Genomic DNA, 461,373 nt, shown 5'->3' on the forward strand with positions numbered 1-461,373 from the left:
ATGAAGGCGATGAAACTCCTCAGGAAGAAGAAAAGCGAACAGGTTGCTCAGGATGGGCGTATCCAGGGCATCGCGAAAGTAGACCGCCGCACAAAGGATCTCACGAAGCGTCTTGATCCAGGTGACGTTGCTGTCATCAACCACACTGATATTGACCGTGTGGCTGCGGACTCACTGGTTGCTGCACGGCCGCGCGCTGTGCTCAATGCGGCGAAGTCGATTTCAGGGCGGTACCCGAACCTTGGGCCTGGGATTCTTGTGGACGCTGGAATCACACTCATTGATGACCTTGGACCTGACGTGATGACGATCAAGGAGGGGCGCACAGTCACCATTGATGGTGCGAGCGTGTACGTGGGCGACACGCTTATTGCTGAGGGGGAAGAGCAGTCGCACTCGTCGATCACCATGGCGTTAGAAGAGGCCCGTGAAGGTCTGTCTGTGCAGATGGAGTCGTTTGCGGCTAACACGATGGACTACTTGCGCAAGGAACGTGAGTTGTTGCTGGACGGGGTGGGCGTCCCGGATATTTCGACCTCCATTGAAGGTCGTCAGGTACTTATTGTGGTGAGGGGCTATCACTATAAAGAGGACCTGCACATGTTGCGCCCCTATATTAAAGAGTATCGTCCCGTCCTCATCGGGGTTGATGGAGGTGCGGACGCGATCCTTGAAGGTGGTTGGCAACCAGATCTCATTGTCGGTGACATGGATTCGGTATCGGACAAGGCGTTACGGTGCGGTGCTGAGATTGTGGTCCATGCATATCGCGATGGGCGTGCTCCTGGGACCGAACGCTTGAAAGATCTTGGTGTGGAGCATGTTGTGTTTCCGGCAACCGGTACCTCAGAGGACATTGCAATGCTCCTTGCAGACGATCTCGGGGCGGAACTTATTGTTGCGGTAGGTACACATGCAACGCTGGTGGAGTTCCTAGACAAGGGGCGTGCTGGTATGGCGTCAACTTTCCTCACCCGGTTGCGGGTGGGAGGAAAACTTGTGGATGCGAAAGGCGTGTCACGGTTGTACCGTCAACGGATCTCCAATTCGCAACTGGTGTTACTGGCAGTAGCAGGGTTGATCGCTGTCGCGGCTGCGCTTGCGTCAACTAATGTGGGTCAGGCGCTTTTTGGTTTGACCGGTGCACGGTTCGATGACTTTTTGTCGTGGTTCCAGTCGTTCCCGTTGTGGAGTTCTCCGCCATCCTAGCGTGGTGAGAGTTGTTGTCGGTGCCGTTTCGTCTTCGTTAGAAAGTGCTGTGTCGTGATTGACTTTAGATACCACCTCGTCTCGCTGATATCTGTATTCCTCGCTTTAGCGGTGGGCATTATTTTGGGTGCTGGTCCGTTGAAGGAGTCGATTTCTAATCAGCTCACTGGACAGGTGGAGCAACTGCGCCAGGAGAAGGATGACCTTCGGAGTGAAGCTGATGCGCTGGCACTACGTAATGACCGACTGAATGAGTACATTGACGCGGTGTCGCGGCGTACCGTCCACGATGTTCTCAGTGAACGTCGTGTCGCGATTATTCAGGTCTCTGACGTCTCTGACGCGTTGTATGAGGGGGTCGTGGAGCAGGTCGAGAGTTCTGGTGCGCAAGTAACATCGCGTGTTCGTGTGACAGATGCTTGGACGGCGGGCGATCAAGCAGATGCACGCCAATCGTATGCTTCGTCCCTCGTTGATTTCTTGCCTGAGGACCGGCGTGATGTGGCGTCAGATAAAGCTTTGGCGTCTGCGTTGGTGGTGGCTTTGACACAGGCGAACCCGGCAGACCCACAAGCAGTATCAGACGACGCGGCTCTTGCACTGGAAGTTCTTGAGGGTGCGGACTTAGTGGAGTTGGTGTCCTACACGTCGGTTCCAGCCGATGCAGTGATCATCCTCGACGCACGCTCTTATGACGGTGAGGTGCCAGACAACACCGAACAGTCGTTGTTGTATGCCAATATCGCTGAGGCTGCTGCTCACTTGTCGGAGGGTGTTGTTGTTGCAGCGTCGAATGTTGTTGACGGCGATGTGGTGTCGGTGATTCGCGAGGACTCGTCGTTGGTCAAGTTGGTGTCGACTGTGTCGGATACTGATTTGTCGTTTGGCCGGTTGAACACGCCATTGGCGCTTGCTGCTGCAATTGGCAATAAGGTGGGTCATTTTGGTTTTGAGTCGAGTGCTAATGCGTTAGTGCCCGCGGCGGTGACTCTTGATGCTCCTGTCCGAAGCGTAGCGAATGCTGAGGAAGACGCGCAGAACGCTGATGGTGATGAGGGGGAATCCTAATGGGGGTGGGACGGTTTTTTGCCGCTGGTGTTGTTGCCGGTGCTGTGACGGTAGCTTCCCGCGCCGCGTTTGGGTTGCTTCCCCAAGACCAAGGTCAGCGCTGGATTCGGACGAATCATCGTGGTGAACCGATTTCTTTGTACGAAGGTCCAGCTGTTGCTGCGGGTGTGGTAGCGGGCACTCTCGCCGCAGGTGCATTAGCTCAAGACCGCGCTATTAGTCGTGGAAGTGTTGCCACCGCAGTTGCCGTGACGTCAGCGGCGACGTTCGGACTCATTGATGATCTCTGTGAAGATACGTCACAACGCTCAAAAGGGCTGCGGGGGCATCTAGGTGCGCTCAGTCGAGGGCACCTCACCACTGGTGGTCTTAAAGTGCTGGGTATTGGGGCTGGCGCGGCGGGTGCTGCTGCGATAATCGGGGCTGGTCAGCGTCCAGTGGGCGATTGGGTGATTGACACGGCCTTAATCGCTGGTAGCGCTAATCTTGTGAATTTGTTGGATTTGCGTCCGGGGCGGGCGCTGAAGACATCGAGCGGTGGGGCGCTCATCGGATTGTTGACTCACCAGGATCCGAGTCTGGGCGCTGTTGCTGGGGCTGCCGGGGCCGCGTGGCCAGGTGACCTTGATGAACGTGACATGCTTGGCGATTGTGGTGCCAATGCGTTGGGGGCAGCGTTGGGCGCATCGCTTGCTGCTCATGGTTCACGTGGGGCGCGCGTGGTTGCCACCGCAGTGATCATTGGTTTGACTGTGGCAAGTGAACGTGTGAGTTTTTCTCGCGTGATTGAGAGCACTCCGTGGCTTCAGCGCGTTGACCTGTGGGGGCGACGCGCAGCAAGTAGTGCGTCGTCGAGTGAGTGTGCGCCTGGTGATGGCGTCCCCGCTGCCCGTGAAGGGTGATTTCCGCTCCCGCCTGAGTACCCTTGCGGGGGCTGCTGTTCTGATTTCTGCCGTGACGTTAGCGTCGCGCGTCTTGGGGTTTGGCCGGTGGATTGCTCAAGCGTCCTGGGTGGGGACGGGGGGAGTGGCCGAAGCCTATGCTGCAGCCAACCTCCTTCCTAATGTGCTTTTCGAAGTTGTTGCGGGGGGCGCGTTAGCAAGTGCTGTGATTCCGCTGTTAACAGGCGCAGTTTCTCAGGATCGTCAAGACAAGGTTCGTGACTCTGCGTCGGCGTTGATGACGTGGACCTTGATTGTGTTAGTTCCACTGGCACTTGTTGTTGTTGTGGGGGCGCGTCCGATCCTGTCGGTGGCCTCTGGGCTCGTGGGCACGGAGTGGGAAGACACGGCAGTCTTTTTTCTTCGTGCTTTCGCGGCGCAAATTCCGTTGTATGGGGTAGGGATTGTTGCGGGAGGTGTGCTTCAGGCACATCGCCGGTTTTTTTGGCCAGCATTTGCTCCGCTGGTGTCGTCCCTGGTTGTCATGGTTGTGTACTTTGCGTTTGATCGGCTAGCGCAGGGCAGTCACACAGATCCGCTTGCGTTGTCGACGTTGTCGCTGGGGGTGCTGGCGTGGGGGACAACTGCTGGGGTGGCTGCGATGGCACTGACAATGGTGGCCCCCATGTTGGCGTTGGGTATCTGGCCTCGGTTGCGGGTGTCGTTTCCTGATGGTCAGGCGGCGCGGGCGCGTTCTCTTGCGGGCGCCGGGTTGGGCGCTCTTGTTGCCCAGCAAGTAACCACCGTGGTGGTGATGAGGCTTGCGACCACTGTGGGTGACCCGACGTCACTGAACGTATTTCAGTATGGTCAGGCCGTGTATTTTTTGCCGTATGCGGTTCTCGTCGTGCCGCTGGCAACTAGTGCGTTCCCGCGATTGTCTGCGCTTGCCCAGAGTGGTGATGATGTGGGATTGGGGTTACTCGTCTCGTCAACATCGCGTCTTGTTGTGGTGATTTGTGGGGTAGGGGCAGCGGTGTTAGTGGCGGCGAGTTGGGCGGTCGAGGTGTTCTTCGAATCGTTTACTCGTGGTGGTGTTCCTGGAATGGGAGCCTTGTTACTCAGTCTTGCACCGAGCGTGCTTGGTCTTGCCGCTATTTATCATCTGTCTCGTGTGTTGTATGCCCGTGATAACGGGCGTGCTGCGGTGATCGCGACTGCGTCTGGGTGGGCATTGGTGTCGTTGTGCATGATCGCGGGGGTGATGCTGCTTCCCGAGGCCCGCACAGCAGCACAGTTTCTCGTGATTGTGGGCCTGTCACACACTCTTGGTTTGACTATCGCCGCTGTGCTTCTTGTTGTTGCTGTGATCCGTGATTGTGGGCGCCGCGCACTCAGTGGTGTTGGGCGTTCTGTAGCGGCTTCTGGGGTGGGGGCAGTGGTCGGTGGGATAGCTGGGCGGTCTTTGAGCAGCGTGTTGTTGGAGCCTGGTGCATCAACGTGGATGGCGGTGGGTGTCGGGGCGCTTGGTGCTTCGGTGGCGTTGGTGTGTGTCCTTGTGAGTGTGGCTGTCATTGATCGTGGTGATGTGCGTCGGTTGATTCGAGGGCGGGGGAGGGTGTTGTGAGAGTTGTTCAGGTGTTTGGTTCCAGTGCGGGTGGAGTTGCCCGTCACGTTTTTCAGGCGGCTCAAGAACTAGCGTCTCGTGGTCACGATGTGGTGATTGCTGGCGGTTCTGCGCACACGATCCCTACGGGTGTGCGGCATGTTGATGTCGTGATAGCTGACCGGCCAAGGCCAGCTGATGTGGGGGCGATTCGTGCCCTGCGCGCGGTGGGACGTGGCGCTGATGTGGTGCATGCGCATGGGTTGCGTGCGGGCGCGTTGGCAGGGCTGGCTTTAGTGGGGGTGAACACCCCATTGGTGGTGACGTTGCACAATAAACCTGTGGGGTCGTGGCGTGTGCGGTGGGTGTCTCGAGTCCTTGAGTGGGTGGTTGCCCGCTCTGCACGTGCCGTCCTTGGTGTGTCAGGTGATCTGGTTGATCGGATGCGTGAGCGTGGGGCTCGTCAGGTGGAGCGTGCATTGGTGCCTGCGCCTGCGATGGTGGTGACAGTGCCTGATGGTGCGCGTGATCGGGTGCGCGCTCAGATAAGAGCTCAGTGGCAGGTGGGCCCTGAGGAGGCATTGTTGGTGACGGTGGCGCGGTTGGCTCCGCAAAAGGGTTTGGACACGCTTGTTGATGTGGCTGGCGCGCTGGTTCAGGCGGGCGTGCGTTTTCGGTGGGTTGTTGTGGGTGATGGCCCGTTACGTGATCGGGTAAGTGAGCGGGTGCTGGAGTTGGGTGTGCCGGTTGTGTTGGCGGGGCGGCGGGATAATGTCGCGGAGTTTCTCGTTTCTGCGGATGTTGTGGTGCAAACCCCGGTGTGGGAGGGGCAACCAATCGCTGTGCAAGAGGCGCTCAGTGTGGGAGTTGCTTTGGTGTCTACAGATGCGGGTGGAACACGTGAGGTCACGGGAGATGCTGCAGTGCTCGTTCCTGTGGGGGATGTGACTGCTCTTGCCCGTGAAGTGGCGGGGTTGGTGGCTTCTCCGGCGCGGGTCGCTGAACTTGTTGAGGCGTCCACGATGCAGTATGCGACGTTGCCGACAGTTGAGATGGTGGGCGATCAGTTGGAACGCACGTATTGCGCTTGACGTCTGCTGTGATGGAGGTTGATTGGTGCGGCGCGCGGCGAGGTCGTGAACATCACCTCGTGTGCCCATGGGGTGAACGTACGGTCGCTGATAGAGTTGAATTCCGTGGTGAATGACGCAAACTCAGCCCTGGCCCCTACTTCTTCGACGCCGGCGCACGTAACCCGGCATATTTTTGTGACCGGAGGTGTGGCGTCTTCTCTTGGTAAGGGATTGACTGCTTCAAGCCTTGGTCGTGTGTTGCGGTCGCGCGGTGTGCGCGTGACAATGCAGAAATTGGACCCGTATCTCAACGTGGATCCTGGCACGATGAATCCGTTCCAACACGGTGAAGTGTTTGTCACCGAGGATGGTGCAGAAACTGACCTGGACATTGGTCACTATGAACGCTTCTTGGATGTCAACCTTGATGCTGTCGCGAACGTGACGACGGGGCAGATTTATTCGTCGGTGATTGCTAAGGAACGGCGCGGCGAGTACTTGGGTGACACCGTCCAGGTGATCCCGCACATCACCAATGCTATTAAAGAGCGGATGAGAGCTCAGGCCAGTGACGATGTTGATGTCATCATCACAGAGATCGGCGGCACTGTGGGGGACATCGAGTCGCAACCATTTTTGGAATCCGCGCGTCAGGTCCGCCACGAATTAGGGCGGGACAACTGTTTCTTCGTTCACGTCTCCTTGGTGCCTTACATTGGCCCCTCAGGTGAACTGAAAACTAAACCTACACAGCATTCCGTTGCTGCGTTGCGGTCGATTGGTATCCAACCAGACGCGATCGTGTTGCGTACTGACCGCGACATCCCCACGTCTGTGAAAGACAAGATCGCGTTGATGTGCGACGTGGACAACGAAGCAGTTGTGACGTGCCAAGATGCCCCTTCCATTTATGACATCCCACGGGTGATCCACGCCGAAGGGCTCGACTCCTATGTGGTCCGCAGGCTTGGATTGGACGCTGGAGAGGTGGACTGGGAGCAGTGGGACGGGTTGCTGCGTCGGGTTCACCATCCTGTGCACCAGGTCGAGGTCGCTCTCGTGGGTAAGTACATTGATTTACCTGACGCCTATTTGTCTGTGACGGAAGCCTTGCGCGCTGGCGGATTCGCTCATGATGCGAAAGTCGCTATCCGTTGGGTTGCGTCAGACATGTGCGACACCCCGGAGGGGGCTAAGGACGCGCTCGCAGGCGTTGATGCGGTGCTTGTTCCTGGTGGGTTTGGTGTGCGCGGCATTGAGGGCAAGATTGGTGCGTTGCAGTGGGCGCGTGAAAACGCAATCCCCACACTGGGTATTTGCTTAGGTATGCAGTCCATGGTGATGGAGTATGCGCGTCACGTTCTTGGCCTTGAGGGTGCCTCGTCATCGGAGTTTGATCCGCAGACACCCCACCCCGTGATCGCCACGATCAAAGAGCAAGAAGAGTTTGTTGATGGGGCTGGGGACCTTGGTGGCACAATGCGGTTAGGTGCATATCCGGCTGTGCTCCGTGAAGGATCTGTCCTTGCTCAGACATACGGGGCAACGGAGGTGTCTGAACGTCACCGTCACCGGTATGAGGTCAATAATGCGTACCGGGAACAGTTGGAAGCTGCAGGGCTACACATGTCAGGGACGTCCCCTGACGGACAACTTGTTGAGTTTGTTGAGTTGCCACGCGATGTGCACCCCTACTATGTGTCAACGCAGGCACACCCGGAGTTTAAGTCGCGCCCAACCAACGCTCACCCGTTGTTTTCCGGGCTGATTGCAGCAGCGTTGGAGCAACAACATGCCTGACACCTATGTGCCGATGACGCCCGTGGCTGACGTTCAGGAGGCTCGCCCGGTCACGCAGCGAGAGGTCCTTGTTGAAGGCCGAGTGTTCGATCTCGTGCGAGACATAGTGGATCTAGGCTCAGCTGGTGTGGTGACCCGCGATTATGTGGATCACCCTGGGGCAGTGGCGATCATCGCGCTCAATGACCGTGATGAGGTGTTGTTGTTGCGCCAGTATCGGCACCCAGTGCGTTCATTTTTGTGGGAACCACCAGCTGGTTTGCTTGATGTGGCAGGTGAAGACGCGGCGCAGGCAGCTGCCCGAGAACTGTATGAGGAAGCTGATCTACGAGCGACCTCGTGGGCTGTACTCGCAGACTACTTCACAACCCCTGGGGGAAATAATGAAGCGCTCCGTGTGTTTCTTGCCCGCAACCTCACCGAGGTTCCCCATGCAGAACAGCATGAACGCGTTGATGAAGAGGTAGGGATGGAACGCGCCTGGGTTCCACTAGATGAGGCTGTGTCTCTTGTCTTAGCGGGCGACCTGCACAACCCTTCAGCTGTGGTGGGGATCCTTGCAGCACAAGCAGCACGGGCAACCGGGTGGGCATCCCTGCGGCCCGTTGACACTCCCTGGCCACAAAGGCGGAGCAGGCCAGCGTCCCTGGAGCCTTTGGCGCATCAGTAAGCGCACCAACCTTGGGGTGGGGAAGTGCCAGAATGACACCCCACCTCCCTCGAGCCGTAAACCGGAATAACACTCACCAAAAGTGGGGGTAGACCAGCAGGTCTACCCCCACTTTGCTGTGCCCCACGAGAGCGCGACCACAGGAAGGACAACCACCTGGTACCAGCACACGCTGGGAGAACGCTGGTGAAACTTCGAGGAAAAACTTGTCCTAAACGGTTAAGCCGTCGAAGCGCATCAATAAACGCTGGCAAGGTGGCGTCACCGCAACGGTGCGGTACTCCAACAGGAAGGTACTCTGATGGCTAGAACGACACAGCGCAGAACACCGTGGGCGTGGCTCGCGGCTATCGGCGCATCGTCGCTTCTCGCAGGGTTCGCCATACAACCTGCGACCGCGACGACAACCACACCACCCGTGCGCGACACCGTGGTGACACAAGACGCGCTCACTGAGTATGACCAGCGATTCCTCGAACTGTATGAGGACATTCACAACCCCGACAACGGCTACTTCAGCCCCCAAGGGATCCCCTACCACGCTGTGGAAACGCTCATGGTCGAGGCACCCGACTATGGGCACGAAACAACCTCAGAAGCATACAGCTTCTGGATCTGGCTTGAAGCAGTCTACGGGCGTGTCACAGGGGACTGGGAACCCCTCAACCACGCGTGGGAAACCATGGAAACCTACATGATCCCACAATCCGAAGATCAACCCACCAACTCCTTCTACAACCCCAACTCACCGGCTACCTACGCCGCCGAGTACAACCACCCATCCCAATACCCCAGCGAACTCAACTCTGGGGTGTCCTCAGGCCGTGACCCAATTGGCGCCGAACTCCGCCAAACCTACGGAACCTCAGACATCTACGGGATGCACTGGCTCGCTGATGTCGACAACATCTACGGATACGGGGCAGCCCCAGGACCAGGCTGCACACTTGGGCCAGACTACGAAGGTGTCTCCTACATCAACACCTTCCAACGTGGACCTCAAGAATCCGTGTGGGAAACCATTCCACAACCCAGCTGTGAAGAATTCGAGTTCGGTGGACCAAACGGGTACCTAGACCTGTTCACCAAAGACTCCAACTACGCCAAACAGTGGAAGTACACCAACGCGCCAGACGCAGATGCCCGCGCCATCGACGGAATCTACTGGGCCAAAAAGTGGGCCGAAGAACAAGGCAAAGGCAACGAGATTGCTGCCACCGTTGACAAAGCGTCCAAAATGGGTGACTACCTGCGCTACGCCATGTTTGATAAGTACTTCAAAGAAGTAGGGTGTAACTCCCCATCATGTACCGCAGCCCAAAACCGCGAATCCGCGCACTACCTGCTCTCCTGGTATTACGCCTGGGGCGGTGCAACCGACTCCAACGCCGGATGGGCATGGCGCATTGGCTCCTCCCACGCACACTTTGGCTACCAAAACCCAATGGCCGCATGGGTTCTGTCCACAGACGCCGACCTCATCCCACAATCACCCACTGCGCAAGACGACTGGGCGAAATCCATGGACCGCCAACTCGAATTTTACCAATGGCTCCAATCAGCCGACGGTGGAATCGCTGGTGGGGCAACAAACTCATGGGATGGCGCCTACGCAGCCAAACCAGCAGGCACCCCAACCTTCTACGGAATGGGATACACCGAAGCACCCGTTTACCACGACCCACCCTCAAACGAGTGGTTCGGCATGCAAGTATGGTCACTCGAACGAGTCGCCCAACTCCTGCACGAAACAGACGACCCACGAGCCAAAAAAATCCTCGACAAGTGGGTTCCTTGGGCACTAGAAAACACCAACTTCACCGATGACGAGAACTGGTCCATTCCATCCAACCTCGCATGGTCCGGGAAACCAGACACCTGGAATCCCAGTAACCCGGGAAATAACGCTGGCCTCACCGTCACCGTCTCCGGCCACGGCCAAGACGTCGGAGTCGCAGCAGCCTACGCACGCACCCTCATGTACTACGCCGCAGCCACCGGAGACGACGCAGCACAAGAAGGCGCACGCAAACTCCTTGACTACATGTGGGAATACCACCGAGACGACATCGGTGTCTCAACCACCGAAAAACGAGGCGATTACAAACGCTTTGACGACGTCTACACCGCAGGCGGTGACGGAACCTACGTGCCACCAGGGTGGAGCGGCACCATGCCCAACGGTGACGTCATCGAACCAGGAGTATCATTCCTCGACATCCGTTCGTTCTACCTCGACGACCCAGACTGGCCCAAAGTCCAGGCCTACCTTGACGGTGGAGAAGAACCAGAATTTAACTACCACCGATTCTGGGCACAAACCGCGATCGCTACAGCGCTCGCAGACTACGAGCACTTGTTCAATGACGCAGATCCTGATCCTGAGCCAACGGACCCGGACCCAGAGCCCACTGATCCTACTGATCCGGACCCTGACCCAACCGACCCGGACCCAGAACCCACCGATCCTACCGATCCGGACCCAGAACCCACTGACCCAACCGACCCAGGTGAAGGTGGCACATGCGATGTCACTTACACCACCAACGACTGGAACAGTGGTTTCACCGCAACAGTGAAGATCACGAACACCTCCACCCAACCCATTAACGGCTGGAGCCTGGCGTTCACCTTCCCTGCCGGTCAACAGATCACCAACCTGTGGTCCGCAACCAACACATCAACAGGTTCCACAGCAACCATCACCAACGCTGCCTGGAACCCCACCATTAACGCAGGACAAACCGTGGAGTTCGGCTTCAACGGAACCCACAACGGGAACAACCCCGCACCCACCAGCTTCACACTGAACGGCGCAACCTGTTCCTAACCGCATGACCAACACTCGTGGCGGGGTCAGGAGCGCATGTGCTCCTGACCCCGCCACGAGTACGTCGGCGTCACGACTGTAGGTGAGCGCCTACCCGAGTGGCGCGAAGTGTCGTGAAGAGCAGCCCCCAGCGAACCGTCACAACGGTTAGGATCCCCGCCAGGAGCATGTGCGTCGCAACCGCGGCAATGGGCAAACCGTTAAAGGTTTGAAAGTAACCGACTAGCCCTTGAAGTGCAGTGACAACAACAACCCACAGCCATGCGCGCCGTTGAGTTGGCGTGACCACTGCCCGGTATCGAGAGACTCCGTATCCAGTCACTGCTAACACCGCGACGAAGACCCAGACACTCATGGCATGGATACGTGCCATCGTCATCGGATCAACTGCGAAGCGATACCCGATCTCGGCGTCACCTGAGTGGGGGCCAGCCCCTGTAGTAATGACACCAAGAACAACGACCGGGATCAACGCGACAAGTGCGCAACGTACCGCAATAATGAGCCAGCGGGGCACCCCAGCAATCCCCGGCCGTGGTGTGTCACTGACATAGAACTGGACGAGTGCGCTCAACCCAATAATGATGACGGACACAATAAAATGAGACCCAACAATCGCCGGGTGAAGGTCTACAAGAACAGTGATGCCGCCAAGGACCGCTTGAAGAGCAGTCCCAATGAGTGGTGCCCAAGCAAGTGTGCGCACAAAACGAGTGCGGGTGGGATCAAAAGCCACCGAAAGGACCAGGAGGATAGCGACAACCGCAAGAACACCGGTGAGAGTCCGGTTCCCAAACTCGATAAACGGGTGAAAACTGGTCGCTTCATGGAACTGCGGGGTGAACTGGCCGGGTTCACACATCGGCCAGGTCGAACAGCCCAATCCAGACCCAGTGAGCCGAACCAGCCCACCAGTGAGAACAATGCCGACCTGAACAACGATGTTTGCAATCGCAATAGGGTGAGCCCACCGGTGTAACCGCCAGGTGCGGGGACGCACAGTGGTGTCGTTGGGAGACGAAGACATGCTGGTCACTCCTTGACAGAGATTGGGCGAGGTGAAGCAGCGGGCATGGGTGGAACATCCCTGTGTAACCAGGGCATGGCGACACGGTCAATGAAGAACTGAACTAAAGGCCCTGTGCCGAGCGCCATGATGAGCGTTCCTGCCCCAACAATTGCAGGTACGTGCCCACCGGAAAGGTAGAACGTAGTTCCTCCGATGAGGACCGCGAGAGTGTCAGTCATGATCCGGCAGGTACGAAAAGACAGTCGGCCTCCGGTGGCATCAGAGATGATGCGGGCAAGCGCATCGTAGGGGCCTACACCGAGTTGGGCGGTCATATACAGCGCTACACCAAGGCAGGCAAGGAGTACGGCAATACCGAGCGTGACAACACGTACCCACATTAGGGTGTAGTCCGGCATGATCGGCACATCGCTGAGAATGTAGAGCACAATGAGTACAGCGGTGGAGATGTATCCGACAAGCACCATGTTGAACAGCGACCCCAGACCGATGTGCCGACGGTCAGTGATCAGGACAACGCCGAGTAGCCCAATGTTGAAGACAACTTGATAGAAAGCAAACTCCCAGCCGATCAGCGATGACACCCCAACATTCATCGTGGTGAACGGATCGGTGCCAAGGGCTGCCTGCCGGAATAGCCCGACTGCCACACCAATGAGGAAAACCCCGAGGAGCATAGCGCCAATCCGACGTCGACTAAATGGGTATCGACGCGTTGCGGTCGGCGGTGGCACAGAATCCGGGACAGCGGTCACATCAACTCCATTGGAAAAGTCGGCGGGCGCCCCAACCCAGAGCTGCGCTCCAGGCAAGTAACACCACAAGAGAAAGCGGAGGAATCGCCCCGTCATTGAACGCCCCGCGAAGGGCTTCACCCAAAGCCCCGGAGGGCAACAGCAACGCAATAGGCTGGAGCACCCCGGGAAGTTGGGAAGCCGGTGCAAGGACAGCACCACCAATGAGGAGAACGACTAGAAGGATGTTGGCCAAAGCAATGACTGCCTCAGCGCGGACGGTCCCCGCCAGTAGTTGGGCCAAAGCAGTGAACGCTGCGACACCAAGTATGGCGACCGGGAGAGCAAGAAGTATCCCGGTCAGAGACGGACGCCAACCAAGGAAGTAGGCCACAACTGTAATGAGTATCAGTTGGACAGCCGCAATGAGGAGTACGCCAAGGATTTTCCCCATGAGAAGCCCTGATTGGCCCAGGGGAGTGGTGGCAAGGAACCGCAGCACACCGTTACGGCGGTCGAATGCTGTGGCGATGGCTTGAGAGGTGAGTGCCGAACTCATGATAGCCAAGGTCATCACGCCAGGGGTTGCGAACTCAATGGCGTGAAGCCCCTGGGTGTTGAGGTCAATGACCTGGGTCGTGGCGAGCAAGATGAGCAGGCCCAAAGGCAGCAGGATCGTCACCATGAGTTGTTCACCGTTGCGCACAATTGCGCCGAGTTCAAATCGGGCTTGAGCCCATACGCGTGCTGGTGCTGGAGCAGCGTGGGTGGTGCCGGTGGGAAGTGGTGTGGTCATCTGAGGTGACGTCCTGTGATGTCGAGGAACACATCTTCAAGTGTTCGTTTGCCCAGCGTGGTTGAGGTGAGGGTGACACCGCGGTCAGCACACCATTGCGCGAGTGCGGCAAGTGTCTGTGCTGATGCACCCTGAGAAATAGTCCATGTTGCGGGGAGCGTGGGGTGCGGGCGAGCTGTGATCTGCGTATCCGCGTGGAGCACGGTGGTGTCGAGCGGGGTTGCTGTGGTGAACGTGATTGTTGATGCGTCGTGGGCGGTGAGTTGGGTGGGGCTGCCCTGGGCGATCACTGTTCCATGATCCATAATGACTACGTGGTCAGAGAGTGCTTCTGCTTCATCCATGAGGTGTGTGGTCAGGAGTACGGAGGTGCCTTGTTCGCGTAGGGCGCGGATCAAGTCCCACACCGCATGCCGAGATTGCGGGTCAAGCCCGGCGCTTGGTTCGTCGAGGAAGACAAGCTGTGGGCGACCAAGGAGCGCGGCAGCTAATGCGATGCGTTGACGCTGCCCACCAGAGAGGCGCCGCACAGATGTGGTGAAGAACGAGGCAAGGCCAAGGCGTTCGACGAGGTCGTGAACCGGCCAAGGGTCCGCGTAAAAACGAGAAACATGGGTGAGGAGAGTGTGCCCGTTTACCGAGGTAGGTAAACCTCCATCTTGAAGCATCACACCGACTTGTTCGCGCAGGACGCTGCGATCCTCACGCGGGCGCAGGCCAAGGACTCGAATATCACCGTGGTCAGGTGTTCGTAGTCCTTCGCACATTTCAATCGTTGTTGTTTTACCGGCACCGTTTGGGCCCAGAACTGCAGTGACGTGCCCACGTTGAGCCATCAGTGTCAGGTCATTGACAACGGGGGAGCCGTTGTACCTTTTTGTCACCCGGTGGAGTTCGAGCGCTGGGGCGGAGTCGTCGTGGTGTCGGGGCACGCCCTTGAGTCTAGGGTGGTTTCCTGAAGATGTCTGGTCTCTGACCCAAGCGATGGGGCCGAAGGTGTCGGATATCACCGTGTGAGGAGGGGGTAGGTGAGGTATGCCTTCCTTGTCAAACCTCAATTAGGGAACAAAGATGTTGCTTAATGTTGTTGTAGTCGGAGACACGGAAGAGGTGACAAACGCATGACGGACCAATCCCCACGCGGTGACACGCCTGGACCTTCGCGCTCCAGCATCAACAATCACGGGACGCCACCTATGGCAGTGGCCGGTGACGAAGAAACCACCAGAGAACGAGTTCTTCAACTCATCGTGTCCGATGGGCCTATCAACGCTGCCACCCTTTCCCGCATGTTAGGACTGACCGCAGCCGGGATCCGCCGACACCTTGCGCACCTAGAAGATGACGGCATGATCGCCGTCCACACTGACGCCCCCACACAACGCACCCGTGGACGCCCCTCACGCCGGTACGTGGCAACAGACAAAGCCCACGTCCAACTCAAAGGTGGCTACCAAGGGATCGCCAACGACGCCCTGAAATTTCTTGAACACATCGCAGGGGAGGAAGCAGTCGAACAATTTGCTGCTAGTCGCCTTGCACACTATGAAGAACGGTACGCCGAAGTTCTCACCGCAACCGACCCACGGGAACGGGTAGAACAACTCGCGCAAGCCCTCACCAACGACGGATTCGCTGCCAGTGTGCGACCCGTCAACGGTGTCCCTATGCTGCAACTGTGTCAGGGTCACTGCCCTGTCCAGCACGTCGCAGAACAATTCCCGCAACTGTGTGAAGCAGAATCCCGAGCGTTCTCGCGGCTCTTGGGAGTTCACACACAGCGGCTCGTGACCCTTGCCGGGGGCGGTCACGTGTGCACCACCAACATCCCGGTCATCATCCCGCGAGACACTGACCGCCCGCAGGCAACCCGTCAGTGACTCACCAGGCGAGAACCGAACCGTCCGTGCAACGGAACGTGGAAGGAAACTAATGAGCGCCCCCACGCAGGAACCGAATGCTACCGCGCCCATGAGCGACGACGACATCATCGCGTCGATCGGCTCATACGAATACGGCTGGCACGACGCAGACCTCGCCGGGCAAAACGCCCAGCGTGGCCTCAGTGAAGACGTCGTGCGCCGCATCTCCGGTATGAAAAATGAACCCGAATGGATGCTGAAGCAGCGGTTGAAGGCGCTGCGACTCTTTGACAAGAAACCGATGCCGAACTGGGGTTCAGATCTCTCCGGGATCGACTTTGACAACATCAAGTACTTTGTCCGTTCCACCGAAAAACAAGCAACAACGTGGGACGAACTTCCCGAAGAAATCAAAAACACCTATGACCGTCTCGGAATCCCCGAAGCGGAAAAGCAACGCCTCGTTGCCGGTGTAGCAGCGCAGTACGAATCAGAGGTCGTCTACCACCAAATCCGTGAAGACCTTGAAGAACAAGGTGTCATCTTTGTTGACACCGACACGGGGTTGCGTGAGTACCCAGAAGTCTTTGAACAGTACTTCGGATCAGTGATCCCCGCCGGGGACAACAAATTCGCTGCATTGAACACCGCAGTATGGTCCGGTGGATCCTTTGTGTACGTACCTCCAGGAGTGCACGTAGAAATCCCACTTCAGGCCTACTTCCGTATCAACACCGAGAACATGGGCCAGTTCGAACGCACCCTCATCATTGCGGACGAGGGCTCCTATGTGCACTACGTTGAGGGCTGCACCGCGCCTATTTATAAGACTGATTCCCTGCACTCAGCGGTCGTGGAAATCATTGTCAAAAAGAACGCACGTGTGCGGTACACAACCATCCAAAACTGGTCGAACAACGTGTACAACCTTGTCACCAAGCGGGCAACAGCTGCTGAAGGTGCCACCATGGAATGGGTCGACGGAAACATCGGGTCTAAAGTGACCATGAAATACCCGGCAATCTATCTCATGGGTGAGCATGCACGAGGTGAAACTCTCTCCATTGCGTTCGCTGGTGAAGGCCAACACCAAGACGCCGGCGCAAAAATGGTGCACGCAGCCCCACGCACCTCATCATCCATTGTGTCCAAATCAGTAGCCCGTGGGGGTGGACGAACCTCCTACCGAGGGCTAGTCCAAGTGCTCGAAGGTGCAGAACACTCGGCCTCAAACGTACTGTGTGACGCACTGCTTGTTGACCAAATTTCCCGGTCCGACACATACCCCTACGTGGACGTGCGTGAAGACGACGTCACTATGGGACACGAAGCGACCGTGTCACGCGTCAGCGAAGACCAACTGTTCTACCTCATGTCTCGCGGCATGGAAGAAACCGAGGCAATGGCCATGATCGTACGAGGGTTCGTGGAACCTATCGCACGTGAACTGCCCATGGAGTACGCGCTTGAACTGAACCGCCTCATTGAACTTCAAATGGAAGGATCTGTTGGCTGATGACCAGCACAGTTGACAACACCGAAGGTCTGACAACGGACCATTCCCAAGCCACAGCTGACGGGGCACACAGCCACGGCTTAGCAGGCGGTGTCCAAGGATCACGAGCTGACCGGCTTACCTCATTCTCCCTCACCGACATCCCTGTTCCCCTGGGACGTGAAGAAGAGTGGCGGTTCTCCCCGGTCGCTCGCCTGCAACCACTGTTCAGTGACACCCTCGGCAACGGGGTCACCGTCACCGTCGATGCAGCCCCACACGTGACCGTTGAAACCGTCGGGCGTGACGATGCGCGTCTCGGCAAAGCTGGAACCCCCGGTGACCGGACCGCTGTGACGGCATGGAACGCATGGACTAACGCAACTGTTGTCACCATCCCACGTGAGGTAGTCGCCGAAGCAGCGACGCACATCGCTGTGAGCGGGAAAGCAGACGAAACAGGTGCAGCCCACGTACTCATCCACGCGTTGCCACTGTCAGAATCTGTCGTTGTCCTAGACCACACAGGCGATGCGCTCCTGACCGAAACAGTAGAGATCGTGGCTGAAGACGACTCCCAGGTCACTGTTGTGTCCGTCCAAGACTGGAACGAAGGAGCCGTCCACGCGTCAGCGCAACGCATCACCCTGGGACGGAACGCCCGAGTGAAACACGTCGTTGTCACCTTTGGTGGCGACGTGGTCAGAGTGACACCTGACGCAGTGTTCACCGCAGAAGGCGGTGAAGTGGACATGGTTGGTCTGTACTTCGCAGATGCAGAGCAACACCAAGAACACCGCCTCTTCGTGGACCACGCAGTGCCACGCTGCAAGTCTCGAGTCACCTACAAGGGGGCTTTACAAGGTGACGGGGCACACGCAGTGTGGGTGGGTGACGTCCTCATCCGTGCCAATGCGGAAGGCACTGACACCTACGAACTCAACCGGAACCTGGTTCTTACTGATGGGGCGCGCGCCGACTCAGTGCCGAACCTTGAGATTGAGACAGGGGAGATCGAAGGGGCGGGACACGCTAGTGCCACCGGACGCTTTGACGATGAACAGTTGTTCTACCTCCAAGCACGTGGCATCCCAGAAGCGGATGCTCGCCGCCTTGTTGTGCGTGGGTTCTTCGCAGAGCTCATCCAAGACATTGGGGTCGCAGACGTTGAAGAACGACTGATCGCCAAAATCGACGAAGAACTCGACAAATCAATGAGCGTGATCACCGGAGCCTCAGCATGAGTGCACAAGTGGCGTGCAAAGTATCAGACGTGCCTCCCGGCACAGCGCTACGCGTCGAACTTGATACAGCCTCCGGGCAAGAAGTTGCTGTCGCTGTCGTGTGCGACGACGACGGCACACTGCACGCCATTTTTGACGAGTGCTCCCACGGTGCCGTCCCACTATCGGATGGTGAAGTTGAAGGGTGCCTCATTGAATGCTGGCTCCACGGGTCGCAGTTTGACCTGCGAACCGGGATGCCCTGCCAATTGCCCGCATCACGCCCAGTCCCTGTCTACCCCGTGAGCGTTACCGGCGACGACGTCCTTGTGGACGTGGACGCCCCCAAGCCTGTGAACTAGGAGAACCAGTCATGTCAACGTTGGAAATCAAAGACCTGCACGTCAGCGTCGAAACAAAAGAAGGACCAAAGCCCATTCTTCGTGGGGTTGACCTCACCATTAACTCTGGTGAAACCCACGCCATCATGGGCCCCAACGGGTCAGGGAAATCCACCCTTGCCTACTCTATTGCCGGGCACCCGAAGTACGACATCACCAGTGGTGAGGTTTACCTTGACGGTGAAAACGTCCTGGAAATGTCCGTTGATGAGCGTGCCCGTGCGGGCCTGTTCCTCGCCATGCAGTACCCCGTTGAGGTTCCCGGTGTTTCCGTGGCGAACTTCCTCCGCACCGCAAAAACAGCGATCGACGGACAAGCACCAGCACTGCGTCACTGGGTCAAAGAAGTCAACGGTGCCATGGACAACCTCCGCATGGACAAATCGTTCGCGGAACGCTCAGTGAACGAAGGGTTCTCCGGTGGTGAAAAGAAACGTCACGAGATCCTCCAACTTGAGCTCCTCAAACCAAAAATCGCGATTCTTGACGAGACAGACTCTGGTTTGGACGTCGACGCGTTACGTGTGGTCTCTGAAGGCGTGAACCGGGCAAAAGAAACAACCGGCGCCGGGTTCCTGCTCATCACGCACTACACCCGCATCTTGCGTTACATCAAACCTGATTTTGTGCACGTGTTCGTCAACGGACGTGTCGCAGAAGAAGGTGGCCCAGAGCTCGCCGAACGCCTCGAAGCAGAAGGTTACGACCGCTTCCTCAGCGCAGCAACCGCGTAAGTTCTACACAACCGGTGCCGATGCCCACCGCAGCCGCAACAACTGTGGGGTGGGCATCGGCAATCAGGTGCCGCGGCATGCGCCGCGCACAACGAAGGAGGCCCCGTGGACACCACAACACCACGTTCGTTCACGCCAGCAGAACTCAGTGCGATTCGCGCAGATTTCCCGCTACTCACCCGCACTGTGCGCGATGGGAAACCGCTGGTGTACTTGGACTCTGCGGCGACCTCACAAAAACCTGACCCAGTGCTTGACACCGAACAAGACTTCTATCTGCACCGTAACGCTGCTGTGCACCGCGGCGCACACCATGTTGCGGAAGAAGCAACGGACGCGTTTGAAGGCGCCCGTGCCCACATTGCACAGTTCGTGGGCGCAGACACTGACGAACTGATCTGGACCTCCGGTGCCACCACGGCGATCAACATTGTTGCGTACGGAATCCAGAACGCAACCCTAGGACGCGGGGGAGCGGCAGCCCAACGGTTCGCAATCCAGCCCGGGGACACCATTGTGGTCACCGAAACCGAACATCACGCGAACCTCATCCCATGGCAAGAACTTGCCCACCGGACCGGAGCAACCCTCCACTGGATTTCCGTGGACGACAACGGCCGGCTGCGCACCGAAGAACTAGCGACTGTCGTCACTGAACGCACAAAAATCCTTGCGTTCACTCACGCATCAAACGTCACCGGTGCCATCACTGACGTTGCCGCGTTCGTTGCACGAGCCCGCGAAGTGGGGGCGTTAACTGTTCTTGACGCATGCCAGTCGGTGCCACACCTGCCCGTGAACTTCCATGAACTTGGTGTGGACTTCGCAGCATTCTCAGGACACAAAATGCTAGGCCCAACCGGGGTTGGCATGCTGTACGGGCGTCGAGAGCTTCTCGAAGCGCTCCCACCTGTTCTTTTTGGTGGATCCATGGTGGAAGTCGTTACCATGACTGACACCACTTTCATGCCGCCACCACAACGTTTCGAAGCTGGTACTCAACCCGTTGCGCAGGCTGTTGCACTGGGGGCTGCCGCACAATACCTCCATGAAATTGGGATGGACCGGGTATACGCCCACGAACAAGAACTTGCTCGCCAACTGCTGACGGTATCTGAGGTCCCTGGGGTGACCGTAATCGGCCCCACCGACACACACAACCGCCTCGCAGTGGTGTCATTCACCGTCGACGGTGTCCATGCCCACGATGTCGGACAAATCCTTGACGATGCGGGAATCGCCGTGCGGGTCGGTCACCACTGTGCGCAACCACTACACCGACGGTTTGGTATCGCATCAACATCGCGCGCATCGGCTTCCATTTACACGACAACCGATGAGATCACCACATTCGTGGAATCATTGGCAACCGTTCAAGCGTTCTTCGGAGTATCAACGCACTGACACCGCACGCACTTTGGGCACACCACTGTCGCACACACGGAAGGTTCAACCATTGAGTAACTCGATGGAACAGCTCTACCAGCAGGTCATCCTTGACCATTACAAAAACCCGCACGGTAAAGGTCTCGCTGATGCCGACCCAACCGCGCTCAGCGGGTTGTCCCACCAAGTGAACCCTACCTGTGGTGATGAAGTCACGATGCGTGTCCACTTCAGTGGCGACGGGGGTGAACGAACCGTCCAGTCTGTGACCTGGGACGGGCAAGGGTGCTCTATCTCTCAAGCGTCGATCTCTGTCCTTGTGCAACTTGTCCAGGGGCAGCGGGTCGCCGACGTCGAACATGTTGCTGAGGTGTTTCGTGAACTCATGGACACGCGAGGTAAGGGGTTCCCGGTGGACGACGCCTCAGCTGAAGACAAAGAAGACCTCCTCGGTGACGCTAATGCGTTCACCGGGGTATCCAAATTCCCTGCTCGTATTAAGTGTGCGTTGTTGGGGTGGTCGGCACTCAAAGACACCCTCGCATCGACCGGAGCGAGCGCAGAAGCACACGAACAGGGCATCAACCACTGTTCACAACCATCCAAGGAGACGCCATGACCAGTGACACAAGTGCACCAGTCAGTGTGGCAGACATCGAAGAAGCCCTTCGCGATGTGATTGACCCCGAGTTGGGCATCAACATTGTTGACCTTGGGCTTATTTACGGTGTGGTCATTGAACCCGACGGAACAGTGGTCATTGACATGACGCTGACGTCTGCTGCCTGCCCATTGACCGATGTCATCGAAGACCAGTCCGCTCAAGCGCTTGAAGGGCTCGCTGAGGCCTTCCGCATCAACTGGGTATGGATGCCACCATGGGGCCCAGAGTGCATCACCCCAGATGGGCGTGAACAACTGCGTGCTCTTGGTTTCAACGTGTAACGAGACACAGACGAACAAAAAGCCTCAGGGATGTAGCCACACGGCTACATCCCTGAGGCTTTTGTGGGATCGTAGCCTTGCTGCATGCGGGGTCATAAAACGTCAGTAAAAACCTGTAGATAGTAGAGTGGCAGTCAAGAATGTTGACAGTGAGACAAGTTTTACATCGATCAAAAAGCTAATTTTGAAAAAATAGTCTCTCAAATTTCCACCCTCCATTTTTGTAATAAACGTAGATTTGCACGTCTGCGGTCTCGGTTTCGCCAATAATTTTTTTCCCGTGTTGTTCGTGTGAGCCTTTAAGGGTGATTGTTCCTTCAATGACCCATATCCCATGCTTATGTTCAATGCTTGGTTGTTCATTGAAAGTAAATGACATAGTTAGGCGCTTCACCTGCGTTTTTCTGTCATTCTTTATTGACTCGACGACGTTCGAGCAGAAAATGCAAGTATCTGTCGAAAAATCTTCCATCAAGATTTCGTCTCCCATGAGCACCGCGTAGGCGCTTGCATCAAGGAAGTATTCGGCAGCGGCGAGGGCTCCTTCTTCGTTGTTGTTCGCCATGGCGGCTGGTTTTTCTGGTGGGCCGCTTGGCACTGTGGGGTCTGAGGTTGGTGTTTCTGTGGGATTTAGGGAAGAATCTGCGGGTGTTTCCGTTGCGATGGAAGGTGTGCTAGATGCGGGGGTGGCTGGGGTTTCTGAAGAACAGGAAAGCAACGAAAACACTGCCAGAACAGTGATCGCTGCAACCATGGTGCGATTATTTCGGTGACTCATCATGCCCTTTAAATCGGCGTGTTTTGGGGTAATAGTGTTGCTATTAGCTGCGAACGGTGCGTGTTATGGTGGAATGGCTATTGTTCATTAGAGAGTGTTAGATTGTCGAAGCTCCAATTTCCGTTTTTGTTGAAGAGGAAAAGTGTTCCATCCCAAGTTTGGGGTTTTCCACTGATGTTTTTTCCATCGCTCTCTTGATGGGCTCCTTGGAATGTTACAGGTGCTTCTATAATCCAGGCATTATCTCTGTCTGTCACTTTTGTTTCTCCAGTAATTGAGAAGTTCACCAATGTTCTTGTTCGACCATTTTGTTTGTCAACCTCTATTTCGTTGAGAAGTGTATCGCAAAAGGTGCAGTGTGCTGCCGCAAATTCTTTCATCAGGCGTTCGTCTCCCATGAGTAATGCGTAGGCGCTTGCATCAAGGAAGTATTCGGCAGCGGCGAGGGCTCCTTCTTCGTCGTTGTTCGCCATGGCGGCTGGTTTTTCTGGTGGGCCGCTTGGCGCTGTGGGGTCAGAGGTTGGTGTTTCTGTGGGTTCGGGTTGGGGTTCTGGTGTTGTGTCAGGTGTCGTTGTGGTTGAGGGGGGTGGGGGTGTGGGGTCAGTGTTTGTTGTGCAGGCAGTTAGTCCGAGGGTGGCAAAGAGAGCGATGCTGGTGAGGGTGGCGGGGATTCTTTTTTGGCGCATGGGTTCCATGAGAACTCACAGTCACGATCAGCGGTGATGGGGAATCCTCTCCTGTGGACGCGCATGATGTTGGCGGTGAAGGAGCTACACGTTTCCCGTGTGGCACACGGCACACGGCGCCACGTAAGTTTGCATGCAAATAGTTTGTATGCCAATCTATTGACATGGTTGAACGCTCGACACCGCCAAACCCGGACCCTCGCATCGGGAAACGGCCACCGTTGGACTCAGCGGTATGTTTCTCCTTGTATTCGTCGCTCCAGGCGACGTTGCAGTTGTACCGGGACCTTCTTGCACCCTGGGGTCTGACCTATCAGCAACTGTTAGTGCTGGTCGTTCTGTGGGAACAGGGGAGTGTCACCCCGAGTGAACTTGCCCAGGCGCTGCACCTGGATCGCAGTACAGTCTCCGGTTTGTTAAAGCGTATGGAACGTGACGGACTGCTTGTTCGCGAACGTCACGCAGACAATCAGCGGTCCGTTCATGTTGCGTTGACTGAGTATGCCAGTGGCTTACGCAACGAATTGGCTGACATCTTCACCTGTGTTGCTGAGGCCATGAAACTCTCAGAACACGATGCGCACGACCTTGTCACTGCATTACACGCTCTGCGGTCAGCGGTGCGAGCGCAGCCAACCACAACCGATGTTCCATCAACTGAAGGATGACCACGATGAATGTTCTCTACACAACAGAAGCGCTCGCCACGGGCGGCGGCCGTGATGGACACGTTGCTGTTGCAGGCACAGATCTCGCGTTTGACTTGGCGGTGCCCACATCAATGGGTGGGTCAGGTAACGGGGCTAACCCAGAACAACTCTTCGCGGCAGGGTTCGCGGCGTGCTTTCATTCGGCTCTGCAACTCGTTGCGCGCCAGCGCAAGGTGTCAGTTGATGGGTCCTCAGTTGCTGGTCGGGTGTCCATTGGGGCAACTGACGGTGGAGGGTTTGGGCTCGCTGTAGAACTCGAGGTGTCATTGCCTGGTGTGGACAAAGAGGTGGCGCAAGAAATAGCTGAGGAAGCTCACCAGGTGTGCCCCTACTCCAACGCTACACGCGGCAACATTGACGTCACTGTGACGGTCGGCAACAACTGACGGTGTGCTGCTGAACACAGTTCAGCGACTTTCGTGCGGGTGGGCTCCACAGCATCAAGGTGTTGTGGGGCCCACCGGTGTGAAGAAGGGGTCAGTGAATGCGGTCGATTTCGTCCCAGAAAGACCCACGCAAGGTGCGACGCACAGATTGGAGGTTGGTGTCCTCCACCCCAATGGCCGCGGCACAGTCCTTGAGAAGAACGGCGTCAATAAAGGCTGGTAGCTGCGGGCGGTCACCAAACACTTCAGCAAGCTCGCCTTGTGTGGTGTTTGCGTACCAGTTGCGGGCCACTTTCGCGCCCACTTCCTCTGCGGTGATCAGCAGTGAATGGTGGTGAGCGTTGTCTCCATCTCCTTCACCGGTTGTGGATGAGGAATACACGATTGTTGCAGGGGAATGAGTCGTCACGACATCAGGTGTTGCCCCTCCTGCTGGCTGTGGACGTTTATGCGCGGGAACAGGGGCAGCCAAACGCGCGGCCAACAGTGCAGGTGAAGGTGGGCCACCTGACGGTTTGACTGCCGTGTGTTCTTCTTCGTGCCCGACGGCGCGAACCCCGGCCCGCGCAGTGTCGTGCTCCGCATTCAGCAACGCGGTATGAGTCGTTCCGCCAGCTTCCCCCGTGCTGTTCTCTACCTGGGCGTGGTCTTTTCCTCGTGACATGACGCCAGGTTCCCCGGCTTCAGCAGCGCTCGAAGTCACCCCCACAGTTTTCGTAAAGGCAGTAGCAAGCAGATCATCAGAGAGCCGCTCAATCGCATCAACTGCAAACGCCAAGTTATCAGCCACAGAAGCCAAACCGATTCGAGAGGATTTATCATCTATTCCTAAAAGAACAACCCGCATTCCCAAACTTTGTGCTTCCTCAACTGCTTCAGTGAGGTCGTCATCCCCAGAAATCAAATAGGCGACAGAAGCCGCACCAGTTCGAGCTAAACCCACTAAGTCTAAGGCGAGCCGTAAATCAACGCCTTTTTGCTCCCCGTAGTAATTGACTCGCCCAAGACGAACTTTCACGCCAGGGATCATAGCGATGCGTTTGTGCTCGTCAGTGAGTAGGCCGTCTCTGGAGGCGTCATACCAGTAGGTACGAAGATTCTCCACACCACTATGCGCACGGGTAGTATGCGTAATCCCGCGAATCAGGGTGGAATACTGTAGTTTCACAGCATGACGGTAACTCGTTGCCGCTGTTCGTTGAGCACCCACTGAGTGTAAGAATCCGGCATCAACAAATATTGCGCTTTGTTTATTCATAGTGTGATCCTATGCCTGCGGTACAACGCCACCAAACGGTAGCGTGAAGAAAGTGTGGATGAACTGAACGGTTCTTTCCCACCTACCACCAAGCACAACTGGACGATGCCACGTACCCTAGTGTCCAGGCGCCCAACCGCGCTGACCAGGAACGCCACCTACAAGGAGACGCCATGACTGCGACGCGCATCGAGAAGGATCTCATCGGAACTGAACACATCCCCAGCGATGTGTATTGGGGGATCCAAACGCTGCGTGCCGTGACGAACTTCCCGATCACCGGGATCCCGATTTCCAGCCACCCCAACCTTATTCGTGCGCTCGCTGCCGTGAAGATGGCGTGTGCTCACACGAATGCTCACTTAGGCATCTTGCCTAACGAGGTGGCTCAAGCCATCACTGAGGCATGTGAGACAGTGATGGCGGGTCACCACCACGACCAGTTTGTTGTTGATGTCATTCAAGGTGGGGCAGGGACATCAACCAATATGAACGCCAACGAAGTCATCGCGAATATTGCGTTGGAACGGTTGGGGGAACCACGTGGAACCTATGGTCGCGTGCACCCCAACGACCACGTAAACCTGTCACAGTCAACAAACGACGCATACCCCACATCCTTGAAAGTGGCGTTGCTGTATTCGTTACGAGAACTGCAAGAATCGATGCACCACTTGGAAGAGTCGTTTCGCTCCAAGGCAGATGAGTTTCACGACGTGCTCAAAATGGGGCGCACTCAACTTCAAGACGCGGTCCCCATGACGCTCGGGCAAGAATTTGGCGCCTTTGCCATCATGCTTGGCGAAGACCGGGCGCGACTTGGTGAGGCAGCAGAACTTCTCACAGAAATTAACCTCGGCGCCACAGCCATTGGAACAGGGATCAATGCGCCAGAAGGCTACGCAGAACTTGTAGCACGACACCTCAGCGACATCACAGGGTTTCCCACCACCACAGCCGAAGACCTCGTGGAAGCAACACAAGACGTTGGGTCCTTTGTGCAGGTATCAGGAACCTTGAAGAGGGTTGCGGTGAAACTCTCCAAGATCTGCAACGATCTGAGGTTACTGTCATCAGGGCCCCGGGCAGGACTGGGGGAAATCCACCTGCCACCTGTTCAAGCAGGTTCGTCAATCATGCCCGGCAAAGTGAATCCGGTGATCCCCGAAGTGGTCAACCAAGTTGCCTATGAAGTTGTCGGAAATGACGTCGCCATATCGATCGCTGCAGAAGCAGGACAGTTGCAACTCAACGCGTTTGAACCGTTGATCTTCCACAAACTGGACTCTGGGGTGCGGCATTTGTCCCAAGCATGTCGAACCCTCGCAGACCGGTGCGTTTCCGGGATCACCACTGACCGCGACGCCCTGCAACGCACTGTCGAGCACTCTATTGGCCTGGCCACTGCCCTTAACCCCCATCTTGGTTACGCCACAGCAACCTCAGTTGCAGCCGAAGCACTCGCTAGCGGACGCGGTGTCGCTGACATTGTCGTGGAGCGCCAACTCATGACACCAGAGGAGCTTGCCCTGGTTCTGAGCCCAGAACGACTAGCGAACCTCCGGCCCAAGATGGTTATTCCTGCGCAAGAGTCGCCGGAAACCCACCTGTCGCGATAGGCCCCCACGACTCGATCTCCACGACGATCACTGACTTCCCCTGGGTGACCATCGCCTCACGGTATTCCTGCCAGTTCGGGTGCTCGCCGCCAACCGCCCGGAAGTACTCCACCAGCACCTCAACCGAGTCAGGAAGATCGATGACGGTAGCGAGTCCATTGATTTGCACCCACGCATCATCAAAATCAGCGCCCAAAATACACAAGGACACCTGCGGGCGGCGGCGAATATTTGCCGCCTTTGCGCGGCTCGGGTACGTGGACACAAGAACCCGCCCACGGTCATCAACCCCATACACGACTGGGGACATCTGTAACCCGCCATCTTTGCGGTAGGTCGTGAGCACTGCACGTTTCTCACTGCGAAGAAACTCCAACAACCCTTCACGGTCAACCGCTGTATTTGTTGCAATCCGCCGCGCCATGGTGACTCCCGCTCTTTATGATCTGCGATGCTCTGGTTGCCTGCGCTGGCACCCCACCTGAGATACTAACGATGTGACTCAACCTCCCCAGCCTAACCCCGTCCACCCGCTGTCTCACCAAGCCCATGAACCCTTGGTCGCTCTCGTGCGCTCCGGTCTAGTGGAAAGTGTTCACTATGGTTCTTGGATCGCACTCGACTCCACGGGAGAAACGATCACCAGCGCTGGAGACCCTGACGCGCTCATCTACCCGCGTTCTGCGCTTAAACCCCTCCAAGCGTTCGCCCTCCTGACTGCCGGCTGGGACGGGACCCTCGAACAGGTCGCCTTAGCGTGTGCCAGCCATTCGGGAACAAGCCGCCACTGTGACGTGGTCACCTCAACTTTGCGCGACGCCCACCTCACAATTGATGCGCTTCGTAACACCCCAGACCTACCGCTTGGGCAGAACGAACGCACCGAGGCAATACGTGCCAGCGCCACCCCCACCTCTCTGGCCCAAAATTGCTCCGGCAAGCACGCAGCCATGCTTGCCACATGCGTTCACAACAGGTGGGACCTCGACAGCTACCTTGACCCCACACATCCTCTCCAACAGCACATCCGCACCACAATCGAATCATTCACAGGTGAACCGATCACCATCACATCGGTCGACGGATGCGGGGCCCCGCTGTTCGCTATGACCCTGCGCGCACTCGCACACGCCTTCACAACTCTGGCGACCAAAGCACACACAGACTCACGGTCACCAGCTGCGAACATCATTACGGCCATGACCACTCACCCCACCCTTGTGGCAGGTCCAGGACGCGACGTCACAGACATGATGGTCGCCTTCCCAGGGCTTGTTACAAAAGACGGTGCAGAAGGAATTCACATTGCGGTTTTCCCAGACTCACGTGTTGCCGCACTCAAAATCGCAGACGGCACGAACAGAGGGCGCGTCACAGCTGCCCTCCACCTCCTTGGTGAACTGGGTGCACACGACCCGCAGCTGACCCTCGCCCACACCCCTGCCGTCCTCGGTGGGGGACAACCTGTTGGGCACACCTACATCATCCCAGCACGTGACACCACCACCACACGTCAGTAGGCTGCCACCATGAGACTACTCGCACGCGTCATCACCACAACCACACTCACAGGAATCGCAGCACTGCATGCCGCCTGGGCAACAGGCTCCGCATTTCCCTTTGCCACCCGCGAAGAACTCGCAGACACCGTAGTCGGGTCACCCGAATTCCCTGGTGCCAACGCATGCTGGACTGTGACAGCGCTCGCAGGAACAGGTGCGCTTCTTGTGGCAGTGCAACCACGAACCACGCTTGTGCGCCTTGCCCACCGTGGAGTGGCTGCCACCCTCCTTGCCCGCGCAATCATTGGCGGGCGAACCTCCACGCAACTCCTTGGCCTCCCAGAACCCAGCCGCGCGTTCCTTGACGCTGACAAGAAAATTTACCGGCCGCTGTGCCTCACACTGGGGGTTGGTGCGTGGGTGAGCGCTTCACCGGCCCGTCAGTGAGGGCACATCACCCGTCAGCACCGAGGTCGAGATCAGCGACCTCAAACGTATTACAGGCGTCAAAGGACCCGCGTTCGTAGCCGCGGGTAAACCACCTTTGGCGTTGGGTCGCACTGCCATGCGTGAACTGGTGGGGGTCCACTGAACTACCTGACGCTTCTTGAATGCGGTCATCACCAACAGCGGCGGCAGCATCAAGAGCGTCACGTAGTTGCGCATCGGTGATCGGTTCGAGAAAAGGGCGACCAGTATCTGGGTCCGGAGTCGTTGCAGCGGCACCCGCCCACATGCCTGCAAGGCAGTCCGCCATCAGTTCGACCCGCACAGAGTCCGAATCCGCACCAGAACCACCACGATCTGCGTCCCCCAACACCCCGGTGATGTGCTCAATATGGTGTCCCACCTCATGAGCGGTGATGTACATCTGCGCTAAAGGGCCGCCTGTCGTACCAAAATCAGTGCGCAACACCTCGTAAAAGGACACATCTATGTAGACAGTTTCGTCAGCAGGACAGTAAAAAGGACCGACCGCAGAGGTCGCAGATCCACAACCGGTGGACACAGAACCAGAAAAACTGACCGCCCTAGGCATGGTGTAGGCCACCCCTGTTTGGGTGTCTAGCGTGTCAGCCCAATATGCATCCAACGACTCCATGGTCCACCCGTAACGGCATTCATCATCCGCGTTGGCTCGATCCGCCGTGTCACACCCTGTGAGGTCACTGGATTGCGACTGAGTGCCTGTGCTTGTGGTGTCGAGCAACGACGCGAACTGAGTGAGGTCAACTCCAAACAACTGCGACAGCAACACCAGCGCGATGACGCCGACACCGCCACCGATCGCAGCTTTTCCACCTGAACGCCGCTGCACACGAGAGGAGTCGAAGTTCCCGCCTTCTTGGAATGTCATGCCGACAGAATACCGTCACCGGCACATCGGTGATGGGTCGTCCTCATCTAGTGCACCACGAGCATCAAGTGCGTCTGCAGTGTCGAGCGCGAACTTTGTTGCCCGCAACACGACAGGGAGGAATACCCGAGAAGGTGTTGGGGTAGCGCCGCGTGCTGTCACTGCACTGCGGGTTTGTGCAATGAGCTCCAACAGCACAGGGATCATCCGAAGTGTCAATGAGATGGTCAGTGCGACGATTGTGGCGGCGCGAACTCCAATGACGCGTGCCGATGCGCGGGTCACCAGGTCAGTGATGTCGGTTGTGCTGGTGGTGCGTGACACGACAGTTGCCACCATGACAACACCGATCAAACCAGCAGGCATCATGAACGCCAACATTGGGTTGCCTCGCCACACGTGATACCCGGCCATGGGACCAACAACGAACACAAGTGGCCATAAACCCATGAGCGTCCGCCAGGACAGTGCGGCACTGGCCCACAAGATGATGGCCACAACCAGCGCGCCGATGGCAATGGGAACCGTACGTACACAACCCACGACCAGACTGAACCCAATCACCACGAAGATTTTGGCTCCTGCGGGGAGACGATGAATGACACTGGTTCCGGGGCTGTAGGTGCCCACAAGTACAGGCGCAGCATCAAGTCGTTGATGGCGGGGAACTCGGCGTGGTGTGGTCATTGATCAGGCCATGGTTGCGAGAGCACCAGGTCATATGCGGCCAGTGCTTCATCGGGTGAGCCGTCTGCAATGACATGACCATGATCGATCACGATGACACGATCAGTGCTCCGTGCATGGTCAAGGTCATGGGTTGCGAAGATCACCTGTTGATCCACCGTGGCGAGAAGGTCGATGACGCGTCGACGCCACCGGGCATCCAGTCGGGTGGTTGGCTCATCACACACCACCACTCGCGGACCAGTAGCGAGCACTGACATGAGAGCGACAAGTTGTGCTTGCCCACTAGACAATGACGCAACAGCTTGATGCGGACTCAATCCAAGACCCCACTGGTCAAGAAGTGTCTGTGCGTGGGCTGGAACCTGCGATGACACATCATCGTGCCGCTTGCGGCGGCGCGCGATCCGCAATGACAACTCAAGGTCTTCGCCCACAGTGGGTGCAAGAATTTGTGTGTGCGGGTCAGGGAACGTGAACGCCACCTGTGCCCGCACCTTGCTGGCGTGATCGATGGTGTCATCACCATCAACTGTGACCGCGCCATAAGTGGGTCCAACGAGCCCGTTGACAAGCCGCAAGAACGTTGACTTTCCGCTCCCATTAGCTCCAACAACGGCCACACGTTGTTCTGTGATACTCAGCGTGGTGGGCGCAAGAAGTGTCCGTCCTTGCGCCTCCACACTGACATCAGTGAAAGAAATGGTCGCCATGGGGTGACGTTAGCGTAAGTCCCGTAACACGGGGAATGCGCGCAACACAGCTAAGGAGACAAGGACTGCAGCTGTGGTTTTGATGATGTCGCCAGGAATGAAAATGAGGTCAGCAGTTAAGGCGTCGAGGAAAGGCATTGGTACGCGCAGGTGCATCCCCACAATTCCGAGCGTGTGAATCGTGAGTAAAGAGATGAGTAAGCACACGGCAATAGTGGTTGCCGTGTGGAACACACGAAGACGGCGGGCGGTGTCAGGGGCAGCACGTTCAACGATTGCCCGGGTTGCTAGGAGTCGCCGGGTAGCCCACCCGATAGCGAACGCTGCGAGGGGGAAGGCAAGAAGGTAGCCCGCAGTGGGTCCCACAAATGGGGCAAGCCCCGAGTTCCCACCGGAGAAGACCGGTAATCCGGCGGCACCTAAGGCGAGGTACACCACTACAGCAGCGCTACCGCGGCGGGCGCCTAAGACAAGACCTGAGAGCATAACTCCAAAGGTTTGCAGTGTGATGGGGGCAGGGACACCTGCGATAGCGATTGCTGGTGCTAAAGCACAACCGACGATGATGGCTGCGAACGTTGCGACTAACGCAACGTCACGTGAGATGCGGGCACGTGGTGAACGGCGGGTACGCGGCGATGCAGGAGCCGCTACTGATTGTGTGGACAAGTTTTCCCCCTCAACGATGTGACGCAACACCACCATGGTGATGGTGTGACGTGAAGAAATACAACAGCCCTGACAGTAGTGGACCGGTAGAATCAAACACGTTTGTGTCTGGCATGAGGTTGCAGGGCACTGTTTGGAGAAAACCAACAAAGGACTGTGCGTGATTACTGCCACTGGTGTGGAGCTTCGGATCGGGGCACGAACCCTGTTACAACCCACAAGTTTTCGGGTCGGCCCCGGCGACAGAATCGGGTTAGTGGGGCGTAACGGCGCGGGCAAAACAACCCTCACCCGGGTGCTTGCCGGGGAAGGACAAGCCACAGATGGGTCAGTGTCCCGCAGTGGGGTGATTGGATACCTTCCACAAGACCCGCGTCCGTCTGACCCCACAACAAGCGCGAAAGACCACATTCTTTCCATCCGTGACTTGCATAATCTTGCTGCGTTGATGGCGAAAATAGAAGAGCAAATGGCGTCATCTGATCCGAAGGTGATGGCTAAAGCACTGGATCGCTATCCGAAAGTGGAAGCACGCTTTCTTGCGGCGGGTGGTTATGCCGCGCAGAGCGAAGCACTACGCATTGCGGCGAACTTGGGGTTGGACAACACGCTCTTGAACCATGGGCTGGGGGAGTTGTCCGGTGGTCAACGCAGACGGGTGGAACTTGCCCGCATTTTGTTCTCTGGTGGTGAAACGCTGTTGCTTGATGAGCCCACCAACCACCTTGACGCTGACTCGATTATCTGGCTGCGCGACTATTTGCGCACCTACGAGGGCGGTCTCATCGTGATCTCCCACGACAACGAATTCATGCGCGCCATTGTGAACAAGGTTTATCACCTTGACGCCAACCGTGGCGTTCTTGATCAGTACAACATGGGGTGGGACGCCTACCTGCAACAACGGCAAGATGATGAACGCCGCCGCCGCCGGGAGCGTGCAAACGCAGAAAAGAAAGCGTCAGCACTCGTTGCACAGGCAGAGAAGATGCGCGCGAAAGCCACAAAGGCGGTTGCTGCGCAGAACATGTTGAAACGTGCTGAGCGGATGATGGAAGGACTTGATGAACAGCGGGCAGCGGACAAGGTCGCGAAATTGCGGTTTCCAACCCCCGCGCCCTGCGGGCGAGTACCGCTCACCGGTTCTGCGCTGTCAAAAAGCTATGGGTCGTTAGAAGTTTTTACCGGTGTTGACCTCGCAATCGACAGGGGATCCCGAGTGGTGATTCTTGGGTTCAACGGTGCGGGAAAAACAACACTGCTCCGAGTGCTCGCGGGGGTTGAAGAACCCACATCAGGCACTGTTGAAGCAGGCCATGGTCTCAAATTGGGTTACTACGCCCAAGAACATGACACTCTTGATCTTGATCTGACAGTTGTTGAGAATCTGCGCCACGCCGCTCCTGACCTCACCGATACACAAGTACGGTCAGTACTTGGATCATTCCTGTTCTCCGGTGACGACGCAGATAAACCCACCCGCGTGCTTTCTGGTGGTGAAAAGACACGGCTTGCTCTGGCGACCCTCGTGGTGTCCTCAGCAAATGTGCTACTCCTTGACGAACCCACAAACAACCTTGATCCGGCGTCTCGGGCAGAGATCCTGGGGGCGCTTGCTACCTATGAGGGGGCAGTCATTATGGTGACTCACGATGAAGGGGCCGTCGATGCGCTGTCGCCAGACCGAGTATTACTCCTACCCGACGGTGACGAAGACTTGTGGAACGACTCCTACCGCGACCTCGTCGCTCTTGCGTGACGCGACAAGCCCGTCGACCTCAATCAACAAACAAAGAATCCTCGTAGTCCGCATCGACGTCCTTTATGTGTCGCGTCTTTCGTTGCCCCGCACCGTGTTGCTTGCCAGTCCTGGAGGTCCCCTCTTGGGCGTTCAATGCGGCAAAAGGGTTATATTCTGACGATACTGGTGCACGGCGTGAACGGTGTTCCCGCACGACGAGCACAAAGAAACCAGCGCCGGCACCAATAGCAAAGACCCACCACTGCAGTGCGTAGGACAAATGTGACCCGGGGTCCGTGTCAGGTTCGGGCAATGCCCGCATTGCGGTGGTTGGGGCAGGGTCTTCTTCGATCAGTGATCCATAGACATGTTCGTACACCGGCATCGTGGGCCACTGCTCCAACCCGCCATACGTGGCCCCCGCAACCAGCGCATCGGTCACCGTAATGGACTGCACTTGGCCATCAGGTGCGTCACGCCCCACGCGTGCCTCACTGTGGCGAAGATGCACGGTCACTGTCACAAGACCTGTGGGAGGAGCTGGGATCGTCGATGGGCGGGTGACGTCAACGTCATAGGGAACCCAACCACGGTTGACAAGAAGGACAGCACCGTCTTCCGTTTCCAACGGAACTAACACGTGCACGGAAGGTGTTGAAGCGATAGGGCGGTTTCGCAATAACGCTGTTGCCTGTGGTACGTAGGTACCACGCACAGATACTGGTGTCCACACCTGGGAGTCGGAGATCGCGTCGCTAGGGGAGGGAACCACTTCACTCAAAGCAACCGGATCAGCTGAGTAGTTCACCGCAATTGTGTCAATGCGTGCGTCCTTATTGACATGACGACTCCACTGCCAGCGTCCCAACGAAAGACACAAAATCACCACGACAGCGACAGCCAAAGCAATCCCCAACCACTGGAGAAAAGAACGCGGTTGGGACCTCACGCAGGATCCCCTGGGATCACACGGTCAAGCTCAGAAACCGGAACTGTGTCACGCAAGAAATTGCGGGCCCCCAAAAAGCGCTCCAAATGGTCGCGGTGGTCTTGGCACGACAACCACACCTTGCGGCGTTCGGGGGTGTGAATTTTGGGGTTATTCCACAACAGTCCCCACACGGCAACTGCCCGACACCCTTTCCCAGAGCAGATCAACTCGTCGACAGGATCTGCGATTCCTAGCACGTCAGTCATGACTCTCCTTGGAAGGTGGAGTGTTCTCGTCCTCATCACCTGACTGGACAACAGGCGCATCAAGCTGGTGCCACTGCATCGGATTGTCCATAGTATGAGTTGTCAAACGCCCCATGTTTGATCCCACCACGGCGATATATGGAAGGAAAATTGCCGCACCAATAAGTACCCACTGAAGTGCACCCGAGGCAAAATACGCGCCGATGAAACAGGCAAACCGAATGCCCATCTGAATGGAGTACACACGAATGCGACGCCCCTGGTCCTGGGCAAGGGACGTGGGGGCGCTGGTAATCGAGGGAGCAGCAGAACGCCTGTGCACCCACACTATTCTACGCTCCCTGACAATTTTGTAGGATCCCTACGAACTTCACCAGGACATGGCGGGCGTTTCGTTGGCACTGCGGGCAGGCCCTCTTCTATAGATTACCTACAGACCACAGCAACGACGAAGGAGCGCACGTGAGCGAGACCACCACACGAGTTGTCCTAGTGACTGGGGCGAACCGCGGAATCGGGCGAGCCATCGCCGAAGCATTTGTGGCCCAAGGAGACACCGTGGCCACAATCTACCGCAGCGGAGACCTGCCACATGGAGTCCACGGATATGTGGGAGACGTCACCTCCACTACCGACATTGACGCCGCGTTTACCCGCATCGAAGCAGACTTAGGGCCAGTCACAGTTTTGGTCGCCAACGCGGGGATCACCCGTGACCAGCTACTCATGCGCATGAGTGATGAAGAGTTCGACCAGGTTGTGGACGTCAACCTCACTGGTGCGTTCCGGTGTGCACGTCGCGCATCAAAAGGCATGATCAAAGCGCGCAATGGCCGCATCATCTTCATCTCATCCGTCGTTGGCCTATACGGCGGACCTGGCCAAGTAAACTATTCGGCGTCCAAAGCAGGGCTGGTGGGTATGGCACGGTCCATTACCCGCGAACTAGGCTCACGCTCAATCACTGCCAACGTTGTCGCACCAGGGTTCATTAACACGGACATGACCCAAGCTCTGCCTGAAGCAACTCAAAAGACCTACAAGTCCTCCATTCCTGCCGGTCGGTTCGCAGAGCCCCATGAGGTTGCAGCTGCCGTCCAATTCCTCGCTTCCGAGCAGGCCGGATACATTTCTGGTGCCGTCATCCCCGTGGATGGCGGACTGGGAATGGGTCACTAAAAACCTGACGTTCCTGCAGCGTACCCCACCCACTGAAAGGCTCACTATGTCACTTCTGGCCGGTAAAAAAATCCTCATCACCGGGGTGTTAACACAGCACTCGATCGCGTTTCACGTTGCCCGTCTTGCGCAAGAGCAAGGCGCAACCGTCATCCTCACGTCCTTTGGACGACAGATGAAGCTCACGCAAGCTATCGCGAAGCGTCTGCCTGAACCTGCCCCAGTCCTCACCCTGGATGTGACGAATCGCGAGGACCTCGACACGCTGAAAGACCGTGTTCTTGAACACGTTGATGGGCTTGATGGTGTTGTCCATTCCATTGGGTTTGCCCCCCAGTCCGTCATGGGTGGCAACTTCCTCTCGGGGGAATGGGCAGACGTTGCGACGGCTCTGGAAATCTCAGCTTTTTCGTTGAAATCCCTGGCCGTTGCCACTCAACCCCTCATGTCCACTGGTGGTTCTGTGGTGGGATTGACGTTCGACGCGAAGTTCGCGTGGCCGGTGTATGACTGGATGGGGGTGGCGAAAGCAGCCTTCGAATCGACCGCTCGGTATCTTGCGCGTGACCTTGGTCCGCAGGGGATTCGGGTTAACCTCGTATCAGCAGGACCGATCCGCACCACTGCTGCAAAGTCCATTCCGGGCTTTGAACAGATGGAAGGGAACTGGCCCAACCGAGCGCCGCTTGGGTGGGACCAGTCGAACCCGGAACCAACCGCACGCGCGGTGGCAGCATTGCTGTCAGACTGGTTCCCGGCAACAACTGGCGAGATCGTTCATGTAGACGGTGGAGTCCACGCGATGGGACAGTAGGTTGACTTTGACGCACAGCACTCAGCGACTTCTTTTGCTGCGGCACGCGAAAGCAGAACCAGCAGGTGCAGTAACAGACCACATGCGCCCGCTGGCGCTTCGTGGACGCAAACAGGCGCGAGCGGTCGCTGAGGTGCTGGTCACCCACAACCTCATCCCTGATGCAGTGTTGGTGTCCTCAGCTGTGCGCACGAAACAAACGTGGGAGATTCTTGCCGGTGGGTTCGACCATGCACCCGCGAAGGTGAGCTTCCACGATGACCTGTATGTTGCTGGGGTGGACGATGTTCTCAAGCTTGTCGCCACAACCCACGGCAGCACGGTGCTGGTTGTGGGTCATGAGCCGACGATGTCTGCGGTTGCTGAACAACTTGCTGGTGACGGATCGAGCCAGGATGCCTATGCCCAGGTTCGTTTGGGTATCCCGACCGCAACGTTATGTGTCTTGGAATCAGACCAGCCTTTTGGTCAGTGGGAAGCACGTGGAGTGACCCTTACCCAGGTGATCCGGCCCGAGCACTAAGATCATGCGTATCAACCCGTTTCTTGTTCTTGCAGTGGGCATTGCGATGACTGCGTGGGTCGCCGGAGCTCGGGCTTTGTGGGGGCTTCCTGGAAGTCACGCTGTCACCTATCTGGGCGCGGTTGGCCTCCCCATCCTTGTAGGGCATCTCCTGCTCGCCCGTGCGCAAGCACGTGCAAGACGACAGCACACACCTCTTCGTTCTGGTGTGTGGGGTACGCTCGTCGGATCGTGGGTGTGCCTGTTCTTACTTGGTTTGTTCCTGCCTGAACGCGTAGATGGTCACCTCACCCACATCATCGTTGGCACACAAGAACCAGCACGTGGACTGCTCATCGGGTTCGCTAATCCGCTCGGTATTATCGGTGTCGCCTTGCTTATCGCGGCTGTCATCATGGCGAGCCTTGACGCCCGACCACCCCGCCCAAGCGAGGACGACTTACTCGACGCTGCATTCGGAGAATGACATGACCACCACCCGCCTTGTCGTCATGGATGTCGACTCCACACTCATTGAACAAGAAGTCATCGAGCTGATCGCTCAGCACGCAGGGACCTATGAGCTGGTAGCCAACATCACAGAACGCGCGATGCGCGGCGAACTGGATTTTGCGGCATCACTGGCTGCACGGGTAGACACGCTTGCTGGGGTGCACGTGGACGATCTTGCCAAGGTGCGTGATGCGGTCACGTTTAGTCCAGGTGCCCGCGAGTTCATCGCTGAATGCCAGCGCCGTGGGTGGGAAGTCGCACTTGTGTCAGGAGGGTTCACGGAAATCGTGCGCCACCTTGCCCACGAGGTAGGCATTACCAGGTTCCGGGCTAACCATCTGGACGTGGTGGCAAATCGGTTGACGGGACGCACCACTGGCACCATTGTGGACCGCGCCTACAAAGAAACATCTCTGCGCGAGTTTGCGGCCGAGCTGGGTATCCCCATGGATGACACGGTAGCTATTGGTGATGGGGCCAACGACCTTGACATGATCCATGCCGCTGGAATTGGCATCGCCTACAACGCGAAACCTATTGTTGTTGAACAAGCGCCCTACGCGATCTCGGGTTCCCTGATCTCGGCACTTGATGTGATCGACAACCACCCCAAGTAGGTCGAAAGACCCAAGTAATCGTGCCATGATGGTGCCGTGACCACCCATCAGAGCAACGCCAATGGCACGCTACGCATCGGCGTGACAAGTGCTTTGCTTGTGGCGTTGGCTGCAGGGGCGCACGTCTTGGGTGGGGGAGCACTCCATGTGAGTGCCGCCGTGATCGTCGCAGTCATCGTTGCTTTTCTCATCACCATCGTGACACGGGTGTCACCGTTTGTTTCCACTGCCTGGGTGGCACAGTGCGTCACCGCGCTCGCGGCAGTGATGACCCAGTGGGCAGCCCACGCAGTGTTCTCCCTGATGCCACCTGCACCGGTTCACACCAGTGAACTGGGCGGACACCTCGGCCAGGTGGTTCCTGTGGGAATGAGTTATGGCCATCATGCCCATGATGGGGCCATCACCGTGCCGCTTCCACCCCTGCAGGACATCCACAGTGGTGACCATAGTTCCCCATTCATGGTCGTGACACACAGCGCGGCAGCAATGATCACGGTATGGGTCCTGGCTGACATTAATCGGGCGCTGACCCCATTGGGCGCGCTCCTCGCATCCCTATTGACTGCGCTCGTGTGGATCATACGGTTAGCGCCATTGCCGCACGCTGCCACCGTGAAAATCACGACAAGCGCTCACACAGGAAACGCTGGTAGGCGTCACTCGCGCCACCATCACCGACGCGGTCCACCACAACTGACACACCTGGTCATTGCCATCGCACGCACCTAACGCGGTGATGGTGTCAATCTCCCAGTTGTCAAGGAAGTGTCATGCCGTTTCCCCTCTTTTCCCATGCCCACACACCAGTTCGCCCCACACTCACCATCGCTGCCCTTGGTGCAGCCCTGCTTTTGGGTGGGTGTACCGCATCAGAAACCGCGCCACCCACAACCTCACTCACACAGGAAACAAGCACTCACAGTGCATCAGATCTCCTCACCATTGAGTCCGCCTGGGTGAAAGCCGGAACCCAAGGAACAATGACCGGTCTGTTTTTGTCCCTCACCAATACCGGCGACACCGCGTTGACCCTGACCAGTGCACACAGCGACAGTGCCACCATGATGGAGTTACACGACACCGTCGCGGCAGACGACGGATCAACCACCATGGTCGAAGTAGATGGTGGGTTCACCATCGCACCAGGTGACACGATGATCCTTGAACCAGGTGGGCGCCACCTCATGCTCATGGGGCTAACCAACGACCTCATCGCTGGAGACACCCTTGATGTCACCCTCACGTTCAACGACGGTTCCTCCACCACCATCAACGCCCCGATCCGCGAGGTTGATGGCGCCCAAGAAACGTACGAACACCAAGAAACCGACATGAGTGGCCATGACAAGTGACCGCGAACCACACCTGACTCGCAGACAATGGCTCACTTCAGCCGCGGTCATTGGTGGAACAGCGGTCGCTGGTGGCTCCCTGGGCGGAATTCTTCACCATTCCCAGGGGGCCACCACCGCCAGCTCTACCTCCGATGAACCCACCGATGATGTGTTTTTTGGTCACGTAAGAGAACCCTTTTACGGACCACACCAAGCTGGGATCACCAGCGCAATCCAGGCGCATGCCAGCTATCTTGGGTTCACGTTCCACCCACATGCCACCGCAACTGATGTGGTGCGCACGCTACGGATCCTCACCCACGATGCAGCACTTCTCACCCAAGGGAAGGGGGCACTTGCTGACACAGAACCTGAACTCGCACACACCCCCGCCCGCCTCACCGTCACTGTGGGGTTCGGTCCAGAATTCTTCGACAGAGCCGGTATCCCGCATCTGCGTCCACCCCACCTGGCGCAGTTGCCGTCGTATCGCATCGACAGGCTCGATCCCGCATACGGACAAACTGACTTGCTTCTGCTTATCCAAGGTGATGACCCCACCAGCGTCGCCCACGCAGCCAGGGTGCACACCCGGCAAATCCGGTCTTTTGCCCAGCGAGCCTGGACACAACATGGGTTCAGCTATGCACGGGGAACCCATCCGCAGGGAACCACGATGCGTAACCTCATGGGACAGGTCGATGGCACACACACCGCACACACCCAAGCAAGCGACGAACACGTGTGGCTCCGCGATAGTGATGGGGACCGTCATGTCGGGGCAACCACCTTCGTGCTACGCCGAATCGCGATGACACTGGACACCTGGGATGAAGTGGACCGACCTGGCCGAGAAGACGCGTTAGGGCGCCGAATGAGTGATGGCGCCCCACTCACCGGAACCGCCGAACACGACCCCCCGGATTTTGAGGCGCGAAATGACCTCGGCTTTCCGGTGATCGCCCCCTACGCGCACATCCGCAGAGCCCATCATCCTGATCCCACAGTGCGCATCTACCGGCGTGCCTACAACTTCAATGATCCACCCACCCCAGACAACCCCCACACGACAGGGTTACTTTTTGGATCCTTTCAACGCTCCATCCCCAACCAATACCTTCCCATCCAAAACCGGCTCGCAGAACTCGATGCCCTCAACGAATGGACCATACCGGTGGGTTCAGCCGTGTACTACATCCCCCCAGGAGTCCGTGAAGGACAATTCCTGGGCGAACAACTGTTGACATAAAAAAGTGTGCCCACGCGACGGCGATGTCACGTGGGCACACAACGCACAGAGAGCCAGGATCACTATCTAGTCCACGGTAGTTCCTTTGGGAACAACAGTGATACCCGACTCGGTCACAGTAAACCCACGGCGGCGGTCCTCCTCGGCATCAAGACCAATACGAGCCCGTTCGTTCACCGTCACGTTCTTATCCAAAATTGCTCGATGAACCTGAGCATGCCGGTGCACAATGACGTCGTCCATGAGCACCGAATCCGACACCGACGACCACGAGTGCAAGCGCACACCAGGTGAGAGCACAGAACCCACCACCGTGGCCCCAGAAATAACAACACCCGGGGACACAATCGAATCAGCGGCGTGCCCCAAACGGCCAGGGCCCGCATGGACAAACTTTGCCGGGGGAAGCCCGGTGTACCCGGTAAACAGCGGCCACTCAGAGTTATACAAGTTGAACACCGGGTTCACCGAAATGAGGTCCATGTTCGCATCAAAAAACGAATCAATCGTCCCCACATCCCGCCAATAATCGCGGTCACGGTCCGTGGAACCTGGAACATCGTTGTGGATGAAATCGTAAAACCCGGCCGTACCACGCTTCACAAAATACGGCACAATGTCCCCACCCATGTCATGTTTGGAGTCCTCGTTGTCCGCATCGAACGCCACAGCATCAGCAAGAGCGTCAGCGTTAATGACGTAGTTGCCCATGGATGCAAGAATCTCACCCGGAGAGTCAGGCAACCCCACCGGGTCGGACGGTTTCTCCAAGAAATCCCGGATCCGGTCAGGGTGCTCAGGGTCAATGTCAATCACCCCAAACTCTGATGCCATCGCAATAGGCTGCCGGATACCCGCCACAGTCATCTCAGCTCCGGACGCAACATGCGCGTCAACCATCTGAGAAAAATCCATGCGGTACACGTGGTCAGCACCAACCACCACAACAATGTCAGGGCGTTCATCTTCAATGATGTTCAAACACTGGTAGATCGCGTCTGCAGACCCCAAATACCAGCGTTTACCCACCCGCTGCTGGGCTGGAACAGGGGCAACAAAGTTCCCCAGCAAAGGAGACATGCGCCATGTCTTAGAAATATGACGGTCAAGTGAATGGGACTTGTACTGAGTGAGCACAACGATGTGCAAATAGTGAGAGTTCGCGAGGTTCGATAACGCGAAGTCAACGAGGCGGTAAATGCCACCAAACGGCACGGCCGGCTTTGCCCGGTGCTTGGTCAGTGGCATGAGTCGTTTCCCCTCGCCACCGGCAAGGACGATCGCAAGAACTTTGGGAGATGCCATACTCGAACCTTATGTTGTTGTGACCAATTCTGCAGGAAAAGCGGTAGCGTGTTGGTGTGCGAATCGACTTGTTGACCAGAGAATTTCCGCCCCACATCTACGGAGGGGCTGGTGTCCACGTTGCGGAACTGTCCCGCGTCCTGAGACAACACGCTGATGTGCGTGTTCACTGCTTTGATGGCCCCAGAACAGGAGACGAGTTCGACGGTGTCACCGGCTATCACACCCCCGAACACCTGCGAGCAGCCAACCCGGCCCTAGCCACCATGGGGGTGGATCTTGCCATCGCCGCAGGGACAGCTGGCGCCGACCTCGTCCACTCCCACACCTGGTACACCAATTTTGCCGGGCACATCGCGTCCCTACTCCACGGGATCCCACATATTGTTTCCGCCCACTCCCTCGAACCGCTGCGCCCCTGGAAAGCAGAACAACTCGGTGGAGGGTACGCCCTGTCAAGCTGGATTGAAAAAACCGCTTACGAAGCAGCAGACGCCATCATCGCGGTGTCAGCAGGGATGCGCAACGACATCCTGCGTTCTTACCCTGACGTGGACCCTGACAAAGTCCATGTCATCCACAACGGCATTGACGTGAACTCCTGGGCCCCACCCACCCCAGAACAACAATCAGAAACCGATGTTCTCGAACGGTACAAGATCAACCCCACACAACCTGGTGTCGTTTTTGTGGGACGCATCACCCGCCAAAAAGGTCTGCCCTACCTCCTCCAAGCAGTCAGACACCTGCCAGACGACGTGCAAATCATCCTCTGCGCAGGGGCACCCGATACCCCGGACATTGCAGCTGAGGTCTCCAGCGCAGTCGCCGAACTCTCCCGCACGAGAAACGGTGTCATCTGGATCGAAGACATGCTGCCCCGCCACGAACTCATCACCGTCCTCAACGCCGCCAGCGTCTTTGTGTGCCCCAGCATTTACGAACCTTTAGGCATCGTTAACCTCGAAGCCATGGCTGTTGGACTACCCGTTGTGGGGTCCGCAACCGGTGGAATCCCCGAGGTGATCGTCGATGGAGAAACCGGATACCTCGTTCCCCTCGAACAACTCCATGACGGCACTGGGACCCCCTTGGACCCCGAGACCTTTGTTCGCGACTTGGCCCAGGCCCTAACCACAGTGCTTGACGACCCAGCCGCAGCAACACGTATGGGAAGCGCCGCGCGCACCCGAGTTGAGCAACACTTCTCCTGGGAAGCGATCGCCGAACGCACCATGGACCTGTACACACAGGTCATCGGTGCACACTAGGCACACCCGCCCAACCATGTTCCGCCCCACCGTGACACCACGGTGGGGCGGTGAACAACCTCACCACCCCACGACCGGTGAGATTTGCTAACCTCAACCCCAGGAACACACCACGTTCCCCGGACGAGGGGAGCCAGTACCCGGCGACGCGCAAAGACTGGCTCACAGGACACCACCATGCACTGGATCATTCTTGTCATCTCCGGGACACTCGAAGCGCTCTGGGCGACAGCGCTCGCAGATAGCGACGGTCTACGCCACCGCCGCGCCACGCTCGTCTTCATTGTCTCTGTCCTTGCCTCCACCGCAGGACTTGCCTACGCCATGACTGCCATCCCCACCGGAACCGCCTACGCGATCTGGGTGGGTATTGGTACAGTCCTCACGGTTGTTGTCGCCGTGATACGACGCAGCGAAACCCTGACCTGGGTCAGAGCCCTACTCCTCCTGGGAATCGTCGCCGGTGTGGTGGGGTTAAAGGTGGCCTCATCATGACCACTACCCCTACCCCACGCCGTGTCATCACCCACGTTCGTGAACACCTCACCGACAACGCAGCCTGGGCGGTTCTCCTGCTTTCTGCAGCCCTCGAAGCGACCTGGGCTACTGCACTGGGCGCATCACAAGGATTCACCCACCTGGGACCAACCCTTCTCTTTGCCCTGACTGCACCTGCGTCAATGATCGGTCTGTCATTGGGTATGCTGCGCATCCCTGTGGGAACTGCCTACGCCGTGTGGACAGGACTTGGCGCAGTCCTCACCGTCGGTTACGCCGTAACAACCGGCACCGAACTACTGACCACGGCAAAAATCCTCGCGCTAGCCCTCATTGTGGGGTGCACCATCGGACTAAAAGCCACCCACCCACACCCACCAGAACCACAACTCACAAGCACACCACCTACCCCATAGCAAGCGGCGATAACAACGTCGCCGCTTCCATTGCCCTTCGAGCCCGCTCATCCAACGTCCGTAACACCGCTCGCCGAGACGCCGCCGCAGACGCAGACACCGCGCCCCCCTCATCGCGCGTGGCCACATCGACCACTGTCCGCAACCGGGCGGCACGCTCCAACACGCTGACCACCCTGGCAGATATATCCGGCGGCACCACCAATGACAGGTCAACTGGGTCACGCAACGTGTCCACCACATCGGCAAACCACGGGGCACTGCGCGCCACATCAAGAGTCAGCAACGCCTCAGTCACCTCGTGCATCCCCGCCCGCAACTGACGGTCCGCATCAGCAATAGACCCGCACGCACCCATCACCTGCAGTTCCCACCCCTCCGGCACGTCAACCGCATCCCACACCACCGACCACCCTGGTTCAATAGCCGAGCCAAACTGTTCCACCTGCGGAATCAAGGCAACGTTGGCAGGGGAGGGGCCAGCAAGCCGAACCAGCACAGCCTCCCCAGCCTCCGTGGCATGAGGAGCAATCGACGCCGGCACGCTCGATACATCCCCCGGAACCGGGCACACCGCCACACATGCAGCAACCCGATGCGCCCACCCTGTCAGAACCTGCGCTAACGACCCTGAAACCAACCCACGTACTTGATGCGGCTCATCGTCACCCACCACACCGCGCAACGCATCACCCATCCGTGCGGGGGCCGCACACACCCGCGGCAACCATAAAGCCAACGACACCGACCGGGGAACTACCACTGCACCCTCAGAACCAAAGATCACATCACACACCGTAACCGCCGCTCACAATCACACCAAAACACCACGTCGGCCGATAGAGTGAGAACCATGACCACGGTTCTTGAACTGCACAACGTCACTGTCCGCCGCGCAGAGAAAAACATCATTGACGATGTCACCTGGCAGGTCAAAGACAACGAACGCTGGATTGTCCTTGGCCACAACGGGGCAGGGAAAACAACACTCATCCAACTCGCATCCGCCCGCATGCATCCCACCCAAGGAACAACCACCATCCTTGGCGAACAACTCGGGTCAGTGGATGTGTTCGAACTGCGCCCCCGCATTGGCCTGGCCACCGCAGCACTTGCTGAACACATTCCTACCGAGGAAACAGTCATCGATGCGGTCCTCACCGCAGCCTACGGAGTCACCGGACGTTGGCGTGAAGAATACGATGACCTAGACACCGAACGTGCACATGACCTCATGGCAGCGTTCCACGTTGACCACCTGGCGCAACGCACCTTTGGGACATTGTCAGAAGGTGAACGTAAACGTACGTTGATTGCCCGTTCCCTCATGGCGGACCCCGAACTCCTCCTCCTTGACGAACCTGCCGCAGGACTCGACGTTGCAGGACGTGAAGAACTCATTGCCGCGCTCAGCGAGCTTGCCGCCCACGAACTCTCACCAGTGCTGATCCTGGTCACTCACCACGTTGAAGAAATCCCTCCTGGGTTCACCCATTTGCTGCTGCTCAAAGACGGACACATTCACGCAGCAGGCCCCCTGGAAGACACCTTGACCAGCGAGAACCTCACACAGGCTTTCGGTACTCCGCTCACCGTCACCAGGACCGGTAACCGGTACACCGCCGTGGCGACACCTGGACAACGCAAGAACGGTCACCACGCCTGATCAACACAGTGGGAGCAGTCCCCACCTCCATGCCTGTGGATAACCAAAAAGATGATGTACCCCCTGGGTAAAGTGACGTAGATTAGTCACTCAAGAAACATTCAAAAACGCAGGGAACACAACGGTTGTGACCTCACGCCACAGCTGGCGGCCCACAACCACCACATCCTGCACAGACATATGGAGGCGAACATGGACTGGTGGATTTGGCTCATTGTGGCCATCGTGCTCGTCGTTGTCGAAATGCTCACCCTCGACCTGGTGTTGCTCATGATCGCAGGCGGTGCATTGGCTGCCGCCCTCGCCTCTGGGTTAGGTGTGGACAACCTCCTTGTTCAAGGGCTCATATGGGCAGTTGTGTCACTACTGCTCTTAGGAACAGCGCGCAGATGGATGCTCGAACGGTTCCGGGGGCGCGACACACTCAGCGAAACAAACGTGCACTCCTACGTGGGGAAGGCAGCACAAACCCTCACCGACGTCACTATGACCAGCGGACGCGTCAAGTTCCACGGCGAGGTCTGGAGCGCACGCACCGCAACTGGGCAAGTACCCCCACACACCACAGTCACGGTTGTTGCCATTGATGGGGCAACAGCGATCGTTGAGCCACTGGCTTAACCCCTTCTTTCCCCACCCCCACCACGATAGAAAGCAGAGCACATGGAACTGGCAATTATTGGTCTCATCGCGCTCGCGATCCTCGTTATCACGGTGCTGTTCAAGGCCGTGCGGATCGTCCCTCAAACCGTTGCACTCATTGTGGAACGCCTGGGACGCTACCACCGGACGATGGACGCGGGTCTTCACTTCTTGGTCCCCTTTGTGGACCGTGTCCGCGCTGGCGTGGACTTGCGTGAACAGGTTGTGTCCTTTCCGCCACAGCCGGTTATTACCTCTGACAACCTTGTTGTCTCCATCGACTCGGTGATCTACTTCCAGGTCACTGACCCCAAGTCCGCCGTCTACGAGATCGCGAACTACATCACTGCGATTGAACAGCTCACGGTGACCACCCTTCGTAACGTCATTGGTTCCATGGACCTGGAACAAACTCTGACTTCCCGTGACCAGATCAACGGACAACTTCGTGGCGTCCTTGACGAGGCAACCGGACGCTGGGGTATTCGCGTGAACCGCGTGGAACTCAAAGCAATTGACCCACCGGCATCTGTTCAAGGTTCCATGGAACAACAGATGCGCGCTGAGCGTGACCGCCGCGCGGCGATCCTCACCGCTGAAGGTGTGAAACAGTCACAAATCCTCACCGCTGAAGGTGAAAAACAGGCTGCGATTTTGCGTGCTGAAGGTGAAGCACAGTCCGCGATTTTGCGTGCTGAAGGTGAAGCACGTGCCATCCTTCAGGTGTTTGACGCGATCCACGAAGGTGACGCTGACCCCAAGCTTCTGGCCTACCAATACCTGCAGAAACTGCCAGAAATCGCCAACGGTTCCTCGTCGAAGATGTGGATTGTGCCAGCCGAGTTCACCACAGCTCTCAACGGGATCGCCTCCGGGTTTGGTGGAACCGCCCCAGAACCGGTGGACCCGCAAGCATTTGCCGGCACGAAAGATGCTGAAGGGCGCCGAGCACGCCGCGAACGCCTCGAAAAGGGGTTCGGGCTTACCGACCCAACTGAAGCGTTGGAAGAAGCTCGCCGTCAAGCAGAAGCTGCCCGCGCAGATGCCACCACGGCAGGCACCCGCTCTGGGCGTCCCGCTAACCCGCGCAGCACGGTGGGGCAAAACCCTGACGAGGCACCGAACAATGGCACCGGTCAAAACTTTGCGCCACCAGCACCACGGCCAGTCACACCCCCGCAAAGTCCAGATCAAGGCCAGCAACCACCGGCGCCTCCCGCACCTCAGCAGTAATACACTGTCGAGCACGCATCGAGGCTGACAGGTCAGCACACCACGAACGGGTGACCAGCATTGGTCACCCGTTCGCTTGTTCTCCCGTCAATAAGGAACAATAGGCTGCGTGCTTGAACCCATCACGTCCACCACTGACCCCCGCCTCGAGGAATACACCAACCTCACTGACATGAGGTTACGATCCCGCTTTGAACCAGAACGAGGTGTGTATATCGCAGAATCAGCGACTGTGATCTCTCGGGCTATCACAGCTGGGCACGCTCCTCGGTCCTTCCTCATGTCACCCAAGTGGGTGGAGCAGATGACACCACTGATGGATCAGTTCCCGAACATTCCCGCCTATGTGGGAGCCCCCGGGTTGTTAGAAGAACTCACTGGTTTCAATGTTCACCGTGGCGCGCTGGCTTCCATGCACCGCCCGGCTCTTCCTTCACTTGACGACTTCATGACAAGGATTACGAGGACCCACCAACCCAATGCGTTGGGAATCGACGGTCAATCAGCACGTTCTCGTATTGCTGTGCTGGATGGCATCATTGACCACACAAACCTTGGGGCAATCATCCGGTCCTGTGCGGCGCTTGGCGTGGACGGGATAATCGTCAACCACACCAGCGCTGACCCGCTGTACCGGCGTGCGATTCGAGTGTCCATGGGCACTGTATTCCAAGTGCCCTGGACCAGGGCGAACAACCTTATCGAGGTACTTGATCTGCTCCATGAAGCGCACTACACCACCGCTGCACTCGCTTTGAGCGACAATGCGATCACGTTGGACCAATTCAACGCAGAAAACCACGACAAGGTTGCGTTCTTATTTGGAAATGAAGGACACGGCCTGAGCGACCGCACGCTCGCGACCGTGTCCCGGGTTGTCACTATTCCGATGGCGGGCGACGTGGATTCCCTCAACGTTGCCGCAACAAGCGCTCTGGTCTTTTACGCAACCCGGTAACGCTCCAGCTTCCATCCCAAGAAGTGAACGTGCAGTTCACCAGGGGTGAGAAAAGGGAGTACAGTAAACAGCACGGACACGGGGTGCCCCCATTGGGGCTGAGATCACACCCGTTGAACCTGATCTAGTTCGTACTAGCGAAGGGAATGTCGCGGATGTTTGACGCGCTTTCACACACTCTTTATCATCCCTCAACAATCGCGCACACAGCGGTGGAGCTCCTGGATAGGGTGCGAGCCACCACGCCACTTGTGCACTGTCTGACCAACTCGGTCGTCACTGGATTTACTGCCAACGCTCTGCTGGCGGTGGGAGCAACACCTGCCATGGTGGATTTACCCGGTGAAGCAGGCCCGTTTGCTTCGGTGGCCGATGCGATCCTCATCAACCTGGGTACCCCGCACGCCGCACACCGTGACGCGATGCTCGAGGCCGTCCAGGTGGCCCGCACTCACGGTACGCCGTGGGTTCTTGACCCGGTGGCAGTGGGCATACTTCCGATCCGCACGGCCCTTGCCGACCAACTACGAGGCGAACATCCCACAGCGATCCGGGGGAACGCATCGGAAATTATGGCGCTAGCGGGCGCGGGAAGCGGGGGGCGAGGCACCGACGCCACGCATAGTGTGGCGGACGCACAACACGCGGCCCGCACTCTTGCCCACAGTACTGGTGGTGTTGTCGCCGTGTCTGGTCCCACTGATTTCATTACAGACGGTGACCGCGATATTTATTTAGGTAATGGTCACCGGTTTTTGACTACCATCACCGGGGGTGGGTGTGCTTTAGGTGCAGTGACTGCCGCGTTCTTGGCTGTGCACGACACCCCGCTTCTTGCGGTCACCGGGGCGCACATGGTGTACACGATTGCCGCACAACGAGCTGCCGACAAAGCACACGGACCAGGGTCCTTTCAGGTGGCGTTCCTTGATGAGCTTGCCACCGTGACGGGGGATGCCATTGTGGCGGAGGCGATCATCTCATGACGACCCAACCACGAACAGTACCCCCGACAACCTGGGCCTTGAATGAGGTATTACGGGTGTGTGTGGTGCTGGATGAGAGTCATTGCGCAGCTGCGGGTAGGAGCGTGACCCAGACGGTTGCGGACGCGGTTGCGGGTGGCGCCACCATGATTCAAGTGCGGGCCAAAAACGCTGATGACCGAGAGTTTTACTCACTGATTGCGCACGTGTGCGCAGTTGTCGATGGGCAAGTCCCCGTCCTGGTCAACGACCGGGTGGATCTGTTCCTTGCGGCACGGATGGACACGATGGCGGTTGCTGGGGTTCATGTGGGCCAGCGTGACCTGCCGGTGAGCGTGGTGCGCCGGTTGGTGGGGCAGCACGCACTGATTGGAGTGAGCGCATCACGGAAAGAGGAAATCAGGAGCGCTAGCCACGATTGGGCAGCAGTGTCTTACATCGGGTTGGGTGCGTTGCATGCAACCGGAACAAAAGCTGATGCTCCTGCCCCGTTAGGGCTTGAAGCGGTGGCCCAGCGCATTGAATTAGCGACCGTCCCGACTGTGGTGATCGGTGGGATTACGGTGGCTGATGTGCCAGCTGTTCGGGCGGTAGGTGCTGCAGGTGTGGCGGTGTCGTCTGCGGTGTGTGGTGCCCGTGACGCGGTCGCAGCTGCGGCACAGTTTCGGAGCGCCTGGGATGGGACGCCCGTCGGGGTTGGCAAACAAGAAGGACACACAACAACAGCAGGGGGCTCACAATGACAGCATCATGGTCACCTATTCGGGTACTGACTATTGCAGGGACTGACCCAACAGGTGGGGCAGGGGTACAAGCAGACATCAAAACGATCACAGCGTGTGGGGGGTATGCCCTGAGTGTTGTCACCGCGGTGGTTGCCCAAAACACAGTGGGTGTTCGTTGCTTTGAGTCGGTGTCTTCCTCTCTGGTTGCCGACCAGTTGGCGGCAGTGGCCAGTGACACGGCACCGGCTGCGGTGAAAGTGGGGATGTTGGGGGACCCTGCTGTGAGCCGGGAAGTGTGCGAGTTCGCGCGGCACCTCACCGTTCCTTTGGTGGTGGATCCTGTCATGGTGGCCACCTCAGGGGATGAGCTTGTGACTGGGGTAGCACGCGAAGCGCTATGGGAGCTGTTGCCGTTAGCGACACTGATCACCCCGAACATTCCTGAGTTAGCGGTGTTGTCAGGGATGGCGCATGCGGTTAGTGATGAGGAGTTAGAACATCAGGCGCGGCTGGTGGCGCACAAGTTCGGGGTCGCTGTGCTTGCGAAAGGGGGGCATCGTGTGGGTGACACCGCCAGTGATGTGTTGATCGGTGCCCCAGGCCCTGGTGGGCAGTGTGAGGCAGTGTGGGTGCATGCGCAACGGGTGAACACGACGTCCACGCATGGCACAGGGTGTTCGTTGTCGTCGGCGATTGCCACATTGTTAGGGCGTGGATATGACCTGCCGGAGGCGGTGCGCCGGGCGAAGGTGTGGCTTACCCAGGCGATTCGGGCGGGGGATCGGATGGCAGTGGGGACCGGTCATGGTCCTCTTGATCACATGTGGGCTGCCCATGATGTGTTTGCTCGGGCGGGGGATCACGGTGATGCCCAGGATGTGGCTTCCCAGTGGTGGGCAGACATCATGGGGATTCGTCATGCCATTGATGAACTGGAATTTGTTCAGCGCCTAGGAAATGGAACACTGCCGCCTGAGGTTTTTGGGTGGTATGTGCACCAAGATTCCGCGTATTTGCGGGAGTATTCGCGGGCGCTTGCGATGGCGTCGACTCTTGCTCCCACCCGTGAGGAGCAGGAGTTGTGGGCGCGCGGGGCGCATAGCGCCATTCATGTGGAAGCGGGAATGCATCACACGTGGCTTGCGCATGCGCAGATGGAGCAACCAGTCGTCACCTCGCAGGTGACGCATGGATATGTGAACCATTTTCTGTCGTATGCGGCACGCGGCGACTATGAAGGGCTTATTGCTGCGTTACTGCCGTGCTATTGGCTGTACCAGGACATTGGTATGCGTTTATATCAGCGGTATTGGACGAGCGAGCACCCGTACGCGACCTGGCTGGCCACCTACCATGATGAGGACTTTGCGGCTGCCACGGCCGCTGTGATCGATGTGGTGACGACGGCCGCTGCGCGCGCTGATGCGGGCACCACCCAGCGGATGCGTGATGCGTTTATTGCTTCTGCGTGGTGGGAGCATGACTTTTTTGCGGCCCCGTATCGGCGTGCAGTCCCACGCGGTGACGATGATGAGGGCACAGGGGCGCTGTCCTCGGTGGTGTCTTTTTAGAGACCGGGTTCGGTGGTGGGGTGGTATTGCATCACGTGGTCGCAGTGAAGTCCGTGCCCGACCTGCATTGTTTTGGTGCCTACCGGTGTGAAGCCGCACCGCAGATAAAACTGATGTGCCCGCACGTTGTGTTGATTGACCGCGAGCCACAGACTGTCAGCGCCGTGACCGCGTGCATTGCTCACGGTAGCGGCCATAAGGCGCTTCGCAGTTCCGGTCCCATGCAGTGATGGTGAAAGGTAGAACTTACTCACATACCCTGTTTGGTGCCCTTGAACCCCAAAACTGGGGTCAGGGGCACCGGCGTGTTTCGTCAGGACAAGGGAGTACCCGACAACGCGAATGCCGGCAGCGCACACCACAATGTGGGCGTCGTCCCTGGTCAGATAGTCAGTGAAAGAGGGAGTCCCTAATTGGTCAGCAATGAACGCGTCAATATCTGCCCGTGGGGTTCCTGGTGGACACGCTAACGGGAACGTGGCGGCAGCAACCTCGACAAGACGTGCGCAGTCGCTGAGGTGGGCACGACGAATGATCACGACCACACCCTACACCCCGATACTTGTGCGTCACGGACAGTCCGCTGCACATCAGGCCTGTGAACAGCATGTGTGCATTGCTGGTCTGACGGCGGTATCCTCAAACCATATTCGAACACACGTTCGAATATGGTGGTAGGTTCTTAACCCTCACCACCCCCACAGCGACACCGGTGAGGAGGACCCCATGAGCGCGACAGCCCGGCTTGCCCTTGCCCGCACGATCTTACGCACCGCCGAAACCCGCCATGGGATCACCACACACACCCCCCAACCTCTTGCCCCCGACCCGCACTACGCCCTCATCGATGCCTTCCACCCGCTCGTGGGCACCCACCTTCACCCAGGCGCAATCCACCGCGTCACAGGAGCCGCGAGCATCACCCTGGCGCTCCTGATTGCGGCGAGCCACAACAACGCGCGCATCGCCATCATTGGAGCCTCCCACCTCAGCATGGTGGCCGCCCACGACCTGGGGGTTGCCACCCACAATCTCATCATTGTGACTCAACCAGCCCGGCACACTCCCACCATTGCAGCAGCCTGCATTGACAGTGCCCACATCACAATCCTTGGCCCTCAGGCGGTTCTTTCCCCATCAGAGCACCGCGCACTCACCGCCCGACTACGCGAACGCGGTCATGTCCTTGTGACCACCAACCCCCACGCTCACGCCCCCATCATCATGAAGGCGCGCGCACCCACATGGCGCGGCCCAGAACAAGGGCGCTACCACCTCACCGACGCGAGCTGGTACGTCCATGCCGCCACCAGAACAACAGAACACACAGCCGTCCTTCACCTCGCTCACGGACGCTTCACCACCACCCCCACCCCAGCTGCACGAAACACCCCACCCCATGTCATCAACCACCCCCACCTCACCCTCGCGCACTCTGGCACTATGGGTGCCTGACTGGCCTGTCATCGTTGCGCTCGCCCTTGCCCACCTGCCACCCCACACACCAGCGATCACCGTGTCCGGCACTCGTATCACTGCCGCCTCTGCCTTCGCCCGCGCAGCGGGTGTGCGCACCACCATGGCTCTGCGTCACGCCCAAGAAACTCTGCCCACCCTCACCTGCCTCCCCACACCACCCACCGACATCCTTGCCCGCGAACACGAACGCATCGCCCAGGTCCTTGACTCTTTCCTTGCCCACCTGACCGTGCTGCGCCCCGGCCTCACTCTTGCCCCCATTGACGGTGCGCTACGCCACTACCCTGACCCGCCAACCTTCCTCGCTGCCGTCACTGATGCGATCACTGACACCACCGGGATAGACCCCTGGGCGGGCATCGCTAACGGCACCCTGCCCGCTATCCTCGCCGCTCGGCGCGGGCGCATCCTCACCCCCGATGAATCTTTGCCCTTTATCCAGACCCACCCCTTACACACCCTGCGTTACACCACCACTGCCCCCACCCCCGACCCTGAACTCACTGACCTGCTCGCGTTGTGGGCAAAACTTGGTCTGCACACCTACGCAGACCTCGCCTCGTTGCCACCCACCGATATAGCCACCCGATTTGGTGCACGCGGCATGTGGGCATACCACATCGCCATCGGACGGGAAGAACCACTGGTCAGCCAGGACCGTAACGAACCAGATATCACGGTCTCCTCCACATTTGACGAACCCCTCCACCGGGCAGATACCGCCGCGTTCTACGCCAAACAGTTGGCCAGCCAGTTACGGGAACAACTCGTGAAACAAGGATTGAGCGCCTACGAACTCCGGGTATCTGCCCGCACAAATGAACGGATACTGACCCGCACCTGGCGTGCAGACCCCACCATGGTGGGAGCACTGAGCGAACACGCCATCACACAACGGGTGCGCTGGCAGTGCGATGGGTGGCTCAGCGCATCGGCGATCTGCCCGCATACCCCAAAGGTGGGACCGCTTGACATGGTGGAACTCACCGCAGTTCGAGTGATCCCCGCCGGACACCACCACCCCACACTCTGGGGGGCAGACAACACAGACAACGACCACACCCGGCGCCTCGTGGAACGCCTCAGTTCCCTGGTTGGACCTGATGGTGTTGTTGTCCCTCGCATCACAGGAGGACGAACCCCCGCCGACCGAGTGACCTACGTTCCCTGGGATCAGGAGGTCACAACAACCCATGGCGGTGCGCCACACACCCACGTGAGCGCGCTCGCAGGTGTTGAGGAGTTGCCGTGGCCAGGGCGTCTTCCTGCTCCTGCCCCGTCAGTGACGGGGGAGCCGGTGAAGGTGTGGGTGCGTGACCCGGCAGGACGTGAGGTGAGAGTAGATGATCTCGGGGCATTGGTGTCTCCGCCCTACCGGTGGTGCACTGCAGGTGTTCCTCTTCCAGGCACTGAACACGTCAGTGGGGGAGTGGGGGATCATACGGTCACTCAGTGGTCAGGTCCATGGGTGCTTTCTCCTGCCTGGTGGGCCATGTCATCGTCCTTTGATTCGCCAGGGGAGTCGCAGGCTTACCTGCAGTTAATGAGTGATTCTCATCCGCCCATTATGGTGGTTCTCCGCGGGCGCACCTGGTGGTGGGAGGGGACTTATGAGTAGTCCTCGGTACGCGGAGTTACATGCTCATTCCACCTACAGTTTCCTTGATGGGGCCTCAAGCCCGGCCGAGTTTGTTGCTGAAGCTGAACGGTTAGGGTTATCGGCGTTGGCGTTGACGGAACACAACGGGTTGTACAGTGCGGTGCAGGTAGCAACTGCAGCGAAAGACACGGGTGTGCGCACTGTTTTTGGCGCGGAGGTGAGTGTCACGCCAGCTGATGCGCCTGAACCCGTTGCTGGGCATCGTGACCCGCAAGCGGACCATCTGGTGGTGTTGGCTCGCGACCCGCGCGGGTATCGGGCGTTATCGCATGCATTGTCTTTGGCGCACTTGGCAGGTGGCGCCAAAGGGCGCACCCACCACACATACACGTCATTGGCTGATCAGGGTGATGACCAGTGGGTGATTCTCGCAGGGTGTCGAAAGAGCCCGATTCTTCGCGCGCTACAGCGTCAGGGACATGACGCAGCGTTAGAGGTGGCCCATGACCTCGCGCAGAGGTTTGGGCGACAAAACCTGGTCATTGATTGGGTGCGGCGGGGGACCGCCTACGACGATGCGTTAGGCGATGCGGTAGAGCGTGTAGCCCAAGAGGCGAAGATCGCGCTGATTGCCTCCACCAACGCCCACTATGCGCACCCTCGTGACCACCGGCGTGCTGAGGTGCTGTCAGCATTGGGTGCAGGAAGAACCCTGGCAGACAACGACCCATGGCGGTTAGCTTCACCCACCGCACACCTACGGTCAGCACGTGACATGGTGCGCCTGCACGCTAGGCGCCCCCACAGTGTTGATGCCGCTGCCCGTCTTGCTGATGAGCTCGCGTTTGACTTCGATGTGGTTGCCCCACGGTTACCGCCCTACCCGGTTCCCGCCGGACACGACGAATCCACGTGGTTGCGTCACCTGACTGATAACAAAGCCCGCCGTGTGTATGGCACCAGGGACACCAACCATGCTGCGTGGCAGCACATTGACCATGAACTTTCCATCATCACGAGTTTAGGATTCGCCGGGTACTTCCTCATCGTTCACGACATCATGGAGTTTTGTTCCACCCACAACATTCTTGCCCAAGGGCGAGGATCAGCGGCGAACTCCGCTGTCTGCTACGCACTGGGCATCACCGCTGTGGACGCTGTCCGCCACGGGTTACTGTTTGAACGGTTCCTTGCCCCAGAACGTGATGGACCACCAGACATCGACATTGACATCGAATCGGGTCGCCGCGAAGAAGTCATCCAACACGTGTACACCCGGTACGGTCGCCATCATGCGGCCCAGGTCGCCACAGTCATCACCTACCGTCCCCGTCTCGCTGTGCGTGACGCAGCCCGAGTGTTGGGGTACCCCATCGGGCAAGTCAACGCATGGAGCAAAACCATTGATCGTTCCTTTCGCCCCGACACACCCCCAGGAACCCCAACCACACCAGATCACACCTCAGACCTGCCCGCCCCCACCACACAGCCACCCACCCCTCATGATGGACGCGCCGACCTCCCACCTGCCGTGCGTGACACCGCATCGCTTCTTCACAACCTTCCCAGACATTTAGGTATCCATTCCGGAGGAATGGTCCTGTGTGATCGCCCCGTCACCCACGTGTGTCCCGTGGAATGGGGGACAACCCCCGGTCGAACCGTCCTGCAATGGGACAAAGAAGACTGCGCGGATGCAGGACTCGTCAAATTCGACCTCCTCGGCTTGGGGATGCTCACCGCACTGCGCATCGCTTTTGACCATGTTGCAGCCACCACCAACACCGCACTGGGCCTATACACCCTGCCCCCAGAAGATCCCGGCGTATACGAACTCCTCCAAGCAGCCGACACTGTCGGTGTATTCCAAGTCGAATCCCGCGCCCAAATCTCCACCCTGCCCCGACTCAAACCCACCTGCTTCTACGACATCGTCATTGAAGTCGCCCTCATCCGCCCCGGCCCCATCCAAGGCGGCTCCGTCCACCCCTACCTCCGTCGCCGCCAAGGACGCGAACCAGTGACCTACCCCCACCCCCTGCTCAAACCCGCCCTGGAAAAAACCCTCGGCATCCCCTTATTCCAAGAACAACTCATGCAGATCGCCATTGACGCCGCCGGGTTCACCCCCGCAGAATCTGACCAACTACGACGCGCCATGGGATCCAAACGCTCCACCGCCCGCATGGAAGCGCTGCGTACCCGCCTCCTTGACGGCATGGCCCAACGCGGGATCCCCCCACACGCCAGCACAGAAATCTACGAACGCCTCAAAGCCTTCGCCGACTTCGGATTCCCCGAATCCCACGCCTTCTCCTTCGCACACATCGTCTACGCCAGCGCTTACCTCAAACGCCACCACCCCGCAGCCTTCTACAGTGCACTCCTTGCCGCACAACCCATGGGTTTCTACAGCCCACAATCCCTCATGAACGACGCCCGGCGCCACGGCCTGACCATCCACCGCCCCTGCATCGCCACATCCACCATCACCGCCCATCCCACCCCCAACACCCCCCAACCACACCCACCACAACACAACCCCCACACATTCCACACACCCGCCTCAGCACGCTACGTGCCCCTGCCCACCACCCACGCCATCCAACTCGGACTGACCGACATCCACACCATCACACCCACCATCGCACAACGCATCATCACCGCCCGCACCACCACCGCTTTCACCGACATCAACGACCTTGCCTACCGTGCCGAACTCACCACCACTCAACTCGAAGCCCTCGCCGCCGCGGGAGCCCTACGCACCCTGGGAATCACACCCAGACAAGGCATCTGGGCTGCCGCAACTGCCAGCAAAAATACCCCCCACACCCTGCCCGGCCTCACCCCCCACCACATACCAGCCCTGCCCCCCATGACCGCCCACGACACCGCCCACGCCGACTACTGGTCCACCCGCATCACCCCCAACACCTACCCCACCCAACTCATCCGCCCCCACCTCACCGCACAAGGCATCCTCACCGCCCATCAAGTCAACACCCACGAACCCAACAGACGCGTCACCACCGCTGGCATCGTCACTCACCGCCAACGCCCCCCAACAGCCCACGGCATCACCTTCCTCTCCCTTGAAGACGAAACCGGCATCATCAACGTCATCTGCCCCATCACCATCTGGAACAGACACCGCACCACCGTACGCACTGCCCAAGCCCTCATTGTTCGCGGTAGAGTAGAGCACGCAGATGGGGCAACCAATCTCCTCGCAGAACACATCTCACCCCTCAACCTAGGAGTGGCCAGCACCTCACGAGACTTCCGCTGACCCCCACCCGCCCACCAACAGTCTGGACAGATGCCCGTGCTCGGACCCGTAGCGGCCTACCTGCCCACGCCGCGCAACCCCCAAGGACGACTCAACGTTGACGTCCTCCAACGCCTCACCACCCGCGCCACCCGCCACGGCGCCCACTCCATCGCGGTCCTCGGCTCCGTGGGAGGCGCCCCCTACATGCCCCGAGCCATGCGCAAAAAAACCATCCAAGCCGCAGCTGAGGTCACCACAGACACCAACACCCCACTCATCGCAGGCATCGGCGCACTGAACACCGCCGAAGTCCTCGCCAACCTCGAAGACGCCTACCACGCAGGAGCCACCGCAGCCCTCCTGCAACCCATGGCCTACCACCCACTCCTCGACACCGAAATCCACACCCTGTACGCCACCATCACCGACATCACCCCCATCCCCATCTGGATTTACAACAACCCACGCACCACCCAACACCACTTCAGCGCCCTGCAACTGGCCGACCTCGCTCACCTTCCCAACATCGGCGGATTCAAAGACCGCGCAGCCAACCCCAGCGACATCACCCACCGCATCAACCTCATCACCCGCCACACCACCCACACCACCCTCGACTTTGGTTTCTCCGGTGAAGACAAAGGCGCCGACATCCTCCTCAACAACGCCCACACCTGGCATTCCGCGCTCGCGGGGATCATGCCTGAGCTCACTCATGAGATTGCGGGCGCAGCGATGGCAGGCCGGGACGATGAGAGCGCTGCAGAGTATGCCCGGTCGTTGCAGAAGGCGTTAACCCCACTGACCGTCATTTTTGGTCAGTATGGTGGGATCCGTACTGTGCATGCGATCGCGGAACACCGGGGCATGGATTTGGGGGAGTTACCCTCACCGCTTGGGCCCATGCCAAGTGCAGCCCAAGGGCTGTTGTCGGTGGCGCTGCGGTCCTTAGAAAGAGCCCACGAGTCGTTGACGTTACGCGCGCAAACAGCAGAGACCAACGCTGTTCCGCGTGAAGGGGGACGACGCGCGGGACGAAACGTGAACACGGCCAAGGAGCCTACGCGCGCTTCGACAAGCGAATATGTTCCGCGCCGGGCCCGGTAACTCCACCACGAAGACGTGCTTGCCCTGGTGGTAGATGTGTCAATAGACGAGGGAAGGACAGTGTCGTGTCAGCTGTGCAACAGATAACAGGGTGGCCGGTGCCACATGCAGCGGCAGCTGTGATCACTCCTGATGGCGTGGTGGACACCTGGGGGCCGCAAGAGATGGTCTTTGAGTTGGCGTCGGTCACTAAGCTGTTGACGAGTGTGGCAGTGCTTGTGGCGTTGCAAGACGGTGCGCTCACTTTAACGACTGTGGCAGGCCCCCCAGGAAGTACAGTGCGGCATGTGCTTGCGCACACCGCTGGGTATGAGTTTGATACTGATGCCACCCGTGGGGCGCCGGGGGAGCGGCGCATGTATTCCAATACGGGTTTTGAGGTGCTTGCTGATGTGGTGGCTCAGCATGTGGGCCAAGATTTTCCCAGCTATGTGCGCGATGTTGTGCTCCAGCCATTGGGAATGACCCACACCGATGTGAGTGGGTCGCCGGCGGCAGGTGCACAGTCCACGGTCGCGGATTTAGCCCGGTTTGCTCACGAACTTCTTGTGCCCACGGTGTTACGGCCCGCTACTCTTGCTGCAGCCCGTACCACTCAGTTCCCTGATGTCGCTGGCCTTCTGCCTGGTTTTGGGCGGCAAACCCCCAACCCTTGGGGCTTGGGGTTTGAGGTCAAGGGGTCGAAGTCCCCGCATTGGACTGGTTCGTTGAACTCCGCACGAACGTTTGGTCATTTTGGGCAGTCAGGAACCTTCTTGTGGGTGGACCCGGACCGCCAATTGGCGTGTGTGGCGTTGACTGACCGCGCCTTTGGGCAGTGGGCGATCCACGAGTGGCCGCCGTTTTCTGATGCGGTGGTGACTGAGTTTAGTGGTGGGAACGAGCATCAAGATACGCGGGTGTAATCACGGTGTCCAACGCGAGAATAGCCCCACCTCGAAGGTAACCTTCTGAACCAAACACAGCGGAAGCGATCGCTGGGGCTCTCGTGCGGCGGACATCCATCAGCGCGTTGTCGAACGCCTGAGTAAATGCGCGTGACGCGAGCCGGCGCACGGTCAGTGCATGTCCGCTCATCACAATGACGTCTGGTGCCAGTGCGTTGGTCAGTCCTGCAAGGCCTCGTCCAAGCCCTTGGGCGATCGTGGCGAGTCCTTGACCGAGGTTGGTGCGCGCTGAGGTGAGGGTGCGGGTTTGCAAGGGACCGTGTGCGGTGATGTCCCTGACTGTTGCGTACACCCCTTCGGGATCAAGTAAACATTCATCAGAGATGGTGTGCACGTATTCTTCTGGGTCCACCGGTGGCGGGTCGCCCAGAGAGCGAGCAAGAGCGTACCCGTCGGTGACAGTTGACCAGCACCCGTAGGCGCCGCAACGACATTGGATGGTGGGGTCTCCCATGGGCAGGTGACCGTATTCGCCACCTGACCCGGTGGCCCCAGACACGACTGAACCGTGAGAGATGAAAGCGCCACCGATGGACGAGGTGATGTCGATGAGAAGGACCCCGCGATATCCGTGTGCGGCTCCTCGCCGGTGGTGGTATTCGGCCAGTGCGGACAAGGTGGCGTTATTTTCGATCATCACTGGCAGGGGAGCGAGCTGGGTGACAAGGTCAGTGAAGTCGAGGTGATCCCAGCCCAGGAATACTGGTTGTGTGTGTGTGTTTTCGGTGATTGTAGAACGCATGGAGACAACAACACACACGAGCCGGGAGCCCAGTTCATTGTGTGCGTTAGTGAGCACGTCGGTCAGTGAACGAAGGAAAATCGTGCGTGACGGGGGGATCGATTCGACCCGGTGAATGTGAGGGATCCCGTCAATGTGGGCGAACGCGAGCCGCCAATGGGTGTGGCTGACATCAATGAGTGCTACAACTGGCCCCCTGGGGTGGGGGCGCACCATCAACGAGGGGCGTCCGCGTCGTTGCGAGTGAACGGACTGCTCAAAAATCAGATTGAGGTCACGGAGTTTCGCGCACGTGTCTGTCATGGTGGACGATGACAAGGCCAGGTGATTCATGATGTCACTTCGTGTTCCCCCTGTGTCATGCGTGCGCAGGTAGCGAAGGACGCTTGTTGCGGTATCCCAACGGGTGTGCCTGGTGAAACCAGTGTCGTTCATCAGCGGCGGACCATTCCTTTGTCGGACACATGTGTGCGCTGTGAACAGCCTAAGTCACGAACACGCCATTGTGTTGTGTCAGTCACATGTTGAGGTGAAAACGTGACCAACGTTGAGGGTGAACAGCATAAAGGCCGGTTCACTGAGAACCGGCCTGAACAATATGGTGTCCGGAGGGGGACTTGAACCCCCACGCCCTAATACGGGCACTAGCACCTCAAGCTAGCGCGTCTGCCATTCCGCCACCCGGACAGGTGACTTACACTTCACAAGGATTAACGATGCTTGTGACCATCGTGGTGTCCGGAGGGGGACTTGAACCCCCACGCCCTAATACGGGCACTAGCACCTCAAGCTAGCGCGTCTGCCATTCCGCCACCCGGACAGGTGACCTGCGATCATTGGGATCGCGGCGCGGTTAACAATCTAGCACGACCAGTAGGGTTCCTGTCGAATCTGAACAGTGTGCTGTAGGTTACGTCCAGGTGTGGGTAACAATGGGGGACATGAGCGCACACATCAACGACCTTGATTCGCCATTCGCCACCGATTCCTCCCTCCCTTTTGCGTTACCCAACTTCGCTGCGTTGACCACCGCTGACTACGAACCAGCGATCAGAGCGGGCATCGCTGCAGAACTCGCAGAAATTGACGCCATCGTTGCGCAGAATGACCCACCAACCGTGTCCAATACCCTCGACGCGTTTGAAACCAGCGGGCAACTCCTTTCCCGTGTGATGAGCGTGTTCGACAACGAACTGTCATCCAACACCAACGAAGAACTCGATGACCTCGACGAACGCCTCGCCCCAGTGCTGTCAGCACACCACGACGACATCTACCTCAATGACGCTCTGTACTCCCGGTTACGGTCATTGGAAGAAATTTTGCGTCACAACGATGCTACGCACGGAACTGAACACCACACCAGCGCCGATACCGAAGCACGCTACCTGCTGTCCACAACCCTCAGAGACTTTGTGCGAGCCGGCGTGGAACTCAGTGACGACAAGAAACAACAACTGCGCACCCTCAACGAGCAAGCAAGCACCCTAGAATCAGCTTTTGGGCGCACACTGCTCGCAGGAACCAACGCCGCAGCGATCCTGGTGACCAACGAAACAGAACTTCAAGGAGTGCCCGACGACGTGCGTGCAAGTGCGGCCGCTGCTGCACGCGAACGTGGACACGACCAAGGGTGGCTCCTGGAACTACAACTACCAACCGTGCAGCCCATCCTCGCCCACGTGGCCTCCCGCACGTTACGGGAAAAAATCCACCGCGCATCGGTCAACAGGGGACTAGGCGGGGAACACGACACCCGCCAGATCTTGCTTGACCTGGTGCGAGTACGCGCCGAGATCGCCCAACTCTTAGGCTACGAGCACTGGGCAGCGTACGTGGCAGAAGACTCAACTGCCGGCACAACACCAGCGATCAACGACATGCTGACAAGTCTCGTTGCCCCCGCTGTGCGCAACGCCCGCCGCGAAGCTGAGGTGCTCACGCAGGCGTTACGCGACGAACTCCACGACGACACCGCACACCTCCAACCCTGGGACTGGACCTACCTCAGCGAAAAAGTCAGAGCACGCGACTACCAACTTGACGACGCAGCACTACGCCCCTACCTCGAACTTCACCGGGTGGTCCACCACGGTGTATTCGCTGCTGCCACACGGCTTTACGGCATCACCTTCCACCAACGCGACGACCTTAAGGGCTACCACAACGATGTCGTGGTCTACGAAGTACACAACGCCGATGGGTCACCCCTAGGACTGTTCCTCGCCGACTGGTACACCCGCGACACCAAACGCGGCGGGGCCTGGATGAACAACCTTGTTGAACAATCCTTCCTCCTGAACCACCACCCCGTTGTCGTCAACAACCTCAACATCACACCGCCACCGGCCGGGCAACCCACCTTGCTCACCTGGGATGAAGTCATCACCCTCTTCCACGAATTTGGGCACGCACTGCACGGCCTATTCGCCCAATCACACTACCCCTCCCACTCAGGTACCCAAGTGCCCCGCGACTTCGTCGAATTCCCCTCACAAGTCAACGAAATGTGGGCCTGGGACCCCGAACTCCTCCACAACTACGCCGTGCACTACCACACCGGCGAACCACTACCCCAACAATGGATCGACACCCTCATCGCCACCCGACAATTCAACGAAGGATTCGCCACCACCGAATACCTCGCCGCCGCCATCCTTGACCAAGCCTGGCACCAACGACAACCCCACGAACTGCCCACCAACCCAGCCGACGTTGAAGCATTTGAACACGCGGCCCTCACCGCCGCTGGAATACAACTAGACCTGGTGCCACCACGCTACCGTTCCACATACTTCAACCACATTTTCGCCGGCGGATACTCCGCCGGATACTACTCCTACATTTGGTCAGAAGTCCTCGACGCTGACACCGTCCAATGGTTCCACGACAACGGTGGAGCAACACGCGCCAATGGCGACCACTTCCGCACCACACTGCTCGCACCAGGCGGAAGCGCCAACTGCCTGAGCACATACCGCACCTTCCGCGGGCGTGACGCACACCGCGAACCCCTCCTGACCAGACGCGGACTACTCGACAACAACTAACCCCCAACCACCAACCCCGCGCAGGGCACCACAACACGGTGCCCTGCGCTTCGCCGTCACAACAACCACCCATCATGAGACAATGACCCACATGATGGAAGCCAGCCCCCAAGCCCTCACCGAAGTCGTCACAATCTGCCAAAACCTCCTGCGCATCGACACCTCAAACTTCGGTCACAACCAAGCACGGGGCGAACGACAAGCCGGCGAATACGTCATGGAACTCCTCACAGAAGTCGGACTCGACGCCGAACTCTACGAATCGTCACCAGGACGCACCAACGTCGTCACACGCATCCCAGGAGCCGACCCCACCCGCCCAGCTCTCGTCGTCCACGGACACCTTGACGTCGTCCCCGCCCAAGCAGACGAATGGACCGTCCCCCCATTCGCCGGAGAAATCATCGACGACATGCTCTGGGGACGCGGCGCAGTAGACATGAAAGACATGGTCGCCATGATCCTCGCCGTCACCCGCGACCTCACCCGCCACAACATCACACCACCACGCGACCTCATCATCGCAATGTTTGCCGACGAAGAAGCAGGCGGAGAATACGGAGCCCACTGGTCCGTCACCCACCGCCCCGACCTCTTCGAAGGCGCCACCGAAGCACTATCAGAAGTCGGCGGCTACTCCACCACAATCAACGGACACCGCGCCTACCTCCTCCAAACGGCAGAAAAATCCCTCGGCTGGCTCCAACTCATCGCCCACGGAACAGCCGGCCACGGATCCCAAACCATCACCGACAACGCCGTCACCCACCTCGCCAACGCCCTCACGCGCATCGCCAATCACAACTGGCAGTACCACATCACCCCCACCCTCAACGCCCTCCTCGCCGGAGTCGCCGACCTCACCGGACTGCCTTACGACCCCAACGACCCCCACACCATCGACACCCTGATCACCGCACTAGGCCCCACCGCCAAATTCGTGGCCCCCACCATCCGCAACACCGCCAACCCCACCCAACTCACCGCCGGATACAAAGCCAACGTCATCCCACGAACCGCCACCGCCGTCATCGACGCCCGATTCCTCCCCGGCCACGAAAAAGCCGGACTCGACACCCTCAAAGAACTCGCCGGACCCCACATCACCATCGACCCCATACTCATTGCCCGAGCCGTCGAATCACCCCACAACTCCAGCCTCGTTGACCACATGTCCAACGCCCTCACCCACTACGACCCCAACGCCACCGTCCTGCCCTACATGCTCTCCGGCGGAACCGACAATAAATCCCTGGCCGAACTCGGAATCACCGGCTACGGATTCGCCCCCCTCCAACTCCCCGACACCCTCGACTTTCCCGCCATGTTCCACGGAGTCGACGAACGCGTCCCCATCTCCGCCCTCCACTTCGGAGTCAACGTCCTCACCCGCCTCCTCCAACAGTGCTAACACCAACCGACAACCTCACAACCCAAAACTTCCAAACCTCGTGCAATTCCACGCCAACGGCGATAACGTTAGGTCATGACCGTTCATCCGCGTGCCGCCCTCGACCGCTTCATCGCTGCACTCGAAGCACACTATGACGCCGTCTCCCAACGGCGCGGACCCAACGACCAACTCGTCGACGACGCCTACGACGTCCTCGAAGACGCCTTCGACATCTACGACGAGTCCCTCGCCATCACATACGGTGAACTCCTTCCCTTCTCCACCATCGACGAAGACGACGACCTCGACGACGACGACGATGAGGATGACGACGACCTCGACGACGACGATGAGGATGACGACGACCTCGACGACGAGAACGACGACTAACACCACCCCCACACACAGTCCTCACCCCACCACGGCGAGGGCTTTTTCCATGCCCCAACACTTCGAGGTAATGTAACGAGCGTGAATTTCTTCGAAGCAGTCGTGATGGGCCTGATCCAAGCCCTCACAGAATTCCTCCCCGTCTCCTCATCAGCACACCTGAGAATCTTCGGAGAACTCATCGGCTCCAACGACCCAGGAGCCGCCTTCACCGCCATCACCCAAATCGGAACCGAAGCAGCAGTCCTGCTCTACTTCCGCCGCGACATCAAACGCATCTGCATCCAATGGTGGCTCTCCATACGAGGAGACCACGGAACAGACTGGCGCTCGCGGATGGGCGCTCACGATCATGATGCGGCAATGGGGTGGTACATCGGGTTGGGGTCTATCCCCATTGTGGTGTTGGGGTTGCTACTTGAAGACTGGATTGATACCTCATTTCGCAACCTGTACATCACCGCACTCATGCTCGCTGTCTTCGGTATTTTTCTGGGTCTCGCCGACAAGTACGGTCAGCATGAGCGCACCCTGAACGAACTCACTCCCAAGCATGCAGTGTTGTTTGGTTTTGCGCAGGCCATGGCCCTCATCCCTGGTGTATCACGGTCGGGGGGCACAATCACAGCTGGGCTGCTGATGGGGTACACGCGTGAGGCCGCGGCCCGCTACTCTTTTCTTCTCGCTATTCCCGCTGTCCTGGGGTCAGGTTTTTACAAACTGGCCAAAGCAGCGGCAGCTGATCCTGTCCCAGGAGCGCCTGGGGCGTTTGCCACACTTGTTGCAACCCTTGTGTCGTTCTTCGTGGGATACCTTGTCATCATTGCGTTCTTGAGGATCGTGTCCACGTTCTCCTATAAACCATTTGTTCTTTACCGTCTCGTCCTTGCCGCCGCCGTTGTGGTGTTCTTGTTGGCGGGAATTCTTCAGCCGATGGGAGTCGTCGCGTGATCACTTGGCCAGCCCCTCAAGTCCCCTCCATCCCTGGTGCACTGACTTCAGTGCGTGTGATGGATACCAGCAGTGGGCAGTTGGTTGAGACAGTTCGCCCCGGGGTGGGGGAGAGTTCCATGTATGTGTGTGGAATTACGCCCTACGACGCCACACACATCGGACACGCTGCCACTTACATCGCGTTTGACCTGTTGTATCGCGCCTGGCTCGACGCTGGTCAACGTGTGGTGTATACCTCCAACGTGACGGATGTTGATGACCCGCTACTTGAGCGGGCCACCGCCACGGGTGTGGACTGGACAGAATTAGCAACCTCTCAAATCACCTTGTTCTTTGATGACATGAGCGCTCTGGGTGTCCTGCCACCTCACACCTACCTCAGTGCGGTGGAATCCGTGCCCATGGTGATCTCCGCAACCCGCCACCTGCTCGAATCTGGGCGCGCTTATCGAGTACCCGTTCCCGCTCAGGAGCGCCCCGTCCACTCACCCGCGTACGACATTTATGCCGATGTGACCAGCGACCCTGATTTTGGCAGCATCAGTGGCTACACCTCTGAGGAACGTGTGCGTCTCTTCACTGACCGTGGTGGCGACCCCGCCACACCAGGGAAGAAAAATCCGATTGACCCCATCATGTGGAAAGCGCAACGTGAGGGGGAACCTGGGTGGGACGGCGATGATCTTGGGTGGGGCAGGCCCGGCTGGCACATTGAATGTACGACCATCGCTCACTGTGGCATTGGACGATCATGCACTGTCCAAGGTGGCGGGTCCGACCTCATCTTCCCCCACCATGAAATGTCCTCCGCGCACGCTCGAGCGCTTTTTGGGCAAGATGCGGGAGCCAGCGTCCACGCACACGCCGGGCTGATCGCCTATCAGGGTGAAAAGATGAGCAAATCCAAAGGGAATCTTGTGTTTGTGTCCCGCCTTCGCCAGGAAGGAGTCGACCCCATGGCTATCCGCCTTGCGATCCTGGCAAACCACTACCGCGACGAGTGGGAATGGACCTCCGATGTGCTCGACGCAGGGATCAAACGGCACCAGTTGTGGCTCCAGGCTATGTCCACCAACGGCGGGCCTCACCCTGGCGCGACGCTAGCAGCGATGCGTGAAGCGCTCAGTAACGACCTCGACGCGCCGCGCGCACTGGACGCCGTTGACGCTTGGGCGTACGCCACCCTTGCCGGGAACGACGAAGACCCAGGCGCCCCTGGCGTCGTGTCACGCGCTGTCAACGCGTTGCTTGGGATTCGTCTATAGCAGGCAACGCATGGCGTGAACACCCACGAGTTTAATCTGCGGGGGACTGCCCTCGCCGCCGCAAATACTGCTCAAATTCTCGTGCGATTGCCTCCCCAGAGGCGTTGGGTAATTGCGTAGCATCTCGCACTTCTTCCAACTCACGCACATACTGAGCGATCTGTGGGTCAGATTCAGCAAGCTCACTAACGCCGTCTTCCCACGCTTTGGCCTCATCATCGAGGTCGTAGCGGGTGATGGGTTCACCAAGGAGTTCTTCAATCTTTGACACCAACGCAGCCGTTGCTTTGGGTGAGGGAGAGGACGGCACATAGTGTGGGACCGCCCCCCACACACTGAGCACGGTAAACCCCGCATCGGGAGCGATCTGCGAGATGACTCCCACAATCCCCGTTGGCCCTTCATACTCTGAATCCCCGGTTCCCAAAAATTCTTGCACCCCAGCATCACTAGTACTGACCTGCACCGGAATCGGACGGGAATGAGGCGTGTCCCCCAACAGTGCACCGACCACAATAATGGTTTTAACACCGAAAGATTCTGCCACCGTCAACAACTCTGCGGTAAACGAACGCCACCGAAATGACGGCTCGACACCGTGAGCGACAACAATACGCCGCTGACTATTCCACGAATAAGCCATGGAAATTTGGGTCCCAGGCCACACCAGCCGCCGGTCGACACCAACACCATCTACCACCGGCCGGTTGACTTGAAAATCGACAAACTCATCAGGGTCAATGTCAGCAACAACATCACACCCAAACACCTCGGCAATGTGTTCAGTGGCACCGGTTGCAGCGCCTCCGGCATCATTCCACCCAGAAAACGCGGCAATGAGCACCGTGTCATGGCTCAGCGCCCACACTGCGTCCTCCTCGTCACCACGTGACGCATCCAGGTGACCTTCATCGCGTTCCATGTCTCTACCCTAGTGCGCGATAATCTGGGTTGGCATCCGCGACAACTAAGGAGAGCTCACGTGCGCACACCTCAAGCTATTTTGTGGGACATGGACGGTACCCTCATCGACTCTGAACCCTACTGGCAACAAGCAGAGTTCGACCTCGTTGCACAACACGGGGGAGTGTGGACGATGGATGACGCCCTCAACCTCGTGGGCTACGACCTCCACGACGCGGCGAAAGTCCTTCAGCATCATGGGGTGGACCTTGAGGTCGACAAGATCGTCAACTTCCTCATCACCACCGTGTCCACTCGCATCTCCCGGCATGTCCCCTGGCGCGACCACGCGGCCGAGACTCTCGCCTGGGTTCGTCACCAGCGCATCCCGTGCGCACTGGTCACCATGTCCCACACACCAATTGCCCAAACCTTTGTTGACTCCGCGCCACACGGAACATTTGACGCCGTGATCACGGGGGACATGGTTCCTCAAGGCAAACCGCACCCAGACCCCTACGTCATGGCAGCTCGCACCCTGGGAGTCGACGTCACTGAGTGCATCGCGATTGAAGATTCCCCGACGGGAATCACCTCAGCAATGGCCGCTGGAGCACGCACCATCGCCATTCAAGCGATCATCCCCGTCCAACCGCGCCCCCACCTGTCGCGCATCCAAGAACTTGACCAACTCACACCATCAGTTCTCGACGTTGTCATGCACGGCGCAACCATCGACTTCTTCACTCCTGGATAATTCACCAGGCACCCCCAACCACACCTGGCTGGCGCGCTCGCGATCCACGGGGCCGACCGAGCCGCCAAATGCTGGACACACCTGCTGAAATGAACACCACCCGCACAATTTTGAGCGGCGGGGGACAAACCCATCTGTGTCAATTGCGCGTTCAATACCATCCCATACCCGCGCGATGGAGGCCTCGACCCATGACACATCACCATTGGTTGGCGCCGACTCCATGATTTTGCCGTCCCCGAGATACACCAACCGCAACATCGCCGGTAGGCGCCCTTTCACGCGCGCCACCAACAACGCATAAAACCGCATCTGAAATGCGGCGTTTCCACTGTACTGCGGTGCTGGGGCTCGACCAGATTTATAGTCAACCAACCGGATCGCCCCATCAGGGGCCACATCGACACGGTCCACGACGCCAGTGACTGAACGCCTACCCACGTACGATGACAACGTCACCTCTCGGGCAGCAGGATGGAGCATTTGAGGGTTTTCTAACTCGAAATACCGGGCGACCAATGCTCGCGCATCTGTCACAACCCCTTCTATGGTGGCTACATCGAACTCTGCTTTCACCGCTGGACGTGACTCCACTAACTCCTGGACAACCCCATCAACAAGTGACGTGGCAAACCCCACGTCCCGTTCGTCCGGGGCCACATCAAACAACCGTTCCAACACCGAGTGCACCACCGTGCCCCGCACCGCAGCAACACTCTCGCGTTCCGGCAACCGATCAATTGTGCGCAACCGAAACAACAATGGACACTGCCGAAAATCCAACGCACGGGACGGTGACAACGCCCGCCCACCACTCAACACGCCACTGACATCTAACATGCCCCCAGCCTAACGGCCTACCCTAAACACTGTGAGCACACCCCGCACCTACCGTATGGCTACTTTTGGTCACACTGACCTCATCATCCACCCCAATGCGGCGATCACCATCACAATCATCGCCGCCATGTACTACCCCTTCTTCGCCACCAGAACCCCCACTGCTGCAGCGCTTGTGCTCAGCGCTGCCCTCGCTCTCGCGCTGGCTGGGTCCGTTCTTGCGCACGAAGTCGCCCATGTCGTGACCGCGCGTCTTTTCGGGATCACCACTTCCCGCATCGAACTGACTATTCTTGGCGGGCACGCCCACTTCACCACCCCATTTGTGCGCCCTGGACCACATATCCTCACCTCACTTGCTGGCCCTGCCATGAATCTTTTGCTTGCTGCGCTAGTGACTGCTTTGACCTGGAGTACCAACCCTGCAACACCTCTGTATGCGCTTGGTGACACGGTGGCTTACCTCAACGTGCTTCTCGGGTTGTTCAACATGCTTCCCGCCTATCCACTTGATGGCGGTCATACACTGACTGGTCTGGTGTGGGCGGTGACGAAGACTCGTTCTACTGCTACCCGCTTGACGGCCTACACGACAACTGTGCTTGCTGTGATTGTGTTCCTCATCATGGTGGGGATGGTTGTTATTTTCCCGTCAGCTGGAACAGTCATCCTTGTTGTGTGGGCCGCAGTTGTCGCACCGTTGTTGCTGGTTGGTGCCCGTAATGGGATGCGTAATGCGCGTCGTCTTGAGGCTTTGGAGCGTCTCTCACTTCAGCAGGTCGCCCGCCCCGTGGTTGTGTTACCCAGGCAAGCGACGACTAGCGATGCGGTGGCTGCGTCCCACCAACACCCCACCGCCATACTTGTTCACGACGGTGAGCCGGTGACGTGGACAGATCGGGCCACGCTTCTGCGTGTCCCTGGTGAGGTAGTGTCCTCAACACCACTGTCCATGGTGATGGTTCCGCTGACGCCAGGTTCGGTGATCGCTGGTACCGCTGACATGGTGGTGGTCGCGTCGTTGTTGTGGGGCGGTGATCAGCAGCGGCCTGTTCTTATGATGCGCACTGATGGTGTGTTGGTGTCCGCGGTCTTGGGAGCCGACCTCCTCGCCGCTGTGAGCACCGGACCACGTAGACTGTCCACTGACATTGATGAGGGCTAAGGCAAGGACAACACGGACACTTTATGACTCACCCTACGGGCGCTGACCGGCGCAGAGGACCATTTCGCCCCGGAGATCGTGTGCAACTCACCGACTATAAAGGGCGGCTTCACACCATCACGTTGACTCCTGGCTCCCAGTTTCACACGCATCGGGGATACTTCAACCACAATGACATTATTGGTTTGCCTGACGGTAGTGTCTTTGAAACGACCTCTGGGGTTCAATACCAACTGATGCGGCCGTTGTTGTCTGACCATGTGTTGTCGATGCCTCGCGGTGCCGCAGTGGTTTACCCGAAAGACGCTGCCCAGATCGTTGGTATGGCCGATATTTTCCCCGGAGCCCGCGTTGTTGAGGCCGGTGTGGGTTCTGGTGCGTTGACAATGTCGCTCCTGCGCGCGGTCGGTGATGGTGGACAGGTGCATTCGATTGAGCGCCGTGACGATTTCGCAGCGATCGCCCGCGACAATGTGGAGGTTTTTTTCGGAGGACCACACCCTGCGTGGACGCTGTCCGTTGGGGATCTTGCCGATGTGCTTCCTCAGTACTGGGAGCCAGGTTCTGTTGACCGGGTAGTCCTTGACATGTTGGCACCGTGGGAAAACATTGACGCTGTGGCTACCGCACTGGTGCCAGGTGGTGTACTGATTTGCTATGTGGCGACGGTGACTCAGCTGTCGCGTGTCGCTGAGGACTTGCGCGATGATGGCCGCTTTACTGAACCCGAGGCGTGGGAGTCGATGGTGCGCCAGTGGCATCTTGAAGGCTTAGCCGTACGCCCGCAACACCGCATGGTGGGACACACCGGTTTCCTCATCACCGCCCGGCGGTTGGCGCAGGGAACTACGCCACTACTGCGTAAGCGTCGGCCGGCGAAAGGTGCCTACGACGGCACTGAGAACTGGGACGCTGCCGAACTCGACGAGCGTGAACCGTCTGCCAAGAAACTCCGACGAGTGCAACGCGACCTGCACGAGAACAAAAACCTCCTTGCGTCATCGAAGGAATCGCAGACACCTCCAGCACCACCGGCCCAGAACAGCTAGGTTAGAAGACACAATGTTCCTCCAGGTGAGGTGAGTGGCAACCAACAGGGGAGTGAGAGAACCATGACCGAAACCCACAATGACCCTGAAGAACTCGCGCGGCGAGTCGCCTCGTTGTCAGCGCAAAATGAGCGACTCGCGCAAATCCTTGTCGAAGCGCGCAGTAAAATCGTGGGGCTCCAGCAACAAATCGATGATCTCGCTCAACCCCCCAGCACCTACGCCACGTTTATTCGCTCATACTCCGACGGCACCGCTGACGTGATGGTGCAAGGACGGAAAATGCGGCTCACCTCACTGCCCGCCGCCATGGTGTCCACAGCCCGCCCAGGGCAACAAGTACGCCTCAACGAAGCAATGGCAATCGTTGAAACAATGACCTATGACCACACAGGGGAGTTAGTCACCGTCAAAGAACTGATCGGAACACACCGCGCCATGGTTGTCGGACGCGGTGACGATGAACGTGTCGTCAACTTGGCGGGGTCTCTGATCGGACGTGACGGTCCCACGATCCGAACCGGAGATAGCGTCCTGGTCGACCTGAAGGCCGGTTACGCTCTCGAAAAGATCGACAAGTCCGAAGTGGAAGAACTCGTCCTTGAAGAAGTCCCACGTGTGGCCTACGAAGATATCGGAGGTCTTTCCCGGCAAATCGACACGATTAAAGACGCCGTTGAACTTCCCTTCCTCCACCCAGACCTTTACCGTGAACACGGCCTGAAAGCCCCCAAAGGAATCCTCCTCTACGGGCCACCAGGATGCGGAAAAACACTCATCGCCAAAGCCGTCGCCCACTCACTAGCCCAAACAGTTGGACAAGGAAACAACACCCCTACTGACGACACACGCGGCTACTTCCTCAACATCAAAGGTCCAGAACTCCTCAACAAATACGTCGGAGAAACCGAACGCCAAATCCGGCTGATCTTCACCCGCGCCCGCGACAAAGCAGCCCAAGGACACCCCGTTGTTGTGTTCTTCGACGAAATGGAATCACTGTTCCGCACGCGCGGAACCGGCCTATCCTCTGACGTAGAAACAACGATCGTCCCTCAACTCTTGGCAGAAATCGATGGTGTCGAACGACTCGACAACGTCATCGTCATCGGTGCATCAAACCGTGAAGACATGATTGACCCCGCGATCCTGCGCCCTGGCCGACTCGACGTAAAAATAAAAATTGAAAGACCAGACGCGGAAGCTGCTCTCGACATCTTCTCCAAATACCTCACCCCCGACCTCCCCATCCACCCCGTGGATCTGGCAGAACACGGTGGGAACGCACAAGACGCTGTCACCGCCATGGGGCAACGCGTCGTCGAACACATGTACGCGACCACACCGGACAACCAATTTCTCGAAGTCACCTACGCATCAGGCGACAAAGAAACCCTGTACTTCAAAGACTTCAGCTCCGGTGCAATGATCCAAAACATCGTTGACCGCGCCAAAAAAGCCGCAATCAAAGGGTACCTGTCACACGGAACACGAGGACTACAGGTCGAACACCTCCTCGCCGCCTGCGACGACGAATTCCAAGAAAACGAAGACCTCCCCAACACCACCAACCCAGACGACTGGGCGCGGATCTCCGGGAAAAAAGGAGAACGCATCGTCTTTATCCGCACCATTGTGCAACGCAAAGGCGAAGGGAAAAACCCCACCCCAGCAAAAGCAATCGAGACCCCACACAACACAGGCCCCTACTTGTAAACACCAACGACCCACCCACACCACAACGAGGCGACACACGTGACAGTACGCAGAATCATGGGCATCGAAACCGAATACGGAATCACCCAACAAGGCAACCCGCGAGCCAACCCCATGCTCATGTCCTCACAAATCGTCACAGCCTACCGCGCCGTATCAACCCAAGCACGCCAGCACGCCCGCTGGGACTACATCGATGAAGACCCCCTCGCCGACGCACGCGGATTCCGCCTCCAACGCGCCTCAGCACACCCCTCACTCCTCACCGACGACCCCACAACCCCCGCCCCCTCCGGCGACGACCACGGGGTCCACGCCCAACCCTTAGCCCGCCCCACCACCGAAACCTACGACGACCCCTCCGCCGCAAACGCCATCCTCACCAACGGGGCACGACTCTACGTCGACCACGCACACCCCGAATACTCCTCACCAGAAGTCAGCAACCCACGCGACGCTGTTATCTGGGACGCCGCCGGAGAACACATCATGAGGTCCGCCGCACACCACCTCCACCAATCCATGGGAATCGACCTCCAACTGTACAAAAACAACACAGACGGCAAAGGCGCAAGCTACGGCACCCACGAAAACTACCTCGTCAAACGAGAAGTACCATTTACCGACCTCGCAACCTTCCTCACCTCACACTTCGTCACCCGACAGATCTACACCGGCCAAGGACGAGTCGGACTGGGAACCACAGGACAACAACCAGGATTCCAAATCTCCCAACGAGCCGACTTCATAGAAGCAGAAATCGGCCTGGAAACAACACTGCGCCGCCCCATCATCAACACCCGAGACGAACCACACGCAGACCGCTCACGGTGGCGCCGCCTCCACGTCATCATCGGAGACGCCAACGTCATGCACCACCCCACCTGGCTCAAACTCGGAACAACATCACTCATCCTGTGGGTCCTCGAACACCTCGACAACCACCAAGACCTCCACAACGAACTCGCAGCCCTCACCCTGGCCAACCCCGTCGACACCGTCCACCAAGTATCACGAGACCTCACCTGCACAACCCCACTCACCCTCACCAACGGCAACCAACTCACCGCAATCGAGATACAACGCCGCTACCTCAACATCGTCACCACTGCCCTCACCCGCCACACCAATGACATCGACACCGACACAGCAGAAATCCTCACCGCCTGGGACCACACACTCACCCAACTAACACACGACCCACTCACCTGCCAACGAACCATCGAATGGGTCGCCAAATACCGCCTCCTCAACGCCATGCGCGAACGACACAACCTCACCTGGGACCACCCCAAACTCGCCATGATGGACATCCAATGGTCAGACGTCCGACCCGAACGCGGACTGTGCCGAACCCTCCAACGCAAAGGACACATCGACACACTCGTCACCGACGACGACATCACCCACGCAATCGGACACCCACCCACCGACACCAGAGCCTACTTCCGCGGCGAAGTCATGGACCGCTACCCCCACGTCGTTACCGGAGCAAGCTGGGACTCAGTCATCTTCGACCTCCCCTCCTCACCCACCCTGCACCGCATCCCCATGACCGACCCATGGCGCGGAACACAAACACACGTCGGAACACTATTCACCCAACACCCCGACCCCACAGAATTCGTCCACGCACTCATGGGAACACCACCCCCCAACACAACCGGGTGAAACACCAAGAACCACCCCACGCGACCAGACGAAACACCCCAACATACGATTAGATTGACTGCACGAACCACTCGCCCAAGGAGGCATCATGGCCGCTCGTGAATACCACCACTCCCACCACAACACCCCCGACGACGACGCGTCCGACACCCCCACACCCCCAACAACCAACACCACAGCACCATCCACCCAAGACGTCGACGACCTCCTCGACGACATCGACGACGTCCTCGAAATCAACGCAGAATCCTTCGTCCGCGGATTCGTGCAAAAGGGCGGACAATGACGATCACAGGAAGCCGAGGATTCCCCGACGGATACCTCGCACCAGGATCATCCTTCCTCGACTTCGCCGCACAACACGCACCAACAATCATGCCCGGCACACAACCGACCTTCGACACCATCCCACAAGACATCGCACCCCACGGAACAACAATCGTCGCCCTCGAATACCACAACGGAATCATCATCGCCGGCGACCGACGCGCCACCATGGGAACAACAATCGCCCACCGCGAAATCGAAAAAGTCTTCGCCGCCGACGAACACTCCGCAATCGCCATAGCAGGAACAGCCGGACTCGCCATCGAACTCGTCCGCCTCTTCCAACTAGAACTCGAACACTACGAAAAAATCGAAGGCACCCCACTCTCACTCGACGGCAAAGCCAACCGCCTCTCCACCATGCTCAGATCCCACCTCCACCTCGCCCTACAAGGGCTACCCATCGTCCCCATCTTCGCCGGATGGGACAGCACACGCCACCAAGGCAGACTCTTCGCCTACGACGTCACCGGCGGACGCTACGAAGAACCAAACTTCACCTGCGCAGGATCAGGCTCCGTCTTCGCACGCAGCGCACTGAAAAAACTCTGGAAACCACAACTCGACGCAACACGCGCCATCACCATCGCACTCGAAGCGCTCTGGGACGCAGCCGACGACGACACCGCCACCGCAGGCCCCGACATCATCAGACGCATCTGGCCAATCATCGCAGTCATCGACCACAAAGGATTCCGATACGTCTCCGAAGCAGACCTCGCCCACGCAAACGACACCATCGCACACCAGCGCTCGCAGGATCACCAACATGTGCGGGTCCTTGAACCTGGTCGTGATGGGCCAGGAAACCGCCTTCCTTCGCAAGGTTCCGCGACTATCATCCCTGAGAGTGACCAGTCATGAGCATGCCGTTTTATATTTCGCCTGAACAATTGATGGCTGATCGTGCCGACTATGCACGTAAAGGTATTGCCCGGGGTCGTGCTGTTATCGTGGCTACGTGCACTGAGGGAATCGTTTTTGCCACCGAAAATCACTCGCAGGCGTTGCACAAGATCTCAGAGATCTATGACCGCATCGGTTTTGCAGCGGTGGGGAAATACAACGAGTTCGAGGCGTTGCGTGTCGCGGGGATCAGGTACGCCGACTTGCGTGGTTATTCTTATGACCGCAGTGATGTCACAGCGCGTGCACTCGCCCACGCTTACGCGCAAACGTTAGGGACCGCGTTTACGACCGAATCAAAACCTATGGAGGTTGAGGTTGTGGTTGCTGAACTGGGGCATGACGCTTCGAGGGACGAGATTTACCATCTCAGCTATGACGGGTCGGTGGCGCAAGAGCATGGTTGCGTGGTCATTGGTGGAGATCAAGACACCATTGATGCTGTTTTTCGCTCCTCTTGGGAACCGACGATGTCGCTTGCTGACACACTGACAGCGATCACTCAAGCGCTGAGTCAGCCGCCCCAAAAAGACGCAGAACACACAATGGTGACACCGGCCCCCACGTATGAGGCTGCTCTGCTGGACCGTTCCCGCCCCCGGCGAACGTTTCGCCGGTTGACTGTCACCGATTTCGTCCCATCAACTCAAGGAACGCGCTCGTGACCCGCCGCATTTTTGGACTCGAAACTGAGTACGGTATCACTTACGCGCACCCGACAGACGATGTGACATTGTCTGCTGACGAGGTGGCCCGTCAACTCTTTAAAAAGGTTGTGGCGTGGGGACGGTCCTCGAATGTTTTTCTTCGTAATGGTTCTCGACTTTACTTGGATGTTGGTTCACATCCCGAGTACGCAACTGCTGAATGTGACTCAGTTGAGCAACTGATTGCCCATGATCGCGGCGGAGAACTGATTCTGGTTGATCTTATTGACGATGCGCAACGCCGCCTGGCTCAAGAGGGGTACACCGGGACTATTCACCTGCTGAAAAATAATACTGATTCTGCCGGGAATTCCTATGGGTGCCACGAGAACTATTTGGTGCGTAGGCAGGGTGACTTTACCCGGCTCGCTGATATTCTCATTCCATTTCTGATCACCCGGCAGGTTGTTGTGGGCGCTGGCAAAATCATGTCCACCCCCCAAGGCCCTCGGTACTGTTTTTCCCAGCGTGCGGACCATATGTGGGAAGCGGTGTCCAGCGCAACAACACGCTCACGCCCCATCATTAATACCCGTGATGAACCCCATGCGGATGCCGAGTTTTACCGGCGGCTCCACGTCATTGTGGGAGACTCCAATATTGCGGAGCCCACAACCTTCCTGAAGGTGGGTGCAACGGACATGGTGTTGCGACTCATTGAGGCCGGCGTTCCGATGCGGGATCTTGCGTTGGATAACGCTATGCGTGCGATCCGTGAAATCTCCCACGACATCACGGGGCGTGCCACGGTGACGCTGAGCTCAGGAAAGACTGTGACGGCATGGCAACTTCAAGAAATGTATGTGGAGAAAGTCCGCACCTATGTGGAATCGCTGGGGCCGTTGAGCCCCACTGACGAAGCGGTGTTTGAGTTGTGGGAACGAGCGTTACGTGCGGTAGAGACGCAGGACCACAGTTTGATCGACCGAGATATTGATTGGGCGATCAAGAAACGGCTCCTTGACCGGACGCAGGACCGACTGGGCTGTGCTCTTGATGACCCGAGGCTGGCGCGCCTTGATCTTGCTTACCACGATATTTCTCCAGCTACTGGTCTTGGACATCGTCTGGTGTCGCGTTCCATGATGAATCGGGTGGTGAGTGATGCGGAGGTGGAGCGCGCATCACAGGTTGCTCCGGAGACGACTCGAGCGCACTTGCGTGGGCGGTTTGTCACGGCAGCCCAGGAACAGAAGAAGGACTACACGGTGGATTGGGTCCACTTAAAGCTCAATGATCAGGCGCAGCGCACGGTGTTGTGTAAGGACCCGTTTGCCCACGTGGATGACCGTGTTGATCAACTCATTGATTCCATGAGGACACAAGCGACGTGACAACGGTGACACACTCACCTTCCCACCAGGGTTGATGGTTACGATAGTGAGTCATGCGCGAGAATCAATGGGCCACTGGTGTGTTGGCGATGGTGGTGGCGGGAGTCGTTCTGCTTGTGGGCACTGGGTGCGGCGCTGACACAGAGGCAGAACCCACGGAAACTGTGACTGTTGACGACACCATAACGGTGAGTGGGACAGCGGATGAGACTCCGTCGTTGACGTACGAAAAACCCTATCCGTACAGTGAGCCGACCACCACTGTGGTGTGGGAAGGCGAAGGTGAACCGGTCGACGCGGGTGAACCCATTTTGTTGCGGATGTATGCGGAGGATGCCAGTAATGGTGAGGTTGTGCGTGACGACCATGTCTCAGTTCCAGCCGCCTATCTTGTCACGGAGGAGGCTATTGGTGGGCAACTTGTGGAAGCTATTGTGGGCAAACCGACCGGATCCCGTGTGCAACTTGTTTCTCAGTCTCAGGATCGCACGTTGATCACTGTGGTGGATATTGTCTCGGCGACAGCTACAGGGGAACAACGGGAGCCTGAAGATGGTTTACCTCATGTCACTTATGCCGACAATGGTGCTCCACAAGTGGAGATCCCGAAGAAGGTGAAAGCACCGCAGGAATTGAATGTGCAGCAACTACGCACTGGACGCCGCAAGCAGGTTCAGGCGAATGCGCAGGTAGTTCTCCAAGTGCATGGTGTTGCGTGGTCTACCGGTGATGTGTTTGATTCGACGTGGGGAGATGGGAAGACTCCTGTCACCGTGACTGTGGGTGCAGATGAAGTCATTGAAGGGCTCGATGACACACTCGTGGGTGTGCCGGTGGGGTCACAGTTGTTGGTTGTTGTGCCGCCGACGTTAGGTTTTGGTGCGGTGGAGGGCCACGCGTTGGCTAAGGAAACGCTCGTGTACGTCATTGATGTGCTCGCAGCATCAGATATTCGTGAATAACCAAGGAGCAGCATGTCTCTGGCTGTGCGTGTCATTCCCTGCCTTGACGTTGATGCAGGTCGCGTCGTTAAAGGGGTCAATTTTGAGAATCTTCGTGATGCGGGGGATCCGGTAGAGCTGGCTTGTCGATATGGCCAGCAGGGCGCCGACGAGTTGACGTTCCTTGATGTCACCGCGTCCTCAGGGAACCGGGAAACCACGTACGATGTGGTCCGCCGAACAGCGGAGGAGGTGTTTATTCCGCTGACGGTTGGTGGGGGAGTGCGCACTCCTGATGATGTCGATAAGTTGTTGCGTGCTGGAGCGGACAAGGTTGCTGTCAATACTGCGGCGATTGCTGATCCAACGTTGATCACGGCTATTGCTGATCGTTTTGGTAGTCAGGTGCTCGTGCTGTCAGTTGATGCGCGCAGAGTTCAGGGGGATACACGAACTGAATCAGGGTATGAGGTGACGACCCATGGCGGGCGTCGGGGGACGGGGATTGATGCTGTTCAGTGGGCCATTGAGGGTGCGGAGCGTGGCGCTGGTGAGATTTTGTTGAATTCGATGGATGCTGATGGCACGTACCAGGGCTTTGACGTAGAGATGTTCACCGCGGTGCGTCGTGAGGTGGGGATCCCGTTGATTGCGTCGGGCGGTGCTCACGAGCCGGGTGATTTCACTGAGATCGCGCAGCATGGTGCGGATGCTGTTCTGGCCGCGAGTGTGTTTCACTTTGGCAAGCTCACTGTCAACGATGTGAAGGATCACATGGCAGACCATGGAATTGAGGTGCGGCGCTGAAGCGCTGGTCAATGATGACGTCAACACGATATTCTTTGCCGCAGCGGCCAGGTAGGACAGGCCTTGCCCTCATGGTTCGCGGAATTAGCGCAGAACCGCGCATTTATGCTCGTGCGATTACTGCGTCAGCGCTGTTCGGCTTACTTACTGTGGCAATTTCCCGGGTCATCGGGTGGATCACCAACACCTATGTCATGCCGATCATTGAGTCAGACACCCCGGTCGTCCAGGTGTGGCAAGGAGCCGCGGTTCTCACCGTAGTCATTGTTGCCTTAACCTTGTCCATTGCCGCGCGACGTATATTTGCGGCTCAGGGAACCTACGCCCTCCAGGCGCGTCACCGTGTTCACCTTGCTGATCGTCTTGTTGATCTTCCTCCGGCGTGGCACCGCGCGACGTCACCGGGGAAGATCTTGTCTCATGCGTCCTCTGACGCTGAGGCGGCAACAAGCGTGTTCAACCCATTACCGTTCGCCTTAGGTGTTGTGGTCATGTTGCTGACCTCCACGGTCATGCTGGTGCTCATTGACCCCGCTATAGCCTTGGCTGCGTTGGCGATCATCCCGGTCATGATGATTGCGAACATCCTGTTTCAACGCAAAATGTCACCGGCCGTCACCACCGCGCAACAATTGCGCGCTGATGTGTCAGAAACGGCGCACGAGAGTTTTGAGGCAGCAACACTGGTCAAGGCGATGGGGACTGCTCAGGTTGAGTCGGCGCGTTTCCGTGAAGACACAACGCGACTGTTGACGGCGAACACCCGGGTCGGGGCGTTGCGTGCAGTATTTGATCCGATTATCGATGCGCTGCCACATCTTGGTTCATTGCTCGTGCTTCTTGTTGGTGTCCAGCGTCTTGCCACTCAGGACATCACGGCAGGTGATGTGGTCACCGCGACGTATCTCATGTCGTTGCTGTCGGTACCTGTGCGATCGTTTGGCTGGGTGCTCGCGGAGTTACCCCGCTCGGTAGTGGGATATCAGCGTGTAGCTGAGGTAGTTGACACTCCCAATCCCATGCCCCCAGGTCACGTTAGCCCTGACTGGGATGCGCACGAGCCACTGGAGGTATCGGTTCGTGACGTGTCTGTTGTATACCGGGAGGAACAAGGCGAGCAGAGGGTGTTGGATGAGGTGAGTCTGACGATTCCAGCCGGCTCGCTGACAGTTCTTATGGGGCGCACCGGAGCTGGCAAGACCACACTGGTGTCACTGTGCGCGCGGCTTGCAGACCCCAGTGAGGGTGAGGTCCGGTTGGGGGGCTTTCCGGTGGCAGAACTAACCCATGATGCCATCACGCGACATGTCGCGTTCGTCTCTCAATCACCGTTTATTTTTGATGACACAGTCCGTCACAACGTGACGTTGAATAACGAGATGTACTCCGATGATCAGGTGTGGCAGGCGCTCGAAGATGCGCACATTGCAGATCATGTTCGGTCAATGCCTCGACAGTTGGACACTCATCTTGGTGAACGCGGTTCATCTCTATCTGGCGGGCAGCGCCAACGGATCGCGCTTGCCCGAGCCCTGATTACTCAGCCCAGCGTGCTCATTCTTGATGACGCGACCTCTGCGCTTGACCCCCAGGTTGAGCAGGCAATCCTCCGCACAGTCAAAGCGAAATCCCGCGCAACTGTGGTGATGGTGGCCTACCGGTCTGCGTCTGCTCAACTTGCCGACCATCTCGCGGTCTTGTCCCAGGGGCGGATAGTGGCTCAAGGGGACCACAAGCACCTGATGGAATCCTCCGAGGACTACCGGGATCTTGTCATGGCGTATGACAATGACGCAGAGCGCAGACAACAGGAGGGGACAGAATGAAGACGACCTCCAGTAATATCGCACAAACATCCCAATTAGGGGTGTGGGCGACTGTACGACGGGGCGTGGCAACAACCCCGGAACTCGTTGATGGATTATGGTGGACCCTCCTGCTCGCTCTTGCGGCAGCCGGTGGGAAAGTTGCGGTACCGATCGCGATTCAGCAAGCAGTCGACGCAACAACTGAATCAACTGCGGTGGTGTCGCAGCTCACCGGTATCCTCACGATCGCGGTGATCGCCATCATTGTGGCTGCTGGTGCCACCATGATCGTGAACATGAAACTCGTGTCGAACGCTGAACGAGCGCTGGCCCGCCTGAGGCGTGAAGCTTTTGATCACATCCACCAACTGTCCATCCTCACCCAAAACACCGAGCGCCGCGGCGCACTGGTGTCTCGGGTGACCTCAGACGTTGATACGATCTCGATGTTTGTGCAGTGGGGTGGGCTTATGCTCTTGACCTCGTTGTTGCAAATCGCTGCCGCCACGACCGTGATGCTTGTCTACTCCTGGCAGCTCACCCTGCTGGTGTGGATCACCTTCATTCCGTTCATGCTCATCCTGCGACCAGCGCAACAACGAGTGAACAGGAGTTTTACCGCGGTACGGCAGCGCATGGGAGAACTTCTCGGGACTGTGTCTGAAACCGTTGTCGGGTCAGCAACTATCTATTCCAACGGGGTAGGGGCAACGTTCCGTGACCGTCTCATGGACCGTATTGAAGCGCATCGACAATCAGGTGTGCAAGCCATGACACGTGTGGCACTAGCCTTCTCCGCTGGAGTGTTTGCGGCGAACATCGTCCTTGTTGTTGTGATCGTTGCCGGCGCCTATCTGGGTGTGGCGGGGAACATCAGCTCCGGCCAATTGGTGGCTTTCTTGTTCCTCACGCAATTGTTCACTGGACCCGTTCAACTAGCCACCGAAGTTCTCAATGAATTACAAAACGCTGTGGCAGGATGGCGCCGTGTCCTGGCAGTTCTCGATACAGACGCCGACGTGACGAGCCCAGTGAGTACACGAGGTCAACGCTCCTACCAAGGAGGAGCAACACTCGCACTTCATGCAGTGGGATACCACTATCCTGGCGGCCCTCAAGTCCTCCATGATGTGTCACTGACCATCCCAGCGGGGACACGCTACGCCATCGTGGGGGAAACTGGGTCAGGAAAGACGACCCTAGCTAAACTCATCACACGATTTTCTGACCCCACTCATGGGCACATCACCTTCGATGGTATCGACTTACGCGACTACTCAAATGAGGACTTGCGTGCTGCGATTTTGCTGATTCCCCAAGAAGGTTTCCTCTTTCACGCAACACTCGCACAGAACATTGGGTATGGATTAACTGTGCGCTACCCGACGATCACCCCAGCAGAGCAAGAAGCGCACATTGCTCGCGCCGTGAGCGAGTTAGGACTACAGACCTGGGTTGACACGCTACCGCAGGGCCTGAATACGTCCGTTGGGCAACGCGGGGAACGCCTGTCAGCGGGGGAGCGGCAACTCGTTGCACTCGCTCGTGCTTACTTGTCTCGAGCAGAGCTAATTGTCATGGATGAAGTGACCTCGGCCGTTGATCCAGCCACGGAGGTCATGATTGCGCGCGCTCTGGAAAAACTCATGCAAGAGAAAACAACCATCACCATTGCACACCGTCTCTCCACTGCAGCAGTCAGTGACGCCATCATCGTGATGGACCATGGAAAAGTGGTTGAGCAAGGAACACACACAGAGCTTTTCCAGGCCGGAGGCCGGTACACAGACATGTACAACGCCTGGATCAGCCAAACTACAACTGCAACCGCACGACCAACGTCACCAAGGACATCATCATGACTTCTCCACCAACCACACTTGACCCCACCATTGCTGCACGACTGAAACGTGATTCCGCTGGGCTTGTCGCAGCGATCATCCAACAAGTCGACACCCGCGAGGTCCTCATGCTGGGGTGGATGGATGACGAAGCTTTGCGGCGCACCCTCACTGAGGGGAGGGTGACGTTCTTTTCACGCTCTCGGCAGGAGTACTGGCGTAAGGGGGATACTTCGGGTCATATCCAGGTGGTCAAGTCAGTGGCGATTGACTGTGATGGTGATGCCCTCCTTGTCGAAGTTGATCAGGTGGGAAGTGCCTGCCACACCGGGGAAAGGACCTGTTTCCTCACAGGAGGAGACTTGGGTGCTGTGGTGGGGGAGAACCAGGTATCTTGAGCATTGACATCAACCGCCAAGCATGAGGACTAACTGATGCCGTCAACGACCGAGACTGAATCCTTGGACAAACTGACATGGGGAACAACGTGGCCGTCCGCGGAGACGTTCGAGGACCTTGCTCTTGACCGGCGCGTCATCCCTGTTGTGCGTCGCGTGCTGGCGGATGATCTGACGCCGGTTGCGTTGTACCGCGTTCTTGCGCAGGGTCGGCGCGGAACGTTTCTCATGGAGTCAGCTGAGATTGATGGGACATGGTCTCGGTACTCGTTTGTGGGCGTGCGTTCGCGGGCCACATTGACGATGCGCGACGATGAGACCCATTGGGTGGGTGACGTTCCCGCAGGTGTGCCGACGTCGGGCCGGCCACTTGACACGTTGCGCACTGCGTTAGCAGAACTGCACAGTCCACACATCGCTGGATTGCCCCCGTTTACTGGGGGTTTTGTGGGGGCAATGGGCTGGGACATTATCCGCCAATGGGAACCAACCATTGAACGGGCGCAGGTCAGGGAACTGCACGTGCCTGACATGACTCTTCTCCTCACGTCAGATTTGGCGGCGATTGATCACACTGACGGGTCGTTGTGGTTGATCGCGAATGCGATTAATTACAACAACACTCCTGATCGCGTCCAGGATGCCTACCGTGATGCGGTGTCTCGTCTTAATGCGATGGAGCGGGATCTTGTTGCGGGCCTCAGCGCCGGGGCGCAGGATGTTCCGCGTGTGCATGACGGGTCGTTGGATGTCCCGGACATTAACTTCCGGACGAGTCGGTCGGACTATTCCACGATGATCGCTCGTGGTAAAGAAGCGATCCGAGACGGTGACGTGTTCCAGATTGTGTTGTCGCAGCGTTTTGACCTCGAGTGCACGGCGAGTCCGTTGGATGTGTATCGGGTGTTACGAACGGTGAATCCGAGCCCGTACATGTATGTGTTTGAACTGGAAGACGATCATGGGCAGCCGTTCGCGATTGTTGGGTCTAGCCCGGAAACTCTGGTGCGTCTCCACGATGGTTCCGTGACGACGTACCCTATTGCTGGGTCCCGTCCTCGAGGGGCGACGCGCGAAGAGGATCAGCTTAACGCTAAGAACGTGCAGGAAGACCCCAAAGAAGTCGCCGAACACATCATGTTGGTTGATTTGTCACGCAATGATTTAGTGAAGGTGTGCGAACCGGGAACCATCGAGGTTGCAGAGTTCATGCATATCAAACGGTTCAGTCACATTATGCATATGTGTTCCACTGTTGTCGGCAAGCTCAAAGAGGGGAGGGGGGCGTTAGATGTGTTCACCGCGACCTTCCCAGCGGGAACTTTGTCGGGTGCCCCAAAAAACCGAGCGATTGAGTTGATCCATGAGTTCGAAGCTGTTTCTCGAGGGATTTACGGGGGAACAGTGGGGTATTTTTCGTTCGATGGAAACATGGATATGGCGATTGCTATTCGCACTGCGTACTTAGCGCAAAACCGCGCATATGTGCAGGCGGGCGGCGGGATTGTTGCAGACTCCGAAGAGGAGTTGGAATTTTGGGAAACGCGAAACAAAGCTCAAGCAGTGATCACAGCCATTCAACGTGCCTCACAACTCGTCCCATTAAGCTCATGAGTAGGAACAAGAAACCGGCCAAGACGCGCATACGTCGCGGTGTCGCCGTGGCTCTCACGGCACTGACTGCATCAACACTTCTTATCGTGTCGAACCTGGAGTGGTATGCAACTCCGATACGGACGTCGCTCGGCAGCAATATGACCATCTCTGTCACCGGACAGGACATCTACCCATGGCTCTCAGCAGTGGCGCTTGCTTCCATTGCCGCGGGTTTGTATCTCAGTGTGGCAACGGTTCTCACGGCCCGCATGGTAGCGAGTGTCCTTGGGGTAGCTGCGACAGTAACAGCAACAGCACTACTCATGACGCCTCAGGCCCTCGGTGAAGCAATGACTCGAGCTTATTCAGCGACATCCGGAGTTCACAACGCCGTTGAAGCGCCACACAGTACAGCCTTCCACATCGTGAGTGTTGGGCTGCTCTTTGTTCTGGCTGCCACAGCAGTCACCGTGTGTGCGTCGGCATCACAGTGGGGGAGCGGGGGGAAGCGATATGTTACCCCGAAGGCAACACCAGAACGTGAATCGTCAGAACAATACGACCACACGGATGCCTGGGATGAACAAACGCGTCACAATTCACCGCGTAAGGAAACATAAACTAGCGTGACCACGGCCCTAAGTCCTACAGTTAAGCGAGACCTCCCCACTTTCACGGATCGAAAGGCCCGCTATGGCTGTTAAAGACATCGAATACACCAGTTCCATCCTTCACCCAGACGGAATGGAATTGCCCAGCAACACTCCCCCCAAGAACCACGGACACACACCCGCCGCATGGTTCCTCACCATCCTCGGAATCCTCGGGGCGTTGATCTCTGGTGTTTCTCTGACGATGAACTCCATGGTTGGAATCGTGATCGGAGTCATCGTGATGGTAGTAGGTGTGGTCGGTGGCGTAGTGCTTGCTCTGTCGGGCAAAGGTCAGCCACACTCAGCTCGTCGTCAGCAGTAGCTGACCGACGATCACACAAGACGCCGCTTTCCCCGAGGAAGGCGGCGTCTCACGTTCAGGCCGTGGTCAAAACCACAGGAGGTTTATGCCTACCATGGACCATACAAGCCACGAACACACCAACTTCATGACACGTGTGTTCACGAAAGGCGCGTTCGCGGAAGGAAAGTGCACATGACCGTACTTGACGACATCATCGCCGGGGTGCGTGAGGACCTCGCAGTGCGCCAAGCACGCACGTCACTGGACGACCTCAAAGACAAGGCCTTGCGCCAGCCCTCCGCGCGCGAGTGTCTTGGCAGGCTCAGCAACCCTGAAGCAGTTGCTGTCATAGCTGAGGTGAAAAGGTCAAGTCCTTCTAAGGGTGCCCTCGCCCCCATCACCGATCCAGCGGCGTTAGCAGTTGAGTATGAGCGAGGGGGCGCATCGGTGATCTCGGTCCTGACCGAAGAGCGCCGATTCCACGGAAGTCTCGAGGACCTCAAGGCGGTCCGGGCAGCTGTTGATGTCCCAGTGCTCCGAAAGGACTTTATTGTTACTCCCTACCAGGTGTGGGAAGCACGGGCCTGGGGTGCTGACCTTGTCCTGTTGATCGTGGCCGCTCTGGAACAAACGGTTCTTGAGTCGCTCATCGAACGTGTTCATTCTTTGGGGATGACCGCGCTTGTAGAGGTGCACACCATTGAAGAAGTGCGCCGCGCCGCCGACGCTGGTGCGCAACTGATTGGTGTTAATTCGCGTGATCTGAAAACACTTGAGGTGGACCGCGGTACTTTTGCCGCTGTCGCGCCATCGATCCCTTCGTCGATTGTGACTGTTGCAGAGTCTGGAGTGCGCGGACCACACGATGTGGTCGAATACGTAAGATCAGGCGCGGATGCAGTGCTCGTCGGTGAAGCACTGGTCACTGGTGGCGACCCAAAAACCTCTGTCGCTGACCTTGTCGCTGCTGGTTCCCACCCCTCGCTAAGGGCATTACGTCACCCTTAGCCTATGTTTTTCCCGTCCTTCCTTGGTGAGATAGGAGAGTCAGTGGCCACGTCACTGCAAAATATGCCCGGCCCGTTCTTCGGGGAGTTTGGTGGGCGATTTATGCCTGAAGCTCTCATCGCAGCTCTCGATGAGCTCGACGAGGTGTACAGCAAGGCGAAGCGTGACCCAGAGTTTGAGCGGGAACTCAGCTCTCTTCACCGAACATACTCAGGCCGCCCGTCGATTATCACTGAGGTTCCCCGGTTCGCGCAGCACGCTGGGGGTGTGCGGGTGTTCCTCAAACGTGAGGATCTCAACCACACTGGCTCCCACAAAATCAACAATGTGCTCGGTCAAGCTCTTCTCACCAAGCGGGTGGGTAAGAAACGAGTCATTGCTGAAACTGGTGCTGGGCAACACGGCGTGGCAACCGCTACCGCGGCGGCACTGTTCGATTTGGACTGTGTCATCTACATGGGTGAAGAAGACACCCAGCGTCAAGCTCTGAACGTCGCTCGGATGAGACTGCTCGGTGCGGAAGTGATCCCCGTAACCACGGGGTCGCGCACCCTGAAGGATGCGATTAACGAAGCTCTGCGTGACTGGGTGACCAACGTGGACACCACCAACTATGTCTTTGGAACTGCAGCAGGGCCACATCCCTTCCCCGCAATGGTGCGTGACTTCCAACGGATCATCGGTGTCGAAGCGCGCGCGCAAATGCTGGAAGAGACTGGGCGGCTCCCTGACGTCGTTGCTGCATGCGTGGGCGGTGGGTCCAACGCTATCGGAATATTCGATGCATTTGTGGACGACGAATCCGTTCGTCTTGTTGGCCTTGAAGCAGGCGGGGAAGGGATAGATACTGGACGGCACGCCTCGACGATCTCGGGAGGTGCACCCGGAGTGCTTCATGGGGCGAAATCTTATCTTCTTCAAGACGACGATGGGCAGACTCAAGAGTCACACTCAATTTCTGCAGGTCTCGACTACCCGGGTGTGGGACCACAGCACGCCTACCTTCACTCCATCGGGCGAGCCGAGTACCGGTCAATCACTGACGCTCAAGCGATGGACGCACTTCGGCTGTTGTCAAGAACTGAGGGGATCATCCCTGCAATTGAGTCAGCGCATGCTCTAGCTGGAGCTCTTGAGCTTGGACAACAGGCGGCCCGTGACGGGCGCAACGACGAGGTCATCTTGGTGAATCTGTCAGGCCGTGGGGACAAAGACGTGGCAACAGCAGCCCGGTGGTTTCAACTCGTTGATGACAACGCTGACCTCACTGAAGGAGGCGCACAGTGAACAGCATTGTGGAGCAAAGGCTGCAACAGTGCCGTAGTGAGGGACGTGCTGCGCTCATTGGTTACTTCCCCGTAGGGTATCCCTCTGTTGAGGAAAGCATCCAAGCTGTCACGACCCTCATTGACAACGGATGCGACATTATCGAGTTAGGTGTCCCTTACTCAGATCCGGTCATGGATGGTCCAGTCATCGCTGCGGCCGTTCAGCATGCGCTTGACAATGGTGCGCGGTTATCTCATGTGTTTGATGTTGTGCGGGCTGTCTCGGGACGCGGTGTACCCATCGTTGTAATGACATATTTCAACCCGATTTTCCATTACGGTGTCGAACGTTTTGCTCAAGATCTTGCGGCAGCAGGTGGGGCAGGAGTGGTGACCCCAGATCTCACTCCGGACTATGCGCATGACTGGATCGCTGCAGCAGACGCGCACCATCTCGACAAGATTTTCCTTGTTGCACCTAGTTCCACTGATGAACGTCTTCACCTCACCGCACAAGCGTCACGTGGTTTTGTGTATGCGGCCTCGACCATGGGGGTCACAGGGGAGCGCACCACTATCAGTGACGCAGCTGAGGAACTGGTTCACCGCACCCAGCAGCAGGGCGCATCGTACGTGTGTGTTGGCCTAGGCGTCTCGACCCCTGAGCAAGCAGCACGAGTAGGTGCTTACGCTGACGGGGTCATCGTCGGGTCAGCATTCGTGAAAGCGTTAACAGGCGAGAGCGGTCAATCACTGGAAGAACGACGCGAAACCATGGGGCGTATCGCTTCTGCGATGGCCACAGCGATTGCTGGCGTACGGGCGCAGGAGACATCATGACCGGACTTGTTGCCTCAATTCCTAGCCCGCCGCAAGCTGTCTGGCACCTCGGTCCGTTACCGCTTCGCGCCTACGCGCTAGCTATTCTGCTGGGAATCGTGGTAGCTGTGTGGTTGACAGTCCGACGGATTGTCCCCCGTGGTGGAAACGCTGATCAAGTGTATGACGTTGCGATGTGGGCCGTTCCGTTTGGGATCGTGGGAGGGCGCATCTATCATGTTATTTCCACACCACGGCCCTATTTTGGTGAAAACGGTAATCCCATCAAAGCCCTCTACATTTGGGAGGGCGGTCTGGGAATCTGGGGAGCCGTCGCGCTTGGTGCAGTAGGAGCATGGATTGGATGCCGACGCACCGGACTTTCCTTCGCCTCATTCGCTGACGCTCTTGCACCAGGGCTTTTGCTGGCACAGGCAATTGGTCGGTTGGGTAACTGGTTTAATCAGGAACTCTTTGGTGCACCCACAACAATGCCGTGGGGTCTTGAAATCGATGCGGCCCACATTCCTGCAGGATATGATCCTGGCACATTGTTCCACCCCACGTTCTTGTATGAGCTGTTGTGGTGCACTCTCGGGGCGATCATTATCCTTCTGCTCGACCGACGTGTGAGATTTGCGCCGTTCCAAGTCTTCTGGCTTTATGTCGTGTGGTACACCGCAGGTCGCCTGTGGATCGAGCTCCTTCGGATTGACACCGCCGAGATCATATTTGGAATGCGTGTGAACGTCTGGGTGTCCATCCTTGTCATGGTGGGCGGAACCATTGGATTCTTCCTTGCTGGCCGAGGTAACAAGTACGTTAACGATTCGATGGGAAACCAACCTCAGGTCGACGCAGAGATAACAGAATAAAAAGTGCCGCGATGGCGCCGGGAACCCGCAGCAATGCAGAGGTTCCCGGCGCTTTTTTGGTGCAACAGAAGCTATGACGTAACACGTTTGACACACGGAGAAAACACCTGGAAACACGCCGACAACACGGAAGAAACGATGCCTCGACAGGTGTAACACAAGTGAAACTCCACCTCAGTAAGGTCAACGCAAATGACTAAATGAGGCACTCACACTGCCTCAACCACGGCCCCTGAGGACACCACCATGATGAGGAACGAGCACCAGGTACGCAGTGACGCCACGACGCTGTGGGGCACACGAACTCAACCTATTGGTTTGTACAACCCTGAAGACGAGCATGACGCATGTGGTGTTGCTTTTGTTGCTTCTCTTACAGGTGGGCCGAGCCACGACATTGTCGAACAAGGTCTTACTGCACTCATCAATCTAGACCATCGAGGTGCAGTGGGCGCTGAAGTGAATACTGGCGATGGCGCCGGGATCCTCACACAGATCCCGCATCAGTTCTACCAGAGTGTCATCAACGACCTTCCCCAACCAGGTGCTTACGCAACTGGGCTTGGTTTCTTTGCCACCGACGACGTTCTGCGGTCACAGGAACAAGACACGGTGGCACGCATCGCCACTGAAGAGGGCCTTTGTGTCCACTCGTGGCGTGATGTTCCCACTGATGCTTCCTCAGTGGGATCGATGGCGCTATCCACGATGCCTCACTTCGCCCAGGTGGTCGTGACAGCACTGGATTCCACTGTCACGGGGGCTGCACTGGAACGCCTGGCTTACCGCCTGCGGAAGCGGACAGAACATGAAGCAGGAGTGTTTTTTGCTTCGTTGTCGTCGCGCACTGTCACCTACAAAGGAATGCTCACTGTTGAACAGTTGCGCCCATTCTTTCCTGACCTTCATTCTCCGCTCTACACTTCGCAGCTCGCCCTCGTTCATTCCCGTTTCTCTACCAACACATTCCCTTCCTGGCCATTGGCCCAGCCTATGCGCATGATCGCGCACAACGGTGAAATCAACACTGTCCGAGGGAACAGAAACTGGATGGCCGCGCGTCAAGGGACCCTCGCGTCCCCCGTTCTTGGCGATGTGGCCCCATTGCTGCCGATCTGCACGCCAGGGGCATCAGATTCGGCGTCCTTTGATGAAGTCCTGGAACTGCTTCACCTGGGCGGGCGGCCGTTGCCGCATGCGGTGATGATGATGATTCCCGAGCCCTGGGAAAACCACCAACACATGAGTGCGGAACGCCGGGCGTTCTACGAATATCATTCACATCTTATTGAGCCGTGGGATGGGCCAGCATGTTTAACTTTCACTGACGGCACACTTATTGGCGCTGTGCTCGACCGCAACGGTCTACGCCCGGGTCGATTCTGGGTCACCCACGACGGGCTGGTTGTCCTTGCTTCGGAGGCTGGTGTCCTCGACATTGCACCAGAGCGCATTGCGCAACGTGGACGCCTCGAACCAGGAAAAATGTTCCTCGTGGACACCGCTGCAGGTCGCATCATTCCTGACGAAGAGATCAAAACTGAAGTTGCTTCAGAAAACCCTTATGCGCAGTGGGTCAAGGATCACGCGATTCGACTCGATGAATTGCCTGACCGTGAACATGTCACCCATTCCTCTGCGTCGGTGGAACGCCGGCAACGCGCATTTGGGTACACCCATGAAGAGCTCAAAATCCTGTTGACTCCTATGGCAGAAACAGGCGCTGAACCGCTGGGGGCGATGGGCTCTGATACCCCCATCGCGGTGCTGTCAACTCGCCCGCGTTTGCTTTTCGATTACTTCACTCAAATGTTTGCACAAGTCACCAACCCGCCACTGGACTCCATCCGCGAACAACTAGTGACGTCAATTGGTGGGGCAATCGGGCCCGAGCCGAACCTGTTGGAGTCCACCCCCCTTCACGCGCGCAAGCTCATTTTGTCATTTCCCGTGATCTCCAACGATGACTTGGCGAAAATCATCCACATCAATCGCGCGTCACACCCAGGTGCTCAGTTCACCTCAATGACTGTACGGGGTCTATACCGCGTCCATGATGGTGCTCAAGGGCTTGAGTCTCGACTGGCAGAGATCTTCCGTGAGGTTGATGAAGCTGTTGCAGGCGGAGTCAGTTTCATCGTGTTGTCAGACCGTAACAGTTACTCTGAGTACGCACCTATCCCGTCACTTTTGTTGCTGTCTGCTGTGCATCACCATCTTGTCCGACGGCAAACGCGCACTCAAGTGTCGTTGATCGTTGAGGCGGGGGACGTTCGTGAGGTGCATCATGTTGCGTTGCTCATTGGCTATGGGGCAGCTGCAGTTAACCCTTATCTTGCTATGGAGAGTGTCGAAGAACTAGCACGGACCAACCAGCTCTCTGTCGCCCCAGACGTTGCCGTAGCGAACCTCATTACGGCACTGGGCAAAGGGGTTCTCAAAGTGATGTCTAAGATGGGAATCTCGACAATTTCGTCCTACCGTGGTGCACAAGTATTTGAAGCAGTGGGATTGTCCCAACAGCTCATTGACGATTACTTCACGGGAACCACCTCGCGTCTGGGCGGAATCTCACTTGCCGATGTTGCCCGCGAATCCGAAGCACGCCACCGCGATGCATACCCACTGTCGGGAAGCCCACAACCACATCGCACCTTGCGTGTCGGCGGTGAATACCAGTGGCGGCGCGAAGGTGAAGAGCACCTCTTTGATCCAGAGACCGTGTTTGCGTTGCAGCACGCGACTCGAACAAAACGTTTCGACATCTTTCGCAAGTACACAGGGCGCGTCAATGAGCAAACCCAGCGTCTGATGACAATTCGTGGACTGCTTGAGTTTGCTCCCACACGGCCAGCCGTTCCTCTCGACGAGGTGGAGCCGATCAGCTCTATTGTCACCCGCTTCAATACCGGTGCGATGTCCTACGGATCTATCTCTCAAGAAACCCACGAAACGCTTGCTATCGCGATGAACCAACTGGGAGGACGTTCCAATACGGGCGAGGGCGGCGAGCATCCTGAACGCCTTTATGACCCTCAACGCCGTTCACGAGTCAAGCAGATTGCTTCAGGACGCTTTGGTGTGACCTCTGAGTACTTGGTGAACGCGGATGATATCCAAATCAAGCTGGCACAAGGTGCGAAGCCAGGAGAAGGAGGACAACTCCCAGGGAATAAGGTGTACCCCTGGGTTGCTGAAACCCGTCACTCAACCCCCGGGGTGGGGCTCATTTCACCGCCACCCCACCACGATATCTACTCCATTGAAGATCTTGCTCAACTTATTCATGACGCGAAGAGCGCTAACCCGCGAGCGCGTATTCATGTGAAGTTGGTGTCGGAGCATGGGGTGGGCACTGTTGCTGCTGGTGTGTCGAAGGCACATGCGGATGTGGTGTTGATTTCTGGTCATGATGGGGGGACTGGTGCGAGTCCGTTGACGTCGTTGAAGCATGCGGGTACTCCGTGGGAGTTGGGGCTTGCGGAGACGCATCAGACTCTTGTGCTCAATGATTTGCGTGATCGGATTACGGTGCAGGTTGATGGTCAGTTGAAGACTGGTCGTGATGTGGTGATTGCTGCGCTTCTTGGTGCGGAGGAGTTTGGTTTTGCGACGGCTCCGATGGTGGTGTCTGGGTGCATCATGATGCGGGTGTGTCATTTGGATACGTGTCCTGTTGGGGTGGCGACGCAGAATCCGGAGTTGCGTGAGCGGTTTACTGGCAAGCCTGAGTTTGTGGTGAATTTTTTTGAGTTCATTGCGCAGGAGGTTCGTGAGCTGTTGGCGGAGTTGGGGTTCCGGAGTATTGATGAGGCTATTGGTCATGTTGAGGCGTTGCGGGTGAATGGTGAGGCTGGGCATGTGAAGACGTTGGGGCTTGATTTTTCTCCGATTCTTGCTCCTTCTGTGCCGCTTCCTGGTAGTGATGTGAAGAAGCGTGTTGAGCAGGATCATGGTCTTGCTGATGCGTTGGATGTGGAGTTGATTGCGGGGGCGGAGCCTGCTCTTGAGCGTGGTGAGCCGGTTGTGTTGTCTGCTCGGGTGCGTAATGTGCATCGGACTGTGGGGACGATTCTGGGTTATGAGGTGACGCGTCGGTATCGGGGTGAGGGTTTGCCTGAGGGGACGATTGTGGTGAATCTTGTGGGTACTGCGGGGCAGTCGTTGGGTGCTTTTTTGCCGCGTGGTGTGGATCTTCGTGTGGTGGGGGAGGCCAATGATTATGTGGCGAAGGGGTTGTCTGGTGGGACTGTTGTCGTGAGTTGTCCTGCTGATGCTGGTCATGGGGCTGAGGGCAATGTGATTGCGGGGAACGTGGTTGGGTATGGTGCGACGTCGGGGAAGGTGTTTATTAACGGGCGTAGTGGTGAGCGGTTTGCGGTGCGTAATTCGGGTGCGTCTCTTGTTGTGGAGGGTATTGGGGACCACGGGTTGGAGTACATGACTGGTGGTGAGGTGTTGATTGTGGGGCCGACTGGGCGCAATTTGGGTGCAGGGATGTCGGGTGGTGTGGCGTGGGTGTTGGATCTTGATTCGTCGTGTGTGAATCCTGCTGCGGTGGACAGTGGTGAGTTGTTGTTGGAGGGGCTTGATGAGGGGGATGCTGCTCGGGTGGTTGCTTTGCTTGAGGAGCATGTTCGGTTGACGGGTTCTGTGATGGCGTCAACTTTGCTTGCGGATGTGCCTGCGTCGTTGGGTCGGTTCACGAAGGTTGTTCCGCGGGACTTTGTTCGGATGCGGGCGGCGTTGGATCAGGCTCGTGTTGCTGGTCTTGATTTTTCTGCTCCTGGTGTGTGGGACGAATTGTTGGAGGTGGCTCGTGGCTGATCCACGTGGGTTTTTGAAGGTTCGTGAGCGGGAGCTTCCTGGATATCGTCCGGTGAGTGTGCGGTTGATGGATTATGCGGATGTGATGGTGAAGCGTGATCCGACGTCGCCTTATTTGGCGCGGCAGGCGTCTCGTTGTATGGATTGTGGGATCCCGTTTTGTCATCAGGGGTGTCCGTTGGGAAATCTCATTCCTGATTGGAATGATTTGGTGCGGCGTGGCTTGTGGCGTGAGGCGAGTGATCGGTTGCATGCGACGAATAATTTCCCGGAGTTTACTGGGCGTGTGTGTCCTGCTCCGTGTGAGGACAGTTGTGTGTTGGGGATTAGTCAGCCTGCGGTGACGATCAAGAATATTGAAGTGTCGATTGTTGATGAGGCTTTTCGGCAGGGTTTTTTGCCTCCTGTTGTTCCTGAGCGGTTGTCGGGGAAGACGGTGGCTGTTATTGGGTCTGGGCCGGCTGGGTTGGCTGCGGCGCAGCAGTTGACTCGTTCTGGTCATACGGTGGTGGTGTTTGAGCGGGATGAGGCTGTGGGTGGGCTTCTTCGGTTTGGGATTCCTGATTTCAAGTTGGAAAAGCACCATATTGATCGCCGTATTGAGCAGATGGTTGCTGAGGGGACACGTTTTCGGGTGTCGACCCAGGTGGGTGTGGATGTGTCGTGGGCTGAGGTCTATGAGACGTTTGATGCGGTGGTGGTGGCGACGGGGGCTCCGGTTCCTCGTGATTTGCCGTTGCCGGGTCGTGATTTGGGTGGGATTCATTTCGCGATGGATTATCTTGTGCGTTCGAATAGGCAGTGTCGTGGCTCTGAGGTGAGTGACCCTATTGATGCGCGTGGTAAGCATGTCATTGTTATTGGGGGTGGGGACACGGGGTCTGACTGTATTGGGACGGCGTTACGTCAGGGTGCTGCGAGTGTGACGAACCTGGCAATTGGTGTGGAGCCTCCCAAGGTGCGTCCGGAGAGTGAACCGTGGCCGGTGACGCCACGCCTGTTTGAGGTCTCGAGTTCTCATGAAGAGGGTGGGTCTCGGGAGTTTTTGGCGTCGACTGTGGAGTTTGTGGGTTCACATGGGCAGGTTGAAGCGTTGCGGGTTGCGACGACTGAGTATTTGTCTGATGGTCGACGTGTGCCCACCGCTGGGACGGAACGGGATCTTCCTGCCGATCTTGTGTTGATTGCGTTGGGGTTCACGGGCGCTGAGACAGACACGTTCGTGGACAGTGCTGCGCTTTCTTGTGATAAGCGGGGTAGAATCGCACGGACGGACGAATATGAGTCCTCAATGCCGGGTGTCTTTGTCGCTGGCGACGCAGGTCGCGGACAATCTCTCATCGTGTGGGCGATTGCAGAGGGACGGGCGGCGGCAGCGAGTGTCGATGAATATCTGCAGGGAGGAACTGAGCTTCCTCGACCAGTGAAAGCATCGACCATGGCGTTGCGTCCCTGAGGTCCCATACGAGCCATGTCTGCCATGGCTAGAATGTGTGAGACAAGGGAAGCACAACGTCCCCACAGCTGAGATTTTCCAACACATAGGCTGGAGCTATGCGCAAAGCAAAGATCGTTTGCACCATCGGACCCGCAACTTCTTCCCCGGAAAACATGCTTCGGCTTGTGAACGCCGGCATGGATGTGGCACGTATTAACCGTAGCCACGGTGGGTACGAAGAACACGAGGCTGTTTACCGGAACATCCGGGCAGCAGCTGAAGAGGCCGGGCGTAACGTCGCGGTTCTCGTTGACCTGCAAGGACCAAAGATTCGTCTGGGCAAGTTCGAGGAAGACCGCAAGTACTTCCTTGAGGTGGGCGACATTTTCACGATCACCACTGACGACATCCTTGGCAACCAGGAGATCTGCTCCACCACCCACAAGGGTCTTCCTCAGGATGCACGTGTTGGTGACCCTATCCTCATCGATGACGGTAAAGTCACCGTCCGGGTCATTGAGGTTGAGGGCAACAAAGTTGTCACCAAGTGTGAAGTTCCTGGCCCGCTGTCCAACAACAAGGGTTTGAACCTTCCTGGTGTGGCTGTTTCTGTACCAGCCATGTCAGACAAGGACGAAGATGACCTTCGTTGGGCGATCCGCTTGGGTGCTGACATCATCGCTTTGTCATTTGTGCGCAGTGCACGTGACTACGATGACGTGCGCAAGGTCATGGAAGAAGAAGGACGTATCCTTCCTGTTGTGGCGAAGGTTGAAAAGCCACAGGCCGTTGACAACCTCGCTGAGATTGTTGATGCGTTTGACGCCATCATGGTTGCCCGCGGTGACCTTGGTGTGGAACTTCCTTTGGAACAGGTTCCACTCGTCCAAAAGCGTGCTGTTGAGCTTGCCCGCCGGGCAGCAAAGCCTGTCATTGTGGCCACCCAGGTCCTTGAGTCAATGATTAGCTCACCTCGCCCCACCCGTGCAGAAGCCTCTGACTGTGCAAACGCCATCCTTGATGGTGCTGACGCTGTGATGCTCTCGGGCGAAACATCAGTGGGTGACTTCCCCATTGAGGCCGTTGAGACCATGGCGAAGATCGTGGAGGCCACCGAAGAACTTGGCCGTGAACGAATCGCGCCCTTGGGGTCAACCCCACACACCCGTGGTGGAGCTATCACTCGGGCGGCCGCTGAAATCGGCGAAACCCTTGGTGTGAAGTACATTGTGACCTTTACTCAGTCAGGTGACTCCGCACGTCGTTTCGCACGACTGCGCTCACCATTGCAGCACCTTGCATTCACCCCACGTTCTGACGTGCGTTCCGTTCTTGCCCTGTCATGGGGGGTCACCTCGCGCCAGGTTGACCAGGTGGAATCAACTGATGCGATGGTTCGTCAAGTAGACGCGAAACTCCAAGAAGACGGTCTCGCTGAATCAGGCGATCTCGTCGTTGTTGTCTCCGGTGCCCCTGTTGGGGTCTCTGGGACCACGAACTCGATTCTCGTGCACCGCATCGGTGACGACATCTAGTTCACAGCACCACGCGTCATCCTGTGGCCGGCCCCCGCTAAGGGGACCGGCCACAGTGCGTTGTGGCCGCCAATGTGCGTACCATCCACCACACACGTTGACACTAGGCGACCGGGAAATAGAACGCTTGGCGCAACGCACACCGCACGCATCAATCGTCATTATTGTTCCAGGTGATCAAGAACAAGCCCGCGACGTCGAACACCGACACCCACAGCTCACGGGGCGCATCATGGCATCAACCAGCGCCCACCAGGAAGTGGGCCTCGTCGTCCGCGCTGGATTGCAACAATCAGGAACATTTGTCGTCCAGCAATCAACGGTGAACTACGTGCGCGCAGCACACATTCCCTTAGGAAGCTTTGACGCCAAAGAAACAGCCACAGCCATTGACGGCCACTAACGCAACACCTACACATCGAGCGTCGACAATTCTCACGAAAACACAAAAATCCCTCAGCACGATGAACCGCAGTGCTGAGGGATTACTGTGCCCCGGGTGGGATTCGAACCCACACTGGATCGGGTTTGAGCCGAACGCCTCTGCCGGTTGGGCTACCGGGGCACTAAGGAAACAACCCGTCATATCTCCTGACGAACCGTGTTCCTTCAGGTGACAACTTTACATGGCGAACCAGCAGTTGCGAAATCCACGGACATGTTCACTGCGTGACGTTCATTTCATTCTGCGACGAACATGGCACGAAACTCCCACGAGCGCGAGTTCGCGGACTAGAATAGATACGTGACCAAAAGCAACGACGAACTCAGCGCAGAAGCTGCCGAACGCGCAGACTCCATCATCAACTTCGACGACGTCACGACGACGGTCGACAACGCCGCGCAGGAGAGCCCACGTGGCCCCAAACGCCGGGCAGTTGTCGCTGAAGACGAAGCGCTCATCCGGATGGATGTTGTGGAGACCCTCACCGAGGCAGGTTACGAGGTCGTTGGAGAGGCAGGCGACGGAGAAACCGCCGTGCGACTAGCCACGGAACTAACCCCTGACGTCGTTGTCATGGACGTGAAAATGCCCGAACTCGACGGCATCTCAGCTGCTGAACGCATTGCGAAAGCCCACGTTGCACCAGTCGTCCTCCTCACCGCGTTTTCCCAAACAGAACTCGTTGAAAGGGCTCGCGACGCAGGAGCTATGGCCTACGTCGTTAAACCATTTAGCCCTGCGGACCTTCTGCCCGCCGTCGAAATTGCCATCTCACGCTACAAAGAAATGGCTGCACTGGAATCAGAGATCGCCGACCTCTCAGAGCGCTTTGAAACCCGTAAACGCGTTGATCGGGCCAAAGGACTCTTGATGTCAAAAATGGGATTGAGTGAGCCAGATTCATTCCGATGGATCCAAAAGACCTCGATGGACCGTCGCCTGACAATGCGAGAAGTCGCAGACGCAGTAATCGACCAGGTGGGCGAGTAGTAGCACCAAAAGCCCCATGGACCCACAACCCGTGGGGCTTTTGTCTGTCCTGGCAATCTGGGATCAACTGACTATTGCGCCTGGGTGAAGTTCGTTGTTTGATGATCGTCTGAGGGTGCATCACCGCCGATATACCCTTCACGGCGACACAACACTGTGGTTCCGCCACCGTGACCGCTTCAGGGAAAAGGAGGAAGACGTGAAACTCGGTATCAGCGTCACCGACCTCGACCCCGAGCACCTGGACGAGCTTGCCGCCCTATGTCTCACCGCACGAGATGAAGCTGCTCTCGGAGCTCACATCTGTGTTGCAGACCAGGCAGGGTTACGACAACAACTGTGCACGTACGCAGAACTTCCCGGAACACGCATCTTCGTTGCTTACCTTGATGGTTCCATCGTGGGATTCTCCCTCACCCGCGACATCATGCCAGGCCAGTTCCTCACAAACTCCATGCTCTATGTAGAACTCATCTACGTGGACGAGGGCGCGCGGCGCCGCGGAGTGGGCCACCAACTCATGTCAAAGATTGCACAAACAGCACACGACAACGGCGCACACGACATCTACGCACTGCCACTGCCAGGATCACGGGGGATGCAACGCTTCTACGCTCGACTCGGATTCGCACCAGCTGCCGCACACCGTGTAGTCACCACTCAAGCGCTACTTCGTCATCTCGCGACCGAAACCAAACGCCCGCGCCGGGGGGTTACCCCCATTGAAGACATCATTGCGCGGCGCCGTCGAGCCCGAAGCGAAACCCACTCAGGTCCACTGGACCTACGTGCATTCCAGGCCACCTACACATCATCACAACCTATCGCTGTGGTACCTCCTCAACGACACCCCCGCAACATCGACTAACCTCCTCACGATTCATTGCCGCGAACCTGTGGCTGGTCAATAATCATGCATGTTAACCGAGCAGAGGCAACAAGGTGGCCTGACTGACTAATCGCCACCGAATACGTCGCAGTTGAACGGCCACGGTGAAGAGCCCGCGCCTCACCAGTGACACAACCTGACGTCACCGAACGATGATGCGTGATATTCAGATCAACCCCCACCGCGACTTTTCCCGCTCCAGCATGAACACCAGCAGCAAAAGACCCCAAAGTTTCCGCCAACACGGCACTCGCGCCACCGTGAAGCAAACCGTAAGGCTGGGTGTTACCAGCAACGGGCATCGTGCCTTGTGCACTGATCGCATCAACGTGAGTCAACACAATCCCCATACGCCCAAGGAGGGACTGAGCGAGCTGTTCGTCGGTCAAAGTCAGTGTGTACTTGTCATCCATACCGTATACATTGGCAGGTGTGAATGACATTGTGCGACCCAGACTGCTCATCATCGACGGACACTCCATGGCTTTTCGCGCGTTTTTCGCGCTCCCGGCCGATAAATTTATGACGTCGGGAGGTGCCTACACCAACGCCGTCCACGGGTTTATTTCCATGTTGGCCACACTCATCAAAAATGAACAGCCCACCCACGTTGGTGTCGCCTTCGATGCGGGAGCTCACACATTCCGCACTGAGGTGTTCCCACAGTACAAAGGAACCAGAGACGCAACTCCCGAGCCGTTCAAAGGTCAGGTCGCACTGATCAAAGAAGTTCTTGACGCGATGAACATTCGCTACCTGGAAAAAGACCGATTCGAAGCTGACGATATTCTTGCTACTTGGTCCACCTGCGCGGCAGAAGCCGGTATGGAGGTCCTGCTGTGTTCAGGTGACCGTGACACCCTCCAACTCGTTAACGATCATGTCACTGTGTTATACCCCGTCAAAGGCGTGTCAGAACTCAAGCGCTACACACCAGAGGCGGTCGAAGAAAAATATGGTGTTCGCCCCGAACAATACCCAGACCTTGCAGCCCTCGTTGGTGAAACCTCAGACAACATTCCTGGGGTCCCAGGAGTAGGTCCCAAGACCGCCGCGAAGTGGGTCAACCAGTTTGGCAGCCTGACCGAAGTGCTGAACTCAGCCGAGACCATTAAGGGAAAAGTGGGGGAAAAGCTTCGCGACCACCTCGACCAAGTGCGCCAAAACCGTGAAATCAACCGTCTCCTGACAGACGTTGACCTCGACGTCATGCCCAATGATCTCACCGTCCAACAATGGGACCGGAATAAGCTTCACGAAATCTTTGACATGCTGGAGTTCCGCACCTTACGCGAACGCCTGCTTGCCATGATGGGGGCAGTCGACCAGGGAACGCACGATGAAGGCGGTGCAGCGCAGGGCGCTTCGACGCAGATCATGGAGGTGGCCGCGGGGGAGTTGGCACAATGGCTGAGCTCAACACGACAACCGATGGGTCTGGCTGTCGCAGGAAAAGGCGTTCCATCACGCGGGACCGCATGGCAGATCGCGCTCAGCGCGACACCAGAGTCCGCCGTCGTTGTTACCCTCGATGAGTTAAGTGACGCTGATAGCGTCGCCCTACGCCAGTGGCTCATGGACCCTCACTACCCCAAGATCGTCCACAGCGCGAAAGAGGCATGGCACGCGCTCCACAGCTTCAGCGGCGGTGTTAAAGGTGTGATCGCAGACACTGAACTTGCCGCCTACCTGGCGTTTCCTGACCAACGTTCCTACGGGCTCGAAGACCTCTCCATCCGCTACGTGTCACGTGACATCACCCCTGTGGCACACCAAGCACAAGGATCACTGGACCTTGGTTTGGATGACACAGACGATGCGCTGCGAGCGCTGGCTAACCGTGCGGCGGTATTGCCTCAGCTAGCTCAGGCGTTGGATGCTGAATTGTCGGATCGTTCGTTGACTGCGTTGTACCAAGAGATGGAATTGCCTCTTACTGTGGTTCTTGCTCAGATGGAACACGTGGGTGTGGCTGTTGACCTGGAGCAGCTTCGCTCTTTGGATGCTTTCTTTGCTCACCAAGGAAGCGAGGCTCAAAAAGCGGCGTTTGAGGCGATTGGTCGACAGGTGAATCTTGGGTCGCCTAAGCAACTGCAGGAGGTGTTGTTTGACCAGCTTGACATGCCGAAGACGAAGAAGATTAAAACTGGTTACACCACTGATGCGGCATCACTTGCTGACTTGTTCGTGAAAACTGGGCACCCGTTTTTGCAGCATCTGCTGGAGTATCGTGACTCGACGAAGTTGCGGCAAACAGTTGAGGGGTTGTTGAAGTCCGTTGCAGATGATGGTCGTGTGCACACCACCTTTCAGCAAACGGTGGCTGCCACTGGTCGGCTGTCGTCCACAGACCCTAATTTGCAAAACATCCCGATCCGTACTGAAACAGGTCGGCGTATCCGGCAAGGTTTTGTTGTCGGTGAGGGGTTGGACACTCTTTTAACTGCGGACTATTCGCAAATTGAGATGCGGATCATGGCTCACCTCTCTCAAGATGACGGGCTGATTAGTGCTTTCCAAGCAGGTGAGGACCTCCACAATTTTGTGGGTGCCCGGGTTTTTGGTGTGTCGATCGATGAGGTGACCCCTCAGATGCGTTCCAAGGTAAAAGCCATGAGTTATGGGCTCGCCTATGGGTTGTCTGCCTTTGGTTTGTCGAAACAGCTCAACATCAGTGTGGGGGAGGCCTCCACACTGATGGATGACTACTTCACCCGGTTTGGTGGGGTGCGTGATTACCTCACCTCAGTTGTTGCCCGTGCACGAACAACGGGATACACCGAGACGATCATGGGCAGGCGCCGTTATCTGCCAGATCTCACCAGTGATAACCGGCAGCGCCGAGAAAACGCGGAGCGTGTTGCGTTGAATGCTCCTATTCAAGGCAGTGCTGCAGATGTGATTAAGCAAGCAATGTTGGGGGTAGATGCTGCTTTCAGGAGTGAAGGGCTTTCCTCACGTCTTCTGCTTCAGATACACGACGAACTGATTGTGGAAGTGGCTCCCGGAGAGCAAGAAATCGCTGAGCGCATTGTCCGGGAAGAGATGGCTGGAGCGATGCAGTTGTCCGTCCCGTTGGCGGTGTCTGTTGGCACTGGGCAAAACTGGCATGACGCGGGGCACTAGCTGCGCGCATCGGTTGTTGATGCGTCCGGGGGGCTTGCTGGGCGCCCCGGACGCTTTGCGCGGATGATGAGGGTGCCTGGTAGTAGGGCACCACGCACTGGTCCCCAGCCACCCCACACCTGATTGTTGTGTGCTTGCCACTGTGGTTCCACCACCGTGTCGAGATGGAAACCAGCTGCGATGACATCATTGATGTGGTCAGCGAGCGTGCGATGAAATTCTACGTAGGCGACCTGACCTTGGGCGTCACGTTCCACGTACGGTTCGCGAGCAAAGTAGGAGCGGGTGATCGTCATACCATGTTCGGTTGGGTCGTCGGGAAACATCCACCGTGCTGGATGTGTGACCGAGAAAGTCCAGTGGCCACCTGGGCGGAGCACTCGGTGCACCTCGCGGTGCACGCCACGCGCATCAAAAACAAAGGGAAGAGCTCCAAAGCTTGTGAACACCTGGTCAAAACTTTCATCGTGGAAAGGTAACGCTAGCGCATCGGCGCACACACGGGAGGGGACTGGTTGTCCGCTAGCCAACATGTGCACGGCAACATCAGTCGCGCATACTTGTGCCCCCTGAGCAACGAGCCAAGCGCTGCATTGTGCTCCGCCGGCACCAATTTCAAGGATGCGCTGTCCCGCTAGTGATTGAGGGGGCCCGAGCAGTTGCGCCTGGGATTCTGTGAGACCTTCGGGTCCCCACACAAATCCGTGATCGGTGAGGAAATCACCGTGTTCGTGAAGGTACTCATCAGCGTGTGTGTCCCACCAGGTGCGTGCCGCACGCGACGCATCTCGATCGGAGACGAAAAAGTATCCCACTTCGCTTGGAGAATCAGTGCCAGTCATGCCACCATCGTAAAACCCGTGCTGCTGTTCACTGTCAGGGGACCAAAGATTCACCACCGATGCGCGACATGCAGGTAAGGTTGTGACCAGCCAGGAGGCGCTTGGTCCGGCCCGCGAACCGGGATCAGTTGTCTCATCTGTTCACCCACTGTGCAATGACAGGGAGAATTCATGCGTATCGGTCTGCTCACCGGTGGTGGTGACTGCCCCGGTTTGAACGCCGCGATCCGTGCAGTTGTTAAACAAGCCCTTGGAGAATATGGGCACCAAGTCATTGGTTTTCGAAACGGGTGGAAAGGCGTCGTTGATGGCGATGTCATCCAACTCGACCGATCCAATATCCGTAATATCCTTCCGCAAGGTGGAACAATGCTGGGAACAGCCCGGTTCCACCCGCATTCGGCAGGTGCCATGGACCAGGTGATGGCGACGTTTGAGGCCGAACGTATAGACGCTGTCATCTGCATCGGTGGTGACGGAACACTGAACGCCGCCTCGAAAGTTGCGGAACAGGGCATTAATGTCATTGCGATCCCCAAGACGATCGACAACGACGTGTGGGGAACGGACCTGTCAATTGGTTACCACACGGCAGTGAACATAGCGACAGAAGCGATCGACCGTATCCACACCACAGCAGAATCACATAACCGTGTCATGGTCGTTGAGGTAATGGGACGTCATGCCGGGTGGATTGCTGTTGCCTCAGGTATTGCTGGTGGAGCGGAAATTGTGCTTGCTCCCGAAGAACCTTTTGACATCGAACGGATCGTCAAGTTCTTGCGCCACCGTCACCGTGCGCACGCGAACTTCTCGATCGTTGTGGTCGCGGAAGGCGCCGAGCCAGCGAAGGGCTCAGCTATGGACTACGAAGTTCAACTCGGCCAGTTCGGGGAGATCATCGCCGGAGCAGTGGGGGAGCGAGTCGCCCACGAAATCCAAGAACGTACCGGGTTCGATACCCGCCTGACCGTTCTTGGACACGTGCAACGCGGTGGGACACCCACACCAACAGACCGCATCCTTGGGTCACGTTTTGGTGTTGCAGCTGTTGATGCCGTCACAGCAGGAAAAACCAACGTCATGACCGCCTTGCACAACGAAGAGGTCGTGCTTGTCCCGCTGGAAGACATTGCAGGAAAGGTGAAACCTGTTCCTGAAGATCTGTTGAGGGTCGCTCGCGTCCTTGCGTAATCCTGGTTGGTCAACGTGGGCAGGGGAGGGTCTTCATGTGAGGGCCTACCCTGCCCACGTGAGCATGGTGGTGAGGTTCACAAGTCGCGAAGGGGCTTTCTCCCTGCGGACGTTTGACCGCTTTGCTCCACGCGGGTAGGCTGAGACGCGGTGTTCTCGATAGTTATGCCATTTTTCACCAGTGATACGGCCAGATTTGGCCTCATGCACACGTGCACAGGCACGGTGTATGACATCCAGGGGAAGTGCGTCATCGAAGGCACTAGTCCATATTCACACTACATCCTGTCCGCATCGGAGCTTCGAACTCAATGACCATCTCTACCCCACAGGTTGCCGTCAACGACATCGGCACTGAGGAAGACTTCCTCGCAGCGATTGACGCCACCATCAAGTACTTCAACGACGGCGACATTGTTGAAGGCACGATCGTCAAAGTAGACCGCGACGAGGTTCTCCTCGACATCGGCTACAAAACCGAAGGTGTCATCCCTTCGCGCGAACTGTCCATCAAGCACGATGTCGACCCGGGTGAGGTTGTCAACGTCGGCGACTCGGTCGAGGCTCTTGTTCTCCAGAAGGAAGACAAAGAAGGACGCCTGATCCTGTCGAAGAAGCGCGCACAGTACGAACGTGCGTGGGGCACCATCGAAAAGATCAAGGAAGAAGACGGAGTCGTTACCGGTACCGTCATCGAGGTTGTCAAGGGTGGACTGATCCTCGACATCGGCCTGCGCGGCTTCCTTCCTGCATCACTCGTTGAAATGCGTCGCGTCCGCGACCTTCAACCATACGTTGGCAAAGAAATCGAAGCGAAGATCATCGAGCTCGACAAAAACCGCAACAACGTTGTGCTTTCACGTCGTGCATGGCTCGAGCAGACTCAGTCTGAAGTTCGCTCCACCTTCCTGCAGACCCTCCAAAAGGGCCAAGTTCGCCCCGGTGTTGTCTCCTCGATCGTCAACTTCGGTGCGTTCGTTGACCTCGGTGGTGTTGACGGTCTCGTCCACGTGTCTGAGTTGTCGTGGAAGCACATCGACCACCCCAGCGAAGTTGTTGAGGTCGGTCAAGAGGTCACCGTTGAGGTACTCGACGTCGACTTCGACCGTGAGCGTGTGTCCCTGTCGCTGAAGGCAACCCAGGAAGACCCATGGCAGACCTTCGCCCGCACCCACGCGATCGGGCAAGTTGTTCCAGGTAAAGTCACCAAGCTCGTTCCATTCGGTGCGTTTGTGCGTGTCGAAGACGGCATTGAAGGCCTCGTGCACATCTCTGAGCTTGCAGTACGCCACGTTGATCTGCCCGAACAGGTCGTCAACGTCGGTGATGACGCATTCGTCAAGGTCATCGACATTGACCTTGAGCGTCGTCGGATTTCGCTCTCCCTTAAGCAAGCAAACGAGGGTGTGGACCCAGAGTCCGAAGAGTTCGACCCAGCACTGTACGGAATGGCTGCTGAGTACGACGAGCAGGGTAACTACAAATACCCAGAAGGCTTCGACCCTGAGACCGAAGAATGGCTCGAGGGCTACGAAACTCAACGTGAAGCTTGGGAAGCAGAATATGCTGCAGCTCACTCACGCTGGGAAGCTCACCGCAAGCAGGTTGCCGCTGCACAGAAGGCTGACGCCGAGGCAGCAGCAACAGCCGGCGAAGCAGCCGCAGAAGATGCACCCGCATCCTACTCGTCCAACGCTCAAGCTGAGGTCGCTGCAGAAGGAACCCTGGCTTCGGATGAAGCTCTTGCCGCTCTGCGCGAAAAGCTCACCGGTAACTGAGTAACCCTTCACACCGCTCAGGTGTGACAAGACTGTGGCCCCACTGGATATCCAGTGGGGCCACACTTGTATCACACCAGGTGTGGATAATACCGCATGACGCACACACTAGTAGGAAGAGACAACACCGACCATGATCCTGATGACATCCTTCGAACCGTTTGACGGGGACACCTATAACCCGTCAATGGACGTGGTCGCCTTCGCTGAACAAGAACTCATCACGCGCGGACATCACGTCGTATCCACTGTCCTGCCATGCGCGTTTGACCCGGCACAACACCGTGTGTGGGAACTCATGGAACGATGGAAACCCGCACTCACCGTCAATGTGGGGGTCGCAGCAGGACGCCCCAACCTCACTATTGAACGTGTCGCGATCAACCTCATTGACGCCCGTATCCCTGACAATCACGGGAACCAACCCGTCGATAAACCTGTGGTTGTGGACGGCCCTGCCGCCTACTTCACCCGGTTCCCAATCAAACGTGCTATCAGTGCATTACAGGCTCAAGGCCACACCGCAGAAGTGTCATACAGTGCAGGCACCTACGTGTGTAACCACGTCATGTACTCCGCTGCGCATGCTCTCACTCGTGTCAACACCAACGCGCGCAGCGTGTTCGTTCACGTCCCCATGCCAGACGCTGATTCCCGCGGTGAACGATGCGCACGTGATGGCTCAGCTCTTGTCACACTGGCGGAAACAGGTCTCACACACACCACCGACATTCCACACTCGGCAGGAACACTCTGGTAATCAACACTGTGGACACCACGACGCGTCCTCACACAGTGCAACCGTCCACGGAAGACTCACTTCACGCACTACCGGGCTTGATCAGCAAATTGTGTGTGGTACAACTCAGCGTAAAGCCCTTCTCGGGTAAGGAGCTCTTGGTGCGTCCCTTGTTCCACGATGCGTCCTTGATCAAGGACAAGGATTGCATCAGCGTCACGCACTGTGGACAACCTGTGTGCAATGACCAGCGCTGTTCGCCCTGCGAGGGCCTCACGGAGGGCGGCCGACACTGCTGCTTCTGATTCGGAGTCGAGATGAGCTGTGGCTTCATCCAACACCACAATGTCTGGCTCTTTGAGCAGGAGTCTGGCGATCGCCAGACGCTGGCGTTCCCCTCCTGACATACGATAACCACGGTCCCCAATGACAGTGTTGATGCCTTGGGGCAGGGTGTTCACGAGAGGAAGGATGTGGGCACGGGCCAGTGCTTGGGTGAGTTGTTCGTCGGTTGCTTGTGGGTTAGCGTAGCGGAGATTATCGGCAATGGACTGGTGAAACATGTGGGCGTCTTGCATGACGACCCCCACTGAGGCTCGGATGCTATCCAGCGACGCGTCAGTGAGCTGAGTCCCAGCGATGCGGATAGCGCCATCAGTAGGGTCATAGATGCGTGCGATGAGGTGAGATAACGTCGTCTTCCCCGCACCGGAGGGCCCGACAAGGGCCACTGTAGTCCCAGGTTCCACGGTGAAACTCAAGGAGCGCAATGTGGGACCCGTGGGGTCGTTGGTGAGGTGGGTGACACTTTCTAAAGAAGCGATGGAAACGTCAGTGGCTCGCGGGTAAGTGAAGCTGACGTTATCGAATTCGATGCGGGCGCCATGGTGAGCGATCGCCTGGGTGAGGTTGATGGGATGGTCGATTTCTTTGATCATCGGTTGTAGGTCAAGGACCTCAAGGACCCGTTCAAAGGAGACGAGCGCCGTCATCACAGTGACGTGGACATTTGAGAGTGCTGTCAGGGGAGCGTAAAGCTGCCCCAGGTAGGCAGCCAACGCTACGACGACACCAACACTGAGCTCACCATTAATGGCTGAAAGCCCGCCCAACCCATACACTGCCGCGATTGCGAGCGCAGACACTGTGGTCAGTGTGACACGGAAGACAACTTGATAAAGAGCTGTTGTGACACCGATGTCCCGGACTTGGCTGGCTTGGTTGGAGAATGTCGTGAGGTCGTTCTCGGGGCGACCGTAGGTGTGGGCAAGGTAGGCACCGGCGACGTTGAAGCGTTCGTTCATGGTGTGAGCCGCATCGGCGTTGAGGTCGTAGCTTTTCCTTGTGATGGCGGCAAGGCGTGGACCGATCCACCGGGCAGGGAAGATGAAGGCAGGGAGCAAAATGAGGGCCAGCAGTGTGAGTTTCCACGACAGTGTCATCATGGCGGCCAGGACGAAGATGACGGTCAGCGTGTTGGAGACAACTTGGGACAACGTTGAGGTGAAGGCTTGTTGTGCCCCAAGGACGTCTGAGTTGAGTCGCTGGACCAGCGCGCCTGTTTTTGTGCGGGCGAAGAACGCGATGGGCATACGTTGAACGTGGGCGAAGATGGCGGTGCGTAGGTCGTAGATGATTCCTTCGCCGATTTTTGCTGAGGTGATGCGTTCTGCGATGGTCAGGCCCGCAGAGGCGAGCGCGAGTCCAGCGATGAGGAGGGCATAGGTGATGACGGTGTGACGGTCGTTTTGGGTGATTCCTTGGTCGATAATGCGTTGGAAGAGGAGGGGTTGGAGTGCTGTGGTTGCGGCGGCGGCTGCAATGAGGGTGAGGAAAATGGTGAGTTGGCGCGTGTAGGGGCGCCCAAAGCTGATTACCCTGCGCAGGGTGTCTGCACGCAGTTCGTGGTTGGTGACGGAGGAGTCTTGCTGGAAGCTTCGAAATGGGCTTCCGGGGCCGCCGCCTCCGGGGCGATGCATTGTCACGTTGGTGTCCTTCGGTGTGTGGCGCTGCGTAATGGTTGTGCAGGCCTGCAAGTATTGAGTCTATGAGAAGAGTGGGACTCACTGGTGGGATTGCGTCAGGTAAGTCGACTGTGGCTGAGTGTTTGCGGGATTTGGGGGCGGTTGTTGTTGATCATGATGGCTTGGCGCGCCAGGTGGTGGAGCCTGGGTCCTCTGGGTTAGCGGAGATTGTGGCGCGCTTTGGTGCTGGTGTGTTGCAGCCTGATGGTTCGTTGGACCGGGGGGCGTTGGGGGCGGTAGTTTTTGGTGATCCCAAGGCGCGCGGTTTACTGAATTCGATCGTGCATCCACGGGTGGTTGATGCGGCGCGGGTGGCCCAGTTGGCGGCGCAGGAGGCTGGAGCTCTCGTCGTTGTCCACGATATTCCGTTGTTGGTTGAGACGGGGCAGGCGGGGGATTTTGATGTGGTGCTTGTCGTGGAGGCACCTGAGGATGTGAGGGTGGAGCGGATGGTGCGGGATCGGGGGATGCGCAGTGACGATGCGCGTGCCCGGATTCGTGCGCAGGCTTCTGATGATGAGCGGCGTGCAGTGGCGGATGTGGTGTTTCGTAATGATGGGTCGCGGAAAGACTTGTGTGATCAGGTCGTGCGGTGGTGGGATCGGTGGTCTGATCGGTGAGAGTCGCCGGTACTTCACCCACTAATTGTGGCGAGTGTCACAGTGGTTCGGTAGATTACTTGTGTGACCTGTGAAAACTATCAGCAGCCTTCACTGTTGAGGTGTTTGTTGCAAAACTATCGCACCTCTGGCCGAGCTGCGTCGACGACTCGACGGCCTGGTCAGGGGTGTGCGTCGTGGCGACCGGTAGATTCTGACAATTTTCTAGAACAAAACTGGTTCCCGCGAGAGAATAAAAACGAACACGATTTGGGTTCATCATGCCTCTCACCTGCGCACGGGACCAAGGGCCCCGCAGTTTTCACAAGTTCGTTTCTATCGTAGTTTGTGACAATGCTGGTCCACCAACAACCGGAGTTCTCATGACCCCGACTTCCTCATCCACGCCACAACCGGTCACAGTGAGCAACGACGCTCGCCGCGACTTGGTTGGCTGGGATCCCAATAACGACAGAATCTGGGATTCACGCATTGCTTGGTCCACTTTGTGGGTGACCACTTTCAACCTGGTTCTTGCTTTTGTCATCTGGTACCTCCCTGGCGCACTGGTCCCTACCCTTGGAACGCTGACCGGCTGGAACCTCACCGAGAGCCAGTCCTACTGGCTTCTGGCCATGCCTGGACTCACTGGTGGTGCTTTGCGGTTGGTGTGGATGACACTCCCTCCCATGATTGGGACCCGCAAGATGCTCACGCTGTCCACATTACTCATGCTCATCCCCTTTGTGGGGTGGACCTGGGTTGTGACGCTCCCTGAGCAACCCGCCTACGGACTCCTTGTGGCGCTAGCTTTGGCTGCCGGTATTGGCGGTGGGGTCTTTTCTGGGTACATGCCGTCAACATCGTACTTTTTCCCCAAGGCCAAGCAGGGGACAGCGCTCGGTTTGCAGGCGGGGATTGGAAACTTTGGTGTTTCCATCGTTCAGTTTGTTGTCCCCTGGGCAATTGGATTTTCGCTCTTTGGTGTTGCCGGCCAAGTGGCTCAGACTGACAGCGGTGAGCGCACCGTGTGGTTGCAAAACCCAGGGCTGATTTTCATTCCCTTCGCAGTAGTGGGCGTCATCCTTGCGTGGACGATGCTCAGGTCAGTTCCCATGAAGGTTAACCTGCGCCAACAGTTCGACATTTTCAGCAACAAGCACACATGGCTGATGACCATGCAATATGTGCTCACCTTTGGGATCTTTTCAGGACTGGCAGGCACATTTGGCATGTTGTTGAACGTCCAGTTCGGGGCGCAGTATCTCACCTGGGTGTTTCTTGGCGCATTTGTTGGGTCACTGGTGCGGATGTGCTGGGGGCCGTTGTGTGACCGTTTTGGCGGTGGAATTTGGACCTTTGTTTCTGGCGTGGGCATGGCTGTGTCTGCTGGTGTGGTTCTCTTTGGTCAAATCACTGCCGGAGATGAAGGCCCGTCACTGGGTATTTTCATGACCGGGATGCTCATGATTTTCTTCTTCGCCGGGGTGGGCAATGCGTCAACATTTAAACAGATGCCCATGATCTTCCCCGCTCGCCAAGCTGGCGGTGTCATTGGATGGACTGCGGCGATCGCAGCGTTTGGGCCATTCATATTCTCGATGGCCTTCAACTTCTTCTCCCGTGAAGCAGTGTTCACCTTCATCATTGTGTACGCGCTGGCTTGCGCTGCAGTGTCGTGGTTCTACTACGCACGACCAGGGGCGGAGGCAAAGAGCTGATTGCGACCGTGGCGTCGGAGTTACCGACGCCACGGTTCAGTTGGTTATTGAGGCGCTGGAGAGGAAGGGATCGAAGCGTGGTGAGAGACAAAACGAGTATCAACGATGACACCCTCACTGTCCTCAAACCCTCGCGCAACAGTTGTCAACGGGGCAGCACAGTGGTGTTGACCAAGCAACGGAACAATACGCGTGGTTCGTTGCGTGGAGTTCAACTCTTCCAAAGACCCGTTGAGCAAACCCGCATGCAACGCACACACAGCCTCCGGGGCGCTACGGGCCGCGTCAGCGAACGGGCAGTTGTGAAACAGCAACCCACGCTCATCAAAACGGTGTTCTTCGTCGGGGGCGATATTGGTTTTTCCCGTGACTTGGTCGGCGTCACGAGTGGATTGCCCCAAGTCGTCGGTCAACTCCGGAGCGAACCACAACGCGTCAAGTTTTGTCAGCACTCGGGTCAGCAGATCGTCTTCACTAGGGTGCTCAGCCTCACTGGGAGCTTCGGTGACAAACTGTCCCCATCGTTTCCCCACGGAGTACATGATGGCCGATGCGTCAGGCACGTTATCAGCAACCGCGATCGTCAATGCCTCAGCAAGGACCCGGTAGGCCTGAGCACGTTCGTGAGTCTGGTTGGGCAGTGTACCCAGATACAAGATCTTTGGGCGCCCTGGTGTGGAACGAGGTTGCTGCGTGCGCTGTGCAAGGCCCGAATCGACAAGGGACTCCAAGTGAAAGCGGGCGGTGTTGAGATGGATGCCCACTCGGTCGGCCACTTCAGACACCGACAACGGGTCTTTGGAGTCGCGGAGCAATTGAATGATGTGCGTACGGCGGCCTCCGTAGTCGGAACGCCCAGTTGTTCCGTCAAACCCGAAGTGGCCAATGGATTTTGGCATGGCGTGTGTCCCTTACTGGTCTTCCGTGATCGGTTGTATGCTTCACGGATTACTGAATATTCCCAAAGATTTTCGTTTCAATCGACAAAATACCTGATATGTACCTCACAGTGCGGGCCCAAAGGCCCACATAGAGGAGAAAAACTGAGCTGGATCGTGATCTCGCATCAATCGAAGGAGTGCACCCCATGACCGCACCAACCAACGAGTCGATGTCGCCACTTGTGAAGAAACTCCTCGCCTCCCGCGGGTTGCTCCCTCACACCGAAGTGTTCGACAACTCCCACGCCTACGTGGAAACAAACCCATCGGAGTGGGATGAGTTCTACCGTAACCGATGGTCGCACGACAAGATCGTCCGATCGACACACGGGGTCAACTGCACAGGGTCGTGCGCGTGGGATGTTTACGTCAAGGACGGACTGATCACCTGGGAGCACCAGGGAACGAACTACCCAACAACAGGTCCAGACAGCCCTGAGTACGAACCTCGTGGTTGCCCGCGTGGTGCGTCATTTTCGTGGTACACCTACTCACCGGGGCGCGTGAAATACCCATATATCCGCGGCGTCCTGCTTGAGCTGTATCTCAAAGCAAAAAAGGAACACCCAGACCCGGTGGATGCATGGGAATCAATCGTCACCTCCCCTTTGAAATCCGCGATGTACAAAACAGCTCGCGGAAAAGGAGGGCTTGTTCGCGCAAACTGGGAGTTGGCGACCGAAATCATGGCCGCCGCCCATGTGTACACCATCAAGAACTTTGGACCGGATCGGTGCGTAGGGTTCACCCCAATCCCCGCAATGTCCATGGCCTCATTTGGGGTAGGAACCCGATTCCTATCCATGATTGGCGGGACCCTACTCAGCTTTTACGACTGGTACGCCGACCTGCCACCAGCATCCCCACAAATCTGGGGCGACCAAACAGATGTCCCAGAGTCGGGGGACTGGTGGAACGCCGGATACATCATGATGTGGGGATCAAACATTCCCGTCACAAGAACACCCGACGCCCACTTCCTCGCCGAAGTACGGTACAAAGGAACCAAAGTCGTTGCGGTATCCCCTGACTATGCTGAAAACGTCAAATTCGCTGACGACTGGCTTGCTCCCGCTCCAGGAACAGATGGGGCCCTCGCCCTAGCAATGGGTCATGTCATCCTCACCGAGTTCTACCGGGACCGCACCGTTGAATACTTCACCCGCTATGCCAAGAAGTTCACCGATTCCCCGTTCCTAGTGTCCCTCGACAAAGGGGACAATGACGGAACCTACCGGGTTGGCAAGTTCTTGACCGCCGCAGACCTCAACCCCACCTCAGTGCACGGAGCTACCGGCGACCGTGCCGAGTTCCGCCCCGTTTTCCTCGACTCAGTCACCAACAGCGTGACTGTTCCCAACGGAACCCTGGCCGACCGGTGGACTGACGAAGGCAAAGGGCGATGGAACCTCGACCTTGACGGTCAAGACCCACACCTGACGCTGCTTGACACGACCTACCAAGGCCAAACCGCATCGTCAGCCACTGTGCTCATGCCACGTTTTGACGAAGGAGCGACCGAAGGTGGCAGCACCATTACCCGTGGTGTGCCCACCCTCACCATTGACGGACACGTGGTGACCACCGTTTTTGATCTGCTCCTGGCCAACTACGGTGTTGGACGTGATGGGCTGCCCGGCCAATGGCCAACCGGCTATGACGATGCCTCGGTTCTTGGCACACCCGCGTGGCAAGAAAACCTATCCGGAGTCACTGGTGAACAATGTGCACGCATCGCACGGGAATTTGCCCGTAACGCGGAGATGACACAAGGGCGATCCATGATCGTCATGGGCGCGGGCACCAACCACTGGTACCACTCGGACACGATCTACCGCACCTTCATCTCCCTGCTCACCATGACCGGTTGCCAAGGTGTGAACGGTGGGGGATGGGCGCACTACGTTGGACAAGAAAAAGCTCGACCTGTGACTGGACAACAGCACATGTCCTTTGCTCTTGATTGGCAGCGCCCAACCCGCCACATGGCAGGCACCGCGTTTTGGTACACAGCAACTGACCAGTGGCGGTACGAAGGATTCGACGCTGATGAGTTCACCTCACCAGCTGCAGCCAAAGGGTTCACCCGCTCCGCTATTGCAGACTGTCTTGCTCAAGCTCAACGCCTCGGCTGGACACCAGCGCACCCCGGGTTTGACCGCAACCCTCTTGACATTTGCGATCAAGCCCAAGAAGCGGGGAAAACCGTCCCCACATACGTTGTTGATGAACTCAAAGGTGGCCGCCTCAAGTTCGCCATGGAAGACCCCGACAACCCCGTCAACTTCCCACGGGTTCTCACCTTGTGGAGATCGAACCTCATTGGTAACTCCGCCAAAGGCAACGAGTACTTCCTCAAGCACCTGCTGGGCACAACCGACGCGATCCGGGGGAAGGAAACACCCCCAGAAAACCGTCCCAAAGATATTGTGTGGCGGGAAAAGGCCGCGGAGGGCAAGCTTGACCTGCTGACCAACATTGACTTCCGTATGACGGGAACGTCATTGTTCTCTGACATCGTGCTTCCAGCTGCCACATGGTACGAAAAACAAGACCTGTCCACCACGGACATGCACCCGTTTGTTCACGCCCTCAACGCAGCGATCACACCAGCATGGGAGTCACGTACCGACTACGATGCTTTCCTTGGACTGGCAGACAAAGTCTCTGAGTTGGCGCACACCCACCTGGGAACTCGCACCGATGTCATCGCGGCTCCGCTGACCCACGACACCCCCGACGAAATGGCGCAACCACACGGCATTGTCCGTGACTGGAAAGACGGAGAATGTGACCCTATTCCCGGTGTCACCATGCCTCGGCTTGTCACCATTGAGCGTGACTACACAAAAATCGGTGAGAAGATGCGCGCCGTAGGGCCACTGATCTCCAGCGCAGGGACCACCATTAAGGGGGTAACGATCGTTCCTGACAGCGCCATCAGCCACCTTGAAAAGGCGAACGGTGTGCAACGGTCAGGAATCGGTCAAGGACGCCCACGCCTGGACACCGCAGCTCATTTCTGTGAAGCGATTCTTGCGCTGTCTGGAACCACAAATGGTGCAGTGTCTGTGGCCGGGTTTAAAGCACTCGAGCAACGCACCGGCGTCACGATGCACGACCTTGCTGAAGAAAACGAGGAACGGATCATCACCTTCCCTCAAGCACTATCAGGACCACAACCAGTGTTTACTTCGTATGAATGGTCTGGGTCGGAAAAGGGAGGTCGTCGCTACTCTCCGTTCACAATCAACGTGGAACGCGATAAACCATGGCACACCATCACCGGGCGGCAACACTTCTTTGTTGACCACGACTGGATGCAAGCACTGGGAGAACAATTCCCGGTGTACCGGCCCCCATTGGACATGGCCCGCCACTTTGGGGACCAAGGGTTCACCGACGACGGCGATGCCGGAGTCACCGTACGGTACTTGACTCCGCACTCCAAGTGGTCGATCCACTCCCAGTATCAAGACAACCCCTACATGCTGGGTCTTTCCCGTGGCGGTCCCGTCATATGGCTCTCCGTCGAGGACGCTAATAAAGCGGGCATTGCTGACAATGACTGGATCGAAGCAGTCAACCGAAACGGGGTGGTGGCGTGCCGTGCTGTGGTGTCCCACCGTATGCCACAAGGCACTGCGTACATGTACCACTCAAAAGACCGCAACATTGACGTCCCCAAAACAGAGACGTCCGGCAAACGTGGTGGTATCCACAACTCACTGACCATGATCATGATGAAGCCCTCGCACTTCCTTGGTGGTTATGGCCAGTTCACCTATGCGTTCAACTATTACGGCCCCACCGGAAATCAGCGTGATGAGTTCACGGTGATCCGCCGCCGCACCCAGGAGGTTCAGTACTGATGCGTGTTATGTCTCAAGTCGCGATGGTCATGAACCTCGATAAGTGCATTGGATGTCACACCTGTTCAGTCACGTGCAAACAAACCTGGACAAACCGTGACGGGGTTGAGTACGTGTGGTTCAACAACGTGGAAACCAAACCCGGTTTGGGTTACCCACGCGGATACGAAGACCAAGAACGGTGGAATGGCGGGTGGACCCTAGACCGCAAGGGACGGTTACAACTGAAATCAGGGGGACGGTTGAAACGATTGGCATCAATTTTTGCCAACCCGAACCTTCCCACCCTGGATGACTACTATGAACCTGCCACCTACGATTTTGATCAACTCGTCAATGCGCCTGCCCAAGACGATGTACCTACAGCACGCCCAAAGTCGGTGATCACTGGGAAAGACATGAAAATCGAATGGGGAGCTAACTGGGATGACGACCTTGCCGGGTCCCCAGAGATCGCCCATCTCGACCCGAACCTGAAAAACATGTCCGAACAAGTGAAGATGTCTTTTGAGCAGACCTTCATGTTCCACCTGCCACGGATTTGTGAACACTGCCTCAACCCTGCGTGCGTGTCGGCATGCCCGTCATCCGCGATGTACAAACGCGTTGAAGACGGCATCGTCCTGGTGGACCAAGACGCATGCCGTGGCTGGCGCATGTGTGTGTCCGCCTGCCCGTACAAGAAGGTGTACATCAACCACCAAACAGGTAAAGCAGAAAAATGTACGTTTTGCTTCCCCAGGATCGAAGAAGGGCTTCCCACGGTCTGCGCTGAAACGTGTGTGGGCCGACTTCGGTACATCGGCATCGTGTTCTACGACGCAGACAAAGTCTCAGAAGCCGCATCTGTCACCGACGAAAAAGACCTCCTCGACTCGCAACGCGACATCATCTTGAACCCGTTCGATCCTGAGGTACTGGCAGCAGCACGAGCGGAGGGCATCCCTGAGGACTGGATCAAGGCAGCTCAAGACTCGCCCATCTACAAACTCATCCACACCTACAAAATCGCGTTGCCGCTGCACCCGGAATACCGCACCCTCCCGATGGTGTGGTACGTCCCGCCGCTGTCACCAGTCCTTGACGTCACGACAGAACTGGGACGAGACAACACCGACGCAGATGACGTGTTCCACACCATCTCCTCACTGCGCATCCCCATGGAATACCTTGCCTCGATCTTCACTGCAGGCGACGTTGACACAATCGCTGGTGTGTTGATGAAACTCGCGGGAATGCGCACCTTCATGAGGAACCGCACCATCAACGGTGACGTGTCCAACGAAGTTCTCGAACGAATCGGTATGTCCGCCCAGGACGTCGAAGACATGTACCGCCTCCTGGCGATCGCCAAAATGTCCGATCGGTACGTGATCCCGAAAGCCCACACAGAGCGGGCAGCAGAACTTGCTTCCTGGCAGTCCGGGTGCTCGCTTGATGGCCCCGGTGGGCCAGGGATGAGCAACGTATCAACCCGCGGTGGCAAGGTACCACTGACCCTGGCACGCAGGAGGCCACGATGAGTCCCACAACAACACGTAAAGCTGTGACCATCCCCCTGTTTCGCCGCTCCAAGCGGCGTGACCTCACTGACATTCCCGGCCGGTCAGAAGTGCTGGGACTGTGCGCAGTGCTGTTGGGCTACCCTGACGATGCGTTTATTGCGTTACGCAACGACCTTGCGCAGGCAGTCACGGAACTACCCAACTCACCAGCCGCATCGAAAATCAGGGAATTTTGGTCGCTTTTTACCGACTTCACCGCCATCGAGGCACAACGACACTACGTGGAAACCTTTGACATGAGGCGCAACTCGTCGTTGTTCCTCACCTACTACCTCCACGGGGACACACGCCAACGGGGGATGTCGCTGCTGATGTTCAAACAGCGCTACCGAGCCTATGGGTTTGCACCACCCGAAAACGAGCTACCCGACTACCTGCCCATGGTCTTGGAGTTCGCGGCGATTACCGGACCTGGGGTCGGCGAAGGACTCCTGCGCCTACACCGGAGCGGTTTTGAAGTGATCCGCACCGCACTGAACGATCGCGGCTCACTGTATGCCCTGCTGCTGGACGCTGTAGCAGACGTTCTTGGCCCAGTCACCGCACGCCAACAAGAAGAAGTTTCCCAACTTGTTGCAGCGGGCCCACCTGCCGAAACCATCGGGTTGGAGTCACCTCTTGCCCCCTATTCCACCCTTGCCGGGGGAGCCGACGAACCATTCGGACCACCGGAATTCACCTGCTCTCCGAAAGGATCATGACCCATGTGGGCGAACTTCTGGTTTGTGATTTTCCCCTATATTTGTGTGGCGATCTTCGTGGTCGGTCACATCTGGCGGTACCGGCACGACCAATTCGGGTGGACAACCCGCACGAGCCAAGTCTTAGAAAGCCGATGGCTCAGTTGGGGCTCCCCACTTTTCCACTTCGGGGCACTCTTTGTCATTGCCGGACATGTTGGTGGGCTACTCATCCCACAAGAATGGACCCGCGCACTTGGGGTCAACGACCACATGTACCACAACCTGTCCATGTACATCGGGACAGCGGCAGGCGTAGCGCTCGTCGCCGGCACGATCATCCTCATCATCCGCCGGTTTGTCACCTCACAACGCATCCGCGTTGTCACCACTGCCTGGGACTACGCTCTCTACGCCTTGCTCGTCATCGAAATCTTCGTCGGCATGTGGCAAAAGATTTCCACCAACATTGTGGGTGAAGGCTACGACTACCGCGGAACAGTGTCTGTGTGGTTCCGACAACTCTTTATTTTGCAACCAGATGCAGCACTCATCATGGACGCCCCCACAATTTATGCGATCCACGCGATCCTTGGCTGCCTGCTCATTGCAATCTGGCCATTCACTCGGCTTGTCCACGTGTGGTCAATCCCCGTGGCCTATCTGGCTCGCCCCTACGTGGTCTACCGCAGAAAACACACACCAGATGTGTCTCCCTTAACCAAAAGCATGCGCAAATAACCACACCGTGCGGCGGATTCAAGGTGAATCCGCCGCACACCTACCTCATGAACTCACACCACTGCCCCACGGCAGTGCAAGACTCGGCACAACACAACCAGCCCCCACCCCACCAGGTGGGATCACCATGACCCCATCAGCACACGCAAAACCGCGTAACATCCCCGAACCAAGCCACCCCGTTTCCTGAGCAACCACACGACCGGCCACCCACGAAACCGAAAACGGAACCAACCGAGAATCACGGGCAGGCGCAACCACCGCATCGGCTGTCACAACCTGGCCTAACACCGGGGCAGGGCGACCCAGCAAGCCATACACAAGAGGCCGAACAAGCGTCAACATCCCACCCAAGGTGGCTGACAAGGGATTGCCCGGCAACCCGACAATGTACTGACCATCACGACGAGCAAGGAGGTTTGGATGCCCAGGGCGCATCGCAATCGAGTCAATGACCAACTCAGCACCAACAGCCTCCAACCCGCGATGAAGGTGGTCGCGCGGGCCAGCGGCCGTTCCACCCGTGGTGATGATGACGTCAGCGTCACTGTCACGCAAGGCACGCACGGTAGCGTCAAGGGTATCGGGAACAAACATCACCTGCGTCACGTCCACCCCCAACAACTGCAAATAGGCGGGGAACTGTGGAGCAAACGCATCCCGAACTTGGCCTGCACCCGGTACTCCACGGTGTGTCACCTCATCACCCAACACAATGAGATCAACGGTCACCGAACGACGAACACGAACCGTGTCCACACCCGCCATCGCAGCCAACCCCACACGTGGGGGAGTCAACACCTGACCTGCGTGAACAATGACCTCATCCAGGCTTGCCTCAGCCCCAGCAGGCCGGACATGCGACCCATCCCACGGTTCATTGTCCGAGACCGAAGAAATAAACTCACCACCATCAACCGACGTGACCTGCGCGTACTCACGCCGCACAACCCCGAACGTGCCGTGCGGCACAACACCACCAGTAGCAATAACCACAGCCTCACCAGGCTCCAACTCGCGCGCCCCCACATGACCTGCGAGAGCCGGCGCATCAACGAGCCGCCAGGGCCCAGACGAGTCGCCTACCGCGTACCCATCCATAGCGGACGTCGTATCGCGCGGAAGAGCAGTCGCGCTCCTCAGGTCGTGGGCAAGGACACGTCCGGTAGCCTGATGAAGTGGCAGGGTCACCACACCAACCAGGTGAGGGGTCATATGTGCAGTGCCGTGGGCAACGTCCCAGGCGGGTTCAGTCAACGTCTCATGGTGGGTCACATGTCCCATCTTGCCAAGGGTCAAGGAGATTCGTGAAGTGGTAGCTTCTCGTGGGTTAACACACGTCAATGAGCAGGGCGCTGTGCGTATGGTGAGTGTGGGCGATAAGCCCGTCACTGACCGTGGGGCGGTGGCCCGCGCCCGGGTGGTCGTTACTGCTGACGTGATTGATGTGTTGCGCCGTGGCGAACTGCGCAAGGGCGACGCGTTAGCGGTCGCCCGGATCGCTGCGATTAGCGCGGTGAAGAAAACCCCGGACCTCATCCCGTTGTGCCACCCTCTTGCCATCACCGGAGTTGATGTCACAGTGAGCCTGGGAGATGGGTGCGTGGAGCTTGAAGCCAGTGTGCGGACGGCTGACCGCACAGGTATCGAAATGGAGGCGCTGACCGCGGTGACAGTGGGGGCGCTCAACATCATTGACATGGTGAAGGCACTTGATCGGGGGGCCTTCCTTGAGTGGGCACGTATTGAACGCAAGGAAGGTGGCGCCTCAGGGCAATGGGTGCGTGACGCACACGGGCAAATGTTGCGCGAAGAACCGGGTGAGTCCACGACCAGTGAAGCGAGGGATGCTTGTGTGACTCCGGATGAACCGTTTGGTTACGTGTTGACGGTGTCAGATCGTGCAGCGGCAGGTGCGCGAGTTGATGAAACAGGACCCATGATTGTTGAGGCTGCGTCCCAATGGGGATCGCAGTGTATGCACGAGGTTGTCCCTGATGACGCTGTGATGATCCGTGATCGGGTGCGGGCTGCGGTCCGTCAGGGGGCATGGTTTGTTGTGACCACCGGGGGGACAGGGATTACGTCACGCGATGTGACTCCCGATGCGGTGGCACCGTTGCTTGACAAGCCGCTCCCGGCTTTAGCGCATCAGTTACAGGTCAGCGGGGTGGGGCGTGCTCCTGGTGCGTTGCTGTCGCGGTCTGTTGCGGGGATTTCGGAAGGGGCGTTGGTGGTGACTTTGCCTGGTTCGGTGGGTGCGGTGCGTGACGGGTTGGAAGTGTTAGGTCCGATGATGGGACATGTACGTGAGCAACTTGCTGACGGGGATCATGAGCGAGGGGAGGCGCATGATGATGGGTGAGGTGACATGGACTGCTGTGACAGTCGATCCGTTGGTTGTTGCGTGGCATGAGGACAAGGTTGCGCACGCTCACATGGGTGCTGTCGTGACGTTTTGTGGTGTCGTGCGTGATCATGATGGTGGTCTTGGTGTGCGTGCTTTGCATTATGAGGGGCACCCACACGCTGCGGACATGCTTGCTCAGATCGCTGACGATGTCGCGCGGCGTTATGGGGGTGTGCGTCTTGCGGTGAGCCACCGGGTTGGGGATCTGGTGGTCGGAGATGTGGCATTGGTGGCAAGCGTGTCGTCAGCGCACAGGAAGTTGGCGTTTGAGGTATGTGACGTGCTGGTAGATGAGGTGAAGAAGCGCCTTCCCGTGTGGAAGGAACAATTTTTTGTTGATGGGTCTAGCCAGTGGGTGGGAGCGCTATGACGGTGTCGTTAGGGCTTCCCCGTGTTCTGTCTCCGATGGTGGTGGGGCAGGGTGCCAACACCAAGTTAGGGCCGGAGTTGCTCACTGACCGGTTTGGCCGTGTGCACCGTGACCTGCGGATTTCGTTAACTGATAAATGTAATTTGCGGTGCACATATTGCATGCCAGAAGAAGGCATGGAGTGGATCGCGAAGAGCCAGCAGTTGAGCGTGGATGAAATGGTGAGGATCGCTGCGGTGGCGGTTGGGCATGGCATCACGGAGATTCGGTTGACCGGCGGTGAGCCGTTGTTGTACCCGCAAGTTGTGGAAATCACCCAACGGCTTGCCGCGCTTGATGGTGCTCCTGAAGTGTCCATGACGACTAATGGGTTACGTCTCGCCTCGCTTGCTGGTCCTTTACGTGACGCGGGGTTGACTCGGCTCAATATTTCTCTCGATACCGTTCGTGCAGACCGTTATTTCGCATTGACTCGCCGTCGCCGTTTTGCTGATGTCATGGCGGGATGTGATGCGGCAGATGCTGCGGGGTTCACGGGAACGAAGCTGAACTCAGTTCTCATGCGTGGCGTCAACGATGATGAAGCGGTGGATCTAGTTGAGTTCGCGGTGGCCCGCGGATATGAGCCGCGATTCATTGAACAGATGCCGCTTGATGCTGGGCACACGTGGTCGCGTGAAGCGATGGTCCCAGCGGACGAAATTTTTGATGCGCTTGCTCGCGTGTATGAGTTGACACCTGTTCCACATCGAGGGGCAGCGCCTGCACAGCGGTGGTATCTGAACGGTTCACATGCCACCGTGGGAATCATTGCTTCAGTGACTCGGCCCTTTTGTGGGGCATGTGATCGGTTGCGGTTGACCTCAGATGGCCAATTGCGTAACTGTCTGTTTCAACGTGGTGAGTCTGATCTGCGTACCCTGGTACGTCAGGGGGGCACCGATGATGATATCGCCTACGCGTTGGGGGCATCGGTTGCCCAGAAATTGCCTGGCCACGGCATCAACGATCCAGGGTTCATTCAACCTGACCGGGGAATGTCAGCTATTGGTGGGTAGGGTGGTCACCCGCCAGCGAAGGGTGGAAGGACGTCAAGGGCGACGTCGCCGGTGAGGGTGGAATCGAACGTGTCTTTGTCCACGTAGGTTCCTTCGCGTAACAGCGAACTGATGTTGAGGACTTTGTCCATGTCAGCCCCATGCTGGTTGGCTGCTTGTGCAAGAGCATCGCTCAGTGTCGATGCGTGAAATGATTCTTGTGTGATGCCGCCAGCTGCTGCACGGGCAGCAGCATAGTAGGTCAAGGTCACAACAGACACTGTTAATCGTTGCCTTCCTGTGTAGGGATGAGGTCTCGTAGTTCGGTGATGATCTCGCGGGCTTTGTCGACGTCGCCTCCGGCGAGACCGACGGCAAGCCCTACGTAGTATGTGGTGACGGGCCCAGCTGGACGGGCAACATTGTGTGCAACCTCCCGGGTGAGGTCAAGCAACTCTGCAAGAGGCGCATTGTGTGCCGCTGGGGTATTCAAGTGCAGAGTGTGGGTGAGGGTGTGCGCCCACTGGTTCATGGCATCATATGGCGTCGTCATCGGGGTCTTCTCCTGTGGTGTGTGCACGTTCTGAGGTGGTCAAGGACCTCATCTGAGAGTAGTCCTGTGGAGTGTCAACGTCGAATGTCCACAGCTGTGGCAGTGGCACTGTAGTGATATTCAATGCCGCGATGAGGTGTTTTACTGGCCGGTGGGCGAGCCCACCCGAGTCCCGCAGTGCGTCCAGTGCTGTTGCTAATGCTGCAACGTCGTAGACGGCGACAAGTGGTTGCCACCGTCCCTCCTTATCAACTGCGAGCGCCGCGTCCTGGTGTGTTGTGGTGAGTGCGTGTGTGAGGGGGGTGATGGCGTGGGCTGCATGGGGGGTGTCGCAGGCGAGGATTGTGGTGTAGGTGGTCTGGGGTGGGAGGTGGGTGGTGGCGTGAGCGATGGCGGCGAGTGGACCGGTGTGTGGGGGGTGTTCTTGGGTGGTGATGACGGGTATGTGGGTGGGTGTGTGGGGTGGTGGGCCAACGAGGATGGTGGGGTGGTGGAAGGAGGGGAGGGTGGTGAGGATGTGGTTAAGGAAGGTGGTGGTGCCAAGGGGGAGTTCTGCTTTGTTGGTGGTGCCGAGGCGGGAGCCGTGGCCGCCGGTGAGGATGATGGTGGCGTGTGTTGTTGTGGTCATTGTGGTGGACCTGGGTGGGCGGAGACGTCGGTGAGGCCTGCGTCGGTGAGGGTGAGGGCTGCAAGCTGGGCGGTTGTTCCTGATTCGCAGTAGATGATGCGAGGTGCGGGGTGTGTGGCGAGGCGGGTGGCGGTGGCGTGTGGGTTAGCGAGGATGTCAGGTAGGGGGATGGTGAGGGTGGTTGGCCACGGGTTTGTGTGGGTGGTGTGGGGTGGGCGAATGTCGATGGTGGTGGCGGTGGTGAGTGCTGATGGGTGGTTGGTGAGTGCTGATGGGTGGTTGGTGAGTGCTGATGGGTGGTTGGTGGGTCTGGTTGGTGGTGGTGGGTCTGGTTGGTGGTGTGGGGTGGTGGTGGGTTTGGTTGAGCAGGTGGGGCAGGTGGGTGATGGGTTGAGGGGGAGGTAGTTCCAAGTGTTCGTGTGCCCGGAGTAGGTGGCGAGCGTTCCAGTGAGTGGTGTGCCGATTCCGGTAATGAGGGTGATTGCTTCGTGTGCTTGGGTTGTTCCGATGAGTCCGGGAAGGGTGGGGAGGACTCCGGTTTGTGCGCAGGTGGGTACGGTGTTGGGTGGTGGCGGTGTGGGGTGTAGGCATCGGTAGCACGGTGTGTGGGGGAGCGCGAAGACGCTGATGTGGGCGTCCCAGGCGGAGATTGCTGCCCAAATGTAGGGGGTTGCTGTGGTGACGCAGATGTCGTTGATGAGGTAGCGGGTAGCAAAGTTGTCGGTGCCGTCGATGACGAGGTCTGCTCGGTTGATGGCGTCGTAGGCGTTGTTGTGGGTGAGTCGGGTGGGGTGGGTGATGATGGTGATGTGGGGGTTGAGTTGCGTGAGGGTTGTGGCTGCTGAGTCGGTTTTGCGTTGTCCGATGCGGGGGTAGGAGTGGATGAGTTGGCGGTGGAGGTTGGAGGGGTCGACTGTGTCGTCGTCGTATATTTCGAGGGTGCCTACTCCGGCGGCGGCGAGGTGCATGAGGGCGGGGGAGCCGAGGCCACCGGCTCCGATGACGAGGACGTGGGCGTCGCGGAGGGCTTGTTGCGCAGTGTGTCCAAAACCAGGTAGCGCCATTTGGCGTGCGTAGTGGATGGTTTCAGCGGTGGTGAAGTCCGGTGTCACTGCGGCCTCCTGTGCAGGTGGGTGCTGTGTGTGTCCTTAGTATGACAGGTAGAAACGAACTTTTTTGTGGATAAGGTCCTGGTGCGTGGTGCGTGGTGTCAGGGGCGGGCACTATGTTGGGTGTATGAGTTCTCACCGTGAATTAACCCGTGTTGATTTCCAGTTTGATGTTGTGTCGGAGTTCTCACCGTCGGGGGATCAGCCCAGTGCGATTGCTGAGTTGACGCGGCGTATTCAGGGTGGGGAAAAGGACGTTGTGCTCCTGGGGGCGACGGGGACGGGGAAGTCGGCAACCAGTGCGTGGCTCATTGAGCAGTTGCAACGTCCCACGTTGATTATGGCGCCGAATAAAACGTTGGCTGCGCAGTTAGCGACGGAGTTTCGAGAGTTGCTTCCCAACAACGCTGTTGAGTATTTTGTCTCATATTACGACTATTACCAGCCTGAGGCGTATATTGCCCAAACTGACACCTACATTGAGAAGGACTCCTCAATTAACGAGGAAGTGGAGCGTCTTCGTCACTCGGCGACCAACTCTTTGCTGACCCGCCGTGACGTGGTTGTTGTCGCGTCTGTGTCCTGCATTTACGGGTTGGGTACCCCGCAAGAATATGTCGATCGGATGGTTCAGATCGATGTTGGTGATGAAATTGACCGTGATGGTCTGCTGCGCCACTTCGTGTCGATGCAGTACACGCGCAACGATGTGGCATTTACGCGGGGCACGTTCCGGGTCCGAGGTGACACCGTGGAAATTATCCCTGTCTATGAGGAACTAGCGATTCGGCTTGAGTTCTTTGGGGACGACATCGAAGCGATCTACACACTGCACCCGCTCACCGGTGAAGTTGTGTCCCAAGTGCAACGGATCCACATTTTTCCTGCGTCACACTACGTGGCTGGTCCCGAACGGATGGAACGAGCCATCGCATCGATTGAAGCGGAACTAGAAGAACGGCTTGCTGAGCTCAACCGGGACAACAAGTTACTTGAAGCGCAGCGCTTATCGATGCGCACCACCTATGACATCGAAATGATGCGTCAGGTGGGGTCGTGTTCTGGGATTGAAAACTACTCACGGCACATTGATGGTCGTGCTCCCGGTAGCGCACCACATACGCTGTTGGATTACTTCCCCGATGACTTTTTGCTGATCATTGATGAATCGCACGTCACTGTGCCACAAATCGGGGCGATGTATGAGGGGGACGCTTCGCGAAAACGTTCTCTCGTGGAGCATGGGTTCCGTCTCCCCTCAGCAATGGATAACCGGCCATTGACATGGGAAGAGTTCACCGAACGTATTGGACAAACAGTCTACCTATCCGCCACACCAGGCGATTATGAACTGGCACTGTCCAACGGCACAGTTGAACAGATCATTCGTCCAACCGGCTTGGTCGACCCGAAGATCACGGTGAAACCCACCAAAGGCCAAATCGATGACCTTCTTGACGAGATCAACGAACGGACCGCCAAGAACGAACGCATACTTGTCACTACCCTCACGAAGAAAATGTCTGAAGACCTGACCGACTATCTCCTCGACAAAGGTGTAGCCGTTCGCTATCTTCACTCAGACATTGACACTCTCAAACGAGTGGAGCTCCTTCGAGGGCTGCGACTTGGTGAGTTTGATGTTCTTGTGGGGATCAACCTCCTGCGTGAGGGACTTGACCTCCCCGAGGTGTCCCTGGTCGCGATCCTCGACGCCGACAAACAAGGGTTCCTACGTTCCCCTCGTTCGCTTATCCAAACCATTGGACGTGCCGCACGTAACGTGTCCGGTGAAGTGCATATGTATGCCGACAGCATCACCCCGGCCATGGCACAAGCCATCGAAGAAACTGAGCGACGCAGAGAAAAACAGATCGCATACAACACTGAACATGGTGTTGACCCACAACCGCTGCGAAAAAAGATCGCCGACGTCACCGACATGCTCGCTCGAGAAGACATCGATACACAAGAACTCCTTGCCGGTGGGTACCGTCAAACAACTACACCCACACCAGCGCACACACCATCAGGTGTGCCCAGCGCAACAGGTGACCTCAGCGCCCTCATTACCCAACTCACCGAACAAATGCACCAAGCAGCAGCAGAGCTTCAATTTGAACTCGCAGCGCGCCTACGCGACGAACTCTCCGACCTCAAACGAGAACTCCGCCAGATGAAAGACGCCACCTCGTGACCCAACCAATCAGCCTCTTTGTTGGGCTCACCACGCTCGATATTGCAACACGCATCACCACGTTTCCCACACCCAACGAAAAACTCACGGCCCACCATCAAGATATTGCAGCAGGAGGCCCAGCAGCCAACGCAGCTGTCACCTGCGCTGCACTTGGTGGTCACGCTATTCTCCTGACCGTGATCGGGACGAGTCCTCAAGCACGCATCGCAGCGGCCGACCTTGCCGCCCACAACGTCACCGTCATCGACCTTGCCGGACCTGACCACGGTCTGTCTGTATCCAGCATCCTCATCACCGAACACACCGGGGAACGAGCCGTTATTTCTACCGATGCTCAACCCCACACGCTGACACCTCAGATGACCAGCCGCCTCACCACGCAGCTAAGCACACTACTGCCACGTGTCCATGCGATCCTCATCGACGGACACCACCCCCATCTTGCGCGCCACATCCTCGCCCAACGGCCCACCAATGCTGCCCCCATCATCGTTGATGCCGGACGGTGGAAACCTGCGTTTGACGATCTCATCCCGCACGCCCAACACATTATTGCTTCAGCAGATTTCCACGACCCACACGGCTGGGTGCCACTCACCCCCGAGAACCGCACCACACTCACTACCGCACCAACAATCGTGCGTACACACGGTGAACACCCCATCACCGTGTGGCATCCCACCACCACAACCACGATCAGCCCACCAGGCGTTGTCACCCGTGACACCCTCGGTGCCGGAGATGTTTTCCACGGGGCATATACCCACTTCGTTGCCACCCACCACCACACCCACAACCACCCGCCCACCGACCTAGCCGACATCACAGCCGTCACAACCAACGCATCGGTCATTGCGGCACATCGGGTCGCCACAGTTGGCCTGCGAAGTTGGATCACACAACTCGCCGACCCCACTCAACTGTGACGAACAACGCGCCACCGAACGGTGAATCACGATCACACCTGAGCCCACGGTGGCCCATAATAAACAAGAATTGAAGGGGAGTATCCCACGAACACTGGTTTCGTCACCACGGCCATCCCGATGATGCGCCCGGAACCAGTTGCCAGGTTCACGCCGCGCGGGAGAGACCTTCGGTACCAACCACCCGTACCGGAGGTACACCTATGGATGTCCACGCCTCACTGTGGATCATCACCGTCGGCATCATCTTGACAATGCTCACCGTTGATTTCGTCGGACACGTCCGCACCCCGCACGCACCGACACTCAAAGAGGCCGGAATCTGGTCAGCGATTTACATCGCGATCGCACTGATATTCGGTGTTGTCATCTGGCAAATATACGGATCCACGTACGGGACCGAATACTTCGCCGGATACCTCACCGAGAAGTCACTGTCACTCGACAACCTTTTCGTGTTCATCCTCATCATCGCCGCATTTAAAGTGCCCCGCGAAGACCAACAAAAAGTACTCCTCTTTGGCATTGTTGTTGCGCTGATTTTCCGGACCGTGTTCATCTTCCTCGGCGCAGCACTGATCGAAAACTTCTCCTGGGTGTTCTACATTTTTGGGGCATTCCTTATCTGGACCGCCATCCACCAAGCAATCCCCGCGAAAGAAGAAGAGGAATACCACGAAAACTTCCTCATCCGGAAACTGCGCGGGATCCTGCCTATCACGGACTCCTACGTCGGTGACCGCGTGTTTGTCCGCATCGATGGACGCACCATGGTCACCCCCATGCTTATCGTCATGGTGGCAATCGGGTCAGCGGACTTACTCTTCGCCGTCGACTCCATTCCAGCGATTTTTGGTCTCACCCAAGAACCGTTCCTCGTCTTCGCCGCCAACGCATTCTCTCTCCTTGGTCTGCGGCAGCTGTTCTTCCTCGTCGATGGCCTCTTGGAAAAGCTGGTCTACCTCAACTACGGGCTCGCTGTCATCCTGGGATTCATTGGGGTGAAACTCGTTCTTCACGCTCTACACGTCAATGAACTTCCCTTCATTAACAACGGCCAACCCGTCCTCGCGGCCCCTGAAGTAACCATCGCACAATCCATGACCGTGATCGTTGGGACAGTGATCATCACGACGATCGCGTCGGTGTGGAAAACCAACCGAGACCTCAAACGCGGAATCACACCACCTGCATAGCCACCGTCTACCTGCATAAGCATGCTCAACACACAGCAGGGCGGCCCCATATTGGGACCGCCCTGCTGTTCTGCACGGATCAATGCGTGATCAAGAACAAGACTTACTCGGTCTCTGCCCACGCACCAATGACAATGTTCCACTCCACAACAGCACGATCTAACACCAACCCCTGCTGCCAAAACGGATCGCCTTCTAACAAAGCGATCGCTGCACCGGCATGCGGGGCCTGAACAATAATGAGTGCCCCAGTCATGTCTTCCTGACGCACGGGACCAGAGGCAAGAAGCGAACCAGACGCCGCCAACGCACTCAAATACGCACGATGCGCAGGCCGATGCTCATCCAACGCCGCCGTGTCCTCGGAATACACATAGGTGATCGCAAAAGTCTGCATGCCCACATTCAACCACGGAGCCCTCACCAAACCACGCGCCGAAACGTTACGATCCGGTATACCCACGGTGCGAACTTCACCCCGTGACATCTCCAACGTTCGAACATCTGTGCGATATCGGCGCCTGCGGCATAAGATAAGGGAGTGACTGATCGACTCATCGTCCAAGGTGCCCGCGAACACAACCTCCGATCCGTAGATATTTCGCTGCCGCGTGACCAACTCATCGTCTTTACCGGCCTGTCGGGCTCCGGAAAGTCGTCTTTGGCATTTGACACCATCTTCGCAGAAGGTCAACGGCGATACGTCGAATCCTTGTCTGCTTATGCCCGGCAGTTCCTTGGTCAAATGGACAAACCTGACGTCGACTTCATCGAAGGGTTATCCCCAGCGGTCTCTATCGACCAAAAATCCACAAATAGGAATCCGCGGTCAACAGTCGGAACGATCACAGAGATCTATGACTACTTACGTCTGCTGTTTTCACGAGCTGGAACGCAGCATTGCCCGGTGTGCGGGGAACGCATCACAGCCCAAACCCCGCAACAAATCGTCGACAAGCTTCTTGAACTTCCTGAAAAAACCCGCTTTCAGGTGCTCGCACCTGTCGTGCGTGGGAGGAAAGGGGAGTACCACGAACTCCTCGCCGATCTGCAAGCCAAAGGGTTCTCCCGGGTCCGCATCGACGGGGAACTACACCAACTCGCAAGCCCGCCCACGCTCGAAAAGAACATCAAACACAGTATTGATGTTGTGGTTGACCGATTAGCACTGCGGGACGGAATCCGGCAACGGCTCACTGACTCCATCGAAACCGCACTCAACACAGCAGATGGACGTGTCATCATCGACATGGTCGATCTTGCGGAGAACGACCCACACCGTGAACGGCGGTTCTCCGAGAAACGGGCCTGCCCCAACGATCACCAACTGACGCTTGATGAAATCGAACCCCGGACTTTCTCATTTAACGCGCCCTATGGTGCCTGCCCCGAATGCACCGGGATCGGGATGCGACTTGAAGTTGACCCTGAACTCATCATCCCCGATGATGACAAATCCATCGCCGACGGCGCCATCGCGCCCTGGTCTGCGACGTCCTCGGAATACTACGACCGTATCCTGACCGGGCTGTCCGACGAACTCGGGTTTTCTCTGGACACACCGTGGAAGAAGCTCCCCGGCTCCATCCAAGACGCCATCTTGTACGGCAAGGACTACCAAGTCCACGTGAAATACCGTAACCGATGGGGTAGAGAACGTGCATACACCACCGGCTTTGAAGGGGTCATCGCGTCGATTGAACGACGACACTCCGAAACCGAATCCGAGTGGTCCAAAGAAAAATACGAAGCGTACATGCGTGAAATCGCATGCCCCACGTGTCGCGGTGCGCGCCTCAAACCCGAAGTGCTTGCCGTAAAAGTCGGTGGAAAATCTATTGCAGAGGTCTGTGAACTGTCCATGCGGGACTGTCAACAGTTCCTGAACACAATCGAACTCGGCACCAGAGAAAAACAGATCGCAGCCGCTGTATTAAAAGAAATCCTTGACAGATTAGGTTTTCTCCTTGATGTGGGTCTTGATTACCTCACCCTCGCGCGCGCTGCAGGAACCCTCTCTGGTGGAGAAGCACAACGCATCCGGTTAGCCACACAAATTGGGGCAGGACTTGTGGGTGTGCTCTACGTCCTTGATGAACCCAGTATTGGCCTGCACCAACGCGACAACCGCCGTCTCATTGACACCCTCACTCGGCTTCGTGACCTTGGAAACACACTCATCGTCGTCGAACATGACGAAGACACGATCCGCGCCTCTGACTGGGTCGTCGACATCGGCCCAGGCGCCGGGGAACACGGGGGAGAGGTCGTCCACTCGGGCACCTACCACGACCTCCTCACCAATGACCGCTCCATCACCGGCGCATACCTGTCAGGCCGCCGCGCCATTGCATTACCCTCAGCCCGCCGCGCCATCAACCCCTCACGCTCATTAACTGTTATCGGGGCGAAGGAAAACAATCTCCGCGGCGACAACGTCACCTTCCCGCTGGGTGTTCTCACGGCAGTCACAGGTGTGTCTGGGTCCGGAAAATCGACCCTCGTGAACTCCATCCTGTACACAGTGCTCGCCAACAAACTGAACGGCGCGCGACTCGTCGCAGGACGCCACCGGCGCATCGACGGACTAGAGAACCTCGACAAAGTTGTTCACGTTGACCAAGGCCCCATCGGACGCACCCCACGTTCCAACCCAGCTACCTACACCGGGGTGTGGGACCACGTGCGCAAACTCTTTGCCGGCACCACCGAAGCGAAAGTCCGCGGGTATGGTCCAGGTCGTTTCTCGTTCAACGTCAAAGGTGGTCGCTGTGAGGCATGCTCAGGGGACGGAACAATCAAAATTGAGATGAATTTCCTCCCCGACGTGTACGTACCCTGCGAGGTGTGCCACGGCGCCCGATACAACCGGGAAACCCTCGAAGTCACCTTCAAAGGCAAGACCGTTCAAGACGTACTTGACATGCCCATTGAGGAAGCCTCGAACTTCTTCTCAGCTGTCCCCGCGATCGCCCGGCACCTCAACACACTCGTCGATGTTGGATTGGGGTATGTCCGACTTGGACAACCTGCCCCCACCTTGTCCGGGGGAGAAGCCCAGCGTGTGAAGCTCGCAGCCGAATTGCAAAAACGGTCGACCGGCCGCACCATCTACGTGCTGGACGAGCCCACAACCGGACTACATTTCGAAGACATTCGTAAACTGTTGTCCGTCCTGCAAGGTTTGGTGGACAAAGGAAACTCAGTCATCGTGATCGAGCACAACCTCGATGTCATCAAGAACGCGGACTGGATCATTGACATGGGCCCAGAAGGTGGATCAGGAGGCGGACTAGTCGTTGCGGAAGGAACACCTGAACAAGTTGCGCAGGTTTCAGAATCCCACACCGGATACTTCCTCAAGGAAATTCTTAATGCACACCCCGCAGTGCCCCTAGGAGATCAAGTACCCGACATTGCTCCACCCACACCACGGGCAACCAAAAAGAAACGCTAACCCCTGACCCACACGGGAGTGTCAACACCACGATGGCTGACCCAACCACCTATCGCCCTGCACCTGGTGATATCCCCACCGCCCCAGGTGTCTACCGATTTCGCGATGATCAGGGCCGCGTCATCTATGTAGGTAAAGCAAAGAACCTGCGCGCCCGCCTATCGAACTACTTCCAATCACTCAGTGCCCTGCACCCGCGAACTCAAGCGATGGTCACCTCAGCTGCCGGAGTTGAGTGGACTATCGTGTCAACCGAAGTCGAAGCACTCGCACTGGAATACACCTGGATCAAAGAGTACGACCCACGATTCAACGTAAAATATCGTGACGACAAGTCATACCCCTACCTGGCAGTGAGCATGTCACAGCAAGTTCCGCGTGCGTTTGTGACACGCTCGGCGAAGAAACCCGGTGACCGATACTTTGGTCCTTTTGGCCACGCATGGGCCATCAGAGATACCCTTGACCAGCTATTGCGGGTATTCCCGGTGCGTACTTGTACACAAGGTGTCTACAACCGTGCGCAACGATCCGGGCGTCCTTGTCTGTTGGGGTACATCGACAAATGCTCCGCACCGTGCACAGGCAACATATCTCAGGACGATCACCGGCAACTCGCAGAAGATCTGTGCGACTTTATGGCCGGACACACTGGTCGTTTCATCTCTGATGTCAAACAGCGCATGATGGACGCCTCTCAAGCGCTCGACTTTGAAACTGCTGCCCGGTTACGTGACGATCTGCGTGCCTTGGAAAGGGCATTGGAAAAGAACGCGGTGGTGTTATCTGATGCAACTGACGCTGATGTCTTTGCGGTCGCATCAGATGAACTGGAAGCAGCAGTGCAAGTGTTCCATGTCAGGGGCGGCCGTATCAGAGGGCAACGCGGGTGGATCGCGGAAAAAGTGGAAGCGCTTCGCGACGACGAGTTTATTGAGCATCTCCTTCAACAGGTGTACGGCGTCCACGATGACTCTGTAACTCCAGGTCATGCCGCCCAAGCGATCCCACGCCAAGTTCTAGTTCCCGTCCTCCCTGCGGATTCAGAGACGATGACAGCCTGGCTCAGCACACTGCGTGGGAGCAAAGTCGCTGTGCGGATACCGCAGCGCGGCGAAAAAGCGCAGCTGGCTGCAACAGTTCACGCGAACGCAGAGCAAGCGTTACGCCTCCACAAATCCCGGCGTGCTGGGGATCTCACCACCCGCTCTCAAGCGTTACGCGAACTCCATGACGCTCTGGAACTCAGTGAAGCCCCGCTACGCATTGAATGTTACGACGTCTCCCACAACCAAGGCACGTTCCAAACAGCATCCATGGTCGTCTTCGAGGACGGCCTCCCCAAGAAAAGCGCTTACCGACTTTTCCATATCAAAGGAAACGAAGGAGACGGGGCGCGGGATGACACTGAAGCAATGTATGAAGTGATCTCCCGGAGATTCAAACGCCACCTCATACACAAAGAAACCCGGCAGACAGTCACCACTGGTGAAGTCGACGCACACGACAACTCCAGTGAAAGCCCAGTGTTCGCTTACGAACCGTCACTCGTTGTCGTTGATGGTGGCGCACCGCAGGTTGCAGCGGCTGTCCGGGCGCTGACCGACCTGGGAATCACCGACGTCGCGGTGTGCGGGCTCGCGAAACGGCTGGAAGAAATTTGGATACCACATGACGAGTTCCCTGTCATTCTTGAACGTCAATCCGCAGGACTGTATTTGCTCCAACACCTGCGCGACGAAGCGCATCGCTTTGCAATTAAGGCACATCGAAAGCGCCGTTCCCAGGGAATGACAGTTTCCCAGCTTGACGGCATACCTGGTCTTGGGCCAACCCGTGTGAAGGCCTTGCTCAACCACTTTGGTTCAGTGAAAAAAATCAAAGAAGCGTCAGTGGACGACATCGCAGCAGTGAAAGGGATCGGACGAACGACGGCGACACAAGTTGTTGAGTTCCTTCATCCACGCGCAGAGTAACAGTGTTGATGACCAGGTAAGGGCGTTCTTGCTCGGTGTGGCATCTACCCGAACACCCCCATTGTTTGGCATGCTGAAGACATGACCCGCGAACCTGACCCTCTCACCGTCCCTCAAGGTATTCCTCTGGTAGAAGCCGCTGCGCACAATCCCGACGGCAACGTCTCCGAAGTACTGATCGTCACCGGGATGTCAGGCGCGGGGCGGTCAAAGGCTGCTGAAGTATTGGAGGATCTTGACTGGTACGTCATCGATAACCTCCCTCCTAAAATGCTTCTACCGCTGGTTGACATGATGACGCATGCCAACTCTACGATCAACCGGTTGGCTGCTGTGGTCGATGTGCGAGGCCGCGAGTTCTTCAACGACCTTTACGATGTGTTGCAGCGGTTTAAGAGCTACAACTTGGCGTTTCGTATCATGTTTCTCGATGCGAGCGATGAGGCGCTCGTGCGACGATTTGAACAGGTACGCCGACCACACCCGCTTCAAGGCGATGGTCGGATCCTCGATGGAATCACCATTGAGCGTTCCTTGTTAGCGGGCATGAAAAATCGTGCTGACTACATCATTGATACCTCTGACCTCAACGTGCACGACCTTGCCCGCCAAGTGCGTTCGTGCGTTGCAGAGGACACGCATGATCAGTTACGTATCAACGTCGTGTCATTCGGGTTTAAGTACGGTATTCCTTTGGATGCTGACCACGTTGTGGATATGCGGTTCCTCAAAAATCCGTACTGGATTGATGAGCTTCGACACCTCACCGGTCGTGATGAGGCTGTGTCAGATTATGTTCTAGGGCTTGATGGTGCCAGAACGTTCATTGAGCGTTACGTGTCGGCGCTGGAACCGGTCCTCGCCGGCTACACGAAGGAAGAAAAACGGTACGTCACGATCGCCGTGGGGTGCACTGGTGGCAAACACCGTTCTGTGGCGGTCAGTGAAGAGCTGGGGGCTCAGTTGCGGCACGCCGGGCACCGTGTTGTCGTGACTGCTCGAGACCTCGGCAAGGAGTAGGAGGTGGGGACCGCTGTCGTTGCTTTGGGGGGCGGGCATGGACTGTCAGCGAGTTTGTCTGCTCTTCGGTTGATGACCCACCAGATCACGGCGATTGTCACGGTGGCTGATGACGGTGGATCCTCTGGTCGTTTGCGTGATGAACTCGATGTTCTGCCACCCGGTGACCTGCGTATGGCCTTATCAGCTCTGTGTGATGATTCAGAGTGGGGGCGGTTGTGGCGTGATTTGTTGCAGCACCGCTTCACCTCTGAAGGAGACCTCGACCGGCATGCTGTAGGTAACCTCCTCATTGTTGCGCTGTGGGAGCTTCTTGATGACACGGTGGCTGGACTTGATTGGGTCGGAAAGCTCTTGGGAGCCCGCGGTCGCGTCCTGCCGATGGCTTCAGTTCCGTTGTCCATCGAAGCTGACATGGTGGTTGGGCAGGACCAGTTCACGGTTCGTGGCCAATCATTGGTTGCCTCCACGCCTGGTCATGTCGAGTCGCTACGTCTCATTCCGAGCGATCCGCCTGCCTGTGCGGAAGCAGTTGACGCGGTCATAAACGCGGATTGGGTCATTCTTGGACCTGGTTCATGGTTTTCTTCTGTGATGCCGCACCTTCTTGTGCCCCAGTTACGTGAGGCGCTGTTGACCACCACCGCCAAACGGTGCCTGACACTAAATCTCAGTATGCACGGCACGGAAACCTTTGGTATGTCAGCGGCCGATCATCTTCGGGCGCTTGCTAAACACGCACCGACTTTGCGCATCGATGCGATTCTTGCTGATCCTTCTGCGATTGATGATGCCGATGATCTGATTGCTGCTAGTGGGCTGCTTGGGGCGCAGGTATTGTTTCGACAAGTGCGTCGCGGGGATGGTAGTGCACGTCACGATCCGCTTCGTCTCGCCGCCGCATACCAGGATGTTTTCGACCGTTTCCTCGGTGATGTGGGCACTGTCTCGCCGTAGGGCACACCATGACGCGCCCGAAAGTGGCACTATTGCTTCATGGCTTTGACTGCTCAGGTGAAAGATGAACTTGCTCGTGTAAAGGTGGACCGTACCTCCTGCCGCAAGGCAGAGGTGTCTGCAACGCTGAGGTTTGCAGGTGGTCTGCATATCATTTCTGGGCGCATCGTCATTGAGGCGGAACTTGACACAGCGGTCGCTGCGGATCGTCTTCGCACCGCGATTTCCGATGTGTATGGGCATACCAGTGAACTGATCACTGTGTCTGGAGGTGGGATCCGCAGGGGGGCACGATATGTGGTGCGTGTTGTGCGTGAAGGGGAGTCGCTTGCGCGGCAAACGGGTCTTTTGGACAGCCGGGGTCGCCCCGTGCGTGGGCTGCCACCGCATATTATTTCTGCAGGTGTCGCGGAAGCGGAGGCCGCGTGGCGTGGGGCATTTCTTGCGCATGGTTCACTCACTGAGCCAGGACGCTCATCGGCGCTTGAAGTGACGTGTCCTGGGCCGGAGGCGGCTCTTGCGCTTGTGGGGGCGGCCCGTCGTCTTGGGATTACTGCCAAGGCACGGGAGGTTCGCGGGGTCGATCGCGTGGTCATCCGCGATGGTGAAGCGATCGGTGACCTTCTCGTTCGGTTAGGTGCAACAGATACTGTCCATGTGTGGGAGGAACGGCGTAAGCGTCGTGAGGTTCGCGGAAACGCCAACCGGCTTGCAAATTTTGATGACGCGAACCTGCGTCGTTCTGCACGCGCGGCAGTCGCTGCGGGTGCCCGGGTTGAGCGTGCGTTTGACATTCTGGGTGACGACCTTCCGGAACATTTGCGTGAAGCGGGTCGGTTGCGTCTGGAACATAAACAGGCGTCGTTGGAAGAACTAGGGCAGCTCGCGGACCCTCCGCTGACAAAAGATGCGGTTGCTGGGCGTATTCGCCGTCTATTGGCAACAGCGGATAAACGAGCTCGCGAGTTGGGGATCCCGGACACTGAGTCGGGTTTGTCTCAGGATTTACTCGACCTGTGACGTTGTCTGCTCAGAGCATAATCGTGATGACGGCGGGGATCAGAGCCTCCCTTATCTGACAAACGGCAGGAAAAAGTGTCCAGCAGGGACCATTGTCCTCACGAAATATGCAGAAACGTTATAGAGTTTTACCTGTCAGGTTGGCCGACGCCACGAATGATTCGTGGCGGTGATTGAGAAGGTCCTAGGACACTTCCTTCTGAGCCGCTTGGCAAGTTGCAACGTACGCCGTACGTCATCTGTTCGTAAACACAACCATGTGCGTCGGAGAACCCGGCGCGCTCAGAGGAGGGCATTGTGACCATCCGCGTCGGAATCAACGGCTTCGGCCGCATCGGCCGTAACTTCTTCCGCGCAATCCTTGCGTCGGGTGCTGACATCGAAATCGTCGGTGTGAATGACCTCACCGACAACAAGACTCTTGCGCACCTGCTCAAGTACGACTCTGTTCTGGGCCGCCTGACTCAGGAAGTTTCCTTCGACGACGAGTCCATCACCGTTGACGGCAAGAAGATCCGCGCACTTGCCGAGCGTGAACCAGCCAACCTCCCATGGGGTGAGCTTGGTGCTGACATCGTCATCGAGTCCACTGGTTTCTTCACTGACGCTGAGAAGGCAAAGGCTCACATCGACGCTGGTGCTAAGAAGGTCATCATCTCCGCACCTGCGAAGAACGAAGACGCTACCTTTGTCGTTGGCGTGAACGCTGACCAGTACGACACCGAGAAGCACAACATCATCTCGAACGCTTCGTGCACCACGAACTGCCTTGCACCACTTGCAAAGGTTCTTGACGAGGCATTTGGTATCGAGCGTGGCCTCATGACCACTGTGCACGCCTACACCGGTGACCAGAACCTCCAGGACGGTCCACACCGCGACCTGCGCCGTGCGCGCGCTGCCGCGATCAACATCGTTCCTACCTCGACTGGTGCCGCAAAGGCTGTTGCGCTCGTTCTGCCACAGCTCAAGGGCAAGCTCGATGGTTACGCACTCCGCGTGCCCACACCAACGGGTTCAGCAACCGACCTCACCTTCACTGCAGGCCGTGACCTGACAGTTGACGAGGTCAACGCAGCCGTGAAGGCAGCAGCTGAGGGTCCACTCAAGGGAATCCTCACCTACACCGAAGACCCCATCGTGTCCTCGGACATCGTGACCGACCCTGCATCCTCGATCTTTGACGCTGGCCTCACCAAGGTCATCGGCAACCAGGTCAAGGTTGTGTCGTGGTACGACAACGAGTGGGGTTACTCGAACCGTCTGGTCGACCTCACCGTTCTCGTTGGTGAGAAGCTCTGATCTTTCGATCGGTCAGAAACACCCGCTGGGATAACAGATCCTGTTGACGAGGCGCCCGCGTGAGTGACAAGCCGAAAGGCACCGGTCACCACGCGGGCGTTTCTCGTTTCACAACACTTTGGGAGAACTCATGAAAACAATCGCAGACCTCGGCGATCTGCGCGGCAAGCGCGTCCTCGTCCGTTCCGACTTCAATGTTCCACTCGACGGCTCCACCATCACCGATGACGGTCGTATTCGAGCTGCACTACCAACTTTGAAAAAGCTTGTTGATGCTGGTGCTCGAGTCATCATCACTGCGCACTTGGGGCGTCCTAAGGGGGAACCGGACCCTAAGTACACTTTGGCGCCGGTAGCGACTCGCCTCGAGGAGCTCCTGGGGGCGTCAGTAACACTGGCAGGCGATGTTGTCGGTGACTCGGCAAAAGACGCTGTCGCCCAGTTGACCGACGGCAACGTCGTCTTACTGGAGAACATCCGGTTTGATGCCCGTGAGACGTCAAAAGTTGACTCGGAGCGTGAAGAGCTCGCCCGCGAACTCGGTGCTTTTGCGGACTTCTTCGTCTCTGACGGATTTGGTGTTGTGCACCGCAAGCAAGCATCAGTGTATGACGTAGCACGTGTCGTTCCTGCTGCTGTGGGTGACCTCGTTCAAAAAGAAGTGGAATCACTGAGCAAGGCAACAACAAACCCTGAACGCCCCTATGCTGTGGTTCTCGGTGGCTCGAAGGTATCAGACAAACTCGGAGTCATTGGTAACCTTCTGAACAAAGCTGACCGTCTCTTGATCGGTGGCGGTATGCTCTTCACTTTCCTCGCCGCAAAGGGTTACTCAGTGGGTAACTCACTGCTTGAAGAGGACCAAATCGAGACCGTGAAGGGATACCTCGACACTGCTGAAAAGAACGGCGTCGAGATTGTCCTTCCCGTGGACATTATTGTTGCGCCGGAGTTCAAAGCCGATGCTCCCGCAACCGTTGTTGCAGCCGACGCCATCCCTGACGGTCAGATGGGTCTTGACATCGGCCCCGAGTCGCAAAAGCTCTTTGCCGCTAAACTGAGTGACGCAAAGACCATCGTGTGGAATGGCCCTGCTGGTGTCTTTGAATTTGATGCTTTTGCAGGAGGTACCCGTGCTGTCGCCCAAGGAATCATTGACGCGACTGCCGCAGGTGCTTTCTCCGTTGTTGGTGGTGGAGACTCAGCGGCAGCAGTGCGCATCCTCGGTTTTGACGAAGCAGGGTTCAGCCACATCTCTACCGGTGGTGGCGCCAGCCTTGAGTTCCTTGAAGGAAAAGAACTGCCCGGCATCGCTGTCCTCGACGCGTAAGACTTCATCAGAAAGGTGTCATTCGTGACCAACGCACGTACCCCGCTCATTGCTGGTAACTGGAAAATGAACCTCGACCACAACGAGGCGATTCACACAGTCCAAAAGCTCGCATGGGCGTTGAAAGATGCACAACACGACTACAACGCTGTTGAGGCGACAGTTTTGGTGCCCTTCACCGACATTCGTTCCGTCCAGACACTTGTTGACTCCGACAAACTGGGCATCACCTACGGTGCGCAGGACCTCTCCGCACAGGTTTCTGGTGCGTATACCGGTGAAATTTCACCAGTGTTCCTCTCACGTCTTGGCGTGAAGTATGTGGCTGTGGGGCACTCTGAGCGCCGCCAGTACCACGGTGAAGACGACGCCCTTGTGAACGCAAAGACCAAAAACGCACTTGCGCACGACATTGCACCAATCGTGTGTGTGGGGGAGCCTCTTGAGGTTCGCAAAGCCGGTGACCAAGTGCCGTTCACACTTGCACAGGTCGATGGTGCATTTGCTGACATCTCAGCTGAGGACGCCGTCAAGGTTGTTGTTGCCTACGAACCTGTGTGGGCAATCGGAACTGGCGAGGTTGCAACACCAGCAGATGCACAAGAAGTCGCCCAGGCTATTCGTGCTCGGCTGGCGGAACTGTACTCACAAGACGTCGCTGACGCTGTCCGCGTCCTGTACGGCGGTTCTGTGAAGTCATCGTCAATCAAGGAACTCATGAACGAAGCTGACGTCGATGGGGCCCTTGTTGGTGGCGCTTCGCTTGACCCAGAAGAGTTCGCCAAGATTGTCCACTACCAGGACTGATCTCATCCCTGGATGGCTCACCTGCTCCCAGTAGGTGAGCCATCTGGCTTTTGTAGCCCAAAGTGGACTAGTCTAGTCAGCGGTGCCGCATGGCATGAACACCTGTCTAGCGGCACGCTAGACCACACAACGAAGGACAACCACCCGTGGATATTCTGCGCATCTCACTTGAAGTGCTCCTTGTCGTGACTTCGATCCTCCTGATCCTTTTAGTTCTTACTCACAAAGGCAAGGGCGGTGGCATGTCTGACATGTTCGGTGGTGGTGTCTCCACATCCATCGGAAACGCAGGCAACGCCCAAACAAACCTCAACCGTATTACTATCGCCTTCGCGATCGTTTGGTTCGCGGCTATCGTCTTGTTGGGGCTCTTCCCAAAGGTCACCGGCTAACCACACCACATGAGAAGAAGAGGCTCACCACAGTGACGTGGTGAGCCTCTTCTTCGTCGACAACATCACAGCGCGTGAGCTGATAGTTGCGTGCCTGCCTGTGCGCCTGTTTGCCGCCACGCCATGAGGATTAAGGGACTTCTGCGACCTCTATAGCTGATGCAGCAGAAGCATCGATGAGCCACAGAGTTTCTACGACACCGCACACAGCTGAGGCTGGCAGCGATACTGGATCAACACTCACAAGTGCCTGAGCGACAGCTTGCGCCTTCTCTTCTCCCGCAGCAATCACCCACACTCGGCGTGCGGCATTGATCGCGTCATACGTTAACGACACCCGTGACGGCGGGGGCTTCGGGGAATCATGGACTCCCACTGCGACCCCTGACGTCATGGCGTCAGGGTGACCCGGGAATAATGACGCCACATGCCCATCTGGTCCCATACCAAGAAGGAGCACATCAAAGTTCAGGCCAGATTTGTCACTGTGCGCCAGCTGCAGATCACGGGCATACCGTTGTGCTGCCTCGTCCACATCAATGCCGTCATCAGTTGAGGACACCTCGTGGATGTTACCTGCCGGCAAAGGAAGATCAGCAAGCAACGCCTCGTAGGCTTGGCGAGCATTACGCTCTGGCGAATCCTTGGCGACGAAACGCTCGTCTCCCCACCACACGTGAACGATCGACCAATCAACATCTCGGACAATGGGGTTTTGCGCAGCCATCGCGAGGGTGCGGATACCCACCGTGCCACCGGTGAGCACCACATCAACACGATCCTGGACCGCACACAAATCAATGAGGGTGACCAGGAGCCGCGCGGCTGTAGTGCGTGCTAACGCGTCACTGTCGCTATGGATAACAACCCGCTTTGTCATGGCGAAACCTCCTCGTGGCGTCGAATCAACGGTAACCCGTGCAGGAGAACATCTGTGTAGATCTCGTCCGGGTGCAGACGACGAAGTTCTTCTGCAATGCAGTCTTCCAAGGAACGAATGGGCAAATTGATACTTTGCTCTGGCATACCTGGTTGGCGCAGCGTGGCACGCCGACCATCTTGGCGCGTGAACTCAATGTCCGATCCATCGGCACGGATGAGCGCAACCCGAGTAAGCCCCAACGCTCCAGGAACAAACTTAGTGGACACCTGATCGGTGAGGTGCAGCCCTAACCACCCTGCCAACAAATTGACGGAAGGGTGTTCGCTTTGCCCTTCAATCTCAACTCGTTCTACCGGAACAAAAGGAGGCTGATCCAGTACGGACGCAATTAGGCTGCGCCAAATTGTTGCCCGCGTCCAGGCCAAGTCCACATCTCCGGGCTCGTGATGGCATCGTAACGCATCAAGGTCAGCACACGGCTGCGATGATTGGAGCGTGTCAGTGAGCCGTGTTTGAGCCATCGCTCCCAGCGGTTCCCGCGAGGGGGCAGCAGGTGCTTGACCAGGCCACCACGCCACGATCGGAGCATCAGGAAGTAGGAGCGGCATAATCAGGGTGTCTGTGTGCGCCACCTGGTCGGCTGTCCCTTGCAAGACGATCACCTCGGAAGCTCCAGCATCGCCACCAACTCGAATTTGAGCATCGAGCTGCTGTGAGCCTTCTGCACCGGCAGCAACGGCAATAATTCGACACGGGTGTTCGTTGGAGGCGATATTTGCGGCGGTAATCGCGGCGTCTAACTCGTCGCGGTCTCCAAGAATGACGAGGTTTAGCACTCGCCCAAGAGCGATTTGCCCGCCCTCTTCACGAATTTTCACAAGCTTTTTTGCTACTTGTGAGGTGGTGGTACCTGGCAGATCAACAATCATGTCTTTTCACTTCCCTGTCATTACGGGCGGCGCCAGGCGCGGCCATCGCGCTTGAGCATCTCATCGGCAGTGTCAGGTCCCCACGTTCCTGCACGGTAAGGTGCGGGGGAACCGTGCTGAGCCCAGTGTGCCGTGATGGGGTCAAGGATCCGCCACGACAACTCCACTTCCTCGTGCCGAGGGAAGAGCGGAGGCTCACCGAGGAGGACATCAAGGATGAGGCGTTCGTACGCTTCAGGGGAGGACTGGGTGAACGCGTGTCCATAACCGAAGTCCATGGTCACATCGCGAATTTCCATTTGCGTTCCGGGGACCTTCGCCCCGATCCGCATGGTGACTCCCTCATCTGGTTGGACACGAATCACCAGGGCATTCTCACCGAGTTTGGTTGTTGCGGTGGACTCAAAAGGCAGATGCGGCGCCTTCTTGAACACAATCGCAATCTCTGTCACACGCCGGCCAAGGCGTTTCCCGGCACGTAAGTAGAAGGGCACACCAGCCCAGCGACGGTTGTCGATGTCAACGCGGATAGCGGCGAAAGTTTCCGTGACCGAGTCGGCGGGGATGCCGTCTTCTTCGAAGAACCCATTGACCTTTTCGCCGCCCTGCCAGCCTGCAGTGTATTGTCCTCGTGCTGTGTGCGCATCGATGTCGTCAGGGACCCGGGTTGCGGCAAGGACCTTGATTTTTTCGGCGATGAGATCGCGGGCGGAGAAGGAAGCAGGTTCTTCCATTGCGGTGAGTGCGAGCAGTTGCAACAGGTGGTTTTGAATGACGTCTCGGGCAGCTCCGATGCCGTCGTAGTACCCAGCGCGCGACCCGATTCCGATGTCTTCAGCCATCGTGATTTGCACGTGGTCGACGTAGTGGGAATTCCAGATTGGTTCATACATTTGGTTTGCGAACCGCAAGGCAAGAATGTTCTGGACTGTTTCTTTACCGAGATAGTGGTCAATACGAAAGACGTCTTCGGCGGGGAACACTTCTGAGACAACGTTGTTGAGTTCCTGTGCTGACTCAAGGTCGTGTCCAAATGGTTTTTCGATCACGACTCGACGCCAGGCATCTTCTTCAGATTGGGAGAGACCGCATTCTGCTAGCTGTCGGCACACCAAGGGGAATGCTGATGGCGGAACAGACAGGTAGAAAGCGTGGTTACCCCCAGTGCCGCGCTGTTCGTCGAGTTCTTTGACGGTGTCATTGAGTCTCATGAACGCGTCTGTGTCGTTGAAAGTCCCTTGAACAAAGCGAATGCCGTCAACCAGCTCATCCCAGACAGCTTGTTTGAAAGGAGTCCGTGCGAACTGTTTGACTGCCTCACGCGCATAGTGGGCGAAGTCTTGATGGGACCAGTCACGTCGGCCAAAGCCGGTGAGCGCAAATCCGGGGGGCAGTAACCCTCGGTTGGCAAGGTCGTAGATCGCGGGGATGAGCTTTTTGCGTGCGAGATCACCGGTGACCCCGAAGATGACGATGCCACACGGGCCTGCGATGCGCAGGAGTCGTTGATCGCGTGGATCGCGGAGCGGGTTTTGCCGGGTCGTTGAGGCAACTGGCTGCACGTTGGTGTCACCGTTCTGTCGCTGTGGCCATGTGTTTGCGGGCTGGCCAAGGTTGGTTGTGGAGAGCAGTTGAAGTTACGTCGATCTTATCGGGCATGCCGCATCTTGAGCATGGCGATGCCACAATGCGGTTGGTTTCTTTACGTGGCGTTGCACACCCCGCAGTGGTTGGTGGGGGTGGTGAGGTGATGATAGATGCGCAAAAGGCTGGTCAGTGTCATATGACACTGACCAGCCTTCATGCTGCACTATTTGCTGGGTTTAGCCACGCACTGCTGCGAGTGAATCGCGTGCTGCTTGTGCCACAGCTTCGGGCGTGAACCCAAACTCGCGGAAGAGGGTTTTAGCGTCAGCGGATGCACCGTAGTGCTCGAGGGATACAATACGGCCAGCGTCACCAACCAGTTCACGCCACCCCAGTCCCAATCCAGCTTCGACTGAGACACGTGCCTTCACAGTCGAGGGGAGGACTGACTCACGGTAAGACTCATCTTGTTCCGCAAACCATTCAAGGCAGGGGATCGATACCACACGGGCACCGATTCCTTCGGCCTGGAGTGCTTCACGCGCGGCAACTGCCAGCTGAACTTCGGATCCTGTTGCTAGCAGAAGAACATCCACATCGCCGTTGGCGTCAATGAGGGTGTATGCACCCTTCTCAACCATTGATGCAGCCGCGAAGGTCTGTCCAGTTGCTTCACCTTCGCCACGCTCATAGGTTGGGATGTTCTGGCGTGTCAGGATGATGCCAGCGGGACGGTCGGTTTTCTCGATGATTGTCTTCCAAGCCCATGCGACTTCGTTCGCGTCACCTGGGCGAACAACGTCGAGCCCTGGAATTGCGCGCAGAGCGGCGAGGTGCTCGATGGGCTGGTGCGTTGGGCCATCTTCTCCGACTCCAATGGAATCGTGTGTCCACACGAAGATCGTGGGGATTTCCATGAGCGCAGCGAGACGAACGGCTGGGCGCATGTAGTCGGAGAAGACAAGGAAGGTTCCACCGTAGGCGCGCGTCGCTCCGTGGAGCACGATCCCATTGAGGATTGCCCCCATTCCGTGCTCGCGGATCCCAAAGTGCAAGGTCCGTCCGTATGGATTCCCGGAGAACGAACGAGTTGACCGGTGTTCGGGGAGGAAGGAGGGCTCTCCTGCCATTGTCGTGTTGTTCGAACCGGCAAGATCTGCTGAGCCGCCCCACAGTTCTGGTAGCACGGGAGCAAGGGCAGACAGGACCTTCCCAGAAGCCGCACGAGTTGCCAGGTCAGTTCCAGCATCGAACACTGGAAGCGCATCGTGCCAGTTCGCTGGTAGTTCACGAGCCTGGAGCCGGTCGAATAGTGTGACACCTTCGTGGCCCGAGTCGCGCCATGCGTTGTAGGCTGAAGCCCACGCATCATGGAGATCACTTTGACGTGACGCAACGGACCGCGTGTAGGCCAGAACGTCATCATCAATGTGGAATGTGACCTCTGGGTCAAGACCGAGAGCTTCCTTTAAGCCAGCGACCTCACTGCCGCCTAGTGCAGACCCGTGAATCCCACCGGTGTTCTGTTTGGTAGGGGAGGGCCAACCAATGATGGTGCGAAGAGCGATGATCGATGGCTTGTTGGTGACCTTGTTCGCTTCTTGAATTGCTGAGTACAACGCGTCGACGTCTTCGCTGTATTCGGTTCCACCGTGAGTCCAGTCAACACGTTGGACGTGCCAGCCGTAGGATTCGTAGCGAGCGAGGACGTCTTCTGAGAAGGAAACGTCGGTGTCGTCCTCAATGGAGATGTGGTTCTGGTCGTAGATCACGACAAGGTTGCCGAGTTCTTGGTGCCCAGCCAGCGAGGACGCTTCAGAGGTGACTCCTTCTTGGAGGTCCCCGTCACCAGCGATGACATAAACGTTGTGGTCAAATGCTGACTCACCGTCGGCAGTTTCGGGGTCAAAAAGACCGCGTTCACGGCGCGCTGCGAATGCCATACCTACTGCGGAGGCAAGACCCTGCCCAAGTGGACCAGTAGTGATTTCAACGCCCTCTGTGTGTCCGTACTCGGGGTGCCCTGGTGTCTTGGAACCCCAGGTACGAAGTGAGGCGATGTCGTCCATTTCGAGACCGTAACCGGCTAAGAACAACTGCAAGTAGATTGTCAGTGAGGAGTGACCTGCTGACAAGACGAACCGGTCGCGGCCCACCCATTGGGGGTCCGCTGGGTTGTGACGCATAACCTTCTGGAAGAGCAGGTAGGCGGCGGGGGCCAAGGAAATTGCTGTTCCTGGGTGTCCGTTGCCGACTTTCTCAACTGCGTCTGCTGCGAGAGCTTTGATTGAAGTTACTGCGCGGTCATCGAGTTCTGACCACTCAAGCTTATTAGCTGTCGGGGTGAAAGCGTTCACCGATCCTCTTTTCTTCCGGCAGGCGGAGCCGGAATCTGGGTGTCGAAACTGTCACAGGTATAGTGCCGAAGCAGTCTCTGTCTCGTTCAGAATAACAAATCTGATGTTTTGCACGGTGGTTGTCTGCTCTGGATCACGACTCTGTGGAGCTTTGGGTTGTCCTTTGTAGTCTACAGCCCTTAACCACCGAATGTGAGCGTTAACATTGCAGTTTTTCGGCGCATTCTGTCAGCAAGTCCCTGAGGTCTAGGACTTTCGACCAACGTCACACAGCCTGTCGTTCGCTATATGTGCCGCTCCCACTACTATGGAATGAGCGCCCAAGCACCAGCATGAGACCAGAACGGAACGTCGAGACGCGTGCACAACACTGATCACGGGAAGATCCACGCCACTACTGTCCCCGAGGACACTAGTTCATCGGACGCTCCTGGCCGCTCTCACAGCGCACACTCGATGTCCCGCCGTCAGTTCCTTGCCATGAAGGCTGGGGCGTATCTCGCGTTGACAAAACCCCGGGTCATCGAGCTTCTTCTGGTCACGACATTTCCTTCCATGATCCTTGCGCAAGGCGGGTTACCCAACCTCGTCCTGGTACTCCACACACTCATTGGCGGCGCCCTTGCTGCTGGGGCTGCAGGTGTGCTCAATTGCTACATTGACCGCGACATTGACGAAGTCATGAACCGCACAAAGCGCCGACCGCTCGTGACAGGGGAAGTGTCTCCGCGAGAGGCTCTGGTGTTTGGATGGGTGCTCACAGCAATTTCCTTGGCATGGTTTGCAGTGTTCGTCCACATCCAAGCTGCTCTGCTGACCGCGGGCGCAATCGCTATTTATGTCGTGGGGTACACGATCATTTTGAAACGGCGAACAGCGCAAAACATCGTCTGGGGCGGTTTAGCTGGATGCATGCCGGTCTTCATTGGCTGGTCTGCGGTCACAGAGACACTGTCGTGGGGAGCAGTCATGCTCTTCCTCGTGATTTTCTTTTGGACTCCGCCGCATTATTGGCCCCTGTCCATGAAGTTCAAACGTGATTACGCCAATGCGGGTGTTCCCATGCTTCCTGTGGTCGCTGGTACACGGCGTGTCGCATTCGAGATGATTGCCTACACGATCGCGATGATCATCGCGTCTTTGGGGGTGTGGTTCTTCGAGCGCGACAAGATGACTTGGGTCTACCCGGTTGTCGCTCTTGCCTTGGGTGTGTGGTTCTTATGGATGTGCATCGACATGTACCGAAAAGCCCGCTCAGGTGCCCGGAAAGTTGGTGAGATGAAGGTCTTCCATGGGTCTATCACGTACCTCACTCTCCTGTTTGTCGCGGTCGCTGTTGACGTGTTCCTCCCGTTGTAATGGCGTCTCCTAGGCAATGACACACGATGAGTGACACCTCTGATAGGGATATCGTTCAAGGCTATCTGCAACATCTTCTTGTAGAGCGCGGCGTATCGCCGAATACGCTCGCTGCGTACCGTAGGGATCTTGCCCGTTACCTTGACTATCTTTCTCACAGAGAGCTCTCGCTTCACAGCGTTACGCAGAGCACCATTGATGATTTCCTGGTGGCGTTACGTGAGGGGAGCCTCGGCCAGTCTTTGAGTCAAAGCTCTGTCTCCCGTCATCTTGCTTCATTGCGCGGTCTGCATCGATATGCGGAGGCAGAGGGTGTCGTGGCGGGAGACCCAGCCGTGTCTGTACGTCCGCCAAAGCTCCCGCAACGCCTTCCTGATGTGCTCTCAACGCATGACGTCGAACGCTTGCTCACTACCCCTCCTCTCGACAGTGCGGTGGGGCTTCGTGACCGGGCATTGCTGGAGTTTCTTTACGCAACCGGTGCGCGGATCTCTGAGGTGGTTGGTCTCGATCGTGATGATGTGATCGCAGATGATGGTTTTGTTGTTGCGCGTGTGCTTGGGAAAGGTCACAAAGAACGACTTGTGCCCGTGGGGTCTTGCGCTTATGACGCATTGAATGCCTACTTGGTGCGTGCTCGCCCCGAGCTTGCAGGAGCGGGGGTCGGAACTCCAGCGTTGTTTCTTAACACCCGTGGACGCAGATTATCGCGTCAAAGCGCTTTCGGTGTCGTTCGGTCTGCTGCTCGTCTCGCTGCGATTCCTGGCGCGGAATCAGTCTCTCCCCACACACTTCGACATTGTTTTGCAACGCACATGCTCAGTGGCGGCGCTGATATTCGAGTTGTCCAGGAACTTCTAGGGCATGCTTCTGTGACCACTACACAGATTTATACCCATGTTTCTGCCGATGCGCTGCGTGAGGTGTATGCCAGTAGTCACCCGCGCGCATTGAGCTAGGTGCAGAGGTCTTCACTTGCAGCTCATGTCCTAGCAACAGGGCGGCGGAGTCGCGGGAACTTCACCCTCTGTGGTCCAGATGACCCTCGACACCACGGTGTGCTTACCTCACGGCCGTGGAACAGTGTTGTAACGTGAACGTGTGACAAGTGAGCCACTGTTCGCAACAAGCCAAGATACCCCTGACCTCGACCCTGTTGGTCGAGTGATCCCTAATTTCCCAGCACCGTCACGCCTGTCATCGCATGGTCCCGCTCGGATTATTGCGATGTGCAACCAAAAGGGTGGTGTGGGCAAAACAACGACAACGATCAATCTTGCAGCAGGTCTCGCAGAGTTAGGTCGTCGTGTACTCATTGTAGATTTTGATCCTCAAGGGGCCGCATCAGTTGGGTTGGGGGTAGCAACACATGAGCTGGATGCTACGGTCTACAACTTGCTCGTTGACCGGTCGTGGCCCGTGGAGGAAGTCATCGTCCCCACTGAGGTTCCTGGTCTCGATATTTTGCCTGCCAACATTGACCTGTCGGCGGCGGAAGTTCAGCTGGTTGGTGAGGTTGCGCGTGAGTCAGTGTTGACTCGTGTTCTGCGCCCAGTGATGGACATTTATGATGTCATCTTGATTGATTGCCAGCCTTCTCTTGGTTTGCTCACTGTGAATGCGTTGACGGCAGCTGACGGCGTCTTAATTCCTCTTGAGTGCGAGTTCTTTGCCTTGCGTGGGGTTGCTCTTCTTGTGGAAACTATTGAGAAAGTACGCGACCGGCTCAATCCTCGACTTGAAGTTGATGGCATTATTGCCACCATGTTTGATGCTCGTACTTTGCATGCGCGTGAAGTGATTGCACGTGTGTATGAAGCTTTCGGGGATACTCTCATGCACACAGTCATTGGTCGAACAGTGAAGTTTCCCGATGCGTCAGTGGCAGCCGAACCCATTACGACCTACGCGCCTGGACACTCAGGCGCTCAGGCGTATCGGCAGCTTGCGCGGGAACTGATTGCACGTGGTGATGCAGCCTAATTCAGCCCCACACAACGTCTCAGCGGTGGGGGACTTCCACCTGGATCTTGACAACTTTTCTGGGCCGTTTGATTTGCTGTTATCACTTATTGCGAAGCACAAACTTGATGTCACTGAGGTTGCCCTTGCTCATGTGACAGACGAGTTTATTGCGTATTTACGGCATGCACGGGAATCAGCAACCGGTGACGAGTTAGTTGCTCACAGCCCTCAAAAGAACCTTGGGTTGGCCAGTGAATTTCTTGTTGTCGCTGCGACGCTCCTTGATCTCAAGGCGGCCCGGTTGTTACCTGCGCACGAACAAGACGACGAGGAAGCGATCGCTCTTCTCGAAGCTCGGGACGTTCTTTTTGCCAAACTGTTGCAATATCGCGCCTACCGGCAACTTGCACAGGTGTTTGATGAGCGGCTTCATGCCCAGCAACAGTTCGTGCCTCGATCTGTGGCCTTGGAACCACAATTTGCTAGCGCACTGCCCGCGTTAGTGTGGACGCTCAGCCCTCAGCGGCTTCATCAACTCGCGGAACGTGCTTTGACAGAACAAGCGTCCGAACCTCCAACACCTGCTGTTCGAGTGGATCATCTTCATGGATCCGCGGTGACACTCGACACGGAAACCCCTCAAATACTTCGTGTTTTGAACACCAGCGAGCAGGGGAGTGCAACCTTCCATGAACTCATTGGCGATGTCACCGACCGGCTAGTCATCGTCGTTCGGTTCCTCGTACTTCTGGAACTTTTCCGCACAGGAATTATTACTCTGTCCCAGGATTCGCGTGATTCTCATCTCGTTGTTTCACTTCTCGATAAGCAAGTACCCCCGCATGACCAACAGCCCTTAAAAGCATCGCTGGGAGCACCTAATGGCTGACAAACTCACAGTTGATCCACACATACTCGGGGGATGCGAAGCAGTCCTCATGGTCGCTGATTCACCTGTGACCACCCACGACTTCGCTGAAGCGCTTGGTGTGAGTGTGGAACACGTCAAGGACGCGCTGACCTACCTTCGTGATGAGTATGACGGACTCCATGACGGACGAACACGTGGTTATCAGTTGCGGACCACTGGTGCGGGGTGGCGCATCTACTCTTCCGCGCACTACCACGACATTGTCACTCATTTTGTCACCGCAGGTAAGACCGCTAGACTCTCTGGGGCTGCACTAGAAACTTTGGCGGTCATCGCGTATCGCCAGCCAGTCACACGAGCAGCCATCCAAACTATTAGAGGTGTCAGCGTTGATGGAGTAGTCCGCACACTACTGAGTCGTGAACTCATTGAGGAAGTGGGCTCCGAACCAGGAACCGGGGCATCCTTGTATGGGACCACCGCCACATTCCTCGAACGCATGGGGTTAGCTTCCCTCGAGGAACTACCACACCTTGCCCCAGCGCTGCCGGATCGCCAGGAAATGGCTGAGCTCGCACGCACCGTTGAAGACTATGACCACAGCGACCCAGGTCGCTCACCACTTGCAGGACGCTGAAGGAGATCGCACACATGGGACACACCCGAGGTGGGCGTCGACGCCCCCAGCAACAACAGCCAGCACCCACGCACGACGTCCACGTCGCTGATGGTATCCGACTCCAAAAAGTCATGGCAGACGCTGGGGTTGGATCCCGTCGTGAATGCGAGAACCTTATTCGACAAGGACGTGTTGAGGTCGATGGTCAGATCGTCATGGAACTTGGTGTGCGGGTGGACCCGACTGCACACGTTGTCACTGTTGACGGTTTACGGATCATGGCAGACGCATCGAAAATCACGATTGCGGTGAACAAACCACAAAAAATGGTCGCAACCATGCACGACCCAGAGGGTCGAGCCACTGTCGCAGATTTGGTCTCTAAGCGTACCGAACGTCTCTTCCACGTCGGGCGACTCGACTATGAATCTGAAGGACTTCTCCTCCTCACAAACGACGGAGAGCTTGCTAATCGTTTGTCCCACCCCCGCTACAACGTGCGAAAAACCTACGTGGTTACGGTGAAGGGGCGCGTTGCCAACGGAGTCGGATCCCAACTTCTGCGAGGCATCACCTTAGAAGATGGCGAGGTCGCACTCGACTCATACCGTGTGATCGACCAAACAGACACCGAGACCATGATCGAAGTGCAACTACACTCAGGCCGCAACCGAATTGTCCGCAGGATTTTTGACTCCCTTGGTCACCCTGTCACGCGTCTCGTGCGGACCTCAATCGGCCCCATCAAACTTGGAGATCTCAAGCAAGGACGAACCCGTGTACTCAACCGCACCGAGGTCGCTACTCTCATGACCCTGGTCGGCTTGTAACGGTTCCACACCGACACCCTAAGGAAAACCATGACCACGCCCTCACCATTGACCGTTGCCATTGACGGTCCCTCAGGCTCCGGCAAATCAAGCGTGTCCCGTGCTGTCGCGCAACGCCTGGGGCTGGCCTACCTCGACACGGGGGCAATGTACCGTGCGGCAACGTGGTGGTGCCTGCGTGAAGGAGTCAACCTCGCTGACCAGGAAGCCGTGGCAGCAGTTGTCGACACAATGCCCTTGACAATGGCACTCGATCCTCAATCGCAGGTGATCCGTGTTGATGACATTGTCATCACTGAGGCAATTCGTGAATCTGGGATCTCCCTCAAAGTCTCACAAGTGGCAACAAACCTCGAGGTTCGAGCCATCATGAAACGCGAACAACAATCGATCATTCGTGCTGAGCGTGCCGGTGGTTTCTCCCAAGGCCGAGGGATCGTCGCTGAAGGACGTGACATCACCACAGTGATCGCCCCTGATGCTAACGCCCGCATCCTTCTCACCGCATCTGAAGAAGCGCGCCTTGCACGGCGCGCAACCGATGTTCACGGAACAGCAGATGATGCAAGTGTTGCGGCGACACGAGAAGAGGTGGTCGCCCGCGACGCTCGCGACTCCACGGTGTCGCAGTTTATGCAAGCCTCCGATGGTGTGGTCACAATCGATTCCTCAGAACTCACCTTTAACCAAACCGTTGACGCAGTCTTGGCCGCAATCCAACACACCAGCTCTGACAAGTAACACATCACCACATCACACTTCTCGCATCCTGCCATCCGCACTGTGCGGATGGCAGGATGCAACTTTCCTGAAAGAATGGCTGCTATGAGCACACCCGATCACCACCTCGACGATGACGCACAACGGGAACAAGCCCTCCTCGCAGGTCTTGAAGAGTATGAACTCGGCGAGGAGGATCGCGCGCTCCTCGCTGGAGACCACGACGATGACCACGACGCTCCAGTGCCCGCTCCACTACCAGTCCTTGCCATTGTGGGACGCCCTAACGTGGGCAAATCGACACTCGTGAACCGGATCCTGGGACGCCGTGAAGCAGTTGTTGAGGACACACCAGGGGTGACCCGTGACCGGGTGTCCTACCCAGCAGAATGGGCGGGACGGGATTTTATGCTTGTCGACACTGGCGGTTGGGAAGCCGACGTGCTCGGCATCGATGCCAGCGTAGCCCAGCAAGCAGAGGTCGCTATTAATCTTGCTGACGCAGTGATCTTTGTCGTGGACTCGACCGTTGGGGCAACAGCAACTGACGAGCGGGTTGTTCGTCTGCTGCGCCAATCGGGGAAACCTGTTGTTTTGTGTGCCAACAAAGTTGACTCCTTTAAGGCAGAAGCGGATGCCACGGCACTGTGGTCACTCGGGTTGGGGGAGCCCTACCCGGTTTCTGCCCTCCACGGCCGCGGCACAGGTGATCTCCTTGATGCTGCGATGAAGGCCTTGCCACGAATCTCCGAGCATGGCACTGTTCGTCCAGATGGGCCTCGCAGAGTAGCGTTAGTTGGCCGCCCCAACGTAGGTAAGTCCTCGCTTCTGAACAAGGTTGCCCACGAGAACCGTGTCGTCGTAGACGACACGGCAGGTACCACGCGTGACCCAGTTGACGAACTCATTGAGCTCAAAGGCCGCCCGTGGATCTTCGTGGACACCGCAGGTATTCGCCGACGCGTCCACATGATGAAGGGAGCGGACTACTACGCATCACTGCGGACAGTCGCTGCAATTGAGAAAGCTGAAGTCGCTGTCATTTTGCTCGACGCGTCAACGACCGTCAGTGAGCAAGATCAACGCATCATCTCCTCCGTCGTCGACTCCGGCCGCGCGGTCGTCGTCGCGTTCAATAAGTGGGATCTCGTCGATGAAGATCGTCGGCGATTCCTCGATCGAGAAATCGAACGAGACCTCGGTCAAATCCAATGGGCACCTCGTGTCAATGTGTCCGCAAGAACTGGGTGGCACCTCGACAAGCTTGTTCCTGCCCTAGACCGCGCACTGACTTCGTGGGACACACGCATTCCTACTGGTCGGCTGAACTCATTCCTCGGAGAACTTGTCTCAGGAAATCCCCACCCTGTCCGGGGAGGAAAGCAACCACGCATCCTCTTCGCCACCCAGGCCTCAACCCGCCCACCGCGGTTCGTCCTGTTTGCCACGGGATTTATTGAGCCGGGATACCGGCGTTTCATTGAACGCCGACTGCGCGAAGAGTTCGGGTTTGAGGGTACGCCCATAGAGATATCGGTCCGCGTGCGCGAGAAGCGTAAGCGCTCGTAGCGTTAGGCTGTGACCATGTCACATGGTCTTGAACAGTCAGTGAGTAAAATGCGAGAGGCTGGCGTCAGCGAGCCGGCGATTCGTTCCTTTAGCCGCCTTTACGAACGTCTCCTTGCACACGATGATGGAATCATCCACGAACGGGATATCACTCCGCTCGTGGATGTTCCGCATATGCACGATCTCCCAGGTGCGTCTACAGCACAGGCATTAGCGAAAACAGCCTTCATTCGCCTCAACGGTGGGCTGGGCACCTCCATGGGAATGGACAAAGCAAAGTCACTGCTGCCGGTGCGAGATGACCTGTCCTTCCTTGATGTCATTGTCAATCAAGTAAGAAAAGCCAGGGCAGAACACAATATTTCGTTGCCACTTGTGTTCATGAACAGTTTCCGCACCGAAGAGGACACACTTGGTGCACTCGCCCCCTACAGTGACTTACCAATTCCTGGTTTGCCACTGTCGATGCTCCAAAACCAAGAGCCAAAACTTCAGGCGAAGACTCTGACCCCAGTGACATGGCCTCAGGACCCCACTCTTGAATGGTGCCCACCTGGGCACGGGGATGTTTACACAGTGCTGTACACATCTGGGGTCCTTGACGCCCTTGCTGATATGGGATTTGAGTACCTGAACATTGCCAACGCGGACAATCTTGGAGCCTACCCAAGCCCAGAAATTGCGCAGTGGTTCGCTGACAGCGGGGCTCCGTTCGCTGCGGAGGTGGCGGAACGGACACCAGCCGACCGTAAAGGTGGGCACCTTGTTGTGCGCGACGGGCGCATCGTTTTGCGGGAAACTGCCCAGACAGCTGCGGACGACGTCGAGGCAGCTGCCGATATTTCACGTCACCAGTATTTCAACACGAACACCCTGTGGATGAGGGTCGCGGCGCTCCGTGAGCTGTTGGCGCACCATGACGGTGTGATGCCCCTGCCACTCATCAAAAACGAGAAAACGGTGGACCCTACCCGTCCCGACTCTCCCGCAGTCATCCAGATCGAGGTGGCGATGGGTGCTGCGATCGAGCTCTTCGAGGGGGCACAGACTCTTTGCGTTGACCGCAGACGTTTCCTTCCCGTGAAAACGACCAATGACCTGCTGTTAGTGCGTTCAGATGTGTATGACCTCACTGAGGAGTACCGCCTTCAAGCAACCGGTCAGGAACCGTTGATTACGCTCGATCCTGGTTCATACAAGTTGATTTCGGACTTTGAGAACCGTTTCTCGCGTGGCATTCCGTCGCTCAAGGGTGCGTCATCCTTCACCGTAGAAGGACCCTACAGATTTGGCGTGGGGCAAAGAGTTGAAGGTGAGGCGTTTCTAGGACCAGCCGACAATGAGATCACCATCCCTGACCACGCAATCATCAACAGTGACGGGTACCACACTGTGTGACCTGCTTGAAAACGTCTCCCGTTTTTTCTTTCTCCACGTTCGTAGGGTAAGATTCTAGAGTTGCTTCAGGCAGTGAACCGGTCAGAAGTGTCTCTGACCAGTGACACAAAGCACGAAGCATCGGGCTATGGCGCAGCTTGGTAGCGCGTCCGTCTGGGGGGCGGAAGGTCGTGGGTTCAAATCCCGCTAGCCCGACAGGAAAGTCCACCTACGGGTGGACTTTTTTGTTGCCTCGGCGCGCCCAACGGCCCCCATGGAACAGCGCCATTACACTCAGTGTCGTAGAGACGACGACGAAGGGGGCATCATGCGTGTGCGCGATGCACAAGAGCTGGGGCGTCTTGTTCGAGCCCGCCGCATGGAACTTGGGCTGAGCCAATCAGAACTTGCCGCTCGCGTCGGCTCAACCCGACAGTGGCTTTCCCGGTTCGAACAGGCCACAAACGACGTGTCACTCACGCACGCACTTGCTGTCCTACACGCACTCGACCTCAGCATTGAGGTTCCTTCCCCCCGCGCTTCCACTGAGGCTGACGCCACACAACGCACGGCAGCCCCCGCACCCGCTACTGGCGCTCACGCGGTTGCATCTCAACCAGAGACACGCTCCCACCGGTTCGCTCGACTCCGTGAACGTGACGATCTTGCGTCAGTGCAAGGATCATCCGTGCTCACCTCTCAAATCCCGCTCGTCCCTCCAAGCGAGGTTGCTGCGGACACGGCAACTCTTCGGTCTGTACGAAAACCTGGCTCAGGAGAATCACACTCAGAATCAGGCGACCGAGCTCGCGATCGTGGGCAGGCGCATGACTTATGGGCGTCAACATCGTTACCGCGCCGAGTCAGCACGAAACCCGGCCTCCGCTCACAGTGGAAACCGGGTTTCTCAGTTGATCAAGAAATTGAACGAATCCGTCGTTCGGGGCTGTTTCGCTCTGACAACTAACGGATGATGTACGGTTGGCGGAGTTCGTAGCGGAAGGACTCACGTCTGCGGGCTCGTTCAGCCCACCATGATCGAATAGAGTCGTCGCGCTTCACCCATCTGGCCATGTGCGTCACCTTTCTGTTGTCATGAGCGATTGTGTCGCTCACCCGTGTCAGGCGTTCGCCTTGAACACCTTTGTTCACGGCCGGTATCCGTCCCGTGATGTGGGACTGATACCTTTAGTGTCGTCCTGACCAGCGAATAGTTGCTAGGCATAAGGTCCCTCACACGGTGTTTTCACCCACCGTGATTACCCGCACCTGGGTCAATACCCTGTGCGCGAAGCAGATCAGAAAAATCAGGGGAACTCAACGAGTCTGCTTCTTGTCGGCCCACCGATGCGGGGGGCGTGTCAGCAGGTGGGGGAGTAGCCGCAACGGGCGCGACCCCTGCAAGGTTGAGAAGTTCTCCCACACTGTCCCGTGTGCGTTGACCCAGGGAGCGAACAGCTTGCGGATTGCCCCAGTCATTGGAGGCCGCGAAAACTGACGTGACTGTTCTCCGTGCTTTCATGTAGGCCAAGATTGGCGCAAAAGAGTAGTCAATTGCTAACTGGTGGCGTTCGGTGCCACCTGTTGCTGCAAGGAGCACGGGTTTATTGCGCAACCACTGCGGATCAAGCGTGTCAAGGAACGTTTTCATCAAGCCGGCGATAGCCTGCGAGTAGATCGGGGTGACCAGAACAATCGCATCAGCGGTTCGCACACGAGCATGAAGTTCTTCCAGCGCACCGTGTGCAAAGCCCGTGAGCACAAAGTCCACCGCCTGATGGGCGCTATCGCGCAACTCGTGCACCTCAATGACATGGTCTGCACCGGCGACTTCCCTCAGCGCATCACTAAGTCGGTCAGCTAATAGACGGGTACTCGATGGAACTGACAGCCCTCCGGAGACGACAAGAAACTCGGCCATGTTTACACCTGTCCTGTCACTGAGTCTGCGCCTGCGTACACGGTAGAGTCGTGTGCTCCACCAGCGGCAGCTACGCGTGATGCGTGTGTTGGCGCGTCCGGTACATCAGCGGGCCTTCCTTGGCTGAGTTCCTGACGAAGGACGGGGATGACCTCCGAACCGAGCATGTCAATTTGGTCAAGAACTGTCGCGAGTGGGAGGCCGGCGTGGTCGATGAGGAAGAGTTGCCGCTGGTAGTCACCCATGTGGTCACGCATAGTTGCATAGCGATCAATGACCTGTTGGGGGCTCCCCACCGTCAGTGGTGTTTGCTCGGTGAAGTCTTCCAGAGATGGCCCGTGTCCGTACACCGGTGCGTTATCAAAATAGGGGCGGAATTGTCGAACTGCCTCTTGCGAGTTTTTGTGCATGAAGACTTGCCCACCAAGACCAACAATCGCCCGATGTGCTGGCCCGTGACCATGGTGTTCGAATCGTTGCCGGTAAAACTCAACCATGGACTTGGTGTGGGAAATTGGCCAGAAGATGTTGTTGTGGAAGAAGCCGTCGCCGTAAAAGGCGGCTTGTTCTGCAATTTCTGGGGTCCGAATGGATCCGTGCCAGACAAAGGGGGCGACCCCATCCAGTGGGCGAGGGGTTGAGGTAAACCCATGCAGTGGTGTGCGGAAGTTTCCCTGCCAGTCAACAACATCTTGATCCCACAGTTGACGGAGCAGCGCGTAGTTTTCAATAGCAAGTTCCAGTCCCTTGCGGATATCTTGCCCAAACCAGGGGTAGACAGGTCCTGTATTTCCGCGTCCCATCATGAGGTCGATGCGCCCTTCTGCAAGGTGTTGCAGGTAGGCGTAGTCCTCAGCCAATCGCACTGGATCGTTGGTGGTGATGAGGGTTGTTGAGGTGGACAAGATGATGCGTTGTGTCACTGCAGCAAGGTGTGCAAGCAGGACCGGAGGGTTTGCGGGCGCTGCGAAGGGAGGGTTGTGGTGTTCACCTGTGGCAAACACGTCGAGACCTACTTCTTCTGCTTTCTTGGCGATCTCGATTGTCGCTGTGATGCGCTCGTGTTCTGTGGGTGTACGCCCAGTCGTGGGGTCCATTGTGACGTCGCCGACGGTAAAGATTCCGAATTGCATGATGCCTCCTATATCAATGTACCCACCATAACAGTTGAACGTTCAACTATATTCCTGTGAGTCGCACACAACACTCTGCCGTCGGGTAGAGTGCCGATATGCCGTCATACCGTCTTGTTTTGACCGTCGGAGAAGTTCGCCTTCCGCTTCCATTTGACGATGTGCTCCCCACTGTCGCAAATATCGTTGCCACCTATGCCACGGTGGAGCACCGGGACTTAGCGATCCGCCAAGGCCAACCCCATATCGTCATCCGGTTCACCGGCACCAGTGATGCCCATGCCCGCAGTGTCTGCGACTCTGCCAGCCTCGACATCGATACGCTCATTGAAGTGCGTGAATACCACACAGAAGTCCTCCACCGGGGGAGAGGGCGGATCATCGGTCACGGGCAAGTTCAGCGCCATGACTCCTTCGATGATGTCAGTCGTTCATGACACCATAAAGGTATGGATTCCGTCCTCCATAACTCATCACCGCATCCACTAACTGCGCAACAGCACGCAGATGTGCACAGGCTCATTGAGCACTCCCGTGCGTCGCATACAAAGAAAACTTACGAAGTTGGGGTGCGTTCCTGGCAAAGATATGCAACCACGTACCGGTACACACTTTTCCCAGCAACACCTAGCGAAGTGGCACTGTGGCTCAGTGACCTGTTTGATCAAGGAAAATCAACAGCAACTGTCCGGACCTACCTCCAGTCACTGCGCGACTATCACCGGGAACGTGGATCACAAGCACTTGACGACGTGGAAGGCATTCGTCGTGTCATTGCCGGGATTTCACGGCTCAACAGGGAAAAAGATGTTCGAAAAGCTCGCGCTTTGTCGCCCACTGAAGTTGTCATGCTTGTCTCCTATGCGCGGATGCTCCAGTCGCCTCGCGGCACACGAGACGCCGCGTGGTGGCTTCTCGCAACATCACTTGGTCTACGCTACTCAGACAGCGTTGTCCTCCAGCGCCGTGATGTACGTCTGGTACCAGACAAGGGAGCGGTTATTACGGTGCGATACTCGAAAACAGACCAGTATGCGACAGGAGCCCAGTTAGCACTCTCGCAGTCATCAATGGCCCATATCGATCCTGTCCGTGCTATCCAGGATCTCTTGCGCATACTCCCTGAGGAGCCGACAACCCCACTTTTTCAGGGGCTTCGAAAGAATGGTCGGTGGACCGGACAATCATTATCCAATGTCGGCCTGAACAAGGCAATCGCCAGACTTGCTGATGAATCAGGCATTAACACTGAACAGGTAACAACACACAGTGCACGCGCTACCTTCGCAACCAATGCATACATTGCTGGTATCGACGAATCGGCTATAGCTATGACAGGTCGTTGGAAATCACTAAGTATTCAGCGTTCCTACCGAAGAGTCGATGATGACTCAATGTTTGATAAACGCGCTTCCGCCTCGCACTGGTTAGAAGAGTCTTTACGGTCGAGACACTGATCTATCAGTAACTGTTCATAGAGTTCGTTAACCTCTATCTCCCCTTTTTGACCAGCACATGACGTGCGAATCGTTGGTTACGATAAACGAACATTATTCAAACCAATAAATAGTCTTGTATGTCTGTTCTAGGTTTTAGGCCGTGATGTAGTCTATCTAAGCTGTATGCGATGAGTCTGCTAATCAAGCTAACTATCTGGTCAGGACGATACATTCAGTGTGACTGATAGTTACGAGATCAATCAGTGCATACTGTTACATAAGAATGCTTCGGTGATGCGGATCAGCGGATTACACGGTCAACATGGATTGCGCGAAGTTTCCCCGAGAACTCTGATGCAAGTATTTTATTGAGATCATCTGTATGGGATGACTCAATCGTGAAGTTCACGTTTGAGTGATATCGAACGTCAACAAGTGTGCCGTGGTTCTGTGAGAGCCATTCTCTGAGAAAGTTCTCGACACGTCCTGCCAACGCGTGGTCGCACTCGAGTTCTGAGACGTCCACCCAACGGTGCTCAACCACCTGCATCTGGTCAAGAACCTCAGATGTTGCTGACGAATAAGCGCGGACAAGACCTGACGCCCCAAGCAATACCCCGCCGAAGTACCGCGAAACCACGACAACCACATTGCTCAACGACCGTGCACGCAAAACCTCAAGCATCGGGATTCCCGCAGTACCAGATGGTTCACCGTCATCAGACGATCGTTGTTCCGGAATATCCATCCCCACACTCAGCGCCACACAGTGGTGACGGGCGTCGTAGAATTCGTGGCGAACCTCGTGGATGACCTTGTCTGCGTCATCTTTGCTGGTCACATGAGCAGCGGTGGCAATGAAACGAGACTTTTTGATCACTATCTCGTGCCGGTGCCACCCTGCAACCGTTGACAACAAAGGACGGTCCTTGTGCACATCAGTCATGAGAACCATCCTCTGGTTGGGCAGCTGACATCGTGGACCTCACGGACATACGCACCCACACGGCGCCTCCCACTGCGAGCGCACCAAGAAAGAGGACAGCCCCAAGCAATGGTGCACGGTGACTCATGCTGGGGGCAGCCACCATGATGATGCCCACGGCGATGGTGATACTTGTGGTCGCAAGGAGAACGGGGGTCCACATCGTCAGGATGGAGCGAGTGTCCCAGTGTTGCTGAGGGTGCGGTGTTGCCCACTGTTGGGTTGCAACGGTTGATCCGATGATGAGGATTGTGTTCACTGCTGCGAGAACTGTGGGGTGTTGGGGGTCTGTTTGGGTGAGGTGAATGATTGTCAGTGCCCACGCAGTGATGAGTGCAGGTAGGGCCCCGCGTGTCAAGCCGATGATGGCCAGCGTTGCGGCCACGATGATGCTGGTGATCTGGGCTAGTGCGGGCATCCATGTTGTGGCGGACACGGTGGTGGTTGTGAGGAGGAGGACCAGGGGGAGGTAGGCCAGCCAGGCTGGGTGTGTTGTTCGGTTGACGATGCGTGGTGTGGGGGTGGTTGTGCGGTGGTGGCGTTGGGTTTTCCGGGTCATCGTTGGGTCCGTTTGGTCCGTTGGGTGTGGCGGTCGAGGTGGGTGAAGGCCTGGTGGGGGTTGGCGTTGTCCCATTGGATCACGGGGCAGTGGAGGTCGGTGAGCCCGGCGATGCGTTGGGATCGTTCGTGGGAGATGATGCGCCAGGCTTGTTGTGCGCGGGGGGTCAGGCCCCAGGTGTTTGTGGTGGGGAGGGTGTCGATGATGATGAGGGAGTGTCCGTGGCGGGTGATGGAGAGTGCGGCGTCGTAGGCGGCGTTGTCGAGGAGTGTAGATAGAAGGTAGACCTGTGCGCCGGCGGGGATGGCGGGTGCTCTGGTTCTTTCTGGTGGGGCGCCGTGGGGTGTGGCGAGAGCGAGGGCGTGTTGCAGGCGGGCGAGGTGGCGTGCACCGGTTGCTGGTGATAGTGGTGGGCGGGGGTGGCCGAGGTCTTCGAGTCCGACGCGGTCGCCTCGGGTGATGTGGGTGTGTGCAAGGGAGAGACCGGCGATTCGGGCGATGTCGAGTGAGGTGCGTTGGTCGGGGCGAGGTTGTGATCCTGACCCCCAGAGGGCGATTTCGCGTCCGACGTCATCGCGTGAGTCGATCATGATGACGATGGTTGCTTCGGCTTGTGCGTAGGTTCGGCGTACGTAGAGGTTGGTGAGGTCGGGGGATTTGCGGGCGGTTGCGTACCAGTTGATGGTGGAGCGCCGGTCGTGGGGTTGCATGGGGGCGAGGTCGAGGAATTCGGTTCCTGCTCCTCGGGCTCGTGAGGTGTGGGGGCCGGTGAGTCCGGTGATTCGGGCGACAAGCGGGACGGTGGGCAGTGGTGTGGCTGCGGGCAGAACAGTGACGTGGCCCAGGTTTGTGGTGATGGTGTCGCTGATGAGGCCGTAGTGGGGTGCGGTGAGCGTGGTGGTTGCTGTTCCCAGGTGTCGTTGGCCTGTTCGGGCAAGGGGGATGGTGATGTCAATGTGTTCGGTGGTCGCGACCCGTAGCGAGTAGGTGATAGGAGGGGCACCTGGGGTCTCGATGCGGATGTGCGCATCGGCGCTGATTGGTGTGGTGATGGTCGCGGTGGCGGTGATGTGCTGGGAGTTGGGATGCGCATCGGTTGTCACTGTGGTGGTGACGGTGGGGGCTGTGGTGGGGCGGGGGTGGCGCATGAGGAGCGCGATGAGGATGAGACTGCAGGCGATGAGCGCGATAAGTGGGTGTGCAAAGATCAGTGCGATGGCCAGAGTGAGTACGCCCAGGATCGCGAAATCTCGTGGTGTGTTGGTTTGGTACCACGCTGCGTTCGTCATGGTGTGGGTGTGGTGATCGCTGGGGTTGGGACGGAGGTGAGGATGGAGTGCACGATGTTCGCTGGGTCGACGTTGGTTGCCCAGGCGGTTGCGGTGAGGGTGAGCCGGTGGGCCAGGACTGCGGGGGCGATTGTTTTGACGTCTTCGGGGATGACGTAGTCGCGTCCTTGGACGACGGCGTAGGCGCGGGCGAGTAGTGCGAGCGCTTGGGAGGCGCGTGGGGAGGCGCCGACTTCTGTGGCGGCGTGGGTGCGGGTGGCGTGGACGAGGTTGACGCAGTAGTCAACGATGTCGGGGTTGATGAGGACAGTTTCGATGGTTTCTTGCATGGTGTGGAAGTCGTTGCTGCTGACGATGCGCTGCACAGTTGGTGTGTCGGTGTGGCGGTTGAGTCGGCGGGTGACCATGTGTGCTTCGTCTTCGGCGCTGAGGTATCCCACGGATAGTCGGACCATGAAGCGGTCCAGTTGTGCTTCGGGTAGTGGGTAGGTTCCATCGAATTCGACCGGGTTTGACGTGGCGATGACGTGGAAGGGTTGGGGTAGTGGGTAGGTGATGCCGTCGATGGTGACTTGGCGTTCAGCCATGGCTTCGAGGAGGGCGGATTGTGTCTTGGGGGCTGTGCGGTTGATTTCGTCGGCGAGGAACAGGCCGGTGAACAGGGGGCCTTGACGGACATCAAATTCGCGGGTTGCGGGGTTGAAGATGACTCCACCGGTGATGTCTGAGGGGAGAAGGTCGGGTGTGCATTGGACTCGGGAGAACTCGAGTCCGAGGGTGTGGGCAAGGGTGCGTGCGGCGAGGGTTTTGCCTAGTCCTGGGACGTCTTCGAACAGGACGTGTCCTTTGGCGAGGAGAGCTGCAACGGCGATGGCGAGGGTGTCTTCCATCCCGACGATGACGGTTGCTGCTTCGTCGAGGATGGCTTGGGCGTGGTGGGACACGTCCGCGGGTGTCATTGTCGCAGTCATGAGTGGTCCTTGGTGTGGTTGGCGGTTGTCGTGATGTCGTCGAGCCGGGACAAGAGTGTGATCACGGCTTTGTTGTTCATGCCTGACGTCCGTGTCATGAGTTGTTGGTAGAGCGGTGGGCCAAGGAGTTCTTGGGCGCGCTGTTGTCCGCTTGCGGTGGTGAGGTCGCATCCTGCCCGGGTCAGGGCTGAGGTAGTGAGTGCGCGTAGTCGTGTGTGGCCTGAATAAGAAGTTGTTCCGTCGCGGGAGAAGAGCGTCCAGGAGAGGTGAGATACGTCGTCTCGGGCTCCTGGCCTGTTGTGGGTGCGGCGAGGAGTCGTGGGGATGGGGTCTGCTGTGGGGATGATGGTGAGCACCCAGGTGATGAGTGCGGTTGTGCCGGTGATGGTCAAGGCGTGGGGCCAGGTGAGCATCGTGTTCGCTGCGAGTGTTGTGGTGATCACCGCACTGGCAATGGTGAGGGCTGTGGCAAGTCGTTGTGTCATGAGGCGGTGGTGTGACGCAGGTGATCGGCGATGGTGTCAAGTGCGGCGAGGGCGTTACTTGAGTCGTTGTCAGTAAGGTCGCGGTGCCCGAAGCGTGCTCGGTGGAAGGCGTCATGCAAGATTGTGACCGCTGCTGGTGGAGCTGGGGTGAGGCGGAGCATGTCGGTGGTGAATTCGCTGGTTGTTTGCCAGTCGGGTCGTTCTATACCGCTGCGTGCGGCTGCGTGTTCGAGCGCTTCCCAGGCGGCGATGATTGCGTCGTTGGGGTCTGCTGTTGTTCTGGCGATGCGTTGGGATTCGGTGACTGCGTTCACTAGGTGATCAGTCAATGTTGCTAATGCGAGGGTCGCGTCGTTGGGGTCGGAGTTGGTGTCACGCAGGGGTTCGGTTCGCCATTGTTGCCGTTGAGCCCAGGTGTGGAGAACGTAACGGAGGATGCGCGCAATCAAGAGCGCGATCAATGTGGTGCCAAGGACAAGGAGAATGGTCCGGGTGATCCAGTTCGCTGGCTGTGGTTCTTCGTCCTCAACGGGGGTGATCTCTGGGGGGGTGGTATCCGTGAGTTCTACGAGTGGGGGGCCTTCGAACACGGCAGGAGGAAGGGTGAGTGACAGCGGTGTCATCAGCATCATTGCGAGTGTGATGACTCCTGCACACACGGTGAGGAGTGCGCGTTCGTTCCGTGTCATTGTGGCACCTTTTCGCCCCGTGACGGGTGTTAGTTTATGTGGGTGGCAGCCCACAGGCCTGCAGCTGCGACAGCAAGGAATGCTAACGGGTCACTAGTGTAGCCCCGTCCCATGGTGGACAGGGTGACCGGGGAGTGATGAAGTGCCGTGTGCAGTGCGGGCGTGAGGTCTTGGTCAATGTAGGTGTGGTGTGGGGCTTGATCGCGAAGGTCAGCTATTTGTCGGGTGATGAGTGTGGATAGTGCATCAGCAGCTAAGGTGTCGTTGGCTGTGAAGAGGTCGGTGAACCACGTGTCTGCTGGTAACTGTGGGCAGATGACGGTCGCGGGGGCGAGGGCAACTTTGCCGATGGCGGTCAGTGAATGGTGGGAGATGCCTTGGTGGCGAGGGCGAGCATCTGCACCTGAGAGCCGTAACGCGGCAATGGGGTGGCCGCCCAGGATGTGGGTGGCGTTGATGACCTCACCAACGTGGATACCTGAAAACCCCCATGGGGTTCCCGTTCCGAGGTTGCCAGGACCTTGAATGACGATTGCAATGTCGGCTCGGACAACGTGGCGTGCAGCGAGCAACCCGGTGTGGAGGGTGGCAGCCTCAAAGTCGCCGCCAAATGCTTGTCCGGTGGTGATGACACTGGTGATGCGTTGAGTGCTGCGCAGGGTGTCGACGGTGCGGGAAAACCAGGCTGGTAACGCTCCGCCGTCTGTCATGACGTAGGCGATCGTGGGTGGTGTGGTCTTGGTCCACCCTTGTTCGATGCCTGTGACGATCGCGGGAAGAGCTGAATGGAGGTCGGTGGTGATCACTGGCATCCCGTCGAGGCTGGTGGCTTCTCGCATAGTGTCGTGGTGCTCGGATTCTTGTTCGTCGACTCCAAGAACCATCGCTTGAGTGGGGGTGTAGCGTGCTTTGACGAGGTGACCGTGGGAGTCGGGGCGTCGCCCTTGGTGGGGTTGGGCGGTGTGGGTGGCGACAATCATCGCGTACCCGCCAGTTCCCAGTCCGCGGTCGAGCGCGGTGCTGTTGAGGTGGACGTCCATCCCGGTGGTCAGTGTCCCAACGAGTTGGGTGTAGGCCAGTGCCCGGATGGTGTGTCCGTGGGAGTCCACAACCTGGGCTTCTTGGCATCCGTTCCATTGTCGGCCGAGCGACACGATTTTTCCTTCACGCCATGTGATCACAGATCTAACCGTACTGGACTAGCGTGGGTGATGATGAATAGTTCTGTGAGTCCTTCGGAGAGACTTCTCAATTTGGTGATTGCATTACGCAACACCACGGGGAGAATGACGCGCCGCGATATTGCGAATAAGGTCGCGGGCTACTCGCCGCACGCTTCCCCTGCGGCTTTTGAGCGCATGTTTGAGCGTGATAAGGAGTTGCTGCGCGATTTGGGGATTCCCTTGGTGACTGATGATGCGTTACACCCTGAGGATGTGGGGTATCGCATCGATCACGACCAGTATGCGCTTGGGGATGTGCAACTGTCTGCGCAGGAGTTCGCTGTCCTTGGTGTGGCCGCTGGTTTGTGGCGGCATAGCGGTGTGGAGCAGTTGTCCTCGAGGGCGTTAACGAAGTTGCGCGCTGGGTATGACGGCCCGCAGGAGGTGGAGTTTCTGACGGGTGTGTATTTGTCGTTGCGTGATGTCACCGATGCGTTTGAGCCAGTGATTGTTGCGTTGTCCAGGCGGTGTGCTGTGCGGTGTGATTATCGTTCCGCGCATTCTGGGGTGACGCGCAGGCGCGTCATTGAGCCGTGGCGTCTGGTGTTGCGGGAGAGTCATTGGTATGTGATTGGCCGTGATCAGGACGCTGGTGAGCCTCGTGTGTTTAAGTTGGCTCGGATGGTGGGGAAAGTAGTTCCGGTGGGCGGGCAGGGGTCGGTGACTATTCCTGAGAACGTGGACACTGATGCGTTGATGGGGCAGAGCGAGTCACAGGTCAATGACCGGCTAGTTCTTGCGGTTCTTCCTGGTAAGGCGTTGCGGTTGACTGCTTCTATGAGGAAAGACGGTCAGTTGCGGTCCGATGGTCGTATCGTGTGGGTTGGTACGTGGGACGGGCGTGAGTCGGTGAGTGAAGAGATCGCAGCGTTGGGTCCTGATGTGCTGGTTCTCGAGCCTGCTCAGTTGCGTGACCATGTGGTTTCGAGACTTCAGGCTGCAACTGTGTTGGCTGGGGAGACGGACAACTCAAAGGAGCGCCACGATGGCTGAACGGACTCCGGATCGGTTGACGCGCTTGTTGGCGTTGGTGGCACATTTGTCTCAGGCTGGCCCCACACCGCTCGTGGATCTTGCTCGCTTTTTTGGAGTATCGCCGCAGCAGATCCGTAAAGACATTGATGTCTTGTGGTTGACCGGGACCCCCGGGTATTTGCCGCAGGATCTCATTGATTTTGATGCCGATGCGCTGGATCGTGGCGTGGTGGCATTAACTGCTGATCGTGGGTTGAGTGAACCCTTGCGGCTTGGGCCGCAAGAAGGGTTGACGGTATTGGCTGCGTTGGCTGCGTTGCGGGGCATGGTGGAAGCCAGTGATATGAACCCTGACACTCTCGATGCGCTGGATAGGCTGGTGCGAAAGGTGGCGTTCCCCTTGGGTGAGCTAGCCCAAGCAATTGATGTCCGGTTTCAACCAACAGTATCCGCGCAGGTGCTGAGCGAGGTGCAACGAGCTATTACTCGCGGGGTTTGTGTTGATATCGAGTATCTTGATTTCTCTGAACGCCGCTCGGTGAGGCGAGTGGAACCGTGGGCATTGTTCAATGATGGTGATGCGTTTTATCTCAGTGGGTGGTGTGTCACCTCAGATGGTGAGCGGGTGTTTCGGGTCGACCGGATGACTCGCGTTGTGCACAGTGAGGTGCCTGTGACACATCCTGTTGGTGATCGTCCCGACTCTGCTGCCCCCCAGGGTGACGGGTTCCAGGTGCGGATGTGGGTTGATGTGCATGCGGCGTGGTTGGTGGAGAACATACCCGCAGATCAGGTTGCTGTCACAGATGATGCACTTGTTGTGGATGTCACTGTGGTCAATGACGAGTGGTTCACTCAGTTTTTGTTGGCTCATGGATCAGTGATTCACCGCGTGGAACCTGAGCACGTGGCGCAGGGCGCAAGGGAGCGTGCTCTGCGCGCGCTCAGGGCATACGATGAAGACAATCACGACGTCTTTGTCAGGGGTGAATAAAGAGGGGTACTACTTGTGAATTGGTTGTTGTTGTGGTCGGTTCTCGTTGTCAGCGCGCTGAGCTTGCTGGCCGTTCTTGCCTTGCTGTTATTGCGGGCTGGGAAACACGCAGTCGATCGGGTGGCAGTAGTGGGGGACCGGATGAGGGCCGCGCAGGAACAAGCCCTTCCTCCGCATTTGAATGAGGTGCGACCTGTGGATGTCGACGGGGGTGCCGCAGTGAAAGCGCAGTTGCGTGAGGTACGCCGAGTCAATGCAGTCCGGCGTGTTGAACGCCGCCAACTGCGACGACAGGCGGCTTGGGACCGCTGGTTGTCAGGTCAATTGCGTTCGGTGTCAGCTTCTGGCTCTCGGCATACTAGTGGGAAAAATCCTGTGCGCGAGGTAAGGTGAACACCAGAATCCTCGAAGCGCTTCGATGACGATGTGTGTTCACCTCCCGGCAACGTCGCTGGGTTAACCTCCGAGGAGTCTAAGATAGTTGCACGCCCCACCACCCTAGGAGAACGCGATGCCAGGTCTTACCAAGCCGTCTCACTGGCTTATTCTCATCCTTGTTTTGTTGCTGCTGTTCGGTGCAAAGAAGCTCCCTGATCTTGCGCGCAGCATTGGGCAGTCCATGAAGATCTTCAAAAAAGAGATCAAGGACCTCAGCGACGACGACACACCGGCTCAGACATACAGCCAGCCCAACGAGCCCACACACCCAGGGCCTGCTGCCACCCACAGCGCCCCTAGTGATCCGTCTCCCACATCGCCTGGTGATCAATCGCACCGCGGTGGAGGCGCAGCCTAACCGTGTCTACACCCGCAGGAACTAGCCCGTCACCCAAGGACGTCCGACGGGCAAAACGAGCACAACGCAAAGCTGAACGACGTCAAGCACGCTCGGATATGGCCCTCATGGACCATTTCCGCGAGCTCAAGGGGCGACTCTTTAAAGCCGCACTCGGCATTGTTCTCGCAGCGGTGGCGGGCTGGTTTCTGTTCACCCCCGTATTTCAGGCGCTTCAACAACCGGTGATCACCGCGGCGCAGGAGGCCGATCAACTTTTCTCCATTAACTTCACCGGTGTGGCCAGCGCTTTGGACATGCGCATAAAAATGGCGCTCTTTGTTGGGTTAATCATCTCCAGCCCTTGGTGGCTCTACCAACTTTGGGCCTTCATCACCCCCGGGCTCTCACGCAAAGAAAAGCTCTACGCCTACGGTTTCGTTTCCGCCACAGTTCCCTTGTTCCTCAGTGGTGCGGCTCTTGCCTGGCTTGTCCTACCACACGCCATCGGCATCCTCACCGACTTCGTCCCTGACCAAGCCGCTAACCTTCTTGATGCACAAACCTACCTGAGCTTTGTGATGCGCCTGCTAATCGCCTTTGGTCTCGCCTTCGCCATGCCCGTACTTCTGGTGGGACTCAACTTCATGGGCTTGCTGTCAGCAGCAACGATGCTCAAAGGATGGCGGTGGGCCATCGTTGTGGCGTTCACCTTCTCCGCAATGATGACTCCAACACCTGATGCCCTCACCATGATCCTGGTAGCGCTACCCATTTGTGTCCTGTTCTTTGCCGCTGTTGGTGTTGCATGGCTCCATGATCGACGCGTTGCACGGGCATTGGACGCACTAGACGCGGAACTTGCAGACGTCGACTAACCGCGTGTGATCTGACATCCACGAGCCACACCGATACGCTAAACCTATGTCGCCGAAACGCTCACGGGTCCGTGAACAGCGAAAAAAAGAAGCCCAAGCTGTCGAGCAACCACACCCTGAACAGGAATTGAGCCCTGCGCAACGGTACGCTCACCACCAACGCACTCGTGCATACCCCCACCTGTCACACTTCGCCACAACACTGGACTTCCCTTTGGATGAATTCCAGCATCAGGCATGTGAACACCTCGAAAAAGGGGACGGTGTTTTGGTTGCAGCTCCCACAGGAGCGGGGAAAACCATCGTGGGGGAGTTCGCGGTTCACCTCGCCCTTCAACAACACCGCAAAGCGTTTTACACCACCCCCATCAAAGCGCTCTCGAACCAGAAATTTCACGACCTTCAACGTGTCCACGGTCCGCACAACGTTGGATTGCTCACTGGTGATGCGACAATCAACGGCGAAGCACCCATTGTTGTGATGACCACAGAGGTGCTGCGCAACATGATTTACGCGCAGTCCACCACGCTCGATAATGTTGGCTACGTCATCATGGATGAAGTCCACTACCTTGCTGACAGGTTTCGCGGCGCAGTGTGGGAAGAAGTCATCATCCACCTCGACCGGTCGGTGCAACTCGTCTCGCTGTCTGCCACGGTATCCAACGCGGAGGAGTTCGGGGACTGGCTCGCCGCAGTACGCGGTTCAACCGCTGTCATCGTTTCTGAGCGACGTCCCGTTCCACTATGGCAACACGTAATCACCCAAGGGCGGTCAGACAGCCCCGGTGGCCTCATTGATTTGTACGCTCACACCGTCGACCCCACTGATCCTGGTCCCACGCCGCCCATCAACCCTGACCTTCTCAACACCATGCGACGAGGCCGAGACTCAGGACCCCGCCAGCCACGACGAGGGCGCCCTCAGCATTCAGGTCGTCGAGGACCACCACGTTTCGCAGTCATCAATGAGCTTGCTGAAGCAGACCTCCTTCCCGCGATTTATTTCATTTTCTCTCGTGCGGGGTGTAACGCAGCAGTGGAACAATGCCTTGCCACAGGCATTACGCTGACCACAGAAACCCAAGCACGCCAGATTCGCATCATTGTTGAATCACGTGTCGCCTCCGTTCCACCAGAAGACCTGTCAGTCCTTGGGTTTCACGGGTGGCTTGATGGTCTGACCCGTGGAATCGCTGCCCACCACGCTGGCATGCTTCCCTTGTTTAAAGAAGTGGTCGAAGAACTCTTCTCGCGTGGTCTGATCAAAGTTGTGTTTGCCACTGAAACACTTGCTTTAGGCATCAATATGCCTGCCCGCACCGTTGTTCTTGAAAAACTTGTGAAATGGAATGGCACCGCCCACGTCGACATGACGCCAGGGGAGTACACCCAACTCACCGGGCGAGCTGGACGTCGTGGAATTGATGTGGAGGGGCACGCGGTTGTTGTTGACCACGTGGGGCTTGACCCGATGGCGCTTGTCCGCTTGGCATCACGGCGCACCTACCCGCTCCGATCAAGTTTTTCACCGACCTACAACATGGCGGTCAACCTTGTTGACCGGTTTGGTTTCGCACAAGCTCGAGAAATCCTCGAAACGTCCTTTGCACAGTTCCAAGCCGACCGCGGTGTTGTGGATTTGGCTCGTCAAGCCCAAGGGAACTCGGAAGCCCTCACTGGCTACGAGCAGGCAATGCACTGTGATCGTGGTGATTTTCACGAGTACATGCTCCTTCGCGAACGGCTGACTCAACGCGAGCGTCAAGTATCGCAACAAGCATCAACTGCAGCACGGAACGATGCGATTCGCGCACTGTCCGCCTTGCGGGTAGGAGACATTGCAGAAATTCCTTCAGGGCGATCGACCGGCTATGTTCTGGTATTGGATCGTGGGAAAGACACAGGATTTGAAGGACGGCGCCCATTCGTGTTGACCGAAGGCGGCAAAACCCGGGTCCTCACCGCCGCCGATGTTCCCCATGGCCTGACCCATGTCGGTTCGATGCGGCTCGATCCCCGACTCAATACCCGGCGGCCTTCCGATCGCAGAGCTGCCACTCAACAGTTCCGTGATGTCCTTCGCCACGGTGACATGACACCGGCACCCACACGTGAATATGGGGGCAGAAAGCGCAGGTCTGACGCCGGTGGTGACCGTCTTATCGCGTCCCTACGTCAGGAACTGCGGGACCACCCCTGCCATGCTTGTCCAGACCGTGATGACCACGCACGATGGGGGGAGCGCTGGTTGACGCTCCGTCGGGAGCACGAAGGATTGCTGGCACGCATTGACCGAAAAACTGGGTCCATCGCCAAAGTCTTTGACAAAATCTGCCGCGTACTTGATCAGTATGGGTATGTTGAACGCAACGGTGACCACTATGTGGTTACTGAGCAAGGGCGAACACTTCAACGAATTTACGCCGAAAATGATCTCCTCATTGCCGAGTGCCTCACCCATGGGGTGTGGAAAGGACTTGACGCCGCACAGCTTGCTGGCGCAGTGTCCGCGGCCGTGTATCAAGCGCGAGGCGAGGAACATGCTGAACCCTCGATCCCCGGTGGGCCGACAGGAAAACTGGGGGGCAGCATCGAAAAAATGGCCGCCATGTGGGGAACACTGACCGAACTTGAGGACTCACTCGGATTGGAAGAAACTGGGGACCTCGACGCAGGACTCGTGTGGGCCATTCACGCGTGGACAAGAGGGCGGTCACTTGACGCAGTCCTTGATCAATCAGAACTCACTGCTGGGGATTTTGTGCGCTGGGCAAAACAGATCCTTGACGCACTTGACCACATCGCTCATGTTGCGCCGGATGAGGCTGTGGCTCAGACCGCCCGTCAAGCTATTGACTCTATTCGACGCGGCGTCGTTGACTATTCCAGCGTGTAGGAGATCATGACTATGCCACAACTGTTAATAACAAACGCCACCATTCATTCTTCTCGTCATCCTTTTGCAACCGCGCTGCTCGTGGACAACGGTGTTGTCGCGTGGGTGGGGGACACCGAGGTTGCACGGTCAATTGCCCCTAACGCCACCGTGCGCGACGCTGAAGGAGCTCTTGTCACGCCAGCGTTTGTGGACGCTCACGTGCATGTGTTGGAAACAGCAATCACGATGCGGTCACCGCAACTATCCCCCCGGGCTGGGGTAACAACGCGGGAACAGGTGAAGAACCGTATTGCTGAGGCGGCGGCTGGATGGAAGCCAGGGGAGCACCCCATCACGTTCCTGGGATACGACGATTCCGGGTGGCCAGAACAGGATCGGTTGTCATGGCAGGACATTGATCAGGTGGCTGGTACGGTCCCCGTCTATGTGCCACGAGCTGATCTCCACTCGGCCTTAGGGTCTACTGCGTTGCTGCGGTGGGCGGAACTCAACGATGTCAACACTCCACGAACTACGCCGCTTCGTGACGATGACCATGTGCATGTACGTCAGGCACTGCAGGTGTTGGACCCGTTCTTCCGCGACGAACTGTACCGGTCAGTGTTGGCGCGCTGCGCATCGTTAGGTGTTGTGGAGGTTCACGAAAACTCGGCGCCTGGGATTGACACCCGCGCTGGGTTGGCGCGGCTTATTGAGATGACACGTGAGCCGGAATCTGGTCTTCCGCTTGTTGTGGGGTATCGTGGCGAGGCTGTGAGTTCAGTTGACCAGGTAGAGGCGCTGGCAACTGAAATCCCTGGCCTGCAAGGTCTTGCTGGGGATTTATCGGTCGATGGTTCGTTCGGGTCACGTTCTGCACTGCTCCGGCAGGATTACAGTGACGATGCGGGCAATCGCGGGACACAGCATCTGTCCGTGACAACTGTGGCTGACCACATTCGTGCGACCTCCCTTGCCGGAGTTCAAGGTGGGTTTCATGTGATCGGTGACGGCGCACTCGATGTGGTAGTTCAGGCTCTTCAGCAGGTTGCTGGTGAGTCCCCCCAGATGCGTCAAGCAATCCGGCGGGCGGGGCACCGACTTGAACACGTTGAACTCCTTGATGACAACGCTCTTGCAACGTGTGTGGACCTCAGCGTGATGATCAGCGCCCAGCCAGCGTTCGACGCATGGTGGGGTGGGCCATCAGGAATGTACGCCCAGCGACTAGGCCAGCAGCGGGCGCTGGCAACGACGCCGATCCGGTCAATGATGGCCTCTGGTGTCACGGTTGGGTTCGGGTCTGATTCGCCGGTGACGCCAATAAACCCATGGGATGGTGTGCGTGCTGCGGTGTGGCACACCAACAGTGATCAGCGTATTTCTGCACGGGCTGCGTTTCGCGCACACACACGCGCCGGGCATCGGTTACGTGGAGAAGTCACAGCTGGGGAGATCACTGTGGGGGCTCCTGCTCATCTTGCGTTGTGGGATGCGCCGGAGTTAGGTGTCCAGGCTGAAAATGATGGGCGTTCGTCGTGGTCAACTGATGCGCGCAGTGGTACACCGTTGCTTCCTTACCTTGCTCAAGAGGGTCTTGTTCCCACCTGTTTAGCTACCTGGCGCAGTGGAGAGTTGATCTACGAAGCACCGTAAGGGTTCAACGGCCGGATTAATGGGTCAGCGCCTGTTTTCACCCGTTGCGGTTGTGGGCGCGATCACGCCGATTTCATGAACACAAGCCCCCCAGGACGTGACCAGAAGTTGACATGCGGCTAGCAACGCGGGAAGGTGGACAGTGCCCACGCTCGAAGCGTTCTGCTGTGCGTGTGGTGGCCGACGCGAAAGCGCACATGTGGCCCCCGAGTTCAGTAGAAAACGTGAATGATCACGGTACGAAGGACTCGGGGGCCATCATGATGTTGACCGCTAGTCAACGTTGAGTTGTGGGGCGTGTGCGCAGGGAAAATTCAGTCTCCTCACGTAGTGTGACTGCGTGAACGTGCATCAAGTACCCGTGCCTTTCGTGCTGATGATCGCTGCTGTGAGCGGTTTCTTCACAGATTGGGCTTTTCCTGACCGTAACCTGTGGGGTCTTGCCTTTGTCGGTATAGCAGGGTTGTGGCTTGCCACCTGGAAACGCCACTCTGGCGTCAGTTTTGTTGCTGGTTGGGTGTGGGGCCTTGCGTTCTTCTTGCCACACATTCGTTGGGCTGAGTACGCCGTGGGCGGCGCGTTGCCGTGGGTTGCGCTGAGCGTAGTACAGGGTTTGTACATTGGTGTTTTCGCGTGGGCGTGGTCGTTTGCTGCACGAAGCCGATTCCTCCGTGGCTCCTTTGCACGACAGTCGTTTGCGTTCGCCACGTTATGGGTCGCGGTTGAATACCTTCGCATGACCACCCCCTTTGGAGGATTTCCCTGGGGGAGGCTTGGATTTTCGCAATCTGAGTCGCCTATTGCGCGGCTCGCATGGCTAGGCGGTATTCCACTCACATCCTTCGCGGTAGCTCTGATCGGCGCCCTTCTCGGTGTGCTCGTCCTTGGTCTCATTCGACTTAATCTTGTGTCGATTGGATCCGCTGGCCTTGGCGCCGTCATCATGCTTGCGAGCGGTTTCCTTATTCCACTAGACACTCAGGCTCAGCAGGGAATGCTCACGGTGGGAGGTGTTCAAGGCAACGTGGAGAATCCCGGTCTTGGCGCTTTTGCAAACCGCCAAGAGGTCCTCAATAACCACGTCGCTGGAACTCATCAGCTGGCGGGACAGCCGGGTTTGGACCTTGTTGTGTGGCCTGAAAATGGGACGGATATTGACCCACAAGCTGACGCAGGAGCTGCCGCCCTGATCGATGCGGCAGCTCGCGACGTCGGTGTACCAGTACTCCTTGGAGCGCAGGAATACCCTGACAGCGGTGGGCGGTACAACGTGTCGCTTCTGTGGCAGGAAGGGCAGGGGGTGACGGGACGCTACGTGAAACAGCATCCCGTCCCGTTTGGCGAATACATTCCCTTTCGTGATTTCTTCCGTCGACTGTCGCCAGCTGTAGACCTCATTTCCACGGATATGTTGCCAGGAGAGCAGCCATCAATACTTGACGTTCCGATTGATTCGCTTGATCGCGATGTGCGGGTCTCACCCATCATCTGCTTTGAAGTTGGGTATGACAACATCATTTATGATGCGGTGAAACGTGGGGGAGAGGTCCTTATTGTCCAAACGAATAACGCCTCGTTTGGCCACACAAATGAGTCCACCCAACAACTTGCGATGTCTCGGTTGCGTGCCATTGAAACTGGGCGCGCTGTGATCCACGTGTCCACGGTGGGGGTTTCTGCTGTCTACACCCCCCATGGTGTCGAGAAGGTGCGGACAGGGCATTTCACCGCAGAGCAGTTTGTCCAGCGGGTTGCTTTGCGTACGTCACTGACTCCGGCAGTCAGGCTCGGGATCGCTCCCACAGTAGTTGCTGGAGGTGCTAGTGTGTTGCTCGTGGTAACGGGCATCATTGATGCTCGCCACCGGTCGCGTACGCGGGGGGCTGCTCGACCGCGACCATCCCGCAAAGAAGCGGCCGTGAGGAAGGGCTGAAGTGGCTCAGTCACCAGCACAACAGGTACTCGTCATCATTCCCACCTACAATGAGAAGGATAATCTTCCCGTTGTTGTCCCTGCACTACTCTCATCCCTCAACTGTCATGTGCTCGTTGTTGATGACAACAGTCCCGACGGTACCGGCAAAGTTGCCGACAGTTTGGCACGCCATGACGATCGTGTTCACGTGCTGCACCGAACAGCGAAAGAAGGGCTTGGGGCTGCCTACCTTGCCGGCTTTGCTTGGGGATTGGCCCGGTCGTACTCAATTCTGTGTGAGATGGACGCCGATGGTTCTCATCGACCGCAAGACGCACCGTTGTTAATTGAAGCAGTGCAGGCGTCACGCACCACTGTCATGGCCGTAGGGTCTCGATGGGTTCCTGGCGGAAAGGTTGAGAATTGGCCTTGGTATCGTCATGTCTTATCCCGTGCGGGAAACATGTACGTCAAACTGATGCTTCGTCTACCCATTCGTGATGCCACGGCTGGTTTCAGAGCTTACCGGTCGTCTGCGCTGTCGCAGATCGATTTTTCGACCATTCATTCCCACGGATACTGCTTTCAAGTGGACATGACTCGGCATATTGACGCGCTCGAGGGCACGGTTGCAGAGGTTCCGATCACGTTCGTTGAACGGACAATGGGGGAGTCTAAGATGAACGGGCGCATTGTGCGTGAGGCACTGTGGCGAGTCACGCTGTGGGGTTTCGCTCGTGTCCTCCCGGGAAAGAAGAAACCCCTCATAACAACGGGGGATATGTCATGTCCACGCCAGGTGGACGATGACATTGCCACATCATTATGAGGGGAAAGCGCTCTTCACCTGCACAGAGACACGAGTTAAGACCGAGCGAAGCCAGATCCGCGTCGTAGTTTCCCTGCACGGAGAAGCTCCAAGCGCTCAGTGAGTAGTTCGTCAAGTTCTTTTTCGGTGCGGCGTTCTAGGAGCATGTCCCAGTGCGTGCGGACCGCTTTAGCCGGAGCTTCTTCTGGACGCTCGGCATCGTTGAGAAGGGCTTGTTCGCCACACCTACATTCCCACACAACTGGAACTTCAGCTTCAGTGGAAAACGGCAGGATGATCACGTGTCCGTTGGGGCACTCGTAGCGTGCTTCTTGCCGCGGAGCGAACTCGACGTTCTCATCGGTTTCCATACTTTTCGAACCGATGGACATGCCGCGCAATGAACGATCTGCCATGTGTGGCTGCTACCTTCCTGTAGTGGAGTTGAGGCACCGTTGCCCAGGAATGATCCCGAACGTCAACACGCCGCCAGCAAACCCGTCGTGGCCGACTTTCCATTGTACATAACGCTCCGGGCATCGTCGTTGTTCCGCGGGCATGTCACAGTTTCCCATAAACCATCATCATGGATGTCGTATCCAGCAATGAGCACCAACCTACCCAGCAGAAACTCCGATAATGTACGTTATGACATTTTACAGTGATGGATCATCCACGAGTTTGTCCCATTAGCACCCCACCGACCCCTCTTCATCTGGCAGTTCCGACCTCTGAAAAGCCATGAGCTCTCTGTCAGCTCAATCCCGTTCCAGGCGTCGTTCGCGATTGCGGAAACACACTGCGCCAACGTCTTACCGTATGGCCACCGTATATCTATGCATGACATGTGGCCGGAGGAGGACTGCGTCAGATCACAGCGCGATGATGACCTCACACGCGAAATCAACAGGCTAACTCCCCCGTCGCACACTACTGTTAGTCACGTGGCCACACCGTTTGAACAACTAACTTCATTTGCACGACAAACAGCAGTGCGCATGGCGCTTCTTGGTGCCGCAACAACTTTTGGAACGGCAATTGGCATCACAGCGCTGGACCATTTTCACAAACGAAAAGAACAACGCCAGGCACAATTCCCCCATCAACGGCCTGTGACTGTCGATATTCACGGCACAGAGGCGACCGTCTACACCTACGGCGCCGACGTGTATGCAGATATGCTTGCGGCGATCCGTTCAGCTGAAGTGTCAATCTATCTCGAAAGCTACATTTGGAAAAATGATGAGGTTGGCCTCGAATTCAAAGACGCAGTGATCGATGCGGCTCAGCGTGGAGTTGAGGTGTACCTTATTTATGACACCTTCGCCAACCTCGTTGTCCCCCGAGAGTTCTTCCGCTTCCCGAGTAATGTACACGTGCTTGCGTACCCACTTTTTCGACCACAGATCCTTTTGCTCAATTTAAAGTACACCGGGCGAGATCACAGAAAAATTCTTGTTGTTGATGAAGCAGTAGGGTTTGTCGGTGGGTTCAACATCGGGTCGGTCTACGCTACCCAATGGCGAGACACTCACCTCAAACTGACAGGGCCGGGCGTATGGGAACTCACCAACGCTTTCGTGAGCTTCTGGAACCATAATCGGACCGAAGCTCTCCCCCTGATCGAACCATCAGCAACACCTGACTGGCTCCCCCGAATCCAAACAGCTGAAAATGCACCAATTCGACAGGTGTATCCGGTTCGGAATATCTACTTATCTGCGATTCGTCGTGCAACACATCATATTTATCTCACCCAGGCATACTTCATTCCTGATGATGTGTTCCTGCAGGACCTTCTCGATGCGGCCGCACGGGGTGTTGATGTACGAGTTATCGTCCCAGAGGCGTCCAACCACGTGATCACTGATTGGCTTTCTCGAGGTCTTTATTCCAAACTCTTGCGCGGTGGAGTGACTATTTGGCTCTACCAAAATGCAATGGTGCATGCAAAGACGTGCACAGTTGATGGCGAATGGACAACAATCGGTACTGCAAACATTGACCGGCTCAGCTTGCAAGGTAACTACGAAATTAACATGTCCATTTACAGCGTGGAACTCGCTCAAGAAATGGAAAAGGTCTTCGCTTTAGACTTATCGAACTGCAGGCGGCTTGATCTTGACGAGTGGGAGAACCGGCCTGTGATGAATCGGATCGGTGAACGTGTGCTCACCCCGCTCACTCCCCTGTTGTAACCACACGTGTCGCAAAACGCCGGGTAGCTTCCATCTCCTCGAAGCTACCCGGCGTTTTCTCGCGGTCAGACGTGGTTAACCGATCACCAGGATGAGGTCTCCGCCCTCAAGTTGCTGTACCTGCCCGATGGCAAGACGGCGCACAGTCCCAGCAATAGGCGTCGTAATGGACGCTTCCATCTTCATCGCCTCAATAGTTGCCACTGTTTGCCCAGGCTCGACCTTCTGGCCCTCTTGCACAGCTAACGTCACCGATCCAGCATACGGAGCACCGATTTGACCGGGAACATGCGGCTCAGCCTTCTCCACAGAAGCAGAAACAACCTCTACTGACTCATCACGAATCTGAATTGGCCGCAACTGACCATTGAGCGTGAACATGACCGTGCGCAACCCTTGAGGGTCCGGTTCACCCACCGCTTCTAGGCCAACCAGCAGTCGAACACCCTTCTCCAACGGGATGTCCACCTCTTGGTCAGTGACCAAACCATACAGGTACTCGCTCGTAGCAAGAACTGATACATCCCCGTACTTGTCCTGTACCTGTTCGTACTCCTTGGTGGGCGCGGGGAAGAGCAAGTGGTTCAATCGGTTCCGACGTTCCTGTGAGCTACCTGCAAGCTCTCGGCGATCATCTTCTGTCAGTGGAGTCACCCCACGGCGTGCTGAACGCCCGGCAAGCGCCTTTGACCGGAACGGTTCCGGCCACCCCCCTGGCGGGTCACCCAACTCGCCACCAAGGAATCCGATGACAGAGTCAGGAATGTCGAACTTCTGCGGGTTCTCCGCAAATTCTGCAGGATCAACACCTTGCGCAACCAGTTGCAATGCCAGGTCACCAACCACCTTGGACGATGGGGTGACCTTCACCAAGCGACCAAGCATCCGGTCCGCTGCGGCGTACATTGCCTCAATTTCTTCAAAGTGCCCCGACAACCCCAGCGCCACTGCTTGCTGACGAAGGTTTGATAGTTGACCACCGGGGATTTCGTGGGTGTAGACACGCCCAGTTGGCCCAGTCAACCCGGATTCAAACGGGCGGTAAAGGACACGCACCGCTTCCCAGTACGGCTCCAAGTCGCACACTGCCCGAAGTGACAATCCCGTGTCACGATCAGTGTGCTCAAAAGCTGCTACCAAAGCAGACAAAGGCGGTTGCGAGGTGGTACCTGCCATCGCAGCGTTAGCCACGTCAACAGCATCGACCCCAGCGCGGGCAGCCGCAAGAAGAGTCGCCATCTGACCGCCGGTGGTGTCATGTGTGTGCAGATGAACCGGCACGTCAAAACGCTCGCGGAGTGCAGTCACCAGCCGCTCAGCAGCCGCCGGACGCAAGAGCCCAGCCATGTCCTTAATGCCAATGATGTGCGCACCAGCATCAACGATCCGCTGCGCCAAGTCCAGGTAGTAATCCAGCGTGTAGAGAGTTTCCCGAGGATCCAACAAATCACCGGTGTAGCACAATGCCACTTCGGCAACAGCAGTACCCGTGCGTCGAACTGCCTCAATAGCAGGCAGCATCTGCTCAACGTCATTGAGCGCATCAAAAATGCGGAAGATATCCACACCAGTAGCAGCAGCCTCCGCCACGAAAGCGTCTGTCACTTCCGCCGGATACGGGGTATAGCCCACCGTATTCCGCCCGCGCAACAACATCTGAATCGGAACGTTCGGCATTGCCTCACGCAACTGCTCCAAACGTTTCCACGGATCCTCACCAAGGAACCGCAAAGCAACGTCATATGTTGCCCCACCCCACGCTTCCACTGACAGCAACTGCGGAGTTAAACGGGAAACATGCGGAGCCACATTGAGAAGATCACGTGTCCGCACACGAGTAGCCAACAACGACTGATGTGCATCACGGAACGTCGTATCTGTCACTGCGAGAGCCTGCTGCTCACGAAGCGCACGGGCAAAACCCTCAGGGCCAAGTTCCAACAACTTATCGCGCATACCCGCTGGAACTGGGTGCGACAGATCAAGCTCAGGCAGCTTGACCTGCGGGTCAACAGCACCAAATGGTTCCCCATGCGGGCGGTTCACAGTAACATCACCCAAGAACTGCAACAGTTTCGTGCCCCGGTCAGCAGAAGCACGAGCAGACAACAACTCAGGACGCTCATCAATGAATGATGTTGCCAACTGTCCAGCAGCAAACTCATCGTCCGCAAGAACAGCCTGCAAGAACGGAATATTTGTCCGAATGCCACGAATACGGAACTCTGCTAACGCTCGGCGAGCACGCCGAACAGCGGTGTCGAAGTCACGCCCACGACACGTCAACTTCACCAGCATTGAGTCAAAGTGCCCGGTAATCTGCGAACCGGCGGTCGCCGTCGCTCCATCGAGACGCACACCAGCTCCACCCGGTGAACGATACGCAACGATGCGCCCCGTGTCCGGTCGGAAACCATTGGCAGGATCCTCGGTCGTAATCCGCGACTGCAACGCAAAACCGTTGACTTGCACAGTCTCCTGAGAGATTCCCAGGTCGGCAAGCGACTCACCTGCCGCAATACGCATCTGAGAGGACACCAGGTCGATGTCCGTGACCTCTTCAGTGACCGTGTGCTCTACCTGGATACGCGGGTTCATCTCGATGAACACATGCTGACCAGCACGCTCCCCCGCCGTATCGACAAGGAACTCCACCGTTCCAGCGTTTTGGTAACCAATTGATTTCGCAAACTTCACCGCGTCACGGCACAGCGCATCACGAATATCAGGGTCAAGGTTGGGAGCAGGCGCAATCTCAATAACCTTCTGATGACGACGCTGCACCGAACAATCACGCTCAAAAAGATGAACCACATTTCCCTGCCCATCAGCAAGGATTTGCACCTCGATGTGTCGAGGGCGCAACACAGCCTGCTCAACAAACATCGTGGGGTCACCAAAAGCCCCCTCCGCCTCACGCATCGCCGATTCAAGAGACTGTTGAAGATCCTCTGGTCGATCCACACGACGCATTCCACGCCCACCGCCACCAGCAACCGCCTTGCAGAAGACGGGGAAACCGATCTCGTGCGCTGCGGACATCAAATACTCAATGTCTGACGACGGTTCACTTGACGCCAACACGGGAATACCTGCTTCGCGGGCTGCCTTCAATGCGGCTACCTTGTTGCCAGCAAGTTCAAGAACTTCCGCAGGCGGACCAACGAAGGTCAACCCTTTGTCGCGGCACGCGCGCGCAAACTGAGGATTCTCTGACAAGAACCCATACCCCGGGTACACAGCATCAGCGCCAGCGAGCTCGGCGACCCGGATGATCTCTTCAATATTGAGGTAAGCACGAACAGGTTGACCAGGGTCACCAATGAGGTAGGCCTCATCCGCTTTTAAACGGTGCTCAGAATTTCGATCTTCTTGAGGGAAAACCGCAACAGTGCGCGATCCCATCTCAAACGCTGCACGAAAAGCACGAACAGCAATCTCAGCACGGTTCGCGACGAGTACTTTCTCGAACACTCAACACCTCATCATTCGTCGAGACCAGTCAGGCACACAGAACTCTCTGCACACTCTGCACCAGTTCGAACTAACATTCGGGCACAGGGAGACATAGGGCAACTCCCCGTCATTATCTTCCCACGGCCACCACCTCTTGTAAGCCAGTATCCGCCAGTCGGTACAACGAAACAGTCATCGACGTGCATAGATTTGTTCAAATGCATCATGTCAACCCCCTTTCTTGCCGATAGGTCAAGCGGAAAACTAAGCAAACACGTTAAGGTTGGCTTGTGGCAATTCTCGGAGTATGCAGCCTCAAAGGCGGAGTCGGAAAGACATCCGTCACCCTTGGCATTGCCTCGGCAGCCTTGTACGCCCGCCTCAAAGTCCTTGTGGTTGACCTCGACCCACAAGGCGACACAACGCTTTCCCTTGGCGTTGCCGACTCCACAACCAATTGCGTTGCGGAAGTGCTCGACAACCCCTCACTGTTTGTGTTGCGATCAGCGATCGCCCCCTCACCGTGGAATCCCGAACAACTCCATGTATTGTGCGGATCGCAAGAATCTGCCCGCCATGATGGCCCCACCTATGCGCATCGACTTAACCGACTGACAACCGCATTGGCGCATGTCCACGATGACTACGATCTCATTCTCATTGACTGTCCCCCATCCCTTGGCGGGCTCACCCGCCAAGGCCTCACAGCCAGCCACCGTGCTCTCATTGTCACCGAGCTCGGGCTGTTCTCCGTCTCCGCAGCAGTGCGTGCTTTTCACGCCATTGAGGACATTCGAACAACCAGCGCACCGGACCTCGCACCGCTGGGTGTTCTTGTGAACCGTGTTCGCCCTCAATCCTCAGAGCAGGCATACCGATACGAAGAACTGACTGACATGTTTGGGCCACTGATTATGCCCACGTACATTCCTGAGCGCGCCGCTCTCCAACAAGCGCAAGGCGCCGGAAGCCCTATTCATGCTTGGCCATCGAGAGCAGCACGTGATCTTGCTCAGCGCTTCGATCATGTGCTCGCCCGCGCGCTCCAGGCTCTCCACTCCCCTGTGCCAGAGCACCTCACGCACCACCTGTCGCAGACAAACGACGACGTCACTGAGTCGTTAACAGAAGCATTCGCAGCAGCGCTCACGGTCAGTACGGAACCCGCTCACACCGACACCTCAGTGGGGAGCACAAACTAGCAGTACGTGCTCGTGTTACATTCCCCATCATGGGCGGTGCATCACTGTGACGAACGGTTACCCAGCGGTCCTTCGTTGCGCACGGCGCGCAGCGAGTTCATCTGGCATGGATGCGTCGACTTCGTCATCAAGCCGTTCGGCAGGCAGCATCGACAGCGAACCTTCAACTTCCCGCCATACCCGTCCCACTGCAATACCAAAGACACCTTGACCACCCTGGACGAGATCAATCACCTCGTCAGACGATGTGCATTCGTACACCGACGCCCCGTCACTCATTAAGGTGATTTGGGCAAGATCCCCGATTCCACGTTCGCGTAATTGTTCCACTGCGATACGGATTTGTTGCAGGGAAACCCCCGTGTCAAGGAGTCGTTTGACGACCTTCAACACAAGAATGTCTCGGAAAGAGTACAGCCGGTGGGTCCCTGAGCCCGTTGCTGGGCGCACAGTTGGCGCAACGAGTCCAGTACGCGCCCAGTAGTCGAGTTGCCGGTAAGTGATTCCGGCGACACGGCAAGCTGTGGGGCCGCGATAACCTGATTGAGGATCAAGATCCTCACAGGAATCACCGAAAAGGGTCCCCTGGGATCGCACAAGTGCTGCCTGGGTAATATTGCCCTTCGGCTCGACGCGATCGTTCACATTGACCTCCACAAGGAGAGCGTCGAGGCGGTCACCCGGTCGACGCGTGGAATGAGGGGTGGGTTCTTCTCCAACGCTAGAGTCGCAGACCCACCTGGTCAACGACATCAGCATTTGCCGCAATGAGCGTGTCGCTCCATGTGTGCCAATAGACCCTATTTAGGGTTCTGATTTGTCGCAGAGATTTCCGCACCAATCCAGGCCGAATGGAGTTGAGCGAGCAAATGACCCACCTGATTGGCCTGGTCCTTGAGAGTTTGTGACCCATCCGATCCACGGCGATATGCGCGCCGTGACGCAGCCACCTGCTGCGCTAACGCAGCCTGACGTTGAGCCGCGTGCCGCATGGGGCGTAGGTGACGTCCCTCGATCCCGTAGTCAGACAGTTCCGACGCCACATGGGCAATAACTCGATTATGATCATGGGTTTTAGGGCTGCCATCTGCATTAATGTCAAGCAGTTGGGCCTCCACAAGGTCATCAATCACGCTCTGAGACACCCCTGCAATCCTGGCCAAAGAGCCCAGGTGGGTCACCGACGCATGCGCTTCGTGTCCGTCACGGTCTGCGCAGGGATGAGAAGGAGAATGGGCTGCAAGGCCCAACGTATCAAGCTCGTTTAATTGGTCCTTGATGACCTTGAGGGGCAAGTAGTGATCTCGTTGAGCACTCAAAATAAACCGCAGACGTTCAATGTCAGCAAGCGAGTACTGGCGGTACCCAGAGGCAGTGCGCTCTGGCGAGATCAGCCCCTGCACTTCGAGGAAACGGAGCTTAGAGTGCGACACCGTAGGGAACTCTGAACGTAGGGATGCAAGAACATCAGAGATGCGCATTGTGGCGCGGTGAGACACATCGTGCGGCCATGTGGAGAGGACCCGCAGCGATTGTGGTTGGTGAGGGGAGGGCGCAGAGGCACTGTGGCTTTCAGGGGAAGTTGATCCCATATCCCTCACTGGCCTTGTGCAGGCTTCGACGGCAACTGAGATAACGGGCTGACATAGTAGATCATGCGGTATTTGCCGATTTGGAGTTCATCGCCGTTTTTGAGGGTGTAGCTATCAATACGATCCCGGTTGATGTAGGTTCCATTGAGTGAACCTGCATCTCTCACCTCAAACTGATCCCCGTGACGGATGAACTCAGCATGCGTCCGCGAGACAGTGACATCATTGAGGAAAATGTCCGCGTCCTCGCTGCGACCTGCAACAACTCTGTCAGCGTCCAGCAGGAAGCGTTCGGTGAACGTTTTGCCTGCTTGAACGACCAGAAGCGCTGATCCTCGAGGAAGACCAGCAACATACTCACGAACCTCAGGCGCAGCGGCTGCCACGTTCATCGCCTCGTCGAGCGCGTTGATCGAAGCGAACGTCATTGTCGTGTCAGACATAGGTTGCTCGCCATCGAGGTGTGGGTTGTGCGGTGTTTGGCGATTCATCATGTCCTCCACGGTGTGAGTTGCGCGTTCACGCTGTTCAGGTCCCCTGCTTGCCTGTCTGACGTCGACCAGCGACCTTGTCGCTGCTGTGTGACAAGCATACTGAGTTTTTCCTCACCCTGCCACGATCTTTTCCACAACAACGATGGCGGTTTTCTCTGAAGAGAAGTTAATCGTTTTTGGGCGTGGCCTGCGCATATTCTGGTATTTCGGGTTCGACAACAGCCTCGATGAGCACCGATTCTGCTTCCGTGATGGTGGCTTGTCCCCCTCGAGATCGAACAGAGGCCATGGCACCGCCCGGGATTTCTAGGGCTGGAACAAGGGTGTCAGGGGCACCGATTGCCTTCCAAATATAGGGCTCGGTGATGACCGTTCCGTCAACCTCGACCCCTTGGGTGTCATCAATAAAATAGCTGTCAGTGACGAGACGAATCCCATTAATTTCAATGACTTCTGCTCCAGCGTTGCGTAACTCTTCTAGCACGTTGAATAACGTCGCGGCGGGCAAACGCTCGTCACCATCTGTCAAGAGAATGGTGACTCCTGGTCCCTGTGCTGGTAAACGACCTGCCAAGATACCTTGAGTCGTCACATTCTCCCGTGCCGCTTCGATTGCGGCACGCTGGCTGGAAGAACCAGATCGCAGTTCACTTTCCAACGCTCTAAGCCGAACGATGTCGTCTTCCAGATCGGAGTTCCTGCGTGTGACGTCATCAAGCAGGTTGACAAGGTCGCTTTCTCGAAGCGTTGCCAGTTCATCTTGCTGTTGCACTTGTAGTTGCACAACGAGAGCAAATCCCAGCAACCCCAACAGTGCAGCGGAGAGAAACTGGGCGCGTGTTGCTCGCGGCTGCAAAAGCCGGATCAACGCCCTCTTTTGACTCACCGGCGGCGCTGGCGCGGTTGGCGGACTTTCCGAAGCGTCTTCTCGCTCCGGGTCCTCTAACTCTGGTGCCTTCGAATTCAAGGGGTCCGGTTCGGTGTGGTCATCAGCGAATGTGGCTGTCGTCTGGTCAGATGGTGTGGTCTCCTGGTCGCTTGCGGACCCAGCTGCCGCCTGAGCAGACGGTATGGCTACTTCGTCGTGTAACTGGTCAGGTGCGTCCGTGACTGTCTCGCATTCCGGTGGAGACTGCGGCGTGGGTGGTGTTGATGAGGGTGTGGTCATTGGTGCCTCACGCTTTGAAGATGTGACGACGAATCGCTGCCACGTTCGAGAAGATTCGGATGCCAAGAACGACAATGACGCCGGTTGATAGTTGGCTTCCTACCCCGATTTGGTCACCGAGAAACACAATAAATGCAGCAACTACCACGTTTGATAAGAACGAAATCAGGAAGACCCGGTCATCAAATAAGCCATCAAGGAGGGCCCGAAATCCGCCAAAGAGCGCATCAAGCGCTGCAACGACTGCGATGGGCAGGTAGGGCTGGAGATAGCTAGGTACTGTTGGTTCGAGGACGAGGCCTGCGATAACACCAATGGCTAAACCAAGAAAAGGGATCACTGTTCTACCTTATGGGGTACTGAAGGGGTGATGGGAGGGGTCATGAGGACTCGTCAGTAACAGGGCTCGCATGAATCAACGATCGGTTGGATCCTGCTGGTGCACTGATGGCGTCTTGCCGTTCAATCTCCCAGGTAATACCGAAGGAATCGTTGAGAGCTTCGAGTTGCTCCGCGGCCGCAGACGTAGGGAACTGTTGGTCAAAAACGTCCGGGTCCCCAATCGCTTCGATGCGGTAGGGAGCTGACACGCCGGTAAGATCAACAAGAATAGCTGCACCTGCGCTACGGATCGCGCTCGTCGTGGTGAGACGTTGACCGTTGATTGTGATCGCTTCAGCCCCAAGAGACCACAGGCCGTTCACAACCACTCGAATGTCAGCGTCGTGAACCCGACGGTTCGCGTCGAGGTCAGCTCCTGAGCCATCACGAACCGTAATTTTTACCCCCGGACCTTGCACGGGTAACACACCGGATCTCAGTTGATCTGTGGTCACCTGCGAGATGAGTTCTGGTTCTTGCTCCTCCAAGATCTGGGACCGAAGTTGATCCACGGATTGTTGACGTTGCGCAGCAAGTTCTTCAAGAGATGCACGGGTTTCTTGTCTTTCGGTAATTTCGTCGACAAGAAGTGTGCGGGCAGAGGAGATGACTTCGTCGCGAGCTCGCAGTTCCTTAATCGCCATGGTTGTTGTGACACCCAAGGCAAGAGAAACCACGAGTACCACCACCCGCGACATATGCGATGAGGTTTTGGAGGCTCCAGCTAAGTCCTGCCGGGTGCGCCGACGAGCCGCCGCAGAGTACCCCAAATCCAACGGGTTGCGCATGATCTCGTTGAGCAACGACATCGATGCGTCAGCTGGTGGCCGGTCAGTGTGGTCCGGGCGTTGATGAGTCATGAGGTGGTGGTGTCCGAACGAAGAAGCGCACGTCCCGCAATAAGATACTGCCCAGCGGAAACCCAATAAAGAACAGCTCCGACAATAGCGAACATCCACGCTGCAACACCAGCAGCATCAGTCAAACCTGCCGGGAAAATACTCATGATCGACACAATGTACAAAGGAAAAGCGAACAGGAGGAACAAAGTCGCTGCTTTACCGACTATGGTCACAGCAAGCGGGGGGTACCCGGCACGAGCGATCAGCGCAACAAGCACAACCATGACGAGGTCACGCGCCAGCACAACAGTGAACAACCCCCACGGGATCATGTCTTTCACAACAAAAACACCAAGCGTGACAACAATAAAACATCGATCAGCAATGGGGTCGAGCGTCTTGCCGAGCTCTGAGACTTGGTTGAATCTCCGGGCAATGTACCCATCAGCCCAATCGGACACTGATGACAGCGCCACAACGATGAGCGCGGCAGCATGCTGACCTTGCAACATGAGCACTGCAAACACCGGAATGAGCACTAGTCTCATCACAGAAATGACATTGGGGACCGTCCACACCAATCCGCGTGTTGCACTCATGCCAGCCCTCCTCTCCCCTCGCTAAACTACTCATTTCCATCCTAGTGGGCTGGGCTTGTGGTCGAACTCACCGACCCACCAGGTGCCGAATTGTTCGCCCACACCGTAAACTGAAAGAACGCAGTGCGTCGCTGACATCCGCCAGTGCGTGTGTTCTCGGCCCAATAGATGGCCTCCTTGTGTTCTCGGACAACGCGACGTGACGTGCCCAGGTTTCACTGGCACGCCTCTGCATGTCGCACGTTGTGGGTCGCTCCCCAGGATGAGTTCCTGACCGGAGCCACAAGAGATCTTGACCAATGATCATGAGTGTTCAGTTCAGTTCTGAGCACTGTTCACACGTGTGCCACGACCATGTTTCTCAAAACGAAGGCACTTCACTCGTGACTGACCAACTTGACACACACACCACTGCACCTGCCTCCCCTGTTGACACCGCAGAACTCACATTTGCTGACCTGAACCTCCCCAACCAAATTCAACGCGCAGTTGATGACCTTGGCTTCACGGTGCCCTCCAAAATCCAGCAACAAGCAATCCCCGTCCTCTTTGAAGGCCGCGACATCACCGGTATCGCCCAAACCGGTACTGGAAAAACCGCAGCATTCGGCATCCCACTACTTGCCAGCATCGACACCTCAGTACGGCAAGTACAAGCCCTCGTCTTGGCGCCTACCCGTGAGCTCGCCATCCAAGTATCAGAGGCAATTGAGTCCTTTGCCCGCCACATGCCAGGTTTGGAAACCCTCGCCGTCTACGGCGGATCTCCCTACCCTCCCCAAATTCGCGCCCTCAAAACAGGGGTTCACGTGGTTGTGGGAACACCCGGGCGCGTCATCGACCACATCGAACGAGGCACCCTCGACCTGTCACAGGTTCGATTCCTCGTCCTTGACGAAGCAGACGAAATGCTGCGCATGGGGTTTGCAGACGACGTAGAGAAAGTCTTCTCAGAAACACCTGCGGATCGCCAAGTCGCCCTGTTTTCTGCCACGATGCCCCCTGCCATCCGCCGAGTTGCGCAACGACACCTCACCAATCCAGTCGAAATCGCGGTCGCACGTCAATCCACAACCGTCACCGCAATCGACCAGGAATACGCAGTCGTCCCATTCCGCCACAAAACCGGTTCGCTCTACCGCGTGTTGGCAACCTCAGACGTCGAAGCCGCCATCGTCTTCTGCCGTACCCGTGGAGCTGCTGAAGAAGTGGGAGCTGCACTCATCGAACGAGGCGTCTCTGCCGCGACAATCTCAGGTGACGTACCACAAAAAGACCGTGAAAAAATCGTAGAACGTCTCCGCAACGGCCAACTCGACGTCCTCGTCGCCACCGACGTTGCCGCACGAGGCCTCGACGTCGACCGCATCGGACTAGTCGTCAACTTCGACATTCCCGGCGAACCAGAAGCATACGTCCACCGAATCGGACGCACAGGACGCGCGGGCCGTCAAGGACGCGCCCTGTCCTTTATCACCCCAGCCGAACGCGGAAAACTGCGATCCATCGAACGCACCATCCGCACAGAACTCAAAGAAATTCCCATCCCCTCCCCCGCAGATGTCTCTGAGCACAAAATGCGGACGATGCTGACCAACCTTTCCACCCGCATCGAGGCTGGCCGGTTGTCCATGTACGAACAACTCATCGACTCCTACCTCGCAGACAGTGAACACTCCGCAACAACAGTTGCGGCAGCACTCGCAGCGCTCGCAGTGGGTGACTCTGGCCCTCGGGCACGCGCCGACCAAGAAGAGTACGAACGCCAAGTTGCTGACGAGGCGTCCTCTCGCCGACAAGCGTCTTCGCGGACACGTGGTGATGACCGCGGCAGGTCAGATCGTCCAGCTCGGGAACGTTCCGGTCGCCCGGCGCGTTCACGTGATGGTGAGGGAACAACCTACCGTATTGCAGTGGGTTACAACGATGGAGCGCAACCACGCGGCATTGTCGGGGCTCTGACTAATGAAGGTGGTCTTCGTGGTAGCGATGTGGGCCGTATCAACATGTTCGCCACCTTCTCGCTCGTAGACATTTCAGCTGATCTTGATGAACCGACGATGGCACGCATCGCTAAAGCGCGCCTCGGGTCCAAGTCTCTGCGGATTCGTCTCGATGATGGTGGGCCACGTGGGGGAAGCCCCCGCCGTGGCGGCCGTGATGAATACCGTGACTCGCACCCAGGCGCATCCCGCCGTGGTGGACGCTCAGAACGCGGTGGAGCGCGCCATGATGGGCACCGTTCACGTCGTGACCAGCCATCATGGTCATGATCTGACCTTGTGAAATGATAATGAAGGCCGTAGTGACATTACCTGTCGCTACGGCCTTCGTCGTTCACCACAGCAACAAGCCAGACATACCACGCAAGGGTTGAACGCCCTTCAGAGCGTGGTAGTGCTTGGATCGTGTGTCGGTGGCCTTCGTTGGTCTCAATCGCAACCCAGTCTGAGTCGGTGGTATAGGTGACTCGGACAATCGCAGGATACGCAACGATTCGGGTTCGCCCATAGTTGCGGATCACCAACCCGTCAGCGGTGATGATCAGCGCGATGCGTGCGGTTCGAAGCAGGAGGCCAACAACGATCGTGCCAAGGACAAGCCAGGCAATCACATCACGCAACGGATACCCCTGGTCAGCGGGGGCGCCCGGCGCAGAGATGACAAGGAGAATCAGTCCAGCGGTGATCACCACTGCAAGTGTGAGAGATACAGCAAGGAGCCACCGTGGACGAACCACGGTGACTCCCTGAGGTAGTGACAAAGAAGAACTCATCTCATGAGCGTCTCACAGACGGCACGCAACGATAGCTGTCACAAGAATGGCCCGTGCCCCAATGGCGTAGAGTTCGTCCATGACTTTATTGGTTTGAGACTTCTTGACCATGGCACGCACTGCCACCCATTGGGAGTCATGTAGTGGTGAAACCGTGGGTGATTCGAGGCCTGGTGTCACCGCAACTGCAGCGTCCACAAGATTTACTTGCACGTCGTAGTCCATGAGAACGTATTCATGTGCGGTCATCACTCCTTGCAAGCGGCGCGTCAGCGTGTTCAACCCATCACTGATTTCTGCTTGGCGTGGGCGGATCAGCACTGCTTCAGAGGTGAGAATAGGCTCGCCGAAGACGTCAAGACCAGCGGCCCGAAGTGTTGTTCCGGTTTCGACGACGTCAGCGATGATGTCAGCAACCCCAAGTTTCACTGAACTTTCCACCGCGCCATCGAGATGAACCACGTCTTTGGGGTAGATGCCTTTATCTGCGAGGTGGTTTGCCACCAGAACGTTGTAGGACGTTGCAACCCGTTGTCCGGCGATTTGCTCCACGGACGTCATTGTTCCGGCAGGTGCTGCAAAACGAAATGTTGATCGTGCAAAACCCAACGCCAGATGCTCTACTGCCTCCGCACCCGAGTCAAGGAGTAGGTCCCGGCCGGTAATTCCCGCGTCAACGGTGCCAGCACCGACATAGACGGCAACGTCACGGGGACGCAAAAAGAAAAACTCAACTCCGTTGTCCGGGTCGGCGAGGACCAGTTCACGGGTGTCACGGCGTTGTTTGTATCCTGCTTCGCGCAGCATGGCGACTGCGGGTTCCGACAGGGATCCTTTGTTGGGTACAGCGATGCGGAACATGGTGGTGTCTTCCGGTTGTGGTTACAGGTATTTGTAGACGTCGTCGAGCGTGATTCCTTTAGCGATCATCATGACCTGCGTATGGTAGAGCAGTTGGGAGATCTCTTCGGCGGCTTCCTCATCAGATTGGTACTCGCTGGCCATCCACACTTCCGCGGCTTCCTCAACGATTTTTTTCCCAATGAAGTGGACGCCTCGGTCCAGTTCGTCGACAGTGCCAGACCCCTGGGGGCGTTCCACTGATTTTGTGTGGAGTTCTTGATAGAGCTCTTCGAACGTTTTCACTATTCCTACTTTACGTGGTGAGGTGGGTGTGGTTCGTTGTGACCAGCCGATGGACGCGAGGAGTGAGCGCAGTAATGGTCCTGTGCCAGCGAACGCAAAGTAGTAATCTGCGCGGGAATGTCCTCCGCGTTGAACACAGCTGACCCAGCCACAAAGACGTTGGCCCCAGCATCAGCAGCTTGGTCAATGGTCTTCTCGGATATACCACCGTCAACCTGAACCCACACATCCAGCTGATTAGCATCGATTGCTGCACGGGTGCGACGAATTTTGTGGACCATCGACTCAATGAAAGATTGACCACCAAACCCAGGTTCCACAGTCATGATGAGGACCATGTCAAATTCTGGGAGCAAATCAAGGTAAGGTTCGATGCCCGTTGCCGGTCGCAGTGCGATTCCAGCACGGGCGCCCTGGCGCCGCAGTTCCCTGGCTAACCGAACAGGGGCTTGTGTCGCCTCAGCGTGAAAGGTCACTGAGTGTGATCCCGCTTCAGCGTACTGAGGCGCCCAACGGTCAGCATTGTCAATCATGAGGTGAGTGTCTAACGGAAGAGGTGACACCTGCGCGATACGTTCCACAACCGGTAAACCCCAGGTGAGGTTCGGGACGAAATGATTGTCCATCACATCAACATGCACCCAGTCAGCCTCAGTGATTCGGTGAAGCTCGGACTCCAGGTTGGCATAATCGGCGGACAGGATCGACGGGGCGATCTGAATACTCATATCTCTTCCTTATCCGATGCGTCGAAGCAGAGCGAGGTACATGGCGTCTGTCTGGTGAACATGCGGCCACAGTTGAACATCAGTGGAGTCACCAACATCAATTGAATCACCGGCAATCTGCCGCACAACGCTGGGGGTATCAAGGCGTTCCACGTTGTCTGGCCCAAATTTTTTGATTCCCTGATCAACAGCAACCCGTGTTTCGCCGATGTGCGGGGAACATGTCACATAGGCCACCACTCCCCCGACACGCACAGCCTGCAACGCGGACACGAGAAGGTCCTCTTGAATCTGCGAGAGTTCACCAACATCGCGAGCTTGACGCCGCCAACGAGATTCCGGTCGCCGCCGTAACGCCCCCAACCCGGTGCAGGGTGCATCAACAAGGATTCGGTCATACGCTCCTGGCTCGAGGACCCCAATTTCACGGCCGTCCCACACCTGAATACGTTCAATTGCGTCTTGCGGAAGTGCCCGCAGCGACTTTTCCACAAGCTCAGCGCGGTGCGGCTGGACCTCGTTAGCCACCAGGCGCGCCTGCCGCAAATCAGCGAACGCACCAAGCAACGCAGCCTTACCGCCCGGTCCAGCGCACATATCCAGCCACCGCTCATCACGACCCTCAAGAGGCGCATCGACAAGCGCGAGCGTGACCAGTTGAGACCCTTCATCCTGAACACCCGCCCGACCAGTACGAACATCGTCAACAGACGCAGGATCAGTACCCGGCATGATGACCGCAGTGGGTGCCCACTGCCCAGGCACTGAGTCCTCAATCAACCCAACCAACTCATCCGCATCCGACAACCCAGGACGGGCAACAAGAGTGACAGCCGGTGCCGCGTTATCCGCATCAAGCAACGCCACAATCTCAGAGCGATCACGCCCCTGCGCACCCAACGCGTCACGCAAAGCACGCACCACCCACGCCGGGTGAGAATGACGAACCGCTAATGTGTGTGTCTCATCCAAACCCTCAACGGCCTTAGCCATGATCTCATCACTGTCAGTTTCACTAATAGAACGCAACACTGCATTAATGAACTGGGCGGGACCTGCACCAATGTTGTCACGGGCAACCCCAACTGTCTCCGAGACGGCCGCGTGTGCTGGTACTCGCATCGACACAATCTGGTGAACACCCAACCGCAAACAGTCAAGAACCGCGGAATCAATGTCCTCAAGTGGGCGGGTGGTGTGCGCAGCAATGATCGCGTCATACAAGCCACGCATCCGCAACGTTCCATACGCTAACTCTGTGGCAAACCCTGCGTCTCGCCCCTCAAGTCGCGCACGACGCAACGCAGGAGGTAAAACCAAGTTCGCATACGCATCAGAGTCGGCGACTTGGCGCAACACCTCAAACGCCACCTGCCGCGCCGTTGTGCTCCGCGAACGACGTTGAGAAGGTGCTACCTGACTGCGATGCCCTGCCTGGCGCATACGCGCCGCGCCGCGCTCACGGCCACGATCATCACGGCGCTGACCATCCTGGTGACGCCCTTGATGGTGACCATGCTCACGAGGGGCCCGGTCCTGAAAACGATCATTACGGTCAGCCATGATGGCCTTTCTTCAGCACGATTAAGAAAAAAACTCTGACGACGTCAGGCGGGCACCCCGCGCCCAATCCGAAGCAGGCATAGCCCGCTTACCAGGAACAGTCACCTCACCTAAGCGCACCGGGTCACTACCTGTGCCCACCCACACAGCACGCTTGGTCACATGCAACTGACCAGGCGCCAAACCCACATCGCCCGGTCCACCATCAACAACCACCGGTCCAACACCAACACGCACACCCTCAGAACCCCATAACGTCCACGCGCCCGGGTCCGGCGTTCCCCCACGAATAATACGATCAACCAGATGCGCAGGACGTGTCCAATCCACACGCACGTCCTCAGCGTTTAACTTCGGTGCGTAACTCACGCCCTCAACGTCTTGTGCAACCGGTTGGGCGTCACCAGACTCAATGGCGTCCAACGTCGACACCAATAACGGGGCACCAGCAACCGCAAGCCGCTCAAGCAACACACCGCTGGTGTCCGTAGGGCGGATCGCTTCCGTCATCACACCAAACACCGGGCCAGTATCCATACCCTCTTCGATCAAGAAAGTCGACGCCCCCGTCACAGCATCACCCGCCATCACTGCACGCTGCACCGGAGCTGCTCCCCGCCAAGCAGGAAGCAACGAAAAGTGCAGATTCACCCACCCAAATTTCGGTACCGACAACACCGAAGCAGGCAACAAATGCCCATAGGCCACCACAGCAACAACATCCACATCACGTTCCCGCAACCACGGCACAAACTCCTGCGCCGAAGGCGGAACTGTCAACACATCAAGCCCTAACTCCTGTGCCCGAGCACGCACTGCAGACGGCGCGACCCGGCGGCCACGTCCCACCCGCGCATCGGCACGAGTAATCACCCCCACCACATCGTGAGGAGAATCCACCAACGCTTCCAACGACGGCACTGCAACATCAGGAGTACCCGCAAAAACCACACGCATAGGCACTATCCTACGGGCCACCCAGCCAACCTCACCCACCAACCGCCAACACCCAGCCGCACATCACACCTCACAACAACTGAGCGGGATCCAGAACAACTTGCACCACCGACAACTCGCGACGCGCGCTCGCGACCCGCTTCGCAGCCTTCACCCGGCGGGCAAGATCACGGCCCTGCCCCACAGGTACACGCACCAAACACCGTACAACCCGACTCAAGCTCTCCCGCAACGCAGCGGGCACATCCACAAAATCCCCCGGCACATCAACTGGCCCCAACACATGAGCTTCAGAATCTTTCACAATGCGCTCCACCATTGCGCCAACCACAACCGCATCCCCCGTAACAGCGACCATCCGCACGCTGGGCGGCAAACCCACCTCACGGCGATCCTCATACTCACGTCGCGCTAACCAGCCACCATCGCACCTCACCAGCGCAGCCGTGGCCACTCCCGGCCCCTCACCCACAATAAACGCGCGCCCCCCACGCACTGTCGAACGGCCCAACGCCACGGCGCCAGCCCACCGATCGAACACCTCAACTGGGCCGTCACCCCCCTCAAAACCAGCCCACACCTGGGCATCCAAGACAACAACCACCGCATAGCCGCCACGGACAACAGGCTCAGCCCCAGGGGTCGCGACCACAATTGAGGGCCCATCGGGCACCTCAGATAACACGCCCTCAGCACTAGCAAGGCCCGACACCCGAACAACCACACCAGGAAATGCCCGGCCGAGTTCCTCAGCAGTTCGGTCAGATCCCACACCCACGGCACGCCAGGTCAAGGACGCGCAATGCCGACACTGCCACCCGCCAACTAGCCCACCACACCACCGGCATTGCACATCGCGTTGCTTCCCCATCACCCCCAGCGGGCCATGGCACGCAGTGCATCGCGCCAACTGGCCACAAGAAGCGCACACAAAACCTGACACAAACCCGCGACGTGGAACCTGAACTAACACTGGGCCGCGTGCGCTTTCCTTCGCGATCTCCCGCCACACCAACGATGGCAACCGTCCCGCGCCCACTGGCTCTGCCGCTAACTCCACATCACCCAGATGCTGCACCCGAGGGGAAGAGGCACGTACCACATCACGATCTGCCACGATCTCGGCCGCCCACCCAGAATCAACCCACCCCTGCGCAACCAGTGACCGCCCCACGCCCCCCACAACAAACGCAGCGTCCTCCCGCACTGACCGCAACGCCAATACTTGACGGACATGAGGGTATGGAGCATGCAACTCCTGATGCGACCCGTCTCCGTCATGCCACACCACCATCAACCCCAACTGTGGCACGGGCACAAAAGCTGCGGCACGAGTGCCGACGACCACATCGACTTGCCCTTGGCTTGCGGCTTGGAATCGTTGGTAGCGGGCGCCTGGACCAATGTCGTGAGTGAGGATGGTGAAGGTGGGTGCTTGGTCACGGGACGGGGAATCGACTGGAGCGTGTGCGGGGGGCTGCCATGGCTTTGCGCCATGGTGGTGGAGTGCCTGGGCAAGATAGGTCGCGTCCCGGGCGTCAGGGACAATCATGAGTACGCGGCGCCCACCGGCCAATGCGGCACCGGCGAGTTCACAAAGAGCAGTTGCCCACAAAGGCCACACCGTGGAGCTGTCGCTGTCAGCCACACCCATCGGTGCAGTCCATACCGCGCGCACCGCCTCGCCGTGTTGGACGCGCCGGAGCAACGCTGGTCCCGCCCGGTACTGATCCCAGGTGGCACTCCCCCAGTGTGCAGGTGCGACGGGTTGGACGGGGATTTCGTCGAGTTCACTGCGTGCGTGTCGCGGTGGTACTGCAAGTCGTAAAACGTCAGAGACGCTTCCTGCGTAATACTCCGCGACGTCATGGGCTAGATCAATGAGTGTGGGGGGGACAACGCTTCGCCCAATGACCCTGCGAAGAAAAGCGAGCTTCCCCTCATGCTCGCTTTTTTCGACACGTTCCACAAGGTAACCGTCAAGAGTTTGGCGTCCAAACGGCACACTGACTCGAACACCAGGGACCGCGGTTGCGTCCATGGAGGCAGGAACGAGGTAATCAAATTCTTGGTCAAGGTGGGGAGGCACTTTTTCCACGATGACCCGGGCCACCGGCAAGGACTGCGCGATCGGGGTTGCTCCCAGGCGGGTTTTACGCCGACGTGATCGGGGTTGGGCAAGGTCAGGCAGATCGAGTTCACCTTGTGAGGTATTGTCCTCGTTGGTCACCTGTCACCTACTTGCTGTGATCACTAGGACCCGGGTTGTGGGGTGTGGACAAAGGTCAACCACCTGACATGCTAGAGCGCGGCGAGGAGCGAGTCCACACGATCGGTGTTTTCCCAGGTGAAATCCTCATGTTCGCGGCCGAAGTGGCCGTACGCGGCAGTCTGTGCGTAAATGGGGCGCAGCAGTTGGAGTTCCTCGATGATTGCTGCTGGTCGCAGGTCAAACACCTTAGTGATTGCTTGGTGGATACGCGATTCGTCGATGGTGTTTGTTCCAAATGTTTCGACGTACAACCCCACGGGGTGCGCTTTTCCAATGGCGTAAGCCACCTGTATTTCGCAGCGGCTGGCTAGACCTGCGGCGACCACGTTTTTTGCCACCCACCGGGTGGCGTACGCTGCGGAACGGTCAACCTTTGATGGGTCTTTTCCAGAGAACGCGCCACCTCCATGGCGGGCCATCCCCCCGTAGGTGTCAACAATGATCTTGCGTCCGGTCAACCCGGCGTCACCCATGGGGCCACCGACAACAAATTTTCCGGTCGGGTTGATGATGAGACGCACATCAGAGGTGTCAACATCGAGTGTGGCCAAAACTGGTTCGATCACGTGCGATCGAACACGGTCGTGGACGTCATCCTGGCTGAGATCTGGGGCATGTTGGGTGGAAACAACAACGGTGTCGATCGCCACGGGGGTGTGACCGTCGTAGGCAACGGTGACTTGGGTTTTTCCATCTGGGCGAAGCCCGTCAACGATGTTGTGTTGACGCACGTGCGCGAGGCGTTCAGCGAGTCGGTGTGATGCATGGATGGGTAGTGGCATTAGTGCATCAGTTTCGTTGCTTGCATACCCAAACATGATGCCCTGGTCACCGGCACCTTGGTTGTCGAATTTGTCATGGATACTATCCGCATCGGAACGCACTTCCCATGCGGTGTTGACGCCCTGGGCGATGTCTGGGGATTGTTGCCCAATGGAAATGGACACACCACAGGATGCTCCGTCGAATCCCACGGCTGAGGAGGTGTACCCGATTCCGGTGACAACATCACGAACTAGTCGTGGTATTTCGACATATGCTTCGGTTTCAACTTCGCCTGCAACGTGGACAAGCCCGGTGGTCACTAATGTTTCCACTGCTACGCGCGCAGTGGGGTCATCGGTGAGGATCGCATCGAGGATCGAGTCTGAGATTTGGTCACAGACTTTGTCCGGGTGTCCTTCGGTCACTGATTCGGAGGTGAACAGGCGACGTGAGTGAGTCATAACGTCTAGGGTACTTTCTTCGCGGGGGCGTGTTAGTGGGTGTCCAGAAAGGTCAGGCACACATCACACTGGGGTGTGCGGGCTGTTGCTGGTGGGGACGTCACCATCGGTGCTCAGAAGGTGCACAACGGTATTGAGGATGTGGTTGGCAACGTCGTCTTTTGTGCCGCTGATGCTGTCAAGGACCTGCCCTGTGTTGGTGACCAGGGTGATGGTGTTGGGCACATCGCCGAACCCGGTGTGGGTGCCTACTTCGTTGATGGCGAGGAGGTCAGCACCTTTTCGTTGTGCTTTGGCGATGCCGTGCTCGATGACGGATCCGGTGTCGTCCCCGGTTTCGGCGGCGAACCCAACGATGAGTTGGCCGGCGCGTCGCCTGTTGGTGGCAATGTCGGCGAGGATGTCTGGGTTTGCGGTGAGTTCGATGTGGGTGAGCCCGGTTCCGTCCTTTTTCGCTTTGGTGGGCAACACGTGAATGGGTCGGTAGTCGGCGACGGCTGCTGCCATGATGATGATGTCGCTGGACGGTGCGTGGGCAAGGACAGCGGTGTGCATCTGCTCGGCGGTGGTGACAGGGATGAGGTCAATTCCCGGCGGGGTGGGAACCGTAAGGTGCGCGCCGATGAGGGTCACTGTTGCACCGCGGCGGTGGGCGGCGGCAGCGATGGCGACACCTTGACGCCCTGAACTGCGGTTGCCGAGGAACCGCACAGGGTCGATGGGTTCGCGGGTGCCGCCTGCGGTGACCAGGACGGTACGGCCGGTGAGGTCTTGGTGGGCGGTGCTTGTCGATGCGGCATGTGCTGCCAGCGCGCGGGTGACGATTTCTGGTGGTTCAGGCAGGCGTCCTGGGCCGGTGTCTTTTCCGGTGAGACGGCCTGTGGCTGGGTCAAGTACGGTCACGCCGCGTTTTTTGAGGGTCTTAACGTTGTGTTGCGTTGCGGGGTGTTGCCACATTTCTGTGTGCATGGCTGGTGCGAGCACAACTGGTGCGGTGGTGACAAGGGCCGTGGCAGTGAGGAGGTCATCGGCTCGGCCGGTCGCAAGACGAGAGATGAGGTCTGCGGTTGCTGGTGCGATGACAATAAGGTCTGCGTGTTGCCCAATGTGGATGTGGTCAACATCGGGCACATGGTCGAACACGCTGGTGGTGGCGGGCTGTCCGCTGAGGGCTTCCCAGGTCGCTTGCCCAACAAAGTGTAAAGACCCGGGGGTGGGGACAACACGGACGTGGTGTCCTTGTTCGGTGAAGAGGCGCACAACGTGTGCCACTTTGTACGCGGCGATGCCCGCGCCCACGCCAACAACGATGTTCATGGTGTTGCCCTTAGTGGCTTGACTTGAGTGTGCACAGGTGGGAGGGAACAGCAAAACTCCGCACCGTGGGTGATGGTGCGGAGTTTTGTTGGTGGTGTCATGTTATGCGTCGGGGTCTTCTGTTGCTTCGAGAGTCAACAGGCCCTGGTTGATTTCACGCATGGCAATGGACAGTGGCTTTTCTTGATTTTCGGTCTCGACGAGGGGACCAACGAACTCCAGGAGGCCTTCGCTCAGTTGTGAGTAGTAGGCGTTGATTTGGCGTGCTCGCTTCGCTGAGTAGATGACCAGCGCGTATTTTGAGTCAACCTTTCCCAGGAGATCATCGATGGGAGGGTTGGTGATCCCGATGGGCTGAGCGATTGTTCCTGACAAAATAAATCTCCGTGAACTGGATGTGCGAGGTACCGTCTTGGTCATTGTATACGCCCAAGCTGAGGAGCACACCGTGGTGGCGTGGGGAACGGGTCACACAAGTAAGGCTGGTTACTGTGTGACGGGTCGTGGGGTGAGTCCCATGAGGCTGATGATCTCATCGGTTGCTCGGTGAACGTCGTCGTTGATGACAACGTGGTCGAATTCGTGCTGGGAGGCCAACTCAACTTTCGCTGTGGCGAGCCGGCGTTGTTGTTCTTCAGCTGACTCGGTTCCACGTCCGGTCAATCGCCGGACAAGTTCGTCCCAACTGGGTGGGGCAAGAAAAATGAATTGGGCATCTGGCATGGACGCTTTTACTTGCCGGGCACCTTGGAGGTCTATTTCTAGCAGCGCGGGAACGTCTTTAAGCAGTTGTTCTTCAACCTGGGCGCGCGGGGTACCGTAACTATGACGACCATGGACCACTGCCCATTCGAGGAGTTCACCCCCTGCAACCATCTCGGCGAAACGGTCAGGACCGACGAAGTGGTAGTTTACTGCGTCAATCTCACCGGGGCGTGGCTCTCGTGTCGTCACTGAAACTGAGAGCCACACCTCCGGGTACCGTTGTCGGATGTCTGCTGACACCGTCCCCTTCCCGACAGCTGTGGGGCCTGCCATGACGGTCAGGCGGCGGGGTGCGGTGTGTCCTTGTGAAGGGGTGACAGCGGAAATTGTTATCCGAACCTTTCAACCAGCGCTGATGTCTGGTGGGGGCCCAACCCTCGAACCCGACGGGACTCAGCGATTCCTACTTCTGCCATGATCGCGCGAGCCTTGACTTTACCAACTCCGGGGAGCGCTTCAAGGAGCGACACAACCTTGAGTTTACCGATCGCTTCGTCTTTGTCGCCCTCTTCGATCACCTTGGACAGTGATGTTTGGGAAGACTTGAGCCGAGCTTTGACGTCTGCGCGGACACGGCGGGCTTCAGCAGCCTTCTCAAGTGCTGCCTGCCGTTGTTCCGGCGTGAGTTCTGGTAGTGGCAACGTAGTCACCTTCCTCATTCGATTTCGCGTGTACTTGCGAACCTACTGGTGGCGGAGACACTCGGCAACACGAACCGGGTGTACATCCTTGAGCCAACGGTAACGCGGGAACACGACATCTTGTCGGATCAACGTCTGTGTTGTGTAAAAAATCAGCCGGTCGTTTTCCCAGTTCGGGTCTAGTGCGCCGGGCGCCCAAGAGCGGTTCGGCTTTCTTCCACGGCCTGCTTCGCAGCCTCGGTTATTGCGTCTACCTCCGGTCCTTTCCGCAGAATTCCGCGAGAAGTGGAGGCAAGAACGTTGGGCAGTGTGCCGTGAAACACGGTCGCAAGTTCTGCTGGGCCGGCGCCTTGGGCTCCTACTCCTGGTGCAAGGAACGCGCCGTGAACTGCACGAAGATCTGTTCCGGTCTGTGAGACAGCCCGCCCAATTGTGGCCCCAACAACCAACCCCACTGGACCGATGTCCCCGCTTTGGGGAACCCCACCCAGGGCTTGAGCATTGATCTGCGACGCGTGACGTGCAATATCTGCGGCCACACTGACCCCTTCCCGCACAGCGTGTTGCACGCTCGCACCTTCAGGGTTGGAGGTGAGACACAGCACAAACACCCCGCGGTTGTTTTCCACTGCCACATCAATAGCTGGTTGCAGCGATCCGAACCCCAAATACGGAGACAACGTCACCGCATCCCCCGCTAACGGTGACCCCTCCTTAAGGAACGCGTCCGCATAGCCCTGCATGGTGGACCCAATGTCACCACGTTTCGCGTCAACAATGCACAACACCCCGGCCGAGCGGCACGCCGCAATCGCATACTCCAACTCCGCCACGCCCTGGGAACCAAACCGTTCAAAGAGCGCGGCCTGCGGTTTCACCGCGGCAACGTGACCGGCCACACCGGCCACCACCGCATCGGTCATTGCCCGCACACCACCAGGTGAGTCAGGTAAGCCCCACGCCTCAAGGAGTTGCGGGTGAGGGTCAATACCCACACACACCGGGCCTCGTTCCGCCATAGCAGCAGCCAATCGCTGTCCAAAGGGAAGAACTGCCGATGTGTCACTCACTTCATGCCACCAAGCGTCGCACCAGCGTGCTCCTGAATAGATGTCACGGTGAAGGGACCGCTCTTAATGGCTTCAATGGCCTGCACCGCCGCAGACAACTGCTGCACCGTGGTAATAATGGGCTTGTCAGCAGCTGTCACAGCCGCACGAATCTCATACCCATCCGCGCGGGCACCCTGACCAGAAGGGCTGTTAAACACAATATCGATTTCACCACGGGTGATGAGATCCACAATCGTTGGTTCTCCATCTTCACCTGGGCCTTGCGAGTGTTTGCGCACCTCGGTTGCCGCAATCCCTGCACGCCGTAACACCTTCGCTGTCCCTGCAGTAGCAAGAATCTCAAATCCAAGCTCCGCGACCCGTTTGATCGGGAACACAATCTGACGCTTGTCCCGGTCTGCCACTGACACGAACATCCGCCCCGAGGTTGGCAACCCACCAAAAGCGGCAGCCTGTGACTTGGCAAACGCCGTGGGGAAGTCCATATCAAACCCCATAACCTCACCAGTGGAACGCATCTCAGGGCCAAGGACTGTGTCAACGGCTTGACCTGATTCCGTACGGAAACGTTTAAAGGGAAGGACCGCTTCCTTCACCGCAATGGGCGCATCAATAGACAGGTGCGCACCATCACCGTGAGCCGGCAACACCCCCTGTGCGCGCAACGACGCGATGCTCTGGCCTGCCATGACCAACGCTGCAGCTTTCGCCAACGGAACACCCGTGGCCTTGGCAACAAACGGAACCGTACGCGACGCACGAGGGTTTGCTTCCAACACATACAACACACCCGAAGCCAACGCGAACTGCACATTCATCAACCCGTGCACCCCAATCCCCTGCGCAAGCGCCCGAGTGGAGGCAACAATCCGGTCAATCTCGGCGTCAGACAACGACACGGGCGGCAACACACACGCCGAGTCCCCCGAGTGAATCCCTGCCTCCTCAATGTGCTCCATAATGCCGCCCACATACATGTCCACACCATCGAACAGCACGTCAACGTCAATTTCCATCGCATCGTCAAGGAACCGGTCAATCAAAATCGGTGCCAACGGGCCACCCGACAACGCAGCTTCCCCCAATGCACGCTGCACATAATCAGCTAACTGCCCATGGGAGTACACAATCTCCATCCCACGACCACCCAACACATACGATGGCCGCACAAGCACCGGGTACCCAATGCGCTCAGCAATCTCCTGCGCCTGCCCAAGAGTAGTCGCCGTACCATAAGCCGGCGCCGGCAAGTTCGCTTCAGTCAGAACCCGCCCAAACTCGCTTCGATCTTCAGCCGCATCAATCGCTGCCGGTGACGTCCCCAAAATCGGGATCCCCGCCTCCGCTAACCGTGCAGCCAACGACAACGGCGTTTGCCCACCCAACTGCACAATCATGCCCTTCACAGGACCTGCAGCCAGCTCAGCCTCATAAATTTCCAGCACATCTTCAAACGTCAACGGCTCAAAATACAACCGGTCTGCCGTGTCATAGTCAGTCGACACTGTTTCCGGGTTGCAGTTAACCATGATCGTCTCATACTCGCCCTTCAACGCTAACGCCGCATGCACACACGAGTAATCAAACTCAATCCCCTGCCCAATTCGGTTGGGCCCCGACCCTAAGATGATGACTGCTTCGCGCTCGCGGGGAGCAACTTCGGTTTCTTCTTCGTAGGTTGAGTAGTGGTAGGGGGTTTGCGCGGGAAACTCTGCGGCGCAGGTGTCGACCGTTTTGTATACCGGGCGTACACCTAGCGCACGGCGCACTTCTCGTACCGCTGTTTCTGCGGAGACACGTGAGCCTTTGACGCGTTGCAGTGTGGCGATGTGTGCGTCGGACAGCCCGTGTCGTTTAGCTTCCCATAGCAGGTCACGGGTGAGTGCAGGTGCAGTGGCGACCCGGTGTGCTACCTCGTTCATCAGTTGGATTTGGTCGAGGAACCAGGGGTCAATTTTTGTGGCGTCAAAGACTTGTTCGATGGTTGCTCCCGCACGCAGAGCTTGCTGGACCTTGACGATGCGTTGGTCGGTTGGGCGGGTGATGTCAGCCAGGAGTCCGGCAAGTTCTTCACCGCTGGCTGGTTCACCTTCCCAGTGGAAGTTGGTCCCTGATTTGTCGATGGACCGCAGGGCTTTGCCTAGTGCTTCGGTGAAGTTTCGGCCCAAGGCCATCGCTTCGCCCACCGATTTCATGGTGGTGGTGAGGGTGTCGTCCGCGGCGGGGAATTTTTCGAATGCGAAGCGGGGAACTTTCACAACCACGTAGTCGATGGTGGGTTCGAATGCCGCTGATGTGGTGCCAGTGATGTCGTTGGTGATTTCATCGAGGGTGTACCCAATGGCGACTTTCGCGGCAATTTTTGCGATCGGGTACCCGGTGGCTTTAGATGCCAACGCTGAAGAGCGTGACACGCGGGGGTTCATTTCGATCACAATGATCCGTCCGGTGTCGGGGTCAACAGCGAATTGGATGTTGCACCCTCCGGTGTCAACGCCAACTTCGCGGATCACGGCGATCCCGATGTCGCGCAGTTTTTGGTATTCGCGGTCAGTGAGGGTCAGTGCAGGGGCGACAGTGATTGAGTCACCGGTGTGCACACCGACTGGGTCAACGTTTTCGATCGAGCAGATCACGGCGACGTTGTCGTTTTTGTCGCGCATGAGTTCGAGTTCGTATTCTTTCCATCCAAGGATGGATTCTTCGAGGAGAACTTCTGTTGTGGGCGAGTAGTGCAGCCCCGCTCCAGCGATGCGTTCAAGGTCTTGTTCGGTGTAGGCGATCCCTGAGCCGAGTCCGCCCATGGTGAAGGAGGGGCGAACCACAACGGGGTAGCCCAGTTCTTCTGCGGCAGCTTTGGCTTCGTTCAGTGAGTGGACGATTGCAGAGCGTGCGGATTCTCCCCCGCAGGTGTCAACAACTTTTTTGAATTCTTCTCGGTCTTCGCCACGTTGGATGGCGGCAATGTTGGCGCCAATGAGTTCGACGTTGAATTCCTCGAGGATCCCGGCTTCGTCCAGGGCGATAGCTGCGTTGAGCGCGGTTTGCCCGCCAAGGGTGGGCAGGATCGCGTCGGGGCGCTCTTTGGCGATGATTGAGCGAAGGACGTCTGTGGTGATGGGTTCGATGTAGGTAGCGTCAGCGAACTCGGGGTCCGTCATGATGGTGGCGGGGTTGGAGTTCACCAGGATGACGCGGAGGCCTTCCTCTTTGAGGACGCGGCAGGCTTGGGTTCCGGAGTAGTCAAATTCGCAGGCTTGTCCAATGACGATGGGCCCTGATCCGATGACGAGGACGGAGGTGATGTCTGTTCTGCGTGGCATGGAAGTGTCAGCTCTCTTTCGTCGCAACACGCTCGGCGCGTGAGAGGCCAGTGGCGGTGGTTGCCCCTGATGTCAGGAGCGTGACGAAGCGGTCAAATAGGTAGGCGGCGTCGTGTGGGCCTGCCGCTGCTTCAGGGTGGTACTGCACAGAAAAAGCGGGGATGTCGCGGCATTCTAGGCCTTCAACAACGTTGTCGTTGAGGCCGATATGGGAGACAACGACCTTTCCGTACCGTCCGTTGGCGTGGGGGGCGATGGTTTCTTCCCCGATAGGTGCGTCGACAGCGAACCCGTGGTTTTGTGAGGTGATCTCAACTTTCCCGGTGATGAGGTCTTTGACAGGTTGGTTGATTCCGCGGTGCCCGTAGGGCAGTTTGTAGGTGCCAAACCCCAGGGCACGGCCAAGGATTTGGTTCCCGAAGCAGATCCCAAAGTAGGGGATTTTACGGTCGAGGACTTCGCGGAGGAGGTCAACTTCATGGGTGGAGGCTTCGGGGTCACCTGGCCCGTTGGAGAAGAACACTCCATCGGGGTTGTAGGACTCGATGTCGGCGATGGTTGAGTTCGCGGGAATGACGTGGACTTTGATGCCTCGTTCAGACAGGCGTTGTGAGGTCATCGATTTGATTCCCAGGTCAACGGCGACGACTGTGGCAAGCGGAGTGTGACCAGCGAATTGTCCTGCAGGTTCTACCGTGTAGGCCTGTTGCGTGGAGACCAGGTGGGCGAGGTTGGCGCCCTTCATGGTTGGTGCTTGGCGTACTTGTTCCACCATGGAGGTGATGCGACGGGGGAACCCGTCGTGGGTGAGTGCGTCACCGGAGAAGATTCCGGCACGCATGGTGCCGCGTTCGCGCAGATGGCGGGTCAGTGCGCGGGTGTCTATTCCGGAGATAGACACGATGTTTTGGGTGGCGAGTTCCTCGTCGAGGGCACGTTGGGATCGCCAGTTGGACGGTGTGCGTGCAGCGTCACGGACGACGAATCCGGCGACCCAGATGCGCACGGACTCTGGGTCTTCGTCGTTGACACCGGTGTTCCCAATGTGGGGTGCGGTCATGACGACGATTTGTTGGTAGTAGGAGGGGTCCGTGAGGGTTTCTTGATACCCGGTCATGCCGGTGTTGAAGACAACCTCACCCAGTGTGGTTCCTGTTGCCCCGTAGGCGCGCCCGGTGAAGGTTCGCCCATCTTCGAGAACGAGGACTGCTGCGCCGGGGGTGGTGGGGGCGTCAATCAGTGGTGAGGTCATTGCGACTCCTTTGCTTGACCCTGCAGTGTGGTGATCGCGTCAATGAGTGGGGTTTTGTCTTTTTTGTGGGTGGTGCGGATTCCGGTGTCGAGTTCGACGGCGTCACCTTGTGGGGTGGGAATCGTCCAGGAAATGACGGTGATGCCGTCTTTTCCAGTGAATTTTCCTGCGATGCCGGGGGTGAGGGCAGCGCCGGTAATGGTGTGGTGTGGGATGAAGATACCTGTGGCGCTGGGGCGGTCGAGGTAGACGCCCGTCTGGTGGACGGTCACCGTGACGGTGGAGCGGTCCCCTAGGGTGTGGGCATTGATGCGGTTGAGCCAGTCACCGTGAGTGGTTGTGGACACGTAGATCCCGGGGATGGGCCCGTAGATTGTGTTGCCAAGATCACTGGGGGTAGTGGGCAGTTCGGCGACTAGAGGCGCGGTCCGCTGTTGTCGGTTTTTCCACCCCCACCACATCAGTGCGAGCACTGCGATGGCGCCGAGGACCATGACGAGGGCTGCTTGCGTCTGGTTCATGAGTGTGCTCCGTTGAGAGTTGCGTGACCGGTGTCGTCGCCTTGGGCGGTGGCGTCCAGTACTGTGGCTCGTCCACGCAGGAATGTGGCAATGACGCGCCCAGGAAGTTCTTCACCATGGAATGGGCTGTTATTGGACAGGGTTGCTTGTGTGCGGGCATCGACTGTGACAGGGGCGTTGGGGTGGTACAAGGTGATGTTGGCCGGTTCGCCAACTTCAAGTGGGCGTCCTTGCGGGTTGTCACCTTCGTGGATGCGACCGATGATTGCAGGTGTGTGTGACATCACTCGTGCGACGTCACGCCAGGTAAACAGACCGGTAAGAACCATTGTTTTGTGGATGACAGGCAGCGCTGTTTCCAGGCCAGTCATCCCAAAGGCAGCGGCTGCCCATTCGCATTCTTTGTCTTCTACTGGGTGGGGCGCGTGATCAGTTCCGACCACGTCAATGGTTCCGTCAGCCAGCCCTTGGCGCACCGCGTCCACATCTGCTTGGGTACGCAGTGGCGGGTTGACCTTGTAGGTGGGGTCGTAGGTGCGTGCACGCTCGTCGGTCAGCGAAAGATGGTGGGGGGTTGCTTCTGCGGTGACATTGATGCCACGGGATTTCGCCCAGCGCACGATTTCTACTGAACCTGCCGTAGACAGGTGCAGGACGTGCAAGCGTGAACCGACGTGTTCAGCGAGCAGAACATCACGGGCGATGATGGATTCCTCAGCCACTGCCGGCCAACCGGTCAGTCCGATATCAGCAGAGACAACCCCTTCGTTCATCTGTGACCCTTCGGTCAGGCGGGGTTCTTGCGCGTGCTGGGCGATCACACCGTCAAATGCTTTGACGTACTCCAACGCCCGGCGCATCAGCACCGGGTCGGACACACATTTCCCGTCATCGGAGAACACCCGCACCTGTGCTGCCGAGTTGGCCATTGCCCCTAATTCAGCAAGGTGTGTTCCGCCGAGCCCAACCGAGACTGCACCAACTGGGTGAACATCCACCCAGCCGGCGTCTTGACCAATTCGGGCTACTTGTTCAACAACTCCTGCAGTGTCCTGGGTGGGGGTGGTGTTGGCCATAGCAAACACGGAGGTGAACCCGCCCAGAGCCGCGGCACGTGTACCGGTCAGGATGGTTTCTGCATCTTCACGCCCAGGCTCACGCAAGTGAGTGTGCAAGTCCACCAGCCCGGGCAAGGCAATCAGCTCAGAGGCATCGATTTGCGTGGCGTCGGTAGCGTCAAGAGTAAACGGCTTGGCAATCTGCGCGATCACTCCATCACGCAAACGCAGATCGCGACGTTCTTCACCGTAGAGGGCAGCATTTCGGATGACATATTCAGTCACAACAACCAGCTTTCTCACCTGGGTTTTATACGGTCGCGGGCGTCTGCTCGGAGGCGAGCAGCAAATACAACACAGCCATTCGGGCAGCCACACCGTTAGCGACCTGTTCGACAATGACTGACCGTGGGGAATCTGCAGCCTGGGCAGAGATTTCCAAACCTCTGTTCATCGGGCCTGGGTGCAGCACAATAGCGTGATCGGCGAGCATCTGTAACCGGGCAGCATCCAACCCATACTGGCGCGAATATTCTGCCGGGCTGGGGAAAAATCCGCCGCCAGCCGCGCTCATCCGTTCACGTTGAACACGCAGCATCATCACCGCATCGGGCTGCCACTGGGTGAGCGTGGAGGTGAAATCATACGAGACCGAACACGGCCACGTATGGACCCCCACGGGCACCAAAGTGGGCGGGGCAACCAACGTCACGTGAGCGCCTAACGTAGCTAACAACGCGACGTTTGCGCGCGCAACCCGCGAATGAAGCACATCGCCAACAATCGCGATTTTTCGCCCCGCGAGGTCGTGTCCCACTCCTGCATCAACGCCAGGTACCTGACCGGGGTTGGCTGAGGTGTTCGCAAGGTGACGGCGTAACGTAAACGCGTCAAGAAGCGCCTGGGTGGGATGCTGATGGGTACCATCACCGGCGTTAATGACTGGCACATCAAGCAGCCCTGGCTGCGCCAAAAAATGCGGGGCGCCTGACGCATGATGGCGAACCACAACCGCGTCGGCCCCCATGGCTTTCAACGTCAACGCCGTGTCCTTCAGCGACTCCCCTTTCGACACCGAGGAACCCTTCGCCGAAAAATTGATCACATCGGCCGACAACCGTTTCGCTGCTGTCTCAAACGAAATGCGGGTGCGAGTGGAATCTTCAAAAAACAAATTCACCACCGTGCGTCCCCGCAACGTCGGCAGCTTTTTGATTTCACGGCCCTGGGTGGCTGCCATGGCCGCCGTGGTGTCAAGAAGCAACACCGCCTCTTCATGGCTAAGGTCCTTGGTGGACAGTAAATGTCTCATTGGTCCTGCCCCACAATCGTCACACCATCATGACCATCATGTTCGCGCACATGAACACGTACTTTTTCACTAAGGGAGGTAGGTAGGTTCTTCCCTACGTAATCAGGGCGGATCGGCAACTCACGGTGCCCACGATCCACTAACGCCGCCAACTGCACTGCCTTGGGGCGGCCAAGGTCCTGCAACGCATCAAGCGCCGCACGAATAGTGCGCCCCGAAAACAACACATCATCGACAAGGACGACAACCTTACCGTCAAGGCCCACCTCAGGCACCCGTGTGCGTCCAATAGTGCGCGGTGGTTGACGATGCAGATCATCGCGATACATGGTCACATCCAGCGTGCCAAGAACACGCTGGGGATCAACACTACGGTCCACGCTCGCTAACCGGTGCGCGAGGCGCTGCGCCAACGCCACACCACGGGTTGGAATACCCATCACAACAAGATCGGAGCCACCTTTGTTACGCTCAACAATCTCATGGGCAATACGAGTTAAAGCACGCGCAATGTCGGCCTCACCAAGGACTTCCACCCCATCAGGGTGCACCCCAGAACCACCATGCGCATCGACGCCGGACATCATCCAGCACCTCCTTCTCCGCCTCACAGGACGGCCTTTAAAGGAATGCGTTGCACCACTCACCCTACAACCCCACGACCACCGCCAGCCGCCCTGTTCACAAAACAACGCATCGTCAAACGGTAAACGTGGGGAATCTGTCACCCAGCTGCCGCGGACCCACCCATGACGTTGTCCCGCACCACCCGGCGCAGCACCTTCCCAATCTGTGAACGCGGCAACTCAGGGACCACAATAACCTCACGAGGAAGCGCATACCGCGCCAACTGCTTCTCACACCACCCCTGAACAGCCTTCACATCAAGTTCAGTAGCGCCCTGTGCAAGCACCACGGCAGCAACAACCTTCTCCCCCATGTCACCGCCAGGAACGCCAACAACAGCGACATCCTCCACCTCAGGCATCTGACGCACACACTCTTCAACCTGGCTTGGGAACACCTTAAACCCGCCAGTGATAATCATTTCCTTGATCCGGTCCACAACCTTCACCGAGCCAGTCTCATCCATGACCACAACATCACCGGTACGAATCCAGGTGCGTCCATCAATATCAACCAACACCTGCTCAGTTTCCTGCGGCTTCCCCCAATACCCAGAAAACACCTGCGGCCCAGAGATCAATAACTCACCACGCTCCCCCAACTGAACGGGGGTGCGCCCATCTTCCTGATCAACAATGAGCACATCAGTGGATGGAAACGGCAACCCTAAATGGCCGGGTTTGCGCTGATCAGACAACGGATTACCCAACGCCACAGGCGAGGTTTCCGTCATCCCATACCCCTCAATAGCCAACCCACCTGTCGCGTCCTCCCAGGCGGCCGCTGTCTGCGCATCGAGTGGCATCGCCCCACAAATCGCATAGCGAAACGATGTGAGATCGACGTTGCGCTCACGGGCTGCGGTGACGATTCGGCCGAGCATGGGCGGGACTGCGGGCAGGAATGTGCCGGGGTGTTTCTTTTGTGCGTCGAGGAATGAGTTGACTTCAAATTTGGGGAAGAGCATGACGGTTGCGCCAATGCGCAGCGCGTAGGTCAGGCAAAGGGTGAGTCCAAAAGCGTGGAAGAACGGCAGGATTCCGTAAACGGTTTCGGTGCCTGGGTTGTCGTCGGCTCCGGTCCATACTGCTCCTTGGATGGAGTTGGCGACGAGGTTGGCGTGGGTGAGCATGGCACCTTTGGGGGTGCCGGTTGTGCCACCGGTGTATTGCAAGGCAGCCAGGTCACTGGAGGCAGGACGTGGGTGGTCGGCGGGTAGCGGGGTTGCCGATGCGAGGAGTTGTTCCCAGCGTTGCGCGTGTGCGGGCGGGGTGGCTTTGAGTTGGGCTTTGGTGTCGCGGGCTTTTTTGACGGGAAGGTTCAGCAGCAGCCGTTTAGTGAGCGGTAGGTCGCGTGCTACATCGACGGTGATGAGTGTGGACACTGAGGTTGAGGTGCTGGCCTGGCCAAGGATCGCTGCGGTGCGTTCCCAAAAGATTGCGACGGTGGCGCCTGAGTCGTTGAGTTGGTGGACGAGTTCTTGTTGGGTGTACAAGGGGTTGTGTTCGACGACGATTGCCCCTAGTCGAAGCACTGCGTAGAACGCGATGACGTGACTGGTGCAGTTGGGCAGGGCAATGGCAACCCGATCCCCTGGTTGCACGCCGAGGTCGCGGAGCATTCCTGCTGCCAGGGAAATCTGTGTTCCAAGGTCGGCATAGGTGATGGGCGCACCGAGGAAGTTCAAGGCTGTGCGTGATCCGAACCGGGAGATCGTGTCGTCCAGCGCCGCGGTGATGTCGGTGTCTGGGACGGTGATCTCGGTGGGGACGGTGGGGTTGTAGTGCTCATGCCAGATTCGAGAGAAAGTCACAGCATAATTCTAACCTACGCACCCGTAACCTACGAGTGCGTAACTTTACGTTCGGGTGAACGTGCAGGCGGTGTGGACGTGTTTGTGGGCGGTTCATGGGTGTCCACGAACCGCCCACAATGGTGACGCTGCTATTCGGAGAGCGCTGGTTTGATGTCCATGACGCGCCCGAGTAGTCCATTGACGAATGAGGGCGAATCTTCAGTGGATAGTTCGCGTGCGAGGTCCACAGCTTCGTCGATGGCAACAATGTCTGGGACGTCGTCGTTGTAGAGCAGTTCCCAGGTGCCTAACCGCAAGATGGCGCGGTCAACGGCTGGCATTCGACGTAGCGGCCACCCGCGGGAGTACGTTTCGAGGATTTCATCGATGCGCTCGCGGTGCAGGATGACACCTTCGACGAGGTCCACGGCGTACTGGGGTAGGGCGCTGGGGACTCCTGGGTCAGCAAGTCGAATGTCGAGGACTTGCGCGGCGCTCAGATTGCGTTGGTCAGCTTCGTAGAGAATGTTGACTGCGCGTTTGCGTGCTTTACTGCGAGCTGCCACGTCAGTCGTTCACTCGCCCAAGGTAGGACCCATCGCGGGTGTCAACCTTGACTTTGGTGCCTTGTTCGAGGAACAGGGGCACTTGGATTTCGTAGCCAGTTTCGATTGTTGCTGATTTTGTTCCTGCAGAGGAGCGGTCGCCTTGGAGGCCAGGTTCGGTGTAGGTAATGACGGTGGTGATGGAGGCAGGGAGCTCAATGTAAAGTACGGTTCCGTCATTGGTGGCAACAGTTGCGGTGCCGTTTTCCAACAGGAAGTTCTTTGCGTCACCCACGGTCGCGGCGGGGATGGTGATTTGGTCGTAGGTGGTGAGGTCCATGAACACGTAGTCCTCACCGTCTTGGTAAAGGTACTGCATGTCGGACTTGTCGACGATCGCCATTTCGATTTTCATACCGGCGTTGAAGGTTTTGTCGACGAGTTTGCCTGACGTGATGTTGCGGATTTTGGTGCGCACGAAGGCACCGCCTTTTCCTGGTTTCACGTGTTGAAACTCCAGGACAGCCCACAGTTGGCCGTCAAGTCGCAGGACACTGCCGTTTTTGATGTCATTGGTGGTAGCCACGGGTGGAGAACTTCCTATCGATTTGGCAAGGTTCGACTGTGCGTGTTCACCCCTTGGGGGTGTGCACCTTCGCTCTGTTGGCTTCCCGTGTGAGCCAGTTTTGTGGTGAGCTCACAAGGGTGCGTTACATTATAGCGTGCCACATTCTCACGTTGATGCATCTTTAGTGGGTGCTGTTTCTTTACACACGGGTTTCCTCTTGGATGTCGATGGACCGATCTCCTCACCCAGTTCTCGCACGTTACGCGCCCCCGGGCTGGCCGATGCGCTGGTGACCCTGGCCAACGCGGGGTGCGTGGTGGCGTTGAATACGGGGCGCTCGGAGGCGTTCTTGCGTGATCGTATTGTCCCGGTCTTGCGTGAGCATGGGTTGCGCCAGGATGCACCGTTATGGGGAATTGGGGAAAAAGGGGGCGTATGGTCCCATCTTGCCTCTGGTGGTGAGACCCATAGTGATGAACGTCTTGCGTTGGACTCGGCTTTGCTTGCTGCGATCGAGCGCATGGCAGCCACCGAGTTCTCTGACATTGTCTTTTGGGATGACACAAAACTCACAATGGCGTCGTTAGAGCAGCGTCTCGACTGTTCGGATGAGGTGTATCGTGCGCGGCGTCATGAGCTCGACCTGCGAGTAGCTGAGGTGATTCGCGGGTGTGGATATGCGCTTGCGTGGGAAGGGCGCGAGGATCTGTCAGACCAGGGCGCCACGGTGCGTCTTGATCCCACGATTATCGCTTCAGATGTTGAACATGTAGGGACGGGGAAAGACACGGGCGCACGGTTGCTGGTGGAACTGTTACGCAACCACGGCGTCTTGGTTCCCACGTCCTGGCTGACCATGGGTGATTCTCGAACAGATTACGCTATGGCGTGGTGGTTGCATGACAATGGGTGGCCTGTGACGCACGTGGATGTGCGTCCAGCTGACGGTGTGCCACACTGCCCGTTCCCGGTGCTCACTCACCCTGAGTTCATTCATGACGATGCCGGGGCGTGGTTCGCTAAGCAGTGGGCGCAAGCGCTGAACAACTAAGGGTGTTGGGTCATCACCACATGGTCGTCGTGACCCATTGAACGGTGACCCCAATGAACAAGACCCACAAGAGTGAAGCAAGCGTCCCGATAATAAACTTTTCAGCTGTCTCCGACGAGTCTTTAAATTCGGGGTAGCGGGCAAGGCCTTTAATGGCAATGACAATGGCGATAGAGGCAGGGGACCCGGCAATGATAAAGAGGTAGCCAATGCCCCGCTCCAGCATCCCGATCCATAATCCACCACGCAAGGTGGGAGCAGCATCTGCAGGGTCACCGGACACTGTGTCCCCCGCTGGTACGCCGTGGTCTTGTGCACGCCGAGCTGCCAACGCAAGAACACCGCGCACAACGAAGTTGCCAAGGAAGGTGGCGAGAAAAAACCCCGCAATAATGAGCGCCGTGTGCATGATTTATGATCTCTGATCAGGACGGAGATTGTCGAGTAAACGCACGAGTAAGGGGATCGCTCCCCATTCTTCATCCCAGCGTGCAGCTTTCAACCGCGCGGACATTGCCTGCTTGGATATCCCCAATTCGGCTGCAGCATCAGTTTGAGTGCTCCCTCGAGGTGAGCCATCAGGGTAAGTGAGCAAATCCAACGCTTCCCACGCTTTTGCGCTCCGCCCCTGCACAGCAAGCGCGAGTAACCGCAGCAGCGCCTGAACATCTCCCACATGAGCACTCATTGAGTCACTGGTTGGTTGGGCTCCCTTGCCCGACAAACCGCGCACCGAAACCGGAATTGTTCCCCGCTGCGTCTTTGCATCGTCCACAGCGTCCCGAGCCGCAATAAAAGCTTCACCAGACCCCTCAGAGGACCTGACTGGAAGTGGCTCATCAACAACCCCCAGACCAATCCCGACATACCACCCGCCAGACCTCAAAGCGAGCCGCACTGCCGCCCACAGTGCCCACGGCGATTCAATAACCCCCTGCACTTCGTCGCCGACTGAGCGAGAAAACTCGACCACGGGAGCCCATCTACCCCTCAGGTGCGCACCAAAAAGCTCAAGAAGCTCCGGGACACGATCTCCCACGACCCGCGAGTTTTCTTGGTCGATTGTCAGGACAAACATACAGCCAGTATCCCACACCACCTGGGGAAGTCAATGTCAAAACATTGACACCGCAGAGTCAACGCTAAGACTGTGACTTTCAACTATTCCAGGAAAACCCCGAACACGCATCAATCAAGCAGAGCAGACAACGCAAGACGATAAGAATCAAACCCAAAACCAGCAACAGTCCCCGTCGCCACCGGCCCCACCACCGAATAGTGACGAAACTCCTCACGCGCATACGGGTTCGAAATATGCACCTCAACCAAACGAAGCCCACCCTTAGTCACCATCGCCGCAGCATCACGAACCGCATACGAAAAATGAGTAAACGCAGCAGGATTCAACACAACATCCGCACCAACATCAACAGCCTCATGAAGCCAACCAATCAACTCAGCTTCATCATCAGTCTGCCGCACCACCACCTCAGCACGCTCCCCCACCCACGCCGAGCACGACTCCGCCAAATCATTCAGCGACAACGCACCATACACATCGGGCTCACGAACCCCCAACCGCCCAAGGTTCGGCCCATTCAACACAAAAATCACTGCCACCCCCCTACAACACAACCGCGCGCGACGGACGAGCCTCAGCACTCACCTCAGCATACGCAGCACTCAACAACAACGGATCAGGCCCCTCCAACCGAGTCGGACGTCCCACATCCTCAAGAACTACAAAACGCAACAGATCGCCACGAGACTTCTTATCACGACGCATCGCCGCCAAAAGCTGATCCCACCGATCACCGCGATAACTCACCGGCAACCCAAGCGACACCAAAATAGATCGCATCCGATCCACCACTGCATCATCCAAACGCCCCGCCAACCGCGCCAACTCAGCAGCAAACACCATCCCCACAGACACAGCAGCCCCATGCCGCCACTGATACCGCTCCACATGCTCAATAGCATGCCCAAACGTATGCCCGTAATTAAGAATCTCCCGCAAGGACGCTTCCTTCAGATCCTGCGACACCACACGAGCCTTCACCGCAACAGACCGCTCCACCAACTCCTGAACAACTGAGCCCGCACTCCCCGCAGACCCCGGCCACTCAACAAGCTCCCCCGCATGCTCCTCAACAAGATCAAGAATCACCGGATCCGCAATAAAACCCGTCTTCACAACCTCAGCAAGCCCAGCAAGAAAATCCCACTTCGGAAGCGTCTCCAACGCAGCAAGATCACACAACACACCAGACGGAGAATGAAAAGCACCCACCAAGTTCTTCCCCTCAGCAGTATTCACCCCCGTCTTACCACCCACAGCCGCATCCACCATCGCCAACAACGTCGTCGGAATATGCACAACCTGAATCCCCCGCAACCACGTCGCCGCAATAAACCCAGCAACATCCGTCGTCGCACCCCCACCAAGCGACACAATCGCATCCGAACGCGTAAAATCAGACTGCCCCAAAATCTGCCACGCAAACGCAACAACCTGAATACTCTTCGCCTCTTCAGCCTCCGGAATCACAGCAAGCAACACCTCATAGCCCTGCGCAACCAAATCCTCACGCACAGCCTCCGCAGACGCCTCCAACGCCCCCGGATGAACCAACAACACCTTCCGCACCGAACTCCCCAACAACCCAGGAAGCTCCCCCAACAAATGACGCCCAACAACCACGTCATACCTCCGCTCAGCAGACACCGTAATCCGCTCAACCCGCCCCGACACCGAAGAACTCACAACCCACTCGCTTTCACCAAAGAAACAATGTCACCAGCAACCTCACCAGGCGTACGATGATCAGTCACCACATGCGCATTCGCCACCCGCTCATACAACGGCCTACGCGTATCCATCAACTTCTTCCACTGCGCTCGCGGGTTACCCAGCAGGAGTGGACGTGCCTGGTTGAAACCGATGCGAGGTGCAGCAGCCGCCAAGGACACATCAAGGAACACCACTGTTCCTCCTGAGACCGTGTACTCCATGAGGAGTTCTTGTGTTTGTGGGTCCATGATTGCCCCACCCCCAAGGGCCAAGACACCAGTGTGTTCACGGAGCGCGGTAGCAACCGCCTGCGCCTCAAGTTCCCGGAAATGCTGTTCACCGTCATCAACAAAAATGTCGGTGATGCTTTTCCCTGCGACACTTTCCACATCAGTGTCCGTGTCACGGACAGGAAGTTCCAGCGCCTCGCCAAGGAGACGCGCGATCGTTGATTTACCAGCTCCGGGTGGGCCGGTCAGGACAACACGGGGCGCAGTGTGTGAGGCCATCTGCATCACCGTTGAAATGGTGGGATTGCGTCCAGATACGCCTGAGCGTTCCGTCTGGTTTCTGCCACTGAATCCCCACCAAACTTATCCAGCGCTGCACGCGCTAAAGTCAGTGCCACCATCGCTTCAGCAACAACCGCAGCAGGCGGCACAGCACACACATCCGACCGCTGATGTTGAGCTGGAGCAACATCACCTGTTGCCGTATCAATCGTGGCAAGAGCTTTCGGAACCGTGGAAATGGGTTTCATCGCAGCCCGAACACGAATCACCTCACCATTGGACATGCCGCCCTCAATCCCCCCGGCCCGGTTTGTCCGGCGACGAACCCCCTGCTCACCTGGTTCGATCTCATCGTGCGCCTGAGTACCGCGCCGCGTTGCCGTCAGGAAACCATCCCCCACTTCCACGCCCTTAATCGCCTGGATCCCCATCAGAGCGGCAGCAAGTTGGGCATCAAGCCGCAAATCACCTTGAATATACGTGCCAAGCCCGGACGGAACACCATACGCAAGAACTTCTACGACACCACCAATGGTGTCACCCGCCTTGTGGCAGTCATCAATCTCCGCAACCATGGCCTTGGCCGTGTCCTGGTGGAAACACCGAACCGGATTCTCATCAAGTGTGGCGACATCGTCAGGAGAGGGTAGGTCCGCACCATCAGGGACACTCACCGGACCGATCGCAACCACGTGGGACACCAACCGGACACCCAACGCTTGCTCCAAGAACTTTGCAGCCACCGTCCCCAACGCCACCCGGGTTGCTGTTTCCCGCGCAGACGCCCGTTCCAACACCGGACGCGCATCGTCGAACCCGTACTTGCGCATTCCCACCAAATCGGCGTGCCCAGGACGCGGGCGGGTGATGGGACGGTTGCGGGCAATCTCGCGGACGTCACCTGTACCCGCATCACGAAGCAAACGAGAAGGATCCACAGGGTCCGCGGACATCACATCCACCCACTTTGGCCATTCCGTGTTGGCGATCTCAATCGCCATGGGGCCGCCCTGACTCACACCATGACGCAACCCCGCAAGGACACGGACCTCGTCCTTCTCAAACTTCATGCGGGCGCCACGCCCATACCCCAAGCGTCGGCGCGCCAGTGCATCTTGAATATCGGAGGTCACCACCTCCACACCAGCGGGCAACCCCTCAATAACACCCACAAGGGCCTGACCGTGAGACTCACCTGACGTCAACCAACGAAGCATGCCGTCATCATCTCACTTCACCCCTTAAAGCGCCGTTTTTGACCGTGATACGGACGATGCGGGGGCTGGTTCTTTCGATGAAGAACCAGCCCCCGCATCAGGACACTCGTGCACTACATAACCCGTCGTCGCTACCGTGACGGGGCAAAAATATTGTCCTTCGGTGCTGCTGGGAGTGTTCCTTGAATCTCCTCCGGAACCTCTTCGTCGGCCTGGATCACGCTTTGATCGTATTCCAGGACATAAGCGAATACGTTGAGGACATAGTTGATGTCCCCCACATCCGCTTTTGGTGCCCCATCACTTTCTGGGGCTTCAGTTAGTGCTGAAGCTGCGACCGACGGAACGAGAAGGACACGGTCAGAATCCTCCTGCAGTGTTTGGGAGAACTTTAAAATCTCTGCGTAGTCACCCTGGACCGTGATCGTGAGCGGGATCTGGTAGAAACCTGGGATCTGTGTGGACAACGCACCAGTCCGTGTGGGTTCCGCCCCCGACACGGTCTGCGGGGCGGAAGAAGTCGACGCGGAACTTTCCACAGTTGTGCTCTCGCCAGTGTCTGACGCCGTTGTGGTGTCTTGTTTCAACTCAGTAAACGGTGTCACCGGAACGATTCCACCAGCCGAGGAAATCGAGATGAGAAACACGTTCGAACGATCAACCGAACGTTCGATTTCATCAACAATAGACTGGTAATCCACCGTTGACGGAATACGTTCTTCAAGAGCCGCCAACTCAGCGCGGTAGGTGTCAATCTCCGCGAACTGCTGGCGCAATTTCGTGACCCGGGTATTGAGCGTTTCATTCGACATTTCCACTTGTTCAGCTTCTGCGCGAACGGTGGACGATCCATCGCGCACCGGTGACAGCAACAAAAACCACGTGGCAACAAGAAGGAGAAGAGCAACGACAATAGCGCCGCCGATCCAGGTTTTACGAGTCGAGGGCATCGTCGTCTACCTCTTTCGTTGCTTCGGGTTCAAAACGCAGTGAATAAATGTCTTCGAGCAAACGAACTGTGCCAGTGAACTCATAGGTGGTGTCACCGTCTGGAGACTGCAAGTAGCGAGCCTCCGCAAACCGCGCGCCAGTGAAGCCTGGAATAGCGTTCAACTCGTTGATCCACGCGACTGTATCCGGCATGGTTTTCAAGTTCACCGAGAAAGTCAACTGTCCGATTCCGGGCCCTTGAAGCTCGTCAATAGGCTGTGGTTCAGGATCGTTAGGGGTTGCTGCGGTCACAGAAAGTGTTTGGATAATGCCATCATCAGGAACGGTTGCGGCAATCGCACCGAGATAGTCACGCCACAGAATCTCTCGGTACATTCCGTCTCTGAGAGCAGATTCAATTTTGGTGATCTGGCTAAGAATACGTGGCACCTCGGCATACTTAACTTCTTCAGCTTTGAGGCGTGCAGTTTCTTCCAGTGCTTGATCATAACGACGATCTACAGCCGCTTTTTCTACATGCACTGCAACGTAAGACAAGACGAGGACAACAAAGAACCCGATAAAGGCAGTTCCAATTTTCCTTTTCAGCGCACCAAGCTCACGCTTTTCAACAAACTCTGCCGGGAGAAGGTTCACCTGAGGCAGCATTGCCTGATGGGGGACTCCTCCATTGTCAGCTGTAGCCGTTGATTTTTTCTTTTTCGATGTCATTTTGTGTCCCCGTATGCTAATCCAAGAGCAACAGTTGCCACCTGTTCGTTGCCACGAATAGGACCAAGGTCGACACCCTTTTTGACAGTGACACCGTCAAAAGGATTTCCCATTTGGACAGGGAGACGAACAGCTGATGAAAGATACTGACCAAAACCATTCAGCAGAGCGCCACCACCGGTGAGGACCACAACGTCAATGGGAGCACCCAGATTTTTCATTCCGTAGTACACGAAGGTAGAACGGACGGACTCGATCAGCTGGGACGTCACGTTCATGATCACATCGGCGAGTGGTTGGCGTTCTGGATTTGTTGGGTACCCGACGCCCAGTTCGCGTTTCATACGTTCTGCGTCCTCAACTGTTGACGACATCGTATGCGCGAGTGCGTCAGTACACTCCTGGCTTCCATGCGGTAACACGCGCACGAACCGCGGTAGCCCACGTTCAGCAATGACAACATTGGTGATCCGAGCACCCACATCAACAAAAGCTGCAGTGTATTTTTTAAGTTCACCCTGAGTTTGCGCACGTTGGATCGCCAACGGATTGAGGTCAACCATGAGCGGGCGAACCCCACCGGCTTCCGCGGCCCGCACGTTAGCAGACACCATGTCACGAATAGCAGCAACAAGAAGACCAGACATCCGTCGGCCCTCTTCAGACTCGAACTCACCGGTTGGAACAAAATCGAAGACCGCATCGCCTGACGCAACCGGAAGGAGGTCCTGCGCTTGGTACGGCAATGATTTCTTCAACACGTTCATGGGCTGCCAAGCCAAGTCAGCTTCACGCACAATGACGTGCTGGTTTCCTACACCCATCACCACGTCATGGGCGGAGAACTTCCCCACTTGCCACAGAGCTTTGACGGCAGATGCAACCTTGTCTGGTTCCACAACAACCCCGTCCTGCATGACGCCTGCAGGTAACGGCAGTTGTGCGTACGCGCTCAAGGTTGGAGGTGTTGATCCAGGCCCTCCAGAACCAAATTCCAGTTGAGCGGCACGGACAGCGGTTGACCCGATGTCCAAGCCTATTGTCGATGTTCGCGCCACCGATTTTCCTCTCAGTCACATGCACGAGTGAGTTCATTCATCTATCGGCATGATCAAGAAGTAACTTGACGGCCCGTGAGGTCTCGGTTGACTAGGTGCCAAAGATGAGCGTGAGGTACCACGCTGAGAGTGGTTCAGTCACAAAGAGTGACAGGTACCAGCCCAGAATCATCCATGGCCCGAAGGGAATGCCTGATTTCCGTCCCACTCGGCGTAGGACTAGGAGGACAATCGCGTAAAGACCACCAAGGACAAAGGGAAGGAATCCGCCGACAATGAGGTAGCTCCACCCTAACCATCCCAACGAAATGCCAAGCAACCCAGCGAGTTTGACGTCACCAAACCCCATCCCACCGATGACGCACAACACAAAATACAGGATGTACAGGATAAGACCACCGAGCGCGGCGCGAATGACACTGGTCCATTCCCACCCCATGAGCAACGTGGCGAAGCACACAAGGACTGCAACGACAGGGTATGCAGGTAGCACGATCTTGTTCGGTAGTTTGTGAGTGTCGAGGTCGATGAACGCTAACGCCACCCCAACGGCTGTCAGAAACAACAGTGGCAGAAGAATGCCAACTTCTCCCACTGGGTCACTATCACTGAGGAATCGGAGCGCCACAAGGGCGAAGAGCACAGATGTGAGAGCTTCGACTAACGCATATCTCGGTGATATGCGTTCTTTACAGTGTCGGCAGCGTCCTTGAAGGATCAGCCAGGACAGTACTGGTACGTTGTCAAACCACTGAATGCGTGACCCACATGACGGACACGCACTGGGTGGATGAGCCACTGACTCTCCGCGCGGTACCCGCCAAATCACCACATTCAAGAACGAACCGATGACGAGGCCCACCACCGCAACTAAACCAACGATGAGTGGCCCACACGCCGTATTAACGTCACTCATGATGGTTATGGCTCACGATTCGTGACTTCGTTAAAGTCACCCACAGCAGCGGTGTTTGGATCGTCAGGCACGTTCCATTTTTGGTAATCTCCACCGTCACAGGGTTGCACAACGATTGCGCTCCAACCAAACAGTCCGGGAATGTTGGCAACGGACAGACAGCGTCCGTTGCGGTCCTGGATAGTCCACTCATTGCTATCGCCCGTATTGCCATACCGCGTCCACTGAGTGTTCTGACTCGAGCAATCGGTTGCCCCACTGCTGGTAAGGAAGCGTGGGAATCGGTGAGCCGAGTAGCTCCCAACGTTTACGCCACTTGGCCGTGTGCCGGCAACGATACCAGCGGAGCTAGGTGTGATAAGGCATCTGTTGGTGCCGTCGTTCACCCTAATCTTTGTCACTACTGATGTCTGTCCAAGATCGGCATCGGGCTCGGTGTAGAACCATTTGTGGTTCCAGTCGAACGCTCCATTACCAGTAGGGTCTTGCTTACACGGGTAAGAGATCATGAACGCGTAGCTGATCGTAGCGTTTGTCACGTCAAGGCAACGGCCAAACTCTGCTTGGTTCACAACCTGTGACGTCGCGTAGGAGGCGTTTCCCTTACCAACCGCCGGTAGGGGCTTTGGTTTCGGATTGCCCGTCGAGGTCGACACAGAAATATAGTCACCGTTGGATACGGTGCCATCGCTGTTCACAATGTAACTGTTGGCACGGTTCGTATTCGCCGCGTTTTGCCCTTGCCACGTGTGTGAACCAATCCATGCAAAACGTTGCCCATCAGGGTCGGCAGATCCAAGGGTGCACGGCCGGAGAGTCATACGTGTGGGTGTGGATCCAGTAGCACGCCCTGACAAACATAACGGCACACGCCCGTCGAGGTCAGAGGAACTGAGGTGGATCATGTAATCAGAACGCCAACTCCACAGGTTCCGTTCGTTGGGTTCTTTGCACAGCTCCCCAGTGATTGGCCGAAACCGTGCGGTGCTTCCAGCAGATGTTGTTTCAGCAACCAAACAAAATTGGCTGTTCGCGTCAAGGATTTGGCCACCGCTGATTGTTCGCGTCATGAGCGGGAAGGTGTATGTTGCTTCGATCATGCGGTCCGCAACATTGTCCATGACGACAGCACTAGGATCGAGTCCTTCGGACCGGACCACCGCGTAACGTGGCACTGCGCGAAGCCCGATCGTTGCTCCCGAGGTGTAACACCGTAGTGCGTTGTCTGCTCGCCATTCTTCGTCGCGCCCGACAGGGTCTTCGGCAAAATAGCTGACAGACGCTGTGAAGGTCGTCCCTTCTGGGGCACCTTCGACTGGACCGTTGACGTAGCAGGGCAATTGGTGGATGTCACCGACAACATTTCCCGCCGCATCTGTTGTCGTTGCGTTTCGGATTTGGGAGATTGTCGCTTCGATGCCTGCCTGAGCCGCTGATGACGTACGAATGTTCTTGTTCGTGTACAGAGTTGGCCGAAGTTCTGAGACAACAAACCCTAAGACAAGAAGCGACAGCATCGTAATGACGATCATCAATAACATGGCGCTCATCAGCGCCATGCCCTCTTCAGGATCACGGCGAAGACGCCAGCCCAACATATTGAGTTCCCCGTGCTTGTGCGTGCCGTTCATGAGCGCCCTGGCCCTCCTGTCATACACACAGTGTTAGGTGATGACGCTGACGAGTTCAACGCAACGAGTTGAACCTGTAGTTGCCCACCGCGTGAGTCACCTGCATCACCCATTCCTGCATCGAGGTAGACATGTAATTGCTGTTTGGTGAGTACCACTCCCCCGTCGTTACCAATCGCAGTCACACGAAATGGTTGTTGACTTGGGTCGGACAGGTCGTTTCGGAGCCCTGTCACCGTTGTGCGCCACGCGGAACCCGCTGATTCGCCCACCTGCCAGGTACGGCGTTGGAGTTCTCCGGCAGCTGTGTTATAGCGCCACTGCACACATTGTTGGACTCCTGAGGCCGCGTTGGAGTCAACGAGGTATTCGATGTAGATCGACCCGTCGACCTCTCCGGGTGTGTTGATTGCTGACGCGTAGCGAACTTCTTTATCCATTTGCTGGAAGGTGTTTCGCAGATGATCAGAAGCGTTTGTCACAGCCTGCGCTTTGACGGTGCTTCGTGTCATTCCCACAACCGCGGCCATCGAGATAGACAACAGCACTGTAAGAATTCCCATCGCGACAATGAGCTCGACGAGAGTCATTCCATCTTCTGCTGACCCCTCTGATGTGTGACGCCTCATTGGTTACTCACCTCGATTGTCACTGTTGCTACTTCGGATTCGACCTCGGGGAGGTTGACACCCACGAGTTTGTAGGTGAACGTGCAGGTAGAACGGCCACGAGGTACTTCAAACTCAAGGGAATCATTCTTGAGGTAAGTCTTACCGTTCCTCGTTTCAGTGCCATCAGTGAACCGGCCGCACGTCGGTGGCGACACCAACTCAATCTCCACTTGAGCCCCTTGGTATGGGGCGTCGTTGTCACGAAGCTTCGCTCCGAGGTTTGCCAATTTGAACTTCCGGTTGTTGCCGTCAATGTCACGCGGAGAAATTGTGTATTCGTCGTCGATCGCTACCGGAAGAACTGTCACTGTGATCACACCGGTTTCCCCAGTCGTCGAGGAACCATCAGCGCTATACATCCGGTAGGTGATACGGAACTGGAACGGGATATCGTCCTGGAACCGGTAGCTCACATGAGTGCCACGTTTGTTGTCGGTCGCGTTGTAGTCGTTGCCGCCAACACGCACTTGGCCCCGGATATCCAACGGCGTGTAGTCAATTGACACAATGTCAACCAGGCAGTCCGCGTCATTACCGTTTGCTTCATTGATGCCCAGATCTACATCTTCACCGCGGAGGTCAGCGGTGATGTTCACGTCAAGGTCATTAACGTAGACGCATGCACCGGAAGTAATTGTGACTTTCGCGGGAAGAGCGCTTGGGTACTGTTGACCTTCCCCATTTTTTGCTGCGTCCACAAGGTAGTAGTAGAACTCCACCGTGTCAGAGCCTGAACCGGCACTAGGCGCCTGATAAATCACCTCACCTGATGCGCTCAGGCTAATGCCTTTACTTGCCAGTTCCTGCGACGATGCAGTTCGCGCCTGCAGCGCTTCAGGTGATGCTTCATCAGTGAAAAGATCAACGGTGGGGTTCGACGCCAGCGCGAATGTCACATGCCGATCCGAGTCAATTGAGGATGTTCCATAGTCGTTGGCAAGAAGTTTGTCATTGAGGATCGTGCGGGAACCATAGGCAACGATCATCTCGTCAAAACGCGGGTTCGGGAGAATGTGGACAGTGACGGTCGCTGCGTTCGACACCTCCCCTGACGTTCCCTTCACTTTGTAGGTAAAGGTGACAGTCCCAGAGAACCGTGGATCTGAGGGAGTGAAGATGACCCCGTTGGATTGGCTTCCCGTACCAACTGACACGTTCCCGTAATTCGGTGATGGTTGTGTGAGGTCGACGATCGGACCGATTGCAGAGTCAGGGTTGTAGTCAAGTTGATCGTTGGCAACAACCGCGAAGAACTGTGACCCATCTCCAGCGTTCATGGACACTTCATCGTCGTATGCGTAGGGCTTGAGTACCGTGTTCCACACTGCATCAATGCTGGGGTCAACAAGGGTAGCAAGCCGGTAGGTTTGCGTTTCTGAACCCGGCCCCGTCGTCCACGTCACAACGACACGTACTCGGTACATTTCGATGTGGGTTGCGCCTGCAGGGTTAGGGTTCGTTTTCACGCAGTCAGCTGACGTCGTTGTCGCTGCCTTGGAACGGAAGCACGTCCCGATGAGAGTGGTGATCGTATATGTCTGTGAGTTGATCCGTTGCGTTTGGGTGAGGGGGACCCACTGGTCAGCGGTCGCTCCTGATGCTCCTGTATCCCACGCTGGGTTCATGTCCGCGGTGTCACTGGGATCAGCCGTGGTGATCGCATCCCAAACCGATGTGACTGCGGCTTGAGCACGCCCTTTCACTAACCCGCTGACACCGGTACCTGTGACATCACCCGGGGCAACTGCTCGTGCTCGTTCCACAGCACTGTTCGCCAGCGACACTGCTGCTTGTTTCCGCTGCAGATCTGACACAGTAGCAATCCCCGTGATGAAAAAGGCTGCTGCAGATGTTGCCACCATTCCAATGAGGACAACAGCAACAATCACTTCCACCATGGAGAGACCGCTGTCACGGTCACACTGTGCAGGCAAATACTTCGGACTGTGCTTCATCGTTTCTTACGCCCTCACAACTGTCCATTGCGTTCTCAACAGGTCAATACCTTTGGGTGGATTCGATCGAACGGGGTGCCACCGGCGACAGTCACCAGCGACACCCCGTCGATAGGATCAAGGGAGAAAACTCCATTAGCGCATTTTGCCAGAGCTTTCCTTCCCTCTCTCACGCGTATTCAGCAGTGCTGACTTCGCCAGCCGTTACGGCTGGAGACCACCGGCAGCGCTGTTATAGGTGATTCCACCTTCAGCAGTTGATGCAGCGTCACCGTTGTCGTTAGTTCCAACGATGGTGTAAGACTGGCCGTCGTTGGTGTACACGAAGGTGTTTCCGGTGCTTGTTGCAACACCCATAGCATCAAATTCAGTCTGGTCTGTAGGGTATGCCTGGTTTTCTACCCAGAAGTCTTCAACCTGGGTTGCCAGGGTGCGAAGATCCGAGCGCACGCTGGAGTCCACTGCCTTCTGACGCTGGTTCATGAAGACCGGGATAGCGATAGCGGCAAGGATACCGATGATGATGATGACCACGAGAAGTTCGATCAGGGTGAAGCCCTTTTCTTTCTCGTTCATTGCCTTGGCGACGCGAGCGATCATAACGATCCCTCCATTTTCTGTGTCAATGTGAATGATGAGTGTGGCAGTGACTTCCCCAACCAGGTGGGAAATTTCCCTGCACCACAGTGGCTATCGGCCTGCAAAGGCCGGCACTTGAGCAACGAAACGCACAAGTTTCTGCGAGTTTTTGTGCATGATAGCTACTGAATGAGGTTAAAGATTGAAAAGATTGGCATGTATAGAGCGATGACCATACCGCCGACGATCCCACCGATGACAAGGATCATGAGGGGCTCGATCAGGCTGGTGAGTTGTTCTGTGGTCGCCTCCACTTCGGCGTCGTAGAACTCGGCAATCTTCTCCAGCATGTCGTCGAGCGCACCCGTGTCTTCACCCACCGCCATCATTTGAACCACCATCGGTGGGAACACCGGGTTTTCCGACAACGGAGCAGTCAGGGCCCGCCCTCGACGCACACTGTCAATCACATCGTTCGCGGCGTGCTCCACAACAATGTTCCCGCTTGTTTCCCCCACGATTTCCAATGCCTGCAAGATGGGGACACCTGCGCTGAGCATCGCCCCTAAGTTGCGGGTGAACCGTGCAATCGAGATTTTTTGCGTAAGTTTCCCAAAGACCGGCATCTTCAATTTGACGGGGTCAACCTTCTCCCGCACTGACTTGCGATGCTTAATGCGGTTCCACCAAATGAACCCTGCAAAAACAAGAAGCAGGATCGGCCAGATCGCCATTTTCAGAAAGTCGGACATCGTCACAAGGATTTGTGTGACAAAGGGAAGTTCGCCACCAAGGGTTGCGAACATTCCGGCGAACACGGGGACAATAAAGATCAACATTCCAGCGGACGCCAAAATTGCAATCACAAGGACGACGACCGGGTATGTCATAGCAGACTTGATTTTGCCCTTAAGCTTCACTTCGTCTTCAAAGTTCTTGGCGATGCTGAGCAACGTCTTATCCAGGAACCCACCGGTTTCACCTGCGCGCACCATGTTGATCATGAGAGGTGGGAACACCTTAGGGTGCTTGGCAAGCGCTGACGACAGCGAGCCACCGGTTTCCACATCCGAACGGACCGTCCCCAAGATTCCTTGCAGAACCTTGTTCTCGGTTTGTTCGGTCAAGATTGTGAGAGCTCGCAGCAGGGATAGGCCAGCGTTGATCATGGTCGCGAGCTGACGTGACATGATCGCGATTTCTTTCAGCGAAATCTTGTCGCTGATGCCAGGAATACTGATTTCTGAGTTGAGTCCACCGGTGTTGACCTGCGTGATGGACATTGGCTGTCCACCATTAGCCATGAGCCGTTGAGCAACCGCAGCTTCTGAGGTTGCCTCCATCTTTCCCTTGACGATTTTGCCGGACTTATCAGCAGCCTCGTAGGTGTACGTCTTCATGTCACTTGCAGCCATTAGAAGCTACTCCCGTCAAGGTGTCCACCCATGCCCGCATTCGCGATTCCTGACCCCACTGGAAGCGAGGACCGTCCAGAAAGCCTGTTGTAGTCAGCGGCACTGTGGCACTTTTCCAAACCGACTTCGTAACTAATTGATCCACGTTTTGTCAGGTCAGCGAGGTGCTGATCCATGGTATGCATCCCATCGTTCTTCCCGGCCTGCATCGACGAATAAATTTGGTGGGTCTTACCTTCACGGATCATGTTGCGGATACCTGGTGTGGCCACAAGAACCTCAGTCGCGACAACCCGCCCCGGACCATCTGCGCGTTTGCACAACGTCTGACACACCACGCCCTGGATCGCTGACGCAAGCTGTACTCGGATCTGTTCTTGCTGTTCGGGAGGAAAGACGTCAATGACACGGTCAATAGTCTGCGCAGCATCCTGTGTGTGCAGTGTGGCAAAGACCAGGTGCCCTGTCTCTGCTGCGGTGAGAGCAATAGAAATTGTTTCCAGGTCACGAAGCTCGCCCACAAGAATGATGTCTGGGTCCTGACGCAACACATGCTTCAACGCCGAAGCAAATGAATGTGTGTCAGTGCCCACTTCCCGTTGGTTGACCACGCACTTTTTGTGCTCATGCAAGAACTCAATCGGGTCTTCAACGGTCATGATGTGGTCAGCCCGGGACCTGTTCACCAAGTCAATAATTGACGCCAATGTTGTCGATTTACCGGACCCAGTTGGACCAGTCACAAGAACCAAACCACGCGCAAGTTTTGCGAAAGCCCCGACCGACGGAGGAACTCCCAGGTCCTCAAGCGGTTTGATCTCCGTTGGAATCACACGGAATGCCGCGCCCACAGAATCACGTTGATGATACAAATTGACACGGAACCTCGCCCCATCAGGGACTTGGTAGGCAAAGTCGAGTTCCAGTGCTTCTTCAAACTGTTCCCGCTGCTTCTGGGTGAGCAGCGTATAAATTGACCGACGTAGTGCATCGGCATCAAGCGGGTCGTCGTATCCTTCAAGTGGCGTGAGTTCACCGGCTTTCCTGATCATTGGCCGCGACCGGTTGGTCAAGTGAAGATCAGAGGCATCTTGCACGACCATGTCCCTCAGCACATCGTCAAGGATGAGGTCACCTTTACGCAACGCGTTCGACATACCCACGCGCCCAGCAGCTGCTTGATCTGCTTGGACAATTCCCCGTCCACGGCGCGTTGGTGATACTGCGTCATGAGACGCGGCGCCCGCAGCAGGCGCAACCGTGGGAGGCGCACCAGGAACGTTCGCGAACGACGGTGGAGCCTGGTGCCCAAACGGGTTCGCCGGCGCCCCCGCAGCCTGAACCATAGATTGTTCATCGACGAAGCTCGTTCCTGCAGTCCCGCCCTGCATCATCGGCGGTTGTGCAGCAGCAGGAATAGACACGGGAGCCTGAACGTAGTGGGCATTCGGGGACTCTGCGGGACGGCGAAGTGGTGTCACAGAGGTCGCGGCACGTCTCCCCTCCCCTGGGTCAGCAGATCGAGTAGGTACTTGTTCCTCGGTGAAGCCCCCGTATTCTTCGTACGAAGCAGCCGGACGCGGAATTGACCCACGTGACAACTCACGCGCAAATAATTGCGACATATTTGCTTGTTCAGCCCACTCGCTCACCTGTTGCGGGCTCGCTTGTTCCCGCGGTTGTTGGAAGTTTTCGGTCACGACGTGTTCCCTCTCGTAGCGTGCACGACGGCACTTTGCGCATGAGCACTGACCAGATCATCGGCACGTGGGTGCTGACGCTTAAGCGTCACGCCACGACACGCAGCACTTCTTCAATGGATGTCTTTCCTTCAACGACTTTCATCCATCCGTCTTCACGCAGCGTATACATCCCGTTTTTCTGGGCTGTCGAGCTAATTTCAGCGGCGGATGACCGCGCAACAGCAAGACGTTCAATATCCTCGTTGACTTGCATGACCTCATGGAGAGCCAACCTGCCGCGGTACCCGGTCCGCGAACATGTTGCACAACCACCTGGCCGGTACAGTGTCGGAATTTCTTCGCCGGGAACCCACGGGAACTTCGCGGCAATCATTTCCCGCTCAGATGGTTGGTACGGTTCCTTGCACTTGTCACACAGTTTCCGTGCTAACCGTTGAGCAACCACACAGTCCAGTGCCGATCCCACAAGGAACGGTTCGATCCCCATCTCAGTGAGACGAGTGACAGCTGACGGTGCGTCATTGGTGTGCAAAGTGGATAACACGAGGTGACCGGTGAGAGCTGCCTCGATAGCGATTTGAGCGGTTTCGTGGTCACGGATCTCACCAAGAAGAACAACATCCGGGTCCGAACGCAAAATAGAACGCAACGCTGCAGCGAAGGTCAGCCCGGACTTCGGGTTCACCTGTACTTGGTTAATGCCCGGAAGCCGGTATTCAACAGGGTCTTCCACCGTGATCACGTTGATTTCGGGCTTCGATACTGCATTGAGCGTGGCGTACAGTGTTGTCGATTTACCCGACCCCGTTGGCCCAGTCACGAGGATCATCCCGTACGGCTTGTTATAGGACTCTTTGTAAATCTCGAGGTTCGCTTCGCCGAATGAAAGGTCACGCAAATCGAGTGAGGCGGTGGAGTTATCGAGAATACGCATGACGATTTTCTCGCCCCACACAGTGGGAAGCGTCGCCACACGCAGGTCAATTTTGCGCCCCTTATGGTTGACCGACATGCGACCATCCTGAGGCTTTCGGCGCTCAGCAATATCAATGTCAGCGAGAATCTTCACACGGGAGGTCACTGCATTCTGCGTGGACTTCGGAGAACGTTGCATCTCGTGCAACACACCATCGATGCGGTAGCGCACTCGAAGGTCGTGTTCCGTTGGCTCAATGTGGATGTCTGACGCGCGGTCCGTGATCGCCTGGGTGACGACCAGGTTCACGTATCGAACAATGGGCGCGTCGTCCTCGACCGAGTCACCGAGTGCGGAAAGGTCAATTTCTTCTTCTTGCTCTTCAGAAAGCGCGTGAGCAAGGTCATCCATTTCGCCGTCAGCGCGGATGTACCGTTGGAGTGCCCTGGCGAGGTTTTCGTGTGTCGACACGACAGGTTGCACAGGCATTTGCGCGACTTGGCGAACATCGTCAATTGCGAGCACGTTCCCTGGGTCGGCCATGGCCAAAATGAGTTGACCGTTGTCAATCGCAATAGGAAGGACGTTGTAGCGCTGGCACACAGGTCCGGGCACTTTCACAACAGCGGCTCTGTCGACCGCATAATCGTCAAGGTCTACGAAGCGCATCCCCACTTGCTGGGCTAGGGCCGCCACGAGTTGGTTCTCTGTGAGCACACCCAGTTCCACCAGCACGCGCCCCAGGCTCGTACCGCGCGCAATCTGTTCGTCCAGCGCACGAAGGAGTTCGTCTTCGGTGACCAGACCCTCTTCGAGGAGGATTTCTCCCAGTTGTTTCACGTGTTTCTCCCCACTATGACCGTGAGAAGATGATCGGCAGCGTGACCGCGGAACTTAATGGAGAGACAGATCGCTGTGGATCACAAGTTCCACCCGTCCACGGGGTGTTACAACGCGTTGGAAAGCGCCTGGTCCATCACGTCGAGTGGAGCTGTGCGACCAGTCATGAGGTGGACCTGGGCCGCAGCTTGATGGAGCAGCATCCGTTCGCCGGTGACGCACCGACCACCGAGCGTTGTCCACGCGGTGGTGAGCGCCGTGGGTCGCGGATCGTACGCCACGTCCAATAGCGCCCCGTTGATGCGTATTTTTCGTTTGCCGATGTGTTCCGCTATGGGGTCCGCCGCGTGCGGCGGCAAGGTGGATACGACGACATCGGCGCTAAGGATGCTTTCCCACGCATCGTCAAGCACATGGAACGTCGGTGTGACGCCCATTCGTTGGGCGGCTTGCCGTAGGACGGCCGTGCGGGCAAGAGAACGAACAAGGACAGTAGGATTTGCGTCTCCGAGTTGCGCCAGCGCTGCGAGAGCAGAACTGGCAGTCGCCCCCGCGCCCACAACAACGCTTGTTGTCGCTGTGACTGCACCTGCTTCAGCTAACGCATCGACGATTCCCTGAACGTCTGTGTTCGCACCCGTCAGAGTGCGACGTGCACCCGTCCGCTGAATCATGACGGTGTTAACAGACCCCGTGACCTCAGCCAGTGGATCGACAAAATCAAGGTGCTGAAAGATCTCGTGTTTCAGGGGCATTGTCAGTGACAGGCCTCGCCACTGCTCCCCCAAAGTTGCAAGAAAACCGGCAAGCTCGTCACGGTCAACGTCATGGTGTTCGTAGCGCCAGTCCAACCCTAGGGCGTCATATGCCGACTGGTGGAGGACTGGAGACAGCGAATGGCTGATCGGGTGGCCAAGAACAGCTGCAAGAGACGTCACGAATCACCATCCGCCGACTGAGTCATTGCTTCCTCATTGTCGCGAAGCCACTGCTGATACTCGGCAACATTTGCTTCGTGACCACTCCACGTTTCTGCGAATTTCGTTTCCCCAGAGTTCGGGTTAACCGTCACAAAGAAAAGGTAGTCGGTGCTGGGTGGGTTCAGCACCGCTTCAATCGCAGCAGCAGACGGTGACCCAATAGGTGTCTTCGGCAGACCTTTGTACTTATAGGTGTTCCACGGGTTGTCATCTGCACGCTCAGCAGAGGTCGTTGACGCGTTTCCGCGCCCGCCATGAACGTAGTGAACCGTGGAGTCCATTTGCAACTTCATGTCGATGTCGAGTCGGTTCTCAATCACCGATGCAATGTTGGGGAAGTCATCATTACGACCTTCCAACTGCACAATTGACGCAATCTTGAGGGTCCGTTCCCACTCTGCTTTCTTCACCCCCATGTCTGCAAGCCGCTTGCGCTGGCGAGCGACCATGTCAGCGAACATCTCCTCAGGTGTCACATCTGCTGAGAAACGGTAGTCCCCATCTGCGAGCCACCCCTCATACGACCCCTCAGCCTGCTCAGGAAGACCAGTTGCCTCAGTGTTGTCCAATGCTGCATTAATTTGGTCATCACTAAATCCGGTGACTGCCTTCATTTTCTGAATGACATCTTTCACCGTCATGCCAGGGATCACCTGAACTCGGTTCCCTGACAAGTTGTTCAAATCAAGGAGCATCTCTACGGCTTTTGAGGCTGGGATTTTTTTGTACAACGTGTACGTCCCTGGCTGGATCCCTGCAGCATCTGGGTGGGCGTTCGCTGCTGACACGAACGCACCTTCCGATGCCACCACATCCGCCGCGACAAGAGTCGTTGCGATGGCAGCTCCCGTATCCCCCTCATTCACCGTGACTTCAACAGCTTCAGTTCCTTCACCCTCGTAGTCAGCCGGGGCTTCAGATACGCGAGGCGCGTTGAACGACAGACCATTGAAGAACTCCACACCCCACGACCAGGCAAAAGCAATACCGCCACCAAAAATCAGGACAGCAAAGAACACGGCGATCAGAGACTTCCGTCTCCTCGCTGCTTCACGCTTCTTCTTCGCGGCGAGAGCACGCCGCTGTTGGCGCGACAACCGGGGGGTCGTATGGTCCTCTTGACTCAATGTGTCAAAGAGATCATTCACGGGTCAATCCTTTAGGCTGGGGATGAGCGTTCAGGAGTCTGTGGCACCATGCGCGTCGCTATCCAGCGACACCATTGGCGCCCACCACACCGTCATACATTGCAACTCGGTAACGGTTCTTGCCAAAAGTTACACCAGTTTCCTGGAAAAAGGGAACACCATCGGTACTACTCCACAGATTCTCCCGCCCAAGACCCGAGTCGTTTCTCAGCCTCAAGCGCTGTATCAAGGATGACAACGGCAGCCGCCTGGTCAATAACAGTGCGGTGCTCACGGGCGCGGCGACCTGCATCATGGAGAGCCGAATGGGCTGTTTTTGACGTGAGTCGCTCATCAACAAGACGCACCTCAAGGTGAGGTAACACACGCTGCACAAGTGAGGCGTAATTCACGGCCATCTCAGCGGACACGCCTCGCGCACCAGACAGATGCTTGGGAAGCCCCACATAGACAGCTACAGCTAGTCGTTCCTCAGCAATCTCCCGTAAATCCTCAATGTCTGTGGGAAGCACCGAAGGAACCTTCCCGCCAGCGACATAACTGACAGACCGGTCTCGGGCAAGAGTCTCAACAGGAGTGGCCAAGATCGTGTCAGGGTCACACGCAGCAACCCCAACACGAACCTGCCCCACATCAACCCCAAGCCTGACACCACGACCAAACTCACGCACAGACTACGCCCCTTGAACGGACGCTACATCACGGGACACCGCAGCAAGGGCTTCGGTGATCGCGGTCGGGTTTTGCCCACCACCCTGGGCGAGGTCATCTTTCCCACCACCGCCACCACCTAGCACTCCAGCTGCAGTACGCACCAAAGCACCAGCCTTCACACCCGCCTCGCGAGCCGACGCGTTAGTCGCAATGACAACAACAGGGCGGCCCTTCGACACACCAGCAACCGCCACAACAGAGCCCTGAGAGTCACCCAAACGGCCCCGCACGTCGAGAACCAAGGTTCGCAGTGCATCGGGAGTAGCAACCTCACCCGCGTCATACGTCACGACACGAACAGCACCCACGGTCGCTGCTGAACTCGCAATCTCACCAGCGCGCGCCAGCAACTGTGCCTGCCGCAAAGTTGTGAGTTCCTTCTCCGCATCACGCAGCTTACCCACCAGCGACTCAACACGAGTAGGAAGCTCCTCCGAACGCACATTCAGCAACCCAGACAGCTGAGACACCAATGCACGCTCACGAGCATGATGACCATAAGCACCCGCACCCACAAGAGCATCGACGCGCCGGACCCCTGAGCCAATCGAGGCTTCCCCAAGGATTGTGACAATCCCTAACTCACCGGAGGTTGGAACATGCGTCCCCGCACACAACTCGCGAGACCAGTCACCACCAATGGACACAACACGAACCCGGTCACCATACTTCTCACCGAACAACGCCATCGCGCCCATGGCACGCGCGTCATCAAGCGACGTCACAATATCTGTCACCTCGAGGTTCTCACGAAGCTGGTCGTTGACGCGTCCCTCGATCTCAGCCAGTGCAGATGTCGGAACAGCTTGGCTCTGCCGGAAATCGAACCGGATTCGGTTCGGTGAGTTCTCTGACCCAGCCTGAGTCGAGTCCGCACCCAAGGTTTCCTGCAACGCCTTATGGATCATGTGCGTAGCTGTATGTGCCTGGGAAATCTGACGTCGACGCACCACATCGATCTCAGCAACAACCGCATCACTGACACTCAACGTGCCATCGACCAGGGCACCACGATGCACAGACAACCCGCTGACAGGTGACTGAACATCAGCAATGTCGACAGTGGCCCCCTGCTCGGAGTACACCCGCCCATGATCAGCAAGCTGACCACCCTTTTCAGCGTAGAACGGAGTTCGGTCCAGAACGATCTCAACGTCTGCTGGAGCTGTCACCGTCGCCACGGGCTGACCATCGACGAGCAACGCCGTCACTTTCGCAGGAGCCTGAGCATCGGTGTAACCCAAAAACTCCACAGGAGCAGCCATCGACGCAAGCAGGGACTGGTAAACACCCAAGTCACCATGGCCTTGTTTCTTCGCTAAAGCATCCGCCCGAGCCCGGTCCCGTTGTTCCTGCATCAGGGAACGGAAAGCCGTCTCGTCAACACTGACGCCTTGCTCCGCGGCAACTTCCAACGTCAAATCAATGGGGAACCCGTAGGTGTCATGCAGCGTAAACGCCTGTTCACCAGTGAGAGCGGCAGAGGAACCACCCTGTGATTTCGCATCCGAGACGGCAGCATCCAAGATCGTGAGCCCCTGGTTCAGCGTCCGTCGGAACACGTCCTCCTCGGTCGACGCGGTCGCGAGGATCGTGGCGAAATTCTCCTCCAGGTAGGGGTACGACGCTTTCATCGCCTCTTTCGACGCGGTGATGAGAGCAGGAATTGCAGGTTCTGTCACACCCAACAGGCGCATCGCCCGGATCGAGCGACGCAACAAGCGTCGTAGCACGTAGCCACGGCCCTCGTTCGACGGGCGAACGCCGTCACCAATAAGCATGAGTGAGGACCGGATGTGGTCTGCAACCACTCGGAACCGCACATCATCATCGTTGTTTTCACCATAGGTGCGCCCTGACAGCTTCTCTGCTGCCTCAATAACCGGGTACACCTCATCAATTTCGTACATGTTGTTGACGCCCTGCTTGAGGAGAGCAACTCGCTCAAGCCCCATACCGGTGTCAATGTTGTGCTGGCGTAGCGGACCGACAATGTCGAAGCTCTCCTTGGAGGTCACATTCTCCAACGAGTACTGCATAAACACGAGGTTCCAGATTTCCAGATACCTGTCTTCATCAACGACAGGACCACCTTCGGCGCCATACTGTGGACCACGGTCAACGTAAATCTCCGAGCACGGCCCACCAGGGCCCGGTTGACCGGTGTGCCAGAAGTTATCTTTCTTCCCGCGGCGTTGGATTCGTTCCTCGGGTAGCCCAGCAACGTCACGCCACAGCGACGCTGCCTCGTCATCGTCGTGGTAGACAGTCACCCAGATCAATTCGGGGTCAAAACCCAGGCACCCGGATTCTTCAGACCCCGTGATGAACTCCCACGCGAAGGTGATTGCTTCACGTTTGAAGTAGTCACCGAAGGAGAAGTTCCCGTTCATCTGAAAGAACGTCCCGTGACGAGTAGTCTTTCCGACCTCATCGATGTCACCGGTTCGGATACACTTTTGCACCGACGTTGCACGCGGCCACGGCGCCTTCTGTTCTCCCAGCATGTAGGGAATGAAGGGAACCATACCCGCGATCGTGAAAAGGACAGATGGGTCAGGTGAGATCAACGACGCTGACGGCACAACGTGGTGGTCGCGACTTTCGAAAAACTGCAGCCAGCGATGGCGAATCTCAGCGGTACGCATGATGTCCTCTACTTACGAGCGTGAAAAATGGTTGCCCGCGTGGGGCACTCAACAATACTACGGGGCGGCCTGGTATCACGTGGGGGTCTCGTGGCGTACACCTCATCGATGTGGATGCCAGCGATGTGTGTACTATCAGCACCCGAACTCAAAAAGAATACCCGAGCGCCTCTTCGTCAGGGTCAACGTCGGTGATGTCTGTGTCATTCCCGGGCGAGGGCCGTGCTGCATGCCGGGCACGTCGAGCTCGCATCTCTGCCACGGACTCTTGGGTGTCAGCGAGCAGTTGGTCCATGAGTTCTTTCTCACGAGCCGCGTATGCTGATGAGAAATCTGGTGCGAGACCTTTGACAGCCGTTTCTACTCGGCCAACAACATCGCTCGCGAGGTGTTCGGCTTTTTCTGATACCCCTGCCGGGGTGTACTGACGTGCGACTTGCCGGACCTTGGAGTATGCGTACACACCCACTGCCACACCAATACCGAGCCAAACGATGCGCTTCATCGTTGCTCCTTGGGGTTGCGTCCGCGCATCGTGGACCATGCGCGTCCAGCAGCTTGGCGCACTCCGTAACTGAAGGCCGCTACTTTGACAAGCGGTCCTCCAAACGTTGCCGCATACAAACCGGTGAGAGCGGAAATGTTTTGCGATACTTCAGCCGCTGAGGTGGTGACGGTGTCAACTTTTTCGAGCTGCGCGTTTGCTGAGGTGAGTGTGGCTGCCGATTCGTTGAGGATTGGGATGGTGTGTTCGGCGATTTCTTCGATTGTTGTTGTGGCTGCGTCGAGCACTTTACCCAGTTTGATGAGGGGCACAGCGATCAGCCCCACGAGTGCCACAAACGCGATCGCCGCTATCAACCCGGCAATGTCACCGATCACTTGAACTCCCTTGTCGCAGACATGTTCTTTCCTTCACACACCCTACCTTCCGTGCCCTCTATTCGCTGATGTACACGCAGAAACATGTCAGGCCCCTCGTGAAAACGAGGGGCCTGACATGGTGTTTCATACCGTCATCGACGGGGAAGCATCAGCGTGCGTAGTACTCCACGACCAGGTTCACTTCACACTGGACTGGGATTTCGGCACGTGCTGGCTTACGAGTCAGAACAGCGGTGAGCTTTTCCAACTGGACGTCAAGGTATCCGGGAACCTCTGGGAGGACATCGCGGTGCGCACCGGCGGCAGCAACCTGGTAAGGGGTTGCAGCTTGCATCTTTGGCTTCACCTGGATGGTCTGACCAGGCTTCACACGGAACGATGGGCGGTCCACAAGCTTGCCGTCAACGAGGATGTGGCGGTGAACAACAGCCTGGCGCGCTTGAAGGATGGTGCGGGCGAAACCGGCACGCAACACGAGTGCGTCAAGGCGGGTCTCGAGGAGTTCGACCATGGTTTCACCGGTCAAACCGTCAAGGTGACGGGCCTTGTCGTATGCTGCACGCATCTGCTTTTCACGCAGCGCGTACTGTGCACGCAAACGCTGCTTCTCACGAAGACGCACAGCGTAGTCTGACTCGGTGCGACGGCGTGAACGGCCGTGCTCACCTGGAGCGTAGGGGCGCTTTTCGAAGTGCTTCACAGCCTTTGGGGTCAGCGCAAGACCAAGGGCGCGGCTCAGGCGGACCTGGCGGCGTGAACGAGTCACTGAAGACATGGAGAGTTCCATTCCTGTCGTGTGGATAAAGACGTCACATCACCGCCATGTGGGGTGATGCGGGACCGGCCGACGGGCACACGGTCATGAACCAATGTGCCTCAGGGCTGAGATCCCAGGCGGTTGTCTTGGTAGCAGACAACTAGAAAAGTCTACCAGTTCGCTGCACGGTTAACGGCGCTCAATGTGATCGAATACAGGGGTCTTTCTGTGACGTTGCGCTCAACATGCGCCATGCGGCACCTACGATGGACTTCCACATGACAACCGCGACAAGGAGACGTCAGTGATCAGTCCACATGTGGTTATTTCTGGGCCTTGCGCATGGAACTCTCTTCTCTTCGTTCCAGCACTCCCTCAACCTGAGCCGCACATGATTGTGGTGGATGATTTTTATGACACGTTTGGCGGCACATCACTCGGAAAATGTATGAACCTGAGTGAACTTGGCTGTGATGTCACTATCGTTACTCAGTTTGGTTCCGACGAGATGGGCCACATGATCTGCGACTTATTGACGCATGTTGGCGCTACTGTTATCAACTGCGAGTCGCGTATGACCGAACGGCACACAAACATCATGGCCGCTGACGGTCAACGCTTGTCCTTTTATCTCACCTCACCGCCACCAAGTTCGGGGCAACGTGACGACGAAATCTTGCAAGCAATGAGCACAGCTGATGCAATTGTGATGGATCTTTCTGCCGAATCGGCACGGCTCCTCCCCGCGATCCGCACAATGAGCGCACCAGTATGGGTTGACCTCCATGACTATGATGGCCGGGCACAGTTCCACGAACCATTTCTTGAGGCTGCTGACGTTGTTGTCATGAGCGCAGACAAACTCGACGATCCAGTATCAACGATGCACGATGCGCTCACCAAAGCGTCACTCCACACTCATCAGACGTTGAGATCACGCCATATTCACCCTGTTGTGGACGCAATTCTTGCCTCCTAAGGTCGACCAGTCATTGATGACCCGTCGCGCAGAATTGGCGTGATCGCATCCATCCGTTGTGTGACGTTGCGCTCAAATCCTCGGTCGCTCGGGTGATAGTACTCGTACCCTGCTAACACATCCGGTAAGTACTGTTGCGGCGCAATTGCATGTGGATAGTCATGGGCGTACTTGTACCCCACCGCGTGCCCGAGTTTCTGAGCACCGGAGTAGTGACCATCACGAAGGTGCTCTGGGACAACCCCAATTTTCCCTGACTGAACATCAGCAATTGCCGCATTGATGGCATCATGGGCACGGTTCGACTTCGGAGCAGTGGCAATATGCACGACCGCCTGGGCAAGCGCATACCGCGCTTCGGGCATGCCCAACAATTGCACAGCCTGTGCTGCGGCTGTCGCAACCTGAAGAGCAGAGGGATCCGCCATCCCCACATCCTCAGACGCACTGATCACAATCCTGCGAGCAATGAAACGTGGGTCCTCGCCCGCCACAATCATGCGTGCCAGATAATGCAACGCTGCCTGAACATCACTGCCGCGCATCGACTTAATGAACGCAGAAATCACGTCATAATGCTGATCGCCATCCTTGTCGTACCGAACCGCAGCAACGTCGATGGCTTGTTCCATAGTAGTGAGATCAACACGCGCCTGCGAACTATGCTCCTGTGACCGATGACGGTCCAATGCAGCCCCCGCAGCCGCCTCGAGGATAGTGAGTGCTTTGCGGGCATCCCCACCAGCAAGACGGAGCAAGTGCAGTTTGGCTTCCGCATCGATAAGCACCTCCCCTGCAAGTCCTCGTGAATCTGTGAGAGCTCGATCAACTAACCCAGCAATGTCGTCATCATCAAGCGGTTTGAGCGTGAGCAAGAGCGACCGTGACAACAGCGGTGAAATGACGGAAAAACTAGGGTTCTCAGTGGTCGCAGCCACCAGTGTGATCCACCTGTTTTCCACTGAAGGAAGCAGGGCATCTTGCTGTGATTTGGAGAACCGGTGCACCTCGTCAATGAACAACACTGTTTCCTGCCCACCAGAAGTGAGCCGCCTGCGCGCATCGTCAATGACTGCCCGGACGTCCTTGACACCAGCCGTCACCGCAGACAGTTCAACAAAGAAACGCCCTGAGTTCAGAGCAATCAGGTACGCAAGTGTCGTCTTCCCTGTTCCGGGTGGGCCCCACAACATGACAGAGCCAGGCATCGCCCGCTGGTATTCTCCACTGGTATCCAACAGACGCCGCAACGGAGACCCCGGCTGTAGGAGGTGGGTCTGCCCGGTCACCTCCTCCACTGTGCGCGGGCGCATCCGCACTGCTAGCGGAGCTGTGGGGGACGGTTCTGGCAGGCCCGCACTTGTGCTTCCTGTGGAATCAAAGAGGTCCATCACTTCAGCCTAACGATGTTTCCTGAGCAGGTGGTCGGGGCACCCGCACCTGGCGCCGACGGTATAACCTGGCCGGCTTCCCTAATCGCCCTTGAGTGACATGACCAGTGTCGAGGAGGTGAGGCGTCATCCGCCTGCGGAAGTTGTCCTTCAAAATCTTCTTTCCCCGGACAATTTCGTGCACGTTGCGCAGGTCAAAAAGAGTGACCTCTTCTGCAGGAATAAAGTAGTAGGGGTCTGGCCGCAGAGCATACTCATGCGTGATCTTGTCCACGGCTTGTTCGATCACCTGAGACTGGTTCGCCGTAAAAGATGTCACATGCAGATCGGACACGGGAACAAGAGCCAACGGGTATGGGGGGTTTGGTCCGTGCTCCTCCGCCAGGAGAAGCTCCACAGCACTGTATGGAACCGCTGCGAAGAACGAGATTGACAACATCCACCCGCGTGGATCGCGTGCGGGTTCGTCCAAGACGTCAAGGAGGTGTATCTCCCCCACCTCGAGCGTCAGGCACTCACTCAGAGCACGCCGTGCCGACTTCTTCAGTGTTTCGCCAGGCATCATGAACGTTCCCGGTAGTTGACGTTGACCGTCAAGGTCAATGAGCACCACCGCCAACTCCCGTTCAGGGGTCAGGGTAAGTACGGCAATATCAGTACTCACCGCGGGGCGATCGTTGGGATCTGGGAATGCGATGTTGGGTGAGATGTTGCCGGGACGTGACAGATAGGCGTCAGGCATAAAAATCGCTCCCTGTTTTTTTGCGCGGACTTGCGCTAATAATACACACGTTCGAACCTAGCGTACACTTCTGAGTGAAACCGAGGAAATCCCGCCCGTTGACGGATGTTCCCTTGCTAAGCAGCAAGGAACCCCACCCTGTTCTTCCAAGAAAAGTCAGACATCACCTCTCCGGCTCCACGACCAGCAGCGCAATGTACCCCTCCTCCCCCTTGGAGCCGCGTGGGCCACATACGCATGTGGGGCACATACGCGTGTGGGGCACCCGCGGCAACGGACACCCCACACAACAACACACCGGCCTTCGCGCTATGAGGCGTCCGCCGGAACCTCAGGCTTCGCGTCAACACCAGCTTCCTTGCGTTGTTGCTCCGTGATCGGGGCAGGAGCCGCAGTCAGCGGATCAAAACCGCCACCTGACTTTGGAAATGCAATCACATCGCGAATGGAATCTGCACGACCCAACAACGCCACAATGCGGTCCCAACCAAACGCGATTCCCCCGTGTGGTGGGGCACCAAACTGGAACGCATCAAGGAGGAACCCAAACTTCTCTTGCGCTTCTTCCTCACCAATACCCATCACCTGGAAAACACGCTCTTGGACGTCACGCCGGTGAATACGGATGGAACCGCCACCAATCTCATTGCCGTTACACACAATGTCGTAGGCGTATGCCAACGCGTGACCCGGGTCAGTGTCAAACGAGTCAATCCACTCTGGTGTTGGGCTAGTAAAGGCGTGGTGAACAGCGGTCCACTGTGAGGAGCCAAGGTCCACATCGTCATCTTGCCCTGCTGGTTTAAACAACGGTGCGTCAACAACCCACACAAACGCCCACGCATCGTCATCAATGAGTCCGGTTCGTTCACCAATCTCATTACGCGCAGCACCAAGCAAGGATCGTGACTCGTCAGTACGGCCAGCAGCAAAGAAAATGCAGTCACCTGGCGATGCGCCTGTTGCTGCAGCCAACCCGTCACGTTCGGTGTCAGTCAGGTTCTTCGCAACAGGACCGCCTAACGTTCCGTCATCAGCAATGGTGACGTACGCCAAACCCTTTGCTCCGCGTTGACGAGCCCACTCTTGCCATGCATCGAACTGACGGCGCGGCTGTGAAGCCCCCCCAGGCATAACAATCGCACCCACATATTCGGCCTGGAACACCCGGAACGTGGTGTTCGCGAAATAGTCCGTGAGCTCTGAGATTTCCAGGTCAAACCTCAAGTCAGGCTTGTCCGAGCCATACTTACGCATTGCCTCGTGGTAAGTGATTCGAGGAATGGGGGTGGTGAGATCAACACCAATTAATGCCCAAATGTTAGCGAGAAGCTCCTCAGCCAACGCAATAACGTCGTCCTGCTCAACGAAGCTCATCTCAATGTCAAGCTGTGTGAACTCTGGTTGGCGGTCGGCGCGGAAATCCTCATCACGGTAGCACCGTGCGATCTGGTAGTACCGTTCCATTCCAGCGACCATCAGCAGTTGCTTAAACAACTGAGGTGATTGTGGGAGCGCATACCATGAACCTGGGGCTAACCGAGCAGGCACGAGGAAGTCGCGTGCGCCTTCCGGGGTGGACCGGGTCAACGTGGGTGTTTCAATCTCCACGAAGTCGTGAGTGTCAAGGACACGGCGAGCAGCTTGCGACACCTGTGATCGTAGTTTCAACAACTGTGCGGGTCGAGGACGACGCAAATCGAGGTACCGGTGTCGCAACCGAGCCTCTTCACCAATGGTTTCAGTCCCCTCCAACGCTGTTGATACTTGGAACGGAAGGGCGGTGGACTCATTAAGCACCACAACCTGGGAGGCAATCACCTCAATCTCACCGGTCGGGAGGTTCGGGTTGTTGTTGCCTTGCGGACGCTGTTCGACAGTGCCGGTCACTTGGAGGACGTACTCGGCACGCAATGGGTGGGCAACCTCTTCGTCACGGATAACGACCTGTGCGACACCTGACGCATCGCGTAAGTCAATGAATGCTACTCCCCCGTGGTCGCGGCGCCGGTCAACCCAGCCGGTGAGCGTGACCGTGTTCCCCTTGTGAGCGGTTGTGAGTGTTCCAGCGTGATGAGTGCGCAGCACGAGATTGTCCTTCAGTGTGATGGTCGTTAAGTGATGATGTCCATTGTAGGGGCCAGCCCCCTACGGAGCATTGTTATTGTTCGCGTGCAGCAACGGGTTGCGTTGTTGGGTGCAAATCTCCAGCAGGAGGTAACCAGGTGTCCGGGTTAGCTTCATGCTGCTCACCGGTGCGGATATCTTTGACCGTGTGCTGCGGTTGTGCTTGTGTTGGCGGGAACCACACAAAAGGGATGCCACGTTTGTCTGCGTACTTGATTTGTTTACCAAATTTCGCTGCTGAGGGCGCAACGTCAGCAGACACTTTGCGCGCCCGCAGTTGATCAGCCACCACGGTTGAGGCGTGCCGGTCTGCTTCGTCATTGACAGCAACGAGGACAGCGGTCGGTGTTTCCCGCGTAACCTCAACGAGGTTGTGAGCAAACAAACGCGAAACGAGACGGGAGACTCCAATAGATAACCCCACACCGGGGTAGGTGTTTTTGCCATCGCTTGCGAGGGTATCGTAGCGTCCTCCAGAGCAGATAGAACCGAGGTCTTCGTGTCCGTGGAGGACACATTCATAGACCGAACCGGTGTAGTAGTCCAGACCACGGGCGATCTTGAGGTTCGCTTCCACAAGACCAGGGGCACGAACCTGGGCTGCAGCAAGAAGTTCACGCAGTTCGGTGAGCCCTTGATCAAAGAGCGGGTGGTTCACTCCCTCGCGGTGAGCAAGTTCCGAAATTGTGTCAATGACGGTCTCGTCCGAGCCATGAATTGCGGCAAGTTCGAGACACAGATGCGCCTGCTCAGCAGTTGCCCCAGCGTCTGCCACAAGAAGATCAGCAACTTTTCCCGGCCCGATCTTGTCGATCTTGTCGATCGAACGCAAAATTTCCTCAATGTGAGTTAACCCGATCCCGCGGTAAAACCCTTCAGCCAGACGCCGGTTGTTCACGTAAATCGTGAACGGTGGCACCCCATAAGGGGCCAGAGCAAGCAGTGCTCGCGCCATCACGAGTGGAAGTTCCACTTCGTAGTGGTAAGGCAGTTCTCCTTGCCCGACGACGTCAATGTCGGCTTGGTAAAACTCACGGAATCGGCCGTCTTGGGGGCGCTCTCCGCGCCACACCTTTTGGATCTGGTAGCGCTTGAAGGGAAAATTGAGCCGGCCAGAGTGTTCAAGAACGTACCGGGCGAAGGGCACGGTGAGATCAAAGTGCAGTCCAAGAGCCTTGTCAGCCGCAGCCTGTGGGGCATCATCAGCAGCCTGAAGACGTTGGAGCACGTACACCTCTTTGGAGGTTTCTCCTTTCCTCAGTAGTTGCTCTAACGGTTCAACGGCGCGAGTTTCAATACCTGAGAAACCATGAAGCTCGAAAACTTCTTGAATGGTTACCAGCATGTGCTGTTCAATGATCCGCTGTGAGGGAAGCCATTCGGGGAAACCTGAAAGTGGTGTCGGACGTGCCATGATCTTAGTCTACGGCGTGTTTCATCCCCCACAGATTCACGGCACACAAGCTGGACAACAAAACCAAGCACGCACATCGTTGAACTGGTTAAACGCACACATCCGAAGTGTTCGCAGACGCCAAAGGTCTCGATATGACCGTGATTTTTTTCGAGTCAACACCACGGTGAGTACCACATTCTTGCCGCTTTGTCCCTAGACTGGGTGGTGGCGCCCGTGCGCCACCACGTCAGGTCACCGCAGCGAGGACGCTGTTGTGACGGTCGCTGACGAGGAGACACCTCCTCGCCACTACAGCACAAGGAGCAAGCCGATGAGCGACAACACCGAGCAGAACTCTCCCACCACCCAAGAAACACATGAGGGAGAAGCGCCCGCGACGTCCTCTCCCCCGGCCAAACCACGGGTCACTCCTGCTGGGGTTCGACCATCGGCCTTAAAAAAGGTCAGCGCACGCCCACAGGCCTCAGCTGCTCCAGTGCTTGCTCCCTCAGTGCCTGACGATGCGCAAGCACTCGCGCAGGCGCGTGAGTTTGGTCGTGTGGATGACGATGGCACGGTATCTGTTGTGGACGGTGAGGACACCCGTGTGGTGGGACAGATGCCTGACAACACTGCGGAGGAAGCACTCACTTTTTACGCACGCAGGTACGTGGACCTCGTCGCCAAGGTGGCGCTCTTTGAGGCGCGTTTGCACCATGCAGATTTGGGCATCAAAGAAATCGACTCCACAGTTGCCAAACTTGCAGAGGAAACACAGTCTCCGGCGGCTGTCGGGAACCTGGCAGCATTGCGTGACCGTGTTGCTGCGTTGACCTCTGCCGCAGCACAGCGTCGAAGCGAACTCGACGCACAACGGGCTGCCGCGAAGGAAGAAGCGTTGGCGCAGCGAACCGTGATCGTTGAGCGCGCTGAGAAAATCGCTGGTACTGACCCGGCGAAAATCCAGTGGCGTCCAGCAGGCGAAGAACTCCGAACTTTGCTCGAGCAATGGAAGGAAGCGCAGCGTCAAGGCCCGCGTCTCGATAAAGTCCAAGAAGACGCCCTGTGGAAGCGTTTCTCTCACGCGCGCACTGCTTTTGACCGTGAACGACGCCACTACTTCTCCGAACTGGAGAAACTGAACGCAGCCGCAAAAGAGAAAAAAACTGCACTTGTTGCCCGAGCACAGGCACTGTCAACCTCGGAGGACTTCGCGAGCACTGCGGCAGCGTACCGGGACCTCATGACAGAGTGGAAAGCAGCTGGTCGTGCGAACCGTAAGGATGACGACGCATTGTGGGCTCAGTTCCGGGCCGCGCAAGACGCTTTCTTCGCTCGCCGTGACGAAGCAAACGCCGTGCTCAACCAAGAGTTCGAAGCAAACCTTGCGGTCAAAGAAGCTCTCCTTGAGCGTGCGGAGAAGCTTGTCCCGGTCACTGACATCGCCTCTGCCAAGGCCCAACTTCGCACCATCCAGGATGAGTGGGAAGCCGCTGGGAAGGTGCCACGCGCTGATGTTCAGCGCGTTGAGGGTCGCCTACGGGCAGTAGAACGTGCGATTAAGGACGCAGAGCAGGCACAGTGGGATCGTTCGAACCCAGAAACCAAAGCACGTGCTGAAGGTGCACTCGCTCAACTCGAGCAGGGTATTCACCAGCTCGAAGAGGACCTCGCCGCCGCTCAAACCGCCGGCAACAACAAAAAGGTGAAGGAACTCACCGATGCGTTAGCTGCCCGGACAGCGTGGCTGGAACAAATCCGACGCGCTGCCGAGGAAGCATAGGCGCGTATTCGACTCACGGCACATCGTGCTCTGACGTCTGGGGCGGTCGTGAAGGTTTTCCACACTTTCACCGACCGCCCCAGCGCTGTGTTGTGACCACATGGCACACTGGCGGCATGACGACAGTGACCTATCGACGCCTGAAGCAACAACTCAACGCCGCCACTTTGGGTGAGACTTGGTCTCGCTGGCATGACGCGCGCATCTACACTCCAGCCACGGTCGGAGGCGCAGCCTCATGGCAAGAACTCCTCCGTGAGGGGTCACTCATCCCAGTCACAGATCGTCATGCGATCCCGTCGATCATGACCGAATCCGCAGGTACACGAATGCGCATAGCCCACCTCGAACATCGGATCGCGGCAACCGAGGTTGTCTCCCACACCACAGCATTATGGGTCCACTGCGGCGGGCCGCTCCCCCGCGATGCGCACATCACCTACCGCAGACACCAGCCCACACCCACCCAGCGTGCCCGACTTATCCTCCATCAAGCCACCCTGCTCACCCCAGACCTCACCACGTGCGCGGGTCACCAACTCACAACGCTGGCCCGCACCCTAGTAGACTGTCTCACGATGAACGACCCCCCGCAGGATTTGCTCCAGGATGCGTTCATCCGCGGACATTTCACCACTCAGCACGTTGTTGAGGCACGGCAACGACTGCACAGCACCTACCGACAACGCCGTCAGGCAGCCGCTCTCGCTGCTCTAGACACGTTGAGCAGCCTCATCATCTCCCCTGCTACGCACCTTTAATGCGATAGACGTCAAAGACACCATCGATGCGTCGCACAGCATTCAAGACTGTAGTCAAGTGAGCTGGTTCCGCCATTTCAAAGGTGAACTTCGAAATCGCTACGCGGTCGGTCGAGGTGGTCACTGACGCTGACAAAATATTCACGTGTGAATCTGACAGTACGCGGGTGACATCCGACAGGAGCCGGGGACGATCGAGAGCTTCCACTTGGATCTGCACCAGGAACATGGCGTTGGACCCAGTTGTCCACTCCACATCAACAATGCGCTCAGGCTGCTCACGCAACTGCTCCACATTGTGACAATCCACCTGGTGAACGGACACCCCTTGCCCACGGGTGACGAAACCGATGATGTCGTCACCGGGAACAGGAGTACAGCACTTTGCAAGTTTGACCCAGATATCGTCGGTGCCTTTGACCACAACACCAGGGTCCCCCTGCCTGCGTGACCGTGACACCTTTGAGGGACGTGCGACCTCAGCAAGGTCTTCCTCATTCGCTTGAGAACCACCCAACGCTGCCACAAGTTTTTGCACAACATTCGCAGCAGAAATCTGCCCCTCACCCACTGCAGCATAGAGAGCAGACACATCGGGGTAGCGCATGTCATGTGCCGTGGCAAGAACAGACTCATGCGATAGCAACCGCTGGAACGGCAAATTCTGTTTCCGTAATGCTTTGGCGATTTGGTCCTTACCATGTTCGATCGCTTCATCACGGCGTTCTTTTTGGAACCATTGCCTAATCTTGTTCCGTGCACGAGCTGACTTGACAAAAGCCATCCAGTCCTGAGACGGACCAGCTGTTTGTGCTTTTGACGTCAAAATGTCAACGGTGTCGCCCGTTTCAAGCTGTGAGTCCAAGGGCACAAGGCGACCATTGACCCTTGCCCCCATTGTTCGGTGCCCCACCTCTGTGTGCACAGAGTAAGCGAAGTCCACCGGAGTAGCACCCTGCGGTAGAGCAACAACGTCACCTTTGGGTGTAAAGACATACACCTCACGAGAACCAATTTCGAAACGCAACGAATCAAGGAACTCTGAGGGATCAGCGGTTTCCCGTTGCCAGTCAACAAGTTGACGCAACCACGCCATATCAGAAGAGCCACCCCCAGCAGGAGCCTTAGCACCTTCCTTATACTTCCAGTGCGCCGCCACACCATACTCTGCCCGACGGTGCATGTCATGGGTGCGGATCTGAATCTCAACAGGTTTGCCGCCTGGACCGATCACCGTGGTGTGGAGTGACTGGTACATGTTGAACTTCGGCATGGCGATGTAGTCTTTGAACCGCCCAGGAACCGGGTTCCATCGTGCGTGCAATGCACCTAATGCGGCGTAACAATCCCGGACTGTGTCAACCAACACTCGGGTCCCGACCAGGTCGTAAATGTCTTGGAAGTCATGCCCTCGGACGATCATTTTTTGGTAGATCGAATAATAGTGTTTGGGGCGTCCCGTCACCGTTGCTTTAATGCGTGCTGCACGCAAATCGTGATTGATGTGCTCCCGCACAACATTGAGGTATTCCTCACGAGCAGGAGCCCGCTCGGCAACAAGGTGGACAATCTCTTCATACACCTTTGGGTACAACGTTTGGAAGGACAGGTCCTCTAGTTCCCACTTAATGGTGTTCATTCCCAAACGGTGCGCAAGGGGAGCGTAAATCTCTAAGGTTTCTCGCGCCTTCTTCGCCGCGGACTGCGAGGGGACAAACTTCCATGTGCGGGCATTGTGGAGGCGATCCGCCAGCTTGATCATCAGGACACGAATGTCCTTCGCCATCGCCACAACCATTTTGCGCACAGTCTCAGACTGGGCTGCGTCACCGTACTGGACTTTGTCGAGTTTGGTGACCCCGTCAACGAGCAAAGCGATTTCTTCCCCATATTCACTGGTCAGTTGCGCCAACGAATAGGGGGTGTCTTCCACTGTGTCATGAAGTAAAGCAGCAGCCAACGTTGATGCGGTCATGCCCAATTCGGCGAGAATCGTCGCAACTGCAACCGGGTGAGTAATGTATGGGTCACCACTTTTACGCATCTGCCCGCGGTGCGCTTTTTCCGCAGTCGCGTAGGCACGTTCAATGATAGAAACGTCTGCCTTCGGGTGATTATTGCGTAACGCGCTAATGAGTGGTTCGAGCGCGGGAGTCCCCGTGGTGTGCCGGGTACCGAAGCGCCCAAACCGTGACCGCACCCGGCCGGCACTTGATACCACCATTGCGTCTCGTTCAGGTTCCGCAGCCGATGCCACTGAACGAATATCGCTCGGTTTGGCAATGGCTGGCTTCGCTGATGCGACGATGCCCTCTGACACAGCGTCCGAGTGAGCAGCTTCCTCACCGGTGTGTGAACTCTCGTGAGGGCTCACCTGCGTGTTGTTGATTTCAGCAGACATAACGGTGACCTCCCTCGCGGACAGTTGAACGATTCAACCGCTCGGAACGCGCGTACACGTTCCTGAGATCACCATTGTAGTTCTACAGGTCAAACACCGCTGACACCGGGCGACCAGCGAGCCGCTCACGCCCGGACAACCCGGCAAGTTCAAGGAGGAAAACGAGGTGATGGACCCGTCCGCCACACTGCTCAATCAACGTGGCGCCTGCCGCCGCTGTTCCTCCAGTGGCGAGCACATCGTCAAGGATAACGACCCGCGCACCGGTTGGAATTGTGTCCTGGCGCAACTCAATAGTCGCTGTCCCATACTCAAGGTCGTACGTGTACCGGTGCACAGGGGGCGGAAGTTTGCCTGCTTTCCGGATAGGCACAAAACCAATACCCATGTGATGAGCTAGCGCGGCACCGAAGATAAATCCGCGTGCCTCAAGTCCAGCAATCACGTCTGTATCCGCTGGAACGAGATCCGCTAGTCGGTGCACAGCTGCTGCAAACGCTCCGGGATCTGACAACAGTGGAGTGATATCACGGAAGGTGATACCTGGGCTCGGATAGTCAGGGAGGTCACGGATAAATGACCGGAGATCGACTTGTGCCTGTGGTGCCTGCGACGACATCAGCGTTTCCGTTTCTTTGGTTGCGCACGGTTAGCCAATCGGACACCTGGCACAATGTTCTTCTCGTCAGCCCCCTGCGTCAGTGACACACCCACAACTTGAGAGGGGTCCGCCCCTGTTGCTCGTGCTTCACGGACCGCTGCGACCTGTTCGTTGTGCTCACGGATAGCGGGTTCGCGTTCGCGCAAAGCAACTTGGATGGGTGTCGCCAAAAAGATCGACGAATACGTTCCAATTCCCATACCCACAAACAATGCTAGGGAAATATCACGCAAAGTACCTGCACCCAGCAGGAACGCTCCGATAAACAAGATCGAGGCAACTGGCAGTAGCGCAACCACGGACGTGTTGATTGACCGCACCATTGTTTGGTTCACCGCAAGATTTGCTCGCTCAGCGTAGGTCGCCAGGTATTGCCCATTGAGGTTGTCTGTATTCTCACGGACCTTGTCGAAGACCACCACGGTGTCATAAATGGAGTAGGCAAGGATCGTCAGCAGGCCAATGATCGTTGCCGGTGATACTTCCCATCCCACCAGTGCGTACACGCCAAGGGTAATGATCAGGTCGTGGAAGAGCGCAAGAATCGTGGCAGCAGCTGACCGCCATGCACGGAAGTATAGGGACATCACCAGCATAACCAACACCAAAAACACTGCGATTCCGGTGAATGCCTTGGTGGACACATCTTGGCCCCACGTCGGCCCGACATACGAACTCGCCACATCGTCTGCGGTCACTCCATAGGCGTCCGCAAGAGCTTGACGAACCTCTTGAACCTCAATGTCTGTCAGCTCACTCGTTTGGACGCGGAGAGCGTTTGTCCCCACGTTCGCGACGCGTGCGACTTCGGATGGTGACACTGAAGTCACAGCGTCAACTGCTGACGTTTGGTCGCTCGTGTCAACATTCGTCAAGGTGAACTGTGAACCACCACGGAATTCGATACCGAGGTTGAGCCCACGAATCCCAAGGATTGCGACAGAGATCAAGATGGTTGCCAACGCGAGGAGGAAGAACGTACGCCGTTTGCCAACGACGTCATAGGAACGCGCCCCGGTGTAGAGGTCGTTACCCCATTGGGAAAATCTGCGTGCCATGGTTCACTCACCGTCCTTGCGTGTTGTGCTCTGGGAGCTCACCTGTTCAGTTTGTTCCTTGCTGCGCTGAGCGGCTTTCCGTTGTGCGATGGTCATGCGGGTCCCGTCGTCGTTGAACATCGGGGTACTTTGCGCGGTGGCGACTTTACCCCGGCCAACATATCGAGGACGGTCCACCCCCAGCGATTCGGGGTTAAACCCAGAGAGTTTGTGTCCGTTCCTGAAGAATCGGGTACGTGCAAGTAGTTGGAGTACGGGGTGAGTGAAGAAGAAGACGACGATCAGGTCAATCAACGTGGTGAGTCCGAGTGTGAATGCGAAGCCTCGCACTCCACCTACAGCGAGGAAGTAGAGCACAACGGCTGCAATAAAGTTCACAGCATCAGAGGCAATGATGGTTCGTTTCGCACGGTCCCACCCCACCTCAATGGCTCCATCGAGGCTGCGCCCTTCACGGAGCTCATCGCGGATACGTTCGAAGTACACGATGAATGAGTCAGCGGTAATACCGATCGCGACGATGATTCCGGCAACACCCGCAAGAGAGAGTCGGTACCCTTGCACCCACGACAGTAACGCCAAGGCGAGATACGTAGCGACAGCTGCGATCACCAGTGATGCAATTGTCAGCGTACCCAGCACACGGTATTGAACCAGCGAGTACACGCCCACGAGGATGAGACCGATCAACCCGGCGAGGATACCTTTTTGTAGTTGTTCGCTCCCGAGGGTGGCCGAGATTGTCTCCTCGCTCTGCACCTCAAAAGTTAAGGGAAGTGCTCCGAAACTCAACTGGTTTGCGAGCTTATTTGCACTCTCGTTGGTGAAAGTCCCTTCAATGAATGCCTCACCTGTGCGGAAAACCTCAGTCACGCCCGGTGATGACAGGACAAGATTGTCAAGAACAATGGCGAACATGTTTGGCGCCGAGGAAGTCGGTGCGTAGATCCATTGTTCGTATTCAGGTAGCTGGGACAGGCGGCTCGTCACTGTTTCGAAGTCTCGTGTCCCTTGACTGTTGAACGCGATGTTGACGATCCAGTCATTCGTCATTGCACCACCCTGCAACTGCTTCAGACCCGAGCTTGCTTGAGCGATGTCATTCCCAGAAATTTCCATGGGGCCAAGGATGTACTTGGTGTCGCCCTCTTCAGAGCACGTCACTAGGACAGCATTAGGGTCAGCGACTCCCCCACCACCAGTCAAGCTATCAGGGGATGTACAGTCCAGAGCGTAAAACTCCTCAACGACATCACGCGTGATCTGAGCGAGGTCGCTAGGATTTTCTGCTTCTGCTGCCTCGGCGTCATCCGAAATGAGTTCGTCAAGGGGGCCACCGACTGGTTCTGCTGATTCAGCAGCCGGATCCTGCTGCGCATCGGCCGTTGGTTCCTGCGCATCGCTAGCATCGTCTGTGTCATTGGTTGTCTCCCCGTCCGCTGGAGTTTCCACCTCAATTGGTGCGGGATCTCCCATGTACAGCACAGGGCGGAACTGCATTTGCGCCGACTCACGGACCAGCGCGAGGGTTTCTTCACTGGGGTTGCCGGGAAGCGCGACGACAATGTTACGCCCACCCTGACTTGTGATCTCGGCTTCTGCAACACCAGAAGAGTCGACGCGTTGGCGAATAATCGCGATTGCTTGGCTGATGTCCTCAGCTGAGACAGCCTCGTTGTTCGCGGTCACCGCTTGCAAGATGATTTGGGTGCCCCCCTCAAGATCAAGGGCAAGTTTCGGTGTCCACTGGGCTTCACTGGATGTGGTCACACCAGCGAACAGTGCTCCCGCTCCTGCGGCAAGGATGACAAGCAAGGTGATAAGCGGCCGCCAAGGGGCTCGTCCGCGCGTGTTGGTACTCGCCAACGGTCTGACTCTTCTCGTGACAGGGCACCGTCAGGTGCCTGGGTGGTTAGGCGTTACTTTGTGTCCTCGTCGCGGCGGGTCGTGTCCTCGCCAGGCTTCGTAATGAGGCCGGAGACATCATCAGGCACAACAAATCCTGCTTGTTCTTGTCCGTCAGTCTCTGAGTGTGTTTCGGTGTCCATAGCGGTAGATACTGAGTCGTACGGCTTAGAAATCGCGGCCTTCACCCACTGGGTTCGGGAACCTGGCTCCGACTCAAGAGTGACCAGATCATCACCGATCTCCACGATGGTTCCGACATAGCCTGACGCTGTCATGACACGTTGGCCCGGTGCCATGGAATCACGGAAACTCATCATTTCCTTTTGGCGTTTGCGTGTTCCACGTGTCATGAAGAACATCATCGCCACCATGACGACCAAGAGAATTATCAGCGGGTCCATAATTTTGCCTCACGTGTGTTGGGTCCTTAGGGAGTCTAGGCGCTTGGGCACCTTTTCTCCTAACGCTTGGGGCTGGAGATAAGTGCCCACCTAGGGGAAAAGAGTTGTGTTGTCCTGCGGAGGAGTGAGCCCCAGGTGCTGCCAGGTGGCTGGTGTGGCGATGCGTCCGCGCGGGGTCCGCCCCATCAGTCCTTCACGCACCAGGAATGGTTCAGCCACTGTTTCCACTGTCTCTGGTTCCTCTCCCACCGTCACAGCGAGTGTGGACAAACCCACCGGGCCTCCACCGAATCGAGTACACAATGCGGTGAGGACAGCCCGGTCGAGACGGTCAAGACCAAGCGCATCAACTTCATAAACTGTCAGTGCGGCTTGGGCCGCTGACAAGTCAAGGACACCCGTTCCTTTGACTTGCGCCCAGTCACGCACCCGCCGCAGCAGCCTGTTGGCGATGCGTGGCGTACCCCGCGAGCGCGTGGCGATTTCTTGGGCGGCTTGTGGTGAGAGTTCGACTCCGAGGAGGTGTGCTGATCGGTGGACTACTCGTTCGAGGTCGGTGGCGTCGTAGAAGTCGAGGTGACCGGTGAATCCGAATCTGTCTCGTAGTGGTGCGGGCAGGAGTCCGGCTCGGGTTGTGGCACCGACGGCTGTGAATCGTGGCAGGGAGAGTGGGATTGCTGAGGCGCCTGCGCCTTTTCCGACGACGACGTCGACGCGGAAGTCTTCCATGGCGACGTAGAGGAGTTCTTCGGCTGGTCGTGCGAGTCGGTGGATTTCGTCGATGAAGAGGACTTCACCTTCATCGAGTGAGGATAGGACTGCTGCGAGGTCGCCGGCGTGTTGGATTGCTGGGCCTGATGTGACTCGGAGTGAGACTCCTAGTTCTGCGGCGATGATCATGGCGAGTGTTGTTTTTCCGAGTCCTGGGGGGCCGGAGAGCAGGACGTGGTCGGGGGATGCGCCTCGGCCTTTTGCGGCGTCGAGGACGAGTTTGAGTTGTTCTCGTACGATGGGTTGGCCAACGAATTCGGTGAGGGTGCGTGGGCGCAGTGCTGCTTCGGCTGCTCGTTCGAGGTCGTCGGCTCCGTTGGATACGAGTCGTTGGCTGTCGAGGTCGATGTCGTCGCGGGGGTGGTCGGTGTCAGGCACGTGGTCCTCCGAGGATTTTTAGTGCTGCGCGGAGGGTTGCTGGTACTTGGGCGGGTGTGATGATTGGTTGTCCGGTGTCGGCGCGTACTTGGTCGACTGCGTTTTCTGCTTGTTTGGTGTTCCATCCCAGTGACATTAGGGCGTCGATGACTTGTTCTGAGGCGTCGTGTTCAGTGGGTGTTGTGGGGGTTTGGGTTGTTTCTGACTGTGGTGGGGTCATTCGGTTGGATAGTTCGAGTACGATGCGTTGTGCGACTTTGGGGCCGATTCCTGGGACTTTGGTGAGTGCTTTGATGTCTGCGTGGACGACGGCGGTGCGTAGTGCTTGGGCTGGGTGGATGGCGAGCATTGCGAGTGCTAGGCGGGGGCCTACTCCGGAGACTGTTTGTACTGTTTCGAAGACGTCTCGTTCGTCGAAATCCGTGAACCCGAAGAGTGTCATTGAGTCTTCCCGCACGACAAGGGAGGTCCAGAGTGTTGCGTCTTGTCCTTCGCGCAGTGTTGCGAGGGTTGCGGGGGTCGCGTAGACGAGGTAGCCGACTCCGTGGACGGTGAGGATGGCGGAGTCGAGGCGTATTTTTTGGACGATGCCTGTCAGTTGGGCGATCATGATTTGTCACACTCGTGATTCGTGTTTTTGGTGGATTGGGGTGTGGTTTTTCCTGGGTTGGTGTTGTGGAGGAAGTGACTGTCTTGGACTTTAGTGCAGGCGCCTGACATTTTGTTTGGTTGCTTGTTCTGCGGCTGCCCATTGTCGTTGTGCTGGTGTCATTTGGTAGCGGTCGGCTTTGTCGAGTATTCCAGCTGGGCGCCAGAGGTGGCAGATGGCGAGGGCTAGTGCGTCGGCTGCGTCGGCTGGGCGGGGAGCTTGACTGAGGCCGAGGATGTTGGCGACCATGCGCTGTACTTGTTCTTTGTGGGCTCCCCCGTGGCCGGTGACGGCTGCTTTGACTTCGCTGGGGGTGTGGAGTGCGACGGGTACGCCTCGTTTTGCTGCTGCGACCATGGCGAGTCCGGCGACTTGTGCTGTCCCCATGACTGTGGACAGGTTGTTTTGAGCGAATACTCGTTCTATGGCGACAACGTCTGGGATGTGGCGGTCGAGCCATTCGTCGAGTTGTTGTGAGATTGCTAGAAGCCGCACATCGATTGATTCGGTGTGTGTGGATCGGGCGACTCCCACGGCGACGAGGCGTGCCCGGCGCCCGGCTATGGAATCAACAACGCCGATTCCGCACCGGGTGAGCCCTGGGTCTACACCGAGAACGCGCATTGTGGTTAGTCGTCTTCGTTGAGTTCAGCTGCGACGTCTGGGGTGATGTCGTAGTTGGCGTAGACGTTTTGTACGTCGTCGGAGTCTTCGAGTGCGTCGATGAGTTTGAAGACTTTTCGTGCGCCGTCTGCGTCGAGTTCGATGCGTGTTGCGGGGTGCCAGATTGATTCGGCGGAGTCGTATTCGATGTCTGCGGATTCGAGTGCGTCTCGTACTGCGCGTAAGTCTGTTGCTTCACAGAGCACTTCGAAGGTGTCGCCTTCTTGGTTGACTTCTTCTGCGCCGGCGTCGAGAACAGCCATCATGATGTCGTCTTCGTTGTGGTTGTTCGCGGGGATGACGACGAGGCCTTTGCGGGAGAACATGTAGGCCACTGAGCCCGGGTCTGCGAGTTGTCCACCACCACGGGTGAAGGCGACGCGCACATCAGCGGCAGAACGGTTTTTGTTGTCGGTGAGGCACTCAACGAGTATTGCTACTCCGCCTGGTGCGTAACCCTCGTACATGATGGTTTGGTAGTCTGCCCCACCTTCGATGAGCCCTGCTCCCCGTTTGACAGCACGGTCGATGTTGTCTCCAGGCACCGAGTTTTTCTTGGCTGTTTGGATTGCGTCGAACAGGGTGGGGTTTCCTTGGGGGTCCCCTCCCCCGGTGCGGGCAGCAACTTCAATGTTTTTGATGAGGCGGGCGAAGAGTTTGCCGCGCTTGGCGTCGATTGCCGCTTTTTTGTGTTTCGTAGTTGCCCATTTGGAGTGACCTGCCATGGGTGGGGACTCCTTACATGAATGTCGTCGGTGTGGACTCGATTGATCTTAGCCGCTGGTGGCACGCCTGTGCGAACAGGCTATCAGTGGGGCGTGTGTGATTGGTCGTGACGGAGGCGGATGACTGTCCCGTCCCACCCTGTACTCATTGAGGTGATGAGTGCAGTGAGGTTTTCTGGAAACACTTCGCACGTTGCGTTGGTGAGGTCGTGCACGCTCAACCAGGCAAGGTCGTCGACAAAGCGTTGTTCGACATCTGTCCATCCGGTGGTGGACAGCACTGGTGCTGTGTCAAGGTGCGCGACGAAGAACGTTTCATGTTGGACGATGTGTTCTGCTTGGAAGTCGAAAATCGCTGAGCGAAACATCACTGGTCCGACGAGGTCGCCTTCCTCAAGGGTGATGCCTGTTTCTTCGAAGACTTCACGCACGGCTGCTTGTCTGTGGCTCTCGCCAGCGTCAAGCCCGCCGCCCACTGTGAACCACCAGTGGCGGGTGGGATTGTGTTCGTCATGCCCGCGCAGCATGAGCACGTTGTTGTTCGCGTCCAAAAGGATGACGCGTGCAGCGTCACGGGTTCGGTACGCCGGGTGTTTTGTCACTGAAGGTGTCCTGTAATAGCTGGCAATCCCGGTGGCCATGTGTCGTCAAATTCAACGGTCTGCGGCATGGGTGCCCGTCCTGCGAGGCGAAATAGACGCACAAACGGGTTTGCTCGCAAACGTTGTGCTTGAAGGACCGCTTCATTGTGGAACCGTCGTGCAATGTGGACACGATACCAGGCTGCTGCCAGTGCGTTGAGTAGCTCATCTGTGTCTGGGGTGCTGGGTAGTGGTTCGTCGAGGATTTGGGTGAGGACGGCGGTCAGGGAGCTCTCCTCTGCTTCGCGTTCTTGTCCGAGGGTGCCATCGAGTGCTGCGATGACGTGTTGGCGGGTGGGTTTGGTGGTGGGGGTGCGGTGTTGGGTGATGAGTTGTTCGAGGTCAGGGACTGCGACCATGAGTTCTTGGTCGCCGTCGCGGCACGAGTTTTGCACAGCGTTGACGGTGTCAGCTAGGAGAAGTGAGCTGACAGGATCCAGGGTGTGGGAGGCAGCAAGGTTGCCTGCTGCTGCGGATCTGCGCAGCAGTTGTGCATCTAACGCGAGACGGGACGCGACAACTTTGCGGTGGAGTCGGTCGAGGCGTTGTGCGTGGTTGATGGCAAGCCACGTGGCTGTGGCAAGGACGATGAGGATGATGACGGTTGTTTCTGACCAGGTCATGAGGCTTCTCGTGGGTGTGTAAGTGCACTGGGGTCTTCGGTGACTTTGCCTAGCGCAGTGGACGCGGACAGGACCATTTCGTACACGGTGAGGATTTTCGTGGTGACTTCCTTCCAGTCAAATTGCTGGACGAACTCAGTGGCCCGTTGGGTGCGTTGGGTGCGCTCAGTGGGGTTGTTGAGTGCTTCGATCACGGCACGGGCTAGGTCGTTCGGGTCGTTGGTGCGGAACATGTAGCCAGCTTGTCCGTTGTCGAGGACTCGTTCGAATGCGCCAAGATCTGAGGCGATGACGGTGGTGCCAGCGCTCATGGCTTCGACCAGGACGATACCGAAGCTTTCGCCGCCTGTTTGTGGGGCGATGTAGAGGTCAACTGAGGTCAGCAGGGATGCTTTTTCGTCGTCAGTGATGGCACCAAGGAATTCAACGTTGGTGAGGTGGTTGCTGAGTTGTTGTTCAGCGTGACGTTTACCTTCATCGCCTTTGCCCGCGATGAGGAATCGGGCGTTGGGGTAGTGCGTCAGGATGTGCGGAATGGCTTGGCTGAGGACGGGCAGTCCTTTGCGGGGTTCGTCAAGGCGTCCCAGGAACGCAATAGTGGGGGCGTCGGGGGTTCCTTGCCACTGCGGGGTGGGAGTCGCATGTGTGAATGTGTTGACGTAGACGCCGTTGGGGATGACGATGGCGTCCCCACCGAGGTGGTCGATCAGTGTACGTCGGGCATCTTCGGACACGGCGATACGGGCGGAGAATTTTTCGAGCGAGGGTCGCACCATGGGGTAAACGAATTGCAGTGCCCGGGAGCGGATGAGCGCGGTGTGGAATGTGCCGACGATGGGACCTCGTGCGAGCCACAGGGCGAGCATGGACAGGGAGGGGGTCATTGGTTCGTGCAAGTGGAGGATGTCGAATTGGCCGTCGTTGAGCCAGCGCCTCACTTTCGCGGCAACGCGTGGCCCGAAGGTCAGGCGTGCTACTGAACCGTTGTATCGGATGGGGATGGAAGCGCCTGCGGGGGTGAGGTATGGCGGGACAGGGGTGTCGTCGTCGGCTGGGGCAAGGACCGAGACTTCGTGGCCTTGGTTGATGAGTGCTTCGGCAAGGTCTCTGATGTGGAATTGGACTCCGCCAGGGGCGTCAAAGGAATAAGGGCACACGATGCCGACGCGGAGCGTGCGGTGAGTGTGGGGGCTAGTCATTGTGCTCCTTTGGTGTGGCGGGCGGCGCAAGGGGGTGGTGGGGGTTGAGGTCAGCGGTGAAGACTTTTTGGAGCATGTGCCAGTCGTGGGGAGAGCGGGTGATGGCGGTGGCAAGTGTGGTGACCCATTGTTGGGTGAGGTTGGTGATGTTGTCTTTGGTCGTTGCGTTGGGGTCGGCGTGAAGAGGGGTGTGGAATTCGACGACAATCCCCCAAGGGCTGCCTGCTTGGGCGCGGCGGTGTCCGGTAAGTTTTTCGTAAGTGATGGAAACTGGGATGAGCGGAACCTGGCCCTGTGTGGCCAGGGCTGCGGGGCCTTTGGCAACGCGTGCACGGTGGCCGTTGAAATCCACCTCAATGCCACTTGCGGTGAGATCACGGTCAGCGAGCAGGCAAATGAGGTGGTTGTTCGTGCGGGTTGCCCGCAACAGGGCTCGGAAAACACCGTCGTCACCCGCGGCGAGGATGGTCATCCCTAGTGTTTCGCGGAAGGTGCGGAACTCTGTAAAGAGTTCCTCAGGTTTGAGCCGTTCAGCGACGGTGAGTACAGGGCGGATGGTTGCTGATGCCCACATGCCGGCGAGGTCCCAGTTACCCTGGTGGGTCAGCGCGAGGACGGGTGAGCCGGGAAGTGCCAGGGCTGCGTCGAGGTTGTGTGCGTTGATGACTCGCACTCGTGCGTCACGTTGTTGTGGGGTGATGTGGGCGACAGTGAACGCTTCGCCAAAGTAACGCATGTAGGAGCGCATCGCCGCACGGGAAAGTTGGCGTATCTGGCGTGGATTGGCGGTGGGGCTCACCCGGGTGAGGTTACGTTCAAGCTGGTGTACCCCTTTGGTGTGCACGAGCCAAGTGATGTCTGCTGCCGTGGCCATCAACGCACGCCATAGCGGACCTGGGATGCGCCATGCGTGGCGGAAAGCAAGGAGGTAGGCGCGGGAGCTATTCATGAATGGGTTTCTTGGGGCCGTGTTTGGTGATGGACATGGGAAATGCGTTGAATGAGGGTGATCGCAGAGAGCGCGGCGAGCACAACCAGTGCCCACGCAAGGATGGAGGGGTTGGCTGTGAGTCCTGTGATGAGGGTGGCGAGCAAGGACACGAGGAGTCGTTCTGGGCGTTCAGCGATCCCGACATTGCCATCAAGCCCCAACCCTTCGGCACGGGCACGCGCGTAGGACACGCACAAGCCAAGCAGGAGACAGGCGAGGGCAGCAAGTGTTCCAAGGTGTTGTGCGGCAGGGGCATGCCACGCGAAGTAGAGCGCAAGACCAATGAATAAAGCTCCGTCTGCAAGCCGGTCAAGAGTTGAGTCCAGGAACGCACCCCATGGGCCTGAGCGTCCGGACAGGCGCGCCATGGTGCCATCAAGGGAGTCAGTGAACACGAACAACCCAATGACCAGCGCCCCAGCGACAAGGCGCCCAGTGGGCAAGAGCCATAGCGCCGTGGCGATCACCAGGAAAGTGCCAGTGATCGTGACTGCGTCTGGGGAAATGCGCAGCCGCAGCAGGAAGCGGGCAATCGGAGTGAAGATCGTGGCCATCACGCCGCGTAGACCATTAAGCATCGGTGTCTCCTTGAGGAAGAGTCATGGTGTGGGCCATGCGGTGGCGAGTTGGTGGCGGGTGTCAGCAAGCAAGGAAGGAATCGCTTTGGTCTGCCCGATAATGGGGAAAAAATTGGCGTCTCCAACCCATCGAGGGACGATGTGCTGATGCAGGTGTGCTGCTATTCCTGCGCCTCCTGCTTCCCCTTGGTTCATGCCGATGTTGAACCCTGCCGGGTTCATTGTGCGGGCCAGTGCGGTCATCGCCTGCTGGGTGACAATTCCCATGTCAGTGACAACTTCAGGTGAAATGTCGCTGTACAGGGACACGTGCTGGTAAGGCACGACCATCAGGTGTCCAGCGTTGTAGGGGTAGAGGTTAAGGACGGCGTACACGTGGGCCCCCCGGTACACAACGAGCCCGTCCTCGTCCTGACCAGAGGGGATCCGGCAGAAGGGGCATTGCTGTGTGGTGGTGTCGCGCGGTTTGTTTTCCCCGCCGATATACACCATGCGATGCGGGGTCCACAGGCGTTGCCAAGCGTCGGGTTGCCCCGCGAACTGATCGGGGGTGGGCGCGTTATCCTCAGTGCTCATGTGTGTCCTTGCCTGAGTGGGGGCACCTGTCGCAGTGAGGTGCCCCCACCGGGTGGTTAAACCTGTGCTCGGGTCGAAATGGACTCAAGGATACGGGTAATTGCTTGTTCCCGTGGGATCCCATTTTCTTGGCTACCATCGCGGTACCGGAACGACACAGCACCAGCTTGTTCATCTTCACCACCAGCAATAACGGTGAAGGGCACTTTCGAGGTGGAAGCGTTGCGGACCTTCTTGGGGAACCGGTCACTGGAATCGTCCAGTTCCGCACGGACACCGCGAGTGCGTAGTTCAGCTACGAAGTCACCCAGGTAGTCGTTGAAAGCGTCAGCAACCGGTACGGCGAGCACCTGCACCGGGGCAAGCCATACGGGGAACTGACCGGCATAGTGTTCCAGCAACACGGCGAAGAAACGCTCAATGGAACCAAACAAAGCTCGGTGGATCATCACAGGCCGTTGCCGTGTGCCGTCTGCAGCTTGGTATTCCAAGTCGAACTTCTCAGGCAAGTTAAAGTCCAATTGGATTGTGGACATCTGCCAAGTGCGCCCAATGGCATCTTTCGCTTGCACGGAAATCTTTGGCCCGTAGAACGCGGCCCCACCAGGATCAGGGACAAGCTCTAAACCGGAGTCTTGGGCAACTTCCTCTAACGTGCGGGTCGCTTCGTCCCATATCTCATCAGTTCCCACTGATTTTTCTGGGTCCCGGGTAGACAACTCAAGGTAGAAATCATCAAGACCATAATCTTTGAGCAGGTCAAGCACAAAAGTCAGAGCATTCGTCAGTTCGTCTTTCATCTGCTCTTTCGTGCAGTAGATGTGCGCATCATCTTGTGTGAACCCGCGCGCCCGCGTCAACCCGTGAATCACCCCAGATTTTTCGTAACGGTATACCGTTCCAAATTCAAACAACCGCAACGGAAGTTCACGGTACGAACGGCCTCGCGCATCGAAAATCAGGTTATGCATCGGACAGTTCATGGGTTTGAGGTAATAGTCTTGCCCCTGCTTACGCAAGGTCCCGTCAGCGTCACGTTCCTCATCCATGTGCATGGCGGGGTACATGCCTTCGCGGTACCAATCCAAGTGACCAGAGACCTCATACAGCCGCCCTTTGGTGATGTGCGGGCTGTTGACAAACGAGTACCCTGCCTCGATGTGGCGGCGGCGCGAGTATTCTTCCATTTCCAAGCGCACCACCCCGCCGCGCGGGTGGAACACCGCAAGCCCTGACCCCATCTCATCGGGGAATGAGAACAAATCCATCTCTACCCCAAGACGGCGGTGGTCGCGGCGTTCGGCCTCAGCTAGACGAGTCAGATGCTCAGTGAGCTGGTCCTTAGTTGGCCATGCGGTGCCATAAATACGCTGCAGTTGCGGGTTTTTCTCGCTGCCACGCCAGTATGCCGCAGCACTGCGCATAAGCTTAAAACCGTTTCCAATGAGCTTCGTGCTCGGCAGGTGCGGGCCGCGACACAGATCCCCCCAGGCAACCTCGCCATTGCGGCGTACATTGTCGTAGATTGTTAGCTCACCGGCTCCCACCTCAACTGAGGCGCCTTCCGCTGCGGTGTCCGACTGTGATTTCAGCGAAATCAGTTCAATTTTGTAGGGCTCCCCCGCAAGTTCTGTGTGCCCTTGCTCCTCAGTGATGACTCGGCGCTGGAAGGTTTGCCCTTCCTTGACGATGCGCATCATTTCTTTTTCGAGTTTTTTCAAGTCCTCAGGAGCGAACGGGGTCTCCACATCAAAGTCATAGTAGAAACCGTCCACGATGGGCGGGCCAATCCCCAACTTGGCATCCGGGTTTACCTTTTGAACAGCCTGCGCGAGCACGTGAGCTGCCGAGTGCCGCAACACGTTCAGACCATCAGGTTCATTGATGTCGACGCCGTCAACAACATCACCAGCGGCAACACGGTAGAACAAGTCTTTGAGTTCACCATTGACCCTGAGCACCACAATGTTTTTGTTCGCCGAAAACAGGTCGGTGCCGGTCGTGCCGTCGGTCACCTGGGTCGTTTCACCGTCAAGAGTGATTGTGAAGCTGGGCGACGTGGGCGATGGATTCGACACGGTGAGTTCTCCTTGGTCATGACAAAAAGGGTGCCACGTGTGTGGCACCCCTTCATCTTAACGATTGTGCGCAGGTTAGTTGTTCGCTTCCTTCGCTTTTTCTGCGAGCGCGTCGACTTTTGCGTCTACTGAGTCGGGTGTGACCTTTTTGATGTGGTCGGCGACTTGGTCGATGCGTTCATCTGTTGCTTCTTCTTTGAGGCGTTGGATGGTGTCGTCGGAGTTGTTGAGGGCGTTTTTGGCTTTGTTGACGAAGTTGTCGAGTCCCATGGCGGTGTCCTTTGGTGTGTGGTGTGGTGTTTGCATTATTGGCGGGTTGGGGTGGGTGTGCAAGGCGGGAATAGCACACGCGCACGGCCTGTGGTGGGCCGTGCGCGTGTGTTGTGGAGCGGATGACGGGATTCGAACCCGCGACCCTCACCTTGGCAAGGTGATGCTCTACCACTGAGCCACATCCGCGTTGTTGTGTGGAACGGAGATTACTGTAGCTCATGGTGGTGGTGTTCACCAAACGGGTTGTGGGTTAGTTGTGGTCGTGTCCTTCGTGGTCGTGCGTGGTGGGGGCTGCACCAGTGACGCCTGAGATTTCGTTGGGGGTGATGTCGAGGGTGGTTTCTTTCCAGATTGTTGCATCCACGGTGTCGACGGCAACGATGCGTTTGGTTGCGGGGTCGGTGACGTAGGCCATTCCGTCGAGGTAGCGAACCGTTGGTCGAGGTTGTTGCCATTCAGTGGGTTCTTCCCATGGTTGTGTGACGGGCACTGAGGCGGTGATGGTTGCGGTGACGGGGTCGATGATGTGGAGGTTTCCGTCTGTGCCAAGGACGAGTGCGTTGCCGTCGTCGTCACGTTCGAGGGATCGGAAGCTGTAGCTGGATGGGAGGTCGACCAGGGTGAGCTCTGCGGTGTCGGTGTTGGTGAGTGAGATGCGGGTGGGGCGTTCAAGTTCTGCGTCGGGGTCGGTTTTGTAGTCTCCGAGCACGATGGGTGAGGTGTGAGTTCCGGCTTGGTTGCCGATGCGCCCGTAGGTATCTGGTGCGTCGACTTTGGTGATGGTGTCGCCGTCGATGATGACGATTCCGTCTTGGCATCCTACGACGATGCGGCCGTTGGCTGCGGCGGCTTCGCCGTGGACGCCGGGGCATTGGTCGGTTTCTGCGATGGTGTTGTCGGCTTCGTCGATGATGGCGACGCCGGTGCGTTCTTCTTCTGTTCCCACTGTGACGATGAGTGAGCCGTCTGCGCGGGCGATGGCGACGCCGTGGTGTGCGTGGGGGGCTTGCCAGGTGCGGATGGGGTCTTCGGTGATGGCGCTGGTTTCGTACACGTCGACGCGGCCGGTGCCGTCATCGAAAAGTGCGGTGTAGCCGTCGTGGACGACGACATGTCCGGGTTTTTCTGCGGAACGGACGACACCGGTGGTGTCGGGGTTTTGGGTGTAGTAGTGGGCGTGGTCGCCGTGGGCTTGGCCGTAGGTTCCGGTGTCGAGAAGTTCGAATCCTCCTTGGGTGGTGAGGAAGAGGTGCCGGTTGTCGCCGGCGGGGTTGAGGCGGACGAATCCTGTTGCTGGGGTGGATCCGATGACGTCAAGGGTTGTGGCGTCGAGGTAGGTGACGCCTTCGTCGTGGGTGACGGCGATGCGTGCGGTGCGTGCTGGCTGTTCTTGTGGGGCTTGGGTTGTTGTGGTGGGTGATGGTTCCTCTGCGCGTTCGTCGGCGTTGCTTTGTGTGCATCCTGAGGCGAGGGTGGCGAGTGCGATGGTGAGCGCGAGGGCGCTTGTGGTGTGTGGTGTTCTCACAGTCAGTCCTTGGTTTTGGTTTTCATTCTCGTTACGGGGGAACAGTGTGCCCCCTTTTTCAGAGTTCACACTAACTACTACTGGGAACGATTATCAATATGACGATGTAACTTGTGGCGCACAGCACACATACGCGCACTGTGCGCGGCAAACCGCTGGACTCCACTCCCCATCAAGGAGGGGTTGCGCTGACTCAATTAGTTAGTAAGGATTACGAACACGGTTGGTTGTGCTGGAACACCGACCGCAACCCCACCCAGACGCCCACGCGATCAACGACGATCGCCCACAACACCGTCGGCGTCCTCGCACACGGCAACACACCCGTGTTGCCACGAGAAGAAAGTAGGGCCCATGAAAAAGCGGAAACTCCGCGCAAGTGCTGCCATCGCAGTACTCCTCGGTGCTGGCCTCGTACCCGCACTGAGCGCAACACCCGCAGCAGCTCACGGCTGGGTCACCGATCCACCAAGCCGCCAAGCTCTCTGCGCATCAGGAGAAACGTCCTTTGACTGCGGGCAGATCTCTTACGAACCGCAAAGCGTCGAAGCACCAAAAGGCGCAACAACATGCTCCGGAGGTAACGAAGCATTCGCTATTCTCGACGACAACTCCAAACCCTGGCCTACCACCGAGATCGCCTCAACTGTCGACCTCACCTGGAAACTCACCGCACCCCACAACACAAGCACGTGGGAATACTTCGTTGATGGCCAGCTCCACCAAACCTTTGACCAAAAGGGTCAGCAACCCCCCACCTCACTGACCCATACCTTGACTGATCTGCCAACCGGCGAGCACACCATCCTTGCCCGGTGGAACGTGTCCAACACAAACAACGCGTTCTACAACTGCATGGACGTCGTTGTCAGCAACAATGGCGGGAATACAGGAGGCGACGACAGTGACCCCGGCGATGGCAATACAGACAGTGACACCCCTGCCACACCGCAATGCCCGCCGGCCTACTCCCCCAGCGCCGTATACACCCAAGGCAACCAAGTAACCCATGAGGGCCACATCTGGAAAGCCAAATGGTGGACCCAAGGCCAAGCACCAGGAACCACCGGGCAATGGGGCCAATGGGAAGATCTCGGCCCCTGCTCAACTGACCCCGGTGACGGCGACGGCGACGGCGACCCAGGTGACGGCAACCCAGGTGAGGGAGGCACCCCACCACCGGACACACCCGGCACTGGAGACGAACGCATCGTCGGCTACTTCACCAACTGGGGCGTCTACGGACGTGACTACCATGTCAAAAACATCAAAACGTCCGGGGCCGCCGACCACCTCACCCACATCATGTACGCCTTCGGGAACGTCCAAGGCGGCAAATGCACCATTGGTGACGCCTACGCAGACTACGACAAGGCCTACACTGCCGCACAGAGCGTTGACGGCGTCGCTGACACCTGGGACCAACCACTGCGCGGAAACTTCAACCAACTACGCAAGCTCAAAGCCGAATACCCGCACATTAAAGTCGTATGGTCCTTTGGTGGATGGACCTGGTCTGGCGGGTTTGGGCAAGCAGCACAAAACCCAGAAGCGTTCGCACAATCATGCCGCGACCTTGTGGAAGATCCACGGTGGGCTGACGTATTTGATGGCATCGACATCGACTGGGAATACCCCAACGCATGCGGCGCCACCTGTGACACCTCAGGACGCGACGCCTATCGTGACCTCCTTGCCGCCCTGCGTACAGAGTTCGGTGACGACCTCGTCACCTCTGCAATCCCCGCGGACGCGACTGACGGCGGAAAAATCGATGCAGCGAACTACGCGGGAGGCGCAGAGTACCTCGACTGGATCATGCCTATGTCCTACGACTACTTCGGCGCATGGGACAAAAACGGTCCCACCGCACCGCACTCACCGCTGACCAGTTACCAAGGCATTCCCATCCAGGGGTATGACACCACCTCAACAATCAACAAACTCACCGGACTGGGAATCCCCGCAGACAAAATTCTGCTCGGCATCGGCTTCTACGGCCGCGGGTGGACCGGGGTCACCGACCCCACCCCAGGCTCCTCAGCAACCGGTGCTGCACCAGGAACATACGAGGCAGGAATCGAAGACTACAAAGTCCTCGCCCAACGTTGCCCCGCAACCGGACAGGTCGCAGGAACTTCGTACGGCTTCTGTGACGGTCAATGGTGGAGCTACGACACCCCGCAAGACATCATCCACAAGATGAACTATGCCAACACGGAAAACCTCGGCGGCGCGTTCTTCTGGGAACTGTCCGGCGACACCGCAGATGGTGATCTCATCACCGCGATTGCCACCGGCCTGCAATAAGGACAGTGTCCTCCTCACTGGCAGTGAGGAGGACACGCACTAACAGTGCTTATATCCGACAAGAGCAACAAGAAAAGGGACCCCTGTGAGGGGGTCCCTTTTCTTCCTGTGCGCGATACTGGGATCGAACCAGTGACCTCTTCCGTGTCAGGGAAGCGCGCTACCGCTGCGCCAATCGCGCGAGAAATTCTCGCAGAGAATCGAGGTGGAGACGGGATTCGAACCCGTGTATACGGCTTTGCAGGCCGCTGCCTCGCCTCTCGGCCACTCCACCATGAGATTCACACTCCGTAAAGTGCCGTCTCCGAGCGGATGACGGGATTCGAACCCGCGACCCTCACCTTGGCAAGGTGATGCTCTACCACTGAGCCACATCCGCATGTTTACCGCGAAGATCAGCAAGTTTGCCCGCTGCTCTCGGCGACATGTAAAACCTTAGTACGGATCGTCGGCAAATGACAAACCGACCCTGATCACACATCATCACCCCGTGAAAACCGCGAAACCGCGCGGAAAATGAACAACCACCCTGTTCAGCCTCCTCGGGCTGTACGGTGGTGTGCGTGAAAGGATCAGCACAATTCGGGGGCATAACTGGTGTCGAACCGGTCGAATTCGCCCACCTCACGGGAACATGGGATCTACCTCACAGTGGCCTTTGGTTCGTGATCGCCGACTTTGAAGGACGCACCCGCGCGTGGCGTTTCGCCACCACCTACCCCACCCCAGCACACACAGATTCACACTCAACCCCCGCATCGAACAACACCTCACACCTACTCCCAGCGCACCCACAGCAACTGTCCTGGGACACCACCATGGACCAAGACACCTACGAGGCGGGCGTCAACACCATCAAAGATCACGTTCGTGAGGGACGGGTGTACCAAGCAAATCTCACCCGCATCGTCCACACCCCTTTGGCTTACCCTGGCCCGGCACGCCTCCTGCACAATCACCTGCGCATCGGTAATCCGGCACCCTACGGCGGCTACCTCGACGTCACAGACAGCGACCCCCAACGCAGCGCCTGGCTCGTGTCCGCGTCCCCGGAACTTTTTCTCTCCACCACTGTTGACCCCCATGACAGTGACACCGTCACCATCACGTCATCGCCCATCAAAGGAACAGCACCCACGCCAGCAGGCCTCACCACCAAAGACGAAGCCGAAAACATCATGATCACCGACCTCGTGCGCAACGACCTCTCCCACATAGCGACACCCGGAACCGTGATCGTTGACACCCTCCTTGGCGTCGAACCGCATCCCGGCCTCGTCCACCTCGTCTCCACTGTACAAGCGCGCCTAAGAACCCCACCACGCAACCCCACCGCCTGGCGTGACATCTTTGCCGCAACCTTCCCACCCGCCTCCGTGTCTGGCGCACCCAAATCCAGTGCACTAGAGGTCATCACCGAACTCGAACCCACCCCACGGGGCCCATACTGTGGTGCTTTTGGGTGGATCAACACCGACACCGGCCACACGCAACTCGCGGTGGGAATTCGCACGTTTTGGTGGGACCCCGCCAGCACCTACGGGCCCGGGGCACGCTTACACTTTGGGACCGGCGCAGGGATCACCTGGGGTTCCACACCCACACGGGAATGGCAAGAAACACAACTGAAAGCCCGCACACTCATGGGGTTAGTCACCACCCACTACAGCAAGGAACCACAGTGATCGCCTGGACCGAGGGACGTTTCATTGACCCCCATAGCCCTCTTGTGGGCGCAAGCGACCCTGGGCTGATGACCGGACAGGGCATGTTCGACACGATCGCTGCGTATCACGGGCGGCTGTGGGCGCTGGAGGCACACCTGTCCAGATTGTCAGCGTCATTGACGGCCGCCCACATTCCGCAACCGCAGGTTGACCTTGACGAAGGCGCCCGCCTCGTCGCCGCACACCTTCGCAATGTGCCCGTAGGTCGGATACGAATCACGGTCCTCAACACCCACGAAGGGTCCCGGACTGTCATCACCGCCACCCCTGAACCTCACGCACCCGCCTTGGGGGCACCTCACCCTACCGATGCGCGGGTTGCGATCACCCCCTGGGCCCGCTCCCCCCTCATGCCGTTTGCTGGACACAAATCCACCTCCTACGCGCACAACATTCAAGCCCTGCACTGGGCATACGCACAGGGAGCCGATGAAGGGCTATGGCACGGACCCAATGGGGGGCTCTGCGAGGGGTCGGTGTCCAACCTCCTCACCGTTGTTGACGGCCAACTTGCAACTGCGAGCGCGCAGTGTGGGGTGTTGCCGGGGGTGACGTTGGCGGTGGTGCGTGAGGTGTGTCACGAGTTGGGTGGTGTTCGGGAGTTATCTGCTGTGGAGGTGGGTGAGGTTGTGGGTGTTGGTCAGGGTGGGGCGTTGGTGGGGACGTTGCGCATGATTCAGCCGATTGGGGTGGTGGATGGGGTGCCTGGTGAGGTGCCGGGGGTGATTCGTCGCGCTCAGGAGTTGGTGGCAGCTGCGATGCCTGATTTTCTTGCCGATGCGTGAGTGCCGTTTTGGTTTTTTGCTGGCAGACCGCTAGTATCAGTGATGGCTTAAGGCCGCTCACGCATGGCGGGTGTTGATTCGTTCATGGTGTTGGGCGATTGGCGCAGTGGTAGCGCGCTTCCTTCACACGGAAGAGGTCACTGGTTCGAACCCAGTATCGCCCACCAGGGAAAGCCCTGGCATCTCTCCTAGCAGAGAGGTGCCGGGGCTTTCGTCGTCTCTGACGAGGCCTCCGGGTTGTGCATCTGTTGTGCACTTGGGGTGCGAGGCACCAGGCTGGATGCTCTCGACGCGGTAACGCGAGCTGCGTCTCCGATCAGGTGGCTGTAGGTGTCGCACGCGTTCGCGACCGTGCTGTGCTCGTGGCGCAGACCGTGGAACCGCATCGGCGGCAGGCTGGTCTTCCTGCGGAGCTTGTCGAACAGCTTCGACACGTACTCGGGGATGAGCAGCTGTCCAAGCTCGCTCGTGAGTGACACCCTCGACATCCTCGCCAGCTACGACCCGTCAGCTGTGCAGGCAGTTCGCGCCTACACCCGGGCACTGTCCGGCGAGTTCGCAGCAGCGCGCATCTACGCGCGTGAGGCGAGCGGGAGCCAGGCATGAACGGCGCATGCTGCAAAGTCTGCACGCACCCCGAGCGTGGGCTGAGGTTCTTCAGCCGTGATGCTTCACGTTCGCGGCGGGCGCGAGTGTCCTGGTATCAGGCCTTGCGCCCACCACGAACGCCTCCATGCGGGGCAGTCACCCAAGATTCACGACTGCTCTGAAAGGGGCGTTTTCTCATGCTTGAAACCACCACCACGAACCTCACGGGCATCACCCCGGACAAGATCAGCTAACTCATCACCCTCCCGGTGATGGGCGCTTCGATCGCCGCGCAGGTCGCGAAGGTCTTCGAGACCGACGCCACCCGCACGCACATCCCTCTCGTCACCGGCGACCCGTCCGCTGCATGGGTCGCGGAAGGCGAAGAGATCGGCACGTCTGACCCGACCGTCGGCGACTGACTCGCGCGGGACATCGCCCGCAAGATCGACACCGCGTTCTTCGGCACCAAGGGCGCGAGCCTCGTGCAGCCTGCCGGTCTGGAAGACCTCACGGGCGTCACGGACGTCGACGCGGGCGCAGCATGGACGAAAATGGACTCGTTCGCTGAGGCGATCTCGAACGCTGAGGCGTTCGGCCTCAACGTCGACGCGTTCGTCGCGAACCCTGCCGACGTGTTGCTGCTCGCGCAGTTGAAGGAGGCGACGGGGTCGAACCGTCCGCTGCTCGGTGCGGACCCGTCGAACCCGACGAAGCGCATTCTGCAGGGCGTGCGGCTGTTCTCGTCGTCGGCGGTCACTGCGGGCACGGTGTGGGGCATCCCGCAGCCGCGTGCGCTGATGGTGCGCCGGAAGAACGTCGATCTGCAGGTTGACCGTTCGGCGTACTTCACGTCCGACCGGACGGCGATTCGCGCGACCATGCGTGTGGGCTTCGCGTTCCCGCACGAGGCCGCGATTCAGAAGGTCTCGCTCACCGCGTAGGCCTTCGACGCTGACGCCCCTGCCCTTCGCCTTCCGGGTGGGGGCGTCAGCGTTACTGGCCGAGCAAGCCCGCGATCGGGACGGTGGCGAGATATCCGGCGACGTTGACCGCGATCGGGACAGCGACGTCCGATGCCATCTTCCGGTACCACCTCTTGTTCTCGCCCTTGGTCTGATCGGCGGCTGCAAACAGCGCCATCTTCAGCCGCTGCAGGCACACGGCGAGGTCGACGCTTCCAGTGACCTCGAACTCGGATACCGCGCGGCGCGCTTCCTCAACCAAGTTGAACACGTATGCGCGTACGTCGTCCGGCAGGTTCTCGTCTCCCGCCAGGCGTTCCTCGATCGAGGTGAAGACGGGAAGGAGGTCGGAAGTATCGAGGTCGCGCAGACGGGGCAGATTGGTGTCGAGCAGTACCGCGAGGTGTTCCAGCGAGTCCATCGCGTGCTCAGTGAAGGTGTGACGGTTGGGGTGGTCGGCCTGCCAGCCGTGCGGGTAGGCAAGGATGATGCGCGCCCATATCGACACCATCTTGCGGTAACTGTCGACAGGCGTAACCTTCTCGAGCCGGTCGAGGTGGAACTCGACCTCGTGGAGTGCGACCATCGCGCGGATGTGGTCAGAGACGCCGTCATCCTCAGCGACCTTCCGCCGCTGCGCGTGCTTGATCTTCTGGTTTCCGTTTCCGGTCTGAGCAGGCGCAGACTCCCAGATCTTGAACTGCGCCAGCAATACCGCCGCCGGATTCGCCATGCAAATGCCCCCTCGTCGTTGTGCACGCTGTTGTGCACACTGCTCACCACTTGATCATACTGCCTAGCACGGACATGACGAAGGTGCCGGTAGATCACGCACAAAACGCGACCTACCGGCACCCGACGGCACCAGACCGAATGGCCCTGCGCTATTTCACACGGAAGAGGTCACTGGTTCGAACCCAGTATCGCCCACAGTTGACGGGGACAAGACGTAAGGTCTTGTCCCCGTTTTTGTTGTGTTGAGATGGCGTGGTTATTCGTTGGTGTGGTTGGTGCTGGTGCGCTCGAGGGCGGTGTGGGCGAGGGATCCGAGCCGGGAGAGAGCTCGGAAGTATTTTTTGCGGTATCCGCCGGTGAGCATGGTGGGGGTGAATAGGTCGGTGAGTCCGTGTCCACCGAGGAGGACGGGGATGTCGTGGTCATAGAGTCGGTCGACGAGGACAACAAAGCGTAGCGCTGCGGCTTGGTCGGTGAGGGTGTGGACGTTATCGAGGACGACGAGGTCGATTCCGTCGAGTAGCGCCCCGTAGGCGGATGGGTGGACACGGGTGAGGTGGTCAAGGACATCGGTGAACTGGTCGTGGGTGATCACTTGGGTGGGGGCGTGTGCGGTGATGCGTGCGGTGAGGTCTTCGGGGGTGAGTCCGGGAAGGGTTGTGACTGTGGCACGGTTGCGGTAGTCGTGTCCGTCGATGCGTACCACAGTGAAGCGGTTGGCGAGGGCTTGGATTTCGCGCATGAAGTCTTCTGCAGCGAAGCGGCCTTCCCCTAAGGATTCGGGCAGTGTGTTGGAGGTCGCGGCAAGGGCGACGCCGTGGTCGGCAAGTTCGCGCAGGAGTCGGGACATGAGGACGGTGTCGCCGGGGTCATCGAGTTCAAATTCGTCGATGCAGATGAGTGTTTTGGTGGCGAGTTGGGTGACAGTGTTGGCGAATCCGAGTGCGCCAACGAGGTTGGTGTATTCGACGAAGGTGCCAAAGGCTGTGGCGTGGGGGCCCACGTGGTGGGCTAGGGCCGCGAGGAGGTGGGTTTTTCCGACTCCGAATCCGCCGTCGAGGTAGAGGGCGGGTGGTGGTGTTCTGGCGAGTCGTTGGCGGAGGGTTTTTTTGGTGGTGAGTTGTGTTGCGGTGTGTGACAGCGTTGTCAGGGCGTGGTGTTGGCTGGGGTGGTGTGGGTCGGGTTTGTAGGTGTCAAAGGATGCAGTAGCGAAGTGGCGGGGTGGTGTGAGGTCGCGGATGAGACGATCCGGTGGGGTGTGGGGGGTGCGGGTCGTCAGGTGGTGGACGGCGGTGTCGGTGAGGTGGGACGTCACACTGTGAGATTGTAGTTTTTATTCGTTGTGGTTTCGGTGTGTGTGAGGGATACCACGGGTGATGGTGTCTTGGTGACGAGGTGGAAGGGTGTGGGGTTGATGGTGGTGTGGCGTGAGGTTTTTCCTGGTCACAGTGGTGAGGTGACGGGTGATGTCGCCTTGAGTGTGTTGGAACACCGGTATGTGTGGCCGCAGGACAGTGTGTGGGTGCGCGCCAATATGGTGTCGTCGATTGATGGTGCAATTGCTGGGGTTGATGGGTTGTCAGGCTCGCTGAATAACGAGGCTGATGGTGAGGTGTTTGCTGCGTTACGTGGGTTGTGTGACGTGGTGGTGGTTGCGGGTGGCACAGTACGCACGGAGGGGTATGAGGGGATTGAGGTTCCCGCACAGTGGTGTGGTGTGCGTTCTCGATTGGGTTTACCTGAACATATTCAGCTTGTGGTGGTGTCGGGTTCGGGTCGGTTACCTGAGGCGGTGTTGTCCCCGGGTGTGGGAGTTCCCCCTCTTGTGGCGACAACGGTGGTCGGCGCAAGGCGGCTTGCTGGTCGCATTGACGAGCGGCAACTGATGGTGTGTGCCGGTGAGAGGGTGGATGTGTCATGGGTGGTGGACCAGTTGGTGGTGCGCGGGATGGGGCGGGTGCTGATGGAGGGGGGTCCATCGTTACTCGCACAGGCGTTTTCGGCGGGTGTTGTTGATGAGCTCGCGCTGACAACTGTTGGGGTGCTGTCGCCGGGGGCTCACCGTACGATCACTGATGACGGTTCAGATGGTGGTGTTCATCCGCTGGTGGGTGCACAGTTGGTGCACCAGTTGGTGGCGACAGATCCGATGACTGTGGCGGCGTTGTGGCGGGTTATCCGCGAGCGTTGAGTATGGGTGTGGCAACGCCCCCCGGTCGGGTGGGAGCGGGGGGCGTTGGGTTGGGTGTGGGTTTAGAACCCGGAGGCGGTGGGTTTGGGGTAGTACTGGCGGTATTTGCGCCAGAAGTTTGCGGTCATTGCTTCGATGGCGAGTGCACGTTTGGGTGATTTGTCTGCGCTGTAGCGCAGTGGGTGCACTGTTTTACCGTCGCGGATGAGGGTTCGTACTTGGCCGTTGAGCGCATCGTCAAGGATGTAACGCATGAGGAGGCGGTGTGGGACAACGGAGTAGAGCACGGGTGTGGCTGCGGTGTGGCGGGTGTCGTCTTTGGTGATGTAGTCGTCCACGATGGCGCGGGCGGTGGATGCTCCACCGGCGGTGACGTAGTAGTTGTTACGGCCGATGCGGGGGTTGGCTTCGAAGAAGACGTACCGGTGGTGGGTGGTGTCCCATTTGATGTCGAAGTTCGCGAACCCGTGGTAGTTGATGTCGTTGAGGAAGGCGATGGCTTGGTCGATGACCTCTGGGTAGTGTTCGACCATGATGGCTGCGGGGATTCCCAATGTGCCGGGCGTGTGTTCTTCGAGGAGGACTCGCCCTGTGGCGGCGAGGGTGACGTGTCCTCGGGTGTTGCGGTAAGCGGTGAGGGACCTCATTTGGGTTTCGTCGCCGGTGATGAACTCTTGGATGAGGAAGGTGCCTTGGTAGCGGGCGGTGACGAGTGCGCCAAGGAGGGTGGCGAGTTCTTCTTCGCTGTTGATGTGGTGGATTTTTTTCTTGCCGGGGAAGTTGATGTAGAAGTATTCGGCTGATGATGCGGGTTTGGCGACGAGGGGGTATTTCAAGGTTGCGGCGGCGTTTTTTACGACGGCGGGGATTTGCGCTTGGGTGAGGTCGGAAAGGTCGACTGCGATTTCTGCGGGTGTGGGGATGGATAGGCGGTGGCAGATTGTGGCGAACGCGTGTTTGTCGCCGACGAGGTCGAAGTTTTCTTGGGAGGGGTGGGGGATGATGTAGTGCTTGGCGAGTTCGTTGCGGTGGTCCAGGATCGCTTTGACGTACCAGTCGGCGTTGGTGAGCAGGATGAGGGTGCGTCCAGGGTGTTCGTGGGCGATGGTGATCAGGGTCTGTGCGAGGGTTGCTGGGTCGTTGATGCCCTCGTTGACAACATTGGTGATGAATGATGAGTGACCGATGGCCCGGGTGGGGTTGGTGGAAAGGACAACGGCGTCGCACCCGTATTGGGTGTGGAAATCGCGCAGTAGCGCGTAAATTCCGATGTCTCCTCCGATGGCAACTGGCAGCAGGTTCATCCTTGTCCTTCGTTTAGCATCCCGTTCGCGTCACCACGGTGTTCCGTGGGCGTTGGTCGACCCAATGTGGGGGTTACTCGCGAGTCGCACCGTCCAGCGTACCAACGCTGGCTAGGCTGGTTGTATGCCTGAGCAGCAATCTGATGCCCCGACCGAGTTCACCTCGGCGCTTGCTGCACTGCGCTCGTTGACGATTCCTCCACAACTTGCGTTGCGTGAGATCCCCGCACGTGGGTCGGTTGCCCCGTTTTCTGCTGCTTTGTCTGGGGAGGTGCATCGGTCTCGTCAACGCCCAGAGATCCTGGCGCATGGGAATTTATCTGTGTTGTACTCCCCATCGGCGCCCGAACAGTGGCAGTCCCGGTTTCGCATTGCGGCTATTGCACGTGCTGATATTGATCAGGACATGGCCAAGGACCCATTTTTGCAGCATGTGGCCCGCGCGTGGATTAAAGAGTCCTTGGATAGCGCCCAGGCGCATTACCTCGCGATGCGCGGAACAGTGACAATCGTCACCTCCGAAACGTTTGATGATGATCTCACTGGTGAGCTCGACACAACCTTGGAGATCCGCGCTTCCTGGTCGCCTCAACCTGTCACTGGACAGGCGGTAGACTGGCACCTTGAGCGTCACGTTGAGTCGTGGGTGAACCTCCTGTTCGCCACCTCAGGGGCGCCCATGCTCTTTGTTCATTAAACGTTCCTGATCGAAGTGGTCATGTCACACCAAGCAACGCACCCCACCATCCCTGTGCTCACGCACCCCCAAGATGGTCCCGCAGACCTGGTGAACACCACAGTGAGCTACCAGGCGGCCCTGCGACGTCTAGACCGCGGTCATGGCCCTTTCGCCGTCGATGCAGAACGTGCCTCCGGGTACCGGTATGGAGACCGCAACTACCTCATTCAAGTGCGCCGCGAAGGCGCGGGGACTTTCCTCATTGACCCCACAGCTGTTGACGATTTCAGTGAACTCAACGCTGTCATGGCCGCCGACACCTGGATTTTCCACGCGGCTATCCAAGACCTTGGCCCACTACGAGACCAGGGGCTGACCCCTGGCACCATTTTTGACACCGAAGTTGCTGCACGCTTATTGGGTCTTGACCGTGTCAACCTCGCCGCGGTGACCGCCCACTTCCTGGGGGTCACGTTGGAAAAACAACACTCCCACCAGGACTGGTCCACTCGCCCGCTACCCTCGTCATGGCTCACCTACGCAGCCCTTGACGTGGAGCTTCTTGGTGATTTAGCGATCAGTGAGACAGACGCACTCACCGAAACTCGCAAACTGAGGTGGGCTCACGAAGAGTTTGCCTACATCCAAGCACAACGCGCCATTCACCGCCCTGACCCCTGGCGGCGCACCTCGGGGATCCAACGTGTCACCGACCGCCGCAGGCTCGCAGTTGTCCAACATTTGTGGAACGAACGCGAAAAAATCGCACGTTCGAAAGACCTGGCCCCTTCACGCATCCTGTCAGACCGGGGCATCATCGAAGCAGCAATCACATTGCCTCGCACAGTAGGGGCGCTCCTGGCTATCCATGAATTTGGTGGTGCTGCCAACCGGCGTCGATCCCACCAATGGCAACGCGCCATCAACCACGCCCTGACACTGCCCTCCTCCGAACTGCCCCCACGGCGCCTGCCCGCCCCACCAAAACTACCCCCACACAAAATTTGGGAAGAGAAGAACCCGCTCGCAGCCACCCGGCTCACCGCAGCACGCGAGTTCCTCGATGAACTCGCCGCCACACACCACCTACCCGTGGAAAACATCATCCAACCTAAAGTGGTGCGCCAACTGCTGTGGGACGCAACCACCACTCCCATTGACGTTCCCGCCTACCTGACGAACAACCAGGTACGCCCATGGCAGCAAGAGCTCGTCGCGCAGACACTCACCATGATCATTGACACCATCACAACACCCTGAGGACGCGTTCATGTACACAGTGACCCCCATCAGTGACCACACCACCTGGGACACACTCGTTGACTTACTCGCCGGTCACCCACTACAGAAATGGGGATGGGGGCAACTCAAATCCGCCCACAACTGGTCAGCAACCCGGCTCCTTGTCACCAACGCCGCCGGTGACCGAGTTGCCGGCGCACAGGTGCTGCACCGTCACCTTCCCTTCCCATTTCAGTCCGTGTCCCACATGCCCCGTGGACCGTTTTTTTCCACCGCACTCACCTCAACCGAACGCACTGACGTCACCACAGCACTGACAACCTGGCTCAAAGAACACACCGGCGGTGTTGGGGTCACCATTGAACCTGACCTTGACGCAACTGAGCCCCTCACACCTGCCGGGGCAGTTGCCTCCCCCAACCCCATCCTTTACCCCACCACCCTCATCCTCGATCTCACCCAACCTGCGGATGACATCCTTGCCGGCGCTTCAAAAACCACACGCTATGACATCCGCAAGGGCGCGAAAAACAACCTCGACATTAGGCGTGTGGTTACCGACTCCGAAGTGGACGCCGTGCTTGCCACCTACCGCGCAAACGCCGAACGCGTAGGATTCGCCATCCACTCAGACGAGTACTACCGTGACGTCCACCGCCTCCTAGGGGAAGACTCCTTCATCGCAGCGTGCTTCGCCGACGGTGAGGTTGTGTCTTTCGTGTGGCTCGCCAAATCGGCAACAACATGGTTTGAGCTCTATGCTTCAGCCACCGATCAAGGGCGCAAACTACGCGCCAATGCACCGGTGAAATGGTTCGCTATCGAACAAGCCCACACTCAAGGAGCCACCCGCTACGACATGAACGGTCTGCTCAACGACGGTATCTCCGACTTCAAACGCAGCTTCGCCAAACACGAGAACACCCTCCACCCCTCCATCGATGTCCCGTTCTCCTCGCTGTACACCGCGTGGAACAAAGCCCTTCCGACTGCGAAAAAGGTGCTGCGTAAAATCCGGGGTTAATGACCCCACCCGGTGACAGATGCTCCACATCACACCCGTGGTGAACGCCCAATAGTGGCGTCCACCACGGGTTTTTTGCTGGGGACACGAGTGCCCACACACCGCGCGTTTTACTGATACTCAAAGTATCGTGTACTTTGTATGACACAGGTCACCCGCGGCCTGCTTGGACAATGTCGTCCCCACACCAGGAGCAGCACCTCATGGCTCACACGCCCGCACCCACCACAGATGTCGTCTTCGTTGACGGGGTCCGCACCCCATTTGGCAAAGCACGCCCCGACGGACTGTACGCACACACTCGCGCTGACGACCTCGCCGTCAAACTCATCCGCGACCTCCTGCGCAGACACCCCACCCTCGACCCAGCCCTCATCGAGGACGTCGCCATCGCAGCAACCACCCAACAAGGCGACCAAGGCCTCACCCTAGGCAGAACCGCCGCACTCCTTGCCGGACTCCCCCACACCGTCCCCGGCTACGCAATCGACCGCATGTGCGCCGGCGCGCTCACCGCAGTCACAACAACCGCATCAGCCATCAAAGCCGGCTTTATTGACCTTGCCATCGCAGGTGGAGTCGAACACATGGGCCGCCACCCCATGGGATTCGACGCCGACCCGAACCCCCGATTCCTCAGCGAAAAAATCGTGTCCCCACAAGCCCTCAACATGGGACACACTGCAGAAAACCTCCACGACCGATTCCCCCACCTCACCAAAGAACGCAGCGACGCCTACGCCGTGAACTCCCAACACAAATACCACCACGCGTGGCAAAACAACCACATCCACACCTCACTCACCCCCATCGCAACCCGCGACCCAGATCGCGGGTGGGCGCTCGCAGACCGCGATGAACTGCCGCGCCCCACCACAACGATGGACGCAATCGCGAATCTGCCCACCCCCTTTAGGCCCGCCGGTCACGTCACAGCAGCAAACGCTTCCCCCCTCACCGACGGCGCCACCATGGCGCTACTAGCCGGCGCCAACACCGCCGCCGCCCTCGAACTCCCCGCGACGATGCGTCTAGTCACCTACGCATTCGCGGGCGTGGAACCCGACATTATGGGATACGGTCCAGTCCCCGCCACCCACAAAGCATTAACCAAAGCAGGACTCACCATTGATGATATTGACGTCATCGAAATCAACGAAGCCTTCGCCGTCCAAGTCCTTGCTTTCCTCGACCACTTCCACATCGAGGACAACGACACCCGTGTCAACCCCTACGGAGGGGCCATCGCCATGGGCCACCCACTTGCCGCATCAGGGGTCCGCCTCATGAACCAACTCTCCCACTACTTCACCACCCACCCCACCGCCCGCTACGGAATGACCACCATGTGCATCGGACTTGGCATGGGCGCCACCGTCATCTGGGAAAACCTCACCACCTCAACACCTCAGGGAGCACACGCATGAACGAGGTCATCACCTACGCACACACCCGCGACATCAACCTTCCCGGCAACGCCGGAACACTAGCCCTCATCACTCTCGACAACGGCAAAGACCACACAAAACCCACCACATTAGGCGTACAAGGAATGCGCAACATCCACGACGCCGTTAACACTGCACGCACACGCGCATCCAACGGTGAGATCGTTGCGGTGGCAATCACCGGCAAACCCTACGTCTTCGCCGCCGGAGCAGACCTCAAAGGCGTCAGTTTAGTGGCAACCCATGACGAAGCCCGCGCACTGGGGACCAACGGTCACAACACCTTGCGAATCCTGGGAGAAATGACCGTCCCCACCTTCGCATTCATTAACGGTGCAGCTCTGGGAGGCGGGCTGGAAGTTGCACTGAACTGCACGCACCGCACACTATCCACCGACGTCAACGCACTCGCCCTTCCCGAAACAGGGCTTGGCCTCATTCCCGGATGGGGAGGCACCTATCTGCTCCCACGTCTAGTTGGCATCGAACACGCCATATCCATCATCATTGACCACCCCGCACGCAATCGGCGGCTACGGGCCAAGGAAGCACACACGCTCGGCCTTGTTGATGTGCTTCTTGAACCCGCCGACTTCCTCGAACAATCACTTGCTTGGGCGGCACAAGTCATCACCGGGGACATCACTGTGTCTCGCCGGCCGCTCGACAATGACGAGCAATGGGCTGCTGCACTCTCACGTGGTTTTGCCCAGCTTGACGCGACCGTCAACCACGCACGACCAGCGCCCTATCGAGCGCTAGAACTCCTCGCGCTTGGGCCTCACATCAGCCGTGATGAGGGGTTCACAGCAGAAGATGACGCACTGGCTGACCTCATCATGACCGACGAATTCCGGGCATCAATATACGCGTTCCACGCAGTCAACGCAGCCAAACGTCCCAAAGGAGCTCCTGACTCAGCCCACGCAGTTCCCCTTACTGGGGTAGGAATTGTGGGAGCTGGCCTCATGGCCGCACAAATCGCCGTGACCATCGCCCAGCGAGTTGATGCCCCCATCATCATGCGCGACCTTGATGAGGAGAAAGTCGCCCATGGCATGGAACACGTTCATTCCACACTGGACAAGCTCGTCCAACAAGGTCGACTCAGCGAACAGCGCGCCCGCACAATCGGCCAACGGGTCACCGGTACAACAGACATCACCCAGTTCACATCGTGTTCCCTCATTATCGAAGCAGTCACCGAGATCATGTCAGTGAAGAAGCAGGTATTTGCCGAGCTCGAACACATTGTTTCCCCACAGACGATCTTTGCCACCAACACCTCTGCTCTTTCTATCACCCAGATGTCTGCGCACCTCAAGCACCCAGAACGAGTGGTAGGAATCCACTTCTTTAACCCGGTTGCCAAAATGCCACTGGTCGAAGTGATCTCGACCCCCACCACCTCCAAAGAAGCTCTGGCCACAGCTTTTGCTCTCGTGAAGGATCTACGCAAAACCGCGATCCTTGCCCATGATCGTCCAGGTTTCATAGTGAACCGGCTCTTGGTTTTGCTCATGGGGACCGTCATCAAGGCAGTGGAACAGGGCACCGATCTTCACGTTGCAGATCAGGCGTTGACTCCGTTGGGACTCCCCATGCCTCCCTTCGCGCTATTCGACCTTGTTGGTCCAGCAGTTGGCTTGCATGTCCTGACCTCATTACGTGAAGAACTTGGTGACCGGTTTGCACGCTCACCTGGTTTGGAACGTATCGTTGCTGATGGCACCAGGGTTGTTGATAATGACCCCAGCCGTCTTGGCCCACCACACGTGTCGGATCGTCTCACAACCTATTTTGGTGGCGGCGACCATCCCCGTCACGAACAAGAAGTCCTTGACCTCGTCTTGACCGCACTGACCAAAGAAATCGGCATGATGCTCGATGAGGGCGTTGCCCAAGATGCTACCGACATTGATGTCGCCATGATCCTGGGCGCCGGTTGGCCATTCGCGTTGGGTGGAATTACCCCCTACCTTGACCGCACGGGCTACACAGAACGATACCTCGGGCGGCGATTGCACGAACCTGGGGTAGCTTCCGTGCCAAGTTCGTGAAGGCCGCCAAAAACCAGTGCCCCTGCCCCCGTTGCGGAGTAACCTCACAGGTGACGTATTTGACCAGGCGAAAGGGCCGCATTCATGCCATCGCTTTCCTTTCTTGTGTTTGGCATTATGCTCCCCCTTGTGGGGCTGGGCCTGTGGGCGTGGGCGCTGTATGACCTCGTACGCACACCAATTGACAAGCTCTCCACCAAAGTGGTCTGGTTCATCATTGTGGTCGTGGGCAACATGGTGGGGTCGGTTGTGTGGTTGATCTGGGGGCGCCGAGACCCCCGCAGTATTGAACGGTTATAGCCCCATCACACATGACCGGAGGGGCCAGTTCTTTGCGAACTGGCCCCTCCGGTCATGTGTCCGACACCGTTTGAATGGGATTTAGTACACGGTGAGACCGCGAGCACGGAACTGGTCGCGAACCCGCTCGATGTCCTCTTTGCTCGGCGGTTGGGTGTCTTCAAGCTCATAAGTCATACCGAGGTTTGCCCATTTGTCGCGACCCATTTGGTGGAAGGGAAGAACCTCAACTCGGCTCACAGTTGCCCAGTTCGCCACGTGGTCGGCGACTTTTTCCACGTTCTCCCATGAGTCGGTCAGCCCAGGGACGAGAACGAATCGGATCCAGATTTCTTTTCCAGCATCTGCCAGACGTTGACCAAAGTCCAGGGTGGGTTGCAAGGCCCGCCCGGTCACCTTTTTGTAGGTGTCTTCGTCGCCAGCTTTCACGTCAAGCAAGACGAGGTCAATGTCATCAAGCATCTCATCAGTGCACGCTGCTCCTAAGAACCCCGAGGTGTCAATCGTGGTGTGGATTCCCATTTCGTGGGTTTGGTGCAAAATGTTTGCTGCGAAGGCTGGTTGCATGAGCACTTCGCCACCTGACAGTGTCAATCCACCGCCAGTTACTTCGAAGATCCCTTTGTACCTGGCGATGCGCTTAACGATTTCGTCAGCGGTGACTGCTTCCCCGTCCTTCATTTTCATTGTGTCGGGGTTGTGGCAGTACAGGCAGCGTAGGGGGCAACCAGCAAGGAAGAGCGTCATCCGGGTTCCTGGGCCGTCGACTGCGGTGACCAGTTCCCAGGAGTGCACTGAACCAAGAAGGCCCGCACGCATTTGTTCAAACCGTTCGTGACGGTCGACGTCTGCTGTACCAAGCCCGTTGATACCAGCAGCCAGTTGGCGGCCCACGGCAGCTTTACCGGGCACAGCCAGGCCGTCTTTGTCGATGTCAACATCAGAGGTGATGGTGTGCGTTCCAGCACGACCGTCGCTGATGACGTTGCAAGGGTGGGTGGGTGCGTTCGCCATGATGCCCTCCGTAGCGTGGACGGTGCGGGTGTCCGTCGTTATGAACAACTCTAGTCGAGTCATCCCATGTTTTCTTCCGGCTTTAGTCCCACCTCATCTGTGGCGCTCACTACTGTCCACAAAAACGGTCAGGCCGTTGCCCTTGTGAGGCAACGGCCTAGCCGCCTGAGGTAAGGCATTGAGCCTTCGCGATCGATTAGATCGACGAGTGGAAGGTTCGGTTCAGCACATCGAGCTGCTGTTCACGGGTGAGGCGAACAAAGTTCACCGCATATCCCGACACGCGGATCGTGAGCTGTGGATAGTTCTCTGGGTTCTCCATGGCGTCAAGCAGAGTCTCACGGTTGAGCACGTTGACGTTGAGGTGGTAACCGTCAGACTTGTTCACTGCGTCCATCAGTCCGACCAGGTTCTTCACCTGTTCTTCCTTCGTGCGACCCAAACCTGATGGAACGGTGGTGTTCGTCAGGGAGATCCCGTCTTGGGCTTCGTTGTAAGGAAGCTTGGCGACGGACAACGCGGAGGCGAGCATCCCGTGAGAGTCGCGCCCGTTCATGGGGTTGGCCCCTGGAGAGAATGGCTCACCAGCTCGGCGCCCATCAGGAGTGTTTCCTGTTGCTTTCCCGTACACCACGTTCGAGGTGATCGTGAGAACTGATTGCGTGTGCATCGCGTCGCGGTAGGTGGGGTGCTTCTTGATCTTGCTCATGAAGCTTTCCACGAGCCACACAGCGATGTCATCGACTCGGTCATCGTCGTTACCGTACATCGGGAAGTCACCCTCAATACGGTAGTCAGTGACGAGACCAGTCTCGTCCATGATTGGGTAGACCTTGGCGTACTTGATCGCAGACAACGAATCAGCCACCACGGACAACCCGGCAATACCACAGGCCATTGTCCGAAGGATCGCACGGTCATGTAGTGCCATCTCGATACGCTCGTACGCGTACTTGTCGTGCATGTAGTGGATGATGTTGAGAGCTTCAACGTAGGTCTTGGCAAGCCATTCCATCGTGTCATCAAGCGCCGCTTTGACGGTGTCGTAGTCAAGGGGTTCGCCCTCAACTGCAACCGATGGGCGTGTCGGTGACACTTGCTTGCCGCTGACCTCGTCACGTCCACCGTTGATGGCGTAGAGCATGGTCTTGGCAAGGTTGACGCGGGCTCCGAAGAACTGCATTTGTTTACCAACACGCATTGGAGAAACACAGCACGCGATCGCTGCGTCATCGCCCCAGTAGTCGCGAATGATTTCGTCGGACTCGTACTGGATGGCTGAGGTGTCAATGGACACCTGCGCGCAGAACTCTTTGAATCCCTGTGGCAGGCGGTGAGACCAGAACACCGTGAGGTTTGGTTCAGGAGCTGGACCCAAGTTGTACAGGGTTTGCAGGTAGCGGAACGAGGTCTTGGTGACCAATGGCCGTCCGTCTTCACCCACACCACCGATCGTTTCGGTCACCCAGGTGGGGTCACCGGAGAACAGTGCGTCATACTCAGGGGTGCGCAAGAATCGAACAATGCGCAGCTTGATGACAAAGTCATCAATGATTTCCTGGACTTGCTCTTCAGTGAAGGTGCCCTCACGAAGGTCTCGGTCGAGGAAGATGTCGATGAAGGTGGAGGTACGTCCCAGTGACATGGCCGCACCGTTTTGCTCCTTGACCGCCGCAAGGTAAGCAAAGTACAACCACTGCACTGCTTCACGCCCGTTTTCTGCGGGACGAGCGATGTCATAGCCGTAGCTAGCAGCCATCTCTTTGAGTTCTTGCAGTGCGCGGATTTGCTCAGAGTTTTCCTCGCGTTCGCGGATCACGTTTTCGGTTGCGAACTCCATGTCGAGTTCGGCCCGTTCCCGCTTCTTTGCCGCGATAAGTTGGTCAACACCATAGAGCGCAACACGGCGGTAGTCACCAATAATGCGGCCACGGCCGTATGCGTCAGGCAGACCAGTGATGATGTGCGAGGAACGAGCCGCCCGCACTGAGGCTGGGTAGGCGTCGAACACACCTTGGTTGTGGGTTTTGCGGTATTTCGTGAAGATGTCGCGCACGATCGGGTCGACCTCGTACCCGTACGTTTGCAAAGCCCCTTCAACCATGCGCCAACCACCGTTTGGCATGATGGCGCGCTTGAGAGGAGCGTCAGTTTGGAGACCAACAATGACCTCTTCACCTTCAACAATGTACCCAGGTTTGTGCGAGGTGATCGTTGAGGGAGTGTGGACATCAACGTCGTAGATGCCCTTGTCACGTTCTTGAGGGAACATACCCAACAGGGTGTCCCACACTTTTGTCGTACGCTCCGTTGCGCCGGCCAGGAAGGAGGCATCCCCCTCATAGGGCGTGTAGTTTCGCTGGATGAAGTCGCGGACATCAATGGTGTCCGTCCACTGTCCTTGCTCGAACCCGCGCCATGCAGTGGTGTTCGTGACAGCGTCGCTGGTTGTTGCGGTCATCGCCTTACCTCGTTTCTGATCTTGTTCGATCTTGTTTCCAGCCTAGAAACAAATTGATGGGATGACTTGGGACCTTCGGGCCAACTACGCTCCAGATCGTGTCTAGTGAATCACACCGCGTCCCACACCACCCATCATGCCGTCTTTTTCAACGAAAAAACACCAAAAAACGAGTGAACTTCGCCGACATACACACTGATAAAAACAGTTTTTGTGGTGTCAAAGCAGAGATGCTGAACGATGCGCGACCACTGTCACATCATCCCCCGCACACCCCAACAACAAGGGAGGGTAAAGCCCCCCTGGCTTTACCCTCCCACGACACCACGATTAATCAGAATCAATCCCCCACGGCACTATCACGGTCACGGGCCAACACAGCGAGAGTCGCATCAGCAATCCCCTGCTCAGTTAAACCATGGTCATCCAAAATAGCTGCCCGTGCTGCATGGTCAAGGAACGTTGAAGAAATACCCATCGAATGCACCGGAACGCCCACACCGTGATCACGAACCGTCTCCGCGATCAGTGCGCCCACTCCCCCACGCACAACGCCATCTTCAACCGTCACGACAAGGTCACTGCCGCGCACACACTCCAGCAGACCGTTGGACACCGGAATCACCCACGTGGGGGCAAGAACCTCCACCTGGTAGCCAGCCACCGCAACCTTTTGTGCAGCCTCAATGACCAACGGTGCCATAGCCCCCACGGCCACCATAACCACACGCGGCTGCCCACCATCAGACAACTGGTCATCAACACCAAACCGGGCAAGCACATCAATACCATGACGCACCTCCACAGCAGGTAACGGGTCACCCATCGCCCCCTTGGGGTACCGCACCACAGTAGGCCCATCATCGACGGTTACAGCCTCACGCAACGACGAACGCAACGTCTCCTCATCACGCGGCGCAGCCACCTGGATACCAGGGACGATACGCATCAACGCCAAATCCCACATCCCGTTGTGGCTAGCCCCATCATCACCGGTAATACCGGCCCGATCCAGCACAAACGTGACGCCCGCACGGTGCAGCGCAACATCCATGAGGACCTGGTCAAACGCGCGGTTCAAGAACGTGGCATACAACGCAACAACCGGGTGCAACCCGGCGAACGCCATACCGGCGGCAGCAGTCGCCGCATGCTGCTCGGCGATACCCACATCAAAAGTTCGCTGCGGGAACTCACGCGAAAACGGCAACAACCCCACCGGCTGCAGCATCGCCGCCGTCAAAGCAACCACATCGGAGCGTGACCGACCAATTTTCACGATCTCATCAGCGAACACCTTGGTCCACCCAAACCGCGCCGGAGCCACCGGTAACCCAGTTTCGGGGTGTATTTGACCCACTGCGTGGAACCGGTCCGCTAAATCCTGTTCCGCAGGACGATACCCTCGCCCCTTTTCGGTGATCACATGAACAAGCACTGGTCCACCAAACGCCTGGGCCCGACGGAACGCATGTTCTAAGTCACCAAGATCATGACCATCAATTGGACCCAAATACTTGATACCCAGGTCCTCAAACCAGCCCTGGGGGCGGATGATGTTCTTCACGCCCTTTTTCATGCCATGGAGCCCGTCGTAAAGCATTTGCCCAGGGATCCCCAATCGCGGCAGATTCCGTTTCCCCCACGACAACATGCCCTCATATTGGCGTGTTGTCCGCAACGTATCCAAATGGCGAGCTAACCCACCAATTGTCGGCGAATACGAACGCCCATTGTCATTCACAATAATGACCAGCCTGCGGTCATCAGACTCCGCTATATTATTGAGCGCCTCCCATGCCATACCACCGGTAAGCGCACCATCCCCAATGACTGCAACAACATGACGATCATCGATCCCACGCACCACATTAGCGCGGGCAATACCGTCAGCCCACGACAACGCTGTCGACGCATGAGAGTTCTCCACAACATCGTGGTCGGACTCCGCCCGTGACGGATACCCGGACAACCCATCCTGTTTGCGGAGGTTCGAAAAGTCGCGCCGCCCCGTGACTAGTTTGTGCACATAGGACTGGTGACCAGTATCAAAAATGAACGAATCCTTGGGTGAATGAAAGACCCGGTGCATAGCAAGAGTCAACTCCACAACACCAAGATTTGGGCCCAGGTGCCCCCCAGTCAGCGACACCGACTTCACGAGATAGTCACGGATCTCCTGTGCCAGATCCTGCACCTGATCCTGCGACAACCGCTTGAGATCAGTTGGAGACCCCACCTCGTCCAGATAGCCCATCACCCCTCCGTCCATGCTGCGAGGATCCCCGCATCAAAAAAGATCAATACCTCACTGTAATGACTGACGTCTGCGAGCGCGAACCACCAGACGCTATCTTCCTCACAACCACCGGGAACCGTCCACGTATTCCCCACTTGGGGCTTGGTTGGCGTGGGTGCGGGCATCGGATGTGAGGGGCCTGGTGGGGGCTATGCGAGTCCGGCGAGCCGGGCGAGGGCTGCTGCGGCCATCCCGATGAGGACAACAACGAGGAAGGGTGCGCGCAGCAGGAGCGCGGTGAAGGCTGCGAGGAGTGCGATGAGCCGAGCGTCAATGGACAGACCATGGGGGGTGGCAACGGTGTTGGTGACAACGAGGCCAGCGAGTAGTCCAACAGTGAGGTAGTTCGCGATGGTGACAATGCGTGGGTCATCGACCCACGTTTCGGGCAGGAGGTAGCCGGCGAGTTTGACGAGGTAGGACAGCGCGCTTGCAAGGATGATCCAGGCCCACAGTGTCATGGTGTCTCCTGGTGTGTGGTGTGTGCACGGTGGGCTATGTGGGCGGTTCGCCACCCCATGGTTCCTGCGATGGCGGCTGCCACGAGTAGTGGCATTCCGCTGGGGAGGTAAGGGATGGAGATGATAGCTCCCAGTGCTGCGAGGTAGGCCACTGTGCGCATCGGACGTTGGGTGAGTCGTGGCCACAGGAGCGCGAGGAAAGCTGCGACTGCTGCACCATCCAGCCCGAAGGTTTGGGGGTTGCCGAGTGTGTCCCCAAGGAGTGCACCGGCCAGGGTGAACAGATTCCATAGGAGGAACACGCCGATGCCGGCAACCCAGAATCCTCTGTGTCGTTCGCTGGAGGTGTCTTGAATACTTGCTGTTCCTGCTGATTCGTCGATGGTGATGTGCGCGGCGAGGAATTTCCATGGTCCGCGTGGACTGAGGAGCACTGCCATCTGCGCCCCGTAGATGGCGTTACGCAGGTAGAGCATCGTGGCTGCCCCCACGGCAGCGGCGGGTGAACCTCCCGTGGCGATGACCCCCACAAAGGCGAACTGTGACCCGCCGGTGAACATCACGGCGCTGAGGACAACTGTTTGTGTGACGGTGAGCCCAGCGGCTACTGCCAGTGCCCCAAAAGATAGCCCGTAAAGGCCGGTTGCAAGGGAAATGGAAAGCCCCATGAGCGTTGCAGGTGTCATGGGGGTGGTGCCGTGGGTCATGGTGCGATCTTATCGGCGTTGGCGGGGTTATTTCTGTGTTGTCCGGTGCTGCTGGGTGTGGGTGAGGGCCCTTCACACAGGTGAAGGGCCCTCGTTGTTGGGTGGTGTTGTGTGTGGGTTAGGACACCAGTGACCGCAGAACGTATTGCAGGATCCCACCGTTGCGGTAGTAGTCTGCTTCTCCTGGAGTGTCGATGCGCACCACAGCGTCGAAGGACACGGACGTGCCGTCTGGTTTGGTGGCGGTGACAGCCACAGTCTGCGGGGTTACACCGTCGTTGAGTTCGGTGATGCCCGTGATGTCGAACACTTCGGTCCCATCCAAGCCCAGGGTTTCGGCGGTGTCTCCGCTTGGGTACTGCAGCGGGAGGACCCCCATACCAATGAGGTTGGACCGGTGGATGCGTTCGAAGCTTTCAGCGATGACTGCGCGGACACCCAGAAGCGCGGTGCCTTTCGCTGCCCAGTCGCGTGAGGAACCTGAACCGTACTCTTTCCCGCCCAGCACCACCAAGGGGATTCCGGCGCGCTGGTAGTCCTGTGCCGCATCGTAAATGAAGGATTGTTCCCCGGTGAGGAAGTTGAACGTGTAGCCACCTTCAACGTCGGTGAGGAGCTGGTTACGCAAGCGGATGTTTGCGAAAGTACCGCGGATCATCACCTCGTGGTTGCCTCGACGTGACCCGTAGGAGTTGAACTGACGGCGCTCAACACCATTAGCTTCGAGGTATTGTGCTGCCGGGGTACCGGGTTTAATGGCGCCAGCTGGGCTGATGTGGTCGGTTGTGACCGAGTCGCCGAGTTTCGCGAGCACGCGGGCTGTGCGAATGTCGTTGACTGGTTCTGGTTGTGCGCCCATTCCGTCAAAGTACGGGGGCTTACGCACGTAGGTGGATTCGTTGTCCCACGCGAACGTGTCACCTTCTGGGGTGGGTAGTGACCGCCACCGGTCGTCACCAGCGAACACGTCAGCGTAGTCCTTTTCGAACATTGCCCGGTCGATGGTGGAGTCGATGGTCGCTTGAACTTCTTCTGGGGTGGGCCAAATGTCTTTGAGGAAGACCGGCGCACCTTCAGTGTCAAAGCCGAGCGGCTCGGTGTCAAAGTCGAATGACATGGTTCCCGCGAGCGCATAAGCGACCACAAGTGGTGGGGAAGCAAGGTAGTTCATTTTGACGTCAGGGTTGATGCGGCCTTCAAAGTTCCGGTTACCGGACAGAACTGAGACGATTGCGAGGTCGTGTTCGTTGACGGCGGCAGAGATGTTGTCGTCGAGGGGGCCGGAGTTACCAATGCAGGTGGCACATCCGTAGCCCACGAGGTGGAAGCCGAGCTTTTCAAGGTAGGGCCACAGGCCAGCTTTTTCGTAGTAGTTCGTGACGACTTGGGAGCCTGGTGCCATGGAGGTTTTGACCCATGGTTTAGCTTCCAGTCCGCGTTCGACTGCTTTTTTGGCCAGGATCGCTGCGGCCAGCATCACTGAGGGGTTGGATGTGTTCGTGCAGGATGTGATCGAGGCGATCGCTACTGCACCATTGAACAGGTCAAAGGTTTTCCCGTTGGTGTCGGTGACCTCGACAGTGGAGGTGGTGGTGTCTGTGATTGCGGGGGCGTCAGAGGCTGGGAAGGACTCTTTTTCTGCCTCGTCGATCAGGTTCGCACTGGTGGACACGTAGTTGGGGAGATCACGGTCAAACTGCTCTTTGGCGCGAGTCAGTTCAATGCGGTCCTGTGGTCGTTTCGGTCCTGCGATGGACGGCACAACCGTGGAGAGGTCCAGTTCTAGGTACTCGGAGAACTGTGGTTCTATGTAGGACGGGTCGGTGGGGTCAAGCCACAGGCCTTGTTCCTTGGCATAGGCTTCCACCAACGCGAGTTGTTCTGTTGAGCGTCCAGTGAGTTTGAGGTAGTCCAAGGTGACGTCGTCGATGGGGAAGATCGCCGCAGTGGACCCGAACTCGGGGCTCATGTTTCCGATGGTGGCACGGTTCGCGAGGGGAACCTGGGAGACTCCCGCACCGTAGAATTCGACGAACTTGCCCACAACACCGTGGTGGCGCAGCATTTGGGTGATGGTGAGGACAACGTCAGTTGCGGTGACCCCAGCGGGGATGGAGCCGGTCAGTTTGAATCCGACCACGCGCGGGATGAGCATGGACACTGACTGTCCAAGCATGGCAGCTTCGGCTTCGATGCCGCCTACTCCCCACCCAAGAACACCAAGGCCGTTGACCATCGTGGTGTGGGAGTCGGTACCCACACAGGTGTCGGGGTAAGCACGAAGTACACCGCCTACCTCGCGGGTCATCACTGTACGGGCAAGGTACTCAATGTTGACCTGGTGAACGATTCCGGTGCCGGGTGGAACAACTTTGAACTCTTCGAATGCCGTTTGTCCCCAGCGCAAGAACTGGTAGCGTTCCCGGTTTCGTTCGTACTCCAACTCAACGTTGCGTTCAAAGGCGTCGCGACGTCCTGCGACGTCAATTTGCACGGAGTGGTCGATGACGAGTTCTGCGGGTGCAAGTGGGTTAATTCGTGATGGGTCACCACCAAGTTCAACCACAGCTTCACGCATTGTGGCGAGGTCCACCACACAAGGCACACCGGTGAAGTCCTGCATGATGACACGTGCTGGGGTGAACTGGATTTCGGTGTTGGGTTGAGCGGTGGGGTCCCAGTTCGCTAACGCGTGGATGTGTTCGGCGGTAATGTTCGCGCCGTCTTCAGTACGCAGAAGGTTCTCGGCGAGGACTTTGAGGCTGTACGGCAGCCGCTCGAGTCCGGGCACTGCGTTGAGTCGGAAAATTTCGTAAGCGGTTCCCTGAACATCAAGGGTCCCTTTGGACTTGAACGTGTCGACGTTACTCACGGACACTCCTTCATCGTTGGCGAGTTCCGGCCACCGGCTTTGACGGCGTACATGCCGCAGTGGGGCAACCATCGGGGGGAGCGACACCACATGGGGTCTGGTCACGCGCAGGCGCGCGGTGTCTTGTGTTCGTTCTGTACCATCATACATGATTTATCTTGACGTCAAGATAAATCATGGGGGTGTTGCGTAATTCGATTGTCTCCAGTTATCCCGGAACTCGCTCGCCCATCAAGCCCCGAAACGGGCGCGCGCATCTACTCACGCGTATGTGGACCACTGTGAAAGCGTCTGTGCAGTTTTTTCTGGTCCCCACACAGCCACCATGGTCCACACAGACACTGACAGAAAAACCTGGGGCGCACATCGGCAGGCGATCTCATGAGCGCCGGTGAAAGACAGCCACACATTCCACGTGATGCGTCATGGGGAACAAATCAAAAGCCCGCATAGAGGTCAACTGGTATCCGCGCTCCCCCACAAGCGCCGTATCACGAGCCAACGCAGCCGGGTCACACGCCACATACACCATTGTTTGAGGAGACAGCGCAACCAACGCATCAATCACGTGCGCCCCAGCACCCACCCGAGGCGGATCAAGGACAACAGCATCCACTGAGGGCACATCCTGAAGGTGTGCGAGCACATCACCCACACTGCCCTGATGGAACCGAACTTTCTGCGCGATGTCCGGGTCAAGATTATTCATCACATTACGCCGAGCATCCTTCACCGCACGAGCATCGCCCTCAATTGCCACAACCTCACCGTCCTCCCCCGCCATTGCCGCAAGAGGAACAGTAAACAAACCCGACCCGCAGTACGCATCAAGGATGCGACCACCCTCAAAGCCATCCCCCAGCGCGTCAAGAACCGCTGTGACCAGCACCTCGGGGGCGTCACGGTGCACCTGCCAAAAACCATTCGCAGCAACCCGGTAGCGGTAAGGCCGCCCATACGCGTGAACAATCTCTGTGACAAAACGCCGCGCATTCGGACGCACATCCACGTGCCCCTTACGCAACGGTTCTCCATTTCCCAACACCACACCAGGGCCGTCAGTGGGGGCAACGACCTCTAACCGCATGTGTGGTTCCCACTGACGAGACCACACCCCTTGCACCTGAGCAAGCTCCTGCGCTTGAGCTGTCGCCAACGGCATATGCGTTAACGGAACAACATCATGCGAGCGCGGCCGAAACATCCCCGCACGTCCCTTGTCGTTCGCAACCACCTCAAATCGGGTACGCCACCCCCAACCAGGCTGGTCATTATCCGGATGAATTTCCCAGGGAGCAGCCTCAACATCCCCATCAAACTGGACCCCTCCCAGGCGTGCCATCTGATCAGCAACGACCTGACGTTTCCACTCACGCTGGTACGCCAACTCAACATGAGCCAGATCCGCCCCACCAACACCATCACGGCGCGCCTGCGCCCACGACACATGCACCCGATGTTCGCTGGGTTCAAGAACCTCCACAAGCTCACCACGCCAAAAACTGGAGGTCTCGGTGCCCTGTGTCACTCGAACACGCACGCGCTCACCGGGAATAACACCGCCCACAAAAACGACGCGGCCATCAACGCGCCCAACACACTCACCACCATGAGCGGGACGCTCCATGACTACCTCAACGACACGGCCAATAACGTCCTTGGTGCCAGACATGACGCTCTCATTCATCCATAGCCCGCGGCTGACCCGACTGAGCAAAGTGTGTGTGTTCAATTCCCACCGTCCGAGACGATGACAGCTGCCACGGTACCGCAGAGATCACCACCCCAGGGGTAAACAGCAACCGTGACTTCAGCCTCATCGCACTTTGGTTGTGCAAAAACTGTTCCCACCAATGTCCCACCACGTACTCAGGCACATACACCACCACCAAATCTCGTGGCGATTGACGGCGGATTGATCGCACATAGGACAACACTGGGCGAGTGATTTCACGGTACGGCGACGACAACACCCGCAACGGCACCGGAACGTCTAACGCCTCCCACTGTGCGAGCAGCTCCTCACCATCATCACCATCAACACCAACTGTGACTGCTTCCAACGTATTGGGGCGTGTTGCACGCGCATACGACAGGGCCCGCATCGTGGGTTTGTGGATCTTAGACACCAACACAATGGCATGAACCCGCGACGGCAAAGCACGTGCCGAAGCGATATCCTCGCCCAACTCCAACTCATCAGAAACCGAATCGTAGTGCCGACGGATGCCACGCATCACCGCGAACACCACCGCCATCACCAACAAAGTGATCCACGCGCCATGAAGGAACTTCGTGACCAACACAACGATCAGTACCGTGCCAGTCATCACAAACCCGACTGCGTTCACAACACGTGAGCGGCGCATCGAACGCCGCGCCTGCGGGTCAGCGGCCACCCGCAGCCGAGAGTTCCAATGCTTGACCATAGCCAACTGGGACAAGGTGAAGGAAATAAAAACACCCACGATATACAGCTGAATCAGGCTTGTGACTTGAGCATCAAACGCCACAATGAGAATGATCGCCCCCACAGCCAGAGTCATGATGCCGTTAGAAAACGCAAGCCGGTCGCCACGGGTGTGCATCTGGCGCGGTAAGTAACCATCCCGGGCCAGTATCGACCCTAAGACGGGAAACCCGTTGAAGGCCGTGTTTGCTGCCAACACCAAGATGAGCCCGGTAATAGCAGAAATTCCAATGAACATCCACGGTGCCTGCGCGAACACCACCTCAGCGAGTTGCGACAACACCGGGTGCTGTTCATACGATGCGGGAACCGCGGAACCATCAGCTTGCGTGAGCTGACGCGCAGGTTCTTCCACGTAACGCACGTTCGTCGCCACAGCAAGAGTGACAATCGTGGCAAGCATGGCCGCTGAGATGACCCCCAACAACAACAATGTCGTCGCAGCGTTTCGCGACTTCGGTCGCTGAAAAGAAGGGACACCGTTAGAAATTGCTTCCACACCGGTCAGCGCCGCACACCCCGAAGCAAACGCCCGTGCCACCAAGATGGCACCACCTAACCCCACCAGACCTTGGTCAAACGCCGCGTCCGGGACCACAAGGAAATCGGCACTCGGGGCCTGGCCCAAGGAACCAGTGAACGCCTGGAATGCACCAAACACGGCGATCAACCCAACAGCGATCATGAACAAATACACGGGAACAGCGAAGAACCGACCAGACTCTTTCACGCCCCGCAGGTTCATCACCATCAAGAACAACACAACAGCGATCGCTACCCACGTTTCATGACCACGAAACCACGGAATCGCTGAGGACGCATACTGAGCACCAGCAGAAATAGACACCGCCACAGTCAGGACGTAGTCAACAAGAAGCGCGCTCGCGACAGACACACCCGCCCCTTGGCCAAGGTTTGTGCTCACCACCTCATAATCCCCACCCCCCGAAGGGTAGGCGCGGACATTTTGGCGGTAGGACGCAACAACCACCAGCAACACGATGATGACTGCTAACCCAACCCATGGGGAGATCGTCACCGCAGTGACACCCGCCAATGCCATCGTGAGCACAATTTCATCCGGCGCATAGGCGACCGACGACAACGCGTCAGACGCAAAAACAGGAAGCGCAAGCCGTTTCGGTAACAGTGTGTGCCCGAGACGGTCAGAGTTCATGGGCCGCCCCAGCATCAACCGCTTGGCGACATCAATAATTTCCGACACGTTGACCAATGCTATGCCCATCGCGGGCTACGTGTTACCCCTTGCCCCCTCAATGGTGTAGTTTCCTTAACTGTGCACTTCATCATTATGGGATGTGGACGGGTAGGAGCAACACTCGCCCAATCACTCGAACACCGCGGACACTCCGTTGCCGTGGTGGACCAAAACCCTGACTCTTTCCGTCGACTTCCCCCCGATTTCGGGGGCAAGAAGGTCACCGGAATTGGTTTTGACCGCGACACTCTCACCCAAGCCGGTGTGGACGAATGCTACGCCTTGGCAGCGGTGTCAGACGGCGATAACTCCAACATTTTGACCGCACGTGTGGCACGAGAAAAGTTCGGGGTTCAGCACGTTGTCGCTCGCATTTACGACACACAGCGTGCCGAGATTTACCAACGGTTAGGGATTTCGACGGTCGCCACCGTCCGGTGGACTGCAGACCAGGTGCTCCGCCGCATGCTCCCACTAGGGGCAACAGATGAGTATCGTGATCCGTCCGGAAATGTGCGCTTGTGCCAAATGGATGTCCACCCCGACTGGTACGGCACTACCATGCGAAAAATCGACGAACTCACAGGTGCGCGAACCGCGTTCATAGCCCGTTATGGCACCGGTCAACTCGCCGAACCTCTGACCGTCCTCCAAGAAGGGGACGTCCTTCACATGCTTGTCCACGCCACGGAAGTCACCGATGTGGAACGCACTCTCACTCACCCACCACACCAGGAGGACGCATCGTGAAGGTGGTGATCGCAGGAGCGGGATCTGTGGGTCGCTCTATCGCCTTAGAGCTGTTAACCAACGACCACGACGTGACAATTATTGACCGTCACCCCTCAGCAATGCGTGTTGCGCAGGTCCCTGAAGCGGAGTGGATTCTTGCCGATGCGTGCGAACTGAAAACCATGGATGAAGCGAACGTGGGCGACTGCGACGTTGTTGTCGCTGCGACGGGCGATGACAAAGCGAACCTTGTCATTTCGTTGCTTGCCAAAACTGAATACGGTGTTCCCCGTGTTGTTGCCCGAGTCAATAACCCTCGCAACGAGTGGATGTATGACGACTCCTGGGGCGTTGACGTGGCTGTGTCAACGCCACGCATTATGACTGCGATGGTCGAAGAGGCTGTTGCCGTAGGTGACTTAGTCAAGATCTTCACGTTCCACCAGTCAGGCGCTGACATCCTCGAATTCACCGTACCTCCTGGGTTTGCACTGATTGGTCGCACGATCGCACAGATCCAGTGGCCTGCTGACACAGTTCTCGCAGCGATCGTCCGCGGTGGGCTTCCTATCGCGCCGAGCCAAGACGACACCCTTGAGGTCGGGGACGAGTTGTTGTTTGTTACAGGTCCTGACGTGACTGTTGATCAACTTCATTCGGTGCTGGCGTCCGGTGAATCAGCCGCCACGTAAGCCATAGCACAAGCGCAAAAAGTGGAACACCCATGACGAGGCGGGCAGTTCCCAGAGCACCAACCGCGTCGTCGCCCGCGAAGTACAGTGGGGCTTGGACTCCCAGGCGCGCGAGGAACATGGCGATCCACAACCACGTTGCAATGGTGTAGCGTTTCATCAGGTCGCTGTCGTTGCGCCACGAGGTGTCAAAAAGCTGCCGCCAGGAGACGTCTTCGCCCGCTTTTGCGCGCGCAGCCTGATCAGAGAAGCCTGATTTGAACAGTTCGACAAGGACACCCACACCAGGCCAGCGCACGATCAGGGACACCGCGAGCGCCACTGCGTAGCTGAGGTTGACGACAAGCCCCCACACGTAGAAATCTCCGGCGCTACCGGAGCGCCATGCGGCGAACACGCCGATCGCGACCCCAAAGACCCCAGAAAAGGCAAGGGTCACTGGTGTCCGTTGCGCAAGTCGTATTCCCACGAAGACGAGAGCTAGTCCCAACGAACCAATCAGTGCGGGGGTCAGTTGCTGGGTGACCACAAACACGATGAGGTACACCAGACCTGGGGCTGTTGCTTCGATGAGGCCGCGTACTCCGCCAACGGCTTCCCAGGTGTTGAAATTGTCTTGGGCGATGGCACGCATCCCGCGCGCTGGTGGTTGCGCTGAGGGTGTGTTCGTCACGTTATTCTCCTGGTTTTGGCTTCAGCGCGTAGCGGGGGTTGTACAGCACTTGTCGGCCATTGGTGGTGACAACGAGTCCGTGTGCTTTGAGGCGTGCTCCTGGTTCTATGCCACTGATCCGGCGTCGCCCCAGCCAGATCAAGTCGATGGCACCGCTTCCGTCGTACAGCTCCACTTCGAGTGCCGCGGTTCCCCCGTGGGGTCTGAGGACAACTGAACGGACCACTCCACTGAGGTTGGCGCGTTGGCGTGGTTGGGCCTCGGCAATGGGGATGACGTCGGTGTCGAGTGCGGCTTCTTTGCGTTCTTCGTCTGCTGCGACTTGATCAGCGGAGGGAAAGATACGCCGAATGAGTGTCGACGCTGGGCGTTGTCCAACCAATTAACGAACCTCGGTGATCTCCGGGCCGCGGCGAAGTGGGTTGAGCGCGGGTTGGCCTTGTCCCGTGGTTGCCCGTGCGGTTGGTCGACCCGGTAGCGTCAGTTCAAGCAGGTCACGTGGAGCGCGTGGTTCTTGTCCTCGGACCACTGCGGTGTGGGCAAAAATGTCCTCGAGTGGAGCGGCGGCTGCGGGGTCGAAGGCAGCTCGACCGGAAAACACGCCACGCAGGAACCAGCGCGGACCATCAAATCCCACAAAACGTGCTGGTTGGATTCCTTGTTGCCCGTCTTTGAGTTTCACTGGGAGTTTGACCAGAAGTTCCCGGCCGAAGGTACCGGGGACATCATCAACGGTGCCGCCTTGTTGCGTGATGGAGGCGCCAATTTCTGAGCGGATTTCGTCCCAGAGTCCTGATCGTTTCGGTGCAGCGAATGCTTGGAGTTGCAGGATTGAGTCGTTGTGTTTGATGGCAACTCCGGTGACACGTTGGGTCTTTTTGTCGACCTCCATGCGCACTTCTAACCCTTCGCGACCGGGAAGCCATAGGGCCCCCAAGTCGAGCCGGTTACCACGTTCGCCGAGGATGTCTGCGTCGTAGGGGCCGCGTTCTGGTACTTGTGCCTCGTGTTCATCGGGGCTCACCGGGCTGTGTGTTGTCGTCTCCGGTTCCTCGATGTCACTTTTGCGTCGAAACAACGCCACGGGGCACTCCTTCACATATTGGCAACGTCAGTGTGGTCCTGGTGCGGTGCACTGTCCGCATCCACCATAGCGCGTCTCGTGACCGTTTCGTAATACTCAATCATGGTCCGTCGGTCGTGACGATGGGGAGATCACACTGGAGCGTTGTCCTGTTTGTCATTCCATCCACCCGATGAACCAAACCCACCGGCCCCGCGTGCTGATCCAGGCAACGTCGTCGCTTCAACGAAGCGCACCTGCTCCACACGTTGAATGACCAACTGCGCAATGCGGTCGCCACGGACCAGCGTGATTGCTGTTGTTGGGTCTGTGTTCAACAGAACAACCTGAATCTCACCTCGGTAACCGGCGTCGATCGTTCCGGGCGCGTTGACCACCGTTAAGCCGTGTCGAGCAGCGAGCCCGGACCGGGGGTGCACGAAGCCAGCTAGCCCGTGAGGTAAGGCCAGTGCGACACCTGTCGGCACGGTGACACGCTCCCCCGGCTGTAGCGTCACATCGACACGCGTCACCAAGTCAGCACCCGCATCGCCAGGATGCGCATAACTGGGCACTGGGAGGTCAGCGTCAAGTCGTAGGATCAACACCTCGGGACGGTGATCAGTCATGATGTGCTCACTTCACGGGGACAACAACCAACAGACAGGTTCGGGCTGTTACGCACACTCAGTGCAAATCTGCTGCCCGCTTTTGTCAATAACAAGTTGGCTGCGGTGGTGAACAAGGAAGCACGAGGTGCAGGTGAACTCGTCAGCTTGACGTGGGATCACTCGAACTGCAAGTTCTTCGCCGGAAAGATCAGCGCCTGGGAGTTCAAATCCCTCAGCTGCCTCAATTTCATCCTCGTCGACGACCCCTGAGCTCTTGTCAGACCGACGCGCTTTGAGCTCTTCGAGAGAGTCTTCGCTGATGTCTTCTTCGGTCTTGCGTGGGGCATCGTAATCGGTTGCCATTAGTGTGGTCACACTCCGTTGCACGTGGTTGATGGTTATCCCGTCCTGGGATAGCCCTATGCCGAGTCTTAACGCATCGATGGTCCACAAAGTTCCCACAATGCGGTGGTGTCCTCGATGCCTCTGGCTAGTGAAGCCAGTGACTCCGCGCAATTATGCAGCGCAAAGTGTCATGGGGGCAAGTGGTAAGACACGTGGCGCGCAATTATGGTGGACATCACGTCACAGTGGGTGCGAAGACGGGCTCTTCGAGGTGGGCAGATCGTCAACGACGACGCCGCGAAGGATAGTGCGCAACTGTTCCACTCGGGGCTCATGCCCCACGATGGTCATCCGGGTGGTTGGGTAGTCGGTGTGTAACCCACGACTGACTGCTCCTGCTTCTTCGGCGATCAGTTGTCCGGCCGCCACATCCCATGGGCTCAGTCCACGTTCGTAGTACAGGTCCAGCGCTCCCTCGGCCAGTGCACACAGATCCAGTGCTGCTGATCCGATCCGGCGTAGGTCTCTGATGTGCGGAAGGACGTGCGGTAGCCATTGCGCTTGGGTGAAGCGCACCTGAGGGTCGTACCCAAAACCAGTGGCGGTGAGGCACTCGCCCAGTGTGTCCGGTGTGTTGATGGCCAACCGTTGGTCTCCTTTGAAGGCCCCGTGTCCGCGAGCCGCCCACCAGAGTTCACCGTCTGGGATTCGGATCACAGCTCCAGCGAGGATCGTCCAGTCTTGTGGGTTGGGCTTGCCCTGGACTACAGCGATGGATACAGAGTGTGATGGCAGCCCGTACAGGTAGTTCACTGTCCCATCGATAGGGTCCACTACCCAGGTGAGGCCACTTGTTCCGGTGACCGTGTCGGTGGATTCCTCGCCGAGGAATCCGTCGTGTGGGCGCTGTGTGGCAAGCGCACCCCGGATGAGTTCTTCGATGTCACGGTCCATTTGCGTCACCACGTCGGTGGGGGTGGTTTTGGTGTCAAGAACGGTGGCGCGTGGCGGTTGGTGATCAACGATGTGCTGGCGTGCTGTGGTGGCGAGGGTCCGGCAGATGGCGGCTAAGTCGGTAGCGTTGATGGTGTCGTTGGTGGCGGGTGCAGTGGTGTCTGACATGTCTTCATCGTGCCTTATGAAGGTGGAGAGAAGGTAAACGTTTCGGGTGATGTCACACTCTCCCCTGCGGCACACCGCGTGAATTACTCGTATTCTGGCCTCGGTGGGGCAACACTGGGTTAAAACTATTGCGGGAGGGTTGATGACTGAGCAACCGGAGGTCCAGGTGAGGCTGTTAGGCCTCGATGGTGACCACCTTGTTCTTGGCGCGCCCGATGGTGGTCGCTTCCGATTGGAAATCACCGAAATGCTTCGTGCCGCGGTTCGCCGTGATCGTCCTGCTATTGAGCAGTTACGTGCGTTGGACAAGGCACCGTTGTCCCCGCGCGATATTCAAGCGCGCATCCGTTCAGGGATGTCCGCTGGTGAGTTGGCGGATACGTTTGGGGTCCCGGTGGAGCATGTGCGCCGTTATGAGGGCCCCGTGCTTGCTGAGCGGCAGTACATTGCCGGGCTTGCCCGTTCGGCGCCTGTTTCTGGGGATGGGGATTCCCCTCATCTTGAGGATGTGGTGGTTGATCGGTTAGCGCAACGTGGTGTTGATGTGTCCGACTTGGTGTGGGATGCCTACCGGTCTGATACTCATGGCTGGCTGGTATCGGTCACATTTGATCTTGATGACACGATTTCGCAGGCACAGTGGACGTTCCGCCCGTCAAGCAAGTCTTTGACGGCAATTGATGGGCAGGCACGGTGGTTGTCGGAAACTCGGCTCACCGGGAGCGTGCCTGTGGTGGCACCCACTCCAGGCCGACATCTGTCTGCGGTGGGTGCTGAGGTCTTTGATGTGGAAGCTTTTCAGCAACCCCGTGAGACGAGCCCTGCTGATTCTCAGGAAGCAACCCAGGCGCTCCTTGACGAGTTGGACCGGTTGCGCGGGGTGCGAACCGGCGGGTTCCCTCATGTTGGGGATATGGTGCAAGACCCACCGTCGGTGTCGGGGGCTCCAGCCTCTGAGAATCGACCTCGTAGTGCACCTGTCCCGATTGTGGACAATGATGCTCGCGTGTACGTGTTGTCAGCTCCTTCAGCGCAACCAGTGGACCCAGCCGTTCAGTCCACCAGCACGGCCAGCACACGCTCTGCACCGGAGGCGGTGTCTCCTATACCTGGGCGTCCTGGGCGTCCGTCTACTGTGTCAGCTCGTACCGGCAGTGTCCCGGTGACACCGCAGGCACACCGTGTGAGTGACCAGGACGATGCACCACCACACACGGGGGCGTTCACCCCACCGCGTGTGGGTAGCGCCGAGCCTGGTACGGATGTTGATGTGTTTGGTGATCCGGTCGATGAACGCACTGTGGGTCGTTCTGGTCGCCGGAGCAAGGGGCGTCAGCGCTCCCCTATGCCGAGTTGGGATGAAATCGTTTTTGGTACTCGAACTGATTGAGCCTGTGTTGTGACCAGCACGTGCAGTTGGCCGCCCATACCAGTTGGCGGGGCTTTTACAGGTCCGCTGGGCGCACAGCAAGCAGCGGGACGTGCACTTCGGTGGGTGTGAGCGACCCGTGCATTCCTTTGAGCGCGATGGCTTGAGCTGCCATCGTTGAGGAATCCACAACCGCTGTTGTGCCTGTTGTCAGGACGAGGACATCACCGAACCAGGGGGCGACACGGTCATCGACCTGACCAAGTAGCCCTGATTCTTGGGCTTGGTGGCGGTCAAGGACAACAGCACGGCTGCCCAGTGTGTCCGCCCAGCGTGCTGCAACGTCTGCGGCGCTACGTGGTGAGTTGGTGTAAATCTGTGGGGCACGCGGTTCGCCAGCAACACCTCGCACTGATCGCATGAGCGCGTAGTGGTCTGCCACATCGATTCGGTCGCGCGGGCCGATGTGAACCATGCCATGGTCGGCTGTGAGAACAACGAGCGTGTCGGGTGGGACACGCTGAAGAAGATCAGCCAGGGCCACATCAAAGTCAGCAAGCGCGGTTGTCCAGGGCACCGAGTTGGGGCCTGTCACGTGGCCTATTGCATCAATCTGGCCCCAGTAGGTGTGGACAAGACCTGGGGCGCGTAGTGCGTTCACAGTGGCGTTGACTGTGTCTGTGAGCGTCTCGGCTGACACATGGTGGGCGCCGGAAAAGCACGCGTTCGTGAGCCCTGAATCTTTGAAGGTGGACTGCGAAATACTTGTCACCGTGGTGTAGGTCTGGGCGAGCGAGGTGAGTTGTGCGCGTTGCTGGTGGTGATGGGGGTCAGGGAGGTTCTTCCACGAGATGAACTGGGATAGGTCACCTGTGTGGGGATGGATCGCTGAATACCCGGTGAGACCGGTTTGACCAGCTAATTCCCCTGTGCCAATGGTCGCCATGGACGTTGCGGTGGTAGTGGGAAAACCAGTCATCGCTGGCTTGCTTGTGTTCAACAGATGAGTGAGAGTGGGCGCTACCGCGTGGTGCTCGGCGACGTTGTGCCACCCCAAGCCGTCAACGACGAGGAGAAGGATCCGCTCAGCAGTGGGCCACCCCAATTCCATCGCATGGGTGGTGAAGGGGTTGGGGTGGGGTTGAGTGTCGTGCAGACTTGCCCACACGTTGTGTGCAATATGGGCGATGTGCGGGCTGGTTGTGTCTGGAGCGATCAGTCCGTGGGGGGTCAGGATCGTGTGCGCTGGGTGGGTGGTCGTCACGGTGTCCTCTGAGTGTGGGTGGCCGTTGCCCGAGAAAGCGCGGAGGCAAACACGGTTGCTTTGTGGACTGCTTCGGCACCTTCTGCCTGGGCTGAGACTCGAATCATGACGTCATCGCTGGTGATTGACCCGTTGTACCCGTGGTCGGCTTCACAATTTGGGTCGGGGCACACCACCGGTTCCATGTCGATGCGAGACACCGCCCCCCACCCAATGGCGAGTGTGAGTTCCAAAGGGGTATCGCCTGGTTGGTGTTTTTCTGGCGCATTCACCGAGTGTGTGAGCACTACTGAGGTGATCGCCGACAACGCAACTGACTCAGTTGTGGCCGCCGCCCGCGCATGGACGGGACCGTCGGGGGTGTGTTCTTCTAAGTGGTCATCAACATGAGCCAGGATGAGGCGCGAATCGGTGAGAACAAGCACCGTGACATGCCGTTTGATTTCCGCGTGCGCAAATGTTGTTTCCACATGGACAAGGTGGGAGCGTACTTCTTCACCGCCCAGCGCCACATCGAGGACAGAGAAAACTAGTTGCGGGTAATACCCCGAACGTTGGATGTCCTGGTTCAAAGATTCGTGTGGAGAAGAAGTCGGGTGGTGCACTGTTTTAGTGTAGTCGCTCCTGAGCGTCTCTGGGGTTACTGAGGAAGTTGGCGGCGTTGTTTGTCGTACCGTTGCGCGGGCTGAATGATCAACCGCGCTGAGAGCACTGCTGCACCCTGGTGTGCCACCACAACCGGGTACAATTCCAACTCTCGAATCTGTGGGTGATGATCAGCCAATTGAGACAAACGCCCCAGCAGGTCAGTGATCGCGTCTGTGTCAGCAGTGGGCAGCCCCTTGTACCCAAATAGTCGTGGAGCCGCCCCCAACGATCTCACCATGGTGATCGCGTCCGTCGTGGTCAACGGCGCAATACCATAACTAAGATCGTCAAGAAGATCTGTTGCATCACCGGACAAACCAAAAGAAATCACCGGCCCAAACAACTCGTCTTCACGAGTCCGCATGACACACGCAACCCCAGATGGTGCCATCTTTTGGACACTAAAAGTGAAACACGGATCTGACGGTGACCGTCCTAATTGCTGGCTGAGTTCTGTGCGCATCGCATGAAAAGCCCGCTCAAGTTCCTCTGGAGTGTGTAAACCAAGACGCACCCCACCAAGGTCCGCGCGATGACGCAGCGCATCGGCAGTACTTTTCAACGCAACAGGCCACCCAACCGTTTGTGCCGCCGCAACTGCCTCAGCTGATGTAGCAACAGTGACCGCCTCCCATACGGTGATCCCGTAGGCAGCAAGCACATTCGCGGTGAGCTCCGCACTGGCAGGACCATCGGGGGCCGCACTGAGTAGCTGGCTTACCCGGTGTCGGTCAATATCATGATGCTCAATACGGTCACCCTGATCTGTGGCAAGCCATGTGGTGTACCCATGCACATGGCGGAGCACCTTGATGGCATCCTCCGGGGTGGAATAGGCCGGCACAGTGACACCATCGCTGGTCAATTCGGGGGTCAGACCATGGAACCCATACATGCACGCGACGGTGGGAATCCGGTGACGGGCCGCATTCTTTGCGATCGCGGCCAGCGTGTCCGCGCCTACATCCGTCACTGTCGGCACATGCGCAATCACCACAGTGTCCACGTCGCTGCACGCGTACGCCTCTTCGATCGTTGCATGAACATCACGGGCAGGAGCAAGCGGAGGAATAACACCCATGTGCCGGACATCCAACCCCGATGACCGCGCCGCCTCAGCCGTAATCGCAGCCAAGGACTCTGAGGTTGCAACAATGGCTACACGCGGCCCACCCGGCAGTGGTTGAGTGGCAAAATACTGCAGCGTGTCCACAAGTTCGTGGGTGTTTGCGGTCCTAATGACCCCCGCCTGCTGGAACATATGATCCAACGTCTTGCGTGGAGTACTGGTCTGACGTACTGCATGCCCTCGGGGCACAATATGTCCAGATTGGCCAGCACTGACGACCACAACTGGTTTACGTCGCGACAACCTCCGTGCAATCCGCGCGAACTTGCGCGGGTTACCAATCGACTCCAAGTACATTCCCACCGCATGGGTGTCGGTATCATCATGCCAAAACTGCATCAGGTCATTACCCGAGATGTCAGCACGATTACCCGCCGACAAAAAGTTCGCCACCCCTAACCGTCTGCGCCCCACAGTAGCCAACAAGGTGACCGCCATCGCGGCAGACTGGCAGAACAACCCCACTGTCCCCGCCGGTGGTAGTGACGGTGCGAGCGACGCATTAAACGGCGCATCAGAAGTCGAAGAAAACAACCCATGACTCGCTGGCCCGACAATACGAATACCTGCGCCATGAGCAGTTCTCAACATGTCGCGTTGCAACCTCAACCCATGAGCGCCTTTTTCCGCGAACCCTGAGCTCATCATCACAGCAGTGTGAATCCCTTTATCAGCCAAAATAGCTAAAATCGGGGCCGTCGCATGATCAGCAACCGTGATGACAGCCAAATCGAATGTCGTGTCATCAGCAAGAAAACTCCGCACATCGGCATGATGCACAAAAGTGTCCCGCATCCCATGGCGACGCTGCGCATCGCGAATCGTCACAGGGGTCAGCCCCACCACGTGAAGCACCTGCCCCGCCACACCAATCCCCGACGACAAGGCCGCACTTGCCAACCGTGTTTCCTCAGGAGTTGGTTCATCAGTCAACGATGCAATCAACACCATACGACGCGGGCGAAACAGCCGCTGCATCGACCGCGACTCAGCACGATGTTCACGCTCAGCCATAACATGTTCTGAACGCACAGTGGGATCAAGATCCACAGACACTGTCACAATGCCATCATCCACATACTGGGTTTGGTCATACCCAGCCTCCGTAAACACCGCTAGCATCCGGGCGTTATGCGGAAGCACCTCAGCGGTAAACCGTCGGATCCCTACCTCCCGAGCAGCATCCGCGATGTGTTCTAGCAGCACAGAGCCCAACCCTTTACCTTGGATGTGATCCGACACATTGAACGCCACCTCCGCTTCATCAGCGTCGACCCGATCAAACCGGGCCACCCCAATGATGCGTTCCACCCCTGGCTCACGTGCGCTCGTTGTCGTGGCAACGATGGCGCAACGATCCACGTAGTCAACGTGCGTAAACCGGGCAAGATCCCGGTCCGACAACCGCTCTAAGTGAGCAAAAAACCGCATGTAGGTGGATTGCTGTGATTGCCCAGTGTGGAAACGTTGCAACGCATCACGATCCGCAGGAGTGATCGGACGAACATGAGCAGTTGTGCCATCACGCAGAACAACATCAGCCTCCCAATGCTGCGGGTATGGGAGAGTCGCGGAGTGGTCAGCGTCAGTCACACCATCAGAGTACGGCGTTTTTCACCACGGTATGAGGTCCCAAGCATTCGTGTCCTTAGTTGGTGTGGGTGACACACCGTATGCTTGGTGTCGTTGTCTCACCCAGTTCTGAGCCCGTCAAGGAGCCTGTTCCCTCATGGCGCATAAGCCAGCCACGACCACGCCAGCCCCCATCGCTGAGCGCATCATCGACGTTGATGTCACCGCGGAAATGGAAACGTCATTCCTCGAGTACGCCTACTCCGTGATTTATTCACGCGCACTTCCTGACGCACGCGACGGGATGAAACCCGTACAACGCCGCATCTTGTACATGATGGCGGACATGGGCTTACGTCCCGACCGGGGCCACGTCAAATGCTCCCGTGTCGTTGGTGAAGTCATGGGTAAACTTCACCCCCACGGCGACTCAGCAATCTACGATGCGCTCGTGCGCTTGGCACAGTCGTTCTCGTTACGCGTACCTCTTGTCGATGGTCACGGCAACTTTGGTTCCCTCGACGACGGTCCTGCAGCTGCCCGATACACTGAGGCACGCCTGGCCGCATCCGCGCTCGCCATGACAGCAGACCTCGATGAAGATGTGGTTGACTTCATCCCCAACTACGACAACCGGCTTACTCAACCAGATGTTCTTCCCGCCGCGATCCCCGCGCTCCTTGTTAATGGCGCATCAGGAATTGCTGTGGGAATGGCCACCAATCTCGCTCCTCACAACCTCGTGGAAGTCATTAGCGCAGCACGACACTTGCTTGCACACCCTGATGCCACCCTTGATGACCTCATGCGTCACGTTCCAGGCCCAGACCTCCCCACTGGGGGGCGCATCGTTGGGTTAGACGGAATCCGTGAAGCCTACGAAACCGGTCGGGGAAGCTTCCGAACCCGCGCAACCGCGCAGATCACCAACGTCACCTCCCGCCGACGCGGAATCGTCATCACCGAGTTGCCCTACCTTGTCGGCCCGGAAAAAGTCATCGAGAAAATTAAGGAAGGCGTCACCAACAAAAAACTGGCAGGGATCTCCAATGTCACTGACCTGACAGACCGTGAACACGGGTTAAAACTCGTCATCGAAGTGAAGACCGGGTTCGACCCAGACGCAGTCCTCGAAGCTCTCTACCGGTATACACCACTGGAAGAATCTTTTGGGATCAACAACGTTGCCCTTGTCGATGGTCAACCCCGCACTCTTGGTTTGCGCGACATGATCCAGGTGTGGGTGAACCACAGAATTTCGGTGATTCGCCGCAGAAGTGAGTACCGGCTCAAGCGACGCACGGAACGCCAACACCTTGTTGAGGGTCTGTTGCGCGCAATCCTCGACATTGACGAAGTCATTGATGTCATTCGCACCTCCGATGACTCCGCAACAGCACGCACACGGTTGATGGACGTCTTTGACCTCTCTGAGGTCCAAGCCGACTACATCCTTGAATTACGGCTTCGACGTCTCACTAAGTTCTCCCGCCTTGAGTTAGAAAAGGAACGAGACGATCTCGCCGCGCAGATTGCTGAACTCACCGAAATTCTTGGTGACGAACGGGTCCTTCACCGGCTTGTTTCGCAAGAAATGGCCGATGTGGCCCGCGCTCATGGCACACCTCGCCGCACAGTCCTTGTCACCTCGGACGGTTCAGTGTCCACGTCGTCGGCGCAGCCAGCGCCACGCCGTGGAGCCCCGGTTGATCCTGCGTCACTTCAAATCGCCGACGCTCCGTGCACGGTGGTTCTCAGTTCCACCGGTCTTCTAGCTCGCACAACTGATGATTCCCCACTTGTTGCTGATGATCAGCGTTCTGCGCATGACGCACTGACCTCGGTAACTTCCACCTCAGTCCGCGGCACAATTGGCGCGTTAACCTCCCGGGGGCGCGTGATCAAAATTCAGGTTGTGGAATTACCCGCTATTCCCAGTGTGGATCGGTCAGTGTCCGTTGCTGCGGGGATTCCTGTGACGGACTTGGTGGAACTCGAGGGGACAGAACGAGTCATCGCCCTGGTGTCGTTTGCTGAGCAAGCCCCACCGTTGGCGATGGGAACTGCTGCTGGTGTGGTTAAGCGTGTCGCCATGAATGAACCTCCCCGAGCGGATGTCTTTGACGCCATCACCCTCAAGGAGGGCGACGAGATCGTGGGTGCCGCTCACTGCACCGATGACGCTGACCTGGTGTTCCTGAGCAGCGATGCGCGACTTCTCCGGTTTACCGCATCCTCGGTTCGACCCCAAGGTCGCGCTGCTGGAGGTATGTCTGGGATGAAACTTGCTCCCGGAACGCGCGCTCTGAGCTTCAGTGTGATATCACCTGATACTGAGGCCGCAGTCGTGACAATTGCCGGGGCTCGTGATGCGCTTGACAATAGCGTGGGAGGCAGCATCAAGGTGTCACCCTTTGACCTCTTCCCCCGCAAGGGGCGGGCAACCGGAGGCGTTCGTGCCCACCGTTTCCTCAAAGGGGAAGACGTCCTCATTCATGGTGCCGTGGCCCCTCGCCCAGCGAAGGCCAGCGATGACCAGGGGCGCCCTGTGGCATTACCTGACCTCGATGACCGGCGTGATGGGTCTGGACAACCTCTCACCACGCCCATCGCCGCCATCGCTTCGGCGGTTCCCAACCTCTGATACGCACCATCTCAACCAGTGGGCCTGCCTTAGACTGATCGCATGGACACTCCACGCGCTTCACGTCTTCGGCAGGCCCTGACCCATCGCGTTGTCGTCGCTGACGGCGCAATGGGAACAATGCTTCAAGCAGCATCACTCACCCTTGAGGACTTTCACGGCTTAGAAGGCTGCAACGAAATACTCAACGTCACCGTCCCTGACGTGATCGAGTCCATCCACGACGCCTACTTTGCGGTGGGAGTCGACTGCGTTGAATCCAACACATTCGGTGCCAACTGGTCCAACCTCTCCGACTACGAGATCGACGACCGGATCTACGAACTCGCTTACGCTGGCGCATCGATTGCACGACGCTCCGCCGACCGAGCAGCAACCGAACAACAGCGAGACACCTGGGTCCTCGGCTCCATGGGCCCAGGCACAAAACTCCCAAGCCTGGGCCACACCACCTACGCCCACCTCAAAACAACCTTCACCCAGCAGGCGCTTGGGCTCCTGGACGGTGGTGCCGACGCGTTTCTCATCGAAACAGCCCAAGACATACTCCAAGCCAAAGCAGCAATCAACGCCTGCCACGCCGCCATGGAAGAACGAGGCAAACGGATCCTCATCATGGTGTCAGTCACCGTGGAAACCACCGGCACCATGCTCATGGGCTCCGAAATCGGTGCTGCACTCACCGCACTCAGCGCCCTCAACATCGACAGCATCGGGCTGAACTGTGCCACTGGACCAGCAGAAATGTCCGAACACCTCCGCCACCTGTCCAAACACGCCCCCATCCCGGTCACCTGCATGCCCAACGCAGGACTGCCCGTCCTCGGGAAAAACGGGGCCGAATACCCACTGACACCCACAGAACTCGCGGCAGCGCATCGTCAATTTGTCACCGAGTTTGGGCTCGGGCTCGTGGGAGGATGCTGTGGAACCACACCCGAACACCTCGGCGCAGTTGTTGCAGCAGTACGCGACACTTCCCCGGCGAAGCGGACGGTCACCGTAGAAAACGGGGTGGCCTCGCTGTACAGTCACACCGACTTCCACCAAGATTCCTCGTTCCTGGCGATCGGGGAACGCACCAACGCCAATGGTTCCAAAGCTTTTCGTGAGGCCATGCTCGCCGAAAATTGGGACGAATGCGTGACCATCGCCCGCTCGCAAACCCGCGACGGCGCCCATGTTCTCGACGTCTGCGTTGATTACGTCGGCCGTGACGGAGTTGCCGACGTCACCAACGTCGTCTCACGGCTTGCCTCCGCGTCAACGCTCCCCCTGGTCATCGACTCCACCGAACCTGACGTCATCAAAGCTGCCCTCGAACTCATCGGCGGGCGACCAGTGGTCAATTCAGTGAACTTTGAAGACGGCGATGGTCCCACTTCCCGCTACGCCCGCATCATGCCGCTTGTCAAAGAACACGGCGCCGCAGTTGTCGCCCTGACGATCGACGAAGAAGGCCAAGCGCGCACACGGGACGCCAAAGTCGCCATCGCTACCCGGCTTATTACCGACCTTACGACACGGTGGGGCATGTCCGTGACCGACATCATCGTGGACACCCTCACATTTCCCATTGCGACCGGTCAGGAGGAAACCCGCCGCGACGCCATCGAAACAATCCACGCGATCAAAGACATCACCACCGCATTTCCTGGAATTCACACCACACTCGGTGTCTCGAACGTGTCCTTTGGGCTTAGCCCAGCCGCCCGCCACGTTCTCAACTCGGTGTTCCTCCACGAAGCAGTCGCAGCAGGACTTGATTCAGCGATTGTGCATGCCGCAAAAATCATGCCACTCAAGAACATCCCCGACGAACAGCGGGAGGCAGCCCTCGACCTCATCTGGGACCGCCGTCGATACGACGACGAGGGTGTGATGATCCATGACCCGCTCGCCCATTTCCTCAACGTGTTTTCTGGTGTCGACGCCGCCAGCCTCAACCAGAGCCGAGCCGAAGAACTCGCGGCACTCCCACTGACAGAACGTCTCGAACGTCGGATCATCGATGGCGATAACAAAGGTCTCACCGGCGACCTCGACCAAGCGTTGTCACAGGGGATCTCCGCACTCGACATCATCAACGATCATCTACTCGCAGGAATGAAAGTGGTCGGCGACCTCTTTGGGCGCGGGGAGATGCAACTCCCGTTTGTGTTGCAGTCCGCTGAAACCATGAAAGCCGCCGTAGCCTGGCTCGAACCACACATGGAACGCACGGAATCCGCGGGTAAAGGAACCATGGTGCTCGCCACGGTGCGCGGCGATGTCCACGACATTGGGAAGAATCTTGTTGACATCATTTTGACCAACAACGGCTACAACGTCATCAACATTGGGATCAAACAGTCCATCAACGCCATGATTGAGGCAGCAGAAGAGCACAACGCTGATGTCATCGGAATGTCTGGACTTTTGGTGAAATCTACCGTGGTCATGAAAGAAAACCTTGAGGAGCTCAACTCCCGCGGGTTGGCGCGAAAGTATCCCGTTCTTCTCGGGGGAGCCGCGCTCACCCGCGTTTATGTGGAAGATGACCTTGACGAGGTGTATGACGGCGTAGTTCGTTATGCACGCGACGCGTTTGAAGCCCTGCGACTTATGGATTCTCTGGTGGCCATTGCACGAGGGGCAAACTCGAACGATGTTGACCTTCCGCCTCTCAAGAAAAGACGTCACAACGTTGTCACAGTGACTCAAACAGCTGAAGAAGATCTTCCCGAACGGTCCACCATCGCAGCGGACAACCCGATCCCTACCCCGCCGTTCTGGGGCACCCGGGTGGTGAAAGGAATCCACCTGGCTGACTATGCCGCAATGCTCGACGAACGAGCAACCTTCATGGGGCAATGGGGACTCAAACCAACTCGTTCTGGTGATGGCCCCAGCTATGAGGAACTCGTCGAGCACGAAGGACGACCCCGCCTGCGCGCCTGGCTTGATCGAATTGCCACCCAAGACATCTTCGATCCGACCGTTCTCTACGGGTATTTTCCGGTGTACGCGGAGGGGAACGATGTCGTCCTCCTCCACCACGAGGGACCTGACGGTGGCTCCGAAGGTGAACCATTGACGGAACGCATGCGGTTCACCTTTCCACGACAACGGCGTGACCGGCACCTATGCCTTGCCGACTTTGTTCAATCACGTGAGCGGTTCTTCGAGACGGGCACACCTGATGTTGTTGCTGTTCAGCTGGTGACCATTGGCGACAAAGTCTCCGAACACACCGCCCGCATGTACGCCGACAACCAGTACCGTGACTACCTGGAACTGCACGGTCTCTCCGTGCAAATGACAGAAGCCCTTGCTGAGTTCTGGCATTCTCGTGTCCGCGAAGAGTTGGGGTTCGCTGATGAGGAACCTGACACCACCGATGGTTTGTTCTCGTTGGAGTATCGCGGCGCACGGTTCTCCTTGGGATACCCAGCCTGTCCTGACATGGAAGACCGCCGTAAAATTGTGCGCCTGCTTCGGGCTCGTGACTACGGTGTGGAACTTAGTGACGAGTTGCAGCTTCACCCCGAGCAGTCAACGGACGCGTTCGTGTTCCATCACCCAGAGGCAAAGTACTTCTCGGTGTGAAATGGCGGGAAAATGTCGCCACCATGGCCGGCCCTATGCTCGCCATCAGCATCGCGTTTGCTATGGCACGAACTGTGTCCCAAGTGAGGGTTGACGTCGCCAGGGTGTAACGGAAGAAGCGGACGAGATTAGTGGCGGCAGGTTCTCCGGGAATCAGTGCAAGCCGTGAGCTGGGGTCAATGGTCCATGGCCACAGCCACATGTTCATGGCCGCACCGAATAAGTACGCCACAATCACGGTGTAGACCACAAGCGCGAGTCGTGTACCCCGTGGAACAGCCCAACCATGCCGAGTACCCGAAATGCCCGTGGCCTGAATGGGAGCCTGGTGTGCCCATCGTCGAATACCAGTCACATGAGCAACTGCCCCAGCTCCGGCAGCGACCCACCCGCAGGCAAGCATTTGAAACGGGAGCCATGGCCCCAGCCCCCCGGTCACGACTGCCGACACCACAATGGTCACAACCCCAAGGACAAAACCCATTCTTACTCCTGCCACCCACCCTGCCGTGATGAGAATGAAGAAGATGAGTTCCACCCCGAAAGTACCCATCGAGAGGAACCGTGCTGCGGTTCCCGCAACAACTGTCACCGCAATAAGCGCCAAGGGGCGAGGGTGGACAAGTGTTCTCGCAAGAAGTGTTGCAGCAGCCAACGTGAGGAGTGGGAGAAACACGAGAACAACCCACGGCACAGTGGGGCTGGTACTCGTCGTGCTCGCGATCAAGGGCCACAGCAATGACCCGACTGTAATGCCGGCAAGGAACACCACAATGAGCACATCCAGCACCGTCGTCCGTTGGGAGATCATCGGTCCTCGAACAGGGTGATTGCTTCCTCAAGGGTGAGGACTGGGTGTGGGTGGCACACCCGGGTGACAAGCGGTGCGGAAAACTGAGAGGTAGCAAGTGCGGCACGTGGGGTGGTGTCAGCAACAAGTTCACCCGCATCAAGCCACCACACACGGTTCGCTATCCGAGCCATTGAGTCAACGTCATGCCCAGCGATCAGCACCGGTATCCCTTGTTGTGACCACTGGGTGATGAGCTTTTCCACCTCAGCGGTCGCCTGCGCATCCAGGGATCGGGTGGGTTCGTCCAGGATGATGATGTCTGGGTGCCCGGCTGTCATCACTGCGAGCGCGAGCAGGTGTTGTTGCCCTTGGGAAAGGTCGTGTGGGTGGGTGGTGGGATTCAAGGTAGGGATGAGGGTACTGGCAAGCGACCAGGTGGTCCCTGGGGTGAGGTTCCATTCGGCGTCGGCTGCTGCGCATTCGTCATCGGTGCGTTGGTGAAGCAGGATGATCGATGCGTGGGCTGGTAGGTAGGCGCATCGTGATGGTGGGGTGGAAGGCTGTGTGCGTCGGCGTGGTAGCCACAATGGGCGGCGGTGTTGCGGGCCGGGGGTGGTGGTTGAGTGGTGCCAGGTGAGGTGCCCTGCTGTTCGTAGTGTGGGGTCGATGAGGGCGGCGAGGAGTGTTGTTTTTCCTGCTCCGTTGGAGCCGAGTACAGCGATGACGTCGCCTGCGTTGACGGTGGCGTTCACCTGGTGCAGTGCGGTTCGTTGGTGGAGGGTGCCACGTTGGTCACGTTCTATGTAGTGAACCGTGAGGCCGTTGAGGGTTAGGGTCGGGCTGGGCTGGTCAGGGCTGGTTGGTGGTGTGGGGGCGGTGGTTGGTGGGTGGTTCAACAGCGGTGCGAGCGCCTGTCGGGCGGCGCCAACGGAGGTGTGGGCGGTGTCTGTGTACCGTGTGGTGAGGGTGTGGGTGACGGGTTCTGCGGGTGTGCGTGCCAGCACGGCACCGATGTCGCCGGTGACGTGTCCGTTGCTGGTCAAGCGCAGTGCGTGGTCTGCATCAAGGTAGTTGCTGACGCGGTGGTCGGCGGCGATCACTGTGATCCCGTACTCGTGGGCGAGTCGGGTCAGGAGTGAGACAAGGTCGTGCGCTGAGTGGGGGTCCAGGAGTGTGGTGGGTTCGTCGCAGAGGAGAACTGCGGGTTGCAGGGTGAGGGCTCCTGCGATGGCGATGCGTTGGGCTTGTCCTGCGGAAAGGGTGTCAACGTTGCGGTAGCGCAGGGTAGTTGCGCCCACTGCACTGAGTGTTTCGGCGATGCGTTGAGCGATGATGGGGCGCGGTATTCCTCGGCTTTCGAGCGGGTAGGCCAGGTGGGCTTCGACGGTGGCGGCGAGGAAAGCTGATGTGGGTGTGGAGGGCACGTAACCGAGGAAAGCGCTTCGGTGGGCTGCTGTGGTGGCAGTGAGGTCTGTGTCATTGACTGTGATGCGTCCGTGAACGGTGGCGTGGTCAACGTCTGTTGCTATTCCGGCGATTGTACGCAGCAGTGTGGATTTTCCCACGCCGATGTCGCCCACGAGCAGGGTGAGGGTTCCGCTGAGAAATTGTGTTGTCAGTGGTGGTGAGGTCCAACCGGAGGGATACCTGGTGTGCACGTCAAGACAGGTAAGCATGGGTGTCCTTTCGGGCGATCACTAAGGGGGTGAGCACAAGTGTCATGCTGAGGGCCCCTATCCCTGGTGTGTGGTGGCTGAGCGATCCAGTTGCCATGATGAGTGCTGCGCTCCACATGGTGGCGTCACGCCAGGTGATGTGCTGTCGGCGCAGTGCGGTTGTGCCTTTGTGGGCGGTGCGCCACATGCTGATTGTGGTGAGTGTCAGGAGGAAGGCACTGACTGTTGTGAGGGTGGGTGAGTGCAGGAGGACGCTGGTCATCGTCATGGTTGCGGTGGTGAGGAAGAGAAAGACCAGGAGGGTTGCTTTTCGTTGCTGTTGGCGTGTGTGTGGGTGGCGGGCACGGGAGAGTGCAGCGGCGAGTGTGACTGACTCGCTGAGGAGGATGTCTGTGAGAGAGACAAGAAGTTGTTTGCGTGGGGCGTGGGGGCGAATTCGGTGGATGAGGTGGGCGTTGGGGATGTGGTGGGCCAGTGTGCGGGCGAGTGCGGAACTTACTGTGATGAGTGTGGTGACGGTGCCGGGGGACCGTGGGAGTAAGGTGACCCATTGGCCCGGGGGGACGAGTGCTGCGAGGGTGCCGCTTGCGACGACGAGCAGGATGAGGCTCGTTGCTCCTTGGAGTGCTTGAAGCAGCGTCGTTGAGGTGATGTACCCAAACAGGGTGACAAAGCCGAGGCTGATTGGGGGCAACCCCCATCCGGTCTGCGTGGTGGAGCCTGGGAAGATGAGGGTGAATGCGAGCCGAAATGCGATGATGAGGCAACTCATTGTGATGGTGGCGAGCACGATCCGTCGTTGAGAGCGGCCAACTGCGAACGCAAACGCACCAAGGAGCAGTCCAAGCGCCATGGCTGCGCCACTGTGCCATGATCCAAGTAGGCCCGTGATCACTGCCGCGAGTATCCATACGCACCAACTTGATGCACCTATTCCGGCAAGGTTCACAGCGGTGTTCCGGGCGTGTGTCGGGTGGTTCTTTGAGCGCGTCGGCGAATAATGACGAGGACTACTGCTGCGGCAATGATGCAACACGTGATGATGACTGCCCGGTTGTTGGTCACCGATGTCGTGGTGATCGTTTCTGCCGGTGTGTTGTCAGGGGGATGGTCATTCACGGAGACTGTGCGTACTTGCAGGTCAGCGAGCGCGGTGTCTGGTGTCGTCGGTGGGGTGTCTCCGGTGTGGTAGGACAAGACCAGGACGTCACCGTGTGTCAGACGAATCGTATCAACGCCATAGTGAGCATATTCAAAGCTTGTGGTGGTGTTTTCCTTGACCCACAAGGTCCAGTACGCAGTGGCTTGAGGGGTGTGTACACACGCCTCGGTGATGTGGTGTCCCGCAGCAGGGATGCGTTCGGTGGCCGTTGGGCGTCCTTGGACTCGGCACACAAACGCGGGGATCCGTGCTGTTCCCTCGAGTGTGATGCCAGCGTGACGAGCAAGTTCACGACCTGTGATGGTCTGGGTGAGTCCGGTGACGCACACAAGTTCCGCGTTGTGGTCAAGCACACCGTAATCCACGCCAAGTGTGATGCCTGGGCAGGACGGGAGTATGTCGAGTTCTGGATCGTGATTGTTGTGGGCCACAGGCGGTAGCACAAGAGCAACAACTATCCCCCAGGCCACCGTGGGCAGGAGGGCTTTCACGCGACCAAGTGCGCTCCTCAACCTATGTCGTGAGCCAGGCACCCGCAGCACATAGTGTCGCATCCGGGCAACCTTTCGTGTGATAACGCTAAGACGCTTCCGGTTCTGAGGTCACAAACATGTCAGAGAACGACAGCCCGGACAATGCAAGAACCCCTTGTGCCGTTGCACGAGCATCATCGTTGCCGTTCACTTGGAACACTCCCCCAGGTGCGTTGTGCAGCAACGACAAAAGGTAGGCTTGCGACGCGGTGAAAGTATCATGACCTGCGTCTTTGAGTGCTGTTGTCACGACCGCTGTGGTATTCACATTGGGTTCACCGGTCACCGCATCGTTCCAAGAACGCCCCACAGTTTCCTCGTTTGCTTGGGAGTCTAGGTAGTCTCCTGCTGATTGCAGGACTGCGTTGTCAACTGTTGCCCCGTCAACTGCTTGTTGCGCCACAACCAACGCTGACACCGCAAATGCAGTGGAATCTGGGTCCGACGTACACTGCCCATCCGCATCAACGAAAGTCGCAGAAAAACCGCCATCTTCGCATTGCTGAGTAGCCAGGAAATCAGTGGCTGCTTGGACGTCACCACCGTATTGGGCGGTTGCCATCACACCCCACGATTGGGTTACCGTGTTGGTGTAATCCTCTTGTGCATGGTCAGCGAACTGTCCTGAACTGAGCTGTAAGTCACTCAAACGGGCCATCAAATCGACACCCCCCACATCAGAGGGATTGTAGCCAAGCAGATCGAGCACTGCCGCAAGTTTTGCGGTGGCCCCTGCATAACGGTCTTTGTCATAGGTTGTGTAGGCGACAACATTTTCTTCTGTTGCTAAAGCTTCGCCTGCTTCGACAACGTCAGCTGGTACCGGAAGGTCTTGCACGGCCGCAACTGCGGTCAGCGCCATGACAACATCCAACGTGAGGCCGTAGTCGGGAAATGAGGCTCCCTCGAACTCACTGTGCACAATTCCTGAGTCAGAAATTTGCTGCTGAAGCCAACCTGCAGCCGACAGTGTTTCTTCGTCAAGGATGGATGATGGCTCCACCGTGGGTTGTGGCGCCGGTTGTGGTGCGGCGCACCCCGTCATGACAAACGCCACCAGGGCGATAGCGCTGATGAGCCCCCTACGTTGGGATCGCACGTGCTGCTCCTTTTATCTTTACTTGTCTTCCGTTGTAAGCCTACGTGATGGGTTCTCAGGACATGGCCATGTCTCAGGGGATCCCTACAACGATCCGATCACAGATCAGATATTGATCTCTTTGCTGTACACCAATGAGGTTGCGATGTCGTCAAATCCTAGTCGGGCGCACAGTGACCACATCCGGTGTTCATCGATGTCCACATCAATGTTGGCGCACTGAACGCCTTGACGCGCGAGAACAGCTAACGTGTGGACAAGAAGTGCGGTGGTGACTCCACGCCGCCGATATTGGGGGCGCACTCCCACAGTTTCAATGTGCCCCATCGACACCCCTGTGTGTTCCCATTGCTCGTCATGTCGGCCACAAAGAACAAATCCCACGACCAGAGGTTCGCTTTCTGTGGAGCTGGCGTTGTGATCAAGGACTGCAAAACTCCACGGTGCCCACAACTGCGCCCGTTCTCGAGCCCACGTTTCCTCGGTGTGGCGCGTCGCTCCCCATACACCGTGAAATACCTCGTTATGGGTTTGGCGAATAAGATCATCAAGGTCGGCATTCCACCGGTGAATCGTGAGATTGTCATGGAGTTTGACATCCGCGACAGGCTGAGAAAGGTCACGACGCATTGTTCGCACATGGCGCTTGACCTGATAACCGTGTTGTTCCAAACTGTGCAATCGGGTGGCTGATCGGCCGGTGACCTGATGCACGATGCGCGCCTTCTTGGATCCATTGCGGCCCGGTTGCTGGGCGAGACACTGTTGGGCTTGCTCTGTCGCCCAGCGCACAATCGCGGACTCTCGCACTGGACTGCGGTAGCGTGGGTGCACCGCGATTTTGACGCTGATGTGATCGATCGAATCGGTGTGTGGGCGATGATCAACGAAAGCGCAGGCCACGAGAACACGGCCGTGGTACCCGCCAATTGTGTCGCGTATGGGATTGACCCAGGATCCATCAAACCAGGACTCGACCTCGATGAGAGACGCTGTTCGTGTCGCTCCGTCGTGCCGGTCACTGGTGCTGAGCAGTTGATGCACCTCTGTTGCATCGCTGATGTGCAACGGCAGCCACGTCAATGTGTCGTCATGCGCTAAGTGAGGACCCTGGCCTCCAGGCAGGTCATGGTGATGATCTCCCTGGGGGGTTGCGACGAGGTGGTCTGAACGTCGGTACTCTGCTTCGCCCATCGTGTAGTTGACATGATCAATCACCGGCGCAATCGTTGCAGAACTCACGCGTCAATTTGCGCTCGGTCGAGTTGGCTTGCTCCTTGAATGATGAACTCTTTGCGTGGGGCGACATGCTGACCCATGAGCAGTTCAAAAGCTTCTTCAGCAGCGTGAGCGTGGTCAACGGTAACGCGTCTCAGTGTCCGGTGTGCAGGGTCCATGGTCGTTTCTGCGAGCTGATCCGCGTCCATCTCTCCTAATCCTTTGTACCGTTGGATGTCTTCTTTGAATGCACGCCCTTGCTTGCGCAATTTTGCCAGCGTTGCCGTCAACTCAGCTTCCGAGTAGGTGTAGATGTAGGAGTTCTTCCTGCGCCCTGAACCCACCACTTCGATCCGGTGCAAAGGTGGGACTGCGGCAAAGACACGCCCCTCAGCAATGAGGGGACGCATGTATCGGAAAAAGAGAGTGAGGAGCAGTGTGCGAATGTGTGCACCATCAACATCTGCGTCGGTCATCAAGATGACTTTTCCGTAGCGGGCTGCCTCAAGGTCAAAACTGCGACCAGAACCCGCACCGATCACTTGAATAATTGATGCGCATTCTGCGTTACGGAGCATGTCAGAAATCGAGGCTTTTTGAACGTTAAGGATCTTGCCACGGATGGGGAGCAGAGCTTGAAACTCTGATGAACGCGCAAGTTTCGCTGTTCCTAACGCGGAGTCCCCTTCCACAATAAACAATTCTGACCTTGTCACATCATGGGTGCGGCAGTCTGCCAGTTTTGCTGGCAGAGTGGAAGACTCCAAGGCGTTCTTTCGCCGTGAAATCTCCTTTTGTTTGCGCGCTGACACACGCGCACGCATCTCCGCAACGATCTTTTCCAGGAGCAGTGACGTGTGTGCTTTGTCATCCCGCTTCGTTGAGGTAAACAGCGCTTTCAAGTTGTCTTCAACAACCTTGGACACGATAGCTCTTACCGGCGCTGTCCCGAGAACCTCCTTGGTTTGTCCTTCAAACTGCGGCTCAGCTAGTCGCACAGTCAACACTGCAGTCAAGCCGGCAAGGATGTCCTCTTTATCGATGCGCTCTTGGTTGTCTTTGGTGCTGACTTTCAGTTTGCGCGCGTTGGTTTCCACCGCTTTACGCAAATACTTGACCAGGCCCTGCTCGAACCCCACAAGGTGGGTACCACCTTTGGGGGTCGCGATGATGTTGACAAAACTGCGAACGGTGGTGTCGTACCCGTTTCCCCACCGCAGTGCGATGTCCACGACACAGTCCCGTTCTACTTCTTGCGAAACGAGGTGTCCGTTGTTGTCAAGTACGGGAACGGTTTCTTTGAAGCTTCCTGTTCCTTGAAAACGCCAGGTTCCTGTTAACGGAACATCAGGGGCAAGGAACTCAACAAAGTCCACTGCGCCACCATCATGGACAAATGACTCTTCATAAGGACCGTGTTCCCCTGGAGTTCCCGGCACTGCACGCTCATCACGAATAGTGATGGTTAACCCCGGAACAAGGAAGGATGTTTGTCGAGCCCGTGCAACAAGTTCGTCGTAGTTGAACACGGCAGAGGTTGGGAAGATCTGTCGGTCAGCCCAGTAGCGAACCTTGGTTCCAGTAAGACCGCGCTTTGCTTTACGGGCCACACGGAGCTCTGACCTGTTCACAAACGCATCAAAGCGTGACTCCGGGGATGGGCGATCCACGTCAGTATCATGAAAGATGCCTGGTTCTCCCCGTCGAAAAGTCATCACATGGACCTTCGATGCGCGAGTAACCTCCACATCGAGACGCGCAGACAATGCGTTCACCACTGACGCACCCACCCCATGTAACCCACCGGAGGCTGTGTAGGATCCGCCACCAAATTTCCCGCCTGCATGGAGTTTGGTATACACCACCTCGACTCCGCTCAGGCCCGTTTTGGGTTCAATATCGACCGGAATACCGCGACCGTTATCCTCCACTGTCACCGAGGTATCAGCGTGTAGTGTCACCGTAATGTCGGTGCAGTGGCCCCCCAGAGCTTCATCAACGGAGTTGTCAATGATCTCCCATAAACAGTGCATGATTCCGCGCGAGTCGGTAGAACCGATGTACATGCCGGGTCGTTTCCGAACCGCTTCGAGCCCTTCAAGGACTGAGAGGTGGCGTGCGGTGTAGTCAGACGTTGGGATTTGGGAACTCACAAGTGGACATCTTAGCGGTGTTGACTGACAGGCCCACATTCACACTGGCGCGTTGTCCACCACCGCCCCTCGTGACCCGCATGGGCACAGCGATTGTTGCTCTCTGACACGAGCGCAATGAAAGGGAAATCACAGGGTGTCATGTACGCCGGTGGCGAACCTCAGGAGAAAGGGGAAGATAATCAGCGCCGTCAATGGTTGGATGATGACATGAGCGAAACAACAACGACCCCCCGCAAGGACACGCTAACTGCAGCCGACCGGTGCGACCGCTGCGGCGCACAAGCGTACGTGCGTGTCGTTCTCTCTGCTGGTGAGTTGCTTTTCTGCGCCCACCATGCACGCAACCACCTCCCCCAACTTGAAGATGTGGCCCGCGAAATCCACGACGAAACTGACAGGCTCTACGCCGAGCACGGCTCCGCGGCAACAGCGGCGGTGTAGCCTGCCCCACTCGCGGTCTGCACGTCGTCGATGTGCATCATTTGAGTGAGTTCATACGCGTCGAAGGGCGTGACCTCCAGTGAGGTCACGCCCTTCGACGTGTTTTAGGTCGGCTACTTGGGCAACTGCCTAGTCCAGGTAATCCCGCAGTACCTGAGAGCGACTTGGGTGACGGAGCTTGGACATTGTCTTTGACTCGATTTGCCGGATACGCTCGCGGGTCACGCCATAGACCTTGCCAATCTCGTCCAAGGTTTTGGGCTGACCATCGGTGAGCCCAAAACGCATCGACACTACGCCAGCTTCGCGTTCCGACAATGTGTCCAATACCTGGTGAAGTTGCTCCTGCAACAGCGTGAATGACACCGCATCAGCAGGAACTACTGCTTCAGAGTCCTCAATGAGGTCACCGAACTCACTGTCACCGTCTTCACCCAACGGCGTGTGCAACGAAATAGGTTCACGCCCATACTTTTGCACTTCGACCACCTTTTCAGGGGTCATATCCAATTCTTTTGCTAGTTCCTCAGGTGTCGGTTCACGCCCGAGGTCCTGCAACATTTGACGTTGCACGCGCGCAAGCTTGTTGATGACTTCAACCATGTGCACGGGGATACGGATCGTGCGGGCCTGGTCAGCCATTGCTCGGGTAATTGCCTGCCTGATCCACCACGTCGCGTAGGTCGAGAACTTGTACCCCTTGGTGTAGTCGAACTTCTCGACTGCACGAATCAGACCGAGGTTTCCCTCTTGAATAAGGTCTAGGAAAAGCATTCCTCGCCCGGTGTACCGCTTCGCGAGAGAAACAACCAAACGGAGGTTCGCTTCAAGGAGGTGATTCTTCGCTCGCTTGCCATCCTGGATGATCCACCGGTACTCGCGTTCGAGTTTACGGTCTCCCTCAGCAACACCTGCAGCAAGACGCTCTTCAGCGTAGAGCCCTGCCTCAATACGCTTAGCGAGCTCGACTTCTTGCTCAGCATTCAGGAGCGCAACTTTACCGATTTGCTTGAGATAATCCTTGACGGGATCCGCAGTTGCACCAGCGGTGACAACCTGCTGCGCGGGAGCGTCATCGTCATCGGCGTCAGAGTAAATAAAGCCTGCGCCTTCTTCTTCCTCATCGCTCTTCGCGCCGCTCTTACGTGTGCCGTTCGCTCGGCCTGCTGCCGCCTCGTCGCTGCCCTCCGCTGCGTCGAGCTCTTCTGGTTCTGCCGCAGACGATGAGGATGACGCTGTTTCTTTGGTGGCAGCAGCAGATTTTTTGGTTCGCCGCTTCGCCGTTGTGGCCGGCTTTTTTCCACCGAGTTCACCCTGTGACTCGGCTTCTTCGGGGGTGGTCATCGTGGAAGACACGTCATCTCCAGACGTTGGTTGTATCGTGCTAGTGCGTGATGACGACGCTGTTCGTGCAGTGTTGCTTTGCGGAGCCCGTGCCGTTGCGCTTGTAGCACGAGTACGAGCGGCTGCAGCGACCTTTGTCGGTTCAGCGGGCATTTCCACATCAACCCCAGCCATCACAAGTGCACGAAACACCGCCTTGAGGCGCTTTGGCTCACTAATGTCAGCCTGCTCACAAGCGTGACGAAACTCCTGAGCGCCAACACGGCCGTGAGCCGTTCCGGTCTCGAGGAGTTCTTTCATTGACGGGTGCTCGAACTCGCGCGGAAGCGCGTTATTCGTTGAGGTGGACGCCACGAACGACCTTTCGGCATTGAGGACAAGCGAGAAACGGCCCATGATGAACTTGGACCCGCAAACCTATATTGTACTGCGATCGTCAAACGACAGCCCACAAGACGCGGACGTGTCGACAGGAACACCGAAGTGTTCTTCACGTCAAGGGGAACGCTTCACGGTGCCAAATGATTCCCAAACTCGCACATTAGACAGGTCGAACTGGCTTGACAGCAAGTACTGGACACGGAGCATCGAGCAAAATTCGTTGCGCATTAGACCCAAGAATCAGTTTGCCCACCGGGGATCTGCGGCGTAACCCAATGACAATGACCTGAGCATTGCGCTGGTCAGCAACTGAGATCAGATCGTCGGCAACATCTTTTCGTTCACTCAAAACCTCGACGGATGCCTGCACACCGGCCTCAATGGCCTGCCCGACAAAACCTTCGATGTCGTGATCCCGTTGCTGGCGTTCCTGCTCGGTGGGAGCGCTTTTCTCCGACACAACAATGACAAGATCCGTGTGCCTACGTTGTGCTTCTTCCACAGCACTTGCCATTCCTTGCCGACCTTCACGTGTGGGCAGATACCCAACAACGACTGTCATTCTTCCTCCGAACTGTATGACCTTTCTTCACAGAGTAGTCGTTTTGCGCGATGGCGCATGAAGATTCGGTCCCAGTTCCGCATCAATTCATTGCTTCGTGCTGAGGGTTTCGTGCCCACGCTGGAGCAAGACCAGATCGAAGCGCAGTGCGCACCAAATGCGCGAGGGTGTAACTGCCATCAATTTCGGCAACTTTTTCAAGATATACCGTTGCTTGTGGGCCTCGTCCTTCCCACCACGCACACAGGGCCAACAAGCTCGCCAAAGCAGGCTGAGACCTCGCAGGGGCAGAAGCGTTCAGAGTTTCCATGACCACGCGCACTGTCCTGTAATGGCAACTGTGTGGGCGTGTGCCCTTGCGCGGATCGAGAAGAAAACCCAAGGCTTCTTGAGCCAACTCGTCACGAACCGGCCAGGCTGCACACATTGTCGAGCCCAGACAACCACCGTCGGCACACCCGTGATCCTCCAGGTAGGCAATCATTGCGGCAGTTCCCAACGGCGTCAACGCAACCAACAGAGCATCACGCACACAGTGGTCCTGCAGTGCGCTCAGAACAACTGCGGCCTCAGCGGGAAATTGCTGCCCCAAACGCGCAGGTGTCAGATGCGCCACACACGCACCAGACGGGATACACTCGCCGTGATCAAGTACTGTGTGGGTCTTAGCCACCAGCATGCGGGCAGTGCGCCCAGCACGCACCCGCAACGACGTGACCTCCCAACAAGAGCGAGCAGCTTCCCAGTGACGATCTTCGGCTTCCACACGTTGGTCAATGTCATGCAAGGACAACGGATCGACATTCTCACCTCCGCATAACTGAGACCGACTCGACACAAAGCTGTGCCCTGCCATCACCATCGATGCTGCCACCTGAGTCGACATCAGGTCCTCTGTGGTGATCACCGGTGTGGACCGACGACGGTTGCTGTCACAGGAGTCATGTCCCTGGGAAGCGAGCGCACACCACCGTGCCGCGCCATCCGGTGTCACCACCCACAGCGCGTGTTCATCCCACCACTGGCCTAATACCTGATGCGCTTGGTGAAGGAGACCGCTGATCACCTGCGCATCGTTGGCTGACAGGTCGAACAGTGTGCTCGTTGTGTCAGCACGCAGGTACACCACCGGGAAGATCGCTTGCGCACGATCCCGTCGGAGCGTGAATGCAATGTCGTCAAGCGCCCCCTCGGCGGCGCGATCAAGGTCGCAGCGAGCAGTGAAACCAACACGGTGCTGCGCTCCCGTCAACGCCACAACCACAAACGAATCGTCAGGTTGGAACCCAAGCTGATAGGGAATCAATGCCAGAATCTCAGCGGGAGATGATACTCGTAATATTGAAGTCATGGTGCCACACTGACACGCACCACAGCCATTGTGGCCCGGTCTACAGAGACACCGTGAAGCTCTTGTGCATGAACCTGACTGGGCGCGCCGTGGACAAGCCAGGTGACACAGACGCTACGGTTAATCTGCACGTAGACTGATGCCACACCTGCAATGAAGGACGGTTATGCCCGCGTCACCACACGCTACCCCTGGACACGCCCCAGCTGCAGTTCTTGACGGTATTGCAGGTGCACTCACCCGAACATTAGACACCCACGAACTCACACTCACGCAACTGTCAGCGGACACCAGTGATCTGATGACCGCATGGCGTTCACTCACCTCGGGTGGTAAACGTGTTCGTGCGCTCTTGATGTACCACGTCTTTCGTGGGATTGAATCAGGAAGGTCAGGCCTCAGCGACGAGGACCTTTACGGCGTGGGTGCAGCCCTGGAACTCTTTCAAGCCGCCGCGCTCTTCCACGACGATGTGATGGACCGGTCCGACACCCGCCGTGGTGAACCCACCGTGCATCGAGTCTTTGCACAACGTCATCGCACCTCACAATGGGTAGGCGACCCAGACCTCTACGGCCAAAGCGCAGCGATTCTTCTCGGAGATCTCTCCCTCGTGGCAAGCGAACAACTGTTCCGGTCAGCAACAGCACCCGGACAGCACCGTAGCCGAGCACGGGACCACTTCGACGCCATGCGCATGATCGTCACTGTCGGTCAGTTCATGGACACACACGCCCAAGTGGTGCCTCTCAGCGACGATGACGACGCCATGCAACGCGCACTGGATGTCATTGCCACAAAAACCACACACTATTCCGTGGTGGCACCTCTCCTCATTGGGGCAGCTCTTGCGGGAGCTCCCACCAGGGTTGACGAACAACTCCGCGCATTTGGACAACCACTGGGTACCGCGTTCCAACTCATTGACGATGACCTCGGTTTGTACGGTGACCCTGCACAAACCGGTAAACCTTCCGGAGACGACCTCCGGGAAGGCAAACGCACCGTCGTCCTTATTGAGGCACTCAGACGCGCATCACACGCTGAACAACACACACTGGGCAGTGTCATTGTGGGTGATCACCATGACGAGGACACCATCGCCCAAGCGCTGGACATCATCGAATCAAGTGGAGCACGCCAAGCAACCCTCGACAGGGCGCGCGCCGCTCATGACAAGGCGCTACGCGCTCTCGATAAGGTCGAACTGAGCGCCGACAGCCGACAGCACCTCCGCACAATGACCGACTTCATCCTGCAACGAGCCTACTGACGAGTTCGCTGCGTCGTTGCCACATCACAACAGTGACTGTGCTGCTCGCCGGACAGCGCTACGGTTCCCACGACGCAACATTGCAACCGGTGTGTCACCCAACTCCTCGTGTTCAGTAAAGAGCCATATCACGATTTCGTGATCATTGAGCCCCATGTCACGCAGCATGATGATTGTGCCCTGAATAGAGGGAAGGATCACGCGCTTACCCGCGTCAACTTCAGGCTTCACATCAGCCGGGTTTGCACGGTGCGCTTCAATGAGAAACGCCTCAGGAATGTGGAGTACCTTCGGGGTGCCCACTTTGACACCCACGATGCGCTGATCCGACAACGCAGAACGGACCCCTTTGACCGTGGTCCCCAAGGCAGCAGCGAACTCCTCCTGGTCAAGAATTGGGCCCGCCAACGTGGCATATGTCTGTTCATCAAGTTCGATTGTCACTCCCCCACTCTAGCGGTTCACTCCAGCCAGTTGTGTGCACCTGGTGTACACCAGGCGTGGTGGGCACGCACTCAAACACAGTAAACGTAGAATAGCGAGGTGACTTCCCAAGGACTCGACCACATCGTCGGACAACTCATCGACAATCGTTACCGGGTCATCGCACGGATTGCCCGAGGTGGCATGGCCACCGTCTACCGCGCAACCGACACGCGCCTAGGTCGTGACGTTGCGCTCAAGGTCATGCACCCCCACCTTGCTGAAGGCACCCAAGGTGCAGATTTCATCGCTCGTTTTGAGCGTGAAGCACAGGCAGCAGCACGCCTCGCCCACCCAGGTCTCGTCTCTGTTTACGACCAAGGGCATGACGGCCGCTACGCGTACCTCACCATGGAACTCGTTGACGGAGTCACACTACGCTCACTACTCGATTCCGGGCAGGACATCGACGCTGCCACGGCACTGGGAATCACACAATCCATCATCGAAGCGCTCACCGTCGCACACAGCGTGGGAATGGTTCACCGTGACATCAAACCAGAAAACGTGTTGGTCTCCACGCAAGGGTCGGTCAAACTCACCGACTTTGGCCTCGCGCGCGCGGTGACGGACATCTCATCAACTGCCACAGGGACGTTCTTTGGGACCGTGGCCTACATTGGGCCTGAACTCGTCACTCATGGACACGCAGATTCGCGCACTGACTTGTATGCCGTAGGCATCATGACTTATGAGCTCCTCACTGGGCGCCAACCGTTCACCGCGCAAACCCCAGTGAACATCGCCTTCAAACACGTCAATGACCCCATGCCTGTCCTCGTGTCTGCCAAGGGCGAAGCGTTCCCGGCACAGATCAACAACTTCATCACATCGTTAACAGCCAAAGACCCAGATGAACGTCCCGCAGACGCCACCGAGGCACTGACCCTACTCCGATCTACCCTGGCCAACCTCGCAGGTGAGGACCCGGCAACTTATCACCGCTCAGCACTCGAACAGCGCGATCATCTCGCTGCCCTGGTCACAGGGACCATGACCGCAGACACCTCATCAGATCTACACACCCCAGCCTCGCCCGCCGAAGCAAGCCACACCCACGTGCTCTCCCCCACGGCGAGTTCACCCGCAACTCCCCCCTCACCAGCACTCTCACCGCCATCCGCGCCGACTCCTGAGGGGTCAACGCAACTCATCAGTATGGACGTCAACGCCACTCGAGCCTTCTCCACCACACCCCCGCGCTCACAGGCACGTGCAACCTCGCCACGCTCTGAGAAGCGATCCCGACGCCGCTCCCCCCTGAAAACCTTCGTGATCGCCCTGATCGCTGTGGTTCTGCTCAGCGGTGGTGCTGTTGGAGGGACCTGGTGGTGGAACGACCATGGACCAGGCTCGTACACGAGCGTCCCACAAGTGGCGGGCATGCCAGAACAAGACCTTGACACGCTCTTTGACCAACACCCACTGACCTACACGGTCACTGAAGAACACTTTGATGACGTCCCCAAAGGTGACGTCGCATATTCAGAACCAGCAAGCGGCGAACGCGTCAAGAAAGACAGCGCAATCACCGTCTTCGTTTCCCTCGGTATCAAAGAAGTCACAGTGCCAGCCGACCTCACAGGTATCCCCGAGGCAGACTCCCAGGCGCTACTGACGAACGCAGGATTCACCAACCTCACAACAGAACGCACCTTTGACACACGCACAGACAAGGGCACTGTCCTATCAGTGTCTGTTGAAGAGGGATCGACTCTGCCCCACAACGTGGCGATCACGCTCACCGTTTCCGACGGTCCGGAACCCATCACAATCCCGGAAGTCACTGGTCAACCCCTCAAAGAGGCCAAAAAAACACTTAAAGACCTTGAACTAACACTCAAAGAGAACACGGCGCACTCGGACACCGTGGCCAAAGGAACAATCATTGACCAGAAACCAGCGAGTGGCGACTCGGGTTTCCGGGGAGATACCGTCACTGTCACCGTGTCCGCTGGACCAGAACTCATCACTGTCCCCGACGTCACGGGCAAGAAACGTGACGAAGCCGAGCGCATCCTCACAGACGCTGGGTTCACCGTCGAGACCAAAGAATACCTCGATGGTTTCTTTGGTCTCGTGCGCTTCCAGGACGTCAATGCCGGAGAGCAGATCCCCAAAGGCTCAACAGTCACCATCACGATCTTTTAAAATGCAGAAGACCCTCGCCTATGAGTAGTGGCGAGGGTCCCACACGGCCATTGCCGGCTCTTCACGATTTAGAGTGCGTTGATCCTGGCCTGCAGCTGCCCAGAGTGAATCAGGGACCGCAAGATGTAGTGGTCGAGGTTCCGGAAACCCAGGGCGATGCCGCGTAGGTGCTCGAGCCGGCCGTTGATCGCCTCGACCGGGCCGTTGGACGCCCCGACATCGAAGTACGCGAGGATGTCCTCACGCCGGCGCCACAGTGTCCGTCCCAGCTGGGCAAGCTCCGTGAGACCTTCGGGTAGGCCCTTACGAATGCTGTTGATCACCCTGCTCATGAGCTTCTTTCCCTCCGATTTCTTCGGATGCCCGTACGCTGCAATCATGTCCTGGTAGAACAGCCACGTCACTTCCAGGGCCACGTAGTCGTCATCGGTGGCCCACAGCATCTCCAGGCGCTGTTTCTGCCGCTGCGTGAGGTAGTTCCTCCTGGTCAACAGCGTGCGACGGTGCTTGTACAACGGGTCGTCCTTCCGGCCACGCCGCCCTTGGGTCTCCCGCTGGAGCCGCTGCCGGCAGCGGGTGAGTTTGTCGGCTGCCAGATGCACCACGTGGAAGGGGCCCATCACCTTGGTGGCCTGCGGCAACACCTCATCGACTGCGGTGGCGTAGCCAGCGAAACCGTCCATGGTCACCACCTGTTCCTGCTTCCGGAAGCCAGGGTCGCGTTCCTGCAGCCACCCGCGCAGCACCTGTGCACTGCGTCCGGGGCGGATATCCAGCAGTCGGGCAGGCCCACGTCCGTCCACCAGGGGTGTGAGGTCGACGAGGATGGTCACCAGACTGGATGGCTGACCTGGCTTTCGGGTGTGCTTCCATACGTGCTCATCCACCCCGAGGATCCGGACGCCGTCCAGGTGGGAGGGGTTATCGTAGACAAGCTGTCGGCAGGCATCCACGGCGACCTGATTGACCAGCTCCCAACCGACACCGAGGACCTTGGCGGTGGCCGACACGCTCATCCGGTCAACCGCGAGGCGCTGCATGATCCAGCGGGTGACCCGGTGGGTGAGTTTCGCGCCGTCATCGGCGCAGCTCAGGCAGGCCTGGAAGATCTTCCTCGGACACGGTTGATTCGTGCAGGTGAAGCGGGGAACGCGGACGTGCAGACGGGTCGGGAAACCGACGACGGGCAGGTCGACGAGACGGCGAAGGACGTGGTCGCGAAGCTTCCCGGGTCGGGAACATTCAGGACAGGCGTTGCTCACGGCTACCGGTGTGGCGTCAATGACGGTGATGTTTCCGGCGTCGGCGGCGCCGGTGATCGTCAGGCCGATTTCCACGGTACGGCAGATGGTGTCGGCGACGAGGTTGCCAGTAGTAGGCTGCACAGTAGGGTCCTGGTTCGGTCAGATGATGGTGTGGTAACTCTCATCTTGTACCGGCCAGGACCCCTACATGTTGTGCCACCCCGAACCCCACCCCGCGGTCAGCTACGCACTCCGAAACGCGAAGAGCCCCTTTAACAAAACTGCACTAATTATCCGAGTTGCCACTGTGGTTGTAGCGAGCGCCCATCTCTCGCAACATATTTACAGGTTTACAGCATCAATAAATATGTCGTCCCCAACCGCAGTGAGACGCTTAGAACAATGGATTACTCTTCCAAACGCATTTTCAATTAACAACAGTAGAAGATTTTTCTCTATGGGATTCAAGAACATTCGCAATCTCTTGCCCACGTTTCAGAGAAGAAACTCCAATACGAATTACCTTGCGGTTAATAAGATAAAAAGCCAGGCAGCTCGTTGATTGCCCAGCATCGATAAAGATCTCTCCGCCACGCTTCAAGGATCCCCGATTTCCCCACTCCCGTTCGAGGGGTTTTATTGGCTCCACAGCAATCGACCGGATCTCTTCGAACTGGATTGTTTTTCTCCACAACGGTGGCAACTGCAGCTGCACCGAATTTGAATTTGCAGACACTATGGTGCCAGATCTCCAGTAAATGATCACGAACACTAAGCAAATAATAGTAAGAATTACCGATGGCAATGGGTTTACTAGGCCACTAAAAGTAACTGTTACCAAAAAAATGAGGGACATTGCCACTAGTAATCCTACTGTCCACCGGTAAGCGGACGGGATTCTATTGCCATATACTTTTTCCACAATTGATACTCTAACCGGAATTTATCTATACGGTCAAACAATCATAACGGGCTCTTCACGATTTAGAGTGCGTTGATCCTGGCCTGCAGCTGCCCGGAGTGGATCAGTGACCGCAAGATGTAGTGGTCGAGGTTCCGGAACCCGAGTGCGATGCCGCGTAGGTGCTCAAGCCGTCCGTTGATGGCTTCGACCGGGCCGTTGGACGCCCCAATGTCGAAGTAGGCGAGCACGTCCTCACTCCGGCGCCACAAGGTCCGTCCCAGTTGGGCGAGCTCCTCCAAGCCTTTCGGTAAGCCCTTGCGCAGGGTGTTGATGATCCGGTCCATCAGCTTCTTCCCCTCCGTTTTCTTCGGATGCCCGTACGCCTGGATCAGGTCCTGGTAGAACATCCAGGTGACTTCGAGTGCGACGTACTCATCGTCGGTGGTCCACAACAGGTCCAACCGCCTGTTCTGCCGCGTCGTGAGGTAGTTCCTCCTGGTCAGCAAGGTGCGTCGGTACTTGTACAACGGATCATCCTTACGCCCACGCCGCCCCGAGGTTTCACGTTGCAGGCGTTGCCGACAGCAGGTCGAGCTTGTCCGCGGCCAGGTGCACGACATGGAAGGGATCCATGACCTTTCTCGCCTGAGGGAGCGCCTGGTCCACCGCGGTGGCGTAGCCGGCGAAGCCATCCATGGTCACTACCTGCACTTGTCTCCTGAACGCAGGGCTGCGTTCCTGCAGCCAGGTTCGCAGGACTTCTGCACTGCGTCCCGGGCGCATGTCCAGCAACCGGGCAGGACCTGCCCCGGTGACCAGGGGTGTGAGGTCCACCAGGACCGTCACAAACGACGATGGCTGGCCCGGGCGGCGGGTGTGCTTCCACACATGCTCGTCGACCCCGAGGATGCGTACGCCGTCCAGGTGGGAGGGGTTGTCGTAGACAAGCTTGCGGCAGGCGTCGGCGGCAACCTGGTTGACCAGCTCCCAGCCCACCCCGAGTGCTTTCGCCGTGGCGGACACACTCATGCGGTCGACTGCCAGGCTCTGGAGGACCCAGCGGGTGACCCGGTGGGTCAGCTTCGCACCATCATCGGCACACGTCAGGGAGGTCTGGAAGATCTTCCTGTCGCAGGTGGTGTCCGTGCAGGTGAAACGGGGGACGCGCACGTGCAGACGGGTGTGGAACCCCACGACGGGAAGGTCGACCAGGGTCCGGACGATATGGTCCCGTAGCTTTCCGGGATTTCCGCACTCGGGGCAGAGTCCGTCCACGGTCACGGGTGCGGCGTCGATGATGGTGAGGGTGCCGGCGTCGGCGGCACCGGTGATGGTCAGGCCGATTTCCGCGGTACGGCAGATGGTGTCGGCCACGAGGTTGCCAGTAGTAGGCTGCACAGTAGGGTCCTGGTTCGGTCAGATGGAAGCTTCGCAACTCTCATCTTGTACCGGCCAGGACCCCTATATGTTGTGCCACCCCGAACTCCACCCTGGGCTCACCTACGCACTCCGAAACGCGAAGAGCCCCATTGCCTACCGACCAGAGCGCAGCATCTCTGCTACCAAGAAGGCCATCTCCAGGGACTGCTGGTGATTCAGCCGCGGATCAACCAGGGTTTCGTACCGTAACGCCAAGGACGCATCGTCGATCTCCTCGCTGCCTCCCATGACCTCTGTCACGTCATCTCCAGTCAATTCCACATGGACCCCACCTGGGACCGAGCCCACAGCATGATGGACTTCGAAAAAGCCACGCACCTCATCTAGCACGTCATCAAAACGACGCGTCTTATAGCCCGACTCAGAGGTGATCGTGTTCCCATGCATAGGATCAGTCACCCAGGTCACAGGACCACCTTGCGCTGTGACCTTCTCGACGATTCCAGGAAGGACCTCACGAATCTTTGTGGCACCCATCCGAGTGACGAAAGTGAGTCGACCTTCAACTCCTTCAGGGTTGAGCTTGTCCTGCAACGCCAACGCATCATCAGCAGTTGTTGTTGGACCAAGCTTCACACCAATCGGGTTGGACACCCGCGACAGGAAATCAACATGCGCCCCATCAAGCTGGCGTGTGCGTTCCCCAATCCACAAAAAATGGCCAGAAGAATCATAGGGGCGGTCAGAACCAGGGTGCACGCGCACCATTGCACGCTCGTAGTCGAGCAAAAGGGCCTCATGAGAGACAAAAAAATCGACAGTGCGCAACTTGTCAAAATCCGCGCCGCACGCCGCCATGAAACGGATTGCCTGGTCGATCTCTGCAGCAGTTCGTTCGTAGCGGGCATATGCCGGGTTGCGCATAAACCCGCGGTTCCATTCGTGGACACGCCTCAGATCTGCGAATCCGCCCTGAGTAAATGCCTTCACGATCGTTGCAGTCGCACTCGAAATGCGGTACCCCTCAACCAGCCGGCGCGGGTCAGGTCGGCGCGACTCCTCAGTGAAATCAACACTGTTCACCATGTCGCCCCGATACACCGGCAACGTCACCCCGTCACGCGTCTCCACATCCGAGGATCGCGGTTTCGCGTACTGTCCAGCCATCCGGCCCATCTTGATCACCGGCATTGATGCGCCATAGGTCAGCACCACGGCCATCTGCAAGATGGTGCGAATCTTGTTGCGGATGCGTTCCGCGTTCGCTTCAGCAAACGTTTCCGCGCAATCACCTCCCTGCAACAAGAACGCTTCTCCCCGCCCAGCAGCAGCAAGTTGCTCACGAAGAGATTCTGTTTCCGACGACAACACGATCGGTGGAACATCAGCAAGCACAGCCACCGTGTCAGCAAGTTCCGACGAATCTGGCCACACCGGCTGCTGCCGGGCTTCCAACGCACGGAAATGATCGATGTCCTGGAGCTGGGATCGCTCATTGAGAGTCGTCATGTAACTGTTCTACCACCCGAGGGTTGATTAATGCCCAAGCAAAGGGCCGGCACCCCATTATCTCGGGTACCGGCCCATGCCTACGTCCTTGACCAACTACTGGTCACGTTGATCAGTCCTGCCCGATCTCCTTGAGGAGGGTCGTGAACCATTCCTGGTTCACATCAAACGCTTTGCCCCCCGCAATACGTGGGAATGCAATAGCGGTCAACCGGTCGCCGTTCTCCTCGTCGTGGCCAATGACGCCTGATTCTCCGCGCAGTGCACATTCCACAGCCAAATCTGTCATCGACTTGATGAGACGGAGGTCTTCAGCGTTTGCGCGAGCTGCTCGGGAATAGTAGCCCGACTTTTGAACCATGACCTTCTCGGCGCCCAGCCGCTCAGCGAACTGTTGAGCAAACCACTGGCCAGGGTTCACCTTGTCCAACTTCACGTGACCAAACGGATCACGTTCAACCTCTTGGCCAGAAGATTCAAGCTGCTCAATGATCTCGTGCAATCCCGCACCTTCTGACAAGAAGATGTTCACGTTCCCCACCTCGTCCATGACCGTGCGCAAGCGAGCAGCTTCGGCGTCAATGTCAATGTGACGTTCTGGAACAAAGACCGCATGGATGTCCCAGCGCTCTTTGGATAAACCGATCCCCGGAACAAATTCCTGCGTGTCTAGCCACTTACGGTACTCAAGCGCTGTTGCGGCAGTGAGCCACCCACAGTGTCGTCCCATCACCTCGTGCACAATCAGCATGCGGGGACCGCTGCGGTGTTCACCGATGATATTGGCAGCAAAGCCTGCACCTTCCTCAGCCGCAGTCCATGCCCCCAACGACTGGCGGATAGGGATGACGTCATTGTCGATGGTCTTGGGCAGACCAACCACAGTCAAGTCGTAGTCGTTCTCTTTCAAGTACGCTGCGAGATCTGCGGCGGTCGTGTTGGTGTCGTCCCCACCAATAGTGTGCAGAACATCGACACCATCAGTCTTCAACTGCTGGGCCGCAACAGTTAAGGGATTTTCGCCTTCCTTGACCAGCCCTCGCTTCACACAGTCATCAACGTTTGTCAGCTTCACACGGGAGTTACCAATGGGCGATCCACCGAACCGGTGCAAGATTCCGGCATTCTTGCGGACCTCGTCATCAATGACAATCTTGTTGCCTGTCAACAAGCCGTGGTAGCCGTACTGGTAGGCAATGATTTCAACCTCAGGAGAAATCTCGGTGTACCGCTCAATGAGCCCTCCAACAGCGGACGACAAACAAGGAGCGAACCCACCTGCGGTGAGTAGCGCAACGCGACGGACTGTCATGAGTACATACCTCTCGTTAGGGAACTATCGAACAACTGGACTACTGACCTGCTCACCCAACGCGGGACGACAGAGCACTGCCAGTGAGGTTAGTAGACGTCCCATCACACAGTGTGGGACTTAGGTGTGTCAGTAGGAGCATCATCGTCTGGAGGCATGGGCACATCAACCTGCGGGGCAGGGCGCCCACCCGGCGCTTCAGAGGACACAGACCGTTCAACCGGAAGCCCCGCAGAAATACGCGCCTTCGCTGTGGCTGCATACATGTCCACATACTCCTGACCGGACAAAGTCATCAGCGAATACATGATCTCATCGGTGACAGACCGCAAAATAAACCTGTCATTTTCCATACCCTGATAGCGTGAAAAATCAAGAGGCTCCCCAACAACCGCGCCTAATCGCATGATTTTTGGGATGACCCTCCCAATGGGCTGGGCCACATCAGTGCCCACCATAGCCACAGGGATGACCGGCGCACCGGATTCCAACGCCAGACGTGCAACACCTGTCTTGCCCCGATACAGCCGCCCGTCAGGGGAGCGCGTACCTTCAGGGTAGATACCGAAAAGTCCACCCTCGCCAAGCCGTTTCAGCCCTGTGCGTAGCGCACCTTCGCTTGCCCGGCCACCCGATCGATCCACGGGAATAGTTCCCACACCGCGCATAAAACCCGCGGTCATACGCCCCTTTAAGCCCTTGCCAGTGAAATATTCTGACTTGCCAATAAAGACAATCTCACGATCAATAAGCAACGGCAAAATAAAGGAGTCAATGACAGCCAAGTGATTAGACGCAATAATGGCTGGCCCATCCCCAGGTATGTTCTCAGCACCCTTAATCCACGGCCTAAACAATAACCGGAGCAGGGGGCCAACGAACACACGCTTCATCAACCAGTAGAACAAGGGGCCTCCTCGAGTTCCTCGCGGTAGCGGGACTCGCTGTAGTCTCTAGAGTTATAGCTATGCCTGCACCACATGACGACCGCTTCGAGTCAGAGCCTACGCCTGATGAGTCACAGCCTCCAGCCAACACCCCCGAACACCACTCCCCACCTGACGACAACATCGATCGGGCGTGGCGCGAGATTGTTGCGGACTTAGAGAATCTTTCCACGAACTCTCCCGTGGAGGAAACTGCGATCACATCGCGGCCAACGCAGCGTGACGCACCAAACAGAGAAACCCCGCCCACACCAGTGACACAACCTGGACCTCGTGACTGGCACGACGACGATGAAGAACTCGCACAGATCGACGCGTTCATACCCCCCGACCCACCACTGGACCTCACCGGGGACAAAGTTCTCCAAGTAGGGTGGTTCCTTGTCGCACTAGGCGTCCTTGGCTTCCTCTGGACGGGTGTTGTCCTTTCTAGCACTACACCCGTCCATGTCGCTCTCAGCGCAGGGATCGCGCTCCTCGGTGCATCACTTCTCATCTTCCGGATGCGACACGACGACAACGATCCCACAGATCCCGGTGCCCGCGTCTAGAGGCACCGCACATGCGTGACGCTGCTACTGTCGAGCAAGATCGGCGGCGCCCACAATGCCTGCCTCGTTCCCCATCTTCGCCAACGCAAATCGAGCCTCCACCCGGTGCCCACGGGCAGGCAGCGACGTCACAAACGCATCGATAGACGGTTGGAGGAGGAGATTCCCCGCAGCCGCAACCCCACCCCCAATAACAACCACCTCAGGGTCTAACAAAGCAGCAACAGATGCTGCTCCTTCACCGATCCAGCGACCCAACTCGGCAAGAAGAGACTGGGAGAACTCATCGCCCTGCTGTGCGGCGGTCGTCACCAAAGGACCCGTAATCAACTCAACATCTCCACCAGCAAGATCAATGAGAAGTTGCGCTCGCTGCGGCGACTTAATGGCCATCGCTCGCGCCTCGCGCACGAGAGCTGATCCCGACGCATACTGCTCCCAGCAGCCATCATGGCCACACCCGCATGTGTGCCCATTAGGGACGACACGCATGTGACCGACCTCGCCACCAACCCCATACCGGCCGCGAACCAATTGATCATTAACCACCAAGGCGCCACCAAGGCCCGTCCCGATAGTCAGCATCAACATGTCTGTAGCTTCACGAGCGGCCCCAAAACGGTACTCAGCCCACCCGGCAGCATTGGCATCGTTTTCCACCACAATAGGGATCTCTGTTCCCAACAGTGCACGGACTTTGTCCGCAATAGGGTAGTCACGCCACATGATGTTGGGGGCAAATTGAACTGACGTTCGGTCAGGTGAACAAAACCCTGCCGCAGCCAATCCGATGGCACCAACCGTGTGCTCAGCCGCTAGAATCTCGCACACTTGCGCAATCGAAGCGTCAATACTTGCCGGATCACCCGCAGCTGTCGCCACACGAGTCTGAGCCAAAATGTTGCCGAATTCGTCAACCACACCTGCGGCGATTTTTGTTCCGCCGATATCAACGCCAATGGCGTGCATGTACTTTCCCTCGCTCACCTGAAGAACTACCGGACCACGCTCGCACCGCTGCAGTCCAAGAAGTATGACCTGACAAGACTACTCAATGAGGTGAGTGTGATGCACATCCCGCTGGGCTGGTATATTTCCCTCAACGTCGCCCACTGTCGAAGGAGCCAGAATGGACGAAGCAATAACTCCCCCACTCGTTGAGGTCAATCCTCAACACAACCTCAATGACCTCCTCGCCCGCCGGGTCACCGCTGACCCACAAGGGACCATCATGGAAGTGATGTCACCCCAAGGGACCTGGTCTGCAATCACAGCGTCAGATTTCCTTGAGGAAGTCCACGGCGTTGCACGAGGATTGATCGCCTCAGGAATTGAGCCTGGCGATCGTGTCGGCATCATGTCACGCACACGCTATGAGTGGTCACTTCTTGATTGGTCAATTTGGGCAGCAGGCGCTGTGACAGTGCCGCTCTACGAAACCTCAAGTGCTGAACAAGTCGAATGGATCCTGCAAGATGCCGGAGTGAAGTTGCTCATTGTTGAAAATGAACAACTTCACTCGGTGGCAAGCGAGGCGTTTGACAATGCTCCCCAGCTTTCAGACAGCCTCGTCATTGACAATGGTGCCATCAGCGAATTGCGTGCTCGTGGGGCCGAAGTCCCAGAAGAAGAACGCAACCATCGAGCCAGTCTTGCCACCCTCGACTCTCTCGCCACCATCATTTACACCTCCGGAACAACAGGACGCCCTAAAGGAGTGTGTCTCAACCACCGAAACTTCTACGAGCTATCCGACAACGCAGCAACGCGGCTGCGTGAAGTCCTCGACTACGGTGCACGACGCACACTGCTTTTCATGCCGCTTGCACACGTCTTTGCCCGGTTCATTCACGTTCTTGTCATCCCCGGTGGGTCAGTGTTGGGCCACGTGTCCGACACCAAAGACCTGTTACCAGCCCTTGCCTCATTTCAACCGACGTACATTTTGTCTGTACCTAGGGTGTTCGAAAAGGTCTACAACGCCTCCGAGCAAAAGGCTGTCGCAGGAGGAAAAGGGAAGATTTTCCACTGGGCGGCGCGGGCGTCAATTGCCTTTTCGCGAGCACGTGACACTCCGCATGGGCCTTCGTTAGGTTTGAGAGTCCAACACCGCATAGCTGACAAACTCGTCTTGTCCAAGCTTCGTGCGGCCTTGGGGGGACACGCGCAATACGCGATCTCCGGCGGGGCAGCGTTAGGAGAACGCCTTGGACACTTCTTCCGCGGTGCAGGGCTTGTGGTGTTGGAAGGGTACGGCCTGACAGAAACCACCGCACCCACTGCAGTCAACGTGCCTGATCGGGTGAAGATTGGCACAGTTGGGCCCCCGCTCCCAGGGTGCGCGATTCGAGTCGATGCCGATGGCGAGATCCTGGTCCGCGGCCCACACGTGTTCTCGCAGTACCACAACAACGATGAAGCAACACGGCTTGCGTTTGATGGTGAGTGGTTCCGAACCGGCGATTTGGGTTCACTCGATGAGGATGGGTATCTACGCATCACGGGACGCAAGAAGGAAATCATTGTGACTGCAGGTGGGAAAAATGTCGCACCTGCAGTGCTTGAAGACCGGGTGCGTTCTCACCCTCTTGTGAGTCAGGTTGTTGTGGTTGGTGACGGACAACCGTTCATTGCTGCCATGATCACCCTTGACGCAGAGGCTCTGCCTGGATGGCTCAGCGCCCATGGGCACCCTGCAATGTCGGTCAGCCAGGCAAAGGAGACTGCACACGTTCGCGCCGCGCTCGATCAAGCAATTGAGCGAGCAAATAAAGCAGTCTCCCGCGCTGAATCCATCCGAAAGTACGTTGTCCTCGACACTGATTTCACCGTCGATAACGGCTATTTGACCCCCTCGCTGAAAGTCAAGCGGACCGAAGTTCTCCGCGACTACTCACGTGAAGTTGATAGCTTGTATGCCGACGTGAAGCGAGTTGACTAACCGGACACTCATACGGCACGGTCAGCTATTGTGGGTGGTGAACCGGTACGGTTCACCACCCACCCCACGCGTGGCGGAGGCACTGGCGCCTTGTGGATGCGTGACAACGCTAGGAGGAGAACAATGCCCACTGCAATTGTCATGATCGATACCGATCAGGCCCTTATCCCGGAGGTTGCAACCGAGGTCGCGACCATTGACGGGGTCTCCGATGTGTACTCAGTCACTGGTGATGTTGACCTCATCGCCATTGTCCGTGTAGCTGACCACCACGAGTTTGCTCACGTCATTGCTGACCGTATTGGAAAGACACAAGGCGTGATCAAAACTCGCACCTATCTTGCGTTCCGTGAATTTTCACAACATGACCTCGATGTTGCGTTCGATCTGGGGCTCGATACCTGACCCGCAGACCTCGTGGGCACTAAACGATGCTTGTCCCATGGTCGGGGGCAGCGGCAACCCGCCGCCAGGTGTCGATCAGTTGTTGAGTAGCACCACTGTCAATTGCGTCGCGAGCGATGCGCATCCCGACAGTAAGCCGGTCAACAAGAGCGCCATCACCGGTGCGCGTACCGTCGGCAACGAGCCCAGCAGCAGCGTTGGCAATCACAGTGTCACGGATTGCCCCATGGAGTTCACCGGAAAAAATGCGGGCCGCAACGTCAGCGTTTTCTGCGGCTGTTCCGCCCCGAATGTCATCGACCGTGATGGGCTCCAAACCTAACTCCTTCACCGGATCGAGAACACTATGGGTGACCTTTCCATCACGCACATCCCACATGTCAGTGGGGCCAAGCGCCGCGAGTTCATCAAGACCATGCGCCCCTCGAAAGACCAACGCTTGCGTACCACGTGACGCAAAGACGCCAGCAGTGATGGGAGCCATTGCCGCATCAGCGACCCCCACAGCCGCCGCACGTGGACGGCCAGGGTTCGTGATGGGACCAAGGAAATTGAACGCCGTGGCAAAACCTAGCTCACGGCGAGCAACTGCTGCGTGGCGCATCGACGGATGGAATGTTTGCGCGAAGCAGAAGGTCATGCCAACCTCACGGCCAATACGCGCGACCTCTGCAGGGGTGTGATCTAGAGGGAGTCCCAACGCTTCAAGAACATCTGCTGAACCTGATGAGGACGATGACGCACGGTTACCGTGTTTGACGACTGGAACACCACTGGAAGCGATCACCACAGCTGCCATCGTGGAAATATTCACGGTGTGGAGCCGGTCGCCTCCTGTTCCCACGATGTCCACTGCTTGCTGGGAATGCTCCAGGTCGGGATAAGGCACAGCGTTGTCCAGCATGGCTTGAGAAAGCCCGAGCATTTCGTTGACGGTCTCCCCTTTTGCGCGTAATGCAACGAGAAAACCGGCAAGCTGCACCGGCGAGGCAGTGCCACTCATGACCTGCGCCATTGCCCATTGAGCGTCGGCGACGGTGAGATCATTCCCCGCAATCAACGCGGCGGTTGTATCAGGCCAGGTCCGAGTCTGCGTCATTGAACATTCACTCCCTGCTGCAATGAGCCCTCGAGTAGGCCTTCTACGGTGTCGCTCAGCGTCAACGCGTCAAGTGGGCGTGGGACAACTGCATCTGCCAACGACCAGGACGCGAGCCAAGCATCCTGCGCCCGTCCGGTGAGGACAAGAATCGGGGGGCAGTTGTACACCTGGTTTTTCAGTTCTCGTGCAACCCCCATCCCTCCCGCTTTGCGCGCTTCACCGTCAAGAATGAGCAGATCAAAACGACCCGGGATGACTCGTTCAACGAGAGCGTCATAGGTGGCAACTTCGTGCCACTCTAGGTCAATGTCTCCTACGTGACTTCCTAGTGCTTGCCGAACCTGCGCCCGAACAGGCGCATCATCGCTGTACAAAAGCACAGAACGTGTAGTGGTGGTGGAGTCAGCGCTCATGTTGCCCTCTATCCTTTGACTGGTTCGTGCACGACGGTGTGTCCGACCTGTTGCCTACAGTTACCTACAGTGCCGTGGATTGCTGATCAAGCGATGCAACAGATCCTCGACGTTCATCCTACCGGCTGAGGTGTGCATCACCCCCTGTCGTGTCACGATGAGGAAACACCGCCTTGGCAGCACAGTCGCCGGGGCCGAAAGACCCACCCCCTTTTATGTGACACTGGCAAGTGTTCCGTCACAAGAAGCGCAGGATCTCCAGGATTCCTTCAACTTTGTGACATTGAACAACGCTTTTCGGTGGGTCTAAGGGCCCACCAACGGGGGAACATCGGCAATAATGGGACTGTGTCGACTGAAACGGCTGCTCCCAAAGCACAACACCACGTCAGTGTGAATCGTCCCAACCCAGTGTCGGTCGGGACCATCGTTTGGCTGTCTAGCGAACTCATGTTCTTCGCTGGACTTTTTGCGATGTACTTCACCATTCGCGCCACAGTGCCGGCAGAACAGTGGAGTGAGGGGACGGGACACCTCAACCTCACCTTTGCCATGATCAACACCGCTGTTCTTGTTGCGTCCTCATTTACATGCCAGTTTGGCGTGTTCGCTGCTGAACGCTTCCAGCCGGTTCGTACTGGATCCTTGCTCCAGATCACTAAATGGGGCATGAACGAGTGGATGACACTCACGTTCCTCATGGGATCCTTCTTCGTCGCCGGACAGGTGTTCGAGTATGCAGAACTTGTTCAACACGGACTCACTATCTCCTCGAGCCCGTATGGTTCTGTGTTCTACCTCGCCACCGGTTTCCACGGACTTCACGTCCTCGGCGGTTTGATTGCGTTCCTCCTCCTCCTTGGTCGATCCTTTTCTGCCAAGAACTTTGGACACCGTGAGGCAACCACAGGCATCGTCGTGTCGTATTACTGGCACTTCGTTGATGTTGTCTGGCTCGGACTGTTTTTCGTTATTTACTTCCTGCGTTAAGCAGGCAGCGGTGGTGGACATTGACGCCCACCACCGCATCAATATGTACCTACCAATCCCCATGAAGCGAGACGAGGATCGATTCGTGAAGGCACTCGCTGCCCGTAGACACCACCGGTTTACACCGGTCGTGCTCGTGATGTTGGCGCTCATCGCCATTGGTGGAGTGTATGCGGCATTTGCCACTGACTCTGCTCAGGCCGATACGGCAACAAACCAAGACATCGACGAGGGCAAGAAGCTGTTTATTGCTAACTGCGCAACCTGCCATGGCATCAATGCGGAAGGGACGTCAACTGTTCCATCTCTCATTGGTGTGGGAGCCGCTGCAGTGGATTTCCAAGTGGGAACAGGTCGTATGCCTATGCAGATGACTGGTCCACAGGCTGAGGTGAAGCCACCGCAGATGAATGAAGAGCAAACTGCGCAACTCGCTGCGTATGTTGCTTCTCTTGGCCCTGGCCCTGCCATCCCAGTGGACGACGCGATTGATCCTGAACTCGGCGACGCTTCCAATGGTGCAGCCTTGTTCCGCACGAACTGCGCGATGTGCCACAACGCTGTTGGTGCAGGTGGAGCATTGTCAGAGGGTAAATGGGCTCCAGATATTCGTCAGACCACGCCTGTGCATCTGTATGAAGCAATGCAAACTGGCCCCCAGAACATGCCCGTGTTCAACGATGCCACTCTGACCCCAGAAGAAAAACGCGACATCATCGCGTTCATTGATACGCAGAAAGAGGGCTCTGCCGGGGGTATTTCTCTTGGTTCGCTCGGCCCCGTCTCTGAGGGCGTCTGGGTGTGGGTTGTTGGAATGGGTCTGCTCATCGGAGCTGCTGTGTGGATTGGAGCTAAGTCGTCATGAGCGACAACGAACTTGTTACAACTTCACCGACACAAAGCACGTTTCAAGACCCTGGTCTACCAGAACACAAGTTGCGTATGGGCGACACAGATCCAGTTGCAGCCAAGCGGTCAGAACGCATTGTCGTGGGGCTGTTCGCTGTGTCGATTCTCGGCACGATCGGTTCACTACTCGCCTATTTCCTTGTTGTCCCTAATGAAACAACTGACAGTGTTCGCAACGCGAACATTGCTTTGGGCGTCACCCTATTCCTGTCGTTGATGGGAATTGGACTGGCAGCAATTCACTGGGCTAAATCCCTGATGTCCGATCATGAAGTGGTCGAGGAGCGGCACCTTACTGCCTCAGATGCGCCAACTCGCGAAGCAGCGCTGACAAAGCTCAACGACGGGGTGAAAGACGCAAATATTGGGCGTCGCACCGTCCTCAAAGGGTCAGTCATTACCGCTCTGGGTCTTTTCCCGTTGACGATCGCAGTTCCGCTGATTGGATCTGTTGGAAAAGACTGGGATGTGTCAAAGTTCCGCCACACAATGTGGAAGAAAGGAACCCGACTCACCACCGACCCAGCGGGTCGTCCAGTCAAGGCATCTGATGTCACGATCGGGTCTGTCGTTCACATCATCCCAGAGGCACCTGAAGAGGAACGCCGCAGCCACCACTGGATCACGGAGAAGGCTAAGGCCGTTGTTCTCCTTGTACGTATGGACCCTGCGGACCTCAAGGAATCTGAAGAACGCAAGAGTTGGTCGTATGACGGCATTGTCGCTTACTCCAAGATTTGCACCCATGTTGGTTGCCCTGTTGCGTTGTACGAACAACAGACTCACCATCTTCTGTGCCCTTGCCACCAATCAACCTTCGATGTCTCCGATGGCGCGAAGGTTGTCTTTGGCCCGGCTAAGCGTCCGCTGCCTCAGCTTCCTATCGCAGTGGATTCCGAGGGTTACCTCATTGCGCAAGATGACTTCAATGAACCTATTGGCCCAAGTTACTGGGAGCGTCTCAAGTGACAACGACTTCCCCCTCGACGCCCCTGGGCGCAACCGCTGATTACCTGGATCAACGCACGGGTCTTGGCAAAGCTGTCAAAGAGTTTTCCCGCAAAGTATTTCCTGACCACTGGTCATTTATGCTTGGTGAGATTGCCCTGTACTCCTTTGTGGTCCTGTTGATTTCTGGGTTCTTCCTCACAATGTTCTTTGTTCCCTCAATGGGGCTCATCGAATACCACGGCCCAGTGGAATCCATGGACGGGCAACTCATGTCCGAAGCCTTTGCCTCAACCTTGAAGATTTCGTTCGAGGTTCGTGGCGGTCTGCTGATGCGTCAGATTCACCACTGGGCAGCGCTACTGTTCATGGCTGCGATTGTGACGCACATGATGCGCGTGTTCTTTACCGGTGCGTTCCGTAAGCCGCGCGAGTTGAACTGGCTGGTTGGGTTTGTCCTGATGATCCTTGGTCTTCTGGCTGGTTTCACTGGGTACTCTCTGCCCGATGATGTTCTGTCTGGTAACGGGCTACGCATCACTGACGGTGTCGTTAAATCTATTCCGATTTTGGGTTCGTACCTGTCGTACTTCGTTTTCGGTGGCGAGTTCCCCGGCGAAGACATCATTCCGCGCTTGTTCGCCTTGCACGTCATGGTCGTTCCCGCACTGATTTTGTCGCTCATTGCACTGCACCTGTTGTTTGTGGTGCTCCACAAACACACTCAGTACCCTGGCGGTGGACGCACTGACAAGAACGTTGTCGGGTTCCCACTGTTCCCGGTCTACGTGGCAAAAGCTGGTGGATTCTTCTTCGTCGTCTTCGGTGTACTCGCACTGATGGGTGGGGTGATGTCCATCAACAACGTGTGGAACTATGGGCCCTATGACCCCTCCCCTGTGTCAGCTGGTGCGCAACCTGACTGGTACATGTTGTTCCTCGAAGGTTCCCTTCGTTTGATGCCGGGACAGACCGAATATGTCATTGCCGGCTACACGCTCTCCTTGAACGTGCTGATCCCGGCTGTTGTTATTCCGGGCTTGCTGTTCACTATCTTGGCGTTGTACCCGTTCATTGAAGCCAAGGTCACCGCCGACAAGAATGAGCACCATGTTCTTGACCGCCCACGCAACGTCCCCACACGGACCGGCATTGGTGTAGCCATCATCGTGGCGTTTGTTGTCCTCGCTGTTGCCGGGTCGAACGACTTGATTGCAACCCATTTCGACATGTCGCTCAACCTCATCACTTGGGTGCTGCGTATCGCGTTCTTCGCTGCTCCAGTCGCCGCCTTTATGGTGACTAAACGCATGTGCCTTGCGTTGCAGCGTAAGGACCGCGAAATTGTTCTCCATGGTCATGAGAGTGGGGGAATCTTCCGGTTTGCCAACGGTGAATACATCGAGGTCCATAAGCCACTCAGCGAACAAGAACGGTGGGTGCGCGTGAACTATCCAGCACACAAACCGCTTGAGATCGAACCAGCAGAGGACTCTCGTGGTGTCCGCCGTAAAGGCTACGCCGCTGACCGCCGCTGGCAACGTCTGTCGCAGTTCTTCTATGAGGACCGCGTGGAACCGGTTCGCCCCTCCGAGTTGCACCAGCACCACGAACAGGGTGAACTTGAGTCAGGCGAGACAAAGCCTTCGCTTGGTCACTGAAACAATCGTTCACGAGGTGAACGTGACCAGCGTTATCACCGCACGGTGATGCAAGGTTGAACGAGAAGCCCGCGCCATGGTCTCGCTCTTAGCGGGACTGTGTCGCGGGCTTTGTCGTTGACACAACGGCCCCTCCCCTTGGGCGGGTCATCTTCACACAATCTACTGGAGGTAGAAGGCATGGGCGTATACACGCTGCCAGAACTGTCCTATGACTACGGTGCATTGGAACCGCACATTTCCGGCCGTATCATGGAGCTTCACCACTCCAAGCACCACCAGGCTTATGTCACTGGTGCAAACACTGCGCTGGAACAGCTCGCTGAAGCCCGTGACAAAGGTGACTTTGCCACGGTCAACCAGCTCGAGAAGAACCTTGCGTTCAACCTAGGCGGTCACGTCAACCACACTGCTTTTTGGGAGAACCTCTCACCAGAAGGTGGAGAACCAGAGGGTGACCTCGCCGCCGCGCTCGCTGAGCAATTCGGCTCATTTGAGGCGTTCAAGAAACACTTCGCTGCAGTAGCGGCAGGTGTTCAAGGTTCTGGGTGGGCCATTCTCGCCTGGGATTCCCTGGGGAAGAAGCTCATTATCGTGCAGTTGTACGACCAACAGGGCAACATCCCCATGGGCCTCACGCCCATCGTTCTGCTGGACGTCTGGGAGCACGCATACTACTTGGACTACCAGAATGTGCGTGCAGACTACGTCACTGCTTGGTGGAACATTGTGAACTGGAAGGATGCAGGCGCACGGTTCGAGCGTGCACGCACCCAAACTCAAGGTCTCATCGTCCCGTGATGTGATCACACTGAACGAAGGGGGTATCCGGTCGGATACCCCCTTTGTTATCTGCCCATTGAGAGAGACACGCCTGCGAAGAATAGCGGGTGGAGCGTCGCACGGGACACCTCAACAAAGACCAGTGTCCCTGCCGAATAGCGGCAGGGACACTGGTCTTTGTTGTGCAGTCTGGGTGTTAGTGAGCGTGGTTACCGCGTGAGTACTCCATGACCCACCCAACAAGGGTGATCACGCCAAGAGCCGCCCCGATGTAAAAAATCCACCAACCAGCAGCAAGACCAAGGAAGCAGATTGACGCGGTGCCTGCGAGCCCGATAGGCCACCAACTCCACGGTGAGTAGAACCCTTGTGGTCCTGCTCCCTGGGAGATGTCCCCTTCCGGGTCATCTTCTGGACGGGGATCGATGTGCTTAGCTGTTCGTGACAGATACCAACCCACCATGAGGACGAGTCCCCCAGTGAGTGCCAACGCTGTGACACCTACTGGTTCTTGCCATTCGGTCATGAACCCGTAGACCAGAGTCACGACAACGAAGAAGGGGGTGAGGTAGGTGAAGAGGTTCGCTTCGATCTTCATCAGTGACCATCCTTCTTTTGGACGCGTTCATGGGTGACTTGTTCTTGGCCGGTTCGGTCTGCTTCACCGTACACATCGTCAAGTGGGGTCTGCCCTGGCACCTTATGTTCCATTGCTTCGATCTCGGGGTAGTGCAGGTCGAGTGCTGGTCGCTCAGAGCGGATCCGTGGTAGTGACGTGAAGTTGTGTCGTGGTGGTGGGCATGATGTTGCCCACTCCAAAGAAGCGCCAAATCCCCATGGGTCATCAACTGTCACCCGAGGAGCGTTCTTCGCGGTGACGTAAACGTTCCACAGGAACGGCAATGTGGATGCAGCAAGAACAAATGATCCGACCGTGGAGACCTGGTTCATGAAGGTGAAACCGTCTTCTTGGAGGTAATCAGCGTAGCGACGCGGCATACCGATCACACCGAGGACGTGCTGGATGAGGAATGTGGTGTGAAATCCGATAAACAGCAACCAGAAGTGGACTTTTCCAAGTCGCTCATTCAACATCTTTCCGGTGAACTTGGGCCACCAGAAGTAGAATCCAGCGAACATGGCAAACACGACTGTTCCAAAGACAACGTAGTGGAAGTGTGCAACCACGAAGTAGGTGTCAGAGATGTGGAAGTCCATGGCTGGGCTGGCCAGGATCACCCCGGTCAATCCACCAAAGAGGAAGGTCACGAGGAATCCTAGTGCCCACAGCATCGGGGTTTCGAAGGTGATCTTTCCGCGCCACATTGTCCCAATCCAGTTGAAGAACTTCACACCGGTTGGGATAGCAATCGCCATGGTCATGAAGGCGAAGAACGGGAGAAGTACAGCTCCAGTCACATACATGTGGTGGGCCCACACGGTCACGGAGAGCGCTGCGATCGCAATGGTTGCGTAGATCAAGCCTTTGTAGCCAAAGATTGGCTTGCGAGAGAAAACAGGGAAGATTTCAGACACGATCCCGAAGAACGGCAACGCGATGATGTATACCTCGGGGTGACCAAAGAACCAAAAGAGGTGCTGCCACAGAATTGCCCCGCCGTTTTCGGGGTTGAAGATTTGCGCTCCGAAACGACGGTCAGCTCCCAGCGCGAAGAGGGCGGAGGCAAGTGGCGGGAACGCCATCAGGATGAGCATCGAGGTCACGAGGGTGTTCCACGTGAAGATCGGCATCCGGAACATCGTCATACCGGGGGCACGCATCGTGATGATCGTCGTGATGAAGTTGACTGCACCAAGGATTGTTCCAAACCCACCAAGCGCGAGCCCAAACACCCACAAGTCACCACCGAGCCCTGGACTGTAGGTCGTGCTTGAGAGCGGGGCGTAGGCGAACCAACCGAAGGAGGCTGCGCCTTGACGTGTGAAGAACCCCGAAGATGCAATGATCCCACCAAAAAGGAAGAGCCAAAACGCGAATGCGTTCAACCGGGGAAAGGCAACGTCTGGGGCACCAATTTGGAGCGGAACCAGGACGTTGGCAAAACCCGCGAACAACGGGGTCGCGAAGAGCAGGAGCATGATCGTTCCGTGCATGGTGAACAGTTGGTTGTACTGCTCGTTGCTCTGAACGATTTGGATGCCAGGTTCAAAGAGTTCAGCACGAATAACCAGGGCCATGAGGCCACCGATGCAGAAGAAGATGAACGAGGCGATCAGGTACATGTACCCGATCGTCTTGTGGTCAGTAGAGGTGATCCATTTGACGATTGTACCGCCAAGGCTTTGACGCCCTGCTGAAAGGCCTGGGACGTAGTTTTTCTCAGCCATCAGTTGTCGCTTCCTTCCGCTGAGTCTGAGTCGTTGGCCTGCAGACGTGAGTAGCTGTCGTCGAGGCGACCGGTGTTTCCTTCAGCGCGTAGTTCTTCCATGTGCGCGTCATATTCTTCGCGTGAGACCACAGCCACGTTGAAGAGCATTCCAGAGTGGAATTCTCCACAGAGTTCTGCGCACTTTCCGGCGTAGATCCCTTCACGGAGCGGGGTGACTTGCCAGGTGTTGACACGCCCTGGGACCATGTCCATTTTGTCGAGGAAGGCGGGGATCCAGAATGAGTGGATGACGTCGCGTGATTTCAGGGTGAACTCGACGGGCTCCCCTACGGGCAGGTAGAGGGTGGGGAATGTTTCGTGGGTTCCGGGCGCCCCAAGACTTCCTTCCAGTTCACCAACGTTTTCCGCGTGAATGCCGTAGTCGTAGACATCGTCGGTGAGGTAGTTAAAGTCCCAGCTCCATTGTTTTCCGTACACTTCAATTTCGACGGCTGGCTCTGCCGAGGTGTCCCGGATGGCGGTCATGTCACGCTGTGTATAGAAAAAGAGAACGCCGACCATGACCACTGGTACTGCGGTGTACAAGATTTCTAGTGGCAGGTGGTACCGGGTTTGTACGGGGAGTTGGTTATCTCCGCGGCGCTTGCGGTAGGCGACAATGCACCAGATTGTCAGACCCCATACCAGGATCCCGATGATGAGCGCTACGACCCAGGATCCAACCCAGAGGTTGGTGATGCGGTCGGTCATGTTGGTGACGGGACCGTCTTCGTATCCCGGCATGTAACCGCGCTTGGCTTCTGGGGAGCATCCAGCGATGCTCAGCGCAACGATCGCGGTGAGACCGAGTAGGCGACCGCGTCGTGTTGTGCTGTTAGTTGGTTTTTGCGAGCTCAAGGGGGGAGCCTTTCACTTCACGTCCTGCGCCCGACCCGTTTTCGGGCATCACACAGGACCTTCGTCCTCGACACCTGTTAGCGTATCGCGCAATGTGGTGGAAGGTGGAATCGGACCCGCAGATTCCGTGTGAGAATGGCCGCACGACGTCAAGTTCATCACAGATGGAGAAGGTGTGTCAGAATCCAGATTTCTTTGTGACCTTTCCCGCGAGATTTTCACAAAAGTGCAGTAAGGAAGAGGCATAGGCATGGCATCGCAACCCCGCACGCCTGATGCGTCAGGCGCATCGGAAAGCACCTCCCCACCCTTCACCCCTACCCGCACTCACATGGATGCTGGCGGAAATCAGCGCATCACCGAGCTGGGACGTACGGCCTACCTCCAAGCTCTCGACGATGGATGGGCAGACCCGCGCCGCCTCAACTCCGAATCACGCCGCGCAGCCGCGCTCCTGGACGCCGCCCGTGAAGCCATCGCCTCCGTTCTTGGCTTCCATCCATCTGAAGTGCACATCGGGCCCTCACTCGTTGAGGTGGCTCACCGCACGGTTGGGGCAGTGCTGAGGGGGCGGCGAAGGGTTGGAACGGGCCTTGTGATGTCGGCAGTGGAGCGAGCGGCACTCATCAACGCGGCCACATTTCATGGGGCCACCCCGACGCTGGTCGGCGTCGATTCGCATGGCCGTGTCGACGCCGACGCGTTTGTTTCGGAGCTCGGCTCAGATGGTATTGCTGCGGCGGTGTTGCAGGCCGCCAACCATGAGGTGGGGACAACCCAACCTGTGGACATCGTCGCGCAGGCGGCGAAAGCCCACGGCATTCCTCTGATTGTCGATGCGGGGGCCAGTATTGGCCACATCGCACCGCCAGCTTACGGGGATGTTGTGTTAGCTCAACCAGCCGATTGGGGTGGTGGGCACGGGGTGGGGATCGCGGGGGTCCGCGCACGCACGCGCATCGCAAGAAATTGGCCTGAGGACACGGAACCGTGGTTCCCAGGAACGGTGAATATCCCCGCTGTGTTCGCTGCAGCGGTCACCCTTGGCGAAGCCGAACGGGAACGACAGGAGTGGGCGGCGCGCTCCGCGGGCTTTGTCGATGAGATTCGCGCAGCCGCATCCCTTGTGCCGGATTGTGAGGTCGTTGGTGATCCGGTGAACCGTCTGCCCCATGTTGTGACGTTTTCGTGTTTGTACGTCGATGGGGAGGCGTTGGTCACGGAGTGGGATCGGCGAGGTTTTGCGGTGGGGTCGGGTTCTGCGTGTACATCGCTCACACTGCAGCCTTCCCATGTGCTCGCTGCGATGGGGGTTCTCACGCACGGTAACGTTCGTCTTGTGGTGGACAAGTCAGTCACCGCGGACGATGTCCACCGGTTGTGCCATCAGATTCCTGATGTTGTTGCCCAGGTGCGCAGTCAGTTAGGTGTGGATGGTTTGTGATGACTGTTGATGCACGCGGGTTGCGGTGTCCGATCCCGGTGGTGCGTTTGGCGCGTCACGTCCAAGAGCTGGCACCGGGCGATGAGGTGGTGGTTCTTGCCTCAGATCCAGCTGCGCAGTGGGATATCCCGGCGTGGGCGCGAATGAAGGGTCATGTGTGCTCTGCGGCTGAGGTCACTCACGACCCCTGGGAGGTACGTTTTGTTGTCACGGTCGTGTCCTGAGCGTGTCCTGTAGCGCACGGGGTCGACACCACCGTTGACGCTAAGTCGATGCCGGTTGTCACAAGCATCGAGTGAAGATGTCATGGGTGAGGGCTGGCAACCGTGTGTGGTTGCCAGCCCTGACCCTCAATGCTGGAGCGCTTAAGCGAAAGATCCTCCGCAGGCACACCCTTCACCTGCGTTGGGGTTATCGATGGTGAACCCTTGCTGTTCGATGGTGTCAGCGAAGTCGATGGTGGCACCGTCAAGGTAGGGAACACTCATTTTGTCAACAACAACCTCAACACCGTCGTAGTCACGCAGTGCGTCGCCGTCGAGGAGGCGTTCGTCGAAGTAGAGCTGGTAGATGAGTCCGGAGCAGCCACCGGGTTGCACGGCGACACGCAAGCGAAGGTCGTCGCGGCCTTCCTGCTCCAGGAGGGTGCGGACTTTGGATGCGGCGACGTCGGTGAGGTTCACCCCGTGTGTCGCGATGTCTGTTGCTTCACTCATGTTGTTCTCCAAACACGCTGGTGTGCGTTGGTGCGGTGCGTTTCGCTGTGCCGCCAAGTCGGGGGCAAGTCAGTGCACGGGCACTGTGCTATCAGCTCGGGCACTGTGGTCAACGCTGTTGACAGCGTTGTTGTTCCCAGTTCCCCAGACTAGTACGCGTTGTCTCATTTCTTCAAAGATCTTTGTCACAATACCTCGTGCCAGGTGCGTGCGACTCGCTGCAGTGTGTCGTTGTAGGTCGCTGTCGTGCTGGGATAGGCGCCAGCAATTCCGTGCTGGGCACGTTCCCTACGCCCCATGATGATGTCAGTGGCCACGACAACAACGGGTATTGCGTGAGGGGCCGCTGCCTGGGCCGCAATTCCCGCTGGCGTGGTGGCGATGGTTCGCGCATCGAGAGTTGGTTGCACAGCGACAATCAGGTCGCTGCTTGCGCAGATCGTCTCAGCGTTGAGCGCGTTCGCGAGATAGGGAGAGAGGTGACTGTGGCGCACCCCGGAAAGGGAGAGGAGCCAGGTGAGCCCTCCGCCTGTTCCGGCCCCTTCCACCCGGGCAAGGTCTTTCGCTGACGGTGTGGGAGTTAAGGATCGTTGGGGGTCTGTGTGCGGGTAGTGGCTGATGAGTTCGGTGAGAAACCGCTCGTTGTCCTGAGCGGTGTGGGGGTCTTCATGCCCGTCAAGTGCATTGACTGCCCCAAGACCGTGGAACCCAGTTAGCGGGGTGGGCTGATCCCACACCACGTGGAGGTCAGCGTGTCGGAGCAGGTCACGGGCTGCGTGGATGCTTGTGGCGAGCGCGGTTGCGGCGTGCGCGGGCGGTTGGGTTCGCCACGCGGGCAGGTTGGTGCCGGTGAGTTCCCGGCTGAGGTGCGCCCACACGCCCCACCCGTGGGCGGCGGTCATTGCGTGGTCCACGGCAAGGACAGCGGTGTGATGCGGGTTCGTGGGTCCGTGTGGCAGCAGCGACGTCACCCCGCAGGCGGTGGCGAGGGCAGCGGCACTGAAAGTCCAGTCCGTGCTGGTGTCGTGTCGGGTGATGGGAATCCAGGTGATGGGCGTGGCATCTGCGAGTTCTCCGGCCCGCAGGACGCGGGTGAGTGCGCTGATTGTGGCGGGCATTGCGTGGGTGGTGACGACGGCGTGGGGGTTACCTGTGACCCACTGTGCTGCTGTGTGGTGTGGGGTGTGCGGGGTGTCGAGAAGCATGGTCACGCGCATGGCGTCAGTGTACGACAGTGTTGTGGGGAACACTGTGGCGTGTTGCTGAGGGTCATGGGACGTTTGCGGACTGCCCTGTGAGTCAGTGTGGGAAACTACTACCATGACGACTATGGACACTTTCACGCAGCCAAGCCACCCCTCTGGGCCTGGGCAGTTCACAGAACCCGGTTCGTCTCCTGCTTTGTTGCTGTTGGGACAGCAGGCCGATATGAACTCAGAACGTGGTGTGGAGTGCACGGGGGCTTTGCCCGCAGCCTCGGATCCTGATTTGGTGGAGCGGGCACGGGTTGCTCGGGCTGCGTTGGGTGACCGGGCGTTTATTCTTGGCCACCACTACCAGCGTAATGAGGTTATTGATTTTGCTGATGTGACTGGGGATTCCTTTAAGCTCGCGCGTGAGGCGGCGGCACGGCCGGACGCTGAGTTCATCCTTTTTTGTGGGGTGCACTTTATGGCGGAGTCGGCGGATATTTTGACGTCTGATGCCCAGAAGGTCATTCTTCCTGATCTTGCTGCTGGTTGCTCAATGGCTGATATGGCTGAGATCAATCAGGTGGAGGACGCGTGGGATGTTCTTGTTGATGCGGGGCTTGGTGAGCGCACGATCCCGGTGACGTACATGAACTCTTCGGCCGCGATTAAGGCGTTTACTGGGCGTCATGGTGGGACGGTGTGCACTTCGTCGAACGCTGAGGTTGCGTTGCGGTGGGCATTTGATCAGGTGGGTGGGCTCGATGGTGATGGGAAGGTGTTGTTCCTCCCGGATCAGCACCTTGGCCGAAATACCGCTGTGTTGAAGCTTGGCTTGTCACTGGAGGAGTGTGTGGTGTTTGACCCTCGTCGTCCTGGTGGTGGGCTCACTGAGCAGCAGATTGCTGATGCGCGCATGATTTTGTGGCGCGGTCACTGTTCTGTGCATGGCCGGTTCTCGTTGCAAAACGTTGAGGATATGCGTGCTGCAGTTCCTGGGGTGTCTATTATTGCGCACCCGGAGTGCCGTCACGAGGTGATTGCGGCTTCTGATTTTGTGGGGTCAACTGAGCACATTATTCGTACTCTTGAGGCGGCTCCGGCTGGTTCGGCGTGGGCTATTGGTACTGAGTTGAACTTGGTGCGGCGTCTAGCTCAGGCGCACCCGGATAAATCGGTGCACTATTTGGATTCCACCGTGTGTTTCTGTTCCACGATGAACCGTATTGACTTGCCGCACTTGGTGTGGGCGATGGAGTCGTTGCTTGCTGGGCGCGTGGTCAATCAGATTGTTGTCAATGAGGATGATGCTCACTGGGCGCGTGTCGCATTGGATCAAATGCTGGCGTTGCCCGGGGTGTGATGAGAGTGTGATTGTTTCTTGGGGTGGGGCGCTGGGTGCGCACCCACCCTGAGTTATCTGAAACGTCTAGTAGCATCTACCAGGTGACACGACAGATCGCTCTTGCCTTTGCAACATTTGCTCCTCGTCGCCCGCAACCCGGGTTTGGCATTCTTGACACCTCGGTATACAACACTCGTGTTCGCCCAGGTGACCTCGACATTTATGTTCATGTCAACAATGCTGTTTACCTGAACATGATGGATAGTGGCCGGGCCCATTTCATCGCAGACCTGGACGGTTACAAACTTCTCAACCCTCGTGGGTGGTACCCGGTCGTGGCAGCGTCTTCGGTCACCTACCGCCGCTCACTTCTTCTTGGCCAACAGGCTCAAGTACGCACCCGGATCGTGGGCTGGGATCCACGGATCGTGTATTTGGAACAAGAAATCTACCACCGTGAACAGCTCGCAGCACGAGCGATCATCGCGGGACGGTTCTTAGCCAAAAAAGGGGGGAAGGTTCCTGCCCCTGATGTGATGGCGTTGTTTGATGGTCCAACAACAAGCCCAGAACTTCCCGCGGACGTCGCGGGGTGGGCCCGCGCAGTTGGTGTTGCATATCGTCCCCCATCGCCTTCTTCAACTCCGGAACAGTGATGGGGTGGGCGCTCCCGATGACCGCCCACCCCATCACTCCAGGTGCATTTTTACCCAAGGGAACGAAGCAGCAACGCCTCTGCTAGTACGACTTTTTCGAGTTCGCCAAGGTGTACTGACTCATTGGCGCCGTGGGCCCGCGAGTCAGGATCCTCAACACCTGTCACAAGAATGGCAGCATCAGGGTACACCTCCAGCAAGTCCGCAATGAACGGAATGGACCCACCAATACCGATGTCCACCGGTTCTGTGCCCCACGCATCGGCAAATGCTTGGCGGGCTGCCCGCATCGCCGGTGAATCCTTAGGAGCCAGGAAGGCTTGCCCCATCTCGCCGTCGTGCACACTGACCACTGCACCAGCGGGTGCATGAGACTCCACATGAGCACGCAACGCCGCGAGCGCATCGGCAGGATTTTGGCCGGGGGCAATCCGCATCGAAATTTTTACGCGTGTTCGGGGAATCAGGGTGTTGGATGATTCGTCGACGCTGGGAGCGTCAATCCCAATGACGCTGATTGCTGGTTTCGTCCAGAGCCTGCCAGCGATCGATCCTGTGCCCATGAGTTCGGCTGATTCAACAAGACCTGAGTCGGCACGGAAGTCAGCTTCCGCATAGTCAACGGCCGGTTCCTCACCTGTGACTAGGCCTGCAACCGCAACATTTCCGTGGTCATCATGGAGGCTTGCGATTATGCGTGAGGTGACTGTGAGAGCGTCCAGGATTGGGCCACCAAACATCCCTGAGTGCACGGCGTAGTTCAGCACGCAGACTTCAACCACACAATCAACCAAGCCACGCAATGACGTGGTCAACGCCGGTACCCCAACCTTCCAGTTGGCGGAGTCGGCCACCACAATCACATCGGCACGAAGATCGTCGCGGTACTGGGTGAGGAAGTCAGTGAACCCAGGCGAACCGATTTCTTCTTCACCTTCGATGAACAGTGTGACGCCGACATTGAGGTCGTCACCGACCGCCCGAAGTGCGCCAATGTGCGCCACGATCCCTGCTTTGTCATCTGCGGCACCGCGGCCATACAGCCGTTCCCCCACCTGGGTTGGTTCAAAAGGTGGGGTATTCCATTCAGCGTCAGCACCTGGCGGTTGAACATCATGGTGCGCATAGAGCAACACGGTGGGGTATCCGGGGGCTGCCGGGCGTGATGCCAGGACAGCGGGACGCGAACCGCCAGCGGTCACCACGCGCACATCATCCATCCCCAACTCACGGACAAGAGTGGCAACAGCTTCGGCACTGTCGTAGACCCGCTGTTGGTCAAACGCGGGCGCTGAGACGGAGTCAATCCGCACAAGATCCTTGAGGTCATCAAGGAGGCGTGGGAACTGGTCGTGGACACGGGTCGATAAAGTCGTTAGGTCAGTCACCCATCAAGCCTAACGCCCCCGCGTCAGCGTCTCGTAGGTCTAGCCCGTTCGCTTACAATGCAGTGGTGAGTCTTTTCAAAAAGTCCCCAAGCCAGCCTTCCGCCCCGTCCCCCACATCAGGGGCTGACTCGATTCCCGGAATGCTTCCGGCAAAGAAAGGCCGCCCCACCCGGTCACGGGCAGAAGCAGAAGCAGCGCGCAAACGGCCCTTGGTTCCAGAAGACCGCCGTGCTGCAGCAAAAGCAGCTCGGGAGCAGGCGCGCGTCCAACGGGACCTTGAATATGAAGCCATGAAAACTGGTGACGAATCACGGATGCCCTACCGCGATCGTGGCCGGGTGCGACGCTACATTCGTGACTATGTTGATTCTCGGTACAACATTGGTGAGTATTTCCTCTTCATCGCGCTAGGTTTCCTCGTCCTCACCTTGTTCACCCAACTCCTGCCGGCTCAGGTCGTGATCGTTGGGCTCGTCGCCATGTACCTCACTGTCATTCTTGCTATTGCCGATGGTTTCTTGTTGTGGCGCAGACTCAAAAAACAATTGATCGAACGATTTGGAGACGACGCAGTCATGCAACGCGGCCTTGCCATGTACGCAGTCATGCGGGCATTCCAAATCCGTAAAGCACGCCTACCCAAACCCATGATCAAACACGGGGAACCACCACGACTTTAACGTGTCAGCCACACCCTATGAGAACGTGCACACGATGGCCTGGTGACCTAGGGTGAAGGTATGCGACACGTACATTTAGGCAACTCAGGTCTCAAAATCTCCGAGATCATTTACGGTAACTGGCTGACCCACGCATCCCAAGTGGAAAATGAGCAAGCTCGACGCTGCGTTTCCGCTGCACTGGACGCAGGGATCACCACGTTCGACACCGCCGACACCTACGCAAACACCCAAGCTGAGGTCGTTCTCGGCGAAGCCCTTGCTGGGCAACGCCGCGAATCACTGGAAATCCTCACCAAGGTGTACTGGCCAACTGGCCCCATGGGTCCCAATGACACCGGCCTGTCCCGCAAACACATCATGGAATCCATCAACGGATCACTCACCCGCCTGGGCACCGACTATGTCGACCTGTACCAGGCCCACCGCTATGACCACTCCACACCGTTGGAAGAAACAATGATCGCGTTTGCGGACATTGTTCGGTCAGGCAAAGCGCTCTACATCGGGGTGTCCGAATGGACCGCTGAACAAATCACCGAAGGACACCGGTACGCCAAGGAACTGGGCTTCCAGCTCATCTCCTCCCAACCGCAATACAACATGTTGTGGCGCGTCATCGAAGACAAAGTCGTCCCGACCAGCCAAGAGCTTGGCCTGTCCCAAATTGTGTGGTCGCCGCTTGCACAAGGCATCCTGACCGGGAAATACCTGCCAGGCCAGGACTACCCAGAAGGCTCACGAGCTGCCAGTGATTCTGTGTCACGGTTCATCCGGTCCATGATGAACGACGACGTTCTCACCCGAGTTCAACAACTCGCCCCCATTGCCAAGGACCTCAACTTGTCCATGGCTCAACTGGGTGTCGCATGGGTGTTGCAGAACCCCAACGTCGCTGCCGCGATCATCGGTGCGTCCCGCCCAGAACAAGTGGAAGAGAACGTTGCAGCATCCGGGGTGGAGATCCCGGCTGATGTGATGACTCAAATCGATGACGTTCTCGGCGAGGTTGTTGTGCGTGACCCCAACCGCACCTGGGAAGACCAACCAAAACAGCGCTAACTCACACGACGTTGAGGCGGTCACCTCATGGTGGCCGCCCCAACTGTCTTGTCACATCTTTTTGCTCTCTTCGCGCAGTGAGCCCGGCAGGTCGGTACCTTACCGGGTTCCCAAGAGTGCCTTGTTCATCCGTGCAGCCCACAAGGGGCCATGGTAAACAAAACCGGTATATCCCTGAACCAGGGTCGCACCAGCATCAAAGTAGGCGTGCGCATCGGCTGGGGTACTAATACCACCAACACCCATGATCATGGGCCCCTCCCCCAGTTCGGTGCGCAGCATGCGCACCACCTCAACGCCACGCTGACGTTCTGGTGGCCCTGACAGTCCACCAGGCCCACGATCATGGTTAATCGTTGTGTTCACAGCAACCACACCCGCAAGATCCAACTCACTGGCAAGACGTGCAACCCGGATCACATCATCATCAGCTAAATCTGGGGCGATCTTGACAAGCAGCGGTACCGACGGCAACCCGTGTGCTTCTCGTGCCCGTTGCGCTGCATCTTTTGTTGCCTGAAGAATCGGACGCAACGATTCCACCGCTTGGAGATCCCTGAGACCAGGAGTGTTCGGAGACGACACATTGACCACAAGATAATCGGCGTATGGGGCAAGCAACGCAGCGCTTGTCGCGTAATCTGCTGGGGCTTCCTGTGCTGGGGTCACCTTCGACTTACCAATATTGACCCCAAGGAACACAGCTCGACCTCGCCTTGTCGAACGCAACCGGCTCAAAATGCGTGCCACCTGTGCAGCACCCACGTTGTTAAATCCCATCCGGTTACGCAACGCTTGATCATCGAGTTCGCGCCACACCCGTGGTTTGTCATTACCTGGCTGGGCAACAGCGGTCACAGTACCGATCTCAACAAAACCGAATCCGAGCATCGTCAGGCCCAACACGGCGCGCGCGTCCTTGTCGAACCCCCCGGCCAGCCCAAACGGTGCGGGGACACTCCGGCCTGCAAAGCTCACTCGACGCGACTCCAACGTGGGATCGGTCAAGTACCCGGCCAATGCTCGTTGCACCCCGTGGGAAATCACCGGGATCCGCCCAGCAATCGTGATCCCTCGGTGCACAAGCGTGTGCGCAACTTCGGGGTCCATTTTTTGGAAAAGGTGGCGGAAAATAAAGCGGTACATCGTCATCCCATCAGTGATCTGCGTGAGTACGCCGAAGCCACCATATACCAACCAGGGGCAAGACTAGTGGGACGTATCCATACCCTTGGCCGAAGCCAGACCACACGGTGGCGTCTGGGAAGTTCCCAGGTAAAACCACACTCACCACACCGACACTCACCACTCCAACGAGCTCAAAAATGACTGCCGCCCAGGCGATCAGACGCCACCGTGGAGTTCCTTTGGCCAAAGCCAGCGTCGCGAGGATATAAATAATCCCTGCACACAGTGACAAACTGTATGCGAGTGGGGCTTGTGCCCCATGGTCGAGGAGCTGCCATGTGGCTCGTGCCGTTGCTGCAACAGCAAGAATCGCATACACCGTCACCACAACCCGCCCAAACCCGCGGCCGCTGCCCCCCGTGCGCGGATCATTCTCCGGTTCTTGAGTGTCAAGTTTCTGGGCGAGACGGTTCATCAACTGCGACCATGCCACGATTATGCCCCCCATAGTTGAAGCAACCGCCACTGCAAAAACACCACGGTGAATGCAGCGACGGCCAGCACCACCGAACTCCATTTTGTGCGCTCAGCGAACGCCCACAATGCGGCAACAGGCAGGATCAGCAATGTGGTGATGACATACCCCCAGTATTCCCAAACAATAATGTCGCGGTGCGTGACAATGAGAACGACAGCGGCGCTCACTGTTTGGATGATAAGAAGCCCCTCCACCACGGCCGCCGCCCACAATTGGCGCAGGATCACCGCGCGGTCGCGGGCAACGAAAATGCACGCCCACACCAGAACAACAACAGCGGCAACGAAAATAGCAAGACTGAGCGGCAGGAACACGCCTTAGAGCGTACCCGATCGTTCTGGCAATGGTAGGGGCGGTAAGATCACCATGTGGCTGAAATAACTCTGACTACCAAAGACCTATCCGCTGTGTCCACGGACGTTCTCGTTCTTGGCGTCGACACGATCGATGACACCCCAACGATCGTTGGTCCCACCACTTTTGACACCGCAACCCTTGGTGACATCAACTTGCGTGCTCTTGGTGCCAGTGCCAAGGCTGACAGTGTGGTGCGTATTCCCGCTCCGCGTGGATTTGCTGCTCGCACGCTGGCTTTTGTGGGGCTTGGCGATGCGCCCTATGGCCGTGAAGAACAGTTGCGACGGGCAGCTGGCTCCGCTACCCGTCAAATCACTGGCGTTGATTCGTTGGTCGTGGCATTACCTACTACTGAGGAATCTGAGGTCATCGCGGTTGCTGAAGGCGCACTGTTTGGCTCCTACACGTACACCGTGTACCGGTCAGAACAGCCTGGAACCACGGTTCCGGCGTCACGGGTGGAAATTGCCACCCCGCTGGCTCGGCAGGCTGTTGTCAAAAAGGCGCTGCCGAAGGTGAAGGCTGTTGCGCAGGCGGTTCACCGCACCCGCGACTTGGTCAACATGCCTCCCAACGATTTGTTCCCTGCAGCGTTCGCTGATGCAGCGAAGTCGGCTGTGAAAGGAACAGGCGTCAAAGTTCAGGTCCTTGACGATAAAGCCCTTGCTGCTGGTGGCTATGGCGGGATTCTTGCGGTAGGGCAGGGTTCTTCGCGTGGCCCACGTTTGGTGAAGTTGTCGTGGACACCAGCCAAAGCTGGGAAAAAGGTTGCTTTGGTTGGTAAGGGCATCACCTTTGACACTGGTGGTATCTCCTTGAAGCCCGCTGCAGGTATGGAAGCGATGAAGTCTGACATGGCTGGTGCTGCCGCTGTGTTGTCGACGGTGGTTGCTGCCGCCCAGTTGTCCTTGCCCGTGTCTGTCACCGCGTACTTGTGCTTGGCGGAGAACATGCCCTCTGGTAGTGCCTCTCGCCCCTCTGATGTGATTACGATGCGTGGCGGCAAGACTGTAGAGATTTTGAACACTGATGCTGAGGGCCGTCTGGTCATGGCTGATGGATTGGTGAGCGCGACTGAAGACAACCCCGATCTCATTGTGGATATCGCCACGCTCACTGGCGCTCAGATGATTGCGCTGGGTAACCGTGTTGCTGCTGTCATGGGAACTGATGCGGCCGTGGAAGAGGTCCTTGCAGCGGGAACTGACAGTGGGGAGGCCTTGTGGCCAATGCCGCTTCCCGCTGAGTTGCGCCCATCACTGGATTCGCACGTTGCTGACATTGCGAACATGGGGCAACGCTATGGTGGCATGCTTGTTGCCGGCCATTTCTTGAAAGAGTTCACTGGTGACCGCCCCTGGGCTCACATTGACATCGCAGGCCCTTCATTCAACGAGCAAAGCCCCCATGGGTACACCAGCAAGGGTGGTACTGGGTTTGGTGTGCGCACCTTGTTGGCGTTGCTTGAGGACTATTCCCGGTAGGCAGACACAAAGGACGGGTGGTGAGGCGGGTTTCCCGTCCTCACCACCCGTCCTATCTTTCGCGACCAACACGGTCAAGGCCGCAGGTTTTGTGGTGAGTGTCGATGCGCGGTAGATCGTCAGGCCGGAAGCGACGGTAGGGCCTTCGTCGGCGGGCGCACATACTCGGCAAGCAACTCCATCGGATCACGGCCCTCATTCCGAGCCACGATGTTCGGAGGGTCTTCGGAAGGAATCACCGGCTGCTCGTTCAGCAGGAGGGCATGGCCGACGTGATGGTACTAGCGACGCGGGTGCGGTCTCGTGACGGCGAAATGCTTCGTGGCTGAGTTCTGCACACCCGCCTCGGCGTAGTAGCGGTTCAGCTAGTCGGGGACACTGTCGCGAATCTGATCAACGGGTGCCGCCGGAGTCGGGGTGAACGATACGGGGGATGCCGGTGCTGCTGACGAGGATCGCGGCGACCGAGAACGGGATGACGCCCAGGGCGAGCATGGCCGCGCCGGTTCCACCGGCGAAGTCGATAGCGTCGTGAGTGAGGACCAGTTGCGCCCCAGTCTGGAACGCGGTGTGAAACCCGATAGGCATCCATATCGAGCCGGTGATCATGCGCAGATAACCGAAGCCGATTCCCATCGTGAGGAAGAGCGAGAGGTCGGCAGGGTTCGCGTTCTGTCGCATGAGCGCGGCGAAGAGGGTGAACAGCAGCGCCTGGATGATGATGATGCCCCACCCGCGAGTGAGAGTTCCGAGCGCGGTGGTGACGTAGCCACGGAAGACGGCCTCTTCGGGAAGCGCCTCGGCGAGGAGCACGGCGACGAGGAGCAGGATGGCGGTTCGCGCGAGTTCCGGCCCGGTGACGGTGACGGTCAGCGGGGCGCCGAGGAGGGCCAGCACCCCGAAGGTCGCCGCGGCCGGGATGGTCCAGACGATCGCGCCCCACACCGCCAGTCGCCATCCGGTTCGCACGCTCGTGAGCCCTACGTCGCTCATCCGGCGGTGATCGGAGAGGCGGACCAGCAGAGCGATCACGGTGAGAGTGGCGGCGCTGATCGCGACACCAAGCGCGATCCGGGCGCCCAAGGCCCCGGGAGCGGAGGGGTTATCTGATGCGGGAAGCAGGATCGTCGCGAGGGCCAGTCCCGCGCCGAGCGGAAGGATAGCCAACGCAATCCGCCACGCGGCGGAGGCAAGGCGTCGGGAACGTGGTCTGGGCGTTGTCGTCATGGCGTTACCCTATATCGGCGAGCGAGGGCGTGGTAGGCGCGTTTCGGTGTCCAAGTGCCGTCGGCGTGGGCGGTGACGATGCCGTAGCTGGCCAGGTCGAGGTCTCGGCCGGGCTCATCTGAGGTGGTCAGGGCGGGTTCGCTGAATCCCCAGACGAAGGTCCCGTCCACTCCCGCGCGGTCGAACACGTCGAGGAGATCGGTGAGGTAATCGGCTTGCTCCTGCTCGTCTCGCACGAGGTTCTTCGGCACGGACGGTTCGGCGAGTCCACCGAGCACGCCCGACGCAGTGGAAGCCTTCGCGGCCGCACCCCGGTAGGTGCAGGACCCGAACTCGAACACATAGCAGGGCTTGTTCTGCGCGTGGGCCCCATCAGCAAGCGCGCCGATGTCGTCTTCGAACCGCCAGGCATTGCGCGCATCACGGTATCGGTCGGCGCCGACGACATCGAAGATCGACCAGTCCGGACGCTCCCAGTCCCCCGCCCCGTAGGACACCGGTCCAGCAAAGCACTCCCGCACCTCGCCGACGAGCTCTGCAAGCAGACGCCGCAGGCGCAGGTTCGCAATGGGCAGCAGCGGGAACGTCACCGTCAGCAAGGTTCCCCTGGCCCAGAACGTTGGACCCGGGAGCATTCCCGGGATCGACAGCGTGAGTTCACAGCCGACGACCAGCCCCACCTCGGCGCCCGAGGTTCGAAGACGCTCGGCGGCGAGGGCCGCTGCCCGCACGGCCTCTACGAGTTCATGGCGGGGCCGATCGAAGGGACGCGGCTGCAGCCAGACCCCCAGGCCCTCCTCCGCGGCGATGCTCGCCGCGATCGCGAGGCGGTCGGCGTCGCTGGCCATGATCAGCACCGCATCGCAGCCGAGGTCTTCACGGATCGCCCGGAAGTCTCGGCGTGCGCGCTGTTCGGTGAAGAAGGGGTTGCTCTCGAAGCCTTTCTCGTAGAGGACACCGGCGTCGTAACCGATCCCGCGCACCGGCTCAGTCATCGGCTGCTCCCAACGCCCGGAACAAGAACGGCACCACATGCGCACGCAAAGCTCTGAGGTCTGCACCGGGGTTGCGTTGCACGAGGGTGATCGCACGATCCAGCACACTCTCCGCAAGCCCGGTCGCGACATCGAGCGGCATCGCCGTGAAGACGCCCTGGTCGATTCCGGCCCGCAGAATGCTCCGCAACAGGGCCGTATCATCTTCATCTTCGACGAGATACAGCGGTGTGCCGTCCGCCGTGCGATGCGAGACCACCATCTCCACCGCCGCCGCGATCGCGTGACGCTGCGCATCCACATGCGCCACATACGCATCCGCATAGGCCCGCAGGCGTGCAGCAGGCTCGTCGACCCCGTCGACCGCCGCCAGCACGCTCTCCCCCAGAGCCGCGAACACGGTCTGCACGACGTCGAGTAGCAGCCCCTCCTTCGACGCGAAGTAGTACGCCACCGCGCTCTTGGCGATCTGCGCACGCCCCGCGATCTCCGCCAGCGATGCCCGGTGGTACCCGACCTCGTTCACCGTCACCACTGCGGCATCGATCAGCTGCCGGCGCCGCGCCCTCTCGATGAACGAGGTCGACCGCTCACGAGACGTCGTGGTCCCTGGCATGGCATTTTCAGAACGCATGGACTGATTTTAGAACAAGTGGCCTGTCAAGTTCTAGACGCTGCCGCGCGAGCTTCGACAGCGGGAAGTCCTCGATTGAAAGACGTGTACTGGCTCTGTGGCCGAGGGAATAGTTCCGGTGCGGGCAAATCGGCGCGGTGCGTGGGATATCGGGGCGAACGGCCGCGATGGATCGGGCGACTGCGCACCTGGTCGCTGACCAGCCCGGCGGCGATGTCCTGTGAGGCCTCCGACCGGAAAGCACTCGTCAGCCGGAGTCCTCATGATCGATCCCAACCGCCACGACCGCCCGCTAAGTCGGCTCCCTGTTCGGCGGAAATGGCGTGCTTGACCTCGCCGTCGAGTACGCCCTGGGCGGCGAGACGGCCTGGGTTCTCCAAGAACGACGGGCACGTCGCTCGCGTCTTTGCCTACCACTGGCCCAACGCCCTAACCCTGGGGGACATCACCATCATCGGCTGCAACGAAATACCTCCTTGGTCTGCCCCTCGTGGCGATCATCGTACTTGCGCTGCTCGCGGCGCCTCGTGTGATCCTCCACGACCTCGACATCATCCAAGAAGGCACCGCGATCAACGCGCTGTTCGTCTTCCTCCCGCCAATCGTATGGATCGTCGTGGCCCTCGCCGCGAGAGTGCCCACCCCGTTCGTCACCATCTTGGCCATCGGCGTCTGCTACGGGATCTTCCTCGCTCTGGGGCATCAGCTCATGTGGGGCATCGCTTTCGCGGATGATCCGCCCCAGCTCGGCGGCAACCTCGCCGGCCTCGACACCACGTTCCAGGCTGTCCTACTCCGCTCCTTCGCCGCCGTGTCAAGTCTCGTCACCGGCGCGATCGTCGGCGCGATCAGCGGACTCGTCGCCTGGGGGCTGAGCGCACTCATGCGCCGCTCCCGGCCGCAGCACTGAGAAGGCCCAGTGGAGAGCGGATCACCAAGCTCGCCCCGCCGCCCCGGAATCCTGCGGATGCTCGGAGTCGGCGCCCTCGGGCTCATCGGCGGCGCACTGCTCGCGCTGTTCATCCAAGACCTCCTCGCTGTCGCGTTCGTCACCGGAGAAAACGTCCCCGACGCGCTGACCATCATCTTCGCCTACCTGATCCCTGTCGTCTCCATCGTCACGGCGGTAGCTGCCGGCGTCATCGACCGAAGACTGGCCGTTCGCCGGACGGAAGAGGACTCCGATGACGACAGACCGGGGTGACTGAGTCCGCTGGGCAACCGCGAGTTCAGCAGGCGCAAACTGGTCGTTGCGTCGGGTATCGCGGGAACCGGCCTGGTTCTCAACCTCGCCAGATGCATCCGCGGCAGCCTACCCTCGCACCCTCTGGCATGCAGCCGCTCTCGATCCCTCCACTCGCCCAGTCGCAGGATCCGGGTAGCACTCGCCGGTTCACCCTCACTGCCGCCCCTGGCGCAAGCTAGATCATCACGGGTCGGCACGAGTTGAGGACCCCGACGATGGGCCACAACGCCTCGTAATCGCAGTTTCCCGTAGTGGAGTCAAACACGACATGTGGTATTCCCGTCCTCACCACCCGTCCTATCTTTCGCGACTAACACGGTCAAGGCCGCAGGTTTTGTGGTGAGTGTCGATGCGCGGGTGATGAGGTTTACGAGCGCGTTTTCTTCCGGGCGCTGTTCCAGTCACGCATTCGCTGCGGATAGCCGGTGAAATTTACGTCGTAAACCGGGATGCCGAGGTCGCGGGCAATCGCCCGTGCAGCGCGTTGGTTTCCGACCGTGCGGCGGGTCCATTCTCCTGTTGTTGCAATGAGTAGTAGGGACACCGCAAAGTCTCGATTAGCGGGTTCAACATACGCTTCCACCCCTGCGCGGGTGGCAACGAACTGGGCAAGATGCGCCACATCAACTTCTGACCGACGACGTGGTGTTTCGGTTGTCGATACTGATGGGGTGCGCTTTGACCGCCACCGAGAGAACAAAGACATAGTGGATAGCCTACGGGAATAATCTGGATGTCTGCTGATAATACGTGCGACTGAAGGCCTGTGGTCTTACCACTGATCAGCACCATCACACAGGACCTTTGTCTGCAGAATCACACGTGAGATGCGGAAATCAGCCCGTTTCCACTTTGGCAATTGCGTCCGCGATGACAAGATGGGACGGTAACCAACATCCGTTGCGCCCAAAGGAGCAGAACGTGGCCGAAACCGCCGGCACCGACTTTGACATCGTCGTCCTGGGTGGAGGGAGCGGTGGTTACGCCGCCGCGCTCCGCGCCGCACAACTCGGACAGAACGTCGCACTCATCGAAGCAGACAAACTCGGGGGCACTTGCCTTCACTATGGTTGTGTCCCCACCAAAGCACTCCTCCACGCAGCTGAGGTCGCTGAATCAGTTCGTGAGGGTCACCAATTTGGGGTCAACGCTACGTTCAACTCCATCGACATGGACGGCGTCAACTCCTACAAAGCCAACGTCATTAACGGCTTGTACAAAGGCCTTCAAGGTCTCATTAAGTCACGCAAGATCACCGTAGTCGAAGGCTACGGAAAACTGGTAGGCCCTAACAGCGTGGAGGTCAACGGCCAACGCTACAACGGGAAGCACGTCATTTTGGCCACCGGGTCATACTCTCGTACCCTGCCAGGACTTGCCATCGAAGGTCGGGTCATGACCTCCGACCAAGCCCTCACGCTTGACTATGTTCCCAAGTCAGCAATTATCTTGGGTGGTGGCGTCATCGGGTGTGAGTTCGCATCTGTGTGGCGTTCCTTTGGCGCGGACGTCACCATCATTGAAGGACTACCGCACCTGGTGCCCAACGAAGACGAATCGATCTCCAAGGCGTTGGAACGTGCGTTCCGCAAACGGAAAATTAACTTCAACCTTGGCGACCTGTTCTCCTCAGTCACCCAGGACGACAACGGTGTTCACGTCACCCTCCAATCAGGCAAAACCTTCGATGCGGAGATCATGCTCGTTGCGATCGGTCGTGGACCACGCACCGCTGACCTTGGGTACGAAGAACAAGGCATCCGCATGGACCGCGGTTTTGTCCTCACAGATGACAGGCTCCACACGGGTGTTGCAAACATTTGGGCAGTTGGCGACATCGTGCCCGGGCTTCAACTAGCGCACCGTGGTTTTGCACAAGGCATCTACGTGGCGGAGCAGATTTTGGGTCTCAACCCTGCACCCATCGTGGAATCCGGTATCCCACGTGTCACCTATTCTGAACCCGAAATCGCGTCTGTTGGGTTGACCGAAAAGAAAGCTCAAGAAGAGTTCGGCGCCGACAACGTGGAAACCCTTGACTACAACCTCGCTGGAAACGGAAAGTCAAAAATCCTTGCTACCCAAGGGTTCATTAAACTAGTCCGCCAAAAAGATGGGCCTGTGGTGGGTGTCCACATGATTGGGTCCCGTGTCGGAGAACTCGTTGGAGAAGGCCAACTCATTGTCAACTGGGAAGCATACCCAGAGGACGTGGCTTCCCTCATTCACGCACACCCCACTCAAAACGAAGCCCTCGGCGAAGCATTCCTCGCTCTTGCCGGCAAGCCCCTGCACGCCCACAACTGATCTGGATGAGAGGCCGAAGAGGTCATGTCTAACACTGTGAAAATGCCCGCGCTGGGCGAATCCGTCACCGAAGGAACCGTTACCCGCTGGCTGAAGAACGTGGGCGACACCATCGAGGTCGACGAACCACTCCTTGAGGTGTCCACCGACAAAGTCGACACCGAAATTCCCTCTCCATTTTCTGGAGTACTCGAAGCTATCCTCGTCGAAGAAGATGACACTGTGGAGGTCGGGGCCGATCTCGCAACAATTGGTGACGGCTCAGGCGCGTCATCAGCTCAGCCTGCAACCTCCGAACAGCCTGCTTCGCCACAAGAGGCTGCTCCTGCTCAACAGCAGGCACCTGCCGAGCAGCCAGCTCAGCCCTCAGCTGCAACACCGGCTTCAGGCGATGGCGAAAAGGTCACTCTTCCCGCACTCGGCGAATCCGTCACCGAAGGAACCGTGACCCGCTGGCTGAAGAACGTGGGCGACACCATCGAGGTCGACGAACCACTCCTTGAGGTATCCACCGACAAAGTCGACACCGAGGTGCCCTCACCGGTCGCTGGTGTGGTCACACAAATCCTTGTCGAGGAAGACGAAACAGTTGAGGTCGGCGCAGTCCTCGCCATCATCGGCGACGGCTCCACACCCGCACCACAACAACAACCAGCACAACAGCCTGCTTCGCCACAAGAGGCTGCTCCTGCTCAACAGCAGGCACCTGCCGAGCAGCCAGCTCAGCCCTCAGCTGCAACACCGGCTTCAGGCGATGGCGAAAAGGTCACTCTTCCCGCACTCGGCGAATCCGTCACCGAAGGAACCGTTACCCGCTGGCTGAAGAACGTGGGCGACACCATCGAGGTCGACGAACCACTCCTTGAGGTGTCCACCGACAAAGTCGACACCGAGGTGCCCTCACCGGTCGCTGGTGTGGTCACACAAATCCTTGTCGAGGAAGACGAAACAGTTGAGGTCGGCGCAGTCCTCGCCATCATCGGCGACGGCTCCACACCCGCACCACAACAACAACCAGCAGAAGAACCCGCCCCGGTGGCACCACAGCCTGCGGTGCCTTCGGAAGCAGCACAACAAGCGGCCCCACCTGCGCAGTCCTCCCCCACTCCGGCTCAGGAATCTGCTGCGACACCAGCTCGTGCACCGCAGTCAACTCCCGCAGCAGCACCTGCTGCACGAGGTGGATACGTGACACCACTGGTCCGCAAGCTCGCCTCCGAGAAGGGAGTGGACCTGTCCACGGTGACAGGCACCGGCATTGGCGGACGCATCCGCAAGGAAGATGTGCTCGAGGCTGCACAGAAAGCTGCGCAACCCGCTGCCGCACCGCAACGAGCTGAACAGCCAGCACCAAGCACATCGACAGATGGCTCAACAGCACCCACGACAATCCTCCCGGTCTCGGAACTGCGCGGAACAACAGAGAAAGCGTCACGCCTGCGCCAGATCATTGCTGAGCGCATGGTCGAAGCACTCCAGACGCAAGCTCAACTCACCACCGTCATGGAAGTCGACGTCACCGCAGTTGTGCGGCTACGGTCCAAGGTCAAGGAAGCGTTCAAAGCAAAGCACGGTGCGAACCTCACGTTCCTGTCGTTCTATGCGTTAGCCGCAGCCGAAGCGTTGAAGGCTTACCCGAAGATCAACGGTGTCCTGGAAGACAAAACCATCACCTACCCAGACGCCGAACACATCGGTATCGCCGTGGACACACCACGTGGGTTGTTGGTTCCCGTCATCAAGAACGCAGGCGACCTCGACCTCGCCGGATTCGCCACCTCGATCACCGACCTTGGTTCACGGACCCGCGATAACAAGGTCAAACCCGATGAGTTGTCAGGCGCTACCTTCACCATCACCAACACAGGGTCTGGTGGCGCCCTGTTCGACACACCCATTGTCCCGGTAGGAACCTCCGCGATCCTGGGAACAGGCACCATGGTGAAACGACCAGCAGTGGTTGCTGGCCCTGACGGTGAGGATGTCATCGCCATCCGCACCTTCACCTACCTGTCCATTTCCTACGACCACCGGCTGGTTGACGGAGCTGACGCGTCACGCTTCTTGTCCGCGGTCAAGGCTCGGATCGAAGAGGGTAAGTTCGAGGACTTCCTCGGCCTGTAGCACCCACCCATGAGCTCTGGGCTGCCACCACATCACGTGGTGGCAGCCCAGAGCTTTGCCATGACCCCATCCGCCGCACTCATCTCACCACGCAACGCGCTTCCCGGTAGGGGACGCGTCAGTGTCCTGAGCACATTACTGTGGAGGTATGACTGACACTTCCACGCCACACACAATTGTCATCGCAGGGGCAAGCGGCATGATTGGATCTGCACTGACCACTGCGCTTCGCGAGCGCGGACATCACGTCATTCAACTCACCAGACAACGCACCGGACGAACACAGACCGGGCAAGGCGTGGACACAGTGACATGGGATCCAGCACGCGGATTTGTGCCCCAAAAGGTCATAGACCGCGCAGATGCAGTCATCAACCTTGCTGGCGCGAGCATTGGGGATCGCCGCTGGGACAAGGCCTATAAGAAAAAGATCCTCCATTCCCGGGTCTGTGCTACCTCAACCCTCGCCCGAGCCATTGCACGATCCGACACTCCCCCACAGGTCCTACTCCAAGCATCCGCAACAGGTTTTTACGGGTTCCCGGAACATCCTGTGGACGAGAAGTCGTTTTCAGGCTCCACGTTTCTTGCCGCAGTGTGCCGTGCGTGGGAAGCGGAGGCAAAACCAGCGATGAATGCCGGCTGCCGAGTGGTCTTTCTCCGCACCGGAATTGTTCTTGACCCTTCAGGTGGTGCGCTCAAAAAAATGCTGATCCCGCTCAAGCTTGGGGTTGGTGGGCCTTTGGGGTCGGGCAATCAAGTGTGGTCATGGATCACGTTAGCTGACCATGTCCGCGCCTGCTTGTTTCTACTTGATACCGCGCAGGCATGGGGGCCGGTGAACCTTGTGGCCCCTGGGACGGTCACGCAGCGCGAACTCACCGCAGCGTTTGCACAACAGATGCGACGGCCGGCGTTGGTCACGGTTCCATCTTTTGCTCTACGAGTTGCGCTTGGCCAGTTTGCTGGTGAAATCACTCGCGGTGTGACCGTGCGTCCCACAGTCCTTGACGAGTTGGGATTCACTTTTGATCACCCAACTGTTGACCGGGCGGCTCGTTGGGCAATTGACGAACGTGGCAGTGTTTAGTTGTCGCTCTTGCCCTCCTCGGCTGATGCGTTGTTGTCCTTTGTCCGGGGCGGTGTCACATCAACAAGACGCCAGTGACCATCCACGTGCTGGAGCGTCATTGTGGCTTCCTCGTGATAGGTCGATGTGTAAGGTTCCTCCCCTAATCCAGAAAGGGTTTGTTCCAGTTCATAGGACACTGTCACTTCAGCGGTCGTGTCATGATGGCTATCAACCAACGACTCATGCATGGTGACTTCAGCTCGGGTGACACTCACCTGTTGTTCGCGTAACGAGGTGATTAACTCTGTTGTTGCTTGCGCCACTGGCGAGGCGTCTGCAGCAAAGTCGGACGTCTTGATCTCTTGGGTCGGATCAACGGTAGCGTCTTGTATCACCTGGTAGCGCGTAGAAATCAGATCAGAAGTTGCCTCAAGAAGTTGGTTGTCACTGGCGCTCGTTGATGGTTCAGAGACGTCGGCAGCGACCGGTGTGGATTGCTGTGACGGAGTCTGTGTGGTGGTTAGTGCGCTGACTCCCCACGCAACAAGGACGACGACACCACATAAAAGTGTTGCTGCGGCTGCATAATATGCGGGACGGCGTCGTGGGGTCTCCCGCGTGTTCTTTCCCGGTCGTGGTAAGGACCCCGTTGCAGACATAGTCTCCTGATGCCCATGAGCTACTGACCGGGTTGCGCCAGTTGCCGGCTCTCGAAGGGTCAACGCCGCGTCACTCATCGCATCAGAACCAGAGTTGTCAATCACAGACGCGAGTTGTTCGACAGCTTGACGAGCCACATCGGAGTCAATGAGATGAGCTTGGGCAAGTTCATTGATGACCTGACGCAACTGTTCGACTACTCCCACCGTGCGCGGTGAGGCACTGCGTGATCCTTCTGCATGCATCGTTGTTGTGTGGGAAACAAGGAGCGCCCCCTCGCCATTCACAACCAGGTCTTTCACGGCCAATCGTTCTGTCTGCCACCCAGCATCACGAAGATCCGTCAGTGCAGATACCATGTGGGACACATATGTGGCAGTCGTTGGCGCGTCCGCAGGCCGCCGTGTCAGTTCTCGAGTTAAGGGGCGTGTTGCGACCGTCACAAGGACCACTGCACTGGACAACGTGATCGCGTCATCGAGCGGCTCAATATGCGAGTCATGACCCACAAGAGATGCGGACAACTCTCGCCACCAGGTCCCTGCCTCAACCGCCTCGTGGGGATGCTCATACCATTGCACCCGCAACCGCACTGGTTGACCGTGACGAGTGGCATCGACAAGCGTGGAAGGGCCATGCGGTGTCAGTGCATGAGGGACAACCACTCGGTGGATCGAAATTCCTGCGTCGGACAGAAGCGCCACATCGGCATCGTCAAGGTGGGACATACCTCTATTTCAGCGCATCGTTACCACCCTTCAGGCGTCATCCACAGTGGACCTCTCCCCACATGATGGTGATCACATATCAGGGTTGGACTGAGCGAGCTGCACAACCTGAGCATTCAACGCGCTGTCTTGCGCCGCATCTAAAATCTGCGCTGTTGTCACAGCATCACGTGGGTCAACGGGTGCGGGTCCTTCCCCCCGCAGCCACGTGTCTGCAAGTCGGTAAAAATCACCGTGTCCACCCTTCGCTGCTGGGACCGCAGTGACACTCTCACCGTGCGCCACCCATCCCTGCGCACCCCCCTCACTGGTGCCCCGTACCGCAAAGGCAGTCGGTTCTGATTCAAAATCAGTGACTACATAGGCTCCCTTAGTTCCCAGCACCCGTGTCCGTGGGCCAGGAGCTCCAACCATTGAGCCCGCCCACAGGCGAGAGATCACCCCCGATGCGTGCGTCAAGCTGATAAAGACATCGTCATAGGCGGCAGTCGAGAGGTGTCGTGCAGTTGCATACACTGTGGTCACTGGACCAAAAAGATGAACTGCCGAGTCGACGAGGTGGGCCCCGAGGTCTTGCAGCAGCCCACCGGAGGCAGGGTCGTTTTCTTTCCATCGGTTTTTTGGTTGCGGGCGCCACCTCTCCCACCGCCGTTCAAACGTATGAACCTGGCCAAGTTCACCAGTTGTGAGAAGTTGTGTGAGTGTCAGTTGTTCGCTGTCCCAGCGACGATTCTGGAACACCGTGAGCGGCACGTTTTCCTGGGACGCGTGATCGACCAGTTGGGTCGCTTGTGCCGCACTCACCGCCAGTGGTTTATCCACGATTGTCGGAATACCCGCCCCGATGAGGGTGTGCACATGCTCGGCATGCAGATGCGATGGGCTCACCACAACGACGACATCAAAGTCATCGCGATACTTCAGGAGATCACTGAGTTGTCCAACTGTTCGCGCCTTGGGCCAGTCCTCACCCACCTGCGCCCGCCGCTCAGTGTTATTGGTCACAACAGCAGTGACCTGCCACCCAGCTTCCCGCATCAAGGGGCTATGGATTAAACCCCCAGCCATCCCATACCCCACAAGGGCTGCCCGAATCGGTTGCGCTAACAATGTCGTCATCAAGACATCCTACGAAACATTGCCCACGATGCGACAGCATTCGCGTGCCACCACACGTCAGGGTTACCGTGGCTACGTGGACACAGCCCTGCTCACCACCAAACACCATTCACCAGTCATTGCCCACATCAACTACCGTGACGCGTGGGCTGTTCAACGGTCCCTGCATGCCGACGTTGCTGCGGGAACAAGTGATTCCCGTGTCCTGTACGTCGAACACGAAGGCGTATACACAGCAGGTCGCCGCACCCGAGCCGCAGAAAAACTCTCCGTCACCCCCATCGATGTGGACCGCGGCGGGAAAATCACCTGGCATGGCCCGGGCCAACTCGTGGCGTACCCCATTGTTCGGCTGTCAGAGCCCGTCGACGTTGTGGCCTATGTCCGCGCACTGGAACACGCTGTCATGGCGACGTGCTCCCAACACGGTGTGCCCACAAAACGGGTGGAAGGACGGTCCGGAGTCTGGATCGACGATCCCCACGGACCTGACCGTAAAGTCTGTGCCATTGGTGTGCGAGTGTCCCGTGGCGTATCCATGCACGGACTCGCCCTGAACTGCACCAACCTGCTAGAACCTTACCGACACATCGTTCCGTGTGGGATTACTGACGCTGGCGTGACCACCTTGTCGGTAGAAGCAGGACACGAACTGACAACCGCCCTCATTCAACCAACGCTCCACAGCGCTCTTACGGCGGCACTTGGCCCCTTGCGCATCGTGAACCCGCACCAGATCTCGTACACGTCAGACAACGAAGGGGAAAACCATGACCGTACCCACTGAGGGACGCCGGATGCTTCGCATCGAAGCACGCAACTCCCAAGTGCCCATCGAGAAAAAGCCTGACTGGATCAAAACCCGGGCCACTGTGGGCCCGGAATACACCGACATGCGGTCACTGGTTCGGCAAGGGTCACTGCACACTGTCTGTGAAGAGGCGGGCTGCCCCAACATATACGAATGCTGGGAAGACCGAGAAGCCACATTCCTCATTGGTGGGGATCAATGCACGCGCCGCTGCGACTTTTGCCAGATTGACACCGGAAAACCTGCGGAGTTCGACCGCGACGAACCCCGTCGAGTGGCTGAATCAGTAGCAGAACTCGGATTAAAGTACTCCACGGTCACTGGAGTTGCTCGCGATGACCTGCCTGATGGTGGTGCCTGGCTCTACGCAGAAACTGTCCGCCAAATCCACGCACTCAACCCCAACACTGGTGTTGAGGTTCTCATCCCAGACTTTAACGCCATCCCCGAACTCCTCGACGAGGTCAACTCCTCACAACCAGAAGTTCTGGCCCACAACGTGGAAACCGTTCCGCGAATCTTCAAGCAAATCCGACCAGGATTCCGCTATGACCGTTCCCTTTCCGTGTTAACACGGGCTCGTGATGCCGGTCTCATCACCAAATCCAACCTCATCTTGGGCATGGGTGAAACCACCGAAGAAATTGTGGAAGCAATGGAAGAATTGCACGCAGCAGGGTGCGATTTACTCACCATTACCCAGTACCTGCGCCCCACAAAACGCCACCATCCCGTGGACCGGTGGGTTCGCCCAGAAGAGTTCGTGGAGTTGTCACAAGAAGCTGAACGCATCGGTTTTCTGGGTGTCATGTCTGGACCACTGGTTCGTTCCTCCTACCGTGCTGGGCGCCTGTGGGGGCAAGCGATGCGCAAGAGGAATATGACTGTCCCTGCCGCCCTTGCTCACTTACTTGAACCCACCGTGTCCCGGCAAGAAGCAGCTTTCCTCACGACACATTCGCCCTCAGCGAAGCAACCCGTGGGCGCTCTCGCTCAAGAGAGCTAACTGACCCGGCTAGACTGGTCCCCATGGCTCGCAAGAAAACCGATGCGCCCACCGATGGCGGTCAGCAAAAGAAACCGAAAAAAGTTCGTTGGTATCACCAAATACACCAGGTGTACAAGCTGACAGTGCAACACGATCCGGCTACCCGGTGGTGGCTGCTCGGCTCATTCCTGGGTGTAATCGCACTTTCCGTTGGTTTGGGTTTCCTGTTCAACCAGGTGGTTTACCTGATCATCATCGGGCTGCCGTTTGCTTTGTTGACGGTCATGTTCATCCTTGCGCGGCGGGCAGAGCGCGTTCAGTATGGTCTCATTGACGGTCAGCCGGGTGCTTCGCGCGCAGTGTTGGGCACTATTCGGCGCGGCTGGTCGTTCCCAGAAGATCCAGTCCTTATTGACCCGAAGACTCAAGACGTTGTGTTCCGCGGTGTAGGGCGCCCTGGTGTTGTTCTCATCACAGAAGGACCGGCGAAACGGGTGGTTCGTCTGGTGGAGAAAGAGGAGAAACGCATGAAGCGGATTCTCCCTGGTGTCCCAGTGACCGTGATTCAGGTGGGACATGAGGAAGGCCAGGTCCCTGTTTCGAAGCTTGTTCGAACAGTGCAGAAACTCAAACCGCGTCTGAACCGTGCCGAGTTGGCGGAGGTCAACAAGCGGTTGCAGGCGTTGGGTCAGGTGAAGTTGCCTATTCCTAAGGGGATCGACCCGATGCGTGCCCGCCCGGATCGTAAAGGCATGCGGTAGCAGCCTCCAGCTGTTGATGCGCGGGCTGCGGTCACGCTCGAACGATCGTTGTTCGGGCGGCAATATCGTGCAGCCCGCGCCCTTGCGCGTCCCATACCACGGCGGGGATGACGAGGCAGAGCAGCGCGGTGCGTATCAGTGCAGGAACCACACCGACGTAGGGTGTGGGGCTGTTGATTCGCCGAACACGTAAGCCCGTCAGCCGGTGTCCAATGGTGGTGCCCAGTGTGGCGACCAGCACGACTGTGACCAGAGCAAAGACGCCAAGTTGCGCTAATGGTTGTCCTTGGAACACCAACCATGTGATCCCCGAGGCAACCGCCCAGTCGATGATCAGCGCCACGACGCGTCGCCCAAGTGGGGCGCGTTGGGGCTCTGCTGCCCCCTCTACTCCAGGCTGTGAACCGTGGGCGGGCGGACCGCCGTTGAGCCAGGACCCAAAATCTTGTCGAGAAGCCACACCTCAAGGCTACCGTGATGAGCCGCCACCACGTGAACACACCACGACCAGGGGCGCCTCGTCCGGTAATCTTGCTCGTGAACACGGATCTGCGATCCCGGCTACGTGGATGTCACACGGAACGGCAATGTGTAACACCTGCGAAACATCAGGTACACGGACGGGAAACTCCACCGTCGTAGATTCATGCTGAGCCCGCCACTGAGGGCACCACCGAACAAGGAGTAACGGATGTTCACAACCCCCGAGGAAGCCATTGCTTTCCTGAAGGACGAGAACGTCGAGTTCGTCGACGCGCGCTTCTGCGACCTGCCGGGACAGATGCAGCACTTTAACGTTCCGACCGACCAGTTCGACGAGGCCGCCTTCACTGACGGCATGATGTTTGATGGTTCGTCGATCCGCGGTTTTCAAGCGATCCACGAATCCGATATGAAGCTCGTACCAGATGTCACTAGCGCCTACATTGACCCGTACCGTCAGCGCAAAACACTGGTTGTGAACTTCTCAATTGTTGACCCGTTCACTGGTGAGCCGTACTCCCGCGATCCTCGCAATGTGGCACAGCGCGCGGAAGCGTACCTCAAGTCCACCGGTATTGCTGACACCGTGTTCTTCGGCCCAGAGGCCGAGTTCTATGCCTTTGATGGCATCCGTTACCAAACCACTCCCGGTTCCACCCTGTACGAAATTGAGTCCAGCACTGCTGCCTGGAACATGGGGCGCGAAGAAGAAGGCTTCAACAAGGGGTACAAAACTCGGACCAAAGGTGGGTACTTCCCTGTCTCCCCCCTCGACCACTTCGCTGACTTCCGTGACGAGATCTGCGCTGATCTCGCATCGGTGGGGCTCGCTGTTGAGCGAGCACACCACGAGGTAGGTACTGCGGGCCAGCAGGAAATTAACTACCGCTTCAACACGCTGACTTCAGCAGGCGATGACCTCATGAAGTTTAAGTACGTGGTGAAGAACGCCGCCTGGAAGATGGATAAAACTGTCACCTTCATGCCAAAGCCAATTTTTGGTGACAACGGTTCAGGTATGCACTGCCACCAGTCGCTGTGGAAAGACGGCAAGCCACTGTTCTTCGACGAGAAGGGCTACGGCGGTTTGTCTGACCTGGCACGTTGGTACATTGGCGGTTTGTTGAAGCACGCACCAGCCGTACTTGCGTTCACGAACCCTTCGATCAACTCCTACCGCCGGTTGGTTCCAGGCTATGAAGCACCGGTGAACCTGGTGTACTCGGCCCGTAACCGTTCAGCCGCGATCCGTATACCCATCACAGGGAGCAACGCGAAAGCAAAGCGTGTGGAGTTCCGCGTTCCTGACCCCACAGCGAACCCTTACCTGGCGTTCTCTGCGCAGCTTCTTGCAGGTCTTGATGGGATCAAGAACCGTATCGAGCCACCAGAGCCAATCGACAAGGACCTGTACGAGCTTCCTCCAGAGGAGTACACCCAAATCGCTAAGGTGCCTGAATCTTTGGGTGAAGCCCTTGACGCGTTGGATGCTGACCACGACTTCCTCACTGTGGGTGATGTTTTCCCTGAAGACCTCATTCAAGCGTGGATTGCGTACAAGCGGGAAAAGGAACTAGAGCCGATGAGCTTGCGTCCTCACCCTTACGAGTTTGAGCTGTACTACGACGTGTAAGTCGAACGCTTGGCAGTTGGCGTGACGGCGGCGGGATACCTGTGTGGTGATCCCGCCGCCGTTGTGTTGTTCCCGCTGTTCACCACGAAAAAAGTGGCATTACGGTGGTAGGTTCAGATCAGTACTGGCCGTTTAGTGTCTGTTGAGGGTAAGGATCTCTTGTGGTTCTGCAGCGACTTTCTTCTGTGGCGTCTCGTGTGAGGTCGGGTGTGCGTCGTCTTGTGATGGATCCTCACGACGCACAGTCCACCGGTGGTGCGGATAGGCAGGCGTCGGTGGCTGGTGTGACTGGTTCGCAGGGGACAGAGGCTGGCTACCTGCCTGCGTCGGCATACGAGGTCGAGTACACCGGCGATTGGTTCACTTCCCCTCACCCGCCGAAGTGGTTTGCCAAAGCACTGTGGTTGACGGTTCTTGTGGTGTTCCTTGCCATTTTTTTGTGGCGTGCCATGGGTTCACTGACTGGCCTGTTCATTAATCTGGTGATCGCACTGTTTTTGTCATTGGCTTTGGAGCCGATGATTGTGTGGCTTGTTCGCCATGGGTGGCGCCGTGGTGGTGCTACGGCTGTCACGTTGTTCGGTTCCCTGATTGCAGTGATTGGTTTGGTGTCCGTGTTTGGCCGCATGTTCATTGAACAGGCGACACAACTGGTGCGAACCCTGCCGGATATGTATGAGTCCATTGCGGCGTGGATTGAGAAAAGGACCCAGTATGACGTCCCTGAAATGAGTCAGCTCCAACGGCAGCTGATTGATCAGATCGGGTCAGCCGAGGCAGCGAACCAAGCGCTAGCTATTGGCGCCGGGTTGGTGTCATTCCTGTTCAACTTGTCTGTTGTCCTGCTTGTGGCCTACTACTTGTCAGCTGCAGGGCCAAGGTTCCGGGCGTCGATTTGTGCGTGGTTGAGCCCAGCGCATCAAACTGAGGTGCTGCGTTTGTGGGACATTACGCAACGCAAAATTGCGGACTACATCAACTCACGGGTGTTGCTTGCGGCGATATGTTCGTTCTTTACCGCCATTTTTCTTCAGATCATTGGGGTTCCCTACGCACTCCCTCTCGCGGTGTTCACCGGGGTGGTTTCACAGTTTGTTCCGACGATTGGTACCTACATTGGTGGGGCGCTCCCCATCGTGTTCGCGTTGACAACAGGTGACCTCACGGACGCAGTCGCAATTCTCATTTTCATTGTTGTCTACCAGCAGGTGGAGAACCTCTGGTTGTCTCCAAAAATCTCCGCCCGCGCTTTAGAACTCAATCCAGCTGTCGCCCTGATTGTGGTCCTTGGATTCGGGGCAGTGTTTGGTGCGTTGGGTGCGTTCCTTGCTTTGCCGGTGGCCGCAACGATCACAGCGATCGCGTCAACATATTTGCGGCGTCACGAACTTATTGACTCCGACATGTTGCGCGACCCGCGGTCAGCATCAGCAACCCAACGGGTTGACCAGAGCGGCGACACAACACCGCTTTCGGACCAGAGGTCTACTCCCCCGGCGCCCACACAACCACAGCAATCCGGCGAGTGACTTGGGCTAGTCAGTTTCCCCGTAGAACAGTCGTTCCATGACGTTGCGGGCTCGCCGCGCTGCCCGAAGGTAGTCCTCCTCAACGAGGTGGGCTTTGTCTTGGTTGTACCCCATGACACGTCCCACACCCGCCAGTGACAGCCGGTCCTGAGGTAGCACATCAACGTGTGTCCCTGTTGTGCGCCCATTCCACAACACGTTGGCGTCACGTAAATCTGACGCGAACTGCCAGGCGTGCCGTAATGGTGATGCGTCCTTCGGGCTGACGATGCCTGCATCGGTCGCTGCTTGAAGGGCCCGTAATGTTTCGGTTGTGCGCATCCCGTCAACCCGGTACCCATGTTCAAGTTGAAGCAGCTGCACCAACCACTCAACGTCACTGATCGCTCCACGCCCCAGTTTCAGGTGGTGTTGAGGGCTGACACCTCGTGGGAGTCGTTCAGCTTCTACGCGCGCTTTGATCCGCCGAATTTCCCGCACCGTTGAGGTGGGGACTCCCCCATCTGGGTAGCGCAGCGGGTTGATGAGCTCAATAAACTGGTCCGAGAGGTCATGGTCGCCAGCCACTGGCCGCGCACGCAGGAGGGCTTGTTGTTCCCACGGTTGCACCCAGCGTTCATAATATTCCCGGTACGCGTCAAGTGACCGCACAAGCGGTCCGCTGCGTCCCTCTGGGCGAAGGTCAGCATCGATGTCAAGAGTTGGTTCAGGGTTGGGGTCGGTGAGGATTTTCTTCACCGCGGTTGCTAGCGCGAGCGCATATTGGTGGGCATCTTGGGGGTCATGGCCGGTGTGTGGTTCGTACACAAACATGACATCGGCGTCTGACCCGTACCCCATTTCCCGTCCGCCCATGCGCCCCATGGCGATGATGGCGAACTGGGCTGGTGGTTGAGTGCGTTGTTGTTCGAGGGCAACAATGTGTCTCGCGATGCGCAACGCACCATCGACTGTGACGTCCGCAGCGTCGGTGATTCCGTGGGCGACAGCGCGTGGTTCTGTGAGTCCAAGGAGTTTTGCTGTTGCGGTGCGGGCCAGTTCGCGGCGGCGAATAGCACGGATCAATGTTGTTGCGGTTGTGGGATCGTCCGCCCTGGTGAGGATCGCGTCGAGTTCCGATGCGAGCCGTTCTTTACTGTGGATGGTGACGTCGACGTCGTTATCGAGCCACGCAACGGATTCAGGGGACTTGGAGAGCGCATCGGCAATATAGGTTGAGGTGGACAGCAAGTATGCAAGACGGTAAGCGGCCTGCCCGGAATCACGCAACATTTTCAGGTACCAGTGGGTGGTACCAAGCTCCTCAGAGAGTTTACGGAACGCAAGTAACCCAGCGTCAGGGTCTGCTCCTTCCGCGAACCACCCAATCATCACCGGCAGGAGGTGACGTTGGATGGAAGCGCGGCGAGTGACCCCCTCGGTGAGAACAGTGATGTGCCGCATTGCCCCTGCTGGGTCACGGTAACCGATGGCTCTTAGGCGAGCTTGGGCAGCCTTCGGCGCGAGGGATGCTTCGTCAGCGGACAGTCGGGCTGTTGCTGGCAGCAGGGGGCGGTAAAAAATGTCTTCGTGCAGGGAACGCACATCGCGCCGCGTATTTTTCCACGCGTTGACCACAGTGTTTGCGGAGTCTCGGCGCATGTTGAGTGATCTACCCAGGATTTCAAGTTCTCGTTCCTGGGTGGGGATCAAGTGTGTCCGGTGCATCCTGCGCAACTGAATGCGGTGTTCCATTGCTCGCAGTAGGCGGTAGCAGGCAGCGAGACGTGTGGCATGCTCCCGTCCAATGTAGCCGCCCTCAGCGAGTTGCTCTAGCGCAGTTAACGTTGTGGAAGAACGGATAGTGTCGTCAGATCGTCCATGGACAAGTTGGAGAAGTTGGATTGTGAACTCGACGTCGCGCAACCCCCCTTTACCTAGTTTGATTTGCCGTGCAGCTTCTTGGGCGGGGACGTGTTCTTCAACGCGTTTGCGCATCGCTTGGGCGTCTTCAACGAAGTGGTCACGTTCCACTGCTGTCCACACAAGCGGTGTTACCGCGTCAAGATAGGCAGAGGATAATGCTTGGTCACCGGCCACGTGCCGTGCTTTGAGGAGAGCTTGGAACTCCCAGGTTTTCGCCCACCGCTCGTAGTAGGACGTGTGGGATGACAGTGTCCGCACAAGTGGCCCTTGCTTACCTTCAGGGCGTAACGCGGCGTCGACAGGCCATAGTGCTTGTTCCCCAAATACCCCAGAGCAGGCGTGGACAAGGTCTTGCGCAAGGATGGTCCCCACCGCACACGCCTCGTCTTCGCTATACCCCTCGTTCGGTTCAACAACATAAATGACGTCAACATCGGAGATGTAGTTCAGTTCATGCCCGCCACACTTTCCCATGCCCAAGACGGAAAGGCGAACCTCTTTTCCGTGAGTTGGGTGACGTAACCGGGCAATAGCGAGTGCCGCTTCAAGGGCTCCAGCAGCGAGGGCTGCGAGTGCGGCAGCAATATCAGGGAGGATGTCGGCGGGTTGGTCATGTGCAAGGTCGGTGGCTGCAACTTTGATGAGGATTCTGCGGTATTCGCGGCGCATGGCGTCAACGTAGTCATCAGGGTCACACGGTGTTGAGGTGGTGGCACCTGCTAGGGGGATGAGGGAGGTGGGGTCCGCGTGGACTGCTACGAGAAGAGCGTCGCGGATGTCTTCGTCGGTGAGCAGGGTTGCGGGTGTGTCGTCAAGAACGTCGTCGACGAGTTCTGGGCGGCGGATGACCTCGTCGGTGAGCGCGGTGGAGTGACCAAAGAGCGCAATAAGGTGACGTAGCCGGTGGTTGACCACTGATTCGCGGGTCGCTGGGGGAACAGGTGGTCCATCGGGTTCCACAAGGTGGGCCAGGGTGGAGGTTAGTCTCGTCTTTTCGGGCTCTGGTAAACCGAGGATTGTTTCGCAGAGTCGGACGAGCCCAAGGACGGCGTGGTCATGGTCAGCTGCGAGCGCGAGAGCGTCCACGAGTGGGTGGTTGGCTGTGATGGGGCCCATGACTGCGGTGAGGGCTGGGTCGTCAAGGAGTGTTTTGGCGCGGCGTGCGTCTGTGAAGCCGAGGCGAATGAGGCGGTTGTGGAGTGTGGTGGTTCGTGACGGGTCTGCCATGGTGTGGGTTCAGTTGGGTGTATGAAGCAGGCGCCGGCATGATGCCGGCGCCTGGTGGTGTTTAGAGGACTTGGAGGAGGCGGTTGAGTTCGAATGGGGTGACTTGGCGTGAGTAGTCGTTCCATTCGGCTCGTTTGTTTTTCAGGAAGTAGTCGAACACGTGCTCACCAAGGACTTCGGCGACGAATTCGGAGCCTTCCATGATGTCGAGGGCCTCGTCGAGGTCTTCGGGCAGTGGTTTGATTCCCATTGCTCGGCGTTCGGCGTCGGTGAGGTGCCAGACGTCGTCTTCGGTGGCATCGGGGAGTTCGTACCCCTCTTCGATTCCTTTGAGTCCTGCTGCCAGTGTGATGGCGTAGGCAAGGTAGGGGTTTGCTGCGGTGTCGATGGCCCGGTATTCGATGCGTGTGGAGTTGGATTTTCCGGGTTTGTACATGGGGACGCGGACGAGCGCTGAACGGTTGTTGTGTCCCCAGCACACGTATGAGGGGGCTTCGGATCCGCCCCACAGGCGTTTGTAGGAGTTGACGTATTGGTTGGTGACTGCGGTGATTTCGGCGGCGTGGTGCAGGAGACCGGCGATGAATTGTCGCCCTGTTTTGGACAGTTCGTATTGTGCGCCGGGTTCATGGAAGGCGTTGCGGTCCCCTTCGAACAGGGAGAAGTGGGTGTGCATGCCTGATCCGGGTTGGTCGGCCAGTGGTTTGGGCATGAAGGACGCGAAGACACCTTGTTCAAGTGCGACCTCTTTGACGACGGTGCGGAATGTCATGAGGTTGTCAGCGGTGGTGAGTGCGTCAGCGTAGCGCAAGTCGATTTCGTTTTGTCCGGGTCCTGCTTCGTGGTGGGAGAACTCCACGGAGATGGACATGGATTCAAGCATGGTGATGACTTGTCGGCGGAAGTCGTGGCCTGCGGGGCGTGCCACGTGGTCGAAGTACCCGCCGTGGTCGATGGGGATGAGTGGGCCACCTTTGGTGGGTGTTTCGAACAGGTAGAACTCAACTTCTGGGTGTGTGTAGAAGGTGAAACCTTGTTCGCTGGCCCGATCCATGGATCGTTTCAGGACGTTTCGGGAGTCGGCGAGCGAGGGTGTGCCGTCTGGGTTGAGGATGTCGCAGAACATCCTGGCGGTCCCTTGTGTTTCTCCGCGCCAGGGCAGCAAGGAGAATGTTGTTGGGTCTGGGCGCGCGACCATGTCAGCTTCGTAGACCCGGGTGAGGCCTTCGATTGCTGACCCGTCGAATCCGATACCTTCGGCGAACGCTGATTCGAGTTCAGCGGGCGCGATGGCCACGGATTTCAGCATCCCTAGTACGTCTGTAAACCAGAGACGAATGAAGCGCACGTCGCGCTCTTCCACTGTGCGTAGCACGAACTCTTGCTGCCTATCCATGGTTTACATCTTGCCTGATAATCGGTGAATCTTCCGAGTGACCACGCGAAAAATCTCAAGAAGACGCAATAAGGTGGTGCTATGACCGATGTGACTGTGGCTATTGCCCAAATTGACACCTGTGTGGGTGACATCGCGGGGAACATTGACAAGATTGTTGATTTTGCGGGTGAAGCTGCCCGTCAGGGTGCTGATCTTGTGGTGTTTCCGGAGATGACGATCACGGGTTACCCCATTGAGGACCTTGCTTTGCGTGGGTCGTTTCAGCGTGCAGCGGAGCATGGTTTGTCTGTGGTGGCCAAACGGTTGGTGGAAGAAGGCCACGAACACTTGACTGTGATTCTGGGCACATTGGGTTCGTTGGCGCTCAGTGACCATGTGCAAATGCCTCGCCCTACAAACCGTGCCGTGGTGCTCTCGGGTGGTTCTGTCACTGCCGCGTACGACAAACATCACCTGCCAAACTACGGGGTGTTTGACGAATACCGGATTTTTGCTTCTGGGGACACCACGACGGTCATCACTGTGGGTGGACACCGTATTGGGCTCGCGATCTGTGAGGACATTTGGCAAGACGGCGGCCCAGTGAAGAACCTGGAAGACGAAAATATTGACCTCCTGGTCACGTTGAATGGTTCCCCGTATGAAGAAGGCAAACGTCAGCAGCGCATCGACCTGGCTGCACAACGGGCAGCAGCGTTGGGCGCCCCCCTGGTGTATGCGAACCAAGTAGGCGGTCAAGACGACCTCGTGTTTGATGGTGGTTCGTTTGTGGTGGGTCCCTCCGGTGCGGTCCTTGCACGCGCCCCCAAGTTTGAGGAGCACCTGCTGCTGTGGACACTGACTGATAGCCCACATGAGGATCACACCGGTGACGTCACCGAGTTCACTGACCTCGATGAAGAGGTGTACACCGCCCTGGTGACCGGCCTGCAAGGGTATGTCCGCAAGAATGGTTTCACCTCGGTTGTGCTTGGTTTATCAGGGGGGATTGACTCTGCCCTTGTTGCCGCGATTGCTGCCGATGCACTCGGTGGCGAGAACGTGTACGGGGTGTCCATGCCGTCCAACTATTCCTCGCAACATTCCCAAGACGACGCCGCGGACCTGGCCCAACGGATCGGTGCACACTACCGGGTCCAGCACATCGCTCCCATGGTTGACGCCTTCCAAAGCCAACTCAACCTCGAAGGGGTCGCGGAGGAAAACCTCCAAGCAAGGGTTCGCGGCATGACGTTGATGGCGCTCTCGAACTCTGAAGGCCACCTGGTTCTTGCCACCGGCAACAAAACCGAACTAGCCGTGGGCTATTCCACGATCTACGGTGACGCAGTCGGCGGGTACGCCCCCATTAAAGACGTCGACAAATCACGGGTTTGGCAACTTTCCCGCTGGCGAAACACTGTGGCAGTGGACCGCGGCGACATCCCCCCGATCCCAGAATCCTCGATCACTAAACCGCCCTCGGCTGAGTTACGCCCGGGACAGGTTGATCAAGACTCGCTGCCCCCCTATGACCTGCTCGACCAAGTGCTTGACGCCCACATCGAACACGAAGAAGGCCGGGAGGAACTCCTCGCGCGTGGCTTCGCCCCTGAGATCGTCGATAAGGTGGTGTCGCTCGTTGATCGCGCTGAATGGAAACGCCGCCAATATCCGCTTGGACCAAAAGTCACAGCGTTAGCTTTCGGTCGTGATCGTCGCGTCCCGGTCACCTCCCGGTGGCGCGAACCCAACCACTAACCCCTTGGTGCCCCAAGTCCTTGACACACAATGATTGGATTTCCTGTGACCACGCAACAACCCACCCGGCAACGCTTTCGCGTCCACGACTTTGCCCGCGCCAAAGCTGAAGCACGCCCACTGACCATGCTGACCGCCTACGACGGTCTTACAGCAAAAATTTTCGACGATGCCGGTATTGATCTGCTTCTCGTGGGAGACTCCATTGCGGACAATCTGTTGGGATATGACAACACCATCCCGGTCACCCTCGATGAAATGATCGTGGCCGCACGGTCCGTTGCCCGCGCAACACGGTACGCCATGGTCGTTGCAGACTTGCCTTTTGGTTCCTACGAGGCCTCCCCCCGCGATGCTTTTGTATCCGCATCTCGAATGCTCAAAGAATCTGGCGCCCAAGCAGTAAAGATTGAAGGCGGCGAACGCATCGCAGAACACGTGCGGTTACTGACCCAATCCGGTATCCCCGTTGTGGGCCACTTAGGACTCACCCCTCAGTCAGAACACATGCTCGGTGGGAAGCGTGTCCAGGCCCGTGATGACGCAGCCGCTGAACAACTCGCCAACGACGCACTCGTGCTCCAAGAAGCAGGGGCCTGCGCCGTTGTGTTGGAAATGGTTCCCGCCCATGTTGCCGCACGTGTCACCGAAATCCTTGCTGTCCCGACCATCGGGATTGGCGCAGGAACTGAGGTGAACGGCCAAGTTCTGGTGTGGACAGACATGGCAGGTATGACTTCGTGGTCACCACGGTTCGCCAAACAATTTGGGCAAGTCGGCCAAGCACTGACCGACGCCACCACTGCCTACATTCATGAGGTCCGGTCCGGTCAGTTCCCCGCACCCGAACACACATTCGAACGCTAACCCCTAGCGCATGCCACGACAACCGATGCGTCCAGCACACCTGTGCTGGACGCATCGGCCATGTTACGAGTGATCCGCCTCGTTCCACTTCTCGTCAGCTTCTTCCCACGCAGAATCACGCTGCTGGGCTCGATCTAACGCATGGCGCGCATCGTCAGCTGTGTCGTAGGGGCCCATCACATGGAACCACGAGAAAAACCCTCGCCCTTGCCGTACTTGCCCGGTTTTCGTGTTGTAATACCAGGACCCTGCCATGTCCACCTCTCCCTGAACCGCAGAACACACTGTTTTGCCTGCACGTTGTCACGCCTCATCGCACAAACCATCTTGCCGTGCGCCACCGATTGTTGCCTGTTCACAATCTGACCAGCGCGCCCCACGCCGCGCTCTGTCCCCCACCGCAGGAAGAACCACCCTAGAATGGTCTTCATGTCTGCGAAGCGCTCCACCCACGACCCGCTCACCCCTGGGACTGTCTCACCATGGCGGGCTGTACCTTCTCACATCACTCGACCCGAATATGTGGGAAAACCAGGACCAGCACAGTTCACTGGATCTCACATCCCCGCTCCCCACGTTCTTGAGAACATCCGGATTGCTTCACGCATCGCCGCGCAAGCACTACGCGAAGTGGGCAACGCTGTGCGCCCAGGCATCACCACGGACGAACTCGACGCCATCGGCCACGAATTTCTCCTCGACCACGGCGCCTACCCTTCCACACTGGGGTACCGTGGCTTCCCCAAATCCTTGTGCACCTCACTGAACGAAGTGATCTGCCACGGCATCCCCGATTCCACCGAATTAGTTGACGGCGACATCATCAATATCGACATCACAGCGTTTATCCACGGTGTCCACGGGGACAACAACGCCACTTTCCTTGTCGGTGACGTCGACGAGGAATCACGCCTCCTGGTAGAACGCACCAAAGAAGCACTCAACCGTGGAATCAAGGCCGTCAAACCGGGACGAGAAGTTAACGTCATTGGGCGTGTCATTGAAAAGTATGCGGCCCGTTTTGGTTATGGGTCAGTGCGCGACTACACCGGACACGGTGTGGGAGAGGCCTTCCACACCGGCCTCATCATTCCGCACTACGATTCTGCGCCACTGTACGACACCGTCATGGAACCCGGAATGGTCTTCACGATCGAACCCATGCTGACAATCGGCACCATTGATGCCGATGTCTGGGATGACGAGTGGACTGTTGTCACCAAGGACCGCCAACGGTCCGCACAGTTCGAACACACAATGGTCGTCACTGAAGACGGCGTGGAGGTATTAACACTGCCATGAGTAAACCCACTGTCGGTTTTGGCATCGACATCGGCGGAAGCGGCATCAAAGGCGCTCCCGTTGACCTCACCACCGGTGAGTTCCTTGCTGATCGCGTACGAATCCCAACCCCAGACGCATCCACACCCCAGGCTGTGGCCGCGATTGTTGGTGAGTTGTGCTCCGAATTCACCATTGATGATTCCACACCGATTGGGGTGGCGTTTCCTGGGCCCATTGACCATGGGGTTGTCCGTATGGCGGCGAACCTTGATGACTCCTGGGTGGGCGTCAACATTGAACAACAACTCAGTGATGTCCTGGGCAGACGTGTTCACGCCGTCAACGACGCGGACGCAGCAGGGTTTGGGGAAGCAACATTTGGTGCAGCCCGCGATGAGACCGGCGTGATCTTCCTTGCCACCCTTGGCACAGGAATTGGTTCTGCTCTTATTGTCGAGGGGCACCTAGTTCCCAACACTGAGTTCGGCCACCTGGAAATTGATGGGTTTGACGCAGAGTCCCGTGCCGCCGATTCAGCGCGTTCACGCGAAGACCTTGACTGGGAGCAGTGGGCCACGCGCCTACAACGCTACTTCTCCCATGTAGAACTTCTCTTGTCCCCTGACCTGTTTGTTGTCGGCGGTGGGGTCTCTAAACGGCACGAAGAGTTCCTTCCGCTCTTGTCCCTTCGTGCACCGATCATTCCAGCGCAGCTTCTGAACGCTGCTGGTATTGCTGGTGCCGCAGCGTTTGCTGCCGACCGACTACGGTATGAGCGAAAGACCGCGAAAAGGTCAAAGAAGGCTCACAAGAAGGAGAAGAAAGGCTAAACCATCAAGGAAAGGGTGTCCGCGGCCTGGACTCCGCGGACACCCTTTCTTTGCCGGTGGCTACTAGGCCGCTTGTGTTGAGCGGATGTGCGCCGGTGCCCCCACCACAGTGATGGGAATTCCTGCTTCCTTGCATGCATGCACTGTTGCTGCGATGAAGGACCGTGCAATGGGATTTTTCTCGGCTGCACCTGTCACATCGAGTGTGACTGGGCGGGCTGCGATCAGCACTGTAGCCAGAACACTACTTGCTTGATCTCGCGCCGACATGGTGATTGGTTCATGAAGCGAAATGACGCTACGCCCCGCAGCCACCGTGCATTCGATGGCGCCTTCTTCTTGAAGTAGGGTGTCGTTCACGCTCTGCGTCATATTCCTCTCCCCGATCACACCTGTGGGACCAAGTCTACTTTTACCCTAATCATGGTAAAGCCAGTTTGCAAGAACTTTACCCAAGCAAGTTTCGTTTCCTGCTTCATTCATGTACCCATGCACCCCATCATGACACGTCAGGCCAAGAAAATCGTCACATTCGCAAGCAAATCTCTACGGCGGGTTGACGACCTGCGGGTTTCCTCGTGATTTGGTCAATTTTTCGCCCGTAGGCACTGAGCCATGGATTGCAAACCTGGGCACCGCCTTGACGGCAACCGTGACCAAAAAAAGGGGGCCCCGGGTCGCGCATCCCGGGGCCACTACTCACTTTATGTTGGCGGCAACCCGATCCTTACACCCGCCAGTCCACCAGTTTTCTATGACCCCACTCACAGTGAACGGCTATTTGTGCCGTGGCTGTGAAAGCCAGAGTTTCCCCCTGCTAGGCCCCGTTCATCCACTCGTTGACCTGGAGCACTCCGACAATGGACAAGATCACGCCGACAACAGTGGAGATAATGATCGCCCACCCAATAATCGTCCACGGAAGAAGAAACGACGCAATCTTTGCGAGCCTGCGATTGCGTGTTCTTTCCAGGGTAATGAGTTCACTGAAACCTTGACGCAGAATCTCGTTCTGGTGCACCTGGAGCGCGTGCTCCTCCGTCTGGGGAAACTGGCCGGTGGCCGGTCCATGTGGGGCTTGCCCGGTCCCGGTCGTCTCAGGGTGGTCGGAAAACTGGTGCGGTGTACTCACGATGCGCCTCTCTGACAACTGGTAAACGAGAACACCATACGCCCGCTAACACCAGTAGCGAGCCAAGAGAACGCGGGGAACAACAAAGTTCATCCCCACAGGAGACATGAGGTGGCCAAGACTTATACACGGTGCGCGAAGACGGATGAGACGACCGATACGCCGGGTTCTGTCCCTCATGGTGATCACTCACCGAAGGTGACGGCCATCCATCTCGACGGTGCGTTACCGCATCGCTCTAGCAGCCTACCCGGACACTCAACGAGCAGCGTCATTGTGTCCTGTCTGGCCTTGCTCCAGGTGGGGTTTACCTAGCCACGCCAGTCACCTGGCATGCTGGTGGTCTCTTACACCACCGTTTCACCCTTACCCACACGTGGTGGGCGGTCTGTTTTCTGTGGCACTTTCCCGCAGGTCACCCTGGGTGGGAGTTACCCACCACCTTGCTCTGTGGAGCCCGGACGTTCCTCAGGAGCATCGCTCCCGCGGCCGTCTGGTCGTCTCATCCGCCTCTTTAGCGTACTGGGTGGCAGTCACGATTCGCACCTTGCCTTGTGTGACCTGCCTTACCGCCCTGTGGCAATTGTCCTGCTCAGCACCATGGTTGCGCATACTCTGTCTGCCAGCACAGGTATCGTGGCATGGTGTTGATCTTGCTTCCCCCCTCCGAAGGAAAAACCCCCGCACCCAGTGGGGCACCCGTTGACCTTGACTCACTTGTGGCTCCACAACTGTGGGCGCCTCGATCAGAGGTTCTTCACCAGTTGCGCCGCGTGTCCGCGCAACCCGATGCGCTGTCTGCTTTGGGTGTTGGCCCCTCCCTTGCCGGTGATGTTGCCCGCAACATCACCCTCGCCGATGAGCCTGCAGGGCCAGCAGCGCAGGTGTACACCGGGGTCCTTTACACCGCGGCCCACCTGAATTCGTTACCCGCCCATGCGCGTGTACGCGCCCACGACAGTGTGTTGACGTTGTCTGCACTGTGGGGGTTGGTACGGCCTGATGACCGCATCCCCGCCTACCGATTGTCCATGGCCACCAAACTCGGTTCGCTCGGGGCGTTGGCCGCCTATTGGCGCCCGCACCTGGCCCCCATCCTTGAGGAACGCTGCGCTGGTGATGTCATGATTGATGCGCGGTCAGCGGCGTATGCCAACGCATGGAAACCGCCACAGTCAGCGTCAACCCAATGGGTCACTGTCAAAGCGTTCACTGAGATCAACGGGGTTCGCAAAGCAGTGTCACACAATGCGAAACATGCGCGTGGTGTGCTCACTCACCATCTTCTTACCCGAACCGAGGCTGCTCCAACCACAGCGGACGAAGTGGCGCAAGCGGCCTCCACCTGCGACCACTTCCTTGACGTCACATTGCGCCAAGGACCTGGGGTGAGTTGGACCCTGGAACTCCTTGTCCCCTCCCCCACCCAGTGACCCCTGCACCCTCGATGCTAATCGCGAACCAGGATGCGGCCACACTCTTCACACCGCACCACACTCTCAGCAGAAGCAGAACGAATCGCGTCAAGATCCCCCGCATTCAAGTCAAGACGGCACCCACCGCACTGGCGCCCCTCAAGTAACGCAGCGCCCACCCCGCCACGGCTGGTGCGGATCTTCTCGTATAACGCAAGGAGCGCATCGTCAATCCCGGCAACGGCGTCCTGCCGGCGCGCGGTGATCTGCGCGATCTCCTGGTCGATTGCCGCGAACTGGGCGTCCCGGTCCTGCTCAGCATCCGCGAGCGCACTGACTAGTTGAGCGTGGGCGTTTTCCACTGTGCCCAGCGCTTCTTGGTGTGCTTCAAGGCGTTCCATGACGTCGATTTGGACGTCTTCGAGTTCGGCTTGGCGTGTGGTGAGGGAGGTGATTTCGTGCATGAGCGCTTGCGCGTCTTTCGCGGACACTGCACCTGTATCGAGGCGTTGCTGGTTACGGGTGAGGCGGGTGGTGACTTGGGTGACGTCGTCTTCGGCTTTGGTGAGTTCGCGGGTGAGGTCGCTGGCGCGGGTGCGGGAGTGAGCGAGGGCTGTTGCGGTGTCCTCGAGGCGGGACTGGAGTTCGGTGATGGTCGCCAAAACCTCAAGGGTGTTGCGTTTGTGGCGCAGTTGGGTGAGGTGGGTGTCCAGGCTTTGCACGTCAAGGAGACGGCGTTGGTCGGCGACGGGGGCTTGTGGCATGTGAGGTCCTTGAATTGAGTGGTGTGGTGATGGGCGGCGGGGGTGTTACTGGCTGTGGTTGGGTGCAGTGACCCGGGTGGTCCACGGGTCGGTGTTCAGTGTGGATACCCACGTCTCCATGCTATATCCCTGTGCGCTCATTGCTTGTGTCACGGCGTGGGCGGCGCCGGTCAGCCACGGCCATTCTGAGGCGAAGTGTGCTGTGTCAATGAGGTAGGGGGTGTCGCGCGGGGTGGCCCCGGTGGTGGCACGGTGTCGGGCTGCTTCACGGGCGTCAAGCGCGTCATGGTGTTTGTAGTCTGAGGTGATGTACACATCCGCGTTGGCGTTCACAGCGGAGGCTAACAGTGACGCCCCAGACCCACCCAACACCGCGACCCGCTGCACACGGGCACCCAGATCACCAGCGACCCGCACCCCTTGAGCGGTGGCAGGAAGCGCACTGGCGATGCGCTGGGCCAGTTCGTTCAGCGTGACACTGGCTTCCAGCTTCCCGATGCGCCCCAACCCGCAGGTTGGGTCGTTCGCGTCCGGCACCAGCGGGGTGGTGTCCTCCAGGCCAGCAATGGTGGCAAGAGCGTCCGCAACCCCACCAGGGGCGGCGTCCGCGTTCGTGTGCGCAGAAAACAGGGCACACCCCCCAGCAATGAGTTGGTGAACCAAGTGGCCGCGGTCGGTGTCCGTCGACACCGAATGAACCGGTGAAAACAAGAACGGGTGGTGCGTGACCAACAGGTCAGCACCCCAATCCAACGCTTCCGTGATGGTCGCATAGGTGGCATCCACAGCGAAACAAATACGCCGCACCGGGGCGGTGCGGTCCCCCACCGTGAGACCAACATGATCCCAATCCTCCGCAAGCCGAGGCGGGTACAAACCCTCAAGGACGTCAATAACCTGACCAAGGGTCGCTTCGTTCAGTTGGTCGTGTGTCATCCCACCAGCCTAACGGCCACCCCCATGTGGTGCGCATTACTCTCATCCCGTTAGGCAATGCCCGGTCACACCAGGTAAAGTTTTCTTCGTTGTCACACACCGCCCACCAGCGGAACACCCTGTGTGACGCGGGCCTATAGCTCAGTTGGCTAGAGCGCCACGTTTACACCGTGGATGTCGGGGGTTCGAGTCCCTCTGGGCCCACCAGAAAACTCTTCATCACAGCACATCGTTAAGGTCGGAACCACCAGGTTCCGGCCTTTGTTGTTCTTCCGGGGGCTATGGTGTTTCGGTTGATACGGTCTGGTCGGTTTGTTCCGCCTGTGCGGAGTATGTCATGCGCGGCAGGTCGTGGCTTCAGTGTCAGTCAGTGCCGCTATTGTTAACCACAGAACTCAATCATTGCTGCTTGACCTGCACGGAGGAAACAGTCCAACCATGAGCCCGACCACAAAAGAATCCCAACGAGCAGAGCTTCACAAAACCATTTGGCGGATCGCGAATGACCTTCGCGGTAGCGTCGATGGCTGGGACTTCAAAACCTACGTGCTCGGTATGCTCTTTTACCGGTTCATCTCTGAGAACCTCACGGCCTACCTCAACAAGGCGGAACATAAGGCTGGTGACGCCAGCTTTGACTATGCTCGACTTCCCGATGCTCAAGCTGAGTTTGGCCGCAAGGAGACCGTTGAGGAGAAGGGTTTTTACATTCTTCCTTCGGATCTCTTCCAGAACGTTCGGCGTAACGCCGCCACTGATCCTAACCTCAACGAGACGCTGGAGCGGGTCTTCAAAGATATTGAAGGGTCAGCGCTCGGCACGGAAAGCGAAGGCGACCTCAAGGGCCTGTTCGACGACCTTGACGTGAACAGCTCCAAGCTCGGTAACACGGTGGCCAGGCGTAACGAGAAGCTTGTGAAGCTCCTTGATGCGATCGGTGACCTCCCGCTGGGCAATTTTGAAGATAACTCGATTGACCTGTTTGGTGACGCCTACGAATACCTCATGCAAATGTACGCCTCACAGGCTGGTAAGTCCGGTGGCGAGTACTACACGCCGCAGGAAGTCTCTGAGGTGTTGGCGCGGATCGCGGTTGCTGGCAAGAAGCGTGTCAATAAGGTGTATGACCCGGCGGCAGGGTCAGGTTCGCTGCTGCTGAAGTTCGCGAAGGTGCTCGGCAAAGAGAACGTGGGTGGGTTCTATGGGCAGGAAATCAACCTGACCACGTACAACCTTGCGCGTATCAACATGTTTTTGCATGACGTGAACTATGAGAAGTTCTCACTCGCTCATGGTGACACCCTCACTGACCCGCAGCATTGGGATGATGAACCGTTTGAAGCGATCGTGTCCAACCCGCCGTATTCGATTAAGTGGGAGGGTGACGCGAACCCTCTCCTCATTAACGACGAACGCTTCGCACCAGCAGGTGTGCTTGCGCCGAAGTCAAAGGCTGACCTTGCCTTCACGATGCACATTCTGTCGTGGCTGGCCGTGAATGGAACAGCAGCGATTGTTGAGTTCCCTGGTGTGCTCTACCGTGGTGGCGCTGAGGCGAAGATCCGCAAGTATTTGGTTGACAATAACTATGTTGACGCGGTGATTCAGCTGCCACCAGATTTGTTCTTTGGAACCACGATCGCCACGTGCATTATCGTGTTGAAGAAGTCCAAGGCTGACAATGCGGTGCTTTTTGTTGACGCTTCGAATGAGTTCAAGCGAGTGGGCAACAAGAACAAACTCCTGCCCGACCACCAAAAGAACATCCTCGATGCTCTTGAGCAGCGTGTTCCTGTCGACCACCGTGTCGCACTCATCTCGAATGAGGAGATCGCCGCGAATGACTACAACATTGCCGTGTCCTCGTATGTTGAAGCCGAAGACACACGTGAAGTCATCAACATCACCGAGCTCAACGCCGAGATCGCCCGCATTGTCGCCCGCCAAGCCGAACTACGGACATCCATTGATGCCATCGTCGCCGACCTGGAGGGCACCAAGTGAGCCACATCGACGAACTGGTAGCACAGTACTGCCCAGTAGGAGTCGAGCTTCGCGAGATTGGCGACGTGATCACTGCGCTCCGTACGGGACTGAACCCGCGCACGAACTTCAAACTGAACACTCCCGGATCAGCCAATTTCTACGTGACCGTCCGTGAGCTAGGCGGCTTCGTGATCCGCTGTTCGGACAAGACTGACCGCGTGGATGACGCTGGTCTCGAGGTAATCCAACGGCGTTCCAAGTTGCAGGCGGGCGATGTGCTGTTCTCTGGCACAGGAACGATCGGGCGCACTGCATTGGTGGATCAGCTGCCGGGAGACTGGAATATCAAGGAAGGTGTTTACGCGCTCACACCGCGCCCCGACCTAATCGAGTCACGATTCCTCATCTATGTCCTCCACTCATCGCTGGTCCGAAATCGCATCTTGGCTCAGGCTGATGGATCAACCGTGGCGAGCATCTCCATGGCGACGCTTCGACGGATCCGGATTCCCGTGCCACCGCTGGAGGTTCAGCGTGAGATCGTGCGGATCTTGGATCAGTTCACTGAGCTGGAGGCGGAGCTGGAGGCGGAGCTGGAGGCGGAGCTGGAGGCGCGTAAGCGCCAGTACACCCACTACCGCTACAGCCTCATATTCGGCGATACGGACAATGCCCGTGAAAGGGTGCGCCTGAAGGACGTTTCGACGTTCAAGCGGGGAACAGCGTTCACGAAGCGACAAGCACGCAAGGGGCAATATCCAGTGGTTGCCAATGGACCAGAACCGATTGCCTACCACGATGAGTTCAATCGGGATGGTGAGTTTCTTGTGATTGCACGGTCGGGCGCGTACGCAGGAGCAGTTACTTACTGGCACGGACCGACGTTCTTGACTGATGCGTTCAGCATACATCCAGACCCACAGCACCTCGATCTGCGGTATGCGTATCACCTCCTGACAGCGATGCAGACTGAGCTGCACGGAATGAAGGCAGGGAGCGGTGTCCCTCATGTGCGGGTGCGTGAAATTGAGGAGCAGCAAGTAGCAATCCCGAGTCTTATAGTGCAGCAGAATGTATCCGCGCGGCTCGATGACTTCGACAGACTCGTGAACGACATCAGTGTGGGCCTTCCGGCCGAGCTAGCTGCACGTCGCAAGCAGTACGAGTACTACCGGGATAAGTTGCTCACTTTCGAGGAGGCGACACCATGATCGACGCAGTTGCACGTAAATACGATCCGATTGCGGTTTCGGCCGAGAGCACCGTCGTAGCCGAATACATCCCAGATGCGGCATCGCAGGCGGCGTACCAGTCAGAGTCAGCGCTCGAGCAAGAGCTGATACGACTTCTCGAATCTCAGGCATACGAGTACCTACCTGTCACATCTGAAGAACAGTTGGTTGCGAACCTTCGTAGTCAGCTTGAGGGGCTCAACGGCATCACGTTCACCGATTCGGAGTGGGAGCGGTTCTTCACCACAAGCGTCGCAGGCAAGAATGACGGCATCGTTGAAAAAACAGTCCGTATTCAAGAAGACCACGTTCAGATCCTCAAGCGTGACGATGGTTCAACGAAGAACATCACGCTCCTAGACAAGAAGAACATCCACAACAACCGTCTACAGGTCATCAACCAATACGAGATTGGCAGCGGCGAAGGGGGCGCAAACTACGCCAACCGCTACGACGTGACCGTCCTAGTCAACGGCCTCCCCATGGTGCACATCGAACTCAAACGCCGAGGCGTGGATATTCGCGAAGCGTTCAACCAGATCAACCGCTACCAGCGCGACAGTTTCTGGGCTGGCTCCGGTCTGTTCGAATACGTGCAGTTGTTTGTGATCTCCAACGGCACGCTCACGAAGTACTACTCCAACACCACCCGCTCCTCACACCTAAAAGAAGCCGCCAAACCAGGTAAAGGCCGGAAGACGTCAAACTCCTTCGAATTCACCTCCTGGTGGGCAGACGCACAGAACAAACCGATCACAGACCTGACCGCGTTCGCAAAAACGTTCTTCGCGAAACACACCCTTCTGAACATCCTCACCCGGTACTGCGTCCTCACAGCCGACCGACTCCTGCTAGTGATGCGGCCGTATCAGATCGTTGCAACAGAGCGGATCCTGCAGCGCATCGACGTGTCAATCACACCAGGTAATAACAAGCCGCTCGGTACCACCGCAGCCGGTGGTTATGTGTGGCACACAACCGGGTCAGGTAAAACCCTGACGTCATTCAAAACCGCGCAACTCGCATCGAAAATGCCAAGCGTGAACAAGGTGCTGTTCGTGGTCGACCGCAAAGACCTCGACTACCAAACCATGCGCGAATACGACCGCTTCGAAAAAGGCTCCGCAAACTCCAACACCTCGACCGCGGTCCTGAAGAAGCAGCTCGAAGACCCGAACGCACGGATCATTATCACCACAATCCAGAAACTCGCGAACTTCATTGCCGCCAACAAAGGGCACGAGATTTACAGTGGGCACATTGTCCTGATCTTCGATGAATGTCACCGCTCACAGTTCGGTGACATGCACACTGCGATCACAAAAGCGTTCAAACGCTACAACCTATTCGGTTTCACCGGCACACCAATCTTCGCCGTCAACGCAGGCTCTGGTGGCAACCCGCACCTAAAAACCACTGAACAAGCGTTCGGTGACAAGCTCCACACCTATACAATCGTGGACGCCATCACCGACAAAAACGTGCTGCCATTCCGCATCGACTACGTCAACACCATCAAAGTTGGCAATGTCACCGACGCCCAAGTGTCCGCGATCGACACCGAACGTGCGCTGCTCGCCCCCGAACGTATCAGCGAAATCGTCAAATACACGCTGGAACACTTCAACCAGAAAACCAAACGCACCTCAAGCTACGAGCATTCTGTGGTAACAAACGTTGCCGCATCCACACGCGCACAACGCCAAGCAGAAGCAGTTCGGGAACGTCGGCGAGTACGAGGCTTTAACGCGATCTTCGCAGTCGCATCCATCGACGCAGCACGCCGATACTACAACCACTTCCAAGTGCAACAAGACGAGTTACCTGCAAGCCAGAGGCTAAAGATCGGTTTGATCTATTCCTACGGGGCTAACGAAGCGGCAGACGACAGCATCATCGATGATGAAGCATTCGACACGGACTCGCTGGGAGTCGACGCCAGGAACTTCCTGGAACACGCCATCCAGGACTACAACGACACGTTCGGCACCAGTTATGACACCAGTGCCGACAAATTCCAAAACTACTACAAAGATCTCTCTCAGCGGCTCAAAAACCGTGAGCTCGACCTCGTCATCGTGGTCAACATGTTCCTCACCGGATTCGACGCCACCACCCTCAACACCCTGTTCGTCGACAAAAACCTCCGTGCCCACGGGCTAATCCAGGCATACTCCCGCACCAACCGCATCCTCAACTCGGTGAAAACCTACGGCAATATCGTGGCCTTCCGTGACCTTGAGGAAGAAACCAACAAAGCACTTGAACTTTTCGGCAACAAGGATGCGCGCGGCATTGTCCTCCTCAAACCATACGGGGACTACTACACCGACTACGCGGAAAAAGTCACAGAACTCCTCGACCGGTTCCCATTAGGTCAACAAATCATTGGAGAGGAAGCCCAGAAGGACTTCATTGCCCTGTTCGGTGCGATCTTGCGCCTCACCAACATTCTGACCTCATTCGACGACTTCTCCGGCAATGAGATCCTCACCGAACGGCAATCACAAAACTTCCGAAGCGTCTACCTCGACCTCCACGCCGAGTTCCGGAAAAACAACGACTCTGACAAAGAAACCATCAACGATGATGTTGTCTTCGAAATCGAACTGATCAAACAAGTCGAGATCAATGTTGACTACATCCTCATGCTCGTCGAAAAATACCGCACAACCCACGGTGACGGCGACGACAAAGAATTACGCACCGAAATCTCACGCGCCGTTGACGCCAGCCCATCACTACGCAACAAACGAGACCTCATCGAAGAATTCGTGGACCGAGTCACAGTTGACGGAGCAATCGATGACGAGTGGCAAGCATTCATTACTGCACGCCGTGAGGCCGAGCTTGAGGCGATCATCACCGAAGAGAACCTTCGCGGCGACCACACACGAAAATTCATCGACACCGCGTTCCGCGACGGCACAATCCGCACCAGCGGCACCGCGATCACCAAAGTTCTCCCGCCCGTCTCACGCTTCAGCGCAGCCGGCGGACACAGGGAAAAGAAGCAACGCGTCATCGAGAAGCTCGGCGCGTACTTTGAGCGGTTCTTCGGGCTTGGGAAGGCAGAGTAATCATAGTGGCTGCGATGCGACCCGGTGCAGATCAAGCTGCTCGACAGCCAGAAAGTTTGCGAGGTGACGCATGACTGATTTGTTCGCACGCGGAGAACTGCGTGACTTCCTCTCGAAGCGCCTGGCTAGCGTGAAACGGTCGCTCGAGACCATGCCGGAAGACGAAGTACTCGCACGCTCTACCGACGACCTCGTTTCGCAACTTGTGGAGTCGGCCGCGCTCGACGCCCTAAGCGTTGGTGCCGATGCAGTCGACGGCGGCGTTGCTGAGGTGACGATCGAGCGATACGACCAGTTCGACCGGGCCTACTACAAGTCACCTGGGTTCCGAATTCACGCCGTGTTTGAGCTCACCGGAGACACCGAACTCCTTCACTACGCGCCGTCAAAACGCCTCCTCACGCGATTCGATGCACAGGTTGGCAACGGCACAATCACCGTTCGCATCGAACAGCCTGGCTCAGCACCCAATGCCGACGCAGCTAAGCAGGCCATCGATCGTGAGATTGGCAAGATTCGGACGATGGCGGGTCACTCCACGCGCGACGTTCAGGCGTTCAACCAAGGGCTTGATCGGCAGTTGCGGCCCGCCATCGAGAGCCGGAAGAAGCTCCTACAGGACCGGCGAGACCTGGCTGGGGCACTCGGCTTTCCCCTGAAGAAGAGGAGCGATGCTCCCGCACAAGTTCCCTTCAAGCGCAAGGGGATGGGAGTTCAGGGGACCACGAGGCAATCGCACCGGACCCCTTACCGCGACGAGCCTGCGCTTACAGAAGCGCAGTACGAAGACGCCATATCGGTGATTTCATCCGCTCTCCTGTCAATGGAGCGAACGCCTTCTGTTGTCGCAGGCAAGGACGAGGAAGAACTCCGCGACTACGTGTTGGTGATGCTGAACGGAACCTTCCAAGGGGCTGCGACCGGGGAGACATTCGTAAAGTCGGGCAAGACCGACATCCTCGTCAGGGTTGAAGACCGGCACGTCTTCGTCGGCGAGTGCAAGTGGTGGAAGGGCTCGAAGGCGCTTGGCGCCGCGATCGACCAGTTGCTCGGCTACATGCCGTGGCGCGACGAGAAGGCCGCGCTGATCATATTCATTAACAACAAGGATGCCAGTGCGGTGTTCGACAAGGTGGATACGGCCGTGCGTCGTCATGCGGCGTACAAGCGCGTCGGATCCAGTTCGTCAGATCCAACCAAGCGGCTGAATCACATTCTCGGCCACCCCGACGACCTGGAGCGCGAGATTCAGCTCGCCGTACTCTTCGCCGTCCTACCGATCGGGAGCGACAAGTGCTGAGACGTATCGAATCGCTTTCAAGCGCGGGAATCTTCGAAGACTTCCGCTGGGACGCGACAACGCCCGACTTCGAGAGAGTGAATCTGATCTACGGCACGAACGGTGCCGGCAAGACTTCATTGTCTCGAGCCCTCGACGGCCTCACACTAGAGCGCGGAGGCTTCGCGAACGCATCGATACGGATGTGCAGCCCGGACGGAACATCTGAACGCACGAGCAACAAACAGCACGACGCAGAGTTTGAACGGCTATTCGTGTTCAGCGACGCCTACGTTGAACGCAGCCACAACTTCGATGGCGATACCGAGTTGGCTGCGGTGCTTACGCTCGGTGATCAGACTGTCGAAGATGAGAAACGCATCGCGGAACTGCGCACATTGATCAAAGACGCGGAGGATTCATTGCCCACTGCGAGCGCCAATGCTCAAGCTGCGGAGCGAGCACTGGAGACGGCGTACATCTCTATTGCTCGTGGGGTCGTTTCAGCGCTGAGCCGAGCGGGCAAATCCTACGCGTCCAATAGTAACTACAGCAGTCGCATGGTGAAGACCCGCTTCGCCGGTGATCGCTCCGCATGGGTGCTCCTCCCGGACTCCGATCGTGAGGCAGCACTGGCAACCGTCAACTCCGACGAACGTCAGAGAATCGCCCCACGCACGTTCTCTCTTCGAGCACGCGATGACTTGCCGACCGAGGCAGAGGCCGCGCTCACGGCCTCGCCGGTGTCCGAGGTGCTCGACACCTTGCGTGCCCACCCCCACGCTGCGAGTTGGGTCGAAGCTGGGCAGGGAATCCACACAGAACTCGACCAATGCATCTTCTGTGGAAGCGAACTGACCGATGAGCGCAAGGCAGCGATTGAACGGCACTTCTCAGACGAAGTGACAGTGCTACAGCGCAAGCTTGATGGGCTCATCGAAGAGGTTGAAGGCATGCAACGTAGCCTCAGTGGACTCCTCGGAGATGGCTCCCTCGCTTCCGGGATGTTTGATGACCTGCGAATAGCGTTCGAGCGAGCACATGCGGAGGCGCTGAATGAGGCGTCGGTCATGAGCACCTGGCTAGATGGACTCCGCCGCGCTCTTGAACAGAAGCGCAAGAACGTCGTAGCCGTAGTCGAGTACGTAGTCAGCGGAGCGCCGAGCGTCGATGGCGCCGCCCTCGAGAAGTCCATTGCCGACCACAACGGCCGGGTCGACCGTCACGCGACTCTTGTCCAGGAAGCTGCCAAGAAGGTCGAGCTCCATCTTCTCAAGAGCGCAGAGAGCGAAGTCGACAATCTCGTCGCCAGCGCTGAAAGCGCTGTGAAAGCCAAGTCTGAGATAGAGGCGAAGACGCAGGGGTACCGCGCAGAGGTCGCGGCGCTGGAGAACGTTGAGGGCGATCCCCTTCCTAGTGCAGAGGTGATGGCTAAGGAGCTCACGCGAATCCTCGGCAGGAACGAGCTCTCATTTGAGTTGCTTGCTGACGGCAAGCACTACCGCGTGACTCGTCATGGCGAGCCCGCACGCGGCTTGAGTACGGGGGAGCGAACGGCGATCACCCTCATTCATTTCCTCGAAGCAGTGAAGCGCGCGGATGCACAAGGGGGAAAGCCAGTCGTGGTCATCGACGACCCGGTATCGAGCCTCGATAGCGGATCGTCGATGGGTATCTCGACCTACATCTGGAGCGAGGCCTTGTCGAAGGCGCACATCGAGCAGATTTTCCTCCTGACGCACAACTTCGAGCTCTTCAGGCAATGGGACATTCAGATTGATGGGCTAAAAGGTGACCGCGGGCCGCGCAACAAGCACGGTTTCCGTTCGAACACCTACGAGCTCATCGCGCCCTACCGCGATGTGCGTGGAACGCTGAAACGAAGCCCGAAAATCATCGCCTGGCCGCCGAACGAAGTTGCGCGAAAGAAGATCCGTTCGGCGTACCATCACGCCTTCCTGACCGTCGCGCGAGCGCATGTAGCCCTTCGTGAGGACTCGTCGATGGAGAAGAAACTCGACGCATTGCTCCTGTACCCGAATGTGCTGAGAAGGATGCTTGAGACGTTCATCGCTTTCAAGAAACCGGCATCAGTCAGAGACTTCACCGGAGCGATGCGGTCGATGACGGACAGCCTCGCAGCCGAAGGGTACGGGGGTGATCCGGACGCACTACGTCTACACCTCACCCGATTTACGCACGCGAACTCGCACTCCGAGTCCCCCGAAAGTGACGTGGCCATCGACCCGAACGAGATTGACGCCGCGATCGCCGCGGTATTCACGTTCATGTATGTCATCGATGAAAAGCACTTCGAGGGCCTCTGTGAAGTCCTAGGACTCGAAGCCGGCGAGCTGCTGCTGACTACTCCGGCTGCGACACAAGAGCCTTGAGCATTCAGAACAGCCCCTGAAGAGCCGCAGGAGGTAGTGGCGTGAGCCGCTCGCTGTCTGACTTGCACGCACTCTCCGATGATCAGTTGATCGCTGAGCACGATGAGCGCGCACAACACACCGTCGTTGGCACAAACTACTAAGTCGAGGAACTGAGTCGGCGCGCGCAGGAGTGTGACGCCAAGGCGATGCGTGAACTCGCTGAGGCGAGTCACAGACTCGCCGTGCGGACATTCTTGCTCACTGTGGCGAGCACGGTGCTCGCGGTCATCGCCGCGTCCGCCGCTCTACTCCTAGGACGCTGATCTCCGCTCATGTGCACCTCGAATCTGCACACCCGCACGGAATAGGTGGGTCCGAATCGTTTGCGCGCCAAAACCGAGGAGCGCGCCGAGCGCAGCGAGTGATTTGCCTGACTTGTACAGAGCGCGGGCTTGATCAAGATCACTTTCCGTCATGTAGTGCGCTCGGACGGGCACGTCGTGACGATCGAGGATCGCGGTCGCGCGGAAGGCGCGGGATCGGCAACCCATCGTCCCGGCTCCAACAGGGGCGAGCATTTTTCGGACTCCCACTCAGAGAGGTCCACCAGAAAACTCTCCATCACCGCACATCGGGGCTGAGCATTCGCCGGTGATTAGCCTAGTTGGGTGATTCGATCCAGTAGCTTCGTAGTTCTGCGATCTTGGATGTTTTCGCGGTGCTAGCAAAACGGAACACGTGACTGAAACTGATGCGTCTGCTCCCAGCTTCAATGTACCCATCGCAGGAGGCAAGACGCCCGTGTGTGATCACTGAGATGACCTCAACGCGTTCGGGAGTCATTGGTGGAATCACCTCAGTCAGGCTCGCGTCTGCAGTCAAAGTCGCCCGACCAATAACGTCCCAGTGTGCGCCATCAGTGAGCCATTCTTGGAGGAAGTCAGTGTCCCCTTTGGCCCAGTGCACGGCAAACTGTCCAACAATGTCGATTCGTGGCGCGTTACCGCAGTCGGTGGGGAGCGTCACGTGCATGGTTGTACCTTTCATATTGCGGTGTCCTCGACGTAAGGAACACCTTCGTGGCGTGGCACCAAACCCGGTGTTAGTGCAATGACTCGTCTGGTGGGGTTATCCGCCACTTGTAGAACGGCACTTCAAGTCCGGCTCGGGTAGGTGCACACAGGAACGGGCCTGCGGTCACATGGTCGCGTGCGTCGAACGGGAGGACGCGCACTAACTGCCAGTTGGTGCCCTCACGGCGTGCCCGGATTGTGAGTGCATTATTGGTCCAGCTCACCCGGAATGTCACGCGAGTTGACCCCCACTGGGGTGCGGGTGACGCAGACCAGTCCGACTTCCCGTTGGTCACCACCGCGCCGATCTGGGGTACCCCGTCAGCGAACTCGATCCCCGCCTTTACCCACTGTTCCTCGGACACCTTGACGAAGATCCCTGCCTGGTCAAACTGCTGGGTGAACGGTGTACCACACTCCACCTCCATCGCAGTGCCTGGGGCAAACGGTGCAACGAGTGCGTGTTCTGTGGCGTGCACGAACCCGTAGGAGGTGTGCCGCCACGCGTCACTGCCCTCCACCGCTTCCGCGAACAAAACCCCGTCAGGTGACACACGTGTGGCCGCTGGTCCGTGTGTCCACGCCCCCGCCGACCAATCCAGGTGTTCGATCGTGTTGTCGGGATATGAGATCTGGGTCACGGTGATGATCCTACCGTGTGTGTGACCGTCAGGGTTGGGGGGAACAGTTTAGCCCGCAGGTCAGTAACGAATTGAGGTGCGCTCGGAACGCATCAGCCATGGAGAACTGCGATTCGCTTCCGTCCGCGGTGGTGAGGAGCCATTGGAGTTGTAGTCCATCCATGACCGCAATGATGGTGCGTGCCGCGCTGTGCGGGTTAACGCCTTCCCTGAGTTCGCCACGTTGTTGGTGCTGCACAAGTTCGTCTTCCACAACGGTGACAAGTTGGTCATACCGGTTGAGGAAGTACCCGTGCGCCGGGTGAGCTGGTGAGGTCGCTTCCGCTGCGAGCGCGGTGAACAGTTCAATAATGGGGCGGCGTTCACTGTTGCGTTCCATGAGGTGGATCATGGCTTGTAGGCGGGTGCGGCCGGTGTCGCGTTCGGCTTGGACCACGGTTGCGTCTTCGTGGTCGCGGCGTTCGAGGACGGCTTGGAGGAGCGCTGTTTTGGTGGGAAAGTGGTGGAGCATTCCGGGGTGGGACATTCCTGCGCGTGCGGCGATGTCTCGCAGTGATGCCCCATGGAAACCGACCTCGCCGAATAGTTCCATGGCGGCGCGAATAATGTCAGTTTTGGCTTGTTGTCCTCGCGGGGTTCCCATGGCGGGTTGGTTGTTGGTGTCCACGGCGATCATGCTACCAGCGGTAACGTGTGGGGGTGGGATGATGTCGCGGGGTCATGGGTTGGGGGTGAGGGTTGCTTGTTGTGTCTCAATGGTGTGGAGGAGTTCGTTCCAGGACGCGGTGAATTTTTCCACGCCTTGTTCTTCGAGCACGGTGGTGACGTCGGTGAGGTCGACACCGAGGTCGGCGAGCTGTTCGAGTGTGGAGTAGGCGTCGTCGTAGGCGCGGATAATGGTGTTTCCTCGCACTTCGCCGTGGTCTGCGAATGCGTTGAGGGTGGCGCGGGGCATGGTGTTGACCACGGATGAGGCGACGAGCGCTTCAACGTAGAGGGTGTCTCGCAGTTGTGGGTCTTTGACTCCTGTTGATGCCCACAGGGGCCGTTGGAGGTGTGCGCCGTGGTCGAGGAGTTCGAGCATGGTGGGGCTGGAGGCGTAGGTGGTGAATGCGTCGTAGGCGATGCGTGCGTTGGCGATTGCCACTCGTCCCATCAGTGATTGTGCGCGTGGGTCGTCCAGGTGTGTGAGGCGGTTGTTGACTTCGGTGTCGATTCGGGAGACAAACAGCGATGCGACTGACCGGATTGTGCTGAGGTCGCGGCCTGCGTTGTGGGCTGCTTGGAGTCCGGCCAGGTAGGCGTCGATGACGTGCCGGTAGCGTTCCACGGAGAAGATGAGGGTGGCGTTGACGCTGATGCCGTGGGCGATCACTTCGGTGATCGCGGGGAGCCCTTCATTGGTGGCGGGGATCTTCACCATCACCCCTGGTTTACCGACGCGTTGTGCAAGGTCGATGGCTTGGTCAATGGTTGCTTGTGTGTTGCGGGCCAGCAGCGGTGACACTTCAATGGAGACTCGACCGTCTTCACCTTGTGTGCGCTCATACACCTCGTGAAGGACGTCGCACGCCTGGGCGACGTCCTCGACCATGAGTGCGAACGCGGTGTCCTCTGCGGGGTGACCTGCCGATGCGCGCAGCGCGTCAGTGTATGCGTCGCTTCCGGCCACGGACTGGGCGAAGATCGTGGGGTTGGTGGTCACCCCGACAACGTGACGCTCCGTGACCAGGTGGGCCAGGTCACCGCTTCTCAGGTGATCGCGTGAGAGATCGTCAAGCCATATGCTGACGCCTTCTGCACTGAGTTTCGCGGTCGTGGAGGTGTGCGATGCAGTGGTCATACCGTCAGTCTATGAAGCGTTGTTGCTGATCGCACTCGCTACGGCAAAAAAGTTGCTGACCCAGGTCTCACCACGTCAAGCGCATCGAGGTGCGTGTCAAGGTCGCGGCTTTCGCCGCGACCGACACGTGTGGACCACCGCACAACACCTGTGCCATCAAGCAGGAATGAGCCGCGATGCGCGAACCCGTCAGTCTCGTCAAAAACACCAAAGGCCCGTGACAGGTCACCGTGTGGCCAAAAGTCTGACAGGAACACTCCGGAAAACCGGTTCTGCTCCGCCCATGCTTTCAACGAGAACAGCGGGTCGCAGGTGACGAACACCAAGTCCACTCCCGCATCGGAAAATGCAGGGAAACGGTCCGAGAGCCCGCCCACCTCGCGGTGACACACCGGGGAGAACGCGAACGGGAGAAACACCAGGCACATGGGCCGTGGCATCACACCGCCCACAGCAAACGGTGTGCCATGAGTATCGCGCAACACCCGTTGGGCTGGGCGCGCCCCCACACCAATCACAGCGCCGCCACAACTGTCAGCACAGACGGCAACAGGTCCTTCACAAAGCCGTGGTCACAAGGACACACGCTCAGCGCCCACGACCACGGTGCGCGAGCTTCGTTGCCGACCAATCCTCAGCAATTGACAACGTCGACATCGGGTGCAAGCCAGCAGTCGACGCGGCTTCTTCGATGTCTGAGTGCGGAACATGACCATCACGGCCAGGTTTTAATGTCAACAACCAAATCGATGCACCATCGTCAAGAACCGTTTGAACGTCCACGAGAGTGTCAGTGAGGTCACCGTCATCCTCACGCCACCACACGATCACACCATCAGTGACGTCGTCGTAGTCCTCATCAACAAGTTCATTACCAACGAGTTCCTCAATCTCTAGGCGGAGGTCATCATCGACATCCTCACCCCAACCGTACTCTTGGACAATGTGCCCAGGGGCGAAACCCAGACGATCAATCTGGGAGGAACCAGCAGTCGCTGCCACAGTTGTATGTATCCTTCCGAACGTTGTGAGAGGTGACGTACTCACCTGTGTTGCCAACTTAACGCATGGTGGCACACCTTGTCGCCGTCCACACGCATGATTAGCCTACTATTGAACCTCTTTATTGCGTACTGGTCCACACCACTTCACCTGACCAAGTCCCACCAACACCGATACGCTGAGAAGTGACGTCTCCTCCCCCAACTCTCCCCAGAGCGTGTCCCAAACCACACGTAACAGGGTCATAGTTGGTGGTGTCAGCAATATCACGCACTCCCACCCCCGTTCACGCTGGAAAAGGGGGACCGAACGTGACAAGAATGAAAACAAACCGGTACCCATGCGAGCTGACCCAACTCACTTGCTCCCCAGGGCCGGGTAGGCGAAGACCAGGGAAACCTGATCTTCACGACACGCGAGTAAGGACGGACTGTGGCCGCGAACGAGCAAACCGGGCCCCTGATCAACGGCCTGTTGAGTCAGGTGCCGGACATCGACCCGACGGAAACCGGCGAGTGGATCGAATCGCTGGACGGACTCATTGATGAGGCGGGCGGTCCACGTGCCCGCTACATCCTCCTTAACCTTCTGAAACGAGCGCGGGAACGCAACGTCGCAATCCCCACCTCAATCAACACCCCCTACGTCAACACCATCGGTGTCCACGAGGAACCCTACTTCCCCGGTGACGAGGTCATGGAACGCAAATACCGTTCCTGGGTGCGGTGGAACGCCGCAGTCCTGGTCACCCGCGCTCAGCGACCAGAGATCTCCGTCGGGGGGCACATCTCCTCCTACGCTTCCGTGGCAACCCTGTATGAAGTCGGGTTGAACCACTTCTTCCGCGGAAAAGACCACCCCGGCGGTGGGGACCAAATCTTCTTCCAAGGCCACGCCTCCCCCGGCGTCTACGCACGCGCCTTCCTGGAAGGACGACTCAGCGCAGAACGCCTCGACGGGTTCCGTCAAGAGCACTCACTGGGCGCTGGAAACGGGCTCCCCTCCTACCCGCACCCACGGCAGATGCCTGAGTTCTGGGAATTCCCCACCGTCTCTATGGGGCTTGGACCAGCAGAAGCGATCTACCAGGCGTGGACAAACAAGTACCTGCACAACCGCGGAATCAAAGACACCTCCCAGCAAGACGTGTGGGCATTCCTCGGTGACGGCGAAATGGACGAGCCCGAATCACGCGGCATGATCCAACTCGCAACACAACAGCAACTCGACAACCTCACCTTCGTTGTCAACTGCAACCTTCAACGCCTTGACGGCCCAGTGCGTGGAAACGGCAAAATCATCCAAGAACTGGAAGCACAGTTCAAGGGTGCAGGCTGGAACGTTATCAAGGTCGTGTGGGGCCGTGAATGGGACACCCTCCTCAACGCTGATAAGGACCGCGCCCTTGTCAACCTGATGAACACCACCCCTGACGGTGACTACCAGACCTACAAAGCCAACGACGGTGCCTTCGTTCGTGAGCACTTCTTTGGTCGCGACCCACGCACCAAAAAGCTTGTGGAAAACATGAGCGACGACGAAATTTGGGCACTCAAGCGTGGTGGTCACGACTACCGCAAACTGTTCGCAGCGTACGCGGCAGCACGCTCCCACACCGGTCAGCCCACCGTTATCCTCGCCAAAACCATCAAGGGCTACGGGCTTGGCTCAGGTTTCGCCGGGCGCAACGCCACCCACCAGAAGAAAAAGGTGGGCCTGGAAGAGTTGAAGACCCTACGCGACACCCTGCACATCCCCATCACTGATGAGCAGCTGGAAGCCAACCCGTACCTTCCTCCGTACTACCACCCAGGGATGGATGACCCAGCTATCGAGTACATGCTCGACCGGCGCCGCCAACTCGGTGGGTTCGTCCCCGAACGCCGCAACAAGCACGTTGCTGTGTCCTTGCCTGGTGACAAAGCCTATGAAGTGCTGGCTAAGGGCTCTGGTAAGCAAGAAGTCGCCTCCACCATGGCTTTTGTGCGTCTCCTCAAAGAACTCATGAAAGACAAAGAGTTCGGACACCGCGTTGTTCCGATCATCCCGGATGAAGCACGCACATTTGGTTTGGATGCGATCTTCCCCACCGCGAAGATCTTCAACACCCTGGGCCAAAACTACTTGGCTGTGGACCGCGACCTCATGCTGTCCTACAAGGAATCAGAGTCCGGCCAGATCATGCACACCGGCATCAACGAAGCCGGTTCCGCTGCCGCATTCCAAACGGTTGGTACGTCATACGCAACGCACGGTGAACCACTGGTTCCGTTCTACATCTTCTACTCGATGTTCGGATTCCAACGCACTGGCGACCAGTTCTGGGCTGCCGGAGACCAACTCACCCGTGGGTTTATCATCGGTGCGACCGCCGGCCGCACCACCCTCACCGGTGAAGGAACACAACACGCCGACGGTCACTCACCACTTCTCGCGGGAACAAACACCGCGGTTGTGCAGTACGACCCAGCATACGGGTACGAAATTCGGCACATTGTCCGTGACGGTCTCAAACGCATGTACGACGAGTCCGACCCACGTGACCCCAACATCATGTACTACCTCACGGTGTACAACGAACCTATGCCACAACCAGCTGAGCCCGACAACGTAGACGTGGACGGAATCCTGCGCGGAATCCACCGCGTGTCCGTAGGACAAGGCGATGGGCCACGCGTCCAACTTCTTGCCTCCGGTGTGGGTGTGCCCTGGGCTTTGGAAGCTCAAGAACTCCTCGCCAACGACTGGGGTGTCGCAGCTGACGTGTGGTCGGTGACATCATGGAACGAGTTGCGTCGCGACGGTTTAGCCGCCGACCAGCACAACTTCCTCCACCCCGACCAAGAGCCACGCGAGGCCTACCTCACCCAAAAGCTCAAGGACGCGCAAGGTCCATTCATCGCCACCAGCGACTACGACCACCTGGTCCAAGACCAAGTACGGACGTGGATCCCCGGCGACTACGCCGTCCTTGGTGCTGACGGATTCGGGTTCTCCGACACCCGTGCAGCAGCACGCCGTTACTTCAAGATCGATGGACCATCCGTGGTCGTGCGCGCACTGCAAGAACTTGCACGCCGCGGTGAGGTCTCCCGTGACCTCCAAGCCCAAGCGATCACCAAGTACGACCTGCACAATGTTGCGGCTGGAACCTCAGGGTCTGTCGGCGGCGACGCCTAACAACACCCCTAGGGCATCAAGCACCACATGAGTGTGGGCCCCTCCCACATTGGGAGGGGCCCACACTCATGTCGTTATCCACTTGTCACACGCAACAATTAGGACCGCGCTAACCGGGACTGCACATCGGCAGACAGCGTTGGGTCATACGCAGCCACGTCAGCCTCGGACACGTGGTCAAGAAGTTCCTCCAGGTAGCGTTGAGCTTCCGCGTGCTTACCGGCCTCAAGCGATGCTCGCACCACCTCAATACCAGCCTCAGGGACGTGCTGGCGTGCAATCCAATGCCCAACACCCAACAGGTAGGCCTCGGCAGCCAAATCATTGTCCCGAAGCAACCGCAGCGCAGCGGCAAGCGCCGCACCAGTCTCGTCACGTGACACGGCAGCGGTGAGCCGGCGGTTCGCGTCCTCTGGATTGTCGGGAAGCGAGAGGTGAGCCAATTGGATGAGCGGGTACCACGCTTTGGGGTGCCCGGCATACTCTTCAGCAAGCGCCCACAAACTCATCGTGTATTTTTCTTCGCGGGCGGCGCTGTCTGTGAGGTCAATCTCGGCGGTTCGTGGATCAACGTCATCGGTGGGGTCCTGGGCGCAGTTGCGTCCCACGACGTCAACAAGCGCGAGGAACGCATGCTCGTTGTTGGGGTCTTCTGCGAGCATCGCCCGGAGCGCGTCCTCCTGGATGACGTTCTTCGCAGGGTGTAGTGTTTCCCGCCGCCGTCCGACAGTTGACGCGGTGGTTGTGCGTTGGAGTAACTGTTTGATCTTGGGCATGAGGGCCATATAAAGACTCTACCTGTTTTTTGGGGATTCTTGGCGGTAACTTGGTGTGACCTGGCGTTTTCATCCGTGGGGTTCGGGGCACCTGCCTGGGATGTTGTGGGAATCGCACAAGACATGGTTATTCTCGTGTCCATGACATCCCCAGTGACTTCGAGCGGCGACACAGCAGGTCCTATTCCTGCGTCTCCTGCGAACCAGCAGCGCGTCCGTGAGGGTGCAGGTCTGCTCACATCAGCTGCATTGAAGCGTCTTGATGAGGATCTTCCCTGGTACCGTGCGCTACCGCGGGAAGAACGACAATGGGTTGGGTTAGTAGCCCAACAAGGTATTACCGCGTTTATTGATTGGTACACCTCGGCGGGTAAGTCGGGGCGTGACCCAGGTGAGATGTTTTCTGTCGCGCCCCAAGACTTAACCCGCTCCATTTCGCTGCAACACACACTGCAAATTGTGCGGTGTGCGGTGGAAGTGGTGGAAGCCTACAGTGACCGATTAGCTGCCCCCGGCCAAGAACGAGATTTACGTGAAGCAGTGCTGCGGTATTCACGTGAGGTCGCGTTTGAGGCTGCTGAGGTGTATGCGCGTGCTGCGGAAGTGCGTGGCGCGTGGGATGCCCGGCTTGAGGCGCTGGTTGTTGATGCGATTGTGCGCGGTGACCGAGATAAGTCGCTTCGATCCCGAGTGTCAACACTCGGGTGGTCAGGCACCGGGCATGTTGTTGTCATGGTGGGGTCAACGGCGTCTGCCTTTGACGACGTCAAGTCAGCAGATCTTCGCCGCGCGACCAGGCGCATCTTTGACGACGTCCTCGTGGGGATTCAAGGCGACCGGCTCGTGCTTGTTCTTGGCGGCTCCGGTGACTTAATCGCTGCAGCAGAGTCCCTTGCCCAACGTTTTGGTCCCGGCCCGGTCATTATTGGCCCGGTCGTTGCTGGGCTTGACGATGCGCCTCGTAGCGCCGCTGCTGCCCTGGCTGGTCTTGAGGCAGTGCCGGCGTGGCCTGGCGCTCCCCGTCCGGTCAGTGCAGATGAGCTCCTTCCTGAGCGGATGCTCGTGGGCGACCCGTTGGCGCGCGCCGCCCTGGTCACCCAAGCGTTTGAACCGTTGTCCGCCTCGGGTGGGGCGTTACTAGAGACCCTGTCCGCCTACCTTGGTACCGGCCGTTCCCTGGAGGGCGCGGCACGTGACCTGTATGTTCACCCCAACACGGTACGTTATCGGTTGCGCAAGGTCGCGGAGTTGACGGGCTGGGATCCTCTCGATGCGCGTGAGTCGTTTGTTCTTCAAGTCGCGTTAGCAGCGGGTCGGCTCCCCGCACCTCATTAGCGTGGCTGTGACCAAAGTTTTGAGACTTTCCCACCAAAGACAGCCGGCAGGACGTGCAGGAATTGTCTGCACATTCACAGCCCGTTGTGGTGACCCTACAAAAGAGTGAACGGGACTTGGTGGGGGTCGGTGACGCGCATCGGCAGGGGGTATCAGGCAGAGTAGGAACCGTGCTTGCAGTTGTATGCCCGGGGCAGGGCTCCCAGACTCCCGCCATGCTTGAGCCATGGCTGACATTGCCATCCGTGCGTGAGTTCCTCGGCGAACTCAGCGAGGCGAGCGGTGTCGACCTTATCGCGCACGGAACCACCTCGGATGCGGACACGATTCGCGACACTGCCGTTGCCCAACCACTGATTGTGGCCAGTTCGTTGATGGCGTGGCACGCCCTCACGCACGGTAAGACCACGGCCACACCCCACGTTGTGGCCGGTCACTCCGTTGGTGAGTTTGCTGCAAGTGCACTTGCTGGCGTGATGACGAACGCGCAAGCAACAGCGCTCGTGACCCACCGTGCGCGCGCGATGGCGCAGGCAGCTAGCGCCCACGCGACCGGTATGACCGCTGTTGTGGGTGGTCAACCAGATGATGTGCTTGCCAGTATCGCCGCCGCTGGTTTGACCCCCGCGAACATGAACTCCCCACAGCAAGTTGTTGCGGCGGGTTCGCTCGATGGCATCGCCGCCCTTCAGGCGTCACCCCCCGCTCGGGCACGGGTCATCGCGTTGCAGGTCGCTGGTGCCTTTCACACCGAGTTCATGGCTCCCGCACAAGACGCGTTCCGTGACGTTGCACGCGGCTGGCCGGTTGCTGACCCAACACTGACTTTGCTCAGCAACCGTGATGGCCGCGCTTTCACCGACGGCGCCCACGGGTACGGTCGCGGACAGGACATGCTCGATTCCCTTGTCCACCAAATCACCTCACCGGTTCGCTGGGATTTGTGCCAGCACACTCTCGCAGACCTTGGGGTCACCGGTGTCCTTGAACTCGCACCAGGCGGGGTATTAACTGGGCTCGCGAAACGTACTCTGAAGGGTGTGGCAACCTGTGCTATCTCTTCACCCGACGACCTTCCTACCGCTCACGACTTCATCACCGAACACGCCTGATTCATCTCACTGAGGACACCGATGGCAACGCTCACTCAAGCACAAGGCTCCCCCTTTTCCCGCATCTACGGTTTTGGTGCCTACCGGGGGGACAACGTCGTCACGAACGACGATATTGCTGGCCCTATTGATTCCTCCGATGAATGGATCCGGCAACGGACCGGCATTGTCACCCGGCGCCGGGCGCATACTGAGGAATCAGTCATTGATCTTGCTGTTCGCGCCGCCCGCGACGTGTTGGCCACCACGGGTATTGATCCGTCCGACATTGGTGCGGTCATCATGTCCACAGTCACGTACTTCCACCAAACACCGGCTGCGGCAGCAATCGTTGCCGAGAAAATCGGGGCAACACCTGCAGCAGCGTTCGATATTTCCGCTGCGTGCGCCGGGTACACGTACGGTGTTGCACAAGCAGATGCGCTGGTACGGGCCGGAACAGCACGGTACGTTCTGGTCATCGGCGCCGAAAAAATGTCGGACTTCATTGACCCCACGGACCGGTCAATTTCGTTTCTCCTAGGAGATGGCGCCGGCGCAGTCATTGTAGGGCCTTCAGACCAGCCTGGAATCGGAAAAACCGTGTGGGGCGCTGATGGCACAAAAGCAAACCTCATTTACCAGACCCACTCATGGCAAGAACTCAACGCAAACCCCGACCTCGGGTGGCCAACACTGCGCCAGGACGGTCCTTCAGTGTTCAAATGGGCGTCGTTTACCATGGCACCTATCGCCAAAGAAGCGATCGCAGCCGCCGGCCTGACACCCGATGACATTGATGTGTTTGTCCCCCACCAAGCCAATATGCGTATCATCGACCAGTTGATTAAGCAGATCAAACTGCCCGATCACGTTGTTGTCGGCCGTGACATCGCCGACACAGGGAACACCTCTGCAGCATCGATCCCTCTTGCCACCCACAGACTCCTGTCCGAAGGGCAAGCAAAGTCAGGGGATCTATGCCTCCAAATAGGGTTTGGCGCAGGTCTCGCCTACGCGGCGCAGGTCATCGCCCTTCCATGACCATGATCGATGAAACGCCGTTTCATCACTGACACAAGGAGAACCACACCATGGCACACACCGAACAAGACGTTCTCGCAGGTCTTGCCGAAATCGTCGCTGAAGAAACTGGTCTTGCTGTTGAGACCGTCACCGCTGAAAAGTCGTTCGTTGACGACCTCGACATCGATTCCCTGTCCATTATGACCATCGTCACCCACGCTGAAGACAAGTTCGACGTGACCATCCCTGATGAAGCTGCGAAAGACTTCACCACTGTGGGCGACGCCGTGAACTACATCGTCAGCGCTCAGGGCTGACACAACCGTTGTGTGGGGTGCCCGCGCACCCCACACTTTTCACTGCCCAAGGAGAAGCATGTCGACCACTGTAGTTGTGACCGGTTTGGGGGCAACCACCCCGCTCGGCGGCGATGTCGCCTCCACCTGGAAGGCCGCACTGGCCGGCGAATCTGGTGCACGGACCCTTGATAATGACTGGGCCGAAAAATACGGGATCGGTGTGAACTTCGCCGCCCAACTCAAGGTTGGGCCCGAGGAAGTACTAGCACGCCCCGAGATGAAAAAGATGGACCCCTCGGCCCAGTACGCGATCATCGCCACACGTGAAGCGTGGGCTGACGCAGGCACACCTGATGTTGACCCCACGCGTCTTGGTGCGGTCGTGTCCTCAGGGATTGGTGGCATCTGGACCACCCTCGATGGATGGGACACCCTCCGTGAACGTGGTGGCCGCCGGGTACTGCCCATGACCGTGCCCATGCTCATGCCTAACTCTCCTGCCGCCTACGTTGAACTTGAGGTCGGAGCCCAAGCCGGAGCCCACGCCCTCGTGTCAGCCTGCGCTTCGGGCGCAGAGGCCATTGGCTACGCCGTGGACATGATCCGTCTCGGCCGTGCAGATGTTGTGGTCGCTGGTGGCACTGAAGCGGCAATCCACCCGATGCCGCTGGCAGCGTTCGCTGCATCGCGCACCTTGTCAGGGCGCAACGACGACCCCGCCCGCGCATCGCGCCCTTATGACACCGACCGTGACGGTTTTGTCATGGCAGAGGGCGCAGGAATCGTTGTCCTCGAAAGCGAAGCACACGCAAAAGCGCGCGGCGCGAAAATATACGCCGAAATTTCAGGTGTGGGCTTGTCCTCCGACGCCTACCACCTGACGTCCCCTGAACCCACAGGACGTGGACAGATCGCTGCGATGGAACGAGCAATCGCAAACGCAGCCATTGCCAAGAACGACATCCACCACATCAACGCACACGCAACCTCGACAACAGTGGGTGACCTCATCGAGGCGCGCGCAATTCGTACTCTTCTCGGTGACACTGCAGACCAGGTGAAGCTCTCTGCGACGAAGTCGCTCACTGGTCACCTGCTTGGGGGTGCTGGCGCCTTGGAGACAATCTTCTCCATCTTGGCTGTGCGCGACCGTGTCGCACCCCCCACGATCAACGTGGAGAACCCAGACCCAGAACTCACCTTGGACCTGGTTCGCACCACACCGCGTGACCTGCCCACTGGGGATATTGCTGCACTGAACAACTCATTTGGGTTCGGAGGGCACAACGTTGCCCTCGTCGTGCGCAATCATTAACGCCCAGGAGCACATTCACGGTAAAGCTGTGGGCCGCCCGTTTCTTCACGGGCGGCCCACAGCTTTATTGTCGTTATTGTCTTGTGCCTTGTTCACAGCACCTGGACACTCCTAGCCAACCTGGTGCAGCCAACGCACCGGGGCGCCTTCACCGGCGTAGCGGAAAGGTTCAAGTTCTTCATCCCAGGCTGTTCCCAACGCAAGGTCAAGCTCCCGACGCATCCGGTACGAATCATAGGAATGCTCCATGGCTGCTCGCACCCGCATTTCAGGGACCACAATGTTTCCGTGGACATCCATTTGCGCGTGGAACACACCCAACGACGGTGTATGACTCCACCGAGATCCATCAGCACCAGCTGATGGGTCCTCAGTCACTTCGAAACGAAGTTGCTCCCACCCACGTAGAGCAGAAACAACTTTTGCCCCGGTCCCTTGGTGTCCTTGCCACGACAATTCTGTCCGCATCAGACCCCGAGCTGCGGGTTGTGGGGTCCATTCACAGTGCACCCGGACCCCAAGAACGTTGCTCACCGCCCACTCCACGTGAGGGCACATCGCTTTCGGCGCCGAGTGCACAAAAAAGACACCACGGGTTAAGGCACCAGCCATCATTTCCTCCTTGGGTGAGGTGCGTCTTCCCCTACGACCTCATCCACCTGGGATACAACTGATGCTGTGACCATATTGCCTGACAAATGTGTCTGGCGCAACGGCCCACCAAAAAACACAACCTCCTACAACGACGCTCTCAGCTCCTGCATCGCCCGGCGGCGAACTGACCGTTCAAGACGGTCCAAATACAGCAACCCATCAAGGTGATCCACTTCGTGCTGCAAGCACCGACCCATCAGGTCTGTACCCTCGACCGTCAGTGGACGTCCATCAAGGTCAATGCCCTCAACTCGCGCATACATATGGCGGCGCGTGGGGTACCACAACCCAGGAACAGACAAACATCCCTCGTCGCCGTCTTGATAACTCTCCTCAGAAAGCTCAACGATTCGTGGATTGATCACATACCCGAGATCATCGTCAATGTTGTACGCAAACGCCCGGAGATTCACCCCAATTTGGTTGGCTGCCAGGCCAGCACGGCCCTCCATGTCAACCGTCTCCAACAGGTCTTCGACCAGCCCTTTGACCCGGTCGTCGATATGGGTGATTTCGTCGCACTTCGTGCGCAAGACCGGATCAGGGACTACGCGAATCTCACGCATCGCCATAACGTTCCTCCAGTACCGACATGTCGCCGTTGTGTGAAAGCGCGTTCTCCAACGGAGGACACGAATGGTGCCCCAAGCAGGACTTGAACCCGCGACCAAGAGATTATGAGTCTCCTGCTCTAACCAGCTGAGCTATTGGGGCGCCCCTTAAGGCTACCGTGTTTGAGGCCTGCTCAACGACCAAAATCACGTTAACGTGGTGTCATGTTGTTCACGCGATCGACCTTACCTCGCGATATCGCCTCACGCGCCCGCACCCTCTCACGCCCTCCTTTCCTTGCATGGATGCGCGACACCCCTCACTCAACGAGTCAAATAACGGCGACAACACGTTTCCTCATTGCCACCCGCTCGCACCTCGTCCTCATCACCGAAAACAATGCGGAGCAAGCCTCGCCGACCCCATCAAGCTCAGCCGTAAGCCCCGACGGTGACAACCGGTGGGAGTGGTCACACGTTGACCGGGCATCCTGGGATCCAACCGACCAGAAACTGACCGTGACTTTCACCACGTCCACAGAACCTCTGACGGTAACTGCCAGCACAGACACCCCCGTGCGCTTTCTCACAGTTCTGCGTGAACGCATTGAACACACGGTCGTCATGAGCGAGACAATCACGCTTGATAACAGCAGAAACGTGCGCATTGCACTGCGTCGCACCCCCAACGGCGACACCTTCATTGAAGTCCTCCACGACCGCAACGCCCCACCTACTGACCACGAAATTCGGACAAAGGTAACACCTGTGGTGGCGCGCTTCCGCGAGCTGTCCGGAGCACCCTTGAAAACCTGCTAGAGTTTTATCTGCGGATCACGCGGTCAAGGCTCTTGACCGGTGGCACCCATTCCCGCGTAGCTCAACGGCAGAGCATCCGACTGTTAATCGGACGGTTACTGGTTCGAATCCAGTCGCGGGAGCCACACCACACTCACTACGCATTCCCGCGTAGCTCAACGGCAGAGCATCCGACTGTTAATCGGACGGTTACTGGTTCGAATCCAGTCGCGGGAGCCACACACTGTGGGGCAGAAGAACACTGGTTCTTCTGCCCCACAGTCATATCCAGTCACATCCACAACAAACCCACACCCGTGTGTGCCGTCGCCTCACATCAGTCCACGTCATCACTCCGTGTCCCGCAGTTGACGACGCTGCGCCTCAAGGTCAACCAACAAGGTATACACCTCCTGGTACGCCTCCGGGTCTGACGCGTAGTCCATCCGCTGTAGCCGCGACTTCACATCACCAATCTGACGTGTCATGCCCATATCAATAAAAGCGCGCACAATCCCTTGCACATACAACGGCATCGCCTCAGGACGATCCTCTGGTAACGGAGCCACACTCAGTTCATTGACCAACACGCGAACCGGATCAGCCGCCGCCTCAAGGACAGCCTCCACCCACTCCACAGCACTCAACGACGCAGCCGCTGTTAACCCACCAGCAGCTCGAATCGCATCAAACACAGCACGCCACGCAGGAACAGCAAAGGCCTGGGCAGGAAGCGCATCAAACACCGCCCCAGGCACCTCATGCGGTTGCTGCAACATCACTTCCAACGTTTGGCGCTCCAACCGAGCTACCGGATCCGACGCATGAGGGGCAGGTGCCCCATCCAGAGCCTCTGTGGTCTGTGCGTCGCTCGGCTCCCCACCAGAGGATCTCGATGACCGTCCCGCCCGCTGGACCGCCTGACGCACCACATCAAGGTCCATTCCCAGCCAACCAGCCAACACCCGCGAATACTCCGGGCGCAACGCCGCATCACGAATCGAGGCAACAACCGGAGCACACTGACGCAACGCCCCCACACGCCCCTCCGCTGTGTGCAAAGGAAAAGCCTCCAAGGTGGTCCGTAACACAAACTCAAACAACGGGACACGCCGATTCACCAAATCCGCCACCGCAGCAGGACCCCGCTGCTGACGCAACTCACACGGATCAAGTCCATCTGGTTGCACCGCAACAAACGTTTGCGCCAAAAAACGCTGTTCCTCATCAAACGCACGCATCGCAGCTTTACGGCCAGCAGCATCACCATCAAACGTGAAAATAATCTCCCCGCCCATGGACCCGCCAGAAGCTAACCGCACGCCCCCACCTGCATGAGTGTCACCAAGCAAACGCCGAACAAACTTCACATGGTCCACCCCAAAAGCTGTCCCACACGTAGCCACCGCGGTCGTGACACCCGACAAATGAGCAGCCATCACATCGGTGTACCCCTCAACAACAACAACACGTTTCTCTTTCGCGATGTCGCGCTTAGCAAGATCAATCCCGTACAACACCTGCGACTTCCGGTACAAAGACGTTTCCGGGGTGTTCAAATACTTTGGCCCCTGATCATCGTCATACAGTCGACGCGCGCCAAAACCAATCACCTCACCAGTGACATCACGAATCGGCCACATCAACCGGCCACGGAATCTGTCATACATACCCCGCTGGCCCGACGACATCAGCCCCGTGCCCTGGATTTCCTCGGTCGTGAACCCCTTGGAACGCAACACAGTCAATAAGTGATCCCACCCTTTCGGGGCATATCCCACCCCAAAATGTGCCGCATCGTCCCGCGAAAAAGACCGGTCCGCCAGGAACTGCCGCGCCGTCGCCGCTTCCGACGACATCAACTGCTCCTGGTAATACGCTGCAGCGATCCGATGCGCTGCAAGTAACCGAGCACGCCGCGACGGTTCCTCGCCTCGACGTTCACTGCCCTCCTCGTACCTCAACGTGAGCCCCACACGGCCAGCGAGATACTCCACCGCCTCCGTAAACGTCAGCCCATCCACTTTCTGGATGAAACTGATGACGTCCCCACCCTCACCACACCCAAAACAGTGATATCGGCCTACATGTGGCCGTACATGAAATGATGGGCTTTTTTCATCATGAAATGGGCATAGCCCCTTCATCGACCCGACACCCGCGGGTTTGAGAGTCACATGCTCACCGACAATGTCATCGATTTTTGCCCGCTCACGCACAGCATCTACATCGTCGCGCTTAATTAAGCCAGCCACAGTCCCACCTCCGTCCTGCTTCCAGCATCAGTTCACGGCACGCAACAGTCCCACACACGCAACCGATCACAGGAACAGGGTCTCCCCGTTCAAACACCACCGTTGGTGCCACCGCAACGCTGACACGTCGGTCAGGGACGCGACCTGGTCAATCACTACACGCAACCTCGCCCCCTCGTCACGAGCCACATGCCAGTCACCACGAAACGCCGGTTCAAGCGCCTCAGCCCCATGATAGGAAAGCGCCTTCACCAAATCCTCAATCACCACGCGCTGGTCAATGTAGGTCCGCTGAGTCTCACGCGGCGCCATGACATACGCCACCGCAAGTCCTTTCAACACCAGAATCTCCGCCAACGTTTCCTGCGGAACAATCAAATTCGCGTTGTACCTCGTTAACGGACCATCCCCATACTCTTGCCGAGTCGCATGCTGGGCAGCTTGGGCAAAACGACCAATGAGCTGCGAGGTCGCATCTTTCAACACCGCTAACGCACGGCGCGACCCATCAAAGTCAGTCACAAGTAGTTTCGCGGCACGAAGACGCGCAATCGCGGCACGAAGGTCATCAGCTGACACAAGGTGCCCATACCAGTCAGTCGTATAGTCAATGACACGAGTTTGCTCGTCATCGGCGTGCAGCATCGCCAAGTCCAAGGTTCCGCCCGCGATCGCGTCCTCAACGTCATGCACGGAATACGAAATATCATCTGCCAGGTCCATCACCTGGGCTTCCAAGCATTGGCGTCCCTCAGGTGCGCCTTGCCGCAGCCACTCAAACACAGGGACATCGTCCTGGTAAACACCAAACTTGTGGGTGCGTTGACCGTCCTTCACCGGACGTTCAGCAAAGGACCAGGGGTACTTCACGGACGCATCCAACGAAGCTCGGGTGAGGTTGAGCCCCGCAGGCACGCCCGTGGAAGAAAACACCTTCGCTTCCAAGCGCGTAAGTAACCGTAACGTCTGTGCGTTTCCCTCAAACCCACCGATGTCATGGGCGATCTCCGCAAGCGCCCGCTCCCCGTTGTGGCCAAAGGGTGGGTGTCCTAGGTCGTGGGCAAGGCAGGCGGCGTCCACAACGTCCGGGTCGCAGCCAAGCGCTTTCCCCAGTTCCCGCCCCACCTGCGCTACCTCAAGTGTGTGGGTGAGGCGGTTACGAATAAAGTCATTGCTTTCTGGGCCAAGGACTTGGGTCTTGTCCGACAGCCGCCGCAACGCTGAAGAATGGAGAATTCGCGCACGGTCCCGCTCAAAGGGCGTGCGGTTCGGGTTCTTCGCTGATTCTGGGACGAGCCGATCAAGGTCAGCGTCGTCATACCCTGAAGCGAGTTGTCCTGCCACACGTAATGTCACAGTGCAACACTATCCAATGAGCGACCCATTTCCCTATCTGATGCGCCACATGTGGACGGCGGGACCGGTCGCAGGTACCACAAGGTGACCGTCGGTAACAGTTGTCTCACCGTGACCATAGATCAATTCAGGGTTCTTGGCGGCGGGACTTTGTGCGCAGGTGTGTGCCGATGCGTCCCACACCATCCGATCCGCGACTGTCAGTGGGATGCGAACCCCAGACCATGGCGCCCGAGCAAGAGCAATAATGATGGTGTCGCGAGAATCCTGCCGAGCGAACACCACCGCATCGTCAGTTGTGTGGAGCCACCGCAGTGAGCCGGTGGATAGTGCTGGGTGCTCCTTGCGCAGGCGAATCAGCGCTGTGTAGATGGCCAGCGTGTCGGCGTCCCATCGGGTGGGGTCGTTCCACGGCATGGTCGACCGTGCGTGTTCCCCGTTAGTTCCGGTCAATCCCACTTCATCACCGGCAAAGACTACGGGCGCGCCCAGGTAAGTGAAGAGAAGCGCGGCGGCAAGCTCCACCTTGTCCGCCGACCCCACCAGGGTACGCAGTCGAGGGGTGTCATGCGATCCCAGCATGTTCCACTGGGACATGAGCGTGGTGAACGGGTAGACGGAATCGAAGGTCCGCATGACCTGAACCATGGTCGTGCCATCGATTCGAGGCATCCGCGCAGGAAGACCAAACGCCGGGATGTCCGCTTCGCTGCTGGCTAGCCACGCCCACACGGGACGGGTGAACGCTGAGTAGTTCATGTTTCCGTGCCAGCCACCAAGACCAAGATCCGCTGAGGCATCATGAAAGTGTTCAGCGATCAACAACGCATCAGGGTTGATCTCAAGCATTGTTGTGCGGATTGTTTTCGCTACATCGTGGGTGACATCCATGTCTTGGTAGCGGCCAGTCATGTTCGCAACATCAACCCGCCATCCATCAAGGCTGAAAGGTGGCTGAAGCCACCGCCCAATAACCGACTGTGGTCCCTTAATCATCGTGCTGCGCAGTTGTTCAGACGTGTAGTTCAGCTTGGGCAAGGAGGGGTGTTCTAACCAACAGGCGTACCCGGGCTCCTGAGGAATCCAATAGAAGAAATCACGTTCCACTGCATCAGGGTCGTGTGCTGCGCGAGTAAACCACTCATGTGATGCGCCAGTGTGGTTTGTGGTGATGTCCCCCATCAGGTGCATGCCACGGTCGTGGACCGCCTGCGACAGACGCTCATAGGCGTCATCCCCGCCAAGGAGCGGGTCCACACTGTCAAACGTGGATGCGTCATAGCGGTGATTGGACTGCCCGGGAAACACCGGGGTGAGGTAGACAGTCCCGACACCGAGGTCAGTGAGATGGTCCAGGTGCTCGACGATCCCGTCAAGATCCCCACCAAAGAAATGCTCGGAGACACCTGGCCCACTGGCAATGGGTTCTTCGTTCCACTCAGTTGCTGGGATCGCCCACGAAGGAAGAGACGTCTCAGAGAGTTTGGGGGCGGTGGAGGAGCGCGCGAACCGGTCTGGGAAGATCTGGTACACCACTCCGTCATGGAGCCACTTGGGTGCAGGAGCGTGCACGCTCAACTGAAAATCGTGTGCGTCAGGAACATCGTGGGTGAACCATCCCTTTTGGTTCACCCACCCGTACCCTGACTCGAGGACCACAAAAAATCGGTACCGCGTGGTGGGATTGTGGACCAACACGTCAGCCTCGTACCATGACTCGTCCGCACCCTCGTGGAGCAGACGGGCAGGACGTAAGCGCGGTTCACCATCACGGACCATCCGCACGTGTACCTCACGGGCATTGATGCCCGCCGGCACCCGCAGTCGTACGCGCACCTCCTCCCCCAACAACGGGGTCAGCTTCTCAACGTAGAGCGCAGACCCATCATGGTGGGGAACAAGATACACAGCAGGAATCGACCCAGGTGAGGCGGGCATCGTCGTGGTTATCCCTTCACAGAACCGGCTGTCAGACCGGACACAATGTACTTTTGGAGGAACAGGAAGAGTGTGACAATCGGGATCGCCGCCAAGACAGCACCCGCAGCAAACAAGCCCCACGGAGCGTTCCGTTCGTCTGCAGCCCACTGATACAAGCCCACCGCCAAAGTCATTTTGTCAGTGTGCGACAGAACAGTCTTCGCGATGATGAACTCTCCGTATGCTCCGATGAACGCAAGCAACCCCACCACTGCGAGGATCGGCGAGACAAGACGCAAGATGATTGTCCAGAAAATCTGTGCGTGGCTTGCGCCATCAATCTTGGCAGCCTCATCAATTTCGTGCGGGACCGTGTTGAAGAACCCATACATGAGGAAGGTGTTGACCCCGAGTGCGCCACCCAGGTACACAGCGATCAACCCTAGTTGATTGTTGGCACCAAGGAACGGGAAAACCTCACGCAACGACAGCAACAGCAAGAAGATCGCCACCACTGCAAGCATTTGCGGGAACATCTGGATAATGAGTAACGCGGTTAACGATGCGCGGCGCCCAGTGAACCGGAAGCGTGAGAACGCATACGCTGCTGCCCCACCCATGAGAACCGTTCCGATGGCTGCCGCTGACGAGATAAACAGCGAGTTGAGAGCCCACTGAGCAAATCCAGTGTCAAACAAGTTGGCGTAATTGTCCGGCTTCACTTCGGAGAAGAGTTCGTTGGAGCCAGTCAAGGTGGTTCGTGGCTTCAACGAGGCACTGAACACGTAGATGAGGGGGAAGATCGCGTACACAATCCCGATAACACCCACAATGTGCCGCCAGCCCACTTGACGCCACCACTGGGCCCCTTTGAGGCGACTATCACGAATCTCAAGGTGTGACGCGCGTGATTTCACTGCAGCAGACATCTCAGATCTCCTCCAACTGCTTGGTCTTACGGAAGCCAAGCCACGAGATGATTCCAACGAAGATGAAGATCAGGATGGACACAGCAGACGCCAACCCGTACTGCTTCACCCCTGATTCGAACGCAACCGAGTACACCATCGAGATCAAAATATCTGTGGACCCGATGAGCAGTGGGCTTCCGGTGAAGTTGGGGCCACCACCGGTCAGCATGTAGATCAGTGCGAAGTTATTGAAGTTAAACGCAAAGCTCGAGATCAGCAATGGAGCCGTGGAGACCATGAGCAACGGCAAAATAATGGACCGCAGCACACGCCAAGGGGACGCACCATCAACGCGCGCCGATTCCAGGACATCGGAAGGGATGGATTGCAATGTCCCAGTACAGATCAGGAACATGTATGGGAATCCGAGCCAAAGGTTCACCATGATAATGGAGAACTTTGCAAGCCACGGGTCAGTCAACCAAGGTACTGAACTACCTTGCAAAATGACCTCGTTGATGAAACCAAAACGTTCGTTGAGCATCCCTCGCCACACCAGCGCTGAGAGGAACCCAGGGAACGCATAGGGCAGGATCAGCAGCGAACGGTAGAACTTTCGGCCTCGCACACGAGGGTCGTTAAAGACCAGTGCAAGTGCCAACCCCAAGGCAAATGTTGTGGCAACAGATAAGAAAGCAAAGACGAACGTCCACACAAGGATTTGGAAGAAGGGGCCAGACAACCGGGAGTCAGTGAACATCTTGGTGAAGTTCTCGCCCCCCACAAAGACGCGCCATCCAGGGCTGAGTTCTTCCCCATCAGCGGAGACAAAGTTCCCTCGGTCGCTTGGGGTGTACTCGACGCCCGTCTCGACGTTCGTCATGACATCGCGAGACTCGTCATACTCCAAAACGGACCGGTACACGTAGGCGTTGGTCGCATCGGTGGTGCGCAGGGACCCGTCATTGGGGTCATCGGAAATAGGAACGCGGAGGTTCACTACCTCATCCTGGTTGGCAGCAATTTGTGCGAAGTCGAGGATCGTGTAGCCGTCGATGTCAGTAATGCGGGCACCGTCGTTGGGCGCATCGATGTTCTCAAGAGCGGTGTCGTTGGCACCAACTTTGGACTGTCCATCATCAACGATCCCGAAAGCGATGTTGCCATCTGCATCTTCAAGGACAGTGATGGGGTAACCAGCAGTTCCTTCGACTCGTTTTTCGTTGTACGAAAGGATCGAGGAGATCGCATCTGCTTTGGTGGAGTTGTGGCCGTCGCCGTAGTTCGTAAAGGCCACATACCCGGTGTACACCATGGTGAACAGTTGGTAAGTGAACAGGAAGAGAAGCCCCGGGTACAGGTATTTGCCGGGAATTGCGCGGCGCGAAAAGTACACCCAGTTGGCAACGATAACGGCGATAGCGAGGCCAGTGAAAACACCCCATGCGCCAACCGCCCACGAAGCGTAGAGCCCGTACAAGCCAAAGGCGTTGATAACGGCCATGATAGCGAGCTTCGCGAAGAAGCCCGCAGTGAAGTTCCGTGCCGGAGAGGCATCCTGAATGCCTGCCCCCGACCGTTTCCTCGAGTGCGGCGGTGTGGCCGCCTGCTGCCCGATTGACATGTCTCTCCTTGAGAATTATCCCGCCAAGCCAGGTACGGCTGTGCGTGTGTCCACTGCTAACCTACGTTGTCTTAGTGACAACGGCATCGGGGGCCCCGCGAAGACGCAAGACCCCCGATGACTGTGTCGTGGTGCGGTTCGCTGCGGGTGCGAACCTACGCCGGGAGATTAGCCTCCGGCGATCTCACTGTTGATGTTTTCCAGCATGCGGTCCCATGCAGCTACGGGGTCCTTTTCTTGACCGGTGAAGATCGCCACCTGGGTCGCACCCCAGTAAGCCCACACAGATCCCATTTCTGGGATGGATGGCATAGGAGCACCCGCTGCGGCCACTTCACCAAAGGATTTCGCAAGCTCGTCCGTCATTTTGTCAGCTGATGCAGTCAAGGCTGGCACTCGCCCACCTGCTGCGTGGATTTCATCTGCTGCTTCTTCAGTGGAGAGGTAGTTCACCACGAAGTCCTGGGCAAGAACAGGGTTGTTTGCCTTAGCAGAGATGTACGCGCCTTGCACTCCGACAAATGGTTGTGCAGGTTCTCCACCAGCAGACGGAACCTCGTGGACCGAGATCGTCATGCCTTCAGCAGCAAATTCATTGGCGTACCAAGGGCCGGTGATGATGTAAGGGGACTCTCCCTTTATGAAGGCTTCTTTTGCCTGGTCTCCACCGATGTTGGAGTCGAGGATTCCCTCGCCACCAAGCTTCTTCAGGTACTCAGCGAAGTTGTGTCCAGCTTCGCCGCCCATACCGAGTTCCGTCGTGTAAGAACCGTCGTCCTCGGAGGTGAACACGGGTGCACCGAAGGATGTCTGCAGTGGGTACATGTGGTAGGCGTCGCCTTCAGCACCCTGCTGCAAGAGAACGGGGTACTTGGCGTCCAGTTCCTTGCCTTGTTCGATCAGTTCGTCGAACGTGGCAGGGGTTTCGGTGGCAAGTTCGTCGTTGCGGACCAGGGCAATGGATTCAATTGCGTACGGGACACCGTAGTTTGTGCCTTCGTAGGCGAACGCTTTGGTTGCTGCTTCGGCGAAGCCAGCAGCCTTGTCACCCAGTTCAACTGGGGCGACAACACCGTTGGACACGAACTCGCCGAGCCAGTCGTGCGCACCGATGATGACGTCTGGGCCTTCACCAGTGGGAACTTGTTGGACGAATTCGGTGCGGATGTCACCGGATGCCTTTTGCACAACCTGAACGTCGACACCTCGCTCATCAGCGAACTTCTGGATGACGGATTCAAAGTCGTTGATTCGAGTTTCGTCGACCCAGATTGTCATGCTGCCGGCAACGCCCGTTGATTCGCTCGCGGTGGGCTCGTTGTCGTTGTTGTCGGAACCGCCGGAGCAGGACGCGAGAACAAGTGCCATACCGAGTGCTGCAGCTGTTGCTGGGATGCCTCTTTGCATCGTGTTTCTCCAATGTCATACGGGGATGGGAAGCAGTCCATCGATGTGAGTGACTGCGATGCAAGAGACATTACGTGATTTTCTGCAAGTCATGCAAGTCCTTGCAGAAACTTTCATGTAACGATTGAATAGAGACCGGTAAAGGCCGTACACTCACTGTTCAGAGAATGAACAAAAGCGGCTAGTGGCCCCGTGATTACGCGGTTCGACGACGTTCCTGCGCTAAACTCGGGCACAGCTCAGCTCCCTGCAAACCTTGCAAAGGAGACCTGACAGCCACGCGCCGCCCACTCGCATCGATCAATCGACAAGGAGGTCCGAGGTGTCTTCGATCAACCTGTCGGGCCCACACAAGACCCGGCTTACAGACCTTGCAGAACAAGCCGGTGTTTCCACCGCCACCGTTTCCCGCGTCCTCAACGGCAAACCCGGAGTCGCCGTTGAAACACGCCAAGCCGTTCTGGCAGCACTCGACCTCTTGGGCTACGAACGGCCCGACAAACTCCGAAACCGGTCCGCTGGGCTTGTCGGACTCATCGTGCCTGAGCTCACCAACCCCGTTTTCCCTGCATTTGCGCAGACAATCGAGTCGCTCCTATCCCAGCGCGGCTACACCCCACTACTGTGCACACAATCACCTGGTGGCACCACTGAAGACGAATACATCGACATGCTGACAGATCATTCAGTGGACGGAATCGTTTTTGTTGCCGGACTCCACGCAGACACTCGCGCAAGCCACCGCCGCTACGAACTACTCCGTTCCCAAAACTTGCCCTATGTCTGTGTTAACGGGTGGGCCAGCGACATCGACGCGCCGTTCATTTCCTGTGACGATATTGCGGCGATGGACCTTTCTGTACGTCACCTAGTATCCCTAGGACACCAACGAATCGGGTTAGCGATCGGACCGGACCGGTTCATCTCCTCGCATCGGAAAATACGGGGATTCAAAGACGCGCTGGTGCGCCACCTTGGCACTATCGATCCAGACGCCCACATCGCAACCTCGCTCTTTACCGTCGAAGGTGGACAAGCGGCCGCCACAGAACTGCTCGCCAACGATCACACCGCCATCGTATGCGGCTCCGACCTCATGGCACTAGGAGCTGTCCGCGCTGCCCGCCAGCAGGGTCTGCGCATCCCTGAAGACGTCTCCATCATTGGCTACGACGATTCACCATTGATCGGTTTCACCGACCCACCACTGACCACCATCCGCCAACCTGTCTCCGCCATGTCACAAGCAGCAGTATCCGGTCTAGTCGCCCTCATCGAAGGTTCACCAGCACCCCGGCAAGAACTTCTTTTCCACCCCGAACTCATCGTGCGCAACTCAACTGGCACATCTCCCGACGCACGAGTACATGTGTATCAAGGACTCCAGTCTTAACCGCGATGCACCAACACCACTAATCCGCCCCACAACGAACGGAGAGCCACGTGGCCCTGACCCTGACAACCACGTCACCTGACGTCCAGATCCTCCATTCCGCCCACGAAGGTGAAGCAGAATGGTGGCGCAGCGCCGTCATCTACCAGGTGTATCCACGGTCTTTTGCAGACGCAAATGGCGATGGAATCGGCGACCTCCAAGGCATCACCCAACGCCTTGACCACCTCAAAGACCTCGGGGTTGATGCGCTGTGGCTGTCACCGTTTTACAAGTCACCACAAGCTGACGCCGGGTACGACGTAGCCGACTACCGCCAAATCGACCCAATCTTCGGTGATCTGGACGACTTCGAAGCGATGGCCGCCAAAGCACGCACGCTTGGGTTGCGGGTCATCGTTGACCTTGTTCCTAACCACACCAGTGACGATCACGTCTGGTTCCGTGAAGCTCTCGCCGCAGGGCCTGGTTCTCCAGCACGCGACCGGTACATGTTCCGAGATGGCCGTGGTGAGAATGGGGAACTTCCACCCAATAACTGGAAGTCAATTTTTGGTGGTCCCGCCTGGACCCGCGTAGACCAGCGCTGGGACGCTGACAAAGATGGAATCAGCGACACTCAGTGGTACCTGCACATGTTCGATACCCGTCAACCAGACCTCAACTGGGACAACCAGGAAGTAAAAGAAGACTTCCACGACATTCTGCGCTTCTGGCTTGACCGAGGAGTCGACGGATTCCGCATCGATGTTGCACACGGCATGGTGAAAGCACCCGGCCTTCCCGACTGGGATGGTGTGACCAACATGGTCGAGGGGTCAACGACCGATGGTGCAACTCAAATCAAAACCGACGGCACCCCCGATGAAGACGGCTCAAATGGTGGCGGAAACTCCGGCCCAATGTTTGACCAGGATGGCGTCCACGAAATTTACCGTTCGTGGCGTCGCGTCCTGAACCAGTATGACGGTGACCGGGCGTTGGTCGCCGAAGCCTGGGTCGAGCCCTTGTCCCGCCTCGCGCTGTACGTGCGTGACGACGAAATGCAGCAGGCTTTCAACTTCTCCTACCTCACCACCAAGTGGGATGCCGCTGCTTTGCGCACAGTGATCAACGCATCGATCCGTGAAAATGACAAAGTTGGGGCTCCCACCACCTGGGTGCTGTCCAACCACGACGTTGTCCGACACGCCTCACGCATGGGGCTCGTCGGCGGAGAGCTCAACCCGAACGGTATTGGCCCCAACGACCCACAACCTGACGCAGCCCTCGGGCTACGCCGGGCACGTGCCGCTACCCTCCTCATGCTTGCTCTTCCCGGCTCAGCTTACTTGTACCAAGGAGAGGAATTCGGTCTTCCCGACCACACCACGTTGGAACCCCAGTACCGCCAAGATCCCGCTTGGGAACGCAAGGGGCACACCGAGGCCGGTCGTGACGGCTGCCGAGTCCCGCTGCCATGGGAAGCTGACGCGCCAGCGTATGGGTTCTCCCCGACAGGTCAGTCCTGGCTCCCCCAGCCAGACACGTATCGAGCGTGCGCAGCGGACGTCCAAAAGGCCGCACCCGACTCGACTTATGCGATGTACAACAAGGCGCTGACGTTGCGGAAGAAATTCGGTATCGGCCTTGGCTCGTTGGCCTGGTTAAGCGAGTTTGTGCACACCGGTGAGGTGCTCGCGTTCGAGAACAACGGGGTCATTTGCATCGCCAATATTGGTGGGGACGCAGTTGAACTCCCTGAAGGAACAGAGATTCTTATCTCCAGTGCACCTATGCACTCTGCCCTCACGATCGAACGTGACACCTGTGTGTGGATTCGCCGTCGATAACGAGATGTGACCCACAACAGATGAGGGGGAGGCTGTCACGGACAGTCTCCCCCTCAACACGTTACTCCTGACACTCGCAGCACCTGAAATAACCAGACGCCACCCTACGTTCAGCGCATCTAGCCTCCGGAAACGGACAACTCTGCTTCCTGGAGTGTGATGCGGAACTCGTCACTGAGCTCGCGTGAGTCAAGCCACCCATACGGCAAAATCGGGCGCTTCGGGCTTCCTGCTCGGCCGCGCTGCCCTTCAGCAGCTTCCCCTGGGTACGGGGCATCATGGTCAAGTTCGTCGAGTTTACGGCGCAGGTCAGCAAGCGAATCAACGAGTGCAAGCGCTTGCCGCGCTTCCCCACCAACGGCGTAGCCTTTGAGGTACCACGCCATGTGTTTGCGCAGGTCACGTAAACCTCGACCTTCGTCACCGAAGAACTCAACCAAATATTCTCCATGGCGGTAAATGGTCTCAGCAACATACCCTAATCCGGGAGTGACACGTTCGTCTCTCCCGGCAAATGCGGCGGTCAGGTCAGCAAAAAGCCAGGGACGGCCTTGGCAGCCACGTCCGACAACAACCCCATCGCATCCGGTGTGCGCAACCATGTTCAGTGCGTCTTCAGCACTCCAAATGTCACCGTTACCCAGCACAGGGATGGTTGTGACATGTTCTTTGAGGTTCTTGATCGCGTCCCAGCGCGCCTGACCCGAGTAGTGCTGTGCAGCAGTTCGCGCATGGAGTGCCACGGCGGAAACTCCCAGGTCTTCGGCGATTTTCCCTGCTTCAAGGTATGTCATGTGGTCGTCGTCAATGCCCATACGCATCTTCACTGTGACAGGGACGTGATGTGGTGAAGCCGCGCGGACGGCTGCATCGACGATGCGCGTGTACAGTTCTTTCTTCCACGGGAGTGCCGCTCCACCACCTTTACGGGTCACTTTGGGCACAGGGCAACCAAAGTTGAGATCAATGTGATCAGCGCGATCCTCGCCGGCAATGATGCTCACTGCAGCACCAACTGTTGCTGGATCGACCCCGTAGACTTGGGCAGATCGTGGTTGTTCGTAGTCTTCAAAAGACACGATGCGCAGTGACACGTCGTTTCGTTCAACCAGAGCACGGCTCGTGACCATCTCAGCGACGAAGAACCCGTCACCTTGCTCGCGGCAAAGGCGCCGAAAAGCCGTATTGGTGACCCCAGCCATGGGGGCGAGGACAACGGGGGTTTCACTGACATGCTGACCGATGCGCAACGGGGGCAGCACCGGTGTGGTCGCTGTGTGGGTTGCTGGCTGATTCGTCGAAGTCACCTCACTATTGTGTCATCATGGCGGCACACTCAACCGTGATGGCGTGTGGATCCTGGTCACACCATGAGAGAGTCAGGCAACGGAGGTTCATGATGAAACGCACAGTTACCGCCCTTGCACTAGGGACTGCAGTGGTCATTTTTATGATGGGATGTACAGTGGATCGCAATAACCAGCCGGACAACAATGGCGGTATTGAGGTTCGTATTCAGGAAGTTCCTGTGGATTCTTGGGACGGGGATGAATCATCACTTGGGGCGATCGTCAGTGATGGTGTCATTGTGTACACCGCAGCCGGGTCCTCGTCGTGTCCTGACCTTGTTGAGTCTGTGACCGCAGGGACAGACACTGTGACGCTGCACATTGTGGATTATCCACCCAATACTGCGTGCACGATGGATTACGTACCCGTCCGTCAAGAGATTTCTCGGACAGACGGGAAAGACTTTTCCAGCGATATCGAGGTTGTCATCGATCACCCGCGCCAACCGTGACGTCCGTTCGCTCAGGCATGATGCCGGATTCACTATCCGGAAAACAGTGTGCGGCGGTCGCCGTGCATTTCTGCCCAGCGACCGCCGCACGCGTCATCGTTTGACGTCACACTGCGCAGTTACGCTCCAAGAAGGTGGGTTGCGAGGTAGGTGCGCACTTGGTCAAGCGCAACACGGTGCTGTTCCATGGAGTCACGGTGGCGGATGGTCACAGCGTTGTCTTCCAGGGTGTCGAAGTCCACCGTGATGCAAAATGGTGTCCCGATTTCGTCCTGTCGGCGGTACCGGCGCCCAATAGCACCCGCATCGTCAAAGTCGACATTCCAGAACTGACGAAGATCTGCAGCAAGATCCCGGGCCTTGGGCGAGAGGTCTGCGTTGCGCGACAGCGGGAGAACGGCAACTTTCACTGGGGCAAGGCGGGGATCCAAACGAAGCACAGTGCGTTTGTCTACTCCACCCTTCGCATTGGGGGCTTCGTCCTCTGTGTATGCCTCGACCAGGAACGCCATGACTGAACGAGTCAACCCGGCTGCCGGTTCGATCACATATGGGAAGTAACGGGTCCCTTCAGCTTGGTCAAAGAAGGAGAGATCTTTGCCGGAGTGTTCTGTGTGAGTGCGCAGGTCGTAATCGGTACGGTTTGCGACCCCTTCCAGTTCACCCCACTCACCACCGGTGAAACCGAATCGGTATTCGATGTCTACTGTTCGCTTGGAATAGTGCGAGAGCTTTTCTTGTGGGTGCTCGTACAACCGAAGATTGTCAGGGTTGATCCCCAGGTCGACATACCACGCTTTACGGGCATCGATCCACCGTTGGTGCCATTCCTCGTCAGTACCTGGCTTGACGAAGAACTCAAGCTCCATCTGCTCAAATTCGCGAGTCCGGAAGATGAAGTTCCCTGGTGTGATTTCGTTGCGGAACGACTTACCGATCTGGCCGATACCAAAGGGGGGTTTGAGGCGCGAGGCTGTTTGCACATTGGCAAAGTTGACGAAGATGCCCTGTGCCGTTTCAGGGCGGAGGTAGTGCAGACCTTGCTCATTATCAACTGGGCCAAGGTATGTCTTCAGCAAACCGGAGAAGTTCTGAGGTTCAGTCCACTCTCCCTTTTTGCCGCAGTTTGCACAACCAATTTCGTCCATTGACTGGGGGGCGCGGCCTTTTTTGTACTCAAATTCCTCTTGCAATGTGTCTTGACGGTAACGCTTATGACACGAGGTGCACTCAATGAGCGGATCAGTAAACACTGCCACGTGCCCTGAGGCTTCCCACACCGCGCGCGGGAGTATGACAGAGGAATCAATGCCCACGACATCGTCACGGCCGCGAACAACGGATTGCCACCATTGACGCTTGATGTTCTCCTTGAGCTCAGCTCCAAGTGGCCCGTAGTCCCACGCTGAGCGTGAACCTCCGTAGATCTCTCCACTTTGAAAGACGAAGCCCCGGCGTTTGGCCAAGGAAATGACATTGTCGAGACGGGAAGGCGCAGCGGCCACAGTCATCACTCCAACTTGTGTTCATCGCCCCACGTGGCGCGTGGGGCTGTATCGGGCAGGCAGAAGTCTCTGCGAACTCACTAGCCTACCCGCCCGATGCGTTAGATGATGGGGATGACCACGCACGGTGATGGGAATCATTTTGACTCACACCCCACCGACTATTGATAATGGATCTCATGAACACCAAGGCTCTTCTCGCTGCAGGACTCACCGCGACCATTCTCCTTGCTGCCTGCAGCCCAAATCCTGAGGATGACGGGCGCATACAAGTGGCGGCATCATTCTACCCACTTGAGTTCCTTGTCAACGAGATCGGCCAAGACAATGTCACCCTGATCGCACTCACTCCCGAAGGCGGCGAGCCGCACGATCTGGAACTTGCGCCAGCTCAAGCACGACACATCAGTTCAGCCGACCTTGTGGTGTATCAGTCCGGTTTTCAAAGTACCGTAGACAAAGCAATTGAGGAACGCGCCCCCGAACACGTTGTTGATGCCGGTATCTACGCAACCCTCCCGCTGACTGACGAGCACGAACACGAAGACGAAACCGACGAAGAACACGCTGAACACGGCGAAACAGACCCACACTTCTGGCTCGACACCACACTGTATTCCCAAGCAGCTCAGGACGTCGCTGACGCTCTAGCTGACGTGGACCCCGACAACGCGGACACCTACCTCGCCAACGCCAACTCGTTGATCACTACACTCACCGAACTCGATGAAGAGTACGCGGCACGGCTGTCCACCTGCACTCACGACAGCGTCGTGGTGACTCACGCAGCATTTGGCTACCTTGCCGAAAAATACGACTTCCACCAGATTGCAATTTCTGGCATCGACCCGGAAGCTGAACCTAGTCCTGCACGTGTGCGTGAAGTCAAAGCAGCCATCGACGACCTTGGATTGCCCATGGTGTTCTTTGAAACGCTTGTGTCCCCCAAAGTCGCTGAAACACTGGCCTCTGACCTGGGCATCACCACTGGAGTCTTGGACCCCATCGAGGGGTTAACCTCCGATGACGACACCTATCTGACAATCATGGCAAACAACCTTAACGCGCTGACCACGGGAATGGAGTGTACCCAGTGACCGAGGCACCCATCGTCTCCATCAAGGACCTCAACGTCCACCTGGGCACGAGCCACATCCTTCACTCCGTGTCGCTCGACATCACACCTGGTGAGGTTGTCGCACTTTTGGGCACGAATGGTTCCGGAAAATCTACCCTGGTGCGTGCACTGACATCCATCATCCCCTCCACATCAGGGCGCATCGAACTGTTTGGACACCGCCCCGGCCCCAAGGTGCCATGGCACCGCGTGGGGTACGTACCTCAACGCGTCACTGCCCAGTCAGGGATCACCGCATCATCGTGCGAAGTTGTCGCATCAGGACTTCTATTTGGTCGTCGAATCCGCCTTCCCAAAAACGCGATGGACCAAGCCCACAAAGCACTAGCTTTGGTTCACCTTGAAGATCGAGTTCACCAGCCACTGAACTCGATGTCCGGTGGACAACAGCAGCGGGTCCTCATCGCGCGCGCCTTGGTCCGCAACCCAGACCTGCTCATCCTTGATGAACCAGTTGCGGGTGTCGACCAGCCGTCGCAAGAGGCTTTCGCTGCGACCTTGACTAACCTTGTCAAGCAAGGACGAACAATCATCGTTGTCCTTCACGAACTCGGAGAACTCGAACCGTTGATCACCAGAACCGTTGTTCTTCGACACGGGCGAATCGTCCACGATGGCCCTGCCTTGCGAGCAACCACCCAACACGCAGGTCCAGACCATGAACACATTCATCCCCATGATGGGTTTGTTGAACTCAGCTCTGCCCTCCTCCCTGAGATGGGAGTGGACCAATGAACTCCTTCATTGACATGGTCACTGACCCCTTCATGCAGCGGTCACTTCTCGCTGCTGCCATTGTGGGCCTCACCGCCCCCATTATGGGGACATACCTCGTTCAACGCCGTCTGTCACTACTCGGCGACGGAATCGGTCACGTCGCACTAACCGGTGTTGCTCTAGGCTGGATGGTTGGCTCAGCTATGAACCTCGTCCAGCGCGACGCCCTGGCCATACCTGGGGCCATCGTTGCGGCAATAGCCGGAGCACTCGCAATCGAATACGTCCGCGAACGCGGACGCACTAGCGGTGACGTTGCCCTTGCCATGCTCTTCTACTCCGGAATCGCTGGTGGAGTTGTCCTTATCTCCATCGCTGGAGGAACAAACGCAAACCTCATGGGATACCTTTTCGGTTCCATTACCACGGTGACCGACCTCGACCTTGCGATGATCCTTGGTCTTGGCGCTCTGATCTTCGCCGTGGGATTTGGGTTACGTGCAGTGCTTTTTGCCGTGTCCAACGACGAAGAGTTCGCCCGTGCCTCAGGCTTGCCTGTGCGAACCGCCAATATTGCGATCGCCATCGTGGCGGCTCTCACAGTGACCGTATCGATGCGCGTCGTCGGACTACTCCTCGTATCAGCCATCATGATTGTGCCCGTGGCTGCGGCCCAACAAGTGGCAACAACCTTTAAAAGTACGATGCTGACCGCCATGGGAATCGGTGTCACCGTTGCCGTTGGCGGATTAAGTATCACCTGGGTACATCAGCTCTCACCTGGTGCAACGATTGTCCTCCTGGCGGTTGCTGCTTATCTGCTTGCTTTGGTGGTACGCAGTTTTCTCAATAAACGCCACACTCCTGGTGATCCGCACCCAGATCTCCCTGACGACGTACAATTGTCGGCTGCAACACCCCAGCAAACCCGGAGCGAACCATGCAACGAATGACCCGCCAACGCCAAGCTATCGCCGACTTGCTTGCGCAAACCGACGACTTTAAATCTGCGCAGCAACTCCATGATCTGCTCAAAGAACGTGGCGAAACAGCAGGACTCGCCACGGTGTACCGCACCTTGCAGAACCTTGCAGACGCCGGTGAACTTGACGTGCTCCGCACTGACGACGGCGAAATGCTCTTCCGTCAATGTGAACGAGTCGAGCATCACCACCATCTCGTCTGTCGTTCCTGTGGGAAAACCGTAGAGATCGATGGGCCTACTGTAGAAGACTGGGCAAGCCGTGTTGGCCGCGCTCACGAGTTCATCAACATCGAGCACACCATTGAGCTTTTTGGGACTTGTGTGACGTGTGCAGCCCGCACACGCTGACGCGATGTTGCTCACACCTCGACTTGCCGGATCGCAAGTAAGGGTAGCCTGAAAAGGTGCCTCAACCTGGTGACAGCGCACCCTTTGTTGAACTGTTTGTTTTCTTTTTCACAATCGTTTTTGTGCGCACCCAAATCACATACTGGCTGGCTCGTGCAGTGGCCACCCAGACCATGAAACGCACCCACGATCCCCACTCCCTCCTGGCCAGATCCACTCGATGGATGCACGGCCCTCGCACCACCCACGGCATGGTGACAGTTCGACGCTGGGGGCCACTGGCTGTGTTTCTCTCATTTTTTGCGACCGGCACAAAAACAATCCTCAATGCGGCCGCTGGCCTGATCCGTATGCCATTCGGGATCTACCTCCCTGCCATGGTTCTCGGGTGCATCGCGCATTCACTGATCTACTCCCTGGTGGGTTGGGCTGCGTGGGTCGCAGCTGTTCAAGCTGCTGCAGGGTCCCCCCTCGGCTTGGCGCTCTTCATCCTCGCGCTCATTGCCATCATCGCCGTCATCATCATGAAACGTCGCCGGCTTGACACTGCGCGCTCCACACCACCACGGGGCTAAACTCTGCTCCAATCCGGTAGTGCACCAGTCACTGGTCCACCACCGGAGCATCAATTGCCCCACCATAACGCCGGTCGCGTCGAGCATAAATACCCACTGCTTCCCACAACGTTCGGCGATCAAAATCCGGCCACAATGTGTTAAGAAAGACCATCTCAGCGTATGCCGACTGCCACAACATAAAATTGGAGAAACGCTGCTCACCAGAGCTACGCACAAACAAATCCACGTCCGGAAGATCTGGTTCATCAAGATAGCGGGCGAGAACCTTCTCAGAAACCTTCCTCGGGTCCAGCTTGCCTGCCGCAACATCACGGGCTAACGCAGCTGCCGCATCGGCGATCTCAGCACGCCCCCCATAATTGACGCACATGTTCAATGTGCACACAGTATTGGAGCGAGTTAACGCCTCCGCTTCCTCCAACTCCTTGACCACCGATGGCCACAACCGGGGACGGCGACCCGACCACCGAACCCGCACCCCCCACTCATTCATCGTGTCGCGACGCCGACGCAACACCTCCTTATTGAACCCCATGAGGAAACGCACCTCATCAGGTGACCGCTTCCAATTCTCCGTGGAAAACGCATACACGCTGACATGACGGATTCCCATCTCAATGGCACCAGCAACCACGTCAAGGAGGGCCACCTCACCAGCTTTGTGCCCCTCAGTACGTGGCAACCCACGCTGGTTAGCCCAACGACCATTCCCATCCATGACGATTGCTACATGTTGTGGCACAAACTGCGCAGGGATCCCAGGAGGTAAGGCACCGGATGGATGCCTAGGAGGGGGAACTGGAGTCACGTGAGGACCTTTCCACAAAACGAAGCGAACGAATTGTTCGTTCAAGATGGTACTGCGTAAATGCTGCGATCAGCCCACGAGCTTCACGCACGTGCCTGTCCGACGAAGAAAGAACCACGCCCCACTCCCCCGCTAACAAAGCCGCCATGTGCGTAAACGTCCCTGACGCGGGCGACGCAGAACCGGGTGGGCGACAGCGCGCACACACTGCGCCACCTGCAGCCACGGAAAACGCTGTGTGTGGACCGGGCGCACCACACTGGGCGCACACATCGAAAGATGGCGCGTACCCAGCCACGGCAAAAGCTCGAAGCAAATAGGAATCCAAAATCAAGTCAGCGGGGACCTGCTGGCTAGCCAACGTCCGCAGCGCACCCGCCAACAACCAAAACTGCTGCACAGACGGTTCACGCTCCGCGACAACGAGACGATCAGCAGTCTCCACTAACGCGCCAGCCACCGTGTACCGCCCATAATCAATGCAAATATCGCGGGCATACGCACCGATCGTATCCACCTGCGTCACAACGTCAAACGTTCGCCCCTCATTGAGTTGCACATCAATATGCATGAAGGGTTCCAGGCGTGCACCGAACCGCGAGCCGGTCCGGCGCACGCCTTTACCCACTGCACGAACTTTGCCATGTTCACGCGTGAGGAGAGTGATGATGCGGTCGGCTTCACCGAGCTTTTGTGCCCGCAACACGACAGCGTCATCACGATAGAGCGGCATGCCACCACTCACGCAACTGACCAGCAAACATCATCAGCGGCGATCCTCAGGCTGCGGGTGACGTCCTTGCCTGTTCACTGCGGAGATGATCGCCTTGAGTGAGGCCGTGGTGATTGATGGGTCAATCCCCACCCCGAACAACACCTCGTCAGATACCCGACATTCGACATATGCAGCAGCCGATGCGTCGCCTCCTGAGGACAACGCGTGCTCCGAGTAATCCAAGACTGTGACGTCCACCCCATAGGCAGACAGGGCCTGCACAAAAGCATCAATGGGACCATTGCCCATCCCGGTCAGTGTCACCCGCTCACCCTGGTCAATGAGGTCAATTTCCAGGGTGTCTTCCTGCCCCTGAGCTGACACTGTTCGCGTACCTTCCAATGCAAATCGGCCCCATGGCGCCAACCCGGATCCTTCCGTGACAGGCAAGTATTCATCACAGAAGATGCGCCAAATGTCTTCGCCTGTGACCTCACGGCCCTGTTCGTCTGTGACTGTTTGCACGACACGGGAAAACTCAATTTGCAAACGCCGCGGCAAGTCCATGTGATGTTCTGTTTTGAGGAGGTAAGACACCCCTCCCTTTCCAGACTGCGAGTTCACACGGATCACAGCTTCGTAACTGCGCCCGACGTCTTTTGGATCGATGGGCAGATACGGGACAGCCCATACCAAGTCATCGACTGAGCAGCCGGCTGCTTGTGCCCGCGCCTCCATCGACTCCAGACCCTTCTTGATCGCATCTTGATGCGATCCAGAAAAGGCTGTGAAAACAAGGTCACCCGCATAGGGATGCCGGTCTGGAACCGGCATTTGATTGCAATACTCAACTGTGCGACGAATTGTATCGATGTCAGAGAAATCGATCTGGGGGTCAATGCCCTGGCTGAACAAGTTCATCCCCAACGTCACCAAGTCGACGTTGCCCGTGCGTTCACCATTTCCGAACAGGCATCCTTCAATTCGGTCCGCACCAGCCATGTAACCCAATTCCGCGGCAGCAACTGCCGTTCCCCGGTCATTGTGGGGATGCAGCGACAACACGACGTGCTCCCTGTATTTGAGGTGTCGGCTCATCCATTCAATCGAATCCGCGTAGACGTTCGGTGTCGCCATTTCTACGGTTGCAGGCAAATTGATGATCACCGGCCGTGACTCACGTGGTTCCAGCACATCCAGCACTTCATTACAGATACGAACCGCAAACTCCAGTTCAGTGCCTGTGTACGACTCTGGGGAGTATTCGTAATAGATATCGGTGTCGGGGATTGTGTCCTCGAACTTCTTGCACAGGCGGGCGCCTTCCAAGGCGATGTCGACGATACCGTCCTCATCAGAACGGAACACAACCTCACGCTGCACAATGGACGTGGAATTGTACAGGTGAACAATGGCCTGTTTCGCCCCACGCAACGACTCATAGGTCCGGGCAATCAAGTGTTCCCGGGCTTGAGTGAGAACTTGGATGACCACATCGTCAGGGATGTGGTTACCCTCAATGAGAAGACGCACAAAATCGAAATCAGTTTGAGAGGCAGACGGGAAGCCCACCTCAATTTCTTTGAACCCCATCGACACAAGAAGCTGAAACATCCGCAGTTTACGTTCAGCATTCATCGGTTCGATGAGGGCTTGGTTCCCATCTCGCAGGTCGACTGCGCACCAACGTGGCGCACGAGTGATAGTGCGTGATGGCCAGGTTCGATCCGGCAGATCCACAGTGATCTGGCGGTCAAATGGCACATACTTGTGCATCGGCATTGGAGAGGGTTGTTGGTCAGAGGCACTCATGATGTTCCTTCGTCATTTCGTTGCGATGGTGGCTTCAAGTGCCGGCACACGCTGACCGCCGCGACGAGAGACCGGCTCTAAGCCTCGTCGCGGCACAGAAGGAGGAGACCATGCCTCACGTTCATCCACATGCTGGTGTGCACCCGTCCACTGTACAACTATCTGTCTGGTCATGTCCCGCTGTCCGAGTGACGACACAGACAATAAGCGGGGTGGGGTTGTGCACCCCACCCCGCTTACGTCATGGTCAGAGCGGAACACTCCGCTCACCACACCCCTGTCAGTACTCTGACATCATGGCGCCATACTGGGAAAGAATCCCAAGGTTATCCATCCACCATTGTTCGTCAGTGAGCTTGCCCTCTTCATACAACCGCAGCGCCTGAGAACCAACAACACCCAGAGAATCAGCTGAGGACTGCCCTGAGGAGACAACCCACCCGCCGTTTTCTTCGCGCGCAATCAACCGCAGATCACTCAGTCCCAGTTCTTGAAGTGCAGGAATGTCACGCATGCACATGGACATCGTCATCCCTGACGCATTCACTCCAGCGCAATCATTGGACATGGTGAAGGTATACGGAAGTCCTTCCACGCTCATGTCAACAGCGAGGTTGTCCAAGATGAGGTAGGCAGTGTCACCCTCCACACGGTCAACAGAGTACGAGACGTCCGAGAGGCTGAGTGAACTGACAATTTCGTCATATTCCGCTTGTTCTTCCGCGGACAATTCCACTGTAGGCACAAGCCCTGCCGCCCTTCGCTCGGCGGTAACAAAGTGGCCTGCCATCGCTGAGAAGTCAAGTGTGTCCAGACCCTCGAACGCGGCCCTCACCATCTGCTCCGCTGCTTCCTCTGGAGAATCTGCAGGGACAGCCGCTGGCAATGCCCCGTAATCTGGGGCTTGACCCATCATGCGTACTTGCAGGTCAGCAGCAGTCAACTGCGGACTGATGAACCAACTGCCGTCTTCTTTCACCGCCACCAAAGCGAATGCAACATCCTCAAGATCCTCACTTGGCTGAACGTCAGGAACACCCAACCCGCCAGTGCTGAAGCTGTCGAGTCCCGACCCCAATTCAGATGCTGGGATGATCAAGTCTTCTGCTGTGAACGTGACAGGGAACTCTTCAGCGATGCCTGTGGTGACGTCATCTGCAACTTCCTGAGGCGATGGGAAGGTTCCGCCTTCTTGGGTGATGAGCTCACCCAGCGATGTGGCTTCCACCTCGACAAGAAGATTGTTCACCGCATCAGCGACTTTGTCACCGTCAGCATCCAGCGTGAACTCACCCTCAGCAATGGTGATCCGCGCCACATCGTCGCCGAGGTCTTCAACCTCATAGTTCACTGACGATGCCTCAAAGGAGAAACTGTCGTAGAAGGCAAGCGCGTGCTCAGCCCATTTCTCGTTGGAAGCATCATCAAAGTGAGTGCTGAACTGACCCATCACGTCACCGAAGTACTCGCGTTCAGCGGGAGAGAGCGCTCCGTACAGAGCAATCTCATCAGATTCTGTCAGCGCCATAACAAGGTTGTTTGCGGCTGCTTCCGGCGAATCTGCACCACTGATCTTTGAGAACACGAAATGGTTCAGCGCAAAAGCACCTGCCGCAACCAGGGCAAGAGCGCCCACGCCTAATCCAATCCACAATCCTCGGCGCGATCGTGGGGCCCGCCCCGCGTCTCCTGCAGACTGTGCCTGCTCAGAACCTGCATCAGCAGTTGTCCCCGTGGATGGCGTGGGCGCCACATGCCCATCTGGCAACGGAACTGGCGCTAGTGGCGCAGCACTGGTTGGAGCGTTGTCTTGGGTGGGAACACTACCGTTCACAGGGTCGGTCACCGCTTGTGGTGATGCGTTGCGTTGCGCAATGGCGGCGTCAACGTGTGGATCACCCAAACCGGCCAACCAGTTCACCAGGTCAGGGTAGGCCGCGGGGTTCGCCGCAACCATAGGACGCAAATCAGGGCGCGTCTTCGCGATATCTTGCAGTGTCAATGCTGGGGTGTGAGGGTTACTCGCAACCTCAGCGGTGTACTCGTCAGGTGTCATCTCATTCAATCTCTCGTTCAGGGCGTAACGGCCCAACACTAACGGGAACACACGAAGCCTGGCGAGGGGAATTCGCACAAAAAACCGGGGGCACCACGGTGTGGTACCCCCGGAAAACCGCGAAAAATACCCCTTAGGGTTTCTGCTTACGACGTTCCAACGCCGCGTCAATCTCTGGATCCCCAATCCCAGCAAGCCACGTCAGTAGCGCATCATACGTCGCCGGGTTTTCTGCCAAAGCTGGACGAAGCTCAGGAGAGACCTCAGCGATGTGGGCGAGAACGACAGGGTCAGTGGCCGGATTAAGGGCCTGCTCACGGGTGTATGAGTGCCCTTGTCCACCGGTATGAGCCACGGCCAGCACTTCCTCACGCGACAAGGATTGGGTATCCCCTGTCTGAGGGCGACGCTGATCACCTGCGTCAGTCACCGGTTGCGAGTCCTGCTGTACCGGCATGGTTGGCATCACCGAGGTTGTCCCCACGGAGTTGTGCGGAGGGCTGTCCTGGACGGCAGGCTGGCGCGTTACAACTGCCCGTTCACTCCACTCATAAGTGTGGGGGTTCACTGGACGCACTTGCGATGCGGTGCGGGCAAGTTCACGAATGGTCACATCAGAGACCATCACAACCGCAATCGCCACAGGAATGATCAGGACAATCGTGAAGTGCCCTAGTGAACTTCCAGCGCCCAGTGACGCTGAGTTCATCACGAGCAAGCCACCGCCCACGATCGCAAGGCAAGCCAGGACACCACCCGGTCGTGAGAGCGCTGGGTGACGGGCCACATGCGAGGCACCCAGCCAAGCAGCACCAGCAATCACACACGTTCCCACAACAACTTGGATGAGCTCACCGGCGGCATGACCCGGACCAAGGAGCTCACGATCCACACTGAAAACAATGGCGTACGTGGCCAGGTATGCAACCGCCCACACAAACGCCGTCACCAGCAGCGTGCGAATATGGTCAAACCCAACCCCAGGTCCACGAACAACCTGGGCTCTGTCACGGAATGCTGGAGAGGCCACCAATGCCCCGAGAGCTGGAACCAACACGAAGCTGGCACTCAGTAGTTGCGACAGCGGCACAATCCACACTCGCGGTGTGGAACTTGCTTCAACAAGAGCGGGAAGAAGGTTCGTGGCCGGGTTGGCGAAGTGCACCAGAATCAGCCAACCCACAGATAACGTGATCACTGTGCGTCGCCACCCTGCTCCCCCAGTGACAACGACCGCAACAATCGCAAAGAGGCTCACGATGACCCCGATGATCAGCGCAAGGCTATAGACAACCGCCTGAGCTGTAGCTAAGGAGGATGTCAGGTAAAACACTGCTGTGACGAGCGCCAGAACTGCAACAGTGACGAGCCCACCAACCACAGCGACAAAGCTCGCTTTCCGTGGCCCCAAGTCCTGTGCTCCAGGCCCCAATTCACTCTCTCGAGTTTGTGCCGACAAAGCCACTGCAGCCGCTCCAAAAAGATAAGCTGACCCCAACGCCACAGGGGAATCGCTGATTAGTGCATCAACCACTGCCCAGCCGACAAGGCCACAGAAGGGGATTGCAGCGACCCGCCGGACCAAGCGAGTGCGAAAAACAGTCCACCCACCAGGCAATAGTCCTAACCGCCCCAAGTATGGCAAGGACAGCACAAATGCAGGAGCGAGAAGCGCCAACACAAAGAATGCGCTCTCTCGCCCCGCAACAACACCATCGCTGCTGCCTGACAATGGCGCAGTGAGAGACACACCAAACAGGATGAGAGACACGAAGTCACGCACGTAATCACTCACCGGAATATCGGCAAATCGCCGACCGAGATCAGAGCGGACACGCGTTGGAGAATGCGTGTTCGGCTGTGGTGTGCTCATTGACTTATCCCACTTTCGTTCGGTGGTGGATGCTCTACCCAGGGCACCTCAAGCTGTCAGAATCCGAGCCGGTTGAGGAGTTTGGGGTCTCGCTGCCAGTCCTTTGCAACCTTGACTCGTAAATCAAGATACACATGTGCTCCCAAGAGCGCCTCGATTCCCACACGGGCTTGACTCCCCACCTTACGCAACCGGGAGCCTTGTTTCCCGATGATGATGCCCTTTTGCGAGTCACGTTCAACAAATATTGATGCGTGAACAGTCAGGTGAGGGCGGCCCTGTTTGTCCTTTTCAATAATTTCGTCCACGACAACAGCCAGCGAGTGCGGGAGTTCATCGCGGACCCCTTCAATTGCTGCTTCTCGGATGAGTTCTGCAATCATCACTGACTCAGGTTCATCGGTCAGTTCTCCATCAAGGTAGAACTTCACGCCTTCAGGCAGATGTGACACCAAAAGATCCGTGAGTGCCTCAACTTGGAAACCCTCCACAGCCGAGACCGGAATAATGTCCGAGAAATCAGCGAGTTCTGCCACCTCCAGCAAGTGCGATGCCAGTGCGTCACGGGATACGACATCAGCTTTTGTGACTGCAGCAATGATGGGGGTTTTGGTGCGGCGTTCATTGAGGCGAGCGAGCTGTTCGGCAATGAATCTGTCGCCCGGACCAATTTTTTGGTCCGCAGGCAGGCAGAACACAACCACATCAACTTCAGACAAGGTGGACAGAACAAGGTCATTGAGGCGCTCCCCGAGCAAAGTACGAGGGCGGTGCAAGCCTGGTGTGTCCACGAGAATGAGTTGTGCATCCTCGCGATTGACGATTCCACGGATTGTGTGGCGTGTTGTTTGCGGTTTGTTGGCTGTAATAGCGATCTTTTGGCCAACCAGCGCATTCGTTAAGGTAGATTTTCCGGCGTTAGGTCGGCCAACAAGACACGCGAAACCAGAGCGGTGCCCCTCGGGCAGTTCTGGAAGGGGCGTGAGATGGAATTCTGTCATGGCGTACTCTCCTAGGAGTTGCGTGAGGTCGTCTCAGACGACTGATGAGGCGTGTGAGCTGGTTGCTCCGGAGGTAATTCATCACGAAGATCGCTGGATGACAAGTCTGTCACGATGATCGTCGACAGCTGTTTGCGTCGACCAGTGAACTCATCGGCCAACAGATGCAGTCCATTGATTGTCGCCTGTGATTGTGCAATTGGGAGTTTCCCCAGTGCTTTGGTGAGCAGACCAGCAATAGTGTCCACATCGTCATCGGTGATGGGGCGGTGCAGATACTCACTCAACTCGTCCAAAGTCATGCGCGCAGGAACCCGCAACACTCCCTGGTTCAGTGTGTCAACGGTCGTTGGTGTTGAATCGTGTTCGTCAGTCAACTCACCAACGATCTCCTCCAAAATGTCCTCGGCGGTGACAAGCCCAGCGATTCCCCCGTATTCGTCAACGACCATGGCAATGTGGGCGCGTTTGCTTTGCATGGAACGCAGCACATCGTCAGCGTGGGTTGATTCTGGCACAAACCATACCGGACGCATCGTGTCTTGGGCTGTCCGTACAGACGCGTGAGGGGACGTAAGAAGGACCCTTGCAACATCTTTGAAGTAGAGGACTCCGTGCACGTCATCGGACGAATCACCGATCACAGGAAGCCGAGAGAAACCAGAGCGGATGAAGAGCTTCTGAGCTTTGTCAAGCGGAGCCGTCCGTGCAACGGTAATCATGTCAGTGCGAGGAACCATGACAGCCCGGATGGGGGTATCTCGTAGGTCGGCGAGACTACGCTGGTCAGATCCAGAAGACAGTGTGTCTGTTCCGGAATGATCGGCAAACCCAGTTACTGTCTGCACCTCGTCCACCGGCTGATGACTGTGGGCCGTTGTCTCGTGATCTCTGATGACGCTCGTACCAGTGAGCGCAAGAAGCGGGAAGAAAAAAGCAAGGACTGTCGCAGGGTGGTGGCGAGCCATGGCAGCCCCCGACGCGATCCCCGCCACGGTAGTGCATACGGTGATCAGCAGGACACTCATGAGTGTCCCCCACCATGGTTGGCGGTCCCCACTCATCGCGGTGACAGCAAACGTCGTCGTGGTCACCGCGAGAATGATGCTCGCTCCCCCTACCGCACCAAGAACCCAGCGTCTGCCCCACCAATGAGCAAGATGAGTGCTGATGGTCCGCGCAAAAACAGCAGTGACCTCATCTCCCAGTACCGAGGAATGCCCCATGGCTCTGGTGAGGGCACTGATCGTTGCGCTCACCGCAGCGACACCCAGCCACCCGGTCACAGCGAGGGTAATTACCACATCGAAAGGCGCATCGCTTGTCACAGACGTCACAACGCTACTGCCGCCCTGCCAGGAACGTGAGGAGGAGGTGGCGTTGCAGGGAGAACATTTCCCGTTCCTCTTCTGGTTCAGCATGATCATAGCCAAGAAGATGGAGAATCCCATGGGTAGCAAGAAGAAGCATCTCTTCGATCGGCGAGTGACCAGCCTGAGCTGCTTGATCCACTGCCACCTCAGGGCAGATCACAATGTCCCCAAGGATCCCCTGTTCGGTGGGCCGCTCGGTTGTCCCTGGGCGCAATTCATCCATGGGGAATGACAACACATCGGTGGGACCAGGGATATCCATCCACTGTTCGTGCAGTTCACTGATCGTGTCAGGATCAACAAACACCACTGAGAGTTCCGTGAGGGGGTGGATGTGCATGGCATCAAAGACGTATCGCGCAAGTTCCGCAAACTCGGCTTCGTCGAGTTGGTGGGTGGTTTCGTTGTTGACTTCAATACTCACGCTGTTCAGTCCTTCGTGGAGTGCTGTGACGAGTGCCCACCTGGTGACGTGGTGCGGTGGGGATCGTTCGCTGTGTCCCACCGGTCATAGGCATCAATAATGTCAGAGACAAGGCGGTGGCGAACGACATCACCTGACGTGAGTCTCACGATCTCAATATCATCAATTCCGGCCAAAATGTCGGGGATGACCCGCAACCCTGAGGTCATTCCCCGAGGAAGATCGGTTTGAGTCATATCACCATTGATCACCATTGTTGAGTGTGTCCCCAACCGTGTGAGGAACATTTTCATCTGTTCACGCGTAGTATTTTGTGCTTCGTCCAAAATGATGAAGGCATTATTCAATGTGCGACCACGCATGTAAGCCAACGGGGCCACTTCAATCGTATTGGACTCAACAAGCCGGGTCATCGCATCCGGGTCAATCATGTCGCGCAGCGCATCGTAAAGCGGACGCACATACGGATCAATCTTTTCCGTCAACCCACCGGGGAGATACCCCAACCGCTCCCCAGCCTCCACCGCTGGTCGCGTCAAAATAATGCGGGACACCTGTTTCGCTTGCAACGCTGAGACAGCTTTCGCCACAGCAAGATATGTTTTCCCGGTCCCCGCTGGGCCCAACCCAAACGTGATCGTATTGGAGTCAATGGCATCCACGTACTGTTTTTGGCCAATAGTTTTTGGTCTGATCGACCGTCCTTGCGACGTCAAAATGTTGAATGTCAAGATCTCCGCAGGCCGGTGAGCTGTGGCAGCGGTGAGCATGCTAATTGACCGAGTCACAATGTCAGGAGTGAGGTTCGTGCCTTGTTCCACAACAAGAACAAGTTCGTCAAGGAGCCGGGACGCAAGAGCAACATCGGGTGCTGGCCCACGCAACGACACGGAGTTTCCCCGCACGTGCACGTCGATGGAGCGAAACCCCTGCTCAATGGCACGCAGCACCGAATCCGCGGGACCAAGAAGCATTGACATGGACACATGTGGCGGAATGACCACGCGATGCTCCACTGCAATATCGCGACTTGGTGATGAACTAGTGGGTAACGTCATGAAGAGGGGGTCTTTCCTCGCTTGTGTGGGTCAGGGGCGTTGCTCGCTGCACAACGGGGGGCGAGGAAAACACAGAAAACTGTCACGCAGGTGTCCAGCCTAACCGTTGTCCGCCCAACACGTGCCCGTGGACGTGAAACACCGACTGTCCCGCTTGCGGACCGGAATTAAAGATGAAACGGAACTGTCCATCGGCAAGTTCTGAGGCGATCTCATCAGCAAACGTGACGAGCTCAGCCAAAGTTTCTGGTGCAGCCTTTGCCAACTGGACCACGTCGCCATGGTGAGCCCGGGGAATAACAAGCACGTGCATCTCCGCTTGGGGGTTGATGTCACGAAACGCAATAATCCTGTCGTTTTCTTTGACAATATCAGCGTCCATGGTACCCGTAGCAATTGCACAGAAGATGCAGTCAGAACTCGTCGCATGTGTCTCGGTCATGACATCCAGGGTAACGCGCCTTCGCTGTGATAGCCCGCTGTTTGCTGGGTCAAGGGAGGAAACCTCGCCATCACGCCTTTCCCAGGATCACCATCGGCCAGTTGAGGCAGACAACAACGCCAAGGCAACTGGGCCAGCAGTGGAGGTGCGCAACACGTGCGGCCCAAGGAGCACTGCCTGTGCGCCAGCGGCAGTGAACTTTTCGAGTTCGCTGTCACTGATGCCCCCTTCAGGTCCCACCACGACAACAACATCGACTGGGGCTAACTCCTCGCCACCTGGTGGTCGTGGCTGGCTGGTCAACGCCGTTGTCGCGCTTTCGTGAAGAACATACACGACCCCGCCCGTCTGCGTTGTCTCCGCAATGACATCAACCAATTGTTGCGATGTCACCGGCTGCTCAACCATAGGCAGCCGCGCTCGCCGCGCCTGTTTCATTGCTGAGCGAACTGTCGCCACCCATCGTGCATGAGACTTTGCCGCCCGCGCCCCACGCCAGACCACAATGGACCGATCAGCCTGCCACGGAATCACTCGATCCACGCCAACCTCAGTCGCTGCTTCAATGGCCAACTCGTCACGATCGCCTTTGGCGAGCGCTTGCACGAGAGTCAACCGGTATTGTCCACATGACTCGTGGGAGACCGACGTGACCAAGAGATCAAGGTGTTCACCCGAGACGTGAGTAATTGTGCAGCTCAAACGCGTCCCGTGACCGTCAACGATGTCGATGGCCTCCCCCACGGAACGTCGTTGAACAACTCCTGCGTGGCGACCTTCCACCCCATCAAGGTAGTATGTGTCCCCCTCACGGTAGGCGGCGAGATCAGTTGACTCAGCAAGGAAAACAGGCGCGCTCACAAACCGTCACCGACCCGAGAATTTTTCACGAAGCTTGGAGAACACTCCACTTCCTGAGGAAGCAACACGACCTGCCGGGCGTTCTTCGCCACGTGATTGTGCAAACTGACGCAAGAGTTCTGCTTGGTCTTCGTCGAGCGATGAGGGGACGACCACATCAATGTGAATATTGAGGTCACCACGCCCGCTACCGTGCAGGTGCCCCACACCGAGCCCACGCACGGTCAGGACATGACCAGGTTGTGTGCCGGGCTCAAGGTCAACTTCCTGCTCACCATCGAGAGTGTCCAGGGTGAGGACTGTACCCAGTGCCGCGGCAGTCATGGGGATCTCGACGGTGCAGTGAATGTCGTCACCACGACGGGTGAAAACTGGGTGTCGGCGTTCACGAATTTCGAAGTAGAGATCCCCGGCAGGTCCACCACCTGGACCAACTTCTCCTTGTCCGGACAGTTTGATGCGGACACCACTTTCCACACCGGCGGGAATGTCAACAGAAATGGTGCGCCGTGAGCGCACGCGCCCTTCCCCGGAACATTCCGAACAGGGCGTGGCGATTGTGGTTCCGAACCCTTGGCATGCAGCACATGGAGAGGTCGTCATGACTTGGCCGAGGAACGAACGGGCCACACGTTGCACTGATCCGGTTCCTTGACACACCGAGCACGTTGTGGGACTTGTTCCCGGAGCACAGCACGTTCCCTGGCAGGTGCCGCAGACAACCGCTGTGTCAACCTCGATCTCGCGGGTGGTACCGAACGCAGCGTCATTGAGGTCAATATCGAGCCTGAGTAGTGAGTCTTGACCACGACGCGTGCGCGGGGTGGGGCCACGTTGTGCGCTGCCTCCACCAAAGAACGTGTCAAAAATGTCCTGGAACCCAAACCCTGCTCCTTGGCCACCACCGCCACCTGGCGCTGTCGGGTCAACACCCATGTCGTACTGTTGGCGTTTGTCCGGGTTGGATAGGACGTCATAGGCGCGCTGGACGCCTTTGAACTCGTCTTCCGCTCCGGGGCCAGCAACATCTGGGTGAAGCTTCCGGGCGAGTTTGCGATAGGCCTTTTTGATGTCATCCGCGCTGGCGTTGCGGTCGACACCGAGCGTTGCGTAGTAGTCGTTCACGTGTGACTCTCTGTGCTTCCTTGTTGTGGTTCGCGGGCGTAGGGGTGGGTGTTAGTGAGACAAGATCCGGGAGAGGTAGCGGGCTACAGCACGGACTGCTGCTAT

Annotated in this window: 416 protein-coding genes, 13 tRNA genes, 1 other RNA gene, 1 pseudogene and 2 riboswitches (2 of these 433 cut by a window edge); of the genes and pseudogenes, 207 read left to right on the plus strand and 224 right to left on the minus strand. The window is 57.6% G+C overall.

What is annotated here, in order from left to right:
• The 9 genes from recN to JDEN_RS05700 all read left to right on the plus strand — a co-directional run.
• A protein-coding gene (gene recN / locus JDEN_RS05660; RefSeq protein ID WP_015771410.1) for a DNA repair protein RecN crosses the window boundary here: on the plus strand, positions 1 to 4 show its 3' end. The gene continues 1,730 nt to the left of window position 1, outside the view; only the last 4 of its 1,734 coding nucleotides appear in the window; the start codon falls outside the window, past its left edge; its stop codon occupies positions 2 to 4.
• A 5-nt stretch (positions 5 to 9) separates the two neighbouring features.
• Positions 10 to 1,209 (plus strand): putative cytokinetic ring protein SteA, encoded by a 1,200-nt coding sequence (steA, locus tag JDEN_RS05665; RefSeq protein ID WP_015771411.1) that lies wholly within the window; start codon positions 10 to 12, stop codon positions 1,207 to 1,209.
• 54 nt (positions 1,210 to 1,263) lie between these two features.
• Positions 1,264 to 2,277: a copper transporter gene (locus JDEN_RS05670; RefSeq protein WP_015771412.1), complete on the plus strand. Its 1,014-nt coding sequence runs from the start codon at positions 1,264 to 1,266 to the stop codon at positions 2,275 to 2,277.
• Positions 2,277 to 3,179 (plus strand): hypothetical protein, encoded by a 903-nt coding sequence (locus JDEN_RS05675; protein WP_015771413.1) that lies wholly within the window; start codon positions 2,277 to 2,279, stop codon positions 3,177 to 3,179. The genes JDEN_RS05670 and JDEN_RS05675 overlap by 1 nt, the downstream gene beginning before the upstream one ends.
• Positions 3,133 to 4,785, plus strand: a complete 1,653-nt coding sequence (gene murJ / locus JDEN_RS05680; RefSeq protein ID WP_143713252.1) for a murein biosynthesis integral membrane protein MurJ — start codon at positions 3,133 to 3,135, stop codon at positions 4,783 to 4,785. Before JDEN_RS05675 ends, murJ begins: the two co-directional genes overlap by 47 nt.
• A complete protein-coding gene (locus JDEN_RS05685) occupies positions 4,782 to 5,855 on the plus strand; it encodes a glycosyltransferase family 4 protein (RefSeq protein WP_015771415.1) in 1,074 nt (357 codons plus the stop codon). The genes murJ and JDEN_RS05685 overlap by 4 nt, the downstream gene beginning before the upstream one ends.
• A gap of 87 nt (positions 5,856 to 5,942) precedes the next feature.
• On the plus strand, positions 5,943 to 7,637 hold the full coding sequence (locus JDEN_RS05690) for a CTP synthase (RefSeq protein ID WP_083775200.1): 1,695 nt from the start codon (positions 5,943 to 5,945) through the stop codon (positions 7,635 to 7,637).
• Positions 7,630 to 8,307, plus strand: a complete 678-nt coding sequence (locus JDEN_RS05695) for an NUDIX domain-containing protein (protein WP_015771417.1) — start codon at positions 7,630 to 7,632, stop codon at positions 8,305 to 8,307. The genes JDEN_RS05690 and JDEN_RS05695 overlap by 8 nt, the downstream gene beginning before the upstream one ends.
• Positions 8,308 to 8,608: 301 nt before the next feature.
• Positions 8,609 to 11,137, plus strand: a complete 2,529-nt coding sequence (locus JDEN_RS05700) for a glycoside hydrolase family 48 protein (protein ID WP_015771418.1) — start codon at positions 8,609 to 8,611, stop codon at positions 11,135 to 11,137.
• Positions 11,138 to 11,207: 70 nt separating this feature from the next.
• Here the strand turns inward: JDEN_RS05700 and JDEN_RS05705 are convergent, their stop codons facing one another.
• Genes JDEN_RS05705 through JDEN_RS05720 form a run of 4 tightly spaced genes read right to left on the minus strand, consistent with a single transcriptional unit; the run spans position 11,208 to position 14,629 of the window.
• Complete coding sequence (locus tag JDEN_RS05705) at positions 11,208 to 12,164, minus strand: COX15/CtaA family protein (protein ID WP_015771419.1); 957 nt, start codon at positions 12,162 to 12,164, stop codon at positions 11,208 to 11,210.
• Between the two features lie 5 nt (positions 12,165 to 12,169).
• Positions 12,170 to 12,922: a YczE/YyaS/YitT family protein gene (locus JDEN_RS05710; RefSeq protein ID WP_049754435.1), complete on the minus strand. Its 753-nt coding sequence runs from the start codon at positions 12,920 to 12,922 to the stop codon at positions 12,170 to 12,172.
• 1 nt (position 12,923) lies between these two features.
• Positions 12,924 to 13,697, minus strand: coding sequence for an ABC transporter permease (locus JDEN_RS05715; RefSeq protein WP_015771421.1), 774 nt, complete (start codon positions 13,695 to 13,697; stop codon positions 12,924 to 12,926).
• Entirely contained in the window at positions 13,694 to 14,629 is a 936-nt protein-coding gene (locus tag JDEN_RS05720) for an ABC transporter ATP-binding protein (RefSeq protein WP_015771422.1), read from the minus strand. The genes JDEN_RS05715 and JDEN_RS05720 overlap by 4 nt, the downstream gene beginning before the upstream one ends.
• 189 nt (positions 14,630 to 14,818) lie before the next feature.
• Between JDEN_RS05720 and JDEN_RS05725 the strand changes: the two genes are divergently transcribed.
• The 8 genes from JDEN_RS05725 to JDEN_RS05760 all read left to right on the plus strand — a co-directional run bounded on the left by JDEN_RS05725 (position 14,819) and on the right by JDEN_RS05760 (position 21,743).
• The gene (locus JDEN_RS05725) at positions 14,819 to 15,577 is read left to right on the plus strand and encodes a helix-turn-helix transcriptional regulator (RefSeq protein ID WP_015771423.1); all 759 of its coding nucleotides are present in this window, start codon (positions 14,819 to 14,821) and stop codon (positions 15,575 to 15,577) included.
• A 52-nt stretch (positions 15,578 to 15,629) separates the two neighbouring features.
• Entirely contained in the window at positions 15,630 to 17,075 is a 1,446-nt protein-coding gene (gene sufB, locus JDEN_RS05730) for a Fe-S cluster assembly protein SufB (RefSeq protein ID WP_015771424.1), read from the plus strand.
• On the plus strand, positions 17,075 to 18,298 hold the full coding sequence (gene sufD, locus JDEN_RS05735) for a Fe-S cluster assembly protein SufD (protein WP_015771425.1): 1,224 nt from the start codon (positions 17,075 to 17,077) through the stop codon (positions 18,296 to 18,298). The genes sufB and sufD overlap by 1 nt, the downstream gene beginning before the upstream one ends.
• Complete coding sequence (locus tag JDEN_RS05740) at positions 18,295 to 18,639, plus strand: non-heme iron oxygenase ferredoxin subunit (protein WP_015771426.1); 345 nt, start codon at positions 18,295 to 18,297, stop codon at positions 18,637 to 18,639. The genes sufD and JDEN_RS05740 overlap by 4 nt, the downstream gene beginning before the upstream one ends.
• A gap of 11 nt (positions 18,640 to 18,650) precedes the next feature.
• Entirely contained in the window at positions 18,651 to 19,412 is a 762-nt protein-coding gene (gene sufC / locus JDEN_RS05745; RefSeq protein ID WP_015771427.1) for a Fe-S cluster assembly ATPase SufC, read from the plus strand.
• Positions 19,413 to 19,517: 105 nt separating this feature from the next.
• A complete protein-coding gene (locus JDEN_RS05750; protein ID WP_015771428.1) occupies positions 19,518 to 20,816 on the plus strand; it encodes an aminotransferase class V-fold PLP-dependent enzyme in 1,299 nt (432 codons plus the stop codon).
• 64 nt (positions 20,817 to 20,880) lie between these two features.
• Entirely contained in the window at positions 20,881 to 21,417 is a 537-nt protein-coding gene (gene sufU / locus JDEN_RS05755; RefSeq protein ID WP_015771429.1) for a Fe-S cluster assembly sulfur transfer protein SufU, read from the plus strand.
• Positions 21,414 to 21,743 carry a metal-sulfur cluster assembly factor gene (locus JDEN_RS05760; RefSeq protein ID WP_015771430.1) on the plus strand — a complete coding sequence of 110 codons (330 nt, stop codon included), beginning with the start codon at positions 21,414 to 21,416 and terminating at the stop codon, positions 21,741 to 21,743. Before sufU ends, JDEN_RS05760 begins: the two co-directional genes overlap by 4 nt.
• A gap of 178 nt (positions 21,744 to 21,921) precedes the next feature.
• On the opposite strand, the gene JDEN_RS05765 is transcribed toward JDEN_RS05760, so the two are convergent.
• Positions 21,922 to 22,497: a DUF6318 family protein gene (locus JDEN_RS05765; RefSeq protein WP_143713254.1), complete on the minus strand. Its 576-nt coding sequence runs from the start codon at positions 22,495 to 22,497 to the stop codon at positions 21,922 to 21,924.
• Between the two features lie 101 nt (positions 22,498 to 22,598).
• Positions 22,599 to 23,216, minus strand: coding sequence for a DUF6318 family protein (locus JDEN_RS13635; protein WP_015771432.1), 618 nt, complete (start codon positions 23,214 to 23,216; stop codon positions 22,599 to 22,601).
• A gap of 155 nt (positions 23,217 to 23,371) precedes the next feature.
• Here JDEN_RS13635 and JDEN_RS05780 point away from each other — a divergent pair, with 155 nt between their 5' ends.
• Together JDEN_RS05780 and JDEN_RS05785 are read left to right on the plus strand one after the other, a co-directional pair.
• Entirely contained in the window at positions 23,372 to 23,875 is a 504-nt protein-coding gene (locus JDEN_RS05780; RefSeq protein ID WP_015771433.1) for a MarR family winged helix-turn-helix transcriptional regulator, read from the plus strand.
• Between the two features lie 5 nt (positions 23,876 to 23,880).
• A complete protein-coding gene (locus JDEN_RS05785) occupies positions 23,881 to 24,303 on the plus strand; it encodes an organic hydroperoxide resistance protein (RefSeq protein ID WP_015771434.1) in 423 nt (140 codons plus the stop codon).
• A gap of 91 nt (positions 24,304 to 24,394) precedes the next feature.
• Here the strand turns inward: JDEN_RS05785 and JDEN_RS05790 are convergent, their stop codons facing one another.
• Positions 24,395 to 25,561 (minus strand): NYN domain-containing protein, encoded by a 1,167-nt coding sequence (locus JDEN_RS05790; RefSeq protein ID WP_015771435.1) that lies wholly within the window; start codon positions 25,559 to 25,561, stop codon positions 24,395 to 24,397.
• Positions 25,562 to 25,734: 173 nt separating this feature from the next.
• On the opposite strand from JDEN_RS05790, the gene JDEN_RS05795 reads away from it, so the two are divergent.
• Positions 25,735 to 27,180, plus strand: a complete 1,446-nt coding sequence (locus JDEN_RS05795) for an aspartate ammonia-lyase (RefSeq protein ID WP_015771436.1) — start codon at positions 25,735 to 25,737, stop codon at positions 27,178 to 27,180.
• On the opposite strand, the gene JDEN_RS05800 is transcribed toward JDEN_RS05795, so the two are convergent.
• The gene (locus JDEN_RS05800; protein ID WP_015771437.1) at positions 27,137 to 27,604 is read right to left on the minus strand and encodes a PPOX class F420-dependent oxidoreductase; all 468 of its coding nucleotides are present in this window, start codon (positions 27,602 to 27,604) and stop codon (positions 27,137 to 27,139) included. The two genes, JDEN_RS05795 and JDEN_RS05800, sit on opposite strands and share 44 nt — an antisense overlap.
• Before the next feature lie 73 nt (positions 27,605 to 27,677).
• Between JDEN_RS05800 and JDEN_RS05805 the strand changes: the two genes are divergently transcribed.
• The gene (locus JDEN_RS05805) at positions 27,678 to 28,700 is read left to right on the plus strand and encodes an asparaginase (RefSeq protein ID WP_015771438.1); all 1,023 of its coding nucleotides are present in this window, start codon (positions 27,678 to 27,680) and stop codon (positions 28,698 to 28,700) included.
• A 9-nt stretch (positions 28,701 to 28,709) separates the two neighbouring features.
• Positions 28,710 to 29,129 (plus strand): DUF3995 domain-containing protein, encoded by a 420-nt coding sequence (locus JDEN_RS05810; protein WP_015771439.1) that lies wholly within the window; start codon positions 28,710 to 28,712, stop codon positions 29,127 to 29,129.
• 7 nt (positions 29,130 to 29,136) lie between these two features.
• Here JDEN_RS05810 and ypfJ read toward each other — a convergent pair whose 3' ends face one another.
• Genes ypfJ through JDEN_RS05830 form a run of 4 tightly spaced genes read right to left on the minus strand, consistent with a single transcriptional unit; the run spans position 29,137 to position 32,144 of the window.
• A complete protein-coding gene (gene ypfJ, locus JDEN_RS05815) occupies positions 29,137 to 30,039 on the minus strand; it encodes a KPN_02809 family neutral zinc metallopeptidase (RefSeq protein WP_015771440.1) in 903 nt (300 codons plus the stop codon).
• A 15-nt stretch (positions 30,040 to 30,054) separates the two neighbouring features.
• Positions 30,055 to 30,726, minus strand: a complete 672-nt coding sequence (locus JDEN_RS05820) for an energy-coupling factor transporter transmembrane component T family protein (RefSeq protein ID WP_015771441.1) — start codon at positions 30,724 to 30,726, stop codon at positions 30,055 to 30,057.
• Positions 30,723 to 31,439, minus strand: coding sequence for an energy-coupling factor ABC transporter ATP-binding protein (locus tag JDEN_RS05825; RefSeq protein ID WP_015771442.1), 717 nt, complete (start codon positions 31,437 to 31,439; stop codon positions 30,723 to 30,725). The genes JDEN_RS05820 and JDEN_RS05825 overlap by 4 nt, the downstream gene beginning before the upstream one ends.
• A 9-nt stretch (positions 31,440 to 31,448) precedes the next feature.
• Entirely contained in the window at positions 31,449 to 32,144 is a 696-nt protein-coding gene (locus JDEN_RS05830; protein ID WP_015771443.1) for a biotin transporter BioY, read from the minus strand.
• A 124-nt stretch (positions 32,145 to 32,268) separates the two neighbouring features.
• Here JDEN_RS05830 and JDEN_RS05835 point away from each other — a divergent pair, with 124 nt between their 5' ends.
• The gene (locus tag JDEN_RS05835; RefSeq protein ID WP_015771444.1) at positions 32,269 to 33,867 is read left to right on the plus strand and encodes an ABC-F family ATP-binding cassette domain-containing protein; all 1,599 of its coding nucleotides are present in this window, start codon (positions 32,269 to 32,271) and stop codon (positions 33,865 to 33,867) included.
• Between the two features lie 19 nt (positions 33,868 to 33,886).
• Here the strand turns inward: JDEN_RS05835 and JDEN_RS05840 are convergent, their stop codons facing one another.
• Genes JDEN_RS05840 through JDEN_RS12975 form a run of 3 tightly spaced genes read right to left on the minus strand, consistent with a single transcriptional unit; the run spans position 33,887 to position 35,368 of the window.
• Positions 33,887 to 34,798 (minus strand): SURF1 family cytochrome oxidase biogenesis protein, encoded by a 912-nt coding sequence (locus JDEN_RS05840; RefSeq protein WP_015771445.1) that lies wholly within the window; start codon positions 34,796 to 34,798, stop codon positions 33,887 to 33,889.
• On the minus strand, positions 34,795 to 35,046 hold the full coding sequence (locus JDEN_RS05845; protein ID WP_015771446.1) for a hypothetical protein: 252 nt from the start codon (positions 35,044 to 35,046) through the stop codon (positions 34,795 to 34,797). Before JDEN_RS05845 ends, JDEN_RS05840 begins: the two co-directional genes overlap by 4 nt.
• On the minus strand, positions 35,039 to 35,368 hold the full coding sequence (locus JDEN_RS12975; RefSeq protein WP_169304100.1) for a DUF3099 domain-containing protein: 330 nt from the start codon (positions 35,366 to 35,368) through the stop codon (positions 35,039 to 35,041). Before JDEN_RS12975 ends, JDEN_RS05845 begins: the two co-directional genes overlap by 8 nt.
• A gap of 140 nt (positions 35,369 to 35,508) precedes the next feature.
• Here JDEN_RS12975 and fabG point away from each other — a divergent pair, with 140 nt between their 5' ends.
• Genes fabG through JDEN_RS05890 form a run of 8 tightly spaced genes read left to right on the plus strand, consistent with a single transcriptional unit; the run spans position 35,509 to position 41,257 of the window.
• Positions 35,509 to 36,225: a beta-ketoacyl-ACP reductase gene (gene fabG / locus JDEN_RS05855; protein ID WP_015771448.1), complete on the plus strand. Its 717-nt coding sequence runs from the start codon at positions 35,509 to 35,511 to the stop codon at positions 36,223 to 36,225.
• 46 nt (positions 36,226 to 36,271) lie between these two features.
• Positions 36,272 to 37,039, plus strand: a complete 768-nt coding sequence (fabI, locus tag JDEN_RS05860) for an enoyl-ACP reductase FabI (RefSeq protein ID WP_015771449.1) — start codon at positions 36,272 to 36,274, stop codon at positions 37,037 to 37,039.
• Positions 37,040 to 37,046: 7 nt separating this feature from the next.
• On the plus strand, positions 37,047 to 37,562 hold the full coding sequence (locus JDEN_RS05865) for a SixA phosphatase family protein (protein ID WP_015771450.1): 516 nt from the start codon (positions 37,047 to 37,049) through the stop codon (positions 37,560 to 37,562).
• Positions 37,563 to 37,566: 4 nt separating this feature from the next.
• A complete protein-coding gene (locus JDEN_RS05870) occupies positions 37,567 to 38,028 on the plus strand; it encodes a hypothetical protein (RefSeq protein WP_015771451.1) in 462 nt (153 codons plus the stop codon).
• A 1-nt stretch (position 38,029) separates the two neighbouring features.
• Positions 38,030 to 38,671 carry a phosphoserine phosphatase SerB gene (serB, locus tag JDEN_RS05875; protein WP_015771452.1) on the plus strand — a complete coding sequence of 214 codons (642 nt, stop codon included), beginning with the start codon at positions 38,030 to 38,032 and terminating at the stop codon, positions 38,669 to 38,671.
• 36 nt (positions 38,672 to 38,707) lie between these two features.
• Positions 38,708 to 39,403 carry a hypothetical protein gene (locus JDEN_RS05880; RefSeq protein ID WP_015771453.1) on the plus strand — a complete coding sequence of 232 codons (696 nt, stop codon included), beginning with the start codon at positions 38,708 to 38,710 and terminating at the stop codon, positions 39,401 to 39,403.
• A 41-nt stretch (positions 39,404 to 39,444) separates the two neighbouring features.
• Positions 39,445 to 40,026, plus strand: coding sequence for a copper chaperone PCu(A)C (locus JDEN_RS05885; protein WP_015771454.1), 582 nt, complete (start codon positions 39,445 to 39,447; stop codon positions 40,024 to 40,026).
• Entirely contained in the window at positions 40,016 to 41,257 is a 1,242-nt protein-coding gene (locus JDEN_RS05890) for a Dyp-type peroxidase (RefSeq protein ID WP_015771455.1), read from the plus strand. The genes JDEN_RS05885 and JDEN_RS05890 overlap by 11 nt, the downstream gene beginning before the upstream one ends.
• Positions 41,258 to 41,323: 66 nt before the next feature.
• On the opposite strand, the gene glgC is transcribed toward JDEN_RS05890, so the two are convergent.
• A complete protein-coding gene (gene glgC / locus JDEN_RS05895; protein WP_015771456.1) occupies positions 41,324 to 42,562 on the minus strand; it encodes a glucose-1-phosphate adenylyltransferase in 1,239 nt (412 codons plus the stop codon).
• 56 nt (positions 42,563 to 42,618) lie between these two features.
• Between glgC and glgA the strand changes: the two genes are divergently transcribed.
• The 3 genes from glgA (at position 42,619) to JDEN_RS05915 (ending at position 44,747) form a co-directional block, all read left to right on the plus strand.
• Positions 42,619 to 43,833, plus strand: a complete 1,215-nt coding sequence (gene glgA / locus JDEN_RS05900; RefSeq protein WP_015771457.1) for a glycogen synthase — start codon at positions 42,619 to 42,621, stop codon at positions 43,831 to 43,833.
• 98 nt (positions 43,834 to 43,931) lie between these two features.
• Positions 43,932 to 44,000, plus strand: a riboswitch (guanidine-III (ykkC-III) riboswitch).
• 10 nt (positions 44,001 to 44,010) lie between these two features.
• The gene (locus JDEN_RS05910; RefSeq protein WP_015771458.1) at positions 44,011 to 44,328 is read left to right on the plus strand and encodes a DMT family transporter; all 318 of its coding nucleotides are present in this window, start codon (positions 44,011 to 44,013) and stop codon (positions 44,326 to 44,328) included.
• Positions 44,325 to 44,747: a DMT family transporter gene (locus JDEN_RS05915; RefSeq protein WP_015771459.1), complete on the plus strand. Its 423-nt coding sequence runs from the start codon at positions 44,325 to 44,327 to the stop codon at positions 44,745 to 44,747. Before JDEN_RS05910 ends, JDEN_RS05915 begins: the two co-directional genes overlap by 4 nt.
• Here the strand turns inward: JDEN_RS05915 and JDEN_RS05920 are convergent.
• The gene (locus JDEN_RS05920; protein WP_049754436.1) at positions 44,737 to 45,534 is read right to left on the minus strand and encodes a hypothetical protein; all 798 of its coding nucleotides are present in this window, start codon (positions 45,532 to 45,534) and stop codon (positions 44,737 to 44,739) included. The two genes, JDEN_RS05915 and JDEN_RS05920, sit on opposite strands and share 11 nt — an antisense overlap.
• A 66-nt stretch (positions 45,535 to 45,600) precedes the next feature.
• Here JDEN_RS05920 and JDEN_RS05925 point away from each other — a divergent pair, with 66 nt between their 5' ends.
• The 7 genes from JDEN_RS05925 to thiD all read left to right on the plus strand — a co-directional run bounded on the left by JDEN_RS05925 (position 45,601) and on the right by thiD (position 52,528).
• Positions 45,601 to 46,413: an ABC transporter ATP-binding protein gene (locus JDEN_RS05925; RefSeq protein WP_015771461.1), complete on the plus strand. Its 813-nt coding sequence runs from the start codon at positions 45,601 to 45,603 to the stop codon at positions 46,411 to 46,413.
• Positions 46,414 to 46,605: 192 nt separating this feature from the next.
• Positions 46,606 to 47,034 (plus strand): NfeD family protein, encoded by a 429-nt coding sequence (locus tag JDEN_RS05930; protein WP_015771462.1) that lies wholly within the window; start codon positions 46,606 to 46,608, stop codon positions 47,032 to 47,034.
• Between the two features lie 42 nt (positions 47,035 to 47,076).
• Positions 47,077 to 48,288, plus strand: a complete 1,212-nt coding sequence (locus JDEN_RS05935; RefSeq protein WP_015771463.1) for an SPFH domain-containing protein — start codon at positions 47,077 to 47,079, stop codon at positions 48,286 to 48,288.
• Positions 48,289 to 48,397: 109 nt separating this feature from the next.
• Positions 48,398 to 49,246, plus strand: coding sequence for a TrmH family RNA methyltransferase (locus tag JDEN_RS05940; RefSeq protein WP_015771464.1), 849 nt, complete (start codon positions 48,398 to 48,400; stop codon positions 49,244 to 49,246).
• Positions 49,247 to 49,315: 69 nt separating this feature from the next.
• Positions 49,316 to 49,410, plus strand: a riboswitch (TPP riboswitch).
• A complete protein-coding gene (thiM, locus tag JDEN_RS05945; protein ID WP_083775124.1) occupies positions 49,402 to 50,232 on the plus strand; it encodes a hydroxyethylthiazole kinase in 831 nt (276 codons plus the stop codon). It overlaps the preceding riboswitch by 9 nt.
• The gene (gene thiE, locus JDEN_RS05950) at positions 50,229 to 50,975 is read left to right on the plus strand and encodes a thiamine phosphate synthase (RefSeq protein ID WP_015771466.1); all 747 of its coding nucleotides are present in this window, start codon (positions 50,229 to 50,231) and stop codon (positions 50,973 to 50,975) included. Before thiM ends, thiE begins: the two co-directional genes overlap by 4 nt.
• Positions 50,972 to 52,528, plus strand: a complete 1,557-nt coding sequence (thiD, locus tag JDEN_RS05955; protein ID WP_015771467.1) for a bifunctional hydroxymethylpyrimidine kinase/phosphomethylpyrimidine kinase — start codon at positions 50,972 to 50,974, stop codon at positions 52,526 to 52,528. The genes thiE and thiD overlap by 4 nt, the downstream gene beginning before the upstream one ends.
• Here thiD and JDEN_RS05960 read toward each other — a convergent pair.
• Entirely contained in the window at positions 52,525 to 53,067 is a 543-nt protein-coding gene (locus JDEN_RS05960) for a GNAT family N-acetyltransferase (protein ID WP_015771468.1), read from the minus strand. The genes thiD and JDEN_RS05960 overlap by 4 nt on opposite strands.
• Positions 53,068 to 53,254: 187 nt before the next feature.
• Here JDEN_RS05960 and JDEN_RS13810 point away from each other — a divergent pair, with 187 nt between their 5' ends.
• The 5 genes from JDEN_RS13810 to JDEN_RS05985 all read left to right on the plus strand — a co-directional run bounded on the left by JDEN_RS13810 (position 53,255) and on the right by JDEN_RS05985 (position 60,893).
• Entirely contained in the window at positions 53,255 to 53,983 is a 729-nt protein-coding gene (locus JDEN_RS13810) for a hypothetical protein (protein WP_015771469.1), read from the plus strand.
• Positions 53,928 to 55,625 carry a DNA polymerase Y family protein gene (locus tag JDEN_RS05970; protein WP_049754437.1) on the plus strand — a complete coding sequence of 566 codons (1,698 nt, stop codon included), beginning with the start codon at positions 53,928 to 53,930 and terminating at the stop codon, positions 55,623 to 55,625. Before JDEN_RS13810 ends, JDEN_RS05970 begins: the two co-directional genes overlap by 56 nt.
• Complete coding sequence (locus JDEN_RS05975; RefSeq protein WP_015771471.1) at positions 55,618 to 58,899, plus strand: error-prone DNA polymerase; 3,282 nt, start codon at positions 55,618 to 55,620, stop codon at positions 58,897 to 58,899. The genes JDEN_RS05970 and JDEN_RS05975 overlap by 8 nt, the downstream gene beginning before the upstream one ends.
• Positions 58,900 to 58,929: 30 nt before the next feature.
• Positions 58,930 to 59,988, plus strand: a complete 1,059-nt coding sequence (locus tag JDEN_RS05980; protein WP_049754438.1) for a dihydrodipicolinate synthase family protein — start codon at positions 58,930 to 58,932, stop codon at positions 59,986 to 59,988.
• 65 nt (positions 59,989 to 60,053) lie between these two features.
• Positions 60,054 to 60,893 (plus strand): serine hydrolase domain-containing protein, encoded by an 840-nt coding sequence (locus JDEN_RS05985; RefSeq protein ID WP_015771473.1) that lies wholly within the window; start codon positions 60,054 to 60,056, stop codon positions 60,891 to 60,893.
• On the opposite strand, the gene JDEN_RS05990 is transcribed toward JDEN_RS05985, so the two are convergent.
• From JDEN_RS05990 to JDEN_RS06000, 3 genes are all read right to left on the minus strand, one after another.
• Positions 60,856 to 62,010, minus strand: coding sequence for an ROK family protein (locus JDEN_RS05990; protein WP_192940854.1), 1,155 nt, complete (start codon positions 62,008 to 62,010; stop codon positions 60,856 to 60,858). The genes JDEN_RS05985 and JDEN_RS05990 overlap by 38 nt on opposite strands.
• A 266-nt stretch (positions 62,011 to 62,276) precedes the next feature.
• Positions 62,277 to 62,364 (minus strand) — tRNA-Leu (locus JDEN_RS05995).
• A gap of 45 nt (positions 62,365 to 62,409) precedes the next feature.
• Positions 62,410 to 62,497, minus strand: a tRNA-Leu gene (locus tag JDEN_RS06000).
• A gap of 112 nt (positions 62,498 to 62,609) precedes the next feature.
• Here JDEN_RS06000 and JDEN_RS06005 point away from each other — a divergent pair.
• The 5 genes from JDEN_RS06005 (at position 62,610) to mshC (ending at position 68,729) form a co-directional block, all read left to right on the plus strand.
• The gene (locus JDEN_RS06005; RefSeq protein WP_015771475.1) at positions 62,610 to 64,727 is read left to right on the plus strand and encodes a M3 family metallopeptidase; all 2,118 of its coding nucleotides are present in this window, start codon (positions 62,610 to 62,612) and stop codon (positions 64,725 to 64,727) included.
• 91 nt (positions 64,728 to 64,818) lie between these two features.
• On the plus strand, positions 64,819 to 66,138 hold the full coding sequence (locus JDEN_RS06010) for a M20/M25/M40 family metallo-hydrolase (protein WP_015771476.1): 1,320 nt from the start codon (positions 64,819 to 64,821) through the stop codon (positions 66,136 to 66,138).
• Between the two features lie 75 nt (positions 66,139 to 66,213).
• Positions 66,214 to 66,510, plus strand: coding sequence for a hypothetical protein (locus JDEN_RS13950; protein WP_015771477.1), 297 nt, complete (start codon positions 66,214 to 66,216; stop codon positions 66,508 to 66,510).
• A gap of 81 nt (positions 66,511 to 66,591) precedes the next feature.
• Entirely contained in the window at positions 66,592 to 67,461 is an 870-nt protein-coding gene (uppP, locus tag JDEN_RS06020) for an undecaprenyl-diphosphatase UppP (protein ID WP_015771478.1), read from the plus strand.
• Positions 67,458 to 68,729, plus strand: a complete 1,272-nt coding sequence (mshC, locus tag JDEN_RS06025) for a cysteine--1-D-myo-inosityl 2-amino-2-deoxy-alpha-D-glucopyranoside ligase (protein WP_015771479.1) — start codon at positions 67,458 to 67,460, stop codon at positions 68,727 to 68,729. The genes uppP and mshC overlap by 4 nt, the downstream gene beginning before the upstream one ends.
• A gap of 31 nt (positions 68,730 to 68,760) precedes the next feature.
• On the opposite strand, the gene JDEN_RS06030 is transcribed toward mshC, so the two are convergent.
• A complete protein-coding gene (locus JDEN_RS06030) occupies positions 68,761 to 69,651 on the minus strand; it encodes a PAC2 family protein (RefSeq protein WP_015771480.1) in 891 nt (296 codons plus the stop codon).
• A 60-nt stretch (positions 69,652 to 69,711) separates the two neighbouring features.
• On the opposite strand from JDEN_RS06030, the gene JDEN_RS06035 reads away from it, so the two are divergent.
• The gene (locus JDEN_RS06035; RefSeq protein ID WP_015771481.1) at positions 69,712 to 70,389 is read left to right on the plus strand and encodes an HAD family hydrolase; all 678 of its coding nucleotides are present in this window, start codon (positions 69,712 to 69,714) and stop codon (positions 70,387 to 70,389) included.
• Here the strand turns inward: JDEN_RS06035 and JDEN_RS06040 are convergent.
• Positions 70,333 to 71,229 (minus strand): RecB family exonuclease, encoded by an 897-nt coding sequence (locus JDEN_RS06040; RefSeq protein ID WP_015771482.1) that lies wholly within the window; start codon positions 71,227 to 71,229, stop codon positions 70,333 to 70,335. The genes JDEN_RS06035 and JDEN_RS06040 overlap by 57 nt on opposite strands.
• Positions 71,230 to 71,260: 31 nt before the next feature.
• On the opposite strand from JDEN_RS06040, the gene JDEN_RS06045 reads away from it, so the two are divergent.
• From JDEN_RS06045 to JDEN_RS06160, 24 genes are all read left to right on the plus strand, one after another.
• On the plus strand, positions 71,261 to 72,394 hold the full coding sequence (locus tag JDEN_RS06045) for a site-2 protease family protein (protein ID WP_143713259.1): 1,134 nt from the start codon (positions 71,261 to 71,263) through the stop codon (positions 72,392 to 72,394).
• 23 nt (positions 72,395 to 72,417) lie between these two features.
• On the plus strand, positions 72,418 to 73,443 hold the full coding sequence (locus JDEN_RS06050; protein WP_015771484.1) for a tRNA (adenine-N1)-methyltransferase: 1,026 nt from the start codon (positions 72,418 to 72,420) through the stop codon (positions 73,441 to 73,443).
• A gap of 63 nt (positions 73,444 to 73,506) precedes the next feature.
• Positions 73,507 to 75,159 (plus strand): proteasome ATPase, encoded by a 1,653-nt coding sequence (arc, locus tag JDEN_RS06055; RefSeq protein ID WP_015771485.1) that lies wholly within the window; start codon positions 73,507 to 73,509, stop codon positions 75,157 to 75,159.
• A gap of 39 nt (positions 75,160 to 75,198) precedes the next feature.
• Positions 75,199 to 76,830: a depupylase/deamidase Dop gene (gene dop, locus JDEN_RS06060; RefSeq protein ID WP_015771486.1), complete on the plus strand. Its 1,632-nt coding sequence runs from the start codon at positions 75,199 to 75,201 to the stop codon at positions 76,828 to 76,830.
• A gap of 88 nt (positions 76,831 to 76,918) precedes the next feature.
• The gene (locus JDEN_RS06065) at positions 76,919 to 77,116 is read left to right on the plus strand and encodes a ubiquitin-like protein Pup (protein WP_015771487.1); all 198 of its coding nucleotides are present in this window, start codon (positions 76,919 to 76,921) and stop codon (positions 77,114 to 77,116) included.
• Positions 77,113 to 78,021 (plus strand): proteasome subunit beta, encoded by a 909-nt coding sequence (gene prcB / locus JDEN_RS06070; protein ID WP_015771488.1) that lies wholly within the window; start codon positions 77,113 to 77,115, stop codon positions 78,019 to 78,021. Before JDEN_RS06065 ends, prcB begins: the two co-directional genes overlap by 4 nt.
• Positions 78,018 to 78,728, plus strand: a complete 711-nt coding sequence (prcA, locus tag JDEN_RS06075; protein WP_015771489.1) for a proteasome subunit alpha — start codon at positions 78,018 to 78,020, stop codon at positions 78,726 to 78,728. The genes prcB and prcA overlap by 4 nt, the downstream gene beginning before the upstream one ends.
• Positions 78,725 to 80,104 carry a Pup--protein ligase gene (gene pafA, locus JDEN_RS06080; protein ID WP_015771490.1) on the plus strand — a complete coding sequence of 460 codons (1,380 nt, stop codon included), beginning with the start codon at positions 78,725 to 78,727 and terminating at the stop codon, positions 80,102 to 80,104. Before prcA ends, pafA begins: the two co-directional genes overlap by 4 nt.
• A gap of 53 nt (positions 80,105 to 80,157) precedes the next feature.
• On the plus strand, positions 80,158 to 81,066 hold the full coding sequence (locus tag JDEN_RS06085) for an FKBP-type peptidyl-prolyl cis-trans isomerase (protein WP_015771491.1): 909 nt from the start codon (positions 80,158 to 80,160) through the stop codon (positions 81,064 to 81,066).
• A gap of 12 nt (positions 81,067 to 81,078) precedes the next feature.
• Positions 81,079 to 81,852, plus strand: coding sequence for an imidazole glycerol phosphate synthase subunit HisF (gene hisF, locus JDEN_RS06090; RefSeq protein WP_015771492.1), 774 nt, complete (start codon positions 81,079 to 81,081; stop codon positions 81,850 to 81,852).
• An 11-nt stretch (positions 81,853 to 81,863) separates the two neighbouring features.
• Complete coding sequence (locus tag JDEN_RS06095) at positions 81,864 to 83,678, plus strand: ABC transporter ATP-binding protein (RefSeq protein ID WP_226926590.1); 1,815 nt, start codon at positions 81,864 to 81,866, stop codon at positions 83,676 to 83,678.
• The gene (locus tag JDEN_RS06100) at positions 83,675 to 85,522 is read left to right on the plus strand and encodes an ABC transporter ATP-binding protein (RefSeq protein ID WP_015771494.1); all 1,848 of its coding nucleotides are present in this window, start codon (positions 83,675 to 83,677) and stop codon (positions 85,520 to 85,522) included. Before JDEN_RS06095 ends, JDEN_RS06100 begins: the two co-directional genes overlap by 4 nt.
• Entirely contained in the window at positions 85,519 to 85,899 is a 381-nt protein-coding gene (gene hisI, locus JDEN_RS06105) for a phosphoribosyl-AMP cyclohydrolase (RefSeq protein ID WP_015771495.1), read from the plus strand. Before JDEN_RS06100 ends, hisI begins: the two co-directional genes overlap by 4 nt.
• A gap of 36 nt (positions 85,900 to 85,935) precedes the next feature.
• The gene (locus JDEN_RS06110) at positions 85,936 to 87,513 is read left to right on the plus strand and encodes an anthranilate synthase component I (protein WP_015771496.1); all 1,578 of its coding nucleotides are present in this window, start codon (positions 85,936 to 85,938) and stop codon (positions 87,511 to 87,513) included.
• Positions 87,510 to 88,115 carry a Trp biosynthesis-associated membrane protein gene (locus JDEN_RS06115; protein WP_015771497.1) on the plus strand — a complete coding sequence of 202 codons (606 nt, stop codon included), beginning with the start codon at positions 87,510 to 87,512 and terminating at the stop codon, positions 88,113 to 88,115. The genes JDEN_RS06110 and JDEN_RS06115 overlap by 4 nt, the downstream gene beginning before the upstream one ends.
• Positions 88,116 to 88,188: 73 nt before the next feature.
• Positions 88,189 to 88,470 carry an HGxxPAAW family protein gene (locus tag JDEN_RS06120; protein ID WP_015771498.1) on the plus strand — a complete coding sequence of 94 codons (282 nt, stop codon included), beginning with the start codon at positions 88,189 to 88,191 and terminating at the stop codon, positions 88,468 to 88,470.
• A gap of 174 nt (positions 88,471 to 88,644) precedes the next feature.
• A complete protein-coding gene (gene trpC / locus JDEN_RS06125; protein ID WP_015771499.1) occupies positions 88,645 to 89,460 on the plus strand; it encodes an indole-3-glycerol phosphate synthase TrpC in 816 nt (271 codons plus the stop codon).
• Positions 89,461 to 89,523: 63 nt separating this feature from the next.
• Positions 89,524 to 90,747 carry a tryptophan synthase subunit beta gene (gene trpB, locus JDEN_RS06130; RefSeq protein ID WP_041288256.1) on the plus strand — a complete coding sequence of 408 codons (1,224 nt, stop codon included), beginning with the start codon at positions 89,524 to 89,526 and terminating at the stop codon, positions 90,745 to 90,747.
• A complete protein-coding gene (gene trpA / locus JDEN_RS06135) occupies positions 90,744 to 91,568 on the plus strand; it encodes a tryptophan synthase subunit alpha (RefSeq protein ID WP_015771501.1) in 825 nt (274 codons plus the stop codon). Before trpB ends, trpA begins: the two co-directional genes overlap by 4 nt.
• Positions 91,565 to 92,422: a prolipoprotein diacylglyceryl transferase gene (gene lgt / locus JDEN_RS06140; protein ID WP_015771502.1), complete on the plus strand. Its 858-nt coding sequence runs from the start codon at positions 91,565 to 91,567 to the stop codon at positions 92,420 to 92,422. Before trpA ends, lgt begins: the two co-directional genes overlap by 4 nt.
• Positions 92,423 to 92,671: 249 nt before the next feature.
• Positions 92,672 to 97,249 (plus strand): glutamate synthase large subunit, encoded by a 4,578-nt coding sequence (gltB, locus tag JDEN_RS06145; RefSeq protein WP_015771503.1) that lies wholly within the window; start codon positions 92,672 to 92,674, stop codon positions 97,247 to 97,249.
• Complete coding sequence (locus JDEN_RS06150) at positions 97,242 to 98,705, plus strand: glutamate synthase subunit beta (RefSeq protein ID WP_015771504.1); 1,464 nt, start codon at positions 97,242 to 97,244, stop codon at positions 98,703 to 98,705. Before gltB ends, JDEN_RS06150 begins: the two co-directional genes overlap by 8 nt.
• A gap of 98 nt (positions 98,706 to 98,803) precedes the next feature.
• Positions 98,804 to 100,222, plus strand: a complete 1,419-nt coding sequence (pyk, locus tag JDEN_RS06155; protein ID WP_015771505.1) for a pyruvate kinase — start codon at positions 98,804 to 98,806, stop codon at positions 100,220 to 100,222.
• Positions 100,223 to 100,319: 97 nt separating this feature from the next.
• Positions 100,320 to 100,625, plus strand: a complete 306-nt coding sequence (locus tag JDEN_RS06160) for a hypothetical protein (RefSeq protein WP_217175383.1) — start codon at positions 100,320 to 100,322, stop codon at positions 100,623 to 100,625.
• Positions 100,626 to 100,713: 88 nt separating this feature from the next.
• Here the strand turns inward: JDEN_RS06160 and JDEN_RS06165 are convergent.
• Positions 100,714 to 100,787, minus strand: a tRNA-Leu gene (locus JDEN_RS06165).
• A 237-nt stretch (positions 100,788 to 101,024) separates the two neighbouring features.
• On the opposite strand from JDEN_RS06165, the gene JDEN_RS06170 reads away from it, so the two are divergent.
• Complete coding sequence (locus JDEN_RS06170; protein WP_083775201.1) at positions 101,025 to 101,657, plus strand: ANTAR domain-containing response regulator; 633 nt, start codon at positions 101,025 to 101,027, stop codon at positions 101,655 to 101,657.
• Positions 101,658 to 101,856: 199 nt separating this feature from the next.
• Positions 101,857 to 102,525 carry a GNAT family N-acetyltransferase gene (locus JDEN_RS06175; protein ID WP_015771508.1) on the plus strand — a complete coding sequence of 223 codons (669 nt, stop codon included), beginning with the start codon at positions 101,857 to 101,859 and terminating at the stop codon, positions 102,523 to 102,525.
• 5 nt (positions 102,526 to 102,530) lie between these two features.
• Here JDEN_RS06175 and JDEN_RS06180 read toward each other — a convergent pair whose 3' ends face one another.
• Positions 102,531 to 102,959, minus strand: a complete 429-nt coding sequence (locus JDEN_RS06180) for a PaaI family thioesterase (protein ID WP_049754440.1) — start codon at positions 102,957 to 102,959, stop codon at positions 102,531 to 102,533.
• 19 nt (positions 102,960 to 102,978) lie between these two features.
• Here JDEN_RS06180 and polA point away from each other — a divergent pair, with 19 nt between their 5' ends.
• The gene (gene polA / locus JDEN_RS06185) at positions 102,979 to 105,672 is read left to right on the plus strand and encodes a DNA polymerase I (protein ID WP_226926588.1); all 2,694 of its coding nucleotides are present in this window, start codon (positions 102,979 to 102,981) and stop codon (positions 105,670 to 105,672) included.
• On the opposite strand, the gene JDEN_RS06190 is transcribed toward polA, so the two are convergent.
• The gene (locus tag JDEN_RS06190) at positions 105,669 to 106,514 is read right to left on the minus strand and encodes a class I SAM-dependent methyltransferase (protein ID WP_049754519.1); all 846 of its coding nucleotides are present in this window, start codon (positions 106,512 to 106,514) and stop codon (positions 105,669 to 105,671) included. The two genes, polA and JDEN_RS06190, sit on opposite strands and share 4 nt — an antisense overlap.
• A gap of 171 nt (positions 106,515 to 106,685) precedes the next feature.
• Here JDEN_RS06190 and JDEN_RS06195 point away from each other — a divergent pair, with 171 nt between their 5' ends.
• The 3 genes from JDEN_RS06195 to JDEN_RS06205 all read left to right on the plus strand — a co-directional run bounded on the left by JDEN_RS06195 (position 106,686) and on the right by JDEN_RS06205 (position 110,246).
• Positions 106,686 to 107,708, plus strand: coding sequence for a 6-phosphofructokinase (locus JDEN_RS06195; protein WP_015771512.1), 1,023 nt, complete (start codon positions 106,686 to 106,688; stop codon positions 107,706 to 107,708).
• Positions 107,709 to 108,019: 311 nt separating this feature from the next.
• The gene (gene rpsA / locus JDEN_RS06200) at positions 108,020 to 109,486 is read left to right on the plus strand and encodes a 30S ribosomal protein S1 (protein ID WP_015771513.1); all 1,467 of its coding nucleotides are present in this window, start codon (positions 108,020 to 108,022) and stop codon (positions 109,484 to 109,486) included.
• A gap of 142 nt (positions 109,487 to 109,628) precedes the next feature.
• Positions 109,629 to 110,246 carry a pyroglutamyl-peptidase I gene (locus JDEN_RS06205; protein ID WP_169304101.1) on the plus strand — a complete coding sequence of 206 codons (618 nt, stop codon included), beginning with the start codon at positions 109,629 to 109,631 and terminating at the stop codon, positions 110,244 to 110,246.
• A 68-nt stretch (positions 110,247 to 110,314) separates the two neighbouring features.
• On the opposite strand, the gene JDEN_RS06210 is transcribed toward JDEN_RS06205, so the two are convergent.
• Positions 110,315 to 112,204 (minus strand): ABC transporter ATP-binding protein, encoded by a 1,890-nt coding sequence (locus JDEN_RS06210; protein WP_041288264.1) that lies wholly within the window; start codon positions 112,202 to 112,204, stop codon positions 110,315 to 110,317.
• A 68-nt stretch (positions 112,205 to 112,272) separates the two neighbouring features.
• On the opposite strand from JDEN_RS06210, the gene coaE reads away from it, so the two are divergent.
• A complete protein-coding gene (coaE, locus tag JDEN_RS06215; RefSeq protein WP_041287846.1) occupies positions 112,273 to 112,869 on the plus strand; it encodes a dephospho-CoA kinase in 597 nt (198 codons plus the stop codon).
• 362 nt (positions 112,870 to 113,231) lie between these two features.
• Entirely contained in the window at positions 113,232 to 114,569 is a 1,338-nt protein-coding gene (locus tag JDEN_RS06220) for an MFS transporter (RefSeq protein WP_015771517.1), read from the plus strand.
• A gap of 44 nt (positions 114,570 to 114,613) precedes the next feature.
• On the opposite strand, the gene JDEN_RS06225 is transcribed toward JDEN_RS06220, so the two are convergent.
• A complete protein-coding gene (locus JDEN_RS06225) occupies positions 114,614 to 115,468 on the minus strand; it encodes a helix-turn-helix transcriptional regulator (RefSeq protein WP_015771518.1) in 855 nt (284 codons plus the stop codon).
• A 188-nt stretch (positions 115,469 to 115,656) separates the two neighbouring features.
• Between JDEN_RS06225 and JDEN_RS06230 the strand changes: the two genes are divergently transcribed.
• The 4 genes from JDEN_RS06230 to narI are packed head-to-tail and all read left to right on the plus strand — an operon-like array spanning position 115,657 to position 122,368.
• Complete coding sequence (locus JDEN_RS06230) at positions 115,657 to 119,382, plus strand: nitrate reductase subunit alpha (RefSeq protein WP_015771519.1); 3,726 nt, start codon at positions 115,657 to 115,659, stop codon at positions 119,380 to 119,382.
• Entirely contained in the window at positions 119,382 to 120,905 is a 1,524-nt protein-coding gene (gene narH, locus JDEN_RS06235; RefSeq protein ID WP_015771520.1) for a nitrate reductase subunit beta, read from the plus strand. Before JDEN_RS06230 ends, narH begins: the two co-directional genes overlap by 1 nt.
• Complete coding sequence (gene narJ, locus JDEN_RS06240) at positions 120,902 to 121,648, plus strand: nitrate reductase molybdenum cofactor assembly chaperone (protein WP_015771521.1); 747 nt, start codon at positions 120,902 to 120,904, stop codon at positions 121,646 to 121,648. Before narH ends, narJ begins: the two co-directional genes overlap by 4 nt.
• Positions 121,649 to 121,651: 3 nt before the next feature.
• Complete coding sequence (gene narI, locus JDEN_RS06245; protein ID WP_015771522.1) at positions 121,652 to 122,368, plus strand: respiratory nitrate reductase subunit gamma; 717 nt, start codon at positions 121,652 to 121,654, stop codon at positions 122,366 to 122,368.
• Positions 122,369 to 122,413: 45 nt separating this feature from the next.
• Here the strand turns inward: narI and JDEN_RS06250 are convergent, their stop codons facing one another.
• On the minus strand, positions 122,414 to 123,652 hold the full coding sequence (locus tag JDEN_RS06250; protein WP_015771523.1) for a molybdopterin molybdotransferase MoeA: 1,239 nt from the start codon (positions 123,650 to 123,652) through the stop codon (positions 122,414 to 122,416).
• A gap of 28 nt (positions 123,653 to 123,680) precedes the next feature.
• On the opposite strand from JDEN_RS06250, the gene moaCB reads away from it, so the two are divergent.
• From moaCB to moaA, 3 genes are read left to right on the plus strand one after another with little or no spacing between them, the layout of a single operon-like run.
• Positions 123,681 to 124,733, plus strand: a complete 1,053-nt coding sequence (gene moaCB / locus JDEN_RS06255; protein WP_015771524.1) for a bifunctional molybdenum cofactor biosynthesis protein MoaC/MoaB — start codon at positions 123,681 to 123,683, stop codon at positions 124,731 to 124,733.
• Entirely contained in the window at positions 124,720 to 125,148 is a 429-nt protein-coding gene (locus tag JDEN_RS06260) for a molybdenum cofactor biosynthesis protein MoaE (protein WP_197713002.1), read from the plus strand. The genes moaCB and JDEN_RS06260 overlap by 14 nt, the downstream gene beginning before the upstream one ends.
• Entirely contained in the window at positions 125,145 to 126,206 is a 1,062-nt protein-coding gene (gene moaA, locus JDEN_RS06265) for a GTP 3',8-cyclase MoaA (RefSeq protein ID WP_015771526.1), read from the plus strand. The genes JDEN_RS06260 and moaA overlap by 4 nt, the downstream gene beginning before the upstream one ends.
• A 5-nt stretch (positions 126,207 to 126,211) precedes the next feature.
• Here moaA and JDEN_RS06270 read toward each other — a convergent pair whose 3' ends face one another.
• From JDEN_RS06270 to JDEN_RS06285, 4 genes are read right to left on the minus strand one after another with little or no spacing between them, the layout of a single operon-like run.
• Positions 126,212 to 126,466: a ubiquitin family protein gene (locus tag JDEN_RS06270; protein ID WP_015771527.1), complete on the minus strand. Its 255-nt coding sequence runs from the start codon at positions 126,464 to 126,466 to the stop codon at positions 126,212 to 126,214.
• Between the two features lie 2 nt (positions 126,467 to 126,468).
• Entirely contained in the window at positions 126,469 to 126,738 is a 270-nt protein-coding gene (locus JDEN_RS06275; protein ID WP_015771528.1) for a DUF6457 domain-containing protein, read from the minus strand.
• The gene (gene mobA, locus JDEN_RS06280) at positions 126,722 to 127,366 is read right to left on the minus strand and encodes a molybdenum cofactor guanylyltransferase (RefSeq protein ID WP_015771529.1); all 645 of its coding nucleotides are present in this window, start codon (positions 127,364 to 127,366) and stop codon (positions 126,722 to 126,724) included. The genes JDEN_RS06275 and mobA overlap by 17 nt, the downstream gene beginning before the upstream one ends.
• A complete protein-coding gene (locus JDEN_RS06285) occupies positions 127,363 to 128,478 on the minus strand; it encodes a HesA/MoeB/ThiF family protein (RefSeq protein WP_015771530.1) in 1,116 nt (371 codons plus the stop codon). Before JDEN_RS06285 ends, mobA begins: the two co-directional genes overlap by 4 nt.
• 124 nt (positions 128,479 to 128,602) lie before the next feature.
• Between JDEN_RS06285 and uvrB the strand changes: the two genes are divergently transcribed.
• The 3 genes from uvrB to JDEN_RS06300 all read left to right on the plus strand — a co-directional run bounded on the left by uvrB (position 128,603) and on the right by JDEN_RS06300 (position 132,797).
• Positions 128,603 to 130,672 (plus strand): excinuclease ABC subunit UvrB, encoded by a 2,070-nt coding sequence (uvrB, locus tag JDEN_RS06290; RefSeq protein WP_041288272.1) that lies wholly within the window; start codon positions 128,603 to 128,605, stop codon positions 130,670 to 130,672.
• Positions 130,669 to 131,601, plus strand: a complete 933-nt coding sequence (locus JDEN_RS06295) for a PfkB family carbohydrate kinase (RefSeq protein ID WP_015771532.1) — start codon at positions 130,669 to 130,671, stop codon at positions 131,599 to 131,601. The genes uvrB and JDEN_RS06295 overlap by 4 nt, the downstream gene beginning before the upstream one ends.
• Before the next feature lie 203 nt (positions 131,602 to 131,804).
• Complete coding sequence (locus JDEN_RS06300) at positions 131,805 to 132,797, plus strand: TerC family protein (protein WP_015771533.1); 993 nt, start codon at positions 131,805 to 131,807, stop codon at positions 132,795 to 132,797.
• 103 nt (positions 132,798 to 132,900) lie between these two features.
• Here JDEN_RS06300 and JDEN_RS06305 read toward each other — a convergent pair whose 3' ends face one another.
• Positions 132,901 to 133,194: a YciI family protein gene (locus JDEN_RS06305; protein ID WP_041287847.1), complete on the minus strand. Its 294-nt coding sequence runs from the start codon at positions 133,192 to 133,194 to the stop codon at positions 132,901 to 132,903.
• A 144-nt stretch (positions 133,195 to 133,338) separates the two neighbouring features.
• On the opposite strand from JDEN_RS06305, the gene uvrA reads away from it, so the two are divergent.
• From uvrA to secG, 9 genes are all read left to right on the plus strand, one after another.
• On the plus strand, positions 133,339 to 136,254 hold the full coding sequence (uvrA, locus tag JDEN_RS06310) for an excinuclease ABC subunit UvrA (RefSeq protein ID WP_015771535.1): 2,916 nt from the start codon (positions 133,339 to 133,341) through the stop codon (positions 136,252 to 136,254).
• A gap of 32 nt (positions 136,255 to 136,286) precedes the next feature.
• Positions 136,287 to 138,230, plus strand: a complete 1,944-nt coding sequence (gene uvrC / locus JDEN_RS06315; protein WP_015771536.1) for an excinuclease ABC subunit UvrC — start codon at positions 136,287 to 136,289, stop codon at positions 138,228 to 138,230.
• Positions 138,231 to 138,311: 81 nt separating this feature from the next.
• Positions 138,312 to 139,250, plus strand: coding sequence for an RNase adapter RapZ (gene rapZ / locus JDEN_RS06320; protein WP_015771537.1), 939 nt, complete (start codon positions 138,312 to 138,314; stop codon positions 139,248 to 139,250).
• Positions 139,251 to 139,253: 3 nt separating this feature from the next.
• Positions 139,254 to 140,207 carry a gluconeogenesis factor YvcK family protein gene (locus JDEN_RS06325; RefSeq protein ID WP_015771538.1) on the plus strand — a complete coding sequence of 318 codons (954 nt, stop codon included), beginning with the start codon at positions 139,254 to 139,256 and terminating at the stop codon, positions 140,205 to 140,207.
• A 39-nt stretch (positions 140,208 to 140,246) separates the two neighbouring features.
• Positions 140,247 to 141,227: a DNA-binding protein WhiA gene (whiA, locus tag JDEN_RS06330; RefSeq protein ID WP_015771539.1), complete on the plus strand. Its 981-nt coding sequence runs from the start codon at positions 140,247 to 140,249 to the stop codon at positions 141,225 to 141,227.
• A 297-nt stretch (positions 141,228 to 141,524) separates the two neighbouring features.
• The gene (gene gap, locus JDEN_RS06335) at positions 141,525 to 142,529 is read left to right on the plus strand and encodes a type I glyceraldehyde-3-phosphate dehydrogenase (protein ID WP_015771540.1); all 1,005 of its coding nucleotides are present in this window, start codon (positions 141,525 to 141,527) and stop codon (positions 142,527 to 142,529) included.
• A 130-nt stretch (positions 142,530 to 142,659) separates the two neighbouring features.
• Positions 142,660 to 143,859, plus strand: a complete 1,200-nt coding sequence (locus JDEN_RS06340) for a phosphoglycerate kinase (protein ID WP_015771541.1) — start codon at positions 142,660 to 142,662, stop codon at positions 143,857 to 143,859.
• Between the two features lie 24 nt (positions 143,860 to 143,883).
• Positions 143,884 to 144,666, plus strand: a complete 783-nt coding sequence (tpiA, locus tag JDEN_RS06345; protein ID WP_015771542.1) for a triose-phosphate isomerase — start codon at positions 143,884 to 143,886, stop codon at positions 144,664 to 144,666.
• 146 nt (positions 144,667 to 144,812) lie between these two features.
• Positions 144,813 to 145,058 (plus strand): preprotein translocase subunit SecG, encoded by a 246-nt coding sequence (gene secG / locus JDEN_RS06350; protein WP_015771543.1) that lies wholly within the window; start codon positions 144,813 to 144,815, stop codon positions 145,056 to 145,058.
• A gap of 130 nt (positions 145,059 to 145,188) precedes the next feature.
• On the opposite strand, the gene pgl is transcribed toward secG, so the two are convergent.
• From pgl to tkt, 4 genes are all read right to left on the minus strand, one after another.
• Positions 145,189 to 145,938 (minus strand): 6-phosphogluconolactonase, encoded by a 750-nt coding sequence (gene pgl / locus JDEN_RS06355; RefSeq protein WP_015771544.1) that lies wholly within the window; start codon positions 145,936 to 145,938, stop codon positions 145,189 to 145,191.
• On the minus strand, positions 145,935 to 146,870 hold the full coding sequence (locus JDEN_RS06360; protein WP_015771545.1) for a glucose-6-phosphate dehydrogenase assembly protein OpcA: 936 nt from the start codon (positions 146,868 to 146,870) through the stop codon (positions 145,935 to 145,937). The genes pgl and JDEN_RS06360 overlap by 4 nt, the downstream gene beginning before the upstream one ends.
• A gap of 20 nt (positions 146,871 to 146,890) precedes the next feature.
• Positions 146,891 to 148,432: a glucose-6-phosphate dehydrogenase gene (gene zwf, locus JDEN_RS06365; RefSeq protein WP_015771546.1), complete on the minus strand. Its 1,542-nt coding sequence runs from the start codon at positions 148,430 to 148,432 to the stop codon at positions 146,891 to 146,893.
• A gap of 261 nt (positions 148,433 to 148,693) precedes the next feature.
• A complete protein-coding gene (gene tkt, locus JDEN_RS06370; RefSeq protein WP_015771548.1) occupies positions 148,694 to 150,814 on the minus strand; it encodes a transketolase in 2,121 nt (706 codons plus the stop codon).
• 456 nt (positions 150,815 to 151,270) lie between these two features.
• Between tkt and JDEN_RS06375 the strand changes: the two genes are divergently transcribed.
• The 11 genes from JDEN_RS06375 (at position 151,271) to JDEN_RS13430 (ending at position 161,091) form a co-directional block, all read left to right on the plus strand.
• Positions 151,271 to 152,173 carry a heme o synthase gene (locus tag JDEN_RS06375; RefSeq protein WP_041288273.1) on the plus strand — a complete coding sequence of 301 codons (903 nt, stop codon included), beginning with the start codon at positions 151,271 to 151,273 and terminating at the stop codon, positions 152,171 to 152,173.
• 26 nt (positions 152,174 to 152,199) lie between these two features.
• On the plus strand, positions 152,200 to 153,132 hold the full coding sequence (gene xerD, locus JDEN_RS06380; protein ID WP_015771550.1) for a site-specific tyrosine recombinase XerD: 933 nt from the start codon (positions 152,200 to 152,202) through the stop codon (positions 153,130 to 153,132).
• A 142-nt stretch (positions 153,133 to 153,274) separates the two neighbouring features.
• Positions 153,275 to 154,156 carry a ParA family protein gene (locus tag JDEN_RS06385; protein ID WP_015771551.1) on the plus strand — a complete coding sequence of 294 codons (882 nt, stop codon included), beginning with the start codon at positions 153,275 to 153,277 and terminating at the stop codon, positions 154,154 to 154,156.
• Positions 154,146 to 155,027, plus strand: a complete 882-nt coding sequence (locus tag JDEN_RS06390; protein WP_015771552.1) for a segregation and condensation protein A — start codon at positions 154,146 to 154,148, stop codon at positions 155,025 to 155,027. Before JDEN_RS06385 ends, JDEN_RS06390 begins: the two co-directional genes overlap by 11 nt.
• Positions 155,020 to 155,646 carry an SMC-Scp complex subunit ScpB gene (gene scpB, locus JDEN_RS06395; RefSeq protein WP_015771553.1) on the plus strand — a complete coding sequence of 209 codons (627 nt, stop codon included), beginning with the start codon at positions 155,020 to 155,022 and terminating at the stop codon, positions 155,644 to 155,646. Before JDEN_RS06390 ends, scpB begins: the two co-directional genes overlap by 8 nt.
• Positions 155,647 to 155,660: 14 nt before the next feature.
• Positions 155,661 to 156,458 (plus strand): pseudouridine synthase, encoded by a 798-nt coding sequence (locus JDEN_RS06400; RefSeq protein ID WP_015771554.1) that lies wholly within the window; start codon positions 155,661 to 155,663, stop codon positions 156,456 to 156,458.
• A gap of 30 nt (positions 156,459 to 156,488) precedes the next feature.
• The gene (gene cmk / locus JDEN_RS06405) at positions 156,489 to 157,199 is read left to right on the plus strand and encodes a (d)CMP kinase (protein WP_015771555.1); all 711 of its coding nucleotides are present in this window, start codon (positions 156,489 to 156,491) and stop codon (positions 157,197 to 157,199) included.
• Between the two features lie 75 nt (positions 157,200 to 157,274).
• Positions 157,275 to 158,747: a ribosome biogenesis GTPase Der gene (gene der, locus JDEN_RS06410; RefSeq protein WP_015771556.1), complete on the plus strand. Its 1,473-nt coding sequence runs from the start codon at positions 157,275 to 157,277 to the stop codon at positions 158,745 to 158,747.
• Positions 158,748 to 158,762: 15 nt separating this feature from the next.
• Positions 158,763 to 160,145: a UTP--glucose-1-phosphate uridylyltransferase gene (locus JDEN_RS06415; protein WP_015771557.1), complete on the plus strand. Its 1,383-nt coding sequence runs from the start codon at positions 158,763 to 158,765 to the stop codon at positions 160,143 to 160,145.
• Between the two features lie 121 nt (positions 160,146 to 160,266).
• Positions 160,267 to 160,340: transfer RNA gene (locus JDEN_RS06420), tRNA-Pro, on the plus strand.
• Between the two features lie 112 nt (positions 160,341 to 160,452).
• A complete protein-coding gene (locus JDEN_RS13430; RefSeq protein WP_015771558.1) occupies positions 160,453 to 161,091 on the plus strand; it encodes a helix-turn-helix transcriptional regulator in 639 nt (212 codons plus the stop codon).
• A gap of 279 nt (positions 161,092 to 161,370) precedes the next feature.
• Here JDEN_RS13430 and JDEN_RS06435 read toward each other — a convergent pair whose 3' ends face one another.
• Positions 161,371 to 162,045, minus strand: a complete 675-nt coding sequence (locus tag JDEN_RS06435) for a CE1759 family FMN reductase (protein ID WP_015771560.1) — start codon at positions 162,043 to 162,045, stop codon at positions 161,371 to 161,373.
• A gap of 2 nt (positions 162,046 to 162,047) precedes the next feature.
• Positions 162,048 to 163,178 (minus strand): LLM class flavin-dependent oxidoreductase, encoded by a 1,131-nt coding sequence (locus JDEN_RS06440; RefSeq protein WP_015771561.1) that lies wholly within the window; start codon positions 163,176 to 163,178, stop codon positions 162,048 to 162,050.
• A 98-nt stretch (positions 163,179 to 163,276) separates the two neighbouring features.
• Between JDEN_RS06440 and JDEN_RS06445 the strand changes: the two genes are divergently transcribed.
• Together JDEN_RS06445 and JDEN_RS06450 are read left to right on the plus strand one after the other, a co-directional pair.
• Positions 163,277 to 163,615: a hypothetical protein gene (locus JDEN_RS06445; RefSeq protein ID WP_015771562.1), complete on the plus strand. Its 339-nt coding sequence runs from the start codon at positions 163,277 to 163,279 to the stop codon at positions 163,613 to 163,615.
• Positions 163,616 to 163,627: 12 nt separating this feature from the next.
• Complete coding sequence (locus JDEN_RS06450) at positions 163,628 to 164,635, plus strand: tyrosine-type recombinase/integrase (RefSeq protein WP_015771563.1); 1,008 nt, start codon at positions 163,628 to 163,630, stop codon at positions 164,633 to 164,635.
• A gap of 283 nt (positions 164,636 to 164,918) precedes the next feature.
• On the opposite strand, the gene JDEN_RS06455 is transcribed toward JDEN_RS06450, so the two are convergent.
• From JDEN_RS06455 to JDEN_RS06485, 7 genes are read right to left on the minus strand one after another with little or no spacing between them, the layout of a single operon-like run.
• Positions 164,919 to 165,563, minus strand: coding sequence for an IMPACT family protein (locus JDEN_RS06455; protein ID WP_015771564.1), 645 nt, complete (start codon positions 165,561 to 165,563; stop codon positions 164,919 to 164,921).
• Positions 165,556 to 166,161: a hypothetical protein gene (locus JDEN_RS06460; RefSeq protein ID WP_015771565.1), complete on the minus strand. Its 606-nt coding sequence runs from the start codon at positions 166,159 to 166,161 to the stop codon at positions 165,556 to 165,558. The genes JDEN_RS06455 and JDEN_RS06460 overlap by 8 nt, the downstream gene beginning before the upstream one ends.
• The gene (locus JDEN_RS12980) at positions 166,158 to 167,450 is read right to left on the minus strand and encodes a DUF58 domain-containing protein (RefSeq protein ID WP_015771566.1); all 1,293 of its coding nucleotides are present in this window, start codon (positions 167,448 to 167,450) and stop codon (positions 166,158 to 166,160) included. Before JDEN_RS12980 ends, JDEN_RS06460 begins: the two co-directional genes overlap by 4 nt.
• Complete coding sequence (locus JDEN_RS06470; protein WP_015771567.1) at positions 167,447 to 168,421, minus strand: AAA family ATPase; 975 nt, start codon at positions 168,419 to 168,421, stop codon at positions 167,447 to 167,449. Before JDEN_RS06470 ends, JDEN_RS12980 begins: the two co-directional genes overlap by 4 nt.
• Positions 168,418 to 168,906: a hypothetical protein gene (locus JDEN_RS06475; protein ID WP_015771568.1), complete on the minus strand. Its 489-nt coding sequence runs from the start codon at positions 168,904 to 168,906 to the stop codon at positions 168,418 to 168,420. The genes JDEN_RS06470 and JDEN_RS06475 overlap by 4 nt, the downstream gene beginning before the upstream one ends.
• Positions 168,903 to 169,595 (minus strand): DUF4129 domain-containing protein, encoded by a 693-nt coding sequence (locus JDEN_RS06480; RefSeq protein WP_015771569.1) that lies wholly within the window; start codon positions 169,593 to 169,595, stop codon positions 168,903 to 168,905. Before JDEN_RS06480 ends, JDEN_RS06475 begins: the two co-directional genes overlap by 4 nt.
• 29 nt (positions 169,596 to 169,624) lie before the next feature.
• Positions 169,625 to 170,776: a DUF3866 family protein gene (locus JDEN_RS06485; RefSeq protein WP_105597272.1), complete on the minus strand. Its 1,152-nt coding sequence runs from the start codon at positions 170,774 to 170,776 to the stop codon at positions 169,625 to 169,627.
• Positions 170,777 to 170,821: 45 nt separating this feature from the next.
• Here JDEN_RS06485 and JDEN_RS06490 point away from each other — a divergent pair, with 45 nt between their 5' ends.
• From JDEN_RS06490 to JDEN_RS06525, 9 genes are all read left to right on the plus strand, one after another.
• Positions 170,822 to 171,811 (plus strand): helix-turn-helix transcriptional regulator, encoded by a 990-nt coding sequence (locus JDEN_RS06490; protein ID WP_169304102.1) that lies wholly within the window; start codon positions 170,822 to 170,824, stop codon positions 171,809 to 171,811.
• Positions 171,804 to 172,787 (plus strand): helix-turn-helix transcriptional regulator, encoded by a 984-nt coding sequence (locus JDEN_RS06495; protein WP_015771572.1) that lies wholly within the window; start codon positions 171,804 to 171,806, stop codon positions 172,785 to 172,787. The genes JDEN_RS06490 and JDEN_RS06495 overlap by 8 nt, the downstream gene beginning before the upstream one ends.
• 15 nt (positions 172,788 to 172,802) lie before the next feature.
• Positions 172,803 to 173,180, plus strand: coding sequence for a hypothetical protein (locus JDEN_RS13640; protein WP_015771573.1), 378 nt, complete (start codon positions 172,803 to 172,805; stop codon positions 173,178 to 173,180).
• Between the two features lie 118 nt (positions 173,181 to 173,298).
• Positions 173,299 to 173,583 (plus strand): Sec-independent protein translocase subunit TatA, encoded by a 285-nt coding sequence (gene tatA, locus JDEN_RS06500; protein ID WP_015771574.1) that lies wholly within the window; start codon positions 173,299 to 173,301, stop codon positions 173,581 to 173,583.
• A 98-nt stretch (positions 173,584 to 173,681) separates the two neighbouring features.
• Positions 173,682 to 174,440, plus strand: coding sequence for a twin-arginine translocase subunit TatC (gene tatC / locus JDEN_RS06505; RefSeq protein ID WP_015771575.1), 759 nt, complete (start codon positions 173,682 to 173,684; stop codon positions 174,438 to 174,440).
• A gap of 46 nt (positions 174,441 to 174,486) precedes the next feature.
• Positions 174,487 to 177,339, plus strand: coding sequence for a DEAD/DEAH box helicase (locus tag JDEN_RS06510; RefSeq protein ID WP_015771576.1), 2,853 nt, complete (start codon positions 174,487 to 174,489; stop codon positions 177,337 to 177,339).
• 6 nt (positions 177,340 to 177,345) lie between these two features.
• Positions 177,346 to 178,977, plus strand: coding sequence for an amidohydrolase (locus tag JDEN_RS06515; RefSeq protein ID WP_226926587.1), 1,632 nt, complete (start codon positions 177,346 to 177,348; stop codon positions 178,975 to 178,977).
• 340 nt (positions 178,978 to 179,317) lie between these two features.
• The gene (gene lnt / locus JDEN_RS06520) at positions 179,318 to 180,910 is read left to right on the plus strand and encodes an apolipoprotein N-acyltransferase (RefSeq protein ID WP_226926586.1); all 1,593 of its coding nucleotides are present in this window, start codon (positions 179,318 to 179,320) and stop codon (positions 180,908 to 180,910) included.
• A 1-nt stretch (position 180,911) separates the two neighbouring features.
• Complete coding sequence (locus tag JDEN_RS06525; RefSeq protein ID WP_015771579.1) at positions 180,912 to 181,721, plus strand: polyprenol monophosphomannose synthase; 810 nt, start codon at positions 180,912 to 180,914, stop codon at positions 181,719 to 181,721.
• Positions 181,722 to 181,756: 35 nt separating this feature from the next.
• On the opposite strand, the gene JDEN_RS06530 is transcribed toward JDEN_RS06525, so the two are convergent.
• Entirely contained in the window at positions 181,757 to 182,116 is a 360-nt protein-coding gene (locus tag JDEN_RS06530) for an RNA polymerase-binding protein RbpA (RefSeq protein ID WP_015771580.1), read from the minus strand.
• Positions 182,117 to 182,644: 528 nt separating this feature from the next.
• Here JDEN_RS06530 and JDEN_RS06535 point away from each other — a divergent pair.
• The gene (locus JDEN_RS06535; RefSeq protein ID WP_226926585.1) at positions 182,645 to 183,898 is read left to right on the plus strand and encodes a phospholipase D-like domain-containing protein; all 1,254 of its coding nucleotides are present in this window, start codon (positions 182,645 to 182,647) and stop codon (positions 183,896 to 183,898) included.
• Positions 183,899 to 183,973: 75 nt separating this feature from the next.
• On the opposite strand, the gene JDEN_RS06540 is transcribed toward JDEN_RS06535, so the two are convergent.
• Complete coding sequence (locus JDEN_RS06540; RefSeq protein WP_015771582.1) at positions 183,974 to 187,372, minus strand: pyruvate carboxylase; 3,399 nt, start codon at positions 187,370 to 187,372, stop codon at positions 183,974 to 183,976.
• Positions 187,373 to 187,644: 272 nt separating this feature from the next.
• On the opposite strand from JDEN_RS06540, the gene JDEN_RS06545 reads away from it, so the two are divergent.
• Entirely contained in the window at positions 187,645 to 188,556 is a 912-nt protein-coding gene (locus JDEN_RS06545) for a ParA family protein (RefSeq protein WP_015771583.1), read from the plus strand.
• A 57-nt stretch (positions 188,557 to 188,613) separates the two neighbouring features.
• Here the strand turns inward: JDEN_RS06545 and JDEN_RS06550 are convergent, their stop codons facing one another.
• The 7 genes from JDEN_RS06550 to JDEN_RS06580 all read right to left on the minus strand — a co-directional run bounded on the left by JDEN_RS06550 (position 188,614) and on the right by JDEN_RS06580 (position 193,632).
• Positions 188,614 to 189,201 carry a MerR family transcriptional regulator gene (locus JDEN_RS06550; RefSeq protein WP_015771584.1) on the minus strand — a complete coding sequence of 196 codons (588 nt, stop codon included), beginning with the start codon at positions 189,199 to 189,201 and terminating at the stop codon, positions 188,614 to 188,616.
• Between the two features lie 155 nt (positions 189,202 to 189,356).
• A complete protein-coding gene (ftsR, locus tag JDEN_RS06555; RefSeq protein WP_169304103.1) occupies positions 189,357 to 190,037 on the minus strand; it encodes a transcriptional regulator FtsR in 681 nt (226 codons plus the stop codon).
• A 116-nt stretch (positions 190,038 to 190,153) separates the two neighbouring features.
• Positions 190,154 to 190,639: an FHA domain-containing protein gene (locus tag JDEN_RS06560; RefSeq protein ID WP_015771586.1), complete on the minus strand. Its 486-nt coding sequence runs from the start codon at positions 190,637 to 190,639 to the stop codon at positions 190,154 to 190,156.
• Positions 190,640 to 190,808: 169 nt separating this feature from the next.
• Complete coding sequence (locus JDEN_RS06565) at positions 190,809 to 191,810, minus strand: DUF881 domain-containing protein (RefSeq protein WP_015771587.1); 1,002 nt, start codon at positions 191,808 to 191,810, stop codon at positions 190,809 to 190,811.
• 7 nt (positions 191,811 to 191,817) lie between these two features.
• Entirely contained in the window at positions 191,818 to 192,150 is a 333-nt protein-coding gene (locus JDEN_RS06570) for a small basic family protein (RefSeq protein ID WP_015771588.1), read from the minus strand.
• 40 nt (positions 192,151 to 192,190) lie between these two features.
• Complete coding sequence (locus JDEN_RS06575) at positions 192,191 to 193,051, minus strand: DUF881 domain-containing protein (protein WP_015771589.1); 861 nt, start codon at positions 193,049 to 193,051, stop codon at positions 192,191 to 192,193.
• Positions 193,048 to 193,632 carry a CDP-alcohol phosphatidyltransferase family protein gene (locus JDEN_RS06580; protein WP_015771590.1) on the minus strand — a complete coding sequence of 195 codons (585 nt, stop codon included), beginning with the start codon at positions 193,630 to 193,632 and terminating at the stop codon, positions 193,048 to 193,050. The genes JDEN_RS06575 and JDEN_RS06580 overlap by 4 nt, the downstream gene beginning before the upstream one ends.
• A 299-nt stretch (positions 193,633 to 193,931) precedes the next feature.
• Between JDEN_RS06580 and JDEN_RS06585 the strand changes: the two genes are divergently transcribed.
• Positions 193,932 to 195,905 carry a DEAD/DEAH box helicase gene (locus JDEN_RS06585; protein ID WP_015771591.1) on the plus strand — a complete coding sequence of 658 codons (1,974 nt, stop codon included), beginning with the start codon at positions 193,932 to 193,934 and terminating at the stop codon, positions 195,903 to 195,905.
• A gap of 38 nt (positions 195,906 to 195,943) precedes the next feature.
• Here the strand turns inward: JDEN_RS06585 and JDEN_RS06590 are convergent, their stop codons facing one another.
• The 22 genes from JDEN_RS06590 to efp all read right to left on the minus strand — a co-directional run bounded on the left by JDEN_RS06590 (position 195,944) and on the right by efp (position 219,115).
• A complete protein-coding gene (locus JDEN_RS06590; protein ID WP_083775128.1) occupies positions 195,944 to 196,408 on the minus strand; it encodes a PH domain-containing protein in 465 nt (154 codons plus the stop codon).
• Between the two features lie 12 nt (positions 196,409 to 196,420).
• Positions 196,421 to 197,269 carry an ATP phosphoribosyltransferase gene (hisG, locus tag JDEN_RS06595; protein WP_015771593.1) on the minus strand — a complete coding sequence of 283 codons (849 nt, stop codon included), beginning with the start codon at positions 197,267 to 197,269 and terminating at the stop codon, positions 196,421 to 196,423.
• Positions 197,270 to 197,290: 21 nt separating this feature from the next.
• A complete protein-coding gene (locus tag JDEN_RS06600; RefSeq protein ID WP_015771594.1) occupies positions 197,291 to 197,554 on the minus strand; it encodes a phosphoribosyl-ATP diphosphatase in 264 nt (87 codons plus the stop codon).
• Positions 197,555 to 197,559: 5 nt separating this feature from the next.
• Complete coding sequence (gene rpe / locus JDEN_RS06605; protein WP_015771595.1) at positions 197,560 to 198,282, minus strand: ribulose-phosphate 3-epimerase; 723 nt, start codon at positions 198,280 to 198,282, stop codon at positions 197,560 to 197,562.
• Positions 198,283 to 198,291: 9 nt separating this feature from the next.
• Entirely contained in the window at positions 198,292 to 199,845 is a 1,554-nt protein-coding gene (locus JDEN_RS06610) for an RsmB/NOP family class I SAM-dependent RNA methyltransferase (protein WP_015771596.1), read from the minus strand.
• A 21-nt stretch (positions 199,846 to 199,866) separates the two neighbouring features.
• Positions 199,867 to 200,802 carry a methionyl-tRNA formyltransferase gene (fmt, locus tag JDEN_RS06615; protein ID WP_015771597.1) on the minus strand — a complete coding sequence of 312 codons (936 nt, stop codon included), beginning with the start codon at positions 200,800 to 200,802 and terminating at the stop codon, positions 199,867 to 199,869.
• 70 nt (positions 200,803 to 200,872) lie between these two features.
• Positions 200,873 to 203,032 carry a primosomal protein N' family DNA-binding protein gene (locus JDEN_RS06620; protein ID WP_015771598.1) on the minus strand — a complete coding sequence of 720 codons (2,160 nt, stop codon included), beginning with the start codon at positions 203,030 to 203,032 and terminating at the stop codon, positions 200,873 to 200,875.
• A 71-nt stretch (positions 203,033 to 203,103) separates the two neighbouring features.
• Positions 203,104 to 204,300 carry a methionine adenosyltransferase gene (gene metK, locus JDEN_RS06625; RefSeq protein ID WP_015771599.1) on the minus strand — a complete coding sequence of 399 codons (1,197 nt, stop codon included), beginning with the start codon at positions 204,298 to 204,300 and terminating at the stop codon, positions 203,104 to 203,106.
• A gap of 63 nt (positions 204,301 to 204,363) precedes the next feature.
• Positions 204,364 to 205,617, minus strand: coding sequence for a bifunctional phosphopantothenoylcysteine decarboxylase/phosphopantothenate--cysteine ligase CoaBC (coaBC, locus tag JDEN_RS06630; protein WP_015771600.1), 1,254 nt, complete (start codon positions 205,615 to 205,617; stop codon positions 204,364 to 204,366).
• Between the two features lie 102 nt (positions 205,618 to 205,719).
• The gene (rpoZ, locus tag JDEN_RS06635) at positions 205,720 to 205,992 is read right to left on the minus strand and encodes a DNA-directed RNA polymerase subunit omega (protein WP_015771601.1); all 273 of its coding nucleotides are present in this window, start codon (positions 205,990 to 205,992) and stop codon (positions 205,720 to 205,722) included.
• Positions 205,993 to 206,103: 111 nt separating this feature from the next.
• The gene (gene gmk, locus JDEN_RS06640; protein WP_407928332.1) at positions 206,104 to 206,715 is read right to left on the minus strand and encodes a guanylate kinase; all 612 of its coding nucleotides are present in this window, start codon (positions 206,713 to 206,715) and stop codon (positions 206,104 to 206,106) included.
• Positions 206,712 to 207,023: an integration host factor, actinobacterial type gene (gene mihF, locus JDEN_RS06645; RefSeq protein WP_041288293.1), complete on the minus strand. Its 312-nt coding sequence runs from the start codon at positions 207,021 to 207,023 to the stop codon at positions 206,712 to 206,714. The genes gmk and mihF overlap by 4 nt, the downstream gene beginning before the upstream one ends.
• A gap of 179 nt (positions 207,024 to 207,202) precedes the next feature.
• Positions 207,203 to 208,093 carry an orotidine-5'-phosphate decarboxylase gene (gene pyrF / locus JDEN_RS06650; RefSeq protein WP_015771604.1) on the minus strand — a complete coding sequence of 297 codons (891 nt, stop codon included), beginning with the start codon at positions 208,091 to 208,093 and terminating at the stop codon, positions 207,203 to 207,205.
• Positions 208,090 to 211,419: a carbamoyl-phosphate synthase large subunit gene (gene carB, locus JDEN_RS06655; protein ID WP_015771605.1), complete on the minus strand. Its 3,330-nt coding sequence runs from the start codon at positions 211,417 to 211,419 to the stop codon at positions 208,090 to 208,092. Before carB ends, pyrF begins: the two co-directional genes overlap by 4 nt.
• Before the next feature lie 7 nt (positions 211,420 to 211,426).
• Positions 211,427 to 212,671, minus strand: a complete 1,245-nt coding sequence (carA, locus tag JDEN_RS06660; RefSeq protein ID WP_015771606.1) for a glutamine-hydrolyzing carbamoyl-phosphate synthase small subunit — start codon at positions 212,669 to 212,671, stop codon at positions 211,427 to 211,429.
• The gene (locus tag JDEN_RS06665; RefSeq protein WP_015771607.1) at positions 212,668 to 213,192 is read right to left on the minus strand and encodes a PH-like domain-containing protein; all 525 of its coding nucleotides are present in this window, start codon (positions 213,190 to 213,192) and stop codon (positions 212,668 to 212,670) included. Before JDEN_RS06665 ends, carA begins: the two co-directional genes overlap by 4 nt.
• Positions 213,189 to 214,535, minus strand: coding sequence for a dihydroorotase (locus JDEN_RS06670; protein ID WP_041287848.1), 1,347 nt, complete (start codon positions 214,533 to 214,535; stop codon positions 213,189 to 213,191). Before JDEN_RS06670 ends, JDEN_RS06665 begins: the two co-directional genes overlap by 4 nt.
• 25 nt (positions 214,536 to 214,560) lie before the next feature.
• Positions 214,561 to 215,562 (minus strand): aspartate carbamoyltransferase catalytic subunit, encoded by a 1,002-nt coding sequence (locus JDEN_RS06675; RefSeq protein WP_015771609.1) that lies wholly within the window; start codon positions 215,560 to 215,562, stop codon positions 214,561 to 214,563.
• The gene (pyrR, locus tag JDEN_RS06680) at positions 215,559 to 216,146 is read right to left on the minus strand and encodes a bifunctional pyr operon transcriptional regulator/uracil phosphoribosyltransferase PyrR (RefSeq protein ID WP_015771610.1); all 588 of its coding nucleotides are present in this window, start codon (positions 216,144 to 216,146) and stop codon (positions 215,559 to 215,561) included. Before pyrR ends, JDEN_RS06675 begins: the two co-directional genes overlap by 4 nt.
• Positions 216,147 to 216,286: 140 nt before the next feature.
• Complete coding sequence (locus JDEN_RS06685; RefSeq protein WP_015771611.1) at positions 216,287 to 218,002, minus strand: AMP-binding protein; 1,716 nt, start codon at positions 218,000 to 218,002, stop codon at positions 216,287 to 216,289.
• A 131-nt stretch (positions 218,003 to 218,133) separates the two neighbouring features.
• On the minus strand, positions 218,134 to 218,550 hold the full coding sequence (gene nusB, locus JDEN_RS06690; protein WP_015771612.1) for a transcription antitermination factor NusB: 417 nt from the start codon (positions 218,548 to 218,550) through the stop codon (positions 218,134 to 218,136).
• A gap of 1 nt (position 218,551) precedes the next feature.
• Positions 218,552 to 219,115 (minus strand): elongation factor P, encoded by a 564-nt coding sequence (gene efp / locus JDEN_RS06695; protein WP_015771613.1) that lies wholly within the window; start codon positions 219,113 to 219,115, stop codon positions 218,552 to 218,554.
• A 136-nt stretch (positions 219,116 to 219,251) separates the two neighbouring features.
• Between efp and JDEN_RS06700 the strand changes: the two genes are divergently transcribed.
• A complete protein-coding gene (locus JDEN_RS06700; RefSeq protein WP_049754445.1) occupies positions 219,252 to 220,148 on the plus strand; it encodes a hypothetical protein in 897 nt (298 codons plus the stop codon).
• A 13-nt stretch (positions 220,149 to 220,161) separates the two neighbouring features.
• Here JDEN_RS06700 and JDEN_RS06705 read toward each other — a convergent pair whose 3' ends face one another.
• The 24 genes from JDEN_RS06705 to rpsD form a co-directional block, all read right to left on the minus strand.
• On the minus strand, positions 220,162 to 220,557 hold the full coding sequence (locus tag JDEN_RS06705; protein ID WP_015771615.1) for a hypothetical protein: 396 nt from the start codon (positions 220,555 to 220,557) through the stop codon (positions 220,162 to 220,164).
• Positions 220,558 to 220,560: 3 nt separating this feature from the next.
• Positions 220,561 to 221,226: a hypothetical protein gene (locus JDEN_RS06710; protein WP_015771616.1), complete on the minus strand. Its 666-nt coding sequence runs from the start codon at positions 221,224 to 221,226 to the stop codon at positions 220,561 to 220,563.
• A 110-nt stretch (positions 221,227 to 221,336) separates the two neighbouring features.
• The gene (locus tag JDEN_RS06715) at positions 221,337 to 221,762 is read right to left on the minus strand and encodes a type II 3-dehydroquinate dehydratase (RefSeq protein WP_015771617.1); all 426 of its coding nucleotides are present in this window, start codon (positions 221,760 to 221,762) and stop codon (positions 221,337 to 221,339) included.
• A gap of 10 nt (positions 221,763 to 221,772) precedes the next feature.
• Positions 221,773 to 222,915 (minus strand): 3-dehydroquinate synthase, encoded by a 1,143-nt coding sequence (aroB, locus tag JDEN_RS06720; protein ID WP_015771618.1) that lies wholly within the window; start codon positions 222,913 to 222,915, stop codon positions 221,773 to 221,775.
• The gene (locus tag JDEN_RS06725) at positions 222,912 to 223,457 is read right to left on the minus strand and encodes a shikimate kinase (protein WP_015771619.1); all 546 of its coding nucleotides are present in this window, start codon (positions 223,455 to 223,457) and stop codon (positions 222,912 to 222,914) included. Before JDEN_RS06725 ends, aroB begins: the two co-directional genes overlap by 4 nt.
• Positions 223,457 to 224,671 (minus strand): chorismate synthase, encoded by a 1,215-nt coding sequence (gene aroC / locus JDEN_RS06730; RefSeq protein WP_015771620.1) that lies wholly within the window; start codon positions 224,669 to 224,671, stop codon positions 223,457 to 223,459. Before aroC ends, JDEN_RS06725 begins: the two co-directional genes overlap by 1 nt.
• Positions 224,672 to 224,802: 131 nt before the next feature.
• Entirely contained in the window at positions 224,803 to 225,621 is an 819-nt protein-coding gene (locus JDEN_RS06735; RefSeq protein WP_015771621.1) for a hypothetical protein, read from the minus strand.
• Positions 225,605 to 226,333 carry a hypothetical protein gene (locus JDEN_RS06740; protein ID WP_015771622.1) on the minus strand — a complete coding sequence of 243 codons (729 nt, stop codon included), beginning with the start codon at positions 226,331 to 226,333 and terminating at the stop codon, positions 225,605 to 225,607. The genes JDEN_RS06735 and JDEN_RS06740 overlap by 17 nt, the downstream gene beginning before the upstream one ends.
• Positions 226,330 to 227,391, minus strand: a complete 1,062-nt coding sequence (gene pilM / locus JDEN_RS06745) for a type IV pilus assembly protein PilM (protein ID WP_015771623.1) — start codon at positions 227,389 to 227,391, stop codon at positions 226,330 to 226,332. Before pilM ends, JDEN_RS06740 begins: the two co-directional genes overlap by 4 nt.
• A gap of 91 nt (positions 227,392 to 227,482) precedes the next feature.
• Positions 227,483 to 228,307 (minus strand): prepilin peptidase, encoded by an 825-nt coding sequence (locus JDEN_RS06750; RefSeq protein WP_015771624.1) that lies wholly within the window; start codon positions 228,305 to 228,307, stop codon positions 227,483 to 227,485.
• A gap of 5 nt (positions 228,308 to 228,312) precedes the next feature.
• A complete protein-coding gene (locus tag JDEN_RS06755) occupies positions 228,313 to 229,938 on the minus strand; it encodes an RICIN domain-containing protein (RefSeq protein WP_015771625.1) in 1,626 nt (541 codons plus the stop codon).
• Positions 229,935 to 230,567, minus strand: a complete 633-nt coding sequence (locus tag JDEN_RS06760; RefSeq protein WP_015771626.1) for a PulJ/GspJ family protein — start codon at positions 230,565 to 230,567, stop codon at positions 229,935 to 229,937. Before JDEN_RS06760 ends, JDEN_RS06755 begins: the two co-directional genes overlap by 4 nt.
• Complete coding sequence (locus JDEN_RS06765) at positions 230,564 to 232,564, minus strand: Ig-like domain-containing protein (RefSeq protein WP_015771627.1); 2,001 nt, start codon at positions 232,562 to 232,564, stop codon at positions 230,564 to 230,566. The genes JDEN_RS06760 and JDEN_RS06765 overlap by 4 nt, the downstream gene beginning before the upstream one ends.
• Positions 232,565 to 232,768: 204 nt before the next feature.
• Positions 232,769 to 233,164 carry a prepilin-type N-terminal cleavage/methylation domain-containing protein gene (locus JDEN_RS14245; protein ID WP_015771628.1) on the minus strand — a complete coding sequence of 132 codons (396 nt, stop codon included), beginning with the start codon at positions 233,162 to 233,164 and terminating at the stop codon, positions 232,769 to 232,771.
• 161 nt (positions 233,165 to 233,325) lie between these two features.
• Positions 233,326 to 234,558 carry a type II secretion system F family protein gene (locus JDEN_RS06775; protein WP_015771629.1) on the minus strand — a complete coding sequence of 411 codons (1,233 nt, stop codon included), beginning with the start codon at positions 234,556 to 234,558 and terminating at the stop codon, positions 233,326 to 233,328.
• Complete coding sequence (locus JDEN_RS06780; RefSeq protein WP_015771630.1) at positions 234,558 to 236,258, minus strand: type IV pilus twitching motility protein PilT; 1,701 nt, start codon at positions 236,256 to 236,258, stop codon at positions 234,558 to 234,560. The genes JDEN_RS06775 and JDEN_RS06780 overlap by 1 nt, the downstream gene beginning before the upstream one ends.
• Before the next feature lie 88 nt (positions 236,259 to 236,346).
• On the minus strand, positions 236,347 to 238,017 hold the full coding sequence (locus JDEN_RS06785; protein WP_015771631.1) for a GspE/PulE family protein: 1,671 nt from the start codon (positions 238,015 to 238,017) through the stop codon (positions 236,347 to 236,349).
• A 107-nt stretch (positions 238,018 to 238,124) separates the two neighbouring features.
• On the minus strand, positions 238,125 to 238,955 hold the full coding sequence (locus JDEN_RS06790; protein WP_015771632.1) for a shikimate dehydrogenase: 831 nt from the start codon (positions 238,953 to 238,955) through the stop codon (positions 238,125 to 238,127).
• A complete protein-coding gene (gene mltG / locus JDEN_RS06795) occupies positions 238,952 to 240,145 on the minus strand; it encodes an endolytic transglycosylase MltG (protein ID WP_015771633.1) in 1,194 nt (397 codons plus the stop codon). Before mltG ends, JDEN_RS06790 begins: the two co-directional genes overlap by 4 nt.
• A gap of 167 nt (positions 240,146 to 240,312) precedes the next feature.
• Positions 240,313 to 240,816, minus strand: coding sequence for a Holliday junction resolvase RuvX (gene ruvX / locus JDEN_RS06800; protein ID WP_015771634.1), 504 nt, complete (start codon positions 240,814 to 240,816; stop codon positions 240,313 to 240,315).
• A 3-nt stretch (positions 240,817 to 240,819) separates the two neighbouring features.
• Positions 240,820 to 243,507: an alanine--tRNA ligase gene (alaS, locus tag JDEN_RS06805; RefSeq protein WP_015771635.1), complete on the minus strand. Its 2,688-nt coding sequence runs from the start codon at positions 243,505 to 243,507 to the stop codon at positions 240,820 to 240,822.
• A 148-nt stretch (positions 243,508 to 243,655) separates the two neighbouring features.
• On the minus strand, positions 243,656 to 244,012 hold the full coding sequence (locus tag JDEN_RS06810; protein ID WP_015771636.1) for a hypothetical protein: 357 nt from the start codon (positions 244,010 to 244,012) through the stop codon (positions 243,656 to 243,658).
• Positions 244,009 to 244,389, minus strand: a complete 381-nt coding sequence (locus tag JDEN_RS06815) for a DUF948 domain-containing protein (RefSeq protein WP_015771637.1) — start codon at positions 244,387 to 244,389, stop codon at positions 244,009 to 244,011. The genes JDEN_RS06810 and JDEN_RS06815 overlap by 4 nt, the downstream gene beginning before the upstream one ends.
• A 151-nt stretch (positions 244,390 to 244,540) precedes the next feature.
• Positions 244,541 to 245,167, minus strand: a complete 627-nt coding sequence (rpsD, locus tag JDEN_RS06820; RefSeq protein WP_015771638.1) for a 30S ribosomal protein S4 — start codon at positions 245,165 to 245,167, stop codon at positions 244,541 to 244,543.
• Between the two features lie 286 nt (positions 245,168 to 245,453).
• Here rpsD and JDEN_RS06825 point away from each other — a divergent pair, with 286 nt between their 5' ends.
• On the plus strand, positions 245,454 to 246,128 hold the full coding sequence (locus tag JDEN_RS06825) for a carbohydrate kinase family protein (protein WP_015771639.1): 675 nt from the start codon (positions 245,454 to 245,456) through the stop codon (positions 246,126 to 246,128).
• Here JDEN_RS06825 and JDEN_RS06830 read toward each other — a convergent pair.
• The 4 genes from JDEN_RS06830 to hisS form a co-directional block, all read right to left on the minus strand.
• Positions 246,125 to 247,519, minus strand: a complete 1,395-nt coding sequence (locus JDEN_RS06830) for a replication-associated recombination protein A (protein WP_015771640.1) — start codon at positions 247,517 to 247,519, stop codon at positions 246,125 to 246,127. The genes JDEN_RS06825 and JDEN_RS06830 overlap by 4 nt on opposite strands.
• Positions 247,520 to 247,523: 4 nt before the next feature.
• Complete coding sequence (locus tag JDEN_RS06835; RefSeq protein ID WP_015771641.1) at positions 247,524 to 248,261, minus strand: NrtR DNA-binding winged helix domain-containing protein; 738 nt, start codon at positions 248,259 to 248,261, stop codon at positions 247,524 to 247,526.
• A 309-nt stretch (positions 248,262 to 248,570) separates the two neighbouring features.
• On the minus strand, positions 248,571 to 250,349 hold the full coding sequence (gene aspS, locus JDEN_RS06840; protein ID WP_015771643.1) for an aspartate--tRNA ligase: 1,779 nt from the start codon (positions 250,347 to 250,349) through the stop codon (positions 248,571 to 248,573).
• A gap of 73 nt (positions 250,350 to 250,422) precedes the next feature.
• Positions 250,423 to 251,802, minus strand: a complete 1,380-nt coding sequence (gene hisS / locus JDEN_RS06845) for a histidine--tRNA ligase (protein ID WP_015771644.1) — start codon at positions 251,800 to 251,802, stop codon at positions 250,423 to 250,425.
• 313 nt (positions 251,803 to 252,115) lie between these two features.
• Here hisS and JDEN_RS06850 point away from each other — a divergent pair, with 313 nt between their 5' ends.
• Both JDEN_RS06850 and JDEN_RS06855 read left to right on the plus strand, forming a co-directional pair.
• The gene (locus JDEN_RS06850; protein ID WP_015771645.1) at positions 252,116 to 253,567 is read left to right on the plus strand and encodes a DUF349 domain-containing protein; all 1,452 of its coding nucleotides are present in this window, start codon (positions 252,116 to 252,118) and stop codon (positions 253,565 to 253,567) included.
• Positions 253,568 to 253,683: 116 nt separating this feature from the next.
• A complete protein-coding gene (locus tag JDEN_RS06855) occupies positions 253,684 to 254,328 on the plus strand; it encodes a hypothetical protein (RefSeq protein WP_015771646.1) in 645 nt (214 codons plus the stop codon).
• Here JDEN_RS06855 and JDEN_RS06860 read toward each other — a convergent pair.
• From JDEN_RS06860 to JDEN_RS06950, 19 genes are all read right to left on the minus strand, one after another.
• Entirely contained in the window at positions 254,315 to 256,552 is a 2,238-nt protein-coding gene (locus JDEN_RS06860) for a RelA/SpoT family protein (RefSeq protein ID WP_083775208.1), read from the minus strand. The two genes, JDEN_RS06855 and JDEN_RS06860, sit on opposite strands and share 14 nt — an antisense overlap.
• A gap of 259 nt (positions 256,553 to 256,811) precedes the next feature.
• Positions 256,812 to 257,348 carry an adenine phosphoribosyltransferase gene (locus JDEN_RS06865; RefSeq protein WP_015771648.1) on the minus strand — a complete coding sequence of 179 codons (537 nt, stop codon included), beginning with the start codon at positions 257,346 to 257,348 and terminating at the stop codon, positions 256,812 to 256,814.
• Complete coding sequence (gene secF, locus JDEN_RS06870; RefSeq protein ID WP_015771649.1) at positions 257,348 to 258,448, minus strand: protein translocase subunit SecF; 1,101 nt, start codon at positions 258,446 to 258,448, stop codon at positions 257,348 to 257,350. Before secF ends, JDEN_RS06865 begins: the two co-directional genes overlap by 1 nt.
• Positions 258,449 to 258,451: 3 nt before the next feature.
• Positions 258,452 to 260,314 carry a protein translocase subunit SecD gene (gene secD, locus JDEN_RS06875; RefSeq protein WP_015771650.1) on the minus strand — a complete coding sequence of 621 codons (1,863 nt, stop codon included), beginning with the start codon at positions 260,312 to 260,314 and terminating at the stop codon, positions 258,452 to 258,454.
• A 53-nt stretch (positions 260,315 to 260,367) separates the two neighbouring features.
• Positions 260,368 to 260,757, minus strand: a complete 390-nt coding sequence (yajC, locus tag JDEN_RS06880) for a preprotein translocase subunit YajC (protein WP_015771651.1) — start codon at positions 260,755 to 260,757, stop codon at positions 260,368 to 260,370.
• A 90-nt stretch (positions 260,758 to 260,847) separates the two neighbouring features.
• Positions 260,848 to 261,906: a Holliday junction branch migration DNA helicase RuvB gene (gene ruvB / locus JDEN_RS06885; protein ID WP_015771652.1), complete on the minus strand. Its 1,059-nt coding sequence runs from the start codon at positions 261,904 to 261,906 to the stop codon at positions 260,848 to 260,850.
• Positions 261,899 to 262,516 carry a Holliday junction branch migration protein RuvA gene (ruvA, locus tag JDEN_RS06890; protein ID WP_015771653.1) on the minus strand — a complete coding sequence of 206 codons (618 nt, stop codon included), beginning with the start codon at positions 262,514 to 262,516 and terminating at the stop codon, positions 261,899 to 261,901. The genes ruvB and ruvA overlap by 8 nt, the downstream gene beginning before the upstream one ends.
• 90 nt (positions 262,517 to 262,606) lie before the next feature.
• On the minus strand, positions 262,607 to 263,179 hold the full coding sequence (gene ruvC / locus JDEN_RS06895; RefSeq protein ID WP_015771654.1) for a crossover junction endodeoxyribonuclease RuvC: 573 nt from the start codon (positions 263,177 to 263,179) through the stop codon (positions 262,607 to 262,609).
• 5 nt (positions 263,180 to 263,184) lie between these two features.
• The gene (locus JDEN_RS06900) at positions 263,185 to 263,943 is read right to left on the minus strand and encodes a YebC/PmpR family DNA-binding transcriptional regulator (protein WP_015771655.1); all 759 of its coding nucleotides are present in this window, start codon (positions 263,941 to 263,943) and stop codon (positions 263,185 to 263,187) included.
• Positions 263,944 to 264,026: 83 nt separating this feature from the next.
• Positions 264,027 to 264,545, minus strand: a complete 519-nt coding sequence (locus JDEN_RS06905) for an NUDIX hydrolase (RefSeq protein ID WP_015771656.1) — start codon at positions 264,543 to 264,545, stop codon at positions 264,027 to 264,029.
• Positions 264,542 to 265,207, minus strand: coding sequence for a hypothetical protein (locus JDEN_RS06910; RefSeq protein ID WP_015771657.1), 666 nt, complete (start codon positions 265,205 to 265,207; stop codon positions 264,542 to 264,544). The genes JDEN_RS06905 and JDEN_RS06910 overlap by 4 nt, the downstream gene beginning before the upstream one ends.
• Complete coding sequence (locus tag JDEN_RS06915; RefSeq protein WP_015771658.1) at positions 265,204 to 266,406, minus strand: glycosyltransferase family 4 protein; 1,203 nt, start codon at positions 266,404 to 266,406, stop codon at positions 265,204 to 265,206. Before JDEN_RS06915 ends, JDEN_RS06910 begins: the two co-directional genes overlap by 4 nt.
• A complete protein-coding gene (locus tag JDEN_RS06920) occupies positions 266,399 to 267,355 on the minus strand; it encodes a phosphatidylinositol mannoside acyltransferase (protein WP_015771659.1) in 957 nt (318 codons plus the stop codon). The genes JDEN_RS06915 and JDEN_RS06920 overlap by 8 nt, the downstream gene beginning before the upstream one ends.
• The gene (gene pgsA / locus JDEN_RS06925; protein WP_015771660.1) at positions 267,352 to 267,975 is read right to left on the minus strand and encodes a phosphatidylinositol phosphate synthase; all 624 of its coding nucleotides are present in this window, start codon (positions 267,973 to 267,975) and stop codon (positions 267,352 to 267,354) included. The genes JDEN_RS06920 and pgsA overlap by 4 nt, the downstream gene beginning before the upstream one ends.
• Before the next feature lie 21 nt (positions 267,976 to 267,996).
• Positions 267,997 to 268,551 (minus strand): HIT family protein, encoded by a 555-nt coding sequence (locus JDEN_RS06930; RefSeq protein ID WP_015771661.1) that lies wholly within the window; start codon positions 268,549 to 268,551, stop codon positions 267,997 to 267,999.
• Positions 268,552 to 268,607: 56 nt separating this feature from the next.
• Complete coding sequence (gene thrS / locus JDEN_RS06935; RefSeq protein ID WP_015771662.1) at positions 268,608 to 270,629, minus strand: threonine--tRNA ligase; 2,022 nt, start codon at positions 270,627 to 270,629, stop codon at positions 268,608 to 268,610.
• A 75-nt stretch (positions 270,630 to 270,704) separates the two neighbouring features.
• Positions 270,705 to 270,899, minus strand: a complete 195-nt coding sequence (locus JDEN_RS06940; protein ID WP_015771663.1) for a hypothetical protein — start codon at positions 270,897 to 270,899, stop codon at positions 270,705 to 270,707.
• 114 nt (positions 270,900 to 271,013) lie between these two features.
• Positions 271,014 to 271,088 (minus strand) — tRNA-Gly (locus JDEN_RS06945).
• Positions 271,089 to 271,152: 64 nt separating this feature from the next.
• Entirely contained in the window at positions 271,153 to 272,427 is a 1,275-nt protein-coding gene (locus JDEN_RS06950; protein WP_197712992.1) for a hypothetical protein, read from the minus strand.
• Between the two features lie 354 nt (positions 272,428 to 272,781).
• Between JDEN_RS06950 and JDEN_RS13440 the strand changes: the two genes are divergently transcribed.
• A complete protein-coding gene (locus tag JDEN_RS13440; protein WP_015771665.1) occupies positions 272,782 to 274,737 on the plus strand; it encodes a glycosyl hydrolase family 18 protein in 1,956 nt (651 codons plus the stop codon).
• Positions 274,738 to 274,846: 109 nt separating this feature from the next.
• Here JDEN_RS13440 and JDEN_RS06960 read toward each other — a convergent pair.
• From JDEN_RS06960 to JDEN_RS06970, 3 genes are all read right to left on the minus strand, one after another.
• Positions 274,847 to 274,918: transfer RNA gene (locus JDEN_RS06960), tRNA-Val, on the minus strand.
• 22 nt (positions 274,919 to 274,940) lie between these two features.
• Positions 274,941 to 275,011: transfer RNA gene (locus JDEN_RS06965), tRNA-Cys, on the minus strand.
• A 33-nt stretch (positions 275,012 to 275,044) separates the two neighbouring features.
• A tRNA-Gly gene (locus tag JDEN_RS06970) sits at positions 275,045 to 275,116 on the minus strand.
• A 184-nt stretch (positions 275,117 to 275,300) separates the two neighbouring features.
• Here JDEN_RS06970 and JDEN_RS06975 point away from each other — a divergent pair.
• From JDEN_RS06975 to JDEN_RS06990, 6 genes are all read left to right on the plus strand, one after another.
• Positions 275,301 to 276,422, plus strand: a complete 1,122-nt coding sequence (locus JDEN_RS06975; protein ID WP_015771666.1) for a chorismate-binding protein — start codon at positions 275,301 to 275,303, stop codon at positions 276,420 to 276,422.
• A complete protein-coding gene (locus tag JDEN_RS06980; RefSeq protein WP_015771667.1) occupies positions 276,419 to 277,249 on the plus strand; it encodes an aminotransferase class IV in 831 nt (276 codons plus the stop codon). Before JDEN_RS06975 ends, JDEN_RS06980 begins: the two co-directional genes overlap by 4 nt.
• A gap of 92 nt (positions 277,250 to 277,341) precedes the next feature.
• Positions 277,342 to 277,416 (plus strand) — tRNA-Val (locus tag JDEN_RS06985).
• 301 nt (positions 277,417 to 277,717) lie between these two features.
• Positions 277,718 to 277,855: a hypothetical protein gene (locus JDEN_RS13820; protein WP_169304104.1), complete on the plus strand. Its 138-nt coding sequence runs from the start codon at positions 277,718 to 277,720 to the stop codon at positions 277,853 to 277,855.
• 254 nt (positions 277,856 to 278,109) lie between these two features.
• Positions 278,110 to 278,259 (plus strand): hypothetical protein, encoded by a 150-nt coding sequence (locus JDEN_RS13825; protein ID WP_169304105.1) that lies wholly within the window; start codon positions 278,110 to 278,112, stop codon positions 278,257 to 278,259.
• Positions 278,260 to 278,271: 12 nt separating this feature from the next.
• Entirely contained in the window at positions 278,272 to 278,781 is a 510-nt protein-coding gene (locus JDEN_RS06990) for a phage major capsid protein (protein ID WP_083775129.1), read from the plus strand.
• Positions 278,782 to 278,833: 52 nt separating this feature from the next.
• Here the strand turns inward: JDEN_RS06990 and JDEN_RS06995 are convergent, their stop codons facing one another.
• Together JDEN_RS06995 and zapE are read right to left on the minus strand one after the other, a co-directional pair.
• Positions 278,834 to 279,535: a hypothetical protein gene (locus JDEN_RS06995; protein ID WP_015771668.1), complete on the minus strand. Its 702-nt coding sequence runs from the start codon at positions 279,533 to 279,535 to the stop codon at positions 278,834 to 278,836.
• A gap of 258 nt (positions 279,536 to 279,793) precedes the next feature.
• Complete coding sequence (zapE, locus tag JDEN_RS07000) at positions 279,794 to 280,852, minus strand: cell division protein ZapE (protein ID WP_015771669.1); 1,059 nt, start codon at positions 280,850 to 280,852, stop codon at positions 279,794 to 279,796.
• Positions 280,853 to 280,924: 72 nt separating this feature from the next.
• On the opposite strand from zapE, the gene JDEN_RS07005 reads away from it, so the two are divergent.
• Positions 280,925 to 281,728, plus strand: coding sequence for a dihydrofolate reductase family protein (locus JDEN_RS07005; RefSeq protein WP_143713263.1), 804 nt, complete (start codon positions 280,925 to 280,927; stop codon positions 281,726 to 281,728).
• A gap of 62 nt (positions 281,729 to 281,790) precedes the next feature.
• Here the strand turns inward: JDEN_RS07005 and JDEN_RS07010 are convergent, their stop codons facing one another.
• The gene (locus tag JDEN_RS07010; RefSeq protein WP_015771671.1) at positions 281,791 to 283,032 is read right to left on the minus strand and encodes a carboxylate--amine ligase; all 1,242 of its coding nucleotides are present in this window, start codon (positions 283,030 to 283,032) and stop codon (positions 281,791 to 281,793) included.
• A 124-nt stretch (positions 283,033 to 283,156) separates the two neighbouring features.
• On the opposite strand from JDEN_RS07010, the gene JDEN_RS07015 reads away from it, so the two are divergent.
• From JDEN_RS07015 to JDEN_RS07040, 6 genes are all read left to right on the plus strand, one after another.
• Positions 283,157 to 283,729, plus strand: coding sequence for a DUF3000 domain-containing protein (locus JDEN_RS07015; RefSeq protein ID WP_015771672.1), 573 nt, complete (start codon positions 283,157 to 283,159; stop codon positions 283,727 to 283,729).
• A 21-nt stretch (positions 283,730 to 283,750) separates the two neighbouring features.
• Positions 283,751 to 284,971, plus strand: coding sequence for an HRDC domain-containing protein (locus JDEN_RS07020; protein WP_015771673.1), 1,221 nt, complete (start codon positions 283,751 to 283,753; stop codon positions 284,969 to 284,971).
• A gap of 10 nt (positions 284,972 to 284,981) precedes the next feature.
• Positions 284,982 to 285,977 carry a lipid II:glycine glycyltransferase FemX gene (locus tag JDEN_RS07025; RefSeq protein WP_015771674.1) on the plus strand — a complete coding sequence of 332 codons (996 nt, stop codon included), beginning with the start codon at positions 284,982 to 284,984 and terminating at the stop codon, positions 285,975 to 285,977.
• Between the two features lie 203 nt (positions 285,978 to 286,180).
• Positions 286,181 to 287,404, plus strand: a complete 1,224-nt coding sequence (locus JDEN_RS07030; RefSeq protein ID WP_015771675.1) for a thiolase family protein — start codon at positions 286,181 to 286,183, stop codon at positions 287,402 to 287,404.
• Positions 287,401 to 289,485, plus strand: coding sequence for a 3-hydroxyacyl-CoA dehydrogenase NAD-binding domain-containing protein (locus tag JDEN_RS07035; RefSeq protein ID WP_015771676.1), 2,085 nt, complete (start codon positions 287,401 to 287,403; stop codon positions 289,483 to 289,485). Before JDEN_RS07030 ends, JDEN_RS07035 begins: the two co-directional genes overlap by 4 nt.
• 84 nt (positions 289,486 to 289,569) lie before the next feature.
• Entirely contained in the window at positions 289,570 to 289,785 is a 216-nt protein-coding gene (locus tag JDEN_RS07040) for a PLDc N-terminal domain-containing protein (RefSeq protein WP_015771677.1), read from the plus strand.
• Positions 289,786 to 289,866: 81 nt separating this feature from the next.
• Here JDEN_RS07040 and pflA read toward each other — a convergent pair whose 3' ends face one another.
• The 8 genes from pflA to JDEN_RS07080 all read right to left on the minus strand — a co-directional run bounded on the left by pflA (position 289,867) and on the right by JDEN_RS07080 (position 303,294).
• The gene (gene pflA / locus JDEN_RS07045; protein ID WP_015771678.1) at positions 289,867 to 290,799 is read right to left on the minus strand and encodes a pyruvate formate-lyase-activating protein; all 933 of its coding nucleotides are present in this window, start codon (positions 290,797 to 290,799) and stop codon (positions 289,867 to 289,869) included.
• A 196-nt stretch (positions 290,800 to 290,995) separates the two neighbouring features.
• Positions 290,996 to 293,260, minus strand: coding sequence for a formate C-acetyltransferase (pflB, locus tag JDEN_RS07050; RefSeq protein WP_015771679.1), 2,265 nt, complete (start codon positions 293,258 to 293,260; stop codon positions 290,996 to 290,998).
• 340 nt (positions 293,261 to 293,600) lie between these two features.
• A complete protein-coding gene (gene dxs, locus JDEN_RS07055) occupies positions 293,601 to 295,517 on the minus strand; it encodes a 1-deoxy-D-xylulose-5-phosphate synthase (protein ID WP_015771680.1) in 1,917 nt (638 codons plus the stop codon).
• A gap of 191 nt (positions 295,518 to 295,708) precedes the next feature.
• Entirely contained in the window at positions 295,709 to 296,020 is a 312-nt protein-coding gene (locus tag JDEN_RS07060; protein WP_015771681.1) for an AzlD domain-containing protein, read from the minus strand.
• Positions 296,017 to 296,727, minus strand: a complete 711-nt coding sequence (locus JDEN_RS07065) for an AzlC family ABC transporter permease (protein ID WP_015771682.1) — start codon at positions 296,725 to 296,727, stop codon at positions 296,017 to 296,019. Before JDEN_RS07065 ends, JDEN_RS07060 begins: the two co-directional genes overlap by 4 nt.
• Before the next feature lie 118 nt (positions 296,728 to 296,845).
• Entirely contained in the window at positions 296,846 to 299,599 is a 2,754-nt protein-coding gene (gene acnA, locus JDEN_RS07070) for an aconitate hydratase AcnA (protein WP_015771683.1), read from the minus strand.
• A 379-nt stretch (positions 299,600 to 299,978) separates the two neighbouring features.
• Positions 299,979 to 301,271, minus strand: coding sequence for a class I SAM-dependent RNA methyltransferase (locus tag JDEN_RS07075; protein ID WP_015771684.1), 1,293 nt, complete (start codon positions 301,269 to 301,271; stop codon positions 299,979 to 299,981).
• 7 nt (positions 301,272 to 301,278) lie between these two features.
• Positions 301,279 to 303,294, minus strand: a complete 2,016-nt coding sequence (locus tag JDEN_RS07080; protein WP_041288311.1) for an APC family permease — start codon at positions 303,292 to 303,294, stop codon at positions 301,279 to 301,281.
• Positions 303,295 to 303,381: 87 nt separating this feature from the next.
• On the opposite strand from JDEN_RS07080, the gene JDEN_RS07085 reads away from it, so the two are divergent.
• Together JDEN_RS07085 and JDEN_RS07090 are read left to right on the plus strand one after the other, a co-directional pair.
• Complete coding sequence (locus JDEN_RS07085) at positions 303,382 to 304,038, plus strand: potassium channel family protein (protein ID WP_015771686.1); 657 nt, start codon at positions 303,382 to 303,384, stop codon at positions 304,036 to 304,038.
• Positions 304,035 to 304,712, plus strand: coding sequence for a potassium channel family protein (locus tag JDEN_RS07090; protein ID WP_015771687.1), 678 nt, complete (start codon positions 304,035 to 304,037; stop codon positions 304,710 to 304,712). The genes JDEN_RS07085 and JDEN_RS07090 overlap by 4 nt, the downstream gene beginning before the upstream one ends.
• On the opposite strand, the gene JDEN_RS07095 is transcribed toward JDEN_RS07090, so the two are convergent.
• The 6 genes from JDEN_RS07095 to JDEN_RS07120 form a co-directional block, all read right to left on the minus strand.
• Positions 304,642 to 305,385, minus strand: coding sequence for a DUF3159 domain-containing protein (locus JDEN_RS07095; protein WP_015771688.1), 744 nt, complete (start codon positions 305,383 to 305,385; stop codon positions 304,642 to 304,644). The genes JDEN_RS07090 and JDEN_RS07095 overlap by 71 nt on opposite strands.
• A 1-nt stretch (position 305,386) precedes the next feature.
• Positions 305,387 to 305,767, minus strand: a complete 381-nt coding sequence (locus JDEN_RS07100; RefSeq protein WP_015771689.1) for an OB-fold nucleic acid binding domain-containing protein — start codon at positions 305,765 to 305,767, stop codon at positions 305,387 to 305,389.
• Positions 305,768 to 306,469 (minus strand): DUF3710 domain-containing protein, encoded by a 702-nt coding sequence (locus JDEN_RS07105; RefSeq protein WP_015771690.1) that lies wholly within the window; start codon positions 306,467 to 306,469, stop codon positions 305,768 to 305,770. It abuts the gene before it with no gap.
• Between the two features lie 131 nt (positions 306,470 to 306,600).
• Positions 306,601 to 307,077 carry a dUTP diphosphatase gene (dut, locus tag JDEN_RS07110; RefSeq protein ID WP_015771691.1) on the minus strand — a complete coding sequence of 159 codons (477 nt, stop codon included), beginning with the start codon at positions 307,075 to 307,077 and terminating at the stop codon, positions 306,601 to 306,603.
• A 48-nt stretch (positions 307,078 to 307,125) separates the two neighbouring features.
• A complete protein-coding gene (locus JDEN_RS07115; protein ID WP_015771692.1) occupies positions 307,126 to 307,422 on the minus strand; it encodes a DUF4193 domain-containing protein in 297 nt (98 codons plus the stop codon).
• Positions 307,423 to 307,644: 222 nt separating this feature from the next.
• Positions 307,645 to 308,526 (minus strand): inositol monophosphatase family protein, encoded by an 882-nt coding sequence (locus JDEN_RS07120; protein ID WP_015771693.1) that lies wholly within the window; start codon positions 308,524 to 308,526, stop codon positions 307,645 to 307,647.
• A 142-nt stretch (positions 308,527 to 308,668) separates the two neighbouring features.
• Between JDEN_RS07120 and sepH the strand changes: the two genes are divergently transcribed.
• A complete protein-coding gene (gene sepH, locus JDEN_RS12985; protein ID WP_015771694.1) occupies positions 308,669 to 309,916 on the plus strand; it encodes a septation protein SepH in 1,248 nt (415 codons plus the stop codon).
• Between the two features lie 55 nt (positions 309,917 to 309,971).
• Here the strand turns inward: sepH and JDEN_RS07130 are convergent, their stop codons facing one another.
• Genes JDEN_RS07130 through JDEN_RS07140 form a run of 3 tightly spaced genes read right to left on the minus strand, consistent with a single transcriptional unit; the run spans position 309,972 to position 314,529 of the window.
• Complete coding sequence (locus JDEN_RS07130; protein WP_015771695.1) at positions 309,972 to 311,159, minus strand: alkaline phosphatase family protein; 1,188 nt, start codon at positions 311,157 to 311,159, stop codon at positions 309,972 to 309,974.
• Positions 311,156 to 311,764: a DUF5998 family protein gene (locus tag JDEN_RS07135; protein WP_015771696.1), complete on the minus strand. Its 609-nt coding sequence runs from the start codon at positions 311,762 to 311,764 to the stop codon at positions 311,156 to 311,158. The genes JDEN_RS07130 and JDEN_RS07135 overlap by 4 nt, the downstream gene beginning before the upstream one ends.
• A 35-nt stretch (positions 311,765 to 311,799) precedes the next feature.
• Complete coding sequence (locus tag JDEN_RS07140; RefSeq protein WP_015771697.1) at positions 311,800 to 314,529, minus strand: bifunctional acetate--CoA ligase family protein/GNAT family N-acetyltransferase; 2,730 nt, start codon at positions 314,527 to 314,529, stop codon at positions 311,800 to 311,802.
• Positions 314,530 to 314,665: 136 nt separating this feature from the next.
• On the opposite strand from JDEN_RS07140, the gene JDEN_RS07145 reads away from it, so the two are divergent.
• Positions 314,666 to 317,152 carry a DNA gyrase/topoisomerase IV subunit A gene (locus JDEN_RS07145; protein WP_015771698.1) on the plus strand — a complete coding sequence of 829 codons (2,487 nt, stop codon included), beginning with the start codon at positions 314,666 to 314,668 and terminating at the stop codon, positions 317,150 to 317,152.
• A gap of 42 nt (positions 317,153 to 317,194) precedes the next feature.
• Positions 317,195 to 320,740, plus strand: coding sequence for a methionine synthase (metH, locus tag JDEN_RS07150; protein ID WP_015771699.1), 3,546 nt, complete (start codon positions 317,195 to 317,197; stop codon positions 320,738 to 320,740).
• Here the strand turns inward: metH and JDEN_RS07155 are convergent.
• The 7 genes from JDEN_RS07155 to JDEN_RS07185 form a co-directional block, all read right to left on the minus strand.
• Positions 320,655 to 321,551 (minus strand): ECF transporter S component, encoded by an 897-nt coding sequence (locus JDEN_RS07155; RefSeq protein WP_041287853.1) that lies wholly within the window; start codon positions 321,549 to 321,551, stop codon positions 320,655 to 320,657. The genes metH and JDEN_RS07155 overlap by 86 nt on opposite strands.
• Positions 321,548 to 323,209 (minus strand): ATP-binding cassette domain-containing protein, encoded by a 1,662-nt coding sequence (locus tag JDEN_RS07160; RefSeq protein WP_015771700.1) that lies wholly within the window; start codon positions 323,207 to 323,209, stop codon positions 321,548 to 321,550. Before JDEN_RS07160 ends, JDEN_RS07155 begins: the two co-directional genes overlap by 4 nt.
• Complete coding sequence (locus JDEN_RS07165) at positions 323,193 to 324,062, minus strand: hypothetical protein (RefSeq protein ID WP_143713265.1); 870 nt, start codon at positions 324,060 to 324,062, stop codon at positions 323,193 to 323,195. Before JDEN_RS07165 ends, JDEN_RS07160 begins: the two co-directional genes overlap by 17 nt.
• Positions 324,063 to 324,154: 92 nt before the next feature.
• Positions 324,155 to 324,862, minus strand: coding sequence for a hypothetical protein (locus JDEN_RS12990; RefSeq protein ID WP_049754448.1), 708 nt, complete (start codon positions 324,860 to 324,862; stop codon positions 324,155 to 324,157).
• 88 nt (positions 324,863 to 324,950) lie between these two features.
• Complete coding sequence (locus JDEN_RS12995) at positions 324,951 to 326,003, minus strand: prenyltransferase/squalene oxidase repeat-containing protein (RefSeq protein WP_015771703.1); 1,053 nt, start codon at positions 326,001 to 326,003, stop codon at positions 324,951 to 324,953.
• Positions 326,004 to 326,108: 105 nt separating this feature from the next.
• Positions 326,109 to 327,245 (minus strand): GNAT family N-acetyltransferase, encoded by a 1,137-nt coding sequence (locus JDEN_RS07180; RefSeq protein WP_015771704.1) that lies wholly within the window; start codon positions 327,243 to 327,245, stop codon positions 326,109 to 326,111.
• Complete coding sequence (locus JDEN_RS07185; protein ID WP_015771705.1) at positions 327,242 to 329,413, minus strand: DNA gyrase/topoisomerase IV subunit B; 2,172 nt, start codon at positions 329,411 to 329,413, stop codon at positions 327,242 to 327,244. The genes JDEN_RS07180 and JDEN_RS07185 overlap by 4 nt, the downstream gene beginning before the upstream one ends.
• A gap of 78 nt (positions 329,414 to 329,491) precedes the next feature.
• On the opposite strand from JDEN_RS07185, the gene JDEN_RS07190 reads away from it, so the two are divergent.
• Positions 329,492 to 329,818: a DUF7455 domain-containing protein gene (locus JDEN_RS07190; RefSeq protein WP_404810753.1), complete on the plus strand. Its 327-nt coding sequence runs from the start codon at positions 329,492 to 329,494 to the stop codon at positions 329,816 to 329,818.
• Between the two features lie 129 nt (positions 329,819 to 329,947).
• On the opposite strand, the gene JDEN_RS07195 is transcribed toward JDEN_RS07190, so the two are convergent.
• The 3 genes from JDEN_RS07195 to JDEN_RS07205 all read right to left on the minus strand — a co-directional run bounded on the left by JDEN_RS07195 (position 329,948) and on the right by JDEN_RS07205 (position 333,456).
• Entirely contained in the window at positions 329,948 to 331,462 is a 1,515-nt protein-coding gene (locus JDEN_RS07195; RefSeq protein WP_015771707.1) for an RNA polymerase sigma factor, read from the minus strand.
• Positions 331,463 to 331,703: 241 nt separating this feature from the next.
• Positions 331,704 to 332,105, minus strand: coding sequence for a universal stress protein (locus JDEN_RS07200; RefSeq protein ID WP_015771708.1), 402 nt, complete (start codon positions 332,103 to 332,105; stop codon positions 331,704 to 331,706).
• 82 nt (positions 332,106 to 332,187) lie between these two features.
• The gene (locus JDEN_RS07205) at positions 332,188 to 333,456 is read right to left on the minus strand and encodes a DUF4192 family protein (RefSeq protein WP_015771709.1); all 1,269 of its coding nucleotides are present in this window, start codon (positions 333,454 to 333,456) and stop codon (positions 332,188 to 332,190) included.
• Between the two features lie 166 nt (positions 333,457 to 333,622).
• On the opposite strand from JDEN_RS07205, the gene JDEN_RS07210 reads away from it, so the two are divergent.
• Positions 333,623 to 334,729: a polyprenyl synthetase family protein gene (locus JDEN_RS07210; protein WP_015771710.1), complete on the plus strand. Its 1,107-nt coding sequence runs from the start codon at positions 333,623 to 333,625 to the stop codon at positions 334,727 to 334,729.
• A gap of 24 nt (positions 334,730 to 334,753) precedes the next feature.
• Here the strand turns inward: JDEN_RS07210 and JDEN_RS07215 are convergent, their stop codons facing one another.
• Positions 334,754 to 335,173 carry an Rv2175c family DNA-binding protein gene (locus JDEN_RS07215; protein WP_015771711.1) on the minus strand — a complete coding sequence of 140 codons (420 nt, stop codon included), beginning with the start codon at positions 335,171 to 335,173 and terminating at the stop codon, positions 334,754 to 334,756.
• A gap of 99 nt (positions 335,174 to 335,272) precedes the next feature.
• Between JDEN_RS07215 and pknB the strand changes: the two genes are divergently transcribed.
• Positions 335,273 to 337,363, plus strand: a complete 2,091-nt coding sequence (gene pknB, locus JDEN_RS07220; RefSeq protein WP_015771712.1) for a Stk1 family PASTA domain-containing Ser/Thr kinase — start codon at positions 335,273 to 335,275, stop codon at positions 337,361 to 337,363.
• A gap of 68 nt (positions 337,364 to 337,431) precedes the next feature.
• Here the strand turns inward: pknB and JDEN_RS07225 are convergent, their stop codons facing one another.
• The 6 genes and pseudogenes from JDEN_RS07225 to JDEN_RS07250 all read right to left on the minus strand — a co-directional run bounded on the left by JDEN_RS07225 (position 337,432) and on the right by JDEN_RS07250 (position 344,620).
• Entirely contained in the window at positions 337,432 to 338,748 is a 1,317-nt protein-coding gene (locus JDEN_RS07225; RefSeq protein ID WP_015771713.1) for an ISL3 family transposase, read from the minus strand.
• A gap of 286 nt (positions 338,749 to 339,034) precedes the next feature.
• Positions 339,035 to 339,469 carry a hypothetical protein gene (locus tag JDEN_RS13645; protein ID WP_143713268.1) on the minus strand — a complete coding sequence of 145 codons (435 nt, stop codon included), beginning with the start codon at positions 339,467 to 339,469 and terminating at the stop codon, positions 339,035 to 339,037.
• Positions 339,470 to 339,591: 122 nt separating this feature from the next.
• A pseudogene (locus JDEN_RS13445) lies at positions 339,592 to 340,909 on the minus strand (ISL3 family transposase).
• 135 nt (positions 340,910 to 341,044) lie between these two features.
• Positions 341,045 to 342,400, minus strand: a complete 1,356-nt coding sequence (locus tag JDEN_RS07240) for a class II 3-deoxy-7-phosphoheptulonate synthase (protein WP_015771715.1) — start codon at positions 342,398 to 342,400, stop codon at positions 341,045 to 341,047.
• A 112-nt stretch (positions 342,401 to 342,512) separates the two neighbouring features.
• A complete protein-coding gene (locus JDEN_RS07245; protein ID WP_015771716.1) occupies positions 342,513 to 343,712 on the minus strand; it encodes a pyrophosphate--fructose-6-phosphate 1-phosphotransferase in 1,200 nt (399 codons plus the stop codon).
• 104 nt (positions 343,713 to 343,816) lie between these two features.
• Positions 343,817 to 344,620: a lysophospholipid acyltransferase family protein gene (locus tag JDEN_RS07250; protein ID WP_015771717.1), complete on the minus strand. Its 804-nt coding sequence runs from the start codon at positions 344,618 to 344,620 to the stop codon at positions 343,817 to 343,819.
• A 59-nt stretch (positions 344,621 to 344,679) separates the two neighbouring features.
• Between JDEN_RS07250 and JDEN_RS07255 the strand changes: the two genes are divergently transcribed.
• The gene (locus JDEN_RS07255; protein ID WP_015771718.1) at positions 344,680 to 345,210 is read left to right on the plus strand and encodes a hypothetical protein; all 531 of its coding nucleotides are present in this window, start codon (positions 344,680 to 344,682) and stop codon (positions 345,208 to 345,210) included.
• A gap of 24 nt (positions 345,211 to 345,234) precedes the next feature.
• Here the strand turns inward: JDEN_RS07255 and JDEN_RS07260 are convergent, their stop codons facing one another.
• A complete protein-coding gene (locus JDEN_RS07260) occupies positions 345,235 to 346,179 on the minus strand; it encodes an ROK family glucokinase (protein ID WP_015771719.1) in 945 nt (314 codons plus the stop codon).
• Positions 346,180 to 346,339: 160 nt separating this feature from the next.
• Here JDEN_RS07260 and JDEN_RS07265 point away from each other — a divergent pair, with 160 nt between their 5' ends.
• Both JDEN_RS07265 and JDEN_RS07270 read left to right on the plus strand, forming a co-directional pair.
• Positions 346,340 to 348,151 (plus strand): AMP-dependent synthetase/ligase, encoded by a 1,812-nt coding sequence (locus JDEN_RS07265; RefSeq protein ID WP_015771720.1) that lies wholly within the window; start codon positions 346,340 to 346,342, stop codon positions 348,149 to 348,151.
• Between the two features lie 123 nt (positions 348,152 to 348,274).
• Entirely contained in the window at positions 348,275 to 348,556 is a 282-nt protein-coding gene (locus tag JDEN_RS07270) for an Lrp/AsnC family transcriptional regulator (protein ID WP_015771721.1), read from the plus strand.
• A 19-nt stretch (positions 348,557 to 348,575) separates the two neighbouring features.
• Here the strand turns inward: JDEN_RS07270 and trpD are convergent, their stop codons facing one another.
• Positions 348,576 to 349,655 (minus strand): anthranilate phosphoribosyltransferase, encoded by a 1,080-nt coding sequence (gene trpD, locus JDEN_RS07275; protein WP_015771722.1) that lies wholly within the window; start codon positions 349,653 to 349,655, stop codon positions 348,576 to 348,578.
• Positions 349,652 to 350,071 (minus strand): response regulator, encoded by a 420-nt coding sequence (locus JDEN_RS07280; RefSeq protein WP_015771723.1) that lies wholly within the window; start codon positions 350,069 to 350,071, stop codon positions 349,652 to 349,654. The genes trpD and JDEN_RS07280 overlap by 4 nt, the downstream gene beginning before the upstream one ends.
• A gap of 348 nt (positions 350,072 to 350,419) precedes the next feature.
• Here JDEN_RS07280 and ctaE point away from each other — a divergent pair, with 348 nt between their 5' ends.
• From ctaE to JDEN_RS07305, 5 genes are all read left to right on the plus strand, one after another.
• A complete protein-coding gene (gene ctaE, locus JDEN_RS07285; RefSeq protein ID WP_015771724.1) occupies positions 350,420 to 351,061 on the plus strand; it encodes an aa3-type cytochrome oxidase subunit III in 642 nt (213 codons plus the stop codon).
• An 85-nt stretch (positions 351,062 to 351,146) separates the two neighbouring features.
• Positions 351,147 to 351,926 carry a cytochrome bc1 complex diheme cytochrome c subunit gene (gene qcrC / locus JDEN_RS07290; RefSeq protein WP_041288321.1) on the plus strand — a complete coding sequence of 260 codons (780 nt, stop codon included), beginning with the start codon at positions 351,147 to 351,149 and terminating at the stop codon, positions 351,924 to 351,926.
• A complete protein-coding gene (gene qcrA, locus JDEN_RS07295) occupies positions 351,923 to 352,939 on the plus strand; it encodes a cytochrome bc1 complex Rieske iron-sulfur subunit (RefSeq protein WP_015771726.1) in 1,017 nt (338 codons plus the stop codon). The genes qcrC and qcrA overlap by 4 nt, the downstream gene beginning before the upstream one ends.
• Positions 352,936 to 354,579, plus strand: a complete 1,644-nt coding sequence (gene qcrB, locus JDEN_RS07300) for a cytochrome bc1 complex cytochrome b subunit (protein WP_015771727.1) — start codon at positions 352,936 to 352,938, stop codon at positions 354,577 to 354,579. Before qcrA ends, qcrB begins: the two co-directional genes overlap by 4 nt.
• A gap of 180 nt (positions 354,580 to 354,759) precedes the next feature.
• A complete protein-coding gene (locus JDEN_RS07305) occupies positions 354,760 to 355,380 on the plus strand; it encodes a superoxide dismutase (RefSeq protein WP_015771728.1) in 621 nt (206 codons plus the stop codon).
• Positions 355,381 to 355,558: 178 nt separating this feature from the next.
• On the opposite strand, the gene JDEN_RS07310 is transcribed toward JDEN_RS07305, so the two are convergent.
• The 3 genes from JDEN_RS07310 to ctaC are packed head-to-tail and all read right to left on the minus strand — an operon-like array spanning position 355,559 to position 358,610.
• Positions 355,559 to 355,960 carry a cytochrome c oxidase subunit 4 gene (locus JDEN_RS07310; RefSeq protein WP_015771729.1) on the minus strand — a complete coding sequence of 134 codons (402 nt, stop codon included), beginning with the start codon at positions 355,958 to 355,960 and terminating at the stop codon, positions 355,559 to 355,561.
• Positions 355,960 to 357,711, minus strand: coding sequence for an aa3-type cytochrome oxidase subunit I (gene ctaD / locus JDEN_RS07315; RefSeq protein ID WP_015771730.1), 1,752 nt, complete (start codon positions 357,709 to 357,711; stop codon positions 355,960 to 355,962). Before ctaD ends, JDEN_RS07310 begins: the two co-directional genes overlap by 1 nt.
• Complete coding sequence (gene ctaC, locus JDEN_RS07320) at positions 357,711 to 358,610, minus strand: aa3-type cytochrome oxidase subunit II (RefSeq protein WP_015771731.1); 900 nt, start codon at positions 358,608 to 358,610, stop codon at positions 357,711 to 357,713. The genes ctaD and ctaC overlap by 1 nt, the downstream gene beginning before the upstream one ends.
• A gap of 250 nt (positions 358,611 to 358,860) precedes the next feature.
• On the opposite strand from ctaC, the gene JDEN_RS07325 reads away from it, so the two are divergent.
• Positions 358,861 to 360,054 (plus strand): aminotransferase class V-fold PLP-dependent enzyme, encoded by a 1,194-nt coding sequence (locus JDEN_RS07325; RefSeq protein WP_015771732.1) that lies wholly within the window; start codon positions 358,861 to 358,863, stop codon positions 360,052 to 360,054.
• A complete protein-coding gene (locus JDEN_RS07330; protein ID WP_015771733.1) occupies positions 360,054 to 360,278 on the plus strand; it encodes a sulfurtransferase TusA family protein in 225 nt (74 codons plus the stop codon). Before JDEN_RS07325 ends, JDEN_RS07330 begins: the two co-directional genes overlap by 1 nt.
• A 141-nt stretch (positions 360,279 to 360,419) precedes the next feature.
• On the opposite strand, the gene JDEN_RS07335 is transcribed toward JDEN_RS07330, so the two are convergent.
• Both JDEN_RS07335 and JDEN_RS07340 read right to left on the minus strand, forming a co-directional pair.
• Positions 360,420 to 360,770, minus strand: coding sequence for a HesB/IscA family protein (locus JDEN_RS07335; RefSeq protein WP_015771734.1), 351 nt, complete (start codon positions 360,768 to 360,770; stop codon positions 360,420 to 360,422).
• Positions 360,771 to 360,955: 185 nt separating this feature from the next.
• The gene (locus JDEN_RS07340) at positions 360,956 to 361,987 is read right to left on the minus strand and encodes a glycerate kinase (RefSeq protein ID WP_143713270.1); all 1,032 of its coding nucleotides are present in this window, start codon (positions 361,985 to 361,987) and stop codon (positions 360,956 to 360,958) included.
• A 112-nt stretch (positions 361,988 to 362,099) separates the two neighbouring features.
• Here JDEN_RS07340 and nadA point away from each other — a divergent pair, with 112 nt between their 5' ends.
• Positions 362,100 to 363,323 carry a quinolinate synthase NadA gene (gene nadA / locus JDEN_RS07345; protein ID WP_049754449.1) on the plus strand — a complete coding sequence of 408 codons (1,224 nt, stop codon included), beginning with the start codon at positions 362,100 to 362,102 and terminating at the stop codon, positions 363,321 to 363,323.
• Positions 363,324 to 363,406: 83 nt separating this feature from the next.
• Positions 363,407 to 363,961 carry an acyl-CoA thioesterase gene (locus JDEN_RS07350; protein WP_041288323.1) on the plus strand — a complete coding sequence of 185 codons (555 nt, stop codon included), beginning with the start codon at positions 363,407 to 363,409 and terminating at the stop codon, positions 363,959 to 363,961.
• A gap of 50 nt (positions 363,962 to 364,011) precedes the next feature.
• Here the strand turns inward: JDEN_RS07350 and JDEN_RS07355 are convergent, their stop codons facing one another.
• A complete protein-coding gene (locus JDEN_RS07355) occupies positions 364,012 to 365,349 on the minus strand; it encodes a dipeptidase (RefSeq protein ID WP_015771738.1) in 1,338 nt (445 codons plus the stop codon).
• Positions 365,350 to 365,414: 65 nt separating this feature from the next.
• Between JDEN_RS07355 and JDEN_RS07360 the strand changes: the two genes are divergently transcribed.
• Positions 365,415 to 366,029, plus strand: a complete 615-nt coding sequence (locus JDEN_RS07360; RefSeq protein WP_041288324.1) for a DUF3043 domain-containing protein — start codon at positions 365,415 to 365,417, stop codon at positions 366,027 to 366,029.
• Positions 366,030 to 366,089: 60 nt separating this feature from the next.
• Positions 366,090 to 367,091 carry an aldo/keto reductase family protein gene (locus tag JDEN_RS07365; protein ID WP_015771740.1) on the plus strand — a complete coding sequence of 334 codons (1,002 nt, stop codon included), beginning with the start codon at positions 366,090 to 366,092 and terminating at the stop codon, positions 367,089 to 367,091.
• A gap of 99 nt (positions 367,092 to 367,190) precedes the next feature.
• Here the strand turns inward: JDEN_RS07365 and JDEN_RS07370 are convergent, their stop codons facing one another.
• From JDEN_RS07370 to JDEN_RS07380, 3 genes are read right to left on the minus strand one after another with little or no spacing between them, the layout of a single operon-like run.
• The gene (locus JDEN_RS07370) at positions 367,191 to 368,237 is read right to left on the minus strand and encodes a quinone-dependent dihydroorotate dehydrogenase (RefSeq protein WP_015771741.1); all 1,047 of its coding nucleotides are present in this window, start codon (positions 368,235 to 368,237) and stop codon (positions 367,191 to 367,193) included.
• Positions 368,238 to 368,247: 10 nt separating this feature from the next.
• Positions 368,248 to 368,694: a hypothetical protein gene (locus JDEN_RS07375; RefSeq protein WP_226926581.1), complete on the minus strand. Its 447-nt coding sequence runs from the start codon at positions 368,692 to 368,694 to the stop codon at positions 368,248 to 368,250.
• Between the two features lie 20 nt (positions 368,695 to 368,714).
• Entirely contained in the window at positions 368,715 to 369,071 is a 357-nt protein-coding gene (locus JDEN_RS07380) for a hypothetical protein (RefSeq protein WP_015771743.1), read from the minus strand.
• 54 nt (positions 369,072 to 369,125) lie between these two features.
• Between JDEN_RS07380 and JDEN_RS07385 the strand changes: the two genes are divergently transcribed.
• Complete coding sequence (locus tag JDEN_RS07385; RefSeq protein ID WP_015771744.1) at positions 369,126 to 370,598, plus strand: leucyl aminopeptidase; 1,473 nt, start codon at positions 369,126 to 369,128, stop codon at positions 370,596 to 370,598.
• A 393-nt stretch (positions 370,599 to 370,991) separates the two neighbouring features.
• Here the strand turns inward: JDEN_RS07385 and JDEN_RS13000 are convergent, their stop codons facing one another.
• The 3 genes from JDEN_RS13000 to JDEN_RS07400 are packed head-to-tail and all read right to left on the minus strand — an operon-like array spanning position 370,992 to position 373,454.
• Entirely contained in the window at positions 370,992 to 371,825 is an 834-nt protein-coding gene (locus tag JDEN_RS13000; RefSeq protein ID WP_015771746.1) for a CPBP family intramembrane glutamic endopeptidase, read from the minus strand.
• Positions 371,822 to 372,820, minus strand: coding sequence for a hypothetical protein (locus tag JDEN_RS07395; protein WP_015771747.1), 999 nt, complete (start codon positions 372,818 to 372,820; stop codon positions 371,822 to 371,824). The genes JDEN_RS13000 and JDEN_RS07395 overlap by 4 nt, the downstream gene beginning before the upstream one ends.
• Positions 372,813 to 373,454: a TetR family transcriptional regulator gene (locus JDEN_RS07400; RefSeq protein WP_015771748.1), complete on the minus strand. Its 642-nt coding sequence runs from the start codon at positions 373,452 to 373,454 to the stop codon at positions 372,813 to 372,815. The genes JDEN_RS07395 and JDEN_RS07400 overlap by 8 nt, the downstream gene beginning before the upstream one ends.
• Positions 373,455 to 373,944: 490 nt before the next feature.
• Between JDEN_RS07400 and JDEN_RS07405 the strand changes: the two genes are divergently transcribed.
• Positions 373,945 to 374,364, plus strand: coding sequence for a hypothetical protein (locus JDEN_RS07405; protein WP_015771749.1), 420 nt, complete (start codon positions 373,945 to 373,947; stop codon positions 374,362 to 374,364).
• 57 nt (positions 374,365 to 374,421) lie between these two features.
• Entirely contained in the window at positions 374,422 to 374,658 is a 237-nt protein-coding gene (locus tag JDEN_RS07410; protein WP_015771750.1) for a hypothetical protein, read from the plus strand.
• 409 nt (positions 374,659 to 375,067) lie between these two features.
• Here the strand turns inward: JDEN_RS07410 and JDEN_RS07415 are convergent, their stop codons facing one another.
• A complete protein-coding gene (locus JDEN_RS07415; protein WP_015771751.1) occupies positions 375,068 to 375,406 on the minus strand; it encodes a hypothetical protein in 339 nt (112 codons plus the stop codon).
• Between the two features lie 215 nt (positions 375,407 to 375,621).
• Between JDEN_RS07415 and lpdA the strand changes: the two genes are divergently transcribed.
• The 3 genes from lpdA (at position 375,622) to JDEN_RS07430 (ending at position 380,221) form a co-directional block, all read left to right on the plus strand.
• Positions 375,622 to 377,007 (plus strand): dihydrolipoyl dehydrogenase, encoded by a 1,386-nt coding sequence (lpdA, locus tag JDEN_RS07420; protein ID WP_015771752.1) that lies wholly within the window; start codon positions 375,622 to 375,624, stop codon positions 377,005 to 377,007.
• Between the two features lie 24 nt (positions 377,008 to 377,031).
• Positions 377,032 to 379,131: a 2-oxoglutarate dehydrogenase, E2 component, dihydrolipoamide succinyltransferase gene (gene sucB / locus JDEN_RS07425; RefSeq protein WP_015771753.1), complete on the plus strand. Its 2,100-nt coding sequence runs from the start codon at positions 377,032 to 377,034 to the stop codon at positions 379,129 to 379,131.
• Positions 379,132 to 379,279: 148 nt separating this feature from the next.
• Positions 379,280 to 380,221, plus strand: a complete 942-nt coding sequence (locus tag JDEN_RS07430) for a TIGR01777 family oxidoreductase (protein WP_015771754.1) — start codon at positions 379,280 to 379,282, stop codon at positions 380,219 to 380,221.
• Here the strand turns inward: JDEN_RS07430 and JDEN_RS07435 are convergent.
• Entirely contained in the window at positions 380,218 to 381,591 is a 1,374-nt protein-coding gene (locus JDEN_RS07435) for a hypothetical protein (RefSeq protein ID WP_015771755.1), read from the minus strand. The genes JDEN_RS07430 and JDEN_RS07435 overlap by 4 nt on opposite strands.
• Positions 381,592 to 381,663: 72 nt before the next feature.
• Entirely contained in the window at positions 381,664 to 382,710 is a 1,047-nt protein-coding gene (locus tag JDEN_RS07440) for a Gfo/Idh/MocA family protein (protein ID WP_015771756.1), read from the minus strand.
• A gap of 28 nt (positions 382,711 to 382,738) precedes the next feature.
• Between JDEN_RS07440 and lipB the strand changes: the two genes are divergently transcribed.
• The 3 genes from lipB to JDEN_RS07455 are packed head-to-tail and all read left to right on the plus strand — an operon-like array spanning position 382,739 to position 385,270.
• The gene (gene lipB / locus JDEN_RS07445) at positions 382,739 to 383,497 is read left to right on the plus strand and encodes a lipoyl(octanoyl) transferase LipB (protein WP_015771757.1); all 759 of its coding nucleotides are present in this window, start codon (positions 382,739 to 382,741) and stop codon (positions 383,495 to 383,497) included.
• On the plus strand, positions 383,481 to 384,527 hold the full coding sequence (gene lipA, locus JDEN_RS07450) for a lipoyl synthase (RefSeq protein WP_041287861.1): 1,047 nt from the start codon (positions 383,481 to 383,483) through the stop codon (positions 384,525 to 384,527). Before lipB ends, lipA begins: the two co-directional genes overlap by 17 nt.
• A 23-nt stretch (positions 384,528 to 384,550) precedes the next feature.
• Positions 384,551 to 385,270 (plus strand): DUF4191 domain-containing protein, encoded by a 720-nt coding sequence (locus JDEN_RS07455; RefSeq protein WP_015771759.1) that lies wholly within the window; start codon positions 384,551 to 384,553, stop codon positions 385,268 to 385,270.
• Positions 385,271 to 385,301: 31 nt separating this feature from the next.
• Here the strand turns inward: JDEN_RS07455 and JDEN_RS07460 are convergent, their stop codons facing one another.
• Positions 385,302 to 385,730, minus strand: a complete 429-nt coding sequence (locus JDEN_RS07460) for an RDD family protein (protein ID WP_015771760.1) — start codon at positions 385,728 to 385,730, stop codon at positions 385,302 to 385,304.
• 231 nt (positions 385,731 to 385,961) lie between these two features.
• On the opposite strand from JDEN_RS07460, the gene glnA (JDEN_RS07465) reads away from it, so the two are divergent.
• Both glnA (JDEN_RS07465) and JDEN_RS07470 read left to right on the plus strand, forming a co-directional pair.
• Entirely contained in the window at positions 385,962 to 387,386 is a 1,425-nt protein-coding gene (gene glnA, locus JDEN_RS07465) for a type I glutamate--ammonia ligase (protein ID WP_015771761.1), read from the plus strand.
• 209 nt (positions 387,387 to 387,595) lie between these two features.
• Positions 387,596 to 388,915 carry an AI-2E family transporter gene (locus JDEN_RS07470; protein WP_226926579.1) on the plus strand — a complete coding sequence of 440 codons (1,320 nt, stop codon included), beginning with the start codon at positions 387,596 to 387,598 and terminating at the stop codon, positions 388,913 to 388,915.
• 6 nt (positions 388,916 to 388,921) lie between these two features.
• Here JDEN_RS07470 and JDEN_RS07475 read toward each other — a convergent pair whose 3' ends face one another.
• Positions 388,922 to 392,047 (minus strand): bifunctional [glutamine synthetase] adenylyltransferase/[glutamine synthetase]-adenylyl-L-tyrosine phosphorylase, encoded by a 3,126-nt coding sequence (locus tag JDEN_RS07475; protein WP_015771763.1) that lies wholly within the window; start codon positions 392,045 to 392,047, stop codon positions 388,922 to 388,924.
• A 61-nt stretch (positions 392,048 to 392,108) separates the two neighbouring features.
• The gene (glnA, locus tag JDEN_RS07480; protein WP_015771764.1) at positions 392,109 to 393,443 is read right to left on the minus strand and encodes a type I glutamate--ammonia ligase; all 1,335 of its coding nucleotides are present in this window, start codon (positions 393,441 to 393,443) and stop codon (positions 392,109 to 392,111) included.
• An 81-nt stretch (positions 393,444 to 393,524) separates the two neighbouring features.
• Between glnA (JDEN_RS07480) and JDEN_RS07485 the strand changes: the two genes are divergently transcribed.
• Together JDEN_RS07485 and panB are read left to right on the plus strand one after the other, a co-directional pair.
• A complete protein-coding gene (locus JDEN_RS07485; protein ID WP_015771765.1) occupies positions 393,525 to 395,186 on the plus strand; it encodes an NAD+ synthase in 1,662 nt (553 codons plus the stop codon).
• A 30-nt stretch (positions 395,187 to 395,216) separates the two neighbouring features.
• Positions 395,217 to 396,053, plus strand: a complete 837-nt coding sequence (gene panB, locus JDEN_RS07490; protein WP_041287862.1) for a 3-methyl-2-oxobutanoate hydroxymethyltransferase — start codon at positions 395,217 to 395,219, stop codon at positions 396,051 to 396,053.
• 63 nt (positions 396,054 to 396,116) lie between these two features.
• On the opposite strand, the gene JDEN_RS07495 is transcribed toward panB, so the two are convergent.
• On the minus strand, positions 396,117 to 396,308 hold the full coding sequence (locus tag JDEN_RS07495) for a hypothetical protein (protein WP_015771767.1): 192 nt from the start codon (positions 396,306 to 396,308) through the stop codon (positions 396,117 to 396,119).
• A gap of 174 nt (positions 396,309 to 396,482) precedes the next feature.
• On the opposite strand from JDEN_RS07495, the gene map reads away from it, so the two are divergent.
• Both map and ppgK read left to right on the plus strand, forming a co-directional pair.
• A complete protein-coding gene (map, locus tag JDEN_RS07500; protein WP_041288329.1) occupies positions 396,483 to 397,355 on the plus strand; it encodes a type I methionyl aminopeptidase in 873 nt (290 codons plus the stop codon).
• Positions 397,352 to 398,167, plus strand: coding sequence for a polyphosphate--glucose phosphotransferase (gene ppgK / locus JDEN_RS07505; RefSeq protein WP_015771769.1), 816 nt, complete (start codon positions 397,352 to 397,354; stop codon positions 398,165 to 398,167). The genes map and ppgK overlap by 4 nt, the downstream gene beginning before the upstream one ends.
• Positions 398,168 to 398,230: 63 nt before the next feature.
• Here the strand turns inward: ppgK and JDEN_RS07510 are convergent, their stop codons facing one another.
• From JDEN_RS07510 to rnpB, 3 genes are all read right to left on the minus strand, one after another.
• Positions 398,231 to 398,539 (minus strand): STAS domain-containing protein, encoded by a 309-nt coding sequence (locus tag JDEN_RS07510; RefSeq protein WP_015771770.1) that lies wholly within the window; start codon positions 398,537 to 398,539, stop codon positions 398,231 to 398,233.
• Positions 398,540 to 398,984: 445 nt separating this feature from the next.
• Positions 398,985 to 399,299: a hypothetical protein gene (locus JDEN_RS07515; protein WP_015771772.1), complete on the minus strand. Its 315-nt coding sequence runs from the start codon at positions 399,297 to 399,299 to the stop codon at positions 398,985 to 398,987.
• 142 nt (positions 399,300 to 399,441) lie between these two features.
• An RNA gene (gene rnpB / locus JDEN_RS13295) (RNase P RNA component class A) lies at positions 399,442 to 399,804 on the minus strand.
• Between the two features lie 139 nt (positions 399,805 to 399,943).
• Between rnpB and JDEN_RS07520 the strand changes: the two genes are divergently transcribed.
• Positions 399,944 to 400,732, plus strand: a complete 789-nt coding sequence (locus tag JDEN_RS07520; RefSeq protein ID WP_041288331.1) for a YaaA family protein — start codon at positions 399,944 to 399,946, stop codon at positions 400,730 to 400,732.
• A gap of 17 nt (positions 400,733 to 400,749) precedes the next feature.
• Here the strand turns inward: JDEN_RS07520 and JDEN_RS07525 are convergent, their stop codons facing one another.
• Positions 400,750 to 401,478: a zinc ribbon domain-containing protein gene (locus JDEN_RS07525; RefSeq protein ID WP_015771774.1), complete on the minus strand. Its 729-nt coding sequence runs from the start codon at positions 401,476 to 401,478 to the stop codon at positions 400,750 to 400,752.
• A 45-nt stretch (positions 401,479 to 401,523) separates the two neighbouring features.
• The gene (locus JDEN_RS07530) at positions 401,524 to 402,414 is read right to left on the minus strand and encodes a Nif3-like dinuclear metal center hexameric protein (RefSeq protein ID WP_015771775.1); all 891 of its coding nucleotides are present in this window, start codon (positions 402,412 to 402,414) and stop codon (positions 401,524 to 401,526) included.
• A gap of 130 nt (positions 402,415 to 402,544) precedes the next feature.
• On the opposite strand from JDEN_RS07530, the gene JDEN_RS07535 reads away from it, so the two are divergent.
• The 6 genes from JDEN_RS07535 to JDEN_RS07560 all read left to right on the plus strand — a co-directional run bounded on the left by JDEN_RS07535 (position 402,545) and on the right by JDEN_RS07560 (position 412,384).
• A tRNA-Val gene (locus JDEN_RS07535) sits at positions 402,545 to 402,621 on the plus strand.
• A 231-nt stretch (positions 402,622 to 402,852) separates the two neighbouring features.
• Positions 402,853 to 404,418 (plus strand): type I restriction-modification system subunit M, encoded by a 1,566-nt coding sequence (locus JDEN_RS07540; protein ID WP_015771776.1) that lies wholly within the window; start codon positions 402,853 to 402,855, stop codon positions 404,416 to 404,418.
• Positions 404,415 to 405,611, plus strand: a complete 1,197-nt coding sequence (locus tag JDEN_RS07545; protein WP_015771777.1) for a restriction endonuclease subunit S — start codon at positions 404,415 to 404,417, stop codon at positions 405,609 to 405,611. The genes JDEN_RS07540 and JDEN_RS07545 overlap by 4 nt, the downstream gene beginning before the upstream one ends.
• Positions 405,608 to 408,712 carry a type I restriction endonuclease subunit R gene (locus JDEN_RS07550; RefSeq protein ID WP_015771778.1) on the plus strand — a complete coding sequence of 1,035 codons (3,105 nt, stop codon included), beginning with the start codon at positions 405,608 to 405,610 and terminating at the stop codon, positions 408,710 to 408,712. Before JDEN_RS07545 ends, JDEN_RS07550 begins: the two co-directional genes overlap by 4 nt.
• A 70-nt stretch (positions 408,713 to 408,782) precedes the next feature.
• Positions 408,783 to 410,012 carry a hypothetical protein gene (locus JDEN_RS07555; RefSeq protein WP_015771779.1) on the plus strand — a complete coding sequence of 410 codons (1,230 nt, stop codon included), beginning with the start codon at positions 408,783 to 408,785 and terminating at the stop codon, positions 410,010 to 410,012.
• Positions 410,006 to 412,384, plus strand: coding sequence for an ATP-binding protein (locus tag JDEN_RS07560; RefSeq protein WP_015771780.1), 2,379 nt, complete (start codon positions 410,006 to 410,008; stop codon positions 412,382 to 412,384). Before JDEN_RS07555 ends, JDEN_RS07560 begins: the two co-directional genes overlap by 7 nt.
• Positions 412,385 to 412,677: 293 nt before the next feature.
• Here JDEN_RS07560 and JDEN_RS07565 read toward each other — a convergent pair whose 3' ends face one another.
• From JDEN_RS07565 to JDEN_RS07595, 7 genes are all read right to left on the minus strand, one after another.
• Positions 412,678 to 412,944: a helix-turn-helix domain-containing protein gene (locus tag JDEN_RS07565; protein ID WP_015771781.1), complete on the minus strand. Its 267-nt coding sequence runs from the start codon at positions 412,942 to 412,944 to the stop codon at positions 412,678 to 412,680.
• A gap of 82 nt (positions 412,945 to 413,026) precedes the next feature.
• Entirely contained in the window at positions 413,027 to 413,413 is a 387-nt protein-coding gene (locus tag JDEN_RS07570) for a nuclear transport factor 2-like protein (RefSeq protein WP_015771782.1), read from the minus strand.
• 55 nt (positions 413,414 to 413,468) lie between these two features.
• On the minus strand, positions 413,469 to 414,080 hold the full coding sequence (locus JDEN_RS07575) for a DUF1349 domain-containing protein (RefSeq protein ID WP_015771783.1): 612 nt from the start codon (positions 414,078 to 414,080) through the stop codon (positions 413,469 to 413,471).
• Between the two features lie 28 nt (positions 414,081 to 414,108).
• On the minus strand, positions 414,109 to 414,756 hold the full coding sequence (locus JDEN_RS07580; RefSeq protein WP_015771784.1) for a TetR/AcrR family transcriptional regulator: 648 nt from the start codon (positions 414,754 to 414,756) through the stop codon (positions 414,109 to 414,111).
• A 42-nt stretch (positions 414,757 to 414,798) separates the two neighbouring features.
• Positions 414,799 to 415,923 carry a transaldolase gene (gene tal, locus JDEN_RS07585; protein WP_015771785.1) on the minus strand — a complete coding sequence of 375 codons (1,125 nt, stop codon included), beginning with the start codon at positions 415,921 to 415,923 and terminating at the stop codon, positions 414,799 to 414,801.
• A gap of 38 nt (positions 415,924 to 415,961) precedes the next feature.
• Positions 415,962 to 416,441 carry a redoxin domain-containing protein gene (locus tag JDEN_RS07590; protein WP_015771786.1) on the minus strand — a complete coding sequence of 160 codons (480 nt, stop codon included), beginning with the start codon at positions 416,439 to 416,441 and terminating at the stop codon, positions 415,962 to 415,964.
• 70 nt (positions 416,442 to 416,511) lie between these two features.
• Positions 416,512 to 416,925, minus strand: a complete 414-nt coding sequence (locus tag JDEN_RS07595) for a DUF3052 domain-containing protein (RefSeq protein WP_015771787.1) — start codon at positions 416,923 to 416,925, stop codon at positions 416,512 to 416,514.
• 432 nt (positions 416,926 to 417,357) lie between these two features.
• Between JDEN_RS07595 and aceE the strand changes: the two genes are divergently transcribed.
• The gene (gene aceE / locus JDEN_RS07600) at positions 417,358 to 420,105 is read left to right on the plus strand and encodes a pyruvate dehydrogenase (acetyl-transferring), homodimeric type (protein WP_015771788.1); all 2,748 of its coding nucleotides are present in this window, start codon (positions 417,358 to 417,360) and stop codon (positions 420,103 to 420,105) included.
• Positions 420,106 to 420,203: 98 nt separating this feature from the next.
• Here aceE and JDEN_RS07605 read toward each other — a convergent pair whose 3' ends face one another.
• Complete coding sequence (locus tag JDEN_RS07605; protein WP_015771789.1) at positions 420,204 to 420,890, minus strand: hypothetical protein; 687 nt, start codon at positions 420,888 to 420,890, stop codon at positions 420,204 to 420,206.
• Positions 420,891 to 421,022: 132 nt separating this feature from the next.
• Here JDEN_RS07605 and JDEN_RS07610 point away from each other — a divergent pair, with 132 nt between their 5' ends.
• The 5 genes from JDEN_RS07610 (at position 421,023) to fabF (ending at position 425,947) form a co-directional block, all read left to right on the plus strand.
• The gene (locus tag JDEN_RS07610) at positions 421,023 to 422,216 is read left to right on the plus strand and encodes a PucR family transcriptional regulator (protein ID WP_049754523.1); all 1,194 of its coding nucleotides are present in this window, start codon (positions 421,023 to 421,025) and stop codon (positions 422,214 to 422,216) included.
• A gap of 170 nt (positions 422,217 to 422,386) precedes the next feature.
• Positions 422,387 to 423,328, plus strand: a complete 942-nt coding sequence (locus JDEN_RS07615) for an ACP S-malonyltransferase (protein WP_015771791.1) — start codon at positions 422,387 to 422,389, stop codon at positions 423,326 to 423,328.
• 21 nt (positions 423,329 to 423,349) lie between these two features.
• Positions 423,350 to 424,351, plus strand: a complete 1,002-nt coding sequence (locus JDEN_RS07620; protein WP_015771792.1) for a beta-ketoacyl-ACP synthase III — start codon at positions 423,350 to 423,352, stop codon at positions 424,349 to 424,351.
• A 50-nt stretch (positions 424,352 to 424,401) separates the two neighbouring features.
• Positions 424,402 to 424,650 (plus strand): acyl carrier protein, encoded by a 249-nt coding sequence (locus JDEN_RS07625; RefSeq protein ID WP_015771793.1) that lies wholly within the window; start codon positions 424,402 to 424,404, stop codon positions 424,648 to 424,650.
• A 58-nt stretch (positions 424,651 to 424,708) separates the two neighbouring features.
• Entirely contained in the window at positions 424,709 to 425,947 is a 1,239-nt protein-coding gene (gene fabF, locus JDEN_RS07630; RefSeq protein WP_015771794.1) for a beta-ketoacyl-ACP synthase II, read from the plus strand.
• 111 nt (positions 425,948 to 426,058) lie between these two features.
• Here fabF and JDEN_RS07635 read toward each other — a convergent pair whose 3' ends face one another.
• The 3 genes from JDEN_RS07635 to JDEN_RS07645 all read right to left on the minus strand — a co-directional run bounded on the left by JDEN_RS07635 (position 426,059) and on the right by JDEN_RS07645 (position 427,315).
• Entirely contained in the window at positions 426,059 to 426,559 is a 501-nt protein-coding gene (locus JDEN_RS07635; protein ID WP_015771795.1) for a DUF3145 domain-containing protein, read from the minus strand.
• Positions 426,560 to 426,684: 125 nt separating this feature from the next.
• The gene (gene def, locus JDEN_RS07640; RefSeq protein WP_015771796.1) at positions 426,685 to 427,173 is read right to left on the minus strand and encodes a peptide deformylase; all 489 of its coding nucleotides are present in this window, start codon (positions 427,171 to 427,173) and stop codon (positions 426,685 to 426,687) included.
• 65 nt (positions 427,174 to 427,238) lie between these two features.
• Positions 427,239 to 427,315 (minus strand) — tRNA-Ile (locus JDEN_RS07645).
• A 62-nt stretch (positions 427,316 to 427,377) separates the two neighbouring features.
• Here JDEN_RS07645 and JDEN_RS13005 point away from each other — a divergent pair.
• From JDEN_RS13005 to JDEN_RS07660, 3 genes are all read left to right on the plus strand, one after another.
• The gene (locus JDEN_RS13005; protein WP_015771797.1) at positions 427,378 to 427,971 is read left to right on the plus strand and encodes a hypothetical protein; all 594 of its coding nucleotides are present in this window, start codon (positions 427,378 to 427,380) and stop codon (positions 427,969 to 427,971) included.
• A 50-nt stretch (positions 427,972 to 428,021) separates the two neighbouring features.
• Positions 428,022 to 428,096: transfer RNA gene (locus JDEN_RS07655), tRNA-Asn, on the plus strand.
• A 19-nt stretch (positions 428,097 to 428,115) separates the two neighbouring features.
• Positions 428,116 to 428,190, plus strand: a tRNA-Asn gene (locus JDEN_RS07660).
• Positions 428,191 to 428,300: 110 nt separating this feature from the next.
• Here the strand turns inward: JDEN_RS07660 and dnaG are convergent.
• From dnaG to JDEN_RS07690, 6 genes are all read right to left on the minus strand, one after another.
• Complete coding sequence (dnaG, locus tag JDEN_RS07665) at positions 428,301 to 430,205, minus strand: DNA primase (protein WP_015771798.1); 1,905 nt, start codon at positions 430,203 to 430,205, stop codon at positions 428,301 to 428,303.
• Positions 430,206 to 430,271: 66 nt separating this feature from the next.
• Positions 430,272 to 431,561 (minus strand): deoxyguanosinetriphosphate triphosphohydrolase, encoded by a 1,290-nt coding sequence (locus tag JDEN_RS07670; RefSeq protein WP_015771799.1) that lies wholly within the window; start codon positions 431,559 to 431,561, stop codon positions 430,272 to 430,274.
• A gap of 33 nt (positions 431,562 to 431,594) precedes the next feature.
• Positions 431,595 to 433,499, minus strand: coding sequence for a glycoside hydrolase family 13 protein (locus JDEN_RS07675; protein ID WP_015771800.1), 1,905 nt, complete (start codon positions 433,497 to 433,499; stop codon positions 431,595 to 431,597).
• An 8-nt stretch (positions 433,500 to 433,507) separates the two neighbouring features.
• Positions 433,508 to 434,410, minus strand: coding sequence for a sugar ABC transporter permease (locus tag JDEN_RS07680; RefSeq protein ID WP_015771801.1), 903 nt, complete (start codon positions 434,408 to 434,410; stop codon positions 433,508 to 433,510).
• A gap of 1 nt (position 434,411) precedes the next feature.
• On the minus strand, positions 434,412 to 436,016 hold the full coding sequence (locus JDEN_RS07685) for an ABC transporter permease subunit (protein WP_015771802.1): 1,605 nt from the start codon (positions 436,014 to 436,016) through the stop codon (positions 434,412 to 434,414).
• A 168-nt stretch (positions 436,017 to 436,184) separates the two neighbouring features.
• Positions 436,185 to 437,423 (minus strand): sugar ABC transporter substrate-binding protein, encoded by a 1,239-nt coding sequence (locus tag JDEN_RS07690; protein WP_015771803.1) that lies wholly within the window; start codon positions 437,421 to 437,423, stop codon positions 436,185 to 436,187.
• Between the two features lie 322 nt (positions 437,424 to 437,745).
• Between JDEN_RS07690 and JDEN_RS07695 the strand changes: the two genes are divergently transcribed.
• The gene (locus JDEN_RS07695; RefSeq protein ID WP_015771804.1) at positions 437,746 to 438,816 is read left to right on the plus strand and encodes a LacI family DNA-binding transcriptional regulator; all 1,071 of its coding nucleotides are present in this window, start codon (positions 437,746 to 437,748) and stop codon (positions 438,814 to 438,816) included.
• 50 nt (positions 438,817 to 438,866) lie between these two features.
• Positions 438,867 to 440,648 carry a glycoside hydrolase family 13 protein gene (locus tag JDEN_RS07700; protein WP_015771805.1) on the plus strand — a complete coding sequence of 594 codons (1,782 nt, stop codon included), beginning with the start codon at positions 438,867 to 438,869 and terminating at the stop codon, positions 440,646 to 440,648.
• A gap of 119 nt (positions 440,649 to 440,767) precedes the next feature.
• Here the strand turns inward: JDEN_RS07700 and dusB are convergent, their stop codons facing one another.
• Positions 440,768 to 441,955, minus strand: a complete 1,188-nt coding sequence (dusB, locus tag JDEN_RS07705; RefSeq protein ID WP_041287863.1) for a tRNA dihydrouridine synthase DusB — start codon at positions 441,953 to 441,955, stop codon at positions 440,768 to 440,770.
• A gap of 89 nt (positions 441,956 to 442,044) precedes the next feature.
• On the opposite strand from dusB, the gene JDEN_RS07710 reads away from it, so the two are divergent.
• Positions 442,045 to 442,449: a hypothetical protein gene (locus tag JDEN_RS07710; protein WP_041287864.1), complete on the plus strand. Its 405-nt coding sequence runs from the start codon at positions 442,045 to 442,047 to the stop codon at positions 442,447 to 442,449.
• Positions 442,450 to 442,568: 119 nt separating this feature from the next.
• Here the strand turns inward: JDEN_RS07710 and JDEN_RS07715 are convergent, their stop codons facing one another.
• Entirely contained in the window at positions 442,569 to 443,960 is a 1,392-nt protein-coding gene (locus JDEN_RS07715) for a glycine--tRNA ligase (RefSeq protein ID WP_041287865.1), read from the minus strand.
• Between the two features lie 173 nt (positions 443,961 to 444,133).
• Between JDEN_RS07715 and JDEN_RS07720 the strand changes: the two genes are divergently transcribed.
• From JDEN_RS07720 to JDEN_RS07740, 5 genes are all read left to right on the plus strand, one after another.
• Positions 444,134 to 445,051: a metal ABC transporter substrate-binding protein gene (locus tag JDEN_RS07720; protein WP_226926578.1), complete on the plus strand. Its 918-nt coding sequence runs from the start codon at positions 444,134 to 444,136 to the stop codon at positions 445,049 to 445,051.
• Positions 445,048 to 445,827, plus strand: a complete 780-nt coding sequence (locus JDEN_RS07725; RefSeq protein ID WP_015771810.1) for a metal ABC transporter ATP-binding protein — start codon at positions 445,048 to 445,050, stop codon at positions 445,825 to 445,827. The genes JDEN_RS07720 and JDEN_RS07725 overlap by 4 nt, the downstream gene beginning before the upstream one ends.
• On the plus strand, positions 445,824 to 446,762 hold the full coding sequence (locus JDEN_RS07730; RefSeq protein WP_015771811.1) for a metal ABC transporter permease: 939 nt from the start codon (positions 445,824 to 445,826) through the stop codon (positions 446,760 to 446,762). Before JDEN_RS07725 ends, JDEN_RS07730 begins: the two co-directional genes overlap by 4 nt.
• Entirely contained in the window at positions 446,750 to 447,142 is a 393-nt protein-coding gene (locus tag JDEN_RS07735; RefSeq protein WP_015771812.1) for a Fur family transcriptional regulator, read from the plus strand. The genes JDEN_RS07730 and JDEN_RS07735 overlap by 13 nt, the downstream gene beginning before the upstream one ends.
• 122 nt (positions 447,143 to 447,264) lie before the next feature.
• Positions 447,265 to 447,717: a DedA family protein gene (locus JDEN_RS07740; RefSeq protein ID WP_231953666.1), complete on the plus strand. Its 453-nt coding sequence runs from the start codon at positions 447,265 to 447,267 to the stop codon at positions 447,715 to 447,717.
• Between the two features lie 28 nt (positions 447,718 to 447,745).
• Here JDEN_RS07740 and JDEN_RS07745 read toward each other — a convergent pair whose 3' ends face one another.
• The 13 genes from JDEN_RS07745 to hrcA all read right to left on the minus strand — a co-directional run.
• A complete protein-coding gene (locus JDEN_RS07745) occupies positions 447,746 to 448,528 on the minus strand; it encodes an isoprenyl transferase (RefSeq protein WP_015771814.1) in 783 nt (260 codons plus the stop codon).
• Positions 448,506 to 449,261, minus strand: a complete 756-nt coding sequence (gene recO, locus JDEN_RS07750; protein ID WP_015771815.1) for a DNA repair protein RecO — start codon at positions 449,259 to 449,261, stop codon at positions 448,506 to 448,508. Before recO ends, JDEN_RS07745 begins: the two co-directional genes overlap by 23 nt.
• 33 nt (positions 449,262 to 449,294) lie before the next feature.
• Positions 449,295 to 451,055 carry a 2-isopropylmalate synthase gene (leuA, locus tag JDEN_RS07755; protein ID WP_015771816.1) on the minus strand — a complete coding sequence of 587 codons (1,761 nt, stop codon included), beginning with the start codon at positions 451,053 to 451,055 and terminating at the stop codon, positions 449,295 to 449,297.
• 280 nt (positions 451,056 to 451,335) lie between these two features.
• Positions 451,336 to 453,111: a variant leucine-rich repeat-containing protein gene (locus tag JDEN_RS07760; RefSeq protein ID WP_041287867.1), complete on the minus strand. Its 1,776-nt coding sequence runs from the start codon at positions 453,109 to 453,111 to the stop codon at positions 451,336 to 451,338.
• Positions 453,112 to 453,244: 133 nt separating this feature from the next.
• Positions 453,245 to 454,984 carry a DUF7937 domain-containing protein gene (locus tag JDEN_RS13010; protein ID WP_015771818.1) on the minus strand — a complete coding sequence of 580 codons (1,740 nt, stop codon included), beginning with the start codon at positions 454,982 to 454,984 and terminating at the stop codon, positions 453,245 to 453,247.
• A gap of 56 nt (positions 454,985 to 455,040) precedes the next feature.
• Positions 455,041 to 455,985, minus strand: a complete 945-nt coding sequence (era, locus tag JDEN_RS07770; RefSeq protein ID WP_015771819.1) for a GTPase Era — start codon at positions 455,983 to 455,985, stop codon at positions 455,041 to 455,043.
• Positions 455,986 to 455,996: 11 nt separating this feature from the next.
• Complete coding sequence (locus JDEN_RS07775; protein WP_015771820.1) at positions 455,997 to 457,322, minus strand: hemolysin family protein; 1,326 nt, start codon at positions 457,320 to 457,322, stop codon at positions 455,997 to 455,999.
• 4 nt (positions 457,323 to 457,326) lie between these two features.
• Positions 457,327 to 457,782 (minus strand): rRNA maturation RNase YbeY, encoded by a 456-nt coding sequence (gene ybeY / locus JDEN_RS07780; RefSeq protein WP_015771821.1) that lies wholly within the window; start codon positions 457,780 to 457,782, stop codon positions 457,327 to 457,329.
• 5 nt (positions 457,783 to 457,787) lie between these two features.
• Entirely contained in the window at positions 457,788 to 458,840 is a 1,053-nt protein-coding gene (locus JDEN_RS07785; protein WP_015771822.1) for a PhoH family protein, read from the minus strand.
• Between the two features lie 82 nt (positions 458,841 to 458,922).
• Positions 458,923 to 459,282, minus strand: coding sequence for an HIT domain-containing protein (locus tag JDEN_RS07790; protein ID WP_015771823.1), 360 nt, complete (start codon positions 459,280 to 459,282; stop codon positions 458,923 to 458,925).
• An 87-nt stretch (positions 459,283 to 459,369) separates the two neighbouring features.
• A complete protein-coding gene (locus tag JDEN_RS07795) occupies positions 459,370 to 460,143 on the minus strand; it encodes a 16S rRNA (uracil(1498)-N(3))-methyltransferase (RefSeq protein WP_015771824.1) in 774 nt (257 codons plus the stop codon).
• 6 nt (positions 460,144 to 460,149) lie between these two features.
• Complete coding sequence (gene dnaJ, locus JDEN_RS07800; RefSeq protein ID WP_015771825.1) at positions 460,150 to 461,268, minus strand: molecular chaperone DnaJ; 1,119 nt, start codon at positions 461,266 to 461,268, stop codon at positions 460,150 to 460,152.
• A 51-nt stretch (positions 461,269 to 461,319) separates the two neighbouring features.
• On the minus strand, positions 461,320 to 461,373 hold the final stretch of the coding sequence (gene hrcA / locus JDEN_RS07805; protein ID WP_015771826.1) for a heat-inducible transcriptional repressor HrcA. The gene runs 966 nt beyond the window's last position; only the last 54 of its 1,020 coding nucleotides appear in the window; its start codon lies beyond the right edge, outside the window; the stop codon is at positions 461,320 to 461,322.

The organism is Jonesia denitrificans DSM 20603, assembly GCF_000024065.1.
Taxonomy (GTDB): Bacteria; Actinomycetota; Actinomycetes; order Actinomycetales; family Cellulomonadaceae; genus Jonesia; species Jonesia denitrificans.

Excerpts from the sequence above, each read along its gene's own strand:
- JDEN_RS06495 (WP_015771572.1), top strand. The coding sequence starts at position 171,804 with ATGGCTGAACGGACTCCGGATCGGTTGACGCGCTTGTTGGCGTTGGTG.
- lgt (WP_015771502.1), top strand. The coding sequence starts at position 91,565 with ATGACCGGACTTGTTGCCTCAATTCCTAGCCCGCCGCAAGCTGTCTGG.
- JDEN_RS07625 (WP_015771793.1), top strand. The coding sequence starts at position 424,402 with ATGGCACACACCGAACAAGACGTTCTCGCAGGTCTTGCCGAAATCGTC.
- JDEN_RS06725 (WP_015771619.1), bottom strand. The coding sequence starts at position 223,457 with ATGCAGATGGCCTCACACACTGCGCCCCGTGTTGTCCTGACCGGCCCA.
- JDEN_RS07435 (WP_015771755.1), bottom strand. The coding sequence starts at position 381,591 with ATGTCCCACCTTGACGATGCCGATGTGGCGCTTCTGTCCGACGCAGGA.
- JDEN_RS05785 (WP_015771434.1), top strand. The coding sequence starts at position 23,881 with ATGAATGTTCTCTACACAACAGAAGCGCTCGCCACGGGCGGCGGCCGT.
- dxs (WP_015771680.1), bottom strand. The coding sequence starts at position 295,517 with ATGGGCTATCTGGACGAGGTGGGGTCTCCAACTGATCTCAAGCGGTTG.
- JDEN_RS06390 (WP_015771552.1), top strand. The coding sequence starts at position 154,146 with ATGCAGCCTAATTCAGCCCCACACAACGTCTCAGCGGTGGGGGACTTC.
- secF (WP_015771649.1), bottom strand. The coding sequence starts at position 258,448 with ATGGCACGCAGATTTTCCCAATGGGGTAACGACCTCTACACCGGGGCG.
- JDEN_RS07415 (WP_015771751.1), bottom strand. The coding sequence starts at position 375,406 with ATGTCTTTGTTCTCTCGGTGGCGGTCAAAGCGCACCCCATCAGTATCG.
- prcA (WP_015771489.1), top strand. The coding sequence starts at position 78,018 with ATGAGCATGCCGTTTTATATTTCGCCTGAACAATTGATGGCTGATCGT.
- JDEN_RS13810 (WP_015771469.1), top strand. The coding sequence starts at position 53,255 with ATGAGCGCGACAGCCCGGCTTGCCCTTGCCCGCACGATCTTACGCACC.
- lipB (WP_015771757.1), top strand. The coding sequence starts at position 382,739 with ATGCGACAGCATTCGCGTGCCACCACACGTCAGGGTTACCGTGGCTAC.
- coaE (WP_041287846.1), top strand. The coding sequence starts at position 112,273 with ATGAGAAGAGTGGGACTCACTGGTGGGATTGCGTCAGGTAAGTCGACT.
- JDEN_RS05705 (WP_015771419.1), bottom strand. The coding sequence starts at position 12,164 with ATGTCTTCGTCTCCCAACGACACCACTGTGCGTCCCCGCACCTGGCGG.
- era (WP_015771819.1), bottom strand. The coding sequence starts at position 455,985 with ATGACAGAATTCCATCTCACGCCCCTTCCAGAACTGCCCGAGGGGCAC.
- thiE (WP_015771466.1), top strand. The coding sequence starts at position 50,229 with ATGACGACCCAACCACGAACAGTACCCCCGACAACCTGGGCCTTGAAT.
- panB (WP_041287862.1), top strand. The coding sequence starts at position 395,217 with ATGATTGGATTTCCTGTGACCACGCAACAACCCACCCGGCAACGCTTT.
- JDEN_RS07075 (WP_015771684.1), bottom strand. The coding sequence starts at position 301,271 with ATGTCTGGCACCAAGGACGTTATTGGCCGTGTCGTTGAGGTAGTCATG.
- JDEN_RS07620 (WP_015771792.1), top strand. The coding sequence starts at position 423,350 with ATGGCAACGCTCACTCAAGCACAAGGCTCCCCCTTTTCCCGCATCTAC.
- JDEN_RS07790 (WP_015771823.1), bottom strand. The coding sequence starts at position 459,282 with ATGACCGAGACACATGCGACGAGTTCTGACTGCATCTTCTGTGCAATT.
- JDEN_RS06930 (WP_015771661.1), bottom strand. The coding sequence starts at position 268,551 with ATGAGCACTGAGGATAACGCGCCCACCCCCGATCAGTTCGCGGGGCAA.
- metH (WP_015771699.1), top strand. The coding sequence starts at position 317,195 with ATGGACACTCCACGCGCTTCACGTCTTCGGCAGGCCCTGACCCATCGC.
- JDEN_RS06360 (WP_015771545.1), bottom strand. The coding sequence starts at position 146,870 with ATGATTGTTGATCTGCCAGGTACCACCACCTCACAAGTAGCAAAAAAG.
- JDEN_RS06205 (WP_169304101.1), top strand. The coding sequence starts at position 109,629 with ATGACATCCTTCGAACCGTTTGACGGGGACACCTATAACCCGTCAATG.
- nadA (WP_049754449.1), top strand. The coding sequence starts at position 362,100 with ATGGACACTTTCACGCAGCCAAGCCACCCCTCTGGGCCTGGGCAGTTC.
- JDEN_RS13000 (WP_015771746.1), bottom strand. The coding sequence starts at position 371,825 with ATGACGACAACGCCCAGACCACGTTCCCGACGCCTTGCCTCCGCCGCG.
- JDEN_RS07325 (WP_015771732.1), top strand. The coding sequence starts at position 358,861 with ATGGCATCGCAACCCCGCACGCCTGATGCGTCAGGCGCATCGGAAAGC.
- JDEN_RS07550 (WP_015771778.1), top strand. The coding sequence starts at position 405,608 with ATGATCGACGCAGTTGCACGTAAATACGATCCGATTGCGGTTTCGGCC.
- JDEN_RS05975 (WP_015771471.1), top strand. The coding sequence starts at position 55,618 with ATGAGTAGTCCTCGGTACGCGGAGTTACATGCTCATTCCACCTACAGT.
- JDEN_RS05925 (WP_015771461.1), top strand. The coding sequence starts at position 45,601 with ATGACCACGGTTCTTGAACTGCACAACGTCACTGTCCGCCGCGCAGAG.
- JDEN_RS05740 (WP_015771426.1), top strand. The coding sequence starts at position 18,295 with ATGAGTGCACAAGTGGCGTGCAAAGTATCAGACGTGCCTCCCGGCACA.
- JDEN_RS07340 (WP_143713270.1), bottom strand. The coding sequence starts at position 361,987 with ATGCGCGTGACCATGCTTCTCGACACCCCGCACACCCCACACCACACA.
- JDEN_RS06180 (WP_049754440.1), bottom strand. The coding sequence starts at position 102,959 with ATGGATGACAAGTACACACTGACTTTGACCGACGAACAGCTCGCTCAG.
- JDEN_RS07430 (WP_015771754.1), top strand. The coding sequence starts at position 379,280 with ATGACTGACACTTCCACGCCACACACAATTGTCATCGCAGGGGCAAGC.
- serB (WP_015771452.1), top strand. The coding sequence starts at position 38,030 with ATGACCACCACCCGCCTTGTCGTCATGGATGTCGACTCCACACTCATT.
- pflA (WP_015771678.1), bottom strand. The coding sequence starts at position 290,799 with ATGGCGAACGCACCCACCCACCCTTGCAACGTCATCAGCGACGGTCGT.
- JDEN_RS06415 (WP_015771557.1), top strand. The coding sequence starts at position 158,763 with ATGTCACATGGTCTTGAACAGTCAGTGAGTAAAATGCGAGAGGCTGGC.
- JDEN_RS06775 (WP_015771629.1), bottom strand. The coding sequence starts at position 234,558 with ATGGCTGCAAGTGACATGAAGACGTACACCTACGAGGCTGCTGATAAG.
- JDEN_RS07335 (WP_015771734.1), bottom strand. The coding sequence starts at position 360,770 with ATGAGTGAAGCAACAGACATCGCGACACACGGGGTGAACCTCACCGAC.
- tal (WP_015771785.1), bottom strand. The coding sequence starts at position 415,923 with ATGACCACTGCATCGCACACCTCCACGACCGCGAAACTCAGTGCAGAA.
- thiM (WP_083775124.1), top strand. The coding sequence starts at position 49,402 with ATGTTTGACGCGCTTTCACACACTCTTTATCATCCCTCAACAATCGCG.
- JDEN_RS07030 (WP_015771675.1), top strand. The coding sequence starts at position 286,181 with ATGGCTCACACGCCCGCACCCACCACAGATGTCGTCTTCGTTGACGGG.
- JDEN_RS07510 (WP_015771770.1), bottom strand. The coding sequence starts at position 398,539 with ATGACGCAGAGCGTGAACGACACCCTACTTCAAGAAGAAGGCGCCATC.
- JDEN_RS06865 (WP_015771648.1), bottom strand. The coding sequence starts at position 257,348 with ATGTCGTCGCAGGCACCACAGGCACAAGTCGATCTCCGGTCATTTATC.
- moaA (WP_015771526.1), top strand. The coding sequence starts at position 125,145 with ATGACGGTGTCGTTAGGGCTTCCCCGTGTTCTGTCTCCGATGGTGGTG.
- JDEN_RS06995 (WP_015771668.1), bottom strand. The coding sequence starts at position 279,535 with ATGGCGAATCCGGCGGCGGTATTGCTGGCGCAGTTCAAGATCTGGGAG.
- JDEN_RS06455 (WP_015771564.1), bottom strand. The coding sequence starts at position 165,563 with ATGACTGATGTGCACAAGGACCGTCCTTTGTTGTCAACGGTTGCAGGG.
- JDEN_RS07635 (WP_015771795.1), bottom strand. The coding sequence starts at position 426,559 with ATGGCTGGTGCCTTAACCCGTGGTGTCTTTTTTGTGCACTCGGCGCCG.
- JDEN_RS06225 (WP_015771518.1), bottom strand. The coding sequence starts at position 115,468 with ATGCCAAAATCCATTGGCCACTTCGGGTTTGACGGAACAACTGGGCGT.
- JDEN_RS07495 (WP_015771767.1), bottom strand. The coding sequence starts at position 396,308 with ATGGCAGGGTCCTGGTATTACAACACGAAAACCGGGCAAGTACGGCAA.
- prcB (WP_015771488.1), top strand. The coding sequence starts at position 77,113 with ATGACGATCACAGGAAGCCGAGGATTCCCCGACGGATACCTCGCACCA.
- JDEN_RS07330 (WP_015771733.1), top strand. The coding sequence starts at position 360,054 with ATGACTGTTGATGCACGCGGGTTGCGGTGTCCGATCCCGGTGGTGCGT.
- JDEN_RS05765 (WP_143713254.1), bottom strand. The coding sequence starts at position 22,497 with ATGGTTGCAGCGATCACTGTTCTGGCAGTGTTTTCGTTGCTTTCCTGT.
- JDEN_RS05885 (WP_015771454.1), top strand. The coding sequence starts at position 39,445 with ATGCCGTTTCCCCTCTTTTCCCATGCCCACACACCAGTTCGCCCCACA.
- JDEN_RS06530 (WP_015771580.1), bottom strand. The coding sequence starts at position 182,116 with ATGGCAGATCGTTCATTGCGCGGCATGTCCATCGGTTCGAAAAGTATG.
- JDEN_RS06920 (WP_015771659.1), bottom strand. The coding sequence starts at position 267,355 with ATGAATAGCTCCCGCGCCTACCTCCTTGCTTTCCGCCACGCATGGCGC.
- JDEN_RS06940 (WP_015771663.1), bottom strand. The coding sequence starts at position 270,899 with ATGGGACTCGACAACTTCGTCAACAAAGCCAAAAACGCCCTCAACAAC.
- JDEN_RS06610 (WP_015771596.1), bottom strand. The coding sequence starts at position 199,845 with ATGGCTGACCGTAATGATCGTTTTCAGGACCGGGCCCCTCGTGAGCAT.
- JDEN_RS07555 (WP_015771779.1), top strand. The coding sequence starts at position 408,783 with ATGACTGATTTGTTCGCACGCGGAGAACTGCGTGACTTCCTCTCGAAG.
- lipA (WP_041287861.1), top strand. The coding sequence starts at position 383,481 with ATGACCGTACCCACTGAGGGACGCCGGATGCTTCGCATCGAAGCACGC.
- ppgK (WP_015771769.1), top strand. The coding sequence starts at position 397,352 with ATGAGTAAACCCACTGTCGGTTTTGGCATCGACATCGGCGGAAGCGGC.
- JDEN_RS06915 (WP_015771658.1), bottom strand. The coding sequence starts at position 266,406 with ATGACTAGCCCCCACACTCACCGCACGCTCCGCGTCGGCATCGTGTGC.
- JDEN_RS07455 (WP_015771759.1), top strand. The coding sequence starts at position 384,551 with ATGGCTCGCAAGAAAACCGATGCGCCCACCGATGGCGGTCAGCAAAAG.
- JDEN_RS06005 (WP_015771475.1), top strand. The coding sequence starts at position 62,610 with ATGGGGGACATGAGCGCACACATCAACGACCTTGATTCGCCATTCGCC.
- JDEN_RS07730 (WP_015771811.1), top strand. The coding sequence starts at position 445,824 with ATGAACTCCTTCATTGACATGGTCACTGACCCCTTCATGCAGCGGTCA.
- JDEN_RS06010 (WP_015771476.1), top strand. The coding sequence starts at position 64,819 with ATGATGGAAGCCAGCCCCCAAGCCCTCACCGAAGTCGTCACAATCTGC.
- JDEN_RS13005 (WP_015771797.1), top strand. The coding sequence starts at position 427,378 with ATGTTGTTCACGCGATCGACCTTACCTCGCGATATCGCCTCACGCGCC.
- narJ (WP_015771521.1), top strand. The coding sequence starts at position 120,902 with ATGAGTCCCACAACAACACGTAAAGCTGTGACCATCCCCCTGTTTCGC.
- JDEN_RS07610 (WP_049754523.1), top strand. The coding sequence starts at position 421,023 with ATGACATCCCCAGTGACTTCGAGCGGCGACACAGCAGGTCCTATTCCT.
- JDEN_RS06765 (WP_015771627.1), bottom strand. The coding sequence starts at position 232,564 with ATGAAGCACAGTCCGAAGTATTTGCCTGCACAGTGTGACCGTGACAGC.
- JDEN_RS06050 (WP_015771484.1), top strand. The coding sequence starts at position 72,418 with ATGACTCACCCTACGGGCGCTGACCGGCGCAGAGGACCATTTCGCCCC.
- JDEN_RS06575 (WP_015771589.1), bottom strand. The coding sequence starts at position 193,051 with ATGACTCATCAACGCCCGGACCACACTGACCGGCCACCAGCTGACGCA.
- JDEN_RS05780 (WP_015771433.1), top strand. The coding sequence starts at position 23,372 with ATGGTTGAACGCTCGACACCGCCAAACCCGGACCCTCGCATCGGGAAA.
- JDEN_RS07155 (WP_041287853.1), bottom strand. The coding sequence starts at position 321,551 with ATGATCTCCCAACGGACGACGGTGCTGGATGTGCTCATTGTGGTGTTC.
- JDEN_RS07085 (WP_015771686.1), top strand. The coding sequence starts at position 303,382 with ATGGGATGTGGACGGGTAGGAGCAACACTCGCCCAATCACTCGAACAC.
- JDEN_RS06250 (WP_015771523.1), bottom strand. The coding sequence starts at position 123,652 with ATGGGACATGTGACCCACCATGAGACGTTGACTGAACCCGCCTGGGAC.
- JDEN_RS06475 (WP_015771568.1), bottom strand. The coding sequence starts at position 168,906 with ATGACACAACGACTTGCCACAGCCCTCACCATTGCCAGTGCGGTGATC.
- JDEN_RS06590 (WP_083775128.1), bottom strand. The coding sequence starts at position 196,408 with ATGAGTTCTTCTTTGTCACTACCTCAGGGAGTCACCGTGGTTCGTCCA.
- sucB (WP_015771753.1), top strand. The coding sequence starts at position 377,032 with ATGTCTAACACTGTGAAAATGCCCGCGCTGGGCGAATCCGTCACCGAA.
- JDEN_RS13825 (WP_169304105.1), top strand. The coding sequence starts at position 278,110 with ATGGGCGCTTCGATCGCCGCGCAGGTCGCGAAGGTCTTCGAGACCGAC.
- ftsR (WP_169304103.1), bottom strand. The coding sequence starts at position 190,037 with ATGCGCATCTCTGATGTTCTTGCATCCCTACGTTCAGAGTTCCCTACG.
- JDEN_RS06735 (WP_015771621.1), bottom strand. The coding sequence starts at position 225,621 with ATGCCCTCGACTCGTAAAACCTGGATCGGCGGCGCTATTGTCGTTGCT.
- tatC (WP_015771575.1), top strand. The coding sequence starts at position 173,682 with ATGGCCCTCATGGACCATTTCCGCGAGCTCAAGGGGCGACTCTTTAAA.
- JDEN_RS07715 (WP_041287865.1), bottom strand. The coding sequence starts at position 443,960 with ATGACTGTGGCCGCTGCGCCTTCCCGTCTCGACAATGTCATTTCCTTG.
- ctaD (WP_015771730.1), bottom strand. The coding sequence starts at position 357,711 with ATGGCTGAGAAAAACTACGTCCCAGGCCTTTCAGCAGGGCGTCAAAGC.
- rpsD (WP_015771638.1), bottom strand. The coding sequence starts at position 245,167 with ATGTCTTCAGTGACTCGTTCACGCCGCCAGGTCCGCCTGAGCCGCGCC.
- JDEN_RS06230 (WP_015771519.1), top strand. The coding sequence starts at position 115,657 with ATGACCGCACCAACCAACGAGTCGATGTCGCCACTTGTGAAGAAACTC.
- JDEN_RS05695 (WP_015771417.1), top strand. The coding sequence starts at position 7,630 with ATGCCTGACACCTATGTGCCGATGACGCCCGTGGCTGACGTTCAGGAG.
- JDEN_RS06705 (WP_015771615.1), bottom strand. The coding sequence starts at position 220,557 with ATGCACACGGCGCTCATTATTGCGGGGTTTTTTCTCGCCACCTTCCTT.
- recO (WP_015771815.1), bottom strand. The coding sequence starts at position 449,261 with ATGCCGCTCTATCGTGATGACGCTGTCGTGTTGCGGGCACAAAAGCTC.
- JDEN_RS06120 (WP_015771498.1), top strand. The coding sequence starts at position 88,189 with ATGGCTGTTAAAGACATCGAATACACCAGTTCCATCCTTCACCCAGAC.
- JDEN_RS06760 (WP_015771626.1), bottom strand. The coding sequence starts at position 230,567 with ATGAGGCGTCACACATCAGAGGGGTCAGCAGAAGATGGAATGACTCTC.
- pflB (WP_015771679.1), bottom strand. The coding sequence starts at position 293,260 with ATGACCGCAACAACCAGCGACGCTGTCACGAACACCACTGCATGGCGC.
- glgC (WP_015771456.1), bottom strand. The coding sequence starts at position 42,562 with ATGGCATCTCCCAAAGTTCTTGCGATCGTCCTTGCCGGTGGCGAGGGG.
- JDEN_RS07735 (WP_015771812.1), top strand. The coding sequence starts at position 446,750 with ATGCAACGAATGACCCGCCAACGCCAAGCTATCGCCGACTTGCTTGCG.
- pyk (WP_015771505.1), top strand. The coding sequence starts at position 98,804 with ATGCGCAAAGCAAAGATCGTTTGCACCATCGGACCCGCAACTTCTTCC.
- sepH (WP_015771694.1), top strand. The coding sequence starts at position 308,669 with ATGACTGAGCAACCGGAGGTCCAGGTGAGGCTGTTAGGCCTCGATGGT.
- scpB (WP_015771553.1), top strand. The coding sequence starts at position 155,020 with ATGGCTGACAAACTCACAGTTGATCCACACATACTCGGGGGATGCGAA.
- JDEN_RS07035 (WP_015771676.1), top strand. The coding sequence starts at position 287,401 with ATGAACGAGGTCATCACCTACGCACACACCCGCGACATCAACCTTCCC.
- JDEN_RS05795 (WP_015771436.1), top strand. The coding sequence starts at position 25,735 with ATGACTGCGACGCGCATCGAGAAGGATCTCATCGGAACTGAACACATC.
- JDEN_RS06850 (WP_015771645.1), top strand. The coding sequence starts at position 252,116 with ATGAGCGACAACACCGAGCAGAACTCTCCCACCACCCAAGAAACACAT.
- JDEN_RS07785 (WP_015771822.1), bottom strand. The coding sequence starts at position 458,840 with ATGACGTTACCCACTAGTTCATCACCAAGTCGCGATATTGCAGTGGAG.
- JDEN_RS06435 (WP_015771560.1), bottom strand. The coding sequence starts at position 162,045 with ATGGCCGAGTTTCTTGTCGTCTCCGGAGGGCTGTCAGTTCCATCGAGT.
- JDEN_RS05990 (WP_192940854.1), bottom strand. The coding sequence starts at position 62,010 with ATGAATCACCTGGCCTTGTCATCGTCCACCATGACAGACACGTGCGCG.
- JDEN_RS06460 (WP_015771565.1), bottom strand. The coding sequence starts at position 166,161 with ATGACCCGGAAAACCCAACGCCACCACCGCACAACCACCCCCACACCA.
- JDEN_RS07160 (WP_015771700.1), bottom strand. The coding sequence starts at position 323,209 with ATGCTTACCTGTCTTGACGTGCACACCAGGTATCCCTCCGGTTGGACC.
- JDEN_RS06440 (WP_015771561.1), bottom strand. The coding sequence starts at position 163,178 with ATGCAATTCGGAATCTTTACCGTCGGCGACGTCACAATGGACCCCACG.
- narI (WP_015771522.1), top strand. The coding sequence starts at position 121,652 with ATGTGGGCGAACTTCTGGTTTGTGATTTTCCCCTATATTTGTGTGGCG.
- JDEN_RS05800 (WP_015771437.1), bottom strand. The coding sequence starts at position 27,604 with ATGGCGCGGCGGATTGCAACAAATACAGCGGTTGACCGTGAAGGGTTG.
- JDEN_RS06510 (WP_015771576.1), top strand. The coding sequence starts at position 174,487 with ATGTCGCCGAAACGCTCACGGGTCCGTGAACAGCGAAAAAAAGAAGCC.
- JDEN_RS06445 (WP_015771562.1), top strand. The coding sequence starts at position 163,277 with ATGCCGTCATACCGTCTTGTTTTGACCGTCGGAGAAGTTCGCCTTCCG.
- JDEN_RS07525 (WP_015771774.1), bottom strand. The coding sequence starts at position 401,478 with ATGCCACAAGCCCCCGTCGCCGACCAACGCCGTCTCCTTGACGTGCAA.
- JDEN_RS14245 (WP_015771628.1), bottom strand. The coding sequence starts at position 233,164 with ATGATCGCTCGCGTCGCCAAGGCAATGAACGAGAAAGAAAAGGGCTTC.
- JDEN_RS06565 (WP_015771587.1), bottom strand. The coding sequence starts at position 191,810 with ATGACCACACCCTCATCAACACCACCCACGCCGCAGTCTCCACCGGAA.
- JDEN_RS07400 (WP_015771748.1), bottom strand. The coding sequence starts at position 373,454 with ATGCGTTCTGAAAATGCCATGCCAGGGACCACGACGTCTCGTGAGCGG.
- metK (WP_015771599.1), bottom strand. The coding sequence starts at position 204,300 with ATGACTCACTCACGTCGCCTGTTCACCTCCGAATCAGTGACCGAAGGA.
- qcrA (WP_015771726.1), top strand. The coding sequence starts at position 351,923 with ATGAGCGACAACGAACTTGTTACAACTTCACCGACACAAAGCACGTTT.
- JDEN_RS07210 (WP_015771710.1), top strand. The coding sequence starts at position 333,623 with ATGCCCGCGTCACCACACGCTACCCCTGGACACGCCCCAGCTGCAGTT.
- JDEN_RS07120 (WP_015771693.1), bottom strand. The coding sequence starts at position 308,526 with ATGTCAGACACCACTGCACCCGCCACCAACGACACCATCAACGCTACC.
- yajC (WP_015771651.1), bottom strand. The coding sequence starts at position 260,757 with ATGGACCCGCTGATAATTCTCTTGGTCGTCATGGTGGCGATGATGTTC.
- JDEN_RS06220 (WP_015771517.1), top strand. The coding sequence starts at position 113,232 with ATGACCCCGACTTCCTCATCCACGCCACAACCGGTCACAGTGAGCAAC.
- JDEN_RS06400 (WP_015771554.1), top strand. The coding sequence starts at position 155,661 with ATGGGACACACCCGAGGTGGGCGTCGACGCCCCCAGCAACAACAGCCA.
- JDEN_RS06515 (WP_226926587.1), top strand. The coding sequence starts at position 177,346 with ATGACTATGCCACAACTGTTAATAACAAACGCCACCATTCATTCTTCT.
- fmt (WP_015771597.1), bottom strand. The coding sequence starts at position 200,802 with ATGCGTGTGGTTTTTGCGGGTACTCCTGATGTTGCAGTGCCGTCGTTG.
- JDEN_RS06810 (WP_015771636.1), bottom strand. The coding sequence starts at position 244,012 with ATGAAGCGCATCGTTTGGCTCGGTATTGGTGTGGCAGTGGGTGTGTAC.
- JDEN_RS07205 (WP_015771709.1), bottom strand. The coding sequence starts at position 333,456 with ATGACTTCAATATTACGAGTATCATCTCCCGCTGAGATTCTGGCATTG.
- JDEN_RS06585 (WP_015771591.1), top strand. The coding sequence starts at position 193,932 with ATGATCATGAGTGTTCAGTTCAGTTCTGAGCACTGTTCACACGTGTGC.
- JDEN_RS06830 (WP_015771640.1), bottom strand. The coding sequence starts at position 247,519 with ATGGACCTCTTTGATTCCACAGGAAGCACAAGTGCGGGCCTGCCAGAA.
- arc (WP_015771485.1), top strand. The coding sequence starts at position 73,507 with ATGACCGAAACCCACAATGACCCTGAAGAACTCGCGCGGCGAGTCGCC.
- JDEN_RS06740 (WP_015771622.1), bottom strand. The coding sequence starts at position 226,333 with ATGACATCGAAAAAGAAAAAATCAACGGCTACAGCTGACAATGGAGGA.
- carA (WP_015771606.1), bottom strand. The coding sequence starts at position 212,671 with ATGACCTCACCACTGATTGACGCCCCCACCACCCCCGGCGCAGCAGTC.
- JDEN_RS05915 (WP_015771459.1), top strand. The coding sequence starts at position 44,325 with ATGACCACTACCCCTACCCCACGCCGTGTCATCACCCACGTTCGTGAA.
- JDEN_RS07570 (WP_015771782.1), bottom strand. The coding sequence starts at position 413,413 with ATGAAAGGTACAACCATGCACGTGACGCTCCCCACCGACTGCGGTAAC.
- JDEN_RS05910 (WP_015771458.1), top strand. The coding sequence starts at position 44,011 with ATGCACTGGATCATTCTTGTCATCTCCGGGACACTCGAAGCGCTCTGG.
- pgsA (WP_015771660.1), bottom strand. The coding sequence starts at position 267,975 with ATGCTTAATGGTCTACGCGGCGTGATGGCCACGATCTTCACTCCGATT.
- JDEN_RS07010 (WP_015771671.1), bottom strand. The coding sequence starts at position 283,032 with ATGAACCTGCTGCCAGTTGCCATCGGAGGAGACATCGGAATTTACGCG.
- JDEN_RS07675 (WP_015771800.1), bottom strand. The coding sequence starts at position 433,499 with ATGCCCGCCTCACCTGGGTCGATTCCTGCTGTGTATCTTGTTCCCCAC.
- JDEN_RS07145 (WP_015771698.1), top strand. The coding sequence starts at position 314,666 with ATGGCGCATAAGCCAGCCACGACCACGCCAGCCCCCATCGCTGAGCGC.
- JDEN_RS07605 (WP_015771789.1), bottom strand. The coding sequence starts at position 420,890 with ATGGCCCTCATGCCCAAGATCAAACAGTTACTCCAACGCACAACCACC.
- JDEN_RS06860 (WP_083775208.1), bottom strand. The coding sequence starts at position 256,552 with ATGGTGGTATCAAGTGCCGGCCGGGTGCGGTCACGGTTTGGGCGCTTC.
- JDEN_RS07280 (WP_015771723.1), bottom strand. The coding sequence starts at position 350,071 with ATGAGCGCTGACTCCACCACCACTACACGTTCTGTGCTTTTGTACAGC.
- JDEN_RS07410 (WP_015771750.1), top strand. The coding sequence starts at position 374,422 with ATGCTCGGAGTCGGCGCCCTCGGGCTCATCGGCGGCGCACTGCTCGCG.
- JDEN_RS06085 (WP_015771491.1), top strand. The coding sequence starts at position 80,158 with ATGCGCGAGAATCAATGGGCCACTGGTGTGTTGGCGATGGTGGTGGCG.
- trpD (WP_015771722.1), bottom strand. The coding sequence starts at position 349,655 with ATGACGCAGACTCGGACCTGGCCTGATACAACCGCCGCGTTGATTGCG.
- JDEN_RS07690 (WP_015771803.1), bottom strand. The coding sequence starts at position 437,423 with ATGCAAAGAGGCATCCCAGCAACAGCTGCAGCACTCGGTATGGCACTT.
- JDEN_RS06560 (WP_015771586.1), bottom strand. The coding sequence starts at position 190,639 with ATGAATCGCCAAACACCGCACAACCCACACCTCGATGGCGAGCAACCT.
- JDEN_RS13950 (WP_015771477.1), top strand. The coding sequence starts at position 66,214 with ATGACCGTTCATCCGCGTGCCGCCCTCGACCGCTTCATCGCTGCACTC.
- trpC (WP_015771499.1), top strand. The coding sequence starts at position 88,645 with ATGACCGTACTTGACGACATCATCGCCGGGGTGCGTGAGGACCTCGCA.
- def (WP_015771796.1), bottom strand. The coding sequence starts at position 427,173 with ATGGCGATGCGTGAGATTCGCGTAGTCCCTGATCCGGTCTTGCGCACG.
- JDEN_RS07365 (WP_015771740.1), top strand. The coding sequence starts at position 366,090 with ATGCGACACGTACATTTAGGCAACTCAGGTCTCAAAATCTCCGAGATC.
- JDEN_RS05890 (WP_015771455.1), top strand. The coding sequence starts at position 40,016 with ATGACAAGTGACCGCGAACCACACCTGACTCGCAGACAATGGCTCACT.
- JDEN_RS07270 (WP_015771721.1), top strand. The coding sequence starts at position 348,275 with ATGCCCACTGCAATTGTCATGATCGATACCGATCAGGCCCTTATCCCG.
- JDEN_RS07305 (WP_015771728.1), top strand. The coding sequence starts at position 354,760 with ATGGGCGTATACACGCTGCCAGAACTGTCCTATGACTACGGTGCATTG.
- aroC (WP_015771620.1), bottom strand. The coding sequence starts at position 224,671 with ATGCTTCGTTGGTTGACGTCAGGTGAGTCTCACGGTCAGGCCCTTGTG.
- JDEN_RS07310 (WP_015771729.1), bottom strand. The coding sequence starts at position 355,960 with ATGAAGATCGAAGCGAACCTCTTCACCTACCTCACCCCCTTCTTCGTT.
- JDEN_RS06470 (WP_015771567.1), bottom strand. The coding sequence starts at position 168,421 with ATGACTGCGACAATGACACCCGCGGACGTGTCCCACCACGCCCAAGCC.
- JDEN_RS06665 (WP_015771607.1), bottom strand. The coding sequence starts at position 213,192 with ATGAACCAGACGCAAGCAGCCCTCGTCATGGTCCTCGGCGCCATCGCA.
- uvrC (WP_015771536.1), top strand. The coding sequence starts at position 136,287 with ATGGCTGACCCAACCACCTATCGCCCTGCACCTGGTGATATCCCCACC.
- JDEN_RS05870 (WP_015771451.1), top strand. The coding sequence starts at position 37,567 with ATGCGTATCAACCCGTTTCTTGTTCTTGCAGTGGGCATTGCGATGACT.
- JDEN_RS07065 (WP_015771682.1), bottom strand. The coding sequence starts at position 296,727 with ATGACCCACGGCACCACCCCCATGACACCTGCAACGCTCATGGGGCTT.
- ruvC (WP_015771654.1), bottom strand. The coding sequence starts at position 263,179 with ATGCGCGTTCTCGGTGTAGACCCAGGGCTCACCCGGTGCGGAATCGGC.
- JDEN_RS06340 (WP_015771541.1), top strand. The coding sequence starts at position 142,660 with ATGAAAACAATCGCAGACCTCGGCGATCTGCGCGGCAAGCGCGTCCTC.
- JDEN_RS06910 (WP_015771657.1), bottom strand. The coding sequence starts at position 265,207 with ATGACCTGGTCAGAAACAACCGTCATCATCCTCATCGTCCTTGCCACA.
- JDEN_RS05930 (WP_015771462.1), top strand. The coding sequence starts at position 46,606 with ATGGACTGGTGGATTTGGCTCATTGTGGCCATCGTGCTCGTCGTTGTC.
- JDEN_RS07255 (WP_015771718.1), top strand. The coding sequence starts at position 344,680 with ATGCCTGCACCACATGACGACCGCTTCGAGTCAGAGCCTACGCCTGAT.
- JDEN_RS05935 (WP_015771463.1), top strand. The coding sequence starts at position 47,077 with ATGGAACTGGCAATTATTGGTCTCATCGCGCTCGCGATCCTCGTTATC.
- JDEN_RS05725 (WP_015771423.1), top strand. The coding sequence starts at position 14,819 with ATGACGGACCAATCCCCACGCGGTGACACGCCTGGACCTTCGCGCTCC.
- sufB (WP_015771424.1), top strand. The coding sequence starts at position 15,630 with ATGAGCGCCCCCACGCAGGAACCGAATGCTACCGCGCCCATGAGCGAC.
- JDEN_RS06480 (WP_015771569.1), bottom strand. The coding sequence starts at position 169,595 with ATGACACGGAACGAACGCGCACTCCTCACCGTGTGTGCAGGAGTCATC.
- JDEN_RS07165 (WP_143713265.1), bottom strand. The coding sequence starts at position 324,062 with ATGGCGCTTGGACTGCTCCTTGGTGCGTTTGCGTTCGCAGTTGGCCGC.
- JDEN_RS07710 (WP_041287864.1), top strand. The coding sequence starts at position 442,045 with ATGATGAAACGCACAGTTACCGCCCTTGCACTAGGGACTGCAGTGGTC.
- JDEN_RS05810 (WP_015771439.1), top strand. The coding sequence starts at position 28,710 with ATGAGACTACTCGCACGCGTCATCACCACAACCACACTCACAGGAATC.
- JDEN_RS07540 (WP_015771776.1), top strand. The coding sequence starts at position 402,853 with ATGAGCCCGACCACAAAAGAATCCCAACGAGCAGAGCTTCACAAAACC.
- JDEN_RS07240 (WP_015771715.1), bottom strand. The coding sequence starts at position 342,400 with ATGACGACTCTCAATGAGCGATCCCAGCTCCAGGACATCGATCATTTC.
- coaBC (WP_015771600.1), bottom strand. The coding sequence starts at position 205,617 with ATGAACATCGTTGTTGGCGTGGGCGCGGGCATCGCCGCGTACAAAGTG.
- JDEN_RS06300 (WP_015771533.1), top strand. The coding sequence starts at position 131,805 with ATGGATGTCCACGCCTCACTGTGGATCATCACCGTCGGCATCATCTTG.
- JDEN_RS06110 (WP_015771496.1), top strand. The coding sequence starts at position 85,936 with ATGCCGTCAACGACCGAGACTGAATCCTTGGACAAACTGACATGGGGA.
- JDEN_RS13635 (WP_015771432.1), bottom strand. The coding sequence starts at position 23,216 with ATGGAACCCATGCGCCAAAAAAGAATCCCCGCCACCCTCACCAGCATC.
- JDEN_RS05700 (WP_015771418.1), top strand. The coding sequence starts at position 8,609 with ATGGCTAGAACGACACAGCGCAGAACACCGTGGGCGTGGCTCGCGGCT.
- JDEN_RS13430 (WP_015771558.1), top strand. The coding sequence starts at position 160,453 with ATGCGTGTGCGCGATGCACAAGAGCTGGGGCGTCTTGTTCGAGCCCGC.
- uvrB (WP_041288272.1), top strand. The coding sequence starts at position 128,603 with ATGAGTTCTCACCGTGAATTAACCCGTGTTGATTTCCAGTTTGATGTT.
- JDEN_RS06065 (WP_015771487.1), top strand. The coding sequence starts at position 76,919 with ATGGCCGCTCGTGAATACCACCACTCCCACCACAACACCCCCGACGAC.
- map (WP_041288329.1), top strand. The coding sequence starts at position 396,483 with ATGTCTGCGAAGCGCTCCACCCACGACCCGCTCACCCCTGGGACTGTC.
- JDEN_RS06855 (WP_015771646.1), top strand. The coding sequence starts at position 253,684 with ATGACGACAGTGACCTATCGACGCCTGAAGCAACAACTCAACGCCGCC.
- JDEN_RS06275 (WP_015771528.1), bottom strand. The coding sequence starts at position 126,738 with ATGACGACGCCATATGATGCCATGAACCAGTGGGCGCACACCCTCACC.
- JDEN_RS06095 (WP_226926590.1), top strand. The coding sequence starts at position 81,864 with ATGATGACGTCAACACGATATTCTTTGCCGCAGCGGCCAGGTAGGACA.
- JDEN_RS06305 (WP_041287847.1), bottom strand. The coding sequence starts at position 133,194 with ATGCAGACTTTTGCGATCACCTATGTGTATTCCGAGGACACGGCGGCG.
- trpB (WP_041288256.1), top strand. The coding sequence starts at position 89,524 with ATGCCCGGCCCGTTCTTCGGGGAGTTTGGTGGGCGATTTATGCCTGAA.
- leuA (WP_015771816.1), bottom strand. The coding sequence starts at position 451,055 with ATGAGTGCCTCTGACCAACAACCCTCTCCAATGCCGATGCACAAGTAT.
- der (WP_015771556.1), top strand. The coding sequence starts at position 157,275 with ATGGCTGCTATGAGCACACCCGATCACCACCTCGACGATGACGCACAA.
- JDEN_RS05830 (WP_015771443.1), bottom strand. The coding sequence starts at position 32,144 with ATGGTGGTGTTGCGTCACATCGTTGAGGGGGAAAACTTGTCCACACAA.
- fabI (WP_015771449.1), top strand. The coding sequence starts at position 36,272 with ATGTCACTTCTGGCCGGTAAAAAAATCCTCATCACCGGGGTGTTAACA.
- JDEN_RS07370 (WP_015771741.1), bottom strand. The coding sequence starts at position 368,237 with ATGTACCGCTTTATTTTCCGCCACCTTTTCCAAAAAATGGACCCCGAA.
- JDEN_RS06040 (WP_015771482.1), bottom strand. The coding sequence starts at position 71,229 with ATGTTAGATGTCAGTGGCGTGTTGAGTGGTGGGCGGGCGTTGTCACCG.
- JDEN_RS06450 (WP_015771563.1), top strand. The coding sequence starts at position 163,628 with ATGGATTCCGTCCTCCATAACTCATCACCGCATCCACTAACTGCGCAA.
- hisS (WP_015771644.1), bottom strand. The coding sequence starts at position 251,802 with ATGGCACGTCCGACACCACTTTCAGGTTTCCCCGAATGGCTTCCCTCA.
- dut (WP_015771691.1), bottom strand. The coding sequence starts at position 307,077 with ATGACTGATCACCGTCCCGAGGTGTTGATCCTACGACTTGACGCTGAC.
- JDEN_RS06260 (WP_197713002.1), top strand. The coding sequence starts at position 124,720 with ATGATGATGGGTGAGGTGACATGGACTGCTGTGACAGTCGATCCGTTG.
- JDEN_RS07260 (WP_015771719.1), bottom strand. The coding sequence starts at position 346,179 with ATGCACGCCATTGGCGTTGATATCGGCGGAACAAAAATCGCCGCAGGT.
- JDEN_RS07565 (WP_015771781.1), bottom strand. The coding sequence starts at position 412,944 with ATGCTCGCCCCTGTTGGAGCCGGGACGATGGGTTGCCGATCCCGCGCC.
- JDEN_RS06190 (WP_049754519.1), bottom strand. The coding sequence starts at position 106,514 with ATGACTGGCACTGATTCTCCAAGCGAAGTGGGATACTTTTTCGTCTCC.
- JDEN_RS07475 (WP_015771763.1), bottom strand. The coding sequence starts at position 392,047 with ATGGCAGACCCGTCACGAACCACCACACTCCACAACCGCCTCATTCGC.
- JDEN_RS07245 (WP_015771716.1), bottom strand. The coding sequence starts at position 343,712 with ATGACAGTCCGTCGCGTTGCGCTACTCACCGCAGGTGGGTTCGCTCCT.
- JDEN_RS06375 (WP_041288273.1), top strand. The coding sequence starts at position 151,271 with ATGTCCCGCCGTCAGTTCCTTGCCATGAAGGCTGGGGCGTATCTCGCG.
- hisI (WP_015771495.1), top strand. The coding sequence starts at position 85,519 with ATGACTTCTCCACCAACCACACTTGACCCCACCATTGCTGCACGACTG.
- JDEN_RS06755 (WP_015771625.1), bottom strand. The coding sequence starts at position 229,938 with ATGAACGGCACGCACAAGCACGGGGAACTCAATATGTTGGGCTGGCGT.
- JDEN_RS07375 (WP_226926581.1), bottom strand. The coding sequence starts at position 368,694 with ATGAACCGTCTCGCCCAGAAACTTGACACTCAAGAACCGGAGAATGAT.
- JDEN_RS07015 (WP_015771672.1), top strand. The coding sequence starts at position 283,157 with ATGCCTGAGCAGCAATCTGATGCCCCGACCGAGTTCACCTCGGCGCTT.
- gltB (WP_015771503.1), top strand. The coding sequence starts at position 92,672 with ATGAGGAACGAGCACCAGGTACGCAGTGACGCCACGACGCTGTGGGGC.
- JDEN_RS05980 (WP_049754438.1), top strand. The coding sequence starts at position 58,930 with ATGCCCGTGCTCGGACCCGTAGCGGCCTACCTGCCCACGCCGCGCAAC.
- fabF (WP_015771794.1), top strand. The coding sequence starts at position 424,709 with ATGTCGACCACTGTAGTTGTGACCGGTTTGGGGGCAACCACCCCGCTC.
- JDEN_RS05790 (WP_015771435.1), bottom strand. The coding sequence starts at position 25,561 with ATGAATAAACAAAGCGCAATATTTGTTGATGCCGGATTCTTACACTCA.
- JDEN_RS05845 (WP_015771446.1), bottom strand. The coding sequence starts at position 35,046 with ATGACTGACGTGCTAGGAATCGCAGATCCTGTCGACGAGTTGATCTGC.
- JDEN_RS07200 (WP_015771708.1), bottom strand. The coding sequence starts at position 332,105 with ATGACAGTCGTTGTTGGGTATCTGCCCACACGTGAAGGTCGGCAAGGA.
- JDEN_RS07580 (WP_015771784.1), bottom strand. The coding sequence starts at position 414,756 with ATGATCGCCGTGGACACCAACAACCAACCCGCCATGGGAACCCCGCGA.
- JDEN_RS07195 (WP_015771707.1), bottom strand. The coding sequence starts at position 331,462 with ATGAAAGAACTCCTCGAGACCGGAACGGCTCACGGCCGTGTTGGCGCT.
- JDEN_RS07265 (WP_015771720.1), top strand. The coding sequence starts at position 346,340 with ATGGACGAAGCAATAACTCCCCCACTCGTTGAGGTCAATCCTCAACAC.
- JDEN_RS06710 (WP_015771616.1), bottom strand. The coding sequence starts at position 221,226 with ATGTTTGTCCTGACAATCGACCAAGAAAACTCGCGGGTCGTGGGAGAT.
- JDEN_RS07530 (WP_015771775.1), bottom strand. The coding sequence starts at position 402,414 with ATGACACACGACCAACTGAACGAAGCGACCCTTGGTCAGGTTATTGAC.
- ypfJ (WP_015771440.1), bottom strand. The coding sequence starts at position 30,039 with ATGACATTCCAAGAAGGCGGGAACTTCGACTCCTCTCGTGTGCAGCGG.
- JDEN_RS06030 (WP_015771480.1), bottom strand. The coding sequence starts at position 69,651 with ATGGAACGCGATGAAGGTCACCTGGATGCGTCACGTGGTGACGAGGAG.
- JDEN_RS07060 (WP_015771681.1), bottom strand. The coding sequence starts at position 296,020 with ATGACACTGTGGGCCTGGATCATCCTTGCAAGCGCGCTGTCCTACCTC.
- sufC (WP_015771427.1), top strand. The coding sequence starts at position 18,651 with ATGTCAACGTTGGAAATCAAAGACCTGCACGTCAGCGTCGAAACAAAA.
- JDEN_RS12980 (WP_015771566.1), bottom strand. The coding sequence starts at position 167,450 with ATGACGAACGCAGCGTGGTACCAAACCAACACACCACGAGATTTCGCG.
- JDEN_RS06675 (WP_015771609.1), bottom strand. The coding sequence starts at position 215,562 with ATGAGACATTTACTGTCCACCAAGGACCTTAGCCATGAAGAGGCGGTG.
- JDEN_RS06750 (WP_015771624.1), bottom strand. The coding sequence starts at position 228,307 with ATGAGTGACGTTAATACGGCGTGTGGGCCACTCATCGTTGGTTTAGTT.
- JDEN_RS06210 (WP_041288264.1), bottom strand. The coding sequence starts at position 112,204 with ATGCATCGCCCCGGAGGCGGCGGCCCCGGAAGCCCATTTCGAAGCTTC.
- thiD (WP_015771467.1), top strand. The coding sequence starts at position 50,972 with ATGACAGCATCATGGTCACCTATTCGGGTACTGACTATTGCAGGGACT.
- JDEN_RS05715 (WP_015771421.1), bottom strand. The coding sequence starts at position 13,697 with ATGACCACACCACTTCCCACCGGCACCACCCACGCTGCTCCAGCACCA.
- JDEN_RS05675 (WP_015771413.1), top strand. The coding sequence starts at position 2,277 with ATGGGGGTGGGACGGTTTTTTGCCGCTGGTGTTGTTGCCGGTGCTGTG.
- carB (WP_015771605.1), bottom strand. The coding sequence starts at position 211,419 with ATGCCACGCAGAACAGACATCACCTCCGTCCTCGTCATCGGATCAGGG.
- JDEN_RS07680 (WP_015771801.1), bottom strand. The coding sequence starts at position 434,410 with ATGTCTGCTGCAGTGAAATCACGCGCGTCACACCTTGAGATTCGTGAT.
- xerD (WP_015771550.1), top strand. The coding sequence starts at position 152,200 with ATGAGTGACACCTCTGATAGGGATATCGTTCAAGGCTATCTGCAACAT.
- JDEN_RS05825 (WP_015771442.1), bottom strand. The coding sequence starts at position 31,439 with ATGGCGACCATTTCTTTCACTGATGTCAGTGTGGAGGCGCAAGGACGG.
- JDEN_RS07720 (WP_226926578.1), top strand. The coding sequence starts at position 444,134 with ATGAACACCAAGGCTCTTCTCGCTGCAGGACTCACCGCGACCATTCTC.
- rpsA (WP_015771513.1), top strand. The coding sequence starts at position 108,020 with ATGACCATCTCTACCCCACAGGTTGCCGTCAACGACATCGGCACTGAG.
- JDEN_RS06195 (WP_015771512.1), top strand. The coding sequence starts at position 106,686 with ATGCGTATCGGTCTGCTCACCGGTGGTGGTGACTGCCCCGGTTTGAAC.
- JDEN_RS05820 (WP_015771441.1), bottom strand. The coding sequence starts at position 30,726 with ATGACCACACCACGCCGAGTTCCCCGCCATCAACGACTTGATGCTGCG.
- JDEN_RS07115 (WP_015771692.1), bottom strand. The coding sequence starts at position 307,422 with ATGGCAACCGATTACGATGCCCCACGCAAGACCGAAGAAGACATCAGC.
- hisF (WP_015771492.1), top strand. The coding sequence starts at position 81,079 with ATGTCTCTGGCTGTGCGTGTCATTCCCTGCCTTGACGTTGATGCAGGT.
- JDEN_RS05760 (WP_015771430.1), top strand. The coding sequence starts at position 21,414 with ATGACCAGTGACACAAGTGCACCAGTCAGTGTGGCAGACATCGAAGAA.
- JDEN_RS13440 (WP_015771665.1), top strand. The coding sequence starts at position 272,782 with ATGAAAAAGCGGAAACTCCGCGCAAGTGCTGCCATCGCAGTACTCCTC.
- JDEN_RS07040 (WP_015771677.1), top strand. The coding sequence starts at position 289,570 with ATGCCATCGCTTTCCTTTCTTGTGTTTGGCATTATGCTCCCCCTTGTG.
- pyrR (WP_015771610.1), bottom strand. The coding sequence starts at position 216,146 with ATGTCCGGCGTCGATGCGCATGGTGGTTCTGGGGTGCACCCTGATGGG.
- mobA (WP_015771529.1), bottom strand. The coding sequence starts at position 127,366 with ATGACCACAACAACACACGCCACCATCATCCTCACCGGCGGCCACGGC.
- JDEN_RS13010 (WP_015771818.1), bottom strand. The coding sequence starts at position 454,984 with ATGAGCACACCACAGCCGAACACGCATTCTCCAACGCGTGTCCGCTCT.
- JDEN_RS06580 (WP_015771590.1), bottom strand. The coding sequence starts at position 193,632 with ATGAGTGCAACACGCGGATTGGTGTGGACGGTCCCCAATGTCATTTCT.
- rapZ (WP_015771537.1), top strand. The coding sequence starts at position 138,312 with ATGACCCGCGAACCTGACCCTCTCACCGTCCCTCAAGGTATTCCTCTG.
- sufD (WP_015771425.1), top strand. The coding sequence starts at position 17,075 with ATGACCAGCACAGTTGACAACACCGAAGGTCTGACAACGGACCATTCC.
- glnA (WP_015771764.1), bottom strand. The coding sequence starts at position 393,443 with ATGGATAGGCAGCAAGAGTTCGTGCTACGCACAGTGGAAGAGCGCGAC.
- JDEN_RS07395 (WP_015771747.1), bottom strand. The coding sequence starts at position 372,820 with ATGACTGAGCCGGTGCGCGGGATCGGTTACGACGCCGGTGTCCTCTAC.
- alaS (WP_015771635.1), bottom strand. The coding sequence starts at position 243,507 with ATGCGTACCGCTGAGATTCGCCATCGCTGGCTGCAGTTTTTCGAAAGT.
- JDEN_RS07025 (WP_015771674.1), top strand. The coding sequence starts at position 284,982 with ATGTACACAGTGACCCCCATCAGTGACCACACCACCTGGGACACACTC.
- pgl (WP_015771544.1), bottom strand. The coding sequence starts at position 145,938 with ATGACAAAGCGGGTTGTTATCCATAGCGACAGTGACGCGTTAGCACGC.
- JDEN_RS07760 (WP_041287867.1), bottom strand. The coding sequence starts at position 453,111 with ATGACACCTGACGAGTACACCGCTGAGGTTGCGAGTAACCCTCACACC.
- JDEN_RS07485 (WP_015771765.1), top strand. The coding sequence starts at position 393,525 with ATGACCGATGTGACTGTGGCTATTGCCCAAATTGACACCTGTGTGGGT.
- sufU (WP_015771429.1), top strand. The coding sequence starts at position 20,881 with ATGGAACAGCTCTACCAGCAGGTCATCCTTGACCATTACAAAAACCCG.
- hisG (WP_015771593.1), bottom strand. The coding sequence starts at position 197,269 with ATGTTCCGCATCGCTGTACCCAACAAAGGATCCCTGTCGGAACCCGCA.
- cmk (WP_015771555.1), top strand. The coding sequence starts at position 156,489 with ATGACCACGCCCTCACCATTGACCGTTGCCATTGACGGTCCCTCAGGC.
- rpe (WP_015771595.1), bottom strand. The coding sequence starts at position 198,282 with ATGAGTATTCAGATCGCCCCGTCGATCCTGTCCGCCGATTATGCCAAC.
- JDEN_RS07440 (WP_015771756.1), bottom strand. The coding sequence starts at position 382,710 with ATGACGACATTGTTAGCGCAACCGATTCGGGCAGCCCTTGTGGGGTAT.
- JDEN_RS06100 (WP_015771494.1), top strand. The coding sequence starts at position 83,675 with ATGAAGACGACCTCCAGTAATATCGCACAAACATCCCAATTAGGGGTG.
- JDEN_RS07190 (WP_404810753.1), top strand. The coding sequence starts at position 329,492 with ATGAAAGGGAAATCACAGGGTGTCATGTACGCCGGTGGCGAACCTCAG.
- whiA (WP_015771539.1), top strand. The coding sequence starts at position 140,247 with ATGGCTTTGACTGCTCAGGTGAAAGATGAACTTGCTCGTGTAAAGGTG.
- narH (WP_015771520.1), top strand. The coding sequence starts at position 119,382 with ATGCGTGTTATGTCTCAAGTCGCGATGGTCATGAACCTCGATAAGTGC.
- JDEN_RS05970 (WP_049754437.1), top strand. The coding sequence starts at position 53,928 with ATGTCATCAACCACCCCCACCTCACCCTCGCGCACTCTGGCACTATGG.
- JDEN_RS07685 (WP_015771802.1), bottom strand. The coding sequence starts at position 436,016 with ATGTCAATCGGGCAGCAGGCGGCCACACCGCCGCACTCGAGGAAACGG.
- JDEN_RS07185 (WP_015771705.1), bottom strand. The coding sequence starts at position 329,413 with ATGTGGGCCTGTCAGTCAACACCGCTAAGATGTCCACTTGTGAGTTCC.
- glnA (WP_015771761.1), top strand. The coding sequence starts at position 385,962 with ATGTTCACAACCCCCGAGGAAGCCATTGCTTTCCTGAAGGACGAGAAC.
- JDEN_RS06835 (WP_015771641.1), bottom strand. The coding sequence starts at position 248,261 with ATGCCTGACGCCTATCTGTCACGTCCCGGCAACATCTCACCCAACATC.
- JDEN_RS06115 (WP_015771497.1), top strand. The coding sequence starts at position 87,510 with ATGAGTAGGAACAAGAAACCGGCCAAGACGCGCATACGTCGCGGTGTC.
- ruvA (WP_015771653.1), bottom strand. The coding sequence starts at position 262,516 with ATGATCGCCCAACTGACAGGCATCGTCCAAAAAATACGCCTCGACTCC.
- JDEN_RS07020 (WP_015771673.1), top strand. The coding sequence starts at position 283,751 with ATGTCACACCAAGCAACGCACCCCACCATCCCTGTGCTCACGCACCCC.
- steA (WP_015771411.1), top strand. The coding sequence starts at position 10 with ATGAAACTCCTCAGGAAGAAGAAAAGCGAACAGGTTGCTCAGGATGGG.
- JDEN_RS06900 (WP_015771655.1), bottom strand. The coding sequence starts at position 263,943 with ATGGCAGGTCACTCCAAATGGGCAACTACGAAACACAAAAAAGCGGCA.
- tatA (WP_015771574.1), top strand. The coding sequence starts at position 173,299 with ATGCCAGGTCTTACCAAGCCGTCTCACTGGCTTATTCTCATCCTTGTT.